The organism is Williamsia sp. M5A3_1d (genome assembly GCF_053345315.1).
In genome coordinates, this window is record NZ_JBKEZX010000001.1 from 224,373 (window position 1) to 685,745 (window position 461,373).

The window sequence follows — 461,373 nt, forward strand, 5'->3', positions numbered from 1 at the left end:
CCACCCAGCTGAACAGGATCACCAGACCGGTGTTGATCAGCACGAGAACGCAGAACGCCGGCCACGACCGCCCCAGTTGGTCGACGCCGCCGATCTGCGACACCGCCGCCAACACGGCGTTGGCGGTCATCGCGATCCAGAGACCGGCACCGGTGAACATCATGAGCGCGGTGAGGTACCCCATGAACGCGTAGATGCCGTAGAACGGGCTGAGCCAGATCAGCGCGGCGGTGAGCGCGAACTGCACGACCACGATCACCACGCGCAGCGGCCCCGACACCGCGCTTCGCCGCACCCACCCGCACTGCAGCGCGAAGGCGGCCACCGACAGGACGATGAGGGCGGCGAACGCATCGGTGTCGCCGGGCAGTCCGACGATCGCGCTGATCGCGAGCGACGCCAGGATGAGTCCACCGGGGATCACCGTCAGCCAGACCGGGGCGATGTCGAATCGCTGCCAGTTCAGCGGCTCCGGGGTGCGTTTCTGCCCACGCATGGGCCGATCCTGCCACGCCGCACGCGCCGGCATGCCCGAGCTCACTCCCATCGGAAGACCCGCACCGCGACCGCCGCGAGGACGACGGTCCACGCCGCGAGGACGCCGAGGTGCGCCACGCTCGGCCATCCACCGTCGATGGCGCTGCTCAGCGCACCGACCGCCGCCCCACTGGGGGTGCCGTCGGAGATGCCCCGCAGCCATCCCGGCATAGACGCGCGCGGGATCCACAATCCGGCGAAGAACTGCAGCGCGAAGAACAGCACGGTACCCACCGCGGCCGCGATCTTGTTGCTGCGGAACGCACTCGCGAGCACCATCCCGATCGACAGCATGGCCGCGACGGCGAAGGCGAGGGCCAGGACGAACCCGATCCCGTTGCGCGGGAGCGGTGCGCCGAACGCCGCGGGGACGCACACCATCGCCACCACCACGACGACCTCGACCACCAGGCACAGGATGACCTGGGCGGCCAGCAGTGCCGCGGGAGATGCCGGCGTGGTCCGCAGGCGGCGCAGGATCCCCATCTCGCGGTAGCGCGTCAGCACGTCGGGCAGGATCTGCACGCTCAACAGCACCGCCGAGAACATCACGAGAATCGGCTGGTAGGCCGTGAACCAGCTCGCCCCGTCGAGGCCGGCGACCGGCCGGGTGGTGGCGGGTATCGCGCCCAGCACGATCGACCCGATGAGCGGCAGGGCCGCGACCCACAGCACCAGTGCCGGGTTGCGGGTCATCAGTCGTGCCTCGGAGACGAGGATGCCGGGCAGCCCGTGCGGCAGCGCGAGGCGGGATGGTCGTGAAGCCGGCGTCGCGGTGGTCATCAGTGCAGGTCCTCTCCGTGGGTGACGAGTGAGACGAAAGCATCGTCGAGGGTGGGTTGTTCGACGCGGAGGTGCCCGGCGGACACCCCCTGTGCGCGCAGGGCGGCCAGCACGTCGGCGACCACATCGGCGTCACCGGTGACGCGCACGACCTCTCCGCGTGTCTCGGTGTCGGACACCGCGGACAGCGCGCGGATCGGGGCGAGGTCCACCCGGGCGGACGGGACGAAGGTCATCACCTGCGCTCCACCCGTACGGTCGGCGAGTTCGGCCGGGGTCCCGAGGGCGACGACACGCCCCGAGTCGATGACGGCGACCCGATCGCACAGGCGCTGAGCCTCTTCCATGAAATGCGACACCAGCAGCAGCGTGACGCCGGTCGTCCGCAGATCCTCGAGCAGCCCCCACACCTCGCGTCGCGCCTGTGGATCGAGGCCGGTGGTGAGTTCGTCGAGGATCGCGACGCGAGGGCGGCCGATGAGCGACAGTGCCACCGACAGTCGTTGCTTCTGCCCGCCGGACAGCCGGGAGAAGGCCACGTCGCGTTGCGGACCCAGGCCCAGCCGCTCGGTGAGTTCGGCGACGTCGAAAGGGTTGCGGTAGAAGCTCGCGTAGAGCGCGAGGGCCTCACCGACGCGGATCTTGTCGGGCAACAGCGATTCCTGCAGCTGGATCCCCAACACCTCACGGAGATCAGGGGATTCGTCTGCGGGGTCGTGTCCGGCGACCTCCACCACACCGCCGTCGCGTGTTCGCAGACCGCCGATGCACTCGACGCTCGTCGTCTTGCCCGCGCCGTTGGGTCCGAGGATCCCGAAGATCTCGCCCTCGGCCACCTCGAATCCGACATCGACGACACCGCGGCCACCGGGGTAGCCCTTGCTCAGATGTTCCACTCGGATGATTGCCATGTGATCAGCGTCGTCGGAACGCGGGCTCGCGACATCGACCGGTCGGCTACATCCCGATCAACCGATCGGTGGATGCACGGGTGATCGGCCCGCGGAGGATGGCGGATCGCATCTTCACGGCACCACAGCGTGTTTGGGCAGTGCGATAGGCTCTGATCACGACAGGCCTCGGGGGCGGTGCCGCGGTGGTGGGGGGAACTACCGACGCGATCAGCACCTCTCTTGCGATGCGACAACCCGATCCGACGTCTCCATCGTCGGATCGCAGACGGGGCGGGATGTTCGTTGGCGCCGATACGACGTGGGATCACTCACATACTCGACCACCCTTCGCGGGTGGCGCCGGTCTTCCAACCGATCGTCCGGCTCGACAACCGTGACGTCATCGGGTTCGAGGCGCTCGCACGGTGGCCGGAGTCACCCGGGGTGAACCCGGTCGAGGCGTTCGACGTCGCCCGCGCCCGGGGCGAGGTGGCCCGCCTGGACTGGTGGTGTCGACGGCGCGCTTTCGAGACCGCCGTGGTCGACGAGATGGATCGCAGTCAGTACCTGTTCGTGAACGTCGAACCGGACACCCTCGCCACACCGCCACCGTGGCAGGACGACCGGTTGCTCGCCGACGTCGCCGAGTCGGGTATCCAGATCGTCCTCGAACTGACCGAGCGCACCCTGCTCAGCGATCCGTCCAGCGTTCTGCGCACGGTGGAGCAGTCGCGGCGGTCGGGATACGGCATCGCACTCGACGACGTCGGTGCACGTGTCGACGGTCTCGCGCTGCTCGATGTCATCGCCCCCGACGTCGTCAAGTTCGATCGCGGCCTCACCCACATGGACGAGTCGACCATCGAGATCGCCCTCGCGATCACCATCGCCGGCGAATACGCCCGTCGTCACGATGTGGCGATCATCGCCGAGGGAATCGAGAGTTCCGCGCACGAGCGGTGCGCGGGGCAACTCGGTGCCACCCTCGGCCAGGGGTTCCGGTACGGGCGCCCCGGCCCGCTGTCGGAGGTCGCGCCGCTGATGGGGCCGCGGCCGCGACTCGTCGATCCCACCCGGGGACGCGTCGATCCCCTGCGCGCCATCGCCGACCGGGTGCCGACGGCGGTCGGTTCCCTGGCCGACGTTCTGTCGATGTGCGATGCGGTCGAGTCCGCCGCGCTGGCCGAGACCACCCCGGGTTGCGTGGTCGCCGCCCTGCAGGGTGCGCGGCACATCTCCGCGGAGATCGCGGCGCGATACCGGGATCTGGCGCGACGGCAACTTCTCGTCGGCCTCACCGGACCGGGGCTCGGTCGCGCACCGCAACCGGGTGTGCTGGGCCCCCTCACGCCGGACATGGCGCCCGACGACACCTTTGCCGTCGCCGTGATCGCCGCGGGTCACGCCGTCGCCGTCATCGCCACCGCGATCGGCGAACCGGGTCACCCGGGGTCGGGTGAGTACCGATGGTGCATCACCACCGACCGCACCGTGGTCGCCGAGATCGCGCGGTCGATCATCGTCGACCTCGCGCCGCGCTGAGGCATCTAGAGCGACGCGAGGAGCGTGGCCCCGACGGCCAGCATCACGACGGCGACGAACGCGTCGAGGAACTGCCAGGCACGCGGCCGGGTGAAGAGGGGCGCCAGTTTGCCCGCGGCGAACCCCAGGGCACAGAACCACAGGATGCTGGCCGCGCCCGCCCCGATCGCGAACGCCCACTTGCCGTCCGGGCCGTGACTGTTGGCGATCGCCCCGAGGGTCAGCACGGTGTCGAGGTAGACGTGCGGGTTGAGCCAGGTGAGGGCGAGGGCGGCACCGACCGCAGCCCACCGTGACCGGCTGCCCGGGCGCGCGGCGATCTCCCCGGTGGTCATGGCCGTCGGGGACAGGCTGCGGCGAGCTGCCATGAGCCCCAACACGATCACGTAGCCGGCGCCGAGGACGGTCGCGACAGTGACGATGCCCGGGTGACCGGAGACGACCGCCCCGAGCCCCACCACGCCGGCGAGGATCAGGATGAGATCGGAGACCGCGCACACCGCGACGACGGGGATGACATGGGTCCGTGCGACACCGTTGCGCAACACCATGACGTTCTGCGGGCCGATCGCGATGATCAGTCCGGCGCCGGTCGCGAGCCCGGTGAGTGCGATGGGCAATGGATTCATGCCGACGACGTTAAGGACCCACACAGCATCATTCCAGCGAATGTTTTTCACGAATCATTAGAATCACTTCATGATCACGAGTGACGGCCTGACGACTTTGGCCGCAGTGGTGCGCGAGGGCACCTTCGACGCCGCCGCACGCTCCCTGCACGTGACGCCATCCGCGGTCAGTCAACGGATCAAGGCGCTCGAGTCCGATGTGGGCCGGGTGGTGGTGCGGCGCAGCAAACCGTGCGTCGCGACCGCAGACGGCGAGGTGCTCCTCCGGCTCGCCAAGCAGTGGGATCTGTTGACCTCCAGTGCTTTCGCCGAGTTGACCGGCGCCACCGATGCCGAACCCGACGACCCGCGCGACCGACCGCGGGTGCACCTCCCGATCGCGAGCAACGCCGATTCACTCGCCATCTGGCTGCTGCCGGTGATCGTGGACATGCAGAACCGCTTCGACGTCGCCATCGAGGTGATGCGCGACGACGAGAGTCACAACACCGAGTACCTGCGGTCGGGACAGGTGCTGGGTGCCCTCACCTCGGATCCCACCCCCATCCGCGGTTGCACCGAGCGCCGACTGGGCGCGACGCGCTACCTCCCGGTGGCGAGCACCGACTTCGCCCGGCGCTGGTTCCCCGACGGGCTGAACGCACGGGATCTCGCGCGGGCACCGATGGTCGCGTTCGACCGCAAGGACACGATCATGGCCGCACTCATGCGCCGCCACACGCGGACACCGCTGTCGCCGCCCACCACCTACATCCCGGCGTCGACCGAGTACCACCGCGCCGTCGAACTCGGGGCCGGATGGGGCACGGTGCCGCAGGCGCAGATCGCCGACGCACTCGCCGACGGGACCGTCGTCGTGCTCTCCGACGACCACGTCGACATCGAGTTGTACTGGCAGTACTGGACGGTCAACTCACCGCTGGTCGCCGAACTGACCGACCTCATCGTCGCGGCCGGACGCGACTTCCTCGTGTGATCCCGACAGTTCTGCAAAGTCCACCAATTCGGGCAGTGCGGTCGACCCGGTACTCAGGACTCGCAGCCCGTCGGCGACGATCCAGACTGCACCGCGAACATCGACCGCAACAGACGGCTGGCTGACGAAGACCGGGATCGATTGCAGCGTCTCCCCCGTCGCGCCATCGAAGATGTTCAACATCCAGTACTGACGCGGGACCGGGTCCGCGTCACGGCCAGGCGCCGCCCACGTGCCCACGCAACCCGGGCGATCCGTGGGGTGCGTGACCGTCCACAGGTACCGACCTGCCGATCCGCCGCCAAAACGCATACTTGGCCAGTCGTGCACGGGCTCGGTCTGCAAATCGTCGTCGATCGCGTAGAGGCGACCTCCGACGATCAGCGAGGTCGGATTCCCACCCAGGACGGGCCTTTCCACCTCGCCCTCCTCACTCAAGCACGTCGGCCCGAAGATGGTCGCACCATTCAAGGACACTCGGACAAGCCGAAACACAGTGCGCAAGTCTTCATCCGAGAATGTCGTGACCACGGCGACGAGAAAGCCGTCGCGATCACCGACCGCACTGCTGACGTGCCCGTGTGGTCTCTCCACCAAGATTGACGGCCCATCCCACTCATGCAACATCCACGATCCGTCGGCTCTACAGGCGAGAAGACGGTCGCCTGAGACCGCGCCGGCCGACACCGCTCCGGGCTCCACCAATCGCGGCCGATCGCCTGGTGCACAACGGATGACACCGATGCTGCCGATCACCCAGCAGCCGCCGGGGGTCGCCAACACCTTCCGCCACGAGTACTCGACAGGTGCTGGCAGAAGGTGCTCGGTTGCGATCCGATCACCGTCGATCCGCATTGCCACCGGAAGCTCCCGGTCGAGCACCCACACCACGGTCCCATGGGCCGAAACGTCGCAGGGAATCACCAATGGGCGCGGCTGCTCCGGCGGCACGTCACCGAGATCGAACTCGACGAGCACGCCGACGGGCGCGTCGACCTCCTCCGATGAGTGCGCCGGGTCGCGATACAGCACGGCACGGTCGAAGAAGCGGGGAGCGGCGGCGAGGTCGACACCGAGCACACGCGAGGCCGTCGGCTCCCAGGACAGACCGCGTTTCATCGCAGCCCTGTATCTCCGGTGCACGAGGGTTATTCGAGTGATTCGCCCACGGACCGTCGGAGCTGCCCCGAAGTCATAAAGGCTCGCGAAGCGCCCGGAGAGCAGTACGCGGCCGGTCATCGGGCGGGTGCCTGTCCAATTCGCGGTCCACCCGTCTCCCCGCAGCACCCCGCTCCACCGCAGGTGCCCTCCGCTTGCGTTCGGCGGGGTGCGATCCGGTTCGAGCACTGCCGAGATGTTCTCGGGCTCGATCGGCTCTGACGGATCGCGCGTGAGATCTGAGACGAAAGTCAGAGGTAAGGAGCTCACGTACCCCACCCGAGGCGGCGGGAGTGCGCCATCCTCGATCAGTAGCTCATCGATGAACACCCGAAGGGAGCGTTGGCGCGTCATGCGCCTCTCTGCCCGGTCATGGGCGCGAACGCTACAGCGCGGCACCCGGAGCGACAAGGTGGCTGACTCACGACACCGACTCGGCCGATGTGTCTTCTACCTGGACGCCCAGAGGGTGCGCGATCTCGTCGCGGTCGAGTCGGGTTGTCGCGTAGGCGATCACGGCGACCGGGATCGGGATCACCGCGGCCAGGACGAACGCCGTGGTGAGCCCCAGGGCGCCCGCGACGGGCGCGGCGACCGCCATCGACACCGGCATGAACGCGACCGAGACGAAGAAGTCGAGACTCGAGACGCGACCCAACATCGCCGGCGGCACCCGCCGCTGCATGAGCGTGCCCCACAGCACCATCGGCGCATCGAAGGTGATGCCCATGACGAACGCGGCCACGACGAACATCACGACACGGTCGGCGAACGCGAACGCGATCAGTGGGAGCCCGCTGAGCCCCCACACGACGAACATGATCGTCAGGTAGCGCCGCGGCATGGGCCGCGAGGCCATGTACAGCGACCCCAGCGCCCCACCCACGCCGAAGGCCGCCAGCACCATGGCGTGCGATCCGGCGTCGCCACCGGCACGGTCCTTGATCGCGAAGGGGACCAACACCTCGAGGGGGCCCGCGGTCATCATCACCAGGATCAGCGCGAACAGCAGCGTGGCCAGCAACCACGGGGTACGCCACATGTAGCCGAAGCCCTCGCCGATCTCGGCGACGGTGCGGCGCAGCGCATGCCGGTCGTCGATGACACGGTCGACGGGGACCGGGCGCATCCGCACGTAGAAGATCGCCGACATTGCGCTGGCGACCGCCGATCCGAGGATCGCCGCGGGCGGCGAGGAGATGGCGATGAGCCCACCGGCCAGAGCGGGCCCCGCCGCCTGGAAGACGACCGGGCGCAACGTGCCCTCGAACCCGTTCACCGCGAGCAGCTCCGACGCCGGCACCACGCGCGGCACCAGTGCCGAATACGCCGGGTAGTAGATGCCGGTGGTGATCCCGCCGATCAGACCGACGCCGGCGAGTGCCCCGACGCCGAGATTCCCGGTGACACCGAGGAAGCCGACTCCGCCGATGGCGACGAGCTTGACCACCTCGAGTGCGATCAGGATGGTGCGCTGGGACATACGGTCGGCCAGCACCCCACCGAACAGGGTGGACACGACCATCCCGACCGCGGCCAGTGTGGTGATCGCCGACAACGCGCCGGGGCCGCCGCCGAGGGCGATGACCTGCCAGACGACCCCGACGGTCCAGATGCCGTCGGCGAATGTCGCCAGTACGAGACCCATGGCGAGTAAGCGGTATTGCCGACGCGCCAACGGCGCCAGAGCGCGCGGCAACCGCGATCGCTCGGCGCCGGTCGACTTCTCGGCCACGCTCACATCGTCCAGGATGCCGGTGTCCGAGGCACCTACGCCATCGAATTACGTGCCGTCGCGTCGCGGCACAAGTGGCTGAGATCGTCCCCCTCAGGACCCGTCGAGGGCAGATTGCCGTCGGCGACCCCCCAGGGGGACGATCTCGGCCACGGTCAGCTGTGGACGACGTCCGGCGCGACCTTCGGTGCGCGGCCGAAGGTCATCGACTCGGTGATCTTGTCGCGCTTGGCGTCGATCGCGTCGAGCACCACGTTGGCGCGAACGGTCCACGGCTTGGCGGCACTGGCCTTGGGTAGTGCGCCCGCCGACCGCGCGACGTAACCGCTGGAGAGGTCGACCATCGGCACGTCGGGGAGCTCCTTGCCGCCCCGGTCGGGGTAGGCGTGGGTGTACCCGTGAGAGTCCATGTAGTGCAACAGGTCTGCGACGGCCTTCGACGTGAGATCGGCGCGCAGCGTCCACGACGCATTGGTGTACCCGAACGTCCAGGCGAAGTTGGGGACACCCTCGAGCATCCGACCGCGGTAGAGGAAACGCTCACCCGGGGTGACCTTCTCGCCGTCGACCGCCAGGCTGATGCCGCCGAACACCTGCAACTGCAGTCCGGTCGCGGTCACGACGACGTCGGCGTCGAGGTGGTCACCCGACGACAACCGGATACCGGTCTCGTCGAAACTGTCGATCGTGTCGGTGACGATCCCGGCCTTGCCGGATTTGATGGCGCGGAACAGGTCTGCGTCGGGGACGACGCACAGACGCTGGTCCCACGGGTTGTAGGTCGGGTTGAAGTGGGTGTCGACGTCGAAACCGTCGGGCAGGATCCGCTTGGCCAGCCCACGCAGCCGTGCGCGTGCCGAATCGGGGTAGCGGCGGCAGTAGAGGTAGAACGCCAGCGAGATGCCGGCGTTCTTCCCGCGGATGATCTTGCTCGCCAGCGGCGCGGGCAGGCGCTTCTGCAGGGCGTGCGCGACCTTGTCGACCGACGGCAGCACCGTGATGTAGGTGGGCGAGCGCTGGAGCATCGTGACGTGCTCGGCGTCGCGGGACATGCTGGGGATCAACGTGATCGCCGTGGCACCGCTGCCGATCACGACCACCTTCTTGCCGGCGTAGTCGAGATCCTCGGGCCACTTCTGCGGGTGCACGACCTCCCCGCCGAAACGATCGATCCCGGCGAAATCCGGTGTGTACCCGCCGTCGTAGTCGTAGTAGCCGGTGCACAGGTGGAAGAACCGTGCCTGGTAGGTGACGGGCTTGCCGTCGATCTCGGTCTCGATCGTCCACCGGTCGACGGTGGTGTCGAAGTCGGCCGAGAGCACGTGGACGCCGTAGCGGATCTTCTCGTCGATGCCGTATTCGGTGGCGGCGTCGACGAGGTACTGCCGGATGTCGTCGCCGTCGGCGATGGACTTCTCCCCGTCCCACGGACGGAAGGGGTAGCTCAGCGTGTAGATGTCGCTGTCGGAGCGGACACCGGGATAGCGGAAGAGATCCCAGGTGCCGCCGATGGCGTGGCGACGCTCCAGGATCGCGTAGCTCAGGCCGGGGTTGCGTTCCTGCAGCCGGTACGCGGCGTCGATGCCCGAGAGTCCCGCCCCGACGATCAGCACGTCACGGAACTCGACTGATGACTCCGACCTGGTCTCGGATGTGCCTGCCTGGGTCATGATGATCCTCTCCGCATCGGAGCAGATCCGGCTGACGAACACACCGGACGCTTATTGACTGATCGACAATAACGCTCTTATTGACGCAACGTCAATAGCGGCGCAGCCGTTGTCTCAGCCTACGACGATCGCCGCCACCACCACGGCGGCGACGAAGACGATGGCGACGACATCGGCGAATCCGGGGCGGCGATCGGCGCGGGCGACCGACCCGATCCCGCCGCGGTTGTCCATCGCGGTGGCCACCTCACGCGCACTCTGCACCGCGAGCGAACACGCGATGGGCATGCAGGCCGACCACTGTTCGACCCGCTGCTGCGCCGATCGCCTGCCCGGGGTGCGACGCTGCCCCACTGTCTGCAACAGCACCCGGAAGTCGGAGATCATGAACGGGAGCAGACGCAGTGCCACGGTCACCGCCACCGCGACCGGCTGGAGCGGGATGCGCACGCGCCGCGCCCAGCCGACCACCCGCTGCCCGAAGGCGGGTACCTCCGCCATCGGTGTGGTCCAGCAGAACACCAGCGACAGGTAGAACGACACGATCGTTATCGAGATGAGCACCGCCCACGTGCTCGCGCCGCCGAGCCCGAGTCGGACGTCGAACACCGTCACGAACGGCTTCCCGCCGCCCATCGCGGTCACGAACCCGCCCAGCCCCATCAGCGCGAAGATCCACCACGGCAGCCGCGGGAGGGCAGCGACGGGGATCCGGCCGGCGAGCGTCCACACCGCGGCGATGAGCACAGAGGCGCCGACGGTGACCCAGCCCGGATCGATCGCGAACATCAACGCCGTCGCGACGATGGCGAACACCTTGCTGCCCACCCACAGTCGGTGTGCCGGGGACGACCGGGGCAGGACGCGTCCCACGACGCCCGCCATCGAGGCCCGCGAGGGACGCTTCTGCACCGCCGCCGGTCGCGGCGGGAGGACCGCCACGTCGATCGCGCGGTCGGCGATGGCGCGCAGTTCGTTCAGGTCGTGGGTGACGATGACGAGCGTGGTGCCCGAGGCGCGCACCCGCGCCAACGCATCGACCATCGCGATCCGCGAGGCGTCGTCGAGCCCGGCGAGCGGCTCGTCGAGCACGAGGACACGGGGGCGGGCGGCGAGGAGTCCGGCCAGCGCGACCCGACGCTGCTGGCCGACGCTGAGGTGATCGACACGCATCTCGGCGACCACCGACGGGTCGAGACCCAACTCGCGCAACGACTCCCACACCAGTCGACCGTTGGCGCGGTCGACGCCCGCGGCATCGCAGATGTCGTCGCGGACACGGGAGCGCACCAGCGACAGTCGTGCGTACTGGTGGCCGAACAGTGCACCCTCGCGGTTGTTGCGCACCGGCTCCCCATCGAGGAGGACCTGACCGGCGTCGGGCGTCTCGATGCCGGCGAGCAGCCGGGCCAGGGTCGATTTGCCCGCGCCGTTCGCCCCGGTCACGAGGACGGTCTGCCCCGGAGCGATGGTCATGTCGATGTCGGCGAGCACCTCCCGGTGCCACGGGGTGCCGCTGTCGTGGGCGAACCGCAGGCCCGTCACATCGAGCCGGCCGCCACGAATCCAGTTGCGGCGGTTGCCCACAGGTGGTGTCGCCGGTTCGGTGTCGCCGCCGGGGACCACGATCGTCGCATCGGCGCCGGCGAGTTCACGCGGGTCGTGGGTCACGTGCACCACCGCGGTCCCCGCGTCCGCGAGTCGCCGGTAGGTCGTCATCAGCGCCTCTCGGCCCGCGCCGTCGATCATCGCGGTGCTCTCGTCGCTGACGAGCAACTGCGGATCGCGCGCGAGGGCGCCGGCGATCGCGAGTCGCTGCAGCTGTCCCCCGGACAGCCGCGAGGTCTCGGCGTCGAGCGCGACGTCGAGGCCCACGCGGTCGAGCAGCGCGCGGGCACGTTCGGGGGTCATCGAGGGGTCACCCCAGGCGAGGTCGTCGCCGACCTGTAGTCCGAGCACACCGGTCTCGGGTCGCTGGCCGATGACGGCGGTGCCCCCGGGCGCTCCGAGTCCGGGGTTGCCCGCACGGATGACTACACCGGTGGTGGGAGCGCGGCCCGAGATGACCCGGGCGAGAGTCGATTTACCCGCACCGTTTCGTCCGGCGACCGCGGTGAGACGGCCGGGCGCGATGTAGGCGTTCATCCCCCAGACCGTCGGGGTGGTGGCCCCGGGGTGGGTGACCGAGACATCGCGCAGCTCCATCGGGACCGGCGCGATGCGGCCGGTCTCCTCCACGAGAACATCGGTCGGCGGCGGCCCGAGGCGGCGTGCGAGGGACTGCGCCGGGCGTTTGACGAACAGATAGGTGAACAGCGCGGTGAACACGACCCCGAGCAGTGTCGCCACGGGGATGGTGATCGGCCAGACCCGCAGAGCGCTCACGACCGCGCGGTCGAGTTGCTCGACCTGGGTGGCACCGGCGTTGCCGATCAGCCGGGCCGCGCCGCCGACCGTGTTGCGGATGTTGTCGAAGATGAACTCGCGGTAGCTCGAGAAGATGGCGAGGCCGGCGGTGGTCAGTGCCGCCGACGGGACGCCGAGCCCGAGGATCGCACCGGCGACGACGGTCGGCGGCGACCAGAGCCGACGGATCGCGATACCCGCGAAGCATCCCGACAACGCGGCGCCGGCGACCATGTTCGCCGTGCCGTACCCACCGAAGAGCAGGGCCACGATCCACCCGGTGACGCCGGCGAGGATGCACACCGACAGGCGCCGTCGGATACCCAGGACGGCGAACGGGATCGACGACACCAGGATCGCGGCCCCCGCGATCGGCAGCACCCGGCTCAGCACACAGATCGCGGCGGCCACATCGGCGAGCGCAGCGGCCTCGGCGGCCTCGACGGCGCTGATCCGCAGCCGCCGAGGGCCGACGGCCGGCCGCCTGCGTACCCGTGTCTTCTCCAGGACGGAACTCACGCCCACCGCCCTCTCATCGTTCACATGTCATGTCCGTATCCAGGGTGCCAGAACGTCGAAGTCCCACGTCGCGGAGCGCGACGCCGTCTGAGGGTTCGGCCAGAGTCGGTGCCGCGTCCCGACGCCCCCACCTCGCGGAGCCCACCGTTTCTGAGGAAATGCTGCGAGTTCCCCTCGCGGCGGCCGGACGGCCCCCGCGGCCGAGTACCTAGTCTGTGGTCGTGACGACCACGATCTCTCGCATGCCCCGATGGGTCCCGGTGTTCCTCGGCGTGGTGACGGTGTCGGTGATCGTCGGCGGGTCGGTGTTCGCCGCGGGCGCGCCGTCGCGTCCGATCGCCGCGCCGCAGGCCGCCGACCCCCGACCGGAAAAGGTCCAGTCCGCCCGGGACTCGCTCTCGGAGGCCAAGCTGTTGTTCGGTTTCCTGACCGCGGCGGTGTCGGGCGGATCGGCGACGGTGACCACGCTGACGTCCGGCGTCGAGCAGATCTTCGACGCGGTCGACACCGCCGGACGCGGATCACAGCAGCTGGTGACGGCGCTCGAGCAGGCGCCGTCGTTGGCGGCGGCCGGGGGGCAGGTGTCGCAGCTGACCGCGCGGGCGTCCGGCGCCCTCGGCGAGGTGTCGCGGTTGTCCGACGCCGCGGCCCCGATCGACGGCCTCGTCGACCGCATCGTCGCCGCCGTCGAGTCGAACGCCATCCCGGGTGCGCGCAGCAGTCTGCCGGCGTTGCGATCGTTGCAGAAGGCCACGGGAGATCTCACGTCGCAGACCGAGGCGATCGCCGGGCTGCAGCGGGCGTTGGCGGGGTTGGGGCCGGCGGCACGGTCGTCGGCCGGGACGGTCGACGCGAGCATCTCCTCGGCACGCCGGTCGGCCGACCAGCTCAGTGAGGGGTTCGCGACGCTGTCGTCGGCGCGACCCCGGGTGGTCGAGGCGGCGAACTCGTTCAGCAAGACGTTCGGTCAGTTGACCACCGTCCTGAAGACGATCGACAGCCGTATCGGTGCGGCGCAGGCCGATCTGGGCCCGACCGCCGCCATCACCCCGCCCGAATCGACCGGACAGACGCAGGTGATCCTCGCCCGTGACAACGCGCCGTTGGTCGCGCGGTCGTTCCTGTGGGCCGGCGTCGCGGGTCTGATCACCCTGCTGGTGCTGGGTGGCGTCCCGACCGTTCTCGGCTACCGGTCGCGCCGACGCGCGACCGTCGTCGACACCGCCGACGACTGACCGCACCGGCGGATCACGACGTGCCGGACTCGAAGGTGCCGTGCCGACCCGCACCGGACACGAACCGCCCCGCGCCCTGCGCCGTGCCGTTCACCAACGACGTCGCCCCGTGGCGGGTCTCGTTCAGCAGCGCCTGGTCGAGGGTGAGGCCGTCCTGTTCGAGCACCGACCTCCGGTCCTCGCGCAGGCAGGTCTGAGGGAACGCCGCGAGCTCGTGCGCGAGTGTCGTGGCGGCCTCGAGTGCGGTCCCCGCGGGGGCGATCCGGTTGACCAATCCGATGGCGTGGGCCTCGGTCGCGCTCACCGGGCGGCCGGTGAGGATGAGGTCCATCGCGCGACTCTCGCCGATGAGTCGGGGCAGCCGGACGGTCCCGCCGTCGATCAACGGGACCCCCCAGCGACGGCAGAAGACGCCGAGGGTCGCGTTCTCGTCGGCGACGCGCAGATCGGCCCAGAGGGCGAGTTCGAGACCACCGGCGACGGCGTATCCCTCGATCGCGGCGATCACCGGTTTGCCCAGACGCATCCGCGAGACCCCCATCGGGGCGTCGCCGTCGGGCGCGAAGCGATTGATGCGCTCGGGGTCACCGGCCGCGATGGCGCCGAGATCGGCGCCGGCGCAGAACGTGCCGCCGAGTCCGTGCAGGATCGCGACGGCGGCGTCGTCGTCGGTGTCGAAGTCGCGGAAGGCCTGCGCGAGGGCCTCGGCGGTCGGGCGATCGACCGCGTTGCGTACCTCGGGACGGTCGATGGCGATGACGGTCACCGGACCGTCGTGACGCACCTGAACCAGCTCGGCCATGGGTCGAGGGTAGACCCGCGCAGTCCGGGCCCGAGGCCCTGCGGCCACCGATAGTGTTGCGGCGATGACCGATGACGCGAACCTGACGACCCCGACCGAGGGCGGCGACCGCCCGGCCGGATGGCGTGACGACTGGACCTCGGGCCCACCGGTCTCGGCGGTGGGCGACCGCACGCCCCCGGACGCACTCGACTATCCGACGCTGACCTACGAGGTGACCGGCCGCATCGCGCGGATCACCTTCAACCGGCCGGCGCACGGCAACGCGATCACCTCCGACACCCCGCGCGACATCGCCGCCGCCGTCGAGCACGCCGATCTCGATCCGCGCGTGCACGTGATCCTGCTGTCCGGTCGCGGCAAGGGCTTCTGCGGTGGGTACGACCTGGGCATGTTCGCCGAACGATGGCAGGACCCGGGCGCCGACGAGTCGCGGACATCGGTCCACGAGGTAGGGGTCGACGGCACCGTGCTCGACCCGATGGTGCAGGCGACCAACCACAACCCGGTCGGCCAGTGGGATCCGATGGTCGATTTCGCGATGATGAGTCGCAACGGTCGCGGGTTCTCCAGCCTGTTGCACGCGAACAAGCCGGTGGTGGCGAAGCTGCACGGGTTCTGTATCGCGGGCGGCACCGACATCGCCCTGCACTGCGACCAGATCATCACCGCCGACGACGTCCGCATCGGTTACCCCCCGGTGCGGGTGTGGGGTGTGCCGTCGACAGGCCTGTGGGCCCATCGCATCGGCGACCAACGCGCCAAGCGGATGCTGTTCACCGGCGACAGCATCGACGGGAAGACCGCGCTCGACTGGGGTCTGGCGGTCGAATCGGCACCGGCCGATCGTCTCGACGAGGTGGTGGAGGACTACGTCGCCCGCATCGCCGCGATGCCGATCAACCAGCTGATGATGGTCAAACTCGCCCTCAACAGCGCCCTGCTCTCGCAGGGTGTGGCCAACTCGGCGATGATCAGCACTGTCTTCGACGGCGTGTCGCGGCATACGCGCGAAGGGTATGCATTCCAGACCCGTTCGGCGACATCGGGTTTCAAGCAGGCGGTGCGGGAACGCGACGAACCGTTCGGCGATCACAAGAAGGGGTGAGGTGAGCATCGCGCAGGAGGGGGGCCGCACGTACGGCGGCGAGAGTCCGCTCGCGCGCGACGAACGGCGTCGGCGGCAACTGCTCGACGCGGGCCTCGCGATCTTCGGGTCGGTGGGTTTTCGCGCGGCGACCGTGCGCGGCCTGTGCCGCGAGGCGCGCGTCGCCGATCGATATTTCTACGAGCAGTTCCCGACCCTCGAGGATCTGCTGATCGCCGTCTATTCCGAATGCGTCGAGGCCATGATGACGGCCGTCATCACCGAACTCGCGGCACTGCCGACCGATGCGCACACCGTCACCCGGGCCGAGCGGGGGCTCGACGCGTTCTTCCGCGTCACCGAGAACCCGCAGTTGGCGCGCGTGGTGTGGCTCGAGGTCCTCGGGGTGAGCCCCCGGGTCGACCGGCTTTACCTCGACACCCTCAACCGGTTCGGCGACCTCTTGCTGTCGCAGATGCGAGCCGACGGGCCGGGACCCGCCGACGACGCCGAGCGGCGGGTGCTCGCGACGGCGGCCGTCGGTGGCATCCGTCAGACCGGCACGGCCTGGCTGATCGACGGATACGTCACCGACCGGAAGGTGCTGGTCGCGGCGTCGACGCGGTTCCTGGTGGCGATCGCCGAGTCAGTTCGCTGAACCGATTCCGCTCGGCCCCGCCGCGCCCGTGGGCTAAAGTGATGACGCTTGTCATCGGATGGAAGGCGAACGCGTCATGACGGAGATCGACCACGACTGGGTCGTCATCGGATCCGGTTTCGGCGGCAGCGTCGCCGCACTGCGACTGGTCGAGAAGGGCTACGGCGTGACCGTGTTGGAGAAGGGCCGCCGCTTCGCCGACACCGATTTCGCCTCGAGTGCCTGGCAGGTCGGCAAACTGCTGTGGGCTCCGTTCGCCGGCCTGCGCGGGATCATGGCCATGACCCCGTTCTCCCACGTCACGGTCATCAGCGGCGTCGGTGTGGGCGGCGGGTCGCTCGTCTACGGCAACACCCTCTACGTGCCGCACTCCGACGACTTCTACCGCCATCCGCAGTGGGCCGATCTCGCCGACTGGCGGGCCGAACTCGCCCCGCACTTCGAGACCGCACAGAAGATGCTCGGTGTCACCACGTTCGTCGGCGAGGGACCGAGCGAGAACCTGATGCGCGACATCGCCGCCGACCTCGGTGCGAGCGATCGCCTCCACACCACCGAGGTCGGCGTGTTCCTCGGCGAACCCGGGAAGCGGGTCCCGGACCCCTACTTCGACGGCGCCGGCCCCGACCGCGAGGGCTGCATCCGATGCGGCCAGTGCATGCTCGGGTGCCGCCACAACGCCAAGAACACCCTCGTGAAGAACTACCTGTACCTCGCCGAACGCCTCGGCGCCCGGGTGGAGGCCGAACGGACCGTCGTCGACATCCGTCCGATCGGCGCCGCCGACGGTTCCGACGGCTACGAGGTCACCACGGTCCGGTCGGGCGGCATCGTGCGTCGTGACCGACGGACGATCCGGACGCGCGGCGTCGTGGTGGCCGGCGGCGCTCTGGGCACCAACCTGCTGCTGCGCACGTTGCGCGACCGCGGTAGCCTCCCCCGGCTGAGCGACCGGCTCGGTCACCTCGTGCGCACCAACAGCGAGGCCATCGTGGCGGTCACCTCGAACGACCGCGACGCCGACCTGCGCAGCGACATCGCCATCACCACGAGCATCCACCCCGACGAACACACCCACTTCACCAACAACACATACGGTCTCGGCGGCGACGCGATGGGTCTCACGTTCGGTCCGCTCACCGGCGGCCGATTGCGGGTGGGGCAGTTCGTGCTCGCCGTACTCGCGCGTCCGCTGCGGTGGCTGAGCCCGGGTCGTCTGCGGGGCTGGTCGAGGCGCTCGGTGGTGTTCACCATCATGCAGAGCACCGACACCGCGCTGCGGTTGCGCCGACGGAATCGGTTCAGCCGCGTCAACACCGCGGTCGGCGACGGGGACGCACCGCTGGGTGACCTCCCGATCGCCCGGAAGATCGCCGAATCGGCGGTTCGGCACATCGGCGGGGGCGGTTACGGTTCGACCGCGGTGACCGAATCGCTGCTGGCCCGACCCACCACCGCCCACATCCTCGGTGGCGCGGTGATCGCCGATTCGCCCGCGCGCGGGGTCGTCGACCGCTACCGACGCGCCTTCGGCTACGAGAACCTGTTGATCACCGACGGTTCGACCGTCGCCGCAAACGCGGGTGTGAATCCGAGCCTCACCATCACCGCGATGGCCGAGGAGGCCATGTCACATGTGCCCGACAAGGATTCGGCCACCTCGTACGAGGCGGCCACGGCACGTCCGGCACCGGTGACCGCACGGTGAGCGGCCGGGAAACCTGGACACGCGCGGGCCGTCACGCGGTGGTGACGGGCGGATCGTCGGGGCTGGGACTCGAGATCAGCCGCCAGTTGGCGCATCGCGGTGTCGGGGTGACGCTGCTCGCACGTGACGAGGTGAAGCTCGCCGCGGCGGCGAAGACGCTGCGCGCGGAGGTCGCCGATGCTGCGGTGCGCACACTGTCGGTCGACGTCTCCGACCCTGATGGGCTCACCGACGCCTTCGGTCGACTCGCCGCCGACCATCCGATCGACGTGCTGATCAACTCGGCGGGCATCATGCGCGAGGGCTACTTCGAGACCCTGCCCGCAGCAGCGTTCACCGATGTCATGGACATCAATTTCTTCGGCACCGTCAACGCGATTCGCGCAGTGTTGCCTCATCTTCCGCATCCGGGTGGTCGGATCGTGAACATCGCCTCACTCGCCGGGCTCACGGGCGTCTTCGGGTACACGCCGTATTGCGCGGCCAAGCATGCCCTCGTCGGTTTCACGAACGCGCTGCGATTCGAGATGGAGCCGCAGGGCATCGGGGTCCACCTGATCTGCCCCGGGGAATTCGACTCCCCTCTCGTGGAGGCTCTCGACGCCACCCGCACACCCGAGAACCGTGCGCACACGTTGACCATCCCGAAGGTGCCGGTGGAGACGATCGCGCGGGAGACGCTGGCGGCGTTGGACTCCGGGCGCGATCAGGTCATCCCCGGGCGTCTACCCGCGCTGGTGTCCACCGGGCAACGACTGCTGCCTGCGGCCGGGAAACTGGTGGGCCGCCGCAAGGTCGCGCAGGTATACCGCGGACCGCAACGCTAGACGCTTCGATGGGTTAGCCTCGCTCCCATGTCCGCCCGCGAGGTCCAGATCACCTTCGACTGCGCCGATCCGGCTGCCTTGGCCGCCTTCTGGTGCGAAGTGCTCGACTATCGCGTCCAGCCACCGCCGCCGGGATTCGACACGTGGGACCGCGCGCTCGAGCATGGGGAGTGCCTGCGGACCAACGGAACTCACGGTCGGCGGCGGTGCCGCATGACGTCGACAGCGGTCCCCGACTGTTCTTTCAGCGGGTTCCCGAGGGGAAATCGACCAAGAATCGTGTGCACCTCGACGTCCGCGCCGCACCCGGGCTCGACGGTGACGTTCGGATGTCGGCGCTGCAGAGGGAAGCCGATCGATTGACCACGCTCGGCGCGACGGAGGTGGAGCGTGTCGAGCCCGACGGTCGGATGGAGACCGGGTTCATCGTCATGCTCGATCCCGAGGGCAATGAGTTCTGCCTCGACTGAGCCAGTGCGTCAACCCGCCTTGCGCTAGGCCGACTTCTTCGCCGCGGTCTTTTTGGCGGGCGCTTTTTTCGCCGGCGCCTTCTTCGCGGCGGCCTTGCGGGGCGCAGCTTTCTTGGCCGGGGCCTTCTTCGCGGGTTCCTTCTCGTCGGACCCCGCATCGTCAGCTGACGAATTGTCGGCGCCACCACGGTTCTTCACCGATGCGCGTAACGCGGCGAGCAGATCGGCCACCTCCGAGTCGTCGTCACCCGAGTCCTCGGTCTCGGCGGTCGGGAACGCCTCGGTTCCTTCGGCTTTCGCCTCGATCAGCTTGCCGAGTTCGAGCTGGTAGGTGTCCTCGTACTCTGTCGGGTCGAAATCGCCTGCCATGGTGTCGATCAACGACTGCGCCATCTCGAGTTCCTGCGGCCGGATCGTCGGTTCGTCCTCCAGCGCCGGGAAGTCGGCCTTGCGGACCTCGTCGGGCCACAGCAACGTCTGCAGGGTCATCACGTTGTCGACCACGCGCAGCGCAGCGAGCCGGGTCCGATTTCGCAGCGTGAACGTCACCACCGCTACGCGGTCGCTGTCGGCGAGCGCCTGGCGCAGCAACACATACGCCTTCGGCGATTTCGACGCCGGCTCGAGGTAGTAGGGCTTGTCGTAGTAGATCGGGTCGATCTGCTCGCGCGGAACGAACCCGGTGATCGAGATCTCGGGGCTCTTCTGCACTGGGAGCTCGGCGAGGTCGGATTTGGTGAGGATCACCGTCTCGCCGCTGTCGCTCTCGTAGGCGTTGGCGATGTCGGAGAACTCGACCTCGGTGTCGGTCCCCTCACGCACCTTGCGGTAGCGGATGCGGGTGCCGTCCTTCGCGTCGACCTGGTGCGAGGTTCGATCGTGCGACTCCGTGGCGGAGTACACCTTGACCGGCACGTTGACCAGGCCAAAGCTCAGATCACCCTTCCAGATCGAGCGCATAGGGATCATTGTGCCGACCGCGACCGCCGTCCGCAGCCCCCTGGGCCGTGTCGATGCAGATCAGTGACCCGATCTCGGCGCCTCGGGACCGGGATCGACCAGCGACAGCGCCAACCGGGGACAGGCCCGGGCCGCTCGACGCGCCCGACCGGCGGCGTCGTGCGGCACCACCGGTCGGCGGCGCCCGTCTCGACCGACCGGGTATCCCCATTCGTCACGGTCGAACACCTCGGGCAACAGTTCGGCGCACAGTCCCCGCCCGTCGCAGGCGGTCCAGTCGATGTGCAACGCAGTCATGAGCGATGTCCTCCCGTGCCGTCTGTCGCGATCTCGTCTTGGAACACCGCGAGCGCCGACCGCACCATGTGGGCGGTGCCGTCGGGATGGCCGCAGGCACCGCGGCCGTCGATGGTGTCGGCGAGGGTGATCGCGCGATGCGCGGCCCGGGGACTCCCACCTGCGGCGACGTCGGCCATCGCCTCGGCCAGCGCGGGCATTCCGAAACGACACGGCCCGCACTGCCCGGCGCTCTCCCGCGCGAGGTGGCCGACGATGTCGGCGACGACGGGGAGACCGCGCTCACCTCGCGTCAGGTAGGAGAACACCCCCGCGCCGGGTGTCGCGCCGACATCCGACAGTGACCGCGCGGACAGGGCGAGGCGCGGGACCGCACGCCCGTCGACCCACGTGCCGTGGAAACCTCCGATGAGGACCGCGCGGAGGTCGGTCGGGTCCACCGAGATGCGTCGCAACAGCACCGCCAAGGGTGTACCCAGATCGGTCTCGACGACGCCGTCGAGACCGCTCGGTCCGGACAGTGTGACCAGGGCGGTCCCGGGCTCGGCCGTGGTCCCGCGGCCCCGGAACCACGCGGCGCCATTTCGCGCGATGAGCGCGACATGGGCGAGGGTCTCCACGTTCTGCACGAGGGTGGGCCGGCCACGCACGCCGCGCACCGCACTCGGGACCACCCGGTTGCGGGGCAGTCCCGGCCCGCCGGAGAGCAGGTCGACGATCGCCGTGGTCTCCCCGTCGACGAAGCGCCCTGCCGTCGCGGTCACCGTCACCGCGGTGCCGTCCCACCCCGCTGCCGCCCGCTCACCGACGAGCGCACTGAGCTCGGCGACCCGGTGCACGGGAACACACAGGTGGGCGGCCTCGGCTCCGACCGCCTCGGCGACCGCGGCGAGACCATCGAGCACCAGATGCGGCGACTGTCGCAGCAGGACGGCATCTTTCCCGCTGAGCGGTTCGCCCTCGGCGCCGTTCGCGACGACGATCGGGCGGTTGCGGCGCCGGGCGGCGTCTGCGGTGGCCGCGATCTTGCGTGCGACCGGGAAGGCCGCGCCGCCACGGCCGGTGAGGCCGGCGGCGTCGATCATGCCGATGAGGTCGGGGCCGCGCAGGGACCTCGGCCCGTAGATCTCGTGATGACGTCGAAGCGACTGCCCGGCGCCGGTCAGCAGTCGGTCGCCAGGATGATCGGGCGCCGAAGCACGGTGACGGGACGGGTGCGGTTGCGTGATCGCGGTCATGCGTTCGCCACCTCTCTCGGTCGGGAGAACTCGGTGAAACGGGGATGGACTCGTGTGCCGACCGCGGTCAGCACAGCGACGACGCAACACGCGGTGACGGCCCACATCCACGGCGCGCCGGTGTCGCTGCCGGAACCCAGGCCGTGGGCGACGGCGATCGGCCACAGGCCGTATGCGGTCCAGTGGATGGCGCGGAATGCTCTCGCCCCGATGCGATGTCGCAGAAGTGCGCTGAGCACCACCACCGCGACGACGTCGAGGGTCAGCGTGCCCAGCCCCACCCAGAACCACTCGTAACCGCCGCCGAACGGCACGACCACGTCGACGAGGTCGAGTTGGGCATAGGGGTCGACGACGAGCGTCGTGACGTGCACCGCGATCAGCAATGTCGCCGAGAGGGAGGCGAACTGGTGCAGCGAGATCACGCCGAATCGGGGTAGACCGGCGAGACCGCGGCCCGACCGGGTCGCGATGCCGAGGACCATCGACACCGTCAGCATCATCAGGGCGGTGACGCCCGTCCCGCGTCCCAGCGCCCAGAGGGCCTCGTCGCTCATGCCGCCATCTCGGCGTCCTGCGGCCAGCCGCCCAGTCCGATGACTGTGCCGTCGGCGGCGACGAGACGCGCGGGCAGTCCGGTCGACTCGATCCACTGCTGCCCCGCAGCGCCTTTGACGACCGCACCGGTCGTCAGGGTGTTCGCGTCGACGCAGCGACGGGCGACCACGGTGACGGTCCGCCAGTGCCGTGAGGCGGGATCGCCGGTGCGGGGGTCGATGATGTGGTGGACGCTGCGCCCCTTGTGGGTCCACTGTCGGCGCAGGGTGCTGGAGGTGGCGACCGCGCAGTCGCCGACGAGTCCGATCTGCGCGGCGGGTTCGCATCCCCCGGCCGCGGGGAGGTCCTGCACCAGGATCTGCCATCCACCGGCGGGCGCCTGTCCGCGTGCGCTGATGTCGCCGCCGAGATCGACCATTGCGCCGCAACCGATCTCGTCGGCGATGACATCGGCGGCGAGGTCTGCGGCCACCGCCTTCGCCGTGGCCCCGAGGTCGAGGAGCACACCCTCGGGGACGGTGAGGGTGTCGCCGTGTCTGCGGATCATCGTGTGATCGGCCTCGTGCACATGGACGCTGGGGCCCGCAGACAATCCGGCTGCGCGGTCGGCCACCATGTCGGCGAGGTCGCGGTCGTACCCGAGCGCGATGAGGCGGCGGCCGATGGTCGGGTCGACGGCGCCGTCGGATGCGCGAGCGGCGTCGAGCGCGGCGTCGACGAGGGTCGCCAGCACCGGGGTGATCCGCGTCGGTCGCCCGCGCCGGATCGACCTGCTGTAGAGCTCGGTGTCGGGACGGAAACGGCTGCACGCGGCGTCGACGTCGGCGAGCACCGCGTCGACGATGTCCCGCGCCTCCGGCAGACGATCACCGTCGGTGACGACCAGCGACGCCTCGAGGCCCCACACCCGCCAGGTCGAGGTGGCCACGTGATCGCTGTCGGGGCGGTTCATGAGCCGCTCGTCTGGCCGTGGGTGTCGCCCGAGCCGGCGGTGACGGTGGGTGCCGCGCCGAAGGACGCGCTGCCGGCGGACTCGGTCTGGGTCGAGCCGGTCTGGGTCGAAGTCCCGGTCTCGGTGGTCGCCTCGGTGGAGGTCGGGCTGGTACTCGAGGTGGTGGTGCCACCCGTGCTGTCCGTGTCGGCGTAGGCCAGACCCGAGGTGATGCCGACCGCGGCGAGAGCGCTCGCCGCCAGTGCGCCGGCCGCCCATCGCGCCCGTCTGATCCCGCGTTGGGGTGATGTCACGATCGACTCCTTCGTATGCTGCGGCGAGGTGGTCGTCGGTGTCCTCCCGCTGTGATGACCAGCATCGGATCCGAACCTGGGAGGTCGCTGCGACCGCGCTGCGAAGGGCGTCGGAACAACGCGCGGGCAGGGGTCGTTGCCCCACACGACAGTTTTGTCCACGAAATCTCAAGGAGCTCCACCATCATGACCTCGCCGCAGTCCGCACGACGTATCGTTCTCGCCGCCCGCCCCCACGGCGAGCCGAAGGACTCCGACATCCGCTTCGAGGAGTTCGCGCTGCCGGATCCCCAGGACGGTCAGGTGGTGTTGCAGACGCTCGACCTCTCGCTCGACCCCTACATGCGCGGCCGTATGAGCTCGGCGAAGTCGTACGCACCGCCGGTCGAGATCGACGCCCCGATGGTCGGTGCGACGGTCTCGCGCGTGCTGCGCTCGACCGACCCCGACTTCGCCGAAGGCGACATCGTCCTCGGTTACGGCGGGTGGCAGACCCACTCGGTCGAATCCACCAAGCACCTCCGCAAGCTCGACAAGGACTCGGCGATCCCGCACACGACCGCGCTCGGCGTACTCGGGATGCCCGGCTTCACCGCGTACTCGGGCCTGTTGACCATCGGCCGCCCGCAGCCCGGCGAGACCGTCGTCGTCGCCGCGGCCACCGGTCCCGTGGGGTCCGCGGTCGGTCAGATCGCGAAGATCAAGGGCGCGCGTGCCGTCGGTATCGCCGGCGGTCCCGACAAGGTCGCCTACCTGCGTGACGAATTGGGTTTCGACGCCGCGATCGACCACCGCGCCGACGATTTCGCCGATCAGCTGGCGGCAGCGACCGGCGACGGCATCGACGTCTATTTCGAGAACGTGGGCGGCAAGGTGTTCGACGCGGTCCTTCCACGCATGAACACCTACGGCCGAATCCCGGTGTGCGGCCTGGTCGCCAACTACAACCTGACCTCCCTGCCCGAGGGGCCCGACCGCAGCGGCGCGCTCATGGGCGTCATCCTGCGCAGCAGCCTCACCGTGCGCGGCTTCATCCAGACCGAGTTCGCTGCCGAGCAGCAGGAGACCTTCCTGTCGCAGGCATCACAGTGGGTGGCCGACGGGTCGCTGAAGTACCTCGAGCATGTCGTCGACGGGTTCGACAACACCCTCGACGCATTCCGAGACATGTTGGCAGGACGCAGTTTCGGCAAGACCGTGGTGCACGTCGCCGATTGACACCCAGGCCCACCGACCGGTTCAGGTTTGCCTGTGCTGGCCGGGGCAGGGTTGCCTGCACTGCCTGGAAATCGCACGCGCAGAACGGTTCAATGACTCGCATGTCCGAGACCGAACCGATCCAGCACAGCGCAGAGCCCCACGCGGCGGGCACCGGCGGCAAGCTCAACTGGTTGCGCGCAGGCGTGTTGGGGGCCAACGACGGCATCGTGTCGACCGCCGGCATCGTCATCGGTGTCGCCGCGGCGACCGCCGAACGTGAACCCATCTTCACCGCCGGCGTGGCGGGACTGGCCGCCGGCGCTGTGTCGATGGCACTCGGCGAGTACGTGTCGGTGAGCACCCAACGCGACACCGAGAAAGCGCTGCTGGACAAGGAGCGGGCGGAGCTCGTCGAGCAACCCGAAGAGGAACTCGAGGAGCTGGCCGCGATCTACGAGGCCAAGGGACTCTCCACCGAGACCGCATGGCAGGTCGCGACCGAGCTCACCGAGAACGACGCGTTCGCCGCCCACGTGGACGCCGAACTCGGCATCGATCCCGACGACCTCACCAGCCCGTGGCAGGCCGCCATCTCCTCGGCGATCTCGTTCACCACGGGCGCGATGCTGCCGTTGCTGGCGATACTCCTGACACCCGCGCATCTGCGCATCCCGGTGACCTTCATCGTGGTCGCCGTGGCGCTCGCGCTGGCCGGCTTCATCAGCGCGACGATCGGCGAGGCGCACCGTTCACGCGCGGTCCTCCGGGTGACGATCGGCGGCATCATCGCGATGGTCGTGACCTACGCGATCGGGCGTCTCGTCGGCGGCGTGGTGGTCTGACCTGCGCCCTCCGCGCCGAGGTTAGGTTGGACCCCATGACCTACGAGTACGCCGACTCCATCGACATCGACGCCGACCCCGCCACCGTCTACGCGGTGGTGTCCGACGTGACGAGAACCGGTGAGTGGAGCCCGATCTGCGCCGCCTGCTGGTGGGACAGCGGCGACGAGCCGGGTCCCGACGGCCCGCGGGTCGATGCCTGGTTCACCGGTCGCAACGAGACCCCGTCGCGGACGTGGGAGACACGTTCGGTGGTGGTCGCCGCGGAGCCCGGTCGTGAGTTCGCGTGGCTGGTCGGCGGCAAATACGCGCGATGGGGTTTCGCACTCGAACCCGTGGGCGAGGGGACACGGCTCACCGAGACATGGCAGTTCCGCGACGACGGCATCTCCTTTTTCCACGAGAAGTACGGCGACGAGGCGCAGGCGCAGATCGCCGACCGCGTGGACGCCGCCCACACGGGCATCCCCGCCACCCTCGAGAAGATCAAGAGCATCGTCGAGGGCGACCGAGCCTGATCAGAAGTACTGGGTCGAATCCACGATCACGGCGATGAGTCCGGCGATCGCGACGATCACCACGATGGTCGTGATGACCCCCACCACCACGGTGGTCGCCGAGAACCGACGCGGTGTCGCCTGCCGGGCGTCGGACCCGAGTGAGGTCGACACGTCGTCGGCGGGCGGTGTGGCTCCGGGATCCACGCTGCCGCCGCTCTACAGATCGGAGTCGGGGTAACGGACGGGATCGGAATCAGGCATCGATTGCTCCTGGGGTGACGGGCGGTGGAAACGACCACCGCCGACGGTCTCTGGTCTCTCGCCCCGAGCTGGACGCGCACCTTCCAGTGTCCACGTTTTCCGTCGGGTGGCGGGTGACGACCGGGTCACAGCGATCGAACGAACACGCGATGCGACAAAAATGCCCTCATTGTCATCGCTGGAGACGTATGGTTCCCTGATGTCACTCCGACATGGATTTCAGCGAAGGCGGTTGTCGTCATGAGTGTTCTCGACCAGGTCATCACCCGAGCCCAGGCCAAGGCGCAGGCAGTGGTCCCGATGGAGCGTCAGATCCAGGCACTGCACCTGTACCAACGCGCCAAGAAGCGTGTGGTCGGCGACGACCAGCCGCACTTCACCGAGGCCGAGATCCCGGACGTGACCGACCTCGACCTCACCCAGATCGACGTCGGCAACCCGTTCCTGTGGCGTCAGGGTCAGTGGCAGCCGTACTTCCGGCGGCTGCGCGACGAGGCGCCGGTGCACTTCCGCGCCACCAGCGAGTTCGGTCCGTACTGGTCGGTGACCCGCTATGACGACATCATGCAAGTCGACAAGGATTTCGAGACCTTCTCCGCCGAACCGCAGATCATCCTCGGTGAACCGCCCGAGGGTCTCGACATCGAGATGTTCATCGCGATGGATCCCCCGCGGCACGATCAGCAGCGCGGCGCGGTCCAGGGCGTCGTCGCCCCGCAGAACCTCGAGGAGATGGAGGCCCTGATCCGCTCGCGGGTGCAGGAGGTCCTCGACGAGCTGCCGACCGACGAGCCCTTCGACTGGGTCGACCGGGTGAGCATCGAGTTGACCTCGCGCATGCTCGCGACGCTTCTGGACTTCCCGTACGACGAACGCCGCAAGCTGGTGGAATGGACCGATCTGGTCGCCGCCAGCGCGTCGGCCACCGGCGGGTCCACCGACACCGACGCGGCGTACCGGGCGGCGGCGGAGGCCGCAAAGAGCTTCAGCGCCCTGTGGCACGACAAGGCCGCCCGTCTCAAGGCAGGCGAGAAGCCCGGATACGACCTCATCACATTGATGCAGATGTCCGAGGACACCAAGGACCTCATCGAGCGGCCGATGGAGTTCCTCGGCAACATCGTCCTGCTCGTCATCGGCGGCAACGACACCACGCGCAACTCCATGACCGGTGGACTGTTGGCGCTCAACCAGTTCCCCGAGCAGTTCGACCGCCTGCGGGAGGACCCGGGCCTGGTGCCGAAGATGGTCCACGAGATCCTGCGATGGCAGACGCCGCTGGCCTACATGCGTCGGATCGCCACCCGCGACACCGTCCTGAACGGCCAGTTCATCCGCAAGGGCGACAAGGTCGTGATGTGGTACGCCTCCGCGAACCGGGACGAGCGGACGTTCGCCGATCCCGACGCGTTCATCATCGATCGCCGCAATGCCCGTCACCACCTCGCGTTCGGTGTCGGCACACACCGCTGCATGGGCAGTCGCCTCGCGGAGATGCAGCTGCGGATCCTGTGGGAGGAACTCCTCACACGCTTCGACGACATCGAGGTTCTCGCCGAACCCGAACGCGTGCAGTCGAACTTCGTCCGCGGTTACAGCTCGATGATGGTGCAGCTCACCCCGAAGGGCGCCGAGCGGCGACAGCACGGCACCTACCGCGCGGAGCACCAGGAGCGTCGTCGACGCGAGACCGCCGAGCCCACCCGGGCCACGAGCACGCCGGCCCCGACCGCGGAGTCCGCTGCGACACCGGTCCGCGGACGACGAACTCCGAACACCGTGCTCGACCTGACGGTGACGGGACGGCGCACCGCGGCGGAGGGTGTCGTGGAGCTGACGCTCACCGATCCTGCCGGCGGCGCGCTGCCCGAGTGGACTCCCGGCGCGCACGCCGAACTCCTCCTGGGCCCGGGTCTGACGAGGCACTACTCGCTGTGCGGCGACCCGGCCGATCGGTCGTCGTGGACGGTCGCGGTCCTGCGGGAAGCGGACAGTCGCGGCGGGTCGGTCTTCGTCCACGACGAGCTGTCCGAGGGGACGGGTGTGCAGGTGACCGGACCCCGTAACCACTTCGCGCTCGTCCCGTCGCCGCGCTACCTGTTCATCGCCGGCGGCATCGGCATCACGCCCATCCGCACGATGATCGCCGCGGCACAGGCCGACGGCGCCGACTGGAACCTGGTGTACTGCGGCCGGTCCCGCTCGACGATGGCGTTCCTCGACGAGTTCGCGGGCGACGACAGGGTGACGATCTGGGCGCGCGACGAGCACGAGGACCGCCTCGACCTCGACGCCCTTCTCGGCGCGCCCCGATCCGACACCCTCGTCTACTGCTGCGGACCCGTCGGACTGCTCGACGCCGTGGAGGAGAAGTGCGAGTCGTGGCCGGACGAGAGCCTGCATCTCGAGCGGTTCGTCGCCACGCAGGTCGAGGCACCCGAGGGTGCACTGGACTCCTTCGAGATCGAGTGCACCGAATCAGGGGTGACCGTCACGGTGCCCGAGGGGACGTCGATGTTCGAAGCGGTCGAAGAGGCCGGTGTCGATGTCATGGGGTCGTGCATGGAGGGGATCTGCGGCACCTGTCAGGCCGAGGTCCTCGACGGGACGCCGGACCATCGCGACTCCGTGCTGACGCGGGCCGAACGCGAACGCGGTGACACCGTGATGCTGTGTGTGTCGCGGTCGCTGTCGAAGAAGCTGGTGCTCGACCTGTAACCGACGCGGGGTCAGGCGAATCCGCGCACCACGCGGTCGATACGGCTCACCGCCTCCTCGACGTCGACCGTCGGTTGGAGGAGGTGGCTCAGCGTCAGTCGGACCACGGAGTCGACCAGTCCCTCGGGCACCGTGTCGCCGAGGAGCGATTCGAGGGCACTGGTCGCCTGGCCGAGCACGGCATCGGGGTTCACGGTGAGGAGCGCGAGAAGGCCCGAATCATGGCCTGGCCGAAGCACAGCCGCGAGTGCGGCGTTCGACCGACCGTGTTCCAACACATTGCGCACCGCGGCGGAGACGCCGCCCTCGAAATCGTCGGGATGGGATTCGAGGCCGGCCCGAACCCGCTCGAGGAAACGGTCGACCTCCCGGGACACCACCTTGTCGCCGAGCTCTTCTCTGGTACCCACCTCTTTGTACAGGCTCTGCCTCGGGACCCCGGAACGCTTCGCGACCTCGGTCATGCTCAGGCCATCCCAGCCCTGATCGGTGATGATCTCCACCGAGGCGTCGAGGACCCGCTCGAGACGCAGAGCCCGCATCTCGGCGTAGAAATCGGGCGCCGTCATGGGTCGAGCCTAAAGGAGACCCAGACCCGGAGGCCTCACGGCCGTGATCGGGCGCGCAGGGATCGATCGCCGACTGATCGCGCCGAGTGCAGCGACCTACGCCAGCGCGAGGAACAGCTTCTCGAGTTGCGCCTCGGTCATCGGCTCGCGGACGCCCTCACCGTTGTCGGTCATGCACTCCCGCAAGCCGGTGGCCACGATCTTGAAGCCCGCTCGGTCGAGGGCCTTCGACACCGCGGCCAGCTGGGTGACGACGTCCTTGCAGTCGCGTCCGGCTTCGATCATGGCGATCACGCCGCCGAGCTGGCCCTGCGCGCGCCGTAAGCGGTTGAGCACCTGTGCGATTGCGTCGTCGTCGCCGATCATGGGACACCTTTCGTCGAAGAAACCAGCCTACCCCCGGGGGCATGGTGACCTCCGGGGGTGGGACGGTGGAGGGGTCAGGCCCCACCGAGGGCGGCGATCGCCTTACCGAGCAGTTCCGCTGCGTCGGCGGCCATCGGCGCGAGGCCGGACTCGCCGGTGACCGAGACCATGAGGTCGGGGTTCATCGCCTCGACGATCATCGTGCGACCGGATTCGTCGGTCGTGTCGGCGCGGACGACGACGTTGCAAGGCAACAACATCCCGATCTGCGGCTGCACCCCGAGCGCCCGGTGCGCGAGGTGCGGATTACAGGCCCCGAGGATCGTGAACGCCTCCATGTCCTCGCCGAGCTTCTTCTTCATCGTCGCCTGCACATCGATCTCGGTGAGCACGCCGAAGCCCTGATCGGCCAGCGCAGCGGTCACCCTCTCGCGTGCCGTGGCGAAGTCGGTGTCGGTGAGCGTGGTCGTGAGTCCGAGTTCCATCGTTCTCTCCTTCGTGTCGTTCTCTGTGAGGTCAGTCGTGGGCGAAGCTGATGGACGGCAGGATTCGCCTCAGCCATGGGGGTGACCACCAGCCGGCGTGGCCGGTGAGCCGCAGCAGCACCGGCAGCAGGATCAGTCGGATGAGAACGGCGTCGAGTAGGACCGCCACTCCCAGGATGATGCCCATCTCCTTGGGCGGGAGCGGATCGGCGAGGGCAAAACTGAAGAACACGGCCACCATCACCGCGGCCGCCGCGAAGATGACCCGACCCGAGTGGGCCATCCCGTCGATCTGCGCCGTGTACGGGTCGCCGGACTTCTCGTAGTGCTCCTTGGCCGTGGCCAGGAGGAACACCGTGTAGTCCATCGCGATGGCGAAGATCATCGCGAAGAAGAACACCGGCCCCCACCCGTCGAGGAATCCCTGCGGGGTGAATCCCAGCAGCGACGCCCCGTGGCCATCCTGGAACACCAGCTTCGCGACACCGAACGCCGCGCCGGTCGAGAGCAGGCTGACCACCGTGCCCATCAGCGCGATGAGCGGCGCCTGCAGAGCGACGAGCAGCAGCAGGAATCCCATGATGAGGATGACGCCGACGATGATCGGCAGGTAGTCGTTCAGTGCGGTCTGCAGATCGAGGTTCTCCGCCGGCGCACCGCCGACCAGCGCGTCGGCCGGGAGCCGCTCGCGCAGGGTGTCGAGGATCGACCCCATCCGCGCGTCCGACGGATCCACGGTCGGGATCGCCTGCATCAGCGCATATCCCGAGCCGTCACGCGCGGCCTGGGGCGGGGTGACCATCGCGATCCCCGGGCTCGACGAGGCCGCGGTCGCAGCGGCCTGCGCGTCGGCGACCGGGGCGATGACCTGCAGCGCACCGGGAGCGCCCGGACCGAACTGCTCCTGGACCAGCGTGTACCCCTGGCGGACCGGGGCGTCCTCGGGGACCACCGAGATCGACGGCATCGCGACCTTGAGCCCGAACACCGGGAGCGCGAGCAGCACCAGGATTCCCAGGGAGACGACGGCGAACGGCCACGGGTGCTTGTGCAGCAGCGAGCCCCAGCGGTGGAACACCGGCGAGCGGTGCTCCTGCTTCTCGGCGTACGGCAGCGACATCGCGTTGACCTTCGACCCGAGGGCACCGAGCACGGTGGGCAGCAGGGTCAGCGTCGCGAGCAGGACGACAGTCACCGCCAGCATGATCCCGACCGCCATCGTGCGGACCGCGGGCGCGGGGACGAGCAGCACGGCTGACAGGCTCACCAGGACCGTGACCCCGGACAGGAGAACGGCTTTGCCCGCGGTGTCCATGGTGTCCACAACGGCTTGCCGTCGATCACCCCTCTGCTTCAGCGCATCCCGGAACCGGGAGACGACGAACAATGCGTAGTCGATACCGAGTGCGAGGGCGAACATCATCGCGAAGTTCATCGCCCACACCGAGATCGGCGTGACCTGGTTCAGCAGCACCAGACCGCCCGCTGACGCGACGAGACCCGCGATGGTCAGCAGCAGCGGCAGACCGGCCGCGACAAGGGAACCGAATGCCAACACCATGATCGCGAGGGTGACCGGCCACGAGAACAGCTCGGCTTTGATCATCGCGTCGTGGTTGGCCTCGTTGAAGTCCGCCCACAGCGCCGACGCGCCGGTCGGGTAGACCTCGATGCCGTTGCGAGACAGCGCGGTCAGTTCCGACTTGTGATCGTCGACAGCCTTGACCATCTCGTCGGTCGACGCGTTCGCGCCGGCGATGAGGATGCCGGTGTGGCCGTCGCGGCTGATCGTCATGCCGGGCTGCGGCGCGACGATCTCACCAAAGCGGGAGTCCGCCCCGAGCTCACGACCGATCTGCGTGAACACCGCCTGCATCGCCGGATCCGAGACGGTCGCGGTCTCGGAGTGGACGACGACCTGGACCGCCGAGGAGGCGTTCCCACCGAAGTGTTCCTGCGCGAGCTCGCGGACCGCGACGGACTCGGAGCCGTTCGCCTGCCATCCGGCGCCGGCGAGGGACGAGAACACCAACGGTGCGAAGGCGCCTAGGACGACGATCACGGCGATCCACATCCCGAAGACCCTGCGGCGGTGATCGACTCCCCATCCGCCGACGCGGCCGAGCAACCCCGGGCGCGCGGCCTCGGGGGGCTCGCCCGACCGACCGGGTGGCGCTGCGGTGTCTGTACTGGTCATCTCTTTCGTCCTGTCAGTCGCGGGAACAGCGATCCGGTCGTCCGTGCCCAACTGCGGTCGCTACGTGCCCGACTGCGGGGTCCGGGTTCGTGGCCCATTCCTCCGTATACACCCGGGGGTATCAACCGAGGCGTGCGTCGGCGCCAGTGGAGGCTGCGGATGCGTCAGTTGTATACCCATGGGGGTATACAAAGCAAGACGTCTACGAACCGGCGACGTCGGCGGCAACGGGGCCGCCGACCATCGATCGGATCCGGACGGGCAGGTGCGGGCGGATCGCCGTGAGGGTCATGTCGGTGAGCAGGGGCGCCGCGATCACCGCGGCGAGGGCGACGGCCATCGATGCGACGACGTCGGTGAGCCAGTGGACACCCAGATAGAGCCGGGACGCACCGACCGCAACGGAGATCGCCGTGGCCGTCGCGATGGCCGCGATGCGGGCGCGACGTCCGACGGTCACGGCCAGCGCGACCGCGAGGACCAGCGCGCAGGTTCCCGTGACATGACCCGACGGGAACGACATGGCCGCCTCCGGTGACCCCACCTGATCGACCGCCGGCGGACGAAGACGATCGACGGCCACCTTGAACACCTCGGCGAGCGCACCGGCCGATGCCACGGCGGCCACCACGAGTGCGCCCCGATCCAGCAGACGGTCGCGCCATATGAGCACGCCCGCGACCACGACGGCGGCGACGGCCACCCACGTCGGCGCGAACACGGCGCTGAGTGCGGACGCGAGGTGCGTCGCCCACGGCGTCCGGTGGTCGAGAGCCCATCGCAGCGTCGAGAAGTCGGCCCCGGCCGCCGGATCGTGGTGCACGGCGATCGCCAGACCGAGACCGAGGACGACGACCACCAGCACGAGGGGGATCACGGCGCGCACACGAGTGGACATGGTGGCCACCGTGCCCCATCCCCGCTGAGAGGACGCTGAAACCGGATGCGGCACCGGCCTACCCTGCTGAGATGCCCACCTTCACCCTCGCGCGGCTGCGCCCGGCGATGGCGAGTGTCCGCGTGCGCCTCACCGTCGTGGCGACCGTGCTGATGGCGATCGGACTGGCCGTGGCCGCCGCGATCATGCTGCTGATCCTGCACCGCTCCCTGCTGGACACCGCCGACGGCGCGACCCGCGCCCGCGCCACCGAGATCGCCGCGGCAATCCGCTCGGTGTCCCCGTCCCAGGTCGATCCCACCTTGCTGGCCCGGACCACGGGTATCGACCTCGTGCAGCTCATCGACGCCGGCGGCAGGGTCGTGGCGTCGTCGCCGGATGCCCGGGTGCCGCTCACCGATCCGGTGCCCGTGGGTCGCTCCGAGACACTCGACGACGCGCGGCTCCCCGCCGCCGGCAACGATGGCGACGCCGACGACGGGGCGAAGTTCCGCGCGACGGCACGTGCGGTGACGACCCCCGCGGGGACGGTGACGATCGTGGTGGGCGCGGCCGAGGGCCCCATCGACGATGTCCTGCTGACGGTGGCACTGTTGCTGGCCGCGGTGTTCCCCATCGTCCTGGTGCTCCTCGCGGCGACCACCTTCGTGCTCAGCGGCCGGACCCTCGCGCCGGTGGAACGCATCCGTTCGCAGGTCGCCGATCTCGGCGGTCGCGACCTCGGCCGCAGGATCCCCGTTCCCGAGACCCACGACGAGATCGCCCGTCTCGCCGACACCATGAACGCGATGCTCGAGCGCCTCGACACCGCACAGCAGAGGCAGGTGCAGTTCGTCGGAGACGCGTCGCATGAGCTGCGGAGTCCGCTCGTCACACTGCTGGGTCTGATGGAACTCTCTGCAGCCCACGACGAATCGATCGATCCGGAGACGGTGTCGGGAGTGCTGCTCCCGGAGACGCGACGCCTGCACGCCATGATCGACGATCTGCTGCTGTTGGCGCGTTCGGACGAACAGGGGTTGTCGGTGCGACACGACGACGTCGATCTCGACGATGTCGTCGACGCCGACCTCCGACGTCTGCGTGCCACAACCGATCTCGAGATCACCGGCGAGGTGGTCGCCGCCCGCGTCACCGGCGATCGCGACGGACTCGCCCGCGCACTGCGCAATCTCACCGACAACGCCGTGCGCCACGCACGCCTCGCCGTGCGGGTGTCGATGGCGCGCGCACCGTCGGGCGCGGTGCTCATCCACGTCGACGACGACGGTCCGGGCATCCCCGCTCCGGATCGCGGCCGGGTCGTCGAGCGGTTCGTCCGCCTCGACGACGCCCGTGCCCGCGGGGACCGTCACGGTAGCGGTCTCGGCCTGGCGATCGTCAGCGAGATCGTCGCCGCGCACGGCGGTGTGCTGACCCTCGACGAATCACCGCTGCGAGGGACCCGCGCGACGCTGTCGGTGCCGACCGCGGATCAGCAGCCGACGGGTGTTCACTCGACGGGGACGAGCCGGTAGCCCACACCGCGGACGGTCTCGATGGACGCGCAGCCGAACGGCCGGTCGATGCGGCGACGCAGGTAGCCGATGTAGACCTCCACCACGTTGTCGTCGCCGTCGAAGTGGTCGTCCCACACCGCGCGCAGGATCTGCGACTTGCTCACCGTCACACCGACGTTGCGCATCAGGAACTCCAGCACCGCGAACTCCCTCGGCGTGGGGGACAGCGTGGTCCCGCGCCGGGTCACGACGTGCGCGGCGGGATCGAGGGACAGGGACCCGGCGGTCAGCACCGCCGGACGCTCCGGTGCCCCGCGACGGATCAGGGCGCGCAGGCGTGCGACCAGGACCTCCACCGACACCGGCTTCACCAGGTAGTCGTCGGCACCCAGATCGAACGCGTCGATCTGATCGACATCGCCGTCCTTCGCCGTCAGCATCACCACGGGCGTCCACACGCCTTCGCGTCGCAGCGATCGAACGACCTCGTATCCGCTCATCCCCGGCATCATGATGTCGAGCACGATCGCATCGTGGTCGCCGTGCGTCGCCCGCAGGAGTCCGTCGAGGCCGTCGTGGGCGAGGTCGACCTTCCACCGCTGGGCGACGAGCGCACGTCGCAGCGTCTCGGCGGCGTTCCGGTCATCGTCGACGACGAGAACACGCATCGGGTGGCCACCTTCCCCAGGTGTGCCTCACCTGTCTCAGCGATCTCTCAACCGCGCTCTGCTTGCATGCCCGTATGGATTCCATCAACGGCATACCGGCGCACCCGCTCTTCGTCCATCTCGCGGTGGTCGCCATACCGTTGCTGGCGGTGCTCGGCATCCTCACCGTCGCGTGGCCGGCCGCGCGCCGCAAGCTGGGGATCATCGTCCCACTCGTGGGGCTCGTCGCGGTCGTGATCACGCCGCTGACCACCTCGGCCGGTGAGTCGTTGGAGAAGGCCACGCGGCCGAACCCGGTGCTCGAGCGTCACACCGAACTCGGTGACCAGATGATCTACTTCGTGGCCCCGCTCTTCGTCGCGGTGGTCCTCTACTGGGCGCTGCACAGCCCGCTGGTGATGGAGCGTCTGCCGTCCGCACCGGCCGGCGCGGTTCGTGTGGGTTCCATCGCCCTCGCCGTGGCCACGGTGGTGCTGGCCGTCGGCGCGATCATCTGGGTCTATCGGATCGGCGACACCGGCGCTGAGTCCGTCTGGCTCCGGTGACGGACTCCGCGGTGAGGGACACTGGGATGTATGGCGGACACGCTCGACGTCGACGGCAGGACCGTCGCGGTCACACACCTCGACAAGGTGCTCTACCCCGCCACCGGAACCCGTAAAGCCGAGGTCATCGACTACTACAACCGGGTGGCCGGGGTGATGCTCCCGCACCTCCTGCGTCGGCCCATCACGCGTAAACGTTGGCCCGACGGCGTCGAGTCGCCACCGTTCTTCGAGAAGAACCTGCCGACGAGTGCGCCGGGATGGCTCGAGCGGCGGGTCATCGAACACAGCGACCGCGACGCCGTCTATCCCGTCGCCACCTCGCGCGCCGACCTCGTGTGGTTCGGCCAGCAGGCCGCCCTCGAACTGCACGTGCCGCAGTGGACCTTCCCGCCCGGTTCCGATGCCCCCGTGGCCAAGCCCGACCGCCGGGCGAACCGTCTCGTTCTCGATCTCGACCCCGGTCCGGGTGTGACCCTCGCCCACTGCGCCGAGATCGCCCTGATGGTCCGTGATCTGCTGTCCGGCGCGGGTCTCGATTCCTATCCGGTGACCAGTGGCAGCAAGGGGATCCACGTCTATGCCCCGCTACCGGCGGCGGTGTCGAGCGACGGCGCACGCGCGGTGGCCAAACAGATCGCGACGTCGCTGGCCGCCGAACGTCCCGATGACGTGACGGCGGTGATGGCCAAGGCGGTACGTGCAGGCAAGGTGTTCATCGACTGGAGCCAGAACTCCAGTGCCAAGACCACTCTCGCGCCGTACTCCCTGCGCGGACGCGAGCAGCCCTGGGCCGCCGCACCACGTTTCTGGGACGAGCTGTCCGATCCCGACATCGCACAGCTCGACTTCCGCGAGGTGCTCGCGCGGGTCACCGAACACGGCGACATCCTCGGCGGCCTCGACGAGGCCATCGCACCTCTGACGGCCGTCGCACCGAGCGGCACCGGTGCCGCGCCCCCGGTGGTCAGTCTCAGCGAGTACCGGCGCAAACGGGACGAGTCGAGGACCCCCGAACCGTTCGGCGACGAATCACACCGTGCGGCAGCATCGTCGGAGGACATCGACGGTGCCGACGGCGTCGAGGTCGCCCAACCGGGCCTGCCCGTCTTCGTCATCCAGGAACACCACGCGCGACGACTGCACTACGACTTCCGATTAGAACGGAACGGCGTGCTGGTGTCGTGGGCGGTGCCGAAGAACCTCCCCACCGACAGCGACCAGAACCGTCTCGCCGTCCACACCGAAGACCACCCGATGGACTACGCCGATTTCGCCGGTGACATCCCGGCCGGGGAGTACGGCGGCGGGCACGTGGAGATCTGGGACCGCGGCACCTACGAGACCGAGAAGTGGCGCGACGACGAGGTGATCGTGCGCCTGCACGGGACGCGCATCCAGGGCCGCTACGCGCTGATCAAGACCGGCGAGAAGAACTGGCTCGCGCACCTCATGTCCGACGAACCGCGACCGATCGTCCCCGACAGCCTCCGCGACCCCCGTCCGATGCTGGCGACCGACGAGTCCATCGAATCGCTGACGCCCGACAGGTGGGCGTTCGAGGGCAAGTGGGACGGCTACCGGATCATTGCGCGCTATGTCGGTGGCGAACTGCGGTTGACCAGCCGCGCCGGGATCGACATGACCGCCGACTTCCCGCAGCTAAGCTCCCTCGCCGACGACCTCGGGTTGATCGACGCCGTCCTCGACGGCGAGGTGGTCGCTGTCGACTCCACCGGCAAGACCAACTTCACATTGCTCGCCAGCCGCGACTCCACGGCGGAACCGTTCACCCTGAAGTTGATGCTGTTCGACATCCTCTACCTCAACGGGTCCTCGCTACTGCGGATGACCTGGGAGCAGCGGCGCTCGCTGCTCGACGAGATCGCACCGGTCTTCGCCCACGACCCGGCCATCGAGGTGCCGCCACTGCTGAGCGGCACGGGCGCCGAGGCCATGGACCACAGCCGCGACAAGGGCTGGGAGGGCGTGATCGCCAAGCGGCGTGACTCGATCTACCAGCAGGGGCGCCGTTCTCGGACCTGGCTCAAACAGAAGAACTGGCGCGACATCGAGGTCGTCGTGGGCGGTTGGCGTCCCGGCAAGGGCAACCGCTCGAACACGATCGGTTCGCTGTTGGTGGGGCTGCCCGAGCACACCGGCTTGCGCTACATCGGTCGGGTCGGGACCGGGTTCACCGACAGACAACTCACCGCACTCGCCGAGGAACTGGCGCCGTTGCGACGCACGACCTCGCCGTTCGTGGAACGACTCGACCGGCCCGTGGAGCACGACGCGGTGTGGGTGTTGCCGAAAGTGGTGGCCGAGGTGCGGTTCATGGACTGGACCAGCACCGGCCATCTGCGGCATCCGAGCTGGCGGGGGATCCGCAGGGACAAACTTCCCGGCGATCTGTGATCATGAATCGCATGCTGACCGTCGCCCACATCAGCGACCTCCACTTCGGCGGGGAGTCCCGAGCACGCGCGCGGGTCGAGGCGGTGCTGTCCCACATCTCCGTTCGCGCCGACGGTATCGACGCGCTCGTCGTGACCGGGGACATCACCGAGGACGGCTCACCGGCGCAATACGAGGAGGCCGCGGCCGTGCTCCGCGGGGTCCCGTTGCCAACGATGCTGATGATCCCCGGCAACCACGACCGCCGCGACGAATTCGGCTTCGGTCTGTTCGGACGCCACACCCACGACATGCCGCTCAACCGCTCGGCGGTGATCGCCGGCGCGTTGTTCCTCATGTGCGACAGCACGATTCCCGGCCGCAACGACGGGTACCTCTCCGACGACACCCTCGCCTGGATGGACCGCGAGATCACGGCGGTGGGCACGGGCGTCCCGGTGATCGTGTGTTTCCACCATCCCCCGGTGGTGTTGGGGATGCCGTTCATGGACTCGATCCGACAGACCGGCGAGGAGCGGTTGCTGCGGCTCGTCGAGAAGCACCCCGGCATCGTCGGATTCCTCTGCGGGCACGCCCACACCGGAGCCGTCACCAGCTTCGCCGGGCGTCCGGTGTGCCTGGCACCGGGTGTCTCCTCGACCCTGAACCTCTCGTTCGAGGGGACCGACATCGTCGACGCCTCCCAGCCTCCGGGCCTCGCCTTCCACCAGCTCGACGGGTGGCGCCTCATCACCCATTTCCGCGCGGTGGTCTGACATGCGGGTCCACCACCTCAACTGCGGCACGATGCCCGTCCCCGGCGATTCACTGGTCTGCCACGTGCTGCTGGTCGAGACCGACAACGGACTCGTCCTCGTCGACTCCGGGTACGGCCTCGCCGACTGCGCCTCACCCGCACGACGGCTCGGGCCGTTGCGCCACGTGATCCGTCCCGTGCTCGACCCCGAGGAGACCGCGGCGCGGCAGATCCAGCGGCTCGGATACTCGACCGACGATGTGCGCCACATCGTGCTCACCCACTTCGACCTCGATCACGTCGGCGGGATCTCCGACTTCCCCGACGCGACGATCCACGCCACCGCCACCGAGGTCACCTCGGCCCAACGTCCGCGCACCACACTCGAACACGGCCGCTACCGTCGTCGACAGTGGGCGCACGGACCAGTCCTGGTCACCCACGAACCCGTTGGTGAGGCGTGGCGGGGATTCGACGCGGCGCGCGAACTCACCGACATCGCCCCCGGGATCGTCCTCGTCTCCCTGCCGGGACACACCCGTGGTCATGCCGCGGTCGCCGTCGACGCCGGCGATCGCTGGGTCCTGCACTGCGGGGATGCCTTCCACCATCGGGGCGCGATCGAGGACGAGACCTCGACGCCGTGGACGATGCGCGTCACCGAGACCGTGCTCGCGATGGACCGCACTCAGTTGCGCCGAAACCAGGAACGCATCGCCGAGCTCCGGCGTCGTGCCGATCCCGACCTGCTGATCGTCAACGCCCACGACCGCACCCTGTTCGACCGCGCGGTCGACTCGGCCTGACCGCTCAGATCGTCCCGTCGGTCGCCGCGGCGACGAACTGCGCGTGGTCGCGGTCGACCTGATCGGCGTAGGAGACCGCCCATCGGGCGACTGCGGTGTCGGCGGTCGCCTTCTTGCCGAGGTACCCGGCGATCTGCGCGAAAGCCGGACTCTGGCTGTGTGATCGGGCGAGCAGCCGCGCGCAGAGTTCGCTGTACCGGCGCAGCTCCCGCGCCTTCAGGTCGGTGGCGTCGATCGATCCCTTCATGTCGCGGAACTGCCGCCAGTAGAACGCGCCCTCACGCGATGCCGTCCACCCCAGGAACGGATCGGAGTTCGCCTGCAGCACATGGGCGCTGGCCACCACCCGGATCGCGTCGCGGGCATCGGTCGGCGTCTGCTCGGTCTCGGGTATCACCGAGCTGAGACCGCCGTTGGTCTCGAGCACCGACGGCGCGGCCTGCTTGAGCTGCAACACCATCGGCTCGCCCGAGGGGCCCTGCAGCAGCACGATCAGCGCGATGTTGCCGACCGAGCCGACACCCACCACACGTCGGGCGACGTCGACGATCTCGAACTGCGAGAGCAGCAACGCCACGTCGGTACGCACCGACGACAGGTAGTGATCGAAGATCTCGTCGACCCGTTGTCCGGCGAGCTCGATCCGCTCGGGGTGTTGCGAGGACAGCGGCACCACGATCGGTGGGTCCGGGGTGATGCGACGCCGACCGTCGGGGCCGATCTCGGTGATCTTGTCGACGATGGTGTCCGCCGTCCGGCGTCGCGCCTTGGCCAGTGCTGCGTCGATGACATCGGCCACCACGCCACCGGCGTTGTCGGCCAACACCTCTGCGTCGACCGAGGTGTAGTAGCGGTCGATCACCGACTGCGAACTCGCCGCCCGCAGTGCCCGGCGGTAGGCCTGCGCGACATCGGTGGCGAGCTCGGTCTGATCGTCGGTGTCGGCACCGTCGGCGCGGGCGCACAGCACCGCGCTGGTCACCAGTCGCTTGAGGTCCCATTCCCACGGACCGACACCGGATTCGTCGAAGTCGTTGAGATCGAACAGGATGCGGCGCTCGGGGCTGGCGTAGAAGCCGAAGTTGCCGATGTGGGCGTCGCCGCTGATCACCACGTCGATACCGGTCACCGGGATCGACGAGAGGTCGGTGGCCATGATGTCGGCGGTGGCGCGGAAGAAAGCGAACGGCGAGGAGCTCATCCGCGCGATCCGCAGCGGGATCAGCTCTGCGATACGGCCCTCGTGTTGCCTGCGCACGAGGTCGATGAGGTCGCGCTCCCCGGAAGGCGGCTCCGCCAACGTCGACCGTCCGCGGATGTCCCGCATCGCCTTGCCCAGCTCGAACGACTCGTCGTGGTCATGGCGCTCCAGGAACCGATGGAAAGGCATACCGCGATGCTATCGGGGGACGCGGGCGCGTACTGTCGCGATCGCAGCTGGTCTGCCGTACGAGTGACGCCCAGGAGCCCCTGAGTCGATCGTGCGGCATCGAGCGCGGTCACCACCATGCGGTGGCGGCCGAGCGAGAGGGAACCCGGTGAGAATCCGGGACTGTCCCGCAGCGGTGAGTGGGAACGACCGCCGACAAACAGCACTGGCGGGTCCGCGAGAGCGGGTCTGCTGGGAAGCGTCGGCCAGTAGGCCGCGAGTGTCACGCCCACGAGTCCGAAGACCTGCCATCTGTGCCGGGTGCGCCGCACCCGGCGGATCATCGCCTCGTGGACTGGGCGTGTGACCGCAAGAGCTGGAGCCGTGCCCCTGTGAGGGTCTCGGCTGTTCGCTGCATGCCATCTGGCAGGCGGCCGGCTCGTCGGTACCACGTTCCTTGGTGATGGCCATCCGCACGCACCGAAGGACTACGTATTCACATGAGTGGTACACCATTCACCGCAACAACTCTGGGCTCTGCCCGCATCGGGCCGAATCGTCAGCTGAAACGGGCCGTCGAATCGTACTGGGCCGGTCGCACCGACCAAGCCCAACTCCACGCCCTCGCCACCGATCTACGTCGATCCGGCCTGCGCACACTGCACGCCGCCGGCCTCGACTCGATCCCGGTGAACACCTTCTCGTTCTACGATCAGATGCTCGACACCGCAGCGCTTCTCGGCGCACTACCGCCGCGGGTCGCCGACATCGACGACGATCTGGACCGGTACTTCGCCGCGGCGCGCGGCACCGGAAAGATCGCCCCACTCGAGATGACGAAGTGGTTCGACACGAACTACCACTACCTCGTCCCGGAGATCTCGGCATCGACACGGTTCTCGCTGCACCCGGCGAAGGTGCTCGGCGAACTGGCCGAGGCACTGGCGCTGGGCATCCCTGCGCGTCCGGTCATCATCGGCCCGATCACCTTCCTGTTGCTGAGCAAGGGGGTGGACGGCAGCATCCCGGTCGGACGTCTCGACGAACTGATCCCGCTGTACCGCGAGCTGCTGTCGACGCTGCGCGAGGTGGGCGCCGAGTGGGTCCAGATCGACGAACCCGCGCTGGTCACCGATCTCCACCACGACCCGGCAGGGCTCGCCACGCAGGTGTACGGCGCACTGGGCAGCGCGACCGACCGGCCGGCGATCCTCCTCGCGAGCTACTTCGGTGAACTCCGCGAGGCGCTGCCGGCGCTGGCTGCCACCGACATCGAGGGGATCGCTGTCGATCTGGTGCGCGGCTCTGTTGATGCAGTGGCCTCGGTACCGGCACTGACCTCCAAGCTCCTGGTGGCGGGAATCGTCAACGGCCGCAACATCTGGCGCAACGACCTCTCGGCGTCGCTCGCGACCCTGGCCACGCTCTTGGGTTCGGCCGCCTCGGTGGCGGTGTCGACGTCGTGCTCGACACTGCACGTCCCCTACAGCCTCGAATCGGAGACCGGGCTCGACGACACCCTCCGGAGTTGGCTGGCGTTCGGCGAGGAGAAGGTTGTCGAGGTGGTCACCCTGGCCACCGCGCTACGCGACGGACGCGAATCCGTCAGCACGACACTGGATGACTGCACACGAGCGTTGGAGGCTCGTCGCTCCGATGCCCGTGTGCACGACGACGCTGTGCGACAGCAGGTGAAGGCCACGGTCGATGCAGGAATCGCCCGCGGACCGGCGGCGCACCGACGAACCGCTCAGGACGACAGGCTCGAGTTGCCCGTGGTCCCCACGACCACGATCGGTTCGTACCCGCAGACGTCCGCGATCCGTCAGGCACGGGCAGCGCTGCGCGCGAACGAGATCGGCGTCGACGAGTACGAGACGCGGATGCGCGAGGAGGTCGCGAGCGTCATCGCATTGCAGGAGGATCTCGGACTCGACGTCCTGGTACACGGTGAACCCGAACGCAACGACATGGTGCAGTACTTTGCCGAGCAGCTCGACGGCTTCTTCGCCACCGACAACGGGTGGGTGCAGTCCTACGGCACCCGGTGTGTGCGGCCGCCTGTCCTCTACGGCGACGTCCGCAGGCGGCATCCGATGACGGTGGCGTGGATCGATTACGCCCAGTCGCTCACCGATCGGCCGGTGAAGGGCATGTTGACGGGGCCGGTCACCATCCTTGCGTGGTCGTTCGTCCGCGACGATCAACCGTTGTCGGACAGCGCGAATCAGATCGCGCTGGCGATCCGGGACGAGACCGTAGACCTCGAGGCGGCGGGTGTCGGAATCATCCAGGTCGACGAGCCCGCGCTGCGGGAGCTGCTTCCTCTGCGTGCCGCGGACCAACCCACGTACCTGCGCTGGGCGGTAGATGCGTTCCGTCTGTCGACATCGGGCGTGGCCGACTCGACACAGATCCACACCCACCTCTGCTACTCGGAGTTCGGCACGGTGATCGGTGCGATCTCCGACCTCGATGCCGATGTCACCTCCATCGAGGCTGCACGGTCGCACATGGAGGTTCTCGGCGACCTGAACGCCATCGGGTACGCGAACAGTGTGGGCCCGGGTGTCTACGACATCCATTCGCCCCGTGTTCCCGAGGTCGGTGAGATCGTGGCGTCGCTGCGCGCGGCGCTGGAAGCCGTTCCTGCGGAGCGGCTCTGGATCAATCCGGATTGCGGACTGAAGACCCGCTCGACCGACGAGGTGGAGGCGTCGTTGCGCAATCTGGTCACTGCGGCACACATCGTGCGCGCCGACTTGTGACGCACTGAGGTGGTCGGGTGGGATCGGGGGGTCTCGATCCCACCCGACCTGCCCACGCCCGGGGGTGGCGGGGCATGTCAGTGGGTCCAGTCGTCAGCTGGTCCAGGTGTCGGCGGGGTCGAGGTGTCAGCGGGGAGGGCGCAGGACCTCGAAGCCGAAGCAATAGTTGTTGAGGGGCTGAGGGTCTCGGTCGTTGCAGTAGACCGCGGACGCGACGATCCCGGTGAACGGGATCGCGCCCAGCTTCCCCACGCGTTGGCGCACCGACTTCCCGGGGTCGATGCCGTCGATCAGTTCGGTGCCACCGAACGCGTTGGGGATCGAGTTGATGTACGCGACGATCCCGGTGGCCCTGGCGGCGCCCACATTGCTGATCACCACGAAGATGTCGCCGCGGGTCGCGGGATCGGTGGACACCTGAGCGCGGGAGATGGTGACGTCGGGTGCGCCGCCGGGTTGCGGGGTCGGCTCCGGCGCGGCCGTGGCGCCGGGAGCCGCGGTCACCGACAGCGCGGCGGCCGCGGCCGCGGCGAGTGCGATGCGACGTGTTCTCATCGACGACCTCCCTGCTGGAACGTGTGCGTACCAACTGTGACCCATTGTGCTTGCGCGCCGCAAAGGATGTCCAGTCCCCGATACGAAATCGCAACCTCCCCACGTCGACCGGTCGTAGGGTTGCGTCCATGACCAGCAGAATCGACGTCATCGCCATCGACTGCCACGACATCAACCTCGTCGCCGCCTTCTGGACCGCGGTCCTCGGATGGGAGATCACCGAGGTCGACGGTGACGACTACCTGAGCATCGCCCCGGCCGATCGGACGACGCCGACCATCGACTTCCTCCGCGTCCCCGAGGCCAAGACCATCAAGAACCGTCTGCACCTCGACCTGCGTGCCGACGGCACCACCACCGAGGACGAGATCGCGAGGGTGGAGTCGCTCGGTGCGACGCGGGTCGACATCGGTCAGGACCCGTCGGTCACCTGGACCGTGCTCGCCGATCCCGAGGGCAACGAGTTCTGCATCCTCGGGAAGACATGGCAGGAAGTACACCGGCCGAAAACCGAACAGCCGTAGCAGTTCGTCCCGCTGAGCGAGACATACTGCTACGGCTGCAAGGGTTCTACGTCTGGTTACAACGCCTTGAGTTCCTCGATGACCTCACCGACGGACTTCTTGGCGTCGCCGAAGAGCATCGAGGTACCCGATGCGCCGAAGAGCGGGTTGTCGATACCGGCGTAGCCCGAGGACATCGACCGCTTCAGGACGATCACCGATCGCGCCTCGTCGACGTTGAGGATGGGCATGCCGTGGATCGGTGAACTGGGGTCGTTGCGGGCCGCGGGGTTGGTGACGTCGTTGGCGCCGATGACGATCGCGACATCGGTGCGACTGAACTCGCCGTTGATGTCGTCCATCTCCTTCATCGCGTCGTACTCCACGTCGGCCTCGGCGAGCAGCACGTTCATGTGCCCGGGCATACGACCGGCGACCGGATGGATCGCGTACTTGACCTCGACACCCTTGCCCTCCAGCAGGGTCGCCATCTCCTTCACCGCATGCTGCGCCTGCGCGACCGCGAGTCCGTAGCCCGGCACCACGATCACCTGGTTGGCGTAGGCCATCTGGATCGCGGCGTCGGCGGCCGAGGTGGCCTTCACGGTGCCACCGTCGCCGGCGGGACCGGCCGCGGCACCGTCGGCGCCACCGCCGAACGAACCGAAGACGATCGCGGGGATCGACCGGTTCATGGCCTTGGCCATGAGGTTGGTGAGGATGGAGCCCGACGCGCCGACGATCATGCCGGCCACGATGAGCGCGGTGTTGTCGAGCGCGATACCCGCTGCGGCAGCGGACAACCCGGTCATGGCATTGAGCAGCGAGATGACGACGGGCATGTCGGCGCCGCCGATCGGCAGCACCACGAACAGACCCATCACGCCGGCCGCGATGAGCAGACCGACGATCCACCAGACGCTGGCGCCTCCGCCGCTGGTGGCCTGCACGCCGAGGAACACCGCGATGGCGATGGACCCGATCAGCAGGACGATGTTGGCGAGCTGGAACAGCTTGGCGTTGCCGACGAAGAACTTCTCGACGCCCTTGGGCAGGATCTCCTGCAGCTTCGAGAACGCGATCAGCGAGCCCCAGAACGAGATCGAACCGATGATCGCCGCGATGAGCGACCCGACGACCAGCGGCGAGGCGGGCTCGGTGCCGCCGAACTCGGAGAAGCCCGAGGTCTCGATGAACTCCGACCACGCGATGAGCGCGACCGTGCCACCACCGACACCGTTGAACAGCGCGACGAGCTGCGGCATGGCCGTCATCTTCGTCTTCAGCGCCGGCGGGATGCCCAGTGCGACACCGATGATGAGGCCGGCGGCGATGAGGATCCAGTTGATCGTCGGGACCTCGACGCGGCCTGCGCCGTCGTCGGCGCGGGCGCCCTCGTTCCACACGTAGAGCAGCGTTGCGGCGACCGCGATGCCCATGCCGACCGCGGCGATCCAGTTGCCGCGCACCGCGGTCTTGGGGCCGGTGAGTCCCGACAGGCCGTAGATGAAGAGCCCGAAGGCGAGGATGTACAGCGCCGTCACCACATACGAGATGTTCTGGTCCGGCGAGTGCAGATCGGCTGCGAGGAGGACGGTGTTCACTTGCTGACCTCCTTCTTGCCCTTGAACATCCCGAGCATGCGGTCGGTGACGGCGAAGCCGCCGATGACGTTGAGCGTGCCGAACACCAACGCGACGAAGGCGATGATGCGCACGCCCCAGTTGGCGTCGGCGGGAAGGGCGCCGAGCACCACCAGCGCGCCGAGCACGACGATGCCGTGGATGGCGTTGGTCCCCGACATCAGCGGGGTGTGCAGGGTGTTGGGCACCTTGGAGATGACGGCGAAGCCCACGAATCCGGCGAGCACCAGGATCGCGAGGTTGGCCAGGAGTCCGGTGTACATCAGGCGTCGCCTGCCTCTCGGGTCACGCACGACTTCTCGAGCACCTCATCGGAGAAATCCGGTGCGATCGAGCCGTTCTCGTCGAGCATCAGCTCGATGAGGGCGAGGAGATTCTTGGAGTAGAGCTCACTGGCATGCTCGGGCATGCCTGCGGGGAGGTTGAGCGGCGAGCAGATCGTGACGCCGTGCTTCACGACGTTCTGCCCGGGCTCGGTGAGTTCGCAGTTGCCACCGGTCTCGCCGGCGAGGTCGACGATCACGCTGCCGGGCTTCATGCCCTCGACCGCGGCGGCGGTCACGAGGCGCGGCGCGGGACGACCGGGCACCAACGCGGTGGTGATGACGACGTCGAAACCCTTGATCGCGTCCTCGAGTGCCTTCTGCTGCTGTGCGCGTTCGTCTTCGGTGAGCTCGCGGGCGTAGCCGCCCTCGCCGGCGGCGTCGATACCGAGATCGAGCCACTGCGCGCCGACCGACTTCACCTGATCGGCGACCTCGGGCCGCACGTCGTACCCGGTGGTGCGGGCACCGAGGCGCTTGGCGGTGGCCAGTGCCTGCAGGCCGGCGACACCGACGCCGAGGATCAGCGCGGTCGCCGGCTTCACCGTGCCGGCCGCTGTGGTCAGCATCGGGAAGTAGCGGGTGGACTGTTCGGCGGCGAGCAGGACGGCCTTGTAGCCCGAGACGTTGCCCTGCGAGCTCAACGCGTCCATCGCCTGTGCGCGCGAGATGCGCGGGATCGCCTCGACCGCGAACGCCTGCACGCCGGCGGACTTCAGCGCGCCGATCTGGTTGGTCTGATTCCGCGGCGCCAGGAACCCGATGAGGGTCTGACCCGAGTGCAGTTTCGCGACCTCGTCGTCGGTCGGGGCGACGACCTTCACCACCAGGTCTGCCGACCACGGGTCACCGATGGTGGCCCCGGCGTCGGTGTAGAGGGAGTCGGGGATGAGGGCACCGAGACCCGCCCCCGATTCGACGATCACGTCGACCTTCTTGTTCACCAACGACGCGACCACCTTGGGTACCAGCGCGACGCGCCGTTCCCCCTCCGCGATCTCGCGCACGACACCGACGCTCATATACCCACCTGTCTCACACTGCTGCACACGTGTTCACCACGGTGTCACGACGACACCGCGCGAGGCCGCGTCCGAGGGGTCACCGACGCAGGCACTTCGAAGGGCGAACGGTCACGATCGGCGACCGAAGGTTGAACGAAACATAGCATCGGACATCGTCGGATGAGGTGCCCACCCAAGGGCCGCCGAGTGACGACTGTCAGCGCAAACAGTCGTCGGGGCGAAACGCTGTCAGATGGAGACGGCCGCGAGGACGTCGCCGGTCGGCTGCGGTGAACCGCCGCGGGGCTCCATCGTCATGCCGACCGTTCGCGACTGGGCGAGTCCGTGCACGATCACCGGGGTGGAGGCCGACGCGTCGGTGATCAGGCCGGCCGATTTCGGTGCGTGGGCGTTCCCGATGAGCCACAACTGGTAGGTCTGCGCGTTCGCAGGCACCGGCGCACTGTCGAGCAGCACCACCGCGGTGTCCATCGAGCGCGACGAGGCCACCACGACGGTTCCTGGCATACCCGTCAGCTGGGTGCGGTGCATCTCGGCGTCCTGCGCACTCATCACCGCGCGCAGTTGCTCCAGCTCGACCGAGCCCGCCGCGACGGCCGGTGTGGACGGCTCCGGCGTCGACACCGACGACCGTCCGATCACGACACCGCCGATCACGAGCAGCAGAGCCGCGGCGGCGGACGCCACCGACATCGCGAGCCGGCGTCGACGAGTACGTCGCGCGCCCAACTCGTCCGCGCCGGCCGCACCGTCCGCGACCGTCGGTTCGTCGGCGGAGACGGCAGGGATGTCCTGCGAGACCGGGCCGGCGGGATGCGACGGCACCGACCGCAGCGGACGCACCGCCCCGAGGCGATCCGACGCGATCGCGTCGAGCAGCGAACGCCGCACCGCCACCGGCGGCACGACGGTGTGCTCGGCGGCCATGCGGGCGACGGCGTCGTGGGTGCGACGGATCTCGATGACCGCGGCGACACGATGCGCCTCGTCCACCGCCGACAGGGCAGCTTCGAACGACGCTCGTTCGGATCGGTCGAGCGCGTCGATGGCGTAGAGCTCGAGCAGGTCGTCGACCAGCTCGCGAGGATCTCGGTCAGGCCTCATCGCTGGTCTCCAGGCAGGACTTGAGTCGACGCAGTCCATCCCGGATGCGTGATTTCACAGTGGGCAACGCTGCCCCGAGCTTCTCGGCCACCTGCGGGTAGCTGAGGCCGCCGTAGTACGACAGCTCGATGCTCTCCCGCTGGGTGTCGGTCAGTGTGCCCAGACACGCGATCACCGCGCGCCGGTCCTCGCGGGTGACCACCGATTCGACGACCTCGTCGACCTCGGTCATCGCGTTCGAGACCGTGTACTGCGTCCCACGGCGCGACGACGCCTCCTCCGAGCGGACGCGATCGACCGCGCGTCGATGCCCGATCGTGAGCATCCACGACACCACCGACCCCATGTCGGGTCGATAGTTCGAGGCGTTCTGCCAGATCTGCAGGTACACCTCCTGCAGCGTCTCCTCGGCGTAGCCCGGATCGCGCAGCACCCGCAGGATCAGGCCGTAGACGCGCGGACTCGTGGCGTCGTAGAGCGCTGCGAACGCAGCCCGATCGCGCGCAGCGGTCCGCTCCAAGAGGTCTGCCAACTCCGGCAGACGCGCGAGGGAACGGTCGGTCACAGAACCGACAGTAGCGTGTCTGATTCACCGTCTTACGCAATCGTGAGGACACGGTTGTGCCAGCCTGTGGCGCCACCCGGGATGGGGGGCGTCCGTTCCTCGGTCTGTAGTTGACCGGTCTTGTCGGTGGCCCGGCAGTACACGGTGTGCTGGCCCGACGTGGCCTGCCACCGGTAGGACCACTGCCGCCACGTGTCGTTCGAGTACTCCTCGGTGAGGTCGGCGACCTCCCAGGGACCGTTGTCGATGCGGACTTCCACCTTCGAGATGCCACGATGCTGGGCCCATGCCGTGCCCGCGATGACGACCTCGCCGGCCGGGGAGTTCGAGAACGGCTCGGGGCGGTCGATACGCGAGGCCGTCTTGATCGGTCCCTGCGCGCCCCAGCCGCGCTTCGTCCAGTAGGCCTCGGCCTTGTCGAACCGGGTGATCTCCCAGTCGACGACCCACTTGCAGGCCGAGACGAACCCATACAGGCCCGGCACCACCTGGCGGACGGGGTATCCGTGCTCCAGCGGTAGCGGCTGTCCGTTCATCGAGACGGCGAGGATCGCGTCGCGACCGTCGGTGAGTGCGGAGATGGGGGTGCCGGAGGTCCAGCCGTCGACACTGGTCGAGAAGAGCATGTCGGCGTCGGACTGCACACCGACCCGCTCGAGGATCGACTTGATCGGGTAGCCGACCCAGGTCGCGTTGCCGGCGAGGATGCCACCGACCTGGTTCGACACACAGGTGAGCGTGATGACCTTCTCCTCGGCCTGCATGCCCATCAGGTCTTCCCACGTGAGGGTCATCTCGTTGTCGACCATGCCGTGGATGCGCAGCTGCCAGTCGGCCGTCTTGAGGTTGGGGACCTGCAGCGCGGTGTCGATGCGATAGAAGTCGGTGTTGCTGGTGACGAACGGGGTGGCTCCGGGGACCTTCAGGTCGGCGCCGGCCGGGATCGGCGGCGCCTTGCTGACCGGGGTGGGCAGCTTCAGCTTGCGGCGTTCGGCGATGGCGTCGCCCGCCTCGGCGATCTTCTTGCCCGCGAAGGCGACGGCTCCGGCCACCACGGCCACCGACACCGCCGAGGAGAAGAACAGTCGCCGGGACAGACCGCTGTGTTCCGGAGCCGCGGCGTTGGTCCTCGCGAAGAAACCGAGCAGCGCCCGCAACACGAGGATGCCGACGACGGCCGCGACGATGGACGGGATCGAGTAGGTCGCGTCGGCGGTGGGGCGGGCCATCGCCGCGAACACACCGAACGCACCGAACAGCACGATCAGCACCGACCCGATCGGGCGCGTCCGCCGTTCGACGAGACCGGCCACCACGGCCAGTACCGCGATGCCGATGGCCATACCGGTCAACAGGGCGATCTTGTCGCTGGTGCCGAACTGGCGGATCGCGAACTCGCGGACCGGCGCCGGGGCGTTGTCGACGAGATAGGAGCCGACCGCGAAGTAGGGAGAGGCGTACGACGAGACGGCGACGGAGACGATCTCGCCGGCCGCCAGAGCGGACCCGACGGCCACGAGACCGGCGAGCGCTCCGCGGGCGGTCTTCTCGATGCGCATGTGGTGCCTCTCGGTTCGAATCCGCTGTGACGCAGAGCGGCACGACACCGAGCGGAAGGTCTGCCCTACCCGGCGTAATGCATGTGGCAAAGGTTCATTGAGCTATTCGTCGCCGACCGGGAAACGGATGTCCGAGGGGCTCGACGGATTTCCGAGCCCGTTACCGCGCCGTGACGATCAGGATGCGTATTGACGAATTCGAGACAGAAAGTTTCGGTCATGACCCATCTGCCCGGCCGTAGGGTTCGAATGGCAAGTGACCGACAACACCAAAAGATTGGATAGGCAATGGCCCTCAAGAGGACCCAACGATTCGCCGTAGCAGTTGCAAGCCTGGGCATGGCAGTCGGCCTGGTCGCCGGTTGCTCCAGCGACGACAGCTCTGACTCCGCATCGTCCAGCACCGCCGCCACCTCGACCGCCGCGTCGTCGGCCGCCGAGAGCTCGGCCGCCAGCGCCGATCCGGCCGCCGATCTCGTGGGCTCGGGCTGCGCCTCCTACGCCGAGGCCAACGCCAGCGGCCCCGGCTCGGTCGGCGGCATGGCTCTGGACCCGGTTGCGACCGCTGCGTCGAACAACCCGCTGCTCAAGACCCTGACCCAGGCCGTCTCCGGACAGCTGAACCCCAAGGTCAACCTGGTCGACACCCTGAACAGCAGCCAGTTCACCGTCTTCGCGCCGGTCGACGATGCGTTCGCCAAGATCCCGGCGGCCACCATCGACACCCTGAAGACCGATGACGCCCTGCTGACCAAGATCCTGACCTACCACGTGGTCCCGGGTCAGCTCGCGCCGTCGCAGATCGCCGGCACCCACAAGACCGTCGAGGGCCAGGACGTCACCGTCTCGGGCTCGGGCAACGACCTCAAGGTCGGCGCCGGTAACGCCTCGGTCATCTGTGGTGGCGTCAAGACCGCCAACGCGACCGTGTACCTCATCGACTCGGTGCTCATGCCCCCGGCCTGATCACTGATCACTGATGTACCAGCTGTGAACTGACGTCCCGGGTCTCCGGGCCCGGGATGTCACCCACGGACGACGGACCGAAACCATCTGCCCCATGGTTTCGGTCCGTTTTCGTATCTCCACCCGTCGACAGGGCACTCATCCCGTAGACCGGCCAGTTGGCCACCCCGATCGCGCAATCTCCGGGCGTCAGGCCCTCGCGGCCGCGTGCCGTCCCGCGCGCCGTCCGAAGTACGAGCCCTCACCGAGCTGTGTGCCGCTCGCGTAACCCTTGCCGTCCTGGGCGATGTTCGCCGCACCCGCACCCGCCGCGTAGAGCCCCCCGATCGGGGCGCCGGCCTCTGTGAGGACCTCGCCGTCGACGCTCGTCGCCAGACCACCCATCGTGAAACCGGCGTAGAGGGCCTTGCCCAGAGTGAGATCGAAGGCCGCCCACGGCCCCTCGGTCTGCGGCGCCAACCACTCGGGGCGCTTGTGGAAATCGGGGTCCTCGCCGCGCGCGGCGTGGGTGTTGTAGCGCTCCATCATCGCGACCAGACGCCCGGCCGGGATCTCCAGAGCGGCCTCCATCTCCTCGATCGTCTCCCACCCGTCGATGAACGAGATCAACGGGAACACGGGCCGTTCCATGTGCGCCTCGTCGACGATCAGGAAGGCCGCGGCCCCGGGCTGGTCCATCACGAAACCCGAGGTGCGCGAATGGTAGGAGTCCTCGGCGACGAAGCGGTCACCGTTCGTGTTCACGATCAGGCCGGTGATGAGCACCGACGGCGGGTAGACCGGCGCGGTCACGAACGTCTGGTCCATGTGCTTGAGCGCGGCGCCGACCGACGCCCCGAGCCGGATGCCGAGACCGTCGTCGAAGGTGTTGCCGAGGGTGTACGGCTTCTCGGCCAGCGAGGGCACGAACTCGTCGACCATCGACTCGTTCATCACGAACCCACCGGCGGCGATCACGACGTTGCGCGCCCGGATCGCCCCGGTCTCGCCGAGTCGCTTCCACCTCACACCGACCACCGCGCCCGTGTCGTCGACCACGAGGTGTCGGGCGCCGGTGTCGTAGCGGATCTCGACATCGAGATCGGCGAGGCGTTTGACGAGGAGATCGATCACCATGCCCGCACCGCCGGTGTCACCGGGCACCGGGACCTTGTGTCCGCGCGGCGCGGGGACGGCGATGTCGCAGAAGGGCCACACCTTCTCGTTGCCGGTGAACATCAGCCCCTCGGTGCCGGGCTGGATCACGGCCTTCTTGTCGTAGAAGCTGCGCTCGAAGTGGAAGCCGAGGGCCTCGAGCCAGTCGAAGTGCTCGACGCTGTCGCGGCAGTAGGCGTGGATCTTGTCGGGTTCGGGATCGCGGCTCACCGCGGTGATGTACTTCTCCATCTCCTCGGCCGAGTCCTCATGACCGGTCGCCTGCTGCACCGCGGTACCGCCGCCGAGATAGAAGTGACCGCCGGCGAGCGAGGTGGTGCCGCCCGCGACACCGGCCCGTTCGAGGACGAGGACCGAGGCGCCGGCGGTGGCCGCCTCGACGGCGGCGCATCCACCGGAGATGCCGCACCCGACGACGAGGACGTCGACCTCGTCGGACCAGTCGGTGATGTCGGTGTGACGGATGACCTCGGGGAGTTCGGCGCGCACCACATGTCCTCTCGCTGATGACCTCCGGCGGTCGATCCGTCTCGTGACCGAGATGGTTCGCGCCGTCCTACCGGTCAACAGTAGCGAGATACTAGAACAGGTTCTAGTTTTTCTCCTCGGTCGAGGGTGGTGTCCAGTCGAGGTCCATCCAGTCGACGTCGACACGGCTCGCCGCGCGAGCACCCCGCTCGGCACCGAGGGTGGCCGCGAGGACGTCCGCGGTCACCCCGCGTACGTCGTCGGCGAGCTCGCCGAGATCGTCGTCGTACCGACACATCAGACCGAGACGGACCCCGGTGACCTCGCGCTCCTCCGACGTCACCCCTACCTCCAGCACCGGCCGCGCCACCCTGCGGCGGATCTCCATCATGAGGACGCGACGCACCACGCGGTCGGTGACGACGATCGAGGGGCGGTCGGTCGCCAACTCCGAGCGTGAGTGCGACAGCCTGCGCGCAGAATCGATGACCTTCGCGGTGAGGCGCTCGACATCGGACGCCGGCGGATCCAGTTCACGACCCGCCTCGACGATCCACTTCTCCGATCCCTGCTCGCTCACGTCCGTGACTGCCATGTCGTCTCCGATGTCGGTGGATCCGGTGCGGTGGGTGGATCTGTGGTGGTCGGTGGTCGGTGGTGCGCCCGCGGGGCACGGCGTGCCGGTGGATCGGGACGGGCCGGGGAATCTGGACGGGCCGGGGGCCGATCCCCGCCGGCGGGATCGCGACCGGGCCGCCAGGGCTCCATGCGCTCGGCGAGCCGAGCCCGGGTGCGCTGCAGGTGACCGCGCACCGAGTTCGGCGTGATGTCGAGGACGCGGGCGATCTCCGGGTGCGACAACCCCTCCATCTCACGCAACCACCACGTGGCGCGCGAAAGATAGGGGAGTTCGGCCAGCTCCCGTTCGAGCGCGTCCCGCAGCGAGGTGCCCATCGCGTCGTCGAGGGGCGTCGGTGACGACGACGGGATCGCCGTCAGGAACTCGTCGTCGGCGGCCACCTCGCTGCGGCGGCGACGCAGGTCGATGATCTTCCGGTGCGCGATGGAGAACACCCAGGTCCGGAAGCTGCTCTGGAAACCGAACCGCGGCAAGCCTTTCCACGCGGCCAGCAGCGCCTCCTGCACGACGTCCTCGGCGTTCCCGGCATCGGAGACCATGCGCCGCGCGTACCGCAGGAGCATCGGCAGCGTCCGCCGCACCAGTTCGTCGAACGCGGCCCGGTCGCCGACGGCGGCCGCCCGCGCAAGGGTCTCGTCGGATTCACCGGCGATGTCGACGCCGGTCAGATCGACACCGTCGACATCGGCTCGGGCGGGATCGGCCGGAGCCACCGGATCCTCGGTCTGCACGTCTCTGGGCCTCTCGCCGAAGGTGTGGGCCACGTCACGTCTCACCCCGCGTGCAGAACCGGCGCGGCCACCGACTCAACCATTACATCGAATCGCATGCGCGTCCATGACAGGACGCTCGAACCGATCCGGTGCACGACGTTCGATCCAATCGAGTCCGGTCTGTCGAAAGACCGCTCTCATGTGTTGACATGAAGGAGTGCAGATGACCACACCGTCCACCACCACGACCTCTTCGGCCGCAGCGAAGGTCTCCCCGAGCAAGGAGGTCGCCGAGGGACACCGCGATCTCGTGGGCCAGCACGGTCGCACCACGATCGCCGACCAGGTGGTCTCGAAGATCGCCGGCATCGCCGCGCGTGAGATCGAGGGCGTCTACGACCTCGGTGGTCAGGCTGCCCGCATCGTCGGCCGCGTCCGCGAGGCCATCCCGGTCGGCGGCGGCCAGAGCATCACCCAGGGAATCTCGGTCGAGGTCGGCGAGAAGCAGGCCGCAGTCGACCTGGGTCTCGTCGCCAACTACGGCGTCGCGATCCACGATCTCGCCGCCGCGGTGCGTTCCAACGTCATCAACTCGATCGAGCAGATGACCAGCCTGGAGGTCACCGAGGTCAACATCGCCATCCACGACATCCACTTCGAGGACGACGAGGCCACCGGCGAGACCGCGGAGCCCCGAGTCCAGTGAGTTCCGACGCCGAGGTCGCCGACGCGGTGGTCGCCGCCACCACGTCGGTGCCCGGCGTGACCGGCCTGAACTCAGGTCGGTTCGGCGAGGTGGCCACCTACGCGGCCGGTCGCCGTATCGTCGGTGTCCGTCTCCAGGAGTTCAGCGGTGAGGTACACATCGAGGTCGATCTCTCACGCAACGTGATGAACACCGCCGAGGCCGTCCGTGCGGCGACCGAGAAGGCCTCCGGGCTGACCATGACCGTCATCGTCGAAGACGTGACGGTCGCCGATCCACCCCCGGGTGACGCTCCCGCGACCGCTGCCGAGAACCCGCCGGGGCTCGTGACGGCTGACGGCGATCACTGACCCGATGCCCCCGCCCTCGGACTACGCCGCCCGGCGTCGGGCCGTGATACGCAGGTATCACCCCGACGTCGGCGGCGATCCGCAGGCCCTGCACCGAGAACTCGCCCGCCTCGACCGCGAATTCGGGCGCACCACCGGTGTCGACCCCGGGTCGGCGCGGCAGGCAGGATCCGCGCAACGGTCGTCGTCGCCACGTCCGCGTGTACGACCCACGTCGCGACTACGCCGCATCCGCCGCTCGACGGCGAAGACGATCGACGCCTTCCGGACCAGGCTCCCGCGCTCGGTCCCCGGAGCCAAGCGATACTTCGAGATCTGATCCACCGACATCGGTTCGCCCGAGCGAGTCGAGCCGGCGGAAACACCCACCATCCACCGTCACACCGACCCGACAGGGGAACCACATGAACAACAACGCGACCATCGGTCTCATCGTCGGCCTATTGCTGGCCATCGCCGCCACCACCGGCGGATTCGGCGGCTTCATCCTCGCCATCGTGCTCGGCGCGATCGGCCTCGCCGTCGGTCTGCACCGCGACGGCACCATCGATCTCTCGGGGCTCCTGCGGAGCCGCAACCGTGGCTGACCCGACCACCGAGGCCGCACCGCACATCCCAGACGGCGGCGGTCCCGGCACCACCACCATCCACGACAGGGTCGGCGAGCAGATCGGCCGTGCGGCCGCGCTGTCCATCGAAGGCGTCCTGCGTCACCGCGGATCGCTCGGGCTGATCACCGGCGGTGAGCACCCGAAGGTGTCGATCGACATGTCGCGTCCCCACCCCGACGTGAAGGTCGACGTCGCCGTCCGCTGGCCCACCCAGGTGACCGCCCTCTGCCAGGAGGTGCGGGCCCTGGTCCACACCGAGCTGGCGCGACTCACCGGCGTCACACCCCACCGGGTGGACGTCACGATCGCCGACGTGATCGTCGGCGAGACGAGCTCGCAGAGGAGAGTGCGATGACCACACCCCAGTCGCAGGGCGCACCCGAAGCCGGACCCGCGCCCCGTCTGAAGAAGATCGTCCCGCCCACCGCCACCCCCGGCGCCGTGTGGACCACGTCTCTGTTCGCGATCGCGCTGATCGCGGCCGGTGGTGTCGCCATCCGCGACATCTGCGTCGATCAGGGATGGATCACCGGTTCGGAGTGGATCGCCGCGGCGTCGCGGTGGATCGCCGACCTCTCGTGGCAGGCCTGGTTCTGGGCCGTCGCGATCGCGCTCATCGTCATCGGGCTGTTCTTCGTGTGGACTGCGATCCGGCCCCGGTCGAAGACGCACATCGCGCTCGACGGAGCAGGCACGGTCGACGGATATTCGCCGAGCACCTGGACCCGCAAGGTGGATGTCGCCCGGCGCGCGAGCGCCGTCGCTCGTCAGCACGCCGGTGTCACCCGCGCCGACAGCACGGTGAAGCGACGCAAGGTCGTCACGCGCATCACCACCACCGACGAGGCCCCTGCCTCGACCGATGCTGTCCGCGAGGCGATCGCCGCATCCATCGCGACCGTCCTGCCGAAGCACTCGGTGAAGATCAAGACCACCACACTCAAGACGCCGAAGTCGCAGCCGCCGCCACCCGCGGCCGGCCGGCCGAGCCTGCCGGAACCGATCGTCGAGAGCACCGACGACGACGAGACCGATCCGGTCGCGGCCTCCGGCACCACCCCGACCACCAAGGAGGTGCACTCGTGAACGTGTTGCCCGCCGGTGTGAACCGGCTCATCACGCTGCTCCTCGGACTGGTGTTCATCGCCGTCGGCGCGGTCGCCATCGCGTGGGAACTGAAGGTCACGCAGGTCCGCGATCAGCTCGACAAGATCGACCTGTCGTGGTTCGACAGTGCGCCCGACAAGAGCTGGTGGCTGTACGTGCTGATCGGGATCGCCGTGGGCGGCATCGTCATCGGCCTGCTGTTGCTGTCGATGAACAGCCGGCCCCGCAAGACCGGGACGGTGGTCCTCCCCGGCAGCGATGGATCGGGAACCCTGGCGGTCAACCCGAGCAAGATCGCGAGTGCGGTCGCCGATGATCTCGCACGGCACCGTCTGATCAACTCGACGCGTTCGCGGGCGATCGACGACCGCAAGCGGGTCATGCTCGAGATCACCGTCGAGGCCGAATCGAACCGCGATTTCGCGGAGGTCACCGAGGTCGTCGGTCGCGCCGAACAGCAGATCGCGGCGGCATTGCCGGGCAGCGAGGTCCGGCCACGCTTCCTGATCCACATGTCGACCCCGAAGAAGATCACGCGCGTCGACTGACGATCACCGTCACGCACGAGGGGTCCGATGCATCACGCCTTGGGCCCCTCGTGTCGTTCCGACGCGATTCCTACCGGCGTCCGAAGCTGCGCAGCCGCAGGCTGTTCACGCGGCACTCTTTCTGCGCCGAGCGCCTAATCCGACGGCGCTGGACGCTTCGAACGGCACCGAGTTGGACATCCCGGACTGTCGGCTCGAGTCCACCCATCGAGACGGCGGCACACAGCCGGATTGGCTGACCCGGTGTGAGCGTATCGGCATGCGCTAACCGTGTTGACTCCCAGGCGCGATACGCGCCAAGAACCGGTTTAGGTCAAGTAGACGGTTGGAGTAGCTGGTGGAAAACACTTGAGCGATATCCGCCCTCAGCGTGTAGGTGTACTGCATAGCCGCGACGCGGTCGTCGTCGACGTCCTTGCGGAGTACTTGACGTAGCTGCCAGGCGCGTTCTGGTTCGAGGATGGGATGGGGCGACCTTGACCGCGCCGGGCTAACGTCTGCCGAGCCACTTACGCACAGGCATGCGGGACCCGGAATCTTCGGGCCGGAGCCGTGCCAGCAATGGCACGCCGTCGCCGATCGCAAAACGCGTTGAGCCACAGTGTAAGCAGTCCGCAGATTTCGTCGGCCGAATTTCGACGACCTCGTCAGTGAGAGGGTGGTACTCGACCCAATGATCTGCCCCGACGGTCGGATCGACCAGGCCCCCCAGCATCATGAGCCAGTCGTCGACCGCCCGAGCTACGGCGGCTGCGTTAAGCGTGATCACACTCGGGGCATGGACGCTCTGGTCTTCGACATAGCGCTGTCGGCGGCGTTGAATTTCACCTGTCGCTTCCTCGGTCAGGCGCTGCGCGGGTATCAGACCATTGCACTGAAGGCAGCCGCTTCCGGGGTTGCTCAACCGCGACACGGAGAAGATGTCCGCGATCTGGCCGCCGATCACTGAAACTTTGGCGCCTACCTGGGTATTAGGGATTAGATACTGATGGCTGATGGCGTTGACGACCCTCCTTGCGAGCGCCGAGTCTGCGGCGAGGAAGATTTGATCACAGTCGGTCAGCAACGCTGCAACGTCAGCGTCGACGACCGAACGGGCCACTGCGGTGACCCTCGTACTACGTGAAGCTTGACGAGCGACTCGGGCAGCGATCCTCACTTTCGGTGTCGCGATGCGGGCGCCCAGATCTCGCGTCCACTGCGGTCGCCTGCTGCCCTGAAGCCAGGGCACGGCGTCGAGTCTGCGGGCACCGACGACTCGCGGAAGATTCGTGGGGTCAAGCCGGTCGGGGTCGATTAGCACTAGATGTCCTACCCCGAGGCGGGCGAGATACTCGGCGACGAGCGATCCAGCTCCTCCAAGCCCGACGACGGCCACTTTCGATTGCGCAAGAAGGGCCTGGCCGCGATCACCAAAGACCCGAGTTTGACGGTCATAGGTCAGATCTGCGACCTGGGCTGCGACCGGCTCGGGGGTCAGCGTCAGCTGTGGCCGCCCCATCACGCGGAAACTGGTGAGAGGGCGACGCTGTCGGTCACTCGTCCAGATGTCCCCGGCGACGGCGCCGTCGGCGAACACCAGCGCCCCGACCGGGATGCCCCCGTTGATGTCGAGCAACGCCGGGTAGCCGCGTTCGTGGGACGCCATGTCGGTGGGTGAGAAGGCCACTCGCTCGTGGCCCCGGTGATTGTGTACCGCTAGGTAGGCCAACCCTTCTTCGGCGCAGACGCCGATGGCAGCGGCGACGAACTCCGCAGTGAGCTTGCGGTAGCCGCGGATTCCCTCGACGTAGTCCAGACCGTCTGCGGCCGACACCACATCGCGGACCAGCAATCGGGTCCCCCGCCCGCTTCGCGCGATACCGCACCGCAGCACGGCGCCGCGCTCGTCGCCGTCACCGCGAAACAGATGACTGCGCAGGATGTTCCACTGTTCTGCGGTGATGACCACTAACCAAGGGCCGTCTACTGTTCGTTGAGCCATTTGAGCACCTTCAGAACCTTCGTGGCGGCCGTGTCAACCGCAGGATTGAGCCGATTGCTTCTCCGCGAGAGCTGCATCCCCGGATCCCCTGCGGGCCCCCACGTCGTGGGCGCGAACCCCTCCCCCAGGGCTGCGCCGTCCGTGCGCATCAAGTCCGGTCGCACGAAATGCGGATAGACGTCAGCCTCGGGGTACGCGAACGTGATGAGAAACGCGATCCAGGAGCTGTCCTGTGTATAGGTGGGGCTGAGGGGGACCGAGTCGATGACCACCCACGCGCCGCCGTCACCGGTAGCGGTGACGGCGACGGCGGACTGGGCGAAGGTCTCCTGTATCTCGTGTACCGCGCCTGTGATGGCCGGGCTGATCGGTGTGGTCGTCACGAGTTGTCGTCTCCGTCGACGGCGCGGAACTCGTCTCCGTCGTGAGCCCGGACCTGCTCGTCGTCGCCGATCTGTTCGAACTTCGCACCGGTCTTGCGCGACAGCAGGAAGTCCGGATGGATCAACACGCCCTGGGCGATGGCGGCCTGCTTAATCGTCAGGCCGGTCTGCCGAGCGCCGTGAAGGGTCACGGTGTGCGTGCGGTTGACGGTGACGTGCAGGTCCTTCTTCGGCAGTGCCTTGCTGAAGAAGCGGTCACCGTCGGCGATGCGGACAATCTCGCCGGCCTCGATCGGATCGTCGAGATCGTCGAGAATGTCCTTCCAGATGCCGTAGTCGTCGGAGATCGGAGGAGTGGGCACGTTGCGCAGTTGGGTCTGGGTGAGCACGGCGGCGCGCACCTGGAAAGGCTTCTTGTCGATGTAAATGGTGCGCGGTCGGTCGGTGTAGAAGCGCATGCCGTGATCGATGGCCACGGTTTCGGTGGGCGCGATGGGTTCGTCTTGCGCGTCGGCGATGTCGAGCCACACGTTGTCGGCAGCCGGTGTGACGAGCGTTGCAAGCTGCGCACCGGTGAGCCGTCGGTGCGTGACCGTGATCGGTGCACCGTCGATGTGAAACTGGATGTTGTCCTGGGGCGCCACGAGGGCTCCTTCCGCTGTTTCCTGAGTGCAGGCGTCCGCCTGCCCAACAGCTAGAGACGGGACAGTGTCCAAGTCGTCCAGAACACCGACAGCTCGATGATGTCGTCGTCACCCCGCGCAGTCCCGGCACACTGAGGCGCCGGCGTCGAATTGGCTGGGATGCTTACGTAAGAAGCACTCTGCACAGGTCACTTCAGCGTTGGTGGTGCAACCGCAATGACCTGACGGGCAGCGGGGCTGCCCGCAGCGGTCGCAGACACCGTCGACGACGAATTCCTGGTGGCAGTGTTCACACTCCTCCCAGGCGTCGGGACCCTGGTAAGCGGTGTTGTCCCGAGGCGGTGAGAACTTCGACCACGGCGCCGCGTAGGAAACCATGGTCACGAACAGTCGCTCTCCCGACCACGAGGCTTGGCCGTAAAGCAAGTCGGAAGTGTGGCCACCGCGGTACCAGATCCGGGCGTCGTCTCGCGTGACCAACCGGTCCTCTCCTTTGGCGCGCATCGCGGCCTGCACGAGCGGGTTGGCGGACTGATTGCTGCCGCGTGCCGGCGGAAACAGTTCGCCGCCGCGCGCGGCGGCGAAGGTGACAATACCGGCGGCGTCGAGCACGGCGACCACGCCAGGTGATGAGAGTCGTCCGACGAGGCGGACGCAGATCGCCGCTCGCGAGGCATTGGACGCTGTGAACAAGTCGACCGCAGTGCTGGCCGTGGGCCCGTTGCCGAAAATGTGCGCGTCGACGAGGTCGTCGGGAAGCAGCATCAACGCGGCAAACGCATCGCAACTGGCATCCTCGAACGCCTCGGGTTGCCGGTGCTCGACAACTGTCGTGCCGAGCGCGATGTCGGTCTTCTGGATGTGATGGCCGAGTTCGTGTAGGAGCGTGAACTGCTGGCGGCGCAAGGACATGGATTGCGTCACGATCAGCGTCGGCGGATCCCATCGGTACCCACCCGCTACCGAGCACCCCAGTTGAGAATCGTCAGGCACGAACTCCGGCACGCGCAGCACCGAGACGTCGTCACGATCTTCGAGCGCCACAAAGGCATCACGCGTCAACGCATCTCGACTGCCGCCCCGCGCTTCCCACGTCTCCACCATCGCGGCGACCTGGGCGGGCACGCTTTCGAACGTCCGCGGCACTGCTTATTTTCCTTCTGCTGCGACGATCGCTTCCAGCCGCTGCTTCCAGTGTTGCTGTCCTAGACCGGTTTCTCGAGCGGCAAGCTGGTAGGCCTCGTAACCCAGCCGTGTTCGTGCTAAATCCTCGTCGCCGTCGACCGCGCGCTGGCGGATCAGCTTGCGCCAACGAGGTTCTTGTAGTTCGCGTGCAAGGTCGTTCGGCAGTGGCGTGACAGCGTCAAGGATTTCGTCGACGGCGCGGTTCGCCGCAGCGGCGAGCTTTACTGCTTCATCGCGTGTCAGCGGTTCCTTGCCGATGCGAATGGCCATGGCGCGAGCCTGCGGAACGCGCAAGGTATCCACGATGATCGGAAGGGGTACATCGAGTTGTGCGGGCGATTTCGACGCGGAACTCAGGGTCAGCCCGGGCACGTTTTGAAGCACCTCGAAAGCGTCGAAGATCTCGTCTATCGCCATGGCGGCTCCCGACCCAAGCGACGGATCGGCACGTCCCCGGCGCAGCCCTTCTGCTGCGTCGCCGTGAGTTGTTGTCCCGGTGATTATTCCGAGCAATTGCCTAGGAATCGACGCGATGAGCGTGTCCAGGACGGCGAAGGGGATCTCGGCAACAGCATCCGGCCAGAATGCAATGGGGCCGTAGAGCGGGCTGGCGTCGGCTTCTACGACTACGGTCGAAGTATCTTCAACTCCCGTCTCCAGGGCCACCGGAACGGCGCGGGCCCGCGCGCGGGAGTCATCGAGACCGGTTATGAGCACCGCTGTGGTCGATTCGCGCCAGTATGCCTGACGTATTTGACCCGCTGACACATGGTCTGCCGGGTTCGCGCTGCGGAGAAGCCCACCGCGTTTCGGCCCTATGGGGGCGCGCCGCGCAAGGTCGAACCAGCGCTCAGAGGACTCAGTTGGCATTCGAACCCTCCATGCTCATGTCGTCTAGTGACGGGACAACGGCCGCATCGTCTAGCACTAGGCCGATGAGAGCCGCCACGACCTCGCGGCCACGCTCGGCGTCACCGGCCGTCTCGATCAGACGCGCGCGGAGCTGGGCGATCAGGCTGTAGGCGCTGCTGCGGCCCACACCAAGCTCATTCGCAAGCCCAAGTGGATTGTCGAGGAAGCGGATCACTGTGCGATCGCGGGCGGTCAACGTCGGCAAGAGTTGGGCTGCACGGTGCTCATGATGATGCTTCCCCATCGAAGTCGCTGTGCCGTCGTGCCCGGGCACGGTCTCTTCGATTATGTCCCAATCCATTTCCACAGTGGCATCGAAGGCATCAGTGTTTTCTAACAGTGAGGGAAATCGGTGGGCGCAAATATCGGTGAGGTCAGAGATATGCAAGCGACCCGCCGCGGTCAGTACCCGCCGTAACATCTCTTCCAATTGACCTTTGCGTCCTAACCGCACGGAGCCATCACCCGACGCCGGCGCTACCTCGACCGGCGCGCTTGCCGCGATGGCCCGAAGTTCATTCTTCTCGATCAGCAGATCAGTGTCCTCGCCATCGGCCAGCGTCCAATGATGGGCCAGAGCCGACGTCGCGAATTGATTTGACCGCTCCAATCGCTTTTCCAAACGGTTCCGTAGCGCCCCCCAGGGGCGCTTGCGAACTTGGTCGATCAGCCAGCGCTCGACCCACTTGGAGGTGAGGCGGCGGGCAGCTCCGTCGTCGGGAACTGCAGTGACGGCGTTCGCGTAGCCGGCGCCCTTTGCTTCGAAGAAATCGTTCACTAAGTCGTCGACCTCATGGGCGCTGTCAAGGCCGGGGAATCGTGGGGTGTGCTCATAAAACACGCTGCGCATCATCGTCAAGGCCGCGTCGCCGAGATGTCCGAGTGCTTCGGCCTCGTCCCGAATGTGTGTCGTGCTCACCCCCACCCCCACCCCCTCCACCTAGTGCCAGGTGTTCTGTTGTGCTCAGCGCAGCCGCACCCAGCGTACGACCCGCTGCGCTGGCCGCAGAGCAGCGAATTACACTGAGGTGTCGTCTATTAAAGTACCGTCCGCGGTGGGATCTGACACTGATACAGCATGACAAAAGGAACTTCGGTCCGCGAAGATGAACGGCGAGCCAGCTAGTCTTCCGCGAACCAGGATCTCGCTGACGACCATGGACAAGGCGCAGCTGCCTAAGATGAAATACACCTTAGAGCCGAGGCGAGTGTGGTGCCCAAGCCTTTTATGAGGTGCGTTTAGCTTTTATTCTTGTGGGCTTAGCTCAGGACCTCGGGGCCACGCCCGCTCTCTATCGCCGCCCGAAGCTGCGTAGTCGCAGACTGTTCGCGACCACGAACACCGACGAGAACGCCATCGCCGCTCCCGCGAACATCGGGTTGAGAAGTCCCGACGCGGCGAGCGGCAGGGCGGCGACGTTGTAGCCGAACGCCCAGAACAAGTTCGCGCGGATCGTCGACAGAGTCCTGCGCGACAGCGTGATCGCGTCGACCGCGACCCTCAGGTCACCCGACATCAGGGTCAGGTCGGAGGCCTCGATGGCGACGTCGGTGCCCGTACCCATCGACAGACCGAGGTCGGCCTGCGCCAGCGCGGCGGCGTCGTTGACACCGTCGCCGACCATCGCCACCCGCTTGCCCTGGGCCTGCAGATCGCGCACGATCGACACCTTCTCCGCCGGCACCACCCCGGCGTGCACGGAGTCGATCCCCACCGCCGCGGCCACCGACCGAGCGGCGCCGGCGTTGTCGCCGGTCAGCAGGACCGGCGTGAGACCGAGTTCCCGTAGCCGGGCGATCGCCTCGGCGGCACCGGGTTTCACCTCGTCGGCCACCACCACCGCACCGCGGACGGCGTCGCCCCAGCCGACCGCGATGGCGGTCGCGCCGGCCGCCTCGGCCTCGTCGATCCGGGCGCGCAGGTCGGCGTCGATCGCGCCGCCGGTCTCCTGCGCGACCCATCCGACGCGTCCGGCGACGACCTCGACCCCGTGCACCCGCCCCCGCACCCCGTGGCCCGCGATGTTGACGAAATCGCTTGCCTCGGGAAGCTTCCGGAAGCCTTCGCGTCCGGCCCGAGCGATCGCCCGGGCGATCGGGTGTTCGGAGAGACTCTCGACCGATGCGGCGACCTCGAGGACCCGGTCGGCGTCCGCGCCTTCCGATCCCACGACGTCGGTCACGGTCATGACCCCGGTGGTGACGGTGCCGGTCTTGTCGAGCACCACCGTGTCGACGCGACCGGCACGTTCGAGAACCTGCGGCCCGCGGATGAGGATGCCCATCTGGGCGCCGCGCCCGGTTCCCGCCATCAGCGCGGTGGGCGTCGCCAGCCCGAGCGCGCAAGGGCACGCGATGATCAGCACGGCGACCGCGGCGGTGAACGCCGCCGTCAGCCCACCACCGGCGAGGAGCCACGCGGCGAAGGTGACGATCGCGAGCACCAGCACCACCGGCACGAACCACGCCGAGATCGCATCGGCCAGGCGGGCGATGTTGGCCTTGCCGTTCTGGGCGTCGGCCACCAGACGCGCGATCTGCGCGATCTGCGTGTCGGCACCGACGGTGGTGGCGCGCACGGTGATACTGCCCGAGGTGTTCACGGTGGCGCCGATCACGCGGTCGCCGGGGCCGACGTCGACGGGGACCGATTCGCCGGTGATCACCGACGCGTCGACCGCCGACGTCCCCGACACGACCTCACCGTCGGTGGCGATCTTCTCCCCGGGTCGTACGACGAACCGGTCGCCGACGACGAGTGCGGCGGTGTCGACGGTCTTCTCGACCGGACCGTCTGGCCCGTCGACGACAAGGGTGGCCTGCTTGGCGCCCAGTTCGGCGAGCGAGCGCATGGCGGCGCCTGCCTGCCGGGTGGAGCGGGCCTCGAGGAATCGGCCGGCCAGCAGGAACGTCGTGACCCCCGCGGCGACCTCGAGATAGATGTTCGCCGAGGCATCTCCGCGCTCGAGGGTGAACGAGAACCCGTGCCGCATACCGGTCATCCCGGCGGAACCGAAGAAGAGCGCGTACAGCGACCATCCGAACGCGGCGAGGATCCCGATCGAGACGAGGGTGTCCATCGTGGTGGCGCCGTGGCGCGCGTTGGTCACGGTGGCGCGGTGGAACGGCCAGGCGCCCCACACAACCACCGGTGCGGCCAGGGTGAGCGAGAGCCACTGCCAGTTGTCGAACTGGATCGCCGGGATCATCGCCAGGGCGACCACCGGGATGCTCAGGGCCGCACTGACGATCAGGCGCTGTCGCAGGGCCGCGGTGTCGCCGCCGTGGTCCATGTGTTCGGCGTGCCCGCCGTCGCCGGCGTCCGCGGCGCTGTGGGGTTCGTGCGGTGGGCGACGCGCGGACGCCGAATAACCTGCGGCGGCAACGACATCGGCGAGTTGGGAGGTGCTGATCGATTCCGGGTGATGCACCTGCGCGGTCCCGGTCGCGAAGTTCACCGTCGCGTCGACCCCGTCGACCTTGTTGAGTTTGCGTTCGATGCGCGAGGCGCACGAGGCGCACGTCATGCCCGCGATGTCGAAGACGGCGATGTCGCGGTCGTCGGCCTCGCGATCGGTGGTCTTCGGCGCCGTGCTCGACGCGGTCATCGTGAGGTCAGGTCGTACCCGGCCTCGGTCACCGCTGCGGCGATCGCCTCCTCGTCGACGGGCTGGGTGCTGCGCACGATGAGTTCACCGGAGGCGAGGTCCACCGACACGTCGTCGACCCCGGCCACCTCGGACACCTCTTCGGTGACCGAGCGGACGCAGTGTTCACAGGTCATCCCGATGACCGTGTAGGAATTCGTCGTCATGTTCTCTCCCATCAAGATCTGACGAGGCGCGTGATGGCGTCCATGGCCTCACGCACCTTCACCTGGCCAAGGTCGTCGCTCTCCTGGGCCGCGTTGATCACGCAGTGATTCATGTGTTCCTCGAGCAACCCGAGGCTCACCGCCTGCAGCGCCTTCGTCATTGCTGTGACCTGCGTGAGGATGTCGATGCAGTAGGCCTCCTCGTCGACCATCCGCTGCAGTCCGCGGGCTTGGCCCTCGATCCTGCGCAGACGTTTGAGGTAGTCGTCCTTGCGCTGGATGTACCCGCGCTGTGCACCGTCCATACCGCGATCCCTTCCACCGGCCTGATACCCCCATCAGGTATACACCCGATGGCGCGGTTACGGTACCCCCCTAGGGTATCCACCAGATCGGGTCGAGCCCTGGCCGACGACAACGGCCTCGAGCGGTCAGCGGTCGCCGGTGCCCTCAAAGCGGGAGCGTTCGAGGCGCATGGCCTCGGCGAGACGCGACAGCGCGGCCACCACCTCGTCGAGGGCATCGGGAACCGAGGGGCCGACGGGTCGGTCACGGTGGGCATCGACATCCGGGGTCGTCCGGACGGCGCGACCGCGCAGGTTGGGGATGTCGCCGGTCGGGAAGTCACCGGCGCGAAGGTCACGGTCGCCCACGTCGCCGGGCGGGTTCGCGGGACGGGACACCTCGAAGCGGGGCGGGTCGAACAGGGGATCGGCCGCGGGGGTCTCGGGACGTTCGGTGTGCGCGAAACGGGCGACGGTCGCGGTGGAGCCGTGGCCGTTGGTGTCGGCGTTGTGCACGCTCGCACTCTGGGCGTCCGGGCTGCTGATGTGTCGGCGACCGCCGCCTGCCGAGGGGGCGTGGCCGTTGGCCGGGGCGAACCAGTGGTCGCCGCCGTGTCCCTCGAACAACATGCACCGACCCGGCGCCGAGCACGGGTTGCGATCGATGAGCGACTGGGCGTGTTGATCGCGGTCGTTCCACTCGAGCCAGAGTCTGCGGTCGAAGCGCGGCACGACCTCCGCGTCGGTCGCGTGATCGCCGCGGTGCCCGATGCTCAGGCGACACCCCAGCACCCAGCCTGTGTCGGTGGTGTCACTTAGCGCGGATCGTTCCGCTCCGGTACAGATCACCGTCGACCAACATCCGTCGTGCATTGCCGATACCCCCAGACCCACATCACCGCGGACAGCCTGCTCCGGGCCGCGAACGCACTCCGGGCAGGACACCACCGCGGTCCCCTGCCGGACAGACTAGTGCGAACAGACCACATTCGGGCCCAACGGTGTCCGATTCGGTCGGCAGCCGACCGAAAGATCATTCGATCGGTTGAAGTCTTCCGTCGTGTGCATCCCGGTCGCCACGCTCCTGGCGTTCGGCCATACGGATGCCGCGACCGATCACCACTCCGACACCGATGGCGATCACCGACCAGCCCGCGGCGACGGTGGTGCCGATCGCCGCAACCAGGGTGATGTCCATCGGGTCGTCCTCTCGTCGATCTCGATTGTGCGGATCGATCCTGAGAGGACGCTGTCGCGGAGGTAGATGTTCGATCACATCTCGAACGTCATCGCCCCTGCCGGTCAGAACCCGAGGTCGCGACCGATGATGTCCTTCATGATCTCGGTGGTGCCGCCGTAGATGGTCTCGATCCGCACGTCGGTGTAGGCCCGCGAGATGGAGTACTCGGCCATGTAGCCGTATCCGCCGTGCAGCTGCAGGCAGGTGTCGACGATGCGCTTGGCGAGCTCGGTGCACCACCACTTCGCCTTCGAGGCGTCGACGGCGGTGAGCTCACCGTCGACCGCACCCTGGATGCACCGGTCGACGAACGCCTGGGCGATGTCGAGCTCGGTGGCGATCTCGGCGATCTTGTGGCGGTTGGCCTGGAACGAACCGATGGACTGGCCGAACGCCTTGCGCTCGGTGACGTAGGTCAGCGTGTCCTCGAAGGCCTTGCGCGCACCGGCGACGGCGCCGACTCCGATCGCGAGTCGCTCCGACGGCAGGTTGTGCATCAGGTGGTAGAAGCCCTTGTTGACCTCGCCGACGACGTTGCCGACCGGCACCCGCACGTCGGTGAAGCTGAGCTCGGCGGTGTCCTGGGCGTGCTGGCCCATCTTGTCGAGGTTGCGACCGCGCTCGAAGCCCTCCATGCCGCGTTCGACGGCGAGCAGGGTGAAGCCCTTGTGGCCGGCCTCGGGGTCGGTGCGGGTGACGACGATGACGAGGTCGGCGTTGATGCCGCACGAGATGAAGGTCTTGGCGCCGTTGAGCACCCAGTGGTCGCCGTCGAGGACCGCCGAGGTCTTGATCCCGGCCAGGTCGCTGCCCGCGCCGGGCTCGGTCATCGCGATGGCGCCGATGATCTCACCGGAGGCGAAGCCGGGGATCCAGCGCTGCTTCTGCTCGTCGGTGCACAGCTTCTTGAAGTAGGGGCCGATCACGTCGTTCTGCAGCGTGAACGCCGGGGCGCGCGAGCCGAACTTCGCCATCTCCTCGATGACGACGGCGTTGAAGCGGAAGTCGTCGATGTCGGAGCCGCCGTACTCCTCGGGCATGTAGAAGCCCACCAGACCGGACTCGCCGGCCTTCTTGAACACCTCGCGGTCGATGATCCCGTCGTGCTCCCACTGTTCGGCGTAGGGCGCGATCTCACGCTCGACGAAGGCTTTCGCCGACGCGCGCAGCTGGTCGTGTTCGGATTCGAAGATCAGACGCTTCATCGTGGGATCACCTTCACATCGTTGCTGCGAACACTGCTTCACCGAGCGCTCGCTCCGTCGCTCTCACGGTACGCCGTTGACACAGTTGCTGACAATCGTCTCAGTGCCGCGTCGGGACGCGGGCCAGGGCACGTGGGAGCCCGTTCGTCGGCGGCCCCGACGTGCAATAGCGTGACGCTCGGACGCCTCATCGAGCGTCCCCGGGGATCGACACAGCACCTGAGGGGGTGGCGGTGAACGCGACCGCGACATCGGAGACCGTCCAGTTCATCGCCGCCGACGGCGTGCGCCTGTGCGGCACGCGGTGGGAACCCTCGGGACCCGCCTCGGGCACCGTGGTCATGCTGCACGGCGGCGGCCAGACCCGGTGGTCGTGGAAGGCGACGGGCGAACTGCTCGCCGCCGCGGGCATGCGCGTGGTCACCCTCGACTGTCGCGGGCACGGGGACAGCGGGTGGTCACCCGACGGCGACTACAGCATCGAGTTGTTCGCCGACGACGTCCACACCGTCGTCACCGAGATCGGACGACCGGTCACGCTCATCGGCGCCAGTGTCGGCGGTCTGACCGGCATCACCGTGGCCGATCGGTTCGGTCCCGATGTGGTCTCCGCCCTCGTCCTCGTCGATGTGGTGCCGCGGTACGACCGGGCGGGCAGCGCCCGTATCCGCCACTTCATGCGCAGCGGGATGCAGGGTTTCGACTCCCTCGACCAGGCCGCCGAGGCGGTCGCGGGATACCTCCCGCACCGCGAGAGACCCCGCAGCACAGCGGGTCTCACCCGCAATCTGCGGCAGCGATCCGACGGACGTTGGTACTGGCACTGGGACCCGCAGGTGATCGATCAGGAGACCCTCGACCGCATCCCCACCGACTACCTCGACGACGCCGCGGCCGGACTCCGCATCCCGATCATGGTGGTGCGGGGCAAGCTCTCCGACGTGGTGCCCGAAGACGTGCTGAGAGCCTTCTGCGAACGGGTCCCCCACGCTCGCATCACCGAACTCCGCGACGCCGGGCACACCGCGGCCGGCGACGACAACGATGCGTTCACCACCGCCGTCGTCGACTTCGTGAGCGACCTGCGGGACTGACCGCGCTTCCCATCTCAGGCGACGACGGGGCTGCCGACCGGATCCGCTGCGTCCCAACGCATCCCGAACGGTTCGCCGACGCGCGCCCACTCGAGACGAGACACCGGGTCGGTGAGCGGACGGTCGGCGCGTCGATGACATCCGCGCGACTCGTCACGCCGCAGTGCGGCCGCGACGACCGCGCCCGCGACCATCGTGGCCGCGGCGTCGGCGATGTCGGCGAACGAGCGCAGTGGGCGCACCGGGGCGGCCTCGACGAGATCCGCCACCAGGACCAGCCCCGCGACGTCGCGGGTCACGCCGGCACCGGCCGACATCGCATCCTGCAGCGCCTGCCTGTCGCAGCGTGGTGCACGGGTGAGCATCTCGCCATCCGGCCATGTGGAACGGCGGGTCGGGACCGTCGGCGCGCCGGCGCGATCGGCCGCCGCCTGTGCGACCCGACGTCCCATCACCAGTCCCTCCAGCAGGCTGTTCGACGCCAGGCGGTTCGCCCCGTGCAACCCGGTGCGCGCCACCTCGCCGGCGGCGAACAGCCCGTCGACGGTGGTGTCACCCCGCTCGCCGGTGACCACGCCACCGCAGAGATAGTGGGCCCCGGGGACGATGGGGATCAGATCGGTGCGTGGGTCACCGCCGATGGCCCGCACCCCCGCGGTGACCGTCGGGAACCGTTGTGCCACATCGGGTACCTCACGGGCGTCGAGGTACATGCACGCCGACCCCGAGGCCGCCATCGCGGTGTGCACGGCGTGGGCCACCACATCTCTCGGGGCGAGATCGCCGAGGGGATGGACGCCCGCGGTGATCGACCGACCGTCGGCGTCGACGAGTCGGCCTCCCTCACCGCGCACGGCCTCGCTGATGAGCGTCCGTCGACCCCGCGCGCCGGGGGTGTAGAGCATCGTCGGATGGAACTGCACGAACTCGAGGTCGGTGACGGCCGCACCGGCCCGCAACGCCAGCGCGACACCGTCGCCCACCGAGCCGTCGGGATTGGTGGTGGCCGCATAGATCTGGCCGATGCCGCCGGTCGCCAACAGCACGCTCGGCGCGCGGACGGTCACCACTGCGCCGGTGCCGTCGCGCGCGGTCACCCCGACCGCACGTCCGTCGTGATCGGTGTCGACGGTTACCGCGACGGTCTCGGCGCGCACGCCCACCCGGCCCGACACCGCGTGCGGGCGCAGCGCCTCCCACAGGGCCCGCTCCACCTCGGCGCCGGTGGCATCACCGCCCGCGTGGATGATCCGTCGTACGCCGTGTCCCCCTTCGCGGGTCCGCAGCAGCGTTCCGTCGGGATGGGCGTCGAAGCGCGCACCCCAACCGATCAGGGCGGCCACGGCATCGGGGCCGTCGGCGAGGATCGATCGGGCGGCGAGGGGGTCGGTGTGGCCGGCGCCCGCGGCCACGGTGTCGGCGAGATGGGCGTCGATCGAGTCGGCCGGGTCGGCAGGGTCGACGACGGCGATCCCGCCCTGGGCGTACCGCGTCGAGGTGTCGGCCCCGGGGGTGCGTGACGATCCCTTGGTCAGCACGATCACCGACAGGCCGAGCTCCGCGGCGTGGATGGCAGCGGTGAGGCCCGCGACGCCGCCACCGACGACCACGAGGTCGGCGCGGTTCCCGTCGTGTGCCATGTCGCCTCCCGGCTGCGTCGTCCCTGGTTTTCGACTGTCAGTCGAAAACAGGTCCCACGCTACGCCTACGCACGGCGGTCCGGGCGGGTCAGGTGTCGAAGGTGACGGTGACCTCGTCGGAGACGGGTACCGCCTGGCAGGCGAGGGTGAGCCCCATGGCGAGGTCGGAGTCGACGAGGGTGTCGTTCTTGCGCATGTGGACCTCACCGCTGACCACGCGGCAGGCGCACGAACTGCACTCCCCCTCGCGGCACGAGAACGGGGCGTCGTGCCCGGCGGCGAGCAGCACGTCGAGCAGCGTCGCCGATCGCGGCCAGGCGAGGTCGATCGAGTTCCCGGCCAACGTGACCGCGACCGACGCGTCGTCGTCGCCGCTGGACACCGACACCTCGATCTCGCTGAACGGGTCACCCGAGAGCGAGATGTAGCGCTCTGTGTGGGTGAGCGCGGCCGGGATGCCGATCCGCTCGGCGGTCTTCTCGACCACAGCCATGAACGGCGGCGGACCGCAGATGAACAGTTCCCGATCGGCCATGTCGCGCATGAGGTCGGCCATCGCCACGGCGTCGGGCAGACCACGCTCGCTCTCGAGCCAGTGCGTGACGGTGAAGCGGCCGGGGAACTCGGCGACCATCTCGTCGATCTCGGCGGAGAAGATCGCGGAGTCGGCGTCGCGGTTGGCATAGATCAGGTGCACCGACGACAGTCCGCCGATCAGGGTGGACTTCGCGATCGACATCAGCGGGGTGATGCCGCTACCCGCGCCCACCAGCAGGAGGTCGTTGCCGTAGGAGCGCGGATAGAACGACCCCGAGGGGCTGAGCACGGTGATGCGTTCGCCGACGGTGACGTTGTCGCACAACCACCCCGAGGCGACACCGCCGTTGACCCGCTTGACTGTGACGATCAGATCGTCGTCGAGGTGCGGTGAGCTCGACATCGAATAGCACCGCGCGACAGCGGATCCCGAGTCGTCGGCGCCGGGGATCTTCAGGGTGAGGAACTGCCCGGGGTGATACCGGAACTTGCTGAGGATGCGGTCGGGGACGTCGAAGACGATGGAGACCGAGTCGGGGGTCTCGCGGATGACGTCGACGACCTCGAGTTCGTGGGCGCGACTCTCGAGTCGGCTCGCCGCCGCCTGCTCCGGCGTGTCGGACGGACTCACTGGCCGATGCGCTGGCCTGCGGCCATGGGTCGGGCCATCACGTCCTGGTAGCGGCCGCCGAGCAGTCGCGGGAGGGCGTCGAAGAGTCGCGCGTCGGGCCCGATGAGCACCTTGGGCTTGTTCTTCTCGATGGCCTTGATGATCTTCTTCGCGGCGGTCTCGGGCCGGGTGAAGGCGATCTTCTGGAAGTTGTCGTCCTTGACCTTCAGGTCCTGCGCGAACTCGCCGCTCTGCCGTCCGTTGCGGACGATGCCGGTCTTGATGCCGCCCGGGTGCACGCACGTGACGCCCACGTTGTGGCCGGCACTGATCATCTCCTGGCGCAACGAGCCGGTGAAGCCGCGGACGGCGAACTTGGCTGCGTTGTAGGCACTCTGGGCCGGGATCGACATCAGACCGAACACCGACGACACGTTCACCACGTGGCCGTCACCGGAGGCGATGAGGTCGGGCAGGAACGCCTTCGTGCCGTGCGCCACGCCCCAGAAGTCGATGCCCATGATCCAGTCGAAGTCGTCCCACGTCATGTCGACGATCGACGCGCTCAGCGAGACCCCGGCGTTGTTGATGATGACGTTCGCGCCCCCGAAGCGGCTGCGGACGTCTTCGGCGTGGGCGTAGACGGCGTCGCGGTCGGCGACGTCGACGGTGAACGGGGCGGCCTCGGCGCCGGCCTTCTCGCACAGCGCCACGGTCTCCGAAACCGCGTCGAGGTTCACATCCGACAGGGCCAGGCGCGCACCCTTGTTCGCGAGTTGGACGGCCAGGCAGCGACCGATCCCCGATCCCGCGCCGGTCACGACCACGGTCTTGCCCACAAGTGTCTTCAACGCAGTGTCATGCTTTCTCGTAGTGCTCGCCTCGAAGGCGGATGGAGATCACCGGACGGGTCGACCCGGCCGGGCGGAGGAGCGCGGCGAACCGATCAGCGACGACGCCGGCGACGGCCGCCCTCGAGCTCGGCGAGCACCTCGTCGGGCAGCGACCGCGACATCTTGTAGATCTTCGTGGTCAGTCGCCCCTTGATGAGACCGGCCTCGTAGAAGAAGGTCAGCATGGGCCCGCACATGAAGGTGGCGTTCTCGCGATAGCGCGGCGAGCGCTGCGCGGCCTTCCAGCCGGCGAGCTGACCGATACCCACCGACCGGTAGGCCTGCGAGTCGACGAGTGTCGGCATCACGAACAGGGTCAGCAGCGCGATGAGCACCCGGTTGACCGCGAGAGCGACCGGACCGCACTTCGCGGTGGCCTGGATCAGCTCGTTGCGCGCGAAGGTGATGTGCCGCGCCTCCTCGAGGACGTGGATCTTCATCAGCTGCCGCACGTGGGGCTGGATCGACTCGTCGGCCATCGACTCGCGCTGCACACGGTCGAGGACCTCCTCGACGAGCAGGGTGCCCGCGTAGACGAGCGGGCCGTGCGGGATGAAGCCGATGAGCCGCAGCGGCATCGACAGCAGCTTCGGACGGCGGTAGGGCTCCATCTCGGTCTTGTTGATCAGGCGACCGAACATGGTCGAGTGCCGCGTCTCCTCGGCGATCTCGGTGAGCGAGTACAGGGTGTGCTCGTCGGCGAGGTTGTCGTTGGTGAACACCCCGCGCAGCAGGTTGGTGCAGAGGCCGACCTCGGCGTTGATGCCGTAGGTGAGGATCGCGACGGCCTCGGCGCGGCTGAGCGTGAGCTTCTGCGCGTCGTCGAGTCCCTCGTAGAGCTCGGTGCCGAAGAGCGTCCCACGCTTCTCGGTCGACCAGGCCTTGTCGGGGTCGATGTCGGCGTCCCAGTCGATGTCGAGTTCACCGTCGTAGGCGCGGTCTGCCGTCGACCGCAGCAGACGCTCGGCGATGGCCATGCGCTCGTCGATCTCCGACTGCGTGGGCCCTGCGGGCGTGGTCACGGGTGCGTAGTTGTCGACGGTCACGATGAGTTCCTCTCACACGGGGTTTGACGAGCTCGGACACCGCGCGCGGTGCGCGGAGATGACAGCTGTTGAGTAGACGGTACTGGGCGCAGGGAGGGTGTCAAGACGTGCATCAACGATCCTCCACCCCGGGTAGGACGGCCTCGGGACGACGCGATGCCGCGGGGACGATCCGCACCAGCCGACGGCTCACGGCGTCGCCGAACAGACCGTGGGCTTTGGCCAGCTCGAGGTAGTCGGCGAAGAACAGGTCCAGGCGCGCTCCGCGCCGGCTGCTGCGACGCGCGGCCCACTGACTGCGACGCACCATGAGGCCGGTCTCGCGGTAGGCCTCGGGCGCGATCAGGGTGCGGGCCACCATGCGGAGCACCAGCCCCGACACCACCGAGTAGAAGAGCGTGCGCAGCGGACCCTTGCCGTCCATCGAGGCCTCGAAGTCGAGGCGCGCGAAATCGCTCAAGCGGCGGGTCGACCGTTCGTGCAACGCCGCGACCTGCCGCACATGCGGCTGCACCGACCGGTCGGCGGCCAGGGTCGTGACCAGCGCACGCGTGCACGACTCGGCCATCAGGTAGATCGACGCGGTCATCGCGCCCGCGGGGATCAGCAGCGTGTAGCGCTCGAGGAGCCATGCCAGCCGGGGATGCGGATGGGGGGGCAGGCCCGTGACGGTGATGAGTCGACCGAACATCGCGGTGTTCGTGGTCCGGACGTTGATGGTGGCGAAACCCCAGCGCGCGGTGTCGTCGGCCAGCCCCTGCTCCTCGCCGATCCGTCGGAACTCGAGCATCGACTGCGAGGTGTTGGCGAACACGCACAGCGTCAACAGGTTCACCAGTTCGCGACGGGCGAGTTCGGTCCGCTTCGCGGCGGGCATCCGCTCCCACAGCCGGGTACCCGACAGCGACACGAGGTGCTCGGGCAGCCAGGCGGCCGTCTCCGAGGGCGCGGCCGCCCAGTCGATGTCGAGATCGGCGTCGAAGCGTTCGTCGACGGTGGCGATCAGGAACCGCTGCGCGGCACGCTCACGATCGGCGATGGAACGCCGCCGGGGCCGGCGATCGGCATCGGGGGCCGCGTCGGCCGCACCGACCCGGTCGATTCCGACGTTCGAAGTCATCCCACTCCCCATTCGCGATCCCGTTGCACGATATGACCCCGAATCCTACGTAATGCGGGGCTCATATGTAATTCAAGGCACATGCGGGCCGAAGTGGAAGCCACATCACTGCACTTTGTAGAGGGGACAACGCCATGACCGACGATCTGGGACGTGCCACGCCGCGCTCGCCGCACGACGACTCCGACTACCGCGGCGACGCGTCGATCGTGATCAAAGGGGTCGAGATCCCGGTGACGGTGGAGATGAAGGGGTACCGCGAACCCATCGACGGCATCTACCGGTGGATCGGCCGGGTGGGGAAGAACGACCGCCTCACCGCTGCCGTCGGCGACGCCAAGCGCATCCGGGTGATCGTGAAGACCCCGCACAGCGCGCAGGAGGCCTACCTGGGTGATCCCGACTTCTGGGACCGCTTCCGCATCAACGGCAAGAGCACCCCGCCGTTCGCCGTCGCCACCGACATCGATGCCGACCCCGAGGGCGCCGAGGCCGGCTGACGCCCGCTCCGGTGGGCACCCGCCGCGACCGATCCCGGCGAGGCATGTGCGCAATGCCCGATTCGGTGGAAACGTGGGGGGATGACGCTCGCGCACACCGACCCCAGCCCTCACCAGCCTTCAGAGGCCGGCGCCCCCTCCCTGGTGCTGGGACCCATCCTCCGGTTCGTCGACGCGACGCGGGCGACCATCTGGGTGGAGACCGACCGCGCGACCGGGGTACGCATCGACACCTCTGTCGGTGTCTCGGCGCAGACCGACACCTGGGGTGTCGGTGGACACCACTTCGCGATCGTGGTCGTCGAGAACCTTCCGTCGGACGCCGAGGTCGACTACACGGTCACCCTCGGCGGCGGCGGGACCGACCCCGTGTGGCCGCGCGACGCGCAACCGTGTCGCCTCCGCACCGCGGCGGTCGGCGCCGACGTGACGATCGCGTTCGGCTCCTGCCGTCGCGGTGACACCTACGACGCGGAGTCCCTCGAGCGGATCGGCGCCGACGCGTTGGTCGGTCTCGCACACCGCGTGAACACCGAAGCGCCGCAGCGCCGTCCGGACCTGCTGATGCTGTTGGGCGATCAGGTCTACGCCGACGACCCGTCACCGGAGATCCTGGCGCGCCTGCACCGACACCGCGCCGCGGTGGGCGACAGCGGCCTGGGCGAGGAGGTGGCCGACGAGATCTGCGACCTCGAGGAGTACACGTGGCTCTACGCCGAGTCGTGGGGGACGCCGGAGGTGCGTGCGTTGATGGCGGCCGTACCGAGCTGCATGATCCTCGACGACCACGATCTGCGCGACGACTGGAACTCGTCGATGGACTGGCGGCGCACCGTCACCGCGGCCCCGTGGTGGCCGCGCCGCGTCGTCGGTGCATTCACCTCCTACTGGATCTATCAGCACCTGGGCAACCTCTCGCCGGAGTCGCTCGCCGCCGACCCCGTGTACGCCGCGGTGCGCGGCGCGGCCACCGACGGTGAGCGCGAGCAGATCCTCGCCGACTTCGCCCTGCGTGCCGACGCCCGACCCGATTCCGCGCGATGGAGTTTCGTCCGCGATCTCGGCACCACCCGGCTGATCGTGATCGATTCGCGGTGCTCCCGCGACCTCGACCCGGAGCGTCGCACGATGCTCGACGACACCGAGTGGCAGTGGCTGCGGACAGTCGCGACCGAGACCGACGCCCGACACATCCTGTTCGGCACGTCGTTGCCCTACCTGATGCTGCCGGCACTCCATCACCTCGAGCAGTGGAACGAGGCCGTCGCGCAGGGCGCCTGGGGGCCGCGGGCGGCGAAGGTCGGCGAGAAGCTGCGCCTGGAACTCGATCTCGAGCACTGGGCGGCGTTCGACAACTCCTTCGACGCGATGGCCGACCTCGTCGCCGACCTCACCTCCCGCGCCGATCCGCCGGCGTCGGTGGTGTGGCTCTCCGGTGACGTGCACTGCTCGTACGTCGCCGAGGCGCAGCTGGTCGACCGCGCCACCCCCGACACCGCGCTGTGCCAGCTGACGATGTCGCCGTTCCGGAACCCGTTGGAGCGCCCCGTGCGCGTGGTCAACCGGATCGCCGTGAAGGCGCCGATGGTGAAGCTGATGCGGGCACTCGCCAAGCGCGCCGGGGCGGGGCCGTCGCCGATGTCGTGGAAGGCCACGGCCGGCCCCTGGTTCGACAACGGCGTGATGTCGCTGACGGTCAGCGGGGAACGGATCAGCGTGCGCGTCGAGCACGCCTTCGTCGATGATGATGGCGCACAGCGGTTGTCGCAGACCCACGTGGCGGACCTCACCGCGGCCGGACGGCCCTCAGCGGCGCATCGACGCCAACAGCCCCTCGGGCAGTGAACGCGACGCGCGGTACAGCAGCGTGGTCACCCGTCCGCGGATGAGGCCGGCCTCGGCGAAGAACCGCAGCATCGGCCCGCACGCGAAGGTCGCGTTCTCGCGGTATCTCGGCGATCGCTGGGCCACCAGCCACCCGCGTGTCGGCGAGATCCCGACCGAGATGTAGGCGCGGGGATCGATCAACGTCGGCATCACGATGAGCACCAGCAGTCCGATCAGCACCCGGTTGATCGCGAGCGAGATCGGTCCGCAGTTCTCGATGGCCCGTACGAGTTCGGTACGGGCGTAGGTGATGTGGCGCGCCTCCTCCAGGATGTGGATGCGCATCATCTGCCGGACGTGGGGTTGCACGTTCTCGTCCCGGCTCGCCTCCCGCTGCACCGCGTCGAGCATCTCCTCGACGATGAGGGTGATGGCGAAGATGAGCGGACCGTGCGGGACGAAACCCATCAGCCGCAGCGCCCGGTTCAGCAGGGCGGGCGCCGGCCAGGCCGGCATCTCGGCCTTGTTGATCAGCCGCCCGAACATCGTCGAGTGCCGCGTCTCCTCGGCGACCTCGGTCAACGAGTAGAGCATCTGCGGTTCGGTGAAGTCCTGCACGTGGAAGACCCTGCGCAGCAGGTTGGTGCACAGGCCCATCTCGGCGACGATGCCGTAGCTGAGCACCGCCACCGCTTCGGCCCGGCCCAGCGTCAACCGCTGTTCGGGGGTGAGCGCGTCCCACATCCTCGTCCCGAAGAGCGTGCCGCGGCACTCGGTGAGCCACGCCTTCGTCGGATCGAGTGGGGCGTCCCAGTCGATGTCGAGTTCGCCGTCGAGGGCGTTGTCGGCGGTGGAGCGCAGCAGCCGTTCGGCGGTGGTGCGCGGGTCACCCGGACCCGCAGACCCGGACGTGGGCCGGACGGTGTCGACATCGACGCTCACGGGCGATCCCCTCACCGGCGCCGATGACAGCGCCTCTCAACAGCAGTTGAGCGACAACCCTCCGCCGCGTCCGCACATGTGTCAAGGCTCACAACGATCGACTGGACGATCTCCGACGATCGGTCGTCGACGGTGGACACCGCCACGTCATCGGCGATCCGTAGGGTGGATCGGGTTCCACCAGCACCGACTCGAGAGCACGGTTCGGCGTCCGATCCACAGGAGGCACCCATGGCCAGTTACCGAGTCATCAACCCCACCGGCGACGTCGTCGCGACCAAGGACATCGACAGCGCCGACGACGCGTACTCGTGGTTCAAGGAGAGCCAGGAGGACAACGGCGAGCTCGGCTGGCGCCTCGAGGTGCAGCACGACGACGGCTGGGCCTTCGTAGACGACTCCGAGGGCACGGACGATTCGAAGGGCATCGACGAGTCGACGGGTCCGACCAACTGATGGCGATCGCATCGATCAACCCGGCGACGGGCGAGACGATCCGCGAGTTCGACGCGCTGTCGGATTCCGAGGTCGAGGAGAAGATCGCCACCGCCGCGCGCGTCGCCCGGGAGTACCGGCGCACCGGTTTCGACGAGCGCGCCGCGGGACTGCGACGCGCCGCCGACATCCTCGACGCCGACGCCGACTCGTTGGCGGCCACCATGACCGCGGAGATGGGTAAGACCATCACCGCGGCCAAGGCCGAGATCGCCAAGTGCGCCAAGGGTCTGCGGTACTACGCCGACGCCGCACCGGCGATGCTGGCCGACGACATCGCCGACGCCGACGCGGTCAACGCGTCGAGGGCGCTGCACCGGTTCCAGCCGCTGGGTGTGATCCTCGCGGTCATGCCGTGGAACTTCCCTCTGTGGCAGGTGATCCGCTTCGCGGGTCCCGGCCTCATGGCGGGCAACGTCGGACTGCTCAAGCACGCGTCGAACGTGCCGCAGACCGCGCTGTACCTCGAGGACCTGTTCCGTCGGGCGGGGCTGCCCGAGGGCGTGTTCCAGACGCTGCTGATCTCGTCGGGTCAGATCGAGGACATCCTCAAAGATCCTCGGGTCGCGGCGGCGACGCTGACCGGCAGCGAAGGTGCGGGACGCGCAGTCGGGGAAACCGCCGGCGGACAGCTGAAGAAGGTCGTGCTCGAACTCGGCGGATCCGATCCGTTCGTGGTGTTGCCCTCGGCCGATCTCGCCGCCGCCGCCAAGACCGCGACGACCGCGCGCTGCCAGAACAACGGGCAGTCGTGCATCGCGGCGAAGCGGTTCATCGTCCACACCGACGTCTACGACGAGTTCGCCGAACTCTTCGTCGCCGAGATGGCCGCGCAGAAGGTCGGCGACCCGACCGCCGACGACACCGACATCGGTCCGCTCGCCACCGAGCAGGGGCGTACCGACGTCACCGATCTCGTCGACGACGCCGTCGCCAAGGGCGCGACCGTGCTCACCGGCGGTACCGTGCCCGACGGTCCCGGGTGGTTCTACCCGCCCACCGTCATCTCCGAGATCACCACGGAGATGGACATATACGGCGAGGAGGTCTTCGGACCGGTGGCGTCGCTGTACCGCGCCACCGACATCGACGACGCGTTGCGCATCGCCAACGACACCGACTTCGGCCTGGGGTCGAACGTGTGGACCACAGACGACGCCGAGATCGAGCGTTGCATCGACGAGCTGGAGGCGGGGCAGGTGTTCGTCAACGGCATGACCACGTCGTATCCGGAGATCTCGTTCGGCGGTATCAAGAACAGTGGTCACGGTCGTGAGCTGGCGAAGTTCGGCATCCACGAGTTCTGTAACGTCAAGACCGTATGGGTCGCCCGCTAGGGGAAGATGTGATGGAGGAGGACGCGTGAGCACGGTGCAGGTAAAGAGGGGTCGTCGCCGGCCGGTGGTGGTGTCGATGATCGTCGCGGTGATGGCCGCTCTCGGTCTCGTCGTGGGCACGGCGGGTGCCAGTGCCGCACCGCTCGGTCCGATCGCGAAGCTCGACGTCGATCGGTACCTCGGCGTGTGGAACCAGGTCGCGGCGATCCCGCAGCCGTTCAACATCGACTGCCTGCGCAACACCCAGGCGCGCTACACGCTGATCGACCCGAACAACATCAAGGTCGAGAACTCGTGCACGAAGTTCACCGGCCAGCGCAGCGGCATCACCGGCAACGCCCGCGTGAACGACCAGAAGACGAAGGCCCAGCTGCACGTCAGCTTCCCGGGTGTGCCGTTCCAGAGCTCGAAGTCGGGTCCGACGAACTACATCGTCACCTACATCGCGCCGGACTACTCCTGGGCGCTCGTCGGCAGCCCCGAGCGACTCTCGGGGTTCGTGCTCAAGCGTGACAAGCAGGTGTCGAGCGCGCAGTGGCGGCAGATCAAGAACGTGATCGTCTCCCGCGGCTACAACCTCAACCTGTTCATCACCACGCCGATCGACGGCGGTTACCCGAACGTGACGCCGCTGGCGCTCGTTCGCTGACCCACCCGCTTCACCACGACGCCCCGCCGGGTCCACCCGGCGGGGCGTTGTGCGTTGTGCGCGGCGAAGATCGTCCCCATCAGGTCGGTCCGACGGCGATATGCCCTCGGCGACCCCTCACGGGGACGATCTCAGCAGCGCTTCAGAAGTAGTGCGCCCGACCTGCGACCACACGTCCGTGGCTACCCGAGAAGGCCAGTGCGACACCGACGACGGCCAGCACGATGCCGGCGATCCACATCCACTGGATCGGGATGATCACACCGACGACGATCAGGATCAGTCCGAGGATCGTCATGACGTCCCGTAGTCGACCGAGAGCCGCTTCACGCCGTTGAGCCACCCCGACCGCAGCCGCTCGGGCTCGGCCAGCTTGGTGATGTCGGGCATGTGGTCGGCGATGGCGTTGAAGATCAGGTTGATCTCCATACGGGCGAGGTTGGCGCCGATGCAGTAGTGCGTGCCGTGACCGCCGAAACCGACGTGCGGGTTGGGATCTCGCGTGATGTCGAAGGTGAACGGATCGGCGAACACGTCCTCGTCGTAGTTGGCCGAGCCGTAGAACATCCCGACCCGCTGCCCCTTCTTGATCTCGACACCGTCGAGGACCAGATCCTCACGCGCCGTGCGCTGGAACGAATTGACCGGGGTGGCCCAGCGGACGATCTCGTCGGCCGTCGTCGTGGGCCGCTCACGCTTGAACAGCTCCCACTGCTCGGGGTGGTCGAGGAACGCGTTCATCCCGTGCGAGATGGCGTTTCGCGTGGTCTCGTTGCCCGCCACCGACAGCAGGATGAAGAAGTAGCCGAACTCGATCTCGTCGAGCGCCTGACCGTCGAAGTCGGCGTTGACCAACGTGGACACGATGTCGTCGACCGGGCATGCCTTGCGCGACTCGGCCATCTGATAGGCGTAGCCGAGAACCTCGGCCGAGGCGGTGGTCGGGTCGATCGTGAACTCGGGATCGTCGGCGTTCATCATCGAGTTCGACCACTCGAAGAGCTTGTGGCGATCCTCCTGCGGCACTCCCAGCAGATCGGCGATCGCCTGCAGGGGCAGTTCGACGGCGACCTGGTGGACGAAGTCGCCGCTGCCGGCCGCGGCCGCCTCCTTCACGATGGTCTGTGCCGCGTCGGCGAGTTTCTCCTCGAGTCCCTGCACGGCACGTGGGGTGAAGGCGCGTGAGACCAGCTTGCGCAGCCGGGTGTGGCTCGGGGGATCGTTGTTGATGAGCAGCGCCTTGGTGATCTCGAGGGCCTCCGGGGGCATGTCGTCCTCGAACCGCATGATCACGCCGTTGTCGTTGGTCGACCACAGGGCGTCGTTCTTGGAGATCTCGCGCACGTGCTCGTGCTTGCTCACGACCCAGTAGCCGCCGTCGGTGAAGCCACCGCCCTTGCCGGGCTTCTGGGCGTTCCACCACACCGGCGCGGTCTTGCGCAGCTGCGCGAACTCGTGGATCGGCAGCCCCTTCTCCAGCAGGTCGGGGTCGGTGAAATCGAACCCGTCGTGCATGAACGGGCAGGCGGCGGGATCGGTCGCGGCGCCGGCAATACGATCAAGGGAGGTCATTCGTCTCCTGGTGGTACGGCCCGCCGCCGATCTCGTGGAGATCGCGCAGCGGTGAGGTCGGGCCCGTCGGCGAGACGGGGATGCGTAATATCGATGCCAGTGGTACCGATACCGATGGATACGATACCACTGGATCAGGAAGGGGTGTGCGTGGTCACGTCGAATTCGTCGACCGCTCTCGGATCGACCGGAGAACCGGACGGTCGAGGCGTCGGCAGGGTCGGTGCCCCCGCCGCACCGACACCCCGCGGGGGTCGGCCACGGGACATGACGATCGACGCCCGGGTGCTGCCCGTGGTGCGCGAGCTACTGGTGGAGGTCGGCTGGAACGACCTCAGCGTGCGAGCGGTCGCGGCGAAGTCGGGCGTGGCCCGGGCGACCATCAACCGCCGCTGGGAGACCAAGGCCGAGTTGGTGCTGCACGCCGTCCTCAACGACCGGATCGTGTTGGAGGACATCGGTACCGACGAGCCCGGCGGGTGGATCGACGACCTCATCCGACAGAGCCGTCAGATCTTCGGCCACCCCGATCTGCGCTCGGCCCTGCCCGGTCTGCTCAGCACGTTCGAGCAGGACCCGGGGCTGCGCAACCAGCTGTGGAGCGGTCTGGCCGGCCCGGCCGCCGAGCGCTACGCCGTGCAGGGCGCACCGGCGCGGCGCGATCAGGCCGAGACCGATGCCCTGGCGATGATCATCATCGCCGCGGGTACCGCCATGTTCGCCAGCGTGCTGGCGACCGACATCACCACCGATCCGATCCGGACGCGCATCGACGAACTGCTGCACATGATCGGACGCGAGGTCGCCGGCGACGACCGTGGCCAGGCCGGGGACACCGACGCCTGATCAGGCCCCGGTGAACCGCGCCGCACGGCGCTCGACGAAAGACGTGATCCCCTCGGCGCCGTCGGCGGTGGTGAACAGGCCCGCGACGGTGGGTTGCAGGGCCTCGACGGTCGCAGCGGTGTCGGGCAGTGCCGACTGCGCCGAGGCCAGGGTGGCGCGGACGCCCAGCGGAGCGGCCTTGTCGACGATCGACCGCGCGATGCGTACAGCGGCCTCGCGCGCGCCGCCCTCCGGCGCGATCTCCTGGATGAGCCCGATCCGGTGGGCTTCGGTGGCGTCGAACTCCTCGCCGGTGAGCATCCACCGCATCGCGTTGCCCCACCCCGCCTCGCGGGTGAAACGCAGTGTGGCGCCGCCGAACGGGTAGATGCCGCGCTGCACCTCGAGCTGGGTGAAACGGGCGGTCGTGTCGGCGACACGGATGTCGGCCGCGAGCAGCAGCTCGATCCCGAGGGTCATCACCCAGCCCTGCGCCGCGGCGACGATCGGCGTGGTCCACGGCCCGTCGAGCCGCCACGGGTCGCGCGAACCCTCGGGCACCAGCACCTCACCGGCGAGCACCGCCGCACCGACGTCGGCGAGGTCGAGCCCCGTCGTGAAGTCGGCGCCGTGGGCGAAGAGCACGCCGCACCACACGTCGGGGTCGTCCTCGACGATCGCGTAGGCCCGGGCGAGATCGGCGAGCAGATCACGGTTGAAGGAGTTGCGCTTCTCGGGGCGATCGAGCCCGATCAACATCAGGTGCCCGTCGCGCTCGAGCGTGAGTGTCGGCAGGGTCGGGTCGGTCGTCATGGCCCGAACCCTACTATGGTTTTGACCATAGTAAAGGGCTCCGGGCCGAAGAATTCAGTGCCTCTCGGCGAGCACCACCGCGAAGCGGTCGTCGGAGTCGGTCCAGATCTGCTCGACCCCGAAGCCGGCGGCGGTCAGCTCCTCGGTGATCCCCGACCGACGGAACTTCGCGGAGATCTCGGTGCGCATCTGCTCGCCCTCGGCGAACTCGACCTCCAGATCGAGGTCGGCCACTCGGACGGTCATGGCATGTCGCGCCCGCAGCCGCATCTCGATCCATTCGTTCTCGGTGTCGAACAGCGCGACGTGGTCGAAGGCCTCGAGATCGAAGTCGCCGCCCAGGCGCCGGTTGATGACCGCGAGCACGTTGCGGTTGAAGTCCGCGGTCACGCCGCGCGCATCGTCGTAGGCGGGCACCACGATCGATTCGTCGACCACGAGGCCCACACCGATGATGAGGTGCTCACCGGGACGCAACGCGGCGGCGACACCGGTGAGGAAGGCCGCACGATCGGCGGGAACGAGGTTGCCCAACGTCCCACCGAGGAACGCCACCGTCCGGTTGGGGTGATCGGGGATGGATGCGGCGGTGTCGATGAAATCGCTGACGATGCCCGCGACGCGCAGATCGGGGTACTCCACCGCCAACTCGTCGACCGCACCCTGCAGCGCGGTGACCGAGACATCCTGCGGCACATAGGTGCTCAACGTGCCCGCACGGATTCCGGCGTCGAGGAGCAGACGCGTCTTCTCCGACGAACCGGAGCCGAGCTCGACGAGTGTGGTCATCCCGGTCGCGGCGGCGATGTCGTCGGCGTGTGCGGCCAGGATCGCCTTCTCGGTGCGGGTCGGGTAGTACTCGTCGAGCGTGGTGATGATCTCGAAAAGCTCACTGCCCCGCTGGTCGTAGAACCACTTGGGCGGCAGGTGTTTCGGTGATGCCGTGAGACCGGCACGCACATCGGCGACGAGGGCCTCGTCGACCTCGTCGGGGTTGATGTGGATCTCGAGTGCCTCGGTCGAAACGGGGTGGGACACGGGTTGCCTCCTCAAGGGGCTCAGGGTGGAGCGGGGTCGGATGGGTCGATGAGGTTCTAGAGGGGCTGTGTCGCCACAGCCCCCGCGGTCGCGACGATCACCGACCGGTCGGGCACCGGCTCCCAGGTGCGGTCGTCCTCGAGCGGCTCCGACGCCACCCACACGTCGTCGTCGGTGACCGACGTCGACAGCGAGTGGTGGACGGCGGTGCCCCACAGCGTGGTCCCGTCGCCGAGCAGCAGGTTCAGGCGTGAGCCGGGCCCCGTCTCGTCGAGGGCGCCCACCACGCGGCGCAGCACCTCGACGGGCTCGTGGTCGCGCAGCAGGTGACGGATGATCATCCACAACCCCGCCGAATCGGTGGCGGCGGGTAGCCGCAACAGGTCCTCGACGGGCACTCGAGCGGCCAGGTCGACGAGGCTGTGCGGCCATCCGGCGACGACGCCGTTGTGGCTGAACGCCCAGCGACCGTCCACGAACGGGGCCGATGCGGTCGTGACGACGGGCATCCCGACCGTCGCCGATCGGACCGCGGCGAGCACGGCGGTCGATCGCGTGTGGGTCAGGACGTCGTCGACGGTGCGGTCGGTCCAGATCGGCGCCGCCGACCGATACGACGTCGCCCCGATCGGGTCCAACCCTGTCGGGTCCGACCCTGTCGGATCTGAATCGGGCCACCAGGCGACACCGAAGCCGTCGGCGTTGGCGACTGCGCCGCAACGCATGTCGTTCGGTGCCCACGACTGGACGATCAGCGAATGGTCCCCGTGATGGAGGACGTCACCCACGGCCGCGGCGGGCCCCAGGTAACCGAGGTGTCGACACATGTGTCAGTCGATGCCTCGCGCGAGTCGGAAGCCGGAGAAGATCTGCCGTCGGATGGGGTGGTCCCAGTTGCGGAAGGTCGATCGCACGGCGACCGGGTCGGTCCCGAACGACCCGCCACGCAGCATCTTGTAGTCGCCGCCGAAGAACACCTCGGAGTACTCGGGGTAGGGGAACATCGCGAACTCCGGGTACGCGGTGAAGCCGCTGGAGGTCCACTCCCACACGTCACCCACCATCTGCGCGACACCCAGCGCCGAGGCGCCCGCGGGGTATGCGCCGATGTCGGCCGGTTCGAGGTGTCGCTGTGCGAGATTGGCGTGTTCGGGGGTGGGATCGGCGTCGCCCCAGGGGTATCGGGGGCCGGGGGTCGATCCACCGATGGCCGGGTCGAATCGCGCGGCCTTCTCCCACTCGGCCTCGGTCGGCAACCGCATCCCGGCCCACCGTGCGAACGCCTCGGCCTCGAAGTAGCAGACGTGGACCACGGGTTGGTTCTCCCGGATCGGTGCGCGCACGCCGAAAGCGGTACGCCACCAGGATCCGTCGGCATCACGGTCCCAGAACTGCGGCGCCACGAGTCCTGCCTCGCACCGATGCGTCCATCCCCGTTCCGACCACAGTTCGGGTCGCGAGTACCCGCCGTCGTCGATGAACTCGGCGTAGCGGCCGTTGGTCACCGGGTACCGGTCGATGGCGAAGGTGGGGACGTGTACCGAATGTGCGGGCTTCTCGTTGTCCAGGGCCCATGGATCGGTGTCGGTGCCCATCACGAACGGACCGCCGGGGACGACGACCTGGTCGGCGATCACCCGGCCGGCGCGCGGCGGGGTGGGAGCGGTGAGAACCGGCTCGCCGGAACGCAACTGGTGGGTCGCGAGCATCGTCTCGTCGTGCTGCTGCTCGTGCTGGGCGATCATCGCGAACACGAAGCCCCGGTCGACGAGGGGGTCGCCGGTGAGCGGGGTGGTGTCGAGAACACTCATCGCGTGGTCACGGACCGCGGCGGTGTAGGCACGTGCCTGGTCGGGGTCGAGGATCGGCAGCCCCGGGCGCGACGAACGCGAGTGGCGGAACGCGTCGTAGAGATCGTCGAGATCGGGACGCAGCGGCTCGCGGCGACCGACCTCGCGGATCAGCCAGAGTTCCTCCTGATTGCCGATGTGCGCAAGATCCCACACCAGCGGACTCATCAACGGCGAGTGCTGCGCGCGCAGATCGGCGTCGGTGACCGCATCGGTGAGCACGGCGGTGCGCCTGCGGGCACGCCCCAACACGTCGGCGAGACGGGCGCGGGTGGCCGGAAGGGTCTCGGCGAAGCGGGAATCGGGATGGTGGACGGTCATGCCGGAAGCGCCTCCTGGGCGGGGGTGTGACCGCGTGCGCAGCGCGCAGCGGCGGCGACGAGGTCGTCGTGGTCGGTTCCTGCTGACGTGGCCTCGGCGGCCAGGGACAGCAGATGGCTTGCTGCCGAACGGAGCTCGGCGTCGCGCAAACCGAGCTGCGCTGCGCGGAGCCACGCGTCGGCGGTGGATGCGGCGATCGCGGCCGCCGCGGCCCCGACCTCGTCGTTCGACAGCAGCGCGGTCACCGCGGCGATGGGCACCGACCACATACCGGTGGGCTGTCCGTCGAGATAGCGCACCTCGAGGTACCCCTGCGGCCGGACCATCGGGAAGACCGTGCTCACGTGGTACGCCAGATCCCCCTCGTCGGGACGGCGACCGACGGTGGCGTCGAGGTGTCCGTCCATCCAGTCGGCGAACGTCGCCCCCGCCGGCGGCGTCCACAGGGTGCCCGCGGCGGTACGCACACACAGCAGTGGCACCGCGAGTACCCAGTCGGTGTAGTCGTCGATGGTCTGCGCCGGCGGCGGGATGCGGGTGCGGTCGGTCTCGAGCCAGGTACGCATCCGCTGCGACGCCCACGGCGATCCGTCGACGCCGTGCAGATCCGGCGAGTTCGCGAACGCGGACAGCAGTGCCGGGCCGATCGTATGCAGGAGCGTCCAGCGCGTGACCGCGTGATCGGCGTCGACACCGGCGTCGAGCGCAACCTGTACTGCGGCGGTGTTGCACATCATCAGGGCGCCGAAACGTCCGCTGCGGCCGAAACTCTCCTCCATCGCGCGGTACCGCTCGGTGGTCAGCAGCCGCCGCGGAGGGCGGACTCCGTCGGCGGCGCCGGCGACCACATCGATGCCGCGGGCGGCGAGCAGCTCGCGCAAGGACTTCTCGTCGGCCTCGAGGGCATGGCGGAGCCCACCGAGATCGGGGTGGGGGACGCTGGAGAGTTCGATCTGGCCGCCGGGCTCGACGGAGACGACACTTCCGGAGCCCAGGGGGAGTTCGGGGGAATCAGGTGCGATGGAGCGGGGTGCGTGCGGTCCGAGTGCTGCGGCGAGTTCACGTAGTTCGGGCCGGGCGGCCTCTGCGGTGAGAGCAGGTCGTGCGCGGGACCCGGTTCCACGCGGGGTCCCGTCGGCGACGCGGGTGAACCATTCGAGTTCGGCGCCGACGAGTCGCGGTGGCCCGAGCTTGAAACACACCCGGGTGAGGTGTGCGGCCGCGGCCGGGCGAGAGGTGATCTCGCCGGAGGTGGTTGTCATGTCCGAACTCTCGTGTCGGGGTCACCGGCGGTAGGGCCGGCGCCACTTCTCGACCAGTCACGATGCTCCGCTGCTGGGGCATCGGTCCCGCCGGACCCCTGTGCGGTACACGCAGGGGATCGGGCGGTCAGGTGTGCTGCAGTCCGATGCTACGGATTTTCCGGCCCGGGTACATCCCTCTCGGTCGCGGATGTGTGGCGCTCCTGTGCGATCGGCAGTGTCACGACGAAGGTCGCGCCGTTCTCCCCTTCGCGATCGCCGTCGGATCCCGATCCGGGCGATTGGGGCGATTCGCCCATCGGCGATGCGTAGGTCACGTCGCCGCCGTGCGCGCGGGCCAGGGCCCGGGCGATCGGGAGTCCGAGTCCGGCGCCCGTCGAGTCACGTGCGGAGTCGAGTTGCACCAGTCGGTCGAAGACGCGTTCCCGGGCCTCGGGGGGTACCCCGGGACCGGTGTCGGTGACCGCGATCCGAGCTGCCGCACCGGTGGCCGACACGTCGACCGTCACCTGCGCGGCGTCGGTGCCCGTCGCGGCACGCACCGCGTTGTCGACGAGGTTCGACACCACCTGTCCGATCCGGCCCGCGTCGACACGGGCGGGGACCGTCGCGGCTCCGGTGCGACGGATGGCCACCGGCCCGCCCAGGAGGCGCCACCGTTCGATGACGTCGTCGACCACCTCCACGAGGTCGGTGTCGGAGATGCTCAGCTGCGGGTCGCTGTCGATGCGCGCCATGTCGAGGAGGTCGGCGACGAGGCGCGAGGCGTGCTGCGACTCCCGGACCAACAGCTCGGTCCACCGCGGGATGCGATCGGGGCGGTTGGTGCCGTCGCGGCGCAGCGACTCGGCCACGGCCGACAACCCGGCGATCGGGGTGCGGAGCTCATGCGCCGCATCGGCGAGGAATCGCTTCGTCTCGGCTTCGGCGCGACGAGCGGTGTCGGCGGCGGCGCGCTGCGCGGTCTCGGCCGCCTCGAGGGCGTCGAGCATCTCGTCGACAGACCCTGCCGCACGTCCGAGCTCGGTGTCGGGGGACCGCGGCCGCACGCGTCGACCGCGGTCGCCGGAGGTGATGCCGCGGGCGACGGCGACCATCGCGTCGAGCGGTCGCAGGGCGCGGCGTACCGCCAGCATCATCAGCAGCGCCGCCACCACGAGCGTCGCCGCACCCGCACCGAGCATCAGCCATCGCAGTTGCGTCCGGACCTCGGCGATCGACGTGGTGTCACCGAGGAGCGTGACGGTGGTTCCACCCGGCAGTCGACGGGTCACCACCAGCGAGTCCGCGGGTGGTCGCGGCGGACCGCGATCGGGTCCCGCGCCCGGCGCCGGCGGCCCACCGCTCGGGTCGGGCTCGTCCCGACCACCTCGGCCCGGCCGACCCGACGGCGGAGCCGGGGCCTCGCCGGGGCCGTCTGCCGCCGCGTCCGGGAACGGACCGGGTCCGCCGTAGACGTCGCCGTCGGATGTGGTGACACGCACCCGGATCGCGTCACCCTGCAACGCGTTCGCGAGCTGCTGCGGCGAGTAGCCCTCGGCCACGAGGGACGCCGACCGGTCGGCCCGGTCGGTGAGTCGGGCCGAGAGATCGCTGCGCAGTTGATGACCCAGCGCCACGTCGATGGCGACGCCGACGAGGGTGAGCAGCACCGCGAACAACACGACGACGACGACGAGGACCCGGCGACGCAACGAGGGTGTCGGGGTCGTCGCGGTCATGACGCGACCCGCAGGACGTAGCCGAGGCCACGGACGGTGTGGATCATGCGCGGGCCGTGCGCCTCCATCTTGCGGCGCAACGCACTGATGTGGACCTCCACCAGGTTCACGTCGTACGCGTCGTATCCCCAGACCGCCTGCAGGATCTGCGGTTTGGTGACGGTGCGTCCGCGCTGGGTGACGAGGAACTCGGCGAGCCGGAGTTCGGTCGCCGTGACGTCGAGGACCGCGCCCCCGCGGGTGATGGTCCCCGCCGTCGGATCGACCAGCAGGTCGCCCACCGACACCGCCGCCTCGATCCGACCACGCCGGCGGAGCACGGCGTCGGCGCGGGCGAGCAGCTCGTCGAGGAGGAACGGTTTGATCACGTAATCGTCGGCGCCGCTGCGCAACCCGTGGAGTCGATCGTCGATGTGGTCGCGGGCGGTCACCATGATGATGCCCGCGTCGGACCGCTCGCGGACGATGTCGATGAGGTCGAACCCGTCGCGGCCGCCGGGCAGCATCACGTCAAGGATCACCAGATCCGGACGGCGCGCGGCGATGAGTTGTTCCAGGTCGCTGCCGTCGGCGACGCCGGTCGCGGAGTACCCCGCGTCGATGAACGCCTCGACCACCGGCTCGCGGATCGCCTCGGAGTCCTCGACGACCACGACGCGCTGCGCGGTGCTGAAATCGCCCTGGGTCACCGGCCCATTGTGGTCTGCCATGTCACCACTGTGCTCACCGCTGCCTGAAGTGACGCTGAAGACCCGCTGTGGAGTCGCTCGTTTCAGGATGGCTTCAGCTGCGGCCGTCACCGTCGTTGATGTCGGGCTCACCGCTCGACTCCCACGAGACACGAGACACGAGACGAGGACCAGCGATGGCTGACAAGACCCCGGACAAGCCCGGCGACGACACCCCGACCGGGCGCATCGACCGCCCCGCCACCCCGGCGGAGCCGAACACCCCGACGGTCGCCTACAGCGCGAACAACCCGTCCACCAGCCCCCTCGAGGGGCAGCCCGCACCCGCCGCCGCGGCTCCGGCCGCCACCACCGGCTCGCGCTGGTCGCGGATGCGTTCGCAGGCGGGTACCAAGCCCTGGCTCCCGCTGACCGCGGTCGGAGTCGGCGGCGCGCTCATCGGCGCTGTCGTGGTATCGGCGATCTTCCTCGCCAACCCGGTGGAGCAGAACGTGAACAACGCGTCGTCGTCGAGCGCTCTGCCGCGTTCCGGCGGCGATCAGCAGCAGGGACCCGACGCCTCGGGCGCGCCGGCCGCACCGGGTGAGTCGGGAGCACCCGCGGCGCCCGGTGACGGATCCGGCCCCGCCGGCAAGGGTGGGCCCGCGGGTCCTGACGCCAAGGGTGGCCCGGCCGGACCGGACGCCAAGGGTGGCCCCGACGGTGCGAAATGCGCCCCGGGCGGGCCTCCCGCCCCGGGTGGTCCCGACGCCAAGGGTGGACCCGACGCGAAGGGTGGGCCCGCGGGTCCCGATGCCAAGGGCGGTCCGGCCGCACCGGACGGCAAGGGTGGTCCCGACGCCAAGGGTGGTCCCGACGGCAAGGCGCCGACCGACGGTGGGCAGCGCCCGCCGGCGCCGAGCGGCGCGCCTGCCCCTCCCGCCGGTTCCTGACCGACGATCACCGACCACCGCGGGTGGCGCTCGTACGCGAGCGTCGCCCGCGGTCTCGTCGATCGACCGTAATGCTTAGTTAGCGTCACATCTGTTTGATGTTCGCGTCGCGTCCATGAGGCGTCCCTATCGTCTGCCCCGCGGGGGTTCGGGGGCGAGCCGAGAAACCAACAGATGTTTGCGCACAATCGAATTCGAACACTGATCGTGACCGCTGCGATCGGATGTGCCACCGCGGGTGTCGTCGCCACACCCGCCGTCGCCGGCGCCACACCGCCGGCCATCCCGTCGGCGTCGACCGCGCGATCCGAGCTGGCCGATCTCCAGGTCGCGACCGAGAGCTCGATGAGCGGCTACTCGCGAGACCAGTTCCCTCATTGGATCGCACAGTCGGGCACCTGCGACACCCGAGAGACCGTGCTCAAGCGCGACGGCAGCGGGGTCACCACCGGCTCGGACTGCTCCCCGACCGCGGGCAGCTGGTATTCGCCGTATGACGGCGTCACCATCGACGAGTCGTCGGGCGTCGACATCGACCACGTGGTCCCGCTCGCCGAGGCCTGGCGTTCGGGTGCGGCGTCGTGGACCACCGCCCGCCGCCAACAGTTCGCGAACGATCTCACCCACTCGCAGCTCATCGCGGTCTCGGCGAGTTCGAACCGGTCGAAGGGCGATCAGGATCCCTCGACCTGGCTACCGACGGTGTCGGCGTACCGCTGCACCTACGCCCGCATGTGGGTCGGCTCGAAGTACGCCTGGGGCCTGAGCCTGCAGTCGTCGGAGAAGTCCGCACTCACCACCCTGCTGAACGGCTGCTGACCGTGAGCAGCGGCACCGATCGGGCCGAACTGAGCAGCATCATCACCGCGGCACCGGGCGGGGTGATGACCGATGAGGTCGGCGTCATCACCGGCTCGGTCGAGATCGCCTGTCGGTGCGACGATGCCGACCGGGGTGTCGCGCGTGTGCGCTACCAGGACGCCGGAGAGTGGTACACGATCACCGACGTCGCCCGCGCCCTCTCGGGTCCCGACGAACTCCCCGATTTCCATCGTTCGGTCGTCGAGCGCTTCTCCGCCCCCTGACCCACCCGGGGCGACGTACGGTGGGACTGGCCGTGACACGGTGAAGCAGCGCAGACGCCACTCGAGGAGGCCGGCGACCATGAGCGATTTCCCGCACGACAACGAGACCCCCATCGGCGAGACGACGGAGATCGCCGAGGAGAAGAAGGCGTACGCCGCGTCGAAGGAACCGACCGACGACGACGCGGACGCGACGAAACCCGATCACGCCCTCGGCGGTTCCGAGGGGACGACAGACGGAACCTGAGCGCGACACCCCGGCTGACGCACCCACCCTCGATCACCCCGCACTGATCGAGGCGTTGCGCCGGGCCGGATGCGTGTTCGCCGAAGACGAGGCGCGCCTCCTGGCCGACGCCGCCGAGTCGCCCGCTGCGCTCGGTGTGCTCCTCGAACGGCGGGTGGCCGGGGAGCCGCTGGAACACATCGTCGGATGGGTCGAGTTCGACGGGCTGCGTATCCGGGTGGCGCCTGGCGTGTTCGTCCCCCGGCGCCGCACGGAACTGCTGGTCACCATCGCCGCAGCGCATCTGGGGACCGAGTCGGTGTTCGTCGAGTTGTGTTGCGGCAGTGCGGCGGTGACACGTGCGGTGATGGCCAGGACCGGAGTGCGTTCGGCGACGGCGTGCGACATCGATCCGGTGGCCGTCGCCCTCGCGGCCGCCAATGCCCCCGACGCCCACATCGTCTGCGGCGACCTGTTCGACCCACTGCCCGCCGATCTCATCGGCCGCGTCGATGTCATCGTGGCCAACGCCCCGTACGTGCCCGGGGCGGCGATCGCGTTCATGCCGCGCGACGCCCGTGACCACGAACCCCGACACGCACTCGACGGCGGCGTCGACGGTCTCGAGATCGCGCGCCGCATCGTCGCCGACGCACCCCGCTGGCTCGCGGAGAACGGCACGCTGGCGATCGAGACCTCGCCCGCGCAGGCCCCGCATCTCGAAGCCGCCTTCGAGCGGTCGGGGCTGATCGCCACCACGGTCACCGACGACGCCGTGGACGGATGCGCCGTCATCGGGACCCTCCGTGCGGTCCGGACCCCTCGTCCGTCTGACCTGCCCGACGTCCATCCGTAGGCTGGACACCATGTCCATCACGTCGCGCCACCGCGCGACGGGCACGACAACGGAGCAATCATGAATCCTCGGACCTGCCTGGTCACCGGCGCCACCGGCTACATAGGCGGACGCCTGGCGCCACGGCTCATCGCCGCGGGCCACACGGTGCGCGCACTGGCGCGTACGCCGGAGAAGCTCGCCGACGCCCCGTGGGCCGGTGACGATGTGGTGGTCCAGGGCGATCTGTCCGACCGCGATTCCCTTGACCGTGCCTTCGAGGGCGTCGATGTCGTGTACCACCTGGTCCACTCGATGGGCCTGGCCGAGGACTTCATGGCCGAGGAGCGGGAGTCGGCGACCAATGTCGCGAAGGCCGCGCAGCACGCAGGCGTGTCGCGGATCGTCTACCTCAGCGGCCTACACCCGACGGGTCACGAACTGTCGCAACACCTCACCTCACGGGTCGAGGTCGGCGAGATCCTGATGGCCTCGGGAATCGAGACGATCGTGTTGCAGGCCGGTGTCGTGATCGGCACAGGGTCGGCCTCGTTCGAACTGATCCGGCATCTCACCGATCGCCTTCCGGTGATGACGACCCCCCGCTGGGTGCACAACAAGATCCAACCGATCTCGGTGCGCGACGCGATGCACTATCTCGTCGAGGCCGCGACGGCGTCGGTGCCGGAGAGCCGTACGTGGGACATCGGCGGCACCGAGGTGTTCGAGTACGGCGACATGATGCAGATCTACGCCGAGGCCGCGGGGCTCCGTCGTCGCCGCATGGTCGTGCTGCCATTTCTGACGCCGACGATCGCCAGTCATTGGGTCCGCTTCATCACGCCGGTCCCGGGCGGTCTCGCGCGACCGCTGATCGAGTCGCTGGAGCACGACGCGGTCATGAAGGACACTGATATCGACACCATCATCCCGCGCCCCGAGGGCGGACTGCAGAGCTACCGCGACGCCCTCGATGCCGCGCTCGACCGGGTCCGTCGCGCCGACACCGACAATGACTGGTCGAACGCCGACGCCTCGGTGCCCGCCGCCGAGCCTCTCCCGTCGGACCCGACGTGGGCGGGCGAGGACGTGTTCACCGACACCCGCTCGCTGTCGAGTTCCGCATCGCCCGAGGCGATCTGGGATGTCGTCGAGGGTCTCGGCGGTGAGAACGGGTGGTATTCGCTCGAATCCGCATGGACCGCACGTGCACTCATCGACTCGGTGGCCGGTGGGCCGGGTGTACGGCGCACCCGCCCCTCGGGCACGCCGGAGGTCGGCGACGCGCTCGACTGGTGGCGTGTCGAGGCCATCGAGCCCGGTTCGCTGCTGCGGCTGCGGGCCGAGACGAAGATGCCCGGCACCGCGTGGCTCGAATTGCGTGTGGTCCCCGACGGCACCGGTTCGCGTCTGGAACAGAAGACGATCTTCTACGCCCGTGGCCTCGCCGGACTCGCGCACTGGTACGGGCAACTGCCGTTCCACAAGGTGGTCTTCTCACGCATGCTGCACAACATCATCGCGAAAGCGGAGTCGCGCAGCTGATCTCGCGGACTCAGGCGTCTGCAGACTTTCGACGCTCGACACGCTGCACCACGAGTCGGTAGCCGATTCCGACCGCGACCACACCCACGCCGACCGCGATGGAGGTGATCGGCAGCGTGGCCACCAACACCACGCATCCGACGGCGCCGAGCGCCTGCAGGGCCCGCGGGTACCGCCGGTCGGTGTCGCGTTGGGTCCACGCCGCGGCGTTGGCGATCAGGTAGTAGAGCAGCACCCCGAACGACGAAAACCCGATCGCATCGCGCAAATCGACGGTCAGCACGAGGATGACGACGACCACGGCGAGTGACACCTCGGCCCGCAGCGGCACCTGGTGTCGGGGCTCGATCGTCGACAGCGCGCGCGGCAGGTCGCCGTTGCGCGCCATGGCCAGGGCGGTGCGGCCAACCCCGGCGATGAGCGCCAGCAGCGCCCCGAGGGCGGCGAGCGCGGCGCCGATGCGGACCGGTGTCGACCACCCGTCACCACCGCCTGCGGTCGCCAGATCGACCAGCGGCGACCGACTCGACGCGAGATCATCGCCCCCCAACACGGCCAGGGCGGTGACCCCGACGGCGACGTACACGACGAGCGTGATCCCCAGCGCGGTGACGATGGCGCGGGGGATGGCGCGGCGCGGGTCGCGGACCTCCTCGCCGAGCGTCGCGATCCGTGCGTAGCCGGCGAACGCGAAGAACAGCAGTCCGGCCGACTGCGCGATGCCGTACCACCCGTGACCGAGGACGCCGTCGGTGAGATTCGCCGTGTCGGGTTCACCGCCGGCGAATCCGACGACGACGACCGCGGCGAGGATTGCGAGCACCACCACCACGATCACCTTCGTCGCCGTGGCCGTGCGGGTCACCCCGAAGCAGTTCACCGTCGCCAGGGCGATGACCGCGGCGGCGGCGACCCAGGGCGCTGCTCCGGCCGGGACGGCATAGGTGGCAAACGTCAGCGCCATCGCCGCGCAACTGGCGGTCTTGCCGATGACGAAGGTCCATCCGGCGAGGAAGCCGGCCCAGTCACCGAGTCGCTCGCGGCCGTAGACATAGGTGCCACCCGACTGCGGGTACTGCGCGGCCAGCTGCGCCGACGACGTCGCGTTGCAGAACGCCACCACCGCCGCGATGGCCAGACCGATCAGCAGACCCGATCCGGCGACGTCGGCGGCCGGGGCGAAGACCGCGAAGATCCCGGCGCCGATCATCGATCCGAGGCCGATCACGGTCGCGTCGACGGTGGTCAGGCGTCGGGCGAGTTCAACCGGCGGGCCACCGATCGGGCGCTGTGACATGTCTTTCGATGACATCCCTTCAGACGACTCCGCCCCGGTCACATCGATGCGAATCGAGGTGCCGGGGCGGAGGCGAATCAGACGGTCAGGCGCCGAGCGCCGGGCCGAGCGTGGAGAACCACGACTCGTGCAGGCGCGCCTGCCAGGAATCCCAGAAGTGCACGCCCTCGGCCGTGATCTTCACGACCGGGTTGACGCCGTTGCGACGCAGGGTGTCGACGTACTGGACGCTTGCCAGCGACGCGGCGACCTCGAGCGGTACGAGTTGCGCGAACTTCACCGGATCGGTGGTCGGGTTGATGTTCGACCCGCCCGAGCCCGAGGAGATGTAGACGCGCTTGCCGCGCAACTTGCCCGCATTGAGGGCCGGGTCGTTGGCGAGCCACTGGCCGCCGGGCCACACGCCCCACATGTTGTTCACGTCGCCGCCCACCTGGCCGACGGCGAGGCCGATGCCCTGCGCGAAACCGGGCTCACTGGCGACGGGGTAGCCACTGTAGGAGGCCACGCCGCGGTACATGCTCGGGTGGCGGGTCGCGAGGTTGAGCGCGCTGGTGCCGCTCATCGACAGGCCGGCGATGGCGTTGCGGCCGGCCGGGCTGCCGTAGGTGCGGGCCATGTAGGCCGGCAGCTCGCGGGTGAGGAAGGTCTCCCACTTGTTCAATCCGAGGTTCGGATCGCGACGCTCCCAGTCGGTGTAGAAGCTGCCTGCTCCGCCGAACGGCAGGACGACGTTGACGTTCTTGTTGGCGAAGAACCGCACGATGTCGGTGTTGATGAGCCAACCGTTGTCGTTGTTCGGGGCGCGCAGACCGTCGAGCAGGTAGAGGGTGGGCGCGCCCTGCTTGCGGTTGAGGATCTGCACCGGGATGCTGCGCTGCATCGCCGCGGAGTACACGGAGTTCGAGGCAGGTCGCGCCTGAGCGGGCGCTGCGGTGACGGCGGTGGCGAAGCCCGCGATGGAGGCGGTTGCCAGAACGCCGGCCAACAGGCGGGTTCGGAGGCTACGAAGCGACATCGAGTCTGGTCCTTAAGTTTCGTGCACAGCGATGGACCCCCGCACAGTAACAGCCGGATAACGGGTCGGCAGAATCACCGGTCTGCTATCAGACATATCGGTTTTGCGATTCGCGTGCGTTTTACGATTCGATTACTTAGTACTACGCAACTAATGTCTTGGCTCATGACCTCCGTTCACACCGCTGCCGGCAGCACGGGCAGCGCGGTCGACGTCTACACCGCGCTCGCCCGGATATCCCGGACTCTCCGTCACGAGGCCGGGTCGGGATCGTTGACCCTCGGCTCCACGTCGGCGTTGTGGGTGCTGGTGTCGAGTCCGCCGATGCGTCTGTCGGAACTGGCGGCACGTGAACGGGTCACCGCGCCGACGATGTCGCGGATCGTGAGCGCGCTCGAGCGCGACGGGATGGTGGTCCGCACCGCCGACCCGCTCGACGGGCGGGCCAGCCTCATCGCCGCGACCGAGGCGGCGGTCGACCTGATCACCTCCACCACCTCGCGTCGCGCGCGGCTGATGGAGGAGGCGCTGTCCCGCCTCACACCCGACGACCGCTCCGCCGCCGAGCACTCCATCGCCCTGCTCGCGGAGTCGTTGATCGAGACCGTGCGATCCCGACCCGACTGACGTCGGGGGCCACCCGCGCCACCACCGCTTCGTTCGCCCACCGCGAGAGACCCGAGGAAGCCATGACCCGCAGTTCCACCCCCGTACTCGAGAAGGGCGCCGCACCCGAACCCTCGGGCCGCCGTCGCATCCGTTCACTCGAGGAGCTCGGTCCGCACTACAAGTGGATCGCGTTGTCCAACACCACGTTGGGGATGTTGATCGCCACCATCAACTCCTCCATCGTGCTCATCGCGCTGCCCGACATCTTCAAGGGCATCAACCTCAACCCGCTCGAGCCCGACAACACCAGCTACCTGCTGTGGATGATGATGGGCTTCCTCGTCGTCACCGCGGTGCTCGTGGTCAGCTTCGGCCGACTCGGCGACATGTTCGGCCGGGCACGCATGTACAACATCGGATTCCTGGTCTTCACCGTCTCGTCGGTGTTCCTCGCCGCCACATGGTTCGACGGCAGCAAGGCCGCCATCTGGCTGATCTTCTGGCGCGTGATCCAGGGTGTCGGCGGCGCCTTCCTCATGGCGAACTCGTCGGCGATTCTCACCGACGCCTTCCCGCAGCATCAGCGTGGTCTGGCGCTGGGCATCAACGGCGTCGCCGCGATATCGGGATCGTTCCTCGGCCTGCTGATCGGAGGCATCCTCGCGCCGATCGACTGGAACCTCATCTTCCTGGTGTCGGTCCCCTTCGGTCTCGTCGGGACCGTCTGGGCCTACATGAAGCTGCACGACACCGGAATTCGTCAGAAGGCGACGATGGACTGGTGGGGCAACATCACCTTCGCGGTCGGCCTGGTCGCGATCCTGGTGGGTATCACCTACGGCATCCAGCCCTACGGCGCATCGAACATGGGCTGGACGAGCCCGATGGTGTTGAGCTGCCTCATCGGTGGGCTCGTGGTGCTCGCGGCGTTCGCGGTGATCGAGACCCGCGTGACCAATCCGCTGTTCAACCTGTCGCTGTTCGCCAACCACTCGTTCCTGTACGGCAACATCGCCAACCTCATGGCGTCGATCGGCCGCGGTGGGTTGCAGTTCATCCTCATCATCTGGTTGCAGGGGATCTGGTTGCCGCAGCACGGTTACGACTACACCCGCACCCCGCTGTGGGCAGGTATCTACATGGTGCCGATGACCATCGGCTTCCTGCTGTCCGCACCGGTGTCGGGGTACCTGTCGGACAAGGTCGGCACCAAGTGGTTCACCACGACCGGCCTGTTCGTCACCGCCGCCACGTTCTTCGCCCTCATCGTCATCCCGGTCGACTTCAGCTACTGGGCCTTCGCGGTCATCCTGCTGATCAACGGCATCGGCATGGGGCTGTTCTCCTCGCCGAACCGTGCCGAGGTGATGAACAGCCTGCCCGCCAACGCACGTGGATCGGGCGCAGGCATGATGACCACGTTCCAGAACGCGGCCATGGTGCTGTCCATCGGCCTGTTCTTCAGCCTCATGATCGCCGGGCTGTCCAGCGATCTGCCGTCGGCGATGAGCAGTGGACTCCTCGCGCACGGCGTCTCGCCGGCCGACGCCAACCAGGTCGCGAACCTGCCGACGGTGGGCATCCTGTTCGCGGCGTTCCTCGGCTACAACCCGATCAAGGAGCTCGTGGGTCCACACCTGTCGACGCTGTCGCAGACAAACCAGGACACGCTCACCGGCCTGAAGTTCTTCCCGCACCTCATCTCCGAGCCCTTCTCCAACGGACTGTCGGCGGCGTTCACCTTCGCGATCGTCTGCTGCGTCCTCGGTGGGATCGCCTCGCTGTTCACCGGCGGCAAGGGCGCTGCGGCAGCATCCGACGAGCCGCATGAGTCGGTGGGCGAGGAACTCGCGAGCGTCGGCTTCAACGGCGTCGCCTCCCGAGAGGCCGAGCACGCGGAGTACGACGAGTTCGCGCGCCGCTAGCTGCCCTGGCGCAAACGGGGACCTCTTGACTTTCCTGGTTGGAAAGTAGAAACTACTTTCCAACCAGGAAAGAGGCTCTATGAACAACATCGACCCCGAACAGGCTCGCGCGGCGCTCGATTCGGTCGGGCGGGCGCGTGACCGTGTGGCCTCGGAGATCGGCCTGCCGCGCGCCTACTGGTGGTTTCTCGCCGGGGCATGGCTCGCTCTCGGCGTGATCGGTGCCTACGGCCCGGCGTGGGTGGCGACGGTCGCGACCATCGTGTTCGGCGTCGGCCACTCGATCGCCGCATCGCGCCTGCTGGAGGGGCGGAGGCGCACCGCGCAGCTGCAGGTGAGCCGCGAGGTCGTCGACCGCCGCGTACCGGTCGTCGTGGTCGCCATGCTGCTCGCGCTGGTGGGCCTCACGGTCGCCGCCGCGCTGGCCCTCGACGCCGACGGCGCCTCGCATCCGCAATTGTGGGCAGCAGTGTTCGTCGCGGCGGTGGTCGGACTCGGTGGTCCGGAGATCCTGCGCACGCTGCGGCACCGACTGGGCGCATGACGGTCGCGCGTTTCGACGAACTCATCCACCCCAGCACGCGCCTCACGCTGATGGCAACGCTGGCCGCTGCCGACTGGGTGGAGTTCGCCTACCTCCGCGAGCGGCTGTCGATGTCGGATTCCGCTCTGTCCAAACAGCTCTCGACGCTGGAGGGCGCGGGCTACGTCGCGACCGAACGCCCGACCACCGGTTCACGCCGCACGGTTCGCGCCCGCATCACCGACGACGGGCGCGCCGCGTTCAGCGGTCACGTCGCCGCGCTGCAGGCGATCGTGGGCGGAGCCGGTTGACCGGCATGCGTGCGGAGAACTGCCCCGAGACCGCGCCTCGAGGGGAATGTTCCCTCGGAGCGCCTTCTCGGGGCAGTTTTCAGCACGATGTCTGCCTCACTCGACGCCGATGGTCACCTCGGTCGACTTGATCAGCGCGGTCGCAGCCTGCCCGACGGTGAGTCCGAGCTCCTCGACAGCTTCCTTGGTGATCGACGACACCACCGTCTGCCCACCTGGCTCGAGCGCGATCTTCACGGTCGCCATGACCGAGCCCAGCGTGATCTCGGTGATCACGCCGGACAGCTGGTTGCGCGTGGACAGTCTCATCGGTGACGGTTCCTCTCGTGGCGGGCGAACCACGAAACCGCAGCTCACGTCGGCAATCTAGCAACCGCCCGGCATCGTCGACCACCTTCTCCGCTCCCGCGGACAGCGCGCGGCGCAATCACCGCAGGTACCCGCCCGCCGGGCCGTTTTGACCCCGGCACGTCGGTCGCGCAGCATGGTCACATGTGCGGTTACCCGTCGGTAACCCCGCGTCACCTCGAGGAGAACCATGCGCAGGACGCTGTACGGACCCGACCACGTCGCCTTCGGTGAGTCGGCCCAGGAATTCGTCGACCGCTACGTCACACCGCGGCACGAGTCGATCATCGAGCAGCGCTACATCGACCGCGAGATCTGGAAGCGCGCCGGCGAGTCCGGCTTCCTCGGTCTCGAGGTTCCCGAGAGCTACGGCGGCTCCGAGGCCGGCGACTACCGCTTCAACGCGATGTTCACCGAGGTGCTCTCGGGCGTCAGCGCGGCGCTGCCCTCGGCATTCGGCATCCACGTCGACATCGTCGCGCCCTATCTCACCCAGCTCACCACCGACGAGCAGCGACAGCGCTGGCTGCCCGGGTTCTGCACCGGCGACATCGTGACCGCGATCGCGATGACCGAGCCCGCCGCCGGTTCCGATCTCGCCGGCATCAAGACCACCGCGAAGCAGGAGGGCACCGACTGGGTCATCAACGGCTCGAAGACCTTCATCACCAACGGCTACAACGCCGATCTCGTGGTCGCAGCGGTGAAGACCTCCCCGGAGAAGAAGTCCAAGGGCATCACCATGTTCGCGATCGAGAAGGGCATGCCCGGTTTCGAGCGCGGTCGCAAGCTCGACAAGGTCGGCCAGCCCGAGTCCGACACCGCCGAACTCTTCTTCTCCGACGTCCGCGTGCCGGCCGAGAACGTGATCGGCGAGATCGACCGCGGGTTCGTCCACATGATGACGTTCCTGCCGCAGGAACGTCTCAACTGCGCGGTGTCGAACCTGGCGCACGCGAAGGCGTTGTTCGGCGAGACCCTCGCCTACGTCAGCGAGCGGAAGGCTTTCGGACAGGCCGTCGGGTCGTTCCAGTTCAACAAGTTCACCATCGCCGAACTGGCCACGAAGATCGATGTCACGCAGGCATTCGTCGACGCGTGTGTCAGCGCCCACGCCGACGGTGAGCTCTCGGCCGCCGACGCCGCCAAGGCCAAGTGGTGGACCGCCGAGATCCAGAACACGATCCTCGACACCTGCCTGCAGCTGCACGGTGGCTACGGGTTCATGAACGAGTACCGGATCGCCCAGGCCTGGAAGGACGCGCGCGTCACCAAGATCTGGGCCGGCTCGAACGAGATCATGAAGGAGATCATCGGCCGCGATCTCGGTCTGTAGTCGGCGTCGAGGTAGCGTCCCACGCGGGGGCCCGACCACACGAGGAGACATTGGTGTCCGTTCTCGACATGTTCCGACTCGACGGCAAGGTCGTCATCGTCACCGGCGCGTCCGCCGGTCTCGGTGTCGCGTTCGCGAAGGCATCGGCCGAGGCGGGTGCATCGGTGGTCCTGGCGGCACGTCGGGTCGAGAAGCTCGCCGAGACGAAGTCGCTGGTCGAGTCGACCGGAGCGAAGGCACTGACGGTCGCCACCGACGTCGCCGACCCCGAGGCGTGCGCCGCCCTCGTCGAGGCCGCGATGACGGAGTTCGGTCAGGTCGACGTCCTGATCAACAACGCCGGCGTCGGCACCGCGGTGCCCGCGACGCGCGAGACCGTCGATCAGTTCCGCTCGGTCATCGACATCAACCTGAACGGTTCGTACTGGACGGCGCAGGCCGCGGGCAAGGTGATGGCGCCGGGCAGCTCCATCATCAACATCGCGAGCATCCTCGGGATCACCACCGCCGGGCTGCCCCAGGCTGCGTACGCCGCCAGCAAGGCCGGAGTCATCGGCCTCACCCGCGATCTCGCGCAACAGTGGGGAACCCGAAAGGGTATCCGCGTCAACGCGATCGCGCCCGGGTTCTTCGCCTCGGAGATGACCGACCAGTACCACGACGGCTATCTCGAATCGCAGCAGCCGCGCCAGTTGCTGGGCCGCACCGGCGACCCCGCCGAGCTCGCCGCCACCGCGGTATGGCTCGCCTCACCCGCCGGTGGATACGTCACCGGCCAGACCATCGTCGTCGACGGTGGCGTGTCGATCACATAGCGCGCCAGGCCATGTCGACCAACGACCCCGGCGGCCCGCCCGACTGGACACGCCCCGACGGATACAAGACCGGCAGTGCGTCGACGTCGCGGCGCCGACGTCGGTGGCCGTGGATCGCACTCGGTGCGGTCGGCGCGGTCGTCGCCGTCGGCCTCATCGCGCCCGACGACACCAGGCAGTCGTCGGATCAGGCCGCGGCAGTGGTCGCGACACCGTCGGGTGTGGACGGGACGAGCTCTGCGCCCTCGAGTTCGGTACCTACGACCGCGGCCTCCGAACCGCCGGCACCGGCGCCGTCGAGCGCGGCTGCCGTCGGGTCGAACTCACAGGCCCAGGCGGCGCTGACGCAGCTCGACGGGCTGGCGGTGAAGGGGCGGGCACCCAAGACCGGTTACAGCCGAACACAATTCGGACAGGCGTGGAGTGACGACGTGGACGTCGAGGGGGGCCGGAACGGCTGCGACACCCGCAACGACATCCTCCGCCGCGACCTCACCGGCATCACGGTGCGGTCAGGCACCCGCGGGTGTGTGGTGCTCAGTGGGACGCTCGCCGATCCCTACACCGGCACGTCCATCGCCTTCACCCGTGGCGCGCAGACCTCCGACGACGTGCAGATCGACCACGTGGTCGCGCTCAGCGACGCGTGGCAGAAAGGGGCACAGCAACTCTCGGCCGGCAAGCGCCGCGACCTCGCGAACGACCCCCGCAACCTGCAGGCCACCGATGGCCCGACCAATCAGCGCAAGGGCGACGGCGACGCCGCCACCTGGTTGCCGCCCGACCGCGCGTTCCGCTGCACGTACGTGAGCAGGCAGGTGCAGGTGAAGTCGCTGTACGGACTGTGGGTCACCCAGGCCGAGAAGGACGCGATCACCCGGGTCCTGACATCCTGCGGCGCCGTCGCGGCGCCCACCCAGGCACCCGCGACCGAGACGCGCACCCAGACGCCGGTTCCTCGACCCACACCTCGCTACACCCCACCTCCCCCGGCCATCCCGGATCGCGGCGATGTCTATTACGCGAACTGCGCGGCGGTGCGCGCGGCGGGCGCCGCCCCGATCCGTCCAGGCGACCCGGGGTACAGCACCAAGCTCGACCGGGATCGCGACGGGGTGGGCTGCGAATAGATCGACCGACATCGTCCGTCCTGACGGCCGGCTCCGGCATATCGCCGGAGGTGGGCCCCGGATCGGACGATCTCGGTGACAAGAGTCCGGCGTCGGTGGCCCATGCCAGGATGGAATCCGTGACCTCCGCCGCGTCGACGCACGCCCTGTGGCGTCCCGGCATCGGGTTGTCGCTGTGGTTCACCGACCCCGAAGGATCACCCACCGCCGCACCTGACCCGGCCGCGCTCCCCGAACCGGTCGCCGAGATCGTCGCCGGACGCACCCTGCGGCGCACCATCACGGTGAACGGCCCCGGTGAGGGCACCGTGCGCCAGGTCGCGTCGTTGACGCTGGGGCCGGCGGCCGCGACCGAACTCCTCGATGCTGCCGACCTGTCGACGTCCGGTGAGCTCGCGTACTACGCGTACCTGGCGGCGTCGGTGCGACGATTCGTATCGGCCGGGTCGGTGGCACCGGCGCTGGCGTGGTCGGCGGGCAATTGGTCGACCCGCTGGGTACCGCTGCCCGGCATTCCCTGGCGGGCGTGGCTGTCGGGAGCGGTCTCCGCCGCGCCGCCGGTGTTGATCGCGAACGGCGGCGCCGAATCGGTTCTCGACTTCTGTCGCGAGATCACCGATCACGAGTGTCGGCGTCGATGTGAAGGCCTGTCGCACGGCGTGTTCCGGTCGTCTCTGGTGCGATCGCTGCTCCCCGGATCCGATGACGAACTACCGATGTCGTCGGACCGTGCGTCGGCGGCGTCGACCGCGTGGCAGGAGTGGGCCGACGGCGTTCGCGAGAACGAGAGCGCGTTGGTGTTGCGGCTCCATGAACCGGAGTACCCCGACGAGGAGAACCCGTACACCGTTCCCGACGACCGCTGGCGGCTGCAGGTGTGTCGCCGTGGCACCGACGGTCTCGACGCCCCGATCGATCTCCACCGCCTCGGCCCGCACGAACTCGACGAGGTGACCACCGAGATCGCGGGCGCGGTGCGGGCTTTCGACGGGTTGTCCCGTGCTGGACATGACCGTGCGACGCTCGACTTCCTGCTGGACACCGATCTGGTCACCGAGCTGCTCGACACGGGTGCCGAGCTGCTTGGGAAGGCCGGCATCGTCGTGCTGCTGCCCCGCACCCTGGCCGCCGTCACCCCCACGCTGTCACTGAGAGGACGGACCGGGGTCGGCGCGACCGTCGAGCGCTCGGTGATGGTGGGTCTGTCGGAGATCCGGGACTTTCAGTGGCAGTTGGCGATCGGTGAGGATGTCCTCGACGAGGGTGAGCTCGCGTCGCTCGCCCAGGAGAAGGGTGGTCTCGTCCGTGTGCGCGGCGTGTGGATCCGGGCGGAGGGCTCGGCGCTGAGCCGGGCCGCGGAGTTCATCACCACCCAGCGGGCGTTGGCCGCCGCCGGCGAGCCCCCCGACATGGGTGAGCTGTTCGGCCTCGTCACCTCCGGTGCCGACCGCCTGGGCATACCGGTCACGTCGGTGTCGGGCCTGTCGTGGCTCGACGAGATCGCGGCCGGCGGCACCCTCACCCCCGAGCCGCTCGACGCCCCCACCTCGCTGGCCGCCGAGCTCCGGCCGTACCAGCATCGCGGGATGGAGTGGCTCGCACACCTGGCGTCGCTCGGCATCGGCGCCGTCCTCGCCGACGACATGGGTCTGGGCAAGACCGTCCAGGTGATCGCCCTGCTGTGCAGGGAGCGCGAGAACGCCGAGCCCACAACGGACCAGCAGCGATCGAAGCCCACGCTGATCGTGTGTCCGATGTCGGTGGTCGGCAACTGGGAACGTGAGATCGCCCGCTTCGCACCACATCTGCGTGTACTGGTCCACCACGGCCCCGGGCGATCACGGCGCGACCCGTTCACCGCCGCCGCGCTCGCCTCCGAAGTCACCATCACCACCTTCGCGATCGCCACCCGCGACGCCGAGTCACTCAAGACCGTCGCGTGGCGTCATGTCGTGGTCGATGAGGCGCAGCACATCAAGAACGTCGCGACGGCGGCGTCGCGCGCGGTGCGGAGTATCCCTGCACAGCAACGGATTGCGCTCACCGGGACACCCGTCGAGAATCGGCTCGAGGATCTGCGCGCGGTGATCGACCTGGTCAACCCCGGCCTGCTCGGCTCGCCGTCGGTGTTCAAGGCGCGCTTCGCCGAATCCATCGAGCGCGAACGTGATCCGGAGGCCGCACGCCGACTGAACGCGATCACCTCGCCGTTCATCCTGCGTCGGGTGAAAACCGATCCCACGATCATCGCCGACCTTCCCGAGAAGACCGAGCTCACCGTGCGCGCCAACCTCACCGTCGAGCAGGCGGCGCTCTACCGCGCCGTCACCGACGACCTGATGCAGGCTCTCGATCGTGGGAAGTCAGTATCCGCCGGCAGCGATGGACACCGCGTGCGAACGGTTCTCGCGGCACTGACCCGACTGAAGCAGGTGTGCAACCACCCGGCGCACTTCCTCGGAGACGGCTCGGCCCTCGTGCGGCGCAACGCCCACCGGTCCGGCAAGCTCGAACTTCTCGGCGACATCCTCGGCAACATCGTGGCCGACGGCGAACGGGCGCTGATCTTCACCCAGTTCACGGCGTTCGGCGAGATGCTGGCGCCGTGGTTGTCGAAGGTGTGCGGAGACGACGTGTCTTTCCTGCATGGCGGTCTCTCGCGCACGGCGCGCGATCGGATGGTCGCCGAGTTCCAGGACGCAGCCGGTCCACCGGTGCTGATGGCGTCGCTCAAGGCCGGTGGGACCGGACTCAATCTCACCGCCGCGAACCATGTGGTGCACCTGGATCGTTGGTGGAATCCGGCGGTCGAGGCCCAGGCGACCGATCGCGCCTACCGCATCGGGCAGACCAAACGGGTCGAGGTGCGGACGTTCGTGTGCGTCGGGACGATCGAGGAACGCATCGACGCGATGATCACCGACAAACGTGCACTCTCCGACCTCACGGTCACCGCCGGGGAGAGCTGGCTCGGCCAGATCGACGACGATCAGCTCTACGACCTCATGCGCCTTCGTGACGAGGCGGTGGGCGAATGAGTCGCCGCAAGAAGGACGCACCTGTTCGCGGATACGGGCTCACGGCGTGGTCGCGGGCGGTGCTCGCGGTCATCGACCGGCCCGAGGACACCCGCCGAGTCACGAAGGCCCGCGGCTATTTCCGAGACCGTACGATCCTCGATGTCCGTGTACGCCCCGGCATGGTGACCGCTCTCGTCCAGGGCAGCCAGGTGGAGCCGTTCGAGACCTCGCTGACGATGCGGACCGTCGAACCCGACACCGTCGTGGCCCTGCTCCGGGAGAAGGGTGCCACCGAGGACCTGCTCGCCGTCGCACGCGGTGAACAACCGCGCACCCTCGGTTCGTTGGTGCTGCCCACCGAGCCCGCCGACGTCCGCGGCGACTGCAACTGCCCCGACGACGAGCCCCGGTGCATCCACGTTCTGGCGCTCGGATACGAGATGGCCGCCCGGATCGACAAGACGCCGTCGGTCGCGCTGACGATGATGGGGGCCGAGATCGCCACGCTCCTCGCTCATCTGCGTGACGACACCGACGAGCCGCCCCGACCGGCCCGTGTCCGTGCACCCGAGGTCGTGGACTTCTACGGTGCGGGATTCGCTCCACCGCCCCTGCCGAGCCCGCCGTCGATCGACGTGTTCGCCGATCTCGATGTCGCGGGCCTCAACCGGGCCCTGCGGATGTCGGGCGTCGGCCCCCTCGACGTCGGCGAGGTCACCGACGAGCTCGCCGAGCTCTACGCGCGCCTCACCCGCACCCCGCCCGCCTGACCCCAGTTGGGCCGTCGTTTCCGCCAGCTGGGCCGTCGTTTCCGCCAGTTGGGCCGACGTTTCCGCCAGCTGGGCCGTAGTTCCCGCCAGCTGGGCCGTAGTTCCCGCCAGCTGGGCCGACGTTCGCGTCAGTTGGGCCGACATTTGTCGTTGTCGGCGTCGAGGAGCTCGCGCACCCAGCCAGCGGCACGCCCGCGTGATCAAACATCGTTGGCCCAACGGACGGGAACAAGGGCCCAACCGGCGGGAACGACGGCCCAACTGGCGGGGGTCAGGCGGTGAGCAGTCTCGCGACCTCTGTGGCGGCGCGTCCGCCCGAGACGAGGGCACCCTGGATCGACGGGGTGTCGCGGTGATCGCCCGCGAGCACGAGACGTTCGCCGAGCCGAAGGGGGCGCTGCAGCGGGGTGCCGGCCGCCTGGGTGGGCAGCGCGCGGCGGACGTCGTGCCGTGTGATGACCCGCCACGACGCGGTGCTGGTGCGCCACAGCCGATCGAGCTCGCCACGAACCTGCGTCTCTGCGGCGGGGCCGGCGTCGTCGAGCAGCGTCGTCGCCTGCACGAGCGTCTTGCCCGGAGGCGCGTAACCCGGTGCGATGGAGCTCATCTCGGCGGTGTTGACCACGACACCACCGACCCCGGACACGCGCAGGAAGGTGTCGGGGGCGAGGCCGTCGGCCTCGAACCACCATGTGGAGAGCCCGCGCATCGGCGACGTCGCGCTCCCGGTGAGGTCGGATGCGTCCACCGAGTCGGTGGCCACCACCACCGCGCGCGACCGCACCGTCGCACCGTCTGCGGTGCGGATGGAGGGCTCGGTTCCGTCGGTGATCTCCGCGACGGGGGTCGAGTAGGCGATGTCGACCCGAGCGGCGCGGGCGAGCTGTTCGGGGAAGGCCTGCATCCCGGTGTCGGGGACGCCGGGGGTGGCGAGGAGGAAGCTGCGCAGGACGAGGCGAACGTAGCGGTCGGAGGTGTCACCGACGCCGTCGGCGAGCACACCGCTGAGGAACGGTGCCAGCAGCGAATCGCGCAAAGGTCCGTTCAGTCCGAGACGATCCCAGTCGTCGGCGAGGGCGGCGTCGGGTGCGGCCGCCAGTCTGCGGACCGGTCCGAGGGCCGGCAGCGCCCACCGCACGGCCCCGGCCACCGCGCGAGGACGCAGCAGGCCGACACCGAAGGCCGACCGCACCGTCTCCGGCAGCAACCTGGGGTGCCGGGTCGGATCGGCGATCGTCCGCGCCCGGGCCGAATCGTCGACGATGCGCACTCCCCGACCGGCGACGCGCAGATCGAGTGCACCGACGTCGACGTGCCGCTTCACCGCCGGGTACGAAGGATTGAGAAGCTGAAATCCGCGGTCACAGCGGAATCCGTCGATGACGTCGGTGCGGATGCGGCCACCGGGTACGGCCTCCGCCTCGAGCACGCGCACCGACAGCCCGCGCAGTCGCAGCGCCGCCGCGCACCGCAGACCCGCGATCCCCGCACCCACCACGATCACGTCCGCATCGATGTCGCCCATGCCTCATCGATACCACCTGCGCGGCCACCCGAGACGCATCGAGTGGGCAGTTGCGGGCATCGAGCGGGCAGGAACTCGTGCTCGTGCGCCACGGCGTGGCCGGCCTTCCCTGGCCCGATCACCTCGTGCCCGATGGATGCGAACAACTGCCCGATCGACGGGGTCACCTGCCCGATCGACGGCGCCACCTGCCCGATCGACGCCGTCAAGTGCCCGATCGACGGGGTTTACTGCCCGATCGACGGGGACCGTCGGGCGTCGGAGGCGGCGCGCTGGTGTTCGAGCACGGCGAGCAGTTCCCGGTAGGGCCCCACGACGAAGGCGTCGTCACCCGACGCGAACTTCGTGCCCCGGCGCGGCGGGTACTCGAGTTCGCCCGCGCCGCCCTCACCGGACGCGCGGCGGATCGCGATCACGCGGGTGTTCGCCGACAGCTCGCGCATCTCGACCCCGACGAGCCCGCCGTCGGCCCGGATGCGCACCCGTCCGACCATGAACGATGTCGACTGCACCGAGAACGTGCCGAGGATCTCCAGGCCCAGTGCGGCACCGATGAACCAGGGCGCGGCCAACTCCGCGGTCGAACGGACGTGGCGGAACCCGAACCGTGCGGCGACGGCGTCTCCCATGCCGCGGTCGAACACCCTCAGCACCACGGGCACCGGGCGGTGCTGCCCGCCGGCGAATCGGTCGCCGAGGGCACCGCGTACGGCGATACCGGTCTCGATGTTGATCACGTCGTCGCTGGTGAGCACGGCGACCGCGGCCGCACGATGCACCCGCGCGTCGGAGAGTGTCTCGGCGACGGTGGCGTCCCCCACGATCACCGGTATCCCGGCCTTCGCCGCGGCGGACAGGAAACGGTTCGACGACGACCGTTCGACGACAACCACGTCGCGGCCGCGCGAGCGGAGCTCCCGGGCGACGCGGATCCCGAACGCGCCCAGTCCGACCACCACGACGTGTCCGGTCATGAACCGGGCGCGCCGCCGACCGGCCGCCTCGGCGATGCGTCGAGAGATGAGCAGCTCGGCGAGGAACGCCATGATCATCGCGGTGGTGGTGAGGCCCGCGAACATCAGCACGATCGACCAGATACGCAGGGCCGGAGGTTGATCGGCGAAGTTGAAGTCGCCGTAGCCGACGGTGGCGACGGTCTCGGTGCTGAAGTAGATGGCGTCGAGAACACTCATCCCCGGCTTCTGGTACCCCAGCCGCAGCACCGTGGTCGACAGCGCGAGGAGGAAGAACAACACGCCGATCATGCGGAAGAAGTTCGGATTGGCGTCTTCTCGGAAACCGCGGATGGCCGCCCGGATCCGCTGTGGCCGCGAGGGACGTCGGGCAGGTGCGACCGCAACGTCGTCATCGAGATGATCGGGGGCCGCGGTGATGCCGTGGGCGGCGAGTTCATCGGTGGTCCCGAGCAGCGTCACGACATCCCCGACGAGAACGGGGTGATCACGCCCCGGGCACAGCACGGTCGTCGGTGGCGCCTGCGACACCGCCGAGGTGTGGGTGGACACCGCCAGTGGCGCGAGGTCACCGAACTGTTCGCGGAGCGTGCCCGCCTGCCGCGCGGTGACGGTGGTCGCCACGAAATCGATTCCGGCGGCGTCGATGTGGTGGTCACCGATGCCGAGGCACGCCTCGATCACCGAGGGTGCGGCGAGATCGGCGACGTCGAGCACCGCTCCCGGGGTCGACCCGTCGTCCATCGCGCCGGCGACCGTCGCGTTCGAGAGCTGGGTGATCACCCGGACGTCGGCGCGCAGTTGCCCTGCCACCAGCGCGGTCTCGAGGTTGTGCAGCTCGTTCTCCTCGACGCAGACCACTGCGACGGCCCCGGCGATCCCGGCGTCGACGAGCGCGTCGGCGACTCCCACGACGGCCGTGTGCACCCTGATGCCCCACCGGGCGACGGCCGCGTCGAGGGCGGGGTCGGCGGTGCGCACCACGACGACGACCTGTTCGCCGGCGTCGAGGAACCCGTCGATGATCGGCACCGCGATACCGGCGAAGCCGCAGACGATCACGTGCCCCGACGGCGGTGCCTCGGTGGCGGGCGACACCGTGCGGGGCCCATGCCCCGGCTGTAGCTGCGCCACGTGTCCACCTCCGCCGTCACTCCCCGGTGGAGTGACCTTACGACGGGAAGTGGGTGATCAGCGCGCCGTGGTGGAGGATTCGGCTCTCATGCCAGGGACGACGGCAGGTCGAGCACGTGGGTGAACGCCAGCAGCGACGGGTCATGGCGCCACAGGAAGGTCGCCGCCGCGCGGGAGAGCGCGAGCGAGTCGCACCGCCACGGCGCGATGTCGGCGCAGCACGCCCTCCCGGTCAGCACGAGGGTGTGCAGGCGCGGGGTGGTCGTGAGCGCGGTGTCGCAGTGGGTCAGCAGGTGTCGGTCGCGGGTGGAGGCCAGTGCGCCGAAGGTGAACCCGGTGAGGTCGGATGCCTCGAGTGCGTCGCGGAGATCGTCGGTGACGGCGTAGAGGTTGCGACTGGCGACGACCGCGGTAGTGATCGGGTATTCGATCGCGACGTGTCCGGACAGGGCGCGCGGCGGGTTGTGGGTGCGGTCCCACGATGCGGTGAGCAGTCGGATCGGGGCGGGCGGGCGGAGCCGGAAGTGCCGCGGACCGTCGGCGGCGGCGAGGCTGCGATGGATGTTCGGCGAGACGGCGGGGGCGACCGAAGTTGTCATGATTCATGGGTACGCCGACGCCCCACCGTCCGGGAGTCGTCACCGCGTAAAGAATCGGCGGTCGACGTCAAGAACTCGCAAAGCCTCGTCAGGCGCCGCGCGCGAGGCCCACGGTGCCGAGTTCCCGGATGGCCGCGCAGGAGCGGCGCACCATCGTCGCGAACATCGCATCGCCTCGCGGTGACCGGGTGCCGTAGGCGCAGCCGAACACCGCGACGAGCGGTCCCTGGATCATCGCGAACCGGTAGTCGTCCCAGCATTCGTCGCGGTCGTGGGCGGCGACGCCGTGGCCCATCAGCGCCCGGTGATAGGCGTCGACCAGGTCCGCCTCGGCGGCCCGCCGGGGTCCGGGGTCGAGCGCGGTGCCGACGAAGAACGCGAGGTCGCGCGCGGGGAGACCGATCCCGACGGTCTGCCAGTCGACGGCGAGCACCTCGGTGTCGGCGGCGTCGAACATGAGGTTGTCGAGCCGGTGGTCTCCGTGAATGAGCGCGAAGCGTTCCGACCGCGCGAGACTCCACCGCTCGATGACGTCACCGACCTCGCGGAGGGTGTCGATGTCGGCGGCGGTGAGCTGCTCGCCGACCGCCTCGAGGAACAGATCGACCGTCGACGGGTACAGCTCGGCGAGCATCGACGCCTCCGCGGGTCCGTTCACGGTCAGCGCGGGGACGTCGGGCGAGGTCGGTGTGAGCAGCGTCGGATCGCACCATCGGGGGCCGTGCAGTCCGGCGAGGTTGCGTACCGCGATGAGCGCGGCGGCGCGTGAGCAGCCGGCGATCTGATCGCCCTGATGGTGGGCGTACAGGTCGGCCAGCAGCAGCGTGAACTCACTGCCGGTGTCGTTCATGATCGCGAGATGGCAGGCGGGAACAGTGATCTCGACCGTGTCGGCGAGGTGGGCGTAGAAGCGGACCTCGGCGGCGTAGGCGCCGGCGATCATCTCGCGGGCGGCGGGGTCGGCGGCGGGGAGCTTCGCGACCACGCTCGGCGGCACCACACCCGCGTCGACGCCGGGCCCGGTCATGGTGATGCGATGACACGACGCGATCTGCCCGGTCCCGATCCGTTCGGTGGTCACCGTCTGCACCGATGCGCCGAACACATCCGAGAGCCAGTGCGGGGTAATGGCATCGACGTCGGTCACGAGGTCGACGGTCACCGCACTCTCCCCGGGTTCGCGGCGGCACGCGCGCACCGCGCAGGCGCGAGCGTCGCCCATGCGGGCAGCAGTGGTGCGATCTCGGCGGGTGTGGCGCCGTGGAGGATCACGCTGTCGACTCCGGCGTCGAACTGGTCGAGGATGCGGCGGGCGCAGCGCGACGCCGATCCGGTGGCCGCAGCGGACATCCACTCGACGGGGAGCAGTGAGGTGAGATGCGCGATGTCGTCGGGCGTGGCGTCGGCGTCGAACGCGCCCGAGAACGCCTGCACCCGTTCGTCGGCTCGGAAGTCGGCCAGTCGCTGTGGGTCCCAGCCGTTGGTGCGCACGAGGAGATCGCCGTAGCCCTGCAGGTATGTCGCGAGCCGTCCGACGATGCGTCGGGTGCGGTCGGGCTCGGGCACCCAGTCGCCGACGGTGGCGAGGACCGACCAGATCCGGATGGCGCCCGGATCGCGTCCGGCGCGCAGCGCGGCGTCGCGGATGACGCGCACCTGTCGCGCGACGGTGTCGTCGGTGAGGAAGGTGTGCAACACGACCCCGTCGGCGATCCGGCCCGCGAGGCGCAGGGTGGCGTCACCGATGGCGACGAGAACGATCGGGATGTCCTCGTTCGCATCGATCTGCAACCGCAGGAACGGGAATCGGCCCGCGGGGCCGTCGTGATCGACGATCGACTCCCCTCGCCACAACCTTCGCAGCAGCTGGACGGCGTCGACGATCTGCGCGGAGGCGATGCGTGGAACGTTCATCAGGTCGAACAGCACGTCGAAACCACGGCCGAGACCGAGAGCGAACCGCCCCTGGCTCATCCGGTGGGCGGTGACCGCCATCGTCGCGGTCACCAGCAGATGCCGGGTGTTGTGATTGGTCGCTGCGGTCGCGACGCCGATCCGTTCACTCGACGCGGCCGCCGCACCGGCGAGAACCCCCGCGTCCTTCGTCGAGTACCGCTCGGACAGGAACACCGAACCCATGCCGAGGGCGTCGGCGGCGCGAACCTCGTCGAGGAGGTCCCTCGGGGAGTCGGTGTGCCCGGCGAGTCCATAGAAGCCCAGTTCGGCGTGCTGCGGCCGGGCCTGCTCGATAGGCATCAGCGTGTCTCCATCCTCGTCGCGGCCATCTCGCCCAGCTCCACTTGGACAACCGACTGGACAGCAGTCTAGCGACGACGGCGTCGCCCCAGGGCACTTTCGACAGGGGCACACTGGACTGATGAGTACCGACGTCCGTTCGACACGTCTCCGATCGGCGCTCGTCGCCGCCGTCCTCACCGTGATCGGCGCGGTGCTGGTGTCGGCGTGCGGGAGCGACCCGGGGCCCGCCGCCACCCACAACGCCACCGACGACGCCTTCGTGGTGGCCATGGCACGCCACCACCAGCGTGCGATCGAGGTCGGTGAGCTCGCCGCGGAGCGCGGCACCGATCGCCGCGTGGCCGACTACGGGCGGTTGATCGTGTCTCAGCAGACACCGGAGTTGCAGAAGCTCAACGGGTGGAGTGGTCACTGGGCACTGCCCTCGGCCGACCCGGATGCGGCGATGCCCGACGGGTACATCACCGACGCCGCCCTGGCCGGCCTGCGGGAGCAGTCCGGTGTCGCGTTCGACAGGGCGGTCCTGCTGGCCTCGGCCGACAGCGAGACCGGGGCGGCGGCGATGGCGCAGCGCGAACTGGCGTCGGGGGTCTACGGTCCCGCCCGAGGACTCGCGGCCTCGATCGCCACCGCGCCCACCACCCAGATACCGAAACTGCGTGCTCTGGCAGCGCAACTGGGCTAGCCGATCAGCCCTTCAGCTGGGGGATGGGGCCCGCGAGCAGTTCGAGGGCCGCAGCGAGCGCCTCGGCATCGACGGCGCGCAGCGGATCGAGCACGCGCGTGCGCACGCTCGCCAGGTGCGCGGGGTAGGCCGCTTCGAGTCGTTCGAAACCGGCGTCGGTCAGCACCGCGCTCATCCCGCGTCGATCGCAGCCGTCGCGCATCCGCGTCGTGTCGCCGCGCGCGGTCAGCGCTGCGATCAACCGCGTCATCCGACTCGCCGACAGACCCACCAGCGACGCGAGCTCGGTCATCCGACACCGCCGGCCGGGTGACTCGGACAGGATGACGAGAACCTGATACTCGCCGAGGGTCAGCCCCGACTCCCGCTGTAGATCGGTTTCGAGGTCGCGCGGGACCACGACCAACGCCCGCGCGAGAGCACGCCACACGCGACCCTCGACGTCGTCGAGTGGTTCGGTCACGTACATCACCTCCGGTTCGTCGCCCTGCACAGCGATCGTACTTGCGTAGGCAAGTAAATCCTGCGACAGTACTTGCCTACGCAAATACATAGGTCGCAGTCCCGCGAACCCATGTCGTCGACAGGAGTCCCATGTTCATCACCGCCGCCATCCTCAGCGTCGTACTCGCCCTGGTCAGCCTCGGTGCCGGCGCACCCAAGGCACTGTTGAAGGGGCCTGCGGTCGAGCAGCTCTCCGGGCGCGGCCTGAGCGCGTCGCTCATCCGGTTCATCGGCGCGGCGGAGGTCGCCGGCGCCGCCGGCCTGCTGATCGGCCTCGCCTGGCACCCGATCGGCATCGCCGCCGCCATCGGTCTGCTGATCGTCTTCATCGGCGCCACGGTGTTCCACGCCCGCAACGGCGACTACGCGAACTCCGAGACCCGCGGTGCGTCGCTGCCGTCGGTGGTGCTGGCGATCGTGTCGCTCGCGGTGGTCATCACCCTCGCCGCGGCCTGAGTCCCGTTCTCGCACAGACCTTCATGGGAGGCCTCAGGCCGAGCGGTCGGTGGGTGTCCACTCGAACTCCGAGGAGTCGAGTGAGCGCATGACCCGGATGTAGTGCGCGGTCGACGCAGGCCAGTTGTTGGTGTTGCGGCCCGAGGCGGTGCGGTACCAACTGGTGCATCCCTGCTCCCACACCGTCTTCGACAGCGCCGTCTGCAGGGCGATGTTCGATCGCCGCTCGACGTCGGCCTTCACCTGCAGTGCTCGTGCCCGGCCGCTGTCGAGTCGCTCGACCGCCTGCACGACATACTTCATCTGCGCCTCGAGCATCAAGATGATCGAGGTGTGGCCGAGGTTCGTGTTGGGGCCGTAGAGCAGGAACATGTTGGCGAACCCGTGCACACTCACCCCGAGGTGGGCCTGCGCGCCGTCATCCCACTCACGGTGCAGGTCGACGCCCTGCGCGCCGGTGACCGTGATGCCGCGCAGGAAGTCCGTCGCGTGGAACCCGGTGCCGTAGACGATGGTGTCGGCCTCCACGGCGGTCCCGTCGGTGAGGCGGACGCCGTCGGGGGTGATCCGGTCGATCGGCGTGGTGGTGACGGTGACGTTCGGTCGGTCCAACGACGCGAGGTAGTCGTTGGAGATGAGGATGCGCTTGCAGCCGATGGGGTGATCGGGCGTGACGGCGGCACGCGTCGCGGGGTCGGTGATCTGGCGGCGCATGTGCAGACGCGATCGCAGGCCGACGATCTTGAGGAGCGCCGGGAACTTGGTGAACCCGATCGATCGCGGTTCCAACGTCGCCCAGGTGAGCCAGCGTGAGAGTCGTTGTAGCGCAGGGACGCGCCCGAACAGTGTCCGGACCCACCGCGGGTACGCGTAGTCGGCCTTCGGGATCACGAACGGGGCGCTGCGCTGCAGCAACGTGAGGTGGCCGACCTGTTCGGCGAGACGTGGGACGAACTGGATGGCCGAGGCGCCGGTGCCGATCACCGCGACCCGCTTGCCCGTGAGATCGGCCTCGTGATCCCAGCGCGCCGAGTGGAACAGGCTGCCCCGGAACGACTCCGCGCCCTCGATGGCAGGGATCGCGGGGTTGCTGAGCTGACCGCAGGCGAACACGACAACGTCGTGCACGGTCTCGGTGCCGTCGTCGAGGCGCACGGTCCACGACGCGGTCGTGTCGTCGAAGGTCGCCGCGGCGACGCGACTGCGGAAACGGATGTGCGGTCGGAGCTCGAAACTGTCGGCGACCGACCTGAGGTAGTCGAGGATCTCGGGCTGCGGGGCGAACCGTCGCGACCACCGCGCGCTCGGGGCGAACGAGAACGAGTACAGGTGCGAGGGCACGTCACACGCCGCGCCGGGGTAGGTGTTCTCCCGCCAGCACCCGCCGACGTCGTCGGCCGCCTCGAACAGCACGAAGTCGTCGTGGCCGGCGCGACGAAGGGTCGCCGCCATACCCAGTCCTGCGAAGCCGGTGCCGATGATGGCCACCGACTGTCCTCGAACGCTCATGTCCTCACCACTTCGTCCTGTGATCGCCACCCGACGCCGCCGTCGTGCGATGTCCTTCGAGGCTAGCGACCTCCCCGGCCACCGAACATGCGATTCGCGGCCAAGAAGTTACTAGAATTGACCACCATGACCCGCGCAGACGATCCCTCGTGGACGGTCCTGCGATCGGCACCGGGCTCGAAGCTCCTGCTCGACTTCGCGATCGAGCACGGGATCGGCGAACAGGAGATGTTGAGCGGCACAGGCATCGCTCCCGGCACCGTCATCGCCTCGATCACCGCCGAGCAGGAACTGACGATGCTCGAGACACTGGCCGCCCGGCTCGGCGGGGTCGAGGGACTCGGAGCCCTCCTGGGGCAGCGCTACCACCTCACCACCTACGGGCTGTGGGGATTCGCGATGATCAGCAGCGCCACGCTCCGCGAGGCGATCGTCGTCGGTCTGCGGCTGGTCAACCTCACCTTCGCCTTCTGCGACATCCGATTGCGCGATGCCGACGCCGACGGTCTCGCGGCACTGGTCCTCACCGTGGAGGACGGTGTGCCCGAGGGTGTCCGCCGTATCGTCTGCGACCGCGACATCGCCGCCATCCGGGTCATCGCCCACGAGATCATGGGCCGCGAACTGTTCGCCGAGGCCGTCACGTCCACCTTCGCCGAACCCACAGACACCTCGCCCTACGAGGCCGCCTTCGGGCTGCCACCGCGGTTCGACGCGTCGGAGAACGCGATCTGGTTCCCGGCCGCACTGCTGGACATGCCGCTACCGCAGGCGAACGCGTTGGTCGCTGCCGAGATCGGCGAACAGTGCCGAGCGCTTCTGCAGGCGCGCAGGGTGCGCGTGGGGATAGCCGCACGTGTGCGCGATCTGGTGTCGGCCGCGCCCTCGGATCCCCTCACGCTGGCGCGCGCGGCGCACGAGCTGCACACCTCCGAGCGCCACCTGCGGCGGACGCTCGCGCACGAGGGGACCACGTTGCGACGCATCGTCAACGAGGTCCGCGAGGACATGGCCACCGAGCTGCTCTGTGTCACGGGCCTGTCGGTCGCCGAGACCGCGCGGCGCCTGGGTTATGCAGAGGTGTCGAGCTTCTCGCAGGCCTTTCGACGGTGGAAGGGCATGGGGCCGAGGGCATATCGCCGGGAGCGGTCGGGCGCGGGCCGATCGGTTCCGATCACCGCTCGCTGACCTGCCCGTCGAGTACCGACCATGCTCGGTCGCAACGGACGGTGTCGAGCATCCGCCGGTCGTGGGTCACCAGCAGCAGCGTGCCGGTGTAGCTGTCGAGCGCCTGCTCGAGCTGCTCGATGGCGGGTAGGTCGAGGTGGTTGGTCGGCTCGTCGAGCACCAGCACGTTCGTGCCCACGGCCTGCAGCAGGGCGAGACCGGCGCGGGTGCGCTCACCCGGAGACAGGTCGTCGACCGCGCGCTCGACGTGATCCGCGCGCAGACCGAACTTCGCCAGCAGGGTCCGCACCTCGGCGGTGGGCCAGTCGGGTACGTGGCTCTCGAATCGGTCCACCAGTGGTGTGGTCCCGGTGAACTCGGCACGGGCCTGGTCGATCTCGCCGATCGCCACGTTCGCACCGAGGCTGGCCCTCCCGGAATCGGGGGTCTGGCGACCCAGGAGCAGTCGCAGCAGGGTCGACTTGCCGGCCCCGTTTGGTCCGGTGATGCCGATGCGCTCTCCCGCGTCGACCTGCAACGACACCGGTCCGAGGGTGAAGTCGCCCTGGTGCACCACGGCTTCACTCAGCGTCGCGACCACCGAACTCGACCGTGGTGCGGCGCCGATCGTGAACTGCAGTGCCCATTCTTTCCGCGGCTCGGCGACCTCCTCGAGCCGCGCGATGCGGCTCTCCATCTGCCGTACCTTCTGCGCCTGCTTCTCGCTCGACTCCGCGGCCGCCTTGCGCCTGATCTTGTCGTTGTCGGGTGACTTCTTCATCGCGTTGCGTACGCCCTGACTCGACCATTCGCGTTGTGTCCTGGCGCGATCGACGAGATCGGCCTTCTTCTCGGCGAACTCCTCGTACTCCTCACGCCGGTGTCGTCGGGCGGTCTCACGTTCTTCGAGGTAGCTGTCGTATCCGCCGCCGAACACCGTCGTCGTGTTCTGGGCCAGGTCGAGCTCCAGGACACGGGTCACGCTGCGCGCGAGGAACTCTCGATCGTGGCTCACGAGGACCACACCGCCGCGGAGCTCGCGGACGAACGTCTCGAGCCGTTCCAGTCCGTCGAGGTCGAGATCGTTGGTCGGCTCATCGAGCATCACGATGTCGAAGCGCGACACCATCAGCGCCGCGAGTCCGACGCGCGCCGCCTGTCCGCCCGAGAGTGAGGTCATGGTGGTGGTCGCGGGATCGACGGCGCCGGAGTCGAGACCGAGGTCGGCCAACACCCCGGGTAGGCGTTCCTCGAGATCGGCTGCGCCGGTGGCGAGCCAGTGATCGAGGGCCACCCCGTAGGCGTCGGCCGGGTCGACTCCCGGTGTCGCCGCGTCGGGGTCGGCGAGGACCGCAGCCGCGGCGTCCATGGCGGCGGTCGCCTCGGCGCACCCGGTCCGGCGTGCGATGTAGCCCGCCACGGTCTCGCCGGGCACCCGTTCGTGCTCCTGCGGGAGCCAGCCGATGAACGCGTCCGCCGGAGCCAGGCTCACCGTGCCCTCGAGCGGTTCGAGCACACCGGCGAGGATGCGCAGGAGAGTGCTCTTGCCTGCGCCGTTCGCGCCGACGACACCGACGACGTCGCCGGGGGCGACCGTGAGATCCAGACCGTCGAAGAGGGTGCGATGGGCGAAACCGCCGGCCAGGTCCTTCGCCACGAGCGTTGCGGTCATGGGTACATCCTCACACCCGCACCCCCCGGCCCTGCACAGCGATCACGGGCGTCGGACGCATGTGGGTTACCGTCGATGAATCGACACGACCGCGTGTCCGATATACACCGAGGACGTCCCCATCTCCGCTCACGATTCCGCAGCCGCCTCGCCCGAGAGCCCGTTCGTCGCCTCGCACGACGGCGCCGCTGCTCACCGCAGGCCTCTGTTGCCCGCCGACGACCCGTTCTATCGCGCCGCCGCCGGGTTCGAGGACACCGCGCCCGGCACGGTTCTGCGATCACGGGACGTCACACTGGGATTCCTGGGCGTGGTCCGGCAACAGATCCGCGCGACCCAGCTGGCATTCCGTTCCACCGACTCCGACGGCGCCCCGATGGTCGCGGTGACCACGGTCCTCCTCCCCTCCGATCGGAACCCGCAGGCGCCGTGTCCGATCGTGTCCTACCAGTGCGCGATCGACGCCATCACCGGCCGCTGTTTCCCCTCCTACGCGCTACGTCTGCGGGCCAAGGCCATCGGCGCGCTCCCGCAGTTCGAGTTCCTGCTCATCGCGGCTCTGCTCGCCGAGGGGTGGGCGGTGTCGATCCCCGATCACGAAGGGCCCCGCGGCCTCTGGGGCATACCGCGCGAGCCCGGGCACATCGTGCTCGACGGCGTCCGCGCCGCGTTCGAGCACGCGCCACTGGGGTTGGACCGCGACGCACCGGTCGGGTTCTGGGGGTACTCCGGCGGCGGACTCGCGACCGCCTGGGCCGCGGAGATGTACGCCGAGCACGCCCCCGAACTCAACGTAATTGGCGCCGTACTCGGTTCTCCGGTCGGAGATCTGGGCAAGACCTATGTGCGCCTCAACGGCGGTCTGTTCTCGGGTTTGCCCGCACTCGTGGTCGGCGCCCTGCAGCACGTCTATCCCGAACTGCACAGCATCATCGAGCGCCACACCACCCCGAAGGGACGGATCGCGCTGGCACGACTGCAACGTGCCACCACCGTCGAGGCCGTGGTGCGCTTCATGTTCACCGACATGGGCGACATGCTCGACCGGCCGCTCGCGGACATCCTCGCGACACCCGAGGTCAAGGCGGTCTTCGACTCCATCCGCCTGGGGCGTTCGGCGCCGGCGATGCCGGTCCTCATCGTGCAGGCGGTCAACGACCGGATCATGTCGGTCGACGACATCGACGAACTGGCGCGCACCTACGCCGCGGGCGGCACCAGCGTCACCTATCACCGCGACCGTTTCAGCGAGCACATGCTGCTGCACCCGATGTCGGCGCCCACCGCCCTGCGGTGGCTGCGCGACCGGATCGACGGCCTTCCGATCGACGAACGCCGACTGCGCACCACCTGGCCGACGCTGCTCAACCCGAGCACCTACCGCGGCATGGTGCGTCTCGGCGCGATCTCGGCTCGCGTCGTCACCGGCCGCGCCATCGGCCGCCGGGAGCTGTCCGAGTTCGATCGTTGAACCGCCTGACGCCCGGTCATCTCGGCGGTGCGCCCTTGAGTGGCTGGACGAACGGGTCGAGCGAGTAACCCGGCTGCCACGGGAACCGATTGCGTCGGTCGGGGAACACCACCTGCATCGCCGAGAACGTCGAGTACAGCGACCGCGTCTGGAACATGTCGGCGGTGTCGTCGGCGTCGATGACGACGACGTCGTGATCGGCCAGCACCGCAGCCATTGACGTCCCGTTCCTGATGTCCTCGCCGGCGACGAGTCGTTCGGCGACGGTGTTGAGGACAACCCCCGAAATCCGTTGCGGCAGGCCGTAGATCATCAGTTCGGGCCGGCCCAGCGAGGTCAGGCCCGTCGTGTAGGCGAAGGGCGGCTCGTCACGTTCGCTCCCCGCCATCACCGCCAGGACGTGCCAGTATCCCTGCGCGACGAACGACAACGCGTCCCCGATGCCACCGTCGCTCTCGCCGCTACAGCAGTCGCAACCCTCGATCATGTTCTCCCCCGGCGTTTCTCAGTGTGTGGGGGTGAGCGTAGGGCAGGAGACCGACAGTGACGGGGCGGCGACACCGCCACGACGGCGGTTGTCCACAGCAACGCGCCGCGACGCGCATCACCGACGTGTGTGATCGCTCAGCCGCGGGCCATGTTGACGAAACGGCTGAGGTGCAGCTGGTGGGCCACCGTGATGGTCGCGGTGGGACCGTTGCGGTGTTTGCCGAGGATGATGTCGGCCTCCCCGGCACGGGGGTCGTCACGCTCGATGGAGTCGGGACGGTGCAGCAGGATCACCATGTCCGCATCCTGCTCCAGCGAGCCCGACTCACGGAGATCGGACACCTGCGGGCGCTTGTCGGTGCGTTGCTCGGGCCCGCGGTTGAGCTGGCTGATCGCGACGACGGGGACCTCGAGTTCCTTGGCCAGCAGCTTGAGCTGGCGGGAGAACTCCGAGACCTCCTGCTGGCGTGACTCGACCTTCTTGCCCGACGTCATCAGCTGCATGTAGTCGATGACCACCAGCCGCAGATCGTGGCGCTGCTTGAGCCGCCGCGCCTTCGCGCGGATCTCCATCATGGTGAGGTTCGGGGAGTCGTCGATGAACAGTGGCGCCTCGCTGATCTCACCCATGCGGCGGGCGAGGCGGGTCCAGTCGTCGTCGGTCATGCGGCCCGACCGCATGTCGGCGAGCTTGATGTTGGCCTCGGCCGAGAGCAGTCGCATCACGATCTCGGTCTTGCCCATCTCCAACGAGAACATCGCCGAGGTCATCTGATTGGTGATCGAGCAGCTGCGGAGGAAGTCCATCGCGAGCGTCGAATTGTGGGTCGGCACCATCGACTCGCCGGCGAGATACATGTGGGCGTCGTTGTCGACCTGCACGCACCGGACCGGCACGCTGTCGACGGCGCGGATGTCGACGATGCGGCGCAGCCCCGACGGACGGCGTAGTTCCTTGTGGCGAATCGCCTTGCGGTGCAGGGTGAAGACGTCGTCGTCGGCGTCGACGCGCAGCCAGCCGGTGGCGGCGCGACGGTAGGAGTAGCCCAGTCCCGCGACGAGATCGGCGATCACCGCGCTCATGTGTTGCGTCGCTGCGGGGACGGTGATCCAGCCGTCCTCGTCGACGATGCCGCGGGCGTCGAGGAGTCCGGCGAGCAGCGCACGGCGCTGGGCGATCGACCCACGTAAATACTCGTACGGGATACGACCACCGAGATCCGACATGAGCGCCATCACGTCCACGGGACCCTCGGCGTCGATGCGCATCGCGATCTCGGGATCGTCGAAGGCCATGCCGGCCAACGCCGCAACGGTGTACGGGCCGTAGCCGAACCGACGACGTGGCAGCTCCAGCGGCTCGGCGTTACGCACCGACACCGCCCCGACCTGCCCGATGAGCGCGGTGGTGGTCTGCACCGAACGTGCGCCGTCGGATTCGGTGAGCCACTGGTGTTCGGCATCGGCGACGAGCACCGAACCGTCGGAGAACTCGACCTCGAAGCAAGGACGTTCGGTCATCACGTCGGTAGCCGCCACCACGCGGGTGGGTGCACCGGACGCGTCGATGAGCGTGTCGCCGACCCTGACCTCACCCATCGTGGTCCAGCCGTTGGGCGTGGGCAGCGGGGTGTCGAGGGCGAGCGCCTTGCCGACACCGGGACGCGCGGCGACGATGATCATCTGCCCGGCGTGCAGGCCGTTGGTGACGGCGTCGAGATCGGTGAAACCCGTTGGTACACCGATGGAGATGCCGCCACGCGAGGCGATGGAGTCGATCTCGTCCATCGTGGGCTGCAAGAGCTCCTCGAGCGGGACGTAGTCCTCTGCGGTGCGCCGCTCGGTGACCTCGTACACCTCGGCCTGTGCGCGGTCGACGACCTCGGCCACGTCCTGGCCGTCGTCGCCTCCGTAACCGAACTGCACGATGCGGGTGCCGGCCTCCACCAGACGCCGCAGGATCGCCTTCTCGGCGACGATCTGGGCGTAGAAGCCGGCGTTGGCCGCGGTGGGGACCGTGGAGATCAGCGTGTGGATGTAGGGCGCGCCGCCGATCCTGCGCAGCTCGCCCTTGCGCTCGAGTTCGGCGGAGACGGTCACCGCGTCGGCAGGCTCACCCTTGCTGTACAGATCCAGCACGGCGTCGTAGACCGCCTGGTGGGCCGGGCGGTAGAAGTCGCCCGGGCGCAGCACCTCGAGGACGTCGGCGATCGCGTCCTTCGAGAGCATCATCCCGCCGAGCACGGACTGCTCGGCCATGAGGTCCTGCGGCGGCTGGCGGCCGAAGTCCTCCGAGGGCGGCGGCTCGTCGCGCGGCGAATGCCCGCGATCGTCCACTACTGCCACGACTCATCCTCCCGACGTCTCACTGCGCTACCACTGCACCGGCGGCGTTCCGCCGTGGGCGATCATCGTCGCCCCCCACCTCGAGGTCACCTGTGGGTGAGTAGTACACCGCGAGTCCGACATCTCCGCGCGGGAGAACAATCCCGCCCTGCCGACCGGTCCACGAAGGCGGTCGAAGCGGGCGGGCGAACAGCGGCTACAGGCACGGTGAGTGACATTAGGGCGGCTTGTGACCGGCCACAAACCGACCTGTGGACCAACTTGTGAACTACCTGTGGACGGCGTGGGCATAGACGCCGTGTTCCTGTGCATGGAGCTGGGGAACACGTCCGGCGTGTCGGCAATCGACGCTGGTCACCGGCCAGTTCCGGCCTCGGTGCCATGTGGACCGATTTCTTTTCGGCGTGTCGCGTTTTGCGCGTTTTCGGGCGTGTTCGTCGAACCGCAACCGCGGACGTCGGTCGATTGGGTGAACCCTGCACCAATGGCGGGTTGCGGGGCGGTGGTCGACACGCCGACGGCCACGAGACCGCTCCCCACACAGTACGCGCGTCCTGCCGACATCCGACCCGCCATGCCCCGAAACCGCGACGCCCGTATGGAATTCGTCAACATCTGCAGGTCACGGCGTAGAGAACACGTCATCGCCGGCGACCTGCCACCTCGCCGCGGGTACACCGGAGGACGTGACCCTCACCGACATCATGCCGACGTTGCGCATGTCGATACCCGACCCCATCGACCTCCGTCGTTGGCCTCCGGGGACCTCGGTGACGATCGATGACGTTGCGGTGCAGGGCTTCTCCCTGTCCACGGCGGCGACTCTGCTGGGCAGTCCCATGCGGTGGGCGGCCGACGATCACGCGACGACGGTCGTCGTCGTGTGTTCGGTGAGCGCAGTTCTCGACGATCCGACTCATCCGATCCTGCTGGTGGACTGCGATGTTCGCACCGGCATCCCCACCGACAGCGACGCACCGGTCATCGACATGGCCTGGGACCACGCGCGTCTCATCGGCCGGGTGTCGGTGGCCCACAAGCACCGAGTCCACCTGCTGGGCGACGGGACCCACTCACGACTGCCGCACACACGCCTCGCCGGCGGCGACGCCGACGCCGTCACCGCGTCCCTCCCGCGAGATCTCGTGGTCGGCGACCGTGTCGCGGTGCCCTGCGGTGTCGGGGCGACATCGATCCGTTCGTCCGCCGCGGGGGTGGTGGCGCACGCAGCGCATGCGGTGTAATCAACCCCATGGCCCGCCTGCGTGTGACCCGCTCGTCCCTCGGCATCGTCGCGGTGCTCGCACTGCTGGCCACCGTTCTCGGCGTGGGCACCGCCGCCGCTGCGCCGACCTCGAGTGGTTCCACGGTGTGGCTGTGTCGGCCCGGTCAGCCCGGCGACGCCTGCGGTGGCCGTTCCGGCGCACCCGTCGACTGCTTCTACGTCTATCCCACCGTCTCCCTACAACTCGGCCGGAACGCGAACCGCGTGATCGGGCCGGAGGAGCGGGTGATCGCCGCCGAGCAGGCCGCGCCGTTCGGTGCCCGCTGCAACGTGTGGGCGCCGATGTACCGCCAGAGCACGCTGCGCGGACTCTTCACCGCCGGCAACGGCCCGCAGCGCAATGCCGCACTGGCGCTGGCGTTCTCCGACATCCGTTCGGCCTGGCAGGACTACCTCACCCACCACAACGCCGGCCGGGGCGTGGTCCTCATCGGTCACTCACAGGGCACCCTCATGCTGCGCGCGCTCATGCGCGAATCGATCGACGGCACAGCCACGCGAGACCGCATCGTCTCGGCGATCCTGCTCGGCGGCAACGTGCTCGTCCGATCCGGCTCGACCACCGGCGGCGACTTCTCCACCATCCCGCTGTGCACCACGCGGAGCCAGTTCGGTTGCGTGGTGGCGTATTCCACGTTCGGCAACACACCACCCGCCGACACCCGCTACGGCCGGGTCCCCGACGCGGGGACCGCGCCGACGCCCGGCACGCCGTTCCCGAGTGGTCCCGGTCTGAGCGTCGCCTGCACGAACCCGGCCGCGCTCGGCAGCACCGCGACCGCGCCCATCCGCGGACTCATCGCCGGTCGAGCGGTCGACGGCTACCGGGCCCGGTGCACCACCGGTGCCGGCCCGCACGTCCTGCAGCTCAGCGGTGCGGCTCCGATCCCCGCCGCGGCGCTGCCGCGGCTGCCCAACCCGACGTGGGGCACCCATCTGCTCGACGTCGACCTCGCGCAGCGGGACCTGAGCGATCTGGTGGGTGCGCAGACCGCCGCCTACCTCGCCGCTCGCTGACCGAGGTACGCGACCCCGACAACGCACTCGGCCCCCGACACCAGGTGTCGGGGGCCGAGGCGTGTGGTGCGTGGGGTCAGCCCGCGACGACCGTGAGGTCGACCGACGCCGAGACGTCGGGATGCAGGTTGACGACCACCGGGAAGCTACCGGTGGACTTGATGTGCCCCTTGGGCAGTTCGACCGACCGCTTGTCGACGGCCGGACCGCCCGCGGAACGGATGGCGTCGGCGACGTCGGAGACGGTGACCGAGCCGAAGAGCTTGCCGGAATCGTGGGTCTTCACGGTCAGGGTGACCGCGTCGAGGCCCTCGATCGCCTGCTTGAGCTCGTTGGCGTGCTCGAGGCCGCGCACCGCGCGGGCCTCCTGCGAGCGACGGATGCCGTCGACCTGCTTCTGCGCGCCACGGGTGGCCGGGATGGCCAGGCCGCGGGGCAGGAGGAGGTTACGGCCGTAGCCGTCCTTGACCTCCACGGTGTCGCCGGCGACTCCGAGGTTGTCGACCTCGGTGGTGAGGATGAGTTTCATTGTGTTGTCCTTTCCGCTCAGCGGGCCGTCGAGGTGAACGGCAGCAGCGCCACTTCGCGCGAATTCTTGACTGCGACAGCGACATCTCGCTGATGCTGCACGCAGTTACCGGTAACCCGACGCGAACGGATCCTGCCGCGGTCGGACACGAAACGCCGCAGCAGCGACGTCTCCTTGTAGTCGATCTGAGTGTCTTTCTCCTTGCAGAAGGAACAGGCCTTGGCCGTGACGTCCTTCTCGGGACGGATCTTGCGTCCGCCTCCCGATGCCTTGGGCATGTACGTACTCCGCTGTGTCGCTGGGCGAGAACCTGCCGGCGGGAGCAAACCCGCCGGAAGGTGTCGCGTCAGAAGGGTGGTTCGTCGTCTCCGCCGCCGAACGATCCGGTCGCGGGGGCGCTGCCCCACGGATCGTCGTTCTGCGCGGCACCGCCGCCACCGCCGGAGCCGCCGCGGTTCCCACCGCCACCGCCCGACGACATCGAGCCGCCACCTCCGCCGCCTCCGCGCGATGCGCGGTTGACCTTGGCGGTGGCGTACTTCAACGACGGACCGACTTCCTCGACCTCGAGTTCCACGACCGTGCGCTTCTCACCCTCGCGGGTCTCGTACGAGCGCTGCTTGAGCCGACCGGACACGATGACGCGTGCGCCCTTGGTGAGGCTCTCGGCCACGTTCTCCGCCGCTTCGCGCCAGATGCTGCACCGCATGAACAGTGCTTCGCCGTCTTTCCATTCGTTGGTCTGACGGTCGAACATCCGCGGGGTGGAGGCGACGGTGAAGTTGGCCACCGCAGCCCCCGACGGGGTGAAACGCAGCTCGGGATCCGCCGTCAGGTTCCCGATGACGGTGAGGATTGTGTCGCCGGCCATGTCTGCTCCCTAAACGTGAGTGTGGTTGTCGAAGTCGATGCGCACCGATCACCGGTGGCGTCGTGATGACGCCGACCCTATTGATCGGTACCGACATACGACGCGGCTTCGCGCGATCCGGTTCCGTCGAGACGAGAACCGCCTCACACGAGGCTGCCGAGTCGGGTGTCTACTTGGCCTTCATGACCTTGGTGCGGAGCACCGACTCGTTCAGCTTCAGCTGGCGGTCGAGCTCGGACACCGTCTTGGGCTCGGCATCGATGTCGATGACCGCGTAGATCGCTTCCGAGTGCTTGTCGATCTCGTATGCGAGACGGCGCTTTCCCCAGATGTCGACCTTGTCGATCTTCCCGCCGTCCTTACGGACGACGTTCAGGAATGTGTCGAGCGACGGGGCAACGGTGCGCTCGTCCAGGTTCGGATCGAGGATGACCATCAATTCGTAGTGACGCATAAGACCTCATCACCTCCTATGGGCTGATCGGCCACGGACTGTCCGTGGCAGGAGGGTCGCCTGCGTCGGCAACCGGCCCAGGCTACCGCAGGCACCCGTGACCAGCGAAATCGCCGCCGACCGGGCGCGAATCGATACAGGGACGTGTCCAGATGGGACTCCGGTGACCACCGCACAGCTCCTAGAGTCGTACCGGTGGCGTGGTGGCGGATCGACGAGCTGACGGCCCCGTGGCTCTCCGAGGTCCTGGGCGCGCCCGTCGCCGCCATCGACGTCGAGCCGTTCGCCCACTCCGGCGCCACCGTCACCGTGCGCGTGACGATCGACGCCCCCGATGCCCACGATCTGCCGGCGTCGGTCCTGCTGACCGCGGCCGCACCGTCGTGGCGGGGCTCCGACGAACCGTTCCGTCGACTCGTGGCGTTCCACACCCTGCCGCAGACCTCGTCGATCTCCTCGGTGGCGACGTGTCTCGCCGCCGAACTCGACCCCGACACAGGCGCCTTCTGGCTGTTCCTGCACGACTCGGGACGTGCCACCGTCGGCGACGGCCTCGCCGGGATCACCCGGGGCAAGGCGCAACTGGTGATCGCGGCGCTCGCCGACGTCCACACCACCCTCGACGTGCGCAGCGTCCCACCCGGCACCATCGCCGAGCCCGCACCTCTCGACCGACGAGGCCTGGGTGAGCTGTACGTGCGGTTCGTCGAGAACTACGGGGAGCAGATCGCGCCCCACGCACTCGGCGTCGCCAACCGTGTCGTGGGTTCCGTCGAGTCGATGCTCGCCCACCAACGCCGGTCGACGTCCCCGCGGGCCGTGGTGCACGGCGACTTCCGTCTGGGCAACGTGTTGTTCGGCTGGTCGGGGACGCGCCGGCCGATCACCATCGTGAACTGGCAGCACGCGCACCGGGGGTCGCGCGCCACCGACCTGGCGACCTTCCTCGGTACCGCGCTCGACCCGGCGGTGCGACGCGAGTTCGGCGACTCCCTGCTGTCGGCATATCACCAGATCGTCGGAGGCGATGCCGAGGCCCTACGCCGCGACGTGCGCGACGCGGCATTCCACTGTGTGGTCAACGCGATCACGTCGTGGGCCGAATCGGTCAGCACGCATACCGCCGATCCCGAACACCTGTGGCTCACCCATTTCCATCGGGCATGCAGCTACCTCATCGATCTCGAGTCGACCACGAGCCCGCACGCTGCGACCCTCGCCGCGACCGCCGATCCCCGGATCGGCGCGCGGTCTCGCCCGACGCCCCGCGGCGTGTTGCCCGACGGTGGGCTCGCTGCAGACGACGCGTCGCACACTGTCGTGTCGGCCACCGACGAGGGTCCACACCCTCCCGCGCCGGGCGATGGCTGGAACGAGACGTGGTACCTCGACGTCGCCGATCCGTCGGCCGGTGTCGGGGCCGCGATGCGTTTCGGCGTCGGACCCGACAACCCGGACGGGTGGTTCAGCCTCACCGTCTGCGGCCCCGACCTACCGACCATCACCCTGTGCGACCCCACCATCGACGCCGGCCGGGTGCTCTCCGGCGAATCGAGCACGCTCGCCTTCACGGTCGTCGATCCGCTCGCACACGTCCACGTCTCCGTCGACGGCGTCGGACACGTGGTGCCCGACGCGACGGCGGTCCGGTCGATGATCGGTGCCGAGGTCGGGGTGCAGCTCGAGCTGCACTGGTACACCTCGGCACGGCCCTATCAATACGACCTGACCCGCGTGTTCGAGATCGGCTGCATGGTGACCGGGTCGGTCACGCTGCGTGGCGAAGGACTCCCCGAGGCCCCCATCGCGATCGACGGACCGGGACAACGCGACCACGCCTGGGACGCGCAGAACTGGTGGCACACCGAGTGGTACTGGCTCGCGGCCCGCTTCGACGACGGCTCGCACATGCACGGCGTCGACATCAGGCTGCCCGGGATACCCCCGGTCTCCACCGGTTACCTGCAGGCGCCAGGTGCACCGGTCGTCGCGATCGACAGCTGCCGGGTGGTGGACGTTGACACCGACGGCGACGCGGTCACCGCGATGACGATCGCCGCCGAACCCGGGTCGTCGACGGTGACGTTCCGCGCCCTCGGGCAGGGACCTCAGGTGCTCCGACAGGTGTCCGGAGAGGTCGCCGTCATGCCCCGCGCCTGGGGTGAGTTCACCCGTTCCGACGGTCGCCGAGGCGTCGGTTGGGTGGAGTGGAACACGGGATCACCTAACCTGTAGCCCATGCCCGCGATGTCCACGTCCGATCAGTGGCGCCTGCGATGGCACGCCGCCAAGGGCAACCTCGCGGTCGTCCTCCTCGTCCTCGTGGTGCTCAGCCTGGTGTTCATGTGGCTGGGTTACCTGGGTAAACTCGACTGCGGCGGTGCACCGTATTTCCCCGACGGGCGCAGCAAGCACTGGCCGGTGGGCCAGAACGAACTGTTGATGCCCTGCTATTCCGACCTGCAGTTCCTGTGGGTCGGGCGCGACATCAACAACCACGTCTTCCCCTACATCCACGGCGGGATCACCGACGACGGCGTGCTGTTCGGCGGGGTGGTGGAGTACCCGGTGCTGTCGGGACTGCTGATGTACCTCGGGGCGATCGGCGCCCACACCGACACCGAGTTCTTCATGCACTCGGCGCTGATCCTGCTGCCGTTCGGCATCCTGGTGACGGTCCTGCTCGGTCTGCTGGTCCGGTGGTGGGCGCTGCTGTGGGCTGCGACGCCGCCGCTGATCCTCTACGCGTTCCACAACTGGGAACTGCCGGTCGTCGCGACCGGGGTCGGCGCCGTGGCGGTGATGGTGTTCGGTGCGCAGACGTCGGCCCGGACCGGTCGACCGCGGTTGTCGTTGCGTACCAGCAGCGTGATCGCCTCGCTGCTGCTCGCCGTCGGGTTCTGTCTGAAGATCTATCCGGGGCTGTTCGTGCTGCCGTTGGCCGCCTATGTGCTGACCCACGGCTCGGCCGCCGCGTCGGTGGGGACATGGACGATGGAACGCTCGCGGCGTGGCCTGGACTGGGTCGGCGCCGCGTGGGTCGTCGGATCGGCGGCCGTCGCGGTCATCGCGATCCAGTTGCCGTTCATGATCGGCGGTTTCCAGGGATGGAGGGCGTCGCTGCAGTTCCAGGGACGCCGCAAGTCCGACGTCGACACCAACACCGTCTGGTACTGGGGTGTGCGTCATCTGACCGGCGGGATGAACTCGACCTACAACTCGATCGTGGGTGTGGCCTCGCCCCTGCTGATCCTGGTGTCGTTCGTCGTCGTGATCTACCTCGGTGTGCGGGTGTGGCGCAGCGGTGACGCCTACCCGTGGATCGGTGTGAGCGCGGCGATGCTGGCCGGTTTCATGCTGTTCCACAAGGTCCACTCGCCGCAGTACACGCTGTGGATCCTGCCGTTCTTCGTGTTGCTCCGCGTCGCGTGGCCGATCATCGCGCTCTACCTTCTGGCCGATCTGTCGTTGGACCTCACCATCTTCCGACTCTTCGGCATCTACACCTCGGGGTCGCCGATGAAGTGGTGGGTGATGGGCGGCGTGCAGTTCGGGGTGTGGACGCATGCGGTGTTGCTCGCCATCCTGCTGGTCGCGTTCGTCCGTGCGCCGCTGCGGGTTCGCACCCCGAAACCCGATGGCTTCCTCGAACGGGTTCCCGCCACCGTCGGCGCGTGACACAGACACGCGCCATGACGACCTGGATCGGCACCCCGACGCTCACCGGGACCCGTGTCCGCCTGCGCCCGTTGACCGACGGCGACTCCTCGGCACTGGCCGACGCCGTCGACGAACCCGACGCCTTCCGCTGGACCACCGTCCCGGGCGACGAGCCCGCGGCGCGGGCATACATCGCCACCGCCGACGCCGATCCCGCGCGGGTGGCGTTCGCCGTGATCGACACCGCTGACGACGCCGACACGATCGTGGGCACAACGAGCTTCTACGACATCGATCCCCGCAACCGCTCGGTCGCGATCGGTTACACCTGGTATTCGCGACGCGTGCAGGGCACCGCGGTCAACCCCGAGGCGAAACTACTGTTGCTGGAACACGCCTTCGAGGCATGCGGGGCGGTGCGGGTGGTGTGGCACACCGACGAGCGCAACGCGCAGTCGCGCGCGGCGATCGCGAAACTCGGCGCCGAGTTCGAAGGACTGCTCCGCAAGCACCGCCCTCTCCCCGACGGATCGTGGCGCACCACAGCGCAGTTCGCGATGACCGACGACGACTGGCCGGCTGCGAGAGCGGTTCTGCGCCGACGCGTCAGCTGACCGCGGCCGCCTTGGCGCGACGCCGGGGCGTCGGGGCGGATCGGCGGGGACGCAGACTGATCGTGTCGACTGCGCCGTCGAGGACACCGCCACCGGGGTCGTCGTAGAAGTCACCGTTGCGGCCGTTGCGCACCAGATCGCGTTCGGGGTGGTAGATCTCCCACACCACCACCGCGCACAGTGCGATCACCGCGAACGCGCGGACCACCACCGCACCGGTGAACCACTGTTCGGGAAGCCATTTGACGTCGGCGGGCAGATAGAGGCCCATCCGCGGGATCCACACGAGGGCGTCGAGAACCATCCACACCACCAACAGCCGGGTGCGCGGGAGGGCCAGCACCGCCAGAGGCACCAGCCACAGGGAGTACTGCGGACTCCACACCTTGTTGACGAGCAGGAATCCCGCGACGGTCAGGAACATCAACTGCGCCAGGCGTGGTCGCATCGGCGCGTGCAGGCCGACGAACACCACGCCCACACACACCGCGACGAACGCGCCGAGCGAGATCGCGTTGACGAGATCGGACCGTCCGTTGGCGTCGGCTCCCCAGGCGTATCCGCTGATCTTGCTGACCACCGTGAACCAGGTGTCCGGATCAGTGCCGCGATCGGAGTTGTAGCGGAAGAACTCCCACCACCCCGTCGGCACGGTCACCATGAACGGCAGGTTCACCGCCAACCACGCCGCGACCGCCACCGCAACGGTCACCGCGAACTCGCGTATGCGGCCCGCGCGCAGACACAACACCGCCAACGGGATGATCAGCAGGCCCGGATACAGCTTGGCCGCGACACCGATCCCCAGGAACAGCCCTGTGGCCCAGGGGTTCTTGCGCGCCCAGGCCAGCATCGCCAGGGCGAGGAGCGCGGTGGCGATGGCGTCGAAGTTGGTGAAGATGTGCACGATCACCAGCGGGGAGAGTGCCGCGATTGCCGCCGACCAGATCCGCACACCTGCGGTGAGGGCGGTCGCCCAGATGGTCAGCAACCAGAACAACGCCAGGCCGAGGGCGACGACGTTGAAGAACAGCACCACGTCGAGCGCGCCGGGCACGCCCCAGTTGTCGTGGGCCCACCGCCACCCGTGCGAGACCTCCATCGCCGCGTACATGTACATGCCGGTGAGCACCGGGTATTCCATGTAGCGCGTCTCGGTGGATCCGTCGGGCTTCTTCTGCTCCCACGACGACTTGTACGGCAGCGCACCGGTGTCGAGTCGTTCGGCGGTGTAGAGCGGGATGGTGTCGGAGTAGCACAGGGCGATGTACTGCCGGTGGTTGCTCCAGTCCAGCTCGAACCGCTCGGAACCGGACGCGGCCGATCCGGCGACGGGTGCCTGTTGCAGACACCCGGCTTTGCCGTACCACCCCAGCGCCAGCGCCACGAGCGCCATCAGCAGGATGACCCGCAGCGGGGTCAGATACCGACTTCGACCGACGACAGCGTGCAGGCCCATGGGGCCACCGACCGCGATGGAGGCCTCGCGTGCCACCACGTCGGTCCGGGTCGGGATGACCCGGGTGGTGTTCTCGCGCAGGTCATCCGACAGCCGGACAGGGGAGTCCCACCGGGCACCCGACTCGGCGTCGTCGGCGGGATGTCCCGTGGTCTCCGGACCGTCGACCGTGTTGCTCATCTACCGCGCCGCGCGAGGCCGTCAGGGCCCGTTGTTGGGCGCGAACGGATCCTGCTCCCGCGGCTCGGGGGTCACCACGGTCTCCGTCGGCGGGCCCGGCAGAGGGATGGTGACGCCGGGTGCGAGCGTCGCCGACGGCGGGGCGAAGGTGGTGATCGGCGCCTCGGGTTCGGTGGTCTCGCTGTCCTGTTCACGCGACCGGCGGGTGGCGGTCGTGGGTGCGGCCTCCTCCGGGACACCGGCGACACCGCCGATCGCGGCCGGGGTCGGGAACTGCTCGATCGGCTCGTCGGCGAGTGCGCCGTCCATCGCGGCCTGCCAGATGTCCGAGGGCAGGCCCGACCCGTAGACGATGGCACCGTTGTAGTTCTTCAGCGCCACACCGGCATCCGTGCCGACCCACACCGCAGTCGACAGCTGCGGGGTGTACCCGACCATCCAGGCGTCCTTGTTCTGACCGGTGTCGCCGAGCTGCGTGGTGCCGGTCTTGGCCGCCGAGGGCCGCTGACCGTCGTCGAGGGAGTGGCCGTTGGAGTAGGCCGCGATCGGCTGCATCGCCGAGGTGACGTTGTTGGCCACCGCCGCCGAGAAGCGCCGCTCGCCTGCGTCGTTCTTGCGCTCGTACAGCACGGTCCCGTCGGAGGTCTCCACCTTCTGCACGAAGTGCGGTGCGTGGTAGACGCCCTGGTTGGCCAGGGTCGCGTACGCCGAGGCCATGTCGATCACGCGCGAGGGATACTGGCCGAGCACAACGCCACCCTCGACGCCGGTGCCGTCGGTGTTCTGCAGCGTCTTCTTGATGTCACCGAAGCTCTCGGCGACACCGGCCTGATGCGCGGCGTCGGCCACGGCCTGCGCCTGACCGTCGAGGTCCATCATCAGGCGGTAGTAGACGGTGTTGAGCGACAACTTGAGTGCGGTCGCGAGGTTGCACGAGCCGCAGCTCTCACCGTCGGAGTTGGTGACGGTGTTGCCTCCGGGCGCATCGAACGGCGACGACGAGTAGACCTTCGACAACGGCACACCCTGCTCGAGAGCCGCGACGAGCGCGAAGACCTTGAACGACGAACCGGTCTGGAGAGCGGCCTGCGCGTAGTCGTAGCCCTGTCCGTTGTTGCCGCCGAAGTAGCCCTTCACCGCTCCGGTGCCGGGGTCGATCGACACGACGGCGTCGCGGACGTTGCGCGGCTCACCCTCGAGCTGGCCGTTCGCCGCCGAGACGACGGAACGCTGCACCTTCGGGTCGATGGTGGTCGTGATCTTCAGGCCCTCGGTCTGCACGTCCTGCTCGGAGATGTTCAGCGAGCTGAGCTCGGCGAGGACCTGCTGCTTGATCAGTCCGTTCGGACCGGTCGTGGTCGTGCCCGACGAGTCGCGGGGTGCCGCCACACGCGGGTACTGCAGCGTCGCCTCGTCGGTCGGGGTGAGTGCACCGATGGTGACCATCCCGTCGAGGACGTAGCGCCAGCGCGCCTGCGCGGCGGCGAGGTTGGTCGCGGGGTCGTAGAAGGAGGGCGACCGGATCGACGACGCGAGCACCGCGGCCTCGGGGACGTTGATCTCGGTGATGTCCTTGTTGAAGTACGCCCGGGCCGCGGCGGAGATGCCGTAGGCACCGCGACCGAAGTAGATGGTGTTGAGGTAGGCGGCCATGATGTCGTCTTTGGTCCACTCGTTGGACATCTTGGTCGCGATCGCGAGTTCCTTGAACTTGCGGGTGTAGCTCCGCTCGTCGCCGACCAGCGCGTTCTTGACGTACTGCTGGGTGATGGTCGATCCGCCGCCGGCGTCGTCGTTGTTGGTCAGCTGTCCCAGCGCAGCGCGCCCGAGTCCGGTAGGCGAGAAGCCCGCGTTGGTGCGGAAGTTCCGGTCCTCGGCCGCGATGACGGCGTCCTGGACGGCCTTGGGGATCTTGTCGATGGTGACGTCGGTGCGGTTGCCCTCCGGCGGCACGATGCGGGCGATCTCGCCGCCGTTCGCGTTGAGGATCGTGGCGACCTGGTTCTGCTTGATCGAGTCGGGACCGGGTACCGAGGCACCGAGGTAGGTGAAGAGGAACACCACGGCCATCACCACGACCCCGAGGGGGACCAGGCTTCCGAGGATGCCGAGGGTCCACGCCACGACATTCAGCCGCGAGCGCTTCTTCTCGCGGACCGTGCGCGGCTGCGCGCTGGTTCCGTTGCTCACAACACCGTCTCCATACTCATAGTTCGAGCCCGCCACCGTTCGTCGGGGCGGGCATGTCGCCGCGGTCGTCCCGCGGCGGTCATCTCGTGCGGGTCACCGCGTGCGGTGCGGGTTCATTCGCCGGTACCGGCGACCCGCCGCGACCGGCGGGCGCGCGGTCGCACCGGCAGCCCGGCAACGAAGGACTGCACGAGGTGGTTCCATCGGCAGCTCCGGCAGACCTCCACCACGTGCACCGAGAACTCCTCGGTGCTCGCGGCCAACCGCGTGATCTCCTCGGTCGACCGGGCCGAGCCGTTGACGGTACCCATCTTGTCGCCGAACACCCACGAGACCAAGGTCAGCTGCTCCTTGCGGCACACCGGGCACAGCACGGTGCTGGGGCGGCCGTGGAACTTGGCCGCGCGCAACAGGTACGGGTCTGCGTCGCAGACCGCACCGACGGCGGTCCGTCCGGCGTAGACCTCGGACAGCAGGGATCTGCGCTGCAGCGCGTAATCCACCGTCTGTCTCTGCACAAGCACGATCTCAAGAGTACGTGCAGCCGGCCACCTGCCCACGCGTTCGGGTGCACCCGACGCCGGGGTGCCGCACGACTCCCGCCGGCCACCCGCGCACCCGGTGTCGGTAAACCCCAGTTCACACGTGGTTTCCTATCCCGATTATATCGGTGCGATACATTGCGGGTAGTGTCAGTGCCACACGTTCGTTCGACAGGTCGGGAAAGGGGTTACGCAATGCTCGAGTTGGCGGTGTTGGGTTTGCTCCTCGAGGCACCCATGCATGGCTATGAGCTGCGCAAACGCCTCACCGGACTGCTGGGCGCATTTCGCGCCTTCTCCTACGGCTCGCTGTACCCGACACTTCGCCGGATGCAGACCGACGGTCTCATCGAAGAGGACGCCGGACCGCAGGGGACTCTCAAGCGACGTGCGCGCAGGGTCTACAAGATGACCCCCGCAGGGCGGGAACGTTTCGCCGAACTGGTCGCCGACACCGGTCCGCAGAACTACACCGACGACGGCTTCGGGGTGCATCTCGCATTCTTCAGTCGCACGCCGGCCGTGGCTCGCATGCGGATTCTCGAAGGTCGTCGACGTCAGGTCGAGGAACGCCGCGAAGGACTGCGTGAGGCGGTGGGTCGGTCCAACCGGGCCGTCGACCGCTACACACGACAGCTCCACCAGCTGAGCCTGGAGTCCAGCGAACGCGAGGTCCGCTGGCTCAACGAGCTCATCGCCGCGGAATCCGCGGCCGAGCCCGACAGCCAGCTTCTCGAACCGGATACAACCTCAGTTCCACCACAGAAAGAAGGAGATCCCGACCATGGGTGACACAAACTCAGTCCGCGTGGCCATTGTGGGTGTGGGTAACTGCGCCTCATCCCTGGTCCAGGGCGTGCAGTACTACAAGGATGCCGACGAGACCGCCACGGTCCCCGGCCTCATGCACGTGACCTTCGGCAAGTACCACGTCCGCGACGTCGAGTTCGTCGCCGCGTTCGACGTGGACGCCAAGAAGGTCGGCTTCGACCTCTCCGAGGCCATCTTCGCCTCGGAGAACAACACCATCAAGTTCGCCGATGTCGAGCCCACCGGTGTGACCGTGCAGCGCGGCCACACCCTCGACGGCCTGGGCAAGTACTACCGCCAGACCATCACCGAGGCCGACGGCGAGGGCGGCGACGTCGTGCAGGCGCTCAAGGACAACAAGGTCGACGTCCTCGTGTCGTACCTGCCCGTCGGTTCCGAGCAGGCCGACAAGTTCTACGCGCAGTGCTGCATCGACGCGGGCGTCGCCTTCGTCAACGCGCTGCCGGTGTTCATCGCCTCCGACCCCGAGTGGGCCGAGAAGTTCCGCGCCGCGGGCGTGCCGATCGTCGGCGACGACATCAAGAGCCAGGTCGGTGCCACCATCACCCACCGCGTGATGGCGAAGCTGTTCGAGGATCGCGGCGTCGCGCTGGACCGCACGTACCAGCTGAACGTCGGCGGCAACATGGACTTCAAGAACATGCTCGAGCGCGAGCGCCTGGAGTCGAAGAAGGTCTCCAAGACCCAGGCCGTCACCTCGAACCTGCATGGTTCGCTGGCCGGCAAGATCGAGGACAAGAACGTCCACATCGGGCCCTCGGACCACGTCGCGTGGCTCGACGACCGCAAGTGGGCCTACGTCCGCCTCGAGGGTCGCGCCTTCGGCGACGTGCCCCTGAACCTCGAGTACAAGCTCGAGGTCTGGGACTCGCCCAACTCGGCCGGCATCATCATCGACGCCGTGCGTGCGGCGAAGATCGCCCTCGACCGCGGCATCGGCGGACCGGTCATCCCGGCCTCGGCCTACCTCATGAAGAGCCCCCCGAAGCAGCTCGCCGACGACGTCGCGCGCACGCAGCTCGAGGAGTTCATCATCGGAGCCGACGCCTGATCTGATCTCTGCTGCATGCGAGCCCGCACCCGTTCGTCGGGTGCGGGCTCGCCTGCGTTTCTGCGGCGTGTCGAGGCACGATCCGCGCAAGACTGTGCGAATGCGCCCGCTCCTCTACTCGATCAACGTCACGCTCGACGGATGCTGCGACCATCGCGGCATCACCCCGGACGCCGAACTCCATCGGCGCGCCGCGGAGAGGCTGGCACAGGCCGACGCGCTGCTGTTCGGTCGCGTCACCTACGAGATGATGGAGTCGGCCTTCCGTGGTCCGAGCGATGACACCGACCCGTTCGCCGCGGTCATCGACCCCGCGAAGAAGTACGTCGTCTCGTCGACGTTGGCGAGCGTGGACTGGAACGCCGAGCTGATCCGCGGCGACCTCGCCGAGGCGGTGACCGCACTCAAGGACGAGCCCGGCAACGGCATCTACCTGGGCGGCGTGGCGCTGCCGATGGCGCTCGCCGAGCTGGGTCTCATCGACGAGTACGAATTCGTGGTGCACCCTCGTGTCGCGGGACACGGCCCGCGCCTGTTCGACGGTCTGCGCGAACCGCTCGGTCTCGAGTTCACCGGACGCCAGGGGTACGAGTCGGGGGCCGTCGCGATGCGCTATGTGCCGCGACGGACCGCACCATCACAGGAAAGGGGCTGACACCATGACCGCGAAGCGGTGGGAAGCACACGGTTCGAGCGGGCTCGACGATTTCCGGTTCGTCGAGCACGAGGTCGCCGACCCCGGACCCGGCGAGGTGACGATCGAGGTCCGGGCCGCGGGGGTGAATCCGGCGGATCTGAAACACACGATGCGCGACGGTGCGGAGCTCCCGTTGCCCGTCGGGTACGAGGTCGCGGGCGTGATCGCGGCGGTCGGCGCCGACACCGAGATCGGTTCGGGCCCGACCGCAGTCGGCGACGAGGTACTGGCCTTCCGGGTCCGCGGTGGCTACGCCACCGCCATCACCGTTCCGGCACGCGACGTGTTCGCCAAGCCCGCGGACGTCCCGTTCGAGAAGGCGGCGAATCTCCTGCTCGCGGGGACCACCGCGGCGGAGATGTTGCACGTGGTCCGCGCGACCGAGGGTGAGACGGTGCTCCTGCACGGCGCCTCGGGTGCCGTGGGTGTCGCGGTACTGCAGCTCGCCCGGGCCAGAGGGATCTCTGTGATCGGCACCGCCGGTGAGTCCGGCGCCGAGCGCGTGCGACGGTTGGGTGGTGTCGCGGTCGCCTACGGCGACGGATTGCTCGACCGGGTCCGGGCGATCGGTCCGGTCGACGCCGCCCTCGACGCGGCGGGCACCGACGAGGCGTTCGACGTCTCGGCCGCTCTCGTCGATCCCGACCGGTTCGTCACCGTCGTGAACATGCCCCGCGCCCAGCGCGAAGGGCTACGCGCCATCGCCGGTGCGATGCCGGCCAGCGCCGCATTCCGTGATGCGGTTCGCGCGGAACTCATCTCGATGGCGGGCCAGGGTGAGCTCGATGTGCCGATGGCACGCACGTACCCGCTCACCGATGCAGTCGAGGCCCTGGCGTACGTGATGGACGGCCATCCCGGCGGCAAGGTCGCCCTCCTGCCCTGACCTGAGTACTCACGACGCACGACGGCGCCGAACCCCTCGGTCGAGGAGGTCGGCGCCGTCGGCGTCACAGGCGACTCAGCTGGGCGCGTTGAACCGGTCGTAGAGGAACTTGTACGCCGGAAGCGTGCTGAACAGATACGGGAGTGCGTGGTTGAGCGCCAGGCGCGGGAAGATCGGCGGAGTGCCGTCGTTGATCACCGTGACGTTGGCGCCCTTGGCCTTCCAGCTGTTCGCCAACTCGATCACCTGTCCGTGCGGGATGATGTCGTCGTTGACGCCCGTGTCGATGAGCACCGGCGCGTTGGGCTTCATCGTGCCGATCAACTGATCGTCGAGGGCCTTCTGGATCACCGGGTACTTCTGGGAGATGTCGTACAGCGACTTCTTCGAGGTCGTCCACTCGCTGGTGCTACGGAACGCGAAGCGGAAGAACGAATCCCCGATGCAGTCGGTGGAGAGCGTCTTGAGGATCCGCTTGCCCGCCGGGCTCGCCTCGCGGTCGATGATCGGACCGAGCTCGGGGTACCGGGCGACGAGGCCGTTGACCGTGTAGCCGATGACGCCCACGATCGAGGTGCCGTCGACCTGCTTGAGGACCTTCTCGAGATTCGCCGGCGGTGCGCCCGCGTAGGTGCCCTTGATGTTGAGCTCGGGGGCGTAGGTGGAGGCCATCTCGGCGGCCGACGCGGTGGCGCCGCCGCCCTGCGAGTAGCCCCAGAAGCCGACCGGCGAGTTCGCCGGCAGCTTCTTGAGGTTCAGCGCGGCCCGCGCGCCGTCGAGGACGGCGTGGCCCTCCTCCACACGGTTGACGTAGGTGTGTGTGCCGGGTGTACCGAGACCGATGTAGTCGGTCATCATGATCCGGTAGCCCTGGTAGAGAAGCAGATTCGCGAACAGACCCTCGTAGTTGAGGCCGATCGACGGCTTCGAGATGTCGAGTGAGACCGGGAGTCCGACCAGCTTCGACGGGGCGCACTGGTCGCCCTGGCCGATCGTGCCCGGCGCCATCACGATGGTGGGTCGCGGCCCCTTGCCGCGCCACGGCGCGAAGGGCTCGATGACGGTACCGGTCACTGCGGCACGCGAGCCGTCCTGCAGTTTCGAGGAGTACATGATGGTGGTGGCCGCACCCGGGAACGGGCGGGGATCAGCCGGGATCTGCAGGAAGATCGGCGTCCCGCGGGACTTGATGATCGAACCGGGCTCCGAGGAGTAGTTCGCCGGCGGCGTGTAGAAGGTGTCTCCGGGAGCGGCGGACGCGGTACCTGTGGCGACGGTCCCGACACCGGCCACCAGGGTGATCGCCATGGCGATCGCGCGTAATTGTGACTTCACGCACTCACCATAGGGTACTGGAACGCGTTCTTGTTACCCCCCGGTAAGAGTTGGTACACAGCACAACCATCGGTCAGTCGGGCAGTTTCGGCACCTCACCGTGATCGGCCCGACCGAGAAGCACGCCGCGGGTGAGCGCGCCCGCGCCGAAGCGCTCGCGCAGGTCGTCGACCGCGGCGTCGAGTGCCGAGGTGTCGAGGGTGACCTGCGCACCGCTGGTCGACTCCTGATGCTTCTCCCGCTCGCCGAACGGCAGGGCCAGCTGCACGGCGTCGGCGTCGTCGAGGTTCGCCAGCGAGATGCCGATCAGCGTGCAGCCGCGCTCGCTCAGCAACGGGGCCGCATCGGCCAGGAGGCGACGCGCGGCGACCATGAGGATCTGCGTCGACGCCGTCGCCTCGTCGAGGGTGTGCGACCGGGTGGCGCGGGTGAAATCGTCGAATCGCAGTCGCAGCACCAGGGTTCGGCAGACCCGGCCGGCGTGACGCAGCCGCCGGCCCAGCCGATCGACGATGGCGACGACCGTGGCCTCGAGGTCGCTCATGGCGTGCGGCCCGCGACCGATGGCCCGCTGCGACCCGATCGAATGGCGTCGCTTTCCGACGTGGACCGGTCGCGGGTCGCGGGCCAGCGACAGCGCGTAGAGGTGCGCCCCGGCCGAACGGCCGACCACCGAACCCAACATCTCGTGACCGGTGACGGCGATGTCGCCGACGGTGTGGATCCCGCTGTCGTGCAGCTTCGCCGCGGTCACCGTTCCCACGCCCCACAGGCGTTCGATCGGCAGAGGGTGCAGGAACTCCAGTTCGGCGTGCGGCGCGACCTCGAGCAGTCCGTCGGGTTTCGCGACCGCGCTGGCCACCTTGGCGAGGAACTTCGTGCGGGCGATGCCGACGGTGATCGGCAGGCCCACCTCGGCGGCGACGCGCTCGCGGAGCCGCCGGCCGATCTCGACGGGGGTTCCGCTGATCCGTCGCAGACCACCGACATCGAGGAACGCCTCGTCGATGGAGATGCCCTCCACCAGCGGTGTGGTGTCGTGGAAGACGTCGAACACCGCGCGGCTCGCCACGGTGTAGGCGTCGAATCGCGGCGGGACGACCACGGCGTGCGGACACAACCGCAGTGCGGCGCTGCCACCCATCGGGGTGCGGATGCCGAAGGCCTTCGCCTCGTAGCTCGCGGCGAGCACCACCCCGCCCCCGACGATCACCGGGCGCCCGCGCAACCGCGGATCGTCGCGCTGCTCCACCGACGCGTAGAACGAGTCGAGATCGGCGTGGAGGATCGACGCCGCACCGTCGACCGAGACACGCTCCCTCACGAACACATGTTCGCACCACCCACCGACAGAGGTCGTCGGTTGCACGGGAGCGAGCGATCGGCGGCGCGCGGATGCGCGAGCCGGTATGACTGGAGCATGGCCAACAAGGTGCGCATCGGTGTCCAGCTCCAGCCGCAACACTTCAGCGACTACTCCCAGATCCGCGACGCGGTCCGCCGTGCCGAGGACGTCGGGGTCGATGTCGCCTTCAACTGGGATCACTTCTTCCCGCTCTACGGCGACCCCGACGGTTCCCATCTCGAGTGCTGGACGATGCTCGCCGCGTGGGCCGAGCAGACCTCGAACATCGAGATCGGCGCGCTGGTCACCTGCAACAGCTACCGCAACCCCGAACTGCTCGCCGACATGGCGCGCACGGTCGACCACATCTCCGGCGGCCGACTCATCCTGGGCATCGGGTCGGGGTGGTTCGAACGCGACTACACCGAGTACGGCTACGAGTTCGGCACGGCCGGTTCACGTTTGGACGCCCTCGGCGAGGCCCTGCCCCGCATCGTCGACCGGTGGTCGAAGCTGAACCCGGCGCCCACCCGCGAGATCCCCATCCTCATCGGCGGCGGCGGTGAGAAGAAGACGCTCAAGCACGTCGCGCGCTACGCCCACACCTGGCACTACTTCGTCGATCCGGAGTCCTACCGCCACAAGTCGGGCGTGCTCGAGGCGCACTGCGCCGACATCGGGCGCGACCCGGCCGAGATCGAGCACTCCGCCGGCGTCGAGTTCGACGCGAAGGCCGCTCTGGCCGAAGGCCTCAAGGGTGTCGTCGAGCGGGCCGAGCAGTTGCACGCCGAGGGCGTCACGTTCTTCACCGTCGGTATCGGCGGACCCGACTACGAGCTCGCCCCGGTTGCCGAACTCTGCCGCTGGCGCGACTCCCTGACGTGAGGCCCACACCGGGTGTCCTCTACTTCGACGGGGACTGCGGTATGTGCACGCGTGCCCGGGATCTCCTCGTCCGTCTCAACAGGACGGGGAGGGTGCGCACCGAACCGCTGCAGTCGCCGGGTACCGCCGAGCGTGTCGGGGCCTCCCCCGAAGCGCTGATGGAGTCGGTGTGGTGGCTCGGCGACGACGGCACCGTGTACTCCGCCGCGCACGCGGCCAACGCCGCGGTCGCGGCGGCCGTCGGGACGTCCATCCCGTTGCGCGTCTACCGGATCCCCGGTGTGCACCAGGTCCAGGAGGCGGCCTACCGCTGGGTCGCCACCCACCGGCAGTACTTCCCCGGCGCCACACCGCACTGCCAGGACGCCCCCGCCGACTGCCGCTGAGGCCGTCGCCAGGCACTTTGCCAACCATTTACCCACACAACGGGAACCCTTTACCTCGGCTGCGTAGCGTTCGTCCGTCCCACCCCACAGCCCTGGGAGAATCTCCGTGGTCCGTATCGCGCTGCCCCTGTTCACCCCTGCCTCCGACAGGCCAGGCTCGTCGAGCCGCGCGCACGTCACGTGCAAGTACAAGTGCGGCGAGGCGTGCTGGCAGGAGCCGGGCAACACCAGCGACAACGAGTACTTCGGTGACGTCGTCCGCTCGATGGTGTCGCGGCGATCGATCCTGAAGGGGACGGCGACCGCCGCCATCGGTATCGGTGCGGCGTCGGCGCTCGCGGCCTGTGGTGACGACGGCGGGTCATCCACGGCCACCCCCTCGACACCACCGGTCACCGGGACCGGCACGGGCGACGGCATGAACTTCGCGGCCGTCGCACCGAACACGAAGGACGCCGTCGTGATCCCCGAGGGTTACGAACAGTCGGTGGTGATCCGCTGGGGCGACCCGGTGATCCCCGGCGCGCCCGCCTTCGACTTCGCCGCCCAGACCCCGGAGGCGCAGGAGAAGCAGTTCGGTTTCAACAACGACTTCGCCGGCCTCATCGCGATAGACGGTCAACCCGACCGGTTCTACCTGGTGTGCAACCAGGAGTACACCACCGAGGAGTTCATGTTCGCCGGTTACACGGCGAAGAACCCGACCGAGAACCAGGCGCGGGTCTCGATGGCCGCGCACGGGATCACCGTGGTCGAGGTCGCCGCCGAATCGGGCAGCGGCAAGCTGACACCGGTTGTCGGCGAACGCAATCGACGCATCACCGCGATGACGCCGTTCACGCTCACCGGTCCGGCGGCGGGAAGCGACTTCGTCAAGACCTCCGCCGACCCGGCCGGGACCACCATCCTGGGAACGATCGCGAACTGTTCGGGCGGGCTCACCCCGTGGGGCACCATGCTCTCCGGCGAGGAGAACTACAACAACTACTTCGCCGGCGCCGACGGCATCACCGACTCCGCCACCAAGGAGCGACTCGACCGCTACAGCTTCGCCGACGAGTCCGACTACCACCAGTGGGGTCGCTACGAGGAGCGCTTCGACCTGTCGAAGAACCCCAACGAGGCCAACCGATTCGGCTACATCGTGGAGGTGAACCCGCACGACCCGTCGTCGACCCCGATCAAGCACTCCTCCATGGGGCGCCTCAAGCACGAGTCGGCGAACATCTTCGTCACCTCCGACGGCACCGTGGTCGCCTACACCGGCGACGACGAGCGCTTCGAGTACATCTACAAGTTCGTGTCGAGCCGCAAGATCCGTTCGGGCAACGGCAATTCCGCGATGCGCGACAACATGCGGATCCTCGAGGTCGGCACCCTCTACGTCGCCAAGCTGACCGGCGACTCACCGCAGGACATCGACGGGTCGGGCAAGCCCCCCGCCGACGGGAAGTTCGCCGGATCCGGCACCTGGATCGCCCTCCTCACGGTGAACGACGACGGCACGTCGGAGTCGAGGATCGACGGCATGACCGCGGCCGAGGTCGCCGTGTTCACCCGCATCGCCGCCGACAGAGCCGGGGCCACGAAGATGGACCGCCCCGAGGACATCGAACCGCATCCGAAGACCGGGAAGGTGTACTGCGCGTTGACCAACAACACCAAGCGCGGCACCGGGGGCAAGGCCGGGGCCGATGAGGCCAACCCGCGCAACGAGAACAAGAACGGTCAGGTCATCGAGTTCACCGACGACCATGCCGGCACCGCGTTCACATGGGAACTGCTGCTGGTGTGTGGCGACCCGGCCGAGGCCGACACCTACTACGGCGGGTTCGACAAGACAAAGGTCAGTCCTATCTCGTGCCCCGACAACGTCGCCTTCGACCCCCACGGCAACCTGTGGATCTCGACCGACGGCAACGCGTTGAAGAGCAACGACGGGCTGTTCGCGGTCGCACTCGAGGGAGCGAATCGCGGCGAGACGAAGCAGTTCCTCACGGTGCCCAAGGGTGCCGAGACGTGCGGGCCGATCATCACCTCCGACCGGATCATCGTGTGCGTGCAGCACCCGGGCGAGACCGACGACGCCAGCGCCGACGCACCCGCGTCGAACTGGCCCGACGGCGGCTCCGCCCAACCGCGACCGTCGGTGGTGGCGGTGTGGAAGACCGGCGGCAAGATCGGCGTGTGATCCGCGACCGGGGCCGCGCGGCGCCGCGCCCCGCCGCATCCGGTTAACATCGATTAACCGATCGCTCGTGGTCGGGATCCCAGACCCGAGGGGCAGCCTGACATGACCACCACCGACTTCGACCTGTTCGCACTCCCCGAGGAACACGTCGCGCTGCGCGAGGCCATCCGGGATCTGTCCGAGAAGCAGATCGCGCCGCATGCGGCCGAGGTCGACGAGGATTCTCGCTATCCCGACGAGGCTCTCGCGGCACTGAGCGCGGCGGGTTTCTCGGCGCTCCACGTCCCCGACGAGTTCGGCGGGCAGGGCGCCGACGGCGTCGCGGTGTGCATCGCGATCGAAGAGGTCGCTCGCGTGTGTGCCGCCTCGTCGATGATCCCCATCGCGAACAAGCTGGGGACCACGGGCCTCATCCTGCGCGGCTCCGACGACCTCAAGAAGCAGGTTCTCCCCGACATCGCGGCAGGCGAGGCCGTCGCCGCCTACGCACTGTCCGAACGCGAGGCCGGGAGCGACGCCGCAGCCATGCGGACCCGGGCCCGCGCCGACGGTGACGGCTGGGTGATCGACGGCGCGAAATGCTGGATCACCAACGGCGGCAAGGCCACCTGGTACACGGTGATGGCGGTGACCGATCCCGAGAAGGGCGCCAACGGCATCTCCTCGTTCATGGTGCACAAGGACGACGAGGGATTCGTGGTCGGTCCGAAGGAGCGCAAGATGGGCCTGCACGGATCGCCCACCGCCGAGATCTACTTCGAGAAGTGCCGCATCCCGGGCGACCGGATCATCGGCGAACCGGGCACCGGGTTCAAGACCGCGCTCACCACGCTCGACCACACGCGTCCCACCATCGGCGCGCAGGCCGTCGGCATCGCGCAGGGCGCACTCGACGCCACCATCGACTACGTCAAGGGCCGCAAGCAGTTCGGGAAGTCGATCTCGCAGTTCCAGGGTGTCGAGTTCATGATCGCCGACATGGCGATGAAGATCGAGGCCGCGCGTCTGCTGGTCTATTCCGCCGCCGCCCGCGCCGAACGGGGCGAGTCGGCGTTGGCCTTCCAGGCGTCGGCGTCGAAGTGTTTCGCCTCCGACGTCGCCATGGAGGTCACCACCAACGCCGTCCAGCTGTTCGGCGGCGCGGGCTACACCCGCGACTTCCCGGTGGAGCGGATGATGCGTGACGCCAAGATCACCCAGATCTACGAGGGCACCAACCAGATCCAGCGAGTGGTGATGGCTCGCGCACTGCTGCGCTGACGGGTTCGAGCTAGAAACAGAACTGACCCGGGCTCGTGGCGACCCAGGCCACCATGCCGGCGGCCGCGGCCACGGCGAGCACGGCTGCACCGATCGTCACGACCGTCCGCCTGAGCCCCGCCACCACGAGGAACGGGCTCGCCCACACCGAGACCGTCATGACCTCCCACCAGACCCCGTCGGCAGATGCGTGCAGTTCTCCGCCGTCGCAGCTGGTGTCCGCCGCGAAGAAGAACCCGATCGCCACGAAGGGGTAGGCCAGAGCGGTCCATCCCGCCACCACCGCGACCCAGGCCAGGACACGACGCACTGTGCGCAACTCCACGGAAATCTCCATGTCGATGACGATGCCCGACCTCGCGGTCCCGCGAATCGGGGGAACTACTCAGGCGACCGGCGTCGAGGGCAGGAGGCGGTCGACGACATCGGTGAGAGTGACGATCCCGCGCACCTCACCACCGGGCGACCGCACCACCGCGAGATGCGTGCGGGACTCCCGCATGGTGCGCAACACCTGGTGTACCGGCTCGTCGGCGTCGACCCACAGCGGCGACCGCATGATGTCGCCGGCGGTCGATCCCTCAGGCGCGGTGAGCCCGTCGCGGACGTGCACCACCCCGACGATCTTGCCCGCCGCCCACACCAGCAGCCGCAGGTGTCCGGTGGTGTGTGCCGCCGAACGGATCTCGGCCATCGGCGACCCGACATCGACGGTGGCCGGGACGGACTCGGAGACGATGTCGCCGACGGTGAGGCGTTCGATCTCCAGGGCGCTGATCAGGCGGCCGTGGTAGCGCTCGTCGAGGGTGCCCACGGTTCCGGAGTGTTCCACGAGGTGTCTCAGGCCGTCGGTGTCCTGGGTGCCGTCGGTCTGGTCGACCGGCTCCACCCCCACACGTCGCAGGCACCAGTTCGCGGCCGAGTTCAGCGCGACGAGCAACGGTCGGAAGACCCACATGAAGCCTCGCATCGGGATGGCGAGAAGGGTCGCCGAGCGCTCCGGGTGGGCGATCGCCCAAGACTTCGGCGCCATCTCGCCGACCACCAGGTGCAGGAACGTGACGATGATCAGGGCGAGGACGAAGCCGATGACGTCGGCGATCCACAACGGGGCGCCGAGACTCTCGAACTGCGGTGTGAGCCAATAGTGCACAGCGGGTTTCGTGACCGCACCCAGGGCGAGGGTGCACACGGTGATGCCGAGCTGCGAACCGGCCAACAGCAGCGACAGGTCCGACGCACTGCGCAGCGCGGCACGCGCCGCACGACTGGTGGGTGCCGCATCCTCCAGACGACTGCGGCGCGCGGCGATCAACGCGAACTCGATCGCCACGAAGAACGCACTCGCGGCGATGAGGCCCACGGTGACGAGGACGAGAACCCAGGGATTGCTCATCGCTTCGTCTCCATGGTGTCGGTGTGGTCGAGGCCTGCGGGGCGTTCGCGAACAGTCAGCCGGGCGTGTACCCGGGCGGGGACCATCCGTTCGACGGCGACCACGGCGACGGCCAGTTCGCGGACCGGGGGATCGTCCTCGTGAACGAGATCGGCGGCGTCGCCGAGCAATTCGATGGTCACGGTGCTCCCGCACTCCGGGAAGCCGCCGGCGGCATGGATCGCCGCACCGGCGAGTGTCTCGTAATCGCCTGCGGGCAGGCGGTATCCGATGATGCGCTCCACCTCGTCGATGGGCATCCCGCCGGGTAGCGACCAACCGTCGGTCGGCGACCCGCTGATCTGGACGGGGGTGTCGGTGTCGTGCTCGTCGGCGATGTCACCGACCAGCTCCTCGGCGATGTCCTCGACGGTGACGATGCCCGCGAAGCCGCCGTACTCGTCGATGACCATCGCCATCTCGGCGTCCGCCTGGTCGAGCGCGGTGAGCACCGCGGGCAGCGGCAGCGTCGTCGGCACCATCACCGCGGGGCGCACGTGGTCGCCGGCGACGCCGTGGGGTTCGTCGACGAGCAGGTCGTGCAGCGTGATCACACCGACTAGGTCGTCGGGGTCGTCACCCATCACCGGGTACCGGGTGTGGCCGGTGCCCATCGCGGCGAGCACGGTCGACACGTCGTTCGACGCGGCGACGGTGTCCACCCGGGAGCGCGGGATCATGGCGTGGACCGCTGTGCGGCCGGGGAAGTCGAGGATCCTGTCGAGCAGCGCCGAGAGGTCCGGCGCGAGTTCGCCGGTGGCGCGTGATTCGGCGACGATGTGGGCGAGGTCGCGCGGTGTCGCCGAGTGCTCGACATCGTGTACCGGCTTGATGCCGAGGACCTTGAGCAAGACGTTCGACGACTGGTCGAACAACCAGATCAGCCAACCGAACATCGACAGGTACAGCGTGGTCGACCGGGCGAGCCACTTCGCGACGGGCTCGGGTCGAGCGATCGCCAGGTTCTTCGGGAACAACTCACCGAACAGCATCTGCACCACGGTCGACAGCACGACCGCGACGACCGTACCGATCGCGACTCCGATGGCGGCGCCGAAACCGATACCGCCGAGCAGCTCGCCGACCCCCTCGCCGATCAACGGTTCGGCGACGTAGCCGACGAGCAGTCCGGTGACGGTGATGCCGAGCTGTGCGCCCGACAGCATGAACGAGGTGCGGCGGGTCACGCCGAGTGCGCGCTGCGCGCCACGGTCGCCGGCAGCCGCGGCGGCGGCGAGGCGCGACCGGTCGACCGCCATGTAGGCGAACTCCTGCGCGACGAAGTAGCCGGTGAACGCGGTGATGATGAGCACCACCACGATGCCGGCGAGGATTCCCAGGATCGTCACGAGAGTTCTACGAGCGATGCCGGGTAAAAGTTCCTTTACGCTTCACGGGCCTGTCGCGCCACCCCTCGTGCCTCGGCGATCGGCGTCAGTCGAGCCAGTCGAGCACCGCGGCCGCGGTCCAGCTCTGCTGCATGCTGCCCAGTGGCTCGCCGGTGAACGGTTCGTAGTACTCCGCGAACGACCCGTCCTGCGCCTGCCGCAGACCCTCCTCACGCAGGCGCGCCGACTTCTCCGGCCACCCGCGGCGGGCGAAGGCCCACGAGAACAGCCACGTCATCACCGGCCACACCGGTCCACGCCAGTACTCGCGCGGTTTGAAGTCCGCGGCGATCGGTGAGTTGCTCGGTGGGACGGCGTATTTCAGATCCGGATGACCACAGAACCGCGGTCCCTCGAACATCCGCATCAGCGCCCGCTCGCGATCGCGGGGCAGACCCCCGCACAGCAGCGGCGCGAACGACGCGATCGTCTCGGTGTTGACCCATCGACCCGCACGCAGATCGAAGTCGCGCGCGGCGCCGGTCCGTTCGCTGGTCGCCGCGACGACGCCGGCACGGAATCGGTCGGCCCACGCGCGGAGGTCGCGGACGTCGGACCGAGGTTTCGAGTAGTCCTCCCCGATGGTGGCCAACACGTCGCACGCGACGGCGAAGATCGCACTGACGAAGACGTCCTCGACGGCGAAACTCATGACCGACGGCAACAGCGCGTCGTCGTAGCGCACGCGCTTCATCTGCTCGACCAGCCAGAGGTAGCGGTCGTACTCCAGATCGGTGGGTCGCATCGTCAGGTCGGCGACGTGCGACAGGTCGGCGCGGGTGTACGGCGGGAGATCGGCGCCGGGAACGACGTTGCCGTAGGCCGCATCCCACCGGGGCGAGTTGTCCATACCCGATTCCCACCCGTGGAACAGCGTGATCCGACCGCGCCCCTGGGGATCCCGTGCGTGGGCGAGCCACCGGTGCCACCGCATCAGGTTCCCCCACCGGCGGTCGATGAACTCGTTGGCGGCCTGCCGGGTGGTGCGGCCGCGCCGGCGCGACTGATCGAGGATGCGCTGAACTGCGATCGCGTGCACCGGGGGTTGGGTGATGCCGGAGGTGTCCGCCGTCGTCGGCGCGTGCTCCGCGAGACGAGCGACCTCCCAGCGCGCCGGTCCCGGGAAGTAGCCGTCGCGACCGTTCGCGAACACGATGTGCGGGATCATCCCGTTCGACCACTGCGCCGAGAGCAGGGTGTCGAGTTCGACGACGGCGCGTTCGACACTGAGCGGTGCCAGTCCGACGGCGACGAATGCCGCGTCCCAACTCCACATGTGGGGGTAGAGCCTCGGGGCGGCGCTCGTCATCGTGCCCAGGTCGTTGCCGCGCAACAGGTATGCCGCGCGCGCCGACAACTGGGTCGGGGTGAAGCCGAGGTTCGCCACCTCGCCATTCTGCGCGACCGGTCGACCCCTCGCTCGTCACACGTCGTTCACAGGTTGCTTAGGTAAGGTTTGCCACACCTTCTGACGACGGATGTGAGCACGATGAAGAAGAAGCTGCTGTGGGCCGCCGGGATCGTGGTGGTGATCGCGATCGTCGCGTTCGCGGCCGGACCGTGGGTCTACAAGAACTGGATCGTCACCGACGCCGACGCCGAACTCGCGCTGCCGTCACAGACCCAGGGCGCGACCGTCGACGTCGCCGGGAACTGGAACGTGGTCGCCGGCCCGAGCACCGAGGACGCGCGCACCCAGGCCGGGTACCGCGTCGACGAGGTGCTGCGCGGGGAGAACATCACCGTCAACGGACGCACGACCGAGGTGTCCGGCGGCATCGCCGTCACCGGGACCACCCTGGAGTCGGGCACCATCACCGTCGACGTGGCCTCGATCCGGAGCCCGGATTCGTCCCGCGACAACCGTTTCCGCGGGGAGAACATCATGGACACCGCCGCACATCCCACCGCGACATTCACCGTCACCAGACCCGTCGACATCTCCGGCGTCCCGGCCTCGGGTGCGCGCGCCACGGTGCCGGCGACAGGCACCATGACGATCAAGGGTGTCGAGAGGCCGGTCACCACCGATCTCGCCGTCGCCCGCTCCGGATCCTCGGTGATCGTGCAGGGCTCGATCCCGGTCACCTGGTCCGATTTCGGGGTCCAGGCACCGTCGATCGGGGACTTCGTCACCGTCGAGAAGACCGGCAGCATCGAGTTCCTGGTCAATCTGGCCAGGTCATGACCGTTCGCGCTACGCCGCTCGAGGCCACGGCATCGGTAGCGTGGAGCGGATCATCATCACCGTCGACCCACCAGCGGCTCGCCGAGAGGACTCCTGTGACCGTCACGCCTGACGCCGAACCCACCGACACCCGACGCACCGGCTACCGGCGGCGGCTGATGGACGGCATGGCCGAGGCGTTGGCGGCGTCGCCGTATCGCGACGTCACGATCGGCGACGTGGTGAAGCGGGCGCACACCTCCCGCCGCACGTTCTACGAGGAGTTCCGTGACCGCGACGACTGCTACTTCGCGCTGCTCCGGTCGGTGCACTCGGTGATGCTGGCCGAGGTCGCCGCGGCGGTCGATCCGCAGTCGGACTGGAACGAGCAGATCCGGCAGGCCGTCACCGCGTACTTCACCGCGGTGGCCGCACACCCCGCCGTCATCCGCAGCTGGGTGCGCGAACTGCCGTCGCTCGGCGATCCCGCCGTCACGCTGGCGAGTCGTCCCCGCGACGAGTTCATCAACCTGCTCATCGGACTCAGCGCAACCGACGAGATGCGCAACGCCGGCTTCCACCCGCTGTCGGTCGACACCGCGCGCTTCCTGGTCGGCGGGGTGGAGGAGATGACCGCGCTGGTCGTCGAGGACAACCGGCCCGTCGGCGAGATCGTCGAGGTCGCGGTCGAGGCCGTGACCGCCGTCGTCGGGCTGGCGCGCACGCAGACCGCCGACGCCTGAGACATCCCTTCGACGGTCGTGCCTATCGTGGGGCCATGCCCACCGCCCTCATCACCGGTGCGAGCCGCGGCCTGGGTGCCGCCATCGCACGTGCCCTCGCGCCCACCCACGACCTGTTGCTCGGCGGTCGGCCGTCGGCCGAACTCGACGATCTCGCCGTGGAGCTCGAGGGGTCGTCGACATGGCCGGTGGAGCTGACCGACCACGACGAGGTCGAGGCGGCCACAGAGGCGATCACCTCCCTCGACGTCCTCGTGCACAACGCCGGGGTGGGAGGCATCTCCTCGGTGGAGGAGACGCCGGCCGAGGAGTACCGCCGGATCATGGAGGTCAACTTCATCGCCGCGGCGGAGCTCACGAGGTTGCTGCTTCCCGCGCTGCGTGAGGTTGACGGACACATCGTGTTCGTGAACTCCGGCGCCGGCCGCACCGCGCGTCCCGGGTGGAGCGCCTACGCGGCGAGCAAGTTCGCGCTGCGCGCGTTCTCGGAGTCGCTGCGTGAGGAGGAACCCGACCTGAGGGTCACCTCGGTGTTCCCCGGACGCATCGACACCGACATGCAGCGCGAACTCGTCGACATCGAGGGCGGCGACTACGACGCCACCCGGTTCCTCACGCCGCAGACCGTCGCCGCGGCGGTGGCGCAGGCGATCGCGACGCCGCGTGATGCGCACCCCACCGAGATCGTGTTGCGCCCCACCGGGCGTCGATGAGCGCTATCAGATCTGCTTGAGATCGGTCGCGGGGTCCCACACCGCCCGCATGCTGACGACGCGGCCCTCGTCGTCGAATCTCATGATGTCGACCGGCGTGACCTCGAACTTCGCGTCGCCCGCCGCGGTCACCAACGAGAACTCGAACACCGCGGTGTCGCCGGCGATGCGCATCCACTTCAGCTCCGTCGACCGCTCGAGCTGCGCGATGACGCCGTAGAACTCGAGCAGCGCCTCGCGGGTCGACTTGATGTCGCTGCCGATGGGGTCCTCCACCGTCGCGGACTCGGCGTAGAGGTCGACGACCTGTTCGGCGGTCCCCGATCCGACCAGCTCCACATACGCCTTCACCGCATTCGCGATCTGCTCGCTGCTCATCGATCACCCTTCTCGAAAACTAGAACGTGTTCTATCTTTTCGAGCAGAGTAGATCACGCCTCGCCCCGATTCGACCCGATCCGCTCCCGGATCTGACCGCCGCCCTCGGACGGCTTCGTGTTACGCACCCCAAAACACGACGTCGTCGTAGACAATCGTGGTCGTGCCGACAAACCGTGGGGGATCACTGTCGGGGGGACCGATGGATCCGGGTGGTCGCGCCCGTGCGCTGTCGACCGGGATCGCCGTGCTTTGTCTGCTCGCCGCGGTGGGCTGGACGGTCGCCGCCGTCGCACCCGGGGGCCCTGATTCGGGTGTGCGCGTGGTCGGTGCGATCGTCGCGATCGCCGTCGCGATCGCATCCGCCGTCCTCTGGGCCACCCGCCGATGCACCTCGGCCCGATCGCTTCTCGGTTTCGTCGTCATCGCCGACCTCGCGACGCTGCTCGCGGCACTGGTTCCCGCGGACCCTCGCGTCGGACTCGCCGCGACCACCACGCTGGTCTTGCTGGGGACCTTCACGGCGGGCTATTCGGTCCGAGCCGTCGTCTACGTGCAGGCATTCGCGGCGGCCGTGATCATCGTCGCGACCGTGGCGGTCGGCGTCTCGCAGTCCGCCGCGTCGGTGCCCGATCTGGCTGTCTTCGCCGTGGAGGCGGCAGTGGCCGCCGTCGTGTTGCCGCTGATACTGCATCATGGGTTCGCGGTGGCCGGGAACAGGCACCTGACCCAGAGAGGCGAGCCGATGCGCGATCCACTGACCGAAGTCCTCACCCGACACGGTCTGTACTCCGCTGCGTCGACCGGGCTGACGGCCCTCAACCGCAAGGACTACCTCGTGGTGGTCCGCGTACACCTCGACCAGTTCCACGACATCGCCGTCGGCGACGGACACGAACGCGGCGAGCAGGTGCTCAAGCGGGTCGCCGATCGCCTCGCACAGGGCGTGCGCGGCGGCGACTTCGTCGCCCGCACCGGTGACGCAGAGTTCTCGGCCCTGGCCGGTGTCACCCACGAGGGTGTCGAGATCTTCGCGAACCGCTTCCGCGAACTGGTCTTCGACGTGAGCGACCCGGTGCCCGTGAGCGCCAGCGTCGGCGTGGCGTTCACCCCCACCCCGATCGACTCGGCCGACGTACAGACCCCCATCGACGACCTGCTGCACCGTGCCGGCGTGGCGATGCAGTCCGCGCAGGACGCCGGCGGTGACCGCGTGGAGATCGACTGGAGTGCCGTTCCCCCGGTGGTCGCCGGTGGTCCGGACGCGTGACCGCCCACTGATTTCCCCCGATCGAGGTCGGCACACGGCGTAGCGTTCATCCGGTGCGCGACGCCGTGGGGGAGATGCGCCGTACCGTCGTGCATCTGGCGGCAGCGGCCTGGAGCAAACCTGACCGCTTCGGGTGGTTCTCCGACTACCTGGAGATGCATTCGCTCCGCTCTTTCGTCCGTATCGCCGTCGCCTTCACCACCGCGCTGACCTCGTGCATCCCGTTCATCAACATGGCAAGCCCTGACGGGGCTTCGAGTGCGGTCCGCTACACGACGGCCGTCATCGCCGGCGGCGGCGGTTGCGTCCTGGCCGTGCTGTGGTTGACGACGCCGTGGCCCGATCGACGGCGATCCATCGCTTTCGTCGGTGCGGCCGACGCGTTCATCGCCATCGGGTTGTTCAGCGACAGTGCTCCGCTGGCGGGGTTGACCGGCGCGACGCTCTTCGCGGTCGTCGGCGGGTACTGCGCCTTCTTCCACGGGACCCGCGTCCTGGTGGCACACATCGCCACGGTCATGCTCGTGACCGTCGTCTTGGCCACCATGACCGCCGTCGGGGGCGATCCGGCCATGGCCATCAGCAAGGGCATCGTGGTGGTCCTCGCCAATCTGGTGATCCCGGCGACCTCGCAGGTGCTGCTCGGCATGCTCAGCTCCGACTCGATCGAGTCGCGCCGGGATCCGTTGACGCAGTTGCCCAATCGGCGCGGTCTCGAGCAGGCGGTGGCCTCGGTCGGTCGCTACCGGCCGCGTGGGCACGACGATGTCGTGGCCGCGATCGTGTTGGATCTCGACGCGTTCAAGCGTGTCAACGACGCCCGCGGGCACGAGTGCGGAGACCTGGTGCTCGCCGAGACGGCACGCCGCCTCGCCGAGGTCATCGGCGACACCGACATCCCCTGCCGGATGGGTGGCGAGGAGTTCGTGGTGGTCGCACGACGACCCCTGGGCGAGGTGGCCGTGCTCGCCGAGCGGATCCGGTCGGCCGTTCCGGCACCCAACCAGGGTTTGCGCGTCACGGCCAGCGTCGGGGTGGCGTGGGCCGACGCCGAGGCGATGTCGGCCGACAGCGCCGCCACGGTGGTCGAGAACCTCATCCGCTCGGCCGACCGCGCGATGTACGACGCCAAACGTTCCGGGGGCAACCGGGTACGCCTGCACACCGATCCCGACGACGCCGCCGACTCCCGCGCGGGCTGAGCCTCAGATCGCGTCGAGTCGCGGCTTGACCTGTTGCACAACCGATTCGACCCAGCCTGCGGGATCGTCGGATGCGGGTCCCACGAACACCTGACCGACGCCGAGCGCGGCGTAGCGCTCCATCTCGGCGAGGAACGCATCGGTGTCGGCGAGGGGGTCGGTGGCGGTGATGATGGTGCGCAGGATCGTGGACGGATCGCGATTCTCGGTGGCGCAGTGCCCGTCGAGCACCTCGATCTTGTGACGCACCTCGTCGACACCGGTCGCGAAGAGGTTGCACATGTCGGCATGGCGGGCCACGAGGCGCAGCGTCTTCTTCTCGCCACTGCCGCCGATCATCAGCGGCGGACCCGGCTGCGACAACGTCGGCGGGTTGTTGAGGGTCTCGGCCAGCCGGTAGTGGGTGCCTTCGTAGGGACCGGTGTCCGAACTCCACATCTGCCGACAGATCTCGATGGTCTCCTCGAGGCGTTCGAAGCGCTCCGACGTCGACGGGTAGGGCACGCCCAGCCCGTGGTGTTCGCGTTCGTACCAGGCCGCACCCACCCCGAGGAGCGCCCGCCCCTGCGACAGCACGTCGAGGGTCGCCACCGTCTTGGCCAGCAATCCGGGATGGCGATAGGTGATGCCCGTGACCAACGTGCCGAGTTGGATTCGCTCGGTCTGTCCCGCGAGGAAGTTCAGCACCGAATAGCCCTCGAGCATCGGCTCGTCCGGACCGCCCAGGTTCTCCATCTGGAACCAGTGGTCCATCACGGTCAGTGTCTCGATGCCGCCCTGATCGGCTGCGCGTGCCGCGCCCGACAGCGCCCGACCGAGTGCAGCCGGGCCGCCGGGCAGGGTCATGTTGGACAGGTGCACTGCGAGTTTCACGCCCTCACCACCCCATCGATCCGGGGATGCCCTTGAACGGGCCGGCCACGGTACTGGTGACCCAACCGCCGTAGAAGCCTCCCGGCTGCGGGGTCACGGTCTCGCCGTTGACCGTCGCGCGGTCGACCTGCGCGGCCATCACCGCGATCGCGCCGCGCAGATCGACGAAACCCGGTGTCGGGTCGAGATACGTCCACGCCGCGCGCGGGGCTCCCGCCTCGGGGGTCACGAGGTCGAAGTACGACGCCTGGCCCTTCCACTCACACCACGAGGCGCCTTCGGTCTCGCGCAGCACACCGTCGACGAACGCGGCGCGCGGGAGATAGTAGGTGGGCGGGTGGCTGGTCTCCAGTACGCGCCACCCTGCGGTGGTCGAGGCGATCTCGATCCCGCCGAGCTCGATCGTGATCGATCCCGAGAACGGTTCCAGGCGTGGCGGTCGCGGGTAGTCCCACACCGATTCCTGTCCGGGAGCGGGCTTGTCGGGCGTGGGTCGGCGCATCATGCGACCAGCCTACGGACGCTGCCTACATCGCTGACCGGTCAACGCAGACCGTGCGACTCAGACGGGTCGACTCAGACGCGGAACTCGCGGTAGATCTCGGGGAGGAACTGCGCGAGGTGGTTCATCTCCTGACCGCAGTGCATCAGCAGGTTGCGGGCGAGGTCGATGCCCAGGAACAGGTCGCTCGGGTCGACCGACGCGCCGCGTGCCACCGCGCACGCCGCCTGCGGGAGATCAGGGACGTGCAGTCCCCGGATGTTGAGGTAGAAGCGGCTCCGCATCTCCGCCCCGCCGGGGATCGGACGCACCTGGTGGGCGAGCCATCCGAGATCTACCGGGGCGATGCTGCTCCCGACCCGCCCGTAGATGATCGTCTGGTCCGACGGCACGGTGAACCCGTTGGCGACCGGGTCGCGGAAGTCGATCCCGAGCTGCTGCAGCTTGGGCCCGACGAGCTCGTCGACGTAGCTGGTGTTGCCGATGTACTTGGCCTTGTCGGAGATCGGGGAGGTCGTGCGGTTCTGTCGCAGGGCCGCGTATTCGTGGGCGTCGGGGTGCCAGAGTTTGTAGCGCGCCGATTCGATGGAGTGCCAGCCGAACCACCAGTCCCACATCGCTGCGGTCACGCGGGGCATCTCGGTGCGACACGCGACGAAGAGGACCCCGTCGGACCGCTGCCCGTAGCCGACCTCGATCGGCGAGTATCCCGACGGGCCGAGATCGCGCGTGAGTCGTTCGAACTCCGGGATCGACGCCGCCGGCAGCGGTGGGCCCGCGAACGCGGTCCGCACGACCTGTGGCGCCGGATCGGTATGGGGCGTGAAGTATTTCGCGTATGGCTTGGCGCGGTCGGCCTCGCGATAACCCACATAGCGCTCCGCGCAACTCTGTGTGATCGGGCCCTCCGACGAACCCGTCGGTGCCGCCCCCGCGACCGGGCCACGGCCGAGTGTCATCGCGGCCGCTGCCACCCCGGTACCGGCTGCGCCGAGGAGTGTTCGCCGATTCGGAGTCCAGTTACTCAACATCCGTTGAGCGTAGAGGTTCGGTCACATACGGTCAACGAATCCGTTGCCGATCAGCCCCTTCGGTCGCTCCTGCATTGTCGTCGGACGATCTCGGACCGTAGGTTCATGAGCGTGGAGGAAGCCCAGAGCAGTGCCGACCGGCCCAGTCGCCGTGACGTGATCATGGCTGCCGCGGTGACCGTTCTGGCCGAGCGCGGGCCACGCGGTCTCACCCACCGTGCGGTCGATTCGGCGGCTGGGCTGGGGGCGGGCGCGGTGAACTATCACGCCCCCTCGCGTGCCCGCCTGCTGTCCCTCGCCGTCGAGGAGGTGTTCCGGCGCGACCTGGAGACCGCCGCCCGACATTTCGCCATCGAGCGCTGGACACACGACGTCGTGGTGACGGCCGTCGTCGGGTTCGTCATCGAGATGACCTCCGAGCCGAACCGCAACCGCATCATCGCGCGACACCACCTCCGCGGGGAGGCTCTGACCAACGACGAACTACGCGATGCGTTCGACGTGCAGCAGGCGGGGTTCGTCGGGCTGGCGCAGGCCGGATTCGAGACGTCGGGCCGCCCGATCGACATCGCTGCGGCCGAACTGTTCCGGATGGCGGTCGACGGACTCATGACCCGCCAGGTGATGTACGGCAGCACGCCCATGGGGCACGAGCAGGTCGTCGCCATCGCGGAGCTCATCGTCCCGCGGTGAACCGCCGCGAGGCGGGGTCGGTCATGTCGGTTCCGGCCCGCTGGATCCGATCACCGCGATCCGTATTCGGACTTATGCACAGGGTCGTGTTGAGCAGCTACGGAGCGCATGATTGACTTCCTTGCACAAGCTTCCGATGCGGTGATTCCCGAGAGCTGTCCATGCGCTCTCGGAGGGGTGTTCATCGATCACCGCCGGGGTCCTGGTGTTCGTCTGTGGACACGAGGAGGTAACACGCCGCGTGTGTCTTTTCGCTCGACCCGCCGTCGCCGGCCCCTGCCGGCGCCTGACCGATCACGAGGAGAGTGACCGTGTCGCTTCACCATCCGCAGAGGGTGACCCGGACGACCGCCGGAGTCGTGCTCGCCGCCGCCATCGCCGCGGGCGCCGCGGGCCAGGCGTTCGCTGCGCCCCCCGGAACCGCTCCCCCGTCGACCGACATGGCCCCGGGTATCGCCCCTCCCGCCCCGACACCTCCGCCGGCCCCGACCCCGCCGGCCGCGCAGGGACGCAGCATCATCCCGGCGCCGACCTATGACGCGCCCGTCATCTACGAGGACTCGCCCGACTACACACCGCCGGTCTACTCGGGCACCTACAACCCCGTGCCGCCGACCATCACCGCGCCCAAGCCGACGAAGCCGGTCAACCCCGTGCTGCCCCGGCCCGGCGTCATCAAGCTCGGCAACTTCCGCACCGCGCAGCCCGCGTGGCTCTCCGACGCCGACGCCCGGAACCTCAACGGCCAGGCCGCGACCATCGAGGCCCGCACCGCGACCTACTACGAGTCCATCGGCTTCCCGAAGGATCAGGCCGCGCGTACCGCTGCGTCGACGACCCTGGGCGTTTTGGTCGGCGGCACCGCGGGCGCACTCGCCGTCGGCATCCCCGCGGCGGCGGTCGGCGCGATCGTCGGTCTCCCAGTCGGCGCCGGAGTTGGCGCAGCCGCGGGCGCGATCACCGGTTTGGTGGTCGGCGCACCCGCGGGGCCGCCCGGATCCGCCGCTGCCGCAGGCGCACTGGCTGGCCCCGGCGCTCTCATCGGTCTCGCTGCAGGACCGGCTGTCGGAGCTCTCGCGGGCGGTGCCGGCGGCGGAATCGTCGGCGCGACTGTCGGTGGACTCATCGGTGGTGCGATCGGTTACGCCGTCGGCGCCGGTGACCCGGGCGCCGATCCGAATGCGCCCCTGGGTGGGGCCACGCGTGAGGATCCTCGCAAGTCGAAGCCGGCTCCGCCGAACCCCGACGCGAACCAGTACGAGCTGCACCTCGATCGCTCGAACCTGCCCGGCGGCGACAAGGTCGACTACGTGGTGGCCAAGAACGGTGACGTCACCGGTCAGGTGAAGATCGGTGCGGTGAACGTGCCGATCAAGATCGATCACCGTGCCGCCGACGCGCCCTTCCAGGCCGCCGGCGTGTTCGCTCAGACCGCTCGTGACTCGGTGACGGCTGCGGTGATCAACTTCGGCAAGGAGGCGCAGCGTGCGTTCCCGGGGCTGGAGATCTCCTACCCGCAGTACGTCGGCGCGCCGGCGGGGGGCCGACACCGCCAGTGACACCCACGTGATCACGTGCGACCACGCCTCCAGGCCACCCTCTCGCCACCCGGCGAGATCGGGTGGCCTGGTGGTGTGTGCCGTCATCGCGTTGCTCCTCGGCCTCACCGCGTGTGGCGACGACTCCGCGTCCGCGCCGGTCGTGACCATGCCGTCGGGATCGACCTCGGCGGCGTCGATCCCGGCCATTGAGCCGCTGCAGTGCGACCCCTCCACCGCGGCTCCCGGCGAGACCGTCACCAACAGCCAGGGTGGCCACGATTCGGCGCTGTCGGTGGTCGCCGACTACCACTGGGCGATCATCACCGCCCGCGACAAAGCCCGTGCGACCGATGCCATCGCGACCGGTGCGGCGATGGCATCGCCCGACTTGATCTCCCAGGCGCTCGAGGGGTACCCGCCGGGCACCACCTACTGTCTGCGGATGCGCCAGACCCGGCCCGACACCGTGCTGCTCACCCTCAACTACCAGCCCCCCGCCGGCGCCGCCGCAGAGTATCGACTGCGCGCGACGGTCACGGGTTCACCGGGTGACGTCCGGATCGCCGGCGAGGTGGAGCAGTGACCGACACCCCCGACCACCGACCGGACGATCAGCCCTACCATCCCGACCTATCGGCGTCGCCCCCTGGCGATCCCGACACCGATCCGTTCGCCGCGCAGCCGGCGCCCGGACCGGCCGACGCTCCCCCGCCCCGCGTCCTCCCGCCCGAACCCCCGTGGTTCGCCGGCGCCGATCCGGGTCCGCCGCGCGGCTCTCCGGAGGCGCCGTCCTGGGTGCCGATGAACACCGACCCGTCGCAGAACTGGTCGGAGACGCTCGAGCAGATCGCGGTACGGGGCTCGCGCCGTCGCTCCCGTGGCGGCAACCGACGTCGCATCGCACTCATCGCGGGCGCCGTGGTCGTCGTCGCCGGGATCGCCACGGGTGTCACCGTGTTCGCCCTGTCATCGGGATCGGGATCGACGGTGTCCGGCGCGGGCGGCTCGGGCTCGGGCTCGGGTGCGACCGTGCCGGCTCAGAACAACGCGGCTCCTGCAGACGGACCGCAGATCCCGTTCTGCACCACCGGAACCGACGGTGCGGTCACGACGATCGACGAGCGCGCCGACCCGACCTCACCGACCGGAGCGGTCGCCACATTCCTCGCGGCCGCGATCACCGACAAGTCGCCGGTGGCCGCGCGCGCGGCGATCTCCGACACCGCGCCGGTCCCGACCGTCATCGAGTTGCAGCGGTGGATCTCTGCGTTGCCCCAAGGGACCGACGCCTGGTGTGCGCGCGTCACCCTCACCGACTCGGCCGCACGCGTCCTCGTGGACGTCCGCGTCCGCACCCCTGCGGCCGTCGCCGACGTGGCGCGCGGCGACGCCTTCTACGTCTCCTCGGACGGATCCGATCGCTGGAGGATCGACGCGATCGTCGCCGGCGACAGCCCCTAGCGCCGCTCCGACTGTGTCCGGGCTCGATGTCGGCGCACCGCAGCGCGATTCGCGCACCGCACCGAACAGTACCGCTGCGTCCCGTTGCGGCTGACGTCGACGATCACCCTGTCGCACTCCGCTCCGCCGGGAAGACCGGCGGCGCATCGTCCGATGCGGTGCATCCCGCGGGTGGTGAGGTGCAGCGCCGTCCCCACCGAGATGACCGCGGTGAGAACGTGAGCGAGTGACTGATCCCGATCCCGATAGTGCAGATGCCACCCCTCGTCGTCGTGGTTGGTCAGCCTCGGGTAGGCCGCGGCGACGCTCATCGTCTCGTTGAGCAGACGCGCGCGTTCGTCCTCGGTGGGGGCGTCGACCATCCGCAGCCACTCGTCGATCACCTCGCGGGTCCGCGCGTGGTCGTCGGGGCGGGTCTCGAAGCGACCGGTCATCCCGAACTCACGTGCTCGGGCCTCGATGCCCGCACAGTCATCGGGCCAGTCGTCGGCCAACGAGGCCGCCAGGAGGACCGCATACTCGCCGTAAGGGTTGAGATGCATAAGACCATGACATCACAGTGGGTGCATGCACACCTCACCGATCGAGAACTCGACCCTCGGCCCGAAACGTCGGACGCACGAACACGCATGGGTCACCGAATCCGCCCACCGCACCAGCGACGGGACGGTGCACTACGTCCGGTGCGCCGACTGCGGTACGCGGCGGGTCGACATGGCCGCGAGGTCCGAGGAGCCCCCGACCGCGGTCAGCACCACCGTTTCCGACTGAGATCGTGCGCGACCACCCGTTCTGCTCACAACGAACACCGGACTTGAGCGGGAACAGATCAATCCCTCCGGCCAGTTGAGCGAATCAGACTGAACCCTGGAGGAAGAATGCGCGACACCCGCTTACCCGTTCTGTTCCTGACCGATCCCATCCTGCTGCCCGGCATGGTGGTCCCCATCGAGCTCGATGACGCGGCCCGCGCCGCGGTCGACGCCGCTCAGGCGACCGATTCACAGAAACTGCTGGTCGCGCCTCGACTCGACGACCGCTACCCGTCGTACGGCGTGATCGCGTCGATCGTGCAGGTCGGACGCCTCGGTGGAGGCCAGCACGCCGCCGTGGTGAAGGGCGAGGTGCGTGCCCACATCGGTTCGGGCACCACCGGCCCCGGCGCCGCTCTGTGGGTCGAGGTCGACGAGGCCGCCGAATCGAGCGTCACCGACGAGACCCGCGAGCTCGCCGCCGAGTACAAGAAGCTCGTCCTGGCGATGCTGCAGCGCCGCGAGGCATGGCAGGTCATCGATTCGGTGAACAAGCTGACCGACCCCTCGGCCCTGGCCGACACCGCCGGCTACGCGTCGTACCTCACCGACGTGCAGAAGCGTCAGCTGTTGGAGACGCCAGACGTCGTCGAGCGGTTGCGGACCCTGATCACGTGGACCACCGACCATCTCGCCGAGGTCGAGGTCAACGACAAGATCGCCGGCGACGTGCGCGACGGCATGGAGAAGACACAGAAGGAGTTCCTGCTGCGTCAGCAGCTCGCCGCCATCCGCAAGGAGCTCGGCGAGGGTGAGCCCGACGGATCCGACGACTACCGCGCACGTATCGAGGCGGCCACGCTGCCCGACAACGTGCGCGAGGCGGCCCTGCGTGAGGTCGGCAAGCTGGAACGTTCCAGCGAGCAGTCGCCCGAGAGTGGTTACCTGCGAACCTGGTTGGACACCGTGCTCGACCTCCCGTGGGACACCACCACCACCGACTCGACCGACATCGCGGCGGCGCGCGAGATCCTCGACGCCGACCACCACGGCCTCGAGGACGTGAAGGACCGCATCGTCGAGTACCTCGCGGTGCGCGCGCGACGGGCCGATCGCGGCCTGCAGGTGGTCGGCGGCCGCGGTTCCGGTGCGGTCATGTTGCTCGCAGGTCCTCCCGGCGTCGGCAAGACCTCGCTCGGCGAATCCGTCGCCCGGGCACTGGGCCGGAAGTTCGTCCGCGTCGCCCTCGGTGGCGTGCGCGACGAGGCCGAGATCCGTGGCCACCGACGGACCTACGTCGGTGCGCTGCCCGGACGCATCGTGCGTGCGATCGGCGAGGCCGGGTCGCTGAACCCGGTCGTACTGCTCGACGAGATCGACAAGGTGGGCTCCGACCAGCGCGGCGATCCGGCCGCGGCCCTGCTCGAGGTACTCGACCCGGCGCAGAACCACACGTTCCGCGACCACTACCTCGATCTCGATCTCGACCTGTCCGACGTCGTGTTCCTCGCGACGGCCAATGTGGTGGAACAGATCCCGTCGGCGCTGATCGACCGCATGGAGCTAGTCACCCTCGACGGCTACACCGAGGACGACAAGGTCGCCATCGCTCGCGACTACCTGCTCCCCCGCCAGCGCGACCGCGCCGCGCTCACCGCCGACGAGGTCACCGTGACCGACGAGGCGCTGCACAAGATCGCGGCCGACTACACCCGCGAACCGGGCGTGCGACAGTTCGAGCGGTTCCTGGCGAAGGCGATGCGCAAGGCGACCACGAAGCTCGCTGCAGACGACACCGCCCTGGTGATCGACGAGCCCGACCTGGTCGACTACCTCGGCCGACCGCGGTTCACCCCGGAGTCGGAGGAACGCACCGCGGTGCCCGGCGTCGCAACGGGTTTGGCGGTCACCGGCATGGGTGGTGACGTCCTGTTCATCGAGGCGTCGTCCACCGTGGGTGACGCGGGGCTGACCCTGACCGGTCAGCTCGGCGACGTCATGAAGGAGTCGGCGCAGATCGCGCTGTCCTACGTCCGGTCGCACGCGGCGCAGCTCGGTGTCGACCCCTCGGCGCTGGATCGCAAGATCCACATCCACGTCCCCGCGGGCGCCACCCCGAAGGACGGACCGTCGGCAGGCGTGACGATGGTGACGGCGCTCGTGTCGATGGCGACCGGCCGTCGCGTTCGAGCCGAGGTCGGGATGACCGGTGAGGTCACGCTCAACGGTCGGGTGCTGCCGATCGGTGGGCTGAAGCAGAAGCTGCTCGCGGCCCAGCGGGCCGGTCTCACAACGGTGTTCGTCCCCATCCGGAATGAGCCCGATCTCGACGATGTCCCCGCCGAGGTCCTCGACGCGGTCGACGTGCGGCCGATGACCGATGTCGCCGACATCATCCTCGCCGCACTCGAAGACGAGTCTGAGGCGACGACGATCGCCGCCTGATCGGGGAGACGGACAGCGCCGCATCGCGGAAGCGATGCGGCGCTGTCGCACACGGGGTCAGTCGCAGCAATCGCAGTCATGATCTGACGCCGTCACCCGACCGGGGACCGCCGGGGCACAGCACGTCTCGCCCCTCCAGGCGTTGCGACCCTCGCGAACCGCGATCGCGGCGATGACCAGAGCCGCGACCGGATCAGCCCACGCCCACCCCAGGGTCGAGTTGAGCACCAGACCCACCAGCACGACCGCCGACAGGTAGGTGCACAGCAGGGTCTGCTTCGAGTCGGCCACCGCCGACGCCGAACCCAGCTCACGTCCCGCGCGGCGTTGTGCGTACGACAGCACCGGCATCACCGCGAGACTCAGTGCGGTCAACGCGATCCCGACCGCCGAGTGCCGGGCATCGGCCGCACCGAGGAGGCCGCGCACGGCATCGACCGCGACGTAGGTGGCGAGTGCGAAGAACGAGACCGCGATGATGCGCAACGCGATCTTCTCCCGCGCCTCGGGATCCTTCCCGGCGAACTGCCATGCCACCGCGGCGGCGGACGACACCTCGATCACCGAATCGAGCCCGAAACCGATCAGCGACGTCGACGACACCCGCGTCCCCTCGACGAGCGCCACCACCGCCTCGATCACGTTGTAGGTGATGGTGATCGCGACAAACCATCGGATCCGTCGGGACAGCAGCGCCCGCCGCTCGGCCGACGCGGGCGTCTCGACCCGGATCGTCATCAGCAGCATCCTCGGGCGTCGGAGTCGGGACAACACGCCGGGTCGACGGAGAGTACGACCCCCACGAGGTCGTGGAGTGCACGCCCGATACGGGCGTCGGCGAGGTCGTACCGGGTGCGTCGACCCTCCGGCGTGGTGACCACCAGTCCACAGCCGCGCAGGCACGCCAGGTGGTTCGAGAGGACCTGTCGTGACACGCCGATCTCGACCGCCAGGTCCGACGGATAGCCCGGCGCGTCCGCGAGCCGCATCAGGATCTGGGTGCGGGTCGCGTCGGACAGCGCGTACCCGAACCGGGCGACGGCGTCGTGTCGAAGCGCGGTGGTCATGGCCGCTGACGATACAGGGTTCGCTGTACTGTCGTCGGCTTCCCTAGGATGAGCCCATGGTGATGGCGGATCGTCCCGAAGTACAGACGGCATCGGCCCCGGTGACCGCGTTGGCGATGATCGGGCTGGCCGAGAGCATGCTCAACGGGCTGGCACGGGTTCCGTTCCGTCGATTCTGGCGCGGACCGGGGGGCACCCTCGACAACATCGGGCAGTCGGTGACCCGCCAGTCGATCCGCTCGTTCATGGGTTACGCGATGTCGCTGCCCATCGAGGAGTTCCGGTCGATGGAGAAGATCCTCGACGACATCTGCCGCGTGGTGATGCCACCGTTCATCAGCCTGACCGACGGGGTCGAACTCACCGACGACACGGTCGGCGGCATCGAGGGCATCTGGTGCCGCTCGAAGGCGAGCACTGACGAGTACGTCGACGACAGTGACGACAAGGAGACGATCACCGCGACGGTGCTCTACCTCCACGGCGGCGGGTACATCGGTACGTCGCCGATCATGTACTCCGCCTTCGCCGCCTCGCTGGTGAACATCACCGGCTACGAGGTGTTCATCGCCGACTACCGCATGGCTCCGGAGTTCCCGTTCCCCGCAGGTGTGCACGACGCCGCCGACGCCTACCGCGGCTTGCTCGAACGTGGGATCGACGCCGACCACATCGTGATCGCCGGCGATTCCGGCGGGGGTGGTCTCGCCACGTCGCTGGTGTCGTACCTGCACGACCACGATCTGCCGAAACCCGCTGCGGTGATGCTGTTCTCACCCGAGGTCGACCTCGACCTCAACCACCCGTCGATCACCGCGAACGCACAGCTCGACATCCTGCCCTGGAACGTGCCGGTGAGCCCCTACCTGCAGGGTGTCCAGCCCAACGATGAACGGGTGTCGGCGATCTACGCCAAGCCTGATCCCACGTGGTTCCCGCCGACGTTCGTCTGCTGGGGTGCCGACGAGATGTTCCGCGACGGCATCCGGAAGTTCGCCGAGGGTCTGTCGGCGGCGGGTGTCACCGTCTACGCGATGGAGGAGAAGGGCATGTTCCACGTGTTCCCGATCCTCATGCCGTGGGCCGAGTCGTCACGGCGGGTGTTCCGCGCACTGCGCGAGTTGTCGCACCGCCACGTCGAATCCGATCCCGAAGCCGTCGCGACCCACTGAGCACACCGATCCAGACACCATGGCCTACGACGAGGATCTCGCCGATCGCATCCGCGACGCCATGGAGACCGAGCCGCACCTCACCGAGAAGCGCATGTTCGGCGGACTGGCGTTCCTCGTCGACGGTCACATGGCCGTGGTCATCCTCAGCAAGGCGCAGGGCCTCATGGTGCGGGTGGATCCCGCCGACGCCGACGCGCTGATGGCCCGCGACCATGTCGGGCCGATGATCATGTCGGGCAGGCCTGCTCGCGGGTGGCTCCGTATCGATCCGCCGGGCCTCATCGACGACGACGCCCTCGGCGACTGGACCGATCGCGCCGCCGCGTTCGTCCTGACGTTGCCACCGAAATGACCTCTCAACCCTCGGGTTCAGGCGCCTCGCCGTCAATCTGACGGGCGTCGTGCACGACGAACAGCGCGACGACGACCATCGCGAGAGCACAGACGGCCACCGCGGGGGTGCCGAGCCACCGGGACACGATCGCGCCGACCACCGCGCCCCCGGCGAACGCCGCCACCACCGCGCTGTAGAGCCCGCTGCGTCGCCGACTCTCGGCGTCACGCCGGGTCATCAACGCGTGCAACGATTCGACGAAGCGCATCAGGTTGCCCGTGGTCGCGATGGTGATGATGGGCATGCCCCCGATGGTGCGGAACAACTCCATCTGCATGGCGGCCACGAACGCGATCGGCACCGTCACAGCGACATTCGGCCATCCGGCGGGAACCGCAGCCACCACACCGAGCACGAGCGCCTGAGCCAGGGTCACCGACAACAGCAGTGCGGCGCTCGTCGCGTCCCGCCACCACGTGCGCAGGACGGTGGCGACCAGAACGCCCACGACGAACGCCAGGATCGACCACAGGTGCGCCACGGCACGATGCCACTCCCCCGCCGCCCCGGACGTCGCGAGCAGGATCACGTTCCCGGTCTGGGTGTTCGCGAACACGCCACCCCGGGTGAGATAGGTGTAGGCGTCGAGGAAGCCGCCGACACCGATAAGGATCAGCACGAACCGCGGCGCCGACGCCGTGGCGACCTTCACCGACCCGCCCACCTCGCCTCCTACGGGACGATGTTGATCATCTTGCCTGGCACGTAGATCACCTTGCGGGGCTCACCGTCGAGCATCGGAGCGATCTTCTCGTCGGCGAGGGCGAGCGCGGTGACCGACGCCTCGTCGGCGTCGACGGCGATGGTGACGCGGCTACGCACCTTGCCCTTCACCTGGATCGGGATCTCGATGGTGTTCTCCACCAGCAGGCTTTCGTCGGCGACCGGGAAGGGGCCGCGCGCCAACGGATCCGGGTGGCCGAGCTTCGACCACAGTTCCTCGGCGATGTGCGGGGCGACCGGGGCCAGCATCAGCAGGAGCGGTTCCACGATCTCGCGCGGGGCACCGTCGACGTAGGCCTTGGTGAGGTGGTTGGTGAGCTCGATGAGCTTCGCCACGGCCGTGTTGTCGCGCAGCGCCGCATAGTCCTCACGGGTGCCGGCGATGGTGCGGTGGAGCAGCTTCACCGTGTCCTGCGACGGCTCGGCGTCGGTGACGCGGACCGCGCCGGTCTCCTCGTCGATCACCAGGCGCCACACGCGCTGCAGGAAGCGCTGGGCACCGACGACGTCTTTCGTCGCCCACGGACGGGACTGGTCGAGCGGACCCATCGAGAGCTCGTACACACGCAACGTATCGGCACCGTAGTCACGGCAGATGTCGTCGGGCGCAACGGAGTTCTTGAGCGACTTGCCCATCTTGCCGTACTCGCGGTGGACCTCCTCGTCGCCGAGGAAGAACTTCCCGTCCCGCTCGACGACCTCGTCGGCCGCCACGTAGATGCCGCGGGCGTCGGTGTAGGCGAAGGCCTGGATCATGCCCTGGTTGTAGAGCTTGCGATACGGCTCCTTCGAGCTGACGTGCCCGAGATCGAAGAGCACCTTGTGCCAGAAGCGTGAGTACAGCAGGTGCAGGACAGCGTGTTCCACGCCACCGATGTAGAGGTCGAGACCGCCGGGATCGTTCGGGCCGTGCAGATCGGGGCGAGGACCCATCCAGTACTGCTCGTTCTCGGGGGCACAGAAGGTGTCGTCGTTCGTGGGGTCGATGTAGCGCAGCTGGTACCAGGAGCTGCCGGCCCACTGCGGCATCACATTGGTGTCGCGGGTGTAGTGCTGCAGTCCGTCGCCGAGGTCGAGGTCGACGTTCACCCAGTCGGTGGCCTTGGCGAGCGGGGGAGAGGGCACACTGTCGGCGTCGTCGGGATCGAACGACACCGGCGCGAAGTCGTCGACCTCGGGCAGCTCGACCGGCAGGTCTGATCCGCTGATCGCGTGTGCGCGCCCGTCATCGCCGTAGACGATGGGAAACGGCTCGCCCCAATAGCGTTGGCGCGCGAACAGCCAGTCCCGCAGCTTGTACTGCACGGTCCCGGTGCCGGCGCCCTGGCCTTCCAGCCACTCGATGATCGCCGTCTTCGCCTCGTCGACGCGCTTGCCGTCGAGGAAGTCGGAGTTCACGATCGGCCCATCGCCGGTGTACGCCGCTTCTGCGACCCCCTGCTCGGATCCGATGACCTCCACGATGGGCAGGCCGAATGCGGTCGCGAACTCGTAGTCGCGGCCGTCGTGGGCGGGTACCGCCATGATCGCGCCGGTACCGTAGCCGATGAGCACGTAGTCGGCGATGAACACCGGGACCTTCGACCCGTTCACCGGGTTGGCGGCGTAGGCACCGGTGAAGACGCCGGTCTTCTCCTTGTTCTCCTGGCGTTCGAGGTCGGATTTCGCCGCGATCGCCGTGCGGTACTCGGCGACGGCGGTCGCGGGATCGGTTGCGCCACCGGTCCATCGGGCGTCGACATCGGCGGGCCACGCGTCGGCCACGATCGTGTCGACCAACGGGTGCTCGGGCGCCAGCACCATGTAGGTGGCGCCGAACAGGGTGTCCGGGCGGGTGGTGAACACCTCGATGGGGCGCTCCACACCGGGAACGCCGAAGGCGACCTGCGCGCCGCGCGACCGTCCGATCCAGTTCTGCTGCATCGCCTTGACCTTGTCGGGCCAGTCGAGCAGGTCCAGGTCGTCGATCAATCGATCGGAGTAGGCGGTGATCCGCATCATCCACTGCCGCAGTCGCTTACGGAACACCGGAAAGTTGCCCCGGTCGCTGCGGCCGTCGGCGGTGACCTCCTCGTTGGCCAGCACCGTTCCGAGGCCGGGACACCAGTTCACGACCGAATCGGACTGGTAGACCAGGCGGTACGCGTCGAGCACCTCGGAGCGTGCGACGGCGTCGAGGTCGGCCCACACCTCGCCGTTCTTCGGGGTACGGCGACCGCTCTCGAACTCTGCGATCAGTTCGGGGATCCGGCGGGCGCGGTCGGCGTCGGTGTCGTACCAGGCGTCGTGGATCTGCAGGAAGATCCACTGCGTCCAGCGATAGAAGTCGACATCGGTGGTGGCGACACGGCGGCGTTCGTCGTGCCCGAGGCCCAACCGACGGATCTGGGCGAGGTAGCGCTCCACGTTGGCCTCGGTCGTCGACCGCGGATGGGTTCCCGTCTGCACGGCGTACTGCTCGGCGGGCAGGCCGAAGGCATCGAAGCCCATGGTGTGCAGGACGTTGGCGCCGTCCATGCGGTGGAAGCGCGCATAGACGTCGCTGGCGATGAACCCGAGCGGATGCCCGACGTGCAGACCCGCACCCGAGGGGTACGGGAACATGTCCTGGACGAAGAGCTTGTTCGACCGGTCCGGAGCGCCGAAGGACGACAGATCGCCGGCGAGCGGGCCCACCGGGTTGGGGGCCTCGTAGGTGCGGCGGTCGTTCCAGATCCCTTGCCAGCGCGCCTCGATCTCGCCGGCCAGCTGGGCGGTGTAGCGGTACTCAGTCACCTGACCAGCGTAAAGCGTCACCTCGATGCGGTCGGGGGCGGTAGGTGCTCGTAGAATCGACTCCGTGAATGCTGCAGCTGCGACGATCGCCGTGGTCGATGCCGTCCTCGCGGTCGTCTTCGTCACCTCCGGGGTGCTCGGCGTGACCCGGCGTCTGCCGCGGAACCGGTTCGTGGGCATCCGCACACCGGTCACCCTGCGCACCGACGAGACGTTCGCCGTGGCGCACGCCGTCGCAGGTCCCGGCCTGATCGGCGGGGGTGCGATCCTCGCGCTCGGCGCCGTGCTCGGCCTGGGGGCCGGCAGCGTCACCGGCCTGGTGTTCGCGCTGGTCGCGCTGGTGGCGGCGCTGGTCATCCTCGGCGCGGCGAGTTCCTACGGACTGCGCGCCGCGGCGCGGGTGCCCGACTGGGACGAGGAGGCGTCGGGGTGCGGAACCTCCGGCGGATGCGGTAGCTGCGTGTTGCAGGGATCGTGCGCACCGGCCGACTCCTCGTCGGCCCACAGGTCCACCACGCACTCCGGATAGACGACTGTGCTCGCACGTCTGCACATCGACGGCTTCATCCTGGCGATCCTCGCCGCGGTGGCGATCGCCTCGATCCTCCCCGCCGGGGGTGGCTTCGCCGACGTGATGTCGTGGGTCGTCGTGGCCGCGATCGCGCTGCTGTTCTTCCTCTACGGAGCACGGATGCACCCGCGGGAGGCATTGGCCGGGCTCACCCACTGGCGACTGCATCTGACGATCCTGGCGTTCACCTTCGTGCTGTTCCCGCTGATCGGTCTCGCCCTGCGGCCCGTCGCGCCGCACGTGCTGAGTGACGATCTGTACACCGGGGTGCTGTTCCTCTGCCTCGTACCGTCGACGGTGCAGTCGTCGATCGCGTTCACCTCCATCGCCCGGGGCAACGTGGCCGGCGCGATCGTGAGTGCGTCGGCGTCGAACCTGCTCGGCGTCGTCCTCACGCCGCTGCTCGTGGTGGCGCTGATCTCCACCACCGGCGGCGTCAGCATCTCACCCGGCTCGTTCCTGACGATCGTGCTCGAGATCCTCGTACCGTTCATCGTCGGTCAACTCGCACGACCGTTCATCGGCTCGTGGCTCACCGCGCATGCGAAGCCGACGAAACTCGTCGACCGCGGGTCGATCGTCCTGGTGGTCTACGTCGCGTTCAGCGAGGGCATGCAACAGCACATCTGGTCGACGGTGCAATGGTGGCAGGTGCTCGTGTTGATCGGGGGATCGATCGCGCTGGTCGGTTTCTTGTTGTGGCTCACCGCCCGGGTCGCGCGCCTGCTCCACTTCGACCGCGCCGACGAGATCGCGATCCAGTTCTGCGGCACCAAGAAGAGTCTCGCGACCGGCCTGCCCATGGCGGCCGTGCTGTTCTCCGACTCGCAGGTGGGCCTGATCGTGTTGCCGCTGTTGGTCTTCCACCAGGTACAGCTCATGATGTGCGCGTGGTGGGCGGGACGACTGGCTCGGGAACCCGAGCCGGAACACGTTGTGGCATAAGCCTGCCCCATGGAGCGAGCGAGAAGCCGAGATGGCCGACAGATCCGGATGCTCGCGGGAGTCCGCGAAGTAACCCGAACCGACGGCATCGACAGAGTGACCGTGACCCGCGTGGCCGACATCGCAGGCCTGCCGGCGGGAGTGGCCGCGCGCTACTACCGCTCCACCGACGAACTGCTCATCGACGCGTTCACCGAAACGCACGAGGGACTGCTGTCTCGGGTGGATCAGCAGATCGAGATGTCGGGAATGCGCGATGCGCGGATCGAGACGACGATCTGCGACGTACTGACCCAGATGCTGCCCCTTTCACCGCGGCGCCGTGACGAGGTCAACCTGACAATCTCGTTCGCACAGCTGGCACGCGACCACGACGTGTTCCGCGGTCACCTGGACACCGCACGTACGGATCTGGCCCGGCGGATCTCGGCGTCACTGTCCGAGGGGCAACTGTGCGGCGAGGTGGACGACGACCTCGATTGCGGTGATGCCGCCCTCGACGTGGTGACGAGGGCGACAGCGCTGGCCACCGCTCTGCTCACCGACGACGACCCGCGTTCGCGGACCAAGGCGCTCGCGACGGTCTCCGCGACCGTCGCGAGTCTGTGCCCGGGCGGGTGTCATCACGGCGATCCCGACATCGACGAGATCGACGGGTGGCCGTGAGCCTCAGCGTTTCTGGCGGCGCGAGCCCCCGTGCCAGTCTTCGGTGGCGCCGGCCTCGTCGTCAGAAACGCCGAGCCCACGCAGCTGCGGCATCTCCCGCAGGCTCCGCTTGAGTTCGGCGAATCCGGGGAACCGCGCAAGACCGACGACGTGGTCCCACAACTCGGCGGCCTCGGTCGGATCGGGCAGACGACTGATCACCGGTCCGAAGAACGCGACGCCCTCCGGCGGCCGGAAGTGGATGATCGGCGTGCCCACGTCCTTACCGGTCAGCGCCAGTGCCTCGTCGGTCTCCGCCCGGATCTCCGCGTCGCGGCCGGTGTCGTCGAGGGCGTCGAGGTGCGCCTCGGACATCCCGAGCTCGTCGAGGATCGGTGCAAGGAACTCGCGGGTTCCTCGGTGTCCGGGATGCTCGTCGGGTACCGGATCGGAGTCGAAGATGTGCTCACCCAGCGTCGCGTACAGCGCCGTGACACCCTCGCGGCCGTACTGCTCGCGCACCGATGACGCGGCGCGAAGTAGACGTAGTCCCGCGGTGTGTCCCGCCTCGTACTCCGGCGGGAAGTGGGCATCGTAGTCGATGTGGGAATTGAGCAGTCGCAGCGAGATGAAGCGCCATTCGACGGAGTAGTCGCGTTCACGTTGGACCATGCGCACCCACTTGCTGGTCATCCAGGCGAACGGGCACACCGGGTCGAAGTAGAAGTTGATGTCGGCGGAGGTCATGTATCCAGACAAGCACATCCGGCCGGTCGCGGTCAGTGCCCGACGACGCCGTCGATCGGTTCGCCCGCGGAACCCTCGGGCGTCGGATCAGGATGACGGAGTCGTCGCGCGGCGACACCGGAGACGACAGCGATGACGGCGACCGCAGCGAGCGCACCGACGAACGGCCACGACAGGGGAGAGGTCCCGTACGCACCGACGGCGGTGTATCCGATCGCCGACGGGAGTATCCCCACCACGGTGCCGATCAGATAGTCGCGACCGCGGATCGCGCTGAGGCCGGCGGCGTAGTTGACGACGGCGAAGGGGAACGGGATGAGGCGGATCAACACCATCGCGATGAGTCCGCGGCGCCGCAGGATCGCGTCGATCGACGCGATGCGTTCCCACCCGAGACGGGCCACGCCGTCACGTCCGAGCCAACGGGCGAGCAGGAAGCCGAACCAGGCACCGATCGTCGCCGCGACCATCACCACGATCGTGCCCTCGAGAAGTCCGAAGAGCAGCCCGCTCGCGATGGTGAGTGCGCTGGCGGGAAACGGCGTGAGCGACACCGCGATGTAGATCAGGACGAACAGCACCAGGCCCCAGGCGCCGGCCGAGTCGACGCGGTCGCGCAGCGGTTGTGGATCGGGGATGTCGACGGTCACCGCGACGACGACGGCGGCGACCACGATCCCGACGAGAAGAGCAGCCTTCCATCGATGGCTGGATCGGCGGTTCGGGCCGACCGGCACGGCGTCGTCCACATCACTCCCCGGGGTCGGGCTTCAGCGTAATGCCCGTTGTGTCGAGGCCGCGCCTCCGCGGTCCGTCGGGACACCGGTCGCGAATCCCGTCAACGGGCGTCGCCGAGGGGTTGCGCGCGCCGAACCTGTATCGCAGCACGAGAGGGATCGAGCGCGACGGGCGAGCGCAGAGTCGCCGCGCCCACCCGGAGGGTCCCCGAGGTCAGCGGTTGTGCACGCAGACCACCACGACCGATGAGTGCCTTGCGGGTCCCGTCGCCGGCCATCGTGTCCATCCACGAACACGGATGCGCGGGTCGGCCACCCCGGAACAGAACCGGTCCGCTTCCGGTGTCGATCTCGAACTCCACGCCGCGCAGCGGGTCGAGTTCGAGGCCGCGCACCATCACGTTGCGTCGCGCCACCAGCGGGTCGACGGTCCCGGCCGCGGCCTCCCACGCCTCGAGGGCGAGGAACGTCACCGCGGCCTCGGTGTGGGCGCGGACGCCGAAGAACCTGTCGCCGCGAATACCCTTGTCGGCCACGAGTTCCACCGCGTCCGGCGTCTCGGTCGACACCGTTTCTGCGGGTCCGTCTTTCGGCCGACCGAAGTAGGCGTGGGCCGGCGACACCAGCAGGGAGACGATCTCGAACTCGACGACGTACGGTCCGGTCATCGGCGCCCGTCAGCCACGGGCACGTCGGGAGCGATACAGCTCCAGATTGGCCGACGCTGCCGCGAGCAGCGGGACGGCGAGACCGTGCGCCGCGGCGCGGCGCACGAGATCGGCGACCACACCGTCGGACTCGACGTCGCGGCCGGCCGCCATGTCGCGGTAGAGCGACGCGGTGAACGGCGAACCCTCCGCCACCAGTCGCGCGCGGGCACCGTCGATGACCTGTGGACGGACGATGACACCGGACGCCCGGGCGACGGAGGCACATTCATCGATGACCGCGTGTGCGACCGAGGGTCCGTGTTCGGTGGCGGTGATGTCGCCGACCGTGGACGCCAACAGCGTGGTGAGTGCCGCCGCCGACGCGAGGAAGATCCACTTGTCCCACATGTCGGTGACGATGTCCGACGAGCACACGGTGTCGAAGCCGGCTCCCGACAGCGTCGCGTCGACCGCCTCGATACGCGGGGACAGCGCGCCCGCGAGTTCGCCGTACCGCATGAAGCGATCGGGGCCGAGGAGGTCGATCGATCCGTCGGGGCGGAGCTGGCTCGCGACAACGGCCACCCCACCGAGCACCGCGTCGCCGAAGGCGTTGTGCAGCCGGTCGAGATGACGCATCCCGTTGAGTAGGGGTAACACCAGGGTGTCGGCGGTGACCGCGGCCGCGATGTCGACGACGGCGGCCTCGAGCGCCTGCTCCTTGACCGTGAGGATCACCAGGTCCCAGGAGGTCTCGCCGAGCCTGTCGGCGGTGACGGTCTGCGCACGCGTGACCGTCGTGGACGAGCCGTCGTGCACCACCAGCCCCTCGGCGGCCAGCAGTTCGGCGCGGGCGGGCCGGACGAGGAAGGTGACGTCGCGACCGGCGCCGAGGAGTAGGGATCCGAAGAACCCGCCGACCGCGCCGGCACCGACCACGAGTACGCGCACGTCGTCAGTTCCGGCCGACGTCGATGGGATGGGTCGCGAGGAGGGGGAGCGGCCACGGCTGGCGGCGCAGAACGTCGGCGAAGACGTCGGCATTCGCCGGGGCGAGGAGATCACCCGGGAGCGCCGAGGCGACCAACCACGAATCGTGGCGGAGCTCGTCGTCCAGTTGGCCGATACCCCAGCCCGAGTAGCCGGCGAACACACGGATGCCCTCGAGGGCGCCGGCGAGATACTCGGGGTCTGCGTCGAGATCGACGAGCACCACGCGTCCGTCGACCGGTCGCACCCCGGCGACGGTGTCGACATCGACACCCCGCCGCACGACACCGAGGCACAGGGCGGAGTCCTGCTTCACCGGACCGCCGATGAACACCGCCGGCGGTGCCGCCGTCATGTCGGTCCACCGCGGAAGAAGATTGTGGACGGCGGTCTGGCTCATCCGGTTGACCACCACACCGAGACTGCCCGCGTCGTTGTGCTCGACGATGTAGATGACCGCGCGGCGGAAGGTGGGTTCGGTGAGTGTGGTGGCGGCGATCAGCAGGCTGCCCGCGCGAATTCGCCCCGCCTCCACGGTGTCCCAGCTCGCGTCGAATCCCTCGCCGACCGCGTCGTGTTCGCGCGAACCCTCACCGGGAACGTCCTCGGGGTCCTCTGACCTGGCCACATCACCATCATGGCACGCGCGGTCGACCGGGGCGGGCCGCTCCGACGTCCCGATCGACCGACTGGTCTTCTGTGAAGGGTCACCGTTCGTCAGGATTCTCACAGCGCGCGACCCCGCGCTCCGCCCGCGCGGTTTGTACCCTCGGTCGAGTGAGTTTCCTGCGCGCCTTCCACGGCCGCCCCGGACTGGGGCGGTTGCTGGCGGTGCGCTTGAGCAGCCAGGTGACCGACGGCCTGTTCCAGGCCGCGCTCGGCGGCGCGATCCTGTTCAACCCCGAGCGGCACGCCGACCCGCTGGCGGTCGCCGGGGGTCTCGCAGTACTGCTCCTCCCGTATTCGGTGATCGGCCCCTTCGCCGGCGCCCTGCTCGATCACTGGGACCGACGGACGGTGCTCATCTGGGCCAACATCGCGCGGGCCTTCCTGATCGGCGCGGTGGCGACATCGATCGCCGTCGGCGCACCGGACACGGTGGTATTGATCTCTGCTCTCGTGGTGACCGGCGCCAGCCGTTTCGTGGCCAGCGGGCTGTCGGCGGCGCTGCCGCATGTGGTCGACCGCGAGGCGCTCATCGGCATGAACGCGTTCTTCACCACCATCGGTTCGGGGGCTCTCGCCGTCGGCGCCGGGCTCGCGCTCGCGTTGCGCGCGGCGTTCGGTTCGGACAACTCCGGGAGCGCCGCGACCACCATGGGTGCGGTGGTGATCGCCCTGCTCGGCGCCGCGCTCGCCGTGGGCTTCGCGCACCTCGCCCTCGGCCCCGATCATCCCGACACCGAAGGCGCTCCGGTCAGCGCCGACCACCCCCGCGGCCCCGCGATGCGGGCGGTCGCCGTCGGACTGATCCACGGCGCACGCGCGGTCGCCCGGGCCCGCGGGGTCTCGGGAGCGTTGACCGCGATCGGCGCGCATCGACTGGTGTTCGGCCTCAACACCCTGATGCTTCTCGTCCTCACGAGACACTCGACCCTCGGCGGCGGCATCGCCGGCGTCGGACTCGTCGCGGCGATGACCGCGGTGGGCATGTTCTTCGCCGCCGTCCTCACCCCGATCTCGGTGGCCCGGTGGGGCCGACGCATCACCCTGTACGCGGCGCTGTCGGTCGGTGTGTGTGCCGAACTGACGCTGTTGACGTTCAACGGCATCGTGATCTGCGCGGCGGCGCTGGTGCTCGGGTTGATCGGACAGATCGCCAAATTGTGCGGCGACGCCGCCATGCAGATGGACACCGACGACGCCGTCCGCGGCCAGGTGTTCTCCTTTCAGGACGCGGTGTTCAACGTCGCCTACGTGGCCGCGGTGACCGTGGCGGCGTTGGTGATCGCCGAGAACGGTCACTCACCCGGGTTGCCGGCGGCCGGCGCGGTGATCTATCTCGTCGCGCTCGTCGCCGTCCGGGCGGTCTACTCGCCGAAACGCAGATTCGCTGACGACCCCGCGACTCACCGCGCCTCCGCAGAGGCGGCCGGGTCCGCGAAACCGGACTGCCCCCGCAACGCCCAGGAGTCGGCGACACCGTCGGCGTCCGCATCGATCACGACACCGTCGAACTGACCGTCGCCGTCGAGGTCGATCAGGACCCGCACCGGTTGCGGATCGTCGGAACCGGCGAAGACCAGTCCCACCGTGGAGCGGCCCGACGAGTCGGGGTCGATGATCCGGTCGTCGGATCGGCCGTCCCCGTCGAGATCGCGGCGATCGTCAGGGGGCTTCTCGGCCGGATCCGGCTCGGGGACCGGAGTGGTCACCGACGCGGGCGGCATCGGGGTCGCGGCCGGATCGGTCGACCGTGCGGTCGGTTCGGCACCGACATGCACGTCGTGAACCCGGTGGTCCCACAGTCCGCGGCCGGTGTCGGAGTAGAAACGGTCGGGATCGTCGCCGCCGACGTCGAGGGCGGCGAGATCGGCCCGACCGTCGCCGTCGGAGTCCCACATCGCGTCGTCGACATGACCGTCGCCGTCGAAATCGACGGCCACCGCATCGGCGATGCCGTCGCCGGACAGGTCGCGGTCGGCAGGCGACGACCACTCGGTGGCGGCCCCGTCACCCGTCCCGAACGTGTAGGAGAGCAGCGGATGCGCAGGTGACGCCGACTCCTCCGCGCCATCGGCCGCGAGGTCGGTCGGGTCGTCGGGCGTGAGATCGTCAGGGGCGCCGAGAAAGTCCATGTCGCTATGACGTCCCCGATGAGGCGACGGTTCCACCTCCCGGCGAGCCGACCATTCCACTCGAGACGGGCCGGGGATCGGTCGGCGTCCCGACGGGTAGCGTGACACTCGCTTCGTCGGCGAAAGGCCCTCATGTACATCAGCGAACTGGGCGAGATGTGGCATCGCGCCCGCGTGGAACCGCGCACGGTGCATCTGGACTCCGCCGCGGCGTCGCGCTCCTCGAACGCGGTGATCGAGGCGGTGACGGCGCACCTGTGGCGGGAGTCCGAACGCGGCGCCTACATCGCCGCGCAGGAGGCCGCCGATCAGGTCGCGCGGTGTCGGCGCGACATCGCCGCGATGGTCGGTCACGACGCGCACGAACTCGCGTTCCGGGAGAGCGCCCTCGCGGCCTTGCGGGCGCTGCTCACCTACTGGAATCTGCCGATGTCGGCGACGGTGTGGGTGTGTCCCAACGAGTACGGACCGAACCTCGACCAGTTCGAGCGGCGCGGATATGCGGTGCACACGATGCCGTCGACCGATGTGCACGGCCGGGTCGATCTCGATGCGCTCGAGAACATGCTGCAGTTCGAACAACCCGATGTCATCCACGTCTGTCATGTCGGATCGCACAGCGGGATCGTGCAGCCGGCCGCGAAGATCGTCGAGCTGGCGCACCGGGCCTGTGTCCCGGTGGTCGTCGACGCCGCGCAGGCACTCGGTCAGGTCGACTGCGTGACCGGCGCCGACATCGTCTACGGCACCAGCCGCAAGTGGATCGCGGGCCCCCGAGGTGTCGGTTTCCTCGCGGTGCGCGCCGACTCGTTGCGGCCGGTGGAGATCGAGAGCTCGGAGGCGTTCATCGCCGGACGGATCGGCCTGGGTGTCGCCGTGCAGGAGTTGGCCAGTTTCGGCCTCGAAAGGGTGCGTCGGGAACTGGCGGCCATCGGGAAATACACGCGGGAACGGCTCCACGGTGTGGGCAGCTGGGAGCTGCTCGAGCCCATCGACGAGCCGTCGGCGATCGTCACCCTCGCACCGCCCCCGGGGTGGGGACCCACCGACGTTTCCGCTGCGCGAGAACGACTGCGCTCCTTGGGGATCCTGACCACCTGTGCTGAATCGTGGAGGGCACCACTGTTCACCGAACAGTCGGTCCTCCGGATCAGTCCGCACCTCGACGTCCAGCGCGAGCACCTCGACACCCTCGCCACCGAGCTGCGCGGCATGGGCTACTGACCCTCCCCGTGCACCGGGCTCACGCGGGACTCAGTGTCAGCATCGAGATCTCCGGCGGGGCACCCACCCGCACCGGCGGTCCCCAGGCCCCGGCACCGCGGGTCGTGTAGATCGTGGTGTCGCCGATGGTGTCGAGGCCCTCGATGGTGGGCTGCTGTAGCGGGACGAGATAGCGCAGCGGCCAGATCTGTCCGGCGTGGGTGTGACCCGAGACCTGCATGTCGACACCGGAATCGGATGCCCCGCGTGCCTGTAGCGGTTGGTGGGCGAGGAGCAGGACGAAGCGGTTCGGGTCGCGTCCCGCGAGCGCGGCGGAGAGGTCGGGTTCGTAGGGGCGCGGCGCGGTCGCGTCGTTGATGCCGGCGACGTCGATCTGCGCACCGCCTCGCGTCACCGTGGCCCGCTCGTTGCGGAGTACGTGGACCCCCAACGAGTCCCACAGATCGAGCCATCGCCCGCCGTCGTCGGCGTAGAACTCGTGGTTCCCGCTGACGGCGAAGACCCCGAGCGGTGCGGACAGGTCCCGCAGCGGTGTGAGATCACTCCCGACGTGCTCGACGGTCCCGTCGATGAGGTCGCCGTCGAGGATCACCATGTCGGGACGCTGGGCGTTGATGCGATCGACCACCTCGCGCACGAAACCCACACCGCGCGAGGGGCCCACGTGCAGATCCGAGACCAGGGCCACCGACGTCCCGGCGAAGGCACCGGGCAGACGGTCGAGGGCCACGGTGGTCCGGGTGACGCGGGGGTGCGCCGCCTCGGTCAGCCCGTAGGCGACCGCCGCGACCGATGCGACGACCACCAGGGTCGAGCCGATGCGGTTGGTGCGCAGTCGGATCGACGTGAGGTCGCGGCCACGGCCGAGATGGGCGACACGGATCCCCAGGGTGACGAGACCGAGGAGGAGGGTGCCGAGCAACAGGTAGAGCACGACCGCCATCCATGTCCACCCCACGAACGCGGGCCACCGTGACCACGCGGGGTCGAACGCCGACCCGGACCCGAACCCGATCAGCGCGAGGATCCCGGCGACCACGAGACCCACGTCGGCGCCGATCGCGACGCGACGCGGCAGGCGGGTGGCGCGGACGAAACGCAGATGGAGGACGGCGGTGATGAACGCGAGGAGGACCGCGACGAACGGGAGATTGGACATCGTGACCGTCAGGATACGGACACTTCGGGCGCCGAGGCGCGTGGCCAAAAGGACGTCACGCCCGTCGGCGACCCGTACCGTGAGACCGAGCGTTCAGACCACGAGCACTCCTCCGCTCGTGCATCACCACCGCACGGGCGTCCGCTCCAACCGCGAACACCAGACCGAGGAGTCATCATCAGCACAACCGCAGTCGCCGTCGAGATCTTGGCGGAACGTTCCACCACCACGACCAGTGTCGGCATCATCGGCTACATCATCATCGGCGGCCTCGCCGGCTGGATCGCCAGCAAGTTCATGGGCACCGACGCCCAGATGGGCATCGTCCTCAACGTCATCGTCGGCGTCATCGGCGCGTTCCTCGGCGGCTTCCTGCTGAGCTTCGCCTTCGACACCGCAAGCGGTGGTTGGTTCTTCACCTTCCTCACCGCGCTCCTCGGCTCGGTGATCCTGCTCTTCATCGTGAAGCGTCTCCGCAAGTAGCTCCTACTGCAGGCGTCTGGTGGCCTGCTTGACCAGTCCACCGCCGATGATGAGGCGTTGGATCTCGCTGGTGCCCTCGTAGAGACGCAGCAGCCGGGCGTCGCGGAAGATCCGCTCGACCACGACGCCCCGCATGTACCCGGCACCGCCGTGCACCTGCACGGCGGTGTCGGCCACGGTGCCGAGCATCTCGGTGCAGAACAGTTTCGCCATCGACGGCGCGATACGCCGGTCCGTCTCGGCCACCCACTGCCGCGCGGCCTCCCGCACGATCGTCCGTCCGGCCATCACCTGCGTTGCCATGTCGGCGATCATCGCCTGCACCAACTGGTTGGCCCCGACGGGCTTCCCACCCTGCGTGCTCACCGCCGCCGACGTCACCGACTCGTCGAGCGCACGTTGCGCCTGACCGACCGCGACCGCCGCGATGTGGATGCGCCCCCGCGCGAGGATGGTCATCGCCGCCCGGTATCCGACGTCGGGGTCGCCACCGACCAGGGCGTCGGCCGATACCCGGACGTCGTCGAGATGCACCGTCGCCGTGAGTGATCCCTCCTGGCCCATCTTCTTGTCGGCGGGGGCGACACTCACACCGTCGGCGTCGGCGGGCACCAGGAACACCGCGATGCCCGGCCCGTCGTCGTCGGCGTCTCGGTAGCGCGCGAACACCACGAACAGATCTGCGGTGGGTGCGTTGGTGATGTATCGCTTCTCCCCGGTGAGCACCCAGTCGTCACCGTCGGCGACGGCCTTCGTGCGCAGTCCGGCCGGGTTCGACCCGGCACCGTCCTCGGTGAGGGCGAACGAGGCGACGACCTCGCCGGACGCGATCTTCTCGAGCCACGTCTGCTTCTGTTCGTCGGTGCCGAACTGCACCAGCACCTGCCCGGCGATGCCGTTGTTGGTCCCGAACATCGACCGCAGGGCGAGGCTGGTGTACCCGAGCACCTCGGCCAGACGTACCTCCTGCGCGAGGTCGAGACCGAGCCCGCCCCACTGCTGGGGGATGGCGAACCCGAACAGGCCGAGATCGCGCGCGGCCTGTCGGAGATCGGCGGGGATCTCGTTGCCGTCGGCGATCTCCTGCTCGCGCGGGATCACCTTGGTCCGCACGAACTCTTCGGTGGTGGAGAGGATCTGCTCGAGTTCGGCCGCGTCGACCTCGGGGCCGTCGATGCCGGACGCGACCTGCGTTGTCGTCATCGCCTCAGCGTAGGTCGCCGACCGCGTGCCGAGACGGGGAACGCCGTCAGCCGATGTGCGCGGCGAGCACCTGATCGAGCAGATGGGTGACGGCCGGTCGCGCACGATCGGCGTCGGCGGCGACCAATCCGATGCGCGTGCGGCGATGCAGGATGTCATCGGCGTCGACCGCGCCCTCCGCGGTGATCGCGAACTCGACCTCGGCCCGCGTGACGTCGACACCCCGTGCGATCGGTCCGAGCGGCGCACTCACCGTGGCGGTCTGCACCACGCGATCGGATTCGCCGCCGAAACGCGCGATGAGCGACGCGGGAAGTCGACGGTTGCGCGGTCCGTGTGCCCCGACGAGCGGGATCGACTCGGTGACACAGGGATGGGCCTCGAGGCGCGCGCGTGCGACGGCGGCGTCGACCGCGTCGGCGGCCATGGTCCGATAGGTGGTGAGCTTGCCGCCCACCACGGTGACCAGCCCGTCGGCGGCGACGGTGACCGAGTGTTCCCGCGAGAGGTCGGCGGTCTCGCCCTCGGCCTGCAGGAGCGGCCGCAGACCGGCGAAGGTGCCGATCACATCGGCCCGCGACACCGGGCGCGCGAGGGCGGTGTTCAGGGTCGCGATGATCGAGTCGATCTCGTCGTCGGAGGCCTGCGGGACGGCGGGCACCGGGCCCGGCGCGTCGACGTCGGTGAGACCGGCGTAGACGCGGCCCAGCTGCTCGGGCAGTGCGAACACGAACCGGTTGCGGGCGCCGGGGATCGGGACGGTGAGCGCACCGGTCGGGCGCCCCAGCGTCGCGGCGTCGAACACGAGATGCGTTCCGCGACTGGGGCGCACCGTGATGGAGTGGTCGACGGTGTCCGCCCACACACCGGTCGCGTTGATCACCGAGCGTGCACGGATGTCGAGGTGGTCGCCGGTGATCCCGTCGATCACGGTGGCGCCCTGGCCGGTCACCTCGGTGGCGCGCATCCGTGTGCAGATCGCTGCACCGTGGGCGGCTGCGGTCCGAGCGATCGCGACGACGAGTCGGGCGTCGTCGATGAGCTGTCCGTCGTAGGAGCGCCATCCGCCGCGCAGTCCATCAGTCTCGACCGCAGGACACGCCGCGATCACCTCCGCGGCGGAGATGCGGGCGGGATGGGCGAGGACGTCGGCCGGTGTACGGGCACCGCGTCGCAGGAGATCGCCGACCGCGAATCCCGTTCCGACGAGGGCGCTGCCCACCGCGGCGTCGAGCCGCCCGCGCATGCCCGGCGCGGCGGTGCCGTGGCCGGCCGAGTAGGAGGGGACCACCTGGGCGACGGGCGACACGAGATGGGGCGCGATCGTCGTCATGAGGTGATGGCGCTCGACAGCACTCTCCCAGGCGATGCGGACGCGACCCGACGCGAGATAGCGGAGACCGCCGTGGACGAGTTTGCTGCTCCAGCGGCTGGTGCCGAAGGCGAGGTCCTCGGCCTCCACCAGCGCGACGGTCAGGCCACGGGACGCGGCGTCGAGAGCGACACCGACACCGGTGACGCCGCCACCGATGACCAGGACATCCCACGGCTTGCGGCGGGACTGCAGGCTCGCACGGTCGCGTCGGGCGCGTTCGGGGCCCAGGTCGGCGCTGAAGGGATGGGCGCTGAAGGGGTGGGTCGGTGCGGTCATCGTCGCTCCCCGTCCGGATCGCTTTCCCTGTCACCGTCGGTCGGGGCGTCGGCGGGGGGCGTCGGCACCGACACCGGCTCGACGGGGGTGAGGTAACCGCACAGGGCGCGCGTCAGTTCCTTCGACCAGTCGCCGCCGAGGACCGGAGCCACGACCGAACGTGACTGGATCGCCGACTGGGTGATGAGGAGGACCATCGCACCGAGGCGCATCGAGTCACCGGCGCGGACGGCGCCCACCTGTTGGGCCCGGGTGATCCGACTGTCGAGGATGTCGAGGACACCCCGCTGGCTCGCCCCGAGCCGCTGGAACACGTACGGCGCCATGAGATCGGGCTGTCGTTGCAGGAGCGAGGAGAACAGCAGGTCCTCGCTCAGGCCGACGGCCGCGCCCACGATGCCGTCGACGAGGGCGGCGAGCACCTCCGGCGGACTCGAATCCGGCGCGGTGGCGATCGCGGCGTCGACGGCCACGACGTGGTCGGTCATGAGGCTCGTCATGTCGCGGGTGAGCAGATCCCGGATCACCGCGCTCACCTCGGGCCATCGACGGTAGACGGTCGGTCGACTGACACCGGCCTCGCGAGCCACCTCGGCGAGGGTCAGCTTGCGACCGGATCCGCGGACGAGACAGCGACGTGCCGCATCGAGGACGTCGTTCCTAGTTGACATGTTGTGTAAAACTGTAACGCATGATTGCGCCGCCGTCTGCTGCTCGTGCCCACGGATCGCCACGGATCGAGGTGCCGCCGATGCAGTGGAACGCCTGGGGGACCGCCGCGGAGGCGACCACCCTCTCGCCGGCCATCCTCGATCTCGTGCGCAGCGCACTCGGGGTTAGTGGCGAACCGCGACCGACACCCGCGATCGACGAGGTCACCGTCGCACCGACCCGCGTGACCGACGACGACCTCGCCGCTCTCGCCGACATCGTGGGGGCGGGCTGCGTCTCGGTGGATCCGCAGGATCGCCTTCGGCGCGCCGGCGGCAAGAGCACCCCCGATCTGCTGCGTCGCACCGCGACCGCACAGGACGCACCCGACGCGGTCGTCGCCCCCGGATCCGACGACGAGATCGCCGCGATCCTCGCCTGGTGCGCACAGGCCGATGTCGCGGTGGTCGCCTTCGGCGGCGGGACGAGCGTCGTCGGTGGACTGGACCCGGACGCCGGGCGGCACCGGGCCGTCATCTCGCTCGATCTGAACCGCTTCGATTCGCTCATCGACCTCGACACGACCTCGGGGATCGCGGTGCTCGGTGCCGGTGTCTCCGGGCCACGCGCCGAGGAACTGCTCACCGAACGCGGCTTCTCCCTCGGCCATTTCCCCCAGAGCTTCGAGTTCGCCACCATCGGCGGATTCGCGGCGACCCGCTCGTCGGGTCAGGACTCGGCCGGATATGGACGGTTCGACGACATGGTCGTCGGGCTCACCGCGATCACCCCGAGAGGGACCCTCCGCCTCGGCCCGGTGGCGAAATCGGCCGCCGGCCCCGACCTGCGACAGATGCTGCTCGGTTCGGAGGGCACCCTCGGGATCATCACCGCGGTCGCGCTGCGGGTACATCCGACACCGACCCACGCCGTGAACGAGGCGTGGCACTTCGCGAGCTTCGCCGAGGGGGCCGCCGCGGTGCGCGCGGTCGTGCAGCGCGGGACGGGCCCGACGGTGCTCCGGCTGTCCGACGAGACCGAGACCGGGGTCAACCTCGCCAGCCCCGGAGCAATCGGGGTCGCCGACGACGCCGTCGCCGGTGGCGTCCTCGCCATCACCCGATTCGAGGGTGACGCCGCGCTGTGCGCAGCGCGGCGCGACCTCACCGCGGAGACGCTTCTGACCGCGGGCGGCACCTCGATGGGTGCCGCACCCGCCGACGCGTGGGAGCACGGCCGGTTCCGCGCCCCCTACCTGCGCGACGCACTGCTGGCGATCGGCGTCGGATGCGAGACCCTCGAGACCGCGACCACCTGGACGAAGGTCCCCGCGCTGCGGGAGGCGGTGGTCGCGGCGCTGACCACCGCACTGTCGCGACCTGCTGTGGGGCTGCCGGACGGGTCGCCGGCACTGGTGATGTGCCACATCTCGCACACCTATCCGACCGGTGCGTCCCTCTACTTCACGGTCGTCTACCGGATGGGCGACGACCCGCTGGCCCAGTGGGCCGCAGCGAAGGCCGACGCCTGCGCGGCCATCGTCGAGGCGGGCGCCACCATCACCCACCACCACGCCGTCGGCGCCGACCACCGTCCCTACCTGTCGGCGGAGATCGGCGATGTCGGGGTGGAGATACTGCGCGCGATGAAGGTCGCACTCGACCCCTCCGGCGTGCTCAACCCCGGGACGCTGATCCCGTGACCTCCGCCCACCGCGGGCCGGTGTCGTCGGTCGTCGCGCTGGTGAACCCGACGTCGCGCAACGGGGCGGCGATGGCGACCGCTCGCGAGGCGATCGCAGCCATGACCGCGCGTGGGATGACCGTGGACGCGCGGTCGGGATCCTCGGCCGCCGACGCCGCGCTGATCGCCCGCGAGGCGGTGACGCAGGCCGCGGACCCGACGTCGGGTCTCGACGCGGTCGTCGTGATCGGCGGCGACGGCACCATCGGTCCGGTGCTCGACGCAGCGCGCGGGACGCATGTTCGCGTGGGCCTGATACCGGCCGGGACCGGTAACGACCATGCGCGCGCCCTGGAGATCCCGACACGGGACATCGACGGTGCGATCGACATCATCGCCTCAGGTCACAGCCGTCGCTGCGACCTCGCACGACTCACCGTCGGCGCGACGACGAGCACCTTCGGCACGGTGGCGGCGATCGGCCTCGACGCCGCCGTCACCGAACGCGCGGTCGGGATGGCGCACCCACGGGGGCAGGCGCGGTACGCACTTGCCGCCGTCGCCGAGATCGCGGCCCTGCGGCCCCGGCGGTTCCGGGTGACCGTCGACGGGATCGTGCACGAGATGGATCTGGTGATGGCCTCGGTGGGCAACACGCCGAGTTACGGCGGCGGGATGCGTATCTGCCCTCAGGCGCGCATCGACGACGGCCTGCTCGACGTCACCCTGGTGGAGCACACCTCACGACGTCGACTGCTGCGCCTGTTCCCGACGATCTACCGCGGGACACACGTCACGCACCGCGGGGTGCACACCCTGCGGGCGACGACCGTCACGGTCGAGGCGGCCGAGCCCACACCGGTCTCCGCCGACGGTGAGCTGCTCGGCGTGACACCGGTCACAATCGAGATCGACGCATCCGCAATGGATTTCCTCAGCCCCTGAACCTGAGTTCTCCACAGGCTCTGCAGCGGTTTATCCCCACTGTCCACAGGTGTTCTGTGGATAAGTGATGACACGTGCTGGCCGCCAACGATTTCGACCCGGAGACGACGAAACCCGAACCGTCACAGACGATTCGGGTTTCGTTGGTCAGCCTGTGTCAGCTGAGCTTGTCCTTGACGTTCTCGCCGACCTTCTTCACGCCGGCCGAACCCTGATCCTTCTTGCCCTCGGCCTCGAGATCCTTGTTGTCGGTGACGTCACCGACGACCTCCTTGGCCTTGCCGATCGCATCTTCAGCGGCGTTCTTGGCCTTGTCGACAATCCCCATGAAAATCTCCTGTCGTCACCCCGAACTGATGTCGGGGTCTTCGTGGACCATGCGCCGGCGGCACACGGGTACAACGTGAGCGACTACTGAAGTCGCAGGTCAGCGTGCCTGATCGGCGGCGGCCTTCTCGCTGGTGGCGCCGGCGGTGGCGAGCTCTCCGGTGTAGCTCTCCAGGTGCGCGCGCACGAACCAGTGGAACTTCTCGAGCTCGGCGGTCTGTCCGATGAGGATGTCCTCGGTGACCGGGTCGAGCTTGCCGGTGGTCTCGATCGCGTCGCGGTGCGAGGTGATGAACCCGACGTAGACGAGGTCGAGAGCACCGAGATGCGCCTGGACGGTGTCGCGACCGAGGCTGTAGTCGTCCCAGCTGCGGTTGGCCTCGATGGCCTTCGCGGTGCCCTTGGGCGAGTCGCCCAGGGTGGCGATGCGCTCGGCCAGGGTGTCGGCGTATCCGCGCACCAGTTCCACCTGCGGGTCGATCATCTCGTGCACGCCGATGAAGTTCGTTCCGACGACGTTCCAGTGCACGTGCTTGAGGGTGAGGTGCAGGTCGTTGAGCGCGCTCAACCGTTCCTGCAGCGTCGCGACCACGGTCGCAGCGCTGTCAGCGGTCAGTCCGGGTGTGGTGAAAGAAGCCATGTCTTCGACGGTAGGTCGCGATATCGGGCTTGCCCACCGCTGGGCCAGATCGCAACCAGACCGATTCGACGATCACGAAACGATAACGCACCGTTGTGATGCGACCGTGATCATTCCGAGTCCGGACTGTGATGACTCGGGATGCGGGGCTGCTACCCGCGCCTGTCAGCGTAGGTCTCATGAACGAGCAGACCACCATGGTCGACGACATCGACAGACGCCGGGCGACCCGCCGCGAATGGCGGTCGATCAACGCCGTCGTGATAATGCTCGCGCTCCTGACCTGCCTTTTCGTGATCGCCCTGCCGATGCTGGGGTCGTTGGCGCTCGCCGGCGCCGTGCTCGGACTGTTCGCCGGCGCAGGCCTCGCGACCATCTTCGTGCTCTCCCGCGTGCAGGACTGACTCAGCCGGACCGCGTGTCACCAGCTCCCGGCGCGAGGCCGTCGCGCACAGCCACCGATTCCGTCCCCGCCGGTTCGAAGATCTCGATGATCACGTCGGCGTCGCGGTAGCCACCCGTCGCAGGGGAGAGCACCTCGATCAGACGGCGGTGGATCTCGTCCCCCGACCATCGGTGTTCGGGAACCGGGTGCCGCCAGTCGACCGCGACGACCGTGGCGCCGGCGACGTACTGGTTTCGGATCCACCCCAACGCCCGCGTCAGCGGTTCGGCGTCGAGGTAGTAGAGGACCTCACTGGCGACCACGAGGTCGTAGGTCTCGTTCGGGGTCCACGTGTTCAGGTCGGCGACCTCGAACCGCACCCGCTCGGCCTCGGCGGTCAGTCGACGGCGGGCGATGTCGATGCCTCGTGGATGCAGTTCGACGCAGTGGATGCGATCGACGCGGCCCAGCAGCTGCTCGGTGAGTGCGCCCGTCGACGATCCCAGTTCGAGGGCGCGGGCGAAACGTGGCCGTGGGAGGACGGCGACGGTGAGATCACGCTTGCGCCGCTCGTAGAAGTGGTCGTCGAAACCCCAGGGGTCATCCGACCGCGCGTACATGCGGTCGAAGTAGGCTGGATCGGTCACGTGAAGAACACTTCGGTGCGCCCGGTCAGGCGGTCGAGGATGTGTGGCGGCAACACCGCACGGTCAGCGGGGTCGGTGGACAGATCGAGGACCTGGCTGGTGAACGCCGCGACCGCCCGCATCTTCGCGGCGTGTGCGTCGTCGGCGAGGGAATGTGCGCGGGCCCGTTCCCACGGCACGGCGGGGTCGCCGAGATCGGCCCAGTGCCACATCCACACCGGATACTCGGCGAACACCGACCCCGTACGCACCGCCGCGGTGGCCGCGGCCCACCCGGCCGCCTCGTGATCGGGATGCCGGTCACCGCGCCAGGGCGCGACAACCAGGTCGTGACCGCCGAGGATCCCGATGGCGTCGATCACCGCATCCTCCAATTCGGCGAGGTAGTCGGCGAGTTCACCGTCGGGCAGGCCCAGATGCAGCACATGCCCGACCCCCACCTCGGACATCGCGGCGTCCAGCTCGGCTCGCCGGATCCGCCGCAGGTCGTCGGGCGACACCGTCGGGGAACCGGGATGCGACGCCGCGCCGTCGGACAGACACATCACCGTGACCCCGCCGCCCGCAGCGATCCGCTCGGCCATCAACCCACCCGCACCCAGGATCTCGTCGTCGGGGTGGGCGGCGACCACCAGCATCTGCGTCGGCGTGGCGAGTTCGAAGGCGGGTAGTGCGGTCGACGCGAGCCACTCCCGCCACTGCGCCGCGGTGGCCATCCCGTTTTCCGGGAATCCGGTGTCGTCGGAGCCGGTGTGGTCGTCGCCCCGGCCACGCGCGGGATCGGCGCCGCTCACAGTTGTTCACCCGCGTCGATGTCGGCGCACAGCCGGCCGAGCGCGACAAGGTCACGCTCGGCGTGCGATTGCCGGATGTAGACGGTGAGGTCGGCGACCGCGCCCGCGTGGCCGGCGTCGGCGACCAGGGGCCCCGGCCCGCGGCTCCGACCGGCGCGGTCGATGATCTCGGCCGCCACCGACTCGATGTGTGCGCGCACCCGTAGCGCGAGCACCTGAGCGGCCTGCGTGTCGTCGGGTGCCGCGTCGATGGCGGCCGCGGCGGCGGCGAGCACGGCCTCGCCGGTGAAGAGTGCCACCTCCACCGCACCGCGATGCATCAGCGCGATGTCGTCGTCGCGACCGTGGTCGAGCACGGCCTCCGCCACCCGTTGCGCGCCGCCGAACCAGCATGCCGCGACACCGATGGCCCCGTGCCAAAAGCCCGATCGGCCGAAATACGCGTCGGCGTCGGCGACGAGAACCGCCGGTGTCTCGTCGAACGAGACGGCGTGAGTTTCGGTGTCACGCATACCGGCCGCATGCCAGTCATCCTCTCCGACAACGATTCCCGGGGAGTCCAGATCGACCGCGAGCAGTACGCGACGTCCGTCGTGCCATGCGGTGACCACGGCGTGCGTGCACCCGGTCGCCCCGGAACACCAGTGCTTGGTGCCTGACAGCACCCACGAGTCCGACCCGTTGGACCGCGGCCGCGCCGCGAGCGCCGGTGGTGGTCCCTCGGCGGCCCACACACCCCACAGCTCACCCGCCGCAGGCACAGCGCCGCCCAGGTCGTGGAGGATCGCCTCGGCATCGACGTGGGCCTCGAGCAGGCGGCCGGTGGAGATGTCGGTGCGCGCGGCGGCGCTCAGCGCGCGCAGTCGGTCGAGCGTGTGTCCGTGACCGGGTAGCGGCATGGTCGGGCCAACGGTCTCGGCCAGACGCCTCGCCCGAGGTGCGGCCTCACCGCTCGTCATCGTGGAGGTCATCCCGCCACCGCGCGCGGGGCATCGTCGAGAATCGACTCGCCGGCGCCGAGGAGGGTGGGAAGGGTGGTCGCGAAGCCCGCGGGCACACGGCCGCGGACGCGGGTGGAGGTGAACACCGGTGCCGCCGCACTCCACGCGATCCGGTGACGCGCCTGCACCATCCGGTGCACCAGATCGACGTCCTCGTCGTGGGTCAACGGCGCGAACCCGCCCAATGCGCCGTAGACCGAGGCCCGTACCCCGAGGTTGGCGCCGTGGATGTGCCGGTGGTCGTCGCGGTCGGTGTACTGCGCGGCGAACCGCTGCGCGGCGTCGTGCGGCCACTGCGCCCAGTCGATGGGTGCGATGGTGCCGACGACGGCGTCTGCCCCGGCATCGGCGAGGCGGAGGTGACTCGCCAGCCACTCGGCGGGGACCCGGGAGTCGGCGTCGGTGGTCGCGAACCACACATCGGGATCGGTGGGGAAGCCGATGAAGCCGGTGGCGCGGGCGACGCCGACGTTCCGGGCGCCGACGGTGCGCACCTCGACGTGGGCGCCCGGGATCGTGGCGGTCCCGTCGTCGCAGGCGTCGGCGACCACCACCACCTGCACCGGTACCCGCACCTGCGCGGCCGCGCGATCGATCGCCGCGAGTGCATCGGGGAGGTCGTCACATTCATCGTGCGCCGGGACCACCACGACGCATCGCGACACGGGCAGGGGCGGCATCGTGCCGTGTCTCATGAGCGCACACCGGCGACGAGGATCCCGCTCGCCAGGACCTCCGCGGCATCGCGATACACCGCAGCCGCGCCCGCCTGCAGCAGTTCACCGCGGCCCACACCACCGCTGAGGACCCCGACGCCGCGCACCCCGCGATCGCTCGCAGCGATGAAATCCCACGTGGCGTCGCCGATCATCACCGCATCCGACGCGCCGACGCCGGCGCGGTCGAGCGCGATCCCCACGATGGTCGAATCCGGCTTGGCCGTGTCGACGTCGGCGCCCGAGGTCACGGCGCCGACGATGTCGTCCACGTCGAGCAGCGAACGGAGCAGCGACAGTTCGTGTTCGGGGGCCGACGTCGCCAACACGACGACCATCCCGTGGTCGGCGACCGAACGCACGAGATCGCGCGCGCCGGGCAACACGGTGAGCTGATCGGATCGATCGGCGTAAGCACGGTCATGGGCCTCCGACAGGCTCGACGGGAGATCATCGGAGCCGGTGTCGCCACCGGCGACCTCGATCAGCTCCGAGACCAGGATCGACCCGTCTTTGCCGATTCGGCGATGAATCTCCCAGTGCGGCAACAACATCTGATGCCGGGCGAAGGCGTCGCGCCACGCGTCGACATGTGCGTACACGGAATCGACCAGGGTGCCGTCGATGTCGAAGAGGACCGCGCGTCGATCACTCACGAGCGGGGATCCGCACGATGGGGCGCCGATTGCGTTGACACAACGCTGATTTGGGGAATGACAGAGCGCATGGGTACAGGCCTCCGAGGGGATATCGAGACAGACGACAACCACCCGAGGACTTCAGGCTCGCTGACCCGAGTCAGACCAGTGACGTTGGGGTGTCAACACCGCTCGACGCCCCACCGTGCAACAATGCCGGGCAAGGAGGCCCCACCATGGCTGAGAAGACCGATACGAGCATGCTTCTCGCGCTGGCAGAGCTGGCGCGGGCGCTCGAAGAGAACAGCGAGGACAGCGAGCGATCGCTGTTGCAGTCGGTGACGGAGAGCGCACTGCACCTCGTGCCGGGGACCGACCACTGCGGTATCACCCTGGTCGAGAAGGGAGCGATCAATTCGGTGGCCCCCACCGACGAGACCGCCGCCCGGGTCGACGCCATCCAGCACGACCAGGCGCAGGGACCCTGTCTCGACGCCGCGTGGGCCGACCACGTCGTCCGTGTACCCGATTACGACTCCGAGACACGGTGGCCGTTGTTCACCTCCGCGGTGCGATCCCAGACCCCGGTTCGTTCGACGCTGTCGTTCCAGCTCTATCGCGGCGACGCCGCGATGGGTGCACTCAATCTGTACGCCGACACTGCAGACGTGTTCGACGAGGAGGCCGAGGAGGTCGGTCTGGCGGTCGCCACCCACGCCTCGCTGGCCCTGTTCTCGGCACGCCGTGACGGGCAGTTCGCCAGCGCCTTGGCGAGCCGCGACACCATCGGTCAGGCCAAGGGGATCGTGATGGAGCGCTTCGACGTCGACGCGGTGCAGGCGTGGGAGCTGATGCGCAAACTCTCCCAGGACGCGAACATCAAGGTCGCCGAACTCGCGCGCAAACTGATCGACGCCGACCATCCCACAAAGCACCGAGACCTGCTGAACTGATGTCTCGGCCGCCGGTGCGGGTCAGCTCGGTCGGGCCTCGTGACCGGGTCGGCCGTGGGTGCGGCGACTCTCCTTCATCTCCGACTCCATGACATGACGTCGGCCGTCGAGGAGCTCGTCGCGCGTGCGCCTCTCGAAGTCCTTCACCGCCGAGTAGTAACCGTCGTCGAACTCCTCGACGAGCTGGAAGGTCCAACGGCCGGGAAAGGTGTTGCGCCCGACGATCTCTCGTCGCATGTCCGCGGCCAGATCGTCGTGACCGGCCTCGGCGAGCATGTCCGCGGCCTCGCCGAACAGCAGGTCGGCGTGGCCCGACATCTGGTGTGCCTCGTAGAGATGGCCACGCACCCGTTCGACCCATTCGAGAGCCTCGGTGACCTTGCCCGCGGCCTGCACCGTCGCGTCCGACACCCCGACGGGTCGACGGTGTTCGTCACCGGCGGGCAGATCGCTGCCCTTCGCGGACGTCGGATCAGACAACCGTGAACCGGCTGAGGATCGAGTGCACCGCCTGCGTCACGGTCATGCGGTCGTAGGTCTGTACGAAATCGAAGGTGCGCTCGAGGTCGGGACCCTCGTCATGCAGATCACGCGCGGCGAGCAGCGCGCAGAAGTGCGGTCCGAGGACCGCGACGTTCCATTCGTCGGCCATGGGATCGTCGGGGTCGAGCGGCGCGTGCTGCACGTTCCCGTCGATCATGTTGGCCAATCCGACGCCGTACACGCCGGCCAGACCGGTCTTGTCGGCCAGATCTTTCCAACGCTTCGCGGTGAGCAGCGTGAAGAACTTCGCGTGCTGGAAGGTACCGAGGACCACGACGGCGGCACCGGCGGCCGACGCCTGGGCCTCCAACGACTTGCTCATCTCGATGAGCAGATGCTTGGTCCCGCGGCGCGGGTGATGCACCGCCGAACCGATGGCGTACGGCGTCGTCGGCCCGGCGTCGGGGGTCGACCACACCGGCGCCTCGGGCAGGGGCACGACCGCCTCGTCACCGAACTCCGCGGGATCGTCGACCGGGGGGTAGAGATCGCCCAGGCCGTAGGTGGCGCCGACGGTCAGTGCGGCCATCTTGAGCGCGATCGAATCGACACCCTCGGCGATCACGACCGCATGACTACGTTCCACGTGCGCGGCCAGGGCGTGCGCGAGCCGCGCCATGTCGGGTTCGGTGGTTCGGGTGAGCAGCTCGGGTCCGGTGATGATGACGTCGGGCTCGATGAGCGCGAGCATCGTGATGGCGTATTCGCTGACGCCGAGCCCGTCGACGCAGATGACACGACCCGCGCGACGCGCCGCGGCCACCTTGGCCATGGTGCGTTGCGGACTGTGGAGCATCTCGTCGGGCTGCACCGAGACCGCGAGCCGCTCGAGGGTCGGCTCGAGGTCGTCGTCGTCGAGCGAATCGAGATCGACCGTGACGAGGAGCGGGAGGATGTCGGCGATCGTCTGTGCCTGCTCGGTGGCGGCGAAGGCGAACTTGTGATTGTCGAGGATGTGCTCCTGCTGCATGAGGCGCGCAGCATGCCGGAGAGATTCCGCGGTGCTGAGAGCCGAGCCCGCCGGACCGCGCACCTGCAGCTCTGCCGCGGCGAGAGCGCCGTCGGTGAGCCGACGTACGGGCGCGAACTGCACAGAGACCTCCAACGCCCCGACGAAGGAATCCTCGTCTTGTACCGAGCGTACCGGTCGTGAGTCGGTGGACATGCGCCTCACCGACCCATGGTCGGGGGTGTGCAGGTGAAGACCGAGAGAGCGGTCCCGTGAATGGTGACCATGTGTACGTGTCCCGTCTTGCCCTCGCCGTTTCGCAGCCGCACAGCAGCGGATCGGTTCACGCTGCTTGGTGATCGCATCCGGGGTGTCCGGAGGGTCGATCGTGCGGGTCACGGAGGAGGAGGGGAGTAGTCGTTCGCGAGGCCAGTGTCTCGACCTGACCCCAGAGTAGCGACATCTGGGCCATACGTCACGGCCCGGTAACCGTCCGCGGCTCGTTTGATAACGAAACGGTTACGCCATGGAGCGTTGTCAGATGATGTCGACAGCGGTCATGGCGCCGGGCGATCTGGCTGCTGCGACCACCACGCGAGCAGGGCGGCCTCCGCCTCGTCGCGCTCGAGCGGGCCGCGATCGAGCCGCAGCTCCTTGAGGTGTCGCCATGCACGCCCCACGATCGGGCCCGCGGGCACGCCCAGCAGCTCCATGATCGCGTTGCCGTCGAGATCGGGCCGTACCCGCTGCAGATCCTCCTGTTCGGCGAGCACGGCGATGCGTCGCTCGAGGTCGTCGTAGGTGCGTTGCAGCCGCTGAGCTCGACGTTTGTTGCGCGTCGTGCAGTCGGCACGGACCAGCTTGTGCAGGCGCGGCAGCAGGTCGCCGGCGTCGGTGACATACCGCCGGACCGCCGAATCGGTCCACCTGCCCTCGTCGTAGCCGTGGAAGCGCAGATGCAGGAACACCAGGGTGGCGATCTCCTCGATCACCGCCTTCGGATACTTCAACGACTTGAGCCGCTTGCGCACCATCTTCGCGCCGACGACCTCGTGGTGATGGAAGCTCACCCCACCGTCGGGTTCGTGCCTCCGCGTGGCCGGTTTGCCGATGTCGTGCAGCAGCGCCGCCCACCGCAGCACGAGATCGGGATCACCCTCCTCGAGATCGATCGCCTGCTGCAACACCGTCAACGAATGCCAGTAGACGTCCTTGTGCTGGTGGTGCTCGTCGATCGCCAGCTTCATACCCGGGATCTCCGGCAGCACCCGCTCGGCGAGGCCGGTGTCGGTCAGCGCCACGACGCCCTCGACCGCGTGCTCACCGAGGATCATCTTGTCGAGTTCGGCGGCGACACGCTCGACCGTGATGCGCTGTATCTCATCGGCCATCTCGGAGATGGCGGTGATCACCCGCGGGGCCGGGGTGAACCCCAACTGCGCGACGAACCGCACCGCACGCAGCATCCGCAACGGGTCGTCGGTGAACGACACCTCCGGCGGCGACGGGGTGTCCAGCACCCCGCGGACCAGATCGGCCATCCCGTCGAGCGGGTCGATGAACTCCTGCTCACCGCCGGCGCCGACACGCACCGCCATGGCGTTGACCGTGAAATCCCGACGCACCAGATCACCCTCGAGGGTGTCGCCGAACTCGACCAGTGGATTGCGTGTCACCTGGTCGTAGGTGTCGGCACGGAAGGTCGTGATCTCGATCTGTTGGCCCGCGCGCGACGCGCTGACCGTGCCGAACTCGATCCCGGTGTCCCAGACGGCGTCGGCCCACCCGCGCAGCAGGGCCTGTACATCGGCCGGTCTGGCGTCGGTCGTGAAGTCCAGATCGGTCCCCAGCCGGCCCAACACCGCGTCGCGCACCGAGCCCCCCACAAGAAACAAGGAGAAACCGCGTTCGGCGAAACGGTCACCGAGAGGTGTCAGGACGTCGGCGAACTGTCGCAACGAGATCGCCGCGTTCGTCAGCAGACGGGTGCGGCGCTCGTCGGAGGACTGACCGGCCGATGCTGTCACGAGGAGACAGCCTACCGACCCCTCGACCGCGTGGTCCGCGTCGCCGACCTCGCGGTTCTCGCCGCCACGACCCTCGCCGTTCTCCGAACCGGAACACTCGCCGTTCTCCGAACGGGCGGTTACAGGCGGCTAGCATCGTGGGGTGTCAGCCGAACCCACCGAGCCGAATCGCGATGTCGCAGGACATCCGCGTCGTCGGCGCGGCAAGAGGCGCGGCGGCCGCAGGCGGGGTTCCGCGACGGCCACAGGCATCGTCGCCGTCCCCGACGCCCACTCGACCGCCGACGACGCCACGACCACGGGCACCAGCTCGGGCCAGGACGCCTCGACCGCGGCCCGCACGGCGTCGGACAGCCCCACCCCGACACGGTCGGACATCCCCTCCGGCGGATCCCGACGCGGGCGTCGGGGTCGACGCCGCAAGCCGAGCCGCCCCACCACCGACACCCCCGACAACACCGTCGCCGGTGCACGCGAGAGCGATGGCGACGTCACCGTCGCGGTCAAACCGTCGGACCTCTCGGCGGCCGTCCGCCCCGCGGGCCGGGCGCCCCGATCGACCCCGGGCGACCCCGAGGCCGGACCGCGACTGCGCACCGTCCGCGAGACGTCGGCCGGCGGCCTGGTGGTGTCGAACATCGACGGTCCGGCCGACGACCGGTGTGCCGCACTCATCGGCCGCGTCGACCGACGGGGTCGCATGATGTGGTCACTTCCGAAGGGGCACATCGAGACCGGGGAGACCGTCGAGCAGACCGCGATGCGTGAGGTCGCCGAGGAGACCGGTATCGAGGGCACCGTCGTCGCCTCGCTGGGCAAGATCGACTACTGGTTCGTCAGCGAGGGCAAGCGGATCCACAAGACCGTGCACCACTACCTGATGCGATCGATCGGCGGTGAACTCTCCGATGCCGACTACGAGGTCGCCGAGGTGGCCTGGGTGCCGTTGTCGGATCTACCGAAGAAGCTGACCTATTCCGACGAACGCCGCCTCGCGCGTGCCGCCGCCGACGTCCTGGACTCCCTGAGCCAGGATCCCGAACTGCTCGCGCGCTCCGAGGCCGACAACGTCCGCACCGAGCCCAACGAGTACGAGAAGGCCGCTGCCGCCCGCAACCAACGTCGCAAGGATCCGGTACGGGCACCACGTCCTCGCCGACGTCGTCGCGGTCCGCGACGTCCGGCGGCCGACGGCTCCACCGGTCAGGCCCCCGCGCACCCCGAACCGGCACGGGGCACCCACGAGCCGCGTCACGACGGATGACCCGGCATCGACCGCCGGTGGGACGCGTCCGGATCACCGGTGCGCGGGCCGCCGCGACACTGCTCGCCGCGATGGTGTCGGCGATGTGGATCGCCGGGACCGGCCCTGTCGGCGCCACACCGTTCCCCGAACCCGCCGAGTTCGTCAACGTCGCCATCGATTCGGTGTCACCCTCCACGGTGACCACATCGAGCCCGTCGACGGTCACGGTCACCGGCACGCTCACCAACGTCGGCGACCGACCGGTGCGCGATCTGGTGATGCGTCTGCAACGCGGCGACGCGGTGCAGACGTCGACGGGTCTGCGTTCGTCCCTCACCCGCGACACCGCGCAGTACGAGGTGACGACACCGTTCCGCGACGTCGCGTCCGAACTGGACCCGGGGCAGCGCAGGGCGTTCTCGCTCACCGTCCCGCTGTCCGCTTCCGAGACCCCGGCCGCCGGTCCCCGGTCCGCGGGCGGCACAGCAGGACTCGGTATCGACACCCCCGGCGTCTACCCCCTGCTGGTCAATCTCAACGGGACCCCCGACTACGGCGAGGCCGCGCGACTCGACGACTCCCGCACGCTGCTGTCGGTGCTGGGCCTGCCGCCCGACCGGGGTCGCGCGACGAGCGCGGCCGGTGCAGCGGCCGCGGGATCGAACGGTGCGCCCGGCGTCGGCACCGACGGGTCGGTGGCACCGACGGTCTCCACGCCCACCCAGTTCACCCTGCTGTGGCCGCTGGCCGCGCCCGGCCAACTCGCCCCGGGAGTGCCCGGTGGTGCCGACACCGACGTCCGCCTCGTCAGCGACGACCTCGCCACCTCGCTGAAGACCGGCGGAAGGCTCGACGGTCTGCTCACCACCCTCGACGCCGCGACATCGACCGCGGACGCACCGCTGACCCGCAGCGCGTGCATCGCCGTCGACCCCGACCTGTTGGTGACGGTGCAGGCGATGACCACGGGGTACGTGATCTCACGCGATCCCACCGATCCGCGATCGGCCACCCGCGAGGGAACCGGCTCGGCCGCGGCGCGGGCGTGGCTGGAACGGTTGCGGACGATGGCCCAACGGCTCTGCGTGGTCGCGCTGCCGTTCGGTCAGGTCGATCTCGACACCCTCGCCGCGGCCGCCGACCCGGCCCTGACCCGCACCGGCCTGACGTCGCCCGCCGAGATCGTCGACACCATCCTCGGCGTCACCAGCCTGCGTGATCTCGTGGTGCCCACCAGCGGCGCTCTCGACACGACCGCGGCCCGGCTGCTCACCTCGAACCGACTCGATCGTGCGCTCGTCGCCTCGTCGTCGCTCCGCACCGCGACGCCGTCGGGGACCGGGCAGTACCGCGCGGCCGATGTCGGTGTCGCGACCTACGACCCCTCGCTCACCACCGCACTGGCCGCGATGGGCGCCGCGCCCTCGACCCCGGCGATCACGCCGGAGGACCAGCGGTTCGACCTCGGCTCCGAGTCGCAGGACAGCCGGCGCGTCGCGGCCACCTCGGCGCTCACCTACTCGGCCATCGCACCGACCACGGGTTCGGCGGCCGCGCGCATCGGCGCACCGGTCGACACGCCGGTGGTGGGACGCAGCGAGATCGTGGTGCCGCCCGCGGTGTGGTCGGCCTCGGCCGACGACGCCCGCGCCGTGCTCGACACCGCCACGCTCCTGCTCGACGCCGGACTCGCCACGCCCCGGCCACTGGGAACCGTCGCCGCAGACCTCACCGACACCTCGACGACCGCCGAACTGCAGACGCCGCCCGACACCACCGTCGGTCTGACCACACTCGACGCCGACACCACCGCGATGATCACCCGGGCGACGTCGATGATCTTCCAGATCGAGGCATCGATGGTGGCGCGCAACGACGTCGCGATGTCTCCACGTACCTACGTCGCCCCGCTGGTGGAGGACCTGATCCGCGCCATGCGCTCCGCCCCGGTCGCCGATGCGGCCGACCGGCGCGCGACGGTGGCGACGGCACGGGCACGTGTGGGAGCGGTCGACCGGGCCGTCGACCGGATGCGTGATTCGGTCGGCATCCTCGATCCCGGGGGCAAGTACACGCTCGCCTCCGAACGCAGTCCGCTGTTGCTCGTGGTGCGCAACGACCTACCGCTGTCGATCCGCGTGCGCCTCGACACGGCGGCACCGCCGGATCTCGACGTCGGGGACATCGGCGTCATCGAGATACCGCCGAAGGGGACCCGGCAGATCCAGCTGCCGACGCAGGCCCGCTCGTCGTCGTCGATGACGGTCAACATCGCGTTGGTGACCTCCAGTGGTGTGGCGATGGGCAGTCCGATCGAGTTGTCAGTACATTCCAACGCTTATGGGAAGGCGTTGTTCGTCATCACGATCTGTGCCGGTGTGCTGTTGGTCCTGCTGGCGGGCCGGCGGCTGTGGCATCGATTCCGGGGACAGCCCGATCCCGCCGACTTCGACCGGCCCGAACCCGATGAGCGTGAGCGCCTGATGGCCGACAGCCGGTACCTGCACGGCGGATACGCGAGCGCAGGTGCCGACACGATCGAGCACCCGTTCCCCCGGATCCGTTCGGCCGGCGACCCCGACCGCCCGCACGACCCCGACCACACCGGCGATCCCCGACACCCGGGCGGCCGTGATGACTGACGGCCACGACGGCACCACGGGCGATCGCGACGACCGCGGCCCCGACACCGGCTCCCGGGCGGCGCCGCGTCGGATCCCGGCGACCGGCGAGCCGCTCGGTGATCCCGCCCACGGTCGGGCCGCGCCGCGCTCCATCCGCCCTGCGGGACAGCGCCCCCCCGATCCCGTTGCGCAGGAACCGGAGTCGACGCGGTCGCGCCGCCGTGCGCGCGTCGAACCACCGCGCGTGCCCCCGCGGGAGACCGGTGCGCGGCGCCGTCCGCCGCCGTTCTCCGAGGTGGGCCGCCGGACGGGATGGGACGGCACGGAGTGGGATGACGCCGCCGACCCGCCGACCCGCCGGATCGCCACCGTCGAACCGCCGCACGCCGATCCGGGTGACATCGGCGAGGTGGAGATCAGCGACGAGACGATCCGCGCACGCAAGCTCCGGCCCACCGCGCGGCCCGATGACCGCGCGCGGAAGCGGTCCGATGATCCCGCGCGGGCGCGGCCCGATGACTCAGACGCGAGCGTGTTGCGGACCAGTGGGTCGATCGCCCTCGCGACCCTGATCAGTCGCATCAGCGGTTTCGTCCGCACCATCCTGGTGTTGGCGATGCTGGGGCCCGCGGTGGCGTCGTCGTTCCAGGCCGCCTATGTGCTGCCCAGCATCGTCGCCGAGGTGGTCCTCGGTGCGGTGCTGACGGCCATCGTGATCCCGGTCCTGGTGCGTGCCGAGGCCGAGGACCCCGACGGCGGAACCGATTTCATCAACCGGATCTTCACCCTCGCGCTCACCACCCTCGGTGTCGCGACGGTGGTGGCGCTGGTCGCCGCTCCGCTGCTGACCTACCTCAACCTCGGCGACGGGCAGGTCAACCGCGATCTCGCGACCGCTCTGGCCTACCTGCTGCTGCCGGAAATTCTCTTCTACGGGATGTCGGCGCTGTTCACCGCGATCCTCAACATGAAGGGCGCGTTCCGCCCCGGGGCCTGGGCACCGGTGTGCAACAACATCGTCCAGATCACCACGCTCATCGTGTTCGCCCTGGTCCCCGGCGAGATCTCGCTGAACCCGGTCCGCATGGGCGACCCGAAGCTGCTCGTGCTCGGTGTCGGGACCACGCTCGGCGTGGTGTGCCAGGCCGCGATCCTCCTGCCTGCGCTGCGCCGGGCAGGGGTGAAGCTGCGACTGCGGTGGGGCCTCGACGCCCGCCTGCGCGCGTTCGGACGGATGGCCGCGGCGATCGTCCTGTACGTCGCGGTGCTGCAGGTCGGGTTCTTCATCACCTACCGGATCGCCTCGCACGCCGACGCGTCGGGGGTCAGCGTCTACGCGACCCACTGGCAGTTGCTGCAGCTGCCCTACGGCGTTCTGGGCGTGACCATCCTGACCGCGATCATGCCGCGCCTCTCGCGCAACGCCGCGGCCAAGGACACCCACTCGGTCGTCGACGATCTGTCGCTGTCGACGCGCCTGACGATGGTGGCGCTGCTGCCGATCATCACGTTCATGACGTTCTTCGGACCCGCGATCGCCATCGCCATCTTCAACTTCGGGCGGTTCGACCTGTCGGCGGCCGACCAGCTGGGGTCGGTGCTGAGCTGGGGCGCGTTCACGATCATCCCGTATTCGATGACCCTGGTGCAGCTACGTGTCTTCTACGCCCGCGAGGACGCCTGGACGCCCACGGCCATCGCCGTCGGCATCACCCTCGTGAAGTCGGTGTCGTCGTATCTCGGGCCGGTGCTGTTCGACGACGGTCAGGACGTGGTCCGCTGGCTCGCCTTCTCCAACGGCCTCGGCTACGTCGTCGGGGCGATCGTCGGACACATGTTGCTGCGGCGCCGGCTCGGGCGGATCCGCATGACGAACGTCTCGCGCACCACCCTGCTCACCCTGGCCGCGTCAGTGGCCGGGTGTGCGCTCGTGTGGGGGGTCTCGCAGGTGTCCGGCCTGCACCGGTTCGCCTCCGACCACGGCAAGATCGGATCGCTGGCGTACCTGGTGTTCACCGCGGTGGTCGCCCTCGGACTCGTCTACACCGCGCTGGTCCTCCTGCGGATCCCCGACGTGATCGCCGTCAGTGTCAGCGTCCGCCGCATGCTGGGCCGGTTCGTCCCCGCCGTCGCCCCGAAGTCGCAGCCCGCCGACGAATCGATCGCCGAGATGACCGTCGCGTTCCCGCGGATCACCGGTGACGAGAGCCTCCCCTATTCTGGGCAGGTACAGGTGTTGCGTCGATTCGATCGCGGTACCGCCAGCTGGCAGGCATATTCGGTACACACCGGTGGTGCGGCGGGCGGATCGTCGCCCGATGCGCCACGGGATCTGCGGTATCGACGGAGAGGAGTTGGCCTCGTGGGTGACAACCGCGTCGACCCGGAGAAGAGTGTCGACCCGGGCACCGGCGGTGTGGATCCGCGAGTCGACCATGGTGGTCTGCACGACCTCCCGGGGTCGGTGAACACCGATCCCCGTCTGCGCGCCCTGCGACCTGACGGGTCACCGTCCCGACCCGATGCGGTCGCGTCCGCCGACGACACCGCGACCCGGGCCCATCCCGCGGTCGGTGCTCCCGGTTCCGCCGCACCGCCGGTCGCCGATGCTCCTGCGGCACCGGTCCCCCCGACGGGTCAGAACGCTGGCGCCGCCCCGGCGCCGACCGACGCACCGTTACGCCGCGGACCGCGTCTGGTGCCCGGTGCCGCCGTCGCCGGTGGCCGCTACCGACTCCTCCAGGCGCACGGTGGGACCCGGGGACTGCAGTTCTGGCGGGCACGCGACATCAATCTCGACCGCGACGTCGCCCTGACCTTCGTCGACGCCGATCAGCACGCACCGCCGCCGGAACCCGGTGCGGCCGTGGGTGTCCGCGGCGAGGGACCGCAGGCCGTGTTGTCCCGCACGCTCCGACTCGGTCGGGTCAACTCGCCCGGTATCGCCCGGGTCCTCGACGTGGTCCGCGGTTCGTCGGGTGGGATCGTGGTCGCCGAATGGGTGTCGGGTTCGTCCCTGGCCGAGGTCGCCAAGACCAATCCGTCACCGGTCGGCGCCGCGCGCGCCGTCCGCGCCCTGGCCGCCGCAGCCGAGGCCGCCCACCGGACCGGCAGCTCGCTGTCGATCGACCACCCCGACCGCATCCGTATCTCCCGCGAGGGCAATGCGGTACTGGCGTTCCCCGGCACCATCGCCGGCGACGACAAGACCACCGACGTACGCGGACTCGGGGCGGTGCTCTACGCGTTGCTCCTCGCACACTGGCCGCTCGACCCCGACGGCGCGGCGAAGGCCATCACCAGCGCGACGACCGGCGAACCCATCGGCGGCCTGCCGGTGGCCGAGCCGTCGGCGGCCGGCATCCCCAAGGAACCACGCGCGGTCCGATCCGACGTGCCGTTCGAGATCTCCGCCGTCGCGGCCCGCGCCCTGGAGGGCAACAGCGGGATACGCACGGCCGCAACCATCCAACACGTTCTCGACCAGGCGACCGTGGTGGACCAGAAGACCGACCTGATGCCCGTCATCGGTGACGACACCGAGCGTCCCGCACCTGCCTCGAACGTCTCCGCACAGGCCGCGGGTCGAGGTGGTTCCCGCCTGTCGCTCTCGAACCGCTCACCGCGATCGATGCGGGTACTCGCCATCTCCGCCGCCGCGGGCCTGGTGATCCTGCTGCTGGTGATCGCCCTCATCGTCTGGCTCACCGACACCGTCGGATCATCCGACGAGCCCACCGACATCGACTCGATCATCACCTCGTCGGCACAGCCGGGTCAGTCCGGTGCCGCGGCGGCACCTGCGGGCGCGGTGGGGCTGCGGGCGGTCACGGTGGTCGACTACTCCGACCAGACCGCCGATTCGAGCACGAACGTCGGCAACATCATCACCGGACAGGGCCCGGCGTGGAGCACCGACACCTATCGGGGCGGGCCGCGTTTCGGCAACCTCAAGAACGGTCTGGGGCTGATGTTCACGCTTGACCGCGCGGCCGCGGTGCGCACGGTCACGGTGCGGACACCCAATCCCGGTATCGCGCTGCAGATCCGGATGTCGCCGTCGGCATCGGCCGGTTTCGGCGAGACCACCCAGGTCGCCGCAGCCACCGTCGACCGCCCGACCACCACGATCACTGTCGCGCAGCCTCGTTCGGCGCCGTACGTGCTGGTGTGGCTCACCTCGCTGCCGCAGGGCGCCCGGGGCGGGTTCCAGGGGACCATCAGCCAGATCAGCATGGGCAGTTGACGGCAGATCCCCTCGGTGTGACCGTCTGCGAGGACGGTCTGGCCCGCCCGCCGTGGGCGGTGACCCCGGGCATGATGCGGGACTACTACGACACCGAGTGGGGCATGCCCGTCCGCGGCGAGTCCGCACATTTCGAGCGTCTCTGTCTCGAGGGTTTCCAGTCGGGGCTGTCGTGGGCGACCATCCTGCGCAAACGCCCCGCGTTCCGAGAGGTGTTCTGCGACTTCGACGTCGACACCGTCGCCGCCTTCGGTGAGGCCGACGTCGAGCGCCTTCTTGGCGATGCGCGGATCATCCGCCATCGCGGCAAGATCGAGGCCACCATCGGCAACGCCGCCGCGACGATCGCCCTGCGCACCGACACACCGGGCGACGGTGTCGAGGGGGGCCTGGTGTCGCTGCTGTGGTCGTTCCAGCCCGATCGCACCCCCACACCCGAGACGATGGCCGACGTCCCGACATCGTCACCGGAGTCGGTGGCGATGTCGAAGGAGCTGCGACGCAGAGGTTTTCGCTTCGTCGGCCCCACGACCATGTACGCGCTGATGGAGGCGCTGGGTGTCGTCGACACCCACCTGGTGGGGTCGTTCCGGCGCGGATCGTCGGGGGTGTGGGCACCCGACGGGACGCCGCGGTCACGGCGGTAGCGTCACAGGGGTGAGTGCACAGCTGCGCGATCTGGCCATCCCGCTCATCGGTGCCCCGATGGCCGGCGGACCCACCACCGACGAACTCGTCGCTGCCGTCGGCGAGGCGGGCGGGATGGGTTTCCTCGCCACCGCCTATCGGTCAGCCGAGCAGATCACGGCGTCGATCGACGCCGTGCGGAGGCGCGGTGTTCAGCGATTCGGCGCCAACCTGTTCGTCCCGGACGCCCCGGATGCGCACGATCCCGATCCGGCGGGGGTCGCGCGATACGCCGACGCCCTCGCGCCCTGGGCCCGGGCCGCGGGCGTCACCGTCCCGGACGTCCCGTCGTTCTCGACTGCCGAGTACTCCGCCGCACTCGATGTGGTCGTCGAGCGGCGGGTGCCGTGGGTGTCGTTCACGTTCGGTCTGCCCGCACCGGATGACGTCGACCGTCTCCGCGAGGTCGGCGCCACGATCGTCGTGACGGTCACCTCCGTCGCCGACGCGCACGCCGCGGTCGAGCGGGGCGCCGACGTCCTCTGGGTGCAGGGTCCGGCCGCGGGCGGCCATCGCTCGACCTTCGCGGTGGCGCAGACACCGCCGGAGGACCCCCTCGACGACCTGCTGCGCGCGATCGTCGACGCCCTACCGACACCGGTGATCGCCGCCGGGGGAGTCGCCGACGGATCCGACGTGGCGCGACTCCTCGGGCTCGGCGCCCACGCCGTCGGCATCGGCACCCTGTTGTTGCGCACCCCTGAGGCCGGCACCAGCGTTCCGTATCGTCGTGCGCTCACCGAGGCCGCACACCCGGACTCCCGGGCCCACACCGTGCTCACCCGCGCGTTCTCGGGACGCCCCGCCCGGGGACTCGCCAACCGCTTCCACCATGAGCTCGGCCACCTCGCGCCCTCGGCGTTCCCCGAGATCAACACGCTGACCGGACCCATCCGGCGGGCGGCGACCGCAGCCGACGACCCCGAGGCCATCACGCTGTGGGCGGGCGAGGGGTTCGCATCCGCCCGCGAGGTACCGACCGCGACCGTGATCAGCGATCTCTGGGCCTCGGCGGTCGAGCACGGCGCGGACGAACACCGAACGATGCACAACAGAGGTTGATCCACAGGCGACGCCACACTCCGGATGCGAACGTTCCCGACTCCACTACCGTGGCTGACCATGACCGATTCGGGGGCCGGTGCCGGCACCACGGGGTCGTCGGCCACCCGGACGCCCACCGACGAGCAGCTGCTCGCCGCGCATCTGCGTGGTGACCCGCGGGCCTTCGGCCAGCTCATCCGCCGCCACCAGAACTATCTCTGGGCCGTCGCCCGCCGGAGCAGTCACAACTCCGAAGACGCCTCCGACGCGCTCCAGGAAGCTCTCCTGAAGGCCCACCGCAACGCCGCGAGCTTCCGGGCCGACGCACAGGTCCGATCGTGGCTCCATCGCATCGTGGTCAACTGCGCACTGGATCGGGTGCGCCACAACACGCTCCGCCACACCGTCCCCATCCCCGAGTTCGACATCGCCGCCCTGGCCGATCCGAGGGACGCGACCGCCGAAATCGACACCCGGCTCGCCGTCGACCGGGCGCTCGAGACGCTGCCCACCGATCAGCGAGACGCCGTCCTGGCGGTCGACGTCGAGGGATACTCGGTCACCGACGCCGCCGCGATGCTCGGGGTCCCCACCGGGACCATCAAGAGCCGATGCGCACGCGGACGCGCGAAGCTCGCGGTCGCGCTCGGCCACCTGCGGGAACCCGACGACTTCCCTCCCGGTGGGAACCCATCGATCCCGGTCGGCGTCTGATGGGTATGGGTGTGCGAAATGTGTACGTCGGGGTCACCTCCGAGGAGACCGGCGCCGACGTGCCCGCAGCGTCGAGTCGGGGACGGGGGAGGCGATGACCGACGATCCTTCTGGACCCGATCCCTTCCCGGGCCCGCCGTTCCCGATCGACCTCATCGCCGACCTGCATGCCGGTGTCCTCCCCGACGACGAGGCGGCCGCTCTGTGGCCCCGTGTACGTGCCGACCCTGCCGCCCGACGGGTTCTCGACGCCCTCGACGCCACCCGCGCCGATCTCGCCGCCGTCCCGGTGGCCGACGAGCCGCCCCCGGCCGCCGTCAGCGCAGCGATCGAGGCGACGCTCGCAGGTCTCGACGGGGAGCAGGGCGCCTCGGCGTCCGCGCCCCGGACGGAACCGGAGGTCGAGTCCCTCGCCGACGCCCGCGCGCGTCGCCGTGACGCCGGGCGCCGTCGTGGTCTGCTCATCGCGTTGGCCGCCGCCGCCGTCATCTCGGTGGTCACGCTCGTGGTCGCGATCTCCACGGCGTCGATGTCGTCGCAGGGGACCGTCACCAACGCCGAACCCTCATCCACCCCGACCTCGTCCGGCGACCGCACCGGCGCCGACACCTCGCCCGTCGCCCTGCTGTCGGTGCTGGGCCGGACGGGCGCGTCGTTCGACGACGGCCCCGCCGACACCGCCCGCCTGCAACGCTGTCTGTCCGCCAACGGCGTCTCCCCGTCCACCCCGGTGCTCGGCTCGGGCACGCTGACCGTCGACGGTGGGCGGCGCACGGTCGTCCTGCTCGGAACCGGACAGGCCGGACGGTTCGATGCGCTCGTCGTAGGCACCGACTGCGACACCGGCCGGCCGTCGCTGATCAGCCGACAACAGATCGGGGGCGCCCCACCGACGAGGTGAGCCGCGGGAACAGATCCCCTTACCCTTGTGTTGAATCAGCAGATCACGCACGTGGAAAGAGGGCAGATGAGCGACACAGGGACCGAGACGATCCACGATCTCATCATCGTCGGATCCGGACCGGCCGGATACACCGCTGCGGTCTACGCCGCCCGCGCCGAGCTGTCTCCCATCGTCTTCGAGGGCACCCAGTTCGGTGGCGCACTCATGACGACCACCGAGGTCGAGAACTTCCCCGGCTTCCAGCAGGGCATCCAGGGGCCCGCGCTGATGGACGAGATGCGGGAGCAGGCGCTGCGCTTCGGCGCCGATCTGCGCATGGAGGACGTCGACGTCATCCGGGCCGAGGGGGACATCAAGGAGGTCGAGGTCGGCGGCGAGGTGTACCGCAGCCGGGCACTCGTCCTCGCGATGGGCGCGGCAGCCCGCTACCTCGATGTCCCCGGCGAGTCCGATCTGCTGGGCCGCGGTGTCTCCGCGTGCGCCACCTGCGACGGTTTCTTCTTCAAGGATCAGGACATCGCCGTCATCGGTGGCGGTGACTCCGCCATGGAGGAGGCGACCTTCCTCACCAAGTTCGCCCGCAGCGTCACCCTCGTGCACCGTCGCGAGGAGTTCCGCGCGTCGAAGATCATGCTCGAACGCGCGAAGGCCAACGACAAGATCCGGTTCGTCACCAACGCCGGCATCAACCGTGTGCTCGGCGAGACCTCGGTGACCGGCCTCGAGCTGATCGACACCGTGACCGGTGAGACGTCCACGCTCGACGTCACCGGCATGTTCGTGGCCATCGGTCACGACCCGCGCAGCGGCCTGGTCGCCGGGCAGGTCGACCTCGACGACGACGGATACGTCCGCACGGTGGGGGGCACCACCGCCACCAGCATCGACGGTGTGTTCGCCGCGGGTGATCTCGTCGACCACCGCTACCGCCAGGCCATCACCGCGGCGGGCACCGGCTGCAGCGCTGCGATCGACGCCGAGCGGTGGCTGGCCGAGCGCGCCGACGCCACCACGCACGTCGACGCCGACGTCGCGGTCGCATCGCTCGCCTGACCGTCCACTCTCGGGATCCCGGCATCCCGCCGATCCCCGCCACAAGCCACGTTTCCACTAGAGGAGGAACACACAATGGGTGCAAACACAGTCGTCGTCACCGACGCGACCTTCAAGTCCGAGGTCCTCGGCGCCGACAAGCCGGTGCTGGTCGACTTCTGGGCCACCTGGTGCGGACCGTGCAAGATGGTCGCCCCGGTGCTCGAGGAGATCGCCGCCGACAACGGTGACAAGCTCACCGTCGCCAAGCTCGATGTGGACGAGAACCCCAACATCGCACGGGATTTCAAGATCATGTCGATCCCCACGATGATCCTGTTCGAGAACGGTCAGCCGACCAAGACGATCGTCGGGGCCAAGGGCAAGGCAGCGCTCCTGCGTGAGCTCGACACCGTCCTCGGCGCCGAGAAGCCCACGGTCTGACCCACCGGCCGACTGGTTCGGCCGATCAACACACATCGGGTGTGCGTGGCTGTCGCCGCGCGCACCCGATGCCGTGTGGGGGACCTGACGAGCGTGTTGGTCAGGGACCCGTCCACCTGAGACACTGTGATGTCGATGTGCACAGAGGTCGTCGATGTGCGAGAAAGGCTGTGGTGATGGCGCTGTACCGCCTGGGTGATCAGGGGTCTGCTGTCGCTGAGATCCGTTCGATCCTCATCACGCAGGGCCTGCTCCCCGACACCGCCGGTTCGGGTGGCCGTCACAGCGCCGAATCCGAGACCGTCGATGGTCCCGCCGTCTTCGACCACGAGGTCCAGCACGCCGTGCGCACCTTCCAGCAGCACCGTGGCCTCATCGCCGACGGCATCGTGGGCCCGGCGACCTATCGGGTGCTCCGTGAGGCGTCCTACCGCCTCGGAGCCCGGATTCTCACGTTCACACTGTCGGCACCGATGAACGGTGACGACGTCGCGACCCTGCAGTCGCGGCTGCAGAACCTCGGGTACTACACCGGACTCGTCGATGGACAGTTCGGCGCATCGACCGACACCGCGTTGCGGTCGTATCAGAGTGAGTACGGCATGACCCCGGACGGTATCTGCGGCCCGGACACGCTGCGGTCGTTGAACAACCTGGGCACCAAGGTCACCGGTGGGTCGCCGCACGCGATCCGTGAGCACGAGTCGGTTCGCCGTTCGGGTCCGCAGCTGTCGGGCAAACGCGTGGTCATCGATCCCGGCAACGGCGTGGTCGACACCACGGTGAGCCCTGAGACCGCAGCGCTCGAGACGAACATCCTCTGGGACCTCGGGCAGCGGCTCGAAGGGCGTATGGCGGCTGCCGGGGTGGAGACGTTCCTGTCGCGGTCGGTGGCGGACAACCCCGACGATGCCCAACGAGCCCGCACCGCAAACAGTTTCGGCGCCGACCTGGTGATCGCACTCCGGTGCGCGCACCACAAGACCCCGACCGCCGGCGGTGTTGCGACGTTCTACTTCGGCACCCCGCACGGGTCGGTCTCGACGATCGGCGATTCCCTCTCGGGGTACATCCAACGGGAGATCGTGGCCCGGACCCCGCTGCGCGACTGTCGGAGTCACCCCAAGACGTGGGAGATCCTGCGCCTCACCCGGATGCCCGTGGCCCAGATCGACATCGGCTACATCACGAATCCGCACGACGCCGCCGCACTCACCGACCCGCAGATCCGCGACACCATCGCCGACGCCATCCTCGTGGCCGTGAAGCGGCTGTACCTGCTCGGCGAGAACGATCAGCCGACCGGCACCTACACCTTCGCCGACCTCCTGGCGTCGGAGCAGATCACCCGCTGACGATCAGCCGACGGGTACCGCCGTCCGCTCCCGGCCGGTCGCATCGATCGTCGCCATCACGACCAGTCCGGCCAGTGCGCTCTCCACCGCCGACTTCCACCCCAACCCCTCATCGAGTTCCAGACGGAACCGTGGGAAACGGTGGTGCGGTGCCACGAGCTCGAACCCGACGTCGGTGAGGAAATGCGCGTCGGTCATACATCCCGGGCACAGTGTGGAGGAGGGATCCGGGGCGCCGGGGGTCGGGGAGACGAGGTCGTCGGGCTCGTCGCCCGACGACCTGACGATGCCGAAGGACTCGACCGCGCGGACACCGCGCTCGACGAGATCGGCCACGACCGCCGACACCAAGGACTCCGCGGTTCCCTCGAAGCCCGCGTCCACGCGGACCGACGTCAGGAGAACTGCGTCGGCGCTCACGGGGGAAGTGGGGAACAGGCGGGCCCGCGGCACGCGACCCGGCGGTGCGTAGAACGCGGTGCCGATCGTGCGCCCCGTGGTCGACTCGACCGCAACCTGTGCGCACTTGCCCCAGTCGAGCATCACCATCGAGACCCACGCCTCTTTGTCGAACTCGCTGTCGATGACGTAGCCGCTGTCGGGTCCCGGGATTCCGACCGGGTCGACCTCCCAGAAGATGCATTGACGGACGTGGGTCGGCAGCGCCTCGAAACCCTCGAGCCGGAGTGGGCTGATCGAGACGCTCATCGGCATCTCCCGGCGGTTTCCGGCGACACCGCACGGACGGGAGGCGTCGAATCGCCTGATTCCGTTGCGGCACAACATGTGTGGATCGTGACGCCGATCCGCGGACAGCCTCGTGTCACAGTGACGTTTCGCCCCTTGCCACCGGTACGTTGTTTGTCGCGGTCACTTCGACCCATTCTCGGCCAGGAGGTCCACGATGCGCTCGAGGTCGTCGACCGAGCCGAATTCGACCACGATCTTGCCTTTCCGCTTGCCCAGCGACACCGTCACGCGGGTGTCGAGACGGTCGGAGAGCCTCTCGGCCACGTCCTGCAAACCGGGCATCAGCATCGGCTTGCGCTTGGTGGGCGCGCTCGGCGCGGGGGTCGGCCCGTCGTGATTGGCGAGGGTCACCGCCTCCTCCGTGGCGCGCACCGACATGCCCTCAGCCACGACGCGCGCGGCGAGCGCCTCCTGCAGATCCGCGCCGCCCTCCAACGACAACAGTGCGCGGGCGTGACCGGCTGACAGCACGCCGGCAGCGACACGACGTTGCACCGGGATCGGCAGCTTCAGCAGTCGGATCATGTTGGTCACCACCGGACGGGAGCGTCCGAGCCGCGTCGCCAACTCGTCGTGCGTCACCCCGAACTCCTCGAGGAGCTGCTGATACGCGGCCGCCTCTTCCAGGGGGTTCAACTGCACCCGGTGGATGTTCTCCAGGAGCGCGTCCCGGAGCATGTCCTCGTCCTGGGTCTCGCGCACGATCGCTGGGATGGCGGCGAGTCCGGCCACCTGACTGGCTCGCCAGCGTCGCTCACCCATCACCAGTTGGTAGGCGATGTCGCCCACGGGGGAGGGGAGACGGCGTACGACGATGGGCTGCATCAGCCCGAACTCACGGATGGAGTGGACCAGCTCCGCGAGAGCTTCCTCATCGAACGCTGTGCGTGGCTGCTGCGGGTTGGGTTGGATGTGCGCCGGGGGGATCTCGCGATACACCGCACCCGTCTCCGTCGACGCGTCCACCGGCGAGTTCGCATCCGCCGAGGTGGCGACCGATCGAGCCGCACCGCCCCTGCGCGGTGCCTCACCGAGCACCACATCCGCGGCGGCGGCACCGAGCCGCGGTCCCTCGTCCGGGCCGGTGGGAATGAGTGCCGCGAGGCCCCGACCGAGGCCTCCCTTGCGCTGTGTCATGCGTTCCCGCCCTCCTGCCGCGTCGCCGAGGCCCGCATACCAAGCTCACGCCCGGCGTCCAGATAGCTCATGGCGCCACGCGAACCCGGGTCGTACTCGATGATCGTCATGCCGAAACCGGGGGCCTCGGACACCTTCACGCTCCGGGGGATCACCGTGGTCAGCACCTTGTCGCCGAAGTGTCGACGCACCTCGTCGGCCACCTGGTCGGCCAGCTTGGTCCGGCCGTCGTACATGGTGAGGAGCACGGTGGACACCCACAGGTCTTTGTTCAGGTGAGCCTGGACGAGCTCGATGTTCGACAGCAGCTGTCCCACGCCCTCGAGTGCGTAGTACTCGCACTGGATGGGGATGAGGACCTCACGAGCCGCGACCATCGCGTTGACGGTGAGCAGCCCGAGGGACGGCGGGCAGTCGATGATCACGTAGTCGATGTCGTGTGCGCGGATGGTCTCGAGATCGATGGCGTTCCGGAGCCTGGTCTCGCGCGCCACCATCGACACCAATTCGATCTCGGCGCCCGCGAGATCGAGTGTCGCGGGCACGCAGTACAACCGCTCGTGTGCCGGTGAGGTCTGCATCGCCTCGGCGAGGGTGATCTCACCGAGCAGGAGCTCGTACACCGAGGAGATGTCGGGGTCGCGGTGGTCGATGCCCAGCGCGGTACTCGCGTTGCCCTGGGGGTCGAGGTCGATGACCAGGACGCCGAGCCCGTGGAGCGCCAAGGCGGCCGCGATGTTGACCGATGTCGTCGTCTTCCCGACACCACCCTTCTGGTTCGCCACCGTGATGATGCGGGGTTCCACCGGACGCGGGAGCCGGCCCGCCATGCCCTTGGTCAGAACCTGACTAGCACGCTCGGCGGCCGCCGCGATGGGGGTGTCGTGATACTTCCCCGTGGTTTCACGTGAAACGTCGGCGCGTGTTTCACGTGAAACGTTGCGCTCGGCATCGGAGACGACCGAACCGGAGGGGGCACCCCCGTCGGGTGGAATCTGACCCACAGCCACTCTCCTTCGACCCCGCTTGCTCAACATTTTCCGCCCAACCTCCGCACCGCATGAATTCCACCGACCAGACGTGAACCCGCCGCCATGAACGTCACCGTCACCGACGCTTGCCGGGCTTCCCGCGGTATTCGCCGCGTATCACCGTCGTCGCCACGGCAAGAGTATCGGCACCACATGACTCCACGCGCAGGTCGCCCAAGCCCGCCTTCGACAGCGCCGCGCGATGCTTCTCCACCTCGTCTCCCGCCGATGCTCCTTTGATCGCCACCAACTCTCCTCCGGTCCGTAGCAGCGGCAGCGACCACCGGGCCAGACGATCCAGGGGAGCGACAGCCCGAGACGTCACGACGTCCGCTCCACCCGCAGCCGACACGACCTCTTTGTCCTCCGCGCGACCACGGACCACCTGGACATCGATCCCGAGCATCCCCACGATCTCGGTGAGGAAGTCGTGACGGCGGAGAAGCGGTTCGACCAGGGTCACGCGAAGGTCCGGCCGGGCCAGCGCGAGGGGGATGCCTGGCAGACCCGCACCACTTCCGATGTCGACCACGCGAGCATCCGCGGCGATGACCTCCGCCGCCGCCGCACAGTTGAGCACGTGACGCGACCACATCTGACCCACCTCACGGGGGCCGATCAGCCCGCGCACCACACCCGCATCGGCAAGGAAGTCGCGGTAGGTCGCGGCCGACTCGACACGCCCCCCGAACATCGCATGGGCGGCGGCGGCAACGGCGGGGTCGTCGAACTCAGGATCGTGTTTCACGTGAAACATCCTTTCTGGAACCGGGCACAAACGCCACAGGGCCCCGGGGATGACCGGGGCCCTGTGGACGGGGAGTGGGGAAGTCGTCAGCGCTTGAGGACCACCACGTGACGCTTGGGCTCGACACCCTCGCTCTCGCTGATCACACCGTCGACCGCGGCGACCGCATCGTGGACGATCTTCCGCTCGAAGGGCGTCATGGCGTCGAGCTCCTCGCGGCCACCGTTCTCGGCCACGCGCTGGGCCACCTCTGTCCCGAGAGCAGAGAGGCGCTGCCGGCGGTCGGCGCGCCAGCTCGCGACGTCGAGCATGAGCCGTGACCGTTCTCCCGTCACCTGCTGTACCGCCAGTCGCGTGAGCTCCTGCAGGGCGTCGAGAACCTCACCGTTCTTACCGACCAGCTTCACCAGATCACGACCGCCGTCGATGCTGACGATCGCACGGTCACCGTCGACGTCGAGATCGATGTCGCCATCGAAGTCGAGGAGGTCGAGCAGCTGCTCGAGGTAGTCACCGGCCACCTCACCTTCCTCGACGAGAGGATCGTCGCCATCGGCTGCATCGCCATCGGCAGCGTCGACCGCGTCACCGCCGTCAGACTCCGCGTCGGACGGCGTGTCGGATGTGCGGGCGTCATCGACGACGGCGTCGTCGTTGGTCTCGATCTCGGCGACGTCGGCGTCGCTCGTCTCTGCCGTCATGTGTTCTCACCTTCGAATCGTGTGTGTACAGGTCAGTTAGCCGACCGGCGCGGAGCGGTCGAGCGGGGGAGCGGCGCGCAGGAGTCAGCGTCGCTTTCGTCTGCGTTGCTGTGTCGTGGCCGGCTTCTGCCCCGGACGTGGCTTCGCACCGGCACCGGCCTTGGAGCCGCCGGCCGATCCGTTCGATGCGCTGCCGCCGGACCCGCCGGTCTTGCCGTTGCTCTTCGAGAGATCGGGTGCCGAACCATTGCCGTTCGACGCCGCTGTGGCGCCCTTGTCCGTCACCGTCTTGCCGTTGCCGTTCGTCGCGGACCCGTTGGACTCCACGACCGTGTCTGCCGCACCGGCGTCGGACTTCTTCTTCGTGCGATCGGGACGGGCACCGGGCTTGGGCGCGTTGGCCTTCAGCTTCTCCTGCTTGGCGGCCTTCTTCTCCTCGTCTTCCTTCTCGATGCGGTTGAAGACGATGTGCTGCTGGCCGTAGGTCCACAGGTTGTTGCTCACCCAGTACAGAAGGATGGCGACGGGGAAGAACGCACCGGACACGAGGATGCCCAGCGGGAAGACGTACAGGGCGAGCTTGTTCATGATCGCGGTCTGGGGATTCTCCAGCGCCGCCGCACCCTGACGAGCGACCGAGGCCCGCGAGTTCATGTGCGTCGCGATCGACGAGATGATCACGAGCGGGATCACGAGATAGATGATGTGGTTGCGCGTGAAGTCGATGACACCGTCGGCGCTGAAGGCGACCCATTCGGATTTGGGCTGCGAGATCGCCGCCGACAGGGGCACACCGAACAACCGGGCGTCGAGGAAGTTCTGGACCTGGTCGGCGTTGAACGCATAGTTGCCGATCGACCGTGTCTCCGGCGCCGTCATACCGAGCTGGCCGAAACCGGTACCCATGCGGTTGAACGAGCGCAGGACGTGGAAGAGACCGATGAACACCGGGATCTGCGCCAGCATCGGGAGACAACCCAGCAGGGGGTTGAAACCGTGCTCCTTCTGGAGCTTCTGCATCTCCTCGGTCATCTTGACGCGATCCTTGGCGTACTTCTTCCGGATCGCCTGCAGCTGCGGCTGGATCTCCTGCATCTGCCGCGTGGTGCGGATCTGTTTCACGAACGGCTTGTAGAGGATCGCGCGCAGTGTGAAGACCAGGAAGATCACCGAGAGTGCCCACGCGATCCCGCTGCCGCCGGGGGAGTCGGGGAGGATGTGGCTGAACACCCAGTGCCAAACCCACATGATTCCCGAGACCGGCCAGTAGATGAAGTTGAGCACGGTGTCAGTTGCTCCTCACTGCGTCGGAGACGCACCTTGTATCAGCGTCGGAGACGCACCTAGTCGAGGCGTCGGAGACGCACCTAGTCGAGGCGTCGGAGACGCACCTTGTATCAGCGTCGGTGACGCGGGGGTCAGAGTCGTCATCGGCCGGCGCACCGGTCACCAGTCCATGGTGCCTGTTCCGCTCGGGGACGGGGTCGTAGCCGGGTCTGTGCCAGGGGCCGCATTTGAGCAGACGCCAGACTGCGAGCGCGCCACCGCGGATCGCTCCCCATTCGTCGAGGGCTTCCACGGCATAGGTGCTGCAGGTCGGCTCGAACCGGCAGCTCGGCATCCGGGTCGGCGAGATCCAGGTCTGGTAGGTGCGCACCAGGAAGATCAGCGACCGGCGGAGCCAGCTGCCGGGGCTCACGATGCCGCGCCTGGGGCGGCGGTCGGGACCGGGCTCGTCAGTCCCGATCTCTCCATCGCCGCCGAAAGTTGCTGTGCCAGAACCGCTTCCGTCACGTGCGCGGCGTTGGGGAGGGCCCGCACGACCACGGTCGACGGGGTGCTGATGCCCTCGAGCACCCGGGCGCTGGCGGCGCGCAGGCGCCGGGCGACGGCATGTCTGACGACTGCGTTCCCGACGGATTTGCTGACGATCAGGCCGACACGGGGCCCACGGGGTTCGGCGACGTCGATCCGGACACCGCGTGGGTCCGGCCACTCGTTCGGGGTGGTCAACACATAGGTCATCAGGTCATGACGACGGACGCGCACTCCATGTCGAAGTGTGCGACTGAAGTCGGACCGCTGGGAGATCCGCTGATGTCGGGCGAGCACCGGTGTGTTCGACAGTGCGTACGCGTCGAGCACGACGCGTACGGACATGACGAATCAGGCAGTCAGGCCCGCGCGGCCCTTGCGACGACGGCCGTTGACGATGGCACGTCCGGCACGTGTCCGCATGCGCAGACGGAATCCGTGCACGCGTGCGCGGCGACGGTTGTTCGGCTGAAAGGTCCGCTTGCCCTTGGCCACGGGAACTCCTCGTTGTCGGGGCGCCGGAGAGGACATGCGCCCTCGACACCCGTTTATCTGGTGGTCTCATGCCGGGGGAGAGCCTCTCCACGCGCGTCTGCCTCGACCGGTGATGCCACGATGAGATCGGGGACCCGGGAGCAGGCAGCGCGCACGAGAAAACCCACTCCTCGGCGACCGTTCGAGAGTACTGACCGTCCCGAAGCCGGTCAAACCGTCGACGAGGGCGTTCGCGGGTCGTCGGCGCGGGGGCACAAACCACGCGACCTGCGGTGACACGCCGTCGACACGCGGTACCGGGATCTCAGGCCGCACATGTGCTCGCCGAACGGTTGAGACTGCGTCGGACGTCTGTTAGCTTTCCACGAGCACATCGTTCGACAGGGATCCGCTCGATCCTCGTGAGGCCTGGGGACAACCCGCCACCGAGGGCCTCCGGTCCCTCCCGATGTCGTCGGCGCCGCGATGGTATGGCCTGGTCGACGCCTCTTCCGTATCTGTCCACACCTGTGGATAACCGTGTGGACAAACGTCGACGGTTACGCGACGATGGGCCACGCGGTACGGCCCACCACGGACGATCGCCGCCTCGAGGAGGGGTCACGATGAGTTCCGACCGCGACACCTTCGGCGACATCTGGCAACAGGTCCTCGTCGAACTCACCGCCGACGACACCCTGGGGGATTCGCTCACCCGGCAGCAGAAGGCCTGGCTGTCCCTGGTGCAGCCTCTGACCCTCGCCGAAGGGTTCGCGTTGCTCGCGGTGCCGTCGGCTCTCGTCCAGGAGCAGATCGAGCGCACTCTCCGGGAGCCAATCCGTGCATCGCTGAGCCGACACCTCGGCGCAGAGGTCGATCTCGGGGTCCGCATCGATGCCGATGCGGCGTCTGCCTCCGCCGGTCACCAGACCCTCGATGTGAGCGCCGCGCTCGACACCCTCCCCGACACGTTCGCCGATCGCCGCGACGCCAACGACTACCTCCACGACACTCCCCGCATCGACGGAGTGCTCGGCAGCGGTCTCCCGCCGGCCGACGGTCGCTCCGCCGACGGTGACTGGTCGACGTATTTCCATCCCGGCCCCGGCGAGCCCAGCAGCCTGAACCCGAAGTACACCTTCGACACCTTCGTGATCGGGGCGTCCAACCGTTTCGCACACGCCGCGGCGGTCGCGATCTCCGAGGCGCCTGCCCGCGCGTACAACCCGCTGTTCATCTGGGGTGAGTCGGGACTGGGCAAGACGCACCTGCTGCATGCGGCCGGTCACTATGCGCAGCGCCTCTTCCCCGGTATGCGCGTGAAGTACGTGTCGACCGAGGAATTCACCAACGACTTCATCAACTCTCTGCGCGACGACCGTCGGGTGGCGTTCAAGCGTCGCTACCGCGACGTCGACGTGCTGCTCGTCGACGACATCCAGTTCTTGGTCGGCAAGGAAGGTATCCAGGAGGAGTTCTTCCACACCTTCAACACACTGCACAACGCGAACAAACAGATCGTGGTGTCGTCGGATCGCCCGCCCAAGCAGCTGGCGACCCTCGAGGACCGGCTGCGGACACGGTTCGAGTGGGGACTCATCACCGATGTGCAACCGCCCGAACTCGAGACCCGCATCGCCATCCTCCGCAAGAAGGCGCAGATGGACAGCCTGCAGGTCCCCGACGACGTGCTGGAGCTCATCGCCTCGAAGATCGAACGCAACATCCGTGAACTCGAAGGCGCACTGATCCGCGTGACCGCCTTCGCGTCGCTGAACAACGCCGAACTGAACCTCGCCCTGGCCGAGATCGTCCTGCAGGCGCTGCTGCCCGACACCGGCAACGTCGAGATCAACGCGCCGGCCATCCTCGCCATCACCGCGGAGTACTTCGGTATCAGCGTCGACGAGCTGCGGGGGCCGGGAAAGACTCGGTCCCTCGCCCAGGCGCGCCAGATCTCGATGTATCTGTGTCGTGAACTCACCGATCTCTCGTTGCCGAAGATCGGCGAGACCTTCGATCGCGACCACACCACGGTCATGTACGCGGACAAGAAGATCCGCAAGGAGATGGCGGAGCGTCGCAAGGTCTACGACTACGTCCAGGAACTCACCGCGCGCATCAAACAACGCTCGCGCACCTGATCCGCACCGTCTCCCACACCTCATCTCTCGACCTCCGGTCGAGACCGCATCACACCTCCGCGAGCCGTGCACAGGCATCGTTCTGTCGTTCCCCAGCTGTGGATAACTCGGTGGATAACCACCGCAAACTGTGGAACAACGGTGGACCGACGTGAACGAACAACAACACGTACACAACGCGGCGCCGAACCACAGCCGACACTCCACCTGCCATACACAGACCTGCACCGCCTCCGAACTGCACGGGATGGGGTCGGTCCACAGATTCCACAGTGCCTATGACTATTGATATTCACTCTCTTTCACTTCTCTTTATAAGAAGCGATGTGCACAGAGTCGTCTGTCCACACCCCTCGCCACACACGCCGTCACCTGCTCGGGTGCAAGCTCCACCCGTTTGCCACGATCGGCCCCGGTCCGTTCTAGAGTGGTGCCCACTGGCCGACGCAGGATCGACCGATCGACACCGACAGGGAAGGGCATTCGTCGCTATGGAGGGTCGATCGCTGTGAAGTTCCGTGTGACACGCGACGAATTCGCCGACTCCGTGGCGTGGGTCGCCCGCAGCCTGCCCAGCCGGCCCCCGGTCCCGGTCCTCGGCTGCGTGGTGCTCACCGCTGGCGACACCGGTCTGACCGTCTCGGGTTTCGACTACGAGGTCTCGGCCCAGGTCGACATCTCGGCTGAGGTCGCCGACGAGGGCCGCGTGCTGGTCTCGGGCAAGCTCCTCGCCGACATCACACGCGCGTTGCCGGCCAAGCCGGTCGATGTCGCACTCGACGGGTCGCGCGTCGCGATCACCTGTGGCAGTTCGCGTTTCTCGCTGCCGACCATGCCGGTCGAGGACTATCCCACGCTGCCCGAGGTGCCGACGGTCACCGGTACCGTGCCCGCCGAGGTCTTCGCCGAGGCCATCACCCAGGTGGCGATCGCCGCAGGCAAGGACGACACCCTGCCGATGCTGACCGGTATCCGTGTGGAGATCGAGAACGACACCGTCGTCCTCGCCGCCACCGACAGGTTCCGCCTCGCGGTCCGCGAACTCACGTGGCAGCCCACCTCCGGCGACACCGCCGCGGTCCTCGTCCCGGCCAAGACCCTCTCGGAGTCGGCCAAGTCCGCGGGCTCCGACGGTTCTCCCGTGTCGCTCGCCCTCGGGTCGGCCGGCAGCATCGGCAGCGACGGTCTTCTGGGCATCCTCGGCCAGGGTCGCCAGACCACCACTCGTCTTCTCGACGCGGAGTTCCCGAAATTCCGGCAGCTGCTGCCGCCTTCGCACACCTCGATGGCGACCATCGAGATCAGCGCCCTGACCGACGCGATCAAGCGCGTCGCGCTCGTCGCCGAGCGTGGTGCGCAGGTGCGCCTGGAGTTCACCGACGGGTCGGTGCTGCTCACCGCCGGCGGTGACGACGCGGGCAAGGCCGAGGAGGAGGTGCCCGTGTCGTTCTACGGCGATCCCCTCACCATCGCCTTCAACCCGACCTATCTGCTCGACGGGTTGGCGGCGCTGCACACGACGGCGGTGGACTTCGGGTTCACCACCCCGAGCCGTCCGGCCGTGTTGCGTCCCTCCACCGGTGATGCACCGGTGCCCGACGACAGTGGGGCCTACGCCGCACCGGCCAGCGACTTCACGTATCTGCTGATGCCGGTCCGTCTCCCGGGCTGATCGACACCGCACGCCCGGCTCGTTGATGCGCCGGTGCCGCACCGTTTTTCGACGAGAGGACGCGCCATGCAACTCGGCCTGATCGGTCTGGGCAAGATGGGTGCCAACATGCGCGAGCGCATCAAGGGTGCCGGGCACGAGGTGATCGGCTACGACCCGCGCCCGGAGGTCACCGACGTCCCGTCGTTGGAGGAACTGGCCGGCGCGTTGTCGGCGCCCCGCGTCGTGTGGGTCATGGTCCCCTCCGGCGCCCCGACCCGCGAGACGGTCGAGAAGCTGTCCGAGGTGCTCTCGCCCGGCGACCTGGTGATCGACGGAGGCAACTCCCGCTACACCGACGACGCGCCGCATGCAGAACTGTTGGACACCAAGGGGATCGGCTACATCGACTGCGGTGTGTCAGGTGGTGTGTGGGGACTCGCGAACGGGTACGGGCTGATGGCCGGCGGCGCGCCCGACCACATCGAACGCGCCATGCCCATCTTCGACGCCCTGCGTCCCGAGGGCGACCGTGCCGACGGTTTCGTCCACGCCGGTCCGGTCGGTGCCGGGCACTACGCGAAGATGGTGCACAACGGCATCGAGTACGGGCTGATGCACGCCTACGGCGAAGGCTACGAACTGTTGACCGCCGAGCCGCTCATCGACGATGTCGCCGGGACACTGCAGGCGTGGACGCACGGCACCGTGATCCGTTCGTGGCTGCTGGATCTGCTCGTGAAAGCGCTGCAGGAAGATCCCGGACTCGCCGAGATCTCCGACTACACCACCGATTCCGGTGAGGGTCGCTGGACGGTGGAGGAGGCGATCCGCCACTCGGTGCCGGCCAACGTCATCTCCGCTGCTCTCTTCGCCCGGTTCGCGTCGCGGCAGGAGAACGGCTCACCGACACTCAAGGCCGTCTCGGCGTTGCGCAACCAGTTCGGCGGCCACTCGGTGAAGCCGTCCGGTAGCTGAGAGCACGTGTTCGTCCGCACCCTGCGGCTGCGTGACTTCCGCTCGTGGAACGAGGTGTCGGTCGATCTCGCCCCGGAACCCACCATCTTCGTGGGACACAACGGCTTCGGGAAGACCAATCTGGTCGAATCGCTGCAGTACCTCACGACGCTACGGTCACATCGGGTGAGCACAGACGCCTCGTTGGTCCGCACCGGCGCAGCGTCGGCGATGGCGTCGGCGACGGTCGTCAACGGCGGCCGTGAGCTGACGGCCGAGGTACAGATCACTCCGGGCCGGGCCAATCGCGCCACGGTCAACGGTGCGCCGTCGCGGCGGGCACGCGACATCGTGGGCATCCTGCGGACGGTGCTCTTCGCGCCCGAGGATCTGGCGTTGATCCGCGGCGAGCCCGCCGACAGACGTCGATTCGCCGATGAACTCGCCGCGCTCGCCGGGCCGCGCATGGTCGCGGCACGCAGTGACTACGACAGGGTGTTACGACAACGATCCGCACTGCTGAAAACCGCTGCGGCGGCGATGCGTTCGGGCGGCGAGTCGGCGGCGTCGGTGATCAGCACCCTCGACGTGTGGGACACGCAGTTGGCCCGGTTCGGTGCCGAGGTCACCGCCGGCCGTATCGACGTCGTGGACCGACTGGGGCCGTTGGTGGCGGCCGAGTACGCGGCGCTCGCGCCGCATTCGCGGCCGGTCGATCTGCGATACCGGCCGAGCGTGGGCGACGACATCGTGCCGACGGACGGATCGGCCGCCGATGTCGACTACATCGAGGCCGTGCTGTTGACGCGATTGGTCGAGGCCCGCAAGAAGGAGATCGAACGTGGGGTGTGTCTGGTCGGACCGCACCGCGACGACATCGACGTGGTGATCGCCGGTCAGGTCGCGAAAGGGTTTGCCAGTCACGGCGAATCGTGGTCGTTGGCGTTGGCGTTGCGTCTGGGTTCGGTGGAGTTCATCCGGTCCGACGGCGCTGAGCCCGTGGTGATGCTCGACGATGTGTTCGCCGAACTCGACGCCTCGCGGCGGGCTGCGCTGTCGCGTTTCACGGCGTCGGTGGAGCAGGTCATCATCACCGCGGCGGTCGCCGAGGACATCCCGTCCGACATCGGCGGGCGTCGTATCGCGGTGGGGGTGCGGGAGTCGTCGCCGGAGTCCGGTGGCCGGGAGTCGTACCTGGTGGAGGAGGGCAGCCTGTGAGCGAGGGATCGCAGAAGAGTCCGGACGAGCCGAGCAGCGGCCACGCGATGGCGCGCAAGGCGCTCGAAGAAGCTCGCAACGATGCGCGTGCGGCGGGAAAATCGGTCGGCCAGGGGCGGTCGTCGCCGCCCCGCCGTCGGTCACCCCGCCGTCGGGGCGGTTACTCCGGCGCAGGGCCCGACCCCCGGGACCCGCAGCCGCTGGGTCGGCTCACCGGTTCGCTGTCGCGGGACCGCGGGTGGGGCGAGAAGATCGGCGAGGGCACGGTGTTCGGGGCCTGGGCGAGGATCGTGGGGCCCGACATCTCGGCGCACGCCCAGCCGACCGACCTCCGCGACAAGATCCTCTACGTCACCGCCGAATCGACCGCCTGGGCGACGCAACTGCGCCTGATCCAGGGCCAGATCATCGCGAAGATCGCCGCGGCCGTGGGGAACGGCGTGGTCACGCAGTTGCGGATCACCGGCCCGAAGGCGCCGTCGTGGCGCAAGGGGGAGCGTCACGTTCGAGGCCGCGGGCCCCGCGACACGTACGGCTGAGACTGCCCTTCAGACGTGCGCGGCGGTGTGTGACCACAACCGCCCCTAGGAAATGTCGAGAAATTCCGTCTGTGGGCGCGTCAGACACCATGGACGGCCGTTCTCGGACGCCTGAGGCAGTACTATGGAGCGAGTGCCCCGAGAGGGGTTTCGCACGTACGCACGTCCCGAGCGATTGAGGAGCGGACCCCACCCGTGGCCGACACCAGCGACATCCCCGACAACGAGAACTCCGCGGCGACCCCATCATCGATGTCACAGCCGGAGAAGTCCCCCGCCGAGAAGGCGGCCCCGAAGAAGGCGCCCTCCAAGAAGGCCGGGACCAGCAGCTACGGCGCCGACTCCATCTCCATTCTCGAAGGTCTCGAAGCGGTCCGCAAGCGTCCTGGCATGTACATCGGTTCGACCGGTGAGCGCGGTCTGCACCACCTCATCTGGGAGGTCGTGGACAACTCGGTCGACGAGGCGATGGCCGGCCACGCCAGCAAGGTCGACGTGAAGCTGCTGGCCAACGGGGGAGTGGAGGTCATCGACGACGGCCGCGGCATCCCCGTCGAGATGCACAAGACCGGCGTCCCGACCGTCGAGGTCGTCATGACCCAGCTCCACGCGGGCGGCAAGTTCGACTCCGATTCGTATGCGGTGTCAGGTGGTCTGCACGGTGTCGGCATCTCGGTGGTGAACGCGCTGTCGACGAAGGTGGAGCTCGAGATCGACCGCGACGGCTTCCACTGGTCGCAGACGTACAACTACGCCAAGCCCGCGCAGCTCGTGAAGGGTTCGGCCACCCGCCGTAAGGGCACGACCACCCGGTTCTGGGCCGATCCCGAGATCTTCGAGACCACGGACTACAGCTTCGAGACGATCTCGCGGCGGTTGCAGGAGATGGCGTTCCTCAACAAGGGACTCACCATCACCCTCACCGATGAGCGTCCCGCGCAGATCGGGAACGACAGCGAGGACATCGAGACCGCCGAGGCGCCCAAGAGCCAGGCCGAACTCGACAGCGAGGCAGCAGCAGAGGTCTCCGATGTCATCGACATCGCCGACACCGCCGGTGAGACGGTACGCAAGGAGGTCTCGGGCAAGCCTCGCACGAAGACCTACCACTACCCGGGCGGGCTCGAGGACTACGTCGCCCACCTGAACCGGACCAAGTCGGCGGTCCACAACTCGATCGTCGCGTTCACCGCGAAAGGCACCGGCCACGAGCTCGAGGTCGCGATGCAGTGGAACGACAGCTACTCCGAGTCGGTGCACACCTTCGCCAACACCATCAACACCCACGAGGGCGGTACCCACGAGGAGGGTTTCCGGTCGGCGCTGACCAGCACGGTGAACAAGTACGCGCTCGACAAGAAGCTGATCAGGGAGAAAGACGTCAAGCTCACCGGTGACGACATCCGCGAGGGACTCGCCGCGGTCATCTCGGTACGGGTCTCCGATCCCCAGTTCGAGGGCCAGACGAAGACCAAGCTCGGCAACACCGAGGTGAAGAGCTTCGTGCAGAAGGTGGCGAACGAACACCTCTCGCACTGGCTCGAATCGAATCCGGCCGAGGCGAAGTTGATCATCAACAAGGCGGTCGGCTCGGCGCAGGCTCGTCTCGCCGCACGGAAGGCGCGGGAACTGGTCCGCAAGAAGAGCGCCAACGACATCGGCGGTATGCCCGGCAAGCTCGCCGACTGCCGCAGCAACGACCCCGCCAAGTGCGAGGTGTACATCGTGGAGGGCGACTCGGCCGGCGGCAGCGCCAAGTCGGGCCGCGACTCGATGTACCAGGCGATCCTTCCCATCCGGGGCAAGATCATCAACGTCGAGAAGGCCCGCATCGACCGGGTGCTCAAGAACACCGAGGTCCAGTCGATCATCACCGCCTTCGGCACCGGCATCCACGACGAGTTCGATCTGGCGAAGCTGCGTTATCACAAGATCGTGTTGATGGCCGACGCCGATGTCGACGGTCAGCACATCTCGACGCTGCTGCTCACCCTGCTGTTCCGTTTCATGCGTCCCCTCGTGGAGCACGGCCACGTGTACCTGGCCCAGCCGCCGCTGTTCAAGCTCAAGTGGCAGAAGGGGGCCGCGGCAGAGTTCGCGTACTCCGACCGCGAACGCGACGGACTGCTCGAGGCGGGACGCGCCGCGGGCAAGAAGATCAACACCGACGACGGCATCCAGCGCTACAAGGGTCTCGGCGAGATGAACGCCAAGGAACTGTGGGAGACCACCATGGACCCGACGGTCCGCGTGCTGCGTCAGGTGACGCTCGACGATGCCGCCGCCGCCGACGAACTGTTCAGCGTGCTGATGGGTGAGGACGTCGTCGCCCGCCGCAGTTTCATCGCCCGCAACGCTCGCGACGTCCGCTTCCTCGACGTCTGATCGCTCGGTTGCGTTTCACGTGAAACACGCCGGGAGTACAACGAAAGTGATCCGATGACTGACACCACCCTGCCGCCGGGCGGCACCACCGACAGCTCCGGCGGCGACCGCGTCGAACCGGTCGACATCCAGCAGGAGATGCAGCGGAGCTACATCGACTACGCCATGAGCGTGATCGTCGGCCGCGCGCTGCCCGAGGTGCGCGACGGCCTCAAGCCGGTGCACCGCCGCCTGCTCTACGCGATGGGCGACGCCGGCTTCCGCCCGGACCGCAGCTACGTCAAGTGCGCGAAACCCGTTGCCGAGACGATGGGTAACTACCATCCGCACGGCGACACCGCGATCTACGACGCACTGGTGCGCCTCGCGCAGCCGTGGTCGATGCGGTACCCGCTGATCGACGGGCAGGGCAACTTCGGTTCGCGCGGCGACGACGGTGCGGCCGCCATGCGGTACACCGAGGCACGACTCACGCCGCTCGCGATGGAGATGTTGCGCGACATCGACGAGGAGACAGTCGATTTCACGCCGAACTACGACGGCAAGACCATGGAGCCGACGGTGCTCCCGAGCCGGATCCCGAACCTGTTGATCAATGGGTCGGGAGGCATCGCGGTGGGTATGGCCACGAACATGCCCCCGCACAACCTCACCGAGGTGGCCGACGCCGTGTTCTGGGCGCTCGACAACCACGAGGCCGACGAGGAGACGACCCTCGCTGCATGCATGGAACGCATCAAGGGACCCGACTTCCCGACCGCGGGCCTCATCGTCGGCTCGCAGGGCATCATCGACGCCTACACCACCGGCCGCGGCAGCATCCGCATGCGCGGTGTGGTCGATGTGCAGGAATCGAGCACCGGCGCAACGACATTGGTCATCACCGAGCTGCCGTATCAGGTCAACCCGGATCGTATGAACCAGTCGATCAAGGAGCAGGTCAACGACGGCAAGCTCAAGGGCATCAGCAAGATCGAGGACCATTCCTCCGATCGCGTGGGCATGCGGATCGTCATCACCCTCAAGCGCGACGCAGTCGCGAAGGTCGTGCTGAACAACCTCTACAAGCACAGCCAGCTGCAGACCAGTTTCGGCGCCAACATGCTGTCGATCGTCGACGGTGTCCCGCGCACGCTCCGCCTCGACCAGATGATCCGCTTCTACGTGGCCCATCAGCTCGACGTCATCATCCGACGCACGCGTTACCGGTTGCGCAAGGCCGAGGAGCGGGCCCACATCCTGCGCGGTCTGGTCAAGGCCCTCGACGCCCTCGACGACGTCATCGCGCTGATCCGCCGCTCGCCGAACACCGAGGAGGCGCGTGCCGGCCTCATCACGCTGCTCGACATCGACGAGATCCAGGCCGACGCCATCCTCGCGATGCAGCTACGCCGTCTGTCGGCGCTCGAACGCCAGCGGATCATCGATGATCTCGCGGCCATCGAGCTCGAGATCGCCGACTACCTCGACATCCTCGCCAAACCCGAACGCCAGCGCGCGATCGTGCGTGACGAGCTGACCGAGGTCGTCGACAAGTTCGGCGACGAGCGCCGCACGCGGATCATCGCCGCCGACGGCGACGTGACCGACGAGGATCTCATCGCCCGCGAGGACGTGGTGGTCACCATCACCGAGACCGGCTACGCCAAGCGCACCAAGACCGACCTCTACCGGAGCCAGCGCCGTGGCGGCAAGGGTGTCCAGGGCGCGGGTCTCAAGCAGGACGACATCGTCCGGCACTTCTTCGTGTGTTCCACCCACGACTGGATCCTGTTCTTCACCACCAAGGGCCGGGTCTACCGGGCCAAGGCCTACGAGTTGCCCGAGGCCAACCGGACGGCCCGCGGACAGCACGTGGCGAACCTGCTGGCCTTCCAGCCCGAGGAACGCATCGCACAGGTCATCCAGATCAAGAGCTACGAGGACGCGCCCTACCTCGTCCTCGCGACGCGCGGCGGCCTCGTGAAGAAGTCGCGTCTCGTCGACTTCGACTCGAGCCGTTCCGGCGGCATCATCGCGGTGAACCTGCGCGGCGAGGACGAACTCGTCGGGGCGCAACTGTGCAGTTCGTCCGACGACCTCCTGCTCGTGTCGACGAAGGGCCAGTCGATCCGGTTCAGCGCCACCGACGAGGCGCTGCGCCCGATGGGTCGCCAGACCTCCGGCGTGCAGGGCATGCGGTTCAACGACGACGACCAGCTGCTGTCGCTCAACGTGGTCGTCGAGGGGACCTATCTGCTGGTGGCGACGGCCGGCGGTTACGCCAAGCGCACGGCGATGGACGACTACCCGGTGCAGGGTCGCGGCGGCAAGGGCGTGCTCACCATCCAGTACGACCGCAGACGCGGCGAGCTGGTCGGCGCGCTCATCGTCGACGACAACAGCGAGGTCTACGCCATCACCTCGGGCGGTGGCGTGATCCGTACGCTGGCGAAGCAGGTGCGCAAGGCCGGTCGTCAGACCAAGGGCGTCCGCCTGATGAACCTCGATGAAGGAACTACGCTCTTGGCAATCGCCCGCAACGCCGACGAGCCCGATGAGATCGACGGCGCGTCCGACGGGCGATAGCGCGGGGACATCGTCTCCATCGGTAGACACGCCCACCGCACACACGAGGTGAAGGAATCCAGGTGACCACACCCAACGAGCCCGACGGACAGCGCACGGGGTCCGACTCTCGACAAGGTGCGTCTCCGACGCAGGCCGGTGGCCCCCACGGCGATCGCACGCCCGACGATCGCGGTACCTCCACCGGTGAGTGGTCGCGCAACCCCGGGCGCCCCGGGGCGTCGGTGGTCGACCGACCGCAGGGCGAGGCGAACGGCAGGGACCCCGAGAGCAGCAACGCGGCAGGTGACCCACGTCCCGCGCAGGGGACACCGGACGCCGACGCACTGCGTCCGTCGTCCGGTACCGGTGCCGGCGGCAAGCCGCCGTGGCAACGTGTCGGTTCGCAACTGCCGCCGACCGGTGGTCCGGTGCAACCGAACCGCTCCGACCCGTCGCCGGCGGCCGCGCAGGCCCCGGGCACCCAGCAGACGACGAACCCGAAGCCGTACCGGCCGTTGGTGACGGGGACCGCCGCACCCAAGCCCCCCGGTCAGGACTCGGCCGCGCAGACCGCGCGGGCACCGATCTCCAAGCTCGATGCGCAGGGCAACGTGGGCCAGTCGGGACAGGGACAGGCCGGCCGGGGTCGGAACTCGTTGGCCGGCAAGGTGATCGACGGACCCACCCGCAACATCGACCGCAGCGACATTCCCGAGGATCTGCCCGATCTCGACGCGATCCATCACCCGACCGCGGCGCCCACCGCACAGGCCTCGCAGTCGTCGGCGGCGTTCCGGTCGGTGGAGTCGGTGGCCCCGGGTCCCCGTGGCCCGTTGCGTGCGGCCGTCCAACTCCGGCGGGTCGATCCGTGGTCGACGTTCAAGATCTCGTCGGTGCTCGCGATCGCTCTCTTCCTGATCTGGATGATCGCGATCGGCGTCCTCTACGTGATCCTCGACGGCATGGGCGTCTGGGACCAGGTCAACAGCTCGTTCGGGACGCTGGTGTCAAGCGACACCACCGCCGACACCTCGTTCCAGATCACCGCGGGAGGTGTGTTCGGCATCGCCGCGCTCATCGGCGCGGTATACGTCGTGGTGTTCACCGCCCTGACCACGGTGGGCGCGTTCATCTACAACATGAGCGCCGACCTCGTGGGCGGTGTGGAGATCACCCTGGCCGACCGCGACTGAACAGAGCCGGTTTTGTTTCTGACGCGGTCAGTCGGTAATCTTTCCGAGGTTCACGGGCCTATAGCTCAGGCGGTTAGAGCGCTTCGCTGATAACGAAGAGGTCGGAGGTTCAAGTCCTCCTAGGCCCACGTGGTCAAGGTCGTTTTCGTGGTGGTCGGGCTGGTGTCGGCGGTCGTCGTCGGGCTCGTCACCGAGTCGAAGCGGAACACGATCGTGTGGCATTCCCTCCCCACCCGCTAGAGCGATCTGGCACGGGGCCTTAGCTCAGTTGGTAGAGCGCTGCCTTTGCAAGGCAGATGTCAGGAGTTCGAATCTCCTAGGCTCCACAACCACTTCCACGCACGCCGCGCGTCACGAACCCTGGCCGGCGATGGCGAAGTACACCACCAGGCACAGCACCGCGGCGAAGATGTAGAACCATCCGATCCACAGCGCCGCGGTCGCCAGCGACGAGCCCTGTTCCTTGCTCTCACGGATCTGCCTGCGAGACACGTACGCGCAGATGACACCGAACACCGACGTGATCCCCAGGAACGACAGGATCAGCGCGACGACGGACAGCTTGTTGGTCGAGTTGCGGGGTGCGGCGCTCATCGCCTCCGGCTCCTGCTCGGCTCCGGTGTCGCTGAACTCTGCGGGACGGTAGGGATCATGGACTTCTGTCTGTGCCTCGGAGGGGTGGGGACCGGAGGACGGCTCAGCCGGACGACGTTCGGACATCATCGAATACGCGGCATTCGCGGTCGCCCCGGGGCCGCTCAGCACACCGGGCGGCTGCGCGCGGGTCTGCGACCCGTCTCGGTCGAACGACGGGCGCTGTTCGGGCCGGGCCTGATCCGGACGGGGCGGCCGACGAACCGGGGCGCCGTGAGCCGGACCCGGCCGACCGACGCCGGGCGGGGGAGCCTGACGGTGTTGGGGGCCGGTGGGCGGCCGCTGATCTCCGCGTCGAGCGTCGGGCTGGTTCGGCGACGCCGTACGCCGAGGGTCGAACCGCCCGGCGTCGGCGTGACCGTTGTCGTGACGCCCGTCCTGTGGATGCACGCCTACAAACTACTCGGCGGGGGCGGAGCCGTTGCCGGGCGACGTGGGGACGTCCTCCACCCGCGGTGGGTGCGCGGCCACCGGCGGCGGCGTGCGACGCCCCGACCGCAGGGCGGCGGCAGCGGCGCCGCCGCCGGCCACCACGGCGATGCCGAGCACGATGAGGCCGGTGCGCGCGCGACGTGACGGACTGTCGGGCTTGCGCACCGACGGCAGGCTCGGCTTCGGGACCGACGGCAACGACGGAGCCGAGATCCGTGGGATCGACGGAACGCCTGAGCCCTTCGGCGTGGAGCCCTTCTTGACCGCGCGACGGGCGAGGAGGCGAGAGGTGATCATCCGCACCGGGGTCGACCAGGGGGCTACATACCCCAACGCGGCCGAGCCGACCGCCGAACGCACCGGGTGCTGCGAGCCGCCCGCGCCCTGCGCGAGACCCTTCTCTCGGCCATGTGCGGTACCGATCACGGCAGCCACCTCTTCCTGTCGACGTGTCGCCGACATCCGTCGTCGCCCGCAGATGCGGACACCATGTGGGTCCACCCTGCCAGGCGTGTGCGAACCGCGGCACGCCGACACGGGGTCGGGTGGCACCATGGAGGGGTGAGCACACCACAGAAAACCGCGACCGCGACCCTGCACACGAACCAGGGCGACATCGTCATCGACCTCTTCGGCAACCACGCGCCGAAGACCGTCGAGAACTTCACCGGTCTGGCCACCGGCAGCAAGGACTACAGCCAGCCGAACGCCTCGGGCGGCGACAGCGGCCCGTTCTACGACGGTGCGATCTTCCACCGCGTGATCGACGGCTTCATGCTGCAGGGCGGCGACCCGACCGGCACCGGTACCGGGGGCCCCGGCTACCAGTTCGGCGACGAGTTCCACCCCGAGCTGTCCTTCGACCAGCCGTACCTGCTGGCCATGGCGAACGCCGGCCCGGGCACCAACGGCTCGCAGTTCTTCATCACCGTCACCAAGACGCCACACCTGAACCGCAAGCACACCATCTTCGGTGTCGTCGCCGACAAGGACTCGCAGGCCGTCGTCGACAAGATCGCGACCCTCCCGACCGACCGTCGTGACAAGCCGCTCGACGACGTCATCATCGAGAAGATCGAGATCAGCTGAACCAGTACCCACCGCCGCCGGGGTATCAACCCCCGGCGGCGGTCTGTGTCCGTCACCCCGACCGGCCGACAGGTCTCGCCTGCAGCCGGTGCGGGCGTCCGGCGTGTCCGGAGTGCCTGACCCCTGCGGCCGTCGGGCAGCACTGCGTCGACTGCGTGCGCCAGGCCGGCGGGAGCGTCCCCGTAGCCCGCATGATGGGCGCGACCCGCCCGTTGGTCACCTACGGGTTGATCGTGATCAACCTCCTCATCTTCGTTCTCACCGCGGCCCAGGCGCACAGCGCCTCCAACGTGGGGCCCGGGACGTCGCGCGTCTTCTTCGACGGCGTCCTCTTCGGCCCGTTGGTCGAACAGGGCGAGTACTGGCGCCTGTTCACCTCGGGTTTCCTGCATTTCTCGGTGATCCACGTGGGTCTCAACATGCTGACCCTCTACATCCTCGGTCGCGACCTGGAGATGGCGGTCGGGTCGAAGCGCTTTCTCGGCATCTATGTGACCGCGCTGTTCGGCGGTAGTGCGGCGGTGTCGCTGTTCTCGCCCGACGCCGCGACCGCGGGCGCCTCCGGTGCCATCTACGGCGTGATGGGCGGCCTGCTGGTGGCCGTGCTGCGCGCGAAACTGCCCGCCGGTCAGGTAGTCGCGTTGATCGCCATCAACATCGTGATCTCGCTGTCGATACCCAACATCTCACTGTGGGCGCACCTCGGGGGCCTCGCCTTCGGTGCCGCCGCGACGACGGGTGTGCTGGTGGCGCCGAAATGGGTGCTGCCCGAGGGCCGACGCACCGCAGCCGCCGCGAGCCGCGTCGGGTGGACATCGATCATCGCGCTCACGCTGCTGGCCATCGCGATCAGCGCCGTCGCCGTCGCGGCCGTCTGAGCTACCGCTCGTCGTCCCCGGGGCGGTACCGCAGATCTTTGCTGTCGGTGACGTCGTGGCCCAGATCGGCCAGCGCGTCGGCGACGTCGACCGGTGCCGCACCCAGTTCCCACCGGCCGAGGATCACGAGCTTCTCGTCCAACCCGTCACCCGTCGGCTCGCCGACCACGTCGATCTCCAGGTTGGGTACGCGGCGCCCCAGACGCGGGTAGCTGACCACGCGGATCCGGTCTATCGACTCCCGCGGATAGGTGTGGCGCCCGGTCACGGTACGGATGGTGAGCGATTCCCGCGTCGCGGCGAGGCGCGGCCGGATCAGCAGCGACGATGCGCCGAGCCCGATCAGCAACAGACCGGCGACACCCATGATGACCAGGCCCGCGGGGTCGGATCCGGACAGCGCGGCCGCGGCGAGCAGCACCACTCCGCCGACGGTCAGGGCGCAGCCCACGGGCACAGGTGTGGCCCATGACGCCGAGTTGTCCACAGCCTCTATCCCCAATGTGGATGAATTACACACATGTCATTCCCCAGGTTGGGGAGCAAAAAGGCTACGACGTCATCTCCACTTCATCGTCATGAGGAGCCCGGTGATCATGAACCCGAAGCCGATGAGGAAGTTCCACGCACCGAGGTCGGACATCCAGTGCAGGATCTGCCCCTCGCCGCCGTAGCTGGACGGGGTGGCCGCGAGGTAGAACACGATCAGCCAGGCCAGCCCGATCAGCATGAGACCGAGCATCGCGGTCACATAGATCTGGCTCGAGGGACCGGCCTTCACCTTGACCGGCGTACGACTCGCCGGGTTGATGGTGTAATCGGTCTTCTTCCGGACTTTGGACTTCGGCATGTCTTCCTCGCTGTGAAACCTCGGTCGGCCGGCACCCTCACGGGTGACTGCTGGGGCGACTCGAAGGGGATCGGTGGTGCTCGCGGACAGGTGTCCCCACGGTATCCCACCGGCGGTTTCGGACCGATCACGGCGAGAAACCGATGTGAGACGGAGCCGCCTGCGGCGGTAGCGTGGCTGCGTGAGCACTCAGAACGGTGGCGCGACGGGTTCGGGCCCGTCGGTATTGGTCCCCTCGGTATTGGTTGTGGACAACTACGACAGCTTCGTCTACAACCTCGTGCAATACCTGGGCCAGCTGGGCGTGAGCGCGGAGGTCTGGCGCAACGACGACGCGCGATTGTCCGATCTCGACGCCGTCTCCGAGCAGTTCGACGCCATCCTGCTCAGCCCGGGTCCCGGCACGCCACAGCGCGCGGGCGCCACCATGCCGCTCGTCGCCGTGGCCGCGCGCACCGCGACGCCGCTGCTCGGGGTGTGTCTGGGACATCAGGCGATCGGCGCGAGTTTCGGGGCAACGGTCGATCGTGCTCCCGAACTGCTGCACGGCAAGACCTCGACGGTGTTCCACGACGCGAGCGGTGTGCTCGCGGGACTTCCCGACCCGTTCATCGCGACCCGCTACCACTCGCTCACCGTGGTGCCGGAGACGATCCCCGACGAACTCGTCGTCACCGGCCGCACCGAGACCGGGATCGTGATGGCGATGGCCCATCGGGATCTACCGATGCACGGGGTGCAGTTCCATCCCGAGAGCGTGCTGACCCAGGGCGGGCACCGGATGCTCGCGAACTGGTTGCGGCTGAGCGGTTTCGAGATCGACGAGGCACTGGTGTCGCGTCTCGAGGAGACCGCGGCCGCTGCCGTGAACGCCTGAGACAGCGCGCGGGTCAGCCGGGCAGCAGGCTCGCCTGACCGACGACGACGTTGATCGCCCCGGTGGTGTTGATCAACGAGTTCGCCGCGGGCTGCTGGGAGATGACGCGGTTCGCGTCGGGTGAGCCGAGCCCGACGTTGCGTGGCGTCTGGTTGAGGGTGGTGTCGCGCCAGCCCGCCGCGGTCAACGTGTCGATGGCCTGCTGCACGGTCTTGCCGGTCAGGTCGGGCATCCGGAACTGGTTTCCGCGTGAGACGGTCACCGTCACGGTGCTGCCCTCGTCGACCTGTGTCCCCGACGCGGGGCTGCTGGAGAGCACGGTGCCCGCGGGCTGATCGGAATCGGCCTGGGTGATCTGCGCCTTCAGCTTGGCCGCGTCGAGGGTCTCCGACGCCTGGTCGGAGGTCTGGCCGGTCAGCGTCGGGACCGACACGCGGCGCGGTCCGGTGCCGATCTGCACGGTGACGGGGGTGTTGACCGCCTGCGAGGTACCGACCGCGGGTGACAGCCCGGCGACCTTGCCGCGGAGCTGGTTCGTCGACGCGACGTTGCCCGGCCGGACATCGGTGAACCCGAGGTCCGACAGTGCCTTGCGCGCATCGTCGTACGTCTTGCCGGTGAGATCGGGGAGGTCCTGGCGCACCGGGCCAGTCGAGATGTACAGGGTCACCGACGAGTTCTTGTCGGCGCGTACGCCCTCGGACGGTGCGGTCCGGGTCGGGCTACCCGACGCGACGTCGTTGCTCGACTCCTGGAGCTGGTTCACCCGGAACCCGAGACCTTCCAGCGTCGAACGTGCTTCGGCGGCCGACATCGAGGTGACGGCGGGGATGGCGACCTGGTCGGCGGTCGAATCGGCCCACGGTCGGGTCAGCAGCAGCGCCACCAGGACGATGGCGGCGACCACCGCGGCGCCGATGGCGAGGATCTTCGGCATCGCGCTGCGACGACGGTCGTCGTCGACGGGGTCGGGTCGACGATGGGAGGTGGGCCCCACCCGCGTGGAGCGGGCCCGGGGCATCTGCTCGATGACGCCGGTCTTGTCCTCGTCGGAGAGCAACATCGGCGCACTGGGCCGGCCGCCGGCGAGCACCTTCATCAGGTCCGACCGCATCTCGCCCGCCGACTGGTAGCGGTTGGCGGGGTTCTTGCTCATCGCCTTGAGGATCACCGAGTCGAGCTGCGGCGGGATCTCGCGGCGGATACTCGACGGGACCGGCGGGTCCTCGCGCACGTGTTGGTAGGCGACCGCGACGGGGGAGTCGCCGGTGAACGGCGGCTCGCCAGTGAGCAGTTCGAACAGCACACACCCCATGGAGTAGACGTCGCTGCGGGCGTCGACGCTCTCGCCGCGGGCCTGCTCGGGCGAGAGGTACTGGGCGGTGCCGATGACCGCCGACGTCTGGGTCATCGCGCTGCTGGCGTCCGACATCGCACGCGCGATGCCGAAGTCCATCACCTTCACCGCACCCGACTTGTCGATCATCACGTTCGCCGGCTTCATGTCCCGGTGCACGATGCCGTTCTGGTGCGAGAAATCCAGTGCCGCAGCGACATCGGCCATCCAGGTCATTGCCTGCCGCGGCGACACGTGGCCCTGGGCGCGCAACACGTCGCGCAGAGTCTCGCCGTCGACGTACTCCATCACGATGTAGGGGATGGGGCCCTCGGGGGTGTCGGCCTCGCCGGTGTCGAACACCGACACGATCGTCGGATGGTTCAGCGCGGCGGCGTTCTGCGCCTCCCGCCGGAACCGGAGATAGAAGCTGGGGTCGCGCGCGAGATCGGCACGCAGCACCTTGATCGCCACGTCGCGGTGCAGACGCAGATCGCGGGCGCCGTGCACCTCCGACATACCACCGAAGCCCAGCGTCTCACCGAGCTCGTAGCGGTCGGACAGGTGGCGGGGAGTCGACATCGGTCACCTCTCCGCGGGCGCGTTGCGATCGAGCCCGTCCGGGGTCTGACCGCCACGATAGTTCTGTCCCAGCCCGGGGATCAGCGAACCGAGGTCGGGCAGCAGTCCACCCGGCGCGGTCGTGGTGGTGGTCGTCTCCGGGGTCGTGGTGGTGGGCTCAGGCGTGGTCGTGGTGGTCGTCGTCGTGGTCGTGGTGGTCTCGTCGGTGGTGGTGGTGGGTTCCGGGGTGGTCTCCTCGGTGGTCGTGACCACCGACGTGGACGACGGTGCCGGCGTGGGGCCGCTGCCACTGTCGTTGGTGGCGAGCCAGTACCCGACGAGACCCAGTGCCGCGAGCAGCAACAGCACCGCGACCGCGGCGAGCGCCTTCTGCCCGCCGGTCCAGCTGCTGTTGTCGGGGGCCGGCGCGGCGGGGATCGGACGCCGCGAGGTGGCCGTCGGCGGCGGCGGGCCGGCGGGACGCGGGATGGGTGCCGACATCTCGCGGGTGTGCGGCGGCGGCGCGGCCACCACGGCACCGGCGCGCGGTGGCGGGGGACGACGCCCGGCCCGTACTGCGGCCACGGCGTCGGCGAACTCGCCGCCGTTGGCGTAGCGCTGCTGCGGATCCTTCGCCATGGTGATGGCGATCAGTTCGCGGATACCGCCGGGCAGGTCGGCGGGCAGGGGTGGAGCGGTCTCGCGGATGTGCTTCATCGCCACGGTGATCGCGCCGTCGCCCAGAAACGGTCGTCGACCCGAGATCGCCTCGTAGCCCACGACACCCAGCGAGTAGACGTCCGACGACGACGTGGCGTCCTCGCCGAGGGCCTGCTCGGGCGAGATGTACTGCGCGGTGCCCATCACCATGCCGGTCTGGGTGACCGGCGCGGCGTCGACCGCTTTCGCGATGCCGAAGTCGGTGATCTTCACCTGACCGGTCGGGGTGATCAGGATGTTGCCGGGCTTCACATCACGGTGGACGAGCCCCGCGAGATGCGCGGCGTTGAGCGCACGACCGGTCTGCTCGAGCATGTCGAGGGTGTTGGTCAGCGACAGACGACCCATTCGTGCGAGGACCGCGTTGAGCGGCTCACCGTTGACGAGCTCCATCACCAGATACGCCAGCGCCGGTCCACCCGAACGGTCCGGGGTCTCGCCGTAGTCGAAGATGCTGGCGATACCGGGGTTGTGCAGTCGCGCGGTGGTCTGCGCCTCGATCCGGAAGCGGCGCAGGAACTCTGCGTCGTCGGAGAACTCCGACTTGAGCACCTTCACCGCGACCCGACGGTCGAGACGGGTGTCGAGACCCTCCCACACCTGACCCATGCCACCGGTGGCGATCAGTCGCATCAGCCGGTAGCGATCGGCGATGGTGGTTCCACTCTGCAGACTCATCGGGTCCCCCTGTCATAGAGACTCATTGCGCGCCACCCACCATCGCGTTGATCACGGCACGACCGATGGGTGCGGCCGACGAACCACCGGTCGACTGCACACCGCGATCACCGTTCTCGACGATGACCGCGACGGCGATCTGGGCGTTGCTCGACGGCCCGAAGGCGATGTACCAGGCATAGGGGGTGTCGGCGGCCTCCGACGTCGCCGAGTGCTCGGCGGTGCCGGTCTTCGAGGCGATGGTGACCGGGCCGCCCGAACCGGTGGTGTTGCGTTCGGAGTCGACCATCAGGCTCGTCAGCGTCGCCGCCGTCTGCGCCGAGATCGGCTCGTTGATCGAGGTCGGCGCCGTGGTGTACAGCGTCTTGAGGTCGGGGCCCTGCAGCTTGTCCACCAGGTAGGGCTGCATCCGCACGCCCCCGTTGGCGACGGTCGCCGCGATCATCGCGTTCTCGAGCGGTGTCATCCGCACGTCGCGCTGACCGATGGCGCTCTGCCCCAGGGCCGCGAGGTCGTCGATCGGTCCGGTGGTCGAATCCGACACCGACATCGGCACATCCGGGGTGTCGGCGTCGAGGCCGAAACGGTTCGCCGTCGACTTCACCGTGGCGATCGGGTTCGACAGGCGCTCGGTGGCCAACTGCACGAACGCCGTGTTGCAGGAGTACTGGAACGCCTGGCGCAGCGTGACCTCACCGCCGCTGGACCCCGGGCACGTCTCACCCGCGTAGTTCGTCAGCGGGGTCACGGTGTCGGGCAGGGTGATCGAGCTGTTCGCCGTGAGGCGGGTGTTGTCGGGGTTCACGCCCTGACCCAGGGCCGCCGCCGTGGTGACCACCTTGAACGTCGACCCCGGGGGGTAGGTCTGGTTGATGGCACGGTTGAGCATGGGCTGTGCTGTCTCGCTGGGGTTCTCGGGATTCCAGGCGTCCCAGCTCGTCTCGCGGACGGTCGCGTCGTGACTCGTGAGCTTGTTCGGGTCGTAGGACGGTGTCGAGACCATCGCGAGGATGGCGCCGGTGCTGGGCGCGATCGCGACGACCGATCCCCGGCAGCCACCCGAACAGCCGGCGTTCATCGCGTCGTAGGCCACCTTCTGCAGACGCGGGACCACGGTGGTCACCACGTTGCCGCCGCGCGGGTCCCGGCCGGAGAACATGTCGAGGAACCGCTGCCCGAACAAGCGGTCGTCGTTGCCGTTGAGCAGCGAGTCGTAGCTCTGCTCGATGCCCGCGCTGCCGTACTGGAACGAGTAGAAGCCGGTGACCGGTGCGAACGCGGCGGCGTACTTGCCCGGGTACGCCCGCAGGTACTTGAGGCGGTCGCTGGTGGGGACCGACTGCGCGATGACCTCCTGGCCGGCGGTGATCTGCCCGCGCTGCCGCGAGTACTCGTCGAGCAGCACACGCTGGTTGCGCGGATCGGCCTTGAGGTTGTCGGCCTTGAACACCTGGATGTAGGTGGCGTTGGCCAGCAGGGCGACGACCATCACCATGACGGCGATGACGACGCGACGGATCGGGATGTTCACGCGCGCTTCACCACCTGCGTCTGGGCCAGCGCCACCGGCGTCTGCTTCTTCTTGGTCGGATCGGGTTCCCGCGCGGCGTTCGACACCCGGATCAGCAGCGCCACCAGCACATAGTTGGCCAGCAGCGACGATCCGCCGTACGACATGAACGGCGTCGTGAGGCCGGTCAGCGGGATCAACTTGGTGACGCCACCGACGACGACGAACAGCTGCACGGCCATCGAGAACGACAACCCGGTGGCCAGCAGTTTGCCGAAGCTGTCACGCACGGTGATCCCGGTGCGCAGTCCGCGCACCACGAGGATCAGGTAGAGCCCGAGGATGCCGGCCAGTCCGACCAGACCGAGTTCCTCGCCGATGGTCGCGATGATGAAGTCGGTGTTGGCGAAGGGCACGATGTTGGGCCGTCCCGAGCCCAGACCGGTGCCGAACAGGCCGCCGGTCGCGAGCCCGAAGAGTCCCTGGCCCACCTGATACCCGGTGCCGTAGAAGTCGCTGAACGGGTCCTGCCACACCTGCACGCGCACCTGCAGGTGGGGGAACAGCTCGTAGGCGAGCACCGCGCCGACGGCGAACAGGGCGACACCGATGATCACCCATCCGGCGCGTTCGGTCGCGACATAGAGCAGCGCGAGGATGGTCGAGAAGATGAGCAGTGGTCCGCCGAGATCGTTGGCGAGCGCGAAGATCCCGATCGTCACGATCCACGCGGCGAGCAGCGGACCCATGTCGCGGGCGCGGGGCAGGTCCATGCCGAGGAAGTGCTTGCCTGCGGTGGTGAACAGCTCGCGCTTGGACACGAGCAGCGACGCCGTGAAGATGATGATGAGGATCTTCGAGAACTCACCGGGCTGGATGTTGAACAGCGGTGTGCGGATCCAGTTCTTCGAGCCGTTGATCTCCGACAGCGACGCCGGGAGGATCACCGGGATCGCCAGGAAGATCAGACCGCCGAGACCGAGGATGTAGCTGTAGCGCGACAGGGTGCGGTGGTCGCGGACGAAGATGAGGATCGCCGCGAACGCGACGACGCCGAGACCGGCCCACAGCACCTGCTGGTCGGCGTTGTTGGTGACGTCGGTCGCCTCGGCGGTCTCGCCGTTGCGGCCCGAACCGAGGTCGAGGCGGTGGATCAGGACCAGGCCCAGGCCGTTGATCACCGCGACGAGCGGCAGGATCAGCGGATCGGCGTACGGCGCGTAGCGGCGGATCACCAGGTGCGCGAAGCCGAACAGTCCGATGAACGCGCCCGCATACTTCAGCAGGTCGGTGGTGAGTTGTTGCTCCTGTGCCGCCTCGACGTTGATCATCGCGGCGAACACCACCACCGCGGCCGCACCGAGCAGCATGAGCTCGGTGTTGCGCCCGGTGGGACGGCGGATCGGACCCGACGTCGGGGTCTGGGTGACGGCTTCGGCTGACATCAGTGCCCCCGACAGACCTTGCGGCCACTGTCGTCGAAGCGATCACTGCTCGTGTCGATCGTGGTGGTCGGCGGAGCGGAGCTCACCGGCGCGCCGGGCGCAGGGGCGGGGGAACCGGTCGGGGTCACCGGCGGCGGGACGCTCGAACCCGGGGTGGTGGTGGTCGGGGCGCCGGTGGTCGTCGGCACCGTCGCCGAGCCGGAGCCGCCGCCGAACGTCGATGTACCGCACAGGGGCAGGAGCGACAGCAACGACACGTTCTGCTTCGCCTCGTCGAGCGGCACGCTCGGCTTGCTCGCGCGGACCGTGTTCTGGCTCGGCTGCGAAAGATCGGTCACCGGCAGTTTCGTGCACGAGGAGTCACCGGCGTCGGTGAAGGTGATGGTCGGTGTCTCCGCGCGGATGTCGCTCACGCACGCCGACAGGCTCACCGAGTTCAGTGAGAACCCGAGCACCGAGCCCTGCATGCCGCGGTAGAGCACCACGTTGCCGTCGCTCTCACCGACGTAGTAGTTCGAGCGGATCACCGATCGGGCGACGAAGCCGCCGGCGATCACGAGGACGATCAGGGTGATCGCGGCCGCGGCGAACAACCAGCGCCGCCGTGGACGTCGGGTCGCGACCGGCTCGGGTTCGACGGTGGGACGCGCCGGGGCCTCCCGCGGCGGGCGCAGCGCCGCCGCACGACCGGCCGCGGTGGTCGGGTCGGGGGTGTACTCGTCGTCGTCGTCGCCCGCGGCACCCGCTCGGATCGGGCGGTGGTCGCCGTAGTCGACATCGGCGACGTCGGCCACCACCACGGTCACGTTGTCGGGGCCGCCGCCGCGCAGTGCGAGCTCGATGAGTCGGTCGGCGCAGTCGCGGTGATCGGCCACCGAACGCAGGGTGTCGGCGATGGTCTCCTCGGTGACGACGTCGGACAGTCCGTCGGAGCACAGCAGGTACCGGTCGCCTGCGCGCGCCTCACGGATCGTCAGCGTCGGCTCGACCTCGGTGCCGGTGAGCGCTCGCATGATGAGGGACCGCTGCGGATGTGTGTGCGCCTGCTCGGCGGTGATGCGCCCTTCCTCCACCAGCGTCTGCACGAAGGTGTCGTCCCGGGTGATCTGGTTGAGTTCGCCGTCGCGCAGGAGGTAGCCGCGGGAGTCGCCGATGTGGCACAGCGCGAGCCGGTTGCCGGCGAACAGGATCGCGGTGAGCGTGGTGCCCATCCCGTCGAGTTCCGGCGACTTCACCACCTGGTCGGCGATGGCGGCGTTGCCGCTGCGGATGGCGTTGTCGAGTTTGCCGAGCAGATCGCCACCGGGCTCGTCGTCGTCGAGGGGCTGCAGCGCCTCGATCACCAACTGGCTCGCGACCTCGCCCGCCGCGTGGCCACCCATCCCGTCGGCCAGGGCGAGCAGGCGCGCGCCGGCGTAGACCGAGTCCTCGTTGTTCGATCGGACCAGTCCGCGATCACTGCGGGCGATGTAGCGCAACACCAGCGTCACGGGCGCAACTCGATCACGGTCTTGCCGATACGCACCGGCGTGGCGAGGGGGACCTTCACCGCCGTCGTCACCTTGCCGCGATCGAGGTAGGTGCCGTTGGTCGAACCCAGGTCCTCCACGTACCAGTCGTCGCCGCGGCGCGAGATGCGCGCATGTCGTTCGGAGGCGTAGTCGTCGGTGAGCACCAGCGTCGAATCGGCCGCGCGGCCGATCAGCACCGGTTGGGTGCCCAGGGTGATGCGCGTGTTCGCCAGGGCTCCGTGGGTGACCACGAGGTAGCGCGCGGCACCCTTCGGCCGGGCGGCCCCGCCCGCACGGCGACCCTTGCGCTCGTAGCGCGGGACGGGCCGCTGGCCGGTCGCGGCGTAGACGTCATGGCGCAGGGTCCGCAGCACGGCCCACACGAAGAACCACAGCAGCAGGAGGAACCCGATGCGGGTCAGTTGCAGCACGATGCCCTGCACAGCGGTTCACCTCCGGATGCGACGTCGTGGGGACATGTCGGGTCGGCCGCGCATGTCCCGACCCGTGACATCGGCGCGCACCGACCATGGACTCACATCCTATGGGCAGGGTGCGAGTGAATCGGTATCTGTATGTGTCAGGTTGGCATCGCTTGCCGTCGGCGATGCACCCGACCAGCGCCTAGGGCGCGGGGGTCACTGGAAGCGGACGGTGATGTCGGAATGGCCCACCCGGATGTGGTCGCCGTCGGCGAGTTCCCAGCTGCTCACGGCGACGTCGTTGACGGTGGTGCCGTTGGTGGAGTTGAGGTCGTGCAGCAGCGCGACCTGGCCGTCCCATCGGATCTCGACGTGGCGACGCGAGACGCCGGTGTCGGGCAGGCGGAACTGGGCGTCCTGGCCACGACCGATCACGTTCGAACCGTCGCGCAGCGAGAAGGTGCGGTTGCTGCCGTCCTCGAGGCACAACGTGACGCCGGTGGGGGCGTAGGCCGGGGCCGCGGTCGCCGCCCCGTACCCCTGCTCGTAGCCGGCGGGCTGGTAGTTGCCCTGGTCGTAGGCGCCCTGGTCGTAACCACCCTGGTACGCACCGCCGCCACGGGGTGCGTAGCCGCCCTGGTCGTATCCGCCCTGCTGGTATCCCGCGTCGCGGTAGTCGGCGTCGGCGTAGTACCCGGCGTCGGCCTGCTGGTAGCCGCGGTCGTTGCCTGCCGGCCCCTGGTCGTAGCCGGCCTGGTCGTATCCGCCGGCCTGGCCGTAGCCGCCCTGCTGGTAGCCGCCACCGGTGCGGTAGGCGCCCTGGTCGTAGCCGGGGGCGCGGTCGTAACCGGCGGGAGCACCGGCGGCGGGATGCCGGGGGTCGCCGTAATCGGCGGCCGGCGGGTAGCCGCCCTGCTCGTAGCCGTGCCCCGGTTGTCCGTAGCCCCGGTCGTCGTATCCGGACTGGTCGTAGCCTCCGGTGCCGTACTCGGGCTGCGCGTATCCGCCCTGGTCGGGACCGGGACGATCGCGACCCGGCTCCCGATCCCCCTGGTCGTATCCCCGGCGCGGGTCGTGTCCTGAGTTCTGGGTCATCGGGAATGCTCCTGGTTCTGCGGTCGGGGGGTGGCCTACGGATGGGCGCGGTGGTGCGGGCGGGGCAGGGGTGGCCTGCCGCGACCCGACCGGCTTCGGGACGGCGTCGGGGTCGATCGCACCGCGTGCCCGGAACTGTCCGGTGTGCAGCGACGGCGAGTGTTCGAACTCGACGATCACATCACCGTAGGTCTGCCAGCCGTTGTCGCGGATGAAATGCTCGAGATGCTTCGAGAACGTCTTCCGGTTCAGCTCGTACTCGGAGGCCATCTGCTCGTGGTCGGTGGAACTGACGACCACCGTGTAGCTGTTGGGCGCGAGCTTGCCACCGTCGCCGAGGTTCTCGAGGGAGTCCTCGGCCTCGCGCTGTAGTGCGCCTTCGACCTCCTGAGGGGCCACCTTGCCGCCGAAGACGCGGGCGAAGCCGTCGTCGACAGCGCCTTCGAGCTTGCGTTCGATTCTCTGCAGAATCCCCATACCGGGGGCCTCCCTTCGCTCGCATCAGCGTGTCGCCGTGCCCCGTACGCCGTTTGATGATAGCTATCATCCAGGGCATTCGTGCCATCGCGTCCCCACCAGCCCCGTCCGTCACAGGGCTCGGTGTCCTCCGATCGGGTGAAAGTATGTCCCGAGCAGCGATTTAATCCGCCACCTCCCTGCGTGCTATCTTCTTCCAGTCCGTTTGCTTGCATGTCGGACGAGCCACGGGCGAGTGGCGGAATGGCAGACGCGCTGGCTTCAGGTGCCAGTGTCCTTCGGGACGTGGGGGTTCAAGTCCCCCTTCGCCCACCCACACACGACAGGGTCCCCGCTCCGGCGGGGGCCCTGTTCGTCTCTGGCCACCTCGGGCGTGCCCTCATCGCGAGTCGACGAACCCGATCACCGAGTTGGCGATGAGCTGCACCGCGATGGCGGCGAGCAGCAGACCGGCGATCTTGGCCAGCAGGGTGACGCCGCCGACGCCGAGGATGCGGATGAGAACGGTCGAGAACCGCAACACCACCGCGATCACGACGTGCACGGTGACGATGGCGGCGGCGATCGCCAGGTAGGCCGCGCCGTTTCCCGAGCCCTCGCCGGAGGCCTGACTCACCGCGACGATGACCGCGGCGATCGCGCCGGGACCGGCCAGCAGCGGTGTCCCCAGCGGGACCAGTGCGACGTTCACGCCGTCGGACGCGGTCGGCTGCGATGCGCCGCCACCGGTGAGCAGTTGCAACGCCACCAACAGCAACAGCAGGCCGCCCGCACCCTGCAGTGCGGGGACGCCGATGTGCAGGTAGGCGAGGATGAACTTGCCGCCGAGGGCGAACGTGCTGATCACCAGCAGGCTCACCGCCGGCGCCTGCCACGCCGCGCGATGACGGTCGACCGGCGACTGATGCCCGACCAGCGACAGGAAGATGGGGATCTGCCCGGGAGGGTCCATGATCACGATCAACGTGATGAGGACCGTCGTGTACTCGGTGACGTCGAAACCCACTGGGTGACCGTTCCCGCCGTGGGCGGGGTCAGTCCGCGATCGGCGGCAGCGTCACGACCTGGCCGGCGTAGGCGAGGCCGGCACCGAAGCCCATCAGCAGCGCCGTCTGACCGGGCTGGGCGGCACCGGAGCGCAGCACCTCCTCCATCGCCATCGGGATCGATGCGGCGCTGGTGTTGCCGGTCTGCCGGATGTCGTTGGCGACCACGGTGTTCTCGCCGAAACCGAGCACCTTCACCAAAGCCTCGGTGATGCGGCTGTTGGCCTGGTGCGGGACGAACACGTCGATGTCCTCGACCGAGACCCCGGCATTGTCGAGGGCGTCGCGGCACGCCTTCTCGAGGAAGGTGATGGCCCAGCGGAACACCGCCGAACCCTGCATGCGGATGTACGGACGTTCACTGGTGCCGCCCACCTTCTCGGCCTCCGCGACCTCGCGGAAGTATGTCTGGAAGTCCTTGTCCTGCTTGATCGCCGCCGTCTGGCTGCCGTCGGATCCCCACGACACCGGACCGATGCCCTCGGTGTCGGCGACGCCGATGATCGCCGCACCGGCCCCGTCGGCGAAGATGAAGGCACAGCCGCGGTCGGTGGGGTCGAGGAGATCGGTGAGGCGCTCGACGCCGATCACCAGTGCGTAGCGCGCGACGCCCGACCGGACGAGTCCGGTCGCGCTCGCGAGCGAGTAGCAGAAGCCGGCACAGCCGGCGGAGACGTCGTAGGCGGCGCAGTTGTCGAGGCCCAGCTCGGTGGCGATCACCGCGCCCGCCGAGGGACCGAGCACCATCTGGCTCGAGGTAGCGAGCACGACGCACCCGATCTCGTGCGGATCGATGCCGGCGGCGGCGATGGCCTTGCGCGCCGCGGCGAGACTCATGCTGATGATGGTCTCGTCCTCGGCGGCGAACCCGCGGGTCTTGATCCCCGAACGGCTCTGGATCCATTCGTCGCTGGAGTCGATCGCGTCGACGATCTCGGAGTTGGGCACCACGCGCCGGGGACGGTAGACGCCGAGCCCGAGCATGCGGACGTGTGCGGTGGTCGGGGCGGTCGCCAGTACTGCGGTCATCTTCTTCTCTCCTCACCGAGCGGTGCGCCCCCGCCCCCACGGGGCCGTCGGCCCCGACCGAGATGGTGTCGGTCGCACGGGCGCACCATATACAGACATGGTGCCCCGAGCGGCATCAGCTGTGTGCAGGAGGTCGCAGATGACGGTCGAGGTGTTACCCGGCGCGGGTCGCCATCGATGGGACGACTCGTGGTTGACGTCGATGCAGTCGTTCCCGGCAACCGGGAACTTCGACCTCGAGGCCGGTGCCCACGGGGTGTTGATGGTCCACAACGAGGACATCGTCGACGCCGGCGGCGGCTTCGACACCCATCGGCACCGCAACGTCGAGATCGTGACCTGGGTTCTCGAGGGGACGATCGAACACCGCGACTCCGACGGGAACTGCGGTCTCATCCGACCGGGGCTGGTGCAGCGGATGTCGGCCGGGCGCGGCATCACCCACAGTGAGCGCAACGCGTCGTCGCGGCACGACGACATCACCGCCCACGTGGTGCAGATGTGGCTGCCACCCGACGCCGACGGACGCGAACCGAGCTACGCCGAGCGCGACTTCACCGACGCACTGGCCTCGGGTGAGCTGGTGACGGTGGTGTCGGGACGGCCCGGGCACCGCGACACCGACGCACTCGACATCGGCAACCGCTTCGTCGCCCTGCACATCGCGCGACTCCGCGCCGGCACCACCGTCGAACTCCCCGCGGCCCCGTTCGGGCACCTGTTCGTCGCGCGCGGCGAGATCGGACCACTGGGCGGGTCCTCGACACCGCTGGTGGCGGGAGACGCCGTCCGCTCGGTCGGCGAACCCGCGACGACGGTGCGCGCGGTCACCGGCGCGGAGATCCTCTTCTGGGAGATGCACGCCTCGTTCGACCTCTGAGCGTCAGTCCTCGTGCGCCAGCAGCGCGTCGACCACGAGGGTGACCATGCGGACCTGATCCGCGGCTCCGGGGCGGACGCCGGAACTGACCGTGTGCATCGCCAGACCGTCGACCAGGGCGAGCACCGACGACGCCGCATCCGCGCAGCGTTGCCGGTCGGTGACGCCGGCACGGACGAATGCCTGCGTCAGCGACGAGCGGACCTCGCCGAGGACCTCGCGCTGCAGGGCGGCGAGGGCGGGCGTGACCGCGGCCCGGGCGGCGAACGCGAGCTGCACCCGTGCCTCATCGCGGCGCCGGTCGTCGAGGGGGAGGAGCTGGGTGAGTGCGGTGATGACGTCGCCCCGCACGTCGTCGCCGAGTTCCACCGCGTCGACCCGGGCGCGGATGCCCGACACCACCGCGGTGAACGCGGCGACGATCAGGTCGTCCTTCGTGCGGAACCAGTGCTGCACGGTGCCGATGGCCACCGACGCCTCGGCCGCCACCTCGCGGACCGTCACCCGGTCGAGACCGCGATCGGTGACCACCCGCAGCGTCGCCTCGACGATCGCCGCCGCGGCGTCGGGGGTTGACTTCTCACCCATACCGAGGAACATACATCTGTATGAACCCATACAGATGTATGCCCGAACGCGCTCGAGGTCTGGTCTCCGCGGTGTGCGGTGCGCTGGCGCTGTCCTGGATCCCGTGGGTGATCGATCCCGGTAGCGGCTGGCTGTCGGCCGCGGTGCAGTCGGCGGTCTTCATCGCACTCGCGGTGTCGACGCTGGTGTGGCCGGGCGGCAAGGTGGCCGCGGTACGTGTCGCGCAGCGTCTGGTGATCAACCCCGCTGTGCGAATCCTCATGATCGTCGGCCTCAACCCGCTCGGACTGGTGGTCCTGGAGACGACGGGCCGGGTCAGCGGACGACGTCGTCGCACCCCGGTGGGCACCGGGTTCCGCGACGGTGTCCTGTGGGTGATCGCCGAACACGGCACGCGGGCGAACTACGTGCGCAACATGGTGGCCGAGCCCCGCGTACGGGTACGCGTGCGTCGTGGATGGCGACACATCTGGGTCGACGGTGTCGCCACCGTGCTCCCCCACGACGACCCGATCGCCCGCCAGCGCCGGATCGTCGGCCGCAACCCGTTGCGCGCGTTCAACGCGATGAACGTACGACTGCTCGGCGCGGACCTGCTCACGGTCCGCATCGACCTCGTCGCGTCGTCACCGCGTCAGGGTGTGACGAAGCCTTCGGCGATCATCCAGTCCCGCGCGACGACCGCCGGTTCCTGACCGTCGACGTCGACCTTGAGGTTCAGGTTCGTGATGGTGTCGGTGGTGAGCTTGTCCGAGACCGGGGTCATCACCTTCTCGATGTCCGGATGATCCCGCGCGAACGCCTTGCGCATCACGATCGCCGCGTTGTAGTTCGGGAAGAACCGCTTGTCGTCGGTGAGCAACTGCAGACCGAGGGCCTTGATGCGACCGTCGGTGGTGAACACCTCGCCGAACGGACACTGCTTCGCATCGGCGGTCGCCTGATAGATGATGCCGCCCTGCAGGATCGAGACCGGTGCCTTGGTGACCGGGAACCCGTAGGCCCGGGCCATGCCCGGGAAACCGTCCTGGCGTGAACGGAACTCGGTCTCCAGGCATGTGGCCGCGGCGCCCGGATCACGGTTGACCAGCGCGGCGTAGTCGCTGAGGGTCTTCACCCCGGTCCGCTCGGCGACGGTCTTGCTGGTCGCGAGCGCGTAGGTGTTGTTCAGCGGCGCCGGCGCGGTCCAGACCAGGCCGTTCTCCTTGAGGTCCTCGTCGCGCACGGCCTCGAACTGCTTGCGCTCGTCGGGGATCGGCTTCTCGTTGCCGAGGTAGTTGATCCACCCGGTGCCGGTGTATTCGTAGGTGACGTCGACCTGACCCTCGATCTGCGAATCGCGCGTCGACCGCGATCCCACGATGCTGGTGAGGTCGCGGACATCGGCGCCGGCGGCCATCAGGGCGAATTCGATGATGTAGCCGAGGATCACCTGTTCGGTGAACTCCTTCGAGCCGACCGTCACCTTCACCCCTTCCAGCGCCGGTACCGGCGTGATGGAGCCCGACCGCACGGTGAACGGCGGCGTACTGCCCGACGCCAGTCCACACGCGGCGGTGACTGCGATCATCAACCCCGAGAGTGACAGCAGGACAGCGGTTCTCGCACGGCGAGACAGCGTGGAGGAACTCATACTCGCAAGCCTTTCGGTCCGAGCCAGCGTTCGGCGAGGGCACCGGCCCAGTCGACGAGCAACGCCAGGCATGCGGCGAGGACGGCACCGAGGATGAGTGCGACGTTGTCACGCAGCTTGTATCCGGTGTCGATGAGGATGCCGAGGCCACCGGCGTCGACGAGGAAGCTCAGCGTGGCGGTGCCGACCGCGAGGACGAGCGACGTCCGCAGTCCGGCGAGGATGTAGGGGATGGCCAGCGGGAACTCGAGCCGCCACAGGATGGCGGGTTTCGACATGCCCTGTCCGCGACCGGCGTCGATGACCGCACGGTCGACGCTGGCGTATCCGAGCAGGGTGTTGGCGAGCACCGGCAGCAGCGAGTAGACCGCGATCGGGATGACACCGATCCAGAAGCCGGTGGTCGCCGTCCAGAGGAACAACAGCACCAGCAGACCGATCGCCGGCGTGGCCTGACCGATGTTGGCCACCGCGATCGCGATGGGCGCGAACCGCACCAACGCCGGACGGCTGAGCAGCGTCCCCAACGGCACCGCGATGACGACGACGATCGCCGCGACCACCACGCTGATGACGAGGTGCTGCCAGACGAGCGAGGTCAGGTTCGACGGGTTGATCGTCTCCTTCTGGGTGGCGGTGAGGTTCTGGGTGAACGCCCAGGCGATCACCGCGGCCGCCGCGGCGAGCACCAGGAGTGGCTGGATGAGCAGGCGTACCCGCCCCTCGGTCTCGACCTCTGCGGCCCCGACCGTCGTGGTCGCGGTCATACCGGTTCGCCCGCCCCGCGGAGATCGCGGATGGCCGACATCAGGGTCTCGATGACGACCGTTCCTTCGAAGCGTCCGTTGCGTCCGGTGACGATCGCCGACACACATCCCGTGGAGAGGATGGCCTCGAGTGCCTGCTGCAGGGTCGACGACATCGACACCAGGTCGGCGGGCACGCCGACGTCGCGGAGGTTCGTCGCCGTGCGCAGATGGTGGTCGCGCACCCACCGGACCGGTCGGTCGCGGTCGTCGAGGATGACACCCCAGTCGTCGTCGGAGGCGTCGATCGCGCGGGCGAGTTGATCGACCGGATCGGACTCATGTGCGCTGGGCCGTTGCTCCAGCGGGACGTCGCGGACCCGCTTGAGGCCGAGCTGCTGGAGCAGCGCGCCCTTGCCGACGAAGCCCTCGACCATCTCGGTGGCGGGGTTGGCGAGGATGGCCTCGGGGGTGTCGTACTGCTGGATCGACGACTGGTCGCCGAGCACGGCGATCCGGTCGCCGAGTTTGACGGCCTCGGCGAAATCGTGGGTGACGAAGACGATGGTGGTGCCGATCTCGGCGTGCAGGCGGATCAACTCGTCCTGCAGCGAGGCGCGGGTGATGGGGTCGACGGCACCGAACGGTTCGTCCATCAGCAGGACCGGCGGATCGGCGGCGAGCGCACGCGCCACCCCGACACGCTGCTGCTGACCGCCGGACAGCTGCCGGGGGAATCGCTTGAGGTAGATCGCCGGATCGAGGCCGACGAGGTGGAGCATCTCCTCGGTCCGCGCGGCGATCCGCTTGCGATCCCACTTCAGCAACCCGGGGACCAGCGAGATGTTCTGCTCGATCGTCATGTGGGGGAACAGTCCGGCCTGCTGGATCGAGTAACCGATGGACCGGCGCAGTTCGTTCGCGGGGATCGACAGTGCGTCGCGCCCGCCGATCATGATCGATCCCGAGGTCGGTTCGATGAGCCGGTTGATCATCCGCATGGTGGTGGTCTTGCCACAGCCCGACGGGCCGACGAAGACGACGATCTCGCCAGCCTCGATCGTCATCGACACGTCCTCGACGGCGGCCTTCTGCTGCCCCGGGTACCGCTTGGTGATGTGGTCGAGAACGATCTCGACACCGGTCGACGACGGCGCTGCGGCCGACCTCTCCTGCACTCCGGTCATGCTGCGAGTCCCTTCGAGGTGGTGAGCCGTCCGATGACTTGATAGATCGCGTCGAGAACGAGCGCGAGGACGACGATGAGGATGGTTCCGGTCAGCGCCATGGGGATGGCGGTCGGACTACCGACGCGGGCGAGTCCGGAGAAGATGAGGTTTCCCAGACCGGGACCCTTGGCGTACGCGGCGATCGCGAGGATCCCCATCGCCATCTGCGAGCTGACCCGCATGCCCGACAGCACCGACGGCCAGGCCAGCCGCATCTCGACCCGCCAGAGCGTCTGGATCCGGCTCATGCCCGTCCCGCGTGCGGCGTCGACGAGTGCGGGGTCGACGGAACTCAGACCGACGATGGTGTTGCGGATGATCGGCAGCAGCGAATAGAGGACCAGCGCGATGACGCTGGGCACCACGCCGAGGTGGAAGATCGGGATCAGCAGCCCGAGCAGGGCGAACGACGGGATGGTGAGCACCGCCGACGACACCGAGTTCGCCAGCGACGACGCGGTGGCGTTGCGGTAGGTGAGCACCCCGATCGCGACGGCGATCAGAGTGGCCAGGATGACGCTCTGCACCACCGCACTGACGTGCTGGTAGCTGTCGAACAGCAGTTGGCGTCGATGGTCGGTGAAGTATTCCCACACATCGTCCACGGCGAGTCGATCCTCGTTCCAGCCCACCCCGATGTGGGGTGCGGGCGGCGATCCGAGATCGCGCGACCGTGCGAGTGGGCCCCGGATTCGCCGGGTCTGGACGAGAGGCCCCCGCCTGCCTCGAGAGGTTCGCGAATCGGGTGGTCCGGTCCGTGTTCCCGCCGAGGCGCGTTCGGATCAGTATGCGCCAAACCTTGTCGACCGTCGGTGATCGCACGGAACATGCAGGTAGGACGATGCAACCGTGCGTGCGCCGATGTCGGATTCGCCGGTGTCGGGTGCCCGGGGGCGGCCGTTCTGCTCCACCGATGAAAGGCGCAACACCCGTGACCACGATCCTCGAACCCACCTCCCGCTCGAGCAGCACGTTCGCACCGCGACCCCGGACGGCGGTCGCGGTCACCAAGCTCGGCCACCACCTCGGCGCGCGGATCGACGGCCTCACCCTCAACCCGGACCTCGACCCCCGCGTGATCGACGAGATCCGGCGCGCGGTGCTCACCCACAAGGTCGTGATCATCACCGGCCAGCACCACATCGACGACGCGGCGCAGTACGAGTTCGCCGGACTGCTCGGCACCCCCACCAAGGCGCATCCCACCGTTCTCTCCCGCGGTGAGGATCTGCTCCCGCTCGAAGGTGCGGCCAACTCGTGGCACACCGATGTCACCTTCGTCGACCGCATCCCGAAGATGTCCGTGCTGCGCGCCGTGGTCCAGCCCAGTTACGGCGGCGCGACGATGTGGGCGTCGACCGTGGCCGCCTACGCGGCCCTCCCCGCACCGCTGCGGGTGCTCGCCGACAACCTGCGTGCGATCCACACCAACGACTACGACTACGCCGAGCACCTCACCGTCGGCGACTCCAGCGATCCCGAGTACCGGGCGGAGTTCACGAAGACGGTGTTCCGGACCGAGCACCCCGTGGTGCGGGTGCATCCCGAGACCGGCGAGCGCGCCCTGACCCTCGGGCACTTCGTCTCCGGGTTCGCCGGACTCAAGACCTCGGAGTCGGCCGACATCCTCCGGTTGCTGCAGGCGCGGGTCGAGCGGCCCGACAACACCTTCCGCTGGAACTGGTCGCCGGGCGACATCGCCATCTGGGACAACCGTTCCACCCAGCACTACGGCGTTGCCGACTTCGGCGACGCGTACCGCAAGGTCAACCGCGTGACACTCGCCGGTGACATCCCCGTGGGGGTCGACGGCCGGCCGTCGGTCCCGCTGGCCGGCGACGCCTCGGCCTACTCGGTGGTCGATGCACCGCAGCCACTCGCCGGATTCGTGCCCGCCAGCGACCGCAGCATCATCGCGCCGATCGACTGACACCGGTCCGTACCATCGGCCGCAGACGAACGAGGAGCTGACATGGTCGAGGTGTCCCGCACATTCACCGTCGCGAAGGATCGTGCGGCCGTCGCCGCCTACCTGCGCGACTTCACCAACGCGACGCAGTGGGACCCGGGGAGCCAGGACAACGTCCAGACCACCCCCGGCCCGGTCGCGGTGGGCACGGTCTGGCACAACACGTCGAAGTTGGTGGGCGTGACGACCGAACTCGACTACACGCTGGTGCGCGACGACCCCGACCACCTGCGATTCGAGGGCGTCAACAAGACCGCCGCCACCAGCGACGACCTGACGCTGGCGGACGCGGAGGGCGGCGGCACACAGATCACCTACCGGGCGAACGTGTCGCTGAACGGCGCGGCCAAGCTGGGCGAGCCGATCATGTGGCTGGTGTTCCAGAAGATCGCCGGCGAGACCGTACGATCGATGACCTCGGCGCTGGAGGCTCTGTAGGCGGCGTCGCCTTCGGGCGGTCCTGCGGAACCTGAAGCGCCACCTCGACGTCCCAATTGTGGGATCGTGCCCAACGTGACTGCCGCGAGTCCGTGCTCGTGGCCCGGTTCGGATGAGGTGTTGAGCGGTACATGGCTGCGGTGAGACGTTCTCGGCTGGCCACCGCGCGCCTGCATGAACCCCGCCTCGAGGTGGTGTCGCGCCACACCATCGGGGTGGCGGCGATGTCGTTCGGTCTGGTCGCCGCCGTCACCCGGGCGTATCAGAACCCGACCGACGCCACCGGGATCTTCGTGTGGGTGCTCGCGGTGTGCGCCGTCGTCGCGGGCATCGTCTGGATGACGTCACGCGTCCTCGTCGACGGTGTGGGCGCCCGGGTGTTCGGTGTGTTCGCCGAACTCGGGACCCTCGCGGTGACGGCGACCATCACGCCGCGTGTCGACGCGATCATCGGGTGCGCGCTCTATTCGGTCACGGGCGCCTTCTTCCTCTTCTTCCTGTCGCGCCCCTGGCTCGTCGGGCACCTCGTCTTCGCGAGCACGGTGACCATCGGGTTCTCCGTGTGGGCGATCGCCGACGGCGAGGGTGTCGCCTACACACTGGCCCGCACGATCATCGTGCTGCTGGTGTTGATCGGCCCGACCCTCACGATGGAGCTGGCGTGGTCGACCTTCCGCCGCCGCTCCGATCTGGCAGGGACCGACTCGCTAACCGGTGTCCACAACCTGCGCGGCATGTGGCAGGAGGCGATACCCATGATCGAACGCGTCGCCGGCGCCGACAGCTCGGTGGCGTTCGCGGTCGCCGACATCGACGGGTTCAAGAAGGTCAACGACGCCCACGGCCACGACGTCGGCGACGAGGTGCTGGTGCGCGTGGCCCACGAACTCAGTGAGCACGTCGGCACCGCAGGCTTCGTCGCGCGCAGCGGTGGCGAGGAGTTCACCCTCGTGGTGGGTGGATCGGTCGAGACGGTGCGCGAGATCGCCGCGACCATCCCGACGGTCTTCGACTCCGAGGCCGACGCGCCCTCGGTGACCATGAGCATCGGTGTCGTCGCCGTCCACCCGGCACGGTCGGGGCGGGAGGCGGCGCGAGATGCACGGCGTCGCGCCGATCACACGATGTACGAGGCGAAGCAGTCCGGCGGCAACCAGATCCGTCTGGGCCTCTGACACGGCAGCCCCCGCCCGTCGGACCCGCCCGGTAGAACTGGGTGATGCGACTCCACGAGGTGATCGAGACATCGGAGGCGGTCGGCGCCACCAGCGGGCGCCGCGCCAAGATCGCCCTGTTGGCCGAACTCATCACCGCCCTCGATGCGGTCGAGGTGGTGCCGGTGGTCGCCTGGCTCACCGGTCGCCCCCGGCAGGGACGCATCGGCATCGGGTGGCGCACGGTGTCGGCCGCACGGCCCGAACCCGCGGCGCAGCCCGGTCTCTCGGTGCTCGACGTGGACTCGGCCCTCACCGATCTCACAGGCGTGTCGGGGGCGGGATCGACGGCGCGCCGCCGCGACCTCCTCTCCGGTCTGTTCGGCGCGGCCACGGGTCCCGAACAGGACTTCCTCGTCCGACTGCTCACCGGCGAGTTGCGACAGGGCGCGCTCGAGGGGGTGGTGACCGACGCCGTCGCAGCAGCGTTCGACGTCGATCAGGCCTCGGTGCGGCGCGCGGCGATGCTCTCGGGTGACCTCGCCGTGACCGCCGCGGCCGCGATGTCCGGGGGCGCCGAGGAACTCGCCCGGTTCACTCTCACCGTCGGCCGGCCGGTACGCCCGATGCTCGCCTCGCCCGGCGAATCGATGGACGCGGCCTATGCGGCACTGGGACCCGATGTCGTCGTCGAGCACAAACTCGACGGCGCGCGAATCCAGGTGCATCGAAACGGCGACGAGGTCCTCGTCGTCACCCGCACGCTGCGCGACATCACCTCGGCCGTCCCCGAACTGGTCGAACTGGTGCGTGCACTGCCCTGCCGATCGGTCGTCCTCGACGGGGAGACGCTCGCGCTCGAGGACTCCGGTCGGCCCCGGCCGTTCCAGGAGACGATGAGTCGCTTCGGGTCGGCTGCCGGTGACCTGCTGCTGTCGCCGTACTTCTTCGACTGCATCCATCTCGACGGCGAGGACCTGCTCGACGCGCCCCTCGAGAGACGCATCGACGCACTCGATTCCGTGGCCGGACCGCATCGGATCCCCGCCGTGCTTCGTCCGACCGCCGAGGAGGCCCGCGCGCACTTCGACGCAGCCATCGCCGCGGGGCACGAGGGTGCGATGGTGAAGTCGCTCGACTCCACCTATGCCGCGGGGCGTCGTGGCAAGAGCTGGCTGAAGGTCAAACCCGAGCACACCCTCGACCTCGTCGTCATCGGGGTGGAGTGGGGCTCCGGGCGGCGGACCGGCTGGCTGTCGAACCTGCACCTCGGGGCCCGTGACCCCGACGGCGGTCCGCCGATCATGGTCGGCAAGACGTTCAAGGGACTCACCGACGACCTGCTGCGGTGGCAGACCGAGGAGTTGCCGAAACACCAGTCGCACTCCGACTCCCACACCGTCTATCTCCGCCCAGAGGTGGTCGTCGAGATCGAGCTCGACGGGGTGCAAAGCAGCACCCGCTATCCCGGCGGTGTCGCGCTCCGCTTCGCGCGGGTACTGCGCTACCGGCCCGACAAGGACGCCGCCGACGCCGACACGATCGACGCGGTCCGCGAGCTGCGGATGGGGACCTGAGGACCGGTCGGACCCTGTCAGCTCAGTCGCAGTGGCACGCCGCAGTCGTCGAACACCTCGATGATGTGGTCGAAGACCGACCGGTCGCCGCGCATCTGTGTCGAGAGCTGCTCGCGGGCGATCTCGCTGTGCCGCCACACGAACTCGAACGGCCTGTCGTCGGGTGTGCCGAAACCCCCACGGAGACAATCGGCCAACGCGTCGAGGTTCGCGCCGAAGTAGCCACCGGGACCGTTCACCGCCCGCCCGATCTCGGTGTAGAAATCCTCGGGCGAGGAGATCGCGTCGCCGTCGATCTCGTAGCGCACCGGGTCCGAGGGACGGGCGGGGGCATCGGTCATGCGTCCACTATCTCGCAGAACGAGCCGTAGTGGTCACCGGTGTAGTAGTAGTGCGGCGGGGAGGTGAGCGGCGTTCCGCCGGTGACGATCCGACGTGCGCCGCGGGTCGACGCACCCGGGGTGGGCACCGTGTACTCGTGGTAGTAGCTAGACGACTGCGCGGGCAGCACACCCTCGCGGTTGGAGAAGACGACGCCGTCGTTGTTGGGGTAGGGGAACGGTCCGCCGGAATGGATGCGGTCCACCGTCTGCGACGCCTGCGCGGGCAGATTCGCCAGGTAGCAGTTCGAGATGGCCGCATCGGCGGTCGCCGGGGTGGCGAAGGCGATGGCGCCGAAGGTGGCCAGGCCGGCGAGGCCGGTCGCCAGTCGGGTGGTGACGCGTCGGCCGGAGGTGCGGGGAGCCAGTGTGGTTAGCATGCGCAACAGTCTTGTCCGCATCGGTGACGTCCGGTGATCATCGAGATGAACGGGGCGTGACCGTTCCTCAGCGACGATGCGCCACAACGAGATCGAGCGTCTGCTGCATACGGGTCCACGGGGTGCCCTCCGGCGCGGGCCGGCCGTAGTCGGCGAGCAGCGTCACGAGCGAGTCCGAGGTGGTCGCCCATCCGTGTCCGTCGAGCCAGTCCTGTGTCGCGAACTGGCCGATGTCCAGGAACAGTTCGTCCATGGTGACGCCGAAGGCCGAGCCGTCGAAGTCGGCGTGATCGGGTTCGAACGGTTCGCGGGGGACGTCGAGGACGAGCACACTGCCCGAGGGTGCGACCGATCCGATGGTGGTGAGCAGGGACTCCTGGTCCTCGGCGCGCAGGTAGGGGAGCAGTCCCTCGGCGAGCCACACCGTGGGCACGTCGTCGCGCAGCCCGGCGTCGCGCAGCGCGCCGAGCCAGTCGTCGCGCAGGTCGCAGGCGACCGTCACCCGATGGGCGTCGGTGTGTGCGTCGAGTCCGTCGAGCACCTCGTTCTTGAAGTCGAGGACGGCGGGCTGGTCGACCTCGAACACCGGCGTGCCGGCGGCCCACGGCAGGCGAACCGCCCGTGCGTCGAGGCCGGAGGCGAGGATCACCGCCTGTGCGCAGCCCGCCGCGGTGGCGTCGGCGACGGCGGTGTCGATGCGCCGGGTGCGCGCGGCCATCATGTCGCGCAGCATCGTCACCGATCCTGTCGCCGACGGGTCGTCGGCGACGAGACGCTCGATGGCCTCCGGGGTGAGGGAGTCGTCGCCTGCGGCACGGACGAACTCCTCGGCGAACCGATCTCGGATCAGCGCATCGGGGCGGCGGGTCTCCAGTGCCCGCCCGAGGGCGACGAGCAGGGCCGTGCGCCCGACGCTGGAGGTGATGGTCCACGTGTCCTTGTTAGTACGCATGGCTAAATGCTACGCCGATGCCCCCGCTCGGGATCGGGATGGACTGATCTCAGTAGCGCACGGCCGGGTTGGTCACCGGTGGCGCGAGGCGGGCGTCGGTGGAGACGATGCGCGACCCGAGAGGCAGCAGCGAGATGGGGATCATCTTGAAGTTCGCGATGCCCAGCGGGATGCCGATGATCGTGATGCACAGTGCGACACCGGTCACGATGTGGCCGATGGCCAGCCAGATACCCGCGAAGATCAACCAGATCACGTTGCCCACGGCCGACGCGGCGCCCGACGACGGGTCGCGGACCACCGTGCGGCCGAACGGCCACAGCGCGTAGTTCGCGACCCGGAACGACGCGATCCCGAACGGGATGGTGATGATCAGGATGCAGCAGACGATGCCGGCGAGGACGTAGCCGACGGCCATCCAGAATCCGCAGAGCACCAGCCAGATGATGTTGAGGAGTGTCTTCATGTGTCCAGTGTGCCCGCGAATCGGACACCCTGCCCTCGCCGCCGAGTGACATCGACCGATGGCAGTCGTCTACCGTTTGCCCATGGCGAACGCAGTGACCTCGTTGACCAACCGCGTGGTGCGGACCGCGATGCAGCGGCCGCGCTCGGTGCGCGACCTCGTCGATCTGACCCGGGCCCCGGCCGAGGGGCTCGAGGGCAAGACCGTGCTCATCACCGGATCATCCTCGGGCATCGGTGAGGCGGCGGCTCGCAAGTTCGCCAAGCACGGGGCGAACGTATTGCTCGTGGCGCGACGGGCCGAGGAGCTCGAGACGGTGGCGGCGAGCATCCGCGCCGGCGGTGGACTCGCCCACCCCATCCCCGCGGACCTGTCCGACACCGACGACATCGCCCGACTGATCGAGGCGGTCACCGCCGATCACGGCTGCCCCGACATCGTCATCAACAACGCCGGGCGTTCCATCCGCCGCGACGTCCTCGACTCCACCGACCGCCTGCACGACTACCAGCGCACCATGGCGATCAACTACTTCGGCCCGGTGCAGCTCACCCTCGGCTTCCTCCCCGCGATGCGTGAGCGGGGCAGCGGACAGTTCATCAACGTCTCCACCTGGGGTATCCCCATGGGGGCGATGCCGAAGTTCTCGGCCTACGCCGGCTCGAAATCCGCGCTGACCGCATTCGGCCGCAGCATCGCCGCGGAGTTGCGCGGCACCGGGATCGCGGTCACCACGGTGTTCTTCCCGCTGGTGAGGACCCCGATGATCTCGCCGACCGACGAGTACACCGAGGCGCCCGCCCTGTCGTCGTCGGAGGCCGCGCGATGGCTGATCCACGCCGCGATCCACCGTCAGGCCGAGGTGATGCCGCGGGTCGCGCGGTTCATGCGTCGCGTCGGTGCGGTCTCGACCGACGCCGCCGACGAACTGATTGCCCGCTCGGCCGTCTGACCCGCGTCGGTCTGTGGCGCGTGCCACACACCGATCGGCTGTGCTGGCACAATGGCGGCCGTGGCGGCAACACCCAGCGGATCGCTCGACCAGCCGGATCAGGTCCGGCTGGCCTTCGAGCGGTTCCTCGCCGACCGGTCCACGCGGCGTGATTCGGTGCGGTCGGTGGTCCGCGACTCCTGGATGCGGTCGCTGCGCGGTGGCGTCGACCCCTCCGGCTCGACGGTCGCCGACATGTCCTCGGGCGACTTCGACACCTACCGCGCCGCGCACCCGATGACCGCGATGCGGCCGCTGGTCCGTTCGCTGATGCTCGATGACATCGGCGGCGCGGGGGTCGTCGTCGCGCTCACCGACGAGGTCGGACGGCTGCTGTGGCTCGAGGGTGATCACGCCGCCCGCGACCGCGCCGCGGCCATCGACTTCGTCGAGGGTGCGATCTGGTCGGAGGAGACCGTCGGTACGAACGCCCCGGGTCTGGCCCTCGCCGTCGATCGCGGGGTGCAGATCGTCGGCAGCGAACACTTCGCCGAGCCGGTGCAGGAGTGGAGCTGTGCTGCGGCGCCGGTGCACGATCCGGTGACCGGGCACGTCATCGGTGTCCTCGACATCACCGGTGGACGGCAGGTGGCGGCGCCGTTCGCGATGTCGACCGTCCGGTCGGTGGTCGCGGCGATCGAGATGCAGATGCGTTACGGCGGTGTCGATCTCGGTCGGATCAGCACACCCGGCGGAGCTTCCGGCGCGCACCTGTCGGTGACCGACGCCGCGGGGTTAAGGGTGGTGCTCGACGGCCGCACCCATCGTCTGAGCCCGCGTCACGCGGAGATCCTGCTGTTGCTCGCCCACCATCCCCACGGACTGGGCACCGAGGAGCTTGCCGCGAAGCTGTCCGACTCGGGCGTCGACGCGGTGACGGTTCGGGCCGAGATATCCCGACTGCGACGCGATCTCGGTGCCGACGTGGTGTTGTCGCGCCCGTACCGGCTCGGTGTCCACCTCGAGTCCGACGTGCACCGCATGACCGAACTGGTCCGCAACGGCGACGTGGTCGGCGCGATCGACGAGCTCGGTCGAGGCGGGCTGCTCGCCGGGTCCCGCGCCCCCGGTGTGGTGGAGCTGTTCGAGGAGATCACCGCCGACATCCGTTCGGCGGTGATGCGCGGACAGCAGCGACGAGGTCTGCAGGCGTGGACCGATTCGGTACACGGGCGCGACGACGCCGAGGCCTGGCAGGCACTCGCGGCGGTGGTGGGTCCGGGCGATCCGGGTCATGCGCAGGCGCTGGGCCGGGTTGCCCTGTTGGACAGGCGCTTCGGGCTCAGCAGCTAGGCCGCAGCATCGACCCTGGCGAGATCGGCATAGAGCCAGCGTAGGCTGTGCTCCATGGCAATGGCTCTCGACACATCACTCGCCGATCGCACCCGATGGACGGCGGAGGAGTGTTCGGTGGCCAAGGCGCTCGAGGTCGTCGGGTCGCGCACGGCGATGCTGTTCCTCCGCGAGGCGTTCTACGGCACCACCCGCTTCGCCGATTTCGCGCAACGTGTCGGGGTGACCGATGCGGCCGCGGCCACGCGACTCAAGCAGCTCGTATCCGACGGGATCTTCGCCAAGCGCCCGTATCAGGAGCCCGGATCGCGTCCTCGGCACGAGTACGTCCTCACCGACAAGGGTCGCGACCTGCTCCCTGTGGTGCTGGCGATGATGGAGTGGGGCGACCGCCACCTGCAACCCCAGGGGCCGCCGGTCGAGGTCGTCGACGCATCCGGTGAACGGGTCGGTGTCTCGGTGCGCACGGTCGACGGCGACGAGGTGGGTCTCGACGCACTGCGTCTGCGGCGGGGACGTCGCGCCTGATCGAGCGATGTCTGTATTGACCACGCTGTAGTCAGGGCCTACCGTGACTATGGTGACCACCAGAGTAGCGGAGCCCGAGGCATCTGCGACCCGCCGTCCCGGCATCGTCCTGTTCGTCCTCTCGTTGGCCGCGTTCATGGCCAGCCTCGACGTCTTCATCGTCAACGTCGCCTTCGACGACATCGGCCGCGATTTCGCGGGATCGAATCCGTCGCAGTCGATCCCGCTCTCGCAACTGTCCTGGATCCTCAACGCGTACACCATCGTCTACGCCGCGCTGCTGGTCCCGGCGGGTCGTCTGGCAGACCGTTTCGGCCGCAAGGAGAGCTTCCTGTTCGGCCTCGCCCTGTTCACCGTGGCGAGTGCCGCCTGTGCCGCGAGCGACGGCGTCTGGTGGTTGGTGGCGGCGCGCGTGGTGCAGGCGGTGGGTGCGGCGATCCTCACCCCGTCGAGCCTCGGCCTGGTGATCGCGGCGGCCACCCCTGCCAACCGCGCTCGCGCAGTGCGCATCTGGGCGGCCACCGGCGCCTTGGCCGCCGCTCTGGGCCCGGCGTTGGGCGGCATGCTGGTCGAGGCCTCCTGGCGGTGGATCTTCCTCGTGAACATCCCGGTGGGGATCGTCGCGTTCGTCGGGGCGGTGATCGTGGTGGAGCGTTCGCGCGACGACTCGCCGACACCGTTCCCCGACATGCTCGGCGCCGCCCTCCTCGCGGTGTCGATCGGTGCGCTGACACTCGGACTGGTCGAGGGTCCCGACTGGGGTTGGGCCGATATGCGCACGGTGACCGCGTGGATCGTGTCGGTGGTGGCGCTGGGCCTGTTCGTCGTCAGCTCGTCACGCCACCGGTCGCCGGTGATCGACGCGGCTCTGTTGCGGGTGCGCGCCTTCTCCTTCGCGAACGCCACCGCTGTCCTGTTCTCGATCCCGTTCGCCGCCTCTCTGCTGGTCAACATCCTGTGGATGCAGCAGGTCTGGGGATACTCGGCGATCCGCACCGGCTTCGCGGTGGTGCCCGGACCGTTGATGGTCCCGCTGTTCACAATCGTCGGACACCAGCTCGCCACGCGTCGGGTGCCGATCGGCGTCATCGTCGGCGTGGGGTGCGCGCTGATGGCCGGTGGCGCACTGCTGCTCGCGGCGTCGGTGGGCCAGACGCCGGACTACGTGGGCGACATGTTGCCCAGCCTGCTCATCGGCGGCAGCGGGATCGGGCTGGCCCTGCCGTCGATCCTCTCGTCGGCGACCGCCGACCTGCCGCCCACACAGGCGGCGACCGGTAGCGCGGTGGTCAACATGAGCCGTCAGATCGGCACTGCGCTCGGGGTCAGCATCATCGTCGCCGTCATCGGGACGCCCGTCGGCTACGCCGCGGCCCACACCTCGTTCACGCACGCGTGGTGGACATTGGCCGCCATCGCCGTCCTCGCCGCGGTCGTCGCCCCGGGGATGACCCCTCGACGCCCACAGACGCAGCCCGTCCCGGCGAACTGACCCCGCCGACCCCTCCCGCTCAATGGAACGGTTCTGTTAGTTTGTTCCATATCGGCGTGGGGCTCACGCCGGCGGAAGGAAGTGACGACGTGGTCGCGAACCCCATCGCATCGATCGAGTCGCGCTGGCGAGGCCTGGCGTCGACCATCCCCGAGGGTGTCGCCACCCCCGCCATGAACGACGCACTGCCCGAGGTGGGCAGTCCTGCGCCCTGGTCGATCGCCGGGAGCGGGGTGTTCTGGTCGGCGAAGGCGCGTCGCTCCGACCGCGAGCTCCTCCCGCCGTCCCTGGCCCGCTTCGCGATCCCGCTGCTGCGCGTCGGATTCGGGGTGCGTTACAGCCACACGCCGGTCGGCACCTACAACGAACTCGGTGGCGTCATCGTCTACGCGCGCCCCGGCGGCGTGTTCGGCCACATCCCGTTCCTGCCCGTCGACTCCGCGGCCACGATGCGCGGTGGTCGCGAGAACTGGGCGCTGCCGAAGGTCCTCGCCGAGTTCACCGGCGACCCGGCCGAGGCGAGCGAGTTCACCGCATCCGGCGACGGCTGGTCGGTGGGGGTGAGCGTCGGGGACGCGGGTCCGGCGCGGACACTTGCCGTGCCCAGGGCGCTCGGCTGGCCCATCCTGTCGACCGTGATCGCCCCTGCGCTCAGCGGGATGGAGCAGGTGTTCGCCGACGGTTCGCGGGCCCGCACCGGCGCGCTCGACATCCCGGACTTCGACATCACCACCGCCGAGACCACCGTGACGGTGTCGACCACCGGCAGCGAACCGCTGCGTCGTCTGTTCCCGGATCGCGCGTACCGCGGCAACGTGATCACCTACCGCGACGTGGTCCTCGGGGCTCCGCGCATCCGCTAGGAGTCGGTGTCGCCGAGGTTGGCGACGATCTTCCGTAGCACGCCGAATGCCGCGGCGCGCTCGGCGGCGTTCACCCCGTCGAGCATGGACACCTCGACCGATCGCACTGCCGCGGAGGCCTTCTCGAGAACTCGTCGCCCCTTCGGGGTGAGTTCGGTGGGCAGCACCTTGCCGACGGGGGGCTGCTCGGGCCTGCGCACGTACCCGTCGCGCTCGAACGTCTGCACCAGCACGTTCATCGATTGCCGCGTCACGAAGGTGCCCCGCGCCAGCGCCGCCGTCGACAGGCCGGGGCGCTGGGCGAGGAGCTCGAGGCACGAGTACTGCGTGACCGTCAGCCCGAGGGGAGCGAGCGCGGTCTCCATCGAGACGCGCAGCGCAGTCGATGCCCTCTTCAGGAGATATCCCATCGACGTCTCGAGATCGATGCCGTCTTGACTCATGTCAGTATCCTGACATAGCCTCAGTCGTGTCAGGCACCTGACACCCAGCGAAGGAGAACCCCATGCCCGTCACCGGCCCCGATTTCATCTCACTGCAAGCTCGTGATCTCGACGCATCACAGGCGTTCTACGAGAAGTACGTCGGGTTGGTGCGGTCGCCGGCCGGACCACCGCACGCGGTGGTCTTCACGACCAGCCCCATCGCCTTCGCGCTCCGTGAGGTGGTGGCGGGGACCGATCTCGGCGCGGTGGATCAGCCCGGGATCGGGATGGCGCTGTGGATGCACGCCACCGATGTGCAGGCCATCCACGACGCCCTCGACGCCGACGGCAAGGCGATCGTCACCGCACCGTTCGACGGACCGTTCGGTCGCACCTTCACCTTCGCCGATCCCGACGGCTACCACGTGACGCTGCACGACAGGTCCTGACACGACGACACCCCGCCGACCGATGCGGTCGACGGGGTGTCGTGGTGTGTCGAGCCGGGGTCAGCCCTTCACGTCGAAGCGATCGGCCATCATGACCTTGTCCCACGCCGCGACGAAGTCGTGCACGAACTTCTCCTTCGAGTCGCTCTCGGCGTAGACCTCGGCGACCGCGCGCAGCTGCGAGTTCGACCCGAACACCAGGTCGTTGCGGCTGCCGGTGTACTTCTGCTCACCGGACGCGCGATCCTTGCCGACATAGGTGCCCTGCTCGTCGCCGACGGGCTCCCACACGGTCTCCATGTCGAGGAGGTTGACGAAGAAGTCGTTGCTCAGCGTCTCCGACTTGTCGGTGAACACACCCAACTTCGAGCCGCCGTGGTTGGCGCCCAGCACTCGCAGGCCACCGACGAGCACGGTCAACTCCGGTGCGCTCAGCGTCAGCAGGTTGGCCCGATCGACCAGTGCGAACTCCGCGGGCAGGCGATCGCCCTTGCCGAGGAAGTTACGGAACCCGTCGACCTTCGGCTCGAGGTAGGAGAACGACTCGACGTCGGTCTGCTCCTGCGTGGCGTCGGTACGCCCCGGGGTGAACGGGACGGTGATCTCGACGCCGCCGTTGCTGGCGGCCTTCTCCAACGCCGCAGCGCCACCGAGGACGACGAGGTCGGCGAACGAGACCTGTGCGCCGCCCGCGCTGTTGAACGACTCCTGGATCGACTCGAGCGAACGGATCACCTGGGCCAGCTCGTCGGGCTCGTTGACCTCCCACCCGGCCTGCGGCTGCAGACGGATGCGACCACCGTTGGCGCCACCGCGCTTGTCGCTGCCGCGGAACGACGAGGCCGCCGCCCACGCGGTCTTGATGAGCTGCGAGATGGTGAGTCCCGACTCGAGGATCTTCGCCTTGAGCGCGGCGATGTCCTCGCCACCGATGAGATCACCGGTGACCGCCGGGATCGGGTCCTGCCACAGCAGTTCCTCGCTGGGCACCTCGGGGCCGAGGTAGCGGACGACCGGTCCCATGTCGCGATGCAGCAGCTTGAACCAGGCGCGGGCGAACTCGTCGGCCAGCGACGAGGGATCGGCGAGCCAGCCGCGGGTGATCTCCTCGTAGATCGGATCGACGCGCATCGCCATGTCGCTGGTGAGCATCATGGGCGGGTTCTTCTTGCCCTCGATGTGGGCGTCGGGGACGAGATCGGTTGCGGCGCCGTCCTTCGGACGCCACTGCCATGCGCCGCCGGGGCCCTTGTGGACCTCCCACTCGTAGCCGTAGAGGGTCTCGAGGTAGCTGTTGTCCCACTGGGTGGGGGTGGGCGTCCAGGCGCCCTCGATGCCGCTGGTGATGGTGTATTCGGCGTTGCCGGTTCCGAAGCTGTTCTTCCAGCCCAGGCCCTGCTCCTCGAGGGGTGCACCCTCCGGCTCGGCACCGATGTACTTCTCGGGATCGCCTGCGCCGTGCACCTTTCCGAAGGTGTGGCCGCCGACGACCAGTGCGGCGGTCTCACGGTCGTTCATGGCCATGCGGCCGAAGGTCTCGCGGATGTCGTTGGCCGACAGCTGCGGATCCGGGTTGCCGTTGGGGCCTTCGGGGTTCACGTAGATGAGACCCATCTGCACGGCGCCGAGCGGCTCTTCCAGCTCACGGTCGCCGGTGTAGCGCTCGTCGCCCAGCCACGTCTGCTCCGGGCCCCAGTACACGTCCTGCTCGGGCTCCCAGCGGTCCTCGCGGCCGCCACCGAAACCGAACGTCTCCAGGCCCATCGACTCCAGCGCGACGTTGCCGGTGAGGACGATGAGGTCAGCCCACGACAGGCTCTTGCCGTACTTCTGCTTGATCGGCCACAGCAGGCGACGCGCCTTGTCGAGGCTGGCGTTGTCGGGCCAGCTGTTGAGCGGGGCGAAACGCTGCATGCCCGCGCCCGCGCCGCCGCGACCGTCGTGCACGCGGTAGGTGCCGGCCGAGTGCCAGGTCATACGGATGAAGAACGGGCCGTAGTTGCCCCAGTCGGCGGGCCACCAGTCCTTCGAGTCGGTGAGCACGTCCTTGATGTCGGACTTCACCGCGGCGAGGTCGAGGCTGTTGAACGCCTTCGCGTAGTCGAAGTCCTCACCCAGCGGGTTCGCGACAGCCGGGTTCTTCTGCAGGATGCCGAGGTTGAGATTGTGCGGCCACCAGCCGCGGTTGGTGTTGCCACCCTCCACCGGCGCGGTGTTGCCGTGCACCACCGGGCAACCGCCCGACGCGTGGTCGGCGGGCTGATCCTCGTTCATCTCTTTTTCGCGGGTTTCGTGGGCTTCGGTCACGAGATTCCTTCCGGTGTTGGACAACTGGCTGTAGAGCAGACGGGATCGCGATCAGTGCGGAGTTCGCGCCCGGCGTTCGGTGGTGCACTGCGCGCAGTGGCCCCAGTAGATGACCTCGGCTTCGTCGATCTCGAAGCCGTTGCTGGTCGACGCGGTGAGGCAGGGCGCCTCGCCCACGGCGCAGTCGACGTCGGCGATGGCGCCGCACGATCGGCACACGACGTGATGATGGTTGTCCCCGACACGCGATTCGTATCGGGCGACCGATCCCGCGGGTTCGATACGCCGCACCAGACCGGCGCGGGTCAGGGCGCCGAGCACGTCGTAGACCGCCTGGCGTGACACCTCGGGCAGGACGGTCCGCACCGAGGTGAACACGGTGTCGGTGTCGGCGTGGGGATGCGCGGCCACCGCGTCGAGAACCGCCATACGCGGACGGGTCACGCGCAGCGACGCTGCGCGCAACATTTCCGTGTGATCGGTCCGCGGGTGCACGCCACCACTATGCGTGACTTTTCTGGACTCAGTCAAGACTCGCCGGGATGAATTCTGGGTGACGTCGGACTTCCTAGGGTGAGCAGATGCAGAAGTTCGGTGCCGGGGAGGTGGTGCGCGCGGTCGATGACGCCACCGGCAACGCCTGGTTCGAGGTCGCCGCCCGCGCCGGTCACGTCACGAGCGGCATCGTCCACATCCTCATCGCCTACGTGATCGTGCGGATCGCCGTCGGGGCCGGCGGCAACGCCGACCAGTCCGGAGCGCTGTCAACCGTCGCGAGCACCACGGGTGGCACGGTCGCACTCTGGGCGGCGGCCGCGGCGTTCGTCGCGATGGCGTTGTGGCGCGTGGCCGAGGCGGTCGTCGGCGTCCACGCCACCGAACCCAACGGCCCCGACGACGAAGGTGCGTCGGGGCTTGCCGACCGCGGCAAGGCGCTGAGTCTCGCGATCATCTACTTCGCCTTCGCGTGGACGGCGGTGCGCTTCGCCCTCGGTGACGGCACCTCGAGCGGGCGCGAGAACGCCGGCCTCAGCGCGCGGCTGATGGGTTCGGGCGCAGGGAAGTTCGCCCTGATGATCGTCGGGATCGTGATCTTCTGTGTCGGCAGCTACCACGTCTACAAGGGCGTCACGCGGAACTTCATGGACGACCTGTCGCTCGACCACAACGTCGCGGTGCGCACCACCGGGGTCATCGGCTACGTCGCGAAGGGCGTAGTGCTCGCCGTCGCCGGCATCCTCGTCGGTGTCGCGGTGGTGCGCGCCGATCCGTCGAAGGCCACCGGTATCGACGGTGCCGTCAAGACCCTCGGCACCGCACCCGCCGGGCAGATCCTGCTCTTCGTCGCGGCCATCGGCGTCGCCACCTACGGCGTCTACGCCTTCGTCATGGCCCGCTACGCCCGGATGTGATCACACTGCCAAAAATGTCGTTGCTGAATGCAACGACGCCTCGACAGAATGCGCAGATGACTGCACTCACGATTCCCGTTCTGGAAGGTGAGGGAATCCGGCTGCGGCCGTTCACCTTCGCCGACACCGCGGCGGTGGTGTCGGCTGGCCGCGACCCGTACATCCCGTGGGTGACCACCGTGGACGCTGACGGTGACGACGCCGCGGCCCGCGCGTATGTGGAGCGTCAACACCAGCGAGCCCGCGACGGTGCCGGATGGTCGTTCGCAGTGGCCGAGGGCGCCACTGATGAGGTCATGGGACAGATCGGGGTGTGGAAGTCGGTGCCGCGGCACGGTCGGTTCCACATCGGCTACTGGGTGGCCCAGGAGTTTCGCGGCGCCGGGGTGATGTCGCGCGCGTTGCGGTTGGCCACCGCTTTCGCGTTCGGGCTCGAGGGCTTCGTCCGAGTCGAGCTCTTCGTGGAACCGTGGAACGCCGGATCGCGCGGCGCGGCGCGCAACGCCGGTTACAGGTGCGAAGGACTGCTTCGCGGCAGCCACCTCATCGACGGTGAACCCCGCGACATGCTTCTCTATGCGCGCACCGTTCTCGACGACCCGGAGACGGGAAGGGTCCGGACTCGAGAGGCGGTCATTTCCGAGGCGACCGCCGACGACGCCCCGGAACTGCTTGTGCTGCAGCGCTGCTGCTGGGTCGCCGAGGCGATCGCGAACGACACGCTCGACATCCCGCCCCTCCACGAGACGCTCGAGGACGTCGTCGCATGGATCGGCGACTGGATGACGCTCACGGTTCGGGACGGACCTCGACTGATCGGCTCCGTGCGGGGTCGTCTCGCCGGTGACACGTGGGAGATCGGCCGGTTGATGGTTGCCCCGGACGTGGCGGGGCAGGGCCTCGGGCGCCGACTGCTCGAACAGGCCGAACGGCTGGCACCGGCAGAGGCGACGACCTTCGAGCTCTTCACCGGCGCACGCAGCACGCGTAACCAGCGGATCTATCGCGACGCCGGTTATCTCCTGGTGGAGAACGGAATCGATACGACCGGTCACATCCCGGGTGCGGTTGTCCTCCGGAAGGAGCGCGGGTTCAGGCGAAGCGCGCGGCGAGGCGCTTGAGGGTCTCGCTGATGCCGTCGCCGTTCTTCTTGTCGTAGCCGGTCAGGGTGAGCGCGGCCGGGAGCTTGGCGGTGCCGTAGTTGAACGACTCGGTGACGGTCGTGACGCCCGGGGTCTTCTCGTCGAGCTCCCAGCGCCACTTGTGGCCCATCGGGTGCTGCCACTCGACGACCTTGTCGGGGACGATCTCGGTCGCCGTCGAGGTGATCTTGTAGGGGACGCCGAACTGCTTCATGCCGACGCTGAACTTCGCGCCGGTGGTCAGGCGGTCGGGGCCTTTCACGGCGCTGTCGCGCACGGTGCCCGACCCGTCGAGCTCGTGGTGGCGGTGCGGGTCGGCGACCAGGGCGAAGATCTGCGACGCCGGCGCGTTGACCTGCACCTGACGGGCGACGATCTTCGGGCCGATGTCGACTGAGGTCACGGTGGAGTTCGTCATGACCCTCACGCTACGCATCGGCTCCCACGATGCAACGGGCTTGCAACGTCGGTCGGCGTAGCGTCTGTGGTGCACATCACAGACTCATCAGGACAGGGAGGTCCAGACATGGCAGTGTTCGCCAACCCCGGAACCGACGGCGCGGTGATGAACTTCGAGTCGCGCTACGACAACTGGATCGGTGGCAAGTGGACGCCGCCGGTGAAGGGCCAGTACTTCGAGAACCCGTCGCCGGTCAACGGCAAGACCTTCTGCGAGGTCGCGCGTTCGACCGCCGAGGACATCGATCTCGCGCTCGACGCCGCCCACGCCGCCGCCCCTGCCTGGGGCAAGACCTCGGTCGCCGAGCGCTCGCTGGTGCTGCTCAAGATCGCCGACCGCATCGAGGAGAACCTCGAGAAGATCGCCGTCGCCGAGTCGTGGGACAACGGCAAGGCCGTCCGCGAGACGCTCGCCGCCGACATCCCGCTCGCCGTCGACCACTTCCGGTACTTCGCGGGAGCGCTTCGCGCCCAGGAGGGTTCGCTGTCGCAGGTCGACGAGGACACCGTCGCGTACCACTTCCACGAGCCGCTCGGCGTCGTCGGTCAGATCATCCCGTGGAACTTCCCGATCCTCATGGCGGTCTGGAAGCTGGCCCCGGCGCTGGCGGCCGGCAACGCGGTCGTCCTCAAGCCGGCCGAGCAGACCCCCGCGTCGATCCTGTTCCTGATGTCGATCATCGGTGACCTGCTGCCCGACGGCGTGGTCAACATCGTCAACGGCTTCGGCGTGGAGGCGGGCAAGCCGCTCGCCTCGAGCAACCGGATCCGCAAGATCGCGTTCACCGGTGAGACCACGACCGGCCGCCTGATCATGCAGTACGCCTCAGAGAACATCATCCCGGTGACCCTGGAGCTCGGCGGCAAGAGCCCGAACATCTTCTTCGCCGACGTGATGGCGTCGGACGACGGTTTCCGCGACCGCGCACTCGAGGGCTTCACGATGTTCGCTCTCAACCAGGGCGAGGTGTGCACCTGCCCGAGCCGCGCCCTGATCCAGGAGTCGATCTACGACGAGTTCATCGACCTCGCCGTGGCCCGCGTGGAGAAGATCAAGCAGGGCAACCCCCTCGACACCGACACGATGATGGGTGCCCAGGCCTCCAACGACCAGTTCGAGAAGATCGTCTCCTACCTGAGCATCGGGCAGGAGGAGGGCGCGAAGGTGCTCACCGGCGGCGAGCCGCTGACCCTCGACGGTGACCTGGCCGGCGGTTACTACGTGAAGCCCACGGTGTTCGCGGGCAACAACAAGATGCGCATCTTCCAGGAGGAGATCTTCGGACCTGTGCTCTCGGTCGCCACGTTCGCCGACTACAGCGAGGCCATGTCGATCGCCAACGACACCCTCTACGGTCTCGGAGCCGGCGTCTGGTCACGTGACGGTGCCACCGCCTACCGCGCGGGACGCGAGATCCAGGCCGGTCGCGTGTGGACGAACACGTATCACGACTACCCGGCACACGCGGCCTTCGGCGGCTACAAGGCCTCGGGCATCGGACGCGAGAACCACCTGATGATGCTCGAGCACTACCAGCAGACGAAGAACCTCCTCGTCGGGTACGCCCAGGGCGCCAAGGGCTTCTTCTAGAGATGACCGCCACCGACAGGGTCGTCGCCACCGACTCCGCGGTGGAGCTCCTGACCAAGTTGTCGGAGCTCCACGGCGGTCTCATGATCCACCAGTCCGGTGGGTGTTGTGACGGCTCGGCCCCGATGTGTTACCCGGTCGACGAGTTCCGCGTCGGGCAGCGCGATGTGTTGCTCGGCGAGATCGATCTCGCCGATCCCCTTCCCGCCGTGCGGGTCTGGATCCAGGGAGATCAGTACGAGGTGTGGAAACACACGCAGCTAATCCTCGACGTGGTGCCGGGCCGGGGCGCCGGGTTCAGTCTCGAAGCGCCCGAGGGGGTGCGGTTCCTCGCACGTTCACGGGTCTTCGACGAGGCCGAGAACATCTGGCTCGACGCATGCCCGCCACGGCGGGGAGCCGAGTTCGCGACCTGAGTCGCATCTCGCCGGCCGCGTGAGGAGCACCGCCGCCCCGGATCGTCTGTGACCAAGACGACCGGGGTGGTCTGCGTCCTTCGGCCGCGCCCGGTCGCCGATGGGCCCACCATGAAGCGATGACCGTCGACGACCTGCCCGTTCTCGCGCACGAGGCCGTCCTGGCGACGGGCGGTGCCGTCGAGGTGCTCACCGCCCTCACCGAGGTCCACGGTCAACTCCTCGTCCACGAGGCCGGCGGTACCTGCGCCGGGTCGGATCCCATGTGCCACCCGGTGCGCGAGTTCCGCGTCGGGCTGCGCGACGTGATCGTCGGCGAGATCGCACTGCCGGAACCACTGCCCCCGGCCCAGGTGTGGGTATCGGCGGAACGGTATGACCTGTGGCACGACGCCGAGATCGTGCTGGGTGTCGCGGCCGGTCGTGGATCGGGGTTCAGCCTCGAGGCTCCCGACGGGATCCGGTTCGTCGCGCAACCCTTCGCCGGACCCGGCACCGGCCGCTAGGTTGTAACCGCCCGTGACTCGAAGACGTCGGGTCGGGGTAGGAGAAGTCGATGTCGTCTGTGCGGGGCAAGGTCGTCCTCATCACCGGTGGTGCTCGCGGGATCGGATGTGAGACGGCCCGGGCGCTCGTCGGCAAGGGCGCCAAGGTGGTCCTCACCGATCTCGACGAGGGGCCGCTGGGACTGATCGGTGAGGAACTGGGTTCGTCCGCGGTCACCGTCGTCGCCGATGTCACCGACCTCCCCGCCATGGAACGCGCGGTCGCCGTCGGCATCGAGGCCTTCGGCGGGATCGACATGGTGCTCGCGAACGCCGGGATCGCCAGTTACGGCTCGGTGCTCAACACCGACCCGGTCGCCTTCCGGCGGGTGGTCGACATCAACATCACCGGCGTCTTTCACACCGTGCGCGCCGCACTGCCGTCGGTGATCGAGCGCAAGGGCTACATCCTGGTGGTGTCGTCGCTCGCGGCGTTCACCCCCGCGCCCGGTCTCGCCGCCTACAACGCGAGCAAAGCCGGGGCCGAGAACTTCGCCAGCGCACTGCGACTCGAGGTGAAGCATCTCGGGGTCGACGTGGGGTCGGCCCACATGTCGTGGATCGACACCCCGCTGGTGCAGGACGCCAAGAAGGACCTCTCGGCGTTCGCCGAGATGCTCGATTCGTTGCCGGGCCCGTTGAGCACGACCACCACCGTCGACAAATGCGTCGACTCGTTCGTGGCGGGACTCGCGAAACGCAAGCGCCGGGTGTTCGTCCCCGGGTGGGTCGGCGCCATCGGGTGGCTGCGGAACGTGATCACCTCGCCGATCGGCGAGAAGTCCTCGCTGGCCATGGCTCCCACCGTGGTGCCGAAGATGGACGCCGAGGTCGCGGCCCTCGGCCGCTCCACCAGCGCCCGGAACATCGACAGCGGCGCGGTGGTCGAGACCGACCACTGATCAGTCGGGTGTCGTCGCATCCCGGCGGAGGAGTACGACAGCAGCCACCGCGCAGACCGCAATGGTCGCCACGGCAGCGACGATGCCCGTGGTCGTCGCGGACGAGTAGCTCAACCCACCGAAACCGTCGAATCCGTCGGAGTCGGTGAGTGGGGTGTAGGCCGTCCACCCGACGCTGGCCCCGGTGGTGCGGGTCAACAGGGGCAGGAGCAACAGGGCGCCTATGACGATCGCGCCGTCGGGCGATGTGCGTCCCCGAACGGCGGCGACGAGTACCGCGCCGACCACTGCGGGGACCACGAACGCGCCTGCGAGCACGGGGACCGCGGCGGACAGATCGCCGTCGAGGAACTGGGTCGCGGTCAGGATCGCCAGCACCACCAACCCGGCCACCAGGAGTCGGGGCCCCGCGCTCGGCCGGGATCCGCGCGCGAGAACAACTGCCGACACCGCACCCACTCCGACCAGTGCGGCGATCACGACGGCCATCGTCGCGCCGCTCGCGGTCGTACCGTCGGCGCCGTGAGCGGCCACCACCGCGACTGCAGCGAGCCAGATCGCGCCGCTCCGACCGGGCGTCACCAGCGCGATGAGCACGGCGATGCCTGCGAGCACGTAACCGCCGAGGAACGTGTGCAGGCCCGTCGAATCACTCATCGCGGAACTGATCCAGCGGAGGAACCACCAGAAGACCAGGGCCCCGGCGACGCTGGTGCCGGCTGCCATGGCCACCGACGGCAGTGGCGGATGCTGCAACGACTCGGCGAACCGGCGCCGGTGCAGCACGGCGAGAACGATCACCGCAGCGACCACGAGTGCCGCACCGACCACGAGGACCCGGTCGCCGGCGAACTGTGTGTATGAACCCTTCGAGGGCAGGTAGTCCGCATAGCTGCGGTTGCCCGTCGGTTCGTGCCGTCGGATGGATGACAGCGCCGTGATCGCGTAGCTGCCGACCGCGAAGCCCGCGACGATCGCGGTCAGTGCGGCCCGACGTCCGATCGTCGATGCGAGAGCGACAGCGCCTCCGAGCGCTGCCCCGGCTCCGACGGTCCCGATGGCCGGTGGGGGGTCGAGGAGGGCTGCCACCACGAGAACCACTGCGCCCGCGCCCATACCGATGAGGGCGACCCCGGCTCGGCGCGCCGCGGTCGCGACCGTCACTGCGATGAGACCACCGAGTGCGATGGCCGTCGGGGTGGAGTCGAACGGGAACCCCGGCGGTGTCGCCGAGAAGCCGAACACATCGCCTTTCGCTGTCGGCGCGGTCAATACGCCACCGGCGATGAGCGCGATGACGGCGACACTCGCCGTCGCCGCGATCTGCGTGCGATCCCGGTGGACCATCGCTCAGCGTCCGACGAGCTGTGCACTGATGTCCCAGAAGCGTTCGGCGAGTGCCGTGTCCGTGCTCTGCCGACTCGAGGTGGCGGGCTTGCGTTTGGCGAAGTATCCGCCGGGCGCCCAGTCGGAGCCCGGGGTCGAGGTGGCCAGCCATACGAGGGTGTCGGCGCCCTTGCTCGGCGAGATCGTGACGAGGTTCTTGATCACGGGGGTGTGGTAGGCGAAGCGCATCAGGTGGGTGGTGTCGCTGGCGAAGTTGGTGCCGACGATCCCGGGATGGAACGAGGCCGCGGCGATCCCCCGATCGCCATGTCGTCGTTGCAGTTCGCGGGTGAACAGGATGTTCGCCAACTTGGCGTCACCGTAGGCCTTCTCGGGCGAGTAGCCCTTCTCGTTCTGGAGGTCGTCGAGGTCGATGCGACCCCACTGTTTCGCTGCGACGCTCGCCGACTGGATCACCCGCGCGTTGCTCTCGGCGAGACGGTCGAGCAGGAGATCGGTCAGCAGGAATTGCGCGAGGTGGTTGACCTGGAAGGTCTTCTCGAAACCGTCGACGGTGACCTCACGGTCGCCCATGATGCCGCCCGCGTTGTTGGCGAGCACATCGATCCGGGGATGGTTGTCCAGCAGGGTCGTCGCGAGGGTGCGCACCTGGGCGAGTTCGGCGAAGTCGGCGACGTGATGGGGTACGCCCAGCTCCCGGGCGACGGCGGCGGTTTTCTGCGGCGAACGACCCACCAGCACGACGTCGTGGTCGGGAGCGAGCGCACGCGCGGCGGCGGCCCCGATCCCGTCGCTGGCGCCGGTGATGACGATCGTCTCGCGTGGAGTCATGGCGCCCATCGTGTCAGTTGCTTTCGGCGACTCAGACCCCGGACAGCGGTGTCGAGAACACACACGGCGCGAGGGGCGCACCGGGGTCGAGGGCTCGCATGACGTAACTCAGTGCTCTGCGGTCGTAGACGATCGCGAGATGGTCGGTGAAGTTCTGCGAGCAGGAGTCCTGCAGGAGGATGTTGGTGACGTTCGGCCCGCGCAGGAATGCGGTGTCATACGGGGTGACGACCTCGTCGAACCGCGTCTCGATCACGGTGTAGCGGATGCCCGGCACGGTGTCACCGCCCGCGTTGAGGCGTCGCAGGAAGCCCGATCCGGCGATCTGTTGACGGATGGCCGTGCCCAGTCCGAGCCGGAGCGCCTCGGGCACACCGGGAATCGAGGCAAGACCGAGGACCGTGGTGCCGTGATTCGACGGGGCGAGTCCCACGAGGTGGTCGATGGTGGTCCCGCCGCCGAGGAACTTGGCGTAATACCTGGCCATCATGCCGCCCTGCGAGTGCCCGACGATGTCGACCTTCGTCGCTCCGGTCGATGCGCGCACGCGGTCGACGAAACGGGCGAGTTGCGCTGCGGACTGCTCGATGGGGCCGGTGCCGCCCACCTTCCCGGCACCGGGAAAGCCGAGGTAGTTCGAGCCGGGTTGCTGCCCGAAGTTGAGGGCGTACACGCAATAACCGGCGTTCTTCAGCAGGGGCGAGAGCGCCTGCCAGTCGATCGTCATGTTGAACAGCGTTCCGTGGGCGAGGATCACCGGACGCGGATGAGCTGTCGTGGGACGACAGTTCCAGTCGTTGGATCCCGGGGGTGCGGAGTCAGGTCGCGATAGGGCGGTCGCGGTGGCCGCGTTGAGCGAATACTGCACGGGGAGTGGGGCGGCCGTGGCCGGGGATCCCAGAGCCAGGGTGATCGCCACCGCTGAGACCATCGTGATCAGTGCTGTCCGTGCCCGCATGTCGATCCGTTCGTCGTCGATACTTTGCTCAACGTACGACCGTGGCCGGATGCCCGTACGCGTTTTGCGACGAACCCGCTACGGCATCAGATGCGACGTCGCAGCGCCTTCGCGTGCGGTACGGGTCAGGACGACCGCGGCCAGCGCGACACCGACCGCCAGGAGCACGCCGACGTAGGCGACGACGCCCACCCAGCCCGCCGCGGTGAACGCGAGACCACCCAGGGCGCCGGCGACCGAGCTGCCGAGGTAGTAGCCGAAGAGGTACAGCGACGAGGCCTCCGCTCGGTGGTCGGTGGCACGTGCGCCGACCCAGCTGCTCGCGACCGAGTGGGCGCCGAAGAAGCCCGCGGTGAAGAAGAAGATGCCGATGAGGGTGGTGGGCAGCGAGTCGGGGACGGTGACCACGAGGCCGGCCACCATCACCGCGATCGATATCCCGAGAACGCGACCGCGTCCGTGGCGATCCGACATGCGGCCGGCGTAGCTCGAGGAGAACGTGCCCGCGAGGTACATGAGGAAGACCAGGCTGACGATGCTCTGCGGCAACGAGAACGGCGATGCGAGCAGGCGGTAGGCGAGGAAGTTGTAGACCGTGACGAAGCCGCCCATGAGCACGAACGCGAGACCGAACAGGCACAGCATCGGCACGTCGCGTAGGTGACCGGCGAGGTTGTGCATCACGATTCGAGCCGTCACGCGTTGTGGCACGAAGTTCCGCGACGCGGGCACCAGTCGGATGAACACGATCGCGAACGTCAGCGACACCAGACACGCGATCTCCAGCGCCCAGCGCCAGTCGACGACATCGGCGGCCAGACCCGGTACGAGCCGGCCGGTGAGACCGCCGATGGTGGTGCCGGAGACGTAGTAGCCCATCGCCTTTCCGAGCGAGGGGCCGTCGATCTCCTCGGCGAGGTACGCCATCGCGACGGCCGGGACACCGGCGCACAGCACGCCGACGAGCGCGCGCCCCGCGAGCAGCACCTCGATGCTCGGCGACCACGGCAGCACCAGCCCCAGCACCGACGCCGCCACCGCGGAGATCACCATCACCCGCACACGCCCGTAGCGTTCGGACAGCACGCTGGCCGGGATGATCGTCAGCGCGAGCAGTCCCGTGGTGAGCGAGACGGTGAGCGCCGACGTCGTCGGTGAGACCCCGAAGTGGTCGGAGAACACCGGCAGCATCGCCTGCACGTGGTACATCGCCATGAAGGCGGCCATGCCTGCGGCGAAGAGCGCCAACGTCGCCTTCCGGAACTCTCTCGATCCGGCGGGGTGGCCGTCGAGGTCCGTGGCGGGGCTCGATGAACGCACAGCTGAACTCATGTCGACCAACGTTTCCACCGTATCGTTCGGAAAGGAAATGAATGGTTATGGCAACCGTCATGCATCTTGCGCATATACGCTGCTCATCGTGCAGTCGGACTTCGAGTGGTACGTCGAACTGGCGGAGACCGAGAACGTGAGTGTCGCCGCGCAGCGACTCCACGTCTCGCAGCCGACGCTGTCACGGGCCCTAGCCCGCCTCGAACGCGAGGTCGGCGCGACCCTGTTCGACCGCCGCGGCAAACGACTCGCGTTGAACGACCGCGGGCGCGTCTATCTCACCCACTGCCGTCGGGCCCGGGCCGAGATGGAGGCCGCACGCCACCAGATCGCCGACATGATCGACCCCGTGGAGGGCACGATCCACCTGTCGTTCCTGCACTCGTTCGGTGTGCGGTTGGTGCCCGAGTGGATCGGGGCGTTCCGGCGCGACGCGCACGTCTCGTTCACCCTGAGCCAGGACGCCGCCGAGACCGTGGTCGGCCGGGTCCTGTCCGGTGAGGCCGATCTCGCCGTCGTCTCACCTCGCCCGCGCAGCACCGAGGTCGCGTGGACGCCGCTGATGCGTCAGCGCCTCGGTCTTGCGGTGCCGCTCGATCACCGGTTCGCCGGCCGGTCCGAGGTGGCGTTCGAGGAGGTCGCCTCCGAGGCCTTCATCGCGATGGCGCCGGGATTTGGCATGCGCCGCATCCTCGACGAACTGTGTGCCGCCAACGACTTCCGGCCCGACATCACCTTCGAGTCCAGCGAGCTGGGCACCATGGCCGGCCTCGTCGGTGCCGGTCTCGGCGTCGCGGTGCTCCCTATCGAGGACGGGGCGCAGACCCCGCCGACGGTGTCGCTCATCCCCCTCTCGGGTTCGGAGACGACGCGGGAGATCGGACTGATCTGGCAACGCGACCGCGCCTTGCCGCTCGCGGCCGCACGGTTTCGTGACTTCGTGGTCGAACGGTGCGCCACGGGTTCATGATCGACGGATGGATGTCTTCCGCACTCCCGACGACCGTTTCGAGAATCTCCCCGGGTGGGGTTTCGCGCCCCGCTATTTGGAGTGGGAGGGGATGCGCATCCACTACGTCGACGAAGGTGTCGGCGATCCCATCGTGCTGTTCCACGGCGAACCGACGTGGGGGTACCTGTATCGCAGGATGATCGGCCCACTGGTCGACGCCGGCCATCGCGTGATCGCCTACGACCACATCGGTTTCGGGCGATCTGACAAACCGACTGATCGCAACTGGTACACCTACGACCGACATTCCGCGGTCGCCGATCACGTGCTCGATGAACTCGGCGTCGAGAATGCGACCGTCGTCGTGCAGGACTGGGGCGGACCGATCGGCCTGCGCTGGGCCACCGAACACGCCGACCGTGTCGCGCGGCTCGTCATCATGAACACCGGGTTGTTCACCGGAAAGGTGAGCAAAGGCTTCCTCGCGTGGCGTGACTTCGCCGAGAAGAACCCCGATCTCCCGGTCGGCAGCATCATCGCCGGCGCGACCGCCACCGACGTGCCCCCGGAGGTGATCGCTGCCTACGACGCACCGTTCCCGACGGTCGAGTCGAAAGCCGGTGCCGCGCAGTTCCCCCTGATCGTCCCCGTCGATGCTGACGCAGCGGGCGCCGACGTGATGACCCGCGTCTCCGACGCCCTGTCCCGTTGGGAGAAGCCGGTCCTGCTTGCCTTCTCCGACAGCGACCCGGTGTTCCCGCATCCCCGCTCCGGCCAGGTGTTCACCGACCTCATCCCTTCGGCGGGAGAGCAGGTCACCATCACCGGCGCCGCCCACTTCCTCCAGGAAGATCGCGGCGAGAAGATCGCCGAGGAGATCATCGCGTGGATGGGCGGGTCCTGACCCACCCCGGGTATCCGCGCTCCGCGGAGCGCGGTCGATAGGCTGTCACCGAGCGCGGCAAACGCGCGCTCAGCGGTCCGGAGGAGGCAACAGATGTCGGTGTCGCTGGCCAAAGGTGGGAACGTCTCGCTCTCCAAGCAGGCGCCCGACCTCCGTGCGGTGAGCGTCGGCCTCGGTTGGGACGTGCGCGCCTCCACCGGCGCGGATTTCGATCTCGACGCGAGCGTTCTCGCCGTCGGATCCGATCGAAAGGTGCTGTCCGACAGCTACTTCGTGTTCTACAACAACCTCACTTCGCCCGATGGTGCGATCGTGCACACCGGGGACAACCTGACCGGCGAGGGTGACGGGGACGACGAATCGGTCAATGTCGACCTCAAGGCCCTCGATCCGCGGGTGGAGTCGATGATCTTCGCGGTGACGATCCACGAGGCGGACAACCGCCGACAGACATTCGGTCAGGTGGTCAACGCGTTCATCCGTGTCGTCAACATCGACGACGGCGTGGAACTCGCGCGCTACGATCTCAGCGAAGACGCCTCCACCGAGACGGCGATGGTCTTCGGCGAACTGTATCGACGCAACTCCGAATGGAAGTTCCGAGCTGTGGGGCAGGGTTATGCGAGCGGACTTGCCGGCATCGCGCGTGACTTCGGCGTGGACGTCAATTGATGGGCTGTTCTGACCGCAGCGGGCGTTGAACTCGCGTTCCGCGGAACGCGGTCAGGCCGCGGTGGGGGTGGTGTGTTGTCCGGTGCGCCATTCCCAGGCGGCGTAGAGGACCTCGAGGGTGTAGCCGAGGTCGAGGCGTCCGCCGCCGACGGGTTCGATGGCGTCGGGGGCGATGGCGGGGTCGGCCCGCCAGTTCACCGGAGCGGATGTGGTGGGTGCGGTCTCGATCAGTGTGCCGTCGGGGCGGTGGAAGGTGAACTGTTGCCCACCGCGGGCCCGGATGGTGAAGGCACCGTGGTGCAACGCGCGGTGGTGGGTGGAGCACAGCATGATCAGGTTGTCGGGATCAGTGGTGCCGCCCTCGCTCCAGAACCGCACGTGGTGGGCGTGGAGATGCCGGGTCCGGCCGCATCCGGGGTGCCGGCACCCGCGGTCGCGTTCGAACACCAACCGCAACAGCGCGTGTGTCGGTAGGCGCCGTTTACGGCCCCACCGCATCACCACACCGGTGCGGCCACGTTTGTGGCTGACCTGCCGCGTCGAACCCCCACACGCTGATTCTTCGACATCTGATGCCGTGACCGCGGGTCCGGCGTCGAGATGGGACTCGGCTGTGGTGTCGGCCTCGGTGTGGATGACGATCTCGGCGCCCGGCGCGAAGGCGGGCATCGCGACGAGCGTCTGCATGGTGTCGGCCATCGCCACCACCGCCTCGGCGATGTTCGACGGAACATGCCGCCACAGATCAGTCGACGACGGCGCGTTCCGCGGAACGTCGGCTCCGTCAATCGCGCCGGTCTCGGTGGGGTCGGGGAGTGGGAGGTCGGGGTCGGCGGCGGTGCGGGTGCGTTCGTATTCGCTGCGCACGACCCCGGCCAGGAACCGGGCGCCGTCGAGCGGTGCGAGGCGCATCGTCACCGACAGAGTGCCGTCGTCGTTCCACCCCCACCTCGCGCTCGAAGCCACTCGACCGGTATCGGCTTCATCGGCCGCGCGGTCGATGTGGCGTATCGACCGGACGATCCGTTCGACCTGCGCCGCGGTCGCCGACAACGCCACGCTCACCAGCTCCTCTTCACGGTCGGGTGTCGCGACGCGAGTAAGGGCACGGACCTTCGAATACGACAGGCGGCCGTCGGCGAACGCGGCGTGCATCTGCGGCAGGTCATCCAACGCGTGGGCGATGCGCAAGTGGTCCTGGGCGGTGCGTAGCGACAACCCGGTCCGCCATGACAACCAGTGCGCACACGATGCGATGCCCTCACCTGACCACACCCCACGGGTGTCGAACTCACGTAACAGGTCCAGGAACCGGGCGGTCAATGCCGCGATCTGGGAGGCGTATCCCACCACCCGCTCGGTCAACTGTGCATCCGACAGACCGACCGGAGTCGCCTCATCGAGCAACTCGACCCTCGATGACCCGATTGCTGTGACCGTCACGATTACCCCCCGATGAACTGCGGTTATCAACTCCCACAATGATATCGGGGTCCTCTGACAATCGGGTCGCGACAGCGCTCCGCGGAGCGCGGGTGGAGAGTCGAGCGATATCTCTCTCCACAGCAACAGGTCCGGCCGCCTAGGTAGTTTCACGCTGTCGACTTCTCTATGACGATGTGACGCTTCGTCCATGACAATGCGAAACGTCGTCCTGATGGTGGGGCTTGTTCTGATCGCGGCGTTGGTTGCCGGATGCGGTGCACCTGATCGCAGTGTGGAAGCCGAGCATCTCGAAGCGACGTTGCGTACCGTTGCCGGTGTCGAGAGCGCAAATGTGTCCTACGTCAACGGTTTCGACAGCGGGTACACGGTGTCCACCGACGTGAAGATGCCTCGCGCCGACGATCGGCAGGTGGTGGCGATGGTGCGTCGGATGAACGCGGAGATGGGGTCCGACTTCGACGACTACCGAACACCGGTCAGCATCGATCTGGGCGGCGGCGTCCGGATCGAATCTCAGACCCGGTTCACGCCGGAGGGTGTTGCGAAGGATCTGTCGATGGCACGGGTGGCGCAGGGCCAGGTCAAAGCGGGGCACGTGACGGTGTCTCGGTCGCAGGACGCCGCGCGTGTCGAGATCGTCGACGCCGAGGACCAGGTACGAGCGGCGAGTGTGATGGCGGCGTCCATCGGTCGCGTGCCGGGACAGATAGACGTGATCCCGGCCCAGGTCGGCGCGCAGCTGCGCTGGACGGTGCACACCCCGGTGTCCGCAGCGGAGCTCCGAGCACTGGACGCCCGCTTGCGTTCGATGGCGAACCCCGTCGCCGCTGTCACCGTCGACAACGGCGTGATTACGGAGCTCTGGGTGGACGCCGGCACCGAGAACACGGCCGACGCGACGTTGGCCGCGATCATCCGCTCCATCGGTGCCGACCGGTCGCACCCGGTGCGTCTGCACTGGCAGGTCACACCCGTGGTCGCCGGATGGGAGCGCGACGCGGATGGTTCGGCGACCGTCGGTGCGTGCGACTACCCGAAGAACGCCTACCACCGTGACCCGCGTACGGATTTCGAGTCCGCTGCGATGGATCTGGAACAGCGCATCCGCGCTCGGTACGACACCTGCAGTCGCTAGCCTCGACGTCGTCGCGCTGTCAGCTCCCCACCAACCCGTTCCGGTGCGCGAAGGCGATGGCCTGGCCGCGGTCGCGGAGAGCGAGCTTGGCGAAGACGTTGTTGATGTGGGTCTTCACCGTCGACTCGCTGACGTAGAGGGCTTTCGCGATCTCACGATTGCTCGACCCATCGGCCATGTGCACCAGCACCTCTCGCTCACGGGCGGTGAGTGCGTCGAGTTCGGTGCTCGGCGAAGGAGCCGGTGACTGGCCACCGGAGCGGATGGCTCCGGCGAGGAGGCGTTGCTGCACAGTGCGATCGAGTACCGACTGGCCGGCGGCGGCCGCGCGGATGGCAGCGGCGATCTCGTGGCGGTTCGCATCCTTGGTGAGATAGCCGCGGGCGCCGGCGTCGAGAGCGCGAAAGATCGAGTCGTCGTCGTCGAAGGTGGTGAGGACCACCACGGGCAGGTCGGGGAACGACTCGAGCACCATGCGCGTCGCCTCGGCCCCGTCCATCACCGGCATCCGTAGATCGGTGAGCACCACGTCGGGTCGCTCGGCGGTCACCAGCTCCACCAACCCTGCGCCATCGGCGGCAGTTCCCACCACCGACAGGTCCGACACCAGATCGAGCATCGCCGCGAGCGCGTCACGAATGGTGGCCTGGTCGTCGGCGATCACGACACGAATCGTTGCCGCGGCATCGGTCTCGGTCATCGGGGCACCTCGATCGTCACAGCCCAGCCACCGTCGGATCGAGCGTCGGCGGTGAGCGTGCCACCGATCTCCGCGGCCCGTTCCCGCATCCCGATCACACCCATACCCGCCCCCCTGGTGAAGCGTTCGGCGTCCGCCGCGCGGTCGTTGACGATGTCGATGCGCAGTCTGTCAGGTGAGAAGGCGACACCCACATCGACGTGTGCGCCCGGTGCGTGGCGGCGGGCGTTGGTGAGCGCCTCACCGGTGATGCGCACGAGGTGGGCGGCCACCTCCGGCAGCGGTTCCCACGGCGCCCCACGAACGCTCACCGTCTCACCCTCGACGGTCATGGCGGTGATCGAGGCGACGAGGTCGCGCGACTCCTCGCGGAGGGCGTACACCGCGCGGCGCGCCTCCACGAGGCCGTCGGCGACCATCCCCTGGGCGGCCCTCACCGCCGACCGGCCGTCCTCGGCGCGACCGTCCTCGAGCAGCGCGTCGGCGAGATTGAGTTGCATGTTCACCCCGGACAGGGAGTGCGCCAGGACATCGTGGATCTCGCGTGCGACCCGTGCCCGTTCGGCGAGCACCTGCGCCCTACTCTCCGAGGCGATCGCCCGGTCGGTCTGTTCGACCTTCTCCCGCGCCAGGCGCATGGCCTCGCTGCGGTCGCGACGGGTCATCCCGATGAGCACGGCCAGGCCGACGAGGAGAGGCCAGTACGCGGTGCCGTCCAGGCGGATCGAGGTGGCGATGAAGGCGGTGGCGGAGGTGACCGCCGCGATCACGACGGCGGGGACCGTGGAGAACCGGAACCCGGCGGTGCCTGCGACGATCGGCGCGAACGCGGTGGCCGCGCTGCTCGGATCGAAGGCGAAGAGCAGTCCTGCGACGACCCCCGCGGCGAGGGTGGAGACGAGCCGGACCCGCTCCGGCAGCGCCGACGGCGCGAACAGTCGCAGCGACATCCCCGCCGTGCCCAGGACCATGAGGACCAGTCCGTAGAGCCCGACACCGGAGAACCCGAGCGGAGCGACGGTGAACCATGCCCACACCACCACGGCCAGGTTGACCAGGGGCATCAGTCGGATCATCGCGGCATCGGTGACCCCGGAGCCGACGAATCCGTCGGCGGGGGCGGGCGGCGCCAGCAGGGTCAGGTTCGGAACGCGCATGGGTGACCACGATGCCACCGACATGGCCCCGCCGCGTCCACCCGCGGGTGGAGAGATCTGTCCACCCGGCACTCCACTTCCGGGTCGATCCGCATCGCAGCCGCTCGCAGCAGAGTGGATCTCGAGCGACTCACCGGTCGCATCGAACGTCGAGAACCCAAGGAGCACACCATGTCGGACCTCAGCCAGGCAGTCGAGATCAGCGGCGGCATCTTCGCACTGATGATGGCGACCCAGTACGGCACACGACATCTCGGGCTGCACAAGATCGCGATCCCGGTCCTCGCCGTCGCCGGCTTCGGATACGCCTACCTCAAGGACGCACCGACCGACCACAACTCGATCGCCCTGTACGCCGTAGGAGGCGCGATCGGCGCGCTGTTCGCGCTGCTGGCCTACGCGTCGACCGCGATGTGGGCCGACCGGTCCACCGGGAATGTCATGACCCGCTGCGGGATCGCCTTCGTGGGCGTGTGGCTCGTCGCGATGGCCGCACGGATCGGTTTCGTGTGGGCCGTCTCCGATGTCCCGTCGTTCCGTACCTGGGTCGGCGACCACATGATGTCGATGCACCTCACGCCCGACGCCATCGCCCCGTTCTTCGTCATCTGGGCACTGGCCATGGTCGTCGGACGGGTCGTCGCCCTCTCGATCCGGGCAGCCCGGCTGCGCACCGACTTACGTGCCGCGTCGGCCACGAGCGAGCTCGCACTCGCCCGCTGATCGCACCCCAACCCATCGTCTCTCGCACCGAAAGGTACTGCCATGCTTGCCAACATCGTCCTCGCCGTAGCAGTGATCGGCCTCATCCTCTACCGCCAGATGCGGCCCACTCCGGTCGGCGGCTCGCCGAAGAGCGCGATCATCCTCACCGTGATCGGCGCGTTCGTCGCCGCGAAGTCACTCGACGGCGCGGGTGTCACCGCACTCGACATCGCGGTCCTCGGCGTCTCGACCGTCGTCGGCCTCGGCATCGCCGTCGTCCGGGCCCACACGGTGCTCATCTACCGCGACCCCGCCACCAACACCGCCTACGGGCGCGGAACCGCGGTCACGGCGGGACTCTGGCTGGCCGGCATCGCCGCCCACGTCGGGATCGACCTGCTCGCGTCGGCCTCGGTGGGTGGGTCGACGTTGCTCTTCTACCTCGGTTCGGTCCTGCTGGTGCAGAACCTCGTGGTGACCGCTCGCGCTCGGCGGGCGGGCCTCCCCCTCGCCGAGACCGGCGCCCCGAAGGTCAGCGCGGATCGGCTGCGCGCGAGCGGTCGAACTGATCGCTGACGAAGGAGGCCGCAGCGCGCACCGCGCGACCGGCGTCCGGGCCGAACAACGGGAACATCTGGAACACGTGATTCTGGTCGGGCCAGATCTGCAGTTCACTCGCTCCACCGGCGGACTCGATCCGCCGGTGGATGTCGCGTGCGTCGTCGGCCATCACCTCCAGCGACCCCGCCTGGATGAGCGTGGCGGGCAGATCCATGTCGGGGGTGAGACCGATCTGCAGTCGCGGATCGTCGGCGGACACGTCGCCGAGATACATGCGGATCACGTTGGCGCCCATCCGTGCGTCGATCAACGGATCGCGGTGGCCCCCGCGCTGCCGTGCCAGGGAGATCTCGAACGTGGGATCCGACAGCGGCGAGAACAACACCATCGCCCGCGGTTGCCCGATCCCATGAGCGTGATTGTGCGCCAACAGATCCAGTGCCATGTGACCGCCGGCCGAGTCACCGGCGAGCACGATCTGGTTCGGCGAGTACCCCCGGTCGAGCAGCCAGCGGTACCCGGCGATCGCGTCGTCACCGGCGGTGGGAAACCGGTACTCGGGTCCCAGGCGGTAGTCGAGACTGAAGGCCGGCATCCCGGTGAGCGTCGACAACCGCGACACCAGACCACGGTGCGTGCGCGGTGAGCACACCACGAACCCGCTGCCGTGCAGGTAATAGATGATCGAGCCACTCGGCCCCACGCCGCGCCCGTGCACCCACTCGCCGCGGACCCCGCGATGCTCGTGCACCGGACTCACGAGGGTTCCCCGCGGGACAGGACTCAACGCCACGATCGCGCGGTTCACCACCGGCCGCGCGCGACGGATCACCAGCGGGCTCGGTGAGGTGACGGCGTCGGCCGATCGCGCCCCGAACCCGGAGGTGAGGGCGGGCAGGATCCACCGCAGATACGAGTTCACCGACCGCGATCTGCGCGAGCCCCGCGCCGGGATCCACTCGTCGAGTTCGGGGAAGTCAGGGTCGTGCACCATCGACCGACCATAAACCCGATCGCATCCATGACATCTGTCATTTGAGTTCCGTGACATTCGATCCCGGTACCCGACGTCCCGCGACGGCATCGTCTCCGTCATGAACATCCCACTCGCACTCCGTACCGACGGACTCACGAAGTCGTTCCGCGGACCACGGTCGCAGACCGTGCGCGCCGTCGACGGCGTCGACCTGTCCATCCGACAAGGCGAGGTCGTCGCCTTCCTGGGCCCCAACGGGGCAGGGAAGACCACGACCCTCGACATGATCCTCGGCCTCACCCGCCCCGACTCTGGCACGGTCGAGCTGTTCGGCACCTCGCCCGACGCCGCGACCGCAGCGGGACGGATCGCCGCGGTCACCCAGACCGGCGGCCTGCTACCCGACTTCACCGTCGCCGAGACGGTCCGCATCGTCGCCTCGACCTTCGGGGGCGGTGACACGGGAAAAGCGGATGTCGAGGAGGTGATGCACCGGGCGTCGATCACCGACATCGCCGGCCGCAAGGTGTCGAAATGCTCCGGCGGCGAGCAGCAGCGCCTGAAGTTCGCCCTCGCGCTGCTGCCCGACCCGGACCTCATCGTGCTCGACGAGCCCACAGCAGGGATGGACGTCGAGTCACGACGGGCGTTCTGGGCGACGATGCGCGCCGACGCCGGGCAGGGTCGCACGGTCCTGTTCGCCACCCACTACCTCGAGGAGGCCGACGACTTCGCCGACCGCATCGTGATGATCGCCGGCGGCCGGGTGGTCGCCGACGGCTCGACCGCGGCCATCCGCGCACAGTCCTCCGGGCGGGTCGTCTCCGCCGTCGTCGATCCCGACCGCATCGGCTGGATCACCGAGAACGCCCCTGCGGTCACCTCGAGCGAGGTCCGTGGCGGCCGGATCCATCTGTCCACCAGCGATTCCGACGCCGTCGCACGGTTCCTGTTCACCGCCACCGACGCCCGTGACCTCGAGATCGTCGCCCACGACCTCGAGGACGCGTTTGTCGCCCTCACCGCCACCACGACCACCCCGGAGACGATTCGATGACCACTCTCACTGCGACCACCGCCACCACCTCCGCCCATCCGCTGCGCGGGTTCTCACCGACCTACGTGGCGCTCGACGTGCGGCGCGTCCTCCGCAACCGCCGCGCGATGATCTTCACCCTCGCCATGCCGACGCTGCTCTACATCGTGTTCGGCGCGACCCAGAAGTACGGCGGCGACGACCGCGTCGGCCACGCCAACACCGCGGCCTACGTAATGGTCCACATGGCCGTGTACGGCGCGATCCTCGCCACCACCACCAACGCCGCCTCGGTCGCGCTGGAACAGCAGGCCGGATGGACGCGCACACTGCGTCTCACCCCGCTCACGTCGCTGGGGTACGTCGTCACCAAGGCCCTGGTCGCCCTCACCATGGCCGCGCTGCCACTGATCCTGCTGTCGATCGTCGGCGTGTTCACCGGTGCGCGCGCCCCGGTGGCCATCTGGATCGGCTCGGTGCTCCTGGGGTGGATCGGCGCCTCGGTCTTCGCCGCCTTCGGCATGGCCATGGGCAGCGCACTCAAGTCTGAAGCCGCCATGCAGGTCAGCGGCGGTGTGCTCACCCTGCTCGCCTTCGCGGGCAACCTGTTCGTGCCGCTGCAGGGCGCGATGCTCACCTTCTCGACGTTCACCCCGATGTTCGGGATCAACACACTCGCGAACTACCCGATGACCGGCGGTGAGACCGTCTACGGCGACCACATCGCCCTGTGGGTCAGCCTCGTCAACATCGCGGCGTGGGCGACGATCTTCACCGCGGCCGCTGTCTGGTTCTACAACCGCAGCACCGATCGCCAATGATCCTGCGCGAGAATCTGACCGACGCGCCTACAGTCGGTCCGGTGAGCACGGATGCGCGCACCACGATGATCGCGGAGTGGTTCCGCGCGCGAGGGCGCGGTGATCTGCGGTGGGTGTTCCCCGCGATCTGGCTCATCTTCCTGACCTATCCGGTGGTCGGGTTGCTCTCCGCCGACGAGACCCCCACGCGCACGGCGATCGGCATGGCCCTCATCGCCGCCTTCGCCGTCACCTACGTCCTGTCGTGCGTCCACGTCATCCCGATGCGGCACAACAATCCCGACCAGACGATCGCGCTGCGGTACTTCGTCGCGCTCGCGGCCATCGCGGTGGCGACCACGCCGATCCTCGCCGACGGCAGCCTGGCGTTCGGCCCGTTCCTCATCGCGATCACCGTGTTCGGGTTGCCACAGCGGTTCGGGGTCGTGGTCACCGCCGTCGTGATCGGTCTCGCGGTTCTCGGACCCGAAGTCATCCCCGGCTGGGACTTCGACCCGGGAACCGTCATCGCGCTGATCGTTTCGGGCGGGGCGATGTTCGCCGCCCGCAATCTGCAACTGCGCGAGCGCGAACGTGACGCCGCCGAGACCGCGCGCCGCGAGCTCGACGAGCAACTCGCGGTGGTGGCCGAGCGTGAACGTGTCGCCCGCGACGTCCACGACATCCTCGGACACTCGCTGACGGTGATGACACTCAAGACGGAACTGGCCGGTCGCCTCGTCGACATCGACCCGCAGCGGGCGAAAGCCGAACTGGCCGAGCTGCACACGATGTCGCGCCAGGCGCTGGCGGAGGTGCGGGCCACCGTCGGCGGGCTCCGCACACCCGACCTCCGCACCGAGCTCGCCGCCGCGCGCACCGCGTTGACCGCCGCCGACATCGTCGCCGATCTGCCCCCGGCGCCCGCAGACCTCGCGCCCACGCGCTCGGCGCTGTTCGCGTGGGTGTTGCGCGAATCGGTGACCAACGTGGTGCGCCACAGCGGCGCGGCCCGGTGCAGCGTCTCCGTCGCCGACGACCGACTCGAGGTGGTCGACGACGGCTGCGGCATCCCCGATCACGCCTTCGGCAACGGGTTGCGGGGGCTCACCGAACGCGTCGAGGCCGCCGGCGGCGACCTGCGCGTGCGTGCGACCCCCGAGGGAACCGCCGTGGAGGTGATCCTCGCGTGAGCGAACCGATCCGGCTTCTCCTCGCCGACGACCAGGCGCTGGTGCGCGGCGCTCTCGCGGCCCTGCTCGATCTCGAGAAGGACATCGCCGTGGTCGCGCAGGTCGGCCGGGGCGACGAGGTGGTCGACGCCGCGCGCGCGGCGTCGGTCGACGTGTGTCTGCTCGACATCGAGATGCCCGGTGCCGACGGCATCGAAGCCGCCGCCCGGCTCAGGGCGGCACTCCCGCAGACCCGTTCGTTGATCGTCACCACCTTCGGTCGCCCCGGGTACCTGCGACGCGCGGTCGAGGCGGGCGCGTCCGGATTCGTCGTGAAGGACACGCCCGCAGGTGAACTGGCCGATGCGGTGCGACGCGTACACGCGGGCCTCCGGGTGATCGACCCGACCCTGGCGACCGAGAGCCTCACAGACGGCGACAGTCCGCTGACCGAGCGGGAACGCGACGTGTTGCGAGCGGCCCTCGACGGCGCGACCGTCGCCACCATCGCCGGTCAGGTGCATCTCACTCCGGGGACGGTGCGCAACTACCTGTCGAGCGCGATCGGCAAGACCGGCGCGACCACCCGGGCCGAGGCCGCCGTCACCGCCCGCCGCCGCGGCTGGTTGTAGGCGCCCCGCTAGGCTGCTGCGAAACCGAGCGGGGTGCAGAAGAGCTGCCTCGACGGGGGAAGCGATGGCAGACGACATGGTGGGGTCTCTTGATGCGCTGATCGGCCCGGTACACGGGCGGGTCCGGTCGGTCTATCAGCCGATCGTCGAACTCGAGACCCGCACCGTGGTCGGGTACGAGGCGCTCGCCCGTTTCCCCCATCGGCCCGGACTGGGTCCTGCCGAGGTGTTCGCCCGGGCACGCGCGTCCGGGGTGCTCGGGGATCTCGACTGGGCCTGTCGTCGTTCAGCCATGATCGGTGCGTCACGTGCGGGGATACGTGCGCCCCTGCACCTCTTCGTCAACCTCGAGCCGAGCGTTCTCGGATCGCCGGCGCCGTGGGCGGCGGTCGACGCCCGGATGGTCGCCGAGTCCGTCGCGCGGGTGCCCACCGTGATCGAACTGACCGAACGGGCCCTGCTGACCGATCCGCGCGCCGTGCTCTGGGTGGCGGACTGGGCGCGGGAGATGTCCTGTCTGGTCGCCCTCGACGACGTCGGGGTCAACCCCGAATCGGTGGCGATGCTCGCGGTGGTGCGACCCGACATCGTCAAACTCGACCGTGTGATGCTCGGTGATCACCTGACCGCCGAGCAACGACGGACGCTCGAGGCGGTGTGGGATCACGTGGGCGACTCCGACGGCCGGATCCTCTGCGAGGGCGTGGAATCGGAGCTCGACCTGCGCCGGGCACGGTCCCTCGGCGCGACGATGGTGCAGGGTTTCCACCTGGGGCATCCCGGACCGCTTGCGGTCACCGCCGACGCCGTGGCCGCCGCGCGGAGGTCGCGGGTGCTCCACATGGCGCGCGACCGCCCGCGGTCGACACAGGTGACCCCCGCCGACATCCTCGGCCGCGCCGGCACCCGGGTGTCGCAGGTGGACGAGATCGCCTCTCTCGGGCGAGCCTTCGAAGCCGCGGCGAGCCGCGACCGGACGACCGGCACGGTCTTGCTGTCGGTGCACCTTCCCGAGATGTTCACCCCGGACGCGGCGGCCAGGTACGCCGATCTCGCGAAGACCAACACCCTCGTCGGTGTCATCGGTGTGGGTGAGGACCTCCCGCCCGGGGTACGCGGCGCCAGGATCGCGCCGCTCCGCGATCACGTCACCATGGCCGTCATCGACGGGGACACCTCGATCGCGGTGGTGGCGCGCGATCTCGGTGACCCGGGCCCCCTCGGGGACCGGCGATACGAGTGGGCGGTGACCCACGACGGTGTCGAGGTCGCGGGCATCGCGCGCTCGATGCTCCGGCGACTCACGTCGTCGGCGGTGCTGGAGCCCGGCGAGACCCTGTACGCAGCGGACCACGACGTGGGTGCGGGGGAGGAGCGACAGCGGCTCTCCGAGATCACCGCACTCGCCGGCGGCCTCGTACCGGGCGCGGAGACCGTGGGGCTGTCGCTGGTGTCCCTCGATCATGGTCTGGCCACGGTCGCGGCCGCCGACGCCCACCCGGTGGTGCTCGATCGGCTCCAACGACTCCACGGCGTCGGACCCAGCCTCGAGCCCTCGGGTGACGACACCGTGATCCTCATCTCCGATCTCGCGACCGATCCCGGCTGGATTCGATACCGGACGGTGCTGGGCGCGGCGGCCCCGGTCGGGTCGGTGATGTCGTTCCGGCTCTTCACCGGGTTGGGGGCATCGGGATTCCTCACCTTCCACACGCAGCGGTCGCGCGCCTTCGACCCGGCGGCGATCGACGCGGCCCACGAGGTCGCCTCCTACCTGCAGCAGTACTGGATGTCGTTGCGGTCGAGTCGGAGTCACGACACCGCGACGTCGATCCCCCGATCGGCACTCTCGGCGACGATCGACAGCGCGGTAGGTGCCGGATCATCCGCCCTCCCCGCAGTGCGCGAACTCTTCGACACCGCGGTGCGAGAAGGACGCACCCTGTCCGCGGTCGCGGCCGACGCCACGCGGGGGTGAGCACGCCGCGGTCGCCCGGATCCCTGGTGGGTGGCGATTTCTGTGGTAGCCGCCTGGCGTGAGAAAATTGTCCGATGATCACGCGCAGGGCGACCCCTTGCCGGGGTCGTCGACGCCACGTCCGGTGACGGACTGGCGCGCACCGTTGGAGCAATGGGGCTGCAACGAGAGGTGCGGATGCCATCGGCCAGGGCGTATTCCCTGGTCAGAGCCGTGATTAGGTTGTCCTCATAAGGGTTTGCCGCGCGGTGGTGCCGTAATCTGGCAAGTAGTGAGGCGTTCTCGCGTTACGCGATGTAAGGGCGAACAACAATGAAGCAGGCACCCGGCCCCCAGGGGCTCTACCACCCGGTCAACGAGCACGACTCGTGCGGCGTCGCCTTCGTGGTCGACATGCACGGTCGTCGTTCGCGCGACATCGTCGACAAGGCGATCACGGCGCTGGTCAATCTCGAACACCGCGGGGCAGCGGGTGCCGAGCCGAACACCGGCGATGGCGCCGGCATCATGATCCAGGTCCCCGACGCGTTCCTGCGTGCGGTCACCGATTTCGAACTCCCCGCCGAGGGTGAGTACGCGACCGGCATGGCGTTCCTCCCGCAGGGTTCGGGCGATGCCCGCACGGCGTGCGAATCGGTCGAGAAGATCACCGAGTCGGAGGGCCTCACGGTTCTCGGGTGGCGCGAGGTGCCCACCGACGACACGTCGCTGGGCGCGCTCGCCCGCGATGCGATGCCGACCTTCCGCCAGATCTTCGTCGGCGGTGCCTCGGGCGATGAGCTCGAGCGCCGCGCGTTCGTGGTGCGCAAACGTGTCGAGACCGAACTGGGCAGCAAGGGCGCCGGCCAGGACGGGCCCGGTCGCGAGACCGTCTACTTCCCGAGCCTGTCGGGGCGCACCTTCGTCTACAAGGGCATGCTGACCACCCCTCAGCTCCGCGGGTTCTACCTCGACCTGCAGGACGACCGGGTCGAAAGCGCTCTGGGCCTTGTGCACTCACGCTTCTCCACCAACACCTTCCCCTCGTGGCCGCTGGCGCACCCGTTCCGTCGCATCGCCCACAACGGTGAGATCAACACCGTCACGGGCAACGAGAACTGGATGCGCGCCCGCGAGGCCCTCATCGACACCTCGGTCTTCGGTCCCGACACCGCCGAGAAGATCTTCCCGGTGTGTACCGAGGGCGCCTCGGACACAGCGCGTTTCGACGAGGTGCTCGAACTGCTGCACCTCGGTGGCCGTTCGCTGCCGCACTCGGTGCTGATGATGATCCCCGAGGCGTGGGAGCGCCACGAGAGCATGAAGCCCGAGCATCGGGCGTTCTACGAGTACCACTCGACGCTGATGGAGGCCTGGGACGGTCCCGCGTCGGTCTGCTTCACCGACGGCACGGTCATCGGTGCGGTGCTCGACCGTAACGGCCTGCGCCCCAGCCGTATCTGGGTCACCAAGGACGGTCTGGTCGTGATGGCGTCCGAGGTCGGTGTCCTCGACATCGACCCCGCCGACGTCGTGCAGAAGCTGCGTCTGCAGCCCGGCCGCATGTTCCTCGTCGACACCGACCAGGGCCGCATCGTCGACGACGCCGAGATCAAGGACGAGCTGGCGTCGCTGCACCCGTACCAGGAGTGGCTCGACAAGGGCTTCCTCCGGCTCGGCGACCTGCCCGACCGCCCGCACACCCACATGCCCCACGATCGGGTCCGTCTGCGCCAGCAGGTGTTCGGATACACGAGCGAAGAGCTCAGCCTCCTCGTCACACCGATGGCGGCCAGCGGAGCCGAAGCGATCGGCTCGATGGGCACCGACACCCCCATCGCCGTGCTGTCGCTGCGTCCCCGGACGCTGTTCGACTACTTCCAGCAGCGCTTCGCCCAGGTCACCAACCCGCCGCTCGACGCCATCCGCGAGGAGGTCGTCACCAGCATCGGTGTGACCATCGGCAAGGAGGGCGACCTGTTGAACCCGACGGCCGATTCGTGCCGTCAGATCGAGCTGCCCCAGCCGATCCTCGACAACGACGCGCTGGCCAAGCTGGTCCGCATCAACGACGACGGCAACTACCCCGACTTCCGCAGCGTGCAGATCCGTGGCCTGTACCCGGTCGCCGAGGGCGGCGAGGGGATGCGTCAGGCACTGGAGGACGTACGTCGTCAGGTGTCGGAGGCCATCGCCGACGGTGTCCGCCTGATCGTGTTGTCCGACAGGGAGTCCGACGAGAAGCTCGCCCCGATCCCGTCGTTGCTGCTCACCTCGGCGGTGCACCACCACCTGGTGCGGGAGAAGACCCGCACCCAGGTCGGGCTGCTCGTGGAGGCCGGTGACGCACGCGAGGTGCACCACATGGCGTGCCTCGTCGGGTTCGGCGCCGCGGCCATCAACCCGTACATGGCACTCGAGTCGATCGAGGACATGGTCGAGCGCGAGGTGCTCAAGAACGCCAAGGGTGAGCCGCTCGATTTCGCGACCGCACAGGCGAACTACGTCAAGGCCGCGGGCAAGGGCGTGCTCAAGGTGATGAGCAAGATGGGCATCTCCACCCTCGCCTCGTACACCGGTGCGCAGCTGTTCCAGGTGATCGGCATCGGGCAGGACACGGTCGACGAGTACTTCACCGGCCTGCTCAGCCATCTCGACGGTGTCGGCCTCGACCAGATCGCCGCCGATGTGGCCGCGCGTCACGCGCTGGCGTTCGAGGCCCGTCCCGAGGAGCGTGCCCACCGCGAGCTCGAGGTCGGTGGCGAGTACCAGTGGCGTCGTGAGGGCGAGTACCACCTGTTCAACCCCGACACGGTGTTCAAGCTCCAGCACTCCACCCGCACCGGCCAGTACTCGGTGTTCAAGGAGTACACGAAGCTCGTCGACGATCAGTCGCGCAAGATCGCCTCTCTGCGTGGCCTGTTCGACTTCAACTTCGGTGACCGCGACCCCATCCCGATCGACAAGGTGGAGCCGGCGAGCGAGATCGTGAAGCGGTTCTCGACCGGCGCGATGAGCTACGGCTCCATCTCCGGTGAGGCCCACGAGACACTGGCCATCGCCATGAACCGTCTCGGCGGCCGGTCGAACTCGGGTGAGGGCGGCGAGAGCGTCGACCGCTTCGAACCCGACGAGAACGGCGACTGGCGTCGCAGCGCGATCAAGCAGGTCGCCTCGGGTCGATTCGGTGTGACGTCGCACTACCTGACGAACTGCACCGACATCCAGATCAAGATGGCGCAGGGTGCGAAGCCCGGTGAGGGCGGCCAGCTCCCGCCGCACAAGGTGTACCCCTGGGTCGCCGAGGTGCGCGGTTCCACGCCGGGCGTCGGCCTCATCTCGCCGCCGCCGCACCACGACATCTACTCGATCGAGGATCTGGCACAGCTGATCCACGACCTGAAGAACGCCAACCCGGCCGCACGTGTCCACGTGAAGCTCGTGTCGGAGGTCGGTGTCGGCACCGTCGCCGCGGGTGTGTCGAAGGCGCACGCCGACGTGGTGCTCATCTCCGGTCACGACGGTGGCACCGGTGCCACGCCGCTGACGTCGGAGAAGCACGCCGGCGCGCCATGGGAGCTCGGCCTGGCCGAGACCCAGCAGACGTTGCTGCTCAACGGTCTCCGTGATCGCATCGTGGTCCAGGTCGACGGTCAGCTCAAGACCGGACGCGACGTGGTCGTGGCCGCACTGCTCGGCGGCGAGGAGTTCGGTTTCGCCACTGCGCCGCTGGTGGTGTCGGGCTGCATCATGATGCGTGTCTGCCACCTCGACACCTGCCCCGTGGGTGTCGCGACGCAGAACCCGCTGCTGCGTCAGCGCTTCACCGGCAAGCCCGAGTTCGTCGAGAACTTCTTCATGTTCATCGCCGAGGAGGTGCGCGAGCTGTTGGCGCGCCTGGGTTTCCGGACGTTGCAGGAGGCGGTCGGGCAGGTCAAGGCCCTCGACACCACCAAGGCGCTCGCGCACTGGAAGGGTGCCAAGGCCGGCAAGCTCGATCTCTCGCCGATCCTGGCCGAGGCCGACTCGCCGTTCATGAACCAGGATCTGTACTGCTCGGGCAGCCAGGACCACGCGCTCGACAAGGCGCTCGATCAGCAGCTCATCGCGCAGAGCCGTCCGGCGATCGACAAGGGTGAGCGCGTCTCGTTCACCTCGGCGATCTCGAACGTCAACCGCACGGTCGGCACCATGCTGGGCCACGAGGTGACCAAGGTCTACGGCGCCACCGGACTCCCCGAGGGCACGGTGATCATCGACTTCACCGGGTCGGCGGGCAACAGCTTCGGTGCGTTCCTGCCCAAGGGCATCACCCTGCGGCTCGAGGGCGACGCGAACGACTTCGTCGGCAAGGGCTTGTCGGGTGGACGCATCGTGGTGCGGCCCTCGACGGTCGCGCCGGAGAGTTTCGTCGCCGAGGAGAACATCATCGCGGGCAACGTGATCGGGTTCGGCGCCACCGGCGGCGAGATCCTGCTGCGCGGGGTGGTGGGCGAGCGGTTCTGCGTCCGCAACTCCGGCGCCGTCGCGGTGGTCGAGGGTGTCGGCGACCACGGTTGCGAGTACATGACCGGTGGACGCGTGGTCGTGCTCGGCGACACGGGGCGCAACTTCGCGGCCGGCATGTCCGGCGGTGTCGCATACGTCTACGACCCGTTCGGCAAGCTCCCCGACAACCTCAACACCGAGCTCGTGGAGCCCGAGGCGCTCGAGGACGAGGATGTGGAGTTCCTGCACGGGATCATCTCCAAGCACCGCAGCGAGACCGAATCCCCGGTGGCCGAAGCCATTCTGGCCGACTGGGACAACACGCAGGGCAAGTTCACGAAGGTGATGCCGCGGGACTTCAAACGCGTCCTGGCGGCCATCGCCGACGCCGAGAAGGCCGGGCGCGACGTGGACGAGGCGATCATGGAGGCAGCTCGTGGGTGATCAAAAGGGTTTCATCAAGTACACCGAGCGGGAGCTCCCGGAACGTCGGCCGGTCGATCTGCGGCTGATGGACTGGAAAGAGGTCTACGCCGAGCACGACCACGAGACGCTGCAGCGTCAGGCCAGTCGGTGCATGGACTGCGGGATCCCGTTCTGCCACAACGGTTGCCCGCTGGGCAACCTGATCCCCGAGTGGAACGACCTCGTCTACAAGGGGCAGTGGGAGGACGGCATCGACCGCCTGCACGCCACGAACAACTTCCCGGAGTTCACCGGGCGGTTGTGTCCCGCGCCGTGCGAGGCGTCGTGCGTGCTGGGCATCAACCAACCCGCCGTGACGATCAAGCAGGTCGAGGTGGAGTTGATCAACAACGCCTTCGACAACGGCTGGGTCAAGCCGGTGATGCCCACGAAGGAGACCGGCAAGACGGTCGCCGTCGTCGGTTCGGGGCCTGCGGGTCTCGCTGCGGCACAGCAGCTCACCCGCGCAGGCCACACCGTCACGGTGCTCGAGCGTGCCGACCGCATCGGTGGGCTGCTGCGCTACGGCATCCCCGAGTTCAAGATGGAGAAGCGCCACATCGACCGCCGGGTCGAGCAGATGGAGGCCGAGGGCACGGTGTTCCGCACCGGCGTCAACGTCGGTGTCGACCTGTCGGTGGAGGAGCTGCGGTCGTCCTACGACGCGGTGGTTCTCGCCAACGGCGCCACCAGCTGGCGCGATCTGCCGATCCCCGGCCGTGAGCTCGAGGGCATCTACCAGGCCATGGAGTTCCTGCCGTGGGCCAACAAGGTGCAGCTCGGCGACGACGTCGTCGACGCCGACGGCCAGCCGCCCATCACCGCGAAGGGCAAGAAGGTCGTCATCATCGGTGGCGGCGACACCGGTGCCGACTGCCTCGGCACGTCGCTGCGCCAGGGCGCCGAGATCGTCCACCAGTTCGAGATCATGCCGCGACCGCCGGACGAGCGCGCCGAGACCACACCGTGGCCGACGTACCCGCTGATGTTCCGTGTGTCCTCGGCCCACGAGGAGGGCGGCGAGCGGGTGTTCTCGGTCAACACCGAGAAGTTCACCGGCGAGAACGGCAAGGTCACCTCGCTCTCGGCGCACGAGGTCGTGATGAGCGGCGGCAAGTTCGAGAAGGTCGAGGGCTCGGAGTTCGAGCTCGAGTGCGATCTCGTGCTGCTGGCCATGGGCTTCGTCGGACCAGAGCGCGAGGACTTCCTCGACAAGCTCGGCGTCGAGTACAACGGCCGCGGGAACGTGGTGCGCGACGACGACTTCCAGTCGACCGTGCCCGGCGTCTTCGTCGCCGGTGACGCCGGCCGCGGACAGTCGCTGATCGTGTGGGCCATCGCCGAGGGCCGCTCCGCGGCCGCCGGCGCCGATCGCTACCTCACGCAGGAGACCTTCCTGCCGGCACCGATCGTGCCCACCCAGGCACCGCAGCGCTGAATTCGCTGTTCCACCACAACGCCCCTCGCCGATCATGGCGAGGGGCGTTGTGCGTTGGTGACGTCGTTTCAGGGAATGCGGCGTAGGAGCCGTCGCACGAGGATGTTCGCGGTCACCATCAGGACGGCGATGACGGTTCCCTGGACCCACCACGTCCACCACGGCACTGCGCCGCTCGCACCGATCACGGCCGACGTGACGATCAGGACCATGAACATGACCGGGAGGATCTGGCCCCGCCAACCGCGCGAGTTGTACCAGAACCGGTTCGTGGGCAGCGGTTCGTGAACGTGGTCGATCGGTCTCATCGGTTCGATGTCCATGCGTGAGGATTCGCCAGGTCTCTACGCCGGCAGTTGCACGGCGAGCAGCTTGCCGTCGGTCGCGACCTTGCGGGCGTGTTCGTCGAAATCGGGTGCAGCGCAGACGAACAGCGTGCGACCGTCGGATCCGCCGAGGCCGCAGGCGAAGACGCCGCTGTCGAAGTCGTACTGGTCGACGACACCGCGACCCTCGGCGACACGAGCGATGCGGCCACCGAGCGCGTCGGCGACGAGCAGGGTGCCGTCGGTGTCGAGGCAACAGCCGTCCGGCGCGAGCGTGATGCCGCCCATCACCGATTCGATGCTCGTCATGTCGGGCAGCTCGCCGAACACCGCCCAGTCGGTGCGCTCCCCGAGTGAGCCGTCGTCGGCGATGTCGAACGCACTGATCCGGTTGCCGAGCGTCTCGTCGACCAGGAGCCGCCCGTCGCCGGTGAGGGCCATGCCGTTGGGGAAGTACAGCTCGTCGGCGACCACGCGAGCCGATCCGTCGGGCTCGACGGCGATGAGTTGCGCACTCGACGGTGTCCCGCCGTTCATCAGGTCGAACCCGAAGTTCCCGACATAGGCGCGCCCGGTCGCGTCGACGAGCATGTCGTTGAGGTGCTCGGTCACCAGGTGTGACAGGTCGGCATGCACCACGAGTTCCCCGTCGTGCCCGCGTCGGAGGATGGTGTGGTCGCGCATCGAGACGATGAGGAGTTGCCTGTCGGGCAGCCAACCCAGGCCCGAGGGTTGCTGCGGCACCTCGGCTTCCACACGCACGTCGGAGCCGTCGGCGCGGGCCGAGATCACCTGGTGGGTGTAGAAATCCGACACCCATACGCGGTCGTCGTGCCAGCGCGGGCACTCGAAGTAGGTGTAGTTCTCGAGGACGACGGTCGCATCGGTGGCCATACCCGATCCGATCACGGCCACGGCTCGGCGCGTGGCGGAATGGCGCCGACGATGGGTGCGACCGTGCGCCGCGCGAAGGTCCGTACCGCCGAGGGATCGGTGAGATCGACCGCCAATCCCGGTGCCATCAGGTACGACAGCCCGAGGTGGACCAGCGCGTCGGCCTGCTCGTCGGGATCGCCGACCGCGATCGAACCGGCCCGGTGCGCGCGACGTAGGTTCGCGGCGACGGCCGACCATGCGAGGCGCAGCGGCGACGGATCCCCGCCGGACAACGCCGCGAGCAGCTCGCCACGGCGCGCACGGTCGGCCAGCAGCGGGTCGTCGTCGAGAGCGAGACAGATCGCGAAACCCTCCACCACCTGCTCGACCGGATCGGTCACCACGGCGAACCGGTCGACCATCGATCCGACGACCTGACCGACGAAACGCACGAGCGCCGCCTCGAAGAGGTGGTCGCGACTGTCGAAGCGGCGGAACACCGTGGCTCGGCCGACACCTGCTTCGCGGGCGACGTCCTCGACCGTCGCCTCGCGGGTGCTGCGGCGACCGAGGACGGCGAGCGCGGCGTCGAGGATGCGGTCGTCGGTGGTGTCGGTGTCGTCGGTGCGGTCGGGGACGGGCGAGGAGGAGCCCAAGGCTTGCGTCACAGCGCGGGCGAAGAGGTCACCCAGTGGTGCACCCGGTCGCGTCATGCCGACGATGATCGCACGAACCGAGAGCGATATGAGACGATTAGGCCATGAATAGTCTCACCGACCTCGATCCGTCCACGCCGGTCATCGTTGGGGTGGGCCAGGCGTCGGAACGGATCGGCGAGCCCGGATATCTCGCGCGTTCGGAGGCCGACCTCGCCGCCGACTCCGTCCGCGCTGCGCTCGACGACACCGGGTGCACGCGCGAGGGTGTCGCATCCGTGATCGACACCCTCGGCAACATCCGGTCGTTCGAGGTGTCGAGCCCGCTGTCGTCGTCGCAGCTGGGTCGGCCGGCGAACATGCCGGGTGCCATCGCGGGGCGGGTGGGCATCGACGCGCGTCGGCTCATCGCGGAGGTGGTGGGCGGGCAGAGTCCGCAACACCTGCTCACCGAACTCGCCGGCGCGATCGCGGCAGGCGACTCCGAGGCCGCGGTGATCGTGGGGGCCGAGGTCATCTCGACGGTCCGCGCGATCACGTCCGATTCCGAGGCCACCCGTCCCGACTGGAACGAGCCCGCCGACCCTGCGGCAGATGCACGTCTCGAGGACCGCGGATTCGGTCTGCGCGGCATCACCACCGTCGGCGAGGTCCGGCACGGGCTGATGGTGCCGGTGCTGCAGTACTCGGTGATCGAGAACGCGCGTCGTGCGCGTCTCGGCGCCGACCGCGCGACCTACACCCACTCGATGGCCGAGTTGTTCGCGCCGATGACCGTGGTCGCGGCGAAGAACCCGCACTCGGCGTCACCGGTGGAGCGCACCGCCGACGAGATCGCCTCGGTGGACGAGTCGAACCGGCAGGTCACCGATCCGTTCCCCCGCCTGATGATCGCGCGCGACCAGGTGAACCAGGCGGCGGCGGTCGTCGTGATGTCGGTGCGGCGTGCTCGGGAGCTCGGGGTGCCGTCGGACCGGTGGGTGTTCCTCCACGGACACGCGGATCTGCGCGAGAAGCGATTGCTCGACCGGCCCGACCTCGGCGCCGCGCCCGCGGCGGCCGCGTCGGTCTCCTCGGCGCTCGAGGTGGCGGGGATCGGTCTCGACGACGTGAACGCCATCGATCTCTACAGCTGTTTCCCCGTCGCGGTGTCGGCGGTGTGCGACGAACTCGGGCTCGCGCCGGACGATGCGCGTGGCCTCACCGTCACCGGCGGATTGCCCTACTTCGGTGGGCCCGGCAACAACTATTCGATGCACGCGATCGCCGAGGTGGTCGACCGTGTACGCGCCGAGCCCGGTGCCTACGGACTCGTAGGGGCGAACGGCGGTGTGCTGAGCAAGTATTCGACCGGTGTCTACTCGACCAGCCCGGTGGCCTGGAGGCAGTCGGACAGTGTGCGAGTGCAGGCGCAGCTCGATGCGGTGGCCGACGTCGCGGTCGTCGATCGCGCCGATGGGCCAGCGGTCATCGAGACGTTCACGATGTCGTACGGCCGGCGCGGACCGAAGTCGGCGATCGTGATCGGGCGACTCCTCGACACCGACGGAGAGAAGGGGCCGCGGTTCATCTCGACCGTCCACCGGTCCGACGAGGCGATGATGACGCACCTGACCGACACCGACCAGCCGATCGGGACACCGGTGGTCGCGCGATCGTTCGCCGACGGCAATCGTGTGAGTCTCGACGTCGCGACGATGGATGCGTTGAATCCCGTCCGTGCCCCGGGCTTTCGTGACGACTACAGCGGAGTCCTGGTACGACGCGACGGCCACCTGCTCGAGGTCACCATCAACCGGCCGCAGGCGCGCAACGCCCTCGACGCGGCCACCAACGCCGAACTCGACGAGGTCTTCGACGCCTACCTCGCCGATCCCGACCTCTGGGTCGCGATCCTGACCGGGGCGGGCGACAAGGCGTTCTCCTCGGGCAACGACCTCGCGGCGACGGCCTCGGGGGCGATGTTCTCGGTGCCCAAGAACGGGTTCGCCGGGCTGACGAGCCGGCCGAACCTCACGAAGCCGGTGATCGCGGCGGTCAACGGCCACGCCCTCGGCGGCGGGTTCGAGATCGCGCTCGCCTGCCACATGATAGTCGCCGACGAGCGCGCGACGTTCTCGCTGCCCGAGGTGAAGGTCGGATTGGCCGCTCTCGCCGGCGGACTCGTGCGATTGCCCCGACTGCTGCCGCGGTCGATCGCCATGGAGATGATCCTCACCGGCCGCCGCATGCCGGCGGCCGAGGCCCTCGAGCGCGGCGTGGCCTGCCGCGTCGCACCCGAGGGCACCGTGATGGACGCTGCACGCGAGCTCGCGTCGCAGATCCTCGCCTGCTCGCCGACGTCGGTGCGCGCCTCCCTCATCGGCATCGCCGAGACCCAGGGCATCAGCGATCCCGTCGTCGCGGCGTCACACCCGACCACCGCCATGGACGAACTGTTGGTCAGCCAGGACACCATCGAAGGCGTCACCGCCTTCGTCGAGAAGCGTGACCCGGTCTGGCGGGGGCGTTAGGCCTTAGGGCGCGATGAAGTAATAGCTTGCGCCGTAGCCCTGGACGACCCTGACCGGATTGTTCGCCGCGTAAGGCGCTACCCCGAGCTGGACGAGGCCTGACCCGGTCGCGAGGTCGCGGGTGACCTTCTCGCCCGGCTTGGTCCCGAACACGACGGGGAAGAAGGTTCGGATGTCGAAAGCCTTGGCGCTTGTGAACGAGGTACCGATCAGCAACTTGCACTTCGGGTTCTTTGCCCACCCTCTGCCGTTGCCGGTGAATCCGTATGACCTCAGCGTGACGCGGGTGACTCCGCGCTTGGGCGAGCTGAGGCGGACGTTGAATGCACCTCGGCAGAAGTCGTGATCACCGAAAGCCCCGATGTCGTCACTGAACTGCGACACCTTCGGGATGTCCTTCGGCGGCGCGGCCGACGCCGGTGCGGCAACGACCACACCTCCGGTGAGGGCTGCGCCGGTGATGGCGACAGCGGCGATGAATGAACGAATGCGTGCGCGCATGGTGATCTCCCCGCGGATCTCGTGGACGCCCCGTCGGCGTCGCAACGAGAAGTCACCGTACCGGACGTACGAACAGCAGCGGTACGGGTGGTCGGGGTTGTCCACAGGCTGCGCGGTCCCGAATGCGTGTCCTTCACCGGGATCAGCGAGTCACATGAGTAACATGCGTCACACCGGTGCTCGGGTCGACGGGTGTCGGACTGAACGAAACAGGGGATGTGATCCTTCGTGAAACTGACCACGAACATTCATCACGCACGTACTGCCCGACCCACCCACGTCTTCGCGACCCGGCCCGGGGGACTGTTCACACGACACCGCCTGGCGCGTCGCTGGCCCGAGGGCGGCGAACGCATGGTCACCGCGGCCGACCTGCGCGCTTTCGGCCTCTGACCCGTCCGCGGCACGACACGTCGGCCCAACTGGTGCGAACCAGGGCCCAACTGGCGTGAACAAGAGCCCAACTGGCGTGAACAAGAGCCCGACTGGCGTGAACTAGGGCCCAGCTGGCGGGATGTGGCCGGCGCGGCGGGCGAGGCGGTCGATGTAGTTCGCCGTGTCGACCGGGTGTTGGGCGACGACGAGATGATTGGCCGGACTGATCTCCTCGTACACGCCGCCGAGGACCTGCGCGTACCGCCGGTGTCGCCAGCGCCACCACCGCAACCACAACCCCGCCGCCGGTAGTGCCGCGAGCACGGTCACCGCGGCACGCACCGCGCGATCGTCCCGCCGCCGCAACGCGATCAGATCGCGACTGATCGTGGGAAACGCGGCGTTCTCCACCAGCGTCGCCCGCAGCATGTCCGACCGACCGAACACCCGACGGGTCCAGAACCGTTGCGCTGCCGTGTATCCCCCCGGCGGTGTCGGCAACACCGAGTCATGTGCCGCGGCGCCGAACAGCTGGGGCAACCGCAGCATCTCCGCCACCGCGACCGCGCGGTGGCAGTTGCGTACGCGCAGAGCCGTCGGCAACACCCGCCAGGGGAACATCACGTAGGTGCCGTCGATCATCAGCACACCGGCGGTGCGATCGGGACGCTCCCGGGCGAACGCCTCGGCGTACATCGACGACATCGAATGCGCGGCGATCACCACCGGCTCGTCGATCGCGAGCGCGTCGAGCACGCCGAAGATCCTGCTGACCTCCCCCTCGAGCGTCGGCCACGCGTCGCGGGGAAGCGCCTCGCTCGCACCGTAACCCGGTCGGTCGAAGCGGATCACGGTGTACGACGACGACAACGCGTCGGCGAGCTGGTCCAGGTCGAACCAGTTGCTGCCCAGCGCCGCCAGCAACAGAACGGGGGGACCGACGCCCTCGGTGATCACGTGGGTGGACAGACCGTCGATCTCGATCAGCTGTCCGGGCAGATCCTCACTCACCGGGGTCTCGCCAACGGGAAGGCGAGCGTCTCGCGGATCGTTCTGCCGGTCAACAGCATCACCACGCGGTCGATGCCGATCCCGAGACCGCCGGTCGGCGGCATCGCGTACTCGAGAGCGTCGAGGAAGTCCTCGTCGACCTCCATCGCCTCCGGGTCGCCCCCGGCGGCGCGTTCGGACTGGGCGGTGAGACGGGCCCGCTGCTCCACCGGGTCGGTGAGTTCGCTGTAGGCCGTGCCCAGTTCGACACCCCAGGCGACGAGATCCCATCGCTGGGCGAGATCGGGTCGATCGGTATGCGACCGCGTGAGCGGCGACACCGACGTGGGGAAATCGACGTAGAACGTCGGCATGGTGGTCCGATCCTCGACGAGGTGTTCGTACAGCTCGAGCACCAATTGACCTGCATCCCACTCGGGTCGGTGGAGTATCGCCAGACTGTCACAGATCTCGCGCAAAGCGGCCGCATCGGTGTCAGGTGTGACGGGCGCGCCCACGGCATCGGCCACCGAGCCGTGCACGGTCCGGATCGGCCAGTCGCCGGAGATGTCGACCGGGGTCATCGCACCATCGGGACCGGGCCGCATGGCGACGGCGCGACCGTGCGCCGCGACGGCCGCGGCCTGGATGAGCGAACGCGTCAGGTGCAGCATCGTCATGTGATCGCCGTGGGCGAGATATGCCTCGAGGCTGGTGAACTCGGGATTGTGGGTGCTGTCGACACCCTCGTTGCGGAAGTTCCGACCGATCTCGAAGACCCGCTCGATACCGCCGACGCACAGACGCTTCAGGTACAGCTCCGGAGCGATGCGCAGATAGAGGTCGAGGTCGTAGGCGTTGATGTGTGTGCGGAACGGTTCGGCGTTCGCGCCGCCGTGCACCCGCTGCAGGATGGGCGTCTCCACCTCGAGGAAACCCTGCGCCACGAGGTGATCGCGGATCGCTCGGATGGCCAGGGCACGGATCCGCAACGCATCGGCCGCCGAGGGATCCACGGCGAGCTCGACATGCCGCAGCCGCACCCGGGCGTCGGGGTCGGAGAGTCCACTCCACTTGTCGGGCAACGGATGCAGGCATTTGCCGAGCATGGTCCAGTCGTCGGCCAGCACCGACTCCTCGCCCGACCGACTGCGACCACGACGCCCACGTACCGACACCAGATCACCGAGATCGGCGAACTCGGCGAACCGGTGGGCGATGTCGGGGTGCTCGCCGGCGTCGAACAGCACCTGCATCGACCCCGAGGCGTCGCGTACATCGGCGAAGATCACGCCACCGAGGTTGCGGGCGCGCAGGATCCGCCCCGCGATCTCGACCGGTCGACCGGCCTCCTCGGCCAGCCCTTCGGCCACGGTGTGGGTCGGGGGCTGTGCGGCCGGGTAGGCGTCGACACCGGTCGCGGTGAGCGCTGCGAGCTTGGCCATCCGTACCCGCACCTGCTCGGGTCTGCGCGGACCGGCCGCCAGAACCTCGGCATCGGTGCGGATCTCGTCGATCACCGCGTCGATGTCGACCCCGGCCGGGATCGCCGGCGTGGTACCGACGTGCCGCCGCGAACCCATCCGGTTGCGCCGGATGTGGGGCATCGTCACGAAACCCTCGGTGACGATGGCGGCGACACCCGCGCGGAGGATGAGCCGCGCATCCTCACAGCACAGGAAGCGGGGCGCCCACAGCGGGAGGTACTTCGCGTTCGATCGGTACAGCGACTCCATCTGGACGAACCGTGAGGCGAAGGTGAGCACGCCGTGGGCCCCCTTCATCACGGGCCCGGCGCCGATCTCGCCGCCGCGTTCGAACACCGTGCGGAACGCCGCGAAGTTCAACGAGATCCTCCGGACGCTGAATTCACCTGCCCGCAAGGCGAATTCGGTGACCATGAGCTCCACCACGCCGTTGACCGCGTCGCGGTCCCGTCGCATCAGATCGAGAGACGCCCCCGTGCGGCCCCAGGGCACGAACGACAGCATGCCGACGACGCGCTCGGGTCCGTCGCCGGCGATCACGGCCTCCACCAGCAGACACCGGTCGTCGTGCCGGTCGCCGAGTCGGCTCAGGGCCATCGCGAAGCCCCGTTCGTCCTCGGTGTTGCGCCACCGGTCGGCGCGGTCGATGACGGCGGCCATCTCGTCCTCGGTCAGGTCACCGTGATGGCGGATACGCACGGTGACACCGGCGCGACGGGTACGGGTGACGGCCTGTCGCACGCCACGCATCTCGGGTCCGTTGATGCGGTAGGCACGCGCATCGACCACCGCCTCGTCACCGATGTTGAGCGCCGTCATCCCCGCCGCGGCGTAGGCGGTCGCCCCGCGCTCACTGGCGCCCATGGCGGCGGGATGCCAGCCGTATCGGTCACAGAGGGTGAAGAACTCGGCGATGGCGTCGGGCCAGAACCGCGGATCGCCGATGGGATCGCCCGAGGCGAGCCCGACACCGACCTCCACGCGGTAGGTGATGGCGGCGTGGCCGTTGGGTGCGAAGACCACCGCCTTGTCGCGACGGGTGGAGAAGTAGGCCAGCGAGTCGTCGTCGTTGTAGGCCGATATCAGCGCGCGGATCAGGCGCTCGTCGGGTGGGGTCATCAGCCCGGCGAGACGTTGTGACCGGAACAGCACGACCGCCGCGGCGATCAGCGCGAGAGCGCCGAGCAGACCGAGGAGCGAGTTGATGACGGTGTAGGTGTGGTTCCCGTCGAAGGTGCGGGTGTCGACCGACGCGAAGGTCACCACGCGGTTGAACGCGTAGGGCAGTCGCTGCTCGGAGCTGAGATCGCGCGGGAACGCCTCGACGAGTCCCCACCCGACGAGCGTCGCCGCGACCAGCCCGCCTGCGAGCACGCCGAGCGCCGTGAGCAGTGCGCCCCGGCGCACGCGTGTGTAGAACTGCCGATACCGCAGGATCAGGTAGCCGACGACGACGACGTCGATGACGAGGCCGATCGCGACCCCCACCCGTCCGGCCATCGAGACCTCGTACTCGCGGGCCACCGACGGGACGAGATAGATGCTGTTGGTGCCGGCGAACAGCACGATGTATCCGACGGTGAGCCACCACGCGACGCGCTTGCGAGCCGACAGCGCGACGGCGAGCAGCACGAGGACGAACGCCCACGCGAAACTGGTGTCGGGTGCGGAGATGACATAGGTGTCGATCCAGTCCCTGGGCACCGCGACGATGTGACGGACGGTGACGGAGATGCTGCTGACGAGGGCGAACGCGGCCAGGACACCCACGACGCGACCGGCGAACCGGGGTGCACGTCCACCGTTGCCCGACGGGGTGCGGATGCGTTCGAGGATCCGCGCGGAGCGTTCGACCGGATCGTGCCGCGCGGTGACGGTGGTGGTCATCGAACCGACCTCCTCTCCTGTCACAGTGGTGGCGGTGACATGGTGTCACCTGCGCACCTGTGACGTCAGCGGGTGTGGGCGACCGGCGACGAGGAGCGTGGCATGACAGAGGTGTCCGGCGAGGTCGAGATCACCGACGACTCCATCCGCCTGGGCCAGTTCCTGAAGCTGGCGAATCTGATAGAGAGCGGCGCCGAGGCGAAGACGGTGATCGCCGACGGCGAGGTCACCGTCAACGGCGAGGTGGAGACGCGACGTGGTCGGCAGCTCGTGGTCGGCGACGTCGTCGCCGCAGGCGGCGTGGCCCTGCGCGTGACCGGCCCCGTCGCCTGAACCGATCCGGCACCTAAGCTGACTCACCGTGAGCGAATCGACTTTCCAGGCCACCGCCGACCTCGTCGACGAGATCGGCCCCGACGTCCGTAGCTGCGACACCCAGTTCCGCCAGTTCGGTGGCCGCCGCGAGTTCTCCGGACCGGTCCGCACCGTGCGTTGTCACGAGGACAACGCACTCCTCAAATCCGTGCTCGGGACACCCGGCAACGGTGCCGTGCTGGTCATCGACGGCGGAGCATCGGTGCACACGGCGCTGGTCGGCGACCTGATCGCCGAACTCGGGCGCTCGAACGGATGGGCCGGTGTCATCGTGCACGGCGCCATCCGCGACTCCGCCGTCATCGGCGGTATGGATTTCGGCTGCAAGGCGCTCGGTACCAATCCGCGGAAGTCCACGAAGACCGGCGCCGGCGAGGCCGATGTCGACGTCGCCTTCGGTGGCGTCACGTTCCGTGTCGGCGACGTCGTGCACAGTGACGACGACGGGATCGTGGTCGTCTAGCGATATCGGCTCTGGGCGAGCCGAGAGCGACCGCCTACACTGACAACATTGTGTGTCAGATCGGCACACCGCTTGCGAGGAGATGAGCCCCCGATGGCGAGACCGGACACCGCGACCTTCGACCGTCTTCGTCGACTGGTCGCCATCGACCAGTACGACACCCGACCCACGCGGTCGGTGCTCGAGGCCTACAGCGGCACCGAGATGACCACCATCCCGATCGGCACCGCCGAGGATCTCGAGGTGGCCGTCAACCGCGCCCGCGCCGCGCAGGCCCGCTGGGCCGCGACGTCGCCCAAGGAGCGCGCCGACCTGCTGCTGCGTTTCGCCGCGCTCGTCTTCGACCACCGCAACGAGCTGATGGACATGGCCCAGGCCGAGACGGGCAAGGCCCGCTCGTACGCCCAGGAAGAGGTCATGGACGTCGCGCTCACCGCGCGCCACTACGCCAAGACCGGCCCGAAGACGTTGGCCGCCAAGAAGGTCAAGGGCATGATCCCCGGCGCCACCGACGTGCGGGTGCGCTATCAGCCCAAGGGCGTCATCGGCGTGATCTCGCCGTGGAACTACCCGGTCACCCTTGCCGCATCGGACGCCGTCGCCGCGCTCATGGCGGGCAACGCCGTGGTGATCAAGCCCGACAGCCAGACCCCGTACTGTGCGCTGGCCGTGGCCGAACTGCTCTACGAGGCCGGTCTCGAACCCGAGCTGTTCGCCGTGGTCCCCGGCCCCGGCGGTGTCGTGGGGCAGGCGCTGGTGAAGACCGCCGACTACCTCATGTTCACCGGGTCGTCGGCGACGGGCGCGACTCTGGCCGAGCAGGCCGGCAGCCGCCTCATCGGTTTCTCCGCCGAGCTCGGCGGCAAGAACCCGATGATCGTGACCTCCGGCGCGAACGTCGACAAGGCCGTCGAGGGCGCAGCCCGCGCCTGCTACTCGAACTCCGGTCAGCTGTGCATCTCCATCGAGCGTCTGTACGTCGAGAAGCCGGTGGCCGACGAGTTCACCCGCAAGTTCGCCGCGAAGGTCGCCGCCATGAAGGTGGCGCCGGTCTACGACTTCGACGCCGACATGGGCTCACTCGCCTCGCAGGCCCAGATCGATGTCATCGACGCCCACGTGAAGGACGCCACCGCCAAGGGCGCGACCGTGCTCGCCGGCGGCAAGAAGCTCGACGAGCTCGGTCCGTTCTTCTACGCCCCGACCGTGCTCAAGGGCGTCAACGAGCACATGGAGTGCTTCGCGACCGAGACCTTCGGGCCGCTGGTGTCGGTGTACGAGGTCGACTCGGTGGACGAGGCGATCAAGCTCGCCAACGACACCGACTACGGCCTCAACGCCAGCGTCTTCGCCGGGAGCACCGGCCAGGCGCGCGACATCGGTGCTCAGCTGCGCGTCGGCACCGTCAACGTCAACGAGGGCTACGCCGCCGCGTGGGGTTCCACCGCCGCACCGATGGGCGGCATGGGCGTCTCCGGCGTAGGCCGCCGCCACGGCACCGAGGGCCTCCTCAAGTACACCGAGCCGCAGACCATCGCGACACAGCGCGTGATCGGGATCGACGGCATCCGCGGTGTCCCGCGCAAGCTGTTCCTCAAGCTGGTCCCGACCTCGATGAAGCTCCTGCGGTTCCTGCCCGGTCGCTGATCGATCAGCTGCGACGTCGGCGACGACGCCTGCGCCGCAGCGCCACCGCGAGGACCACCACACCGGCGGCCACCGCGTAGGGCACGGGGTTGATCGGATCCTGCGTCGACAGCGCTGTCGGTGCAGTACGCCGCAGCTGCGTGAACCGGGCGGTCTCGTCGTCCACCGCAGGCGCCGGCAAATCAGGTGTCGGCAACTCGGGCGGCGGCGGCGGCTCGGGTGTCGCGACCGACGGGGTCGGCGGGGTGTCGTGCGGGGACGAGCGAGGCGGAGCCTTCTTCGCCGGTGTCCGGCTCCCCGGCGAGGTCGACGCTCGTTTCGCGGGTGCCTTCTTCGCCGCAGCCTTCTTCGCCGGTGCTTTCTTGCCGGGCGATTTCTTCGCGGGAGCCTTCTTGGCGGCCACCTTCTTGGCGGGTGTCTTCTTCGCCGGTGGCTTCTCGGGTTCGTCGGGGGTGCCGGCGGCCGGTTCGGTCATCGTCGATTGCTCCCTGCTGCGAGGTGGCGTGTCACACGTCGATGCCCATCATGCCGGGGCGAGACCCCCTCGCGCGCGACGTTGGTGACCCTCACAACCGACGATGCGGTGCGCCGGGGTCCGGCGCACCGCATCTGTCGACAACCGCGGATCGGTCAGGTACGCGTGCGTCGCCGCACCACGAACACTGCCGCGCCACCGACGACCACCACCGCGATTACCACGTAGACCCACACCGGGATCCCCGAGCCGCCCGAGGAGTCCGAGCCGTCGGCCGAGGGGCCCGGGGTACCGGTCCCCGCCGTGGTCACCGTGAACGGCACCTGACCCGAGACGGGGTGACCGTCTGCGGAGGTGACGCGATAGTTGATCCGGTACTCACCGGCAGGACCCAGCGGACGCAGCGCGATGCTGATCCGCTGCCCGACCACCTGGGCGTCACCCTGCTGCCAGAAGTTCTGGTCGGGTCCGACCACCGTCAGGGTGTCGTAGCTGTCCTGCAGCGCCTCGTTGAAGGTGAGCGTGACCCGCTGCGGGCCCGCCGACACCGACGCGCCGCGAGCCGGGTCGGAGCCCACCAGCGAGGAGTGCGCCGAGGCCGGCCCGGCGAACGCGATCGACGCCAGCACGGCGAGGAACGCGGTCAGCGCGCCCCCGACGAGCCGACGGGCGACCGACGAGGTCATGCCTTCCGCCGGAAGGCGAGACCGGCTGCGGCGAGACCGATCACGCCGACGGCCAGTCCCGCGCCGCCGAGCCAGCGCGCGGTGGTGTCGCTGCCCGACGAGTCCTCGGCGCCGGCCGCGGTGGCCGACCCGTGGTGGTCGTCGGACTTCGCCGCCAGCTCGATCTCCGGTGCCGGGTGCTCGGGCTCCGAGCCGTCGGCGAGGGGTGCCTGGTTCCAATCGACACGCTCACCGTCGGAGTAGGTCTGCACGGCGGGGAAGGTGACCGACTCCTTCTCGGGCAGCGGTCCGGCGCTGAGAACGAAGCGCTGGAACTGTCCGGGCGCGACGCCGGTCGCGCCGGGTGTGGTGGTCCACGTGACCGACGTGGCCTCGTCGGTGGTGGGGTCCTTGGTCACCGCGGCCTGCCACCCCGGGATCGATTCCGGGCGAGCCGATTTCAGGTTCGGCAGGGTGATGGTCAGGCGGGTCGTGGCGGCGTTGGTGTCCGTCTCGTTCGGCACGTTGAACGTGATGACGCCGTATCCGCCCTGCGCGAGGCCGGGGGAGGTGGCGGACACATGCGCCGAGGCGGTGGCCGGTGCGAGCACCGCGCCGAGGCCGACCGTGGCGACGGCGGCGGCGAGCGCGACCGGGACGCGGACGCTGTGAAGGGTGTTCATGACAGAGAGATCCTTACTGAGGAGAAAAGTCGGAACACCGCCTGCGTCGACCCGGAGGAAGGCAGGCGGTGGATGTGCCCTGAGGGCGGTGTCAGGCGACGATGCCGACGGCCGGCGGACCGCGTGTCCCGGCGCCCGCGGCGCGGTCGATGCGGCGGGCGACCACGAGCGGCGTGACCGTGACGACGGTCGAGACGCCCTGGGCGAGAGCGGTGATGGGTCGGGTGAGCACGGCGACGACGACGGTCGCCATCCCCGACACGGCGCCCGCGAGGGCGACGAGGACGACGCACACGGGAATGGCCACCAGGTGCGTCAGGAGCATGAGCAGACCGTCGGCCGACCCGGGGTGGGCGAGCACGGCCAGGTGGTCGAGGAGCATCGACGATCCACCGCCGGCCGAACCGTGTGCGGCGTGGCCGGTGCCACCCATCACCTCACCGGACGGCATCACGTGGTGATGCCCCGCGGAGCCGGTCGGCGTCGACATCCCCGGCATGGATGAGGCCATCCCGACGGAGTGCGACATCCCCACCGAGAGCGCGAGGTGGGCGACCGCCTGTCCTGCGGAGAGGATCAGCAGCAGTCCGAGACGACCGCAGCGCGGCCCGGCGAAGATGCCGGCCACGACACCCACGAGCAGTGCGGCGCAGACACCCAGCGGACCGGGTGCGGAACCGGAGGCGATCGCGTGGGCGCCGACGGCGAGTGCGGGGATCAGTGCCGCGACCGCGGCCCCCCGGACCGACACGACGCCGGCGACACGAGCGCTCACGGCGCGACGATCACCGCTCAGGGACGCACCCCGAGGCGGGCCAGCAGATCGGCGTTGATGGCGGTGAGTTCGGTCGAGATCGCCTTGTGCGCTGCGCGTCGACGTGGCGCGGGCATGTGCTCGGCCGCCTCGGTCGCCGCGGTGAGATCGGTGAGCCGGGACTGCATCGTCGAGACGAAGGTCTTGGTCTCGGCGTCGTTGTCGCGGGTACCGGCGAGCGTCGACAACGACCGCCTGGCGCCCGCGATCTGCGCCGACAGTGCCGCGCCGTGGCCGCTGTACTGGTTGATCTCGTCGACGGGGACGCCGACGCGCTCGGCCTGATAGCGGGTGAGCTGTTCGCGGGCGAGCACCGATCCGCGGTAGGCGAGCGGCACAACGATGGGCGAGGCGACCTTCGCGATCGACAGGTAGCGCTTGACCTTTCGCGGGGTCAGCGACGTACCCGCTGCGGCGGCGTCGGCCTTCGCCTTGGCCACCTTCACGCTCGCCTTGTTGGTGTCGGTGACGGCCTTCACCACGGCCTTGTCGGACTTGCGCTGGGCGCGCAGCGTCTTCTTGGTGAGCTTCGCCTCCTGGCGCCTACGCGCCTTGCGATCTCGCTCGACACCGCGGGAGTTCAGGCGGGCCTCCAACTTCGCCTTGGCCTTGAGGGCCTTGGCCTGGGCTTTCCTCTGCGCGCGCGTGCTGCGTCTCGAGGTGAACAGACCCATGAATCGGATCCTCCCGGTTGAAGAAATGTCTCGGCATTACGGTAGAAGAACTGCCATACCAGCATCGCACAGCCGGCGGGCGGTGCCCTCGCGCGGGCGAGGAAGCCCGCGACCGACTCCGAGGTATGCGAAAGGGATGGGTGGAGATGGACGACAGGGTGGCGCTGCGCCGACGCCGTCGGTTCCTCTCCGCGCGTGATCTCAGCGGCTGTGACCATCGCCTCGCGCTGGATGCGGGCGTGGTCCCCGACACCCTCGCGGGCGCTGACTCCACGGTCGCGACCGGTGTCGTCGCACTCACCGACGAACCGGCGGCCGAGGACCCGTCGGTCACCCGACGCAAGGAGGCCGCGACCGCCCACCGGGAGATGGTCGCGGAGATGGTCGAGGGTCTGCACGGCGATCAACCCGGCGCGGTGGTGCGGGTCGACGACGACGACGGGGCCGACCGGGTGGCCGCGACGATGGCGGCGTGCGCCGCCGGCGTCGCCTGGATCCAGAACGCCTCGCTGCCCGCCGATCCCGATGCGGGGATCCGCGGCGGATCCGAACTGCTCGTGCGCGTCGCCGACGGCTACGTGCCGGTGATCGTGGTCAACCACCGTGTCACCGTCGCAGGTGCCTCTCCCGCGAAGGCGGCCTCGGGTTCGGGCGACTCACCGCCGCCGCCTCCGCTCACGAGCCCGCTGTGGACGTGGGCACCGGTACCCGATCCCACCCGTGCGGTCCGACGCCACCGACGCGACCTCTTGCGCCTTGCGCACCTGACCCGACTGCTCGCGCACGCCGGGGTCGGGTCGACCAGTGCGGTCGGCGGTTCGATCGGGCTCGACGCCGACTGCATCGTCGTCCACGACCTGACCGAGACCCTTGCCGGCTACGACGACCTGCTCACCCGTCGCTCGGCGATCGCCTCGGGGGAGTTGGTCACCGGGCCGAGTCGCGTCGGCGAGTGCCGCACCTGCCCCTGGTGGGTGCGGTGTGAACCCGCGTTGGTCGCCACCCGCGACGTGAGCCTGGTGGTCAACGGCTCGCAGGTGACCGCGTTGCGGACCGCCGGGGTGCTGACCATCGACGATCTCGCCGCGTTCGACGGTCCCACGCCACCGGACTGGCCCGGTCGTGCCGATCTCGCCGACGCCGTGACCGCTGCCCGCGCCTGGTTGGCCGGGGTGCCCCTGATCCGCCGCACCGACGAACCCTTCGTCGCGCGGGCCGACGTGGAGGTCGACGTCGACATGGAGTCCTACGGCGAGGACGGCGCCTATCTGTGGGGCACCCTGCTGACCGACCGCACCGACCCGGCACGCGAGGTGGTCTACCGCCCGTTCGTCACGTGGGACCCGCTGCCCACCGACGACGAGGCCCGTTCGTTCGCGGAGTTCTGGGCCTGGCTGATGGACGAGCGCGCCGCCGCCCACGAGGCCGGGCACACGTTCGCCGCCTACTGCTATTCACAGGCCGCCGAGAACCGGTGGCTGCTGGGTTCGGCCCGACGATTCGCGGGTCACCCGGGTGTACCCGAGGTCGGGGAGATCGAACAGTTCATCGGTTCGGCGGAGTGGGTCGACGTCTACGAGGCCGTCGGTGCGAACTTCGTGTGTCCGCACGGCAAGGGCCTGAAGAAGATCGCGCCCGTCGCCGGGTTCTCGTGGCGTGACCCCGAGGCCGGGGGCGAGGCGTCGATGGATTGGTATCGCGTCGCGGTGGGACGCGACGAACCCGCGGGCTCCGACCCCGCCGACGCCGCCGACGGACAGCGGGCGCGCCTCCTGCGCTACAACGAGGACGACGTGTGGGCCACGAAGGTGCTCCGCGAATGGATCGACACCGCTGCGAAGGACGCGATCCCGCACCGCTCGGCTCTGTGAGCCCGATCCGTTTCGACCGTCTGCGCACGCCCCCGGGGGCGTGACGTCCACGTTCGACCACCTTGTCGCTTATACTGTGCGGGACCATGTCGGTGACCGGGGGAAACGGTCGCCACCGGCAGGGTTGTGCGGGGGCGAATCCTCTCGATCCACATCTGGTGACGTCCCGCACCGATTGCACTGAACTCAGTGGGGGTGGGGAAAAGATGTCTGGATCTGTCTCGGGCAAGTCGCGTCCGGACGATCCCGTGTCAGAGGACACGGGGACGTCCGCGGCGACGGACGACGACTCGATGAACGACGGGGCCGAATCGGCAGACGCGGGTCTGTTCGCTCGCCGCCTCGAGGAACTGTTCCGGACGGTGCCGGGTCCCAATGGTCGTGCCTACAGCGCGAAGGCCATCGCCGCGCGGTCGACCGAGCGCGGCTTCCGTCTCGGCGAGTCCTATCTGAGCCAGCTACGGTCGGGCAAGGCGAAGTCGCCGTCGTTCCGGACCGTCGAGGGCATCGCGGCGGCGTTCGGGGTCGACGTGCACTACTTCCTCGAAGACCGTGCGGCACAACGCACTCGGGATCAGATCGAATTGATGCGGCTGCAGGCCGATTCGAGCGTGCAGGTCGCCGCGTTCCGCCTCGCGGGCCTGTCGAGTGACTCGGTGTTCATCGTCGGGGAACTGATCAAGGTCCTGCGCGCGCAGCAGGGACTGCCGGCCGACCCGCCGGATCTGGCGTCGGCACTGGGCAGCTCCGACGGCCGCTCGTCGAATGAGCCCGTACACAGCGGTTTACGGGTGGTCCCGGTCCGTTCCTGACGGCCCGGCGCCTGCGTCGACCGCCACCGGGCCCGCGGCCCGAGCCGCCCGCGACCGGCGGGTGGCGATGATGACGCCGACACCGACGGCGGTGATCACCGCAGCCGCACTGAGTGCGCTGACGGCGACAGTGGTGCTCGCGGAGGCGAGGATGCCCTCGGTGAGAAGCCAGATCGCGAAACCGAAGAACAGCACCGCCGCGCCGAGGGAGATCGCGCGCTCGGGCAACTTCCGTCCGAGCGCCGCGCCCACGATGATCGCCAGCGCATCGGCGGCCACCATGCCCACGGTCGAGCCGATCCACACACCGACCCAGTTGTGGTCGGTGGACAGCGTGATGGTCGCCAACATCGTCTTGTCACCGAGCTCGGCGAGGAAGAACGACGACATCACCGCGAACATCACCGACGCCCCGGTTCGGGCGGCGCGGCTCGACTCGTCGTCGTCGAGCTCGTCGCCACGGACGGTCCACAGTCCGAAGATCAGCATGGCGAGACCGCCGACGATGGTGATCAGGTCCGACGGGATCGACAGCCCCAGGTAGTGGCCGACCACCACCGACACGAGGTGGACGGCGGTGGTGGCGACGGTGATGCCGAGCAGGACGACCCACCAGCGGTAGCGGATCGCGTAGGTCATCGCCATCAGCTGCGATTTGTCGCCGAGTTCGGCGATGAAGATGACGCCGAAGCTGATCATCAGGGCGGAGAGCATGACTGAGACGGTAGAGGGATCCGGCGGGGCCGGCAACAGTTACCCGACCCTCATAAGCCCAGTTCGGAGGCCCTTTCCGGATGATTTCGGTGACCCGTGCGAGAAGGTTCAGGCGGCCAGCAACATCGCCAGGACGGCGGTGTCGGGGTCGGAGTTCGGGTCGACCCCGATCTGGTTGCGCAGCGTGACCACCGTCCCGTCGGCCTCCGCCTCGGCCCAGCCCGCGCGGTGCTCGAGGCCCAGTTCCGGGACGCCGGGCAGCAGGACGCACCCCGAGGCGACCTCGGAGCACTCCGGCAACGACGGCCGCGTCTGCGACGGCGGGTGCAGCATCACCAGGGCCGGCGGGTGCCCGCGCAGCCCGGAGCGGTCGGGGCCGCCATGGCCGAGAACCGCGATGAAGTCGTCGCTGAAGACGCTGCCCATCGCGAGCATCATCCCCACCGTGCCCGGCTCACACTCGTCGGGACGGTCCTCCACCACGCCGAAGATGGTGGTGGTCTGCAGGAGGCCGGGACGGCAGGCGATCCGCACCGAGGCGACGAGGGTCTGGGTCCATTCCAGGGTGGTGTCGGGCCAGCGTCCGGAGATCAACATGCCACCGAGGCGGCCGTCGCGGTGGAACGGGGTGAGGCCGATGGGGATCGCCGCGGCGGACCGTCGCGCCGGACCGATGTCCTCGTTCATGAGGCCTCCCTCGCTCGTCTGACCTGAGCATCATCGACCCCGGAGCCGCCCACAACCCGAACCGGGGACTGCGCAGCGCAGCGTTACACGATGTTTGCCCTACCGAGACAAGGAAGAAGGCGGACAAGGGAAGAGGGCGGACAGAGGAAGAAGGCGCGAGCAAGAGAGTGGGTACGAAAAAGGCCACCGACTCTCGTCGGTGGCCCTTCTCGGTATGCGTGGGGTCGACCCCCGGGGCATCACGCCCCGACGATGAGTCCCTTGCCCTGGCTCTGCGCCTTGGCGAAACGCTCGCCGGCGTCGGCCCAGTTGACGACGTTCCACCACGCCTTGACGTAGTCCGGCTTCACGTTCTGGTAGTCGAGGTAGAAGGCGTGCTCCCACATATCCAGCATCACGATCGGCACGAGGCCCACCGAGGTGTTGCCGTGCTGGTCGGTCAGCTGCTGGATGACCAGCTTGCCCTCGATGGTGTCGAAGCCGAGGATCGCCCAGCCGCTGCCCTGCAGCGTGGTCGCCGCGGCGGTGAAGTGCGCCTGGAACTTGTCGAAGCCGCCGAACTGATCGTCGATGGCGGCTGCGAGATCGCCCTCGGGCTTGTCGCCACCGTTGGGGGACAGGTTCTTCCAGAAGATCGAGTGGTTGGTGTGGCCACCGAGATGGAAGGCGAGATTGGCCGAGAGCTGGAAGACCTTGTCGGCGATGGTGCCGTCTTCGCGCGCGGCGGCGGCCTTCTCGAGGGCGGTGTTGACGCCCTTCACGTAGGTGGCGTGGTGCTTGCTGTGGTGCAGCTCCATGATCCTGCCGGAGATGTGCGGCTCCAGTGCCGCGTAGTCGTAATCCAGATCCGGCAAGGTGTATTCAGACACGTTGTTCCTCTCCTCGGGCTTCATACCCGTGTGATGTTCCTCTACCGTATCCAGCCTTACGCAGTGCTGGGGTGAATGCAACAGCCGTCGACGATTCCACCTCAACCGCGGTTCAGGTTTCGGTTGGGCGAGAAATGTGCTGTGAGCTGCCGAGATTCCGGACTCTGCGGGCCACCGGCCCTGTCAGGTCAGAGAAGGAAGAGAGCCACCAGGACCACGACCAACGCGGCGATGCTGATGCTGATCGCGACACACCGTCCCCGGATGTCGACGGTCTCCTCGCGCCACACCGAGGGCGCCCGACGGGAGACGTTCCGATGGGAATCGGAATTCGTGTGGGTTGCCACCACGGTCTCCTTGTCGTCGTCGAGGGAGTGAGAACGGTCACAGACCGCCCGTTGCCCCGACTATAAGCACGCCGACGAGACATCTCAAATCGATGGTCGACGGATGGCGCGAGACCTCACCCATCCCGCCTGTCACACGCTGTCCACAGGGCGGCGAACGGGTGCGCTCGAGCGGGTGCGAGGCCACTATCCTCGCCGGAGACGTCGGACGATCTCGACGGAGACAACTTCCTCGACCGGTGAAGGCGGTGACATGGCGGTCGGCTCCACCCCCGCGGGTTCCGCGGCCGCCCTGCACGCGGCGTTCACCGAGAGCGCCGATGCCGACGTCACCCTTCGGCTGCTGCGGTCGCGCAGCGCGATGGTGCACCTCGCGCTTATGGCCGCGCGCCTCGGCGACGGCCAGGTCGACGGCGACCACCTCGCCGCGGGGCTCACCCACGACATCGCCGCGCTGTCGTCGCACTGGACCGACCGCGACGTAGCCGTCCCGACGGCAGAGGAACTGCTCGACCTGTGGACGCGTCGAGGGTTCGTCGCCCGCACCCTCGACGCCGATCGGCACATCGAGCGTTACCAGCTGACGCGGGGCGCGACCACGGCCCTGGCCCAGGTGCAATCGGTGCGACACGACCGTTCGGTCGCCACCCAGACGGCGATGGAGATGGTGATCGGTCGACTGTCGAACATCGCGGTCGCCATCAATCCCGATCCCGGTGAACACATCCGCGACATCGATGCGAAGATCGCCGAATTGACCGCCCGCCGAGCCGAACTGGCCGCGGGTGCGGTCCCCACCGTCGATGCGCGGCGGGTGTTCGACGACATCCGCATGGTCACCTCGCTCGCCGAACGGATGCCGGCCGACATCATCGGCTACGGCGAGAAGCTCCGCGAGAACTCGCGGGAGTTGCTCACCGGTGGTCTCGACGAGCGAGCCGGTGCTTACGCCGACGCGCTCAACCGCATGTTCGACGGGCACGACGAACTGCACCGATCCGCCGAGGGCAGCGCTTTCGACGCCTTTTACACCCTGATCTCCGATCATCGTCTGCGCGACGACCTCGAACGACACATCGACGCGATCCTCGCCGCGCTCCCGGATCTCCCGCGCGACCAGGCCGACATCCTCGGTCGCTTCATCGACCGCATGCGGGACGAGGTGCAGCACGTCGACGAGATCCGCGGACAGGTGTACCGACGCATCAACACCTTCGTCAAAGGTGGTGACTTCCTGCACTACCGGGCGCTCCGCGAACAGATCGGCGAGGCGCAGCGCGCGGCCGCGGCGGCCTTCGAACAGGTGAGTGCGGGCCGCGACATGGGTATCGAGGTGCCGATGGGTGTGGCCGACACGAACTCGATCGGCGCGGTGTCGTTGCACGACGGCGTGATCGAGATCCCCGACGGTGTCGAGGCGTCGGCCGGCGAGATCGACATCGATCCGGCCGCGCTGGTCGGCACCGAGACCATCGACTGGCAGGCGCTGACCGATGCGATCAACGTCTCGGTCACCACCGGTGTCGCCGATCTGCCGGAGGTGTTGTCCCGCATCGACTCCCCGCGCGTGGGCGACGTGGTGGGCGTGTGGTCGCTGGCGCAACGACACGGCGCGGTCGACACCTCGCGTCCGGCGATGACGGTCGGCGCGCACACGGCGCGTGGCGTCCGGGAGATCTCGGTTCCGGCCATCGTGTTCACCGAACCCATGCCCGAACCCGTGGTCACCGCAGTCGACCCGGCGGTGCACCTGCTCGACGACCTGACCGGGGGAACACCAGCGTGACCATGGACAACCAGGCCGGTGCGGACGCCGTAACACCGGTGCCCGAGGCCGGTGACGACCTGTTCGTCGACAGTCCCGACGCCGAGGCGTCGCCGTCGGTCGACCTGTCGCACTTCAGCTTCGACGGCACCGAACCGCTCGGAGACATCGGTCAGCGCCGCACCGAACCCCGTTTCGACGGCGACACCTCCGAGCTGCCCGCGCCGGTCTGCTACGCCCTGCAGGAGCTCGTCGCCGCGGCCCACGTCAGCGGCAAGTCACGCAACTGGCGCGCCATCGAGGCGAACGAACAGATCATCCGTTCGCGTCTGTCGGAGCTCAACCTGGTGCTCGAGATCGACACCGAACACCGCTACGCGTTCACCCGCCAGGTCACCGAATCCGACCCCCGCCAACGCAACATCCTGCGCGCGTCCACCCTGACCCTCGCCGCGTCGGTGCTCGCGCTGTTCCTGCGCCAGAAGTACCTGACCAGTGTCGACGAGTCGGCGACGGTCGAGCGCACCGAGATGGTCGACCACATGCTCACCTACAAACCCGTCCGCGACACCGACGAGGCCGGGTTCATCCGTCGCGTCGACGCCGCGATCAACGTGCTGGAGAACCGCAAGATCATCCGGGCCCTTCCCGGCACCGACCGCTATGCCATCCACGGCGTGATCGCCGCGCTGTTGACGCCCGAGCAGGTCGAGTCGTACACCCGCGCCTACCGCGTCCTCGCCGGCGACGACCCCAGTCCCGATCTGGCTGAACTCGACGGGGCCGAACTGGATGGGGCCGATCCGAACACACCCGACACCACCGAGGACGAGGACGAGCAGTGACCGACACCCTCGAACAGACCGCCACCGGCGCGCGCCGCACGGTCGCGATAGGCCAGTTCCGACTCACCCGGATCCAGCTCGTCAACTGGGGAACCTTCCACGGCTACAAGGACTTCCCCATCGACGAGCGCGGCGTGTTGCTCACCGGGCCGTCGGGGTCGGGCAAGTCGTCGCTGATGGACGGACACTCGGTGGTGCTGCTGCCCACCTACGACCAGGGTTTCAACGCCTCGGCCGACCTCACCGCCAAGGGTGCGAAGCGCGCCGCGCGGTCGATGGCCGACTACGTGCGCGGGGCGTGGGCGGAGAACGACGACGAGTACAACCAGTCGCAGGTGCAGTACCTGCGCGGCACGGGAGCGACGTGGTCGGCGATCGCCGCGACGTACGACAACGGCGCCGGATCGGTGACGACTGCGGTGGCCATCAAGTGGTTCCCCGGCTCCGGCAACGACGGCGTCGCGTTGCGCTCCTGGTACCAGTTGCACCCCGGCGACGCCGACCTGCTGTCGCTCAACGACTGGGCGGCCAGTGGATTCGACATCCGCGCCTACCGCGCCGCGCATCCCGAGGTCGCCTGTTTCGACGTGCAGAGCGCCTACTCCGAGGCCTTGCGTCGCCGCGTGGGCATCGGGAACTCCACGGCGGCCCTGGCCCTGATGGGCAAGGCCAAGGCGATGAAGAACGTCGGGGACCTCAACCTCTTCATCCGCACCTACATGCTCGACCGACCCGAGACCTACGCCAAGGCGCAGCGACTCGTCGAGAACTTCACCCAGCTCGACGAGGCCTATCAGGCCGCGGCGCGAGCGCACGCCCAGGAGAAGGTGCTGCGCCCGATACCCGATGCGTGGCAGGCATATTGCGGTGCCGAGGAGTCCACCACCCGTGCCGCCGAGCTCCTCGGGCCGCCGATGCGCGCGTTCATGCGCGAACACCGGGTCGCGTTGCTTCAGGCCAAGCTCGACTCGATCGAGGACCAGCGGACCGCCCTCGACAACGAGGTCGCCTCGTGGGAGAACATCGCCGACGAACGCGAGGACCGACACACCTCGCTGCGTGATCAGCTCACCGTCGACAAGGGCGAGCTCACCTCGCTCGAGGCCGAACTCAAGTCGTTCGAGGCGCAGGTGACCGCGCGCAATCGCGCCTACGAACGGTATGCGGCGGTGGTGGCGCGCATCGGCGAGAACACCCCCGAATCGCACGAAGAGTTCGCCGCGCTGCGGGACCGCGCCCCGCAGATCGGGCGCGCCGCACGGGAGGCCGCGGCGTCGCTGTCGGCGCGTGCGCACCCGGTGTTCAGCGCCGAGACCGACGCCCGTCGCGAGCACGAGGCGGTACTCGAGGAACTGACCACGCTGACCGCACGACGTTCGCTGCTCCCGCGCGACGCCTTGGCCCAGCGCGACGCCATCGCCGCCGGCACCGGTGTCGCCCCGCACGATCTCCCGTTCGCCGCCGAACTCGTCGAGGTCGCGCCCGAGCACCGCGACACCTGGGCCGGTGCCGCCGAACGCGTGCTGCGCAGCCTCGGCATGACGCTGCTCGTGCCGCAGGAACACCGCACGCGCGTCACGGATTTCGTCAACGCCACCAACCTCGGCGGGGTGCTGGAGTTCCGGGCCTTCGACACCGACGCCACCGTCACCGACCCGACACCGGGAACCCTGGCCGCGGTCATGACGGTCGACACCGCCCACCCCGCCGGGCCGTGGCTCACCGGCGTCGTCGCCCGCTCGGCCGCGCACGTCTGTGTCGGTACCCCGGTCGAGCTGGACCGCCACGAGCTGGCGGTGACCCCGCAGGGCCTCGTCAAGGCCGGTCGCGACCGCTACCGCAAGGACGACCGTCGACGTGTCGACGATCGCACCCACTGGATCTTCGGCACCAACACCGATGGCAAGCGCGCCGCACTGGAGGAGTCGCTCGTCGGATTGCAGGCCCGATTCGACGAGGCGCGTCAGGCCTCACAGGACATGCGGGACCTGTTGGAGGACAACCGCGAACGCGCCAAGGCCGCTGAGGCTCTGGCCGCCTACGGTTCGTGGACCGAGCTCAACTGGTGGTCGTCGCGCCGCGACGCCGACGAGCTGAACCAGCGCATCGAGGCCGTCCGCGGCAACCGGGTCGATCTCGCCGAGCTCGAGGAGCAGGTCGACATCGCGCGGGCCGACTGGCGTGAGGCGGTCGCGCGGGTGGGCGCGATCAACGACCAGCTGCGTCACATCGGATCCGACTGGGACCGCTGGCTCGCCGAACTCGAGCAGTCCACCGACGCCGACGCCATCAGCGACGACGACCGCGACTACCTCTCGAGCGTGTTGACGACGGTGCTGGAGGGCAGCGGCAAGGAACTGTCGATCGAGACCTACGGCGAGGTGCGATCGGATCTGCGCAACGCCCTCGAGGCGGTGCAGGCCGACGCCAACGCCGACCGCGACAGCGCCGAGAACCGTATCGTGCGCGCCGCCGAGGCGTTCGTCCGTGAATGGCCCTCCGCCGCCAACAATCTGACACCCACCATCGAGTGCGCACAGGATCTGGTGTCGATCCACGCCGGACTGGTCGACCACGGACTGGCCTCCACCCAGGAACGGTTCCGGCAGCTCATCACCACCGACATCTCCCACTCGGTGTCGAACCTCTACAAGGAGATCGGCGACACCAACAAGCGGATCCGACGCGGTATCGCAGAGGTCAACAGCGGTCTGCGTCGAGTCGACTTCAACACCGGCACCTACCTGCAGATCGCGGTGCAGCACAACCCGACCGAGGAGGCGACCGAGTTCGCCCGCATCGTCGACGCGATGATGCGCGACGCCCCCGCGGCCCGGGCCGGCGACGGTGTGGTGTTGGCGCGGCAGTTCTACCGCATCAAGAACCTCATCATCGCGCTCACCGCCACCGATGCCGAGGGGAAGCGGTGGTGCGACAACGTGCTCGACGTCCGCAACAGCTACTTCTTCTACGGTAAAGAGCTGGCACGGCCGGTCGCCGGGGAAGAGGCCGACGACGATGCGCCGCCGGTGCACACCTACCGCAACACCGCCACCAATTCCGGTGGTGAGCAGGAGAAGCTCGTCGCCTTCTGTCTCGCTGCGGCCCTCAGCTTCTCGTTGAGCAGTCCCGACGATCACCGGCCGGGGTTCGCGCCGCTCATGCTCGACGAGGCGTTCAGCAAATCCGATGAGACGTTCAGCAGTCAGTCGCTGCGGGCGTTCGAACAGTTCGGGTTCCAGCTGATCATCGCCGCACCCATCCGGATGGCGGGCATCGTCGAGCAGTTCATCGGTCAGGTGATCCTGGTGGACAAGCGGATCGGGCCCGACGGCGCTCGGTCGGACGCCCGCACCGCGACGTTCGGCGAGATCGCCTCGGCACGCCCACCGGCGGTGACACGGCGATGACGTCGTCGGATCGGATCTCGCTCGAGCAGTGGAACCGGACCGTGCTGACCCGCCAACACCTCCTCGAGCGCGTCGACGACGACGCCGTGGAGGTTCTCGACCGCTGCGTGGGTCTCCAGAGTCAGGATCCACGGGCGGCGTTCTTCGGATTGTTCTCCCGTGTGGTCGATTTCGATCCCGCGGAGCTCGACGCATTGATGCTCGATCGCGAGGTGGTGCGGATGGCGTTGCTGCGCAGCACCGTGTTCTGCATCGATGCCGCCGATGCGCGCTGGATCCGGCCCCTGGCCCAGCCGACCCTCGACACCGAACTCCGCACCAACCACCTGCGCACCGTGGTCGCCGCCGACCCCGCCGCGGTGACCGAGCGTGCTCGAGAACTGTTGACCGGCAGGGAACTGTCGACGAAGGCGCTCGGTGCCGCCCTGGTGGAACGCTTCCCCGGCGAATCGGCATCGACGCTCTGCGCGATCGCCCGGTGCACCCTGCCGCTCGTCCAGGTGCCACCGCGCGGTCTGTTCGCCGGGAGTGGCGCCACGACCTACCGACTCTTCGACGAGTGGATCGGTCCCGGCGACCCCGCGGTCACCGGCGACGAGGCCGTCAAAGACCTCATCCGGCTGTACCTGCGTGGATTCGGACCCGCGACCGTCGCCGGTGTGCAGAGCTGGTCGGGGCTCACCCGACTCCGTGGGCCCATCGAGGCGATGGAACGCGACTGGGAACTCAACCGGTTGACCGGCCCCGACGGTGAGGAGCTGTTCGACCTCGACGGGCTCGACATCGCCTCGGCCGACGAGCCCGCCCCGGCACGTCTGCTCGCTCCGTTCGACAACGTGGTGGTCGCGCAGGCCGACCGGCGACGGGTGATCGACGAGGGCGTCTACAAGGCGATGGCGACCCCGAACGGTCGGATGCCCGGGTTCGCGATGGTCGACGGTCGCGTGGTCGGATCATGGCGTATCGACGCGAGCGGCATCGTGTCCGTCGAGTACCTCACCGACGTACCCGCCTCTCGCAGAAAGGCTCTCGACGCCGAGGCCGAGGCGGTGTCGCAGTTCGCACGGCGGTCCACCGCCTGAGGACCGCGAGTTCTTAGGCGTTCGCCTCGCGGTGCAACCTGGCCATCTCGGCGGCGAACATCTCCACGGGACCCTCGACGGGCAGATGCGGCGCGACGGCCTCGATCGCGAGCGGCGCCACCGGTGACGCGGGCGCACCCCATTCCCGCAGCCAGCCGGTGAGCTGCGCGGACGACACCGCGTAGACGATGCGACCGAGCCCGACCCACGCGTGCGCGGCCGCGCACATCGGACAGTGCTCGCCGGAGGTGTACACCGATGACCGGGCCCGGTCGTCGGGCTCCATGTTCTCGACCGCCCAGAGTGCGATCGCGAGTTCCGGATGGCGCGTCGCGTCGCCACCGCCGACCCGATTGCGGTCCTCGAAGATCCGGCGACCCCCGGCATCGACCAGCACCGAACCGAACGGCTCGTCGCCCGCGATCAGCGCGTCGCGGGCCAACTCGACGCAGCGGCGCAGATGGAGGACATCGTCGTCGGAGATCGCCATGACGTCACACTAGATCGCCGTCAGCGCTGTTCGAGTCCGCCTTCGGGATTGGTGAGTCGTACGACCCTGGCGGGCGAGCCCACGGCGACCGCGTTGTCGGGGATGTCGGACACCACAACACTGCCGGCGCCGATGACGGCGTTCCGACCGATGGTGACTCCGGGACAGACGGTTACCGAGGCCGCCAGCCAGGAGTTCTCGCCGATGGCGATCGGTGCAGCACGTTCCCAGCCCTGTCGGCGACGAGCGTGGTCGTCCACGGGGTGAAGGGCGGTGACGAGGGTCGCGCCCGGCCCGACGCGAACATTCGCGCCGAGCGTGATGGGCGCATCGTCCATGAAGAAGGCGTGGCCGTTCACGAACACGTTGTCGCCCAGTGTGATCTGCGAGCCGTAACTACAGGAGAACCGGGGGACGATCACGACTTCGGCGCCGACCGCTCCTGCGAGGAGGCGGATCACACGGTCTCGGCTGCCGTCATCGGAACCGCGGGCGGCATGGAACTCGTCGAGCAACTCGGCACACCGCCGCCGTTGTTCGCGAAGGTCGTCATCATCGAGGTACCACTCGCCGCTCGATAACCGGTCGGCCTGTTCTCCCACCGGCCGACCATAACCCGGGAAAACCGCGTTCCGCGGAACGCGGTTCTCATTCGTCGAGGTGCAACAGCTGCATCCGGCTGGCCATTCTGGAGGCGTCGGGCCGCATGGTGACCGCAGATGTGAGGAATTCGTCGATGGTGTGAACGGAACAAAATGTCGTGCGCACATCGCGGTCGACGAGGATGTCGATCAGATTGATGAACCGCTGCTGAGATTCGGATCCCATCGCGCCGAACCGCGGTATATCGAGGATTGTCCACCGCTGGAAAGTCTTTGCCCAGTGGACGTACTCGATGGTCGACAGCGGTGAACCGCAGATCTGCTCGAAGGTGATCGTCAGATGGTCATCGTCGGTGGTGACCGCCTGGAATGTGCGTCCGCCGAGGCGGAGGGATGTGGAGTTCGTCCGCGCAAAGCCATCGTCGGAGGATGATGAGATCCACGCTCCGGCCGAGAAGCCCCCGAGGCCCGGCCGGTGCTTGGTGCGGTAGTCGACGGCGCTGGACAGATGGTGGATCGCGAGGTTCCCAGTGATCAGGGCGATCCCGTCCTCCATGGTGTGGTGCCACACCGGGTTCGGCAGCAAGTCATTCGGGGCATAGTTCGAGGTCACGATGAGCGTTGAGTCGTGATTCAGGACATGCTCGAGAAGTCGGGTGAACAATCGGGCATCGCCGGGATCGTGAATGTGCAACTCGTCGAACACGAACAGCCCACCCGAACCGATGATGTCGCCGAATGCGCGATCAACCGCCCGGAACTTGTTCTGCTCGCGATGGACACGCGCGTGCAAGCGTTGAAAGAACTCGTGCGAGTGCGCTCGTGTCTTCGGTCCGGGTGCGGCCTCGAAGACTGCGTTCGCGATCCACGACTTGCCCCGCCCCGGAGGTCCGTGGACGTAGGTGCCGAAAAGATCTGCCGAACGTCGTCTTCGCGCCTTCTGCGTGGACACGTCCGCGAGGTGGCCGAGGAGCAGGCGCTGATCGACGTCGAGTGTGAATCCACTCCGCTCGGCTGCCTCCTCGACAGCTTCGGCGATCTGCTCGCGCGCCGCGGTCACGAAGGCAGTTCGCCGGTCCGGGGGTTGCGTGCGGTGATGCAGTACGGCCGCCCGGTGGGGTCGGCCATCACGGTCCAGTCTCCGTGGTCGGCGACGACCTCGGCGCCCCAGTCCTCGTGCCGGGCGACCTCTTCGGCGGGATGGGTGCTGGCGAGGTCGACGTGACCGGCGATGGCCCCGGAATGGGTCGACTGCAACAGGATCCGCACGGCGAGATGCTTCGGCCGGACCAGGTGACGGAACTCCGGTCGGCCACCGCCGACGACCTCCCAGCCGGTCAACGCCTCCCAGAACGCGCACTCGCGATCGAACCGTCGCGCGGGGATGTCGATCGACACCTGGTCGATGATGCTGATGGTGTCGCCGGGCCATCGGATGGGTCGCGACTTGCGGCTCTGGCCCTGCCACACCACCAGGCAGAACACGAACCCCGCCGGCGAGGTCATGGTGATGCAGTCATCGGCCCACGAGACGACGGCTGCGCCGATCTCCTGGGCGCCGGCGGCGGAGGCGACGATGTCGTCGACCGCGAGATCGAGGTGCACCCCGCCGACACCGTGATCGATCCGCTGGACCAGCAGGTGTGGATCGCCGTTGAACGGCTCGAGCGACGCGAACTGTCGCTTGTCGCCGCGCGGCGGTGAGACGGTGCTGCCGGCGATCGCGCGCCAGAACGTGACCTCGTCACCGAACTCGTCGGCGGGGAAGTCCAACACGGCCGACAGCCAGCGCACCTCGGCGACAGCCATCAGCGCACCCGATGCCGGGCGCGCCACCGCTCGAGGGTGGTTGCGTCGCCGGACACGTCGATCTCGTCGCCGCGATTCCACAGCCCGAGATAGAGGACGGCGGCGCTGCCCCGCCATCGTGCGGCCGGCGACTCCGGTACGCCCTCGGTGACGGTGAGCGCCTCCGCCGACACCGAGAGGGTCCAGGCGTCGTCGGTGTCCGTCGTCTCGACGCCGATCGTCAGCAGCTCGCCGTCGTACAGCTTCGACCGGCCGCGAGGGGCGAACCGGACCAGCAACTCGTCGAGTCCGTCGGCGGCGAGGACGGGATCGATGCCCAGGTCCGCGGCGCTCGGCAGCGAACCGTGTTCGGCGGCAACGGCATCGACGGCGTGGATGGTGGTCTCGTGGGCCTGGCGGCGGGTCCAGAACTCGAGCGGGGTCCGGCCGGTCTCCATGAACACCCATGCCGCGACGTCGGGATCGGCCGCAGCGAGCGAATCGAGCAACTCCTGTGCGCCGGCGTCGAGCCAGTCATAGAGGTCGGCCGGCGCCACGCGGTCGAGGACGTCGGACTCCGATGCGAACGGCGCATCGATGCCCAGGATCTGTGCTTGCGCCCATCGGTGCACCATCCCCTGGTGCGCCACGAGATCGGCGACCGTCCACTCGGGACATGTCGGCACGAGCGCGGTGAGACCGGCGGTACGCGACGACGCCGACAACCGGTGCGTGGCCGCGCCGATCACGGAACGGAACTCGTCGATGGTCGGCCCGGCGGACATGCCGATCAGTGTGGCATGACGCGTGTCACAACTGGGGGAGTACCTGTGCGGCCACGAGTTCGAGGTGGTCGAGATCGGAGAGATCCAGCGTCTGCAGGTACATACGTGTCACGCCGATGTCGGCGAACCCGCCGATGGTGTCGACGATCTGTGCGGGGGTCCCGGCGAGTCCGGATGCCCGCAGCTCGTCGACGTCGCGTCCGATCGCCTCCGCCCGGCGTGCGACCTCGGCGTCGTCGCGACCACAGCACAGCACCTGCGCCGCCGAGTGCGAGATGGGCGCCGATCGCTCGACCGTCGCGCAGGTCTCGTCGATGCGACGGTGCAGCGGGGCGGCGTCGGCCGCGGTCATGAACGGCGTGTTGAACTCGGCGGCGAACCGCGCCGCGAGCGCAGGCGTCCGCTTCTTGCCCGAACCGCCGATGATGATCGGCGGACCGGGCTGCTGCGTCGGCTTGGGCAGCGCGGGCGACTCGGTGAGCTGGTAGTGCTTGCCGTCGAAGGTGAACCGGTCGCCGACCGGCGTGGCCCACAGGCCGGTCACGATCGTCAGGTACTCCTCGAGACGATCGAACCGCTCGCCGAGGGCGGGGAACGGGATGCCGTAGGCCGAGTGCTCCTCGGCGTACCAGCCCGCCCCGATCCCGAACTCGATGCGGCCACCCGACATCGCGTCGACCTGCGCGACCGAGATGGCCGTCGGGCCGGGGAGCCGGAAGGTCGCCGAGGTGACCAGCGTCCCCAGGCGGACGGTGCTGGTCTCCCGGGCGATGCCCGCGAGGGTGATCCATGCATCGCTGGGCCCGACCCCGTCGGGCACGTTCATCGCCAGGTAGTGGTCGGATCGGAAGAAGCCGGTGAACCCGGCCGACTCGGCGGTGGTGGCCACCGCGAGCAGTTCGTCGTAGGTGGCACCCTGCTGGGGCTCGGTGAAAATGCACGTCTCCATCACCCCAGCATGCCCCCTACAGTGGCTCTCATGGACAGCACTGGTGGGAGCGGTACACAGGCGCCCGGCGGACACCGACGATGACCGATCGGTGCCTCCCCCGGTTGCTGCGCCGCCTGCGGCCGCCGCAGGGCGATCGTGTCGCGGTGGTGCGGCTCGAGGGCCACATCGGATCGGTGGGTGTCGGTCGTGGTGGCATCACCGCCGACGGTGTCGAGGGCGTGCTCAAGCGCGCGTTCACCGGAGACCGCGTGAAGGCGGTGGTGCTGGTGATCAACTCGCCCGGGGGTTCGCCCGCCCAATCGGAGTACATCGCCGAACGGATCCGCCAGCTCGCCTCGGAGAACGGTGTCCGGGTGTTGGCGTTCTGCGAGGACGTCGCGGCGTCGGGTGGCTACTGGATCGCCTGCGCCGCCGACGAGATCTTCGCCGCCCGGACGTCGATGGTCGGGTCGATCGGCGTGGTGTCGTCGGGCTTCGGGGCGACCGAACTGATCGACCGCGTCGGCCTCGAGCGCCGCATCTACACCGCGGGCGCGAACAAGGCCCGCCTCGACACCTTCTCGCCGGAGAAGGAGGAGGACGTGGCGTGGCTCGCCGGGATCCAGGGCGATCTGCACGCCGCGTTCATCGCCTGGGTGCGGCAGCGTCGCGGCCCGAAACTGCAGGGCGACGACGCGACGCTGTTCAACGGAGACGTCTGGATCGGACGCAAGGCGGTCGACGTGGGGCTCGTCGACGCGGTGGGTGTGCTGCGGTCGGTGATCGCCGAGCGGTACCCCGACGCCGACGTCGAGGTGATCACCCCACCCAAGCCGCTGCTCGCGCGGTTGACCGGTGGACAGGTCGGGGCCGCGGCCACCATCGACGGCATGGTCGACGGGGTGGTGACCGGCGCGCTGTCAGCGGCCGAGAAACGATCACGATGGTCCGCCTTCGGCCTCTGACTCAGCCTGTGAATAGGTACGCGCGTGAGGAAATCCATCCACAGGGGTGACCTTTCCCCGCAGGCCCGGGCATGTTCTCGACGACCCTCAAGCTGTGGATGAGGTTGTGGAAACTGTGGACAACTGGCCGTTCTGTGCACTTCGACGTGAGCCAGGTCACGATTTTCGTGCAGATGGCACGATTTTGTCCGCGGTTCTGAAGACCCGATTGCAGACTTCGCGCACGCGACCAGCGGCTGCGCCTGTGCACAGCCTGTGGACAAATTCGGTCGCCGACATCGCTCGGTCCCGACGTGCCACCATGGGACACGTGGGTGTGCACCGGCGGTCGGGTTCTCGGATCGGCCTGCCGTGATCGATTTCTGCCCCCGTGATCGCATCCAGGCGCCGCACGATCCGCGCCGTACGGGATGCCCCCGCTGCGGCGGCCGACTGATGGTCCTCGACAGCCTCGATCAGATCCCGCCCCGCACCGTCTCGAACCCGTTGCCGCCGCGACCACGCCCCACGCCGACCCCGCGGCGCAACCCGAGCATCCGCTGGGAGGCCCGTCGGCCGCCCGAGGCGCGTCCCGCACCACGTAGGCCCCGACCGGTGGGACTCGGACCCACCCCTCGCTACGCCGTGCCGCCGCGGTGGGGACTCGTCGATGTCATCACCCCGCCCGAGGAGCCGAAGCCCTCACGCGCAGAGCGCCTCGCCGGATCGTTGACGCCGCTGCTGCAGGCGACCGGATCGGTCCTGCTGATCGCGGCGCTCGCCGAGGCCTGGATCTATGCCCTCCTGATCCGCAACCGCACCGCACCGGTGGGTGCCACGACCGCCGGGTGGGCCTACGCCATCACCTGGGCACTCGGTGTGGTGTCGATCGTGATGGTGATCGTGAGTCTGCTGTCGTTCACCGCGTGGTTGCGACGACGCCGCGCCGAGGCCTTCGCCGCCCACGACCGCCTCGACCCCCGACCGACCTGGCAGTTGGTGGTCGGCTGTCTCGTGCCGGTGGTCAACATCGTCGCTCCGGCGGTCTTCCTCCACGAACTCGCGAGATGTCATCACGGGTTGCCCGCCGACCGGGTGATGCAGGTGCTGCGGCTGTGGTGGGCGGCCTGGGCTGCGTTGTCGGCGCTGGCGATCGGCACGCTCGTGATCCGCTACTCGTCGGACTCGATCCAGTGGGGCGCGAACGCGGTGCTCCTCACCGTCGTCTGCGATCTCGCCGGCGCGGCGTTCGCGATCGTGTCGGCCCGGCTGCTGATCCGGGCGTTCGACGCCGACGCACGTCCCGAACCGTCCACCCGATGGCTCGCGGCATGAGCGGCCCGATGCCCCTGCCCGGTGATCGTGAGCCGGGGGACCCCGAATCCGACGATCTCGAGGCGATCCCACCCGACGCGCAGATGACCGACGACCTCGCGGAGGTCTCGCGGATCCGTAGGCAACGTCGCCCGGCCGTCGTGGCGCACCGGGGCGCGTCTGCCGATCGTCCCGAACACACTCTCGCCGCGTATGAGCTGGCGCTGGCCCAGGGCGCCGAAGGTCTCGAATGCGATGTGCGGCTGACCCGCGACCACCAGCTCGTGTGTGTGCACGACCGCACCGTCGACCGCACGTCGTCGGGAACCGGTGTGGTGAGCGAGATGACGCTCGCGCAGCTGCGTGAGCTCGACTTCGGCAGCTGGCACGCACGTGGGGAGCCGTCCTCGGTGCTGACGTTGGCCGAGCTGCTCACGCTCACCCTCGACTGGCCCGACCCGGTGCGGCTGTTCATCGAGACCAAACATCCCGTGCGCTACGGCGCGCTCGTCGAACAACTCCTGCTCGCCGAGCTGCACCGATTCGGTGTGGCGGCACCGGCATCGGCCGATCACAGTCGCGCCGTGGTCATCTCGTTCTCCCCGGCCGCGGTGTGGCGCGTGCGTCGCAATGCGCCGATGCTGCCGACCATCCTGCTGGGCGAGACCGCGCGGCTCCTCGGCGGGAGTGCGGCGACGGCCGTGGGCGCCACCGGGATCGGACCGTCGATCGTGACGCTGCGCGATCATCCCGACGCCGTCGACCGCGCTGCGGCGTCGGGTCGGGCGACCTACTGCTGGACCGTCGACGAGTACGCCGACGTCACCCACTGCGCACGGATCGGAGTCGATTTCCTCGCCACCAACCACCCCGGGCGGGTGCGGGAGTGGCTCGAGCCGGGGCGCCGCTGAACCCCACGTGCCCGGGGTAATAGATTCTGAACCCATGGCCAAGAAGAGCAAGCGCGGAACCGGGCGTCCCGGCAGTGACCGAGCCGAGCGGGTAGCCGCCCGCAAGGCGCGACAGGCGGAGGCACTGGCTGCGCCGGCGCGGCCGTTCGCGGGTCTCACCGCCGAATGCGACATCGTCGCGCTGCGCGCGTTCGTCGCGTCGGCGACGGCGTCGGTCACCGTGCACGGTGAGTCGGGGACCAATGCGGTGTCGCTCGCGACGATCCTGCCCGGAGCGGTGCAGGCACTGACCCGCGACATCGGTGGATCGGTCGAGGGTCTGGTGGCCCTGCAGACCGAGTTCGAGGGTGACGACATCCCCGGTGAGCTCGCGCATGCGCTGCGGTGGGCGAGCCGCGCCGAGGCCGGCGCCCCCTACGAGCCGAGACCACAGGACGACGACGTCGACGGGGAGGCCGATCTCGCCGCCACCCTCGGCGCCGACACCACCCTCGACATCACGCTGCACGACGACTTCTCGTGGTGGTTCGCCGATTCCGCCGACATCTCGCCGGACATCGCCGCGATGATCGAGCAGGCGTCGGAATCGATCCTCCCGACCGCCCGCATCGTCGGCGAGAACCTCTCCGGCGCCCCCTGGTGGGTGGACGCCGGCGAGCGGGCCCACGTCCGATGGGTGCGCCCCGAGGCCGAGGACGACGTGATGACCGCGTTGGCGCGGCTGCACGCGGCGGGCAAGCTCACCCTCGGTGAGGGCTCGAAGTTCGCGGGCTCGTTCCGCACCCACGGCCTGCTGGTGCCGGTGTTCGACCTCGACAACGAGATGCACCACGAGGAGTGGACCGCCCCGTGCGCCCGCTTCGAGACCGACCTCGCCGAGGCGCTGGCCCAGACCGGCGAATTGACCGGCGAGCAGCGCCGCTCACGCGACGGCATCCGCGGCCGACAGGTCACCCTGCGGTGACCGGTAAGGGGTTGCGGCGCACGGTGATCCTGCAGAAGCGGGGCCCGGCCGCAGCGATCGTGTTGACCGACGAGGAGGTCGCCTCGTTCGGCGGCACGAAGACGCCGCCGGTGCGTTTCACGATCGGCGGCATCACGATCGCCGGTCGTATCGGGCGGATGGGCGGGGAGAATCTGCTGGGCTTGAACAAGGCAGTGCGTACCCGACTCGGGGTGGAGGCCGGCGACACCGTCGATGTGGCGATCGAACTCGACGACGGCCCCCGTGAGGTCGAGGTCCCGCCCGCGCTGGCCACGGCTCTCGACGCCGACCCTGCTGTCCGCGCGGCGTTCGACGCGCTGGCGCCATCGCGTCGCAAGGAGCACGCCCGCGCGGTCGTCGACGCGAAGCAGGAAGCGACCCGCGAGCGAAGGGTCGCTGCGATCGTCGAAGCTTTGCGGAGCGGCTAGCTCAGATCGCGCCGCCGGCGATCGAGGGTGCGGTCGCGTCGGCCTCGGCCGCGACGTTGAGCTCACGCTCCACGAAGTTCTCGAGATCGAAGGTGTTGCCGTTGGCGCGCTCGGCGACGGTCTGCAGCGTCGTCATCACCGCGACCTCCTCCACCTGCTCCTTGAGGAACCACTGCATGAACTGCTCGCCGAGGTAGTCGCCCTCGTCGCGTGCGGTCTTGGCCAGCGCGATGATCTGATCGGTGACCGTCTGCTCCTGGTGCAGTGCCAGCTTGATCGGCTCGCGGAAGTCGCCGAAATGGCTTTGCGGAGCGGCGATCCCGGGAACCTCCACGGCCATGTCGCGATCGAGGAAGTACTGCACGATCATCATCGCGTGGTTGCGCTCCTCGACCGACTGGCCGTAGAAGTGCTTCGCCAGCTGCGGGAGATCCTCGTTGGCGTAGAACGAGGCGAGCGCGATGTACTGCTGCGATGCGGCGAACTCGTGGGCGATCTGCTCGGCGAGGAGCTGGTGGAAGGCGGAGACGGGGCTCGCTGCTGAGCGTGTGGTGACGGACATGGCGACGAGACTAGGCTGTCCGAATTGGCCTGTCATCCCAGTTCACCCTTACTGAGGATGCACTTCCCGGCCGTCAGCTGATGGCGCCGCCGTTGGTACTCAAGAGGTTCTGCGGGATCGGTGAATCCTTCGCGATCAGGTCGAAGAAGGCCGTGGTGTCGTCGTCGGGGGCCAGTGCGTCGCCGTCGTCGGTGCTCTCCGAGCCGCCCGTGGGTGTGGTGGTCGTCACCGGCCCGCCGCGCAGCGCCCACCCCAACATCGCGAGATTCCAGATGTGGTCGCCGTTGTCGACGGTGAGTGTCGAGACGGTGCCGCTGACGAAGGGGAACAACCGGAACGGGTTGGCGATGGTCGAGAAGCTCGCCGCTTTCGACATCAGTGCGGTCAGGAACTTGCGCTGGTTCACCACGCGTTCGAGGTCGGCGTTCGGGAAGGCTCGGGTGCGCACCAGCCCCAACGCCTGGCGCCCGTTCAGATCCTGGCAACCGGCACGCAGGTTCAGTCCTGCCTTGGGATCACGCAACGGCTGATCGAGGCAGATGTTCACCCCGCCCACCGAGTCGACGAGGGTGTCGAAGCCGCCGAAACCGATCTCGGCGTAGTGATCGATGTGCACGCGGGTGAACGTCTCGATGGTCTGCACGAGCAGCTTCGGCCCGCCGAAGGTGAAGGCGGCGTTGATCTTGTAGGAGCCCTGACCGGGGATCGGGACGAACAGGTCGCGCGGGATGCTGACGATGGTCGCCTTCCCACTGTTCGGGATGTGCACCAGCATCATGGTGTCGGTGCGACCGAGATCGCCGTCGACGTCGCCCGTGCTGAGGTTGCGCTTCTGCTGCTCGGTGAGCCCGGCGCGTGAATCCGAGCCCACCAGAAGCCAATTGGTGCCCGGGGTGTCGCGGACGCGGCCGGGGTACGAGCTCAGTGCATCGACCCGGTTGAGTTTCGAGTCGTAGTAGAAGGTGAGTCCCACCAGCGCGACCACGATGACGAGCAGCAGCGCGAGCAGGGTGCGGCCGATGCGAGGGCGACGCAGACGGCGCCGTCGGGGCGGTCGTGGAGGCGGGCCCACCGGACGCTCGGGTCGCCGGTTTCGCGGGGGACCGGGTGGGCCGAGACGGTCGGGTCGGTCGAGTCGAGGGTCCCGCCGGAATCCCTGGGCGTCCGCCGGTGTGCGACCGCGTGGGGGAGGCGGGGGTGGTGGCCCGCCTCGGCGCGGTGGGGCGTCGCGGAACGGCTCGGGTTTCTGGGGAGGTGCGTAGCCGTCGACACCCCGTGCGGGATCCGGACGTGGTGCGGCCGGCCGCGGGGGCTGGCTCGGTGCCTCCGACCAGGCGCGCGGCGGCGGTCGGTCACCGCCGCCGTCTCCGCGTCGGGGCCCGCCCGGTTCGCGGGGCCGTCGTATGAAAGGCCCCTCCTGGTCGCTCACAGGCACGACTGTACGGAGCCGGACGGCGTCGGGGCGGTCACTGCAGCCAAGTCAGATGGTCCCGGAGGAGTGCGTATCCGACGAACGCGACGGTGTCGATGAGCGCGTGGCCGATCACCAGTGGCCATGTGCGGGACGTCAGCTGGAAAAAGCGGCCGTAGACCAGGCCCATCACCACGTTGCCGAGGCCGCCGCCGAAGCCCTGATAGAGGTGATAGCTGCCCCGCAGCAGCGCCGACGCCAGCAGCGACCGGTTCTCTCCCCACCCGAGCTGGCGCAGCCGGGTGATCAGGTAGGCGACCACGAGAACTTCCTCGGCGCCGGCGTTGCCGGCGGCCGAGATCACCAGGACCGGTAGCCGCCACCACGTCTCGGTGAGGTCGCTGGGCAGCACCTGGGCGTTGACGCCGAGTTCGCGTGCCACCAGATAGAGCCCCAGCCCGGGTAGTCCGATCCCTGCGGCGAGGGCCAGGCCCCAGGCAGCGTCGCGGCGGGTCGGTCGGCGCGTGATCCCGGCCCGGTGCAGGGCCACCCCACCGCGGTAGAGGAGGTACGCGGCCAGGGCGGCGATGGCGAACAGGCGTGTGGCGGCGAGCAGTTGGCGGGCGAGGTCGATGTAGTCGATCGTCGACGTCGACTGGTTGAGCGCGACCGTGCTGTTGCCGATCCCTCCCGAGCGCACCTCGGCCTCGAGCAACGACAGCGCCGAGTACGCGCCGGAGAGGCCGAAGGTGAGGATGACGACGATGCTGATCTCGGCGCCGATGAGCCGGCGCTGTGTGCGGTCGGTGACCACCGTGATGTCGCCGGGTCGCACCGGGGTCAGCAGCGCGCGGATGGGTGAGGGCACCTCGCCACGATAGAGATGCCGCCTGTGGTCAGTCGGTGATGCTGTTGAGGTAGGGGCAACCGGCGAGCGCGCGCAGGGCTCGTGACAGCGCCATCACGTCGGTGACGGGGCGGTCGAACGACAGCCGCGTGTCGAGGTCGCCGGTCTCGCCCTCGACGCGGAAACGGATGCCCCAGCGATCGATGCCGAGCGGGCGTACGCGACCGGTGCGCAGGTGCGCCGGTAGGCGGCGTCCGAGCTGCTCGATCACGTCGGAGTGGTCGGAGTCGAGGTGGGCGATCCAGTCGGCCTCGTACTGCCAGAACGGATCGGGTGTGGCGCGGGTCAGCTCATCGGCGGCCACCGCGGCCGCTCCCGTCGAGGTCGCGATGACCGCGCCGGTGAGCTGCAGCCGCAGCATGGAGTAGCCGTGCCCCAGGTCGAGCAGCTCGTCGGCGGGGTGCTCGAGGGCGATCTCCAACGCGAGGTCGCGCTCGAGGTCGGCGGGTACCCGATGCAACACCCCGTTGAGCCAGATCAGCGACCGCACCCGTTCGCGGAGTTCGATCGGCGCACAGTCGGTGACCTCGATCATCGCGGGAACGCCGTCGGAACCGGCGCGCGTGGCGGCCATGGCGTCGGTGTCGGATCCGATGAGGACAAATGCCTGTCCGTCGAAGAGGTGCACCATCGTCACCGGCGACGGTTCGGCGCCCTCGATGGCGACCATCGCCGCGGTCACGCGCATACAGGCGGTGCGGATCGCCTCGGCATCGGTCGGGCGGTCGGTCACGGTGGTTGCCATGGCGGGTCCTTCTCTGGCGGCGGTTCGTCGAGACGAGATTAAGGTAACCCTAACCTAAACTGGACGGCGGCGACCGGCAACACGGATTCCCCGAACAGGCGAGACTCAGGCCGCGTACGTGCTGTGCGCCGGGGGCCACACGACGTCAGTGCGACCGGGAGGTGACGGGTCGCGCGATTCCGCGCGCGACTCCTCGCCCCCATGAGCGAGGTGGCGTCGGAGGAGCTCGTCGATCCGGTGTAGGTGGTTGGCTCTCGCAGTGCCGTAGCGGCCCTTGTCTGGGCCGTCGGTGATCTTCTCCGTGGACCATTGGTGCGGTTCGGTTCCGACGGCCCGGTTGTGTGGTCCGCATGCCGGCGCCAGGTTGGTGGAGTCGGTGAGACCACCGTCAGCCCAGTCGTTTTCGGCGTGGTGCATCTCGGTGTGGGCGAACGGGACACCGCAATCGTCCTTGCTGCAACCGCGGTACTGCGCGAAGGCCATCAGCCGTTGTGCCTGGGACGCGAGGCGGCGGGTGCGGCCGAAGAACAAGGGCTCATTCGTGACGTCGCTGAACACCGCGAGATGCGTCTGGGCGTCGGAGACGTCGAACTTCCGCCGACCGTGCCACAAAGTGACATCGAGCGTGCCACTCCGAACGCACATCTGGCCTCCGTACGGAGCACGCTCGATGTCACTTTGTGGCACGGTCGGCGCACGAAGCGCACCGCCTTGAAGGCGTCGTGGTTGCGTTGGCTCTGCGAGCAGCATTCCCGATCCGCCGCCTCCCGCAGTACATCGCTGCTGATCTCGCTGCCGTCGCCGTGAGGTGACTTGTCGTCATCGGGATTGTTCATGCCCGGTGCGGCCCACTTCGCGAGCACCACATCAAACAGAGCTCGCGTGGTCGGGTCCAACGTGGCGGTCAGCTTCGACATCAACTGCGAGTCCTGGCACCCCAGCGACAGTTTCCGATTCCGTGCGCGATCGCGGTCGTCAGTCAAACGGCCGTCGGGGTCGAGATGCGCCAGGATGCGCACACCGGCCGCGGCGATCTCTTTCGGTGTGAGTGTGGTCGCGAACTCGGCGAGGGTCTGCTCCGCGTACGCCCGATGCTCAGGTTCGACCGCGGTGGGGATCTTGCCCATCACATCCAACACGGCGTGGACATGGTCAGCGCCGATCGCACCGGCCGCCAACTCGCGTGCCATGTTCGGGCACACCGGCGGGAGCTTCTCACCGGTCATGGCGTGCATCGGTTCGAGGGCCTGCACTTCTTTGAGCCGCTTCTTCAGTTGCGTCACGCGCAGTTTCGTCCGCAGGAACTCGGCCAGGTTCACACACCCGACGGCGCGGTGGGCGTCGCGGTCGGAGACGTCGAGAATCCTGCGGTTGCCGGCGGCCTCGAGTTTGCGGGTGATGCGCTCGTTGCGGATGGCGAGATCCGCGACCTCCTCCTCGGTGCACGAGGCGGAGTCGGAGATAAGGATTCTGTCCACAATCTGTTCCAGGGCAGCGTAATCCGATTGGATGTCGTTCATCGGGCTGCCCCCTCCCCAGGTGTATCTGTACATTTATCCTAGCACGGATGTTCGAGGTTTGGGTGGTTGATTTCAGTGAATGTTGTTGGACGATCGTGTATTTCGCGTGGATGGTGGCGTTCTACTACCGCTGACGGTGCGGAAGCCGGTCGCCGAGTGTGCGTTGCTGCGCTGCCGGGTCACGTCGTGCGGTGAGCACACTCGACGAACGTTTCCGCACAGTCGGCATGAGCTGCTGTCGCGCATCTGTACGGCGCGCCGGATCGGGCTGGCGGTGTGGACTACGCTCGACGCTGTGTCCGACCGTCGTGAGCTGCTGCCCGAGCCATCCGGCGCGGTGGCCTATTTCGGCCCGACGGGCACGTTCACCGAGATGGCTCTCGATCGGCTGATCGACCGCGTCGGCTGGGTTGCCCCTGCACGTTCGGCCCAGGGGAGTCCGGGCGATGTCATCGAAGCGGTCCGATCGGGTGCCGCCGACCACGGTTGCGTCCCGATGGAGAGCTCGGTGGAGGGCGGAGTTCCCGCGACCATGGACGCACTGGCCGCCGGTGACGGCGTGCAGATCCTGGCCGAGACCGTCCTCGACATCGCCTTCACCGTCGCCGCGACGTCCGGAACCAGCCGTGGAGACGTCAGCACGATCGCCGCATACCCCGTCGCCGAGGGCCAGACCCGCGAGAGTCTGCGACGGCTGTTCCCGTCGGCGACGGTCATACCGTCCTCCTCGAACGCCGCGGCTGCCGCCGACGTCGCGGCCGGGCGTGCTGACGCCGCGCTGACCACAGCTCTGGCCGCCCGCAATCACGGCCTCGTGGCGCTCGCCGAGGATGTCGCCGACGCGGCCGACGCCACCACACGCTTCGTGTTGATCGGACGCCCGGCACCTGTGCCGGAACGCACCGGCCGCGATCGGACCGCGGTCATCCTCAACCTGCCCGACGTGCCGGGCTCCCTCGTGCGCGCGATGAGTGAATTCGCCACGCGTGACATCGATCTGATGCGTATCGAGTCGCGTCCGCGGCGCCACACCGCCGGCTACCACTTCTTCCTCGACGCCTCCGGTCACATCGACGATCCACTGATGGGACATGCGTTGGCAGGACTGCATGCCTTCGCCGAGAAGGTCACCTTCCTGGGTTCGTGGGTCGCCGAACGCGCGACCGGCGCGGCCTCACCCGACCACTCCGACTCGCTGCGCTGGGTCGAGGCGTTGCGCCGGGGTGATCGCTGATGGGATCACTTCACCTGGTGCGTCACGGTCAGACGACCTCGAACGTGATGGCGCGTCTCGACACCCGGCCGCCGGGCGCGGGGCTCACCGACTTCGGTGCGCGCCAGGCAGTTCGGTTCGCGCTCGAACGCCCCGATGTCGCACCGGCCGCGCTCTACAGCTCTGTCGCCCGACGCGCACGGGAGACCGCCGAGCTCATCGGCTCGGTGTGGGGTGTCGAGGCCCGGGCGGTCGACGATCTGCACGAGGTGCAGGTCGGTGACCTCGAGGATCGCAACGACGACGACTCGGTGCGTGCCTTCCGTGACCTGATCGCCGACTGGTTCGCCGGCCAGACCGACAGGCGCGTCGGCAACAGTGAGAGCTTCGACGACCTGCTGGGCAGGTACGTCCCGGTGATCGAATCACTGCACGCCACGCACGCCGATATGCGTGGCGACGTGTACGTGGTGAGCCACGGCGCGGCAATCCGTCTGATCGCCGCCCACCTCTCCGGCGTCGACCCCGTTTTCGCGCTCGAGAACGGGCTGCCCAACACCGGATCGATCGAACTCGTCCGACGCGACAACGCGTGGACGTGCGTCCACTGGGGCGGTGTCGACCCGGTGCGCCCGGTGGGGGCCGCGTCCGTCGATCCGATGGGCTGAGTTCAGCCCCATCCGTGCGCGTGCAACCAGGCGTCGTCGATGCCGAAGTGGTGCGCGATCTCGTGCACGACGGTGATCGCGACCTCGGCGACCACCTGATCGCGGTCGGTGCACATCGACAACAGCGGTTCGCGGTAGATCGTGATGGTGTCGGGCAGCGCGCCGCCGTAGGTCGTGTCGCGCTGGGTCAGGGCGATGCCCTCGTAGAGCCCCAGCAGGTCAGGCTCGTCGGGGTGGTGTGCTTCGACGAGCACCACCACGTTGTTCATCGCCTCGGTGAGTTCGGTGGGGATGGTGTCGAGCGCATCCGACACCAATCCCTCGAACTCGCGGTCGCTCATCTCGACGGTCATCGCAGCGGCTCGCTCAGCCCTCGGGGGCCGGGACCTCGGTCGGGTTGGGAGAGATGCCCTGCGGGAGCGGGACCGGCGTCGGGTTGAGGCGACCGGGCGGTTCCACCGGCGGCGGCACCGGCACCTGGCCGTTGATGAGGAGATTGGGTTTGCCGTCGCCGACGAGGGTGGCGAAACCCCCGCGGTCGGGCAGTCCGACGTAGCAGACCGCGGTGCGGCTGCCCGACAACCAGCTGACCTGGCTGATCGTGGACCACTGCACGTTGAGGGTGGTGTCGGTGAACGCCTTCTGGGTGCCGAAGAACCCGGTCGTCATCTTCGGGCAGACACCCGAGAGGAACCGGTTCTGGGCGGCGGTGTCGGGCCAGGGCTTCCCCGAACCCGGGGCACCGAACTGATCGGCCAGCCCCACGAGACCGGTCACCTGGAAGGCATGCCGTTCGGTGCAGTTCACCGGGTCGGTGGGCTGCCGCGACTGCAGGTTGATGCCGATGCACGTGCCGATCGGCCACTGCGGCGCCTGGTCGAGATCGGCGACACGACCCAGGAACGACTGCAGACGACCGGTCGAATCGGCAGCCTGGACACCACAGCGCAGGGTGCGTTCGCCGTCGTCCCATTGGCGCTGCGACGGATAGAGCATCCCGACCGAGAAACGACCGTTCGGATCGAACCTCCCGTTGAGGTACGAATTCACCTGATTCGGGCAGTACTGCTCGCGCAGCGCGACGAACTGTTCGCGGCTCGGCCACGGCGCGGTGTCCCCGAAACGATCCGCGGCGACCGCGGTGAGGTCGACGACCCCGGCCACCTCGAAGTAATGCGCCCCGCCGCACCCGATGGCCGACGGTCGGCTGGGATCGTTCTGCGGCCAGGTGAGACACGTCCCCGGGGTCGAGCGGTTGAACGCGTTGGCCTGCGGACCCCGGTCCTCGGCGCCGATCGCCGTCTGATCGATCGAGCCGGCGTCGGAGAAGCCGCCGATGGCCGCGACGATCGCCGCTGCCGCCAGCGCGCCGAGCACGACGGCACCGAGCACGGTGCGCATCGGGTGCGCGGTCAGCCAGCGGGTGCGCCCCGTGGCCGGACGGGTGGGCGGCTCGTGTTCCGCGGTTGCGGTGGTCTCGGCGGTGTCGCCCGCCGCCTCGGCCGATCCGGTCTCGTCGACGGAGTCGGGCGGGGTGTCGTCGGGGGCGGGGGGTTCGGTGGGCGCAGACATCGCCGTCCATCATGCCTGTCGCGAGGCGGCATCCGGCCGATACCGTGGACCTCGATGCCTGCACCGGACGAACCGAGCCCCGACGATCGCGACGACACCGACATCGCCGAGCTGGCCGGGCGCCTGTTCGACATGGCGCGCGGTGGACACACCGCGGCCCTGGTCGAGTACGTGCGGGCCGGTGTGCCCGCCGACCTCACGACCGGCACCGGCGACACCCTTGTCATGCTGGCCGCCTATCACGGGCACGCAGCGACTGTCGCCGCCCTCATCGGTCTCGGCGCCGAGGTCGACCGGCCCAACGACAAGAACCAGACCCCGCTGGCCGGCGCGGTGTTCAAGGGGTTCGACGACGTCGTCGAGACCCTGGTCGCCGCGGGCGCCGACCCCGACGCGGGCACACCCACCGCCCGCAACGCCGCCGCGATGTTCGGGCGCGACGACTACACGGCGCGGTGGCGGTGATCGGCGACCGACCGGCACACGTCAGCCAGTAGGGTTCTGCAGGTGATCGACCTGAAACTGCTCCGGGACGACCCCGAACTCGTCCGTACCTCTCAACGCAAGCGCGGAGAGGACCCCGCGCTTGTCGACACCCTCCTCGACGCCGATGTCACACGCCGCGCCGCGATCGCCGACGCCGACGCGCTGCGCAACGAGCAGAAGACGCTCGGCAAGTCGGTCGGTAAGGCCTCGGCCGACGAGAAGCCCGCACTGCTCGCCCGCGGCAAGGAACTCGCCGAAAAGGTGAAGGCGGCCTCGGCGGCCCAATCCGAGGCCGAGGCCGTCGTGACCGCGACCCATCGCGCGATCGGAAACGTGGTCGCCGACGAGGCGCCCGCCGGTGGCGAGGACGACTATGTGGTGCTCGAGCACGTCGGCGAGCCCACCGCGATCGACAACCCGAAGGACCACCTCGAGATCGGTGAGTCGCTCGGGCTGCTCGACATGGAGCGCGGCGCGAAGGTGTCGGGTTCGCGATTCTACTTCCTCACCGGGCAGGGCGCGCTGCTGCAGCTCGGACTGCTGCAGCTCGCCGCGCGTCTCGCGACCGCCAACGGGTTCACCATGATGATCCCGCCGGTGCTGGTGCGACCCGAGGTGATGGAGGGCACCGGCTTCCTCGGCGCGCACTCGGCCGAGATCTACCACCTGCCCGACGACGACCTGTACCTCGTCGGAACCTCCGAGGTGCCGATGGCCGGCTACCACATGAACGAGATCCTCGATCTCTCCGACGGGCCGAAACGCTATGCGGGGTGGTCGAGTTGCTTCCGGCGCGAGGCCGGCAGCTACGGCAAGGACACGCGCGGGATCATCCGCGTGCACCAGTTCGACAAGGTGGAGGGCTTCGTCTACTGCAAACCCGAAGACGCCGAGGCCGAGCACCAGAAGCTGCTGGGGTGGCAGAAGGAGATGCTGGCCGCGATCGACGTGCCCTACCGCGTGATCGACACCGCCGCCGGCGATCTCGGATCCTCCGCGGCGCGTAAGTTCGACTGCGAGGCATGGGTTCCGACGCAGGAGACCTACCGCGAGCTGACGTCGACCTCGAACTGCACGACGTACCAGGCCCGCCGGCTCTCCGTGCGCTACCGCGACGACAACGGTAAACCGCAGACCGCGGCGACCCTCAACGGCACACTGGCGACCACCCGCTGGATCGTCGCCATCCTCGAGAACCATCAGCAACCCGACGGCACCGTGCGACTGCCCGAGGCGCTCGCCGCGTCGGTCGGCACCGACGTCCTGTGCCCCTGACCACGCCATGTTGATCGCCGGAGTCCTCGCCGCGCTGTTCGCCTCGATCGCCTACGGGGTGTCGTCGGTGCTGCAGGCCCACGGCGCGCGTAGCAGCCACGACGCCGCGCTGGCCCGCGGCGAGACCGGTCTGGCGACCGAGACCGGTGCGCCCACACTGCGATCCACCGTGCTGGCGATGCTGACGGTCTACTTCATCGTGGGGACGGTGATGGACGTCGCGGGTTTCGTCGGAGGCGCGGTGTCGGCGCGGTTGGCCCCACTGTTCCTGTCGCAGACGATCATCAGCGCGAACCTGGTCATCACCGCGGTCCTCGGCATCTTCGTACTGAAGATCCGGCTGCACACCCGTGACTGGATCGCGATCGGGGTGGTGCTGCTGGCGCTGTGCGCGCTGGGGGTGTCGGCGAAGGAGAACCCCCGCCAGACCGAGTCGATGCTGTTCCACTGGGTGTTGTTGGGCGCGACGGTCGCGCTCGTGGTGATCTCGATCGCCCTCGTCCGGTGGCTGGGGTCCCGTGCGGCGATCGCGGCGGGACTCGCCGCCGGCGCGCTGTTCGGTGCTGTCGCGATCTCGGTGCGCGTGCTCGACGGACTCGATCCGTTCGCGCTGTCGACGCTGTTCACCGACCCCGCGCTCTATGCCCTGGCGCTGGCCGGCGGTGGTGGTTTCTATCTGCACACCGTTGCGCTGCAACTGGGTTCGGTCAACGGCGCGACCGCCGCGCTGGTCGTCGGCGAGACGGTGGTGCCGGGGGTGATCGGCGTCATCTTCCTCGGCGACGAGACGGTGAACGGTCTGGCGTGGCTCGCCGTGCTCGGTTTCGTCGCCGCGGTCGTCGGTGCGGTCACGGTCGCGTGGTCGGGGGCGGTCGAGGCGTCGGCGCAGGCGGAGGCCGCGGAATAGGCCTTCGTCGCGGGCGGTTGCACCCGAGGCTCGCCGCGTGACCGCCGAACACAGGAGTCGACCGCAATGCCTCTCGTCCACATCCATCTGATCGAGAATCGGCGCACCCCCGAACAGATCCGCGTCCTGGCCGACACCGTCCAGGAGGTCCTGCGCGAACACTTCGCAGCCCCGCCACGCGATCGATACCAACTGATCACCGAGCACAAGCCCGGTGGCATCATCGCCGAGGACACCGGGCTCGGGTTCGAGCGGACCGATGACATCGTCCTCATCCAGATCGTGCAGCAGGGCCGCGACACCGATCAGAAGCAGGCCACCTATCGTGCGCTGGCTGATCGGCTGGGCGCCGAATGCGGGCTGGCGGGAACCGATCTCATCGTCTCGGTGGTCGAGAACACCCAGGCCGACTGGTCGTTCGGCAACGGGATCGCCCAGTTCGTCACCGGCGACCTCTGATCGCCTGACCGGGTCGTTCCCGAGACCTGCGGCCGACGACGCGGGTCTGGCCCGGTGTCTCACCGATGATCGCGCGATAGCGTCGTGAGAAGTGGGCGTGATCGACGAAGCCGAGTTCCACCGCCAGCGTGGACAAGTCGGTGTCGGGGTCGGCATACAGCCGTGTCGCCGCGTCCTGCATACGTCGACACTCGATCAGCTGCTTCGGGGTGAACCCGGTGTGGCGTCGTACCGCACGCTCGACCGTCCGCACCGACGTGTGCAGGGCGTCGGCGAGTCCGACGGCTGTGGTGATGTCGGTGCGTTCCTCCGCGATCACCGTCGCCGATGTCGCGAGACGGCCGGCGTCGTCGATGCGCTCGGCCAGTGGCGCGAGCCAGTCGTCGAGGATCTCGCGCAACTCCCCGTCGTCACCGGTCATGACCGCGGCGAGACGCGCCGACGGTGCGTCGTCGAAAACGATGTCCGCACCGAGAAGCGCAGTGTCGGTGAGGTCGGTGAGGAGCGGTGTCGCAGCCGGGCGGAACAACACCCCGACCGCCCACCCGGCACCGCGCAGGGTGCGTTCGGTGACATGGGGCTGCGGGCCGTAGAGGCCGGTGTGATGGGCGCCGTCGACCTGGGGGCCGGCCTCGACGACGACGTTGACGGCCGGGTAGTTGAGTACCCGCTGCGTCAGCGGTTCTCCGAGTTGCCAGCGCACCACCCACACGTTGCGCACCAGGTCGGGGAGTTCCAGCTCGAAGCGGTCGAACGCGACGCCCGGCGATCCCGGGTTGAGGTGTCCCCGGGACGCGATCGCGTGGTGGATCTCCGGCGGTCCCATCGTCGGACAAGTCTGTCGCAGATGTACAAGACCCGCCAGCCCGCCGCGGCCACGATGGAACGCATGACGACCACCGAGGACACCGCACACGACGACACCGCCCCGGCGACGGGGAGCCACACCACCGACGGCCGGCCACACGTCTACTCGTCGCTGACACCGTTCATCGTGGTGAGTCCGGCTCGCGACGCGATCGATTTCTACCGCAGCGTGTTCGGCGCGACCGTCGCCGGCGTCACCGAGATCGGCGGGTCCGTCGCACACGCGGAACTGCAGTTCTCCGAGGGGCGGCTGCAGCTGGGGGAGCCGAGTCCGACCTACGATCTCGCCGCGCCCACACCGGGTTCGCCGGCGATCTACTCCCTCGCGGTGTACGTCCCCGACGTCGACGCGGCGGTCGGACGCGCGGTCGGTGCCGGCGCCATGGTGCGCGAGCAACCCATGACCTTCGTCTCCGGGGACCGCTTCGCCTCGGTGCTCGACCCGTTCGGGGTGCGCTGGTCGGTGATGACGCGCGTGGAGGATCTCAGCCCGGAGGAGAGCGAACAGCGCGTGGCCGATTGGGCTGCCGCACAGTCGGACTCGTAGCCGAGGTCAGTCCAGAGCCGCCGCGATGAGCGTCGCGGCGGCGTCGCGGGCGTATCGCGCCGCGGTGGGGTCGGCGACGATCGCCGAGGTCGTCTGCGCGCCCTCGGCGAGAAGCACCAACTGCCGGGCGAGGGCCGTGGGCGCGCCCGCCTTCTCGACCAGGTCGTCGACGTAGATCTGGAAGCTCTGCTTGTGGGCACGCGCGGCCGCGGCGACCTCCGGTGACGAACCACCGAGCTCGCCGAACGCGTTGATGAAGGCGCAGCCCCGGAAGTCGTCGGTGACGAACCATTCGGCGAGGAAATCGAACACCGCGAGCAGTTTGTCGCGCGGTGAGGTGAGGGGAGCGGCCACACGGTCGAGGCCCGACACCCACATGGCGTGCCGGTGATCGAGCACCGCGAGCACGATCGTGTCCTTGCCGGGGAACTCTGCGTAGAGGCGTTTGAGGGATACGCCGGCCGCTTCACGCAGCTCGTCCATGCTGACCTGCTGGATCCCACGCTCGTAGAACAGCCGGTCGGCGGCGTCGACGATGGCGGTCCTGGAATCCATCCTGTCAGTGTACTTGCCGAGAGAACGCACGTTCTGTAGTGTGACCCACGTGGGAGAACGTTCGTTCTCTACGACGTCGATCAGGACTTCGCCGAGGAGGCAGTCATGGGTTACATCACCACCACAGGAACCGAGAACTCCGCTCCGATCGAGCTCTACTACGAAGACCACGGCAGCGGACAGCCCGTCGTGCTGATCCACGGTTACCCGCTCGACGGGTCGTCGTGGGAGAAGCAGACCACCGCCCTCCTCGATGCCGGCCACCGCGTGATCACCTACGACCGTCGCGGTTTCGGCAAGTCGAGCAAGCCGACCATCGGCCACGACTACGACACCTACGCCGCCGACCTCAAGGCCGTCCTCGATCAGCTGGAGCTGAACCAGGTTGTGCTGGTGGGCTTCTCGATGGGTACCGGCGAGGTGGGTCGTTACCTCGGCAAGTACGGCTCGTCGCGTGTGGCCAAGGCGGTGTTCCTGGGATCGTTGGAGCCGTACCTGCTGCAGACCGACGACAACCCGGCCGGCGTCCCGCAGAGCGTGTTCGACGGTCTCGCCGACGCCGTGAAGAAGGACCGCTATGCGTTCTTCACCGACTTCTTCACGAACTTCTTCAACACCGATGACTACCTCGGCAACCGGCTCAGCGAAGAGGCCCTCGCCGCCAACAAGCAGCTCGCCTACAACGCCTCCGCGTGGGCGTCGGTCGCGGCGCAGCCGACCTGGCTCACCGATTTCCGCGAGGACATCCCGAAGATCGACGTGCCCGCGCTGATCGTCCACGGCACCGCCGACAACATCCTGCCCATCGACTCGACGGGCCGGGAGTTCACCAAGGCCCTGCCCGACGCCGAATACGTCGAGATCGAGGGTGCCCCGCACGGCCTGCTGTGGACCCACCACGAAGAGGTCAACAAGGTGCTCCTCGAGTTCCTCGCCAAGTAAGAGCCCTCCCCGCGAAGCAGCGGTTCGTCCGCTCACCGACCGCATCCGAGACCCGGGTGCGGTCGGTTCGCGTTTGGTGGGCGTGCCATCGTGGGTGATGGCTGCACGGAAGGTGACCGCCGAGACGCTGGGTGCGTGGGTGTTCACGGTGAACGGCGCACGATGGGACTCTGTCGTCGAGATCGCCTCGGAGAGAGGTGTACTCGCGACTCGCTGTGTCGCGGCCAACTATCGCAAGGACGTCATGGCCGCGGGTCAGCGCGCGTTGCTGTGGGTCAGCGGCCCCGCCGGTGGTCGGCGGCCGCGCGGCATCGGCGGACTCGGATGGATCACCGGTCCGAGCGAGATCGACCCGGACGCCGATTCCGACGAGCCGTCGTGGCTGGCCCACACCGACATCCACCTGCTCCCCGACGCCGAGCGCATCCGGGCGACAGACCTCGGTGAGATCCCCGGCCTCGCCGGCATGGAGATCCTGCGTCTTCCCCAGGCGAGCAACCCCTCGTGGGTCACCCGCGACGAGATGGCGATCATCGAGCCGATGCTGCCGCTGCGGTCGGCCCCCACCGGCCGTCGACGGCACGCCCCTGATTGGTGAGCCAGGCGAAGGATGTTGCGCACGGCGGACTTTCGAACTTCCGCTACTTCGCGTTGCATAGCTTTGTCGCCTGAACGACTGAACAAATGACAGATTTGACAGAACAAATGTGAATTCGAGGTAACTCGGCGCGTCGAGGTCTAGCTTCACCCTCATCACTGGATGTTCTGAGGGAGTTGTCGTGGGAATTCACAAAGCGTCGCGGGTGTCGAAGACCGTCGGTAAGGCGGGCCTGGCGGGCACCGCCGCCGGTGCGGTGGTGACCACGGCAGCGGCCGCAGTTCTGATGGGGGCCGGCGTCGGTTCGGACCCGACGTCGCTGACCACGGCGGCGGGGGTGAATGCGTCGGCCCACGGTGCGTTGAGTCGGGTGCACGCCGAGGGTGTGGTGCTGACGGGGAAGACGTTGCAGATGTTGTCGTCGCTGCCGACGGGGTCGTCGGTGGTGGTTCCGAATCAGTCTCCGGTGCAAGGCGGTTCGTCGGGTGTGGGTGGTTCGTCGTCGGTGCCGCCGTTGTCGGGTCAGGGTGCCGCGCCGGTACAACTCTTCGTTCCGTCGTCGGGCACGGGTGGAACGGGTCCGGTGTCGCAGGCATCGGTGTCGCGGTTCAGCATGTTCTCCCCGGAGACGACCTGGACACCGTTGACGACCACCGCGGGTTCGTCGTCGACGGCGTACGCGTTCGTGCCGGCTGCAGGGAGCGATCCGGCTGCGGGCCTGGGCATGCTGATCCGCGTGTTCATCGGTGATGGTGCCGACGCTCCGGCGGATTGCGTTGCGGCAGCCTGCAATGGTGGCAATGGCGGACTCCTGTTCGGCAGTGGAGGCCGCGGCGCGAATGGTGGTGCGGGCGGTAACGGTGGCCTCTTCGGCAACGGTGGCGCCGGCGGCGCGGCGACGGTTGCCGGTGGCACGGGTGGTGCGGGCGGCAACGCCGGCTTCTTCGGGACCGGCGGAACCGGTGGCGCGGGAGCGGCCGGGGCGACCGGACTAGCCGGCGGGGCCGGCGGCGCGGGTGGTCGCGGCGGATTCGTGTTCGGCAGCGGTGGAACCGGTGGTGCGGGCGGTGTCGGTGCGGCCGGAACGGCCGGTGCTGCGGGCACCGCCGGTGGAGCGGGTGGTGCCGGCGGTGCTGGCGGCGGGCTGATCGGGAACGGCGGCCAGGGCGGTGCCGGTGGACTCGGCGGAGCAGGCGGCGCGGGTGTCGACGGCACTGCCGGTGCAGCGGGGACCGGTGCGGGCGCTGCGGGCGGAGACGGTACGGCCGGCACCGCGGGCGGTGCGGGTGGTCGAGGCGGGAACGCCGGTGCCGGTGGCACTTCGAGCCTGATCGGCGCGGTCGGTGCGGTGGGCACGAACGGCAGCGGCGGTGCGGGTGGTTCGGGTGGTCGCGGTGGCAACGGCGGTGCAGGTGTCGACGGCGCGGCAGGTACTGCCGCGACGGGCGCCGGTGGCAACGGTGGCGACGGCCAAAACGGTGGCGCGGGCGGCGACGGTGGTGCCGGTGGCGCAGCGGGTGCGGGTGGCGCGGCGGGCACCGGGGGAACCGGTGGCTCGGTCGGCGCGAACGGCACCGCGGGCAGCCTCGGCAACGGCGGCGCGGGCGGTGACGGCGGAGTGGGTGCAGCCGGAAACGCCGGTGGCACCGGCACATCGGGTGCGGTGGTCACTGCAGCGGGTGCTTCGGGTAACGCCGGCGGGACCGGTCTCACGGGCGGCAACGGCGGCAGGGGCGGTAACGCGGGCATCGGAGGCGCCGGTGCTGTGGCCGGCGCCGACGGTCAGAGCGGAAGCGGTGGCGCGGCCGGCAACGGCGGCCAGGGCGGCGCAGGATCGAACGGTGTCGACGGTGCAGCCGCGACGACTCCCGGCGAGGCCGGTCAGGCCGGAGGTGCGGGCGGCGCCGGAGGTGCAGGCGGTGTCGCGGGCACCGCGGGTGCCGCGGGCACGGGCGTCGGAGGAACAGCGGGTGCCGCGGGCATTCAAGGCGTGGGCGGTGCGGGCGGCAACGGCGGCGTCGGCGGTGCAGGTGCGAACGGAGCAACCGGCGACACCGGTGCGGCTGCTGTCGGATTCGGCGCGAACGGCAACACAGGGGGTACCGGCCTGGCTGGCGGTAACGGAGGTCGCGGAGGCGATGCCGGTATCGGCGGTGTCGGCTCGGTCAAGGGCATCGACGGTCAGAGCGGCAGTGGCGGTGCGGCCGGGAACGGCGGTCAGGGCGGCACCGGTTCGAAGGGCAACGACGGTGCGAACGGTGTCGACGGCGTGCTCGCAGGCGAGTCGGGAACCAATGCGGGCAGCGGCGGCAACGGTGGTGCCGGCGGACTCGGTGGCACGGCGGGTACTGCCGGAGCCGCAGGTACGGGCGCCGGCGGTGTCGCGGGTGCAGCGGGTCAGGCCGGAATCCAGGGCAACGGCGGCGCCGGGGGCAACGGCGGAACCGGCGGTGCCGGCGCCGACGGCGAGGACGGAACGGATGGAGCGGTCGTCACCGGTACGGGTACCCGCGGCAACGACGGGACTGCGGGTACGGTCGGCGGCAATGGTGGTCGCGGCGGCAACGCCGGCATCGGCGGCGCCGGGACCATCGTGGGCGCAACAGGTGTCAACGGGACCGGTGGCGCAGCCGGCGATGGCGGCAACGGTGGCGACGGGTCGGACGGAGCCGACGGCGCGAACGGCGCGAACGGTGTCGGCGCGGGTGGCGCGGGCACCGCGGGCACAGCAGGTGGTGCGGGCGGTAACGGCGGCGCGGGCGCGGCTGCGGGCACGGCGGGCGCATCCGGCACAGGCGGTTCCGGCGGAGCGTCGGGCGCAGCCGGTGTCGCAGGCATCCAAGGCGTCGGTGGCGACGGTGGCGACGGCGGTCGCGGCGGCAATGGTGTTGCCGGTGCGAACGGTGTCACCGGTGTGAACAACGGTGCCGCGCAGAACGGCGGCGACGGAGGTGCGGGCGGCAATGCCGGTGCCGCGGGAACCGGGTCGACGAACGGGACGGCAGGCGTCAACGGCTCCGGCGGTAACGGTGCCACGGGCGGAAACGGTGCTGCAGGTACGAACGGTGGTGCGGGAGCGACCGGAACCACGGTCAACACCAGAGGCGGAACCGGCGGTGCGGGGACCGCGGGCGGCGCCGGCGGAAACGGTGGCGGCGAGGGCGCGGCAGGCACCGGAGGTACCGGCGGTTCGGCTGGTGTCCGAGGCAACGGCGGCAACGGTGGGGCCGGCGGCAACGGCGGAGTCGGTGGGACAGGCCTGGCCGGCACGAACGGCGGCGCCGGTGCAGCGGGATCGGCCGAGACCATCACCAGGGGTCCTGGCGCAGGCGGCGCGGGCGGCAACGGCACCGTGGGCGGTGGTGGCGGAACCGGTGGAGCCGGAGCCGGCGGCGGCGCAGCAGGAACCGGACTCGTCGATGGCACAGCCGGGCTGAACGGCAACGGCGGAGCCGGAGGTACCGGCGGTATCGGTGGCAACGGCGGGACCGGCGGCAATGGCGGCAGCGCCATCGTCAGGAACGGTGCGACCGGTGGAGTCGGCGGCTCCGGCGCCGCCGGCGGGATCGGAGGCACCGGTGGCGTCGCAGGCACCGGCGGTGCTGCCGGATCCGGGACCACCGGTGCATCCGGGATCGCGGGTACCAACGGCACCGGCGGTACGGGCGGTGCGGGTGGAACGTCGACCGGAGGCGCGGGTGGAACCGGTGGTGCCGGCGGTGGTGTCGCGTCAACGGTGGGCAACGTGGTCGGCGGGAACGGCGGCGTAGGTGGCGGGTCCACCACGTCCACGGGCGGTGCCGGCGGTGCGGGCGCAGGTGTCTCCACGACCAGTGGTCGCGCAGAGGGCGGTGACGGCGGACGTGGCGGTAACGGCGCAGCGGGCGGCACAGGTGGTGTCGGCGGGGCCGGAATCTCCACCGGCACGGGTGGCCAGGGCATCGGCGGCGACGGTGGTCGCGGCGGTTCGGGCTCCACGAGTACCGGTGGCACCGGCGGTGCGGGAGGCCTCGGATCGGGTGCGACCGCGACGGGCGGCAGCGGCGGCGGCGGCGGAACCAGTGGTGGCGGAGCCGTCGGCGGAACGACAGGCGGTACCGGTGGCACCGGTGGTTCCGCCAACGCGACCGGGCCGCTCGCGACCGGTGGAACCGGCGGTGCCGGAGGTACCGGTGCGTCGAACGTCAGCGGTGGTCGAGGTGGAACCGGTGGAACGGGCGGCGCGGCCACCAACACCACCGGCAATGCCGTCGGCGGTACAGGTGGCAACGGTGGCAACGGTGGCAACGGCAGTCTGGCGCCCCTCGGTGGCCTCGGCGGCAACGGCGGTACCGGTGGATCCGCCAGCGCTCCGGGCGCAGGGACCGCGACCGGTGGCACGGGCGGTGCCGGCGGCTCGGGAGCAGGAACCGCGGTGAACGGCACCAAGGGCGCCAACGGCACTGCCGTCGGTTGATCCGGTACTCCACCCCACTGAGGGCGGAGTCTCATCGATGAACTGACGCTTGGACCAGCGCACCGGCCGCACCCGATCCCTTGGGTGCGGCCGGTGTACATGGTTGTTCGGCATCGAAAGTTGTTGCCCATGCGAAGAATGTGCAAAAAATGTGCAGTTGGTTTCTAGGGTCTTCCAGAAGTCTCACTGTCGAGGTTCGAGGGAGTTGTCGTGGGTGTTCACAAGGCGTCGCGGGTGTCCAGCAAGACCGTCGGTAAGGCGGGCCTGGCGGGCACTGCCGTCGGTGCGGTGGTGACCACGGCAGCGGCAGCGGTCTTGGTGGGATCAGGTATCGGCTCGGACCCGGCCACACTGACTTCCGCGGCTCGGGTCGACGTCTCGACGGTCAACGCTCTGAGCCGTGTGCACCTCGAAGGCGTTGTGCTCACGGGCAAGACCCTGCAGATGCTGTCGTCGTTGCCCGTGGGGTCGTCGGTGGTCGTCCCCGAGCAGGCACCCCTGTCCACCGCGCCCGGCACCACCTCGTCGGTGCCGCCGTTGTCGGGTCAGGGTGCTGCGCCGGTGCAGTTGTTCGTTCCGTCGTCGGGTGTGGGTGGTTCGGGTCCGGTGTCGCAGGCGTCGGTGTCGCGGTTCAGCATGTTCTCGTCGGAGACGACGTGGACTCCGCTGCGGACTGCGGCGGGTTCGTCGTCGACGGCGTATGCGTTTGTGCCTGCTGCGGGTACCGATCCGCTGGCCGGGCTGGGGATGTTGATTCGGGTGTTCATCGGTGATGGCGCTGATGCTCCGGCGGATTGTGTTGCGGCAGCGTGCAATGGCGGTAACGGTGGCCTTCTGTTCGGTAATGGTGGTCGTGGTGCGAATGGCGGAGCGGGTGGCAATGCCGGGTTGTTCGGTAACGGTGGCGCGGGTGGTGCCGGCATTGCAGGGACGGCGGGTGCGGCGGGACAGGCTGGAACGGCGGGCGGCAACGGCGGCGCGGGTGGTCGGGGCGGGGTGTTCGGCAGCGGCGGCGCCGGTGGTGCGGGTGGTCTCGGTGGTGCGGGCGGCGCTGGTGTCGATGGCGTGACCGGTGCGGCGGGGTCTGGCGCGGGTGCGGCGGGTGCCGATGGTGGTGCCGGAACGTCCGGTGGTGCGGGTGGTCGTGGAGGGAACGCCGGCGTCGGCGGCGCTGCGGGCTTCTTCGGCACGGTCGGGCTGGTCGGTACGAACGGCACCGGCGGAGCGGGCGGTTCGGGTGGACGTGGTGGCAACGGAGGTGCGGGTGTCGACGGCGCGGCAGGTACGGCCGCGACGGGCGTGGGTGGCAATGGTGGCGACGGTCAGGACGGCGGTGCGGGCGGTAACGGCGGTACCGGTGGCGTGGCGGGTGCGGGTGGCGCGGCGGGAACCGGGGGAACCGGCGGGGCGACAGGCCTGAGCGGTACAGCCGGCACGCGAGGCGTGGGCGGTAGCGGCGGAGCGGGTGGTTCCGGTGCCGCGGGTGCGAACGGATTGACCGGTGACGCCGGCGCCACCGTGAGCGGAACAGGTACGAACGGCAACGCGGGCGGTGTCGGCCAGGCGGGTGGCAACGGTGGTCGCGGCGGGAACGCCGGCGTCGGCGGCGCTGGTTCGACAGCGGGCGCGACGGGGGCCAACGGCTCCGGAGGTGCGGCGGGCAACGGCGGTATGGGCGGAGCCGGCTCGGCAGGAATGAACGGCGCGAACGGGATCGACGCGACGACTGCCGGCGGATCGGGAATGAACGCTCAGGCCGGCGGCAGCGGCGGTGCCGGAGGCGCGGGCGGTGCAGCGGGTGCGGCCGGCGTCGCGGGAACGGTGGGGACCGGCGGTGTGAACGGTGCCGCCGGCTCGGCAGGTGTGCAGGGCGCGGGCGGTGCCGGTGGCAACGGCGGTGTCGGCGGTGCGGGCTTCGCCGGCGGTGTAGGCGCGAATGGCGCGAACGGCACGGACCCGGGCGCTGACGGCGGCACCGGTGGCACCGGACTGACCGGCGGCAATGGTGGAGCGGGAGGTGACGCCGGACTCGGTGGCGCGGGTTCGACCACGGGTGCGGACGGCGCCGGCGGCTCCGGAGGTGTCGCGGGCAGCGGCGGTATGGGTGGACTCGGTGGCAACGGCGCACGGGGCGCGGACGGTACGAACGCGACGACAGCGGGCGCCTCGGGCACCGAGGGCAAGGCCGGCGGCGCAGGCGGTGCCGGTGGCGCGGGTGGCGCGGCAGGAATCGCAGGTGTGGCGGGCGCCGGGCGGGGAGGTTCCGCGGGCGCAGCCGGAGTCACAGGTGCGCAAGGCGCGGGAGGCAACGGCGGAAGCGGTGGAACCGGTGGTTCGGGTGCCGCTGGAGGCGCCGGCGCGACCGGTCTCGTCGCGGTCGGAACCGGAACCAACGGGAACACCGGCGGGGTCGGCCAGGCAGGCGGCGACGGTGCTCGAGGCGGTGCGGGCGGTGCCGGAGGCGCGGGATCGGTTGCAGGACAATCAGGAATGAGTGGCAACGGAGGCGCCGCCGGCGCCGGCGGCAAGGGTGGTACCGGATCGAGCGGGACCGACGGCGCGGACGGCGCAGAGGGCACACCCACCGGCGGCAACGGCGCGGCCGGACAGAACGGTGGCATGGGCGGAGCGGGTGGTGCCGGTGGCGCGGCGGGCATCGCCGGTGCCGCCGGTGCCGGCACGGGCGGCGTCGCTGGGGCGGGTGCGCTCGCTGGCATCCAAGGCGACGGTGGAAACGGTGGTAAGGGCGGCGACGGCGGAGCGGGTGCGACCGGGGGGACCGGCGCCACCGGGACCACCGCCACCGGGTTCGGTACGAACGGGAACGTCGGTGGCGTCGGCCAGTCCGGCGGCAACGGAGGCCGGGGCGGCAACGCAGGCGTTGGGGGCGTCGGAACCGTCTCCGGCGCGGTGGGGGTCAACGGGAACGGCGGAACTGCAGGCGACGGCGGCCAGGGTGGTGCCGGCTCGAACGGCACCGCCGGGGCGAACGGGACGAACGCGACGGCGCCCGGCGATTCGGGGACCGACGGACAGGCAGGCGGAAGAGGTGGCGCGGGCGGCGCCGGCGGAGCGGCTGGGATCGCGGGTGCGACCGGAACAGGAGGAATCGGCGGAGTGGCCGGAGCTGCCGGGTCCGCGGGTCTCCAGGGCGTGGGTGGTGCCGGTGGTGATGGCGGCACCGGTGGATCCGGTGCGAACGGCGCGACCGGAGGTGTCGGCGCGGCTGCGGTCGGAGCCGGGTCCGCGGGCAACACCGGCGCGATCGGTCAGGCCGGCGGCAACGGCGGGCGCGGCGGGAACGCCGGTCAGGGCGGCGCCGGCTACACGACTGGCACAGCCGGTCGGAGCGGCGACGGTGGTGCGGCCGGTGACGGCGGCCAGGGCGGCGCGGGATCAGCAGGCGCGAAAGGCGCTGATGGACAATCGGTTCAGACTGCGGGCAGCGCGGGCACCGACGGACAACGCGGCGGAACGGGTGGCGCCGGCGGTGCCGGCGGAGCGGCGGGTGTCGCGGGCGCGGCCGGCGACGGGACCGGCGGCGTGAGCGGGGCGGTCGGAGTCGCAGGTCTGCAGGGGGTCGGCGGGGCCGGCGGTGGCGGTGGTCGTGGCGGTGACGGAACGGACGGCGAAAGGGGCTCGGCGGGGACAACCGCTGTCGGCGCGGGGGCGAACGGGAACACCGGTGGCGCAGGCACGAACGGCGGCAGCGGTGGTCGCGGCGGCGACGCCGGCATCGGCGGCCAGGGGTCGACGAACGGTGCGGTCGGTGCGAACGGTGTCGGCGGCGCGGGCGGCGACGGAGGCCAGGGCGGAATGGGTTCGCGCGGTAACGACGGTGCGTCCGGTCGAGACGTCTTCGTGGCAGGAGAGTCGGGAGCAGCGGGCCAGGACGGGGGTCGTGGAGGCGCCGGTGGCAGTGGCGGGCTCGCGGGCCTCGGCGGCGCGTCAGGTGTCGGCGGAACGGGCGGCGGCGTCGGTCTCGGCGGCACGAAGGGAACAGACGGTGTGGGCGGGGCCGGTGGAAACGGCGGCAACGGGGGGAACGGCGCTGACGGCGCGACCGGCACAGCGGGCCGGACGACCACCACCGTTGCCGGTGCCAATGGCAACACCGGCGGCGCAGGGCAGTCCGGTGGCAACGGTGGTCGCGGTGGAAACGCAGGTGCCGGTGGAACCGGTGTGGTGACGGGCCTGTCCGGGCGAGCGGGCAACGGCGGCTCGGCCGGTGACGGCGGGATGGGCGGCGCAGGTTCGGACGGCAACGACGGGGCACGCGGCGCCGACGGAGGCTCGCTCGGGAATGCGGGATCGACAGGCGGTGCCGGAGGAAGCGGCGGTGCCGGTGGCGTCGGCGGTGCAGCAGGAACGGCGGGCGCTGCCGGATCGGGAGGCGGCGGCACGAGTGGACTGGCCGGCACGGCCGGGATCCAGGGCGTCGGCGGCAACGGCGGTGACGGTGGGCGCGGCGGCAACGGCGTCAGGGGCGGTGACGGTGTCGCCGGATTCAACGGCGGCGCGGCCCAGAACGGCGGCGCCGGTGGGGCGGGCGGCAATGCCGGTGCCGCGGGCACCGGTTCGACGAACGGGGCGGCCGGTGTCGACGGCTCCGGCGGCAACGGGGCGAACGGCGGCAACGGAGCGGCCGGAGCGAACGGGGCCACCGGGACGACGGGTACATCGACCTCCACCGCCGGTGGGACCGGCGGTGCGGGCGTCACAGGCGGCGCGGGCGGAAACGGCGGTGCGGCAGGCGTTGCCGGCACCGGCGGCACCGGGGGTTCGGCAGGTGTGCGGGGCAACGGTGGCAATGGTGGTCGGGGCGGCGACGGAGGAATCGGTGGCACGGGTGCCGCAGGGACCGACGGCGCCGCGGGCGCGGACGGAAGCACGTCGAATCGGGTCGGCGGATTCGGCCTGAACGGCACCGCCGGTGGTACCGGTGGTACCGGAGGCGTCGGTGGTGGTGGCGGTGCGGCAGGCATCGGACTCGTCGGTGGTGCAGTCGGCGCGAACGGCAACGGTGGCGCAGGCGGTACCGGCGGACGGGGTGGGACCGGAGGTACCGGCGGAACCGGCTTCAGCAACTCGGCCGGTGGATTCGGAGGAGGATCGGGCGGATCCGGAGCGTCCGGCGGTATCGGCGGGAACGGTGGTGCTGCAGGCTCCGGAGGCGCGTTCAACACCGGGACATCCGGCACGATGGGGGCGTTCGGTCCGAATGGCGCGGGCGGTCGCGGAGGTGACGGTGGAACGACTGTCAACGGGTTCGGCGGCTTCGGTGGCCAAGGCGGGGGTGTGGTGTCCGCCGTCGGTGACGTCGTCGGCGGAGCAGGAGGCAACGGTGGGTCCTCGGTCACCGGAACGGGCGGGGCCGGCGGCGCAGGAGGATCTGTCAACACCACGCAGGGACAGTCTGTCGGTGGGGCCGGCGGTCAGGGCGGTGGCGGTGTGACCGGCGGTCGCGGGGGGCAGGGTGGCGACGCACTGTCGTCGCAGCAGAACGCATCGTCGGTGGGCGGTGCCGGCGGGGCCGGTGGCGCCGGCGGTTCAGGCGGCAGAAGCGGTCTCGGCGGCCTGGGTGGAGGCGGCGGAACGGCGACCGGTCCGGTGGCGACCGGTGGCCGGGGTGGAGCAGGCGGAGCCGGTGGCGTCGCGACGAGCGGCGGCGCCGGAGGTGCAGGAGGTGCGGCCAACGGCAACACCAACGGCAACGGTGCCGGGACGGCGACCGGAGGTGCCGGTGGAGCCGGTGGAGCCGGTGGACCGAACACGATCGGCGCCGCGTCGCCCGGCACCACCGCCGGTAACGGAGGGGCGGGTGGCGCCGGTGGAAACGCCGGCAACACCGGCGCAAGCACCGGCAACACCGTCGGTGGTGCCGGCGGCACCGGTGGTGCCGGTGGTTCGGCCAACCCCGCGACGAACGGTGGTCGGGGCGGAAACGGTGGCGTCGGTGGCAACGCGACCGCACCGGGCGCCGGCACGGCCACTGGGGGAACGGGCGGCGCCGGCGGGCTCGGATCGGGCCCCGTCGCGTCCAATGGTACGAAGGGGTCCAACGGAAGTGGGGTCGGATGAGCCAGCAGTCGTCGCACCGAGGTCGAGTTGCCGACAACCGGAGGTCGACGGTCGTCGCTCTCGTCTCGGCGGTGATCGCCGTGGCGGCGTTGGTGGTCGCGGTGTTCGCACTCGCGCAGGGTGGATCGGACGACGACGCGCCGAGTTACTCCGAGACGCAGCGTTCCGGCGACACCCGCACGGTGTGTGATGCGTTCGCGCTGAACCTGAAAGCGGTGTCGATCCAGACCGGGGCGCAGGCGCCCGCGGGGGATTCAGGCGTATCAGCGGCGGCCGCCAACGCGCGACTGGCGTTGTTCGCGGCGTCGGTCAACCTCACCGACACCCTCGAATCCGCCCCGGCGGCACCCGACGGGCTGCGTACGGCGGTGACGGACCTCGCCCAGCAGTACCGCACCGTCGCAACGCAATACCTGGCCGGCGCCACCACGACGTCGTCGGAGGTGGCGGCCGCGGTGCGCAGCGCAGGAACGGCAGCGACCACGGTCACCAACGCCTGCAGGTAGGCGTCGGGGATCGCGTCAGAACGGTGGATCAGGTTCGTCGAGTCGGGCATGCTCGACGGCACGACGATGCGCGTCGCGTTGTCGGATGCGGAGTTCGTCGAGGTGCCTGCGTGCCGGGTGGTCGGCGCGACCCGGTGGGGACCGCAACGCGGAGAACAGGTCGGTGCCCGTGTACGCGTTGCCGAGGAACATGTGGCCCGTGGGCGACTGGAACAGCACGGTGCCCATGGCGTCCTGAAAATCGCGCCATGCCGTGAAAGTCTTGAGCCGATGGTGAAACCGACACAGCGGCTTGAGATTCGACCGATCGGTGCGCCCACCCTCGTGCGGATCCCGGTGGTCGAACGGATCGGTGTGGTCGAGATCGGTCGTCCACACGGGTGAACTGCACCCCGGGAACGTGCAACACAGTTCACCGGTGCGGATGGGCGCCTGCAGCTTGCGGCTGGGGGTGTACCCGGTGGCGTTCGACGCAGGTGGTTCCGGCCGGATGAACTCGCGGTGAGCCTCGGCGAGCAGCGACCGCATCGTGTCGGCGTCGATGACGCCGTGACCGTCGAGGAAGCCCGGCTGATCGTCGAGACCGAGCAGCGTCGAGAGGTTCGCGACGATGTGGAAGGTGGGCCGGGCGTGCAGGGGTGTCGGACCCTCCGAAGCCTCGGTGCCCGGTCCGATGTCGTTGGGGAGCGTGACGCAGTCGCCGCACTGGCATGACAGCCGGGATTCACGGCGGGACAACGCGATCAATGCATCAGCGCGGCGCTGGTCGAGGGTGCGGATCGATGCTGTGGGGCTGGCCGGCCATGGAAGCGATCCGGGCCTCGATCTCCGCGGCCGATGCCATCGGGAGCGACGCGCTGATCCGGGACTGGCCGGGAGCGTGCCGATCGGGTCGTACCGTCACCTTGCGATCGGCTTCGGCGCGTTCGCGCCGGCGCAACAGCGCCTCGGGATCGACATCGGCGACGATCGCATCGACCATCACCGTGAAGCGCGCCCGCGACATCGGCGGCCGGGCGAATATCGCCTGCGCGAGATGGGCATCGACATCGGCGATGGTGTCGGGTGAGCACAACGTTGTCCGTGACACCGCGATGAGGAACTGCGACAGGTCGAGGCGGCCGGTGGCGAGAGCGTGACCGGTGAACGACAGCCGATGCCGTAGGGCGGATCCGGCGACGATGAACTCACGTGCCCTGCTCGGCGCGACATTGAGGACGGCGCCGACCTCGGCCATCGCCCGCTCGAGACCGTCGGGCCCGAACTCCGAGCGTGGGTCCTGCTTCGCGCGCGCAGCAGCGTTCATCTCGGCGAACTGTTCGCTCGACGTGGCCTCACCGCTGTGCCGTTCGGCGACCTCCGCGAGGAAGTCCTCTGCGCGCTCGTCGTGGATGAGACTCGCCGCCTGCAACATCCGATAGTCGGCGGATGCGGTCACCGATCGGCAGTGCGCCAGCACTTCGACGAGTTCGACCGCGGTCAAAGCAGTGTCTTCTGCCAGCTGCGTCACCACCCCCGAGGTCATGGGTACGAACGTACAGGCAGGCTCCGACAACCGGCCCGAGCAGCGACGACGCCTTGTGGACGGACGAGAACTGTGGAGGAAGCAGTCAGCTGCGCGACGACACCGGGAACAATCCCAGTAGTCGACCACCCGACGCGAGAGAGGGCGCCGCTGCCACACGTACCTCTATCAACGCCGGGAACAGCTCGCGCACAGCTTCTTCGAAGCGGTCGGTGAGGGTGACGTCGGAGGCGGGGCAGTGCGCGCAGGTCCCGCCCAGTGACACGGTGACCACCCCGGCGTCCACATCGACGATGTCGAGTGCGCCGCCGTGGGACCGGATGAAGTCACCCACCTCGCCGGCGAGCACCTCGTCGACGGCGGCGCGCAACACCTCGTCGACCGTTCCGGCTCGGCGAGGATGCCACTGTGCGGGCGAGGCGAGAGCCGCACCGAGGGCGGTGCGGATCGCAGCCCCCTCGCGACGCCAGGAACTGCCTTCGCGCAATCGGATTCGCACTGCCGCCGGTTCGGCGGTGATCACATCGATCACACCCGAACCGACGAACGCGCCGAGCTCTACCGGTACCGTGATGACCTCGCCGACGAAACCCAACGTCCCCGCGGGCATCACCCAGCGCAGCTCCTGCGGCGAGCCGGGAACCGCCTCGGGATGGATGGGGACGGTCATGTCACCGCCGCCACGATGGTGTGTGCGGCGAACGCCATCACCCAGGCGAGCACGAACATGTATCCGAATGCGATGGCGGGCCACTTCCAGGTGCCGGATTCGCGACGCATCACACCGATCGTCGACATGCACTGCAGCGCATAGAGGAAGAACACCATCAGCGCGGCCAGCACGGGCGGGGTGAACAACGGTTCGCCGATGCGCTCACCACTGGTGACGCGCATCGTCTGCAGAGCGTTGCTCGGATCGTCGGGGTTCTCGGCCGCGCCGACCTGTCCGAGCGTGGCCACGAACGTCTCGCGCGCCGACAGCGATGCGAGGATGCCGATGTTGATGCGCCAGTCGAATCCGAGCGGCGCAAACACCGGCGCGATGAACTTGCCGACCGCTGCCCCGGCACTGTGTTCGATGACGTACGACGACGTCGCTGCATCGTCGTTCGGGTCGATACCTGCGGCGCGGAAGTCGTTGTCGCCGCGTGTCGGGAGGTTGAGCAGCAGCCACAGCGCGGCCGTGGTCACCACGATGATGACGCCGACCTTGCGGACGAACCCGCGGCAGGCGCCCCACACCGACAGCGCCATCGAACGCACCGACGGCCATCGGTAGGGCGGCATCTCCATGTAGAACGGCAGCAGCGGCCCGGTACCGCGACCGATCCGCGAGAACAGCCACGCCGTCGCCATCGCCGACACCGCACCGCCGAGGTACAGCGCGAACATCACGACACCCTGGGCGCCGAACGGTCCGACACGGTCAGACGAGTCGACGAGAAGGCCGGTCAGCAGGATGTACACCGGGAGTCGCGCCGAACAGGTCATCAGCGGCGCGGCCATCATGGTGGCCAACCGATCCCGGGTCGAGGGCAGCGTGCGCGTGGCCATGATCCCGGGGATCGCGCACGCCAGCGACGACAGCAGAGCCACGAAGGCGCGTCCCTCCAGACCGGCGATCGACATGATCTTGTCCATGAGGAACGCAGCGCGCGCCATGTACCCGACGCCCTCGAGCAGCGCGATGAGGATGAACAACAGCGCGATCTGCGGCAGGAACACCAACACCCCGCCGACGCCACCGATCATCGCGTCACCGAGAAAGCTGGCCAGCCAACCGACCCCGATGTTGTCGCGCACCAGGCCGGCCAGGTAGTCGAAGAACTGCTGCACGTAATCCTGCAGCGGTGCCGCGACGGTGAAGATGACCTGGAAGAAGGCGAACATCGTCGCGAAGAAGACGAGCGAGCCCCAGACCGGATGCAGCAGAACGGCATCGATGCGACGGGTGCGGTCGTCCAGCTTCGGCAACCGATAGCGGGACGTGGTCAGCACCGACTCGATCCACGCCGTCACCTCGGGGCCGTCGGCAGGAGGGGCGAGCGCGGGTGTGGTCCACCGATCGGGATGGGGGAGCAGTTCACGCAGAGCGCCGAGTTCGCGCCGTCGTCCGCCGACCACCGCCACCACGGGGACACCGATCGCGCGCGAGAAGGCATCGACGTCGATCGATCCCTGCCGCCGGGTCAGCTCATCGGTGAAGGTGAGGACCGCACACACCGGCAGGTCGGCGCCCAACACCTGCGCCAGCATCCCGAGCGACCGGCGCAGTGTGGTCGCGTCGAGGGTGACGACGAGACCGTCGGGGGTCTCGGTGGTGACCTCGTGGGGATCGAGGACGTCGGCGACGATCTGCTCGTCGGGGCTGATCGCGTCGAGACTGTAGGTGCCCGGCAGGTCTTCGACGAGGACGTCGTGCTCACCGACCTGGGTGCGCCCCTCGTATCGGGCGACGGTGACGCCCGGATAGTTGCCGGTCTTCGCGCGCAGCCCCGTGAGGGCGTTGAACAGGGTCGTCTTGCCCGAGTTGGGGCTGCCGACGAGGGCGAGACGGGCGTCCGACGAGTGGTCGTCGAGCGACCCCGCGCCACCGTGCGGTCCGCAGCTCATACGTCCCACCCCTCTCGTCGATCCGAGTCAGGTAAGGCTCTCCTGGACTCTCCGTCCACCACAGTAGCGCCGGCGGGACACGCCCCGCGCGCTGCTGAGACCGGCTGCCCGAGTTGCCCGATTGCCTGGGTCGGCGTTGCTGATCGACACCCTCTCGACATCGCGGCGCCGACCCCTGTTCATCTCGATCGATCACCGTCGGCACATGAGAATCGCGACCCGCCTGGCCACCCTCGTGCTCGCTCTCGCCGCTGCGATGACCGTCGCGCCCGGATCGGCAGGAGCGATCGATTTCGGGAGCTCCGGACTCGGCGACGACGCCGGCACGTACACCTATGCGGTGATCGGCGATGTCCCGTACGGACAGCCGCAGATCGACGTGTTCCCGCAGTGGATCGCGCAGATCAACGCCGACCGTGCTGTCGACATGACCTTCCACGTCGGCGACATCAAGAACGGGTCGACGAAGTGCACCGACGACTACTTCGCCCTGATCCGAAAGGACTTCGACACCTTCCGCCGCCCCTTCCTCTACACCCCGGGCGACAACGAGTGGACAGACTGTCACCGGGCCAACAACGGTGCCTACAACCCCCTCGAACGCCTCTCGGCGGTTCGGAAGACGTTCTTCCCGCGCCCCGGCCGCACCCTCGGGCAGCGGGCACGGCCGGTCGCCTCGCAGAGCGGCATAGGTTTCCCCGAGAACGTGTCGCTCTCGCAGCGTGGGGTGTCGATGGCGACGCTGCACGTGGTCGGCAGCAACGACGATCTGCAGCCGTGGACGGGCATCGGGCAGACCGCCGCCAACCCGGGTCAGATCGCCGAGGAGACCGCGCGAATCAACGCGGCCATCGCCCAGGTGCGCAGCAGCTTCGCCGTCGCGAAGGCGCGCAACTACCGGGCGGTGTCGTTCTACACCCAGGCCGACATGTTCGACCCGACCTACGCGGTGACACAGAACGACAACTCGGCGTTCACCCCGCTCGTGCGCGCATTGGTCGAGGAGTCACGTGGTTTCGGCAAGCCGGTGTACCTGTTCAACGGTGACAGCCACGTCTACAACTCCGACACCCCGCTGGCGGCCGGCTCGAAGTGGTTGTCGTTCTACGGGATCAGCGGTGCAGCCGACAATCTGACGCGAGTGACGGTGGACGGGTCGTCGAACAACAAGGACTATCTGCGGGTGACGATCTCGAAGCCGAGTGAACCGAAGGTGCTGACCTGGACCCGCGTGCCGTATCTGGTGCAGGCCGCGGGCTGAGCTCAGGCGGCTGCGACGACCTTGATGCAGTCGGCCTGGCGGCGCCGCAATGCGATCTCGTAACCGGCGACGCGGACGACCACGGGACCTCGCATCGGTGCGCGGCGTACGGCGACCACCTCGGCGCCGGGCGCGAAACCGAGGTCGAAGAAGCGGCGGGCCGCCGACGGATCGGCGTCGGCGCACAGGCGGGATACGATCGCGGATCGGCCCAGCGCCAGGTCGCTGATGGCGACCTCGCCGACCACGGGCTCATCTGCGGCGATGGCGCGCGAGCGGAGACGGTCGGTCGTGATCGACATGTCGCCCCCTGCGGTGGTCGTGCCGGGTAAGTGAGGCTTACCTAGCTGAGATGAGGCAAGCATAACCACGAATCGGTGACCCGCGCCAGACCCTCGATGAGCATCGGTAACGATCTGTCCGATACGGGCGATCTGTGTGTACGCCCGTCCGACAACCGAGGGACAGACCATGACCAGGATCGCGACCCACCTGACCGCCGCCATAGCTGCAGTCCTGCTCGTCGGCCTGAGCGCGGGATGCTCGTCGGACTCCTCCGATACCGCCTCGCCGACCTCGACGGTCACCGTGACGTCTCCTACAGCGACGTCCGCGCCCAGCGACGGCACCGGTTCGGCAGATGCAGGGGCGACCGACGCCACGTCCGCCGCGCCGCAGGAGACCACCCGACAGCAGCGGCCCCCTGCGATCACCGTCGTGCCCGCATCGACCTACGCCGTCGGGTCGTACTACGCGTTCGCCAGCCCCAGCGGAAAGATCCAATGCCGCTCCATCGAAGGCAATTTCATCTGTCGCACCCAGGACCTGCCACACACCGTGCCGACCTCCTCGCTGTGCAACTTCTACGGGGGCGAGGAGCAGGGTCGTGCGGTGCAGTTCGGGTGGTTCACCAGTCGGCCGGACGTGTGCGCCACGATCATCCAGGGCGAGGGGTGGAGTGCTCAGCGGATTCTCGGCTACGGCGAACGGGTCACGCTGCCCCCAGCAGGTGGCCGCACCGTCACCTGCTCGTCGGCGACCGACGGCCTCACCTGCACCCAGGTCGGCGGTTCCGGCGCCCGCGGGTTCTTCCTCTCCGCGGCCTCGTTCACCGTTCTGTAGAGCCCAGCATCAGCAGCGTCGACGTGGCGCTGGCGACGAGTCGGTGCTCGGCGTCGTGGACCTCGGCGCGGACGGTGGCGGTGGTCCGGCCGTGGTGTTCGACGACGGCGCGCACCCGGATCGCGCCGCTGTCGGGGGCGATGGCGCGGATGTAGCGACAACTGAGGTCGAGCGTGGTGAAGCGGCGGTTCTCCGGGTTGACGGTCATCAGGGCCGAACCGAACGCCGCGTCGATCACCGCGGCGATGAGCCCACCCTGGATGGTCCCGAAGGAGTTGCAATGGAACTCGCGTGGTTCCAGCTCGAGAACCGCCCACCCCTCGCCCGCGTCCACCGGCCGGTAGTCGATGGTCGACGACGCCGGGCTGAGGGGCAGCTCACCGGCGATCTGGGCGTGCACCTGCTCGATACCGTGTAACTCGGCATGGGCTCGACCGGCCGGCGGCGTCCACGTGTAGTCGCGCCGTGGCTCGTCGACCACCTCCGTCACGACTCGATCTTGTTGGCGCGCAACTCATGTCCTTTGGAGGTGAGGCAGCGACCGGTCGGCAGGTCCCACGACCACCCGTGCAGGTTGCAGGTCAGCTTCTCACCCTCGATCACACCGAACTTGCTCAGATCGGCCTTCAGGTGCGGACAGCGACGCTGGATCTCCCAACCGTCCTTGGTGATCGACGCCGAATCGTCGTGCGCCTCGGAGAACCAGCCGTCGGCGTAGGCGATGCGTTCGGGCGTCAGGCATTTGAAGAACGTGTACAGGAATTCGTTGTATCCACCGATCCGCCAGGTGGTGAACCGCGTCGACAGGAAGATCGTGTTCACCCAGTCGGGCTCGTCGTCACGTAGCACCGTGCGCACCAACTCGGGCGGGATGCGGAAACCGTAGCGGTACTTGCCCTCACCCTCCTTCGGCTCGCGCACCGTCCGGTTCGGGAAGTCCAGCACCACGGTCTGATCGCCGAGAACCAGCCCCACCGGGTAGCCGATGCCGTCACAGATCAGGTCGCTGCCCGCCATGATCGGCTCGAAGAGATCCCGCAACGGCGGCAGCAGCGGCTCGCCCTCGGCCGGCGCCCACGACGCCTTCGCCTCGGCGATCACCGGCGCGAACTTCGTCGCCATCTTCTCGAGGTAGGCGCCCTTGTTCGCACCGAACACCTGCTCCGGTGGATAGGGGTGGCTGATCTCCACGAGCTCGGATCCCCGCAGCTCCACCGTCGATCCCGACACCATCATCAACCCGCGATGCTTGCTGCCGTCGTCGGTGCCGTGCTCGGTCATCTGATCCAGGAACGTCGCCTGATCGGGGAAGATGCTCGTGGTGTCGGGCGTGCCGTCGGCGTCGGGGACGTCGTTGAGATAGCGCAACTCGGGGTCGAGGAACATCGGTGGCCCCGCCGAGGGCACCACCCAGGTGGCGCCGACCTGCTCGATGTACGACCGCGCCCGGTCCATGCCGCGCTGACGCTTCTGCGCCGCGAAGTTGGCCTTCGTCTTACGCGGGATGTCGTAGACCATCGGATACCAGATCGCGCCGGAGTATTGGAGCAGGTGGATGTCGATGTGGCCGAACGCATCCGAGATCACGTCGAGATCGACCGGGCGTGCGTCGTTCATGTTGAAACACGTGGTCTCGCCGTCGGAGACGATCAACCCGCTGTCGCCGATGGGTCCGTCGGCCGGCGCGCGGAGCGCCACGATCATGACCTCGAGGCTGCCCTTGTCGCCGCTGACGGTGGTCTTCACCGAGTCCTGCGTCTCGACGAAGGTGTGGAACCCGAGCGCCTCGAGCTCGCGCCGCAGATCCGGCACCGGGTAGTCGGGCAGCAGGACGGTGGCGTCCTTGTTGACGTTCTCGGCGAGGTTGCGTGCGTCGAAGTGATCGCGGTGCAGGTGTGAGACGTACAGGTAGTCGCAGTCACCGAGCGAGCGCCAGTCGAGTTCGGAGTTGTCGGGGAACGGGATCCACGAGGCGAAGTAGGCGGGATTCACCCACGGGTCACACAGGATGGATCCGGCCGCGGTCTGGATGTGGAACCCCGCGTGTCCGATGCTGGTGACCTGCACTCGATGCCTCTCTCTCGATCAAGCGGTCCGTCGCTACGACCGCACCTCCAGGGTAGAGGCGGACGCTAGGGTCATCGGCATGGAACCCGCGTACGACACCGTGATCGCCATCGCCCGCTCGATGTGGGCCGCGCAGGGCTTGAAGTTCACCGTCACCGGCGCCGAGAACGTCCCCTCCTCCGGCGGGGCGGTCATCGCGATCAACCACACCGGGTACCTCGATTTCACCTACGCCGGGCTCCCGGCCTTCCTGCACGGCCGCCGCAAGGTGCGGTTCATGGCCAAGAAGGAGGTGTTCGACTCGAAGGTGTCCGGGCCCATCATGCGTGCGCTCCGGCACATCCCGGTCGATCGTGGGGCCGGCGCCGAGAGCTATCGCGCTGCCGTCGAGTACCTGCAGCGTGGGGAGCTGGTGGGCGTGTACCCCGAGGCCACCATCAGCCGCAGCTTCGAGATCAAGGACTTCAAGACCGGCGCCGCACGCATGGCGCTCGAGGCCAACGTGCCGATCGTCCCCACCGCGATCTGGGGTGCGCAGCGCGTCTGGACCAAGGGACACCCGAAACGCATGGGGCGCTCGAACACCCCGATCAGCATCGGTGTCGCGCCGCCCATCACACCGACCGGCACCCCGGAGGAACTGACCGCCACACTGCACCAGGTGATGACCGACACGCTGCACGAGATCCAGGACGCCTACGGCCCCCACCCGGCCGGCGAGTTCTGGGTTCCCGCCCGGCTCGGCGGTGGTGCCCCCACGCTCGACGAGGCCAACGCCATGGACGCCGAGGAATCGGCCGAGCGGGCCCGTAAGCGCACCGAGCGCGAGCGCTGACCGTCCTCAGACCTCCGCGACGCTGACCCTGTCACCGCCGGCTCGCTTGGCCTCGTACATCTGGGCGTCGGCCACTCGCATTGCGGCGTCGAACTCGCCGTCGGCGGCGCCGCCGAGAGGGTTGCCGACGATCGCCCCGCCCACGCTGACCGTGACGGGGATCGGGTCGTCCGGGGCGTGCAGGTGCAGCGGAAGCGCCCCGACCATCATCGTCACCTCGCGGCGGGGTCCGACGATCACCAGGGTGAACTCCTCGCCGCCGGTGCGCCCCACGACCGAGCCGGGTCCGGCGAGTTCGACCATGCGATGCGAGATCCGCTGCAGCACCTCGTCTCCGGCGTCGTGTCCGTGGGTGTCGTTGACGTGTTTGAAGCCGTCGATGTCGACGATCACCACCGCCACCGAAGATCGATCGTGCACCGCCGACTGCCACACGGGGTCGACCGAGACCTCCAGGCCACGCCGATTGCGCAGACCGGTCAACGGATCGATGAGCGAGCGCCGCGCGTCGACCGACAACACATGCCAGGCGACGTGCGCGGCGATCGGGACCCCGCACACGGCCCCCAGGAGGACCAGGCCCCCGGCGGCCACGGCGAACCCGTCGATCTCGCTGGCCCGGGCGAGCCGCCACGTGCAGAACACGATGACGCCGCTCGCCCACGCCAGGTGGGCCAGCAGCCAGCGCGAACTCAGGAAGTAGGTACACAGGGCGCCGGTGATCACGAACAGTGCACATCCGACGGCACTCACCAGGGGGCTGTAGAGCAGGAGCACCACGGTCAGACCGACGTCGCCGAACACCGCGAAACCCACGAAGTACAACTGTGCTGCGCGCTGGGTGGTGGGGGCCGGGACGAAGATGATGAAGGCCGCCGTCACCGCCTGGAGCGCCAGGACCACCACGGTGATCGAGACCGCGACCGTCCCGCGTGGACCCTGCGGGCTGTGGAGCAGGAGCAGCGAGCACGCGGCGTAGAGCGCGATGCACGCGGTGAACACGAGGCGTATCGGCCCGTTGAGCGATCGCGTGGAGTGGTGGTGGACGATCCACGCGTAATCGTGCGGGTCGGAGAGCCATCGAAGCGCAGACGCCCTGACGCCCACCCCGACCAGCGGAGGGCGGGGCCGTACGCGTCCGCGACCTGAGAACATCGTCGGGTTCATCGTATCGCGACCCTCACCCGGTCCCCTCCGGCGCGTTTCGCCTCGTACATCTGCACGTCGGCGATACGGAGGGCGCGCCGGAAGTCGTCGGCGGCCTCTCCGGCCGGGGCCGGGGTGGTCACGATGGCGGCTCCCACGCTCACGGTGATGACGGTCTGGCCATCGAGTCGCTCGCCCGGATCGACGGGCACCCGCACGCGCGTGGCGAGGTCGCCGAGCTGAGTTGCGAGCGCGTCGGCGACGCCGCAGCGCACCACCATGAACTCTTCGCCCCCGCTGCGGCCGTGGAGACCGTCGGCGCCGGTGGCGGCGCACATCGTCTCCGCGAGACGCCGCAGCACGTCGTCGCCCACATCGTGTCCGAAGGTGTCGTTGATGCGTTTGAAATCGTCGACGTCGACCACCACGACGGCGATCGCGGCGCCGGACGAGCGCGCCGCGCCCCACATCGTCTCCAGTGACGCCTCGATGCCGCGGCGGTTGAACAGTCCGGTCAGGGGGTCACGCACCGACTGCCGCGCGTCGACCGACAGCAGCGTCCACGCGATGTGCGACGACACCGGGACCCCGCACACGGCCATCACCATCACCACCACGGCCGAGGCGATCGCCCATCCGTCGACGAGGTCGGTCAGGTGGACCCGCCAGGCCATGAGCAGGATGAACGCGAACGAGAAGGTGAGGTGGGCCAGCAGCCACCGGGAGCTGACGAAGAACATGCACATCGCACTGTTGAGGACGAGCAGTGCGCACCCGAACGCCCCGTCGATCGGCGGCAGGGTGAGCATGACGGTGGCCACGCCGATGTCGCCGAAGAGCACGAACCCCACGAAGTAGGCCCGGGCGAGTTCATTGGTGTGGGGGAGGGGGACCAGTAGGACGGCCGCGATCACGATGGCCTGCAGCACGAGGACCACGAGGGCGATGCGCGTCCCCGTCTCACCCTGCGGACCCCGCGAACTCAGCAGCGCGAAGACCGAGCTCATCGCGAGCATGAAGGTGTTGGCGGCCAGGGTGAGGCGGATCGGCGTCTGCAGCGGCCGCATCGAGTGGTGATGGACGATCCACAGGTAGTCGTGCGGGGCGAGAGACCACATCCGCAACGCCCGGCCGAACCCGTCCGCCCCCAGCACGGGTGCACGGTCGAGACTCGAGGTCTGACGGGACTGGAGCACGCGGTTTGCTTTCGGGTCGACGAAGTTCGGCCCCCCGACGGGCTCGGCCAACATCATCGCACCCCGTATCGCAGTCCGTGGCGCCCTTGAGGGTCGATAGTCTGAGGAGATGGAACCCGTCTATCGGACGCTCGAGATCGCGGCACATGCCCTGGTCCGGGCGCAGGGGATGCGGTTGTCGGTGCGCGACGAACACAAGCTGCCCGCGACCGGTGGGGTGGTGCTCGCGGTGAACCACACCGCCTACGTCGACTTCCTCGCCGCGGCCCTCGGTGTGTACCGCGCAGGTCGTCGCGCCCGCTACATGATCAAGTCGGAGATGATGGACAACCCGCTGGTGCGCTTCCTCATCACCCACACCCACACCGTTCCGGTGGACCGATCGGCCGGTGCGCAGGCGTACGCCCAGGCCGTGCAGAACCTGCGCGAGGGCTACGTCGTCGGCGTCTACCCGGAGGCCACCATCAGTCGCAGCTTCGAACTCAAGGAGTTCAAGACCGGTGCGGTCCGGATGGCGGCAGAGGCGGGGGTGCCGATCGCCCCGGTGATCGTCTGGGGCGCGCAGCGGCAGTGGAGCAAGGGCGTCCCCCGCGACATGGGTCGCAGTCGCATCCCGGTGTCGGTGCGATTCGGTGACCCCGTGCAGGTCGCGGCCGATGCCGACGTGGTCGCCGAGACCGCGCGCCTCAAGACACAGATGTCGGAGCTGCTCGATGCGGTGCGCACCGACTACGGCGAACATCCCGCCGGTGCGCCGTGGGTCCCCGCGTCGATGGGCGGCAGTGCACCGACGCCCGCGCAGGCCCGCGAGATCGAGGACGCCGAGGCCGTCCGCAAGGCGGAGCTCCGCGAACGCAGGCGTGTCGAGCAGGCTGCCCGCGAGAAGGGTCAGGGCTGACGTGCGACGAACCCGGTTCGGGCCGCCGTCGCTGATCGTCAGCGACGTCGACGGCACCCTCGTGGACAGTTCCGAGAACGTCCGTTCGTTGACCCGCCACGCCCTGCGTCGCGCCGCGGAGGAGGGCACGGCCTTCGTGCTCGCGACCGGCCGACCACCCCGATGGATCGCCCCGATCGCCGAGCAGCTCGACCACGTGACCTACGCGGTCTGCGCCAACGGCGCCATCGTCTACGACGTGTCCGCCGACGTGGTGCTGCAATCGGCCACCCTGCCTCCGGAGACGCTCGCCGAGATCGCCGAGATCGCGCGCCGTGAGATCCCCGGATGTGGCCTCGCCGCCGAACGGGTCGGCGAGAGCGCGCACGATTCGGCGACCGCGCCGTTCGTGGCCGCGGCGGGATACGTGCACGCGTGGCTCAACCCCGACCATGTCGAGGTCGGCGACGACGACATCGTCTCGGCGCCGGCGGTGAAGATGCTGATCCGCAAGCCGGGCGCGTCGAGCGACGCGATGGCCGCGGCCATGACCGCCGCGGTCGGCGACCGCGCCGCGGTCACCTTCTCCACCGACAACGGGCTCATCGAGCTCGCCGTACCCGGTGTCGACAAGTCGACCGGTTTGCGACGGTTGGCCGAGATCGCATCCCTGCCGGTCGATTCGGTGGTCGCGTTCGGCGACATGCCCAACGACGTGGAGATGCTGCGCTGGGCGACTCGCGGTGTCGCGATGGCCAACGCCCACCCCGCGGCGCGGGCCGCGGCCGACGAGATCACCACGAGCAACGACAACGACGGTGTGGGACGCGTGCTGCACCGCTGGTTCCACTGATCGGGGCGCACCCCACCCGACGGAGGTCGACAGGCGCGTCCGCTTCGGGGACACTGTGGTCGTGAACACAACTCAGGATCGCCGCCCCACCGCCCGCACGATCGCACTCGGTGTCGCCTCGACGGCGGCCGCTGCCGGACTCGTCGCCGCCGGCGCCGGTGTCGCCTCCGCCGCACCGTCGGCACCCGAGGGGTCGTACACGAAGACCTTCACCTCGCGGTACTACCCGACCCCGCAGAGCGCGGTCATCGGTGCCGAGATCAACCTCTACCTGTTCAACTCGGTGCGCCTCAACGGCAACCAGGCCTGCTCCGAGCAGCGCAACCCGGTGGTCAAGCCCGACCGGCCGACCGGTTGGACGGCCACCATCACCGCCATCTGCCTGCGCGACGCGGGCACCGGCGCCTCGAACCAGTCGGTCAACTGATCTGACCGCGAGTCAGTTCGCCGGGCCGGTGCTGGGCACCGGTACCGGCGCACTGGCCCCGTTCATCTGCGTCCCGAGGCTTCGGGTGAACTCGTCGATGAACGCCTTGATCACCTGCACCACCACGCCGCTGCTCTTGTTGAAGACCAGCGAGCCGAACTGGAACGCCTGGGTGATGATGCCGCTGATCGCGGAGTCCTCCGATCCGGTCGGCAACCCCAGCGCGCTCTGCTCGTAACCGGCTGCGCCCCACGCCTTCGCGATGGCGCCCTGGACGACCTGCGCCCCGGTCTGCGGCGACCAGTAGATCTTCCCGTTCGTGAAATCGACGTACTTGGCCAGCCCGTTCGGGGTGGTCAGCTCGGCACTGGTCGGTGCGCCCAACGCGCCGGTCGCCCCGCCCATCGACAACCACTTCTGCGCGATGGCGCCCGGGTCGGTCGCGGAGAGGACCTGCGTCGCGACCCCACCCAGCGTCGTCGAGTCGTTCGGCGCCGTGGTCGGTGACGTCGCCGTCGGGCTCGCCGGTGCCGGGGTCGCGTCGGTCGGTGCTGTCGCGGTGGGGGCCGTGGTGCCGGCGGCGGCGAGATTGCCCGCGGCGACCTCACGGATCTGCGGGAGTGCGGCGTAGCCCAGCGTGCCAGGGCACTCGGTGTTGTCGTAGTCGCGGTGCCCGCTGATGACCGGAAGGTCCGAGTTCTGGCCGGCGGCGAATCGCGCCGAGTCGAAACCCTGCGAGGTCAGCTGTGCGGTGCCCTTCGGGTCGAGTCCGGCGAGCTTGAGACGCCAGCCCAGGTAGCTGCCGACCGATCGGATCATCTCGGCGGTGGGTGCGACGTCGTTGTAGTTGCCGAGCATCGCCACGCCGACGGTGTCGCGGTTGAAGCCGCCGGTGTGGGTTCCCTGCACGTTGCGGTCGAGACCGCCGAACGCGCCCTCGAAGATCTGTCCGTACTTGTCGACGAGCGCGTTGTAGCCGATGTCGCACCAGCCGAGCGTCTGCGCGTGATAGGCGTAGATGCCGCGCACGATCTCCGCCGACTGCTCCGGGGTGTAGTCGTTGTTGCCCGCGGAATGGTGCACCACAGCGGCTTTCAGCGTCGGATCGTAGGTCGGCTGATCGCAGCGCTTGGACTCGTCGGCGCCCCACTGCGCGCGGGTGATGACCGGCGGTTGCTGACCGGGCAGCACCGTCGGCAGACCGAGGGCGCCACCGGAACCGCCGGGGGTGCCGGGGTCGATGAGTGCGGCCTTGAGCGTCGAGACGACGTTCTCGAGCACGCTCGGCGTCGAGGGACCGGTGACCGGAGCGGGCCCGGTCGCCGTCGTGGTGCCGGGCGCGGGCGTCATCGGGTCGCCCGCGACGGGTGAGCGCGGGACGGTGAACGCCCTGGGCGCGATGTCACCCGGGGCGACGGTCATCTCGGGCTTGCCGTCTGCGCCGGGGATCGCCGGTGTGGCGACACCGGCTCGGGTCACGGCGACCTGGACGGCCTTGGTGACCCCGACCCAGATCGGTTCGGTGCCGGCTGTCGCCCGCTCGCGGGTGCGGGGATCGCCGTCGGCGGGATCGGCCGAGAGCCACGGACCCCAGCTGCCGTCGGACTTCTGCGCCCGGATGAACGCGGTCGTCTGGGCGAGGGCCTGCTCGGCGGCGGCCGTCGCGGCCTGCGGGGTGTTCGCGGCGGGCTTCAGGTCGTCCCAGGTGAGGCCGATCATGCTGAACGGTCGGTCACGGCTGATCTCTTTGACCACCGCTCCCGCGGGTACGTCAGCCGAGACCGGTGTGCGGGGATCGGTGGTCGGCGCGGGTGCGGTGGTGGTGCTCGCCGTCGGCGCCGTGCCGGTGGGGAACAGATCCGAGGGCAGCAAGCCGGGCGGGAGCACGCCGGAGGGGATCACCTTCGCCAGATCGGGCAGCGGAATCGACGACAGGTCGATGGGCGGCAGGGTCACACCGGCCGCGGCGAGGCCCGACCGGACGACGTCGAGGACGAGGGTCGGCACCGTGTTCAGACCGACCTGACTGATCGTGGTCGCCTCGGCGGCGAGTGTGGGTCGTCGCTGGTCGGTGGTGTTCTCGGGGGCGCTGCCGCCGATGACGGCGATCACGGGGCTGGCCACGACCACGGCCGCGACGGTCGCCACCACGATCGACGGCCTCGAGCGGCGGTATCGCACAGTGAACTCCTCGCGTGGCGGTGATGGCAGACGACGAGTCGTCGTGCACAGACCGCCACATCGTGTGATCGCGGGAGGGGCAAGTCCAGAACCGGACACGGCGTGGCGTGAAACTCGTGATGCTGTTGTTACCGCATGGGGCTGTTGTGACTACTAATCGGACACTATCGTCGCTGGAAGTCCCATCCATTCGCACGCATCACGCTGTTCGCCCAACCGCAAAGGACCCCAGCCGATGGCACAACGGGCCACCGACCGACGTCTGCTGACCTCGGCAGCACTCGGCCTCGCGCCCGTTCTCGTGCTCGGCGCCGGCATTCTCGGCGTCGGGGCCGTCGCGTCCCACCGCGACATCTCCGAGTCGGTGAGCCTCTCCGTCGGCAGCCAGGTCACGTTGATCGGTCACGGGTTCGGACACGGGCGAGGGATGGGGCAGTACGGCGCGTACGGCTACGCCAAGAAGGGCTGGACGGCCGATCAGATCCTCAACCACTACTACGGTGGCACCACCGCGGGGAAGACGGACAAATCCGTGACCGTTGCGCTCACGCGCAACACCACGGCGAATGTGCGTGCGGACGCCGGGATGAGGGTCGGTGGCCAGACGGTGGCGCCCGGACAGGCGGTTCGACTGTCCGGGACCACCGCCACCGTCACCGCCGGATGTGGCGGCGCGGTGGTCCGGACCATCTCGGTGAGCCCGCCCACGATCGACCCGATCAACACCGCGGGCAACCGGCCGGCCAACGAGTGGCTGCGATTCTGCGGATCGAACGACGCCTACCGCGGCTCCATCGGGCTCGACGGCGGGCGCGTGGTCAACATCGTCGGCGCCGACGACTACACCAAGGGCGTCACCCCCAAGGAGAGCCCGGCCCGCTGGGCCGACTCCGGTGGCGCCGAGGCACTCAAGGCCCAGGCCGTCGCCGCGCGCACCTACGCACTCGCCGCCACGGCCAAGGGCAAGAAGATCGACGACACGATGATGTCGCAGGTCTACGGCGGGGCCGGCGGCGAGGACCCGCGCACCAACACCGCCGTCGATGCGACCGCCGGCCAGATCCGTGTCGTGGGCGGGCAGCCCGCGTTCACCGAGTTCTCCTCCTCCACCGGCGGGTACACCGCGGGTGTGAACTTCCCGGCCGTCGTCGACGACGGTGACACCGAATCCCCCAACCACAACTGGACCGCCACCGTCGGATCGGGCAGCATCGCCTCGGCCTTCGGCGTCGGCGCCCTCACCGGGTTCCAGGTGATCCAGGCCAACGGCCTCGGGGCCGAGAACGGCCGGGCGATCAAGGTCCGCATCTCCGGCAGCAGTCGCACGGTGGAGGCCACCGGCGACGAGGTCCGCTCGAAGCTGCAGCTGAAATCCGCCTGGTTCACCGTCCAGGGGCAGCCCAAGCCGCAGATCGTGGCCCCGCCCGCGGGTGTCGGCGCGGGCACCGCCACCCTGCCCGGCGTCCCGTCGGTGCCCGGTGGCGTGCTCCCGTCCCTGGTCGATGCGGTCACCGGCGCGCTCGGTGGGCTCGTCAGCCCGTCGACCCCGGGAACGCCCGCGGCGCCGAGCGCCCCGACAACGCCCGGCGCCCCCTCCGGTGGTGACCTGTCGACCCTGATCAGCGGACCCATCTCCGCGGTGCTCAAGGCCGCGATCGCGGCCATCGACGCCAAGATCGTTGAGCTCGGCGGCCCCTCGGGACTGCTCGGGCAGGTCCTCACCCCTGTTCTCCAGCTGGCCGGCGGTGGCTTCCTGCAGAAGTTCGCGAACGGCAACGTCTACTTCAGTCCGCAGACCGGGGCGCACGCCCTCGTGGGGCCTGCACTCACCGATTACGTCGCCAAGGGAGCCGAGGGCGTCCTCGGCCTGCCGACCGCGGACGCGGGAATCCGCTGAGGGGTCCGTTACCCTGAGGCCCCGTGGCACCTGACAACGCAGCACCCGATTCCTCCTACGATCTGATCGTCGTGGGGTCCGGTTTCTTCGGACTCACCCTCGCCGAGCGCACCGCGTCGCAACTGGGCAAACGGGTCCTCGTGATCGACCGCCGGAACCACCTCGGTGGCAACGCGTACTCCGAGCCCGAGCCGACCACGGGCATCGAGATCCACAAGTACGGGGCGCACCTGTTCCACACCTCCAACAAGGTCGTGTGGGACTACGTCAACCAGTTCACCGACTTCACGAACTACCAGCACCGCGTGTTCGGTCTCTACGAGGGCCAGGCGTACCCGCTGCCGATGGGCCTGGGCATGATCAACCAGTTCTTCGGCAAGTCGCACACCCCCGATGAGGCCCGCGCGCTGATCGCCGAGCTGTCCGCCGAGTTCGACAGCGACACCGCGGAGAACTTCGAGGAGAAGGCCATCAGCCTGATCGGGCGCCCGCTCTACGAGGCGTTCATCAAGCACTACACGGCCAAGCAGTGGCAGACCGATCCGAAGAACCTGCCCGCCGGCAACATCACTCGTCTGCCGGTCCGCTACACCTTCGACAACCGCTACTTCAACGACACCTATGAGGGACTGCCGGTCGACGGCTATACCGCGTGGCTGCAGGCCATGGCGAACCACGACCTCATCGAGGTGCGCCTGGAGACCGACTGGTTCGACGTGCGCGACGAGATCCGGACCGCGAACGCGGGCGCCCCGGTGATCTACACCGGCCCCCTCGACCAGTACTTCGACTACGCCGAAGGTGAGCTCGGTTGGCGCACACTCGACTTCGAGACCGAGGTGCTCGAGACCGGCGACTACCAGGGCACCCCGGTGATGAACTACAACGACGGCGACGTGCCGTTCACCCGCATCCACGAGTTCCGGCACTTCCACCCCGAGCGGGACTACCCGAAGGACAAGACGGTGATCATGCGGGAGTACAGCCGCTTCGCCGAGTCGGGCGACGAGCCGTACTACCCCATCAACACCCCCGACGACCGCACCAAGCTGGCCCGCTACCGCGATCGCGCCAAGGCCGAGACCGCCTCGCACAACGTCCTCTTCGGTGGCCGCCTGGGCACCTACCAGTACCTCGACATGCACATGGCGATCGCGAGCGCGCTGACCATGTTCACCAACACCGTGGCGCCGCATCTGCGTGACGGCGCGCCGCTGGTGGAGTCCTAGGTGACGGCGACGACGCTGCTGCAGCGCGTCATCTTCCCCCGCCGGGGAGAACCGCTCGACGTCCGCGCGCTCTACCTGGTGGAGTCGGAGAACAACGCCCGCCGCGCGCACGCCCCGACCCGCACATCGGTGGCGCTGGGCGCCGATTCCGAGGTCAGCTTCGAGACCTACTTCAACGCCTTCGCCGCGTCGTACTGGCGTCGCTGGAGCATCCTCGAATCGGTCGTGCTGCGTGTCGAGGTCGTCGGCACCTGCCGTGTGGACGTCTACCGCTCGAAGAGTGACGGCGCCCGCATCGGCATCGGCGGCGACCTGGTGCCGCTCGATCCCGAGACCGGTACCGGCGTCATCGAGTTCACCCTCGACCTCGGCCCGTTCGAGGACGGCGGGTGGATCTGGTTCGACGTCACCACCGATACCGACGCCGAGATCGTCGCCGCGGCCTGGTACGCCCCGATCGACGCCCCCGGGGGCGACGACACCCGGCGCGTCACCATCGGCATCCCGACCTTCAACCGTCCCGACGACGCCGTCGCCGCGCTCGCGGCCCTCACCTCCGACCCCCTGGTCGACGAGGTCATCGACGCGGTGATGATGCCCGACCAGGGCACCAAGCTCGTGCGCGAGCAGGACGGGTTCGATTCCGCCGCAGCCGCTCTCGGTGACCGTCTGCGGATGTTCAAGCAGGGCAACCTCGGTGGCTCCGGTGGATACTCGCGCATCATGTACGAGGCGCTGCGCCAGACCGACAGCCCCTACATCCTGTTCATGGACGACGACATCGCGATCGAGCCCGATTCGATCCTGCGGGCGCTGGCCATGTCGCGTTTCGCGCGGGACCCCATGCTCGTCGGCGGACAGATGCTCAACCTGCAGGACCGCAGTCACCTGCACTGCATGGGCGAGAGCATCGACCGCAACCGCTTCATGTGGACCGCGGCTCCGTTCGTCACCTACGACCACGACTTCGCGAAATACCCACTGCGCGACCGTAAGAAGTCGAAGAACCTGCACCGCCGCATCGATGTGGACGGCAACGGCTGGTGGATGTGCATGATCCCGCGGCAGTGCGCGGAGGACATCGGACTGCCGATGCCGCTGTTCATCAAGTGGGATGACTGGGAGTACGCACTACGTGCCCGCAAGGCCGGCTACCCGACCGCGACGGTGCCCGGGATCGCGATCTGGCACATGGCCTGGAGCGACAAGGACGACGCCATCGACTGGCAGGCCTACTTCCATCTGCGTAACCGGCTGGTGGTCGCAGCCATCCACCACGACGGCCCGGTGAAGGGCATCGTCACCTCCATGGCCAAGGCCACGGTGAAACACTTGCTGTGCCTGGAGTACTCGACGGTCGCGATCCAGAACGAGGCCATCCGCGACTTCCTCGCCGGCCCCGACCACATCCGCGACCTGCTGCCCACCGCGCTGCCGAAGATCGCCGCGATGCGCAAGCAGTACCCCGACGCCGTGGTACTGCCGTCGGCGACGGCGCTGCCCCGCACCAGCGGTGAGGCCACCGGCCTCGGCGTGAACCAGCCGTCGAACCCGATCTCGAAGGTCCGGTCGCTGGGGGCCGCCGTGGTCAACAACCTGCGCCCCGCCGATCCGCGACACCACGAGGTACCGCAGGCCAACTACCCGCCGATCGAGGCCCGCTGGTTCAGCCTCGGCCGCGTCGACGGCGTGACCGTGACGACCGCCGACGGGCGGGGTGTGGTGTACCGGCAACGCGATCGCGACATCGCCGCGGCACTGCTGCGGGAGTCGTTGTCGCTCAACCGACAGGTGAAGGCCCGGTTCGACGAGATGCGCACCACCTACCGCGCCGCGGCCGCCGACCTCACGAGCGAAGAGAGCTGGGAACGTGTCTTCTCCCAACAGTGACCTCGAGCCGACCGGTGAGGACGCGGTCCTCGTCGCGATCCAGTCGGCGCTGGCCGACCGCCCGGGGATCCTGACCATCGCCCGCGGCATGTCGCACGTCGGTGAGCACGCGCTCGGATGGATGGCCGCCGCGGGTGTCGGTGTCGTGGTGTCGGGACTGCGCGGCGACGACGTCGCGCAGGCGCGGTACGCGCAGGCCGGTGTCGGTGCCTTCGGTGCCCACGCGGCCTCGGTGATCATCAAGCGGATCGTGCGTCGCCCGCGGCCCGAGCACCCCCGCATCGCCGTCGGGGTGTCGACCCCGAGCCGGCTGAGCTTCCCCTCGAGCCACGCCACCTCCACGACCGCCGCGGCGATCCTGCTCGGCCGGGCGGCCGGTCTGCCGCCCGCGGCCCTGCCCGCGGTGCTGGTGGCGCCCATGATGGTGTCGCGACTCGTGTTGGGTGTGCACTATCCGTCCGACGTCGCCGCCGGTGCCCTGGTGGGAGCCGCGTGTGCAGCCGCGACCACGCGCAGTGACAGACTGGCTGCGCGCGTGACGCCACGGGTGTGGCGTGCCCTGAGCAGTTCTCGGGGACCGATGCGCGGCATGGGAGTGAGATGAGCGAGGAGCCGGTCGAGACCGCCGAGGTCAAGGGCCCGCCGAAGAACCTGACGAGTGGGCTGATCAAGGCCGTCCGTCCGCGGCAGTGGGTGAAGAACGCACTCGTGCTGGCGGCTCCGCTGGCCGCCGGTGCGGTCGACGACGGCACGGTGCTCTCCCGCGCGGCGATCGCCTTCGTCGTGTTCTGCATGGCCGCGTCGTGCATCTACCTCGTCAACGACGCCCTCGACGTCGAGGCCGACCGTGCGCACCCGACCAAGCGTTACCGGCCGATCGCCGCCGGCGTGGTGCCGCGGTCGTTCGCCTTCGTCCTCGCGATCGTGCTCGGTGTGGCCGCCCTGGGCCTGTCGTTCCTGGCCAACTGGCAACTCGCCGCTGTCATCGCGGTCTACATCGGCATCCAGCTCGCCTACTGCTTCGGCCTCAAACACCAGGCCGTCCTCGACATCTGCATCGTCTCGTCGGGCTTCCTGCTGCGTGCGATCGCCGGTGGTGTGGCCACCGAACTGCCCAACGGTCTGTCGCAGTGGTTCCTGCTGGTGATGGCCTTCGGGTCGCTGTTCATGGCGGCGGGCAAGCGCTACGCCGAACTACAGCTCGCCGAACGCACCGGCGCGAAGATCCGCAAGTCGCTCGAGTACTACACGACCACCTACCTCCGGTTCGTGTGGACGCTCTCGGCCACCGCGGTCGTCCTCTGTTACGGGTTGTGGGCCTTCGACAAGGAGGCCGGTCACACCGACAACGTCTGGTACGCGGTGTCGATGGTGCCGTTCACCGTCGCGATCCTGCGCTACGCCGTCGACGTGGACGGCGGTCAGGCCGGTGAGCCCGAGGAGATCGCGCTCGGGGACCGCGTCCTGCAGTTCCTCGCGGTCGCCTGGTTAATATGCGTGGGTGTCGCGGTCTACATCGTCAGCTGAAGCTGACATCACCGATCGCACAGCCATAGCCGCCGAGCGCCCCGCGAGCGCGTTCTCCCGTGCCCGCGCGGCCCTGCCCGCGGGAACCTTCACCATCAGTGCCGTGGTGGTCGCCGCCCTGTTCGCCTCGGGCGCCTGGCAACGCCGCTGGATCGCCGACGACGGGCTCATCGTGCTCCGCACGGTCCGCAACCTCCTCGCCGGCAACGGCCCGGTGTTCAACAAGGGCGAACGCGTGGAGGCCAACACCTCCACGGTGTGGACCTACCTCATCTGGTTCTGGACGTGGATCACCGACGCCCAGATCGAGTACGTGGTGCTGTGGATCGCGCTGGTGCTCTCGGTCGCCGCGCTGCCACTGGCGATGTTCGGCACCTATCGGCTGCTCGGGATGTCGGATCGGGCGCCCGCCGCCGGCCGTGCCGCGCTCGTCCTCGTCGTCCCGCTCGGCGCGCTCGTCTACATCGCCCTGCCGCCTGCCCGCGACTTCGCGACCAGCGGACTCGAGGTGTCGCTCTGCATCTTCTGGGTCGCGGTCCTGTGGTGTCAGCTGGTCGCCTGGGCGCGTCGGTCGCCGGAGGCCACCGGGGTGCAGGCAGGGGCATCGACCCTGGCCCTGGCGTTCACGGCCGGGCTCTCGCCGTTGATCCGTCCCGAACTGGCCATCGTCGGCGCGTTGGTGCTGCTGCTGGTGTTCGCCACCACGATGACCTGGCGCATGCGGATCGCCTTCGTCGCGGTCGCCGCGGTGCTCCCGGTCGGCTATCAGATCTTCCGGATGGGCTACTACGGACTGCTCATCCCGAACACCGCCGTCGCCAAGGATGCGAGCGGCTCGAAGTTCGAACAGGGGTTCCGCTACCTCGGCAACCTCTTCGGGCCCTACGTCCTGTTGTTGCCGTTGATCGTGGCGCTGCTGGCGCTGGCGCTCGTATGGTTCGCGCGGTCGCGGTCGCTGCCCACGCCGGTCCGCAGCGCCTCGGTCGGTCGCGTCGCGCGGTTCCGATCACGCCTGCGGTCGCCGGGCGCGGTCGTGGTGGTCGTCCTCGTGGCCGGGCTCGTGGAGGCGGTGTACTGGCTGCGGCAGGGTGGCGACTTCATGCACGCGCGCGTGCTGCTCGTCCCGCTGTTCCTGCTCATGCTGCCGGTGATGGTGCTGCCGATCTCGGTGCCCACCTCCCTGCGGGGCGCGGGTGCCGCCGGGGGCGGGATCGTCGGTGTGGGTGTCGCGATCGCGTCGACGGCCTTCTTCGTCACCACCGTGGTGTGGGCGATCGTCACCTCGCACTCGCCCGGTATGCCCAACGGCACCGACATCGGTCGCAGCGGCATCGTCGACGAGCGGCGCTATTACATCCAGAACATCGGCATAGAGCATCCGGTCACCGCCGAGGACTACCTCAACTACCCGCGTATGCGCGCGATGGTCGAATCGATCGCCGAGCACTCCGACAAGGGCGGCGTGCTGCTGCCCTCGGGCAACTACGACGAGTGGTACTACGACCCGCTGCCGGTCCCGCCGCCGCCCGGTGTGCCCAAGCAGATCACCGTCTTCTTCCTGAATCTCGGCATGACGAGCATGAATTCGTCGCTCGACGTCCGGGTGATCGACCAGATGGGACTCGCGTACCCGATCGCCTCGCACACCGAACGTCTCGAGGACGCACGCATCGGTCACGACAAGGACCTCGACACCGAGTGGGTGATCGCCGAGAGCGGTGCCGTGCCGGTGTACCCGTTCCTCCCGCTCTACCTCGACCAGGACTGGGTGCGACAGTCCAAGGCGGCGTTGACATGCAAGCCGACGCAGGACCTCATCGCCTCCTACGAGGCGCCGATGAACCTGACGCGGTTCCGCCGGAACCTGGTGCAGTCGTTCGATTTCACCGACTACCGCATCGATCGCGTGCCGCGGTACGAGCTGCAGCGGTGCCGGATCCCGATCCCCGCGCCCGTCGGCCAACGCTGATCCGTGACGTTCGAGATCTCAAACATATCGGTTGTGTAACGCGGTGCCGTCTTCGACCGATATGCTCACACGGACCGGTTTCGCCAGGTCACGCCGGTGTGACGGTTTGCCGACGGAACAGGTTCACAGGTTTGTCAGACGCAATTGCATCCAATAGGCTCCGTTCGGCGCACGTGGAGAGCTCTGCGTTGCCGAATTGAGATGGTGACGGTCGGCCGGTTCGGCGTCGTCGTACGCCGATAGACCACCGACCCCGTCGGTGTCGATCAAGAACCGACTCCGTCGGTGTGGACAGAGAGAGAGCACTACTCGATGCGTGTGAGTACACGAGCCCACAGGTCCGGGACCCAGTTCTCGATGATGAAGCGCCTGGTGGCCGCGTTCGTGGCGCTCGCCGCGATGTCGTCGGTCGCCGTGGTCGTCGGATCGGGCACCGCCTCGGCCGCCCCCCGCGTGCAGCAGTACTTCATCGACGGCTGCGGTATGCCCGCGGTGAAGGTGCGCATGTGGACCAAGCCCGGCAACTACAAGACCGTCATCGCTCTCGACGGTCTGCGCGCCACCAACGACATCAGCGGCTGGGAGCACAACACCCGCATCCAGGACATGGCCGACTCCGGCGTCAACGTCGTGGAGCCCATCGGTGGACTGGCCAGCTTCTACAGCGACTGGAACGCGCCCAGCAACTTCAACAACCAGCCCTACCGCTACCGGTGGAGCTGCGCGATCAACCAGCGCCTGATCCCCGAGCTCGACCGCCGCGGCCTCGCCGTCGGCCGCACCGGCAAGTACGCGATCATGGGCATCTCCATGGGCGGCAACTCCGCCATGGTCATCGGCGCGAACAACCCGCGCATCGACCACATGTTCTCGATGTCGGGCTACCTGAACCTCTCCGCGCCCGGTATGCGCGAGGCCATCCGTATCGCGTTGCTCGACGCGGGCATCGAGGCCGGTGTCGGCCCGTTCAACTCCGACTCGATGTGGGGACCGCCCACCAGCGCACGCTGGCTGGAGAACGACCCGTTCGTGCAGATCGGCAAGATGCGCGGCAAGAAGGTCCGTGTCGCCTCCGGCAGTGGCCTGCAGGGTCGCTTCCCGACGGACTTCCTGGGTCTCATCCAGGGCGCCCCGCTCGAGGCGCTGTCGCTGGCCCAGTCGCGTGCCTTCCAGGTGCAGGCTCTGGTCAACGGCGTCCAGATCACCTCGGACTTCCCGTCCACCGGTCTGCACGCCTGGGGCTACTGGTCGGACATGGTGTTCCGCGCCAAGAACCAGGGCTGGTTCCGGGACTGATCCCCGCCCGGGACCGGTGAGTCACAGAAACCTCACAAGTCCCATAAATTCACAGCAGTCACAGTGTGGCGTCCACACTTCGCAGCGCCCTACGTGTAGACCTCTACACGTAGGGCGTTCTGCTGCCGGTGCCAATGCCGGATTCGGTCACTCGACCGGGGTCGACGGTGTACGAGGCCGTCGAACACGAGCAGAACCGTTGTGGCGAAGGAGTATCGGTCGATGCGGGTGTGGCGGCGCGGAGTTCTCGGGGCAGCAGCCGGTCTGACCGCGCTTCTCATGGTCAGTGGCACGGGCGTCGCGGCGTCGGCGCCGGACGGTTCCGATGCGCCCGCCTCGTCGGCGCCGGCCTCCTCGGCCGATCCCGCCCCCGCAGCCACCTCGGTGGCGCCGGTGGCGGGCGTTCGCGTCACCAACACCTTCTGGTACTCCGACCGCCGCGTGGCCATCTGGGTCTACTCGCCCGCGATGGGCACCAACATCCAGGTGCAGATGCTGCTGGCCCGCGACTGGAACCAGTCACCCCAGGAACGCTTCGCGCAGCTGTACATGCTCGACGGCCTGCGCGCCCAGAACGACAACAACGGCTGGACCATCAACACCGACGTCGAGAACTTCTACAAGGACAAGAACGTCAACGTCGTGCTGCCCGTCGGCGGCGAGTCGAGTTTCTACACCGACTGGAAGCAACCCGACAACGGCAAGAACTACCAGTGGGAGACGTTCCTGACCAAGGAGCTCCCGCCGATCCTGCAGGGACAGTGGCGTTCCACCGACGTCCGCGGCGTCGAAGGCCTGTCGATGGGTGGCAGTGCCGCGATGATGCTCGCCGAGCGCAACCCGGGCTTCTTCCGGTTCGCCGCGTCGTTCTCGGGCATCCTGCAGCTCAGCTCCTTCGGCATGCCCCAGGCGGTGCAGTTCGCCGTCCGCGACGCCGGTGGATACGACTCGGCCAAGATGTTCGGGCCGCCGTCGGATCCGGCGTGGAAGGAGCACGACCCGTACCTCCTCGCCGACAAGCTCAAGGGCGTGAGCCTCTACGTGTCGTCGGGCAACGGTCTGCTCGGTCAGTACGACACACCCTCGACGCTGCCGTACCTCGCCACCAACTACGCCGGGGTCGGACTCGAGGTGCTCTCCCGCGTCACCTCCACGCAGTTCGCCACCAAGCTCAACCAGCTCGGCGTCGCCGCGCAGGTCGTCTACCGACCGTCGGGCACGCACACCTGGAAGTACTGGGAGTTCGAGATGCACCAGGCGTGGCCGCAGGCCGCACGTGCGCTCGGGGTCGCCTCCGACACCCCCAAGTGCTCGGTGAGCGGTGCGATCGCGCCGGTCTCGGCCAAGCACCGCGAGCTCGGCGAGTGCCTCACGCCGGAATACGGTGTGCCCGGCGGCCGCGCGCAGGACTTCCGCGGCGGACGGGTCATCTGGTCGGCCTCGACCGGTGCCCACGTGGTGGCCGGCGCGATCGGCGGCGCCTACGTCGCGGCCGACGGCCCCGGCGGATACCTCGGGTTCCCGGTGAGCGACGAGCTCGGCACCCCCGACCGCAAGGGACGTCTCAACAAGTTCCAGCGCGGCTACGTCTACTGGACCCAGGCCACCGGCGCCCACCCGGTGACCGGCGCGATCCTGGCCGACTGGGGCAAGAGCGGCTACGAGCGCGGACCGCTCGGCTACCCCACCGGCGACGAGGTCGACACCCCGAACGACAAGGGGCGCGTCCAGGGATTCCAGATCGGTGCCTACTACTGGACCGCCAAGACCGGCGCCCACTCGGTGCAGGGCGAGATCATCAAGAAGTACGCCAAGACCGGCTACGAGGGCGGCTACCTCGGCTTCCCGACCAGCAACGAGATCGGCGCGGCCCGCGGCGGTAGGTTCAACCGCTTCGAGGGCGGCAACATCTACTGGACCCCGGCCAAGGGTGCCTTCGCCCTCCCGAGCGGACCGGTCTTCGACGCCTGGGCGACCGTCGGCTTCGAGGGCGGCCGCCTCGGCTACCCGATCAGCGACCAGTTCCAGGTCACCGGCGGTGACCGCGTGAACTTCGAACGCGGGTACATCGAGGTCGTCAACGGGGTCGCGACCATCCGCTGAGGCGATTGCGTAGCCTGGCGCAGGCCGTCGGGACACGCGGGCGTCTCCGGCGACGACCGACCAGATCAGCGAGGACGTGAGATGAACAAGCAGTGGATGCGGGTGTTCGTGGCGACCGCAGGGGTCGCGGTGACCGTGGGTGTCGCCGGGTGCGGCAGCGGCGACTCCACCGTCAGTGCCCCCGACAGCGTGTCGAGCTCGGTCGCGGTGACCTCGTCGCCGGCGTCGTCGGCACCCGCCTCCTCGGGCTCGGTGTCGTCCACCGCGGTGAGCGGCACCCCGGAATCCGGTTCGGCGGCAACGGCTCCCGGCACCCAGAGCTCGGCGCCGGCCGGGTTCCCCGGTGGCGCGACGCCGGCACCGCAGGGCAGCAAGGGCGCGGCCTACCTCGCCGAACTCAAGCGCGTCGGCGTGACGTTCCCCAACGATCCCGACAATGCGATCGCCTTCGCGACCGCTGAGTACGTGTGCTCGAGCCGGTCCTCCAACACCGACGCACTGCAGATCAAGACCTACGTCACCGCGTTCGTCGCGTCGGGCACCACCGACGCCGCCGCGGCCTCGGCCAAGGCCGACAAGGTGATCGCGGCCGCCACCTCCACCTACTGCAAGTAGGCCGTAGATGCCTCCCCGGCCCCGCACCACCGATCCGCGCCGCCGTCGGCGTCGGATCGTCATCGGCGTGATCCTCGGCGTCGTGGTGCTCGCGATCATCGCGATCGTTCTCGTGATCGCGCTCATCATCTCGCTGTTGCGGCCGTCCCCGCCCGGGCCCGGGCCCGGCACACCGCCGCAGAGCAGTTCGCAGCGTCCGAGCGCGCAGTCGGCCGACTGCCCCGACGTGCAGGTGGTCGTCGTGCCGGGTACGTGGGAGTCCTCGGCGAACGACGACCCGTATGCGCCGTCTGCGAACCCGGCATCGTTGATGCTGAAGGTGTCGCGGCCGTTGGGTGAGGCCTTCCCGGGCTCGCGCGCCGACGTCTACACGGTTCCCTACGTGGCACAGTTCCGGAACCCGACGAACCCGGCCGACCGCACCACCGACTACAACACCTCACGCGCGCAGGGCACCGCCCGCGCCAAGGGCGAGATCACCGAGGTCAACCGGCGGTGCCCGCTGACGAGTTATGTGTTGATGGGCTTCTCGCAGGGAGCGGTGATCGTGGGCGACATCGCCTCCGACATCGGCAACGGCCGCGGACCGGTCGCGCAGGACCTGGTGCTCGGGGTGGGGCTCATCGCCGACGGTCGACGTCAGCCCGGTGAGGCGAAGACGCCGGGCCCCGATCCGAAGGGTGTCGGCGCCGAGGTGGCGCTCGGCGGGTTCGGCGGGATCGTCCCCGGCATCGCGATGACGGGTGGGCGTCCGGGCGCCTTCGGTGACCTCAAGGACCGCACATGGTCGATCTGCGCCGAGGGTGACCTCGTGTGCGATTCGCCGACCATCCTCAACCCCCTCGACGCCCTCGGAAAGCTCGCGGGCGCCATCAACAACCCGGTGCACGCGCTCTACGCGACGACGCGGTACTGGAACGACGACGGCGCCTCGGCCACCCGATGGATGTTCGGGTGGGCCCGCTCGGTGATCTCCGATGCGCCCCGCCCGCCGCACACCTGACCCTTCCCACCATCGACTGGAGTTGGGCGGGGCACGCCGCGCACGTATTGTTTCCGGCGTTCACCCGACCGATTCACCCCCGCTGATCGACGAGACATGAGGAGTGCCGATGACGACCGACGCAGCCGCCACCACCCCGGCGTTGCGCCCGTTCCGATTCGCGGCCGGCGGTGAGGGAAACCGTGACGAGGGTGGCGCCCGAAAGTTCGTGGCGCTGGCCCAGCGGGCCGAGGAGTACGGGTTCGACACCTTCGCCATCCCTGATCACCTGGAGAACCAGGTCGGTCCGCTGGCCGCGCTCGGAGCGCTGAGTCAGGCGACCAGCACCATCCGCCTCGCGACGACCACGTTGGCGGCCGGTATGCGACACCCCGTGGTGCTGGCGAAAGAGGCCACCACCATCGACGTCCTGTCCAAGGGGCGCCTCGAACTCGGCATCGGTGCGTCGTGGCTGCGCGAGGACTTCGAGTCGGCCGGTATCCCGTTCGGCACGCCGGGCGAACGCCTGCGCCAGCTCGACGAGGCGCTGCAGATCCTCGACGTGCTGATGCGCGGTCAGGAGTGCACCTTCTCGGGTGACTACTACCAGGTCAACGGGGTCGTCGGGGCCCCGCGTCCGCGGCAGGGTCCGCGGCCGCCGATCATGGTCGGCGCCGGCGGTCCGCGCATGCTCGAGGTGGCCGCACGGCACGCCGACATCATCTCGGTCGCCACGGGCAGCACGCCCGACGGCAAGCTCAAGCTGTCGGACATGACGATCGAGAAGACGATGGAACGCGTCGACCGGATTCGTCAGTCGGCCGGTGAGAGGTTCGACGACATCGAGTTGAACTGGACGATCGCGACCATCATCATCACCGACGACCGGGAGTCGACCGCGGAGATGGTGCTCGGCGCCATCGACAGCGGGTTCCCGCCGAACATGGCCAAGGACGCCGACCTCACCGTCGACGACATCCTGACCTCGCCCTACATCATGTGCGGGTCGTTCGAGGAGATCGCGGAGCAGATCCGTACCGTGCGCGAGCGCACGACGATGTCGTACGTGGGGGTGTTCCCGACCCAGATGGATGCCTTCGCGCCGGTGATCCCGTTGTTGAAGGGGACATGATGCCGGGCCTGCGCAGTGATCGGCGATCACAGTTTGCAGGGGTGAACCCGGCAGACCGTTCGCAGCGGCTAACATACTCGGAGTTTGACGTGCCATCGGCAGCGTCGGCCGTGGGGAGCCGAGGGTGTCGGTCACACAGTGGTGCGTGCAATCGGAAGGAAACGCTGGGGGACGGATCCGAGGTCAGGTCATCGACGACTGCCCGACGATTCCCGGCGCCGCCGAGACACGACGTGGCTCGGCTGTAGCGACGACGACGGCGACCGACGATCGAGGTAGACGATGCCAACAGGAGTCCAGATGAAGAGCGCGTTCGACGATTTTCTCGACGAAACCGGCAATCTCCACTTCACCGAGGAAGACACCCTCTACTCCTATGTCGAGCGGAACGTCCGGGAGAAGGCCGACACCCTCGCCTACCGATTCATGGATTACAGCCGCGAGCGTGACGGCGAGGCCATCGAGCTGACCTGGGCACAGTTCGGCAAGCGACTGCGCGCCATCGCCGCCCGCCTGCAGCAGGTGACCTCCCCGGGCGACCGGGTCGCGATCCTCGCCCCGCAGTCGCTGGAGTACGTCATCGGGTTCTTCGGCGCGCTGTACGCGGGCAACATCGCGGTGCCGTTGTTCTCGCCCGACGAGCCCGGCCACACCGACCGTCTGCACGCCGTGCTCGGCGACTGCACGCCGTCGGTGATCCTCACCGCCACCAAGTCGGCCGAGGCCGTCCGCGACTTCTTCAAGCCCCGCCCGGCCAAGGAGCGTCCGCGCGTCATCGCCGTCGACGCCGTCCCCGATTCGGTGGGTGAGACCTGGAAGCCGCCCACCCCGCGGCTGCACGACATCGCGTACCTGCAGTACACCTCCGGTTCCACCCGCACCCCGGCCGGTGTCGAGATCACGTACGAGTCGGTGTCGGCGAACGCCCTGCAGATGATCGGCGCCATCCAGCTGACCGAGAACTCGCGCGGCGTCACGTGGCTGCCGATGTTCCACGACATGGGCCTGTTGACCATCATCATCCCGGCACTCGGCGGGCAGTACATCACGATCATGAGCCCGGCGGCGTTCGTGCGCCGGCCCGGTCGGTGGATCAACGAGCTCGCCGCATTGAGCGACGGCGCCGAGACCTTCGCCGCCGCACCGAACTTCGCCTACGAGCACGCCGCCGCACGCGGGCTCCCGCGTGACGGCGAGAGCCTCGACCTGAGCAACGTCATCGGCCTCATCAACGGCAGCGAGCCGGTCACGGTCAGCTCGATGAACAAGTTCAACGAGGCGTTCGGCCCGTACGGGTTGTCGAAGACCGCGATCAAACCGTCGTACGGCATGGCCGAGGCGACGCTGTTCGTCTCCTCAACCCCCCGCGACAGCGAGGCCAAGGTCATCTACGTCGACCGCGACGAGCTGAACGCGGGCCGTTTCGCGGTCGTCGACCAGCACGCACCCGGTGCCGTCGCGCAGGTGTCGTGCGGCCAGGTGTCGGTGAGCCAGTGGGCCGCGATCGTCGATTCCGAGACCGCCACCGAGCAGCCCGACGGACACGTCGGGGAGATCTGGCTCAACGGCATCAACCTCGGACACGGCTACTGGGGTCGGCCGGAGGAGACGAAGGCGACCTTCGGCAACACCCTGACCAACCCGCTGCCGCAGGGCAGCCACGGTGACGGTGCCCCGCGCCCCGACCGCTGGCTCAAGACCGGCGACTACGGCGTGTGGCTCGACGGTGAGCTGTACGTGACCGGCCGCGTGAAGGACCTCGTCATCGTCGACGGCCGCAACCACTACCCGCAGGACCTCGAGTTCAGCGCGCAGGAGGCCAGCACCGCGCTGCGCCCCGGGTTCGTCGCCGCGTTCGCCGTCCCCGCGAACCAGCTGCCGCCCGAGGTGTTCCAGTCCTCGGCCAGCGGACTGAAGTTCGACGCCGACGACGCCTCCGAGCAGCTCGTCATCGTCGCCGAGCGCAACACCGGAAAGCGCACCGATCCCTCGGAGGTGGCCGACATCGTCCGTGCGGCGATCGCCCAGCGCCACGGTGTCATGGCCCGCGATGTGCTGATGGTGCCCGCAGGATCGATCCCCCGTACCTCCAGTGGCAAGATCGCGCACACCGCCTGCAAGAACGCCTACGTCGACGGAACGCTGCGCGGTGGGTACACCCAGACAGCCTTCCCCGACGCCCCCGACGCCACTCCATAGACTGGACCGCGATGTCTGAACTGAATAGCGATTCCCCGAACCCCGAACCCGTCGCGACGGAGCCCGTCGCCCCGGAGTCCGCGTCCTCTGATGTGGTGTCCGCCCCCGATGGAGAGACCGCGGGCGATCTGACCGTTGCCGAGCTGCGCGACTGGTTGCGGGACTGGGTGTCCACGGCCACCGGCATGCCCGCCGACCAGATCTCCGACGACCGCCCGATGGAGGAGTTCGGTCTCGCCTCGCGGGACGCGGTGGCCATGGCCGCCGACATCGAGGACAAGACCGGCGTCCTGCTCACCGCCACCGTCGCCTACCAGCACCCGACGATCGCGTCGCTGGCCAAGCGCATCATCGAGGGTGATCCCGACGAGGGGCTCGAGGTCGACGAGGACTCCGCGTTCTATCACCGCGACCGTCCCGCCGACGACGACATCGCCATCGTCGGTGTCGCCACCCGTTTCCCCGGCGCCGGCCACACCCCGGAGTCGACCTGGGATCTGCTGATCAACGGCCGCTCGGGCACCGGCGATCTCCCCGAGGACCGCTGGACCGAGTTCAAGGCCGAGCCGCGCCTCGCGAAGGTGTTGGCCGAGAGCAACGTCCACGGCGGCTACCTCGACGACGTGAAGGGCTTCGACGCCGACTTCTTCCAGATGTCGCCGCGCGAGGTCGAGATGGTCGACCCGCAGCAGCGGCTCGCGCTCGAGCTCACCTGGGAGGCGCTCGAGCACGCGCACATCCCGCCCAGCGACCTCAAGGGTGGCCAGGTCGGTGTCTACATCGGCAGCTCCACCAACGACTATCAGATGCTCGCGGTCGCCGACCCCGAGGCGATGGGCGACACCGCGGCGTACGCGCTGACCGGTACCTCGACGGCCATCGTCGCCAACCGCGTCTCCTACTTCTACGACTTCCACGGTCCGTCGGTCGCCCTCGACACCGCGTGCTCGTCGTCGCTTGTCGCGGTGCACCAGGCGGTGCGGAGCCTCCGTTCGGGTGAGACCGACGTGTGTGTCGCCGGTGGCGTCAACATGCTGATCTCGCCCGCGGCGACCCTCGGTTTCGACCGTGTCGGCGTGCAGGCGAAAGACGGTCGCATCAAGGCGTTCTCGTCGGATGCCGACGGCATGATCCGCGGCGAGGGCGGCGGACTGATGATCCTCAAGCGCGTCGCCGATGCGCGCCGTGACGGCGACACCATGCTCGCGATCATCGCCGGCTCGGCGGTCAACTCCGACGGCCGCTCGAACGGGCTGCCCGCGCCGAACCCCGAGGCGCAGGTGGCGATGCTGCGCACCGCCTACCGCGATGCCGCCATCGACCCGCGGTCGGTCGACTACATCGAGGCCCACGGCACCGGGACCATCCTCGGCGACCCGATCGAGGCCGACGCGCTCGGTCGCGTGCTCGGCCGTGGTCGCGACATCGACAAGCCGACCCTCCTCGGTTCGGCGAAGACGAACTTCGGGCACCTCGAGTCCGGTGCAGGCGCGGCCGGACTCATCAAACTGGTCCTGGCGATGCAGAACGACAAGCTGCCCCCGTCGTTGAACTACGCCGGACCCAACCCCTACATCCAGTTCGAGGCGACCCGGCTGCGGGTCATCACCGAGCCCACCGACTGGCCGCGCTACGCCGGTCACGCCGTGGCCGGGGTGTCGGGCAACGGTTTCGGCGGGACCAACGCCCACGTGGTGGTGCGTGAGGTGCTGCCGAGCGACCTCGTGGAGCCGACCGCGACCCCCGAGGTGTCCGCGCCGCCGGCCGAGCTGCACACCACCCACGCCGACGCGTACGACGATGATGACGACGACTACCTGACCGACGCCGAGAAGGCGGCGCAGGGCCTGTTCGCGACCGCGACACCCGCGCCCGCCGACGACGTCGCCGTGGCGGACGACCCGGTGGCCGGGTACGCCCCGAGCACGGTCGAGAGTGCGGTGGTGCCGTTGGTGATCTCGGGCTTCCTGCCCTCGCGGCGCCGCAAGACCGCGACCGACCTGCTGGAGTGGCTCGAGTCCGATGCGGGCCGCGCCACGCCGCTCGCCGACATCGGTCGGTCGCTGGCCCACCGCAACCACGGCCGCAGCCGGGCGGTGATCATGGCGCACAGCCACGACGACGCCGTCGCCGGTGTCCGCGCCGTCGCCGAGGGCAAGAACAGCCCGCTGGTGTTCAGCTGCGACACCCCCGACCCCGCTTCGGCGGTGTGGTTGCTCTCGGGGTTCGGTTCGCAGCATCGCAAGATGGCCAAACAGCTCTACCTCGACAACCCGGTGTTCCGCGCCGCGGTGGACGAGGTCGACGGTTACGTCCAGAACGAGCTCGGGTACTCGATCTCGGAGATGTTCACCGACGACGAGCAGACCTACGGCATCGAGACCGCCCAGGTCGGCATCTTCACCATCCAGGTCGGCCTTTTCGAGCTCCTGCGCCATCACGGAGCCGAACCCGGTGTGCTGGTGCCTCATTCGATGGGCGAGGCGTCCGCGGCGTATCTCAGCGGCGGACTGTCGCTCGAGGACGCCACCCGCGTCATCTGCCAGCGCTCCCGTCTGATGGGCGAGGGCGAGGCGAGCCTCGAAGGTGACGACATCCGCCTGATGGCATTGGTGGAGTACAGCGCCGACGACATCACCGGTGTGCTCGTCGACTACCCGGACCTCGAGATCTGTGTCTACGCCGCACCGACCCACACCGTGATCGGTGGACCCGAGGGCCAGGTCGACGCGATCGTCGCCCGCGCCGAGTCGGAGGGCAAGCTCGGTCGCAAGCTGCAGACCAAGGGTGCGAGCCACACCGCCCAGATGGATCCGCTGCTCGGTGAGCTCGCCTATGAGCTCACCGGTATCGAGCCGCTGCGGCCCACCGTCGGCTTCTACAGCTCGATCGACCGCGAGACGTTCTACCGCCCGGGCCACGAGCCGGTGCACACCATCGACTACTTCACCAAGGGGCTGCGGCACTCGGTGTGGTTCTCCCAGGCCATCGCGAAGTCCGTCGAGAACGGGCACCGCACCTTCATCGAGTTGTCGCCCAACCCGGCGGTGCTGATCTCGGTCGCCGCGGTGACCTTCGGTGCCGGCCTGCACGACGCCGAGCTCATCGAGACGTTGCGCCGCAAGGAGGACGAGAACCTCGGATGGGTCACCGCCCTGATGAAGCTCTACGTCCACGGCCATCGTGTGAACGTGGCGTCGCTGTTCGGTGCCGGTGAGTTCGCCGACATCCCGCGAACGCGCTTCGAGCGCAAGGACTTCTGGATGCGCGCGGTCATCAACGGCGGTGCGGGCGCCAACCGGGTCCCCGGTTCGCACGTCGCGCTGCCCGACGGTCGCCACGCGTGGGAGGTGGCCGCCTCGGTCGTCACCGACCCACGTGAGCTGGTCGCGGCCGCCGCGACACAGGTTCTCGCCGACGTCCGCGTGGGCGCGGTCGAGACCCGTGGCGAGATGCCCGCAGCCGGGACCGTCACCACCACGTTCACCCCGCATCCCGGCGGCGGTTCGCTGCAGGTGCACGGCAAGGACGCCGGTGGCGCCTTCACACTTCTGGCCGACGCCGTGGTCACCGCGGGCGCCGCGCTGGGCGGCACCGCGGTCGCGGGTGAACCGCTGACCACGCCCACCCCGGCCGAGGCGGCCCGCGCGTCGGGCTTCGTCGACGAGCGCGTGACGGTGGAGCCCGAGATCGTCGAGGATGCCGGAGCGCGGTGGGATCCGGCGAGCGGTCAGAGCGTCGACGATCGCGTGGCCTCGATCATCGCGGAGTCGATGGGCTATGAGGCCGAGGACCTGCCGCGAGAGATCCCGCTGATCGAACTGGGTCTCGACTCGCTCATGGCGATGCGGATCAAGAACCGGGTCGAGTACGAGTTCGACATCCCGCAGATGCAGCTGCAGGCCATGCGCGAGGCCGATCTGCGCGACGTGGTGAAGTTCGTCAGCTACGCCGTGGAGCACCGCGACGAGGTGGCCGCCCTGGCCGCCGACGCCGAGGGCGGCGGCGAGATCGACACGGCCGCACTCGCCGAGATCATCGATGCGCCCACGGCACCGGCGACCGCGACACCGGCCGAACCGGAACCCGTGCCCGTCACGGAGCCCGCGCGGCCCGCGGCCCAGGCCGGCGATCTGGTCAGCCAGGCCGCGGTCGCCGCGGCCGCGGGTGCCGATGTGCCGCCGCGTGATGCGGCCGAGCGCCTCACCTTCGGTGTGTGGGCCATGGTCACCGGCACGTCGGCGGGCGGCATCTTCAACCCTCTGCCCGTGCTCGACGAGGAGACCGCGGAGAAGTTGACGGCGCGGCTGTCCGAGCGGGCCGGTGGCGAGATCGACATCGAGGACGTGCTCGACGCGCAGACCATCGAGGACCTCTCGACCTACGTGCGTGATCAGCTCGAGGGCGGTCAGGTCGACGGCTTCGTGCGCTACCTGCGCACGGTCGAGAACGCCACGCGCCCGCCGCTGTTGCTGTTCCACCCCGCGGGTGGTTCGTCGATGGCGTACGAGGCGCTGATCAAGAAGCTGCCCGCCGACCTCCCGGTGATCGGCTTCGACCGGGTCGAGGGCACCATCGAAGAACGCGTGCACCAGTACCTGCCGAAGCTGCGCGAGGTGGTCCCGAGTGGGCCCTACGTGTTGGCGGGATGGTCACTCGGCGGTGCGCTCGCGTACGGCTGCGCGCAGGTGCTGCGCGAGCAGGGCGAGGACGTGGCGATGGTCGCGTTGCTCGATGCGGTGCGCCCCAACGGTTCTCCGGAGGAGACCACCGAGGAGAAGCGTGCCCGCCTCGAGCGGTACATGACCTTCGCCAAGCGCACCTACGGTGTCGACGACGTGCCGGTCCCGATGGACCGCCTCGTCGAGGCCGATGACGAGGGGCAGTTCCGCATCATCATGGAACTGCTGTCGATGAGCAACGCCAAGATCCCCGGCGGCATCATCGAGCACCAGCGCACCTCGTTCCTCGACAACCGCGCGCTGTCGACGATCGAGCCGACCCGCTACGACGGCAAGGTGGTCCTCTACCGCGCCGACAAGATGCAGGACGGCGCAGTGGAACTCGAGCCGCGTTGGGGCGACATCCCCGAGGACGGTCGCTGGGGTGAGGTGGTCGACGACCTCGAGATCGTGCACATCGGTGGCGATCACCTGGCTCTCATCGACGAGCCCTACATCGGGCGGATCGGCGCGGATCTCACCACGCGGCTGGCCGACATCACGCGGCCCTCGGCCGCAGCGAGCGCCCCAGGAGGCACCAACTGATGGACACCACCGCAGCCAAGCTGGCCGATCTCCGTGCGCGACTGGAAGTTGCGAAGGAACCGGGTGGCGAGAAGGCGATCGCCAAGCGTGCCGCGAAGGGGATCTGTTCTCCCCGTGAACGACTCGCGATGCTCTTCGACCCGGGTACCTTCGTCGAGTTCGGTCAGCTGGCCAAGCTGCCGGGGTCGGACTCCAGTGGCTACGGCGACGGCGTGGTCACCGGACACGGTCTGGTCAACGGACGTCCGGTCGCGGCGTTCAGCCACGACCAGACGGTCTTCGGTGGCACGGTCGGCGAGGTGTTCGGCCGCAAGGTGTCGATGCTGATGGAGTGGGCGGGCAAGATCGGTTGCCCGATGGTCGGTATCAACGATTCGGCCGGCGCGCGCATCCAGGACGCGGTCACCTCGCTGGCCTGGTACGCCGAGATGGGTCGCCGCAACGATCTGCTGTCTGGTCTCGCGCCGCAGGTGTCGGTGATCCTCGGCAAGTGTGCCGGCGGCGCGGTCTACACCCCGGCGAACACCGACATCCTTGTTGCGGTGAAGGATTCGAGCTACATGTTCGTCACCGGTCCCGACGTGATCAAGCAGACCACCGGCGAGGAGATCGACGCCGAGGATCTCGGCGGTGCCCACAATCAGGCGCGGTGGGGCAACATCCACCACATCGCCGACACCGAGGCCGACGCCTTCGCGTGGGTGCGCGAGTACCTCGACTACATGCCGTCGACGTGTCACGAGACGCCCCCGGTCATCAACCCCGGGCTCGAGCCCGAGATCACCGAGAGCGACCTCGGTCTCGACGATTTCCTGCCCGACAACGACAACGCCGGCTACGACATGCGCGACATCCTGCTCCGCATCTTCGACGACGGTGCGTTCCACGAGGTGTCGGAGATCTTCGCGCCGAACATCATCACCGGCTACGCGCGTGTCGACGGACGCAGTGTCGGTGTCGTCGCCAACCAGCCCAGCGTGATGGCCGGTGTGCTCGACACCGACAGCTCCGAGAAGGCCACGCGATTCGTCCGCATCTGCAACGCCTTCAACATCCCGTTGGTGTTCGTCGTCGACACCCCGGGCATCCTCCCCGGTGTCGCCGAGGAGGCCAAGGGCACCATCCGACGCTCGGGCAAGTTCCTGTTCGCCTACGTCGAGGCCGATGTGCCGAAGGTGACCGTCGTGATCCGCAAGGCCTACGGCGGCGCGTACGCGGTGATGGGTTGCAAGCAGCTCGGCGCCGACATCAACTTCGCCTGGCCCACGGCCAAGATCGCGGTGATGGGTGCCGAGTCGGCGGCGGCCATCCTCACCCGTCGGCAGACCGAGAACGCGACGCCGCACGAGGCGGACAAGATCCGCACCGACTTCATCAACTTCTACAACACGATGATGGCGACGCCATACCTCGCGGCCGAGCGCGGTTACGTCGACGCGGTGATCGAGCCGTCGCAGACGCGACTGCAGCTGCGTAAGGCGTTGGCGCAGTTGCGTGACAAGCAGATGCATCGCACGCCGCGCAAGATGCTCCTCATGCCCGTCTGAGTCGACGGGAACTTTCTCGGGCGTTCACCGCATCCAACGGTTCGTCCCCGTGACGACCGTCGCGGGGCTCGTCCGAAGGGAGCGAATCATGAGACGTCCAGACCGTCTGAGGCGACGCGGCGTCGGCGCCATCGTCGCTGTCGGTGTTCTCGCAGGTGTGCTGCAGGGCACCGCGGGAGTCGCTGTGGCCGACGCCAAGCCGGGTGACCCCGGTTCAGGTTCGACGAACAGCAACTCACACCGGGGACCGAACAAGGCCACGCCGCAGAAGACCACCGGCGGCTCGTCAGCGCGGCACACCCCGAACCGCGGGCCGAACAAGACCCGCCCCGGGGACACGGCGTTCAACGACGACCACCCCAGGATCGGAGCGGAACCCGATCGTGGCGCCCACAAGGTACGACCCGGCGACACCTGGTCACCGACGGCTCCGCGTGATCGGAGCGGCCAGCCGAAGCCGCCGCGGCGGGCCCTCCCGGGTCCGACGCAGCGTGAGGAGCCCGGCGCGGTGTCCCCGCCGTCGGCGCCCCAGCGGGCCGCCCCTCAGCCGGTGGCACCGGCACCTGAGCCAGAGGCGCCCGTGGCACCGAGTCCCGAGCCGACGGCCCCGCAGCCGGCACCCCCTCAGGCGGCGACCGCCCGACCGACGCCGCAGCCCACCGTGGATGCGAACTCGCTGAAGAGCGTCGAGAGCCCGGAGGGTCTGCCGAGCACCGTGGGTCCGACCGATCCGAACGGGCCGATCGACCGCACGGTGCGATACACGCCCGGCCCGGCACAGCAGGGGCCGGGTATCGGGCTTCCAGAGCGTCGGGAGTACAGCCCACCGGGCAATCACACCAGCTCGTGGGGCAAAGACCCGGGAGTCGGCGCGTACGGAACGGTGTTCGAGGTGGGTGACAACCGGATGCAGGTTCCGTTGGGGAGCGAGCCGGATCCGAACGTGAAGGCAAACCGGATGCGCGGCGTCGACGTCACCGCGAAGGTGTTGACGCAGGTCCGCATCTCCTCGGCGACGCCGACAGGGCAGCGCCAGGTTCGGGACTCGGCCGGCAACACCTGGACCGAGACCACGTACCGCTACGGCTATCAGCGCCGCACCATGTACAACGGCGGCGTCAACTCTCTGCAGGTGACCGCGCCCGGCAGCTGGGACGACATCACGCCCGGGGAGGCGCGGCGACTGTTCGATCGCGGCATACCGCGCCCGCGCGCCTTGGGCAGGTGACCGATCGGTCGGCCATCGAACCCGTCTGATCGCCCGAGGGGTCGCCACGATGCGTGGTCGGCCTCTCGGGCTCACCGGGGAGGGCGTCTGTCTGGATCCGATCACAGGCCGACCGCCCGCCGCTGCCCATCTCGACAACTGTTGAGGATTGCCGTACCCGACGGTATCCCTCGCGGTTAGTCTGCGACCGCCGCATGTGCGGTGTCGTCGATGTCGAGGAGACCCATGTCCCGCACGCGCCAGCTCTCCGCGTTCGCAGTGATCTGCGTGTGCGAGCTCCTCATCGTGCTGGACATGACCATCATCAACGTCGCGCTGCCGCAGATCGGTATCGAGCTGGAGACGTCGATCACCGGCCTGCAGTGGGTGGTCGACGCGTACACGCTGACGTTCTCCGGCTTCCTGCTCGCCTTCGGCAACCTCGGCGATCGCCACGGCCGCAAACTCCTGCTCGCCGGAGGTCTCGCCGGTCTGGGGTTGTCGTCGATCATCGGTGCCGTCGCCGACGATATGGCCGCGGTGTTGGTGTCGCGCGCGCTGATGGGATTCTTCGCCGCCGCAGTCCTGCCCGCGACGCTCGCGATCATCACCAGCATCTTCCCCGACCCCAAGGAGAAGTCACTCGCCATCGGCATCTGGTCGTCGATCGCGGGTGTCGCGGTCGCGATCGGCCCGATCTCGGGCGGCTACCTGCTCACGCATTTCTCGTGGCATTCGGTGTTCTGGCTGAACGTGCCCGTCGCGGCGGTCGCGTTGGTCCTCGTGTGGCGGCTGGTGCCGAACTCGAAGGCGGCGAGCGTCGGCCGCCTCGACTGGCCGGGTGTCGTGCTCTCGATCGCGGGCATCTCGATCGGTGTCTTCGCGATCATCGAGGCCCCCCGCTACGGCTGGCTGTCGGCGACCACGCTCATCGGGTTCGCCCTGTCGCTGGTGTTGTTGGTGTCCTTCGTGCGGCGCGAATTGACCACCGACTCGCCGGTTCTCGACATGCGACTCTTCCGGATCCGCCCATTCGCTTTGCCCGCCCTGGCGATCGCGGTCGGATACTTCAGCCTCTTCGGCTTCCTGTTCCTCATCACGCAGTACTTCCAGGGTGTCCGCGAGTACACGCCGCTGGCCTTCGGCATCGCGACCCTGCCGTTCGCCGCCGCACTCGCCGTGTCGGCGCCGACGGCGACGGTGATCGCCCAGAAGGTCGGCACCATGCCGCCGTTGGTGCTCGGGCTGGTGCTGATCGGTGCGGGGCTCATCGTCGGTGGACAGGTGGAGCTCGACAGCTCGTATCTGACGCTGGTCCTGCCGGCGATGATCCTGCTCGCGGTCGGCATCGCGATCATCCAGGGCCCGGCGACCGAATCGATCATGTCGTCGGTGCCGCTCGATGAAGCCGGTGCGGGCTCGGCCGTGAACGACACCACGCGCGAGATCGGTGGCACGCTCGGTGTCGCGGTGATCGGCTCCATCGCCAGCTCGTACTACCTCACCCACGTCCGATCGATCGTCGAGGGCATCCCCGCCGGGCTGATGAACGACACCGAGAAGGAGTACGCGCGGTCGAGTGTGCTGAGCGTCCTGCAGATCCGGGAACGCGACATCCCCGCCTTCTTCGACCCGGCACGCAACGCCCTCATCGACCAGATGAAGCAGGCGGCGCTCACCGGTTCGGCCCACGCCTCGTACCTGGCCGCCGGAGCGGTGTTCGTCTGCGCGGTCGTCGTCGCGATCGGCCTGCCCCGCAGGTACCGGACGTCGGGCATCGTGGGCGACCAGGTCGACGCGCTGCACAGCGAAGGTGTCCGCGCCGGAGACGCCGGATGACCACGATCGCCGTCACCGGGGCCACCAGTGATTTCGGTACCGCCATCCTGCCGGTGTTGCTGGCCGACCCGACGATCGACCGCGTGATCGGCCTGGGTCGACGCGAACCGCGGGTGCGCCACCCGGAGCTCGAGAACGTCCGCGCCGACATCCGGTCACCCGAACTCGAGAGGGTGTTCACCGGCTGCGACGTCGTCATCCACCTCGCGTTCGTGGTGGAGGAGGAGCGCGACAAGTCCGTGTCGAGTGACGTGAACCTGGGTGGTTCACGCAACACCGTGGAATGCGCGTACCGGGCCGGCGTGCGGCACATGGTGATCGCGTCGAGCGCAAGCGCCTACGGTGCCAACGACCTACAGGTGCCGGTGACCGAGGACGAGTTCCCGACCGCAGACCCCGGTCGCTACTACTTCTTCGACAAGGCCGAGGTGGAGCACTTCGTGGAGTGGTGGCTCCGACGACACCCGGGCGAGATGACCATCGCGATGTTGCGGCCCACCTTCGTGGTCGGTGCCGACGTCTCCAACGACGGCATCGACATGCTCACCGGCATGGCCATCGCCTTCCCGGATCCGTCGACGTCGCACTACCAGTTCATGACCCAGCACGACATGGCACGCGCGTTCCACGTCGCGGCGGGGAGCGACCTCAACGGTCCGTTCAACATCGCGCCCCGCGATCACACGCCGGTGCCCGCCCTCGCGCGTATGCAGGGCCAGGCCGTCAGCGCCGCACCGCTGCGCCTCCTGCGTCTGCTGGCCGACATCGGGTACCGCCTGCGCCTGATCCCGTTCTCGTCACACTGGATCTCCTCGGGCGAGGCCGCGCTCGACCCGGATCTGTTCTGCCGCAGCACCGGTTGGGAACCCTCGGCGTCCTCGAACGACGTCGCGGCCGCGATGATCCTGTTGCGTGGACGCCCGCTCTTCGGCGGGGCCGAGGTGCTGCCCTCGGCGCGTGTGGCCGAGGTCGCGCTCGAGCCGGCGACTCGCCGACTCCGACGGTGGGCCGAGATCGACCGCGACATCGCTGATTTGGTGGGCGACGTCGACGAGGTCATCGAACGGGTGCGTCACGTCAACCTCGACACGCCCGTGGGCGGCGTGCACGCCGAGGTACACCACGGCGACGGCGGACCCACGATCGTGCTCGGTGTCGCCGGCCGCAGCCACGCCCGCTATGTCACGCCGCTCGCAGCGCGACTGGCCCGGGACGGACTCACCGTGGTCGTCGTCGACACCCCGGGCCACGGTCTGAGCAGCGGTCGTCGCGGAACCCGACGTGGACACGATCGCGCCGTCGACGCGGTCGCCGCTGTGCAGCCCGACCCGTCGACGGTCATCGTGGAACTCGCCGGGTCGCGACGCAGCGGAACGTCGATACCGGAGGGGCCCGACGGGCTGCTCGACTTCCGTGCCGGCGCACGTCTGCCGTGGAAAGGCCGCGCTGGCAGCGCAACTCCCATCGCCACCGTCACGAACCGACGCGTGACCGTGGGAACCGCCGGCGATCTGGGTTCCGGGGAAGGTCAGCGGCGGCTCGCCGAGGCGATACCGGGAGCGGTCAGACGCGAGGGCGTGCCAGCCAGTCGAGGGTGAACTCCCGCTCGATCCGGAAACCCTCGGCGGTCTGCGCCGCCATCATCTTCTCGACCATCGCACCGACGACGGGTACCGCCGCGGTGACCGTCCCGGCGAAGTGCATGTCGCATCGGTCGGGGCCCACCGCCCGCAACTCGATGTGCGCGTCGATGCTCGCGGGCATCGAGACCACCGTCGACACGAATGTGCCCGTGACGCTGTCGGATTCACAGGGCTGCCACGATTCGGTGTACTCCACGCTCACCCGCGACGGCACGAAGCGTGTGAGCGCTGCAGGTATGGAGGTCGTCGGGATCGGTTGGCGCGCGACCGCACGGAAACCCTGATCGTCGGCGGCACAGGAGATCAGCTCGCCGCCACCGCCGGCCATCGACTCGACCCGGTCGCGCCAGTAGCGCGGTTCGGTCAGCGTGGCGTACAGCTTCTGCAGCGAACAGGGATACGGCTCGACGTGCGCGAGATCGGTGGGCACGTCAGCCCAGTGCCGACGCCGGCACCCGGCCATCGACGCGCTCAGAGGCGGTATCGATGTCCTCGGGGTCGTCCATCCCCGCTGCCTCAGCCGAACCGACCGCTCCTGCGGCGTAATTGGTCGCGTCGGTCTCGAACTCGTCCATCGGCGGGAGATGCCGAGTGAGCGCATCGATCGCCCGGTCGAGTTGGGAACGGGTGTGCTCGGTCTGGACGCACAGACGGAGCATGGCCTTGTTCTGGGGAACCGCCGGGAACATCGCGACCGCTGCGAACACGCCGTCGTCGAACAACTTTCGCCACGTGTTGGACACCCGCAGCTCGGTGTAGCAGAAGGCGGGGACGATGGGGGAGACCACATCGGTGCCGTCGGGGAGCGGCGAGGGTTCGACCGTCGGGATGCCGGCGGCGACCAGACCGTCACGCAGGTACTTCGCGTTCTCCAGTGTGCGCGTGCCGCGTTCGCGTCCCTCGTCGGTCTGCAGCATGCGTACCGAGGCCAGCGCGGCACCGAGGGTGGCGGGGACGGCGGCGGTGGTGAACAGGAACGTACGGGCGTGCGCGCGTAACGCGTCGACGATGTCGCGGTTGCCGCAGACGAATCCGCCGGTCGATCCGAGTCCCTTCGACAGCGATCCCATGCGCACATCGATGCGCTTCTCGACTCCGTAGAGCTCGGCGGCGCCGGTGCGACATTCACCGAGGACGCCGACGCTGTGCGCTTCGTCGACCATGAGTGCGGCATCGTGCTTCTCGCAGACGTCGGCGATCGCGTCGAGCGGCGCGAGATCACCCTCCATCGAGTACAGACCGTCGACGATCACGAGTTTGGCGCCCACCGAACGACTCAGACGCTCGTCGAGCTGTGCGGCGTTGTTGTGGCGGAACGCGCGGATCTTGGCGCGGGAGAGGCGCGCTGCGTCGTAGATCGACGCGTGCGCGGCCGAGTCGACGATGACCGTGTCGCCGACGCCGACGAGCGCGGAGATGGCGCCGAGGTTGGCTTGATAGCCGGTCGTGAACAGCAGAGCGTTCTTGGTGCCGTGCCACGCTGCGAGTTCCGCCTCGAGCTCCACGTGCAGATCGATCGTGCCGTTGAGCAGGCGGCTGCCGGTGACCGTGGTGCCGTACTTCTGCAGTGCGGCCATGGCCGACTCGCGCACCTTCGGGTGATCGGCCATCCCGAGGTAGTTGTTGGAACCGAGCATCACGCAGTCGCGTCCCTCGACCGGCACGGTCGGAGCGTTGACGGAGTTCATCACCCGGTAGAACGGCAGCTGGTCGCTGTCGCGCATGACGCGGTACGCCCAGATGCGCTTGTCGTGACGGATGCGATCGAGAATCAGTTGCGAAGACATGTGAACCCCCCGGTACGTGTGAGCGCGACGCTATCGACGCGCGCGGCTGCGGGAGGCCCGGAATGACCCGTTTTCGTCTCGATCACAATGTTGCTCAACATCTGTGGAGATACGCCCCAACCAGCTTTCCGTACCGATCGGTATGTGGTACCCATCACACGGCCGCGGCCGGCGTCGGCGTGCGGTGAGAGCGATCGGGGGATGGATGAGCGTCGCAGTGGGGGCACGTGTCAACGAGGGGCGAGAGGACTCGACGGCGAGCGGGGTGTTGCTGGCGCAGGCCCGTGCCGCCTTGCGACGTCGGATGCCCCTTCTCGCAGACTGGTTCGACGAGACCACGCTCGCGGAGCGTGAGGCGCCGGGCAATCGTGGCCTCGAGGTGTTCCGCGAGGCCGGGGGCTGCGGGCTGATCGTGCCCGTCGAGATCAGCGGTCAGGGCGCCTCGGCCGTCGAGGCCCTGCAGGTGCAGCGCGCGATCGGCGCGGCGTCACCGTCGTTGGCCGTCGCCACCGTGATGCACCACCTGTCGATCGCGACGATCGTGCAGATCGCGCTGACCGGACCCGAGGAGGATCTCGCGCTGCTGCGCAGCGTGGTGGAGCAGAACGCCCTGATCGCCTCGGCGTTCGCCGAGGGACGGGTCGGCGGGAGCACGCTGATCCCGACCGTGTCGGCGGTCTACGACGAGGACACCGGCGACTACGTCGTGACGGGCCGGAAGAAGCCGTGCAGCATGGCGCACTCGATGGCGTTCCTCGCCGCGAGCCTCGACGCCAAGGAGTCCGAAGGGGGGCGCGGCCGCAAGGCTGTCGGACTGATCCCGGCCCAGATGCCGGGCGTGAGCGTCGAACCGTTCTGGACGTCGCCGATCCTCGGAGGTGCCGAGAGCGAGGAGGTGATCCTCGACGGTGTGCGCGTGCCGGCGGCGCTGATGATGATCGGCACCATGCAGGACCCCGACGGCATCCACGAGATGACCGGGTTCCTGTGGTTCGGGCTGCTCGCCTCCGCGGGTTACATCGGCGCGGCGAGCACCCTGCTCGAACGGTTGCTCCACAGCCCCCGAGCCGACGCAGCGACCTACACGCCGATCGCGGCCGAGCTCGAATCGGCCATGGCCGCGCTGGAATCGGTGGCCACGGCGCTCGATGCCGGCGAGCGGGGCGCTGGCATCTCGGCGCGACTGCTGTTCATCCGCACCGCGCTACGCACCGCCCTCCTGCGTGTGGCCGCGGCGGCGACCTCCGCACTCGGCGGGATCGCCTTCATCACCGACCCCGACATCGCCTACCTCGAGTCGGTCCTGCAGGCGTTCTCCTTCCATCCGCCGTCGACCACCGAGACCCAGCGATCGCTGTTCGCCTACCACCGCGGCGAGGAGTTCCGACTCGCCTGAGGTGAGTGGTCACGCCCTGTGGCCGAGGTTCGATGAGGTTCGCTCGTACAGCTGACTGGGATGCCGCTGACCGAATGGATACGGTCAGAGGGACCGAGGTGCGTCGAGGTCCGTCGTCACCGAAGACGGTGATGCAGGCCGGAGCAGGACAACGCATGGTGGGATATCTGGTGAGTGACCGGGTTGCGCGTGCGAAGAACGCCCTGAACCCGTTGACTCCCATCCGGCGGCGCTACCCGCAGTTCCGTCCGTTCCGTTACGACGCGGGGTACCAGTCGTGGATGGACAACGTGGAACAGGGTGAGTTCCTGCCGCCGGCAAGCGATCTCGGCAATCCTTTCGGTGATGAACCGTGGTTCAGCATCGTCATCCCGATGTTCAACACCCCGTCTCGACACCTCGAAGCACTGGTTCGGTCACTGCTGGGACAGACGTTCGGTTCCTTCGAGGTGGTGATGGCCGACGCGTCGACGGATCGACTGGCGCGCGCGTCGATCAAGCGCGCGTGCGATGCAGATCCGCGACTGCGATATCGAGGACTGGCCTCGAACGACGGGATCTCGCAGAACACCAATCAGGCCATCGAGTGGGCGCGAGGCAGCTTCGTCGTGTTCGTCGATCACGACGATGTCCTTGCGCCACAAGCGCTCAACGAGGTCGCCGCGTATGTGCGACGGCATCCGGACACCGATGTCCTCTACTCCGACGAGGACCTGATCACCGAAGACGGGGTCTGGCGACACTCGCCGCAATTCAAGCCGGACTGGTCGCCGCACCTGTTCATGAGCTGTAACTACACCAATCACATGTCTGTGGTGCGGCGCGACCTCCTCGCGCGCACTTATGGGCTCGACAGCCGCTTCGACGGGGCGCAGGACTATGAGTTCGTCCTCCGCCTTCACACGGTGCCCGGTCGTCGCGTGGTCGGCCACATACCCCGGGTGCTCTACCACTGGCGGCAGGCACAGGGCTCGACTTCGACGGGCAACGATGCGAAACCCCATGTCCACGAGGCAGGTCGAATCGCTCTGGAGACGACGCTACGGAGTCTCGGACACTCCGTGGCTGTCTCGGCCGACAGGGACAGCTACGGTCCGTACGAGGCGGTCTTCCGCGTCGCGGACGGTACGCACCTCCTGGTGGTCTGGATCGGCGACTGCGCGGAGTCGGCGGAATCCCTGTTCGATGTCACCGACGTCTCTCAGTTCGCGTCGACCAGGATGCTGAGGTTGGCGACCGACGAGGGACTCGACGAGATTCTCGACGAATGCGAATCCGACGCCGTGGTCGCGATCATCCGGCGCCCGGTGTGCACAGACGACCCGCAGTGGGTCGCCCAACTCGTGGGTGTGGCGCAGTCCGATGCCGTCATCGCGGTCGCTCCTCGACTCGTCGATCGCGATGGTGTCGTCACCGACATGGGTCTGGTGCGCGACGGAGACGGTCGCCTCCGGCGGTTGTTCGCCGGCCTCGAGATGGGGGCCGGCACCGTGTTCGGCTCGAACGAGTGGGGGCGCGACGTCACCGCTCTCACCGGCGACGTCGTCGTGTCGACACGACGGAACATGGTTCGACCACCGGCACGGGCCGCCTACCATGTCGTCTGGCCCGTGGTCACGATGACGGTCATCGAACACGTCGGGGAGCCGTCGTCAGCCTTCAACCCCAATCTCATCGGCTTGTCCAACGGCCGAATCGCGGTCAGATCCGGCATCTGAGGTGCTGCGCCGGTCATCGAGGCCCAGCCGGTCATCGTTCACCGCTCGGCGGGCTGGGACTCCGGATCGCCTGGTCCGACGCCGCCCGTGAGGATCGACAGCAACCGAAGGGTGGCGTCGCGGGGCGTGTATTCCAGTGCTTTCTCCCGGAATGTGTCCACCGCGGCTTGGCAACCGATGGCGTCGTCGAGGAGGTCGACGGCGTTCTGCAGCAGGGCCGCCGCGTCCCCGACCGAAGAGAACCGCGCTGTGCCGTCGGCGTATTCGCGCACACCGTCGATGTCGGTCGACGCGACCGCGCACCCGCTGGCCAATGCTTCGGCGGGAGGCAGATGCCAGCCCTCTGCATCGCTGGCGCAGATGTGCACTCGAGCACGTTGATAGATCTCCCCACGGAGGACCGCCGGCTCCGGTGATCGGCTGAACTGCACCCAGTCGGGAAGTCCGTCGGGGCGAACACATGTGCCGAACACGTGAGCGCTCACATCGGGTCGGGTCTCACGCAACCCGATGAGGACCTCGATGACGAGATCGGTGCGCTTCCAGCCGACGTCGGAGACGAGGGCGCACACCATGGGCGGGCGCTCGGCGATCGGAGGGCCGGGCGGGAACTCGTCGAGGTCGATCGCATTGGGTAGACGGACACTGTCGACGCCCAGTTCGCTGCCTTTGCGCTGGAGCCACCGTGAGATGACCAGTCGGGTCAGCGGGAGCCGCCACGTGTCGTCGACGTACTTCCACCAGTCCTCGTAGTGCTGGATGAGATAGAACTTGCCGCCGGCCGTCCGGGGCAATGCGGAGACGAACTCCGCGGTCCACGCCGCGGTGGCGATGGTCGCGTCCGCGTCGCTCACCTCGGACACGGATAGCGTCTGCGAGGTCAGCGACTCGACGCCAGGGTGCAGCTCGAACCACGTCGGACGTGCGGGTCGGATTCGACTCCCCTGAAACGCGCGACGAATCGTCGCACCAGGTGAGAGGTACGGAACGCGTTTCCTCGGGTAGCGGAACTGTGCGTCCTCGCAGTGGTGGATCGTGACGTCCACACCGAGCGCGGCAAGGTCCGAGGCGTACCGGTAGGCGACTTTGTAACCCCCGACTGGGGACGGCGTCAGGCCCGGCAGGATGACATTGACCTTCACCGAACCCCCATCTCGAACACGCATGCCCGGTCGAGGCCGACACTAGGTATGCCCGTGGGAGACGGTTCGACGAACGGTAGGGATTCATTCGTTCAGGTGGGTTGACCACGCGACTGGTCGGGCGTTGCAAGGATCGGTAGCGTGACTCCTGACCGCGGCCGCCCGATCGACGGGTCCGGCCGAGACGGATGACGGAATCGAGCCGCACAATCCATGGTGGGATACATCGTCGACGACGCGATCGCCCGGCTCGGTCATCGGGTCAACCCGATGACGCCTCTGCGGCGCAGATTCCCACAGTTCCTCCCATTTCGGCACGAGGCGAGCTACGACCTATGGGTCGAGACCTGTGAGCAGGGACTGTTCCTCGCGCCGATCGACGACACGGTGAACCCGTTCGGCGACGAGCCGGTTTTCACCATCGTGATCCCGATGTTCAACACCGCACCTCGACACCTCGAGGCCTTGGTGGATTCGCTTCTGGCCCAGACGTTCGGCAACTTCGAGGTCGTGATGGCCGACGCATCGACCGATCGCAGGGCCCAGTCGTGTGTCCGCCGCGCGTGCGAGCGCGACAAACGGCTCCGATACCACCAACTTTCGAGCAACGACGGAATCTCGGAGAACACCAACCGCGCCCTGGATGTCGCCTGCGGGACCTTCGTGGTGTTCGTCGATCACGACGACACCCTTGCGCCGCAGGCGCTGAACGAGGTTGCCGCTCACGTCTTCGACAACCCGGACACGGACATCGTGTACTCCGACGAGGACATGATCACCGACGACGGCACGTGGCGACATTCACCCCACTTCAAGCCGGACTGGTCGCCGCACACGCTTCTCTGCGTCAACTACTCGAGCCACCTGTCGGTCATACGGCGGAGTCTCCTGGACCAGAGCGACGGTCTCGATCCCCACTACGACGGCGCCCAGGATCACGAGCTCATCCTTCGACTCCACTCGATGCCCGGTCGACGCGTCGTCGGCCACATCCCGAAGGTGCTCTACCACTGGCGCCAGGCACCGGGGTCCACGGCCGGAGGCGGGGGAGCGAAGGCATACGCGCGGGAGGCGGGGCGCCTCGCGATAGAGACCACGTTGCGCGGTCGCGGCGTGGACGTCCACGTCCCGGAGGGCCCGCCGACCAGTCCGTACGAGCCGATCTTCGCTGTGGCGCCGGGAACGGCCCTCGTCATCATCCGGACCGGAGATGCGATGAGCGACGTCGCCGACGGTGACGCTGAGATCTTCGACGTCGACACGAGTGGGTTCGCCTCGGTGCGTGTGGTCGACGCCCCCGATGCATCAGCCGTGGATTCTGTTGTCGCACAGTGCGACCCCGATGACGTGGTGGCCGCGATCGGTTGCCGCGTGGCCTGCGGGGACCCGACATGGTTGACGCGGCTCGCCGGACTGGCGCAGACCGACGATGTCGCAGCTGTGTCTCCGCGAGTGGTCGACGAAGACGGCGTGATAGTCGACATGGGGAAGGTGCGCGACGGGGCGGGTCGCTCCCGACGGCTCTTCGCCGGACTCGGCGTGGCGGACCACACGATGTTCGGCGCGACCTCATGGGGACGGGATGTCGCGGAGTTGTCTGGCGATGTCGTCGTCGCGCTCGCAGGGCGCCTCGGGAGGCCTGCGTCGGACGGGAGGCGCCTCGTGGTGTGGCCACCCGTCACGGTCACGGTCGTCGAACCTGCGAGCGGGCGGCCAGAGGCCCTGAATCCCAACCTGATCGGTCTGTCGAACGGCCGCATCGCGATGCACGTCAACGCCCGATGACCGTGGACGTCGAGGTGACGGTGTGCGTTCCGCTCTACCGTCACGAACGCACGGTCGAGCGATGCCTGCGCAGTGTCCTCGCCCAGGACCACCCGAGTTTCGAGATCCTGGTGATCGACGACGCCTCCGGTGACGACGGTGCGCGGATCGCGCGGGAACTCATCCGCGAGGGAGACCGTGTTGTGGTCAACGATCCCCGGCTCGGTGCGGCCGGCAATCACAACCGGTGTATCGAACTGGCCCGAGGCGCCCTGATCCAGTTCGTGCACGGCGACGACGAGTTGTTGCCCGGTGCCCTGACGACCCTCTCGGCCTGTTTCGCAGACCCCGAGGTCGCCATGGCGTTCGCACCGCGAGAAGTGGTCACCGACGACGAGGATTTCCGTGGCCGCGCAGGGTCACCCCACCTGCATTTCGGGCCCCTGGCGCCGATCAACGACGCGACCACGCTCATCAACCGATTCCTGCGCGCCGGCGCCATGAACAACTGGTTCGGCGAACCGACGAGCGTCATGTTCGCCCGCGACCGCGCCCTGCAGGTCGGCGGGTTCCGTGACGACCTCGTACAGATCTTCGATTTCGATCTGTGGCTCCGGGTGAGCTCGGGACGACGCATCGCGTACTGCGACGCCCCGCAATCGGTGCGACATCACGACGAGAACACCCTCAGCGCGCTCAACGTCCGCGAGAAACGCGAGTGGCTCGATCACACCCGATTCCTGTGGGCCACAGTGGTCGACACCCGAATGCCGGCCGGGGCACGACTGTACGGAGCCATCTGGCTCATCTGGTGCTATCCGACCTCACTCGGTGATGCCGTGCGAGGACCGCGCGGCATCAGGCTGACCCGGTTGCGTCAGGTGTGTGCCGTCCCGTTCGCGGAACTGCGTAGGCGGTGGGCCTCCTAGCCGAGGTCGAGTACGTCTTCCGACGCGGCGTCGGTGGGGATGCGCAGCGCCGTCAACAGATCCTTGTAGAGCGGGCTGCTGGCGAGGAGTTCCTCGTGCGAGCCCTGGGCGATGAGGCGACCGTCCTGCAGCACCACGATCATGTCGGCGTCGACGACGGTCGACAGGCGGTGGGCGATGGTGATCACCAGGCCGGTACGGGCATGGTCGACGATCGCGTCGTGGATGGCGTGCTCGGTCAGCGCGTCGACCTGTGCGGTCGCCTCGTCGAGCAGCAGCACCGGCCGGTCGGCGAGCAGTGCGCGGGCCACGGCGACACGTTGGCGTTGACCGCCGGAGAGCGAGTTCATGGAGACCTGGGCATCGAGCCCGCCCGGGAGGGTGTCCACCACGCTGCGCAGCGACAGGCGGTCGAGCACCTCGTACATCGCCTCGTCGGTCGCATGCGTGTTGATCAGGCGCAGGTTCTCGCGCAGGGTGCCCGGGATGAGCGGCGACTCTTGCTCGACGTAGGCAAAGTGGGTGCGCGTGGTCGACGCCGAGACTTCCTGGTAGGCATGGGATCCCAGTCGGAGTTCGCCGCTGTCGGGTTCGAGGAACCGCAGGAGCAGCGAGAGCAGGGTCGTCTTGCCCGCGCCGGACGGCCCGATGAGGGCCACGTGGCCGCGGCTGGGCATCCGCAGGTCGATGCCGTTGAGCACGGAATCGCCGCCCGGATAACTGGCGAACACGTTGCGCAGCCACATCCCCGACCCGTCGCCGGTGGGAACGCTTCGCTTGGATTCCCACGCCGCGACGGGGTACCCCGCGCGATGCCGCGGACCGGAGCCGTTTGAACCGCTCTGCGGTGAACCGCCCTCGATCGGCATGGCGTCGACCTGACGGATGCGTCGTGCCGCCGCGAGACCCGCCTGCAGCTGCGTGAGGCTGGTGCTGAGCTGGCCGATCGGATCGCCGATCTGGAACGCATAGAGCAGGAATGCCACGAGCGTGGACACGGTCATCGCACCCGAGGACACCCGTACGGCGCCGAACGCGAGGATGGCGAGTATCGAGACCTGCACACCGGTGAACGAGGTGGTGATGGCCAGCGCCTGTCGTCGCACGGCGTACATGTTCAGGTCACGTGAGCGCGCGGCGATCTCGTCGAGTCGAGTACGCACCCGCTCCTCGGCGATGGCGGCCTTGATGGACTTGATGGCCCGCAGGTTGCCGTCCAGTTCGCCGCCGAGCTCACCGACGGCGGCCTGGGCGCGCTCCTGCGACTTGGCGATCGAGGGCAGGATACGGCCGAAGAGAACCGTGAGGATCAGCACCGCGATGAGGGTGACGCCGACGAGGGTGATGTCGAGGATCGCCATCATGATCAGTGCGCCGACGAGCATCACCACGCCGTTGACGCCGCCGACGATGCTCGACGACGCGGCTTCACGGAGGAGCACCGAGTCCGACGTCACGCGGGTGACGAGTTCTCCGACCGGGCTGCGCTGCAAGGGGCTGAGACGTGCGTAGAGGAAACGGAGGTTCATGCGACGGCGCGCGTCGTAGACCACGCCCTCCGACAGATTGCCGAGGGTGACCAACTGCCACCACTGCGCGACGGCGCTGACGATCACCAGGCCGATCAGGATCGACAGCGGCGGGATGATGCCGGAGTTGCCGTCGACGGAGTCGAGGATGTGTTTCGTCGCCAGGGGGGTGCCCAGGCGCGCGGCCGATCCGATCAGTCCCGCGACGGTGGCCAGCGCGAACAGCGGCAGACGTGGGCGGATGAGCTCCCACAACAGGCGTGTGTTCGGTTGGTCCCTCGCGGAGTTCCCCGTGTTCTTCGAGAGGTCTGGCGTCGATTCTTCGCCCATGCGCATAGTGAACCAGAATTCCGGTCCGATCCCCGAGTCACGAGGTGTGACGAAGACCGTCCGTCAGCCGTTGCCCGGGTCGGACCCTGTGTCGGTGCCGCCGGATCCTCCGCCCCCATCAGGTGGCGGGGGGTCTGCGGGCGGGGGCGTCTCGGGACCGGGCGACGCGGTGGTGGGCGGCGAGGTGACCGGCGGGATGACGTCGGGCGGTCGAGGGGCGGGCGTCTGGGCGGGGCCCGGTCGCGCGGGAGACCGGGAGGAGGACCTGTCGACCGCGGTGTCGGTCGCGGCGGTCGTGGGGGATGCAGCCGGGGCCGCCGACACCACAGCGGCCGGAGGTGGGTTGGTGTCTCCGAGGTCGGGGACGCGTGTCAGGGGAGCCACGACAGGGTCGGCGCCGACCGTCTCGCCCGCAGGCGGACCGACGGGTGGGGCAGGGACGAGAGAACGGGCGTCGACGTCCACCTCATCGGCGGTGTCGGTGGTCGAGGTCGCGTGTCCGGCGCTGGGGACGAGCCGCATCTGCGCGTGCGTACCTCCGTGGGTGGCCCACAGTGTGACGGTCACCGCGCAGGCGACGACGATGACGCCGGCCCCGGCGCCGAACCAGCGCCACCCTGCCGACGACGCGTGGTGGGCGGCAGGCGATGCGGCCACCTGCGCGCGCAACGCAGCCTTCGTGGCCTCATAATCGATCTCCTCGCGCACTCCCACGCCCTTCGTCGAGCCCCCGGCGGGATGAGAATAGCGGGGAGAGCGATCGTTGGCGCAGGTCACGACCTCGGCTATCGGCGGGCGCGAGGAGAGCTCTCGGCGGCGTGCAGGGCAGCGAGTCGGGCGTTGTAGGCGGCCAACGCGGCGTCGTCCCCGTCGATGTCGTAGGTGTCGCCGGTGGAGTCGCCGTCCGCTGCCGTGGCGAGAGTTGCCTCCTGGCGGGCACGGTCGAGCCACGACACCCGCCGCGCCTCGCCCGGCGTGCGATGGGTCTCCGCGCGAATCCACTGACCCGCGACCAGCACCAGCAGCAGCATCATCAAGCCGTCGCCGCCGAACCACATGATGGCGCCCGCGATGTTCTGGTCGGCCAACGCGTCGGGCCCCCACCCGAGCCGCGACTCGCCGTATGCCGGGGCCAACGGGCGATCGGTCAACATCAGCACGATCCCGACGAGGGTGTCGGGACCCATCGCGATCAGCAGCGTCACGAAACGCACCGGATGCGACAGGTCGTGACCGCTGAACTCGCCACCGATCGTGGGCAGGAGCAGCAGGTAGCCGCTCACCAGGTACAGCACCATCTCGCCGTCATGGATCCACATGTGCTCGCTCATCGCCTGCTGGAACCCGGTGAGATGCGTCCCGACGAGCACCGCCGCGTACACCGGCACCGAGAACGCCGGCGAGGTGAAGAAACGGGTGATGCGGTGCGTCATCACCGCGCGGACCCGGCCGGCGCCGACGGGCCCCGACGACTCCATCGCCAGGCGGACCGGCTGCGCCGACACCAGCAGCAGCGGGATCACCATGATCAACAGCAGGTGGGTGATCATGTGCATCCAGAACAGATGGTGCGCGAACGCGGCGGCGCTGGAGTTCAGCGTCACCACCAGCAGCGCCATCGCACCGACCCACGCGGCCGTGCGCGCCCACGGCCACACGACGCCCGCGCGTCGAGACCTCTGGACGCCGAGGAGATACGCGGCGGTGGCGACCACCATCACGGCCCACCAGACCGGCGTCGAGGTCCAGTCGGTCAGGAGGTCGGGCCGGGTCATCGGTGTCATGTCCACCCGACCCACTATCCACGCGGCGCCATGCGGCGTCGAGGGACATCGTCGCAGCTCACACCCGGTGCGAGCTTTGTCCGATTGCGGGTCAGTACCCGATCGCGCGCATCGGCGCGGGATCCCACAGACCCGACCGGGTCTGCTCGCCGATGGTCAGCCTGGCCGTCTGCGCGGGCTGGATCTCGCTGAACCGTTGCAGCGAACCCCAGTCGTTGCCCCAGTTGTTGCGTAGATAGGTCGCCAGGAGCTGCGGGCGCAGCATCGCCTCGGTCAGGCCCAGCGGTCCGCCGGCCTTGCCCGACATCCACGTCTGGCTGTTCTGTCGGGTGGCACCCGCATCGGGCAGGATGCGCCACTTCGGCACCTCCTCGACGCCGTTGCGGACCGACATCGGGCGCTGGCACGGGAACACGAAGGCGGGCACCCAGTCGATGAGCACGGGATCGGTGCGTCCCACGACCTGCTCGAGGGTGCGCAGGGTGCTGATCCGCGGCGGGGTGACGGCGACCCATTGATCGGAGCTCCCGCTGGTGTCGGCGACGAGCAGCCGTGCGACATTCGCACCCGCCGGCGCGTCCGAGAGCGGGAACCGCAGGTTGCGCCACGTCGGCGCCTCACCGACATCGATGGGGGACCGCTGGCCTACGGGGACGACGGCACCGTCGGCGCCGACCCGCCCGTACTGCACCCGCACCTGCTGGCCCTGGCTGACGATGCCGAGACCGTTGCGCGCCTCGACCGCACCCGCGACCGAGACCGTGAGCAGCGGCGCGTCGGCCGAACGCGCGGGCATCCGGTACCAGTCGGTGGTCAGCGAACCGCCCGAACCGCCGTAGCTGCCGAGCACCGGGGTCCGTTCGGGGGAGAGCCCGAACGGCAGCTTCACGGTGGAACCGTTGACGCCGCGCGCACCCTGTCCGCCGCCGGTGCCGCCCTCGGTCGACTCGTCGCCGGTGGAGGCCTCGTCAGATCCCGCCGATCCCTGTGTGGTGTTTGTCGAACTGCTGGTGGTCGCGGTGTCGTCGCTGTTCTGGGTGGTGTCGACCGAGAGATCGTTCGGCACCCCGTTCGGGGTGAAACCGGCGGCCGGTGAAGGCCCGGCGAGAGCGTCGCCGGGAGAGGTCGCCGGCGACTGACCCGCGACCGCCGCCGGGGCCAGCAGGCCGCCGTTCGGGTCGGTCTCGACGAGGACGTCGTTGGCCATGCCGCAGATGTTGCCGGACAGCGCCCGCGCGTTGCTCGACGCCCACGAGAAGCTGTTGCGCTGTACCACTGCGCCTTTCACGAGCGATAGCACCTCGAAGACGACCACCAGTGCGATCAGCGTGGGAACGATCGCGCCGTGCGGTGTGCGCCATCGTCGTGTCGATCCGCGGCCCTGCGCGACGACGTCGTCGACATGGTCGTCCCGCAGGTGTTGCCAGAACCCGATGAGTGCGGTGATCACCGACAGCGCGAGCAGCAGCCAGTAGACGCGGACCCCGCCGATGGCCGGTGGTCGATCGCGCCACGGCACGCCGTAGGTGCCGACGAACCACCACCCGTTGATGCCTGCGAACGCGATACCCATCACGAAGAACAGGGCCGCCACGAGGAAGGTGCGGTTGCGACGTCGTCGCAGGATGGCCGGCGCCGCCATGGCCCCGGCCGCGGCGGCCAGGCCGCCGGCGATGCCCGCGTACACGCCGAGATGGTGCGTCCATTTGGTGGGCGTGAACGAGATGATGAAGACGGTGCCGAGGATGACCGCGACGAGGCGCCACACCGGCCCGCGGGCGATGCCGCGCGGCGACCGACGGCGCAGCAACACCAGGATCACGAACCCGAGCAGCAGGAACATGGTGAGGATGCCGAAACGGCGCGCGAGCGAGGCGTCGACCTGGTTCGGCAGCAGCAGGTAGTAGTAGCGGACGGGCTCCTGCCACCACTCCAGCGTCGGCCCGACCTCACTGGCGACCTTCGAGCTGGTGATGACCCCCGAGAGGGTGTTGTCGGCGAAGATCTCGTACAACACGGCGGTACCGGCGGCGAGGATCGGCGCCAGGATCGGTAGCAGTCCGTCGCGGTGTCGGCGCCTGGCGAGTCTCTTGATGAGCGGACGGATGCCCGCGACCAACGCCGCGACGGCCATCAGACCGCCCGGGGCGATCGCGAGGGTGAACGCCGCGAAGATCGTCGCGGTTGCCAGCGGCAGGAAGCGGCCCGTGGCGATCGACCTGTCCACCGCACACCACGTGAGCAGGGCGCCGACGGCGAGGGCGGGCTCGGGGCGCAGACCGTTGTTGAACGGCAGCCAGATCGCGAGGAACACCGCGGCACACGTCCACAGCGCGGGGGTGGAGTGGCGCACCGTGCGGCCCAGACGGGGGATCACCTCGCGGCTGAGCAACCACCAGCCGAGCAAACCCAGCAGGAATGCGGGCAGACGCATCCACGGCGCGGCGAGGCTGACGTCGGTCATCGCGCGGATCACCTGGTAGTGCCAGCCGAACGGGTCCTGTGGCACACCGAAGTAGCGGTAGTAGTTGATCGGGTACCCGGCGGCGTCGGCGACGCGACCGACGGTGAAGTTGTAACCGTCGTCGGAGGTGTTGCCGCCGAGGAACCACCACAGGCCGAGGACGACGATGACGACACCGTCGATCGGACGCAGGGTCCACCACTTCGCGGGCAGGAAGCGCTTGTGTCGTCGGCCGTCGCCGCTGTCGAGGATGCCCAGCGAGATCAGCGACAGCAGCGTCATCGCGATACCGAGCACCATCGCGGTCAGCTTCAGAGCCGTCGGTGTGGTGACGAAGCGGGTGTCGATCGTCGCGCGCACCGACAGACCGGTGGCCGGGGTCGAGCTCGGCAGATCGGTGTAGATGCCCACGATCTGCGGCCGCAGGTTGGGGTCGGCGACGTCGAACGACAGCTGACCGGCCGCCCCCGACGGCAGTCCGCGGATCTCCGCGCGTGTCCGGGTGCCGTCGAATCGCATGACGATCGAGCAGTTCGGGTCGCTCTGGGCCTGTGCGCGTGGGGTGTTGACGAGCACGACGTTGCGGTTGGTGACCTGGATCTGATCCGACGTCACCGAGACGAACAGGCCGCGCGCGAAGGCATCCGATCCCGCGGTCGGGATCGTCGAGAGGAGGTTGCCGCCGAAGGAGGGCAGCCGCGCCGCGGCCGCACACGGCACCGTCACGTCGGCGTCGACGGGGACGAACGACACCAGTGGGGCGGCGACATCGCCCACCCCGTTCTCCCCGACACCCTGCTGGGGCCACGACATCGACGCCGTCGTCTGGTTCACCGGCAGCAGAGGCGTCGCCAGGGCGAGCAGCGCGCCGAGCAGACCGGTGACGATCGCGACGATCCGGACGATGCGCATGCGCCGCGCCGAGGTCGTCGGTCGTGTGGACGTCTTGGTCACAGTGGTGCCCTCTGGGGTGGTCGATGCGCTCACGAGTCGTCCGACTTCACGACGCGGATGGATCCGTCACGCGACCATCCCCAGCGGCTCCGGTCACCGAGGGTGACCGTCGCGGTGGGCGCGTCCGGCGCGAGGGGTGCGAGTCGCTCCAGCGACCCCCAGTCGCGGAACCAGTCGTCGCGCAGGTAGGTCGGCACGGTGGTCGGTGTCGTGGTGCCCTCCGAGATTCCCAGCAGGCCACCGTCGTCGGAGTCCATCCAGGTCTTCGACTGCGACAGGGCGGTGATGCGATCGGGCAGGATCCGCCAGCGCGGCACGTCGGTGACGCCGTGGCGCGAGACGATCGGCTGCTGGCAGGGGAACTGACCGGCGACGGTGAAGTCGATGAGGGTCGGCGTGGACGAACCCACGACGTCCTGCAGTGTCCGCAGCTGCGCCGCCCGCGGCGGGGTGATGGCGAGCCACTGATCGGGGGTGAGGTTGTCGTCGTCGGCGACGATCCGCATCACCTGTGCGCGCGGGGGGATGACCTCGGTGGGGATGCGCAGGTTGCGCCACGGTCGGTTCGGCGGCTCGGGGCCCGGGTCGATGGGCATGTACGGCGCCCCGACCTGGGTGAACTCGCCTGTGGGAGAGGTGATCCCGAACTGCACGCGCAGTGAGCGGCCGAATTCGCCGACACCGTCGACGTCGACCGAGGCGATCGCGCCGGCCGCGCTGATCACGATGAGCGGTGTGCTGCCGCGCGCGGGGAGTCGGTACGCCGCGGTCGTCAGCGATGCCCGGCCCGAGTCGTAGCCGTAGCTGCCGAGCACCGGGGTGCGTGACGGGTCGAGACCGAACGGCAGCGCCGCGGTCGATCCGTTGACGGTGCGGGGTCCGTTGCCGCCCAGGGTTCCCGGCGATCCGCCGGCGACGGTGAAGGCGTTCTGGATGGTGCCCGCGACGTTCATCTGACCGGGCCGTGACTGTGTCGGCTCCGGCGAGAGGTCGGGTGCGACACCGTCGGGGGTGAACCCGACCGAACCGGTCCCGGCCAGCGCCGCCGACGCCGAACCACCGTCGGCGGGCGTCAAGGTGCCGGCGTTCGCGTCCGGTTCGACGAGCACGTCGTCGGCCATGGCGCAGGTGTCGCCGCCCAGCGCCCGCAGGTTCGCGCCGACCACCGTGTACTCCGAGCCGCGGGCGACGGCGGCCTTGGCGAACACCGCGAGTTCGGCCACCACCATGAGGATGGCGATTGCCGCGAGGGGGGACGACGCCAGCACGAGGCGACGGCGATCGGCCCGGGACGGAGCGTCCGCCGGGGCCTCGATGTGGGCCGAAGGGTCGGCGGAGGGGTCGTCCGGGTCGGACTCGTGCACGACACCGCGGTTGTCGACGAAGTCGAGTCGCAGGTGCAGCCACACCGCGCCCGCGGACGCGATGACGGCGAGCACCAGCAGGATCGTCGAGACCTGGATCCCGGCGAGGACGGGGGCGCGGTCGAACCACGAGATACCGAAGTCGTAGGCCCACGACCACGCGTTCTTGCCCGCCATCGCTGCCGCGAGCGCGAACAGCAGTCCGGCGACGAGCACGGTGAGGTTGCGGGCCGAGCGCGCCGCGGACTGCACGATGGCGACGGTGGCGACGGCGGCCAGCGCCGCGGCGACACCGGCGAAGATCCCGAACTGGATGGTCCATTTGGTGGGCGCGAACACCCACAGCACCAGGGTGACCCCGACGGCGCCGATCCCGCGCCACACCGGTCCCGGATCGATCCCACGGATCCGCTTGCGGCGCAACATGACCGCGAGGACCACGAACACCGAGGCGAGCAGCAGCAGCACCGGGACGCGGCGGGTGAGCGCACCGTCGTCGGTGCTGACGGTGATGAAGAAGTAGCGGAAGTACTCCTCGTGCCAGCTCAGCGAGGGACCGACGGTGAAGCGGATCCGCACCGCGTCGTAGACGCTCGCGAGGGTCTGGTCGCGGAACACCACGATGAGGGTGAACAGTCCGGCCGCGACGACCGGCAGCACCAGCGGGGCGAGACCGTCGCCGCGGCGACGTCGCAGCACCACCTCGATCATCGCGCGCGCTCCGGCGACGAGGACCGCGACCGCGATCACGCCGTGCGGCGCCAGGGCCAGGGTGAGTCCGGCGGCGACGGTGGCCAGCGCGGCGGGCAGCAACCGGCGGGTACCGATGGCCTGCTCGACACCCCACCACGTGAGCAGCGATCCGGCGACGATGATCGGTTCGCTGCGCAGACCGCTGTCGAACGGCAGCCAGAAGGCGACGAACACTGCGGCGGCGGCCCACAGGGCCCACGCGCTGCGGCGGACCGCGGCGCCTAGACGCGGCAGCAGAACGCGGCTGAGGACGAACCAGGACACGAGTGCGGCGACGAGGGCCGGGATGTGCATCCAGATGCCGGCGGTCGACACCGACGACCAGTGGCCCAGGAAGCTGTAGTACCAGTCGAACGGCGCCTCGGGGATGCCGAACCAGCGGTAGTAGTTGGAGAGGTACCCGGCGCCGTCGGCGACGCGCCCCATCGTCAGCACGTACCCGTCGTCGGGGGTGCCGGCGCCGAGGAACAACCACACGATGAGCACCGCGGTGACGGCGGTGTCGGTGATACGGGGGGCCAACACGCGTCGCCACGAGCGCACGCCGATCCGGCGGTGGTGTCCGCCCAGCCAGTCGAGGCGGGCCAACGCGACCAGGCCCAGCGCGATGGCCAGGATCCCGATGATCATGACGGCGAGCTTGATGGCCGACGGCGAACTGGAGTAGCGGTTGTCGATCCCGACGTCGACCCGCAGGCCCTGGGTGGCCGCGGCCTGGACCCGGGGCGTGGTCAGCGTGCTGAAGATCCCGTCGACCTGGGGGCGCTTGTCGGGGGTGAGGGTGGTGGCCGGACCGAGGCCGACGAACTGTGCTCCCGGTCCCGTCGGTGAGGAGAACACGCGGATCGAGCGGCACTGCGGCGACCGGACCTGCTCACGGGTGGCCGACGCGGCCGGCGTGCCGCGGAACGAGACGGTGACCGTCGAGGCGTTCGCCGACACCACGAGCGACTTCTGGGAGGCGCGGTCGGCGGTGGTGGGCATGGAGGCCAACAACGTGCCGCCGCCGGAGCCGAGCGAGTCGACCAGCGAGCACGGGATGGAGGCGGTCAGCGACTGCGGCGTCTGGGCCGTCAACGGCGCGACCACCGACGGCGTGTCGGCCGCCAGGGACTGCCCGGCGGGCCAGGAGAACGCGGCGGTGGTCTGGTTCACCGGCAGCAACGGGGTGAGGATGCACGCGAGAATCCCCACCACACCGGCCGTCACGGCCACCAGGCGAGCGGTTGTCGCGCTGGACAGTCGGGCAGTCATCGGCACGAGCAACGATGGTATGCGACATGTCTGTGGCCGCCGCATCGCCCACGGGGCACATCGGCCCGGGCGCGCGCCGCGTGTGCGGGGTCAGTAGCGGATCGGGGCGGGACTCCACAATCCCGAACGGGTCCGGGTGCCGAGTTCGAGCTGCGCCGGGCCCACGGTGTCGTTGTAGGGCTCGTAGCGTTCGAGCGATCCCCAGTCGCGGCCGATGTCGTCCTGGAGGTAGCTGGGCACCGTCGTCGAGTCCAGCGACACCTCGATCCACCCCAGCGGACCCCCGCCGAACGAGTCCTGCCAGGCCGAGACGGCGGCGGCGAGGTCGGCGCCGGGCATGATGCGCCACTTCGGCACCTCGGCGACGCCGTCGCGGTGGTCGAACGGTCGCTGGCACGGGAACGCCAGACCCGAGGTCCAGTCGATCTGGACGGGGTCACGGTCACCGACGAGGGATTGCAGGGTCTGCACCCGGGGCACCCGGGGTGGACTGACCACGATGAACCGGTCGGAGGCGAGGTTGTCGTCGGTGGCGACGATGCGCACCGCGGTGGCGTCGTCGGGGAACGAGCTGCGGTAGGTGCGCAGGTTGCGCCACGACGGGCTGGGTCCGGGATCGATGAGATCGACCTCGCCCGCGGAGCTGTAGTCGCTGTCGCGGGTGCCACTGCCGGTGCTGTACTCGAGCTTCAGGTCCTTGATGTCGAAGCTGCCGGCCACGGCCATCGCCACCAGCGGGGTGTCCGCCGACTTGGCGGGCAGGCGGTACCACGACGACGTGAGGCGTGCGGGCACCTGGTCGGCGGCGGAGTAGCTGCCGAGCACCGGGGTGCGGTCGGGGTCGAGGCCGAAGGGCAGTTTCGCCGTCGACCCGTTGACGCCGGGCTTGTCGTTCTCGCCACCGCCGGTGCCGCCGGCGTTGCTGGTCAGCACGTCCGGCGAGGCCGCGACGTTGGTGCTCAACACGCCGAGCGATCCCTCGCTGGCCGTGGAGTCGAGCATCATCGGCAGCCCGTTGGGGGTGAAGTTGCTGGTCGCGGCACTGCTGTCGGTGGTTCCCTCCGCGTTCGACCCGGCCAGCGGGTCCTTCGCCGAGGTGTCGATGGGCGACAGCAGCCCGGCATTCGGATCGGGTTCGACGAGGACCTTCTCGGCCATCGCGCACGGGGAACCGGTGAGCGCGTCGACGTTCGACGACGGCACCGAGAACGATCCGCTCTGGTTCACCCCGGATGCGACGGCGGTCGAGACCTCGAACACCACCAGCAGCCCGGCGATGATCGCCAGCGGGGCGGCCGCGAAACGGCGGGCCACCGGCAGCGGGGCGGTCACGACCCTCGAACGCCTCGTCCGGGAGGCCCCGGCGGTGGCATCGGCGACGGCGTCGGGCGCGGGGCGATGCGGGTCCCGGAGATGGAACCAGCCGGCCAGTGCCAGCGTCGCGATGGACAGGTACAGCAGGATGCTGCCGAGCGCGACGATCAGCCGGACCGGTTGCGATCCGTAGGGCATGCCGTAGTTGGAGATGTAGAAGTAGGCGTTCGGCCCGGTGAAGGCCAGGCCCGTCACGAACAGCACCAGCGCGGTCACCAGGGTGCGGTTGCGGCGTGAGTGCATCGCGGTCGCCGTCACCGAGATCGCGGCGATGGCGGCCAGCGCCGCGGCCAGGCCGGCGAACACACCGAAGTGGTGGGTCCACTTGGTGGGCGTGAACATGAGGAACACCAACGACGCGAAGGTGATGCCGACGATGCGCCGGGTGGGACCCATCGCGGTGCCGGGGATCCGGTTCTTACGGAACAACATCGCGCCGGAGACCACGAGGCCGACGAGCATCACCAGGACCGCGAACCGGCGGCCGACGGAGCCGTTGGCGGAGAACTCGAACAGTGCCGAGTAGCGGTTGATCTCGTTGTACCAGTGCAGCGACGGGCCGAGCGCGGTCTTCATCTTCGACGCCTGCAGGAACGCCGTCAGCGTGAGGTTGGAGAACACGACGAAGATGACGAAGGTGCCCGCGGTGAGCACCGGCGCGATCATGGCCAGATAGGTGACCCAGCGACGACCGCCGGTGGTCTCCTGGATCACCTTGGTGCGCTTGATGATCGACATGATCATCGGACGTCCGCCGGCGATCAGCGCCGCGACGGCCATCAGTCCGGTGGGGCCGGCGGCGAGGCTGAACGCGCCGACGGTGCACGCCACGGCCGCGGGCAGGGTGCGCCCGGTGGCGATGGCCCGTTCCACCGAACACCAGGTCAGCAGGGCGCCGAGGCAGATGATCGGTTCGGGGCGCAGACCGTTGTTGAACGGGAACCACGACGCCATGAACACGAACGCCGCGGTCCACGGCACGATGCGGCTGGTGGTGGCCGCACGGCCGAGTCGGGGCAGGATCTCGTGGGAGATGATGAGCCACACCGCGATCCCGCACAGCAGCGCGGGCAGTCGCACCAGCGGGCTGGCGGTACTGATGTGGGCGAGCCAGCCGAACACCTGGTAGTACCAACCGAACGGCGCCTCCGGGGCGCCGTACCAGCGGTAGTAGTTGGCGGTGTAGTGCGCGTGTTCGGCGACGCGCGACATCGTCAGCAGGTAGCCGTCGTCGGAGGTGTTGGCGCCCACGATGTGCCAGACCAGCAGGCCGCCGATCACGACACCGTCGCGGGGATTGAGCCGCCACCAGCGCGCCGGCAGGATGCGACGGTGCCTGCGGCCGTCGGTGCCGTCGAGCACGGCCAGGGCGATGAGCGCGACGACGGTCGCGACGACGCCGACGACGATCGCCGCCCACTTGATGGCCGTGGAGGCGGTGGAGTACCGCGAGTCGATGGTGGCATGGGCCCGGAGCCCGGGCACCGCCCCGGCGGTGTCGGTGAGGTCGGTGAAGATGCCGGTCAGCTGCGGGCGCTGGTCACCGTCGGAGGTCTCGCCCTGCAGGGGTGCGCCGTCGGAGTCGGTCATGCCGACGAACCGCGCGGTCACCGCCTCCGAGGTGGCGGTGACGTCGATGCTCCGACAGTTCTGGGCCCGGATCTGCGCGACCGACGCACTGACCAGCGGCACGTTGCGGACCACGACCTCGACCGACCGCTGATCGGCGGGATCGGTCGACGCCCCCGAGACGCGGATGAACAGGCCTCGCTCGACGGCCTTCTCGGCGTCCTTCGGGGTGGTCGACAGCAGGACCGACTCCCCGGCCCGGTCGAGACGGGTGACCGCCGAGCACGGCACCGACACCTCGATGTCGACCGGTACGTAGCTGATGAGCGGCGCGGTGACCGAGCGCAGCTGCTCGTTCGCCGACACCTGCGGCCAGTCGATCTCGGCGGTGGTCTGGGTGACGGGCAGCAGCGGGGTGGCGATCGCGAGCACGAACCCGATGAGTCCGGCTGCCACCGCGACGATCCGGGCCACGCGCACACGGTCCCGACCGGTCCGGCGGGTCGTCACGCTCCGGGGCTGCTCGGGTCGCGACGTCGCGGGCCGGGGGTTTTCGGGCACAGCTGCCGATCGTAACCGCGTGGCGGGGTTACGCGGCGCAGGAGGTCAGGCGCCTTACAGTGACGTTCATGTCCCAGCGCAGCCGGACGGTCCTGCTCCTCAACGGCCCCAACCTCAACATGCTCGGCACCCGCCAGCCCGAGGTCTACGGATCGGCGACCCTCGCCGACGTCGTCGAGCTCGCGCAACGCACCGCCGACGAGCTGGGGCTCACCCTCGTCGCCCGTCAGACCAACCACGAAGGTGAGATGCTCGACTGGATCCACGCAGCGCGCGGGACGGTCGACGCGATCGTCGTGAACCCGGGCGGATGGACCCACACCTCGGTGGCGCTGCGCGACGCGCTGGTGATCCCCGAGGTACCCGTCGTGGAGGTCCACATCAGCAACGTCGCCGCCCGCGAGGAGTTCCGCCACCACTCCTTCGTGTCGCCCATCGCCTCGGCGGTGATCGCCGGATGCGGGGTCTCGGGCTATGGATACGCGCTCCGGCGGGCCGCGGAGCTGATCGACACGCAGTGATCTCAATCACATTCGCGGGGGTCGGCACTGTGGCGATGACCAGCGTGACGGCCCATCCTTCGGTATGAGATCCGGTCGCAGTTGTCCTGTTCAACTGGCGTTCGGTCAATGGAGGGGGACGGGATGCCAGGTGTCCTCCGTTAGTATTCCTCGCAATGCTGTCGCGCCTCCGGAGTGCGTGACGGTGCGAAGCGACCGTCGGGGGCGATTTCGACCCACGTCGACGGTGATGTGGAGGTCCGATGCGGGAGGCTTGTCATGTCGACCGCTGACATCGCCCGGCAGTCCCCCGAGACCGACGGATTGCCCCAGGACGACATGCCGGCCGGCGAGATCACCGGTGTACCCGTGCACCTCGACGCAGGCCTCGAGGCCATCGAATTTGATCTGGTCCGTAGTCGTTTCCATGTCCTCTCAGCCATCGCGGCGTACTTCGCGCGGCCCCGCTGGTGGGTGGAGATCGCACTCATCGGAGCGCTGTACGGCGTCTACTCACTGATCCGCAACAGCGTCGGCGAGGTCGCCGACACCGCTTTCCGCAACGCCGAGTCGATCCTGTCCTTCGAGGACCGATTCCACTTCGCCCTCGAGCGGCCGCTGAACGAGTGGGTGCACCACACCCCGATCGTGGCCGACATCGTCGCCCTGCAGTACGCGACCCTGCACTTCATCGTCACCCCCGCCGTGCTCGTCTGGCTGTTCTTCCGCCGCAGCACCCACTACCGCGCGGTCAGCGCGATCCTCATCGTCACCACCGTGCTCGCGTTGATCGGCTTCTACTGGTTCCCCACGGCCCCGCCGCGGCTTCTGGGCCAGCAGGGTTTCGTCGACATCATGAGCCAGACGTCGTCATGGGGTTGGTGGCCGGAGTCGGGTACCCCGGGCAGCGACGCCATCTCCAACCAATTCGCCGCCATGCCGTCGTTGCACTGCGCGTGGGCCGCCTGGTGCGGACTCTCGTTGTTCTTCCTCGCGCGCCGCATGTGGGTGCGCATCCTGGGCCTCATCTACCCGTTCACCACCTTCTTCGTCGTGATGGGCTCGGGCAACCACTACATCCTCGACGTGCTCGCCGGCCTGGCCACTCTCGCCGTCGGCGCCGCCGTCGTGTTCGGCATCCGGGCGCTGTGGCGATCGCGCGTCCGCCGGCGTTACCAGGATCAGATCGGGAGCCACACCGAACCGTCCGCGGCCGTACCCGTCGAATGAGACCGATTCGATGACCACCGGGGTGACCGGCCGGCAACGGAGCTGGCCGATGGCACTCCCGCTGGCGGTGGCCCTGATCGCGACGGTCACCCTCTGGGCGCTGAGCCCGACCCTCGGAGACCTCCAGGCCGCGATCGCCCGCGAGGAGGCCGCGCGGTCCGGCGTGGGTCTCGGCTACTGGTTCGGCTGGTACGGCGGGGTCTCGCCGGGCAGCTACTCGCTTCTCGTACCGGCACTCTCGGCGCTCACCGGCTCGCTCGCGCTGCTCGCGATCGCCACCCTGCTCATCGCGGTGATGGCGCACCCCCTGGCGCACGCGACGGTCGGCATCGGCTCCGGCAGCCGCGCGGTGCATCCCACCATGCTCACCTGGGCCATCGTCGCCGCGGCGGTGCTCAACATGATGTCGGGTCGGGTGGCGTTCTCCGTCGGGGCGGCGTTCGCGCTGTTCGCCGTACTCATGCTGCAGCGCGGCGCGAGCACACTCGCCGCGGTGGTGTTGGTCGTCTCGGGTCTCGCGAGCCCCCTCGCTCCGGCCTTCGTGGGGTTGGCCGCCGTGCCGTTCCTGCTCGGCGGCGGTCACCGCTCCCGGATGGTGTGGAGCGTCCTGATCGGGTCGGGGCTCGGGGTGGTGGTGCCGTTCGCGCTCTTCGGGGCACCCGGCGCCCAGGGCTTCCCGTGGACCACGCTGGTGTGGACGATGCTCATCGGTCTCGGTGCGGGGTACGCCATCACCGAGGCGCCGCAGCGGTGGATCGCCCCGCTGGCCGTGCTCGCCGCGGTCGTGGTGTTCGCGATCCCCAACGGCGTGGGGTCCAACCTCAGTCGCTTCTTCTGTCTCGTGGTGCCGTGTCTCATCCTGTGGTTCTCCCGGCGCGCACTGCCGATCCTGCTCATCACCCTGGTGCCCGCGGTCAGCTATGCGGGCTTCGTCGCGGTGGCCGATCAGGTGGTGGTGGCGAACTCCGGTGACACCGAGAAGAACTACGAACCCCTGCGACTGGCGCTGCTGCGCGGACCGGGCCTCGCGAACCACCGCGTGGAACTGATCGATGCCGGCACCCACGCCGGGTCCCACGAGCTGGGTTCGCTGGTGAAGCTGGCGCGGGGATGGGAGAACCAGTCCGATTCGCGGTTCAACCCGATCTTCTACGACTCCGACGCACTGACCCCGCAGTCGTATCGGCGGTGGCTGAACGAGAACGCGGTGTCGTGGGTCGCGGTGTCCGACGAGCCGCTGCGCCAGGCGAGAGCCGAGGCGGCACTGGTGAACGCCGGCCTGCCGTATCTGACGCGCGAGTGGGGCAACGACGAGTGGACGCTGTACCGGGTGGCGAACCCGGGATCGGTGGTGGCGCCGCCGCTGTCGCTGGTGACCGAGACGCCTGCGCAGATGGTGGTCGAGATCCCTGACACCGGTACACATCCCATCCAGATCCGCCCCAACCGGTACCTGGTGGCGCGTGACGTCGACGATCCGACGATCAGCGCGTGCATCGATCAGACCGAGCAGGGATGGATCACCGTGCGTGCACCGCAACCGGGCACGTATCGGCTCGAGGGACCGCTGTCGGTCCGGGGCGTGCTCTCCGAACAGTCACCGAGCTGCGCCTAGTCACAACAGGCGTTGACAAGCGTCCGACCCGGGACGACACTCCAAGTACATGTGACGGCAGACACACACATTCCGGTCACGGCGCCGCCACGACGACGGAGGTGTCCCATGGCTACCGACATCCGGGCGCGCAGGATCAGGTTCTCCTACCCCGAGGGATCCCTCGAGCGGCACTACGTCGCCGGCGACCTCGTGATGAGCCACATCGTGTCGATGCTCTCGGCCGTGTTCCCCGAGGGCGAGGACTTCTTCGTCCGCTCGGTGAAGCACTACCGCGACCAGGTCACCGACCCTGTGCTCAGCAAGCAGATCGCGGGGTTCATCGGACAGGAGGTGACCCACGGACGCGAGCACCGGGAGATCAACGAACGACTCGACGCCATGGGGTATCCAACCCTCGCGTGCGACAAGCACACCAAACGTGCGCTGGCGCGGATGTTCCGGCGGCTGCCCCACCGGCTGTCGCTGGCGATCACCGCGGCCCTCGAGCACTACACCGCGACGCTGGCGTCGCTGCTGCTCACCGAGCCACGAGCACGCGCACTCATCTCCTCCGAGCAGGTGCGGGCGCTGCTGATGTGGCACGCCTACGAGGAGGTCGAACACAAGGCGGTGGCGTTCGACGTCTACCGGTACGTCGGTGGGACCGAACGGATGCGGATCGCCACCATGCGGGTGGTCCACGTGGTGTTCGTCGCGAACACCATCGTGTGGACGATGGTGTCGATGGCGCGGGACCGCGCCACCTACAACCCGCGTCGACTGTTCGCGAGTCTCGCTGCGCTGCGGCACAATCCGTGGCTGGGACGCGCGGTGCTCGCCGAACTGCGCACCTACACCCGGCCCGGGTTCCATCCCGACGACAACCCCACCGAGTACCTCCTCGAGGAGTGGCGTGCCGAGTTGTTCGGCGACACCGGGGTCCTGGCCGACAATCTCGCCGCCGGTCGCGGCCGCCGCGCGAACTGAGCGTCAGCCCCGCAGGGCCGTGGCGACCGCGTCGGACACCGACCCGCGGTGGACATCACCGTGGCCGGGGAAGATGAACTCGACGGGTGCACCGGCCTGACGTTCCCGCTCGGCCAGGGCGCGCAGGGCCTCTCGGTTGGCCGCCTCGTCGTGGTGGAACACCGGGTGGATGCACTGCGGACCGACGTGACCCGTGATGCCGTGTCCGGTCACCAGCGCGTCACCGGACACCAGCACCCGACCGCCGGCCACGAGATAGGCACTGTGGCCGTCGGTGTGCCCGTGCGCCGACACCGGTACCGGCCGCCCGGGGAGGTCGAGCGCGCCGTCGTCGGAGATCCGGTACGGCTCGGCGTTGGGGATGCCGGTGGTGTCGAGGCCGCCGAGGGCGACGATCTCGGCCATCCACCGCAGCACCCGTGGACGGTAGGCGAGTTTCGCCAACGCTTTCGGCGTCGCCTGCTGCAGGTGTTCGCGGCGCGCGTGGGACACCTCCACCGGATCGAGGTGCACCGGGAACGCGTATCGGTTCGCGAGGCGGGCCAGGCCGCCGATGTGGTCGACGTGGGCGTGGGTCACCAGTGCGGCACGGATGTCGCCGGGCTGGGCGCCGATCTCGCGTACCGAGGCGATCACGTCGTCGACCTGCTTGGGGTAGCCGCCGTCGATGAGCGTGACGCCCGAATCATCGCGCAGCAGAACCCAGTTGACGTGCTCGGTGTGGATGAGATGGGCGCTGCCCTTCCCTCCGTCGACGGTCGTGATCGTGAAGTGACTCATCTGCGCACCACCAGGACGAAGGGACCCACCTCGGTCACGGTGAACCGGGGATCGTCGAACAGGGCCGAGCCGAAGGCGACCGTGTAGCGCCGCACGTTGGGGTCGTTCGGGTAGACATCGGTGGCCAGTCGCAGAGCATAACCGTCGGCGCTGTAGCGGAACAGGAACACGCGCGGTGCCGGCCAGGGGGAGGTGTCGAGCGCGCGGAGCAACTCGTCGGGGGTCTGCACCGTGGCCCACTGCTCGATCGCCGAGGCGCGTTTGTCGAACTCCGCCAACGGGTTCGCGTAGTGCGAGGTGAGGCCCTGGAAGCCGTAGTACGGATAGATCGACAGGAACCCGTAGTCGGCGGTGAGCACGATCGTGTCGTGGCGCGGACGCCCCGTCTGTTCGCGGATGAGGGTGTCGATCTGCGGGAAGTACGACTGTGCTCCGGGCGGGCGTTTGTCGGCACGGTCGCCGTTGCCGTCGGTGTCGGTGTATGCGGTGGTGATCTCCGAGCTCAGATGGTCGGGGATGTTCTGCGACACCCCCACCGCGGCGACGAGCGCCGCGACCACCACGAGGAATCGGATGTCGCCGAAGCGTGCGACGGCCGCGCGCGCGATCTCGGCCACCCCGAGCACACCGGCGGCCGAGAGGGTCACGGCCAGCAGCGGTTCGAGCCGGAACGACAGCAGCGTGGTCCCCATGGCGGTCAGCGCCATCGACAGCAGGCAGAACAGGTAGATGGAGATCACGACGATCCCGAGCGCGAGCGACACCGTGCGCTGCCGGTTGCGCAGCAGCAGCCACAGCAGCCCGATCATGCACAACACGCCGACCAGCGTCAGGTGCAGCATCGGTGTGGGCAGCTGCGCCCCGCTCGACGGCAGATAGTGCTCGGCGGTGCCACCGCTCGCCGGCGAGTTGCGCAGTCGTGCCAGCAGGTACGGCGCCCACACGATCAACGCGATGAGCCCGGCGACGATGCCCATGGCGATCAGTCGGCCGGCGTGCACACCGAGCGCGCGCAGCTGCTGCCGCCGTACCGCACCGGGATCGGTCGCCCGGTTGGCGGTGGCGCGGATGGTCTCGACGGCCAGGTAGAGCGCCATCAGCACCGCCGACAGCGCGAACAGACCGGTGAACAGTGTGTAGAAGGTGGCGCTGACCCCGATGAAGAGCCCGCCGGCGAGCAGGGCCGCGCGGCTGCCGGATCGCAGGGCGTGGAACACCGTGATCATCATCGGCGCACCGACGAGGATCAGCACGGCCGCGTAGGGTTCGGGGCCCGCGTACATGATGGTCACCGCGGTGGTGGCGAGCGTGATCGCGATCGCGCGGTCGGTACGGATCATGCGGGTCCACAGCGTCATCGCCACGGCTGCGGCGACAGCGATCGACAGGATCGCGTAGGGCTTGAACGCCTCCCACGCGGGTTGGTCCACCAGGTTCGCGTACCGTCCGCCGAGCCAGAACCAGCCCGCGGGGTAATACGGCGCGAGGTCGATGTAGGTCATGTCGGCCAGGCCGTGGGTGTCGGCGAGACGCGTGAGGTACTCGGTGCGGAACTGCTGGTCGACCGAGATGCCGAACAGGTAGAGCTTCGTGGCGCCCAGCGGCATCGCGAGGGTGACCGTCGCGAACGCCGAGATGCCCACCCAGCTCAGCGGTGTCACCCACCGCCGCAGTGTGCCCATCCGCGACGCGACCACCGCGACGAGCAGCAGGCCGATCGACACGCACTGGCCGACGGTGGTGAGGGCGCCGGTGACGTTGGAGGAGTTGAAGGCCGGCCACTGCACCCGACCGATGGCGAACAATCCGATCGCCCCGACCACCGCCGCCACCAGGGCCGCCCCGATGAGACCGAGCGCGGCGGCGCCGTGACGCCGGAGCCCCCGGCGGTCAGGTGCCTCTGGGGTGGGGGCCTCGGTGGTGGGTGCGCTCACGTCGGGATCAGATGGGGAGTTTGCGGAAGATCGGGCGCGGGATGTGGCGCAGCACGATCATCACGTAGCGGAACGGCGGCGGCGCCCACACGATCTCCTTGCCCTTGTCGGCGGCACGCACCGCGAGGCGACCGACATCCTCCTTGTTCACCGTCATCGGGGCTTCCTTCACATGCGCCGACAGGCGGGTGCGCACCATGCCCGGGCGGATCACCAGGACGCGGACGTTGAACTCCCGCAGGGCCTCTCCGAGTCCGAGGTAGAAGCCGTCGAGGCCGGCCTTCGTCGAGCCGTAGACGAAGTTGCTGCGCCGCACGCGTTCACCGGCGACCGAGCTCATCGCGATGATCTGGCCGTGACCCTGGGCGCGCAGACGCTCACCGAGGAGGACGCCCACCGACACCGCGGCGGTGTAGTTGATGTCTGCGGTGAAGACGGCCTTGCGCTGGTCCTGCCACACCTCTTCGTCGACACCCTGCACACCGAACGCCACGATCGCCACGTCGACATCGCCACCGGCGAAGGCCTTCTCGACCACCTCGGGGTGTGTGTCGGGCTTGCGTGCGTCGAAGTCGATGCTCTCGACCGACGTCGCCCCGGCCGCCTTCATGGTCTCGATCGCCGCGTCGCCGGCCGGGTCGCCCGGAACCGTCGCGAGGATGACCCGCATCGGTCCCTTCTTGAGGTATTCGGCGCAGATGGCGAGCCCGATCTCGGAGCTGCCACCGAACAGCAGCAGGGTCTTCGGCACGCCGACGGCGTTGATCATGCGGGGTCCTTCGTTCTGGGGTGTGCGGGTCGAGAAGGGCGTGAACTCAGGCGAGTTCGAGGCGACGGGCCATGTCGGAGACGAAGACGCCGTGCGGGTCGATGCGCCGGCGCGTGGCGATCCACTCGTCGATCCGGGGGTACATGGCGTGGAACGTCTCGGCGGTGGTGCGGGAGTCCTTGGCCGAGTAGAGGCGCCCACCCATCGACAACACCCGGCGGTCGAGCTCGGTGACGAACTCGTGCAGGCCCTTCTTGATGGGGAAGTCGACGCAGATGTTCCACCCCTCCATCGGGAAGCTCAGCGGCGCCCGGTTGCCCTCACCGAAGAGCTTGAACACGTTGAGGAAGCTCACGTGTCCCGAGGCCTGGATGTCGATGATGATCTGCTTGAACTCCTCGACCGCCTCCACCGGGACGATGAACTGATACTGCAGAAAGCCTTTCGAGCCGTAGGCGCGGTTCCAGTCACCGAACAGATCGAGCGGGTGGTAGAACTTCGTCAGGTTCTGGATCTTGCCGGTGTAGTTGCCGCCCATCCGGTAGTACGCCTCGCCGACGATCGCGAAGTCGAGCTTGTTGGCCAGACCGTTGGGGAAGATGTCGGGGAACTTGATGAGCGTCTTGCCGGTGAACGCCAACGGGTTCCGGGCCAGATCATCGGGCAACTGGTCGAGGCGTGCCAGCGATCCACGCGAGAACGTTCCGCGGCCGAGCTTCGGCGGCTTGCTGATCGCGTCGAACCACCCGGAGCTGTAGGTGTAGTTGTGTTCGCTGCCGTCGGTGTGCAGCGCGATCGTCTCGTCGAGGTTGTGGGTGACGGCGCCGTCGGCGATGAAGTACGCCGTCTCGGTGCGGGTCATCGCGATCTTCGCGCGCAGGATCAGTCCGGTGAGACCGATGCCGCCCACCGTGGCCCAGAAGATCGAGGCATCGGGGTCGTCGGGCGTGCCCGCGGGTCCGATGGTGAGCACGCGGCCGTCGGCGACGAGCAGCGTGATCTCGGTGACGTGGTTGCCGAAGCTGCCCGCGCTGTGGTGGTTCTTGCCGTGGATGTCGTGGGCGATGGCCCCGCCGATGGTGACCTGCCGGGTACCCGGCAGCACCGGCACCCAGAGGCCGTAGGGGAGGGCCACCTTCATGAGGGTGTCGAGGTCGACGCCGGCGTCGACATCGGCGATGGCGGTCTCGTCACTGATCGAGTGGATCCGCTTGAGGCGGGTCATGTCGATCGTGAGGCCACCGACGTTCTGCGCCGACTCGTTGTACGAGCGGCCCAGTCCGCGGGCGATGACGCCGCGGCGCAGGTACGAAGGCTTGTCGGCGTTGCTGTCGGCGACCCGCGCGACGGCGTCGGCGATGACCTCGACATCGGGCGTCGAGAGCACCTGGCCGTCGATCGGTGTGGTGCGACTCCAGCCCACGAGTCGGCGGGTTTCGATGGGCAGATCGGTGGTAGACATCGGGGGACAGCCTACTGCGTCGGCGCGCGGCCCCGACCTGTGATGACCGCGGTCGTCGAGGGCATGTTCAGTCCGCCACAGCCCAGGCGCGGGTCTCGGCGAGGGTCCGGTCGAGGGTGTCGTCGTCGATGAACCCCTGGGTGCGGGCCGAGAAGAGCCCGTTGATGGCAGCCCAGCTCGCGATGGTGCGGTCGAGGTTGTTGTGCTCGCCCACGGCCCGGAACAGCATGGCCGCGATGCGCTCACGGATGAGCGAGCGGGCCTCCTCGAACTTGGTGTTCGGTTCGAGGGCGTCGGTGAGGGCGATGAGGCGGAACGCCAACTGGTCGTCGTCGCGGTGGAAGCGCACGTAGGCGTCGAAGACGGCGCCCGCACGCTCGGCCAGGGTCGAGGCGTCGACGGCCTCGTCGAGGATGTGTTCGTTCGCCGCGATCGCCTGATCGGCCAGTGCCAGGTAGACGTCCTGTTTCCCGCCCGGGAAGTTGGCGTAGATGGAGCTGACGGCGACATCGGCCGCGGCGGCGATCTCGGTGATCGTGGCCGCCTGATAGCCGCGTTCCTCGAACAGGGTGCGCGCGGCGGTGCACACCGCGGTCACCGTGCGACGTCGGCGTCGGTCCAGATCGGCCATGGATCACACCGTAACGCCGTTCCGATAACGGAACCTCGTTCTCTGTGGGATCGATCACCTGCTAGAAAGCTCTCATGGCCCCGAAAAGCGTGTTCATCACCGGCGCTGCAGCCGGCATCGGTCGTAAGACGGCCCTGTCCTTCGCCCGGAAGGGCTACATCGTCGGCGCGTACGACATCGACGAGGCGGGTCTGAAGACCCTCTCCGACGAGATCGAGGACCTCGGTGCTACCCCGGTCATCGGTCACCTCGACGTCACCGACGCCGAGGAGTTCGCCGAGCGCCTCGCCGAGTTCACCTCGAAGACCGGCGGCAAGCTCGACGTGATGCTCAACAACGCCGGCATCCTCATCGCCGGCCGGTTCGAGGAGCTCAAGGTCTCGACCCTGCACAAAGAGATCGACATCAACACCAAGGGCGTGGTCAACGGCCTGCACGCGGCGTTCCCGTACCTCAAGGCCACCAAGCGGTCGGTCGCGATCAACCTCGCGTCGGCATCGGCGATCTACGGCCAGGCCGAGCTGGCCAACTACAGCGCGACCAAGCACTTCGTCCGCGCGATCACCGAGGCCCTCGACATCGAGTGGGGCGGCTACGGGATCCGCGTGGTCGCCATCTGGCCGCTCTACGTCCAGACCGCGATGACCCAGAACATCAAGACCGGCACCACCACCTCGTTGGGTATCAAGCTGGGCCCGCAGGATGTCGCCGACCGCATCGTCGAGGCAGCCGAGCCGGGGCTGTTCAGCAAGGTGATCCACCAGGTGCACTACAACGTGGGCACCCAGACCCGTCTGATGGCGGTCGGTTCGCGTTTCTCGCCGGTGTACCTCACGCGTCTGGTGAACAAGCGTCTCGCCGGGAGCCACTGAGCCTCGATCTCGACTGAGATCTGCCGCTGAGCGGGACGGCAGGCCCACACAGGGCTTGCTGGTCCGCTCAGCGGCTTTTTTCGGTCGTGGTCAGAAGAGGGTGACCGGTTCGGCGATCTCGACGCTGCTGTGATTCGCCGAGGCGCGGCCGCTCGCCTGGGCTTCGCGTGCTGCGGCGCCGGCCAGCTGGTCGGCCATCTCGTTGAACTCGTTGCCCATGTGGCCACGCACCCAGCGGAACCGCACCGGTCCGGTGCGCGCGGTGATGGCGGCGTCGATGGCCTGCACCAGATCCAGGTTGCGGACCGGTGAGCCGGCGGCGGTTCGCCATCCCTTGCGCTTCCAGCCGGGAAGCCATTCCGACGAGCACTTGATGCCGTACTGCGAATCCGACTCCACCATCAGCGGTTCGGGGCCGGGGTGGGCGGTGATGGCCTCGAGGATCGCGAACAGTTCCGCGGTCTGATTGGTGCCCGACGGCGCCCCGCCGCTGGCGGTGGGGCCGGTGTGGTCGACCCAGGCCCAGCCGATCGGTCCGCCGGGATTCTTCAGGCACGACCCGTCGGTACTCACGATGATCACGGGAGCCGAGTCTACGGTCGGCCACCGAGTTCGCCGGGCAGGCGCGGCCGCCGACGGTACGTCACTAGGGTCGGATCCATGAGTTCCTTCTCCGCCCGTGTGGCCCGCGAATCCGAGGGTGCTGTGACCCTGACGACCGAGACCGTCGCCGAGTCGTTCCTCCCCGACGGCGACGTCACCATCGACATCGCCTACTCGTCGGTCAACTACAAAGACGCACTGGCGATCACGCCGGGGGCGGGCGTGGTCCGCGACTACCCGATCGTGCCCGGCATCGACCTCGCCGGCACCGTGCGCGAATCCTCGAGCCCCGACGTCGCCGTGGGCGACGCGGTCGTGGTGCACGGGTATCAGACCGGGGTGTCGCGCCACGGTGGCTACGCCGAACGCACGCGGGTGCCCGCCGAGCAGGTCGTCGCCCTCGGCGACGGTCTGACCCCGCGCCAGGCCGCCACCATCGGCACCGCCGGTTTCACCGCGGCCTTGAGCGTCGCCGCCCTCCTGCGCCACGGGGTCACCCCCGACGACGGTCCGATCCTCGTCACGGGTGCGACCGGGGGTGTCGGTTCGGTCGCCGTCGATCTCCTCGCCGGTGCCGGGTTCGAGGTCGTCGCCTCCACCGGCAAGGCAGACAAGCACGACCTCCTGACCGCACTCGGCGCGTCCGAGGTCATCGGTCGTGTGCCGGAGGATCCCGAGGCGAAGATCCGGCCGCTCGACAAGGCGCGCTGGGCCGGAGCGGTCGACTGCGTCGGCGGGAAGACCCTCGCGTGGGTGCTGTCGACGGTCCGCTACGGCGGCGCGGTCGCGGCGAGCGGCCTCACCGGCGGCGTGTCGTTGCCCACCACCGTGATGCCGTTCATCCTGCGAGGAGTCGCGCTCCTCGGCATCGACTCCGTCGAGCTGCCGATTGCCCAGCGCAGGGAGACGTGGGCGCGCCTGGCCAGCGACCTGCGGATCCGCCACCTGGACGACCTGACTGCCGAGGTCCCGGTGTCGCAGGTCGACGACGTGTTGGCCGAGATCAAGAACGGTGGCCGCACCGGCCGCACGGTCGTGGCGGTCGCCGGGGGTTTCTGATCGCGTCGCGTGGTTAGCCTGGACATATGACGTCATCGGCTGCCACGTCGACCCTGTTCACCCTGGAGAACACCTTCGCGCGCGATCTCGAGGGGATGTTCGTGCCGTTCACCGGCGAGCATGCCCCCGACCCGCGTGTCCTCGTGGTCAACACGAACCTCGCCGAGGAGCTCGGACTCGACCCCGACACGCTGCACACCGCCGAGGCCGCGCAGATCCTGTCGGGATCGACGCCACCCGCGGGCGCGACCACCATCGCGATGGCCTATGCCGGGCACCAGTTCGGGGGCTACCAACCGCTCCTCGGTGACGGCCGCGCGATGTTGCTCGGCGAACTCGTGGACGCCGAGGGCAATCGGCGCGATCTGCACCTCAAAGGCTCGGGCCGCACCCGCTTCGCCCGCGGCGGTGACGGCCGCGCCGCGATCGGCCCGATGCTGCGCGAGTACCTCATCTCCGAGGCCATGCACGCGCTCGGGATCCCGACCACGCGCGCACTCGCGGTCACCGCGACCGGGCAGATGATCATGCGCGACACCCTCGAGCCGGGTGCGGTGCTGGCCCGCGTCGCGTCGAGTCACATCCGCGTGGGCACCTTCGAGTTCGCGCTCCGACAACGAGACCCCCTGCAGCCGCTGGCGGACTACACGATCGCCCGCCATCACCCCGAGCTCGTCGGCGCCGACGACCGCTACCTGAAGTTCTTCGAGGCGGTCGTCGAGAAGCAGGCCGCACTGGTGGCGCAGTGGATGGCCGTCGGGTTCATCCACGGCGTGCTCAACACCGACAACACCACCATCTCGGGCGAGACCATCGACTACGGGCCCTGCGCGTTCATGGACGCCTACGACCCGTCGACCGTGTTCAGCTCGATCGACGTCCAGGGTCGGTACGCCTACACCAACCAACCCCCGGTCATCGGATGGAACCTGGCGCGTTTCGCCGAGTCGCTCATCCCCCTGGTCGCCGGGCAGCTCGGCGCCGATCCCGACAACCCCGACACCGACGGCGCGATCGCGGCGCTCACCGGGGTGCTCGGCACCTTCAGCGATCGGCACGACGCACACCTGGCACGTCACTTCGCCGCGAAACTCGTCCTCGCCGAACCGGATACGACGGTGATCGACGATCTGCAGTCCGTCATGCGCGATCATCGTCCGGACTTCACGGGCACCTTCCGGGCGCTGGCCGAGGAGCTCCGCGGCAACCCCCGACCCCTCGACGACCTCATCCCGCGCGACGCGATCGCCCCGTGGCTGACCCGGTGGCGTGCCGCGCTACCCGCGCCCGAGGCGGCCACGGCCGACGCGATGGACCGCGTCAACCCGATCTACATCCCGCGAAACCACCTCGTGGACATCGCGTTACGCGCAGCGACAGCGGGCGACCTCGAGAAGTTCCAGATGCTGCTCAGCGTGATCACCCGACCGTTCGACGCCGATCCTGCTCTCGGCGCCTACGCGCAACCCGCACCGGACGACTTCGGCGCCGGATTCCAGACTTTCTGCGGGACCTAGCCGCTGCGGTTGTCGAGTCGTGCGCTGGCGGCTTCGAGCGCCAGACGGCGGACCATCGCCATCGCGCGCTCGTAGACGACCGTGCCGACCAGCATCATCTCCACCGAAGCGATCCGGTCGGGTTGGTCATGGGCGTAACGCACCTCGTCGACGGCAGTGACCTCGGCAGCGTCGGCGGCCGCGCTGAAGCTGTCGGCGGTCACCGGTAGGCCGAACTCACGGAGGATCCCGATCAACTCCGCCAGTCGTCGGGTGGCGGGCGCATCGGGTGCGATCGTCCACCTGCGGTCGGCCAGCCAGTCGCGAACCTCGCCGAGCGTGTCCTCGTCGGCGGTCATCGCTCCCTGATCATCGAGCCCGAGCATCACCGCGCCGAAGGCGTCGTGCAGGGGTAGTTCGTCGTTCTCGGTCGCGGCCAGAGCATCTCGGACCCGGGCCAGGGAGAGACCACCGATGTCGATGAGTGCCCGGATGAGTCGGAGTCGACGGATGTGGCCCTCGTCGTAGGAGGCCTGGTTGCTCGATGTCGGTTCGCCGGCAGGCAACACATCTTCTCGGAGGTAGTACTTGATCGTCGCGACACTCACGCCACTGCGGCGACTGAGCTCGGAGATCTTCATCGGCGCGGCCTTGACATCACGCAATGGATAGTAGCACTATCTGCTTAACGGATAGTGTCACTATCCACCAAGACCGGGAGGGCAGTCATGCCGCAAAACACCGTTCACCACGGGCGCCGCACCGCTCGGATCGAGGGCGACTTCGTCGTCTTCCTGATCGGCATCCGTTTCAACAAGCTCTGGAAGGTGCGCTCGTGGCTCGGGCCGTTCATGGCGATGCCGAGGATGCTGAGCGACCTGCGGGCGCACCCGGAGAAGGGGTTGCTCGGGGTGCGCATGTCCATGGGGGGACGCACCATCTCGCTGGTCCAATACTGGCGGAGCTTCGAGCAATTGGAGGCGTTCGCGCGCAACACCGACGATCCCCATCTCGCGAGCTGGCGGGCGTTCAACCGCACCGTCGGCGACAACGGCGACGTCGGGATCTTCCACGAGACCTATCGGGTTCACGCCGGCGACCACGAGTCGGTGTACGTCAACATGCCCGTGATGGGGCTCGCCGAGGCCGGCGAATCGGTGCAGCTCGGTAAGGGACGCGACACCGCCCGCACCCGTCTGAGCCGTCGGTGACGGAGGCGCCGTCGGTCACCGATCGAGGGTGTACCGCGCGGCGTTGTGACCGGGGATCCCGCTGACGCCGCCACCGCGCCGGGCGCCGGCTCCGCAGATGGTCAGTCGCGGGTGGCGGGTCTCCACGCCCCAGGTGCCGACCTCGGCGTCGGTCTGCGCCCACGGCCACTGCAGCGACCGGTGGAAGATGTTGCCACCCGGCAGGCCCACCGACTGCTCGAGATCGAGCGGTGACCGTGCCTCGATGCACGGCTGTCCGTTCGCGTCGCGTGCGATGACGTCGCGGATGGGTTCGGCCAGAACCGAATCCACCGATGCGAGAGTGGCCTCGACGGCGCGCTCCAGCGCGCCCGGCACCGTGAACAGGTCCGGCGGCATGTGCAGACCGAAGAGGGTCAGCGTGTGCATGCCGTCGAGCCCCGCGCCGAGGATGCTGCGGTCGGACAGTGTGTGGCAGTAGATCTCGCACGGCGGTACCCGTGGGATACGACCGGCCGCGGCGTCGGCGTAGGCCGACTGGATCTGGCTGAAGCTCTCGTTGATGTGGAACGTCCCCGAGAACGCGGCCGTGGGATCGACCGTGGTGTCGCGGAGACGGGGCAGGCGGGTCAGCAACAGGTTGATCTTGAGCTGCGCCCCACGCGGCGAGGGTTCGGTGTCGACCGGTACCTCGAGCATCGTGTTCAGCACGCTCGGTGCGCATCCCGCGTGCACCATCGCAGCGCGGGCCTCGCCACCGGCCCACGACACCACCCCACCGGCCGGGTCGACCATGTCGACGCGCACGCCGGTACGGATGTCGGCGCCGGCCGCGGAGGTGGCTTTCGCCAGCGCCCCGCTGACCGCGCCCATGCCGCCGATCGGGACATCCCAGTCGCCGGTGCCGCCCCCGATCAGGTGGTAGAGCAGGCAGATGTTCGCCTGCAGCGACGGGTCGTGCAGGTCGGCGAAGGTGCCGATCAGTCCGTCGGTGGCGACGACACCGCGCACGGTGTCGTCGGCGAACGTCGACGTGATCAGCTCTCCGATCGGCCGCTCCACCAGGGCCGACCACAGCTCGTCATCGTCGACGAGCATCCGCATCTCGTCGGCGCTGCGTAGCGGTTCGGTGACGGTAGGGAACACCCGCTGCGCCAGACGTTCCATCCGTCCGTAGAACCGTTGCCACGCAGCGTGATCAACACCCGAACCGGTGGCGGTGTCGAACGATCTGCGCGTGGCGTCGGCGTCACCGTTGTCGACCAGCAGCCCGGTCTCGGGGCGTCCCGGCGTCGGTGTGTAGGAGGAGAAGCGTCGACGGACGAGTCGTACGTCCAGGTCGAGATCGGTGATGATCGACTGCGGCATCAACGACACGAGGTACGAGTAGCGCGACAACCGCGCGTCGACACCGGGGAACACCTGCGCCGAGATCGACGCGCCACCAACATGATCGGACTGCTCGAGGACCAGCACCCGTCGTCCCGCGCGAGCGAGGTACGCGGCCGTCGTCAGTCCGTTGTGGCCGGCGCCGATGACGATGTCGTCGAAGGTCTGCACTCTCACACGGTAGCGGGGGCGCGCCGCTCGAGCCGGTCGAACGCACCCCACAGAGCGAGCCCCAGCACGGCGGCGGCCATCCCGATCCCGCAGACGGCGAGCCACCCCGCAGCCTCGTAGGCGACGCCCGAGCACACCGAACCGGCGACCGCGCCGAGGAAGTAGGTGACCATGTACGCCGTCGTCACGCGGCTTCGGGCCTCGGGCGCGAGTGCGTAGATCGCGGTCTGGTTCGACAACTGCGACGCCTGCACCCCGAAGTCGAACACCAGCAGGCCGATGATCAACGCCACCAACGATTCTCCCGACCATCCGAGCGCGAACCATCCGACGATGATGATCAACCACGCCGAGGTGGTGGCGAGCCGTGAACGTCCACGATCGGCGAGGCGTCCCACCAGCGGCGCCCCGGCTGCACCGGCCACGCCGGCGAGGCCGAACAACCCGATGGCGGTCTCGCTGAAGTGGTAGTCCTCGCCGCGGGAGCCGGCGAGCAGGAACGCCACCGAGGTCCACATGGCGCTGAAACCGAACATGGTGAGGAACCCGAGCAGCATCCGGTGCCGGAGCACCGCTTCGTCGCGCACCATCGTCGCGACGGAGAGCAAAAGCCGACCGTAGGGCTGCGTCGTCCGCGCACCGTCCGACGGCGTCGAGGTGAACACGATGATCGCGAGCACCAGCATGAGCGCGCTGGTGACGAACAGCACGAGCCGCCATCCGCCGAGTCCGGCGATGAGCCCGCTGACCACCCGCGCCAGGAGGATGCCGATCAGCAGTCCGCTCATCACCGTGCCGACCACCCGACCCCGCTCATGGGGCGCGGCCAGCGATGACGACCACGGCACCACGACCTGTGCGGTGGCCGCGAACACGCCGACCGCCAGCGAGGCGACCAGCAGCATCGGGAAACTCGGCGCGACCCCGGACACCAGCAGCGCGATCGCCGACGCCACCAGCAGCAGCGGGGCGAACACGCGGCGGTCGAGGCGGTCACCGAGCGGGACCAACAGCAACAGACCCGCGGCGTAACCCAGCTGAGGCGCGGTCACCACCAGGCTCGTCGTGGACGAGCTGATGTCGAAGTCGTTGCGGATCTCCTCCAACAGTGGCTGCAGGCAGTAGATGGCAGAGACCGTGACGCCGGCGGTGACCGCGAACACCGCTATCAGCACGCGGCTCATGCCTTTCTCGACGGTTCCCGCCGTCGACGCGGTGGTGCTGGTGTCGGTCATGCGCTCCACGTTGCGCGATGGCCGGGGGACTGTCGAATCGGGCGCATGAGAGGTTCCTTTCACGATTGATATGGATACACTGTAACCGAAAATACGACCCCGACGGCGAAGGGCCCGCCCGTGTCAGACCACCCCACCTCTCCCCGGCCCGTCGACCGGTTCCTCGACGTCGACGGAATGTCGATCCGCTACCGACGATCGGGCTCCGGCGCGCCGCTGTTGCTCCTCCACGGGACCACGTCGTCACTCGACCACTTCGACGGCCTCGTCGACCGGCTCGACCCCGATCTCGACCTCATCCGACTCGACCTCCCGGGGTTCGGGGTGACCGGTCCGCACCCCGGACGCGACTATCGGATCGGCACCTACATCGAGGTGGTGGGTCGATTCCTCGACAGGCTGGGAATCGAACACTTTGTGCTACTGGGGAACTCGCTGGGCGGCAACATCGCATGGAACCTGGCGCTCGACCGTCCCGAGCGGGTCACGGCGCTGGTCATCGTCAACGCGACGGGCTATCCCGAGAAGGAGATGCCGACGGGGATGGCGCTGGCCCGCAAGCCCTGGGTGCGTCCGATCCTGCGACACGTGATGCCGCGCGGCGTCGTTGCGAAGAACCTCCGCGCAGCGGTCGGCGAAGGATCCACCATCGTCGACGACGCCATGGTCGACCGTGTCCACCGCCACTGGTCGCGACCGGGTAACCGGCGTGCATTCGTCGACCTCGTCAACACCGATCAGATCGACCGGACCGCGGAACTCGGCCGGATCACGGTGCCCACCATGGTTCTCGGCAGTGCGACCATTCCGTCGCGATTCGCCCGTGACATCCCCGGCGCCGTCGAGCACATCCATCCCGATGCGGGCCATCTGCTTCCGGAGGAGCAACCGGACTGGGTCGCCCATCACGTGGCGGCGTTCCTCTCCGAGCACGGGATCACGCGGCCGTGAGAGTCCGGATCGCCGCGTCCATCGTCGCAGCGAGGTCACCGGTCGCGATCGCGCCGATGTACCCGTCCGGCCGGACGAGCACGATCGCGTCGTCGACGAGCCCGAAAGTTCGGGCGAATTCGCCTGTGGGATCTGCGACTGTCTCGACCGCCGTGTCCGGTGACGACTCGGCGCGTGGACGCGCGGTGACCGTGACACGGCGGACCGCTGCCCCGGTGGTGGGCCAGTCCGCACCCGCCAGGGCCGTCGCCGCGTTCGGTCCGTGGGCGATCGCCGTGAAGTGCGGACCCTGCAGGATCTCGAACAGACGCACTGCGGTCCCGTCGGTGCGCTGCAGCACGAGGTCGGGCGCCCGATCGCCTGCCGCCACCGCCGCGCGATCCGACGACGCCGTGGGCGCGAGTGGACCGCCGCGGTAGGTCAGCGTCAGCTGTTGTTCGTCGGCACCGCGTGTCAGGCTCGACGGGTCGAGTTTCCCCATCCCCTCGTACTTCTCGGTCGACAGGCCGAGGACCGCAGCGGCGATCGGTCGCCGCTCGCCCTCGTAGGTGTCCAGGAGACCGTCGTCGGCGCCGGCGAGAACCTGGGCGAGTTTCCAGCCGAGGTTGTAGGCGTCGCCGATACCGGTGTTCATCCCCTGCGCGCCGGCCGGTGTGTGGACGTGGGCCGCGTCGCCGGCGAGGAACACCGGACCCCGCCGATACGCCTCGGCCAGCCGGATGTTCGGCCGGAACACCGATCGCCATTCGACCGATCTCAGACGCAGGCCCGACATCCGCGTCTGCTTGCGGATGCGGGCGGAGATCGCGTCGATGTCGCGTGGCGGGTCCTCGTCGGGAGCGAGACGGATCATCCATTGGAACAGATCGGTGTGCGGCAGCGGACAGGCGCCCACGAATCGTCCACGCAGACCGGGCCACACGTGCCAGTACCGCCGGGACAGATCGACGCCGTCGACAGCGGCGTCGACGATCAGCATGCGATCGGCGTCGTCGGTGCTTCCGGTGAACGCGATGTCGGCGCCCTTGCGGACGCGGCTGCCACCGCCGTCGGCGCCGACGAGGAAGCGGGCTGTGACCTGTTGGGATCCAACGGGACCCGTCACCGTAGCGACGACTCCGTTCGCGGCGCGCGTGTACGCCGTCAACTCGGTACCGAGTTCGACGCGACCGCCGAGGTCGGTGAACCGGGAGTGCAGCACGGCGACCGTGCGATCCTGCGGGATGAGCCAGGTCTCCGGGTAGGGGACGCTCGCACTCGACGTGGGCTTGGCCATCATGCGTTTGGGCACGGTCACGGGTCCGAGGTGGATACCCATCTTGGGGTAGACACCGCCCTCGGACAGGATGCGGTCGATGGCGCCGAGATCCTCGAGCACCTCCATGGTCCGTGGCTGGATCCCCTTGGCGCGCGATCCGTCGAAGGCGCGGATGCCCTTGTCGACGAGTCGGACCGACACACCGCGACGGATCAGATCGATCGCCAGCGCGGTGCCGGTGGGCCCGGCCCCGACGACGAGGACGTCGGTGGTGGAGGTGGTCTGTTCGGTGGGTGTGGTCACGGATGCTCCGGCTTCGTGTGGGTGGCGATGAACGCGGTGACGGTCTCGGCGACGAGCGTGGGTTGTTCGAACGGCACCATGTGCCCGCAGTCGTCGACGATGTGCAGTGCGTCGGGCGCGAGGAGGCCGCGGACGCGGTCCAGCGCGTCGATGGGGGTGACGAGATCGTCGGTCCCCCACAGGAGGACGGTGGGGATGTCCAGCGAAGCGATCGAGGCGTACAGCGATGCGCGGTCGAACAGGCCGAAGTGCTGCAGCGTCTCGAAGAACGCGTAGAGCGAACCCTCGTACCGGTAGGCGTCGCCGACCATCTCGGCGAGGCGTGCCGCGGTCGCGGGATCGGCGATGTTGCGACCCTGGTGGCTGTCGAACACCCGACGCCCCAGTCGTCGAGCGACCACGCCGGTCACCCGTTCGCTGAGCGACATGAGGCGTTGCAGGAGCGGGCGTGGGCTCAGCCCTGCGGGTCCGATCAGGGCCAGCGATCGCACCGCGGCGGGTGACCGGCGCGCGTACTCCATCGCGACCAGAGCGCCCATCGACGCGCCGACCACGTGGTGCGGGTCCGGCGTCCCGACCGCCTCGAGGAGTTCCGACAGCTGACGCACGAACAGGTCCTCGTCGTAGCGGCCCTGTATCCGGTCGGAGTAGCCGCGACCATAGGCGCTGTAGGTGAGTGTCCGGAAACCGTTCGCGTGCAACGCCGCCGCGGTGTCATCCCAGTAGAACAGCGGGACGGTGATGCCGCCGGTGAGCACGATGACGTCGCCGTCGCGCGGTCCGGTCAGTTCGTGGTGGGTGACACCGTCGGACAACTCGACGAAGTCTCCCCGCAGTCGGGCGCGCGTCTGCGAGTCGAGGTGTCGGTCCTCGCGGGTGTCGACGAAGTACTCCAAGACCGGCTCCTGTCGTGGGGTGACGTGTGGACCGGGGAAGGCCCATAGCTTTATGGATACAGTGTTGCCTAAATTGGCGTGAGGAGTCAAGGGCGTCATACTCATGCCATGAGCAGCTCGTCGGGTTCACGGACGCGCGGTCGGCCCCCGGTGCCGTTGGACCGCATCGTCGCGGCCGCGATCGCGCTGTTGAACGAGGAGGGCGCCGACGCGCTGTCGATGCGGACGCTGGCCCAGCGCCTGGGCTCGGGCACGGCCACCCTGTACCGCCACTTCGAGGGAAGACCGCAGCTGGTCGCCCACGTCGTGGACGAGATGTTCGCCGAGATGGCGTCGCATCCCGAGATGGCGCCACATCCGGAGACGGGCGACGCGTCTCTCGCCATGCCGTGGCAGGAGTCCCTGCGGACCTCGGCGCGGTCCATGTTCGAGGTCCTGCGCCGCAACCCGAACGTCGCACCGCTGATGATCGCGAACACGCCGGTGGGTCCCCATGCCCTCGCGGTGCGTGAACGGGCGCTGGCCGTGTTCCTCGCGGCGGGGTTCGACGCCGCGCTCGCGGTGCGTGCCTGGGTGACGGTGGCCCGTTACGTGCTGGGGTTCGCCGCCCAGCTGCGCACCGACGATCCCCCTTCCGCCCAGACCGCGGCGTGGGGAGCGGTCGATCCGGTCGACTTCCCGGCGTCGATCGCGGTCGCGGCCGAAGTGCCGGTGCCGCTGGAGGACGAATTCACCTTCGGACTCGAAATGCTGATCTCGGGGCTCGAGACCGCGCTCGGGGCGTCACGGTGACCGATCGACGGACACCGCGCGAGCACCAGCCGCCCGGTTCCGTGGATGCCCGGTTCACCCTCGCCGCCGAACGCACCGTGCTCGCCTGGATCCGCACCGCACTGGGCTTGATCGCCGCCGGGATGGCCGTCCTGCACGTGTTGCCGGACTTCTCGTCCTCCGGTGTGCGCGACGTCGTCGGCATCGGCCTCATCGCACTGGGCGCGGGTGCCGCGGTCGCGGGCGGTGTGCGGTGGCGACGGACCACCGCAGCCCTGCGCGAGGGCGCCCCGATGCCCGGTCCGGGCCACGTGTGGGCGGTCATCGTCGGGGTCGTCGTGCTGTCCCTGATCGCGGTGATCGCTGGTCTGGCGAGCTGACCCGAGTTGTGTGACCAGCGAAAACACGGCCGGGCGAACGCTCGGTAGGGACTGGGTGACATCGACGGTCGGCGGCGCACTAGGTTGGTGACATGACCGAGGAGTCGCCGCTGGCCGTGACCGAGGCCTGGCGTGACTACGGCCGGGCCGATCTGCCCGTGCCGCTGGCCGCGGCGCTGGCCGCGTTCGCCGAGCAGGGCTACCACGGGACGTCGGTCCGGGAGATCGCGGCACGGGCCGGATTGTCGGTGCCCGGCCTCTACCACCACTACCCGTCGAAGCAGTCGATGCTGCAGGGACTGCTCGAACTCACGATGGCCGATCTCCTGTGGCGATCGGAGCAGTCGATCGCCGCCGCGGGCGACGACCCCGTCGACCGGTTCGACGCCGTGGTCGAGACCCTTCTGCAGTTCCACATCCACCGCCGCGCGCAGGCGTTCATCGGGTCGACCGAGATCCGCAGTCTCGACGACGACTACCGCAAGAGCTACACCAGCAAGCGTCGCGAACAGCAGCGCATGGTCGACGACATCATCATCGCCGGCGTGGCCGCCGGGGTCTTCGTCACCGAGGTCCCCGAGGACACCGGTCGCGCCGTCACCACCATGTGCGTCGGCGTGTCCACCTGGTACAAGCCAGAGGGGCGCCTGTCACCCGACGAGATCGTCACCCGTTTCCGCGGGATCGCCCGCGCCACCGTCGGTTACGTCGGCGACGCCGCGCGCCGCACCTGAATTCCGCATCACATCGCCGCGTCCGCGGATCGAGGAGTAGGAGTACGCCATGGCTGTCGAACTCAGATACGACGCGGAGGTGACCGAGGTCGTCTCGGCCACCGAGCGGTTCATCGCCGACTACGTGTTGCCGCTCGAGGACGAGTTCGGCGGTGACCTCACCGCAGCCGGTGGCGACGAGCTGCGTGTCGAGATGCAGGGAAAGGCCAAGGCGGCAGGCATCTTCGCGCCGCACGCACCGGTGGAGTTCGGCGGACTGGGTTACAACATGTCCGATCGCGCGCCGGTGTTCGAGGCCGGCGGTCGGTCGGTGTTCGGCCCGTTCGCGCTCAACATCAACGCGCCCGACGAGGGCAACGTCCACATGTTGGCCCACATCGCCTCCGATGGCCAGAAGCAGCAGTTTCTCGCCCCGCTCGCCGCCGGTGACGTGCGCTCGGCGTTCGCGATGACCGAGCCCGCGCCCGGCGCCGGTGCCGACCCCTCGGCCCTGCGCAGCTCAGCGACCCGCACCGACGGCGGGTGGAAGATCAACGGCCACAAGTGGTTCATCACCGGAGCCGACGGCGCCGGCTTCTACATCATCATGGCGCGCACCTCGGGTGAGCCGGGCAGTCGGGGAGGGGCCACGATGTTCCTCGCGCCGGCGCCCGACCCGGCGATCGAGATCGTCCGGCACGTCGGCACCATCGACAAGGCCGGCATCGGTGGGCACTGCGAGATCCGGTTCCACGACCTGTTCGTTCCCGACGAGAACGTGCTCGGGGAGGTCGACGAGGGGTTCCGGTACGCCCAGGTGCGGCTCGGGCCTGCCCGCATGACGCACGTGATGCGGTGGCTCGGGGTCGCGGTGCGCGCGCACGAGGTGGCCGTGGACTACGTCGCACGCCGCGAGGCGTTCGGGACCCGCCTGGGCGACCTCGGCATGATCCAACAGATGGTGGCCGAGAACGTGATCGACCTGTCCGCCTCGCGCGCACTGCTCGTGAAGGCCTGCCACGAACTCGATCTCGGGCATCACGCCGGTGACGAGACCTCGATCGCCAAGACGTTCGCCGCCGAGGCCTACTCGCGCGTCCTCGACCGCAGCATCCAGATGTGCGGCGGGACCGGGGTGACCGACGACCTGCCGCTGGCGCGGCTGCAGCAGGAGTTGCGGCCGTTCCGTATCTACGACGGACCGTCGGAGGTCCATCGTTGGGCGCTCGCGAAACGCGCTGTGGGCAAGGCGAAGAAGAAGATCGCGTTGGAGAACGATCGAGCCGAGAACGCCCGATGAGCACCTCGACCGACCTGCCCGGCATGGACGTGGCGGCGCTGACACGTTTCCTCACCGGTCACGGCATCGACCTCGCCGGCG

Annotated in this window: 429 protein-coding genes, 3 tRNA genes, 1 pseudogene and 1 riboswitch (2 of these 434 running past the window's edge); of the genes and pseudogenes, 213 read left to right on the forward strand and 220 right to left on the reverse strand. The window is 68.8% G+C overall.

The window, feature by feature from the left end; all coding sequences use genetic code 11:
* The 3 genes in view from ACLBW1_RS01155 to ACLBW1_RS01165 are tightly spaced (each overlapping or abutting the next) and all read right to left on the reverse strand, a layout consistent with a single transcriptional unit that may run on beyond the window.
* Positions 1-547 carry the start of a sensor histidine kinase gene (locus tag ACLBW1_RS01155; protein ID WP_447809585.1) on the reverse strand. Its footprint begins 695 nt before the window's first position, so only the first 547 of its 1,242 coding nucleotides appear in the window; the start codon lies at positions 545-547; its stop codon lies beyond the left edge, outside the window.
* A complete protein-coding gene (locus tag ACLBW1_RS01160) occupies positions 538-1,320 on the reverse strand; it encodes an ABC transporter permease (protein WP_447809586.1) in 783 nt (260 codons plus the stop codon). The genes ACLBW1_RS01155 and ACLBW1_RS01160 overlap by 10 nt, the downstream gene beginning before the upstream one ends.
* On the reverse strand, positions 1,320-2,231 hold the full coding sequence (locus ACLBW1_RS01165; protein WP_447809587.1) for an ABC transporter ATP-binding protein: 912 nt from the start codon (positions 2,229-2,231) through the stop codon (positions 1,320-1,322). Before ACLBW1_RS01165 ends, ACLBW1_RS01160 begins: the two co-directional genes overlap by 1 nt.
* A gap of 336 nt (positions 2,232-2,567) precedes the next feature.
* Between ACLBW1_RS01165 and ACLBW1_RS01170 the strand changes: the two genes are divergently transcribed.
* Positions 2,568-3,755, forward strand: a complete 1,188-nt coding sequence (locus tag ACLBW1_RS01170) for a sensor domain-containing phosphodiesterase (RefSeq protein WP_447809588.1) — start codon at positions 2,568-2,570, stop codon at positions 3,753-3,755.
* Positions 3,756-3,760: 5 nt separating this feature from the next.
* Here the strand turns inward: ACLBW1_RS01170 and ACLBW1_RS01175 are convergent, their stop codons facing one another.
* Positions 3,761-4,384: a LysE/ArgO family amino acid transporter gene (locus tag ACLBW1_RS01175; RefSeq protein WP_447809589.1), complete on the reverse strand. Its 624-nt coding sequence runs from the start codon at positions 4,382-4,384 to the stop codon at positions 3,761-3,763.
* A 70-nt stretch (positions 4,385-4,454) separates the two neighbouring features.
* On the opposite strand from ACLBW1_RS01175, the gene ACLBW1_RS01180 reads away from it, so the two are divergent.
* Positions 4,455-5,360: a LysR family transcriptional regulator ArgP gene (locus ACLBW1_RS01180; protein WP_447809590.1), complete on the forward strand. Its 906-nt coding sequence runs from the start codon at positions 4,455-4,457 to the stop codon at positions 5,358-5,360.
* On the opposite strand, the gene ACLBW1_RS01185 is transcribed toward ACLBW1_RS01180, so the two are convergent.
* The 4 genes from ACLBW1_RS01185 to ACLBW1_RS01200 all read right to left on the reverse strand — a co-directional run bounded on the left by ACLBW1_RS01185 (position 5,298) and on the right by ACLBW1_RS01200 (position 12,848).
* Positions 5,298-6,479 carry a hypothetical protein gene (locus ACLBW1_RS01185; protein WP_447809592.1) on the reverse strand — a complete coding sequence of 394 codons (1,182 nt, stop codon included), beginning with the start codon at positions 6,477-6,479 and terminating at the stop codon, positions 5,298-5,300. The two genes, ACLBW1_RS01180 and ACLBW1_RS01185, sit on opposite strands and share 63 nt — an antisense overlap.
* 460 nt (positions 6,480-6,939) lie before the next feature.
* A complete protein-coding gene (locus ACLBW1_RS01190) occupies positions 6,940-8,253 on the reverse strand; it encodes an MFS transporter (RefSeq protein ID WP_447809594.1) in 1,314 nt (437 codons plus the stop codon).
* A gap of 155 nt (positions 8,254-8,408) precedes the next feature.
* On the reverse strand, positions 8,409-9,923 hold the full coding sequence (locus tag ACLBW1_RS01195) for a flavin-containing monooxygenase (protein WP_447809595.1): 1,515 nt from the start codon (positions 9,921-9,923) through the stop codon (positions 8,409-8,411).
* Positions 9,924-10,037: 114 nt separating this feature from the next.
* Positions 10,038-12,848: an ATP-binding cassette domain-containing protein gene (locus ACLBW1_RS01200; RefSeq protein WP_447809597.1), complete on the reverse strand. Its 2,811-nt coding sequence runs from the start codon at positions 12,846-12,848 to the stop codon at positions 10,038-10,040.
* A 221-nt stretch (positions 12,849-13,069) separates the two neighbouring features.
* Here ACLBW1_RS01200 and ACLBW1_RS01205 point away from each other — a divergent pair, with 221 nt between their 5' ends.
* The gene (locus tag ACLBW1_RS01205; protein ID WP_447809598.1) at positions 13,070-14,083 is read left to right on the forward strand and encodes a hypothetical protein; all 1,014 of its coding nucleotides are present in this window, start codon (positions 13,070-13,072) and stop codon (positions 14,081-14,083) included.
* Positions 14,084-14,096: 13 nt separating this feature from the next.
* On the opposite strand, the gene ACLBW1_RS01210 is transcribed toward ACLBW1_RS01205, so the two are convergent.
* Positions 14,097-14,885: a crotonase/enoyl-CoA hydratase family protein gene (locus ACLBW1_RS01210; protein WP_447809599.1), complete on the reverse strand. Its 789-nt coding sequence runs from the start codon at positions 14,883-14,885 to the stop codon at positions 14,097-14,099.
* A gap of 64 nt (positions 14,886-14,949) precedes the next feature.
* Between ACLBW1_RS01210 and ACLBW1_RS01215 the strand changes: the two genes are divergently transcribed.
* The 5 genes and pseudogenes from ACLBW1_RS01215 to ACLBW1_RS01235 all read left to right on the forward strand — a co-directional run bounded on the left by ACLBW1_RS01215 (position 14,950) and on the right by ACLBW1_RS01235 (position 19,635).
* Positions 14,950-15,993: a crotonase/enoyl-CoA hydratase family protein gene (locus tag ACLBW1_RS01215; RefSeq protein WP_447809600.1), complete on the forward strand. Its 1,044-nt coding sequence runs from the start codon at positions 14,950-14,952 to the stop codon at positions 15,991-15,993.
* Position 15,994: 1 nt separating this feature from the next.
* Positions 15,995-16,630 carry a TetR/AcrR family transcriptional regulator gene (locus tag ACLBW1_RS01220; RefSeq protein WP_447809601.1) on the forward strand — a complete coding sequence of 212 codons (636 nt, stop codon included), beginning with the start codon at positions 15,995-15,997 and terminating at the stop codon, positions 16,628-16,630.
* A 76-nt stretch (positions 16,631-16,706) separates the two neighbouring features.
* A complete protein-coding gene (locus ACLBW1_RS01225; RefSeq protein ID WP_447809602.1) occupies positions 16,707-18,338 on the forward strand; it encodes an FAD-dependent oxidoreductase in 1,632 nt (543 codons plus the stop codon).
* A complete protein-coding gene (locus ACLBW1_RS01230) occupies positions 18,335-19,165 on the forward strand; it encodes an SDR family NAD(P)-dependent oxidoreductase (protein ID WP_447809603.1) in 831 nt (276 codons plus the stop codon). The genes ACLBW1_RS01225 and ACLBW1_RS01230 overlap by 4 nt, the downstream gene beginning before the upstream one ends.
* Before the next feature lie 27 nt (positions 19,166-19,192).
* Positions 19,193-19,635: pseudogene (locus ACLBW1_RS01235) on the forward strand (VOC family protein).
* Positions 19,636-19,659: 24 nt separating this feature from the next.
* On the opposite strand, the gene ku reads toward ACLBW1_RS01235, so the two are convergent.
* From ku to ACLBW1_RS01265, 6 genes are read right to left on the reverse strand one after another with little or no spacing between them, the layout of a single operon-like run.
* On the reverse strand, positions 19,660-20,595 hold the full coding sequence (gene ku, locus ACLBW1_RS01240; RefSeq protein ID WP_447809605.1) for a non-homologous end joining protein Ku: 936 nt from the start codon (positions 20,593-20,595) through the stop codon (positions 19,660-19,662).
* A gap of 60 nt (positions 20,596-20,655) precedes the next feature.
* A complete protein-coding gene (locus ACLBW1_RS01245; protein ID WP_447809606.1) occupies positions 20,656-20,892 on the reverse strand; it encodes a ferredoxin in 237 nt (78 codons plus the stop codon).
* Entirely contained in the window at positions 20,889-22,130 is a 1,242-nt protein-coding gene (locus ACLBW1_RS01250; RefSeq protein ID WP_447809607.1) for an NADH-ubiquinone oxidoreductase-F iron-sulfur binding region domain-containing protein, read from the reverse strand. The genes ACLBW1_RS01245 and ACLBW1_RS01250 overlap by 4 nt, the downstream gene beginning before the upstream one ends.
* Complete coding sequence (locus ACLBW1_RS01255) at positions 22,127-22,687, reverse strand: ferric reductase-like transmembrane domain-containing protein (protein ID WP_447809608.1); 561 nt, start codon at positions 22,685-22,687, stop codon at positions 22,127-22,129. The genes ACLBW1_RS01250 and ACLBW1_RS01255 overlap by 4 nt, the downstream gene beginning before the upstream one ends.
* On the reverse strand, positions 22,684-23,640 hold the full coding sequence (locus ACLBW1_RS01260; protein ID WP_447809610.1) for an FAD:protein FMN transferase: 957 nt from the start codon (positions 23,638-23,640) through the stop codon (positions 22,684-22,686). Before ACLBW1_RS01260 ends, ACLBW1_RS01255 begins: the two co-directional genes overlap by 4 nt.
* Positions 23,637-23,933, reverse strand: a complete 297-nt coding sequence (locus ACLBW1_RS01265) for a hypothetical protein (protein WP_447809611.1) — start codon at positions 23,931-23,933, stop codon at positions 23,637-23,639. The genes ACLBW1_RS01260 and ACLBW1_RS01265 overlap by 4 nt, the downstream gene beginning before the upstream one ends.
* Before the next feature lie 186 nt (positions 23,934-24,119).
* Here ACLBW1_RS01265 and ACLBW1_RS01270 point away from each other — a divergent pair, with 186 nt between their 5' ends.
* The 3 genes from ACLBW1_RS01270 (at position 24,120) to ACLBW1_RS01280 (ending at position 26,493) form a co-directional block, all read left to right on the forward strand.
* Positions 24,120-25,151, forward strand: coding sequence for an NADP-dependent oxidoreductase (locus ACLBW1_RS01270; protein ID WP_447809613.1), 1,032 nt, complete (start codon positions 24,120-24,122; stop codon positions 25,149-25,151).
* A 101-nt stretch (positions 25,152-25,252) separates the two neighbouring features.
* On the forward strand, positions 25,253-25,975 hold the full coding sequence (locus ACLBW1_RS01275; protein ID WP_447809615.1) for a VIT1/CCC1 transporter family protein: 723 nt from the start codon (positions 25,253-25,255) through the stop codon (positions 25,973-25,975).
* Between the two features lie 35 nt (positions 25,976-26,010).
* Positions 26,011-26,493 carry an SRPBCC family protein gene (locus ACLBW1_RS01280; protein WP_447809616.1) on the forward strand — a complete coding sequence of 161 codons (483 nt, stop codon included), beginning with the start codon at positions 26,011-26,013 and terminating at the stop codon, positions 26,491-26,493.
* On the opposite strand, the gene ACLBW1_RS01285 is transcribed toward ACLBW1_RS01280, so the two are convergent.
* Positions 26,494-26,679: a DUF6480 family protein gene (locus tag ACLBW1_RS01285; RefSeq protein ID WP_447809617.1), complete on the reverse strand. Its 186-nt coding sequence runs from the start codon at positions 26,677-26,679 to the stop codon at positions 26,494-26,496. It lies immediately after the preceding gene.
* Between the two features lie 297 nt (positions 26,680-26,976).
* Between ACLBW1_RS01285 and ACLBW1_RS01290 the strand changes: the two genes are divergently transcribed.
* The gene (locus ACLBW1_RS01290; RefSeq protein WP_447809618.1) at positions 26,977-29,454 is read left to right on the forward strand and encodes a cytochrome P450; all 2,478 of its coding nucleotides are present in this window, start codon (positions 26,977-26,979) and stop codon (positions 29,452-29,454) included.
* 11 nt (positions 29,455-29,465) lie between these two features.
* Here the strand turns inward: ACLBW1_RS01290 and ACLBW1_RS01295 are convergent, their stop codons facing one another.
* The 5 genes from ACLBW1_RS01295 to ACLBW1_RS01315 all read right to left on the reverse strand — a co-directional run bounded on the left by ACLBW1_RS01295 (position 29,466) and on the right by ACLBW1_RS01315 (position 33,969).
* Entirely contained in the window at positions 29,466-30,023 is a 558-nt protein-coding gene (locus ACLBW1_RS01295; RefSeq protein WP_447809619.1) for a TetR family transcriptional regulator, read from the reverse strand.
* A gap of 96 nt (positions 30,024-30,119) precedes the next feature.
* Positions 30,120-30,389 (reverse strand): metal-sensitive transcriptional regulator, encoded by a 270-nt coding sequence (locus tag ACLBW1_RS01300; protein ID WP_447809620.1) that lies wholly within the window; start codon positions 30,387-30,389, stop codon positions 30,120-30,122.
* A gap of 74 nt (positions 30,390-30,463) precedes the next feature.
* Complete coding sequence (locus ACLBW1_RS01305) at positions 30,464-30,874, reverse strand: DUF302 domain-containing protein (RefSeq protein WP_447809622.1); 411 nt, start codon at positions 30,872-30,874, stop codon at positions 30,464-30,466.
* A gap of 31 nt (positions 30,875-30,905) precedes the next feature.
* Complete coding sequence (locus ACLBW1_RS01310) at positions 30,906-33,071, reverse strand: MMPL family transporter (protein WP_447809624.1); 2,166 nt, start codon at positions 33,069-33,071, stop codon at positions 30,906-30,908.
* Between the two features lie 202 nt (positions 33,072-33,273).
* Positions 33,274-33,969, reverse strand: coding sequence for a phosphatase PAP2 family protein (locus ACLBW1_RS01315; RefSeq protein WP_447809626.1), 696 nt, complete (start codon positions 33,967-33,969; stop codon positions 33,274-33,276).
* 71 nt (positions 33,970-34,040) lie between these two features.
* On the opposite strand from ACLBW1_RS01315, the gene ACLBW1_RS01320 reads away from it, so the two are divergent.
* Positions 34,041-35,486 (forward strand): ATP-binding protein, encoded by a 1,446-nt coding sequence (locus ACLBW1_RS01320; RefSeq protein ID WP_447809627.1) that lies wholly within the window; start codon positions 34,041-34,043, stop codon positions 35,484-35,486.
* Here the strand turns inward: ACLBW1_RS01320 and ACLBW1_RS01325 are convergent.
* Positions 35,462-36,136: a response regulator transcription factor gene (locus ACLBW1_RS01325; protein ID WP_447809628.1), complete on the reverse strand. Its 675-nt coding sequence runs from the start codon at positions 36,134-36,136 to the stop codon at positions 35,462-35,464. The genes ACLBW1_RS01320 and ACLBW1_RS01325 overlap by 25 nt on opposite strands.
* A gap of 74 nt (positions 36,137-36,210) precedes the next feature.
* Here ACLBW1_RS01325 and ACLBW1_RS01330 point away from each other — a divergent pair, with 74 nt between their 5' ends.
* Genes ACLBW1_RS01330 through ACLBW1_RS01345 form a run of 4 tightly spaced genes read left to right on the forward strand, consistent with a single transcriptional unit; the run spans position 36,211 to position 40,641 of the window.
* Positions 36,211-36,681, forward strand: a complete 471-nt coding sequence (locus tag ACLBW1_RS01330; RefSeq protein ID WP_447809629.1) for a DUF2231 domain-containing protein — start codon at positions 36,211-36,213, stop codon at positions 36,679-36,681.
* Between the two features lie 30 nt (positions 36,682-36,711).
* Positions 36,712-39,099, forward strand: coding sequence for an ATP-dependent DNA ligase (locus tag ACLBW1_RS01335; protein WP_447809630.1), 2,388 nt, complete (start codon positions 36,712-36,714; stop codon positions 39,097-39,099).
* A gap of 11 nt (positions 39,100-39,110) precedes the next feature.
* A complete protein-coding gene (locus ACLBW1_RS01340; protein ID WP_447811096.1) occupies positions 39,111-39,854 on the forward strand; it encodes a metallophosphoesterase in 744 nt (247 codons plus the stop codon).
* Position 39,855: 1 nt separating this feature from the next.
* Positions 39,856-40,641: an MBL fold metallo-hydrolase gene (locus tag ACLBW1_RS01345; RefSeq protein WP_447809631.1), complete on the forward strand. Its 786-nt coding sequence runs from the start codon at positions 39,856-39,858 to the stop codon at positions 40,639-40,641.
* A 4-nt stretch (positions 40,642-40,645) separates the two neighbouring features.
* On the opposite strand, the gene ACLBW1_RS01350 is transcribed toward ACLBW1_RS01345, so the two are convergent.
* On the reverse strand, positions 40,646-42,031 hold the full coding sequence (locus ACLBW1_RS01350; RefSeq protein ID WP_447809632.1) for a DUF2252 domain-containing protein: 1,386 nt from the start codon (positions 42,029-42,031) through the stop codon (positions 40,646-40,648).
* Between the two features lie 138 nt (positions 42,032-42,169).
* A riboswitch (cobalamin riboswitch) is annotated at positions 42,170-42,317 on the forward strand.
* A gap of 193 nt (positions 42,318-42,510) precedes the next feature.
* On the opposite strand from ACLBW1_RS01350, the gene metE reads away from it, so the two are divergent.
* The gene (gene metE, locus ACLBW1_RS01355) at positions 42,511-44,778 is read left to right on the forward strand and encodes a 5-methyltetrahydropteroyltriglutamate--homocysteine S-methyltransferase (RefSeq protein ID WP_447809633.1); all 2,268 of its coding nucleotides are present in this window, start codon (positions 42,511-42,513) and stop codon (positions 44,776-44,778) included.
* Between the two features lie 126 nt (positions 44,779-44,904).
* Here the strand turns inward: metE and ACLBW1_RS01360 are convergent, their stop codons facing one another.
* A complete protein-coding gene (locus ACLBW1_RS01360) occupies positions 44,905-45,333 on the reverse strand; it encodes a hypothetical protein (protein WP_447809634.1) in 429 nt (142 codons plus the stop codon).
* A 128-nt stretch (positions 45,334-45,461) separates the two neighbouring features.
* On the opposite strand from ACLBW1_RS01360, the gene ACLBW1_RS01365 reads away from it, so the two are divergent.
* The gene (locus ACLBW1_RS01365) at positions 45,462-45,857 is read left to right on the forward strand and encodes a VOC family protein (protein WP_447809635.1); all 396 of its coding nucleotides are present in this window, start codon (positions 45,462-45,464) and stop codon (positions 45,855-45,857) included.
* A gap of 56 nt (positions 45,858-45,913) precedes the next feature.
* Here the strand turns inward: ACLBW1_RS01365 and ACLBW1_RS01370 are convergent, their stop codons facing one another.
* The 6 genes from ACLBW1_RS01370 to ACLBW1_RS01395 all read right to left on the reverse strand — a co-directional run bounded on the left by ACLBW1_RS01370 (position 45,914) and on the right by ACLBW1_RS01395 (position 52,055).
* Complete coding sequence (locus ACLBW1_RS01370) at positions 45,914-47,440, reverse strand: NAD(P)(+) transhydrogenase (Re/Si-specific) subunit beta (protein WP_447809636.1); 1,527 nt, start codon at positions 47,438-47,440, stop codon at positions 45,914-45,916.
* Positions 47,437-47,742, reverse strand: coding sequence for an NAD(P) transhydrogenase subunit alpha (locus ACLBW1_RS01375; RefSeq protein ID WP_447811097.1), 306 nt, complete (start codon positions 47,740-47,742; stop codon positions 47,437-47,439). The genes ACLBW1_RS01370 and ACLBW1_RS01375 overlap by 4 nt, the downstream gene beginning before the upstream one ends.
* Positions 47,742-48,824: a Re/Si-specific NAD(P)(+) transhydrogenase subunit alpha gene (locus ACLBW1_RS01380; RefSeq protein ID WP_447809637.1), complete on the reverse strand. Its 1,083-nt coding sequence runs from the start codon at positions 48,822-48,824 to the stop codon at positions 47,742-47,744. The genes ACLBW1_RS01375 and ACLBW1_RS01380 overlap by 1 nt, the downstream gene beginning before the upstream one ends.
* A gap of 231 nt (positions 48,825-49,055) precedes the next feature.
* Positions 49,056-49,931 (reverse strand): anti-sigma factor, encoded by an 876-nt coding sequence (locus ACLBW1_RS01385; RefSeq protein WP_447809639.1) that lies wholly within the window; start codon positions 49,929-49,931, stop codon positions 49,056-49,058.
* The gene (gene sigK, locus ACLBW1_RS01390; protein ID WP_447809640.1) at positions 49,921-50,496 is read right to left on the reverse strand and encodes an ECF RNA polymerase sigma factor SigK; all 576 of its coding nucleotides are present in this window, start codon (positions 50,494-50,496) and stop codon (positions 49,921-49,923) included. Before sigK ends, ACLBW1_RS01385 begins: the two co-directional genes overlap by 11 nt.
* A 32-nt stretch (positions 50,497-50,528) precedes the next feature.
* Entirely contained in the window at positions 50,529-52,055 is a 1,527-nt protein-coding gene (locus ACLBW1_RS01395) for a molybdopterin-dependent oxidoreductase (protein WP_447809641.1), read from the reverse strand.
* A 288-nt stretch (positions 52,056-52,343) separates the two neighbouring features.
* Between ACLBW1_RS01395 and ACLBW1_RS01400 the strand changes: the two genes are divergently transcribed.
* Positions 52,344-53,021, forward strand: coding sequence for a fasciclin domain-containing protein (locus ACLBW1_RS01400; RefSeq protein WP_447809642.1), 678 nt, complete (start codon positions 52,344-52,346; stop codon positions 53,019-53,021).
* Positions 53,022-53,210: 189 nt separating this feature from the next.
* On the opposite strand, the gene ACLBW1_RS01405 is transcribed toward ACLBW1_RS01400, so the two are convergent.
* From ACLBW1_RS01405 to ACLBW1_RS01415, 3 genes are all read right to left on the reverse strand, one after another.
* Positions 53,211-54,665 carry an FAD-binding protein gene (locus tag ACLBW1_RS01405; protein WP_447809643.1) on the reverse strand — a complete coding sequence of 485 codons (1,455 nt, stop codon included), beginning with the start codon at positions 54,663-54,665 and terminating at the stop codon, positions 53,211-53,213.
* 103 nt (positions 54,666-54,768) lie between these two features.
* A complete protein-coding gene (locus ACLBW1_RS01410; RefSeq protein WP_447809644.1) occupies positions 54,769-55,239 on the reverse strand; it encodes a hypothetical protein in 471 nt (156 codons plus the stop codon).
* The gene (locus tag ACLBW1_RS01415; protein ID WP_447809645.1) at positions 55,221-56,048 is read right to left on the reverse strand and encodes an RNA polymerase sigma factor; all 828 of its coding nucleotides are present in this window, start codon (positions 56,046-56,048) and stop codon (positions 55,221-55,223) included. Before ACLBW1_RS01415 ends, ACLBW1_RS01410 begins: the two co-directional genes overlap by 19 nt.
* A 172-nt stretch (positions 56,049-56,220) precedes the next feature.
* On the opposite strand from ACLBW1_RS01415, the gene ACLBW1_RS01420 reads away from it, so the two are divergent.
* The 7 genes from ACLBW1_RS01420 to ACLBW1_RS01450 all read left to right on the forward strand — a co-directional run bounded on the left by ACLBW1_RS01420 (position 56,221) and on the right by ACLBW1_RS01450 (position 59,319).
* Positions 56,221-56,703, forward strand: coding sequence for an Asp23/Gls24 family envelope stress response protein (locus tag ACLBW1_RS01420; RefSeq protein WP_447809646.1), 483 nt, complete (start codon positions 56,221-56,223; stop codon positions 56,701-56,703).
* On the forward strand, positions 56,700-57,053 hold the full coding sequence (locus tag ACLBW1_RS01425) for a hypothetical protein (RefSeq protein ID WP_447809647.1): 354 nt from the start codon (positions 56,700-56,702) through the stop codon (positions 57,051-57,053). Before ACLBW1_RS01420 ends, ACLBW1_RS01425 begins: the two co-directional genes overlap by 4 nt.
* Before the next feature lie 4 nt (positions 57,054-57,057).
* Positions 57,058-57,372: a hypothetical protein gene (locus ACLBW1_RS01430; protein WP_447809648.1), complete on the forward strand. Its 315-nt coding sequence runs from the start codon at positions 57,058-57,060 to the stop codon at positions 57,370-57,372.
* 85 nt (positions 57,373-57,457) lie between these two features.
* Positions 57,458-57,640: a DUF2273 domain-containing protein gene (locus ACLBW1_RS01435; protein ID WP_447809650.1), complete on the forward strand. Its 183-nt coding sequence runs from the start codon at positions 57,458-57,460 to the stop codon at positions 57,638-57,640.
* Entirely contained in the window at positions 57,633-58,019 is a 387-nt protein-coding gene (locus ACLBW1_RS01440; RefSeq protein ID WP_447809652.1) for an Asp23/Gls24 family envelope stress response protein, read from the forward strand. The genes ACLBW1_RS01435 and ACLBW1_RS01440 overlap by 8 nt, the downstream gene beginning before the upstream one ends.
* Positions 58,016-58,750: a DUF6286 domain-containing protein gene (locus ACLBW1_RS01445; protein ID WP_447809653.1), complete on the forward strand. Its 735-nt coding sequence runs from the start codon at positions 58,016-58,018 to the stop codon at positions 58,748-58,750. Before ACLBW1_RS01440 ends, ACLBW1_RS01445 begins: the two co-directional genes overlap by 4 nt.
* Positions 58,747-59,319: a hypothetical protein gene (locus tag ACLBW1_RS01450; RefSeq protein WP_447809655.1), complete on the forward strand. Its 573-nt coding sequence runs from the start codon at positions 58,747-58,749 to the stop codon at positions 59,317-59,319. Before ACLBW1_RS01445 ends, ACLBW1_RS01450 begins: the two co-directional genes overlap by 4 nt.
* 490 nt (positions 59,320-59,809) lie before the next feature.
* On the opposite strand, the gene ACLBW1_RS01455 is transcribed toward ACLBW1_RS01450, so the two are convergent.
* The 12 genes from ACLBW1_RS01455 to ACLBW1_RS01510 all read right to left on the reverse strand — a co-directional run bounded on the left by ACLBW1_RS01455 (position 59,810) and on the right by ACLBW1_RS01510 (position 70,970).
* Complete coding sequence (locus ACLBW1_RS01455) at positions 59,810-61,303, reverse strand: HesA/MoeB/ThiF family protein (RefSeq protein ID WP_447809657.1); 1,494 nt, start codon at positions 61,301-61,303, stop codon at positions 59,810-59,812.
* Positions 61,285-61,686 (reverse strand): hypothetical protein, encoded by a 402-nt coding sequence (locus ACLBW1_RS01460; RefSeq protein WP_447809658.1) that lies wholly within the window; start codon positions 61,684-61,686, stop codon positions 61,285-61,287. Before ACLBW1_RS01460 ends, ACLBW1_RS01455 begins: the two co-directional genes overlap by 19 nt.
* Positions 61,683-62,402, reverse strand: a complete 720-nt coding sequence (locus tag ACLBW1_RS01465) for a multiubiquitin domain-containing protein (RefSeq protein ID WP_447809660.1) — start codon at positions 62,400-62,402, stop codon at positions 61,683-61,685. Before ACLBW1_RS01465 ends, ACLBW1_RS01460 begins: the two co-directional genes overlap by 4 nt.
* A gap of 36 nt (positions 62,403-62,438) precedes the next feature.
* Positions 62,439-63,455: an ImmA/IrrE family metallo-endopeptidase gene (locus ACLBW1_RS01470; RefSeq protein ID WP_447809661.1), complete on the reverse strand. Its 1,017-nt coding sequence runs from the start codon at positions 63,453-63,455 to the stop codon at positions 62,439-62,441.
* A gap of 24 nt (positions 63,456-63,479) precedes the next feature.
* A complete protein-coding gene (locus tag ACLBW1_RS01475) occupies positions 63,480-64,385 on the reverse strand; it encodes a hypothetical protein (RefSeq protein ID WP_447809663.1) in 906 nt (301 codons plus the stop codon).
* Entirely contained in the window at positions 64,375-65,346 is a 972-nt protein-coding gene (locus ACLBW1_RS01480; protein ID WP_447809664.1) for a hypothetical protein, read from the reverse strand. Before ACLBW1_RS01480 ends, ACLBW1_RS01475 begins: the two co-directional genes overlap by 11 nt.
* A 373-nt stretch (positions 65,347-65,719) precedes the next feature.
* Positions 65,720-68,035 carry a heavy metal translocating P-type ATPase gene (locus tag ACLBW1_RS01485; protein WP_447809665.1) on the reverse strand — a complete coding sequence of 772 codons (2,316 nt, stop codon included), beginning with the start codon at positions 68,033-68,035 and terminating at the stop codon, positions 65,720-65,722.
* Positions 68,032-68,241: a heavy-metal-associated domain-containing protein gene (locus ACLBW1_RS01490; RefSeq protein ID WP_447809666.1), complete on the reverse strand. Its 210-nt coding sequence runs from the start codon at positions 68,239-68,241 to the stop codon at positions 68,032-68,034. The genes ACLBW1_RS01485 and ACLBW1_RS01490 overlap by 4 nt, the downstream gene beginning before the upstream one ends.
* Positions 68,242-68,252: 11 nt before the next feature.
* On the reverse strand, positions 68,253-68,546 hold the full coding sequence (locus ACLBW1_RS01495; protein WP_447809668.1) for a metal-sensitive transcriptional regulator: 294 nt from the start codon (positions 68,544-68,546) through the stop codon (positions 68,253-68,255).
* Positions 68,547-68,672: 126 nt separating this feature from the next.
* Positions 68,673-69,257, reverse strand: a complete 585-nt coding sequence (locus tag ACLBW1_RS01500; protein ID WP_447809669.1) for a hypothetical protein — start codon at positions 69,255-69,257, stop codon at positions 68,673-68,675.
* 301 nt (positions 69,258-69,558) lie between these two features.
* Positions 69,559-69,723 (reverse strand): hypothetical protein, encoded by a 165-nt coding sequence (locus ACLBW1_RS01505; protein WP_447809670.1) that lies wholly within the window; start codon positions 69,721-69,723, stop codon positions 69,559-69,561.
* Between the two features lie 104 nt (positions 69,724-69,827).
* A complete protein-coding gene (locus tag ACLBW1_RS01510) occupies positions 69,828-70,970 on the reverse strand; it encodes an acyl-CoA dehydrogenase family protein (RefSeq protein WP_447809671.1) in 1,143 nt (380 codons plus the stop codon).
* 233 nt (positions 70,971-71,203) lie between these two features.
* On the opposite strand from ACLBW1_RS01510, the gene ACLBW1_RS01515 reads away from it, so the two are divergent.
* A complete protein-coding gene (locus ACLBW1_RS01515) occupies positions 71,204-72,064 on the forward strand; it encodes an alpha/beta fold hydrolase (RefSeq protein WP_447809672.1) in 861 nt (286 codons plus the stop codon).
* A gap of 14 nt (positions 72,065-72,078) precedes the next feature.
* On the opposite strand, the gene nadB is transcribed toward ACLBW1_RS01515, so the two are convergent.
* From nadB to ACLBW1_RS01540, 5 genes are all read right to left on the reverse strand, one after another.
* Positions 72,079-73,704 carry an L-aspartate oxidase gene (nadB, locus tag ACLBW1_RS01520; protein ID WP_447809674.1) on the reverse strand — a complete coding sequence of 542 codons (1,626 nt, stop codon included), beginning with the start codon at positions 73,702-73,704 and terminating at the stop codon, positions 72,079-72,081.
* Positions 73,705-73,792: 88 nt separating this feature from the next.
* Complete coding sequence (locus tag ACLBW1_RS01525) at positions 73,793-74,872, reverse strand: 2Fe-2S iron-sulfur cluster-binding protein (RefSeq protein ID WP_447809675.1); 1,080 nt, start codon at positions 74,870-74,872, stop codon at positions 73,793-73,795.
* The gene (locus tag ACLBW1_RS01530) at positions 74,869-75,702 is read right to left on the reverse strand and encodes an SDR family NAD(P)-dependent oxidoreductase (RefSeq protein ID WP_447809676.1); all 834 of its coding nucleotides are present in this window, start codon (positions 75,700-75,702) and stop codon (positions 74,869-74,871) included. Before ACLBW1_RS01530 ends, ACLBW1_RS01525 begins: the two co-directional genes overlap by 4 nt.
* Positions 75,703-75,797: 95 nt before the next feature.
* Entirely contained in the window at positions 75,798-76,790 is a 993-nt protein-coding gene (locus ACLBW1_RS01535; protein ID WP_447809677.1) for an AurF N-oxygenase family protein, read from the reverse strand.
* A gap of 112 nt (positions 76,791-76,902) precedes the next feature.
* A complete protein-coding gene (locus ACLBW1_RS01540; RefSeq protein ID WP_447809678.1) occupies positions 76,903-77,910 on the reverse strand; it encodes a diiron oxygenase in 1,008 nt (335 codons plus the stop codon).
* Positions 77,911-78,044: 134 nt separating this feature from the next.
* Between ACLBW1_RS01540 and ACLBW1_RS01545 the strand changes: the two genes are divergently transcribed.
* Both ACLBW1_RS01545 and ACLBW1_RS01550 read left to right on the forward strand, forming a co-directional pair.
* Complete coding sequence (locus ACLBW1_RS01545) at positions 78,045-78,410, forward strand: DUF4873 domain-containing protein (RefSeq protein WP_447809679.1); 366 nt, start codon at positions 78,045-78,047, stop codon at positions 78,408-78,410.
* A gap of 81 nt (positions 78,411-78,491) precedes the next feature.
* Positions 78,492-80,255: a DUF7800 domain-containing protein gene (locus ACLBW1_RS01550; RefSeq protein WP_447809680.1), complete on the forward strand. Its 1,764-nt coding sequence runs from the start codon at positions 78,492-78,494 to the stop codon at positions 80,253-80,255.
* On the opposite strand, the gene ACLBW1_RS01555 is transcribed toward ACLBW1_RS01550, so the two are convergent.
* The gene (locus tag ACLBW1_RS01555; protein ID WP_447809681.1) at positions 80,217-81,179 is read right to left on the reverse strand and encodes an AurF N-oxygenase family protein; all 963 of its coding nucleotides are present in this window, start codon (positions 81,177-81,179) and stop codon (positions 80,217-80,219) included. The genes ACLBW1_RS01550 and ACLBW1_RS01555 overlap by 39 nt on opposite strands.
* A gap of 231 nt (positions 81,180-81,410) precedes the next feature.
* Here ACLBW1_RS01555 and ACLBW1_RS01560 point away from each other — a divergent pair, with 231 nt between their 5' ends.
* From ACLBW1_RS01560 to ACLBW1_RS01570, 3 genes are read left to right on the forward strand one after another with little or no spacing between them, the layout of a single operon-like run.
* A complete protein-coding gene (locus ACLBW1_RS01560) occupies positions 81,411-81,635 on the forward strand; it encodes a hypothetical protein (RefSeq protein WP_447809682.1) in 225 nt (74 codons plus the stop codon).
* Entirely contained in the window at positions 81,635-83,011 is a 1,377-nt protein-coding gene (locus ACLBW1_RS01565) for an NADP-dependent succinic semialdehyde dehydrogenase (protein ID WP_447809683.1), read from the forward strand. Before ACLBW1_RS01560 ends, ACLBW1_RS01565 begins: the two co-directional genes overlap by 1 nt.
* Positions 83,012-83,036: 25 nt before the next feature.
* Positions 83,037-83,660, forward strand: coding sequence for a lipocalin family protein (locus tag ACLBW1_RS01570; protein ID WP_447809684.1), 624 nt, complete (start codon positions 83,037-83,039; stop codon positions 83,658-83,660).
* 142 nt (positions 83,661-83,802) lie between these two features.
* On the opposite strand, the gene ACLBW1_RS01575 is transcribed toward ACLBW1_RS01570, so the two are convergent.
* Together ACLBW1_RS01575 and ACLBW1_RS01580 are read right to left on the reverse strand one after the other, a co-directional pair.
* A complete protein-coding gene (locus ACLBW1_RS01575) occupies positions 83,803-83,958 on the reverse strand; it encodes a hypothetical protein (RefSeq protein ID WP_447809685.1) in 156 nt (51 codons plus the stop codon).
* Entirely contained in the window at positions 83,955-85,232 is a 1,278-nt protein-coding gene (locus tag ACLBW1_RS01580; protein ID WP_447809686.1) for a cytochrome P450, read from the reverse strand. The genes ACLBW1_RS01575 and ACLBW1_RS01580 overlap by 4 nt, the downstream gene beginning before the upstream one ends.
* A gap of 267 nt (positions 85,233-85,499) precedes the next feature.
* Between ACLBW1_RS01580 and ACLBW1_RS01585 the strand changes: the two genes are divergently transcribed.
* The gene (locus ACLBW1_RS01585; protein WP_447809687.1) at positions 85,500-86,078 is read left to right on the forward strand and encodes a TetR/AcrR family transcriptional regulator; all 579 of its coding nucleotides are present in this window, start codon (positions 85,500-85,502) and stop codon (positions 86,076-86,078) included.
* On the opposite strand, the gene ACLBW1_RS01590 is transcribed toward ACLBW1_RS01585, so the two are convergent.
* The 7 genes from ACLBW1_RS01590 to ACLBW1_RS01620 all read right to left on the reverse strand — a co-directional run bounded on the left by ACLBW1_RS01590 (position 86,079) and on the right by ACLBW1_RS01620 (position 93,772).
* The gene (locus tag ACLBW1_RS01590; protein WP_447809689.1) at positions 86,079-86,870 is read right to left on the reverse strand and encodes a crotonase/enoyl-CoA hydratase family protein; all 792 of its coding nucleotides are present in this window, start codon (positions 86,868-86,870) and stop codon (positions 86,079-86,081) included.
* A 54-nt stretch (positions 86,871-86,924) separates the two neighbouring features.
* Positions 86,925-87,908 carry an L-histidine N(alpha)-methyltransferase gene (egtD, locus tag ACLBW1_RS01595; protein ID WP_447809690.1) on the reverse strand — a complete coding sequence of 328 codons (984 nt, stop codon included), beginning with the start codon at positions 87,906-87,908 and terminating at the stop codon, positions 86,925-86,927.
* Positions 87,909-87,964: 56 nt separating this feature from the next.
* Positions 87,965-88,735: an ergothioneine biosynthesis protein EgtC gene (gene egtC, locus ACLBW1_RS01600; protein ID WP_447809691.1), complete on the reverse strand. Its 771-nt coding sequence runs from the start codon at positions 88,733-88,735 to the stop codon at positions 87,965-87,967.
* Between the two features lie 3 nt (positions 88,736-88,738).
* The gene (egtB, locus tag ACLBW1_RS01605; RefSeq protein WP_447809692.1) at positions 88,739-90,079 is read right to left on the reverse strand and encodes an ergothioneine biosynthesis protein EgtB; all 1,341 of its coding nucleotides are present in this window, start codon (positions 90,077-90,079) and stop codon (positions 88,739-88,741) included.
* Complete coding sequence (gene egtA / locus ACLBW1_RS01610) at positions 90,076-91,341, reverse strand: ergothioneine biosynthesis glutamate--cysteine ligase EgtA (RefSeq protein ID WP_447809693.1); 1,266 nt, start codon at positions 91,339-91,341, stop codon at positions 90,076-90,078. The genes egtB and egtA overlap by 4 nt, the downstream gene beginning before the upstream one ends.
* Positions 91,342-91,490: 149 nt before the next feature.
* Positions 91,491-93,062 (reverse strand): HAMP domain-containing sensor histidine kinase, encoded by a 1,572-nt coding sequence (locus tag ACLBW1_RS01615; protein ID WP_447809695.1) that lies wholly within the window; start codon positions 93,060-93,062, stop codon positions 91,491-91,493.
* Positions 93,059-93,772, reverse strand: a complete 714-nt coding sequence (locus tag ACLBW1_RS01620) for a response regulator transcription factor (protein ID WP_447809696.1) — start codon at positions 93,770-93,772, stop codon at positions 93,059-93,061. The genes ACLBW1_RS01615 and ACLBW1_RS01620 overlap by 4 nt, the downstream gene beginning before the upstream one ends.
* A gap of 155 nt (positions 93,773-93,927) precedes the next feature.
* On the opposite strand from ACLBW1_RS01620, the gene ACLBW1_RS01625 reads away from it, so the two are divergent.
* The 6 genes from ACLBW1_RS01625 to ACLBW1_RS01650 all read left to right on the forward strand — a co-directional run bounded on the left by ACLBW1_RS01625 (position 93,928) and on the right by ACLBW1_RS01650 (position 98,374).
* Positions 93,928-94,683: a hypothetical protein gene (locus ACLBW1_RS01625; protein WP_447809697.1), complete on the forward strand. Its 756-nt coding sequence runs from the start codon at positions 93,928-93,930 to the stop codon at positions 94,681-94,683.
* 207 nt (positions 94,684-94,890) lie between these two features.
* A complete protein-coding gene (locus ACLBW1_RS01630) occupies positions 94,891-95,502 on the forward strand; it encodes an HNH endonuclease family protein (RefSeq protein WP_447809699.1) in 612 nt (203 codons plus the stop codon).
* A gap of 2 nt (positions 95,503-95,504) precedes the next feature.
* Positions 95,505-95,768, forward strand: a complete 264-nt coding sequence (locus ACLBW1_RS01635) for a hypothetical protein (protein ID WP_447809701.1) — start codon at positions 95,505-95,507, stop codon at positions 95,766-95,768.
* A gap of 79 nt (positions 95,769-95,847) precedes the next feature.
* Positions 95,848-96,015 (forward strand): hypothetical protein, encoded by a 168-nt coding sequence (locus ACLBW1_RS01640; protein WP_447809702.1) that lies wholly within the window; start codon positions 95,848-95,850, stop codon positions 96,013-96,015.
* Between the two features lie 43 nt (positions 96,016-96,058).
* The gene (locus ACLBW1_RS01645; RefSeq protein ID WP_447811099.1) at positions 96,059-96,850 is read left to right on the forward strand and encodes a putative protein N(5)-glutamine methyltransferase; all 792 of its coding nucleotides are present in this window, start codon (positions 96,059-96,061) and stop codon (positions 96,848-96,850) included.
* A gap of 60 nt (positions 96,851-96,910) precedes the next feature.
* The gene (locus tag ACLBW1_RS01650) at positions 96,911-98,374 is read left to right on the forward strand and encodes an SDR family oxidoreductase (RefSeq protein WP_447809703.1); all 1,464 of its coding nucleotides are present in this window, start codon (positions 96,911-96,913) and stop codon (positions 98,372-98,374) included.
* A 10-nt stretch (positions 98,375-98,384) separates the two neighbouring features.
* Here the strand turns inward: ACLBW1_RS01650 and ACLBW1_RS01655 are convergent, their stop codons facing one another.
* Both ACLBW1_RS01655 and ACLBW1_RS01660 read right to left on the reverse strand, forming a co-directional pair.
* Positions 98,385-99,671 (reverse strand): APC family permease, encoded by a 1,287-nt coding sequence (locus tag ACLBW1_RS01655; RefSeq protein WP_447809705.1) that lies wholly within the window; start codon positions 99,669-99,671, stop codon positions 98,385-98,387.
* Between the two features lie 85 nt (positions 99,672-99,756).
* Positions 99,757-100,689 (reverse strand): alpha/beta hydrolase, encoded by a 933-nt coding sequence (locus ACLBW1_RS01660; RefSeq protein WP_447809706.1) that lies wholly within the window; start codon positions 100,687-100,689, stop codon positions 99,757-99,759.
* 165 nt (positions 100,690-100,854) lie between these two features.
* Between ACLBW1_RS01660 and ACLBW1_RS01665 the strand changes: the two genes are divergently transcribed.
* From ACLBW1_RS01665 to ACLBW1_RS01680, 4 genes are all read left to right on the forward strand, one after another.
* A complete protein-coding gene (locus ACLBW1_RS01665; protein WP_447809707.1) occupies positions 100,855-101,316 on the forward strand; it encodes a MarR family winged helix-turn-helix transcriptional regulator in 462 nt (153 codons plus the stop codon).
* 62 nt (positions 101,317-101,378) lie between these two features.
* Positions 101,379-103,223, forward strand: a complete 1,845-nt coding sequence (locus tag ACLBW1_RS01670) for an MFS transporter (RefSeq protein ID WP_447809709.1) — start codon at positions 101,379-101,381, stop codon at positions 103,221-103,223.
* 79 nt (positions 103,224-103,302) lie between these two features.
* On the forward strand, positions 103,303-103,767 hold the full coding sequence (locus ACLBW1_RS01675; protein WP_447809710.1) for a hypothetical protein: 465 nt from the start codon (positions 103,303-103,305) through the stop codon (positions 103,765-103,767).
* Positions 103,764-104,057, forward strand: coding sequence for a transcriptional regulator (locus ACLBW1_RS01680; RefSeq protein WP_447809711.1), 294 nt, complete (start codon positions 103,764-103,766; stop codon positions 104,055-104,057). The genes ACLBW1_RS01675 and ACLBW1_RS01680 overlap by 4 nt, the downstream gene beginning before the upstream one ends.
* 96 nt (positions 104,058-104,153) lie before the next feature.
* On the opposite strand, the gene ACLBW1_RS01685 is transcribed toward ACLBW1_RS01680, so the two are convergent.
* On the reverse strand, positions 104,154-104,366 hold the full coding sequence (locus ACLBW1_RS01685; RefSeq protein WP_447809712.1) for a TOBE domain-containing protein: 213 nt from the start codon (positions 104,364-104,366) through the stop codon (positions 104,154-104,156).
* A 229-nt stretch (positions 104,367-104,595) separates the two neighbouring features.
* Here ACLBW1_RS01685 and ACLBW1_RS01690 point away from each other — a divergent pair, with 229 nt between their 5' ends.
* The 5 genes from ACLBW1_RS01690 (at position 104,596) to ACLBW1_RS01710 (ending at position 111,476) form a co-directional block, all read left to right on the forward strand.
* Positions 104,596-105,741, forward strand: a complete 1,146-nt coding sequence (locus ACLBW1_RS01690) for an acyl-CoA dehydrogenase family protein (protein ID WP_447809713.1) — start codon at positions 104,596-104,598, stop codon at positions 105,739-105,741.
* Between the two features lie 53 nt (positions 105,742-105,794).
* Positions 105,795-106,556 (forward strand): SDR family NAD(P)-dependent oxidoreductase, encoded by a 762-nt coding sequence (locus tag ACLBW1_RS01695; protein ID WP_447809714.1) that lies wholly within the window; start codon positions 105,795-105,797, stop codon positions 106,554-106,556.
* 11 nt (positions 106,557-106,567) lie between these two features.
* Positions 106,568-107,686 carry a GmrSD restriction endonuclease domain-containing protein gene (locus ACLBW1_RS01700; RefSeq protein ID WP_447809715.1) on the forward strand — a complete coding sequence of 373 codons (1,119 nt, stop codon included), beginning with the start codon at positions 106,568-106,570 and terminating at the stop codon, positions 107,684-107,686.
* A 110-nt stretch (positions 107,687-107,796) separates the two neighbouring features.
* Positions 107,797-110,724 (forward strand): DEAD/DEAH box helicase, encoded by a 2,928-nt coding sequence (locus ACLBW1_RS01705; RefSeq protein WP_447809716.1) that lies wholly within the window; start codon positions 107,797-107,799, stop codon positions 110,722-110,724.
* Entirely contained in the window at positions 110,721-111,476 is a 756-nt protein-coding gene (locus ACLBW1_RS01710; RefSeq protein WP_447809717.1) for an SWIM zinc finger family protein, read from the forward strand. The genes ACLBW1_RS01705 and ACLBW1_RS01710 overlap by 4 nt, the downstream gene beginning before the upstream one ends.
* 271 nt (positions 111,477-111,747) lie before the next feature.
* Here the strand turns inward: ACLBW1_RS01710 and ACLBW1_RS01715 are convergent, their stop codons facing one another.
* From ACLBW1_RS01715 to ACLBW1_RS01740, 6 genes are all read right to left on the reverse strand, one after another.
* A complete protein-coding gene (locus tag ACLBW1_RS01715; RefSeq protein ID WP_447809718.1) occupies positions 111,748-113,001 on the reverse strand; it encodes an FAD-dependent oxidoreductase in 1,254 nt (417 codons plus the stop codon).
* Positions 112,977-113,210 carry a hypothetical protein gene (locus ACLBW1_RS01720; protein ID WP_447809719.1) on the reverse strand — a complete coding sequence of 78 codons (234 nt, stop codon included), beginning with the start codon at positions 113,208-113,210 and terminating at the stop codon, positions 112,977-112,979. Before ACLBW1_RS01720 ends, ACLBW1_RS01715 begins: the two co-directional genes overlap by 25 nt.
* Before the next feature lie 18 nt (positions 113,211-113,228).
* Positions 113,229-115,073, reverse strand: coding sequence for an NAD-binding protein (locus ACLBW1_RS01725; RefSeq protein ID WP_447811101.1), 1,845 nt, complete (start codon positions 115,071-115,073; stop codon positions 113,229-113,231).
* Between the two features lie 122 nt (positions 115,074-115,195).
* Positions 115,196-115,708, reverse strand: coding sequence for a hypothetical protein (locus ACLBW1_RS01730; protein ID WP_447809720.1), 513 nt, complete (start codon positions 115,706-115,708; stop codon positions 115,196-115,198).
* A gap of 88 nt (positions 115,709-115,796) precedes the next feature.
* Positions 115,797-116,870, reverse strand: coding sequence for a phosphotransferase family protein (locus ACLBW1_RS01735; protein WP_447809721.1), 1,074 nt, complete (start codon positions 116,868-116,870; stop codon positions 115,797-115,799).
* Positions 116,867-117,964, reverse strand: a complete 1,098-nt coding sequence (locus ACLBW1_RS01740) for a TIGR03857 family LLM class F420-dependent oxidoreductase (RefSeq protein WP_447809722.1) — start codon at positions 117,962-117,964, stop codon at positions 116,867-116,869. Before ACLBW1_RS01740 ends, ACLBW1_RS01735 begins: the two co-directional genes overlap by 4 nt.
* A gap of 121 nt (positions 117,965-118,085) precedes the next feature.
* Between ACLBW1_RS01740 and ACLBW1_RS01745 the strand changes: the two genes are divergently transcribed.
* The gene (locus tag ACLBW1_RS01745; protein ID WP_447809724.1) at positions 118,086-118,652 is read left to right on the forward strand and encodes a DUF305 domain-containing protein; all 567 of its coding nucleotides are present in this window, start codon (positions 118,086-118,088) and stop codon (positions 118,650-118,652) included.
* Positions 118,653-118,656: 4 nt separating this feature from the next.
* Here ACLBW1_RS01745 and ACLBW1_RS01750 read toward each other — a convergent pair whose 3' ends face one another.
* A complete protein-coding gene (locus ACLBW1_RS01750) occupies positions 118,657-119,115 on the reverse strand; it encodes a MarR family winged helix-turn-helix transcriptional regulator (protein WP_447809725.1) in 459 nt (152 codons plus the stop codon).
* 131 nt (positions 119,116-119,246) lie between these two features.
* Between ACLBW1_RS01750 and ACLBW1_RS01755 the strand changes: the two genes are divergently transcribed.
* Complete coding sequence (locus ACLBW1_RS01755) at positions 119,247-119,612, forward strand: DoxX family protein (protein ID WP_447809726.1); 366 nt, start codon at positions 119,247-119,249, stop codon at positions 119,610-119,612.
* 33 nt (positions 119,613-119,645) lie between these two features.
* Here the strand turns inward: ACLBW1_RS01755 and ACLBW1_RS01760 are convergent, their stop codons facing one another.
* Complete coding sequence (locus tag ACLBW1_RS01760) at positions 119,646-121,121, reverse strand: flavin-containing monooxygenase (protein WP_447809727.1); 1,476 nt, start codon at positions 121,119-121,121, stop codon at positions 119,646-119,648.
* Between the two features lie 126 nt (positions 121,122-121,247).
* Between ACLBW1_RS01760 and ACLBW1_RS01765 the strand changes: the two genes are divergently transcribed.
* Positions 121,248-122,309 (forward strand): AraC family transcriptional regulator, encoded by a 1,062-nt coding sequence (locus ACLBW1_RS01765; RefSeq protein ID WP_447809728.1) that lies wholly within the window; start codon positions 121,248-121,250, stop codon positions 122,307-122,309.
* Here the strand turns inward: ACLBW1_RS01765 and ACLBW1_RS01770 are convergent.
* Positions 122,296-123,960 (reverse strand): ABC-F family ATP-binding cassette domain-containing protein, encoded by a 1,665-nt coding sequence (locus ACLBW1_RS01770; protein WP_447809729.1) that lies wholly within the window; start codon positions 123,958-123,960, stop codon positions 122,296-122,298. The two genes, ACLBW1_RS01765 and ACLBW1_RS01770, sit on opposite strands and share 14 nt — an antisense overlap.
* A 121-nt stretch (positions 123,961-124,081) precedes the next feature.
* Between ACLBW1_RS01770 and ACLBW1_RS01775 the strand changes: the two genes are divergently transcribed.
* Positions 124,082-125,431, forward strand: a complete 1,350-nt coding sequence (locus ACLBW1_RS01775; protein ID WP_447811103.1) for a lipase family protein — start codon at positions 124,082-124,084, stop codon at positions 125,429-125,431.
* A gap of 16 nt (positions 125,432-125,447) precedes the next feature.
* Here ACLBW1_RS01775 and ACLBW1_RS01780 read toward each other — a convergent pair whose 3' ends face one another.
* Together ACLBW1_RS01780 and dnaB are read right to left on the reverse strand one after the other, a co-directional pair.
* Positions 125,448-125,918, reverse strand: a complete 471-nt coding sequence (locus ACLBW1_RS01780) for a DUF4262 domain-containing protein (protein WP_447809730.1) — start codon at positions 125,916-125,918, stop codon at positions 125,448-125,450.
* A gap of 137 nt (positions 125,919-126,055) precedes the next feature.
* Positions 126,056-128,266 (reverse strand): replicative DNA helicase, encoded by a 2,211-nt coding sequence (gene dnaB, locus ACLBW1_RS01785; RefSeq protein ID WP_447809732.1) that lies wholly within the window; start codon positions 128,264-128,266, stop codon positions 126,056-126,058.
* 686 nt (positions 128,267-128,952) lie between these two features.
* Here dnaB and ACLBW1_RS01790 point away from each other — a divergent pair.
* Both ACLBW1_RS01790 and ACLBW1_RS01795 read left to right on the forward strand, forming a co-directional pair.
* Positions 128,953-129,510 carry a hypothetical protein gene (locus ACLBW1_RS01790; protein ID WP_447809733.1) on the forward strand — a complete coding sequence of 186 codons (558 nt, stop codon included), beginning with the start codon at positions 128,953-128,955 and terminating at the stop codon, positions 129,508-129,510.
* An 8-nt stretch (positions 129,511-129,518) separates the two neighbouring features.
* Positions 129,519-130,568: a DUF3089 domain-containing protein gene (locus tag ACLBW1_RS01795; RefSeq protein ID WP_447809734.1), complete on the forward strand. Its 1,050-nt coding sequence runs from the start codon at positions 129,519-129,521 to the stop codon at positions 130,566-130,568.
* A 76-nt stretch (positions 130,569-130,644) separates the two neighbouring features.
* On the opposite strand, the gene rplI is transcribed toward ACLBW1_RS01795, so the two are convergent.
* From rplI to rpsF, 4 genes are all read right to left on the reverse strand, one after another.
* On the reverse strand, positions 130,645-131,097 hold the full coding sequence (gene rplI, locus ACLBW1_RS01800) for a 50S ribosomal protein L9 (RefSeq protein WP_045824834.1): 453 nt from the start codon (positions 131,095-131,097) through the stop codon (positions 130,645-130,647).
* A gap of 17 nt (positions 131,098-131,114) precedes the next feature.
* Complete coding sequence (gene rpsR / locus ACLBW1_RS01805) at positions 131,115-131,375, reverse strand: 30S ribosomal protein S18 (protein ID WP_447809735.1); 261 nt, start codon at positions 131,373-131,375, stop codon at positions 131,115-131,117.
* 68 nt (positions 131,376-131,443) lie between these two features.
* On the reverse strand, positions 131,444-131,968 hold the full coding sequence (locus ACLBW1_RS01810; protein WP_045824836.1) for a single-stranded DNA-binding protein: 525 nt from the start codon (positions 131,966-131,968) through the stop codon (positions 131,444-131,446).
* A gap of 169 nt (positions 131,969-132,137) precedes the next feature.
* Positions 132,138-132,422: a 30S ribosomal protein S6 gene (gene rpsF, locus ACLBW1_RS01815; protein ID WP_447809736.1), complete on the reverse strand. Its 285-nt coding sequence runs from the start codon at positions 132,420-132,422 to the stop codon at positions 132,138-132,140.
* Between the two features lie 195 nt (positions 132,423-132,617).
* Here rpsF and ACLBW1_RS01820 point away from each other — a divergent pair, with 195 nt between their 5' ends.
* Genes ACLBW1_RS01820 through ACLBW1_RS01830 form a run of 3 tightly spaced genes read left to right on the forward strand, consistent with a single transcriptional unit; the run spans position 132,618 to position 136,696 of the window.
* On the forward strand, positions 132,618-134,657 hold the full coding sequence (locus ACLBW1_RS01820; protein ID WP_447809737.1) for a phosphotransferase family protein: 2,040 nt from the start codon (positions 132,618-132,620) through the stop codon (positions 134,655-134,657).
* Positions 134,658-134,660: 3 nt separating this feature from the next.
* Positions 134,661-136,100 carry a hypothetical protein gene (locus ACLBW1_RS01825; protein WP_447809739.1) on the forward strand — a complete coding sequence of 480 codons (1,440 nt, stop codon included), beginning with the start codon at positions 134,661-134,663 and terminating at the stop codon, positions 136,098-136,100.
* Positions 136,101-136,114: 14 nt separating this feature from the next.
* On the forward strand, positions 136,115-136,696 hold the full coding sequence (locus ACLBW1_RS01830) for a GNAT family N-acetyltransferase (protein ID WP_447811104.1): 582 nt from the start codon (positions 136,115-136,117) through the stop codon (positions 136,694-136,696).
* Here ACLBW1_RS01830 and ACLBW1_RS01835 read toward each other — a convergent pair.
* From ACLBW1_RS01835 to ACLBW1_RS01845, 3 genes are all read right to left on the reverse strand, one after another.
* Positions 136,689-138,335, reverse strand: coding sequence for a glycosyltransferase family 87 protein (locus ACLBW1_RS01835; RefSeq protein ID WP_447809740.1), 1,647 nt, complete (start codon positions 138,333-138,335; stop codon positions 136,689-136,691). The two genes, ACLBW1_RS01830 and ACLBW1_RS01835, sit on opposite strands and share 8 nt — an antisense overlap.
* Before the next feature lie 21 nt (positions 138,336-138,356).
* Positions 138,357-140,405, reverse strand: coding sequence for a transglycosylase domain-containing protein (locus tag ACLBW1_RS01840; protein WP_447811106.1), 2,049 nt, complete (start codon positions 140,403-140,405; stop codon positions 138,357-138,359).
* A 233-nt stretch (positions 140,406-140,638) separates the two neighbouring features.
* On the reverse strand, positions 140,639-141,043 hold the full coding sequence (locus ACLBW1_RS01845) for a DUF5318 family protein (protein WP_045824842.1): 405 nt from the start codon (positions 141,041-141,043) through the stop codon (positions 140,639-140,641).
* A 219-nt stretch (positions 141,044-141,262) separates the two neighbouring features.
* Between ACLBW1_RS01845 and ACLBW1_RS01850 the strand changes: the two genes are divergently transcribed.
* The 4 genes from ACLBW1_RS01850 to ACLBW1_RS01865 all read left to right on the forward strand — a co-directional run bounded on the left by ACLBW1_RS01850 (position 141,263) and on the right by ACLBW1_RS01865 (position 144,532).
* Positions 141,263-141,859, forward strand: coding sequence for a PadR family transcriptional regulator (locus ACLBW1_RS01850; protein WP_447809742.1), 597 nt, complete (start codon positions 141,263-141,265; stop codon positions 141,857-141,859).
* Positions 141,852-142,949: an inositol-3-phosphate synthase gene (locus ACLBW1_RS01855; protein ID WP_447809743.1), complete on the forward strand. Its 1,098-nt coding sequence runs from the start codon at positions 141,852-141,854 to the stop codon at positions 142,947-142,949. The genes ACLBW1_RS01850 and ACLBW1_RS01855 overlap by 8 nt, the downstream gene beginning before the upstream one ends.
* 100 nt (positions 142,950-143,049) lie before the next feature.
* Positions 143,050-143,604, forward strand: a complete 555-nt coding sequence (locus tag ACLBW1_RS01860; RefSeq protein ID WP_447809744.1) for a dihydrofolate reductase family protein — start codon at positions 143,050-143,052, stop codon at positions 143,602-143,604.
* 4 nt (positions 143,605-143,608) lie between these two features.
* Complete coding sequence (locus ACLBW1_RS01865) at positions 143,609-144,532, forward strand: NADP-dependent oxidoreductase (protein WP_447809746.1); 924 nt, start codon at positions 143,609-143,611, stop codon at positions 144,530-144,532.
* A 75-nt stretch (positions 144,533-144,607) separates the two neighbouring features.
* Here ACLBW1_RS01865 and ACLBW1_RS01870 read toward each other — a convergent pair whose 3' ends face one another.
* Entirely contained in the window at positions 144,608-145,840 is a 1,233-nt protein-coding gene (locus ACLBW1_RS01870) for a lipase family protein (RefSeq protein ID WP_447811107.1), read from the reverse strand.
* Positions 145,841-145,940: 100 nt separating this feature from the next.
* On the reverse strand, positions 145,941-147,191 hold the full coding sequence (gene dinB / locus ACLBW1_RS01875) for a DNA polymerase IV (protein WP_447809747.1): 1,251 nt from the start codon (positions 147,189-147,191) through the stop codon (positions 145,941-145,943).
* A 96-nt stretch (positions 147,192-147,287) separates the two neighbouring features.
* Here dinB and ACLBW1_RS01880 point away from each other — a divergent pair, with 96 nt between their 5' ends.
* From ACLBW1_RS01880 to ACLBW1_RS01895, 4 genes are all read left to right on the forward strand, one after another.
* Positions 147,288-148,097: an LLM class F420-dependent oxidoreductase gene (locus tag ACLBW1_RS01880; RefSeq protein ID WP_447809749.1), complete on the forward strand. Its 810-nt coding sequence runs from the start codon at positions 147,288-147,290 to the stop codon at positions 148,095-148,097.
* Positions 148,094-148,483: a thiol-disulfide oxidoreductase DCC family protein gene (locus ACLBW1_RS01885; RefSeq protein WP_447809750.1), complete on the forward strand. Its 390-nt coding sequence runs from the start codon at positions 148,094-148,096 to the stop codon at positions 148,481-148,483. The genes ACLBW1_RS01880 and ACLBW1_RS01885 overlap by 4 nt, the downstream gene beginning before the upstream one ends.
* 106 nt (positions 148,484-148,589) lie before the next feature.
* The gene (locus ACLBW1_RS01890; protein WP_447809751.1) at positions 148,590-150,674 is read left to right on the forward strand and encodes a PhoX family protein; all 2,085 of its coding nucleotides are present in this window, start codon (positions 148,590-148,592) and stop codon (positions 150,672-150,674) included.
* Positions 150,675-150,776: 102 nt separating this feature from the next.
* On the forward strand, positions 150,777-151,934 hold the full coding sequence (locus tag ACLBW1_RS01895) for an acyl-CoA dehydrogenase family protein (protein WP_447809753.1): 1,158 nt from the start codon (positions 150,777-150,779) through the stop codon (positions 151,932-151,934).
* A 10-nt stretch (positions 151,935-151,944) separates the two neighbouring features.
* Here ACLBW1_RS01895 and ACLBW1_RS01900 read toward each other — a convergent pair whose 3' ends face one another.
* The 4 genes from ACLBW1_RS01900 to ggh all read right to left on the reverse strand — a co-directional run bounded on the left by ACLBW1_RS01900 (position 151,945) and on the right by ggh (position 156,144).
* A complete protein-coding gene (locus tag ACLBW1_RS01900) occupies positions 151,945-152,271 on the reverse strand; it encodes a hypothetical protein (protein ID WP_447809754.1) in 327 nt (108 codons plus the stop codon).
* Between the two features lie 48 nt (positions 152,272-152,319).
* Complete coding sequence (locus tag ACLBW1_RS01905; protein ID WP_447809755.1) at positions 152,320-153,330, reverse strand: hemolysin family protein; 1,011 nt, start codon at positions 153,328-153,330, stop codon at positions 152,320-152,322.
* Positions 153,327-154,718 (reverse strand): hemolysin family protein, encoded by a 1,392-nt coding sequence (locus ACLBW1_RS01910; RefSeq protein ID WP_447809756.1) that lies wholly within the window; start codon positions 154,716-154,718, stop codon positions 153,327-153,329. Before ACLBW1_RS01910 ends, ACLBW1_RS01905 begins: the two co-directional genes overlap by 4 nt.
* A gap of 85 nt (positions 154,719-154,803) precedes the next feature.
* Entirely contained in the window at positions 154,804-156,144 is a 1,341-nt protein-coding gene (gene ggh, locus ACLBW1_RS01915) for a glucosylglycerate hydrolase (protein ID WP_447809757.1), read from the reverse strand.
* Positions 156,145-156,246: 102 nt separating this feature from the next.
* Between ggh and ACLBW1_RS01920 the strand changes: the two genes are divergently transcribed.
* From ACLBW1_RS01920 to ACLBW1_RS01930, 3 genes are all read left to right on the forward strand, one after another.
* Positions 156,247-156,945 carry a YceI family protein gene (locus ACLBW1_RS01920; protein ID WP_447809758.1) on the forward strand — a complete coding sequence of 233 codons (699 nt, stop codon included), beginning with the start codon at positions 156,247-156,249 and terminating at the stop codon, positions 156,943-156,945.
* A gap of 95 nt (positions 156,946-157,040) precedes the next feature.
* Complete coding sequence (locus ACLBW1_RS01925; protein WP_447809759.1) at positions 157,041-157,667, forward strand: TetR/AcrR family transcriptional regulator; 627 nt, start codon at positions 157,041-157,043, stop codon at positions 157,665-157,667.
* A gap of 35 nt (positions 157,668-157,702) precedes the next feature.
* Positions 157,703-158,380, forward strand: a complete 678-nt coding sequence (locus ACLBW1_RS01930) for an SDR family oxidoreductase (protein WP_447809760.1) — start codon at positions 157,703-157,705, stop codon at positions 158,378-158,380.
* Positions 158,381-158,386: 6 nt separating this feature from the next.
* On the opposite strand, the gene ACLBW1_RS01935 is transcribed toward ACLBW1_RS01930, so the two are convergent.
* The gene (locus tag ACLBW1_RS01935; RefSeq protein WP_447809761.1) at positions 158,387-158,758 is read right to left on the reverse strand and encodes a nuclear transport factor 2 family protein; all 372 of its coding nucleotides are present in this window, start codon (positions 158,756-158,758) and stop codon (positions 158,387-158,389) included.
* A gap of 163 nt (positions 158,759-158,921) precedes the next feature.
* On the opposite strand from ACLBW1_RS01935, the gene ACLBW1_RS01940 reads away from it, so the two are divergent.
* Both ACLBW1_RS01940 and ACLBW1_RS01945 read left to right on the forward strand, forming a co-directional pair.
* Positions 158,922-160,028 (forward strand): diguanylate cyclase domain-containing protein, encoded by a 1,107-nt coding sequence (locus ACLBW1_RS01940; RefSeq protein ID WP_447809762.1) that lies wholly within the window; start codon positions 158,922-158,924, stop codon positions 160,026-160,028.
* Between the two features lie 53 nt (positions 160,029-160,081).
* Complete coding sequence (locus ACLBW1_RS01945) at positions 160,082-161,230, forward strand: GGDEF domain-containing protein (RefSeq protein ID WP_447809763.1); 1,149 nt, start codon at positions 160,082-160,084, stop codon at positions 161,228-161,230.
* Positions 161,231-161,233: 3 nt separating this feature from the next.
* Here ACLBW1_RS01945 and ACLBW1_RS01950 read toward each other — a convergent pair whose 3' ends face one another.
* The 3 genes from ACLBW1_RS01950 to ACLBW1_RS01960 form a co-directional block, all read right to left on the reverse strand.
* Positions 161,234-162,103: an LLM class F420-dependent oxidoreductase gene (locus ACLBW1_RS01950; protein ID WP_447809764.1), complete on the reverse strand. Its 870-nt coding sequence runs from the start codon at positions 162,101-162,103 to the stop codon at positions 161,234-161,236.
* A gap of 4 nt (positions 162,104-162,107) precedes the next feature.
* Positions 162,108-162,608, reverse strand: coding sequence for a DUF427 domain-containing protein (locus ACLBW1_RS01955; RefSeq protein ID WP_447809765.1), 501 nt, complete (start codon positions 162,606-162,608; stop codon positions 162,108-162,110).
* A gap of 71 nt (positions 162,609-162,679) precedes the next feature.
* On the reverse strand, positions 162,680-163,477 hold the full coding sequence (locus ACLBW1_RS01960) for a DAPG hydrolase family protein (protein ID WP_447809767.1): 798 nt from the start codon (positions 163,475-163,477) through the stop codon (positions 162,680-162,682).
* Positions 163,478-163,741: 264 nt separating this feature from the next.
* On the opposite strand from ACLBW1_RS01960, the gene ACLBW1_RS01965 reads away from it, so the two are divergent.
* The 4 genes from ACLBW1_RS01965 (at position 163,742) to ACLBW1_RS01980 (ending at position 167,331) form a co-directional block, all read left to right on the forward strand.
* On the forward strand, positions 163,742-164,329 hold the full coding sequence (locus tag ACLBW1_RS01965) for a TetR/AcrR family transcriptional regulator (RefSeq protein ID WP_447809768.1): 588 nt from the start codon (positions 163,742-163,744) through the stop codon (positions 164,327-164,329).
* 335 nt (positions 164,330-164,664) lie between these two features.
* Entirely contained in the window at positions 164,665-165,888 is a 1,224-nt protein-coding gene (locus tag ACLBW1_RS01970; RefSeq protein ID WP_447809769.1) for a hypothetical protein, read from the forward strand.
* A 73-nt stretch (positions 165,889-165,961) separates the two neighbouring features.
* A complete protein-coding gene (locus ACLBW1_RS01975) occupies positions 165,962-166,453 on the forward strand; it encodes a hypothetical protein (protein WP_447809770.1) in 492 nt (163 codons plus the stop codon).
* Positions 166,450-167,331, forward strand: coding sequence for a hypothetical protein (locus tag ACLBW1_RS01980; RefSeq protein WP_447809771.1), 882 nt, complete (start codon positions 166,450-166,452; stop codon positions 167,329-167,331). The genes ACLBW1_RS01975 and ACLBW1_RS01980 overlap by 4 nt, the downstream gene beginning before the upstream one ends.
* Here the strand turns inward: ACLBW1_RS01980 and ACLBW1_RS01985 are convergent.
* Entirely contained in the window at positions 167,328-167,873 is a 546-nt protein-coding gene (locus ACLBW1_RS01985; RefSeq protein ID WP_447809772.1) for a CGNR zinc finger domain-containing protein, read from the reverse strand. The two genes, ACLBW1_RS01980 and ACLBW1_RS01985, sit on opposite strands and share 4 nt — an antisense overlap.
* Before the next feature lie 25 nt (positions 167,874-167,898).
* On the opposite strand from ACLBW1_RS01985, the gene ACLBW1_RS01990 reads away from it, so the two are divergent.
* Together ACLBW1_RS01990 and lon are read left to right on the forward strand one after the other, a co-directional pair.
* Positions 167,899-168,102, forward strand: coding sequence for a hypothetical protein (locus ACLBW1_RS01990; RefSeq protein ID WP_447809773.1), 204 nt, complete (start codon positions 167,899-167,901; stop codon positions 168,100-168,102).
* Positions 168,103-168,209: 107 nt separating this feature from the next.
* A complete protein-coding gene (gene lon, locus ACLBW1_RS01995; RefSeq protein WP_447809774.1) occupies positions 168,210-170,528 on the forward strand; it encodes an endopeptidase La in 2,319 nt (772 codons plus the stop codon).
* A gap of 57 nt (positions 170,529-170,585) precedes the next feature.
* On the opposite strand, the gene ACLBW1_RS02000 is transcribed toward lon, so the two are convergent.
* Both ACLBW1_RS02000 and ACLBW1_RS02005 read right to left on the reverse strand, forming a co-directional pair.
* A complete protein-coding gene (locus tag ACLBW1_RS02000; protein WP_447811108.1) occupies positions 170,586-171,275 on the reverse strand; it encodes a cation transporter in 690 nt (229 codons plus the stop codon).
* A complete protein-coding gene (locus ACLBW1_RS02005) occupies positions 171,266-171,595 on the reverse strand; it encodes an ArsR/SmtB family transcription factor (RefSeq protein WP_447809775.1) in 330 nt (109 codons plus the stop codon). The genes ACLBW1_RS02000 and ACLBW1_RS02005 overlap by 10 nt, the downstream gene beginning before the upstream one ends.
* 56 nt (positions 171,596-171,651) lie before the next feature.
* Here ACLBW1_RS02005 and ACLBW1_RS02010 point away from each other — a divergent pair, with 56 nt between their 5' ends.
* Together ACLBW1_RS02010 and ACLBW1_RS02015 are read left to right on the forward strand one after the other, a co-directional pair.
* Positions 171,652-172,767, forward strand: a complete 1,116-nt coding sequence (locus ACLBW1_RS02010; protein ID WP_447809776.1) for an alpha/beta hydrolase — start codon at positions 171,652-171,654, stop codon at positions 172,765-172,767.
* Between the two features lie 19 nt (positions 172,768-172,786).
* Positions 172,787-173,122, forward strand: coding sequence for a TfoX/Sxy family protein (locus ACLBW1_RS02015; protein WP_447809778.1), 336 nt, complete (start codon positions 172,787-172,789; stop codon positions 173,120-173,122).
* A 4-nt stretch (positions 173,123-173,126) separates the two neighbouring features.
* On the opposite strand, the gene ACLBW1_RS02020 is transcribed toward ACLBW1_RS02015, so the two are convergent.
* Together ACLBW1_RS02020 and leuS are read right to left on the reverse strand one after the other, a co-directional pair.
* Positions 173,127-173,816: a YoaK family protein gene (locus ACLBW1_RS02020; RefSeq protein WP_447809780.1), complete on the reverse strand. Its 690-nt coding sequence runs from the start codon at positions 173,814-173,816 to the stop codon at positions 173,127-173,129.
* A gap of 20 nt (positions 173,817-173,836) precedes the next feature.
* The gene (gene leuS, locus ACLBW1_RS02025) at positions 173,837-176,662 is read right to left on the reverse strand and encodes a leucine--tRNA ligase (RefSeq protein ID WP_447809781.1); all 2,826 of its coding nucleotides are present in this window, start codon (positions 176,660-176,662) and stop codon (positions 173,837-173,839) included.
* A 64-nt stretch (positions 176,663-176,726) separates the two neighbouring features.
* Here leuS and ACLBW1_RS02030 point away from each other — a divergent pair, with 64 nt between their 5' ends.
* The 3 genes from ACLBW1_RS02030 to ACLBW1_RS02040 all read left to right on the forward strand — a co-directional run bounded on the left by ACLBW1_RS02030 (position 176,727) and on the right by ACLBW1_RS02040 (position 178,844).
* Entirely contained in the window at positions 176,727-177,191 is a 465-nt protein-coding gene (locus tag ACLBW1_RS02030) for an SdpI family protein (protein ID WP_447809782.1), read from the forward strand.
* A 6-nt stretch (positions 177,192-177,197) separates the two neighbouring features.
* Positions 177,198-178,178 carry a bile acid:sodium symporter family protein gene (locus ACLBW1_RS02035; RefSeq protein WP_447809783.1) on the forward strand — a complete coding sequence of 327 codons (981 nt, stop codon included), beginning with the start codon at positions 177,198-177,200 and terminating at the stop codon, positions 178,176-178,178.
* 111 nt (positions 178,179-178,289) lie between these two features.
* Positions 178,290-178,844 carry a TetR family transcriptional regulator C-terminal domain-containing protein gene (locus ACLBW1_RS02040; RefSeq protein ID WP_447809784.1) on the forward strand — a complete coding sequence of 185 codons (555 nt, stop codon included), beginning with the start codon at positions 178,290-178,292 and terminating at the stop codon, positions 178,842-178,844.
* Positions 178,845-178,847: 3 nt separating this feature from the next.
* Here ACLBW1_RS02040 and ACLBW1_RS02045 read toward each other — a convergent pair whose 3' ends face one another.
* The 5 genes from ACLBW1_RS02045 to ACLBW1_RS02065 all read right to left on the reverse strand — a co-directional run bounded on the left by ACLBW1_RS02045 (position 178,848) and on the right by ACLBW1_RS02065 (position 182,575).
* Entirely contained in the window at positions 178,848-179,570 is a 723-nt protein-coding gene (locus ACLBW1_RS02045) for a mycothiol-dependent nitroreductase Rv2466c family protein (protein WP_447809785.1), read from the reverse strand.
* A 32-nt stretch (positions 179,571-179,602) separates the two neighbouring features.
* The gene (locus ACLBW1_RS02050; RefSeq protein ID WP_447809786.1) at positions 179,603-180,319 is read right to left on the reverse strand and encodes a TVP38/TMEM64 family protein; all 717 of its coding nucleotides are present in this window, start codon (positions 180,317-180,319) and stop codon (positions 179,603-179,605) included.
* Between the two features lie 89 nt (positions 180,320-180,408).
* Complete coding sequence (locus tag ACLBW1_RS02055) at positions 180,409-180,975, reverse strand: molybdenum cofactor biosysynthesis protein (protein WP_447809787.1); 567 nt, start codon at positions 180,973-180,975, stop codon at positions 180,409-180,411.
* 9 nt (positions 180,976-180,984) lie between these two features.
* Positions 180,985-181,908, reverse strand: a complete 924-nt coding sequence (locus ACLBW1_RS02060; protein ID WP_447809788.1) for a 2-dehydropantoate 2-reductase — start codon at positions 181,906-181,908, stop codon at positions 180,985-180,987.
* Positions 181,909-181,912: 4 nt separating this feature from the next.
* Complete coding sequence (locus ACLBW1_RS02065; protein ID WP_447809789.1) at positions 181,913-182,575, reverse strand: YqgE/AlgH family protein; 663 nt, start codon at positions 182,573-182,575, stop codon at positions 181,913-181,915.
* Between the two features lie 149 nt (positions 182,576-182,724).
* Between ACLBW1_RS02065 and ACLBW1_RS02070 the strand changes: the two genes are divergently transcribed.
* Positions 182,725-184,128: an MFS transporter gene (locus tag ACLBW1_RS02070; protein ID WP_447809791.1), complete on the forward strand. Its 1,404-nt coding sequence runs from the start codon at positions 182,725-182,727 to the stop codon at positions 184,126-184,128.
* Here ACLBW1_RS02070 and ACLBW1_RS02075 read toward each other — a convergent pair.
* Positions 184,017-184,745, reverse strand: coding sequence for a hypothetical protein (locus ACLBW1_RS02075; protein WP_447809792.1), 729 nt, complete (start codon positions 184,743-184,745; stop codon positions 184,017-184,019). The genes ACLBW1_RS02070 and ACLBW1_RS02075 overlap by 112 nt on opposite strands.
* Before the next feature lie 132 nt (positions 184,746-184,877).
* Between ACLBW1_RS02075 and ACLBW1_RS02080 the strand changes: the two genes are divergently transcribed.
* A complete protein-coding gene (locus tag ACLBW1_RS02080; protein ID WP_447809794.1) occupies positions 184,878-185,969 on the forward strand; it encodes an aminotransferase class V-fold PLP-dependent enzyme in 1,092 nt (363 codons plus the stop codon).
* 19 nt (positions 185,970-185,988) lie between these two features.
* Here the strand turns inward: ACLBW1_RS02080 and ACLBW1_RS02085 are convergent, their stop codons facing one another.
* Complete coding sequence (locus ACLBW1_RS02085) at positions 185,989-187,128, reverse strand: metallophosphoesterase (protein WP_447809795.1); 1,140 nt, start codon at positions 187,126-187,128, stop codon at positions 185,989-185,991.
* A 207-nt stretch (positions 187,129-187,335) separates the two neighbouring features.
* Here ACLBW1_RS02085 and ACLBW1_RS02090 point away from each other — a divergent pair, with 207 nt between their 5' ends.
* Complete coding sequence (locus ACLBW1_RS02090) at positions 187,336-187,611, forward strand: GlsB/YeaQ/YmgE family stress response membrane protein (RefSeq protein WP_447809797.1); 276 nt, start codon at positions 187,336-187,338, stop codon at positions 187,609-187,611.
* Positions 187,612-187,614: 3 nt separating this feature from the next.
* Here the strand turns inward: ACLBW1_RS02090 and ACLBW1_RS02095 are convergent, their stop codons facing one another.
* The 3 genes from ACLBW1_RS02095 to ACLBW1_RS02105 are packed head-to-tail and all read right to left on the reverse strand — an operon-like array spanning position 187,615 to position 191,136.
* Positions 187,615-188,814 (reverse strand): acyl-CoA dehydrogenase family protein, encoded by a 1,200-nt coding sequence (locus tag ACLBW1_RS02095; protein ID WP_447809798.1) that lies wholly within the window; start codon positions 188,812-188,814, stop codon positions 187,615-187,617.
* Positions 188,815-188,860: 46 nt separating this feature from the next.
* On the reverse strand, positions 188,861-190,465 hold the full coding sequence (locus tag ACLBW1_RS02100; protein WP_447809800.1) for a glycerol-3-phosphate dehydrogenase/oxidase: 1,605 nt from the start codon (positions 190,463-190,465) through the stop codon (positions 188,861-188,863).
* Positions 190,462-191,136 carry a TetR/AcrR family transcriptional regulator gene (locus ACLBW1_RS02105; protein ID WP_447809801.1) on the reverse strand — a complete coding sequence of 225 codons (675 nt, stop codon included), beginning with the start codon at positions 191,134-191,136 and terminating at the stop codon, positions 190,462-190,464. Before ACLBW1_RS02105 ends, ACLBW1_RS02100 begins: the two co-directional genes overlap by 4 nt.
* 80 nt (positions 191,137-191,216) lie before the next feature.
* On the opposite strand from ACLBW1_RS02105, the gene ACLBW1_RS02110 reads away from it, so the two are divergent.
* Together ACLBW1_RS02110 and ACLBW1_RS02115 are read left to right on the forward strand one after the other, a co-directional pair.
* Positions 191,217-192,818 carry an FAD-binding oxidoreductase gene (locus ACLBW1_RS02110; RefSeq protein WP_447809803.1) on the forward strand — a complete coding sequence of 534 codons (1,602 nt, stop codon included), beginning with the start codon at positions 191,217-191,219 and terminating at the stop codon, positions 192,816-192,818.
* A complete protein-coding gene (locus tag ACLBW1_RS02115; protein WP_447809804.1) occupies positions 192,815-193,744 on the forward strand; it encodes a diacylglycerol/lipid kinase family protein in 930 nt (309 codons plus the stop codon). The genes ACLBW1_RS02110 and ACLBW1_RS02115 overlap by 4 nt, the downstream gene beginning before the upstream one ends.
* Before the next feature lie 157 nt (positions 193,745-193,901).
* Here the strand turns inward: ACLBW1_RS02115 and ACLBW1_RS02120 are convergent, their stop codons facing one another.
* Entirely contained in the window at positions 193,902-194,072 is a 171-nt protein-coding gene (locus ACLBW1_RS02120; RefSeq protein ID WP_447809805.1) for a CsbD family protein, read from the reverse strand.
* 99 nt (positions 194,073-194,171) lie between these two features.
* Positions 194,172-194,711: a Dps family protein gene (locus ACLBW1_RS02125; RefSeq protein WP_447809807.1), complete on the reverse strand. Its 540-nt coding sequence runs from the start codon at positions 194,709-194,711 to the stop codon at positions 194,172-194,174.
* A gap of 179 nt (positions 194,712-194,890) precedes the next feature.
* Between ACLBW1_RS02125 and ACLBW1_RS02130 the strand changes: the two genes are divergently transcribed.
* Positions 194,891-195,115: a hypothetical protein gene (locus tag ACLBW1_RS02130; RefSeq protein WP_447809808.1), complete on the forward strand. Its 225-nt coding sequence runs from the start codon at positions 194,891-194,893 to the stop codon at positions 195,113-195,115.
* 1 nt (position 195,116) lies between these two features.
* Here ACLBW1_RS02130 and ACLBW1_RS02135 read toward each other — a convergent pair whose 3' ends face one another.
* Genes ACLBW1_RS02135 through ACLBW1_RS02155 form a run of 5 tightly spaced genes read right to left on the reverse strand, consistent with a single transcriptional unit; the run spans position 195,117 to position 198,910 of the window.
* Complete coding sequence (locus ACLBW1_RS02135; RefSeq protein WP_447809809.1) at positions 195,117-195,743, reverse strand: class I SAM-dependent DNA methyltransferase; 627 nt, start codon at positions 195,741-195,743, stop codon at positions 195,117-195,119.
* Complete coding sequence (locus ACLBW1_RS02140; protein WP_447809810.1) at positions 195,740-196,537, reverse strand: PIG-L deacetylase family protein; 798 nt, start codon at positions 196,535-196,537, stop codon at positions 195,740-195,742. The genes ACLBW1_RS02135 and ACLBW1_RS02140 overlap by 4 nt, the downstream gene beginning before the upstream one ends.
* Complete coding sequence (locus ACLBW1_RS02145) at positions 196,534-197,508, reverse strand: acyl-CoA dehydrogenase family protein (protein WP_447809811.1); 975 nt, start codon at positions 197,506-197,508, stop codon at positions 196,534-196,536. The genes ACLBW1_RS02140 and ACLBW1_RS02145 overlap by 4 nt, the downstream gene beginning before the upstream one ends.
* The gene (locus ACLBW1_RS02150; RefSeq protein ID WP_447809812.1) at positions 197,505-198,218 is read right to left on the reverse strand and encodes a glycosyltransferase; all 714 of its coding nucleotides are present in this window, start codon (positions 198,216-198,218) and stop codon (positions 197,505-197,507) included. Before ACLBW1_RS02150 ends, ACLBW1_RS02145 begins: the two co-directional genes overlap by 4 nt.
* Before the next feature lie 11 nt (positions 198,219-198,229).
* The gene (locus ACLBW1_RS02155) at positions 198,230-198,910 is read right to left on the reverse strand and encodes an HAD family hydrolase (RefSeq protein ID WP_447809813.1); all 681 of its coding nucleotides are present in this window, start codon (positions 198,908-198,910) and stop codon (positions 198,230-198,232) included.
* A 218-nt stretch (positions 198,911-199,128) separates the two neighbouring features.
* On the opposite strand from ACLBW1_RS02155, the gene ACLBW1_RS02160 reads away from it, so the two are divergent.
* A complete protein-coding gene (locus tag ACLBW1_RS02160) occupies positions 199,129-199,845 on the forward strand; it encodes a GAF and ANTAR domain-containing protein (protein ID WP_447809814.1) in 717 nt (238 codons plus the stop codon).
* A gap of 21 nt (positions 199,846-199,866) precedes the next feature.
* On the opposite strand, the gene ACLBW1_RS02165 is transcribed toward ACLBW1_RS02160, so the two are convergent.
* From ACLBW1_RS02165 to ACLBW1_RS02175, 3 genes are all read right to left on the reverse strand, one after another.
* Entirely contained in the window at positions 199,867-200,325 is a 459-nt protein-coding gene (locus ACLBW1_RS02165; RefSeq protein ID WP_447809815.1) for a hypothetical protein, read from the reverse strand.
* Positions 200,318-201,553, reverse strand: a complete 1,236-nt coding sequence (locus tag ACLBW1_RS02170; RefSeq protein ID WP_447809816.1) for a DICT sensory domain-containing protein — start codon at positions 201,551-201,553, stop codon at positions 200,318-200,320. Before ACLBW1_RS02170 ends, ACLBW1_RS02165 begins: the two co-directional genes overlap by 8 nt.
* Positions 201,554-201,894: 341 nt before the next feature.
* A complete protein-coding gene (locus ACLBW1_RS02175) occupies positions 201,895-203,364 on the reverse strand; it encodes a CCA tRNA nucleotidyltransferase (protein ID WP_447809817.1) in 1,470 nt (489 codons plus the stop codon).
* A 142-nt stretch (positions 203,365-203,506) separates the two neighbouring features.
* Between ACLBW1_RS02175 and ACLBW1_RS02180 the strand changes: the two genes are divergently transcribed.
* The 10 genes from ACLBW1_RS02180 to ACLBW1_RS02225 all read left to right on the forward strand — a co-directional run bounded on the left by ACLBW1_RS02180 (position 203,507) and on the right by ACLBW1_RS02225 (position 217,660).
* Complete coding sequence (locus tag ACLBW1_RS02180; protein WP_447809818.1) at positions 203,507-204,628, forward strand: NUDIX hydrolase; 1,122 nt, start codon at positions 203,507-203,509, stop codon at positions 204,626-204,628.
* Between the two features lie 17 nt (positions 204,629-204,645).
* Positions 204,646-207,252, forward strand: a complete 2,607-nt coding sequence (locus tag ACLBW1_RS02185; protein ID WP_447809820.1) for a DUF6049 family protein — start codon at positions 204,646-204,648, stop codon at positions 207,250-207,252.
* Positions 207,245-211,480, forward strand: a complete 4,236-nt coding sequence (murJ, locus tag ACLBW1_RS02190) for a murein biosynthesis integral membrane protein MurJ (RefSeq protein ID WP_447809822.1) — start codon at positions 207,245-207,247, stop codon at positions 211,478-211,480. The genes ACLBW1_RS02185 and murJ overlap by 8 nt, the downstream gene beginning before the upstream one ends.
* A complete protein-coding gene (locus tag ACLBW1_RS02195; protein WP_447809823.1) occupies positions 211,477-212,127 on the forward strand; it encodes a DNA-3-methyladenine glycosylase I in 651 nt (216 codons plus the stop codon). The genes murJ and ACLBW1_RS02195 overlap by 4 nt, the downstream gene beginning before the upstream one ends.
* Positions 212,128-212,137: 10 nt before the next feature.
* On the forward strand, positions 212,138-213,229 hold the full coding sequence (locus ACLBW1_RS02200; RefSeq protein ID WP_447809824.1) for an NAD(P)H-dependent flavin oxidoreductase: 1,092 nt from the start codon (positions 212,138-212,140) through the stop codon (positions 213,227-213,229).
* A gap of 60 nt (positions 213,230-213,289) precedes the next feature.
* Positions 213,290-213,925, forward strand: a complete 636-nt coding sequence (gene sigM / locus ACLBW1_RS02205; protein WP_447809825.1) for an RNA polymerase sigma factor SigM — start codon at positions 213,290-213,292, stop codon at positions 213,923-213,925.
* 94 nt (positions 213,926-214,019) lie between these two features.
* Entirely contained in the window at positions 214,020-214,826 is an 807-nt protein-coding gene (locus ACLBW1_RS02210; RefSeq protein ID WP_447809827.1) for an anti-sigma factor family protein, read from the forward strand.
* A 66-nt stretch (positions 214,827-214,892) separates the two neighbouring features.
* Positions 214,893-215,882 carry a thioredoxin-disulfide reductase gene (trxB, locus tag ACLBW1_RS02215; protein WP_447809829.1) on the forward strand — a complete coding sequence of 330 codons (990 nt, stop codon included), beginning with the start codon at positions 214,893-214,895 and terminating at the stop codon, positions 215,880-215,882.
* A 75-nt stretch (positions 215,883-215,957) separates the two neighbouring features.
* Positions 215,958-216,305, forward strand: coding sequence for a thioredoxin (gene trxA, locus ACLBW1_RS02220; RefSeq protein WP_447809831.1), 348 nt, complete (start codon positions 215,958-215,960; stop codon positions 216,303-216,305).
* Between the two features lie 176 nt (positions 216,306-216,481).
* Positions 216,482-217,660 carry a peptidoglycan-binding protein gene (locus tag ACLBW1_RS02225; protein WP_447809833.1) on the forward strand — a complete coding sequence of 393 codons (1,179 nt, stop codon included), beginning with the start codon at positions 216,482-216,484 and terminating at the stop codon, positions 217,658-217,660.
* Between the two features lie 3 nt (positions 217,661-217,663).
* Here ACLBW1_RS02225 and ACLBW1_RS02230 read toward each other — a convergent pair whose 3' ends face one another.
* The 9 genes from ACLBW1_RS02230 to rpmH form a co-directional block, all read right to left on the reverse strand.
* Positions 217,664-218,368, reverse strand: a complete 705-nt coding sequence (locus ACLBW1_RS02230; protein ID WP_447809835.1) for a hypothetical protein — start codon at positions 218,366-218,368, stop codon at positions 217,664-217,666.
* 162 nt (positions 218,369-218,530) lie between these two features.
* Entirely contained in the window at positions 218,531-219,547 is a 1,017-nt protein-coding gene (locus ACLBW1_RS02235) for a ParB/RepB/Spo0J family partition protein (protein ID WP_447809836.1), read from the reverse strand.
* Entirely contained in the window at positions 219,544-220,584 is a 1,041-nt protein-coding gene (locus ACLBW1_RS02240; RefSeq protein WP_447809838.1) for a ParA family protein, read from the reverse strand. Before ACLBW1_RS02240 ends, ACLBW1_RS02235 begins: the two co-directional genes overlap by 4 nt.
* A gap of 70 nt (positions 220,585-220,654) precedes the next feature.
* Entirely contained in the window at positions 220,655-221,335 is a 681-nt protein-coding gene (rsmG, locus tag ACLBW1_RS02245; protein WP_447809840.1) for a 16S rRNA (guanine(527)-N(7))-methyltransferase RsmG, read from the reverse strand.
* A gap of 77 nt (positions 221,336-221,412) precedes the next feature.
* Complete coding sequence (locus ACLBW1_RS02250; RefSeq protein ID WP_447809842.1) at positions 221,413-222,027, reverse strand: Jag family protein; 615 nt, start codon at positions 222,025-222,027, stop codon at positions 221,413-221,415.
* A gap of 84 nt (positions 222,028-222,111) precedes the next feature.
* Entirely contained in the window at positions 222,112-223,311 is a 1,200-nt protein-coding gene (gene yidC / locus ACLBW1_RS02255) for a membrane protein insertase YidC (RefSeq protein WP_447809843.1), read from the reverse strand.
* A gap of 4 nt (positions 223,312-223,315) precedes the next feature.
* Positions 223,316-223,726 carry a membrane protein insertion efficiency factor YidD gene (gene yidD, locus ACLBW1_RS02260; protein ID WP_447809844.1) on the reverse strand — a complete coding sequence of 137 codons (411 nt, stop codon included), beginning with the start codon at positions 223,724-223,726 and terminating at the stop codon, positions 223,316-223,318.
* Complete coding sequence (rnpA, locus tag ACLBW1_RS02265; RefSeq protein WP_447809845.1) at positions 223,723-224,187, reverse strand: ribonuclease P protein component; 465 nt, start codon at positions 224,185-224,187, stop codon at positions 223,723-223,725. The genes yidD and rnpA overlap by 4 nt, the downstream gene beginning before the upstream one ends.
* A 6-nt stretch (positions 224,188-224,193) precedes the next feature.
* Positions 224,194-224,337 carry a 50S ribosomal protein L34 gene (gene rpmH / locus ACLBW1_RS02270; RefSeq protein WP_045824938.1) on the reverse strand — a complete coding sequence of 48 codons (144 nt, stop codon included), beginning with the start codon at positions 224,335-224,337 and terminating at the stop codon, positions 224,194-224,196.
* A gap of 605 nt (positions 224,338-224,942) precedes the next feature.
* Between rpmH and dnaA the strand changes: the two genes are divergently transcribed.
* The 10 genes from dnaA to ACLBW1_RS02320 all read left to right on the forward strand — a co-directional run bounded on the left by dnaA (position 224,943) and on the right by ACLBW1_RS02320 (position 237,279).
* Positions 224,943-226,460 carry a chromosomal replication initiator protein DnaA gene (gene dnaA, locus ACLBW1_RS02275; RefSeq protein ID WP_447809846.1) on the forward strand — a complete coding sequence of 506 codons (1,518 nt, stop codon included), beginning with the start codon at positions 224,943-224,945 and terminating at the stop codon, positions 226,458-226,460.
* Between the two features lie 508 nt (positions 226,461-226,968).
* Entirely contained in the window at positions 226,969-228,132 is a 1,164-nt protein-coding gene (gene dnaN / locus ACLBW1_RS02280; protein ID WP_447809848.1) for a DNA polymerase III subunit beta, read from the forward strand.
* Positions 228,133-228,198: 66 nt separating this feature from the next.
* Positions 228,199-229,089: a phosphogluconate dehydrogenase (NAD(+)-dependent, decarboxylating) gene (gene gnd / locus ACLBW1_RS02285; protein ID WP_447809849.1), complete on the forward strand. Its 891-nt coding sequence runs from the start codon at positions 228,199-228,201 to the stop codon at positions 229,087-229,089.
* Between the two features lie 6 nt (positions 229,090-229,095).
* A complete protein-coding gene (gene recF / locus ACLBW1_RS02290) occupies positions 229,096-230,286 on the forward strand; it encodes a DNA replication/repair protein RecF (protein ID WP_447809850.1) in 1,191 nt (396 codons plus the stop codon).
* Positions 230,283-230,825 carry a DUF721 family protein gene (locus tag ACLBW1_RS02295; protein WP_447809851.1) on the forward strand — a complete coding sequence of 181 codons (543 nt, stop codon included), beginning with the start codon at positions 230,283-230,285 and terminating at the stop codon, positions 230,823-230,825. The genes recF and ACLBW1_RS02295 overlap by 4 nt, the downstream gene beginning before the upstream one ends.
* Positions 230,826-231,077: 252 nt before the next feature.
* On the forward strand, positions 231,078-233,210 hold the full coding sequence (gene gyrB / locus ACLBW1_RS02300; RefSeq protein WP_447811109.1) for a DNA topoisomerase (ATP-hydrolyzing) subunit B: 2,133 nt from the start codon (positions 231,078-231,080) through the stop codon (positions 233,208-233,210).
* Positions 233,211-233,264: 54 nt separating this feature from the next.
* A complete protein-coding gene (gyrA, locus tag ACLBW1_RS02305) occupies positions 233,265-235,778 on the forward strand; it encodes a DNA gyrase subunit A (RefSeq protein WP_447809852.1) in 2,514 nt (837 codons plus the stop codon).
* A gap of 62 nt (positions 235,779-235,840) precedes the next feature.
* The gene (locus tag ACLBW1_RS02310) at positions 235,841-236,953 is read left to right on the forward strand and encodes a DUF3566 domain-containing protein (RefSeq protein ID WP_447809853.1); all 1,113 of its coding nucleotides are present in this window, start codon (positions 235,841-235,843) and stop codon (positions 236,951-236,953) included.
* Between the two features lie 54 nt (positions 236,954-237,007).
* Positions 237,008-237,081 (forward strand) — tRNA-Ile (locus tag ACLBW1_RS02315).
* Positions 237,082-237,206: 125 nt separating this feature from the next.
* Positions 237,207-237,279, forward strand: a tRNA-Ala gene (locus ACLBW1_RS02320).
* A gap of 25 nt (positions 237,280-237,304) precedes the next feature.
* Here ACLBW1_RS02320 and ACLBW1_RS02325 read toward each other — a convergent pair.
* Positions 237,305-237,547, reverse strand: coding sequence for a DUF4190 domain-containing protein (locus ACLBW1_RS02325; RefSeq protein ID WP_447809854.1), 243 nt, complete (start codon positions 237,545-237,547; stop codon positions 237,305-237,307).
* Positions 237,548-238,006: 459 nt separating this feature from the next.
* Positions 238,007-238,465: a hypothetical protein gene (locus ACLBW1_RS02330; protein WP_447809855.1), complete on the reverse strand. Its 459-nt coding sequence runs from the start codon at positions 238,463-238,465 to the stop codon at positions 238,007-238,009.
* Positions 238,466-238,600: 135 nt separating this feature from the next.
* Here ACLBW1_RS02330 and ACLBW1_RS02335 point away from each other — a divergent pair, with 135 nt between their 5' ends.
* The gene (locus tag ACLBW1_RS02335) at positions 238,601-239,128 is read left to right on the forward strand and encodes a peptidylprolyl isomerase (protein WP_447809856.1); all 528 of its coding nucleotides are present in this window, start codon (positions 238,601-238,603) and stop codon (positions 239,126-239,128) included.
* A gap of 191 nt (positions 239,129-239,319) precedes the next feature.
* Positions 239,320-240,006, forward strand: a complete 687-nt coding sequence (locus ACLBW1_RS02340) for a rhomboid family intramembrane serine protease (RefSeq protein ID WP_447809857.1) — start codon at positions 239,320-239,322, stop codon at positions 240,004-240,006.
* A gap of 1 nt (position 240,007) precedes the next feature.
* Here the strand turns inward: ACLBW1_RS02340 and ACLBW1_RS02345 are convergent, their stop codons facing one another.
* Both ACLBW1_RS02345 and crgA read right to left on the reverse strand, forming a co-directional pair.
* Positions 240,008-240,457, reverse strand: coding sequence for a PH domain-containing protein (locus ACLBW1_RS02345; protein WP_447809858.1), 450 nt, complete (start codon positions 240,455-240,457; stop codon positions 240,008-240,010).
* A 108-nt stretch (positions 240,458-240,565) separates the two neighbouring features.
* On the reverse strand, positions 240,566-240,856 hold the full coding sequence (crgA, locus tag ACLBW1_RS02350) for a cell division protein CrgA (RefSeq protein WP_447809859.1): 291 nt from the start codon (positions 240,854-240,856) through the stop codon (positions 240,566-240,568).
* A 181-nt stretch (positions 240,857-241,037) separates the two neighbouring features.
* Between crgA and ACLBW1_RS02355 the strand changes: the two genes are divergently transcribed.
* The gene (locus ACLBW1_RS02355) at positions 241,038-241,733 is read left to right on the forward strand and encodes an aminodeoxychorismate/anthranilate synthase component II (RefSeq protein ID WP_447809860.1); all 696 of its coding nucleotides are present in this window, start codon (positions 241,038-241,040) and stop codon (positions 241,731-241,733) included.
* Positions 241,734-241,746: 13 nt separating this feature from the next.
* On the opposite strand, the gene pknB is transcribed toward ACLBW1_RS02355, so the two are convergent.
* The 7 genes from pknB to ACLBW1_RS02390 form a co-directional block, all read right to left on the reverse strand.
* Positions 241,747-243,651 (reverse strand): Stk1 family PASTA domain-containing Ser/Thr kinase, encoded by a 1,905-nt coding sequence (gene pknB / locus ACLBW1_RS02360; protein WP_447809861.1) that lies wholly within the window; start codon positions 243,649-243,651, stop codon positions 241,747-241,749.
* Positions 243,652-243,654: 3 nt separating this feature from the next.
* Positions 243,655-245,028: a serine/threonine-protein kinase gene (locus ACLBW1_RS02365; RefSeq protein ID WP_447809862.1), complete on the reverse strand. Its 1,374-nt coding sequence runs from the start codon at positions 245,026-245,028 to the stop codon at positions 243,655-243,657.
* Positions 245,029-245,050: 22 nt separating this feature from the next.
* Complete coding sequence (locus tag ACLBW1_RS02370; protein WP_447809863.1) at positions 245,051-246,559, reverse strand: penicillin-binding transpeptidase domain-containing protein; 1,509 nt, start codon at positions 246,557-246,559, stop codon at positions 245,051-245,053.
* Complete coding sequence (locus tag ACLBW1_RS02375) at positions 246,556-247,983, reverse strand: FtsW/RodA/SpoVE family cell cycle protein (protein WP_447809865.1); 1,428 nt, start codon at positions 247,981-247,983, stop codon at positions 246,556-246,558. Before ACLBW1_RS02375 ends, ACLBW1_RS02370 begins: the two co-directional genes overlap by 4 nt.
* Positions 247,983-249,473 carry a protein phosphatase 2C domain-containing protein gene (locus ACLBW1_RS02380; RefSeq protein ID WP_447809866.1) on the reverse strand — a complete coding sequence of 497 codons (1,491 nt, stop codon included), beginning with the start codon at positions 249,471-249,473 and terminating at the stop codon, positions 247,983-247,985. Before ACLBW1_RS02380 ends, ACLBW1_RS02375 begins: the two co-directional genes overlap by 1 nt.
* Complete coding sequence (locus ACLBW1_RS02385; protein ID WP_447809868.1) at positions 249,470-249,937, reverse strand: FHA domain-containing protein FhaB/FipA; 468 nt, start codon at positions 249,935-249,937, stop codon at positions 249,470-249,472. Before ACLBW1_RS02385 ends, ACLBW1_RS02380 begins: the two co-directional genes overlap by 4 nt.
* 195 nt (positions 249,938-250,132) lie before the next feature.
* A complete protein-coding gene (locus tag ACLBW1_RS02390) occupies positions 250,133-251,488 on the reverse strand; it encodes a DUF3662 and FHA domain-containing protein (protein ID WP_447809870.1) in 1,356 nt (451 codons plus the stop codon).
* Between the two features lie 229 nt (positions 251,489-251,717).
* Between ACLBW1_RS02390 and ACLBW1_RS02395 the strand changes: the two genes are divergently transcribed.
* Positions 251,718-251,800 (forward strand) — tRNA-Leu (locus tag ACLBW1_RS02395).
* A gap of 67 nt (positions 251,801-251,867) precedes the next feature.
* On the opposite strand, the gene ACLBW1_RS02400 is transcribed toward ACLBW1_RS02395, so the two are convergent.
* Both ACLBW1_RS02400 and fabH read right to left on the reverse strand, forming a co-directional pair.
* Entirely contained in the window at positions 251,868-252,494 is a 627-nt protein-coding gene (locus tag ACLBW1_RS02400; protein ID WP_447809872.1) for a MarC family protein, read from the reverse strand.
* A gap of 28 nt (positions 252,495-252,522) precedes the next feature.
* Positions 252,523-253,563, reverse strand: a complete 1,041-nt coding sequence (gene fabH / locus ACLBW1_RS02405; protein WP_447809873.1) for a beta-ketoacyl-ACP synthase III — start codon at positions 253,561-253,563, stop codon at positions 252,523-252,525.
* Between the two features lie 139 nt (positions 253,564-253,702).
* On the opposite strand from fabH, the gene ACLBW1_RS02410 reads away from it, so the two are divergent.
* Complete coding sequence (locus ACLBW1_RS02410) at positions 253,703-254,443, forward strand: pirin family protein (RefSeq protein ID WP_447809874.1); 741 nt, start codon at positions 253,703-253,705, stop codon at positions 254,441-254,443.
* A 3-nt stretch (positions 254,444-254,446) separates the two neighbouring features.
* Here the strand turns inward: ACLBW1_RS02410 and ACLBW1_RS02415 are convergent, their stop codons facing one another.
* The gene (locus ACLBW1_RS02415) at positions 254,447-255,031 is read right to left on the reverse strand and encodes a TetR/AcrR family transcriptional regulator (RefSeq protein ID WP_447809876.1); all 585 of its coding nucleotides are present in this window, start codon (positions 255,029-255,031) and stop codon (positions 254,447-254,449) included.
* Positions 255,032-255,051: 20 nt separating this feature from the next.
* Here ACLBW1_RS02415 and ACLBW1_RS02420 point away from each other — a divergent pair, with 20 nt between their 5' ends.
* Complete coding sequence (locus ACLBW1_RS02420) at positions 255,052-255,726, forward strand: nitroreductase/quinone reductase family protein (RefSeq protein WP_447809877.1); 675 nt, start codon at positions 255,052-255,054, stop codon at positions 255,724-255,726.
* Here ACLBW1_RS02420 and ACLBW1_RS02425 read toward each other — a convergent pair.
* The 4 genes from ACLBW1_RS02425 to ACLBW1_RS02440 are packed head-to-tail and all read right to left on the reverse strand — an operon-like array spanning position 255,666 to position 259,244.
* On the reverse strand, positions 255,666-256,601 hold the full coding sequence (locus ACLBW1_RS02425; protein WP_447809878.1) for a glycine betaine ABC transporter substrate-binding protein: 936 nt from the start codon (positions 256,599-256,601) through the stop codon (positions 255,666-255,668). The two genes, ACLBW1_RS02420 and ACLBW1_RS02425, sit on opposite strands and share 61 nt — an antisense overlap.
* A gap of 59 nt (positions 256,602-256,660) precedes the next feature.
* Positions 256,661-257,431, reverse strand: a complete 771-nt coding sequence (locus ACLBW1_RS02430) for an ABC transporter permease (RefSeq protein ID WP_447809879.1) — start codon at positions 257,429-257,431, stop codon at positions 256,661-256,663.
* The gene (locus tag ACLBW1_RS02435; RefSeq protein ID WP_447809880.1) at positions 257,428-258,597 is read right to left on the reverse strand and encodes an ABC transporter ATP-binding protein; all 1,170 of its coding nucleotides are present in this window, start codon (positions 258,595-258,597) and stop codon (positions 257,428-257,430) included. Before ACLBW1_RS02435 ends, ACLBW1_RS02430 begins: the two co-directional genes overlap by 4 nt.
* Positions 258,594-259,244 carry an ABC transporter permease gene (locus ACLBW1_RS02440; RefSeq protein ID WP_447809882.1) on the reverse strand — a complete coding sequence of 217 codons (651 nt, stop codon included), beginning with the start codon at positions 259,242-259,244 and terminating at the stop codon, positions 258,594-258,596. Before ACLBW1_RS02440 ends, ACLBW1_RS02435 begins: the two co-directional genes overlap by 4 nt.
* 335 nt (positions 259,245-259,579) lie before the next feature.
* Here ACLBW1_RS02440 and ACLBW1_RS02445 point away from each other — a divergent pair, with 335 nt between their 5' ends.
* From ACLBW1_RS02445 to ACLBW1_RS02460, 4 genes are all read left to right on the forward strand, one after another.
* Positions 259,580-260,569, forward strand: a complete 990-nt coding sequence (locus ACLBW1_RS02445) for a TauD/TfdA dioxygenase family protein (protein ID WP_447811111.1) — start codon at positions 259,580-259,582, stop codon at positions 260,567-260,569.
* Positions 260,570-260,611: 42 nt separating this feature from the next.
* Complete coding sequence (locus ACLBW1_RS02450; RefSeq protein ID WP_447809883.1) at positions 260,612-261,046, forward strand: SRPBCC family protein; 435 nt, start codon at positions 260,612-260,614, stop codon at positions 261,044-261,046.
* Between the two features lie 131 nt (positions 261,047-261,177).
* Positions 261,178-262,221 carry a diguanylate cyclase gene (locus ACLBW1_RS02455; RefSeq protein WP_447809884.1) on the forward strand — a complete coding sequence of 348 codons (1,044 nt, stop codon included), beginning with the start codon at positions 261,178-261,180 and terminating at the stop codon, positions 262,219-262,221.
* Positions 262,222-262,265: 44 nt separating this feature from the next.
* Positions 262,266-263,777, forward strand: a complete 1,512-nt coding sequence (locus tag ACLBW1_RS02460) for an ATP-dependent DNA ligase (protein ID WP_447809885.1) — start codon at positions 262,266-262,268, stop codon at positions 263,775-263,777.
* 17 nt (positions 263,778-263,794) lie between these two features.
* Here ACLBW1_RS02460 and ACLBW1_RS02465 read toward each other — a convergent pair whose 3' ends face one another.
* The 4 genes from ACLBW1_RS02465 to ACLBW1_RS02480 form a co-directional block, all read right to left on the reverse strand.
* Entirely contained in the window at positions 263,795-264,118 is a 324-nt protein-coding gene (locus ACLBW1_RS02465) for a barstar family protein (protein ID WP_447809886.1), read from the reverse strand.
* A complete protein-coding gene (locus tag ACLBW1_RS02470; RefSeq protein ID WP_447809887.1) occupies positions 264,115-264,537 on the reverse strand; it encodes a ribonuclease domain-containing protein in 423 nt (140 codons plus the stop codon). Before ACLBW1_RS02470 ends, ACLBW1_RS02465 begins: the two co-directional genes overlap by 4 nt.
* A gap of 67 nt (positions 264,538-264,604) precedes the next feature.
* A complete protein-coding gene (locus ACLBW1_RS02475; protein ID WP_447809888.1) occupies positions 264,605-265,489 on the reverse strand; it encodes an SAM-dependent methyltransferase in 885 nt (294 codons plus the stop codon).
* A gap of 49 nt (positions 265,490-265,538) precedes the next feature.
* Positions 265,539-265,955, reverse strand: coding sequence for a YccF domain-containing protein (locus ACLBW1_RS02480; protein WP_447809889.1), 417 nt, complete (start codon positions 265,953-265,955; stop codon positions 265,539-265,541).
* An 82-nt stretch (positions 265,956-266,037) separates the two neighbouring features.
* Between ACLBW1_RS02480 and ACLBW1_RS02485 the strand changes: the two genes are divergently transcribed.
* The 5 genes from ACLBW1_RS02485 (at position 266,038) to ACLBW1_RS02505 (ending at position 271,122) form a co-directional block, all read left to right on the forward strand.
* Positions 266,038-266,907, forward strand: coding sequence for an SDR family NAD(P)-dependent oxidoreductase (locus tag ACLBW1_RS02485; protein ID WP_447809891.1), 870 nt, complete (start codon positions 266,038-266,040; stop codon positions 266,905-266,907).
* A 60-nt stretch (positions 266,908-266,967) separates the two neighbouring features.
* Positions 266,968-268,239, forward strand: coding sequence for a GAF domain-containing protein (locus ACLBW1_RS02490; RefSeq protein ID WP_447809892.1), 1,272 nt, complete (start codon positions 266,968-266,970; stop codon positions 268,237-268,239).
* A 54-nt stretch (positions 268,240-268,293) separates the two neighbouring features.
* Positions 268,294-268,767, forward strand: coding sequence for a winged helix-turn-helix transcriptional regulator (locus tag ACLBW1_RS02495; RefSeq protein ID WP_447809893.1), 474 nt, complete (start codon positions 268,294-268,296; stop codon positions 268,765-268,767).
* 49 nt (positions 268,768-268,816) lie between these two features.
* A complete protein-coding gene (locus tag ACLBW1_RS02500; RefSeq protein WP_447809894.1) occupies positions 268,817-270,259 on the forward strand; it encodes an MFS transporter in 1,443 nt (480 codons plus the stop codon).
* Positions 270,260-270,348: 89 nt separating this feature from the next.
* Entirely contained in the window at positions 270,349-271,122 is a 774-nt protein-coding gene (locus ACLBW1_RS02505) for an acetoacetate decarboxylase family protein (RefSeq protein ID WP_447809895.1), read from the forward strand.
* On the opposite strand, the gene ACLBW1_RS02510 is transcribed toward ACLBW1_RS02505, so the two are convergent.
* On the reverse strand, positions 271,119-271,565 hold the full coding sequence (locus ACLBW1_RS02510) for a MarR family winged helix-turn-helix transcriptional regulator (protein ID WP_447809896.1): 447 nt from the start codon (positions 271,563-271,565) through the stop codon (positions 271,119-271,121). The genes ACLBW1_RS02505 and ACLBW1_RS02510 overlap by 4 nt on opposite strands.
* A 62-nt stretch (positions 271,566-271,627) precedes the next feature.
* On the opposite strand from ACLBW1_RS02510, the gene ACLBW1_RS02515 reads away from it, so the two are divergent.
* Positions 271,628-271,996: a VOC family protein gene (locus ACLBW1_RS02515; protein ID WP_447809897.1), complete on the forward strand. Its 369-nt coding sequence runs from the start codon at positions 271,628-271,630 to the stop codon at positions 271,994-271,996.
* Positions 271,997-272,056: 60 nt separating this feature from the next.
* Here ACLBW1_RS02515 and katG read toward each other — a convergent pair whose 3' ends face one another.
* Both katG and ACLBW1_RS02525 read right to left on the reverse strand, forming a co-directional pair.
* The gene (gene katG, locus ACLBW1_RS02520) at positions 272,057-274,270 is read right to left on the reverse strand and encodes a catalase/peroxidase HPI (protein ID WP_447809898.1); all 2,214 of its coding nucleotides are present in this window, start codon (positions 274,268-274,270) and stop codon (positions 272,057-272,059) included.
* Positions 274,271-274,354: 84 nt separating this feature from the next.
* Complete coding sequence (locus ACLBW1_RS02525) at positions 274,355-274,771, reverse strand: Fur family transcriptional regulator (protein WP_447811112.1); 417 nt, start codon at positions 274,769-274,771, stop codon at positions 274,355-274,357.
* 113 nt (positions 274,772-274,884) lie between these two features.
* On the opposite strand from ACLBW1_RS02525, the gene ACLBW1_RS02530 reads away from it, so the two are divergent.
* Both ACLBW1_RS02530 and ACLBW1_RS02535 read left to right on the forward strand, forming a co-directional pair.
* Positions 274,885-275,715: a DUF1206 domain-containing protein gene (locus ACLBW1_RS02530; RefSeq protein WP_447809899.1), complete on the forward strand. Its 831-nt coding sequence runs from the start codon at positions 274,885-274,887 to the stop codon at positions 275,713-275,715.
* Positions 275,716-275,771: 56 nt separating this feature from the next.
* Entirely contained in the window at positions 275,772-276,836 is a 1,065-nt protein-coding gene (locus ACLBW1_RS02535) for a GNAT family N-acetyltransferase (protein ID WP_447809900.1), read from the forward strand.
* On the opposite strand, the gene ACLBW1_RS02540 is transcribed toward ACLBW1_RS02535, so the two are convergent.
* The gene (locus ACLBW1_RS02540) at positions 276,808-277,275 is read right to left on the reverse strand and encodes an SRPBCC family protein (RefSeq protein ID WP_447809902.1); all 468 of its coding nucleotides are present in this window, start codon (positions 277,273-277,275) and stop codon (positions 276,808-276,810) included. The two genes, ACLBW1_RS02535 and ACLBW1_RS02540, sit on opposite strands and share 29 nt — an antisense overlap.
* A 108-nt stretch (positions 277,276-277,383) precedes the next feature.
* Between ACLBW1_RS02540 and exaC the strand changes: the two genes are divergently transcribed.
* From exaC to ACLBW1_RS02560, 4 genes are all read left to right on the forward strand, one after another.
* Positions 277,384-278,907, forward strand: coding sequence for an acetaldehyde dehydrogenase ExaC (gene exaC, locus ACLBW1_RS02545; protein WP_447809903.1), 1,524 nt, complete (start codon positions 277,384-277,386; stop codon positions 278,905-278,907).
* Positions 278,908-278,909: 2 nt separating this feature from the next.
* Positions 278,910-279,323 (forward strand): DUF779 domain-containing protein, encoded by a 414-nt coding sequence (locus ACLBW1_RS02550; protein WP_447809904.1) that lies wholly within the window; start codon positions 278,910-278,912, stop codon positions 279,321-279,323.
* Positions 279,324-279,442: 119 nt separating this feature from the next.
* Complete coding sequence (locus ACLBW1_RS02555) at positions 279,443-279,829, forward strand: DUF779 domain-containing protein (RefSeq protein WP_447809905.1); 387 nt, start codon at positions 279,443-279,445, stop codon at positions 279,827-279,829.
* A gap of 50 nt (positions 279,830-279,879) precedes the next feature.
* Positions 279,880-280,770, forward strand: a complete 891-nt coding sequence (locus ACLBW1_RS02560; RefSeq protein ID WP_447809906.1) for an SDR family oxidoreductase — start codon at positions 279,880-279,882, stop codon at positions 280,768-280,770.
* Here the strand turns inward: ACLBW1_RS02560 and ACLBW1_RS02565 are convergent, their stop codons facing one another.
* From ACLBW1_RS02565 to ACLBW1_RS02580, 4 genes are all read right to left on the reverse strand, one after another.
* Entirely contained in the window at positions 280,771-282,117 is a 1,347-nt protein-coding gene (locus tag ACLBW1_RS02565) for a hypothetical protein (protein WP_447809907.1), read from the reverse strand.
* A gap of 3 nt (positions 282,118-282,120) precedes the next feature.
* Entirely contained in the window at positions 282,121-282,948 is an 828-nt protein-coding gene (locus ACLBW1_RS02570) for an SDR family NAD(P)-dependent oxidoreductase (protein WP_447809908.1), read from the reverse strand.
* Positions 282,949-282,979: 31 nt separating this feature from the next.
* On the reverse strand, positions 282,980-283,867 hold the full coding sequence (locus ACLBW1_RS02575; protein WP_447809909.1) for an esterase/lipase family protein: 888 nt from the start codon (positions 283,865-283,867) through the stop codon (positions 282,980-282,982).
* A 117-nt stretch (positions 283,868-283,984) separates the two neighbouring features.
* Positions 283,985-285,238 carry an MFS transporter gene (locus tag ACLBW1_RS02580; RefSeq protein WP_447809911.1) on the reverse strand — a complete coding sequence of 418 codons (1,254 nt, stop codon included), beginning with the start codon at positions 285,236-285,238 and terminating at the stop codon, positions 283,985-283,987.
* A gap of 88 nt (positions 285,239-285,326) precedes the next feature.
* Here ACLBW1_RS02580 and ACLBW1_RS02585 point away from each other — a divergent pair, with 88 nt between their 5' ends.
* From ACLBW1_RS02585 to ACLBW1_RS02595, 3 genes are all read left to right on the forward strand, one after another.
* Complete coding sequence (locus ACLBW1_RS02585) at positions 285,327-286,208, forward strand: LysR family transcriptional regulator (protein ID WP_447809912.1); 882 nt, start codon at positions 285,327-285,329, stop codon at positions 286,206-286,208.
* Positions 286,209-286,215: 7 nt separating this feature from the next.
* Positions 286,216-287,094, forward strand: a complete 879-nt coding sequence (locus ACLBW1_RS02590; protein WP_447809913.1) for a haloalkane dehalogenase — start codon at positions 286,216-286,218, stop codon at positions 287,092-287,094.
* 93 nt (positions 287,095-287,187) lie between these two features.
* The gene (locus tag ACLBW1_RS02595) at positions 287,188-287,766 is read left to right on the forward strand and encodes a TerD family protein (RefSeq protein ID WP_447809914.1); all 579 of its coding nucleotides are present in this window, start codon (positions 287,188-287,190) and stop codon (positions 287,764-287,766) included.
* A gap of 51 nt (positions 287,767-287,817) precedes the next feature.
* On the opposite strand, the gene ACLBW1_RS02600 is transcribed toward ACLBW1_RS02595, so the two are convergent.
* Positions 287,818-289,209, reverse strand: a complete 1,392-nt coding sequence (locus tag ACLBW1_RS02600; protein WP_447809915.1) for a DUF222 domain-containing protein — start codon at positions 289,207-289,209, stop codon at positions 287,818-287,820.
* A 190-nt stretch (positions 289,210-289,399) separates the two neighbouring features.
* On the opposite strand from ACLBW1_RS02600, the gene ACLBW1_RS02605 reads away from it, so the two are divergent.
* A complete protein-coding gene (locus ACLBW1_RS02605; RefSeq protein WP_447809916.1) occupies positions 289,400-290,347 on the forward strand; it encodes a hypothetical protein in 948 nt (315 codons plus the stop codon).
* A gap of 19 nt (positions 290,348-290,366) precedes the next feature.
* On the opposite strand, the gene ACLBW1_RS02610 is transcribed toward ACLBW1_RS02605, so the two are convergent.
* Positions 290,367-291,047, reverse strand: a complete 681-nt coding sequence (locus ACLBW1_RS02610; RefSeq protein ID WP_447809917.1) for a response regulator — start codon at positions 291,045-291,047, stop codon at positions 290,367-290,369.
* Positions 291,044-292,204: a sensor histidine kinase gene (locus ACLBW1_RS02615; protein WP_447809919.1), complete on the reverse strand. Its 1,161-nt coding sequence runs from the start codon at positions 292,202-292,204 to the stop codon at positions 291,044-291,046. Before ACLBW1_RS02615 ends, ACLBW1_RS02610 begins: the two co-directional genes overlap by 4 nt.
* Positions 292,205-292,375: 171 nt before the next feature.
* On the opposite strand from ACLBW1_RS02615, the gene ACLBW1_RS02620 reads away from it, so the two are divergent.
* The gene (locus ACLBW1_RS02620; protein WP_447809920.1) at positions 292,376-292,927 is read left to right on the forward strand and encodes a hypothetical protein; all 552 of its coding nucleotides are present in this window, start codon (positions 292,376-292,378) and stop codon (positions 292,925-292,927) included.
* A 42-nt stretch (positions 292,928-292,969) separates the two neighbouring features.
* Positions 292,970-293,485, forward strand: coding sequence for a hypothetical protein (locus ACLBW1_RS02625; protein WP_447809921.1), 516 nt, complete (start codon positions 292,970-292,972; stop codon positions 293,483-293,485).
* On the opposite strand, the gene ACLBW1_RS02630 is transcribed toward ACLBW1_RS02625, so the two are convergent.
* Positions 293,442-294,464, reverse strand: a complete 1,023-nt coding sequence (locus ACLBW1_RS02630) for an alpha/beta hydrolase (RefSeq protein ID WP_447809922.1) — start codon at positions 294,462-294,464, stop codon at positions 293,442-293,444. The two genes, ACLBW1_RS02625 and ACLBW1_RS02630, sit on opposite strands and share 44 nt — an antisense overlap.
* 100 nt (positions 294,465-294,564) lie before the next feature.
* On the opposite strand from ACLBW1_RS02630, the gene ACLBW1_RS02635 reads away from it, so the two are divergent.
* From ACLBW1_RS02635 to ACLBW1_RS02665, 7 genes are all read left to right on the forward strand, one after another.
* Positions 294,565-295,503: an ABC transporter ATP-binding protein gene (locus ACLBW1_RS02635; RefSeq protein WP_447809923.1), complete on the forward strand. Its 939-nt coding sequence runs from the start codon at positions 294,565-294,567 to the stop codon at positions 295,501-295,503.
* The gene (locus ACLBW1_RS02640; RefSeq protein WP_447809924.1) at positions 295,500-296,303 is read left to right on the forward strand and encodes an ABC transporter permease; all 804 of its coding nucleotides are present in this window, start codon (positions 295,500-295,502) and stop codon (positions 296,301-296,303) included. Before ACLBW1_RS02635 ends, ACLBW1_RS02640 begins: the two co-directional genes overlap by 4 nt.
* Before the next feature lie 41 nt (positions 296,304-296,344).
* Complete coding sequence (locus tag ACLBW1_RS02645) at positions 296,345-297,475, forward strand: sensor histidine kinase (protein ID WP_447809925.1); 1,131 nt, start codon at positions 296,345-296,347, stop codon at positions 297,473-297,475.
* On the forward strand, positions 297,472-298,086 hold the full coding sequence (locus ACLBW1_RS02650; RefSeq protein ID WP_447809926.1) for a response regulator transcription factor: 615 nt from the start codon (positions 297,472-297,474) through the stop codon (positions 298,084-298,086). Before ACLBW1_RS02645 ends, ACLBW1_RS02650 begins: the two co-directional genes overlap by 4 nt.
* Before the next feature lie 64 nt (positions 298,087-298,150).
* Positions 298,151-300,064, forward strand: coding sequence for an EAL domain-containing protein (locus tag ACLBW1_RS02655; protein WP_447809927.1), 1,914 nt, complete (start codon positions 298,151-298,153; stop codon positions 300,062-300,064).
* Positions 300,065-300,376: 312 nt separating this feature from the next.
* Positions 300,377-304,975, forward strand: a complete 4,599-nt coding sequence (gene gltB / locus ACLBW1_RS02660) for a glutamate synthase large subunit (RefSeq protein WP_447809928.1) — start codon at positions 300,377-300,379, stop codon at positions 304,973-304,975.
* A complete protein-coding gene (locus tag ACLBW1_RS02665) occupies positions 304,968-306,434 on the forward strand; it encodes a glutamate synthase subunit beta (protein ID WP_447809930.1) in 1,467 nt (488 codons plus the stop codon). The genes gltB and ACLBW1_RS02665 overlap by 8 nt, the downstream gene beginning before the upstream one ends.
* A 68-nt stretch (positions 306,435-306,502) precedes the next feature.
* Here the strand turns inward: ACLBW1_RS02665 and ACLBW1_RS02670 are convergent, their stop codons facing one another.
* From ACLBW1_RS02670 to ACLBW1_RS02680, 3 genes are read right to left on the reverse strand one after another with little or no spacing between them, the layout of a single operon-like run.
* Complete coding sequence (locus ACLBW1_RS02670) at positions 306,503-306,742, reverse strand: hypothetical protein (protein ID WP_447809932.1); 240 nt, start codon at positions 306,740-306,742, stop codon at positions 306,503-306,505.
* A gap of 36 nt (positions 306,743-306,778) precedes the next feature.
* Complete coding sequence (locus tag ACLBW1_RS02675) at positions 306,779-307,654, reverse strand: SMP-30/gluconolactonase/LRE family protein (protein WP_447811114.1); 876 nt, start codon at positions 307,652-307,654, stop codon at positions 306,779-306,781.
* 11 nt (positions 307,655-307,665) lie between these two features.
* The gene (locus tag ACLBW1_RS02680) at positions 307,666-308,349 is read right to left on the reverse strand and encodes a helix-turn-helix domain-containing protein (RefSeq protein WP_447809933.1); all 684 of its coding nucleotides are present in this window, start codon (positions 308,347-308,349) and stop codon (positions 307,666-307,668) included.
* A 47-nt stretch (positions 308,350-308,396) separates the two neighbouring features.
* Between ACLBW1_RS02680 and ACLBW1_RS02685 the strand changes: the two genes are divergently transcribed.
* Positions 308,397-310,805, forward strand: a complete 2,409-nt coding sequence (locus tag ACLBW1_RS02685; RefSeq protein ID WP_447809934.1) for an acetyl-CoA acetyltransferase — start codon at positions 308,397-308,399, stop codon at positions 310,803-310,805.
* Between the two features lie 3 nt (positions 310,806-310,808).
* On the opposite strand, the gene ACLBW1_RS02690 is transcribed toward ACLBW1_RS02685, so the two are convergent.
* Positions 310,809-311,306, reverse strand: a complete 498-nt coding sequence (locus ACLBW1_RS02690; protein WP_447809935.1) for an enoyl-CoA hydratase — start codon at positions 311,304-311,306, stop codon at positions 310,809-310,811.
* A gap of 228 nt (positions 311,307-311,534) precedes the next feature.
* Here ACLBW1_RS02690 and ACLBW1_RS02695 point away from each other — a divergent pair, with 228 nt between their 5' ends.
* Positions 311,535-311,699, forward strand: a complete 165-nt coding sequence (locus ACLBW1_RS02695; RefSeq protein ID WP_447809936.1) for a hypothetical protein — start codon at positions 311,535-311,537, stop codon at positions 311,697-311,699.
* Positions 311,700-311,801: 102 nt separating this feature from the next.
* On the opposite strand, the gene ACLBW1_RS02700 is transcribed toward ACLBW1_RS02695, so the two are convergent.
* Positions 311,802-312,692 (reverse strand): alpha/beta fold hydrolase, encoded by an 891-nt coding sequence (locus ACLBW1_RS02700; RefSeq protein ID WP_447809937.1) that lies wholly within the window; start codon positions 312,690-312,692, stop codon positions 311,802-311,804.
* Positions 312,689-316,045 carry a bifunctional lysylphosphatidylglycerol synthetase/lysine--tRNA ligase LysX gene (lysX, locus tag ACLBW1_RS02705; RefSeq protein WP_447809938.1) on the reverse strand — a complete coding sequence of 1,119 codons (3,357 nt, stop codon included), beginning with the start codon at positions 316,043-316,045 and terminating at the stop codon, positions 312,689-312,691. The genes ACLBW1_RS02700 and lysX overlap by 4 nt, the downstream gene beginning before the upstream one ends.
* 102 nt (positions 316,046-316,147) lie before the next feature.
* On the opposite strand from lysX, the gene ACLBW1_RS02710 reads away from it, so the two are divergent.
* The 3 genes from ACLBW1_RS02710 (at position 316,148) to ACLBW1_RS02720 (ending at position 318,530) form a co-directional block, all read left to right on the forward strand.
* The gene (locus ACLBW1_RS02710; RefSeq protein ID WP_447809939.1) at positions 316,148-316,378 is read left to right on the forward strand and encodes an RNA-binding S4 domain-containing protein; all 231 of its coding nucleotides are present in this window, start codon (positions 316,148-316,150) and stop codon (positions 316,376-316,378) included.
* Between the two features lie 28 nt (positions 316,379-316,406).
* Positions 316,407-316,883, forward strand: a complete 477-nt coding sequence (gene rraA / locus ACLBW1_RS02715; RefSeq protein ID WP_447809940.1) for a ribonuclease E activity regulator RraA — start codon at positions 316,407-316,409, stop codon at positions 316,881-316,883.
* 93 nt (positions 316,884-316,976) lie between these two features.
* Entirely contained in the window at positions 316,977-318,530 is a 1,554-nt protein-coding gene (locus ACLBW1_RS02720; protein ID WP_447809941.1) for a succinic semialdehyde dehydrogenase, read from the forward strand.
* A 4-nt stretch (positions 318,531-318,534) separates the two neighbouring features.
* Here ACLBW1_RS02720 and ACLBW1_RS02725 read toward each other — a convergent pair whose 3' ends face one another.
* From ACLBW1_RS02725 to ACLBW1_RS02745, 5 genes are all read right to left on the reverse strand, one after another.
* Positions 318,535-319,005, reverse strand: coding sequence for a hypothetical protein (locus tag ACLBW1_RS02725; protein ID WP_447809942.1), 471 nt, complete (start codon positions 319,003-319,005; stop codon positions 318,535-318,537).
* Between the two features lie 155 nt (positions 319,006-319,160).
* The gene (locus ACLBW1_RS02730; RefSeq protein ID WP_447809943.1) at positions 319,161-319,691 is read right to left on the reverse strand and encodes a copper resistance CopC family protein; all 531 of its coding nucleotides are present in this window, start codon (positions 319,689-319,691) and stop codon (positions 319,161-319,163) included.
* On the reverse strand, positions 319,688-320,353 hold the full coding sequence (locus tag ACLBW1_RS02735; RefSeq protein ID WP_447809944.1) for a YcnI family copper-binding membrane protein: 666 nt from the start codon (positions 320,351-320,353) through the stop codon (positions 319,688-319,690). Before ACLBW1_RS02735 ends, ACLBW1_RS02730 begins: the two co-directional genes overlap by 4 nt.
* A gap of 91 nt (positions 320,354-320,444) precedes the next feature.
* Positions 320,445-321,128 carry a hypothetical protein gene (locus ACLBW1_RS02740; protein ID WP_447809945.1) on the reverse strand — a complete coding sequence of 228 codons (684 nt, stop codon included), beginning with the start codon at positions 321,126-321,128 and terminating at the stop codon, positions 320,445-320,447.
* Positions 321,129-321,145: 17 nt separating this feature from the next.
* Positions 321,146-321,841 (reverse strand): DUF6474 family protein, encoded by a 696-nt coding sequence (locus ACLBW1_RS02745; protein WP_447809946.1) that lies wholly within the window; start codon positions 321,839-321,841, stop codon positions 321,146-321,148.
* Positions 321,842-321,987: 146 nt separating this feature from the next.
* On the opposite strand from ACLBW1_RS02745, the gene ACLBW1_RS02750 reads away from it, so the two are divergent.
* Both ACLBW1_RS02750 and ACLBW1_RS02755 read left to right on the forward strand, forming a co-directional pair.
* Positions 321,988-323,712, forward strand: coding sequence for a TM0106 family RecB-like putative nuclease (locus ACLBW1_RS02750; RefSeq protein WP_447809948.1), 1,725 nt, complete (start codon positions 321,988-321,990; stop codon positions 323,710-323,712).
* Between the two features lie 293 nt (positions 323,713-324,005).
* Positions 324,006-324,524, forward strand: coding sequence for an XRE family transcriptional regulator (locus ACLBW1_RS02755; protein WP_447809949.1), 519 nt, complete (start codon positions 324,006-324,008; stop codon positions 324,522-324,524).
* Here ACLBW1_RS02755 and ACLBW1_RS02760 read toward each other — a convergent pair.
* The 4 genes from ACLBW1_RS02760 to ACLBW1_RS02775 all read right to left on the reverse strand — a co-directional run bounded on the left by ACLBW1_RS02760 (position 324,498) and on the right by ACLBW1_RS02775 (position 327,141).
* A complete protein-coding gene (locus ACLBW1_RS02760; protein ID WP_447809950.1) occupies positions 324,498-325,238 on the reverse strand; it encodes a TMEM165/GDT1 family protein in 741 nt (246 codons plus the stop codon). The genes ACLBW1_RS02755 and ACLBW1_RS02760 overlap by 27 nt on opposite strands.
* 108 nt (positions 325,239-325,346) lie before the next feature.
* A complete protein-coding gene (locus ACLBW1_RS02765; protein WP_447809951.1) occupies positions 325,347-325,925 on the reverse strand; it encodes a peptidase in 579 nt (192 codons plus the stop codon).
* Between the two features lie 239 nt (positions 325,926-326,164).
* Positions 326,165-326,794 (reverse strand): superoxide dismutase, encoded by a 630-nt coding sequence (locus ACLBW1_RS02770; protein WP_447809952.1) that lies wholly within the window; start codon positions 326,792-326,794, stop codon positions 326,165-326,167.
* 188 nt (positions 326,795-326,982) lie between these two features.
* Positions 326,983-327,141 (reverse strand): hypothetical protein, encoded by a 159-nt coding sequence (locus tag ACLBW1_RS02775; protein WP_447809953.1) that lies wholly within the window; start codon positions 327,139-327,141, stop codon positions 326,983-326,985.
* Between the two features lie 253 nt (positions 327,142-327,394).
* Between ACLBW1_RS02775 and ACLBW1_RS02780 the strand changes: the two genes are divergently transcribed.
* From ACLBW1_RS02780 to ACLBW1_RS02795, 4 genes are read left to right on the forward strand one after another with little or no spacing between them, the layout of a single operon-like run.
* Positions 327,395-328,927: a DUF3375 domain-containing protein gene (locus tag ACLBW1_RS02780; RefSeq protein ID WP_447809954.1), complete on the forward strand. Its 1,533-nt coding sequence runs from the start codon at positions 327,395-327,397 to the stop codon at positions 328,925-328,927.
* A 2-nt stretch (positions 328,928-328,929) separates the two neighbouring features.
* Positions 328,930-329,751 (forward strand): DUF4194 domain-containing protein, encoded by an 822-nt coding sequence (locus tag ACLBW1_RS02785; protein ID WP_447811115.1) that lies wholly within the window; start codon positions 328,930-328,932, stop codon positions 329,749-329,751.
* On the forward strand, positions 329,748-333,161 hold the full coding sequence (locus tag ACLBW1_RS02790) for an ATP-binding protein (RefSeq protein WP_447809955.1): 3,414 nt from the start codon (positions 329,748-329,750) through the stop codon (positions 333,159-333,161). Before ACLBW1_RS02785 ends, ACLBW1_RS02790 begins: the two co-directional genes overlap by 4 nt.
* Positions 333,158-334,243, forward strand: coding sequence for a winged helix DNA-binding domain-containing protein (locus ACLBW1_RS02795; RefSeq protein WP_447809956.1), 1,086 nt, complete (start codon positions 333,158-333,160; stop codon positions 334,241-334,243). The genes ACLBW1_RS02790 and ACLBW1_RS02795 overlap by 4 nt, the downstream gene beginning before the upstream one ends.
* A 13-nt stretch (positions 334,244-334,256) precedes the next feature.
* On the opposite strand, the gene ACLBW1_RS02800 is transcribed toward ACLBW1_RS02795, so the two are convergent.
* From ACLBW1_RS02800 to ACLBW1_RS02825, 6 genes are read right to left on the reverse strand one after another with little or no spacing between them, the layout of a single operon-like run.
* Positions 334,257-334,733: a nucleoside deaminase gene (locus tag ACLBW1_RS02800; RefSeq protein WP_447809957.1), complete on the reverse strand. Its 477-nt coding sequence runs from the start codon at positions 334,731-334,733 to the stop codon at positions 334,257-334,259.
* A gap of 20 nt (positions 334,734-334,753) precedes the next feature.
* Positions 334,754-335,335: a sugar O-acetyltransferase gene (locus ACLBW1_RS02805; RefSeq protein WP_447809958.1), complete on the reverse strand. Its 582-nt coding sequence runs from the start codon at positions 335,333-335,335 to the stop codon at positions 334,754-334,756.
* A 46-nt stretch (positions 335,336-335,381) separates the two neighbouring features.
* Positions 335,382-336,395: a cell division protein ZapE gene (gene zapE, locus ACLBW1_RS02810; RefSeq protein WP_447809959.1), complete on the reverse strand. Its 1,014-nt coding sequence runs from the start codon at positions 336,393-336,395 to the stop codon at positions 335,382-335,384.
* Positions 336,392-337,144: a VOC family protein gene (locus tag ACLBW1_RS02815; protein ID WP_447811117.1), complete on the reverse strand. Its 753-nt coding sequence runs from the start codon at positions 337,142-337,144 to the stop codon at positions 336,392-336,394. Before ACLBW1_RS02815 ends, zapE begins: the two co-directional genes overlap by 4 nt.
* On the reverse strand, positions 337,144-337,908 hold the full coding sequence (locus ACLBW1_RS02820; protein ID WP_447809960.1) for a maleylpyruvate isomerase family mycothiol-dependent enzyme: 765 nt from the start codon (positions 337,906-337,908) through the stop codon (positions 337,144-337,146). The genes ACLBW1_RS02815 and ACLBW1_RS02820 overlap by 1 nt, the downstream gene beginning before the upstream one ends.
* A 25-nt stretch (positions 337,909-337,933) precedes the next feature.
* Complete coding sequence (locus tag ACLBW1_RS02825; RefSeq protein WP_447809961.1) at positions 337,934-338,857, reverse strand: LLM class F420-dependent oxidoreductase; 924 nt, start codon at positions 338,855-338,857, stop codon at positions 337,934-337,936.
* Between the two features lie 80 nt (positions 338,858-338,937).
* On the opposite strand from ACLBW1_RS02825, the gene ACLBW1_RS02830 reads away from it, so the two are divergent.
* The 5 genes from ACLBW1_RS02830 to ACLBW1_RS02850 all read left to right on the forward strand — a co-directional run bounded on the left by ACLBW1_RS02830 (position 338,938) and on the right by ACLBW1_RS02850 (position 343,421).
* Positions 338,938-339,804, forward strand: coding sequence for a S49 family peptidase (locus tag ACLBW1_RS02830; RefSeq protein ID WP_447809962.1), 867 nt, complete (start codon positions 338,938-338,940; stop codon positions 339,802-339,804).
* 351 nt (positions 339,805-340,155) lie between these two features.
* The gene (locus ACLBW1_RS02835; protein WP_447809963.1) at positions 340,156-341,118 is read left to right on the forward strand and encodes a DUF4328 domain-containing protein; all 963 of its coding nucleotides are present in this window, start codon (positions 340,156-340,158) and stop codon (positions 341,116-341,118) included.
* 83 nt (positions 341,119-341,201) lie between these two features.
* Positions 341,202-342,008 carry a glycerophosphodiester phosphodiesterase gene (locus ACLBW1_RS02840; protein ID WP_447811118.1) on the forward strand — a complete coding sequence of 269 codons (807 nt, stop codon included), beginning with the start codon at positions 341,202-341,204 and terminating at the stop codon, positions 342,006-342,008.
* A gap of 34 nt (positions 342,009-342,042) precedes the next feature.
* Positions 342,043-342,972, forward strand: a complete 930-nt coding sequence (locus tag ACLBW1_RS02845; RefSeq protein WP_447809964.1) for a DUF5926 family protein — start codon at positions 342,043-342,045, stop codon at positions 342,970-342,972.
* Complete coding sequence (locus tag ACLBW1_RS02850; protein WP_447809965.1) at positions 342,969-343,421, forward strand: YdeI/OmpD-associated family protein; 453 nt, start codon at positions 342,969-342,971, stop codon at positions 343,419-343,421. The genes ACLBW1_RS02845 and ACLBW1_RS02850 overlap by 4 nt, the downstream gene beginning before the upstream one ends.
* Before the next feature lies 1 nt (position 343,422).
* On the opposite strand, the gene ACLBW1_RS02855 is transcribed toward ACLBW1_RS02850, so the two are convergent.
* The 6 genes from ACLBW1_RS02855 to ACLBW1_RS02880 all read right to left on the reverse strand — a co-directional run bounded on the left by ACLBW1_RS02855 (position 343,423) and on the right by ACLBW1_RS02880 (position 348,566).
* The gene (locus ACLBW1_RS02855; protein WP_447809967.1) at positions 343,423-343,983 is read right to left on the reverse strand and encodes a ferritin; all 561 of its coding nucleotides are present in this window, start codon (positions 343,981-343,983) and stop codon (positions 343,423-343,425) included.
* 73 nt (positions 343,984-344,056) lie between these two features.
* Positions 344,057-345,388 (reverse strand): LCP family protein, encoded by a 1,332-nt coding sequence (locus ACLBW1_RS02860; protein WP_447811119.1) that lies wholly within the window; start codon positions 345,386-345,388, stop codon positions 344,057-344,059.
* 61 nt (positions 345,389-345,449) lie between these two features.
* A complete protein-coding gene (locus tag ACLBW1_RS02865; RefSeq protein ID WP_447809968.1) occupies positions 345,450-346,262 on the reverse strand; it encodes a CPBP family intramembrane glutamic endopeptidase in 813 nt (270 codons plus the stop codon).
* 28 nt (positions 346,263-346,290) lie between these two features.
* Positions 346,291-347,046, reverse strand: coding sequence for a DUF2470 domain-containing protein (locus ACLBW1_RS02870; protein WP_447809969.1), 756 nt, complete (start codon positions 347,044-347,046; stop codon positions 346,291-346,293).
* A 105-nt stretch (positions 347,047-347,151) separates the two neighbouring features.
* Positions 347,152-347,529 (reverse strand): HNH endonuclease signature motif containing protein, encoded by a 378-nt coding sequence (locus ACLBW1_RS02875; protein WP_447809970.1) that lies wholly within the window; start codon positions 347,527-347,529, stop codon positions 347,152-347,154.
* Positions 347,529-348,566, reverse strand: a complete 1,038-nt coding sequence (locus ACLBW1_RS02880; RefSeq protein ID WP_447809972.1) for a DUF222 domain-containing protein — start codon at positions 348,564-348,566, stop codon at positions 347,529-347,531. The genes ACLBW1_RS02875 and ACLBW1_RS02880 overlap by 1 nt, the downstream gene beginning before the upstream one ends.
* Positions 348,567-348,861: 295 nt before the next feature.
* Here ACLBW1_RS02880 and pheA point away from each other — a divergent pair, with 295 nt between their 5' ends.
* Together pheA and ACLBW1_RS02890 are read left to right on the forward strand one after the other, a co-directional pair.
* Complete coding sequence (gene pheA / locus ACLBW1_RS02885; protein WP_447809974.1) at positions 348,862-349,800, forward strand: prephenate dehydratase; 939 nt, start codon at positions 348,862-348,864, stop codon at positions 349,798-349,800.
* Positions 349,800-350,447 (forward strand): histidine phosphatase family protein, encoded by a 648-nt coding sequence (locus ACLBW1_RS02890; protein ID WP_447809975.1) that lies wholly within the window; start codon positions 349,800-349,802, stop codon positions 350,445-350,447. The genes pheA and ACLBW1_RS02890 overlap by 1 nt, the downstream gene beginning before the upstream one ends.
* A 2-nt stretch (positions 350,448-350,449) precedes the next feature.
* Here the strand turns inward: ACLBW1_RS02890 and ACLBW1_RS02895 are convergent, their stop codons facing one another.
* Both ACLBW1_RS02895 and ACLBW1_RS02900 read right to left on the reverse strand, forming a co-directional pair.
* A complete protein-coding gene (locus ACLBW1_RS02895; RefSeq protein ID WP_447809976.1) occupies positions 350,450-350,800 on the reverse strand; it encodes a metallopeptidase family protein in 351 nt (116 codons plus the stop codon).
* Positions 350,801-350,813: 13 nt separating this feature from the next.
* Positions 350,814-352,019 (reverse strand): septum formation family protein, encoded by a 1,206-nt coding sequence (locus ACLBW1_RS02900; protein WP_447809977.1) that lies wholly within the window; start codon positions 352,017-352,019, stop codon positions 350,814-350,816.
* Between the two features lie 54 nt (positions 352,020-352,073).
* Between ACLBW1_RS02900 and ACLBW1_RS02905 the strand changes: the two genes are divergently transcribed.
* The 4 genes from ACLBW1_RS02905 (at position 352,074) to ACLBW1_RS02920 (ending at position 355,146) form a co-directional block, all read left to right on the forward strand.
* Entirely contained in the window at positions 352,074-352,484 is a 411-nt protein-coding gene (locus ACLBW1_RS02905) for an ankyrin repeat domain-containing protein (RefSeq protein ID WP_447809978.1), read from the forward strand.
* 42 nt (positions 352,485-352,526) lie between these two features.
* On the forward strand, positions 352,527-353,780 hold the full coding sequence (serS, locus tag ACLBW1_RS02910) for a serine--tRNA ligase (RefSeq protein WP_447809979.1): 1,254 nt from the start codon (positions 352,527-352,529) through the stop codon (positions 353,778-353,780).
* Positions 353,781-353,787: 7 nt separating this feature from the next.
* A complete protein-coding gene (locus tag ACLBW1_RS02915; RefSeq protein ID WP_447809981.1) occupies positions 353,788-354,687 on the forward strand; it encodes a hypothetical protein in 900 nt (299 codons plus the stop codon).
* 66 nt (positions 354,688-354,753) lie between these two features.
* Positions 354,754-355,146, forward strand: coding sequence for a tautomerase family protein (locus ACLBW1_RS02920; protein WP_447809982.1), 393 nt, complete (start codon positions 354,754-354,756; stop codon positions 355,144-355,146).
* Here the strand turns inward: ACLBW1_RS02920 and ACLBW1_RS02925 are convergent.
* Positions 355,130-355,972 carry a helix-turn-helix domain-containing protein gene (locus ACLBW1_RS02925; RefSeq protein WP_447809983.1) on the reverse strand — a complete coding sequence of 281 codons (843 nt, stop codon included), beginning with the start codon at positions 355,970-355,972 and terminating at the stop codon, positions 355,130-355,132. The two genes, ACLBW1_RS02920 and ACLBW1_RS02925, sit on opposite strands and share 17 nt — an antisense overlap.
* A gap of 21 nt (positions 355,973-355,993) precedes the next feature.
* Between ACLBW1_RS02925 and ACLBW1_RS02930 the strand changes: the two genes are divergently transcribed.
* Entirely contained in the window at positions 355,994-356,560 is a 567-nt protein-coding gene (locus tag ACLBW1_RS02930; RefSeq protein ID WP_447809984.1) for a VOC family protein, read from the forward strand.
* Positions 356,561-356,566: 6 nt separating this feature from the next.
* On the opposite strand, the gene ACLBW1_RS02935 is transcribed toward ACLBW1_RS02930, so the two are convergent.
* Positions 356,567-357,115 (reverse strand): TetR/AcrR family transcriptional regulator, encoded by a 549-nt coding sequence (locus ACLBW1_RS02935; protein ID WP_447809986.1) that lies wholly within the window; start codon positions 357,113-357,115, stop codon positions 356,567-356,569.
* Between the two features lie 105 nt (positions 357,116-357,220).
* On the opposite strand from ACLBW1_RS02935, the gene ACLBW1_RS02940 reads away from it, so the two are divergent.
* From ACLBW1_RS02940 to ACLBW1_RS02960, 5 genes are all read left to right on the forward strand, one after another.
* Positions 357,221-358,057, forward strand: a complete 837-nt coding sequence (locus tag ACLBW1_RS02940) for an alpha/beta fold hydrolase (RefSeq protein WP_447809987.1) — start codon at positions 357,221-357,223, stop codon at positions 358,055-358,057.
* A gap of 97 nt (positions 358,058-358,154) precedes the next feature.
* Complete coding sequence (locus tag ACLBW1_RS02945) at positions 358,155-358,655, forward strand: hypothetical protein (RefSeq protein ID WP_447809988.1); 501 nt, start codon at positions 358,155-358,157, stop codon at positions 358,653-358,655.
* Between the two features lie 181 nt (positions 358,656-358,836).
* On the forward strand, positions 358,837-363,111 hold the full coding sequence (locus tag ACLBW1_RS02950) for a PE family protein (protein WP_447809989.1): 4,275 nt from the start codon (positions 358,837-358,839) through the stop codon (positions 363,109-363,111).
* A 210-nt stretch (positions 363,112-363,321) separates the two neighbouring features.
* Complete coding sequence (locus ACLBW1_RS02955; RefSeq protein ID WP_447809990.1) at positions 363,322-369,192, forward strand: PE family protein; 5,871 nt, start codon at positions 363,322-363,324, stop codon at positions 369,190-369,192.
* Entirely contained in the window at positions 369,189-369,698 is a 510-nt protein-coding gene (locus tag ACLBW1_RS02960; RefSeq protein ID WP_447809991.1) for a hypothetical protein, read from the forward strand. Before ACLBW1_RS02955 ends, ACLBW1_RS02960 begins: the two co-directional genes overlap by 4 nt.
* A 15-nt stretch (positions 369,699-369,713) precedes the next feature.
* Here ACLBW1_RS02960 and ACLBW1_RS02965 read toward each other — a convergent pair whose 3' ends face one another.
* From ACLBW1_RS02965 to feoB, 4 genes are all read right to left on the reverse strand, one after another.
* Complete coding sequence (locus ACLBW1_RS02965; RefSeq protein WP_447809992.1) at positions 369,714-370,445, reverse strand: HNH endonuclease signature motif containing protein; 732 nt, start codon at positions 370,443-370,445, stop codon at positions 369,714-369,716.
* A gap of 4 nt (positions 370,446-370,449) precedes the next feature.
* Positions 370,450-371,223, reverse strand: a complete 774-nt coding sequence (locus tag ACLBW1_RS02970; RefSeq protein ID WP_447809993.1) for a DUF222 domain-containing protein — start codon at positions 371,221-371,223, stop codon at positions 370,450-370,452.
* Between the two features lie 85 nt (positions 371,224-371,308).
* Positions 371,309-371,893, reverse strand: coding sequence for a NifU family protein (locus tag ACLBW1_RS02975; protein WP_447809994.1), 585 nt, complete (start codon positions 371,891-371,893; stop codon positions 371,309-371,311).
* On the reverse strand, positions 371,890-373,836 hold the full coding sequence (gene feoB / locus ACLBW1_RS02980) for a ferrous iron transporter B (RefSeq protein WP_447809995.1): 1,947 nt from the start codon (positions 373,834-373,836) through the stop codon (positions 371,890-371,892). The genes ACLBW1_RS02975 and feoB overlap by 4 nt, the downstream gene beginning before the upstream one ends.
* 205 nt (positions 373,837-374,041) lie before the next feature.
* On the opposite strand from feoB, the gene ACLBW1_RS02985 reads away from it, so the two are divergent.
* The gene (locus ACLBW1_RS02985; RefSeq protein WP_447809996.1) at positions 374,042-375,097 is read left to right on the forward strand and encodes a hypothetical protein; all 1,056 of its coding nucleotides are present in this window, start codon (positions 374,042-374,044) and stop codon (positions 375,095-375,097) included.
* 2 nt (positions 375,098-375,099) lie between these two features.
* Here the strand turns inward: ACLBW1_RS02985 and ACLBW1_RS02990 are convergent, their stop codons facing one another.
* Entirely contained in the window at positions 375,100-375,399 is a 300-nt protein-coding gene (locus tag ACLBW1_RS02990; protein ID WP_447809998.1) for a FeoA family protein, read from the reverse strand.
* Positions 375,400-375,568: 169 nt separating this feature from the next.
* On the opposite strand from ACLBW1_RS02990, the gene ACLBW1_RS02995 reads away from it, so the two are divergent.
* On the forward strand, positions 375,569-376,219 hold the full coding sequence (locus tag ACLBW1_RS02995) for a hypothetical protein (protein ID WP_447810000.1): 651 nt from the start codon (positions 375,569-375,571) through the stop codon (positions 376,217-376,219).
* On the opposite strand, the gene ACLBW1_RS03000 is transcribed toward ACLBW1_RS02995, so the two are convergent.
* Positions 376,206-376,709: a PaaI family thioesterase gene (locus tag ACLBW1_RS03000; RefSeq protein ID WP_447810001.1), complete on the reverse strand. Its 504-nt coding sequence runs from the start codon at positions 376,707-376,709 to the stop codon at positions 376,206-376,208. The two genes, ACLBW1_RS02995 and ACLBW1_RS03000, sit on opposite strands and share 14 nt — an antisense overlap.
* Entirely contained in the window at positions 376,706-378,286 is a 1,581-nt protein-coding gene (locus ACLBW1_RS03005) for a Rieske 2Fe-2S domain-containing protein (RefSeq protein ID WP_447810002.1), read from the reverse strand. The genes ACLBW1_RS03000 and ACLBW1_RS03005 overlap by 4 nt, the downstream gene beginning before the upstream one ends.
* Positions 378,287-378,365: 79 nt before the next feature.
* Here ACLBW1_RS03005 and ACLBW1_RS03010 point away from each other — a divergent pair, with 79 nt between their 5' ends.
* Positions 378,366-379,121 (forward strand): lysophospholipid acyltransferase family protein, encoded by a 756-nt coding sequence (locus ACLBW1_RS03010; RefSeq protein WP_447810004.1) that lies wholly within the window; start codon positions 378,366-378,368, stop codon positions 379,119-379,121.
* 6 nt (positions 379,122-379,127) lie between these two features.
* On the opposite strand, the gene ACLBW1_RS03015 is transcribed toward ACLBW1_RS03010, so the two are convergent.
* Positions 379,128-380,228 carry a diguanylate cyclase domain-containing protein gene (locus tag ACLBW1_RS03015; RefSeq protein WP_447810006.1) on the reverse strand — a complete coding sequence of 367 codons (1,101 nt, stop codon included), beginning with the start codon at positions 380,226-380,228 and terminating at the stop codon, positions 379,128-379,130.
* 56 nt (positions 380,229-380,284) lie between these two features.
* Positions 380,285-381,463: a diguanylate cyclase gene (locus tag ACLBW1_RS03020; RefSeq protein WP_447810008.1), complete on the reverse strand. Its 1,179-nt coding sequence runs from the start codon at positions 381,461-381,463 to the stop codon at positions 380,285-380,287.
* 109 nt (positions 381,464-381,572) lie between these two features.
* Between ACLBW1_RS03020 and ACLBW1_RS03025 the strand changes: the two genes are divergently transcribed.
* From ACLBW1_RS03025 to ACLBW1_RS03035, 3 genes are all read left to right on the forward strand, one after another.
* Positions 381,573-382,361: a lysophospholipid acyltransferase family protein gene (locus ACLBW1_RS03025; RefSeq protein ID WP_447810009.1), complete on the forward strand. Its 789-nt coding sequence runs from the start codon at positions 381,573-381,575 to the stop codon at positions 382,359-382,361.
* Position 382,362: 1 nt separating this feature from the next.
* The gene (locus ACLBW1_RS03030) at positions 382,363-383,193 is read left to right on the forward strand and encodes an HAD family hydrolase (protein ID WP_447810011.1); all 831 of its coding nucleotides are present in this window, start codon (positions 382,363-382,365) and stop codon (positions 383,191-383,193) included.
* 61 nt (positions 383,194-383,254) lie between these two features.
* On the forward strand, positions 383,255-383,620 hold the full coding sequence (locus tag ACLBW1_RS03035; RefSeq protein ID WP_447810013.1) for a hypothetical protein: 366 nt from the start codon (positions 383,255-383,257) through the stop codon (positions 383,618-383,620).
* A 12-nt stretch (positions 383,621-383,632) separates the two neighbouring features.
* Here ACLBW1_RS03035 and ACLBW1_RS03040 read toward each other — a convergent pair whose 3' ends face one another.
* Complete coding sequence (locus ACLBW1_RS03040) at positions 383,633-385,801, reverse strand: N-acetylmuramoyl-L-alanine amidase (RefSeq protein ID WP_447810014.1); 2,169 nt, start codon at positions 385,799-385,801, stop codon at positions 383,633-383,635.
* A 235-nt stretch (positions 385,802-386,036) separates the two neighbouring features.
* On the opposite strand from ACLBW1_RS03040, the gene ACLBW1_RS03045 reads away from it, so the two are divergent.
* The 17 genes from ACLBW1_RS03045 to ACLBW1_RS03125 all read left to right on the forward strand — a co-directional run bounded on the left by ACLBW1_RS03045 (position 386,037) and on the right by ACLBW1_RS03125 (position 414,098).
* Positions 386,037-387,698: a SpoIID/LytB domain-containing protein gene (locus ACLBW1_RS03045; RefSeq protein WP_447810015.1), complete on the forward strand. Its 1,662-nt coding sequence runs from the start codon at positions 386,037-386,039 to the stop codon at positions 387,696-387,698.
* 23 nt (positions 387,699-387,721) lie between these two features.
* Positions 387,722-388,927 (forward strand): UDP-galactopyranose mutase, encoded by a 1,206-nt coding sequence (glf, locus tag ACLBW1_RS03050; protein WP_447810017.1) that lies wholly within the window; start codon positions 387,722-387,724, stop codon positions 388,925-388,927.
* A complete protein-coding gene (locus ACLBW1_RS03055; RefSeq protein ID WP_447810019.1) occupies positions 388,928-390,817 on the forward strand; it encodes a glycosyltransferase in 1,890 nt (629 codons plus the stop codon).
* Entirely contained in the window at positions 390,798-391,421 is a 624-nt protein-coding gene (locus ACLBW1_RS03060; protein ID WP_447810020.1) for a phosphatase PAP2 family protein, read from the forward strand. The genes ACLBW1_RS03055 and ACLBW1_RS03060 overlap by 20 nt, the downstream gene beginning before the upstream one ends.
* Positions 391,418-392,344, forward strand: coding sequence for a decaprenyl-phosphate phosphoribosyltransferase (locus ACLBW1_RS03065; RefSeq protein WP_447810021.1), 927 nt, complete (start codon positions 391,418-391,420; stop codon positions 392,342-392,344). The genes ACLBW1_RS03060 and ACLBW1_RS03065 overlap by 4 nt, the downstream gene beginning before the upstream one ends.
* On the forward strand, positions 392,319-394,313 hold the full coding sequence (gene zomB / locus ACLBW1_RS03070; protein WP_447810022.1) for a flagellar motor control protein ZomB: 1,995 nt from the start codon (positions 392,319-392,321) through the stop codon (positions 394,311-394,313). Before ACLBW1_RS03065 ends, zomB begins: the two co-directional genes overlap by 26 nt.
* 360 nt (positions 394,314-394,673) lie before the next feature.
* A complete protein-coding gene (locus ACLBW1_RS03075; RefSeq protein WP_447811120.1) occupies positions 394,674-395,609 on the forward strand; it encodes an alpha/beta hydrolase in 936 nt (311 codons plus the stop codon).
* Between the two features lie 222 nt (positions 395,610-395,831).
* Positions 395,832-397,712 carry an alpha/beta hydrolase-fold protein gene (locus ACLBW1_RS03080; RefSeq protein ID WP_447811122.1) on the forward strand — a complete coding sequence of 627 codons (1,881 nt, stop codon included), beginning with the start codon at positions 395,832-395,834 and terminating at the stop codon, positions 397,710-397,712.
* 81 nt (positions 397,713-397,793) lie between these two features.
* Positions 397,794-398,327 carry a DUF732 domain-containing protein gene (locus ACLBW1_RS03085; protein WP_447810023.1) on the forward strand — a complete coding sequence of 178 codons (534 nt, stop codon included), beginning with the start codon at positions 397,794-397,796 and terminating at the stop codon, positions 398,325-398,327.
* 7 nt (positions 398,328-398,334) lie between these two features.
* The gene (locus ACLBW1_RS03090; RefSeq protein ID WP_447810024.1) at positions 398,335-399,330 is read left to right on the forward strand and encodes a cutinase family protein; all 996 of its coding nucleotides are present in this window, start codon (positions 398,335-398,337) and stop codon (positions 399,328-399,330) included.
* 109 nt (positions 399,331-399,439) lie between these two features.
* On the forward strand, positions 399,440-400,441 hold the full coding sequence (locus tag ACLBW1_RS03095) for an LLM class F420-dependent oxidoreductase (RefSeq protein WP_447810025.1): 1,002 nt from the start codon (positions 399,440-399,442) through the stop codon (positions 400,439-400,441).
* 300 nt (positions 400,442-400,741) lie between these two features.
* Positions 400,742-402,640, forward strand: a complete 1,899-nt coding sequence (fadD32, locus tag ACLBW1_RS03100) for a long-chain-fatty-acid--AMP ligase FadD32 (RefSeq protein WP_447810026.1) — start codon at positions 400,742-400,744, stop codon at positions 402,638-402,640.
* Positions 402,641-402,651: 11 nt separating this feature from the next.
* The gene (gene pks13 / locus ACLBW1_RS03105; protein ID WP_447810027.1) at positions 402,652-407,907 is read left to right on the forward strand and encodes a polyketide synthase Pks13; all 5,256 of its coding nucleotides are present in this window, start codon (positions 402,652-402,654) and stop codon (positions 407,905-407,907) included.
* Positions 407,904-409,454, forward strand: a complete 1,551-nt coding sequence (locus ACLBW1_RS03110) for an acyl-CoA carboxylase subunit beta (RefSeq protein ID WP_447811123.1) — start codon at positions 407,904-407,906, stop codon at positions 409,452-409,454. The genes pks13 and ACLBW1_RS03110 overlap by 4 nt, the downstream gene beginning before the upstream one ends.
* Before the next feature lie 88 nt (positions 409,455-409,542).
* On the forward strand, positions 409,543-410,682 hold the full coding sequence (locus ACLBW1_RS03115; protein WP_447810028.1) for a hypothetical protein: 1,140 nt from the start codon (positions 409,543-409,545) through the stop codon (positions 410,680-410,682).
* A gap of 225 nt (positions 410,683-410,907) precedes the next feature.
* Positions 410,908-412,500, forward strand: a complete 1,593-nt coding sequence (locus tag ACLBW1_RS03120) for an MFS transporter (RefSeq protein ID WP_447810029.1) — start codon at positions 410,908-410,910, stop codon at positions 412,498-412,500.
* Complete coding sequence (locus tag ACLBW1_RS03125; RefSeq protein ID WP_447810030.1) at positions 412,497-414,098, forward strand: NAD-dependent epimerase/dehydratase family protein; 1,602 nt, start codon at positions 412,497-412,499, stop codon at positions 414,096-414,098. Before ACLBW1_RS03120 ends, ACLBW1_RS03125 begins: the two co-directional genes overlap by 4 nt.
* Here ACLBW1_RS03125 and ACLBW1_RS03130 read toward each other — a convergent pair.
* Complete coding sequence (locus tag ACLBW1_RS03130; protein ID WP_447810031.1) at positions 414,064-414,573, reverse strand: DUF2505 domain-containing protein; 510 nt, start codon at positions 414,571-414,573, stop codon at positions 414,064-414,066. The two genes, ACLBW1_RS03125 and ACLBW1_RS03130, sit on opposite strands and share 35 nt — an antisense overlap.
* A gap of 1 nt (position 414,574) precedes the next feature.
* On the reverse strand, positions 414,575-415,930 hold the full coding sequence (locus tag ACLBW1_RS03135; protein WP_447810032.1) for an aminotransferase class I/II-fold pyridoxal phosphate-dependent enzyme: 1,356 nt from the start codon (positions 415,928-415,930) through the stop codon (positions 414,575-414,577).
* A 205-nt stretch (positions 415,931-416,135) separates the two neighbouring features.
* On the opposite strand from ACLBW1_RS03135, the gene ACLBW1_RS03140 reads away from it, so the two are divergent.
* Together ACLBW1_RS03140 and ACLBW1_RS03145 are read left to right on the forward strand one after the other, a co-directional pair.
* The gene (locus tag ACLBW1_RS03140) at positions 416,136-417,326 is read left to right on the forward strand and encodes an acyl-CoA dehydrogenase family protein (protein ID WP_447810033.1); all 1,191 of its coding nucleotides are present in this window, start codon (positions 416,136-416,138) and stop codon (positions 417,324-417,326) included.
* A gap of 74 nt (positions 417,327-417,400) precedes the next feature.
* Complete coding sequence (locus ACLBW1_RS03145; RefSeq protein WP_447810034.1) at positions 417,401-419,044, forward strand: glycosyltransferase; 1,644 nt, start codon at positions 417,401-417,403, stop codon at positions 419,042-419,044.
* 38 nt (positions 419,045-419,082) lie between these two features.
* Here the strand turns inward: ACLBW1_RS03145 and ACLBW1_RS03150 are convergent, their stop codons facing one another.
* Entirely contained in the window at positions 419,083-419,898 is an 816-nt protein-coding gene (locus tag ACLBW1_RS03150) for a glycosyltransferase family 4 protein (RefSeq protein ID WP_447810035.1), read from the reverse strand.
* A gap of 501 nt (positions 419,899-420,399) precedes the next feature.
* On the opposite strand from ACLBW1_RS03150, the gene ACLBW1_RS03155 reads away from it, so the two are divergent.
* Both ACLBW1_RS03155 and ACLBW1_RS03160 read left to right on the forward strand, forming a co-directional pair.
* On the forward strand, positions 420,400-421,971 hold the full coding sequence (locus tag ACLBW1_RS03155; protein ID WP_447810036.1) for a glycosyltransferase family 2 protein: 1,572 nt from the start codon (positions 420,400-420,402) through the stop codon (positions 421,969-421,971).
* Entirely contained in the window at positions 421,968-422,879 is a 912-nt protein-coding gene (locus tag ACLBW1_RS03160; protein ID WP_447810038.1) for a glycosyltransferase family 2 protein, read from the forward strand. Before ACLBW1_RS03155 ends, ACLBW1_RS03160 begins: the two co-directional genes overlap by 4 nt.
* Here ACLBW1_RS03160 and ACLBW1_RS03165 read toward each other — a convergent pair.
* From ACLBW1_RS03165 to ACLBW1_RS03190, 6 genes are all read right to left on the reverse strand, one after another.
* Positions 422,876-424,738, reverse strand: coding sequence for an ABC transporter ATP-binding protein (locus ACLBW1_RS03165; RefSeq protein ID WP_447810039.1), 1,863 nt, complete (start codon positions 424,736-424,738; stop codon positions 422,876-422,878). The genes ACLBW1_RS03160 and ACLBW1_RS03165 overlap by 4 nt on opposite strands.
* A gap of 63 nt (positions 424,739-424,801) precedes the next feature.
* Positions 424,802-425,515, reverse strand: a complete 714-nt coding sequence (locus ACLBW1_RS03170; RefSeq protein ID WP_447810040.1) for a hypothetical protein — start codon at positions 425,513-425,515, stop codon at positions 424,802-424,804.
* An 8-nt stretch (positions 425,516-425,523) separates the two neighbouring features.
* Positions 425,524-426,513 (reverse strand): cytochrome c oxidase assembly protein, encoded by a 990-nt coding sequence (locus ACLBW1_RS03175; RefSeq protein WP_447810041.1) that lies wholly within the window; start codon positions 426,511-426,513, stop codon positions 425,524-425,526.
* 100 nt (positions 426,514-426,613) lie between these two features.
* The gene (locus ACLBW1_RS03180) at positions 426,614-429,898 is read right to left on the reverse strand and encodes an arabinosyltransferase domain-containing protein (RefSeq protein WP_447811124.1); all 3,285 of its coding nucleotides are present in this window, start codon (positions 429,896-429,898) and stop codon (positions 426,614-426,616) included.
* Between the two features lie 71 nt (positions 429,899-429,969).
* Entirely contained in the window at positions 429,970-433,311 is a 3,342-nt protein-coding gene (locus tag ACLBW1_RS03185) for an arabinosyltransferase domain-containing protein (RefSeq protein ID WP_447811125.1), read from the reverse strand.
* 90 nt (positions 433,312-433,401) lie between these two features.
* Entirely contained in the window at positions 433,402-436,734 is a 3,333-nt protein-coding gene (locus ACLBW1_RS03190) for an arabinosyltransferase domain-containing protein (protein WP_447811127.1), read from the reverse strand.
* Between the two features lie 149 nt (positions 436,735-436,883).
* On the opposite strand from ACLBW1_RS03190, the gene aroQ reads away from it, so the two are divergent.
* The 4 genes from aroQ to ACLBW1_RS03210 all read left to right on the forward strand — a co-directional run bounded on the left by aroQ (position 436,884) and on the right by ACLBW1_RS03210 (position 441,129).
* Positions 436,884-437,336, forward strand: coding sequence for a type II 3-dehydroquinate dehydratase (aroQ, locus tag ACLBW1_RS03195; protein WP_447810042.1), 453 nt, complete (start codon positions 436,884-436,886; stop codon positions 437,334-437,336).
* Positions 437,337-437,594: 258 nt separating this feature from the next.
* Positions 437,595-438,545 (forward strand): phosphatase PAP2 family protein, encoded by a 951-nt coding sequence (locus tag ACLBW1_RS03200; RefSeq protein ID WP_447810043.1) that lies wholly within the window; start codon positions 437,595-437,597, stop codon positions 438,543-438,545.
* 49 nt (positions 438,546-438,594) lie between these two features.
* Positions 438,595-440,160, forward strand: a complete 1,566-nt coding sequence (locus ACLBW1_RS03205) for a hypothetical protein (RefSeq protein ID WP_447810044.1) — start codon at positions 438,595-438,597, stop codon at positions 440,158-440,160.
* 108 nt (positions 440,161-440,268) lie between these two features.
* Complete coding sequence (locus ACLBW1_RS03210; RefSeq protein ID WP_447810045.1) at positions 440,269-441,129, forward strand: metal-dependent hydrolase; 861 nt, start codon at positions 440,269-440,271, stop codon at positions 441,127-441,129.
* A 3-nt stretch (positions 441,130-441,132) separates the two neighbouring features.
* Here ACLBW1_RS03210 and ACLBW1_RS03215 read toward each other — a convergent pair whose 3' ends face one another.
* From ACLBW1_RS03215 to ACLBW1_RS03235, 5 genes are all read right to left on the reverse strand, one after another.
* On the reverse strand, positions 441,133-441,909 hold the full coding sequence (locus ACLBW1_RS03215; protein WP_447810047.1) for an MBL fold metallo-hydrolase: 777 nt from the start codon (positions 441,907-441,909) through the stop codon (positions 441,133-441,135).
* Positions 441,906-443,843 (reverse strand): galactan 5-O-arabinofuranosyltransferase, encoded by a 1,938-nt coding sequence (locus ACLBW1_RS03220; protein WP_447810048.1) that lies wholly within the window; start codon positions 443,841-443,843, stop codon positions 441,906-441,908. The genes ACLBW1_RS03215 and ACLBW1_RS03220 overlap by 4 nt, the downstream gene beginning before the upstream one ends.
* 7 nt (positions 443,844-443,850) lie before the next feature.
* A complete protein-coding gene (locus tag ACLBW1_RS03225) occupies positions 443,851-444,612 on the reverse strand; it encodes a decaprenylphospho-beta-D-erythro-pentofuranosid-2-ulose 2-reductase (RefSeq protein WP_447810049.1) in 762 nt (253 codons plus the stop codon).
* Positions 444,613-444,658: 46 nt separating this feature from the next.
* A complete protein-coding gene (locus tag ACLBW1_RS03230) occupies positions 444,659-446,074 on the reverse strand; it encodes an FAD-binding protein (RefSeq protein ID WP_447810050.1) in 1,416 nt (471 codons plus the stop codon).
* A 67-nt stretch (positions 446,075-446,141) separates the two neighbouring features.
* Complete coding sequence (locus tag ACLBW1_RS03235; protein ID WP_447810051.1) at positions 446,142-446,705, reverse strand: TetR/AcrR family transcriptional regulator; 564 nt, start codon at positions 446,703-446,705, stop codon at positions 446,142-446,144.
* A gap of 74 nt (positions 446,706-446,779) precedes the next feature.
* Between ACLBW1_RS03235 and ACLBW1_RS03240 the strand changes: the two genes are divergently transcribed.
* Positions 446,780-447,577 carry an SDR family oxidoreductase gene (locus tag ACLBW1_RS03240; RefSeq protein ID WP_447810052.1) on the forward strand — a complete coding sequence of 266 codons (798 nt, stop codon included), beginning with the start codon at positions 446,780-446,782 and terminating at the stop codon, positions 447,575-447,577.
* 90 nt (positions 447,578-447,667) lie between these two features.
* On the opposite strand, the gene ACLBW1_RS03245 is transcribed toward ACLBW1_RS03240, so the two are convergent.
* On the reverse strand, positions 447,668-448,159 hold the full coding sequence (locus ACLBW1_RS03245; protein ID WP_447810053.1) for a ribonuclease H family protein: 492 nt from the start codon (positions 448,157-448,159) through the stop codon (positions 447,668-447,670).
* A gap of 78 nt (positions 448,160-448,237) precedes the next feature.
* On the opposite strand from ACLBW1_RS03245, the gene ACLBW1_RS03250 reads away from it, so the two are divergent.
* Together ACLBW1_RS03250 and ACLBW1_RS03255 are read left to right on the forward strand one after the other, a co-directional pair.
* Positions 448,238-449,239, forward strand: a complete 1,002-nt coding sequence (locus ACLBW1_RS03250; protein ID WP_447810055.1) for an acrylyl-CoA reductase family protein — start codon at positions 448,238-448,240, stop codon at positions 449,237-449,239.
* Positions 449,240-449,265: 26 nt separating this feature from the next.
* Positions 449,266-450,756 (forward strand): protein adenylyltransferase SelO, encoded by a 1,491-nt coding sequence (locus tag ACLBW1_RS03255; protein WP_447810056.1) that lies wholly within the window; start codon positions 449,266-449,268, stop codon positions 450,754-450,756.
* On the opposite strand, the gene ACLBW1_RS03260 is transcribed toward ACLBW1_RS03255, so the two are convergent.
* Positions 450,753-451,400, reverse strand: coding sequence for a MerR family transcriptional regulator (locus tag ACLBW1_RS03260; protein ID WP_447810057.1), 648 nt, complete (start codon positions 451,398-451,400; stop codon positions 450,753-450,755). The genes ACLBW1_RS03255 and ACLBW1_RS03260 overlap by 4 nt on opposite strands.
* Before the next feature lie 63 nt (positions 451,401-451,463).
* On the opposite strand from ACLBW1_RS03260, the gene ACLBW1_RS03265 reads away from it, so the two are divergent.
* Positions 451,464-451,946, forward strand: coding sequence for a DUF4188 domain-containing protein (locus ACLBW1_RS03265; RefSeq protein ID WP_447810058.1), 483 nt, complete (start codon positions 451,464-451,466; stop codon positions 451,944-451,946).
* Positions 451,947-451,961: 15 nt separating this feature from the next.
* Here the strand turns inward: ACLBW1_RS03265 and ACLBW1_RS03270 are convergent, their stop codons facing one another.
* Positions 451,962-453,485 carry a phytoene desaturase family protein gene (locus tag ACLBW1_RS03270; protein WP_447810059.1) on the reverse strand — a complete coding sequence of 508 codons (1,524 nt, stop codon included), beginning with the start codon at positions 453,483-453,485 and terminating at the stop codon, positions 451,962-451,964.
* A gap of 2 nt (positions 453,486-453,487) precedes the next feature.
* On the reverse strand, positions 453,488-454,720 hold the full coding sequence (locus ACLBW1_RS03275; RefSeq protein ID WP_447810061.1) for an MFS transporter: 1,233 nt from the start codon (positions 454,718-454,720) through the stop codon (positions 453,488-453,490).
* A gap of 120 nt (positions 454,721-454,840) precedes the next feature.
* Here ACLBW1_RS03275 and ACLBW1_RS03280 point away from each other — a divergent pair, with 120 nt between their 5' ends.
* Positions 454,841-455,671, forward strand: coding sequence for an alpha/beta fold hydrolase (locus ACLBW1_RS03280; protein ID WP_447810062.1), 831 nt, complete (start codon positions 454,841-454,843; stop codon positions 455,669-455,671).
* Here ACLBW1_RS03280 and ACLBW1_RS03285 read toward each other — a convergent pair.
* Together ACLBW1_RS03285 and ACLBW1_RS03290 are read right to left on the reverse strand one after the other, a co-directional pair.
* Complete coding sequence (locus tag ACLBW1_RS03285; RefSeq protein ID WP_447810063.1) at positions 455,658-457,232, reverse strand: FAD-dependent monooxygenase; 1,575 nt, start codon at positions 457,230-457,232, stop codon at positions 455,658-455,660. The two genes, ACLBW1_RS03280 and ACLBW1_RS03285, sit on opposite strands and share 14 nt — an antisense overlap.
* Positions 457,229-458,128: an alpha/beta fold hydrolase gene (locus tag ACLBW1_RS03290; RefSeq protein ID WP_447810064.1), complete on the reverse strand. Its 900-nt coding sequence runs from the start codon at positions 458,126-458,128 to the stop codon at positions 457,229-457,231. The genes ACLBW1_RS03285 and ACLBW1_RS03290 overlap by 4 nt, the downstream gene beginning before the upstream one ends.
* Positions 458,129-458,236: 108 nt before the next feature.
* Here ACLBW1_RS03290 and ACLBW1_RS03295 point away from each other — a divergent pair, with 108 nt between their 5' ends.
* The 5 genes from ACLBW1_RS03295 to ACLBW1_RS03315 all read left to right on the forward strand — a co-directional run.
* Entirely contained in the window at positions 458,237-458,920 is a 684-nt protein-coding gene (locus ACLBW1_RS03295) for a TetR/AcrR family transcriptional regulator (RefSeq protein WP_447810065.1), read from the forward strand.
* A complete protein-coding gene (locus ACLBW1_RS03300; RefSeq protein WP_447810066.1) occupies positions 458,917-459,279 on the forward strand; it encodes a YidH family protein in 363 nt (120 codons plus the stop codon). Before ACLBW1_RS03295 ends, ACLBW1_RS03300 begins: the two co-directional genes overlap by 4 nt.
* Positions 459,280-459,371: 92 nt before the next feature.
* The gene (locus ACLBW1_RS03305) at positions 459,372-460,013 is read left to right on the forward strand and encodes a TetR/AcrR family transcriptional regulator (RefSeq protein ID WP_447810067.1); all 642 of its coding nucleotides are present in this window, start codon (positions 459,372-459,374) and stop codon (positions 460,011-460,013) included.
* Between the two features lie 49 nt (positions 460,014-460,062).
* Entirely contained in the window at positions 460,063-461,292 is a 1,230-nt protein-coding gene (locus tag ACLBW1_RS03310; RefSeq protein ID WP_447810068.1) for an acyl-CoA dehydrogenase family protein, read from the forward strand.
* Positions 461,289-461,373, forward strand: partial view of a phosphotransferase family protein gene (locus ACLBW1_RS03315; RefSeq protein WP_447810069.1) — the 5' end (the start) only. The gene runs 947 nt beyond the window's last position; 85 of the gene's 1,032 nt are visible here — the first part of the coding sequence; its start codon is at positions 461,289-461,291; the stop codon falls past the right edge of the window. The genes ACLBW1_RS03310 and ACLBW1_RS03315 overlap by 4 nt, the downstream gene beginning before the upstream one ends.

Bases quoted from the DNA above. Each gene is read 5' to 3' on its own strand.
- ACLBW1_RS01160 (WP_447809586.1), bottom strand. From the start codon at position 1,320: ATGACCACCGCGACGCCGGCTTCACGACCATCCCGCCTCGCGCTGCCG.
- ACLBW1_RS01165 (WP_447809587.1), bottom strand. From the start codon at position 2,231: ATGGCAATCATCCGAGTGGAACATCTGAGCAAGGGCTACCCCGGTGGC.
- ACLBW1_RS01175 (WP_447809589.1), bottom strand. From the start codon at position 4,384: ATGAATCCATTGCCCATCGCACTCACCGGGCTCGCGACCGGCGCCGGA.
- ACLBW1_RS01180 (WP_447809590.1), top strand. From the start codon at position 4,455: ATGATCACGAGTGACGGCCTGACGACTTTGGCCGCAGTGGTGCGCGAG.
- ACLBW1_RS01185 (WP_447809592.1), bottom strand. From the start codon at position 6,479: ATGAAACGCGGTCTGTCCTGGGAGCCGACGGCCTCGCGTGTGCTCGGT.
- ACLBW1_RS01195 (WP_447809595.1), bottom strand. From the start codon at position 9,923: ATGACCCAGGCAGGCACATCCGAGACCAGGTCGGAGTCATCAGTCGAG.
- ACLBW1_RS01210 (WP_447809599.1), bottom strand. From the start codon at position 14,885: ATGGCCGAGCTGGTTCAGGTGCGTCACGACGGTCCGGTGACCGTCATC.
- ACLBW1_RS01215 (WP_447809600.1), top strand. From the start codon at position 14,950: ATGACCGATGACGCGAACCTGACGACCCCGACCGAGGGCGGCGACCGC.
- ACLBW1_RS01225 (WP_447809602.1), top strand. From the start codon at position 16,707: ATGACGGAGATCGACCACGACTGGGTCGTCATCGGATCCGGTTTCGGC.
- ku (WP_447809605.1), bottom strand. From the start codon at position 20,595: ATGCGCTCGATCTGGAAGGGTGATCTGAGCTTTGGCCTGGTCAACGTG.
- ACLBW1_RS01245 (WP_447809606.1), bottom strand. From the start codon at position 20,892: ATGACTGCGTTGCACATCGACTGGACCGCCTGCGACGGGCGGGGACTG.
- ACLBW1_RS01250 (WP_447809607.1), bottom strand. From the start codon at position 22,130: ATGACCGCGATCACGCAACCGCACCCGTCCCGTCACCGTGCTTCGGCG.
- ACLBW1_RS01255 (WP_447809608.1), bottom strand. From the start codon at position 22,687: ATGAGCGACGAGGCCCTCTGGGCGCTGGGACGCGGGACGGGCGTCACC.
- ACLBW1_RS01260 (WP_447809610.1), bottom strand. From the start codon at position 23,640: ATGAACCGCCCCGACAGCGATCACGTGGCCACCTCGACCTGGCGGGTG.
- ACLBW1_RS01270 (WP_447809613.1), top strand. From the start codon at position 24,120: ATGACCTCGCCGCAGTCCGCACGACGTATCGTTCTCGCCGCCCGCCCC.
- ACLBW1_RS01275 (WP_447809615.1), top strand. From the start codon at position 25,253: ATGTCCGAGACCGAACCGATCCAGCACAGCGCAGAGCCCCACGCGGCG.
- ACLBW1_RS01280 (WP_447809616.1), top strand. From the start codon at position 26,011: ATGACCTACGAGTACGCCGACTCCATCGACATCGACGCCGACCCCGCC.
- ACLBW1_RS01290 (WP_447809618.1), top strand. From the start codon at position 26,977: ATGAGTGTTCTCGACCAGGTCATCACCCGAGCCCAGGCCAAGGCGCAG.
- ACLBW1_RS01295 (WP_447809619.1), bottom strand. From the start codon at position 30,023: ATGACGGCGCCCGATTTCTACGCCGAGATGCGGGCTCTGCGTCTCGAG.
- ACLBW1_RS01300 (WP_447809620.1), bottom strand. From the start codon at position 30,389: ATGATCGGCGACGACGACGCAATCGCACAGGTGCTCAACCGCTTACGG.
- ACLBW1_RS01305 (WP_447809622.1), bottom strand. From the start codon at position 30,874: ATGGAACTCGGACTCACGACCACGCTCACCGACACCGACTTCGCCACG.
- ACLBW1_RS01310 (WP_447809624.1), bottom strand. From the start codon at position 33,071: ATGACCAGTACAGACACCGCAGCGCCACCCGGTCGGTCGGGCGAGCCC.
- ACLBW1_RS01315 (WP_447809626.1), bottom strand. From the start codon at position 33,969: ATGTCCACTCGTGTGCGCGCCGTGATCCCCCTCGTGCTGGTGGTCGTC.
- ACLBW1_RS01320 (WP_447809627.1), top strand. From the start codon at position 34,041: ATGCCCACCTTCACCCTCGCGCGGCTGCGCCCGGCGATGGCGAGTGTC.
- ACLBW1_RS01325 (WP_447809628.1), bottom strand. From the start codon at position 36,136: ATGCGTGTTCTCGTCGTCGACGATGACCGGAACGCCGCCGAGACGCTG.
- ACLBW1_RS01330 (WP_447809629.1), top strand. From the start codon at position 36,211: ATGGATTCCATCAACGGCATACCGGCGCACCCGCTCTTCGTCCATCTC.
- ACLBW1_RS01335 (WP_447809630.1), top strand. From the start codon at position 36,712: ATGGCGGACACGCTCGACGTCGACGGCAGGACCGTCGCGGTCACACAC.
- ACLBW1_RS01340 (WP_447811096.1), top strand. From the start codon at position 39,111: ATGCTGACCGTCGCCCACATCAGCGACCTCCACTTCGGCGGGGAGTCC.
- ACLBW1_RS01345 (WP_447809631.1), top strand. From the start codon at position 39,856: ATGCGGGTCCACCACCTCAACTGCGGCACGATGCCCGTCCCCGGCGAT.
- ACLBW1_RS01350 (WP_447809632.1), bottom strand. From the start codon at position 42,031: ATGCCTTTCCATCGGTTCCTGGAGCGCCATGACCACGACGAGTCGTTC.
- metE (WP_447809633.1), top strand. From the start codon at position 42,511: ATGAGTGGTACACCATTCACCGCAACAACTCTGGGCTCTGCCCGCATC.
- ACLBW1_RS01360 (WP_447809634.1), bottom strand. From the start codon at position 45,333: ATGAGAACACGTCGCATCGCACTCGCCGCGGCCGCGGCCGCCGCGCTG.
- ACLBW1_RS01365 (WP_447809635.1), top strand. From the start codon at position 45,462: ATGACCAGCAGAATCGACGTCATCGCCATCGACTGCCACGACATCAAC.
- ACLBW1_RS01375 (WP_447811097.1), bottom strand. From the start codon at position 47,742: ATGTACACCGGACTCCTGGCCAACCTCGCGATCCTGGTGCTCGCCGGA.
- ACLBW1_RS01380 (WP_447809637.1), bottom strand. From the start codon at position 48,824: ATGAGCGTCGGTGTCGTGCGCGAGATCGCGGAGGGGGAACGGCGCGTC.
- ACLBW1_RS01385 (WP_447809639.1), bottom strand. From the start codon at position 49,931: ATGAGGCCTGACCGAGATCCTCGCGAGCTGGTCGACGACCTGCTCGAG.
- ACLBW1_RS01395 (WP_447809641.1), bottom strand. From the start codon at position 52,055: ATGCGCATCGAGAAGACCGCCCGCGGAGCGCTCGCCGGTCTCGTGGCC.
- ACLBW1_RS01400 (WP_447809642.1), top strand. From the start codon at position 52,344: ATGGCCCTCAAGAGGACCCAACGATTCGCCGTAGCAGTTGCAAGCCTG.
- ACLBW1_RS01410 (WP_447809644.1), bottom strand. From the start codon at position 55,239: ATGGCAGTCACGGACGTGAGCGAGCAGGGATCGGAGAAGTGGATCGTC.
- ACLBW1_RS01420 (WP_447809646.1), top strand. From the start codon at position 56,221: ATGACCACACCGTCCACCACCACGACCTCTTCGGCCGCAGCGAAGGTC.
- ACLBW1_RS01430 (WP_447809648.1), top strand. From the start codon at position 57,058: ATGCCCCCGCCCTCGGACTACGCCGCCCGGCGTCGGGCCGTGATACGC.
- ACLBW1_RS01435 (WP_447809650.1), top strand. From the start codon at position 57,458: ATGAACAACAACGCGACCATCGGTCTCATCGTCGGCCTATTGCTGGCC.
- ACLBW1_RS01445 (WP_447809653.1), top strand. From the start codon at position 58,016: ATGACCACACCCCAGTCGCAGGGCGCACCCGAAGCCGGACCCGCGCCC.
- ACLBW1_RS01455 (WP_447809657.1), bottom strand. From the start codon at position 61,303: ATGGCTCAACGAACAGTAGACGGCCCTTGGTTAGTGGTCATCACCGCA.
- ACLBW1_RS01475 (WP_447809663.1), bottom strand. From the start codon at position 64,385: ATGCCAACTGAGTCCTCTGAGCGCTGGTTCGACCTTGCGCGGCGCGCC.
- ACLBW1_RS01485 (WP_447809665.1), bottom strand. From the start codon at position 68,035: ATGACCGCGTCGAGCACGGCGCCGAAGACCACCGATCGCGAGGCCGAC.
- ACLBW1_RS01490 (WP_447809666.1), bottom strand. From the start codon at position 68,241: ATGACGACGAATTCCTACACGGTCATCGGGATGACCTGTGAACACTGC.
- ACLBW1_RS01495 (WP_447809668.1), bottom strand. From the start codon at position 68,546: ATGGACGGTGCACAGCGCGGGTACATCCAGCGCAAGGACGACTACCTC.
- ACLBW1_RS01505 (WP_447809670.1), bottom strand. From the start codon at position 69,723: ATGGACATCACCCTGGTTGCGGCGATCGGCACCACCGTCGCCGCGGGC.
- ACLBW1_RS01510 (WP_447809671.1), bottom strand. From the start codon at position 70,970: ATGAAGCGTCTGATCTTCGAATCCGAACACGACCAGCTGCGCGCGTCG.
- nadB (WP_447809674.1), bottom strand. From the start codon at position 73,704: ATGGCACACGACGGGAACCGCGCCGACCTCGTGGTCGTCGGTGGCGGC.
- ACLBW1_RS01540 (WP_447809678.1), bottom strand. From the start codon at position 77,910: ATGACTTCGAACGTCGGAATCGACCGGGTCGGTGCGGCCGACGCGGCC.
- ACLBW1_RS01545 (WP_447809679.1), top strand. From the start codon at position 78,045: ATGACCGACGATCTGGGACGTGCCACGCCGCGCTCGCCGCACGACGAC.
- ACLBW1_RS01550 (WP_447809680.1), top strand. From the start codon at position 78,492: ATGACGCTCGCGCACACCGACCCCAGCCCTCACCAGCCTTCAGAGGCC.
- ACLBW1_RS01560 (WP_447809682.1), top strand. From the start codon at position 81,411: ATGGCCAGTTACCGAGTCATCAACCCCACCGGCGACGTCGTCGCGACC.
- ACLBW1_RS01565 (WP_447809683.1), top strand. From the start codon at position 81,635: ATGGCGATCGCATCGATCAACCCGGCGACGGGCGAGACGATCCGCGAG.
- ACLBW1_RS01575 (WP_447809685.1), bottom strand. From the start codon at position 83,958: ATGACGATCCTCGGACTGATCCTGATCGTCGTCGGTGTGATCATCCCG.
- ACLBW1_RS01580 (WP_447809686.1), bottom strand. From the start codon at position 85,232: ATGACCTCCCTTGATCGTATTGCCGGCGCCGCGACCGATCCCGCCGCC.
- ACLBW1_RS01585 (WP_447809687.1), top strand. From the start codon at position 85,500: ATGACGATCGACGCCCGGGTGCTGCCCGTGGTGCGCGAGCTACTGGTG.
- ACLBW1_RS01590 (WP_447809689.1), bottom strand. From the start codon at position 86,870: ATGACGACCGACCCGACCCTGCCGACACTCACGCTCGAGCGCGACGGG.
- egtC (WP_447809691.1), bottom strand. From the start codon at position 88,735: ATGTGTCGACACCTCGGTTACCTGGGGCCCGCCGCGGCCGTGGGTGAC.
- egtB (WP_447809692.1), bottom strand. From the start codon at position 90,079: ATGACCGTCCACCATCCCGATTCCCGCTTCGCCGAGACCCTTCCGGCC.
- egtA (WP_447809693.1), bottom strand. From the start codon at position 91,341: ATGACAACCACCTCCGGCGAGATCACCTCTCGCCCGGCCGCGGCCGCA.
- ACLBW1_RS01615 (WP_447809695.1), bottom strand. From the start codon at position 93,062: ATGACCGCGACGACCCCGACACCCTCGTTGCGTCGCCGGGTCCTCGTC.
- ACLBW1_RS01620 (WP_447809696.1), bottom strand. From the start codon at position 93,772: ATGGCAGACCACAATGGGCCGGTGACCCAGGGCGATTTCAGCACCGCG.
- ACLBW1_RS01625 (WP_447809697.1), top strand. From the start codon at position 93,928: ATGGCTGACAAGACCCCGGACAAGCCCGGCGACGACACCCCGACCGGG.
- ACLBW1_RS01640 (WP_447809702.1), top strand. From the start codon at position 95,848: ATGAGCGATTTCCCGCACGACAACGAGACCCCCATCGGCGAGACGACG.
- ACLBW1_RS01650 (WP_447809703.1), top strand. From the start codon at position 96,911: ATGAATCCTCGGACCTGCCTGGTCACCGGCGCCACCGGCTACATAGGC.
- ACLBW1_RS01655 (WP_447809705.1), bottom strand. From the start codon at position 99,671: ATGTCACAGCGCCCGATCGGTGGCCCGCCGGTTGAACTCGCCCGACGC.
- ACLBW1_RS01660 (WP_447809706.1), bottom strand. From the start codon at position 100,689: ATGTCGCTTCGTAGCCTCCGAACCCGCCTGTTGGCCGGCGTTCTGGCA.
- ACLBW1_RS01665 (WP_447809707.1), top strand. From the start codon at position 100,855: ATGACCTCCGTTCACACCGCTGCCGGCAGCACGGGCAGCGCGGTCGAC.
- ACLBW1_RS01670 (WP_447809709.1), top strand. From the start codon at position 101,379: ATGACCCGCAGTTCCACCCCCGTACTCGAGAAGGGCGCCGCACCCGAA.
- ACLBW1_RS01675 (WP_447809710.1), top strand. From the start codon at position 103,303: ATGAACAACATCGACCCCGAACAGGCTCGCGCGGCGCTCGATTCGGTC.
- ACLBW1_RS01680 (WP_447809711.1), top strand. From the start codon at position 103,764: ATGACGGTCGCGCGTTTCGACGAACTCATCCACCCCAGCACGCGCCTC.
- ACLBW1_RS01685 (WP_447809712.1), bottom strand. From the start codon at position 104,366: ATGAGACTGTCCACGCGCAACCAGCTGTCCGGCGTGATCACCGAGATC.
- ACLBW1_RS01690 (WP_447809713.1), top strand. From the start codon at position 104,596: ATGCGCAGGACGCTGTACGGACCCGACCACGTCGCCTTCGGTGAGTCG.
- ACLBW1_RS01700 (WP_447809715.1), top strand. From the start codon at position 106,568: ATGTCGACCAACGACCCCGGCGGCCCGCCCGACTGGACACGCCCCGAC.
- ACLBW1_RS01705 (WP_447809716.1), top strand. From the start codon at position 107,797: ATGGAATCCGTGACCTCCGCCGCGTCGACGCACGCCCTGTGGCGTCCC.
- ACLBW1_RS01710 (WP_447809717.1), top strand. From the start codon at position 110,721: ATGAGTCGCCGCAAGAAGGACGCACCTGTTCGCGGATACGGGCTCACG.
- ACLBW1_RS01715 (WP_447809718.1), bottom strand. From the start codon at position 113,001: ATGGGCGACATCGATGCGGACGTGATCGTGGTGGGTGCGGGGATCGCG.
- ACLBW1_RS01730 (WP_447809720.1), bottom strand. From the start codon at position 115,708: ATGACAACTTCGGTCGCCCCCGCCGTCTCGCCGAACATCCATCGCAGC.
- ACLBW1_RS01740 (WP_447809722.1), bottom strand. From the start codon at position 117,964: ATGCCTATCGAGCAGGCCCGGCCGCAGCACGCCGAACTGGGCTTCTAT.
- ACLBW1_RS01745 (WP_447809724.1), top strand. From the start codon at position 118,086: ATGAGTACCGACGTCCGTTCGACACGTCTCCGATCGGCGCTCGTCGCC.
- ACLBW1_RS01755 (WP_447809726.1), top strand. From the start codon at position 119,247: ATGTTCATCACCGCCGCCATCCTCAGCGTCGTACTCGCCCTGGTCAGC.
- ACLBW1_RS01760 (WP_447809727.1), bottom strand. From the start codon at position 121,121: ATGAGCGTTCGAGGACAGTCGGTGGCCATCATCGGCACCGGCTTCGCA.
- ACLBW1_RS01765 (WP_447809728.1), top strand. From the start codon at position 121,248: ATGACCCGCGCAGACGATCCCTCGTGGACGGTCCTGCGATCGGCACCG.
- ACLBW1_RS01770 (WP_447809729.1), bottom strand. From the start codon at position 123,960: ATGACCGCAACGCTCGTGGCGAAGGACCTGGCCGGCGGTTTCGCCCAT.
- ACLBW1_RS01780 (WP_447809730.1), bottom strand. From the start codon at position 125,918: ATGATCGAGGGTTGCGACTGCTGTAGCGGCGAGAGCGACGGTGGCATC.
- ACLBW1_RS01795 (WP_447809734.1), top strand. From the start codon at position 129,519: ATGGCCCGCCTGCGTGTGACCCGCTCGTCCCTCGGCATCGTCGCGGTG.
- rplI (WP_045824834.1), bottom strand. From the start codon at position 131,097: ATGAAACTCATCCTCACCACCGAGGTCGACAACCTCGGAGTCGCCGGC.
- rpsR (WP_447809735.1), bottom strand. From the start codon at position 131,375: ATGCCCAAGGCATCGGGAGGCGGACGCAAGATCCGTCCCGAGAAGGAC.
- ACLBW1_RS01810 (WP_045824836.1), bottom strand. From the start codon at position 131,968: ATGGCCGGCGACACAATCCTCACCGTCATCGGGAACCTGACGGCGGAT.
- rpsF (WP_447809736.1), bottom strand. From the start codon at position 132,422: ATGCGTCACTACGAATTGATGGTCATCCTCGATCCGAACCTGGACGAG.
- ACLBW1_RS01825 (WP_447809739.1), top strand. From the start codon at position 134,661: ATGCCCGCGATGTCCACGTCCGATCAGTGGCGCCTGCGATGGCACGCC.
- ACLBW1_RS01830 (WP_447811104.1), top strand. From the start codon at position 136,115: ATGACGACCTGGATCGGCACCCCGACGCTCACCGGGACCCGTGTCCGC.
- ACLBW1_RS01835 (WP_447809740.1), bottom strand. From the start codon at position 138,335: ATGAGCAACACGGTCGACGGTCCGGAGACCACGGGACATCCCGCCGAC.
- ACLBW1_RS01840 (WP_447811106.1), bottom strand. From the start codon at position 140,405: ATGGCCGTGGTGTTCCTCTTCACCTACCTCGGTGCCTCGGTACCCGGT.
- ACLBW1_RS01850 (WP_447809742.1), top strand. From the start codon at position 141,263: ATGCTCGAGTTGGCGGTGTTGGGTTTGCTCCTCGAGGCACCCATGCAT.
- ACLBW1_RS01855 (WP_447809743.1), top strand. From the start codon at position 141,852: ATGGGTGACACAAACTCAGTCCGCGTGGCCATTGTGGGTGTGGGTAAC.
- ACLBW1_RS01860 (WP_447809744.1), top strand. From the start codon at position 143,050: ATGCGCCCGCTCCTCTACTCGATCAACGTCACGCTCGACGGATGCTGC.
- ACLBW1_RS01865 (WP_447809746.1), top strand. From the start codon at position 143,609: ATGACCGCGAAGCGGTGGGAAGCACACGGTTCGAGCGGGCTCGACGAT.
- ACLBW1_RS01870 (WP_447811107.1), bottom strand. From the start codon at position 145,840: ATGGCGATCACCCTGGTGGCCGGTGTCGGGACCGTCGCCACAGGTACC.
- ACLBW1_RS01880 (WP_447809749.1), top strand. From the start codon at position 147,288: ATGGCCAACAAGGTGCGCATCGGTGTCCAGCTCCAGCCGCAACACTTC.
- ACLBW1_RS01895 (WP_447809753.1), top strand. From the start codon at position 150,777: ATGACCACCACCGACTTCGACCTGTTCGCACTCCCCGAGGAACACGTC.
- ACLBW1_RS01900 (WP_447809754.1), bottom strand. From the start codon at position 152,271: ATGGAGATTTCCGTGGAGTTGCGCACAGTGCGTCGTGTCCTGGCCTGG.
- ACLBW1_RS01905 (WP_447809755.1), bottom strand. From the start codon at position 153,330: ATGAGCAATCCCTGGGTTCTCGTCCTCGTCACCGTGGGCCTCATCGCC.
- ACLBW1_RS01920 (WP_447809758.1), top strand. From the start codon at position 156,247: ATGAAGAAGAAGCTGCTGTGGGCCGCCGGGATCGTGGTGGTGATCGCG.
- ACLBW1_RS01930 (WP_447809760.1), top strand. From the start codon at position 157,703: ATGCCCACCGCCCTCATCACCGGTGCGAGCCGCGGCCTGGGTGCCGCC.
- ACLBW1_RS01935 (WP_447809761.1), bottom strand. From the start codon at position 158,758: ATGAGCAGCGAGCAGATCGCGAATGCGGTGAAGGCGTATGTGGAGCTG.
- ACLBW1_RS01955 (WP_447809765.1), bottom strand. From the start codon at position 162,608: ATGATGCGCCGACCCACGCCCGACAAGCCCGCTCCCGGACAGGAATCG.
- ACLBW1_RS01965 (WP_447809768.1), top strand. From the start codon at position 163,742: ATGAGCGTGGAGGAAGCCCAGAGCAGTGCCGACCGGCCCAGTCGCCGT.
- ACLBW1_RS01985 (WP_447809772.1), bottom strand. From the start codon at position 167,873: ATGCATCTCAACCCTTACGGCGAGTATGCGGTCCTCCTGGCGGCCTCG.
- ACLBW1_RS01990 (WP_447809773.1), top strand. From the start codon at position 167,899: ATGCACACCTCACCGATCGAGAACTCGACCCTCGGCCCGAAACGTCGG.
- lon (WP_447809774.1), top strand. From the start codon at position 168,210: ATGCGCGACACCCGCTTACCCGTTCTGTTCCTGACCGATCCCATCCTG.
- ACLBW1_RS02000 (WP_447811108.1), bottom strand. From the start codon at position 171,275: ATGCTGCTGATGACGATCCGGGTCGAGACGCCCGCGTCGGCCGAGCGG.
- ACLBW1_RS02005 (WP_447809775.1), bottom strand. From the start codon at position 171,595: ATGACCACCGCGCTTCGACACGACGCCGTCGCCCGGTTCGGGTACGCG.
- ACLBW1_RS02010 (WP_447809776.1), top strand. From the start codon at position 171,652: ATGGTGATGGCGGATCGTCCCGAAGTACAGACGGCATCGGCCCCGGTG.
- ACLBW1_RS02015 (WP_447809778.1), top strand. From the start codon at position 172,787: ATGGCCTACGACGAGGATCTCGCCGATCGCATCCGCGACGCCATGGAG.
- ACLBW1_RS02045 (WP_447809785.1), bottom strand. From the start codon at position 179,570: ATGACCTCCGCCGACATCAACTTCTACTTCGACCCGGTGTGCCCGTTC.
- ACLBW1_RS02055 (WP_447809787.1), bottom strand. From the start codon at position 180,975: ATGACCGGACCGTACGTCGTCGAGTTCGAGATCGTCTCCCTGCTGGTG.
- ACLBW1_RS02075 (WP_447809792.1), bottom strand. From the start codon at position 184,745: ATGGACTTTCTCGGCGCCCCTGACGATCTCACGCCCGACGACCCGACC.
- ACLBW1_RS02080 (WP_447809794.1), top strand. From the start codon at position 184,878: ATGTACATCAGCGAACTGGGCGAGATGTGGCATCGCGCCCGCGTGGAA.
- ACLBW1_RS02085 (WP_447809795.1), bottom strand. From the start codon at position 187,128: ATGTCCAATCTCCCGTTCGTCGCGGTCCTCCTCGCGTTCATCACCGCC.
- ACLBW1_RS02095 (WP_447809798.1), bottom strand. From the start codon at position 188,814: ATGACGACAACGCAGGTCGCGTCCGGCATCGACGGCCCCGAGGTCGAC.
- ACLBW1_RS02100 (WP_447809800.1), bottom strand. From the start codon at position 190,465: ATGACCGCACCGACCCACCCCTTCAGCGCCCATCCCTTCAGCGCCGAC.
- ACLBW1_RS02105 (WP_447809801.1), bottom strand. From the start codon at position 191,136: ATGTCAACTAGGAACGACGTCCTCGATGCGGCACGTCGCTGTCTCGTC.
- ACLBW1_RS02110 (WP_447809803.1), top strand. From the start codon at position 191,217: ATGCAGTGGAACGCCTGGGGGACCGCCGCGGAGGCGACCACCCTCTCG.
- ACLBW1_RS02120 (WP_447809805.1), bottom strand. From the start codon at position 194,072: ATGGGGATTGTCGACAAGGCCAAGAACGCCGCTGAAGATGCGATCGGC.
- ACLBW1_RS02125 (WP_447809807.1), bottom strand. From the start codon at position 194,711: ATGGCTTCTTTCACCACACCCGGACTGACCGCTGACAGCGCTGCGACC.
- ACLBW1_RS02130 (WP_447809808.1), top strand. From the start codon at position 194,891: ATGAACGAGCAGACCACCATGGTCGACGACATCGACAGACGCCGGGCG.
- ACLBW1_RS02145 (WP_447809811.1), bottom strand. From the start codon at position 197,508: ATGACCTCCACGATGACGAGCGGTGAGGCCGCACCTCGGGCGAGGCGT.
- ACLBW1_RS02150 (WP_447809812.1), bottom strand. From the start codon at position 198,218: ATGCCGCCCCTGCCCGTGTCGCGATGCGTCGTGGTGGTCCCGGCGCAC.
- ACLBW1_RS02160 (WP_447809814.1), top strand. From the start codon at position 199,129: ATGGCTGAGAAGACCGATACGAGCATGCTTCTCGCGCTGGCAGAGCTG.
- ACLBW1_RS02170 (WP_447809816.1), bottom strand. From the start codon at position 201,553: ATGTCCACCGACTCACGACCGGTACGCTCGGTACAAGACGAGGATTCC.
- murJ (WP_447809822.1), top strand. From the start codon at position 207,245: ATGACTGACGGCCACGACGGCACCACGGGCGATCGCGACGACCGCGGC.
- sigM (WP_447809825.1), top strand. From the start codon at position 213,290: ATGACCGATTCGGGGGCCGGTGCCGGCACCACGGGGTCGTCGGCCACC.
- ACLBW1_RS02210 (WP_447809827.1), top strand. From the start codon at position 214,020: ATGACCGACGATCCTTCTGGACCCGATCCCTTCCCGGGCCCGCCGTTC.
- trxB (WP_447809829.1), top strand. From the start codon at position 214,893: ATGAGCGACACAGGGACCGAGACGATCCACGATCTCATCATCGTCGGA.
- trxA (WP_447809831.1), top strand. From the start codon at position 215,958: ATGGGTGCAAACACAGTCGTCGTCACCGACGCGACCTTCAAGTCCGAG.
- ACLBW1_RS02225 (WP_447809833.1), top strand. From the start codon at position 216,482: ATGGCGCTGTACCGCCTGGGTGATCAGGGGTCTGCTGTCGCTGAGATC.
- ACLBW1_RS02230 (WP_447809835.1), bottom strand. From the start codon at position 218,368: ATGAGCGTCTCGATCAGCCCACTCCGGCTCGAGGGTTTCGAGGCGCTG.
- ACLBW1_RS02235 (WP_447809836.1), bottom strand. From the start codon at position 219,547: ATGACACAGCGCAAGGGAGGCCTCGGTCGGGGCCTCGCGGCACTCATT.
- ACLBW1_RS02240 (WP_447809838.1), bottom strand. From the start codon at position 220,584: ATGTTGAGCAAGCGGGGTCGAAGGAGAGTGGCTGTGGGTCAGATTCCA.
- rsmG (WP_447809840.1), bottom strand. From the start codon at position 221,335: ATGTTTCACGTGAAACACGATCCTGAGTTCGACGACCCCGCCGTTGCC.
- ACLBW1_RS02250 (WP_447809842.1), bottom strand. From the start codon at position 222,027: ATGACGGCAGAGACGAGCGACGCCGACGTCGCCGAGATCGAGACCAAC.
- rnpA (WP_447809845.1), bottom strand. From the start codon at position 224,187: ATGTCCGTACGCGTCGTGCTCGACGCGTACGCACTGTCGAACACACCG.
- dnaA (WP_447809846.1), top strand. From the start codon at position 224,943: ATGAGTTCCGACCGCGACACCTTCGGCGACATCTGGCAACAGGTCCTC.
- gnd (WP_447809849.1), top strand. From the start codon at position 228,199: ATGCAACTCGGCCTGATCGGTCTGGGCAAGATGGGTGCCAACATGCGC.
- gyrB (WP_447811109.1), top strand. From the start codon at position 231,078: ATGTCACAGCCGGAGAAGTCCCCCGCCGAGAAGGCGGCCCCGAAGAAG.
- gyrA (WP_447809852.1), top strand. From the start codon at position 233,265: ATGACTGACACCACCCTGCCGCCGGGCGGCACCACCGACAGCTCCGGC.
- ACLBW1_RS02325 (WP_447809854.1), bottom strand. From the start codon at position 237,547: ATGAGCGCCGCACCCCGCAACTCGACCAACAAGCTGTCCGTCGTCGCG.
- ACLBW1_RS02340 (WP_447809857.1), top strand. From the start codon at position 239,320: ATGATGGGCGCGACCCGCCCGTTGGTCACCTACGGGTTGATCGTGATC.
- crgA (WP_447809859.1), bottom strand. From the start codon at position 240,856: ATGCCGAAGTCCAAAGTCCGGAAGAAGACCGATTACACCATCAACCCG.
- pknB (WP_447809861.1), bottom strand. From the start codon at position 243,651: ATGTCGACTCCCCGCCACCTGTCCGACCGCTACGAGCTCGGTGAGACG.
- ACLBW1_RS02365 (WP_447809862.1), bottom strand. From the start codon at position 245,028: ATGAGTCTGCAGAGTGGAACCACCATCGCCGATCGCTACCGGCTGATG.
- ACLBW1_RS02375 (WP_447809865.1), bottom strand. From the start codon at position 247,983: ATGTCAGCCGAAGCCGTCACCCAGACCCCGACGTCGGGTCCGATCCGC.
- ACLBW1_RS02390 (WP_447809870.1), bottom strand. From the start codon at position 251,488: ATGGGGATTCTGCAGAGAATCGAACGCAAGCTCGAAGGCGCTGTCGAC.
- fabH (WP_447809873.1), bottom strand. From the start codon at position 253,563: ATGACCGCAGTACTGGCGACCGCCCCGACCACCGCACACGTCCGCATG.
- ACLBW1_RS02410 (WP_447809874.1), top strand. From the start codon at position 253,703: ATGACGGTCGAGGTGTTACCCGGCGCGGGTCGCCATCGATGGGACGAC.
- ACLBW1_RS02415 (WP_447809876.1), bottom strand. From the start codon at position 255,031: ATGGGTGAGAAGTCAACCCCCGACGCCGCGGCGGCGATCGTCGAGGCG.
- ACLBW1_RS02420 (WP_447809877.1), top strand. From the start codon at position 255,052: ATGAACCCATACAGATGTATGCCCGAACGCGCTCGAGGTCTGGTCTCC.
- ACLBW1_RS02425 (WP_447809878.1), bottom strand. From the start codon at position 256,601: ATGATCGCAGTCACCGCCGCGTGTGGACTGGCGTCGGGCAGTACGCCG.
- ACLBW1_RS02430 (WP_447809879.1), bottom strand. From the start codon at position 257,431: ATGACCGCGACCACGACGGTCGGGGCCGCAGAGGTCGAGACCGAGGGG.
- ACLBW1_RS02435 (WP_447809880.1), bottom strand. From the start codon at position 258,597: ATGACCGGAGTGCAGGAGAGGTCGGCCGCAGCGCCGTCGTCGACCGGT.
- ACLBW1_RS02450 (WP_447809883.1), top strand. From the start codon at position 260,612: ATGGTCGAGGTGTCCCGCACATTCACCGTCGCGAAGGATCGTGCGGCC.
- ACLBW1_RS02455 (WP_447809884.1), top strand. From the start codon at position 261,178: ATGGCTGCGGTGAGACGTTCTCGGCTGGCCACCGCGCGCCTGCATGAA.
- ACLBW1_RS02460 (WP_447809885.1), top strand. From the start codon at position 262,266: ATGCGACTCCACGAGGTGATCGAGACATCGGAGGCGGTCGGCGCCACC.
- ACLBW1_RS02465 (WP_447809886.1), bottom strand. From the start codon at position 264,118: ATGACCGATGCCCCCGCCCGTCCCTCGGACCCGGTGCGCTACGAGATC.
- ACLBW1_RS02470 (WP_447809887.1), bottom strand. From the start codon at position 264,537: ATGCTAACCACACTGGCTCCCCGCACCTCCGGCCGACGCGTCACCACC.
- ACLBW1_RS02475 (WP_447809888.1), bottom strand. From the start codon at position 265,489: ATGCGTACTAACAAGGACACGTGGACCATCACCTCCAGCGTCGGGCGC.
- ACLBW1_RS02480 (WP_447809889.1), bottom strand. From the start codon at position 265,955: ATGAAGACACTCCTCAACATCATCTGGCTGGTGCTCTGCGGATTCTGG.
- ACLBW1_RS02485 (WP_447809891.1), top strand. From the start codon at position 266,038: ATGGCGAACGCAGTGACCTCGTTGACCAACCGCGTGGTGCGGACCGCG.
- ACLBW1_RS02495 (WP_447809893.1), top strand. From the start codon at position 268,294: ATGGCAATGGCTCTCGACACATCACTCGCCGATCGCACCCGATGGACG.
- ACLBW1_RS02500 (WP_447809894.1), top strand. From the start codon at position 268,817: ATGGTGACCACCAGAGTAGCGGAGCCCGAGGCATCTGCGACCCGCCGT.
- ACLBW1_RS02510 (WP_447809896.1), bottom strand. From the start codon at position 271,565: ATGAGTCAAGACGGCATCGATCTCGAGACGTCGATGGGATATCTCCTG.
- ACLBW1_RS02515 (WP_447809897.1), top strand. From the start codon at position 271,628: ATGCCCGTCACCGGCCCCGATTTCATCTCACTGCAAGCTCGTGATCTC.
- katG (WP_447809898.1), bottom strand. From the start codon at position 274,270: ATGAACGAGGATCAGCCCGCCGACCACGCGTCGGGCGGTTGCCCGGTG.
- ACLBW1_RS02525 (WP_447811112.1), bottom strand. From the start codon at position 274,771: ATGTTGCGCGCAGCGTCGCTGCGCGTGACCCGTCCGCGTATGGCGGTT.
- ACLBW1_RS02530 (WP_447809899.1), top strand. From the start codon at position 274,885: ATGCAGAAGTTCGGTGCCGGGGAGGTGGTGCGCGCGGTCGATGACGCC.
- ACLBW1_RS02535 (WP_447809900.1), top strand. From the start codon at position 275,772: ATGACTGCACTCACGATTCCCGTTCTGGAAGGTGAGGGAATCCGGCTG.
- ACLBW1_RS02540 (WP_447809902.1), bottom strand. From the start codon at position 277,275: ATGACGAACTCCACCGTGACCTCAGTCGACATCGGCCCGAAGATCGTC.
- exaC (WP_447809903.1), top strand. From the start codon at position 277,384: ATGGCAGTGTTCGCCAACCCCGGAACCGACGGCGCGGTGATGAACTTC.
- ACLBW1_RS02550 (WP_447809904.1), top strand. From the start codon at position 278,910: ATGACCGCCACCGACAGGGTCGTCGCCACCGACTCCGCGGTGGAGCTC.
- ACLBW1_RS02555 (WP_447809905.1), top strand. From the start codon at position 279,443: ATGACCGTCGACGACCTGCCCGTTCTCGCGCACGAGGCCGTCCTGGCG.
- ACLBW1_RS02560 (WP_447809906.1), top strand. From the start codon at position 279,880: ATGTCGTCTGTGCGGGGCAAGGTCGTCCTCATCACCGGTGGTGCTCGC.
- ACLBW1_RS02565 (WP_447809907.1), bottom strand. From the start codon at position 282,117: ATGGTCCACCGGGATCGCACGCAGATCGCGGCGACGGCGAGTGTCGCC.
- ACLBW1_RS02570 (WP_447809908.1), bottom strand. From the start codon at position 282,948: ATGACTCCACGCGAGACGATCGTCATCACCGGCGCCAGCGACGGGATC.
- ACLBW1_RS02580 (WP_447809911.1), bottom strand. From the start codon at position 285,238: ATGAGTTCAGCTGTGCGTTCATCGAGCCCCGCCACGGACCTCGACGGC.
- ACLBW1_RS02590 (WP_447809913.1), top strand. From the start codon at position 286,216: ATGGATGTCTTCCGCACTCCCGACGACCGTTTCGAGAATCTCCCCGGG.
- ACLBW1_RS02595 (WP_447809914.1), top strand. From the start codon at position 287,188: ATGTCGGTGTCGCTGGCCAAAGGTGGGAACGTCTCGCTCTCCAAGCAG.
- ACLBW1_RS02605 (WP_447809916.1), top strand. From the start codon at position 289,400: ATGACAATGCGAAACGTCGTCCTGATGGTGGGGCTTGTTCTGATCGCG.
- ACLBW1_RS02610 (WP_447809917.1), bottom strand. From the start codon at position 291,047: ATGACCGAGACCGATGCCGCGGCAACGATTCGTGTCGTGATCGCCGAC.
- ACLBW1_RS02615 (WP_447809919.1), bottom strand. From the start codon at position 292,204: ATGCGCGTTCCGAACCTGACCCTGCTGGCGCCGCCCGCCCCCGCCGAC.
- ACLBW1_RS02620 (WP_447809920.1), top strand. From the start codon at position 292,376: ATGTCGGACCTCAGCCAGGCAGTCGAGATCAGCGGCGGCATCTTCGCA.
- ACLBW1_RS02625 (WP_447809921.1), top strand. From the start codon at position 292,970: ATGCTTGCCAACATCGTCCTCGCCGTAGCAGTGATCGGCCTCATCCTC.
- ACLBW1_RS02630 (WP_447809922.1), bottom strand. From the start codon at position 294,464: ATGGTGCACGACCCTGACTTCCCCGAACTCGACGAGTGGATCCCGGCG.
- ACLBW1_RS02635 (WP_447809923.1), top strand. From the start codon at position 294,565: ATGAACATCCCACTCGCACTCCGTACCGACGGACTCACGAAGTCGTTC.
- ACLBW1_RS02640 (WP_447809924.1), top strand. From the start codon at position 295,500: ATGACCACTCTCACTGCGACCACCGCCACCACCTCCGCCCATCCGCTG.
- ACLBW1_RS02655 (WP_447809927.1), top strand. From the start codon at position 298,151: ATGGCAGACGACATGGTGGGGTCTCTTGATGCGCTGATCGGCCCGGTA.
- gltB (WP_447809928.1), top strand. From the start codon at position 300,377: ATGAAGCAGGCACCCGGCCCCCAGGGGCTCTACCACCCGGTCAACGAG.
- ACLBW1_RS02670 (WP_447809932.1), bottom strand. From the start codon at position 306,742: ATGAGACCGATCGACCACGTTCACGAACCGCTGCCCACGAACCGGTTC.
- ACLBW1_RS02675 (WP_447811114.1), bottom strand. From the start codon at position 307,654: ATGGCCACCGATGCGACCGTCGTCCTCGAGAACTACACCTACTTCGAG.
- ACLBW1_RS02680 (WP_447809933.1), bottom strand. From the start codon at position 308,349: ATGACGCGACCGGGTGCACCACTGGGTGACCTCTTCGCCCGCGCTGTG.
- ACLBW1_RS02685 (WP_447809934.1), top strand. From the start codon at position 308,397: ATGAATAGTCTCACCGACCTCGATCCGTCCACGCCGGTCATCGTTGGG.
- ACLBW1_RS02690 (WP_447809935.1), bottom strand. From the start codon at position 311,306: ATGCGCGCACGCATTCGTTCATTCATCGCCGCTGTCGCCATCACCGGC.
- lysX (WP_447809938.1), bottom strand. From the start codon at position 316,045: ATGACCACCACCGTCACCGCGCGGCACGATCCGGTCGAACGCTCCGCG.
- ACLBW1_RS02710 (WP_447809939.1), top strand. From the start codon at position 316,148: ATGACAGAGGTGTCCGGCGAGGTCGAGATCACCGACGACTCCATCCGC.
- ACLBW1_RS02720 (WP_447809941.1), top strand. From the start codon at position 316,977: ATGGCGAGACCGGACACCGCGACCTTCGACCGTCTTCGTCGACTGGTC.
- ACLBW1_RS02725 (WP_447809942.1), bottom strand. From the start codon at position 319,005: ATGACCGAACCGGCCGCCGGCACCCCCGACGAACCCGAGAAGCCACCG.
- ACLBW1_RS02730 (WP_447809943.1), bottom strand. From the start codon at position 319,691: ATGACCTCGTCGGTCGCCCGTCGGCTCGTCGGGGGCGCGCTGACCGCG.
- ACLBW1_RS02735 (WP_447809944.1), bottom strand. From the start codon at position 320,353: ATGAACACCCTTCACAGCGTCCGCGTCCCGGTCGCGCTCGCCGCCGCC.
- ACLBW1_RS02745 (WP_447809946.1), bottom strand. From the start codon at position 321,841: ATGGGTCTGTTCACCTCGAGACGCAGCACGCGCGCGCAGAGGAAAGCC.
- ACLBW1_RS02750 (WP_447809948.1), top strand. From the start codon at position 321,988: ATGGACGACAGGGTGGCGCTGCGCCGACGCCGTCGGTTCCTCTCCGCG.
- ACLBW1_RS02755 (WP_447809949.1), top strand. From the start codon at position 324,006: ATGAACGACGGGGCCGAATCGGCAGACGCGGGTCTGTTCGCTCGCCGC.
- ACLBW1_RS02760 (WP_447809950.1), bottom strand. From the start codon at position 325,238: ATGCTCTCCGCCCTGATGATCAGCTTCGGCGTCATCTTCATCGCCGAA.
- ACLBW1_RS02765 (WP_447809951.1), bottom strand. From the start codon at position 325,925: ATGAACGAGGACATCGGTCCGGCGCGACGGTCCGCCGCGGCGATCCCC.
- ACLBW1_RS02780 (WP_447809954.1), top strand. From the start codon at position 327,395: ATGGCGGTCGGCTCCACCCCCGCGGGTTCCGCGGCCGCCCTGCACGCG.
- ACLBW1_RS02785 (WP_447811115.1), top strand. From the start codon at position 328,930: ATGGACAACCAGGCCGGTGCGGACGCCGTAACACCGGTGCCCGAGGCC.
- ACLBW1_RS02795 (WP_447809956.1), top strand. From the start codon at position 333,158: ATGACGTCGTCGGATCGGATCTCGCTCGAGCAGTGGAACCGGACCGTG.
- ACLBW1_RS02800 (WP_447809957.1), bottom strand. From the start codon at position 334,733: ATGGCGATCTCCGACGACGATGTCCTCCATCTGCGCCGCTGCGTCGAG.
- ACLBW1_RS02815 (WP_447811117.1), bottom strand. From the start codon at position 337,144: ATGGCTGTCGCCGAGGTGCGCTGGCTGTCGGCCGTGTTGGACTTCCCC.
- ACLBW1_RS02820 (WP_447809960.1), bottom strand. From the start codon at position 337,908: ATGTCCGCCGGGCCGACCATCGACGAGTTCCGTTCCGTGATCGGCGCG.
- ACLBW1_RS02825 (WP_447809961.1), bottom strand. From the start codon at position 338,857: ATGGAGACGTGCATTTTCACCGAGCCCCAGCAGGGTGCCACCTACGAC.
- ACLBW1_RS02830 (WP_447809962.1), top strand. From the start codon at position 338,938: ATGACCGATCGGTGCCTCCCCCGGTTGCTGCGCCGCCTGCGGCCGCCG.
- ACLBW1_RS02840 (WP_447811118.1), top strand. From the start codon at position 341,202: ATGACCGACGACCTCGCGGAGGTCTCGCGGATCCGTAGGCAACGTCGC.
- ACLBW1_RS02845 (WP_447809964.1), top strand. From the start codon at position 342,043: ATGGCCAAGAAGAGCAAGCGCGGAACCGGGCGTCCCGGCAGTGACCGA.
- ACLBW1_RS02855 (WP_447809967.1), bottom strand. From the start codon at position 343,983: ATGTCCGTCACCACACGCTCAGCAGCGAGCCCCGTCTCCGCCTTCCAC.
- ACLBW1_RS02870 (WP_447809969.1), bottom strand. From the start codon at position 347,046: ATGGCAACCACCGTGACCGACCGCCCGACCGATGCCGAGGCGATCCGC.
- ACLBW1_RS02875 (WP_447809970.1), bottom strand. From the start codon at position 347,529: ATGGCCTTCGCGCAGTACCGCGGTTGCAGCAAGGACGATTGCGGTGTC.
- ACLBW1_RS02880 (WP_447809972.1), bottom strand. From the start codon at position 348,566: ATGAACGACATCCAATCGGATTACGCTGCCCTGGAACAGATTGTGGAC.
- ACLBW1_RS02890 (WP_447809975.1), top strand. From the start codon at position 349,800: ATGGGATCACTTCACCTGGTGCGTCACGGTCAGACGACCTCGAACGTG.
- ACLBW1_RS02895 (WP_447809976.1), bottom strand. From the start codon at position 350,800: ATGACCGTCGAGATGAGCGACCGCGAGTTCGAGGGATTGGTGTCGGAT.
- ACLBW1_RS02900 (WP_447809977.1), bottom strand. From the start codon at position 352,019: ATGTCTGCGCCCACCGAACCCCCCGCCCCCGACGACACCCCGCCCGAC.
- ACLBW1_RS02905 (WP_447809978.1), top strand. From the start codon at position 352,074: ATGCCTGCACCGGACGAACCGAGCCCCGACGATCGCGACGACACCGAC.
- ACLBW1_RS02915 (WP_447809981.1), top strand. From the start codon at position 353,788: ATGTTGATCGCCGGAGTCCTCGCCGCGCTGTTCGCCTCGATCGCCTAC.
- ACLBW1_RS02920 (WP_447809982.1), top strand. From the start codon at position 354,754: ATGCCTCTCGTCCACATCCATCTGATCGAGAATCGGCGCACCCCCGAA.
- ACLBW1_RS02925 (WP_447809983.1), bottom strand. From the start codon at position 355,972: ATGGGACCGCCGGAGATCCACCACGCGATCGCGTCCCGGGGACACCTC.
- ACLBW1_RS02930 (WP_447809984.1), top strand. From the start codon at position 355,994: ATGTACAAGACCCGCCAGCCCGCCGCGGCCACGATGGAACGCATGACG.
- ACLBW1_RS02935 (WP_447809986.1), bottom strand. From the start codon at position 357,115: ATGGATTCCAGGACCGCCATCGTCGACGCCGCCGACCGGCTGTTCTAC.
- ACLBW1_RS02940 (WP_447809987.1), top strand. From the start codon at position 357,221: ATGGGTTACATCACCACCACAGGAACCGAGAACTCCGCTCCGATCGAG.
- ACLBW1_RS02945 (WP_447809988.1), top strand. From the start codon at position 358,155: ATGGCTGCACGGAAGGTGACCGCCGAGACGCTGGGTGCGTGGGTGTTC.
- ACLBW1_RS02960 (WP_447809991.1), top strand. From the start codon at position 369,189: ATGAGCCAGCAGTCGTCGCACCGAGGTCGAGTTGCCGACAACCGGAGG.
- ACLBW1_RS02970 (WP_447809993.1), bottom strand. From the start codon at position 371,223: ATGACCTCGGGGGTGGTGACGCAGCTGGCAGAAGACACTGCTTTGACC.
- ACLBW1_RS02975 (WP_447809994.1), bottom strand. From the start codon at position 371,893: ATGACCGTCCCCATCCATCCCGAGGCGGTTCCCGGCTCGCCGCAGGAG.
- feoB (WP_447809995.1), bottom strand. From the start codon at position 373,836: ATGAGCTGCGGACCGCACGGTGGCGCGGGGTCGCTCGACGACCACTCG.
- ACLBW1_RS02985 (WP_447809996.1), top strand. From the start codon at position 374,042: ATGAGAATCGCGACCCGCCTGGCCACCCTCGTGCTCGCTCTCGCCGCT.
- ACLBW1_RS02990 (WP_447809998.1), bottom strand. From the start codon at position 375,399: ATGTCGATCACGACCGACCGTCTCCGCTCGCGCGCCATCGCCGCAGAT.
- ACLBW1_RS02995 (WP_447810000.1), top strand. From the start codon at position 375,569: ATGACCAGGATCGCGACCCACCTGACCGCCGCCATAGCTGCAGTCCTG.
- ACLBW1_RS03010 (WP_447810004.1), top strand. From the start codon at position 378,366: ATGGAACCCGCGTACGACACCGTGATCGCCATCGCCCGCTCGATGTGG.
- ACLBW1_RS03025 (WP_447810009.1), top strand. From the start codon at position 381,573: ATGGAACCCGTCTATCGGACGCTCGAGATCGCGGCACATGCCCTGGTC.
- ACLBW1_RS03045 (WP_447810015.1), top strand. From the start codon at position 386,037: ATGGCACAACGGGCCACCGACCGACGTCTGCTGACCTCGGCAGCACTC.
- ACLBW1_RS03065 (WP_447810021.1), top strand. From the start codon at position 391,418: ATGAGCGAGGAGCCGGTCGAGACCGCCGAGGTCAAGGGCCCGCCGAAG.
- ACLBW1_RS03075 (WP_447811120.1), top strand. From the start codon at position 394,674: ATGAAGCGCCTGGTGGCCGCGTTCGTGGCGCTCGCCGCGATGTCGTCG.
- ACLBW1_RS03080 (WP_447811122.1), top strand. From the start codon at position 395,832: ATGCGGGTGTGGCGGCGCGGAGTTCTCGGGGCAGCAGCCGGTCTGACC.
- ACLBW1_RS03085 (WP_447810023.1), top strand. From the start codon at position 397,794: ATGAACAAGCAGTGGATGCGGGTGTTCGTGGCGACCGCAGGGGTCGCG.
- ACLBW1_RS03090 (WP_447810024.1), top strand. From the start codon at position 398,335: ATGCCTCCCCGGCCCCGCACCACCGATCCGCGCCGCCGTCGGCGTCGG.
- ACLBW1_RS03095 (WP_447810025.1), top strand. From the start codon at position 399,440: ATGACGACCGACGCAGCCGCCACCACCCCGGCGTTGCGCCCGTTCCGA.
- fadD32 (WP_447810026.1), top strand. From the start codon at position 400,742: ATGAAGAGCGCGTTCGACGATTTTCTCGACGAAACCGGCAATCTCCAC.
- pks13 (WP_447810027.1), top strand. From the start codon at position 402,652: ATGTCTGAACTGAATAGCGATTCCCCGAACCCCGAACCCGTCGCGACG.
- ACLBW1_RS03115 (WP_447810028.1), top strand. From the start codon at position 409,543: ATGAGACGTCCAGACCGTCTGAGGCGACGCGGCGTCGGCGCCATCGTC.
- ACLBW1_RS03120 (WP_447810029.1), top strand. From the start codon at position 410,908: ATGTCCCGCACGCGCCAGCTCTCCGCGTTCGCAGTGATCTGCGTGTGC.
- ACLBW1_RS03125 (WP_447810030.1), top strand. From the start codon at position 412,497: ATGACCACGATCGCCGTCACCGGGGCCACCAGTGATTTCGGTACCGCC.
- ACLBW1_RS03135 (WP_447810032.1), bottom strand. From the start codon at position 415,930: ATGTCTTCGCAACTGATTCTCGATCGCATCCGTCACGACAAGCGCATC.
- ACLBW1_RS03140 (WP_447810033.1), top strand. From the start codon at position 416,136: ATGAGCGTCGCAGTGGGGGCACGTGTCAACGAGGGGCGAGAGGACTCG.
- ACLBW1_RS03145 (WP_447810034.1), top strand. From the start codon at position 417,401: ATGGATACGGTCAGAGGGACCGAGGTGCGTCGAGGTCCGTCGTCACCG.
- ACLBW1_RS03155 (WP_447810036.1), top strand. From the start codon at position 420,400: ATGGTGGGATACATCGTCGACGACGCGATCGCCCGGCTCGGTCATCGG.
- ACLBW1_RS03160 (WP_447810038.1), top strand. From the start codon at position 421,968: ATGACCGTGGACGTCGAGGTGACGGTGTGCGTTCCGCTCTACCGTCAC.
- ACLBW1_RS03165 (WP_447810039.1), bottom strand. From the start codon at position 424,738: ATGGGCGAAGAATCGACGCCAGACCTCTCGAAGAACACGGGGAACTCC.
- ACLBW1_RS03175 (WP_447810041.1), bottom strand. From the start codon at position 426,513: ATGACCCGGCCCGACCTCCTGACCGACTGGACCTCGACGCCGGTCTGG.
- ACLBW1_RS03180 (WP_447811124.1), bottom strand. From the start codon at position 429,898: ATGCGCATCGTCCGGATCGTCGCGATCGTCACCGGTCTGCTCGGCGCG.
- ACLBW1_RS03185 (WP_447811125.1), bottom strand. From the start codon at position 433,311: ATGACTGCCCGACTGTCCAGCGCGACAACCGCTCGCCTGGTGGCCGTG.
- aroQ (WP_447810042.1), top strand. From the start codon at position 436,884: ATGTCCCAGCGCAGCCGGACGGTCCTGCTCCTCAACGGCCCCAACCTC.
- ACLBW1_RS03200 (WP_447810043.1), top strand. From the start codon at position 437,595: ATGTCGACCGCTGACATCGCCCGGCAGTCCCCCGAGACCGACGGATTG.
- ACLBW1_RS03205 (WP_447810044.1), top strand. From the start codon at position 438,595: ATGGCACTCCCGCTGGCGGTGGCCCTGATCGCGACGGTCACCCTCTGG.
- ACLBW1_RS03210 (WP_447810045.1), top strand. From the start codon at position 440,269: ATGGCTACCGACATCCGGGCGCGCAGGATCAGGTTCTCCTACCCCGAG.
- ACLBW1_RS03215 (WP_447810047.1), bottom strand. From the start codon at position 441,909: ATGAGTCACTTCACGATCACGACCGTCGACGGAGGGAAGGGCAGCGCC.
- ACLBW1_RS03225 (WP_447810049.1), bottom strand. From the start codon at position 444,612: ATGATCAACGCCGTCGGCGTGCCGAAGACCCTGCTGCTGTTCGGTGGC.
- ACLBW1_RS03230 (WP_447810050.1), bottom strand. From the start codon at position 446,074: ATGTCTACCACCGATCTGCCCATCGAAACCCGCCGACTCGTGGGCTGG.
- ACLBW1_RS03235 (WP_447810051.1), bottom strand. From the start codon at position 446,705: ATGGCCGATCTGGACCGACGCCGACGTCGCACGGTGACCGCGGTGTGC.
- ACLBW1_RS03240 (WP_447810052.1), top strand. From the start codon at position 446,780: ATGGCCCCGAAAAGCGTGTTCATCACCGGCGCTGCAGCCGGCATCGGT.
- ACLBW1_RS03250 (WP_447810055.1), top strand. From the start codon at position 448,238: ATGAGTTCCTTCTCCGCCCGTGTGGCCCGCGAATCCGAGGGTGCTGTG.
- ACLBW1_RS03255 (WP_447810056.1), top strand. From the start codon at position 449,266: ATGACGTCATCGGCTGCCACGTCGACCCTGTTCACCCTGGAGAACACC.
- ACLBW1_RS03265 (WP_447810058.1), top strand. From the start codon at position 451,464: ATGCCGCAAAACACCGTTCACCACGGGCGCCGCACCGCTCGGATCGAG.
- ACLBW1_RS03275 (WP_447810061.1), bottom strand. From the start codon at position 454,720: ATGACCGACACCAGCACCACCGCGTCGACGGCGGGAACCGTCGAGAAA.
- ACLBW1_RS03295 (WP_447810065.1), top strand. From the start codon at position 458,237: ATGAGCAGCTCGTCGGGTTCACGGACGCGCGGTCGGCCCCCGGTGCCG.
- ACLBW1_RS03305 (WP_447810067.1), top strand. From the start codon at position 459,372: ATGACCGAGGAGTCGCCGCTGGCCGTGACCGAGGCCTGGCGTGACTAC.
- ACLBW1_RS03310 (WP_447810068.1), top strand. From the start codon at position 460,063: ATGGCTGTCGAACTCAGATACGACGCGGAGGTGACCGAGGTCGTCTCG.